Here is a 361314-nt window from a genome sequence, read left to right as displayed (position 1 = left end):
ATTATTTCGTCTTACCGATTTGACCTACTGATTGGCTGGCTAATTGGGCTTGAACCCTTACTGGCTGTGCCGTGTCAGTGAGGCGGCATTATAGGGAGAACGAAGATGAGTGCAAGCGGTTTTTAGAAAAAAGTACCTTCTGATAGCTCAAGTGAACAAAAAGACACCAAAGCGTTAAATGTCGATTAATTAGCGACCTATTTCCCTCTCTAAATCTCCTTGTTATCACCAGAGCATTGAGGTGACACTCTCCATATTGCGTATTTTTCTTCGTCACTTAAAGCCCGCACTGAGGCAGTACAAGGAAGCATATTACTCATCACTATCGAAAAAATAAGAGATTCTAGAGCGTGGGTTAAGATAGTCTCGGATTTTATCCGGAAGTTTATGCGGAAGAATGGCATTAACAATTTTCAAATCTCGATCAGCTAAATCAATAATGGGCGCTTGGGTTCGCGGAACCGAAGGGTCGTAAATCAATACATTAGGATATAGTAAGTGGCTGGCGTTTACGGAGATGACTAACCCAACCATATTGTTAGAAAGCTGAACAACGGTTCCCGGAGGGAAAACGCCCATAAATTTAACCAATACGTTTAAGTTTTCGTTACTATATAAATGATTACAATGCTTATACATATAGGAAAGTGCAATATAAGGAATCTTCTGCTCTGCAACGATATTGGGATGACACAAATTATCAAATACATTCGCGACCGTAATGACCTGTGAAAGCTCATCAATAGCCGATTCCTTTAAACCAAGCGGATACCCACTGCCGTCATTGAGTTCATGATGCTGTTCTATTACTCTCTTTGCACTTTCTGGAAAGCTATCGATATGACTCGCAATATCCAAACCATACTTAGTATGTAATTTGAGATAATTTTGTTCGGGCTCTGTCAGTGTTGTTTTCTTTCTAACAATCGCGGTAGGAACCTTAATTTTGCCTATATCATGAAACAGCGCAGCAAAAGCAAGTTCTTTGATTTTTTGAGCATCATACCCTTTCGCTTTTCCTATCATCATTGCAATGACCGAAACGTTGAGTGAATGAAAGTAAATGTCTTCAAACTCACTTTTGCCATTCATTAAATGCAGCGTAACGCTATCTTCACTCAGTAGCTTATCGACGATATCTTCAACCAAAATTGAAGCTTCATCTATCGCATCCTCTGGCCGATTGCGTATCTTGTTCATTACCGCACGCATACGGGATAGAGAACGCTCAAACTCTTTCTCACAGTTTAGAACTCGCCTACGATATGCGTTCAACTTTTCAATCCGTTTCTGCTTCTCTTCCCACAATTTTTCAGCCTCACTCTCCATCTCTGAAGATTCTTCTATGGCTTCCGGCTGCGTATTGACAGGTAAGGGTTGAGTATCGCTTTGCGCAGGATTGATATAAACATGTTGAATCCCCAAGTGTTTTATCAATTGAATCTGTTCTTGGGATTTAATCTTAAAGCTATTAAAAAGAAAGGGGTGTTCGTTCCACTTTACGGGCAACTTAATGTGCAGGCCAGGCTGCAATCTATCTACTGTGATTTTTATGCTTGCCACAATTTATATAACACCTTAAGTACTAAGTAGTTAATGAGTTTAAAAGAAGCCACTCAAAAGTTCATCAACTACATATTAGTAGTGTTGATATAAATGTGTATGGCTAGAAGCGAGAAATGTGCGCTGTTCAGTATAGAAGTATGTGAAGGCTATCAAAAGAGTCCCATTTATCTAAGATAGTGGGCTATTATTTCGAGGACAAAAACAACAAAGCCCCGACTTTTATCGAGGCTTTGTTGTTTAAATTATGGTACCGGTGGGCGGACTTGAACCGCCACTCCCGAAGGAAACGGATTTTGAATCCGTCGTGTCTACCAATTTCACCACACCGGCATCTCGGGCATTGCCCTTTGATGGTTGGCATTATACGTAAGAAAGTTATTGGCGCAATAACAAAATATTGAAATACAAATCGTTTGCCGATATTTTCGCCACAAACCTTCAAGCTGTGCGTGTCTTCTCTTTTCAGATCCTCTCCGAGGCTATATGCTGCTGCAATTTCGCGAATACAAAAGATGTTTAGATATGATGAGTAACTCTATTTCTCTACCGCCTGCCGGATTACTACGCCGATTTGGTGCGCTCACTTACGATGCATTAATCATCATTGCTCTTGAGATGATGGCTGCTGGTGTTGTCGTTGCTATATTAGAAGCTCTCGTTGCGTTGAATGTGATGGGCTATGGCTCGTATGCAGATGTCAGCGACCTTCTCACTCGTCATCCCATTTGGAGCTATGTTTACACATTTTACCTTGCCGCTGTCTGGGTCTACTTCTTCGTCTTTTTCTGGACAAGAGCAGGCCAGACATTAGGGATGCGTGCTTGGCGACTTTTGATAATTAACGAACAAGATGGAAATTCAATCAGCGCCACGCAAGCTTTAATACGTTTGTTCACCTCAGGCTTTGGCTTGGCAAACCTCACCGTACCCTTTGATCAACAAAAAAGAGGGTTCCAAGATATTTGGGCCAAAACGAAAGTAGTGGTACTTCCTAAAGTTAATTGAGTCGGAATAACAAAAAGGAAGGACAAACCTTCCTTTTTGTTGATAGTTCTTACCTGTCATTTTTAGAGTTTTCGCCTTAACAACATTACGGCAACGCTGAGAAACACCAAACTGGGTGCGACGGCACCAAACACTGGTGGGATACCATAAACAAGACTCAGTGGGCCGAAAAACTCACTGGAAATATAAAATGTAAAGCCTGCAATCACGCCTGACAAAATCCTTGCGCCCATAGTAACGCTGCGCAATGGCCCAAAAATAAACGACAGTGCCATTAGCATCATCACAGCAATAGAAAAAGGTTGAGTAATTTTACGCCACAACGCCAGATCGTACCGTGAAGCATCTTGCTCCGACGTTTTTAAATAGCTGACATAATCATACAAGCCACTCAGTGACAACTCTTCAGGCTTGACCGTGACAACCGCCAGTTTGTCTGGAGCTAATGAGGTCGTCCAACGGTATTCAGGTAATGTTTGCTTTGTTATCAATACATCATCGCGCATGTCGGTGATTTGAACATTTTTCATTACCCATTGATTGTCTTTATCGTAATCCACCTCTTCGGCAAAAAGGATGTTTTGCAAACTCTTATTGTTATCAAAGCGCCACATATTTAAGCCATAGAGTTTGTTGTCATCAATTTTACCAATAAAGATAAAATCATTCACATCGCGCGCCCACACACCGCTGCGCACTGAAACAATACTACCGCCAGAGAGAGAAAAAGCTCGCAGATCTCGCGCCATCTTCTGCGCTTGGGGTGCTCCCCATTGGCCAAGCAAGGTGACAATGATCATTAATGGCACTGCGGTTTTTAATACCGACATACCGATATTAAGCTTAGAAAACCCCGCAGCTTGCATGACAACGAGCTCAGAACTTGATGCCAACATACCTAACCCAATCAACGCACCGAGTAAGGCGGCCATAGGAAAAAACATCTCGATATCACGAGGAATGCTCAACACAACAAACAGTAAAGCTTGCAGTAAATCGTAGCTTCCTTCCCCGACTTTTCTCAATTGCTCAACATATTTGATAATGCCGGACAAACCAACAAAGGTCGCCAGCACTAGCGAGGTTGTCGCAACAATAGTACGGCCGACGTATAAATCTAAAATCTTAAACACGCGTTATGCTGCCTTCTTTAGTCTTAGTTTATCTTTGAAGCGCCGCACTGGCACACTGTCCATGATATTCACTGAAATCGCCGCCAAAAGTAACGCAGCATTGATTGGCCACATACCGATCACCGTAGCAAGTGAGCCATCTTCAATGGCGGACTTGGTTGCGCTGATGGCCATAAAATAGGCCAAATAAATTAAGATTGCAGGTCCCATTTTCGCAAAGCGTCCTTGCCGAGGGTTAACCGCCGACAAAGGGACCACCAGCATGGTGAGTAACGGAATACAAATCACCAGAGAAATTCGCCATTGCAACTCAGCTTTCGCTCTTCGATCCGGGTTGGAAAGCAGATTGGATGTCGGTAACGCTTCCCAATCGCGTCCTTTGGGTTTAACTTCACGCTGGCCAATTAAACCTTCGTATTCGTCAAATTTTGTGATCATATAATCAACGCGTGTTGGCACGCCTTCATAGCGAATCCCGTCATACATGGTGATCATCTGACGGCCATCACTGAGCTCTTTAACATCACCAGAATTAGAGAACATCACACTCGGGAGTATCGAATCCTTTGGTGCAAGCTGCGCAACAAACACATTATGCAGTTTTTTGTTTTCAATATTTTCGATGAAAACCACCGATGAACCATCTGGTGTGCGTTGAAATTGTCCTTTCTGTAGCAAATCAACACTATTTTCTGCTGCGAGCTGCTCCATTAATTGTGCTTCTTTATCTTGGCTCCAAGGTGCCAACCAGAATGCGTTAAATGCTGCAGCACCTGAAGTGATCAAAGCCAAATAGAGTGCAGCACGGATCAAAAATTTATTGCCGATGCCAGTGGCATTCATCACCGTAATTTCGCTTTCTGCGTACAAACGCCCAAAAGTCAGTAAGATGCCGATATACAAACTCAAAGGCAGCATTAATAACCCCATTGCGGGCATATTTAAACTTACAATAGATAAGATCATTCGTGCTGGAATGTCACCATCGGAAGCTTCAGCCAAAACGCGAATAAATCGTTGGCTAAGAAACACGAGAAACAGTACGAAAAAGATCGCAAATTGGCTCTTGAGTGTCTCGCGGATCAAATATCTAACAATAATCACGCTGAAATTACCTATACAAAACTTGTTTTTTTGATTGAATCACTATAATTTCCCGTTGAACCTTTTATTTTTAAAATTTTCACTAACTGTTAGGCGTTCAATTAAAAGTAGATCCAAACTCGGATTCAACCACTAAGAGCGCATTATCTAACATTTAGTTCTATTTGTCTTCAGGATGTAGGAGTACGCATGGAGTTCAGTGTAAAAAGTGGCAGTCCAGAGAAACAACGTAGCGCATGTATCGTTGTTGGAGTGTTCGAACCACGCCGCCTTTCTCCAGTAGCAGAGCAGCTTGATAAAATCAGCGACGGCTATATTAGTTCACTACTTCGCCGTGGTGATCTCGAGGGTAAACCCGGCCAGATGCTACTGCTGCATCAAGTCCCTGGTGTTCTGTCTGAACGCGTTTTACTGGTAGGTTGTGGTAAAGAGCGCGAATTAGGCGAGCGTCAGTACAAAGAAATCATTCAAAAAACCATTAGCACACTGAACGAAACGGGTTCAATGGAAGCCGTATGTTTTCTGACTGAACTACACGTTAAAGGTCGCGATACTTATTGGAAAGTACGCCAAGCGGTTGAAGCAACGAAAGATGGTCTGTACACCTTTGATCAATTCAAGAGCGTGAAACCTGAGACTCGCCGCCCACTGCGCAAACTTGTCTTTAACGTACCGACTCGCCGTGAGCTTAACTTAGGTGAGCGCGCGATTACACACGGCCTTGCGATTGCATCCGGTGTGAAAGCGTCGAAAGATCTCGGCAATATGCCACCCAACATTGCCAACCCAGCTTATCTTGCATCTCAAGCGCGCCGCTTAGCGGACGACTACGAGAGCGTCACCACCAAAATCATTGGTGAAGAAGAGATGGAAAAGTTGGGCATGACCTCTTATCTCGCCGTCGGTCGTGGCTCAAAAAATGAGTCGATGATGTCGGTCATTGAGTACAAAGGCAACCCAGATCCAGATGCAAAACCAATTGTGTTGGTGGGTAAAGGCCTAACGTTTGATTCCGGCGGTATTTCATTAAAACCAGGCGAAGGCATGGATGAAATGAAGTATGACATGTGCGGTGCAGCGTCAGTCTTTGGCGCAATGAAAGCATTGGCTAAATTGAAATTGCCATTAAATGTCGTGGGTATCTTAGCCGGCTGTGAAAACATGCCAGGCAGCAATGCCTATCGCCCTGGTGACATTCTCACGACTATGTCTGGCCAAACAGTTGAAGTACTCAATACCGATGCCGAAGGTCGCTTAGTTCTATGTGATGCACTCACTTACGTTGAGCGTTTTGAACCCGATTGCGTGGTAGATGTGGCGACACTAACTGGCGCTTGTGTGATTGCATTAGGTCACCACATCAGTGGCGTGGTTTCAAACCACAACCCATTGGCGCATGAATTGGTTAATGCTTCAGAACAAGCAAGTGATCGCGCATGGCGTCTACCAATGGCCGACGAGTACCATGAGCAGCTAAAGAGCCCATTTGCTGATATGGCAAACATCGGTGGTCGCCCTGGTGGTACGATTACCGCTGGCTGCTTCTTATCTAAATTTGCTAAGAAATATAACTGGGCGCATTTGGATATTGCTGGCACGGCATGGAAGTCAGGAGCAGCAAAAGGATCAACAGGTCGTCCCGTCTCATTGCTCGTCCAGTTCTTATTGAACCGCAGCGGCCAAGAGTCTGAGGAATAACCTCAAAATGTGAAAAGGGCCGCAAGGCCCTTTTTTGTTGATGAGCGATTAGATAGTAGGTGACAACATGCAGCGAGCCACCTTTTACATTGTGAACGAAGAAAGCCCTCAAGCAACGCTGGCAGGCTTTGAGCAATATGTCCTATTTCTGGCTCATCACTTCGCCAAACAAGGGGCAAAAATTTATCTGCATTGTGATGATAAAACTCACGCTGAACAGTTTGCTGAACATTTATGGCAAGTGCCTGCAGAACAGTTTGTCGCGCACAATCTGGTGGGTGAAGGTCCGAAATACTCAACTCATATCGAGATTGGCTACCCCAACGTCAAACCCAATTGGAATCGTCAACTGGTAATAAATGTGGCGGATAATCATACAACCTTTGCGAACGCCTTTGCTGAGGTGGTAGACTTCGTCCCCTGCGAAGAAAAAGCAAAGCAACGAGCACGCGAAAGGTATAAAATCTACCGTCAAGCTGGCTACCAATTGCAAACAATCGAGATCCAACATCCATAGGTCAAACCTTATAGTTAAGGCGATCTTTAACAAGATCCTTCACTTATGAAGTTTGACTAAGATTAACCATTCACAGTATCCATTTAAGAGCACTATGGAAAAGACATATAACCCAACAGCAATCGAACAAGCTCTGTATCAGACTTGGGAAGAGAACGGCTACTTTAAGCCTCACGGTGATACATCAAAAGAAGCGTACAGCATCATGATCCCACCGCCGAACGTCACTGGTAGCCTTCATATGGGTCACGCATTCCAAGACACCATTATGGATACTTTGATCCGCTGCGAACGCATGAAAGGCAAAAATACCTTATGGCAAGTGGGTACAGACCACGCCGGTATTGCTACCCAAATGGTGGTTGAACGTAAAATTGCTGCTGAAGAAGGCAAAACCAAGCATGACTACGGTCGCGAAGCGTTTATCGACAAAATTTGGGAGTGGAAAGGCGAATCAGGTGGCACCATCACTAAACAGCTTCGCCGCCTTGGCGCATCGGTAGACTGGGATCGTGAACGATTCACTATGGATGCGGGCCTATCCAATGCCGTTCAAGAAGTGTTTGTTCGCCTTTACCAAGAAGATTTACTCTACCGTGGTAAACGTCTTGTGAACTGGGATCCAAAACTGCACACTGCAATTTCTGATCTAGAAGTAGAAAACAAAGACGTCAAAGGTCACATGTGGCACTTCCGTTACCCACTGGCTGACGGCGTAAAAGCAGCAGACGGTAAAGACTATATTGTTGTTGCGACCACTCGTCCTGAAACCATGCTGGGTGACACAGGCGTAGCGGTTAACCCTGAAGATCCACGCTACCAAGCTCTGATCGGCAAAGAGATCATGCTGCCAATCGTCAATCGTCGCATTTCTATCGTGGGCGATGAGCACGCAGACATGGAAAAAGGCACAGGCTGTGTGAAGATCACCCCTGCTCACGATTTCAATGACTATGAAGTCGGTAAGCGCCACCAACTGCCGATGATCAACATTTTCACCTTTGATGCCAACATTCGTGAAGCCGCCGAAGTGTTCAACACCAATGGTGAACCAAGTGACGCTTACAGCAGCGATCTACCTGCTAAGTACCAAGGCATGGAGCGCTTTGCGGCACGTAAAGCCATCGTAGCTGAATTTGAAGCTCTCGGCCTGCTTGAAGAAATCAAAGATCACGACCTCACCATTCCTTACGGTGACCGTGGTGGTGTAGTTATCGAACCGATGCTGACCGACCAATGGTATGTACGCACAGCGCCACTAGCGGAAGTCGCAACTAAAGCCGTTGAAGATGGCGAGATTCAATTTGTGCCTAAGCAGTACGAAAACATGTACTTCTCATGGATGCGTGACGTGCAAGATTGGTGTATCTCACGCCAACTTTGGTGGGGTCATCGTATTCCTGCTTGGTATGACAACGACGGTAACGTTTATGTCGGCCGTAGCGAAGAAGAAGTGCGCGAACAAAACAACCTAGCCCCAGTGGTGGTACTGCGCCAAGATGATGATGTATTGGACACTTGGTTCTCCTCTGCTCTTTGGACTTTTGGTACACAAGGCTGGCCAGAAAATACTGAGGCACTAAAAACATTCCACCCGTCTGACGTTCTTGTTACTGGTTTCGACATCATCTTCTTCTGGGTTGCACGCATGATCATGATGACCATGCACTTCTGTAAAGATGAGAATAGTAAACCACAAGTGCCATTTAAAACTGTTTATGTCACAGGCCTTATCCGTGATGAAAACGGCGACAAAATGTCAAAATCTAAAGGCAACGTGCTTGATCCTATCGACATGATCGATGGTATTGATCTTGAGTCTCTGGTTGAAAAACGTTGTGGCAACATGATGCAGCCACAGCTTGCAGCCAAGATCGAGAAAAATACACGTAAAACCTTTGAAAATGGTATCGAACCTTATGGAACCGACGCACTGCGTTTCACGCTAGCAGCGATGGCTTCAACCGGTCGTGATATCAACTGGGACATGAAACGCCTAGAAGGTTACCGCAACTTCTGTAACAAACTCTGGAACGCGAGCCGTTACGTGTTGATGAATACCGAAGATCTCGATTGTGGCTTTAACGCAGGTAGCGAGCTTGAGTATTCGTTAGCCGATAAATGGATCGAGTCTCAATTTGAATTGACGGCTAAAGAGTTCAACAACCATATCAACAACTTCCGTTTAGATATGGCGGCAAATACCCTTTACGAATTCATCTGGAACCAATTCTGCGACTGGTACTTAGAGCTGACTAAACCCGTATTATGGAAAGGCAGTGAAGCGCAGCAACGTGCAACACGCCGTACATTAATTACGGTATTAGAGAAAACATTACGCCTCGCGCACCCAGTGATCCCGTATATCACTGAAACTATTTGGCAAAGCATTAAGCCATTAGTGGACGGCGTTGAAGGGGATACCATCATGCTGCAAGCGCTGCCTCAGTACGATGAAGCGAACTTCAACCAAGCGGCGCTGGATGATATCGAATGGGTGAAAGCCTTTATTACTAGCATTCGCAACCTACGTGCCGAGTACGATATCAACCCAGGCAAACCTCTTAACGTGATGCTAAAAGCCGCCAACAAGCAAGAAGTGGCACGTTTAGAAGCGAACAAAGCGGTACTGTTGTCACTGGCTAAACTGGAGGCACTACGCGTTCTTGAAGAGGGTGAAGAGACTCCCGCTTGTGCAACGGCGCTGGTTGGTCAATCTGAACTGATGATCCCAATGGCTGGTTTGATTGATAAAGATGCGGAGCTAGAGCGCTTAGCAAAAGAGATTGCTAAAACTCAAGGCGAAATCAAACGCATTGAAGGCAAACTCAATAACCAAGGGTTCGTCGCTAAAGCACCCGAAGCCGTTGTCGCTATCGAGCGTCAAAAGCTGAATGGCTATCAAGATACCTTGGTTAAACTGGAAGAACAGAAAGCGACAATAGCCGCACTATAATCGCGATTGCGTTACCATTAAAAAGGTCGGTGTGAAAATACCGACCTTTTTTATTTATTCACGCCATCAGCAGACGCGATTTTTGTGCTCTCCACACTCAAACGCGGCAATGTTATCCATCAAAATCGTTGCCAATTGTGAAATAGCTGAGTCACTACCCCATGCCACGTGTGGTGTGAGCAACAAATTTGGCAAATCCATATTGGCTAGTAAGGGATTTGTTTTGTCCGCTGGTTCTCGACTGAATACATCCACTCCAGCGCCAGCAATTTGCCCAGATTTCAATGCTGTCACAAGTGCTTGCTCATCAACCAAACCACCACGGCCTGCGTTAATCAACAATGCATTAGGCTTCATCATCTTTAATTCGTTCTCACCTATCAGGTTTCGGGTTTGCTCGCTCAATGGGCAATGTAAACTCACAACATCCGCCTCCGCTAACATTTGTTCAAAGGGCATAAAACCTTGTCGGCATAACTTGGCCCCCTTTCGTTCAGAAAATATCACCTGCATGCCTATCGCTCGTGCTAACGTTGCAGTTGCCTGTCCGAGCGCGCCACTCCCCACAATACCAAGCGTTGAACCTGCAACATCCCCTATCGGATGAGTAAAAAAGCAAAATTGTTGATTGCGCTGCCACTCGCCATTGGCAATATCTTGATGATAAGCAAACAAGTTACGCCTTAAGGCATAAATCATCCCAACTACATGTTCCGGAACAGAACGGGTGGCATAGCCTTGAACATTCACCAGTGCGATGCCTGCTTCACGACAGTAATCGACATCGACATTATTGACGCCTGTGGCCGACACAGCAATCAAGCGCAATTTCGGACATTGTGAGAGTAACGCTCTATCCAGCACCACTTTATTGGTGATTACGATATCGGCTTGAGATAGGCGATCGAGCGCTTGTTCGGCAGAAGTAAAGTCAAACTCAAGCCAATGATGAGCAAAAGGTAAGCTTGGCAATCGAATATAAGCAGGGATTGTGGCCCTATCGAGAAATACAACCGTGGGTAGTGACATATCAGCTCCTTGTCGCCACCCACGTCACACTAAGGTCGGGGCAACGTTTTGTAATCTGGTAATTTTCGCTCAGGATCAAAGTGTTGCAAAATTTGCTCTTGTGCTTCGGGATAAAAATCACAGCCGACAAAAATATTGCGCAGCCAATGACTCTTTGGGTGATAAAAACTGAGCTCTGCGGCATGCAGCGCTAAGCGATCGGAAAAATCTTGCGCTTCTTGCGGGGCATAAAACTCATCACCCACAATCGGATACCCCAAAGCTTGCATGTGCACACGTAATTGATGCGAACGGCCAGTCACAGGAAAAAGACGTACAATTGTCGTTTTTTCTTCTCTTTTCGCTACTTGATATAAAGTTTTTGATGGTTTCCCATCTTCAAAGCAGACTTTCTGTTTAGGCCGATTTGGCCAATCGCAAATCAGGGGTAATTCAACCGCCCCCTCGTCAAGTTCCATTACGCCCCACACGCGAGCGTAATAAATTTTATGCGTTAAACGGTATTGAAACTGCTTTTTCAATGCCCCTTCCGCGTATTTATTTTTTGCCAGCACCATCAAGCCAGAAGTCGACATATCCAAACGATGCACAACTTGGATCTCTGGATATTGCTCAGCCAAACGACTCCACATACTGTCGTGATGCTCAGGCAAGCGTCCTGGAACCGACAGCAGACCTGAAGGTTTATTCACCGCGAGAATCTGATCATCTTCATAGACAATATCAATCCAAGGATCTGTGGGCGGCGTGTATTCAAGCATAGCCATCGAAGGTTTCTCCTAAAAAAATCGGCGCATTATACCAACCTCTCCGCCAAGCCAATAGAGAAGAGTCATCTTAGTTTCGTTAAATCACGAAATCGTCAGTAAGTTAGCCTTGCTTAGAAATATCACTTGAAATGTAACTTAAAATTGACAGATTAACTGGGTGTGATATTGATTGATGAGCTTGACATTAAAGTCAGCTTCAAAAGCAAAAATTATAAATAACACAACATCAAGTCTAAGGAACAAGAATGGAACACAGCGTCCCTTATCAATCGGCCAAACGTTTAACCCTGCCACAACTGCTTCGTTCACTCGGGCCGGGCATTATGATGGCAGCAGCAGCCGTCGGCGGCTCTCATCTCGTCGCATCAACTCAAGCAGGTGCAATTTATGGCTGGCAACTCGCAGGCCTCATTTTGCTAGTCAACTTATTAAAATACCCCTTTTTTAAGGCTGGCATTCAATACACCATGGGGACAGGCAAAAGTTTAGTACAAGGCTATGCTCATCTCGGGCGCGCTTACTTATGGGTTTTTGCCCTCTTAAGCGTGGTATCGGCCATTATAAACACCGCCGCGTTACTGCTGTTTAGCGCCAGCTTACTGGCCTATTTTGTCCCTTTTGAGCTAGGCAATATTGTTCTTTCAGTGATTGTGCTGACCACTTGTTTGCTGATCCTTTTTGCAGGCCACTTTCGCGCGCTCGACTCACTTTCTAAAATGATTATGGCAGTACTGACAATCGCCACCTTACTCGCCGTGGTGATTGCCGTCGCAACCCCAGCGCAGATAGTGGTAGAAACCATTTCGCCTTCACCTTGGACACTCGCCGCGATCGGTTTTTTGGTGGTGACTATGGGCTGGATGCCCGCACCCATTGAGATTTCGAGCATCACTTCGGTGTGGCTCAAACGTCAATGCCAAGAGCAGCAAGTGACGCCGCAATCCGCACTATTTGATTTCAATGTGGGCTATATCGGTACTGCAATCTTGGCGATTGTATTTTTGTCGCTCGGTGCCTTAGTACTACACGGAACAGGCGTTGAGCTCTCGAAATCTGGCGTCGGCTTTTCGCATCAATTGGTCGGATTGTACGCTTCAACCATAGGTGAGTGGTCACGTTATTTAATTGCAGTGATCGCCTTTTTCTGTATTTTTGGCAGCACCATCACCGTCATTGATGGCTATTCACGGGTGATTACAGAATCACAACGTCTTTTGCAAAACAAAGAGAGCCAAAGCCCACGTTGCTACCAAGCTTGGGTCCTCGTGGTATCGGCTTTAGCGCTAGCCATCATTGCCTTTTGGGCTTCAGCACTGATGCCAATGCTGAATTTTGCGATGATCATGGCATTTATGACCACGCCAATTTTTGCGCTGCTCAACTATATTCTGGTGACTAAAACACCTTTACCGGCTGAACTCGCAGTAGGAAAAAAACTCAAAGCACTATCTATCGTAGGGCTTGTTTATCTGTTTGGCTTTTTAGCGCTATTTATTTGGTGGAAGTGGATTATGTAACAGCAGATAAAACAAAGGCCTTATCGACAAAGGCCTTTGTTATTTTTAATGTAACGCCACAAGGGCCAAGTAAAGGGATCAGTTATGCGTCACAACGATTAAACGCAACGAATCCAGTTGGAATTGCGCTTTACCGATGTAACCGCTTAACTCGTTAATCTGCTCTTCAATCGCGCTGATCTCTTCATCACGAATGTTCGGGTTGACTGCTTTAAGCGCCAATAAGCGCTCCAGTTCACCGTTTAAGCTCGACTGCATCTCTTTCTGCGCTTGTTCACGAATCACTTCAACACGGCTCACAACTTGGCTTTCACTGGCAGCAATTAAGCTATGCACATCATTTTGTACCGACGTAACGAGCTTGCTGGCCAAATGACGATTCACTGGGCTTAATTGGCGATTGAAGCTTTCAAACTCAACTTGAGCGGAGAGATCATTACCACGCGCATCCATCATCAAACGGATTGGTGTTTGAGGAAGGAAGCGGCTGATACCACTGCGTTTTGGCGCTTGTGCATCCACCACATAGATCAACTCAAGCAGCAAAGTCCCAACAGGCAGAGCTTTATTTTTCAGCAGAGAAACCGCCGATGTTCCCACGCCTTCGCTCATCAGTAGGTCGATCCCGCCTTGAATCATCGGATGTTCCCAACTGATGAAATTCATATCTTCACGCGATAATGCCGTATCACGATCAAAAGTGATGGTCGCTCCTTCATACGGCAAACCGGGGTAGCTTGGCACCATCATGTGCTCCGATGGTGTGACCACCAGCGCGTTTTCACCCCGATCATCTTGGTTTAAACCGATCGCATCAAATAAGCTCAAAGCGAAAGTAACCAAGTTAGTATCGCCATCCGTTGATGCTATACTTTCGACGATTTTCAATGCTTTTTCGCCACCGTTTGAATGCATTTCAAGCAGTCGGTCACGCCCTTGTTCAAGCTGAGCCTTCAACGTTTTGTTGAGCGTTGCCGACTGTTCAATGATCTCATCCAACGTATCGATATTTCCCGAAGCCAGCATGTCAATCAGATCATCGGCATATTTATCATACACAGCGCGGCCTGTTGGGCAGGTTTCAGCAAATGCATTCAAGCCTTCATCAAACCAACGCGCCAAAATCGCTTGCGATGTGCCTTTAAGGTACGGCACATGGATATCGATATCACGGTGTTGACCAATACGATCCAAACGGCCAATGCGTTGCTCTAGAAGATCTGGGTTAAACGGCAGATCAAACATCACCAACTGGTTAGCAAATTGGAAGTTACGCCCTTCAGAGCCGATTTCACTACAGATCAATACTTGCGCGCCACCCTCTTCTTGTGCGAAATAAGCGGCGGCTTTATCACGTTCTAAAATCGACATACCTTCATGAAAAACGGTGGCGCGAATGCCTTCACGCTCACGCAGTGCTTGCTCCAGTTGTAACGCAGTGCTAGCGCGAGAAGCGATCACTAAAATCTTTTCGCTACGTTTCTCTTTCACTTTTTCAAGTAGCCAATTCACGCGAGAGTCAAACTGCCACCAGCTTGCATCGTCGCCTTCAAACTCTTGGAAAATCTCTTCGGGGTAGAGCATTTTCATCGCGCGAGCCTGAGCACTGAGCTTACCGCCGATCATGCCAGCCACTCGCATCGAGGTCGTGTATTGCGCGGGGATTTCCATCGGCATCAAGTGCACATTACGCACAGGGAATCCTTTAATCGCAGCGCGGGTGTTTCTAAACAGCACGCGGCCTGTACCATGGCGATCCATCAGATTATCAATCAGCTCTTGGCGAGCAGAGGCTTTGCTCTCTTCATCGGCATCGCTTTCAATAATGCGAAACAGCGGCTCAACGTCTTGCTCTGAAAGTAGCTCAGTGATTTGGTTTTTGGCTTCGTTTTGCAACTTCTCACCCGAAAACAGGGCACTGACTGAATCGGCTACAGGCGCATATTGCTCTTCTTCTTCAACGAACGCCTCGTAATCGTAAAAACGATCGGGATCGAGCAAACGCAAACGCGCAAAGTGACTTTCACGGCCCAATTGCTCCGGCGTTGCCGTTAGCAGCAATACCGCTGGGGTGTTTTGCGCTAGCCCTTCGACCACTTGGTATTCGCGGCTTGGTTTATCTTGGCTCCATTCTAGATGGTGCGCTTCATCCACCACCAATAGATCCCACTCCGCCTCAAGTGCTTGTTCAAAACGTTGACGACTTTTACGCAGAAAATCGAGCGAACAAAGCACATATTGCTGAGTATCAAAAGGGTTGTGTGCTTCAGCAAACGCTTCAACACAGCGCTCTTCATCAAAAATGGAGAAATGAAGATTAAAGCGACGCATCATCTCCACCAGCCACTGGTGCTGCAAGGTTTCCGGCACCACAATCAAAATACGTTCCGCACGGCCAGAAAGCACTTGTTGATGAATGATCATCCCCGCTTCAATGGTTTTACCTAACCCCACTTCATCGGCTAATAACACGCGGGGTGCATGGCGACGACCAACCTCATGTGCGATATAAAGCTGATGGGGAATCAGGCCCGCGCGCATGCCACATAAACCACGCATTGGGCTTTTGTGTTGTTGATATTGGTTAATCAGGGCGCGATAACGCAACACAAAATTATCCATGCGATCAATTTGACCTGCGAACAATTTATCTTGCGGTTTGTTGAAACGGATTTGGTGGCTTAAGAAAATTTCACGTAGCGCCACGCCGCTTTCATCGTTGTCTTCGCGCGTACCGAGATAAGTGAGTAGTCCTTGTTCTTCAACAACTTGCTCAACGCGTAGCGACCAGCCTTCTTGGCTTTCAACCACATCGCCGCTATTGAACGTCACTCGTGTTACCGGGGCGTCACTGCGTGCATAAACGCGGTTTTCTTCTGATGCAGCAAACATCAAGGTCACAGTACGCGCATCAAGCGCTACCACAGTACCTAAACCAAGATCACTTTCTGTATCGCTTATCCAGCGTTGCCCCAAAGCAAAACTCATGAATCGACTACCTTATTTATTTGGAATGGATTGTATCGATCTGCTACCACGTGAAGGCAACTCCTAATTATGATTGTTGTTGGAGTGTGGTGCAGAAAAAGGTCGCTAATCTTACTTGATGGCGTGATACAGGTCACGTGTAAAGCGAAGGATAACCAAGATTTTTTTCTTCAACTTTTGGTTGACATCAAACTGTAAGAAATCGGTGGCATTTGTAGTAAACAAGGTTGCTATACTTGTTGTAACGATGCTTGCTTTGCCAGTCAAAAGGATGACTCTGGCACAAAGCATGCAGACCAAACAGACAATGAGTATCAACACAGGCTTGCAGTAAGTCATCGAGCAATCGAGTCACTACCGGCATCCATTGATCGATAACCTCTACTTGCTAGCACCTTTTGTTAAGCACGCTGCACAGCAGCAAGGAGACGCTTATGGGCGATACCGATCGGAAACTGTTTGTACTTGATACCAACATCCTGCTTCATGAACCTTTAGCCATTTACTCCTTCCAAGAGCATGACGTGGTCATTCCGATGACCGTTCTTGAAGAACTTGACCGGATCAAAGACAGCAAACGCGATGTTGCACGAGATGCGCGGGTCGCGATTCGTGCTTTAGAGCACTTATTCCACGATGCCACCCCAGACGAAATTACCGAAGGTATTCCATTTTCGAAAGAGGCCAGCAAGACGGGAACTATCTCGATCCTTGCCGACTTTGAGTTGCAAGAAACCGTCAAAGCCTTTGCTGACAAAGCCGGCGACAACCGTATCCTCAACGCTGTACTTTACCTGCAAGCAAAACGAGCGCCACGTTCTGTGGTTCTCATCACCAAAGACATCAACATGCGATTGCGCGCTAAAGGTGCAGGCGTACGCTATGTTGAGGATTACCGCACTGACCAATTGATTGATGATGTGCAGTACCTGACCAAAGGCTTCCAAGTTCGTGAAGGCAACTTTTGGAGCAACGTCGATGAAGTTGAGAGCAGAACCGTCGGCGGAAAAGCCTTTCATACGCTAGATAAGGCGCCATTTGATCCGACCTTTATTAATCAATATGTCATTGATGAAGAAAGCGATTTTTCGGCGCGCGTGCATGAAATCAACACAGACAAAATCACGCTGCTTGATATTGGCCGCGAGAGAATGATGCACCGCAAAGCGTGGGACATCACCCCGAAAAATATCTACCAAGCGATGGCACTTGATGCTTTGCTTGATCCAAGCATTGATTTGGTGATTTTAACTGGAGCCGCTGGTAGCGGGAAAACGCTGCTCGCGATGGCCGCCGCTCTTGAACAAACCATTGAGAAGAAGATGTTCGATAAGATCATCGTCACCCGTAACACGCCAGATATCGGAGAGTCGATCGGCTTCTTACCCGGAACAGAGGAAGAGAAAATGATGCCGTGGCTGGCCGCGGTAACGGATACACTGGAAGCCTTGCACAAAAACGATCACTGCACCGAAGGTTCACTCAAATACATCTGCGATAAAGCCAATATCCAGTTTAAATCGATCAACTTTATGCGTGGGCGCTCAATCCAAAATGCCTTTGTGTTACTCGATGAGTGTCAAAATTTAACCGCTTCTCAAATCAAAACCATCATCACGCGCTGTGGTGAGGGCACTAAAATTGTCTGCTCTGGTAACTTAGCGCAGATTGACTCCCACTACTTAACCCCGGTGACCTCAGGTTTGACCTACATGGTTGAGCGCTTTAAAAACTTTGAAGGCAGCGCCAACATTCACTTAAATGGCGTAGTGCGCAGCCGCTTGGCCGAATTCGCTGAAGAGAATTTATAATCACATTAGGCGAGATATTATTAATATCTCGCCTTTATTTTAAAATAATCATTCACAAATTTAGCATTTATATGCTTTACTAAGGCCATTCATCATTCACCGTTTAGGACTGGGATATGGCTTTCAATTTACGCAACCGCAACTTTCTAAAACTGCTCGATTTCACGCCGAAAGAGATCCAATTTCTGCTCAATCTCTCTGCTGATCTCAAAAAAGCGAAATACGCCGGATCAGAACAGAAAAGATTAGCGGGTAAAAATATTGCGCTGATTTTTGAGAAAGCCTCAACACGAACACGATGTGCATTTGAAGTGGCCGCGTTTGATCAAGGCGCTCAAGTCTCTTACATCGGGCCATCGGGGTCGCAAATTGGTCATAAAGAGTCGATGAAAGACACCGCGCGCGTACTCGGAAGAATGTACGATGGCATCCAATATCGCGGTTTTGGACAAGACATTGTCGAAGAGCTTGGCGCACATGCTGGTGTCCCGGTATGGAACGGGCTCACCAACGAGTTCCACCCGACACAGATTTTAGCTGACTTTTTAACCATGATTGAGCATGGCCGTGGTAAGCAGTTGCACCAAGTGTCACTGGCTTATCTAGGCGATGCGCGCAATAACATGGGCAATTCCCTGATGGTGGGCGCAGCAAAAATGGGCATGGATATTCGCCTTGTGGCACCCAAACAGTTTTGGCCAGAAGCGTCACTTGTCACCACTTGCCAAGAAATTGCCAAGCAGACGGGAGCCAAAATCACGCTCACTGAAAATGTACAAGAAGGCGTGCAAGGATGCGATTTTCTCTATACCGACGTTTGGGTTTCTATGGGCGAATCAGCCGATGCATGGGATGAACGCGTGGCCTTAATGACGCCTTACCAAATCAATATGAATGTGATTAAGCAAACTGGTAATCCACAGGTAAAATTTATGCACTGCTTGCCTGCGTTTCATAACGACGAAACCACCGTAGGCAAAGAGGTGGCGGAAAAATATGGCATGAAAGGTTTGGAAGTCACCGAAGAGGTGTTTGAGTCTGAATATTCGATTGTGTTTGATGAAGCTGAAAACCGCATGCACACCATCAAAGCTGTGATGGTCGCGACTCTCGGCGCTTAAAAAAACAAGGCAACAATGGATCGAAGCCCGATGAGCTTACATGAGTAAGTGATTTGGGTGAGTGAAAGCAGCTAACGCCGCGACAGTGCCAAAGCGACTTTTAATCCTCAAAATCATTGGTGCTGTCGCAAGGCAGCAAGAGAACGAAGCCCGATGAACTTACATGAGTAAGTGATTCGGGTGAGTGAAAGCAGCTAACGCAGCGACAGTGCCAATGATGAAGAGGATTGCGAGGTAATCGCTTGCGCTCACACAACGAAAGCGTATAATTCCCAGCAATTTGTCTGAGGGGTAGCTATGAAAACGGACGTTGTTATTCACATCTACAACGCAATTCGATTCAATGTAGGTCAGCGTGCTGACTTACTGGGCGCGTTATTTTTCCCCTCTCTTGATTTTTAAAGCCTCCCTATTGGGGGGCTTTTTTATGGCTACTAGAAAATTATAGGGAAGACGACCATGGTGAATTCGCTTTATCAAAAGCACATTATTTCGATTCCGGAGCTCTCTCGTGACGAGCTGGAATTGATTGTGAAAACCGCAGGCCAACTCAAATCGGAACCAAAACCAGAGCTGATCAAGCACAAAGTGGTAGCAAGCTGCTTTTTTGAGCCGTCGACTCGTACTCGTTTGTCTTTTGAAACCGCTATTCAACGCATCGGCGGCAGCGTGATTGGCTTTGATAATGGTGGCAATACGTCACTGGCGAAAAAAGGCGAAACATTGGCCGATTCAGTACAAGTGATCTCCTCTTATGTGGATGCGTTTGTGATGCGCCACCCCCAAGAAGGCGCAGCACGTTTAGCCTCTGAATTTTCAAACGGCGTTCCTGTGATTAACGCTGGCGACGGTGCTAACCAGCACCCAACCCAAACACTGCTTGATTTGTTCACCATTGCCGAAACACAAGGCCGTTTAGATAACATTAATATCGCCTTTGTTGGCGACTTGAAATATGGCCGTACCGTCCATTCTTTAACCCAAGCCTTGGCTAAATTTAACCACATTCGCTTCTTCTTTGTTGCGCCGGATGCGCTGGCTATGCCTGACTATATTTGCGAAGAGTTAGATGATGCAGGCATTGAGTACAGCCTACACACCGATATGGAAAGCGTTATTCCACAGTTAGATATTCTGTATATGACTCGCGTCCAAAAAGAGCGCTTTGATGAATCAGAGTACGCGCACATTAAATCGGCGTACATTTTGACAGCCGCCATGCTTGAAGGTGCGCGCGATAACTTAAAAGTGCTGCATCCGCTTCCACGCGTGGATGAAATCACCGTCGATGTGGACAAAACGAAGCACGCTTACTTCTTCCAACAAGCGGAAAACGGGGTCTACGCCCGTGAAGCTTTGCTGGCGCTTGTGTTAAACGAAACCCTGTAATAAAGGAGCCCCAACCATGACTAAAGAGACTCAATTGCAGGTTGAAGCCATTAAAAACGGCACGGTTATTGACCACATTCCTGCGCAAATCGGTATTAAAGTATTAAAGTTATTCGATATGCACAATTCTCATCAACGTGTCACGATTGGCTTAAATTTACCCTCTTCTGCGCTGGGCGCAAAAGATCTGCTGAAGATTGAAAATGTGTTCATTAATGAAGCCCAAGCCAATAAATTAGCACTTTATGCACCGCATGCGACTGTCAACCAAATCGAAAACTACCAAGTGGTGAAAAAGCTGGCGTTGACACTGCCTGAGCAGATCAATGATGTTTTTGCCTGCCCAAACAGCAACTGTATTTCCCACAATGAGCCGGTCGAAAGCAGCTTTAAGGTTTTCGAAAAGAAAAACGATATTCGTTTGAAATGTAAGTATTGTGAGAAAGTTTACTCACGTGAGATTGTGACCGAACGCGAGTCATAATATAACCCCGTTTAAGTCTATCGATGCCTCACTTTAGTGGGGCATTTTGCACTTTACCTGCCGTTTCTTTAAAGGCAAACTGACGCCTACCCTTCCCATAAAAACAGATGGAACACAATCATGACAAAAGTACTTCATACCGAATCCGCTCCTGCCGCAATTGGCCCTTATGTACAAGGTGTCGATCTTGGCAATATGGTGCTAACTTCAGGGCAAATTCCAGTCAACCCAGTCACCGGTGAAGTGTCAGCAGATATCGCAGTGCAGGCTCGTCAATCTCTCGACAACGTAAAAGCCGTGGTGGAGTCTTCTGGCTTAACGGTTTCTGACATCGTAAAAATGACTGTATTTGTTAAAGATCTGAATGATTTTGGCACGGTGAATGAAGTCTACGGTAAATTTTTTGATGAGCATAACGTGGCAAACTACCCTGCGCGTTCATGCGTAGAAGTCGCTCGCTTACCTAAAGATGTGGGTATTGAAATTGAAGCGATTGCGGTACGTAAGTAAGCATTGCTCATAATCAGCACAGTGTAAGCACCACCAGCATGCCACTCTGACGTGAATGTGCTTTTTCAAACCTCGAACCCCGTTCGAGGTTTTTGTTTAATCCAAAAAATCAATTTTTACACCTCATACTTGCTACTTTAGGGTTAGTTACCAACACTTATCGTACTTTTGAACCGTTCGAGGTAGTGAGATGCAAGGGATTATCTATACCGTTCTTTCTGATTTAGTCATCGAAAAATTTGGCGCACTGTTTTGGGATCAAATGCTCGAGGATTTAAAACCTAGCTCTCAAGGCATCTACACCGCTGGAGAGCAATACTCCGATGACGAACTGCTTGCAATGGTGGCTTATTTGAGCGAGCAGAAAAACATCCCCATCGATGATTTAGTCCAGCTTTATGGGCAATACCTATTTTCTCGCCTGTACAACAGCCTTCCTGAAAATTATCCAAATAAAAACAACTTATTAGAGTTTTTAATTTCGGTCGATCAAGTGATCCATAAAGAAGTGAAGCGGCTCTACCCCGATGCCTATTTGCCGCAATTTCAATGTAAAAGCGAGGGCGATCGATTAACCATGTATTACACCTCGAAAAGAAAATTGTGCGCTGCGGCGGAAGGACTCATCATCGGCGCTTCAGAACAATTTGGTGAAGAAGTCGAAATCGAGCAGCCCCAATGCATGCATCATGGCGCTTCATTTTGTGAAATTGTTGTCACCTTTAAGGGTAAACATGAGTGAAATAGAGCAATACCAACGCATTTATGAGCGTGAGCGTCAGGCTCGTTTGCTAGCAGAGCGGTTACTGCAAGAAAAAAGCCGCGAGCTCTACGATAAAATTTTAGAGCTGCAAGAGACTCTAGATCAACTTCATAGCGCGCAAGCACAGCTTGTACAATCAGAAAAAATGGCCTCCGTCGGTCTACTGGCGGCTGGCGTTGCTCACGAGATCAATAACCCAATCGGTTTTTGTCTGAGTAATTTAAATACGCTGCGTGATTACTCTCACGCCTATATAGGAATTGTCGCTTTGGTAGCCCAGCACAAAGCCGAAATTGCTAACACGGATTTCTACCGCAATTATCAAGATTATTATCAACGCCATGATATTGGTTTTGTCGAAAGTGATTTAACTGACATGCTTCAAGAGACTTCGGGTGGATTGCTGCGCGTAAAAGACATTGTCACTAGCCTACAAAGCGTTTCTCACTCCAGTGATGGCCGATTTGTCGAGTGTGAGTTAAATTCGTGTATTGAATCAACGCTACACATGGTCTGGAACCAATTTAAATATACGATGGAGGTCGAGCAGCGATTGGATGAGGCTTTGCCGAAAATCAATGGGATATCAGCAGAGCTACAACAAGTGTTTATGAACCTATTTATTAACGCCTCTCACGCTTGCGAAGCACAAGGAAAGTTAACGATTAGCACAGATTCTGTGGTCGAAAAAGGGAAACGCTGGGTGAGGGTGACGGTGGCAGATAATGGGCATGGCATGAATCAAGACATCATCAACAAGGTGTTTGATCCTTTCTTCACCACCAAACCTGTCGGCGTAGGGACGGGTTTGGGTTTATCGATTTCATACAGTATTGTTGAAAAGCATGGTGGGAAAATGCAGGTCGAATCTGAAGTGGGACAAGGCACCACCTTCATACTTCTTTTTCCCACCATTTAGTAAAGCGGTTACTGACTGCGTGATGTGACTTTCTTACCATCAAGCATCGCGACCTCTTCATCCAGCTGTGCTAATTTGGCCATCATCTGCTCACGGCATAATGTCGCTAATTCCCGTAAATTTTCTTTTCCATATCCTTCAATACCGATCGGTGGCAGCATCTCAACAATCACATGACCATTGTCCCAACGGTTCAGCTTAATATCATTAGTTGAGCTGCAAACGATGGGGATAATCGGTACACCTGCGCCAATTGCCGCATGAAATGCACCCATTTTAAAGGGCAGCATGCCACGGCCACGCGAGCGAGTACCTTCAGGAAACATCCACACAGACACATCACTGGTTTTTATGCTATCGACAACTTGATCAATGGTGCCTTTGGCTTTGTTGCGATTGGATCTATCAATTAAAATATTCCCTGCTAACCAATACAACTGACCAAACACAGGTGTCCACACTAAACTTTTTTTCCCTACTGTCACGACTTTCGGCGTTACAGCCGCAGCAACAGTACACAGATCCCAGTTATTTTGATGATTCGCAATGTAGATGTGCTGGCCGCGTTGATAAGCATCTTCTGGGATACGCAGTTCTAATTTAATACCCATCAATTTTGACATACGGGCGAATAAACGCCCAAACGTAAATACATGTTTTGGATTGCGTGGGCTAAGTAAGCAGTAACCACATCCAAAAACAAACATCACAATGGCAAACAGTGCGACTGCCAATAGACGCAAAAGAGCAATCATTTCAGTTCTCCATGGAACAAAGATAAAAAATGAGCAAGGATAAAAAAGCCGAAACCCAGAGATTTCGGCTCCATTGCATGAGCGAGAGTTTAACTGCTGACTTGAATGCGCTCAATATTAGCGCCAAGAGCCGACAGTTTATCTTCAATTCTTTCGTAACCGCGATCGATATGGTAGATGCGATCGACGATGGTTTCACCTTTTGCGATACAACCGGCAATCACTAGGCTGGCTGAAGCACGTAGATCGGTCGCCATCACCTGCGCGCCACTCAACGATTCCACATCACCACAAATCACAGTATTCCCTTCAATCTCCGCTTTTGCTCCCATACGCATCAGTTCAGGAACGTGCATAAAACGGTTTTCAAAGATGGTTTCAGTGATCTTGCCACCACCTTTTGCCATCATATTGAGTAGGGTAAATTGTGCTTGCATATCGGTTGGAAAGCCAGGATGAGGCGCAGTGCGAATCGAAACCGCCTTAAGCTCTTTTCCGGTCATATCAAGGCTTATCCAGCCCTCACCCGTTTCAATCTCAGCGCCCGCTTCTTCCAGTTTTGCTAACACGGCCTCTAACAAATGCGAGTGAGTGTTGTGGCAAACAATTTTTCCGCGAGAAACAGCCGCCGCGACTAAAAACGTGCCCGTTTCAATGCGATCAGCCACAACAGCGTGTTTACCACCACCCAAACGTTCAACACCTTCAATGGTAATGGTATCGGTGCCTGCACCGGACACTTTTGCACCCAGCTTATTCAAAAACAGTGCGGTATCGACAATTTCAGGCTCACGCGCAGCGTTGTCGAGCACGGTTGTGCCTTCGGCAAGGGTTGCGGCGCACATAATGGTAATGGTGGCACCCACGCTCACTTTATCCATGACGATGTGTGCACCTTGTAGACGACCTTCGACACTGGCTTTCACGTAGCCATCTTCTAAGGTGATGGTGGCACCAAGCTGCTCTAAACCGTGAATATGCAGATCGACAGGACGAGCGCCAATGGCACAGCCTCCAGGTAGCGAAACTTGGCCATAACCAAAACGAGCCACTAATGGACCGAGAGCCCAAATAGAAGCACGCATGGTTTTGACTAAATCATACGGCGCGCAATATTCATCAATTTGACTAGGATCGACATGAACTGAGCCATTACGTTCGACTTTAGCGCCTAAACGTTTGAGCAGTTCCATTGTGGTATCAATATCGCGAAGGTGTGGCACATTGGCCACTTCTACTGGCTCAGAGGCCAAAATAGACGCAAATAAAATAGGCAGTGCAGCGTTTTTGGCACCTGAAATGGTCACTTCACCTTGAAGAGGTTGTGTTGACCCAATAACTCGAAACTTTTCCATCAATAAACCTTACAGCGACATCAACTTTTTATCACGAGCCCACTCTGTTGGTGTGAACGCTTTAATAGAAAGGGCATGAATGTCGTTTCTTTGAATGTACTCCATCAGTGGAGCATAAATAAGTTGTTGTTTTTTAACGCGACTCATCCCTGCAAAACAAGCATCAACAGCGATAACTTCATAGTGGCTACCTTCACCTTTGACGTGGATCTCTTCAAGGTTTAGTGCTTGTTCTAATAACTGTTGTACTTTTGCGCTATCCACAATGTTCCCCTGCTTAATTCTTTATATGTTGAGCCATTAAACGATCAATGTTGCTCAATTGGAATAGTGTGCGCAGTTGCTCTGGCACGAAACTGAGCATTATATGACAGTTTCGTTTTTTTGCATGCTCTATTAGGTGGATTAACATCACCATTCCGGCAGAGTCTATGCGCTCAACGTTTTTCAGTTCAATCTCAAACTGTGTACTCACCGGGTTCCATTTTTGGATAAACGCCCATAAATCAGGCACATGCTCTCTGTCTAATGCGCCTGACAAAGCCGCAATCGGCATATCAGTTTGATGCCACTGCGGATGAATCATTGCGCTTTACCTTCAAAACGGATCGGCTGATCCGCCAATTGTTGCAGTTCATTGGCAACCGCTAAGATACCATCTTGGCGAATTTTACCGCTCCATTCAGATTGCTTACTGGAGAGCAAACTCACTCCTTCTGCAATCATATCAAAGACTTGCCATTCGCCATTTTTCTCTTTGCGCAATTTAAACTCAAGTTTGATGTTAGGTCGTGGCGTATCAATAATATCCACCTTCACGCTGGTAATGCGTTTATCATCCGACACCGCCTGTTCAGGCTCGAACTCAATAATTTGGTTACTGTATTGAGTCAATACTTGCGCGTATGCACTGACAAGATAGGCACGAAATGCGGTGATGAAAGTTGCGACATCTTCACGCTTGGCCCCTTTTAAGTTTGGGCCCAATAACTTCAGTGCCGCATACTGCTCATTGACGTAAGGCATCAGCTCTTGTTCCACGATTTCTTTCAAATATTCAGGATGGTGGTGAATCGCTTCTTGTTCGGCTTTCAAACGAGTAAATGCCGTTTCAGACACCTGCTTCATCATGGTATAGGGCTGGGTTTTATCCACATTGGCCGCTTGCACAAACATAGCGGCAAAGAGGGTAAATACAAAAATCAACGTCCGTTTAAACACTGTTGTTACTCCTTACCTTTTTCTTGTGAGCCACCACCGACGCTATACAGCACTTGGCCAATCAAATCTTCTAATACGAGGGCGGATTTTGTGTCTTCAATTAAGTCACCCTCTTTTAACATCTGTTCATCTTCAAAGACAAACCCGGGCACAAGCCCAATGTACTGCTCACCAATCAATCCAGAAGTTAGAATTTGCACACTCGACGTTTCTGGAAATTGATCATATTGACTGTTAATAGCCATAGTAACCACAGGCAGCAAGCTCTCTCTATCGAGTTTAATCTCGGCCACTCGCCCAACGACTACACCACCCACTTTGACTGGCGAGCGCACTTTTAAACTACCGATATTGTCAAATTCAGCTTTCAGTTGGTAAGTATGGTTGGAACCCAACCCTTTTACGTCAGCGACCTGAAAAATCATCACCAGAATTGCGCAAATTCCAGCAAGGACAAAGCTACCGACCCAAAGTTCTATTTTTCGTGTTTGCTGCATGATTAATTCCCAAACATCAATGCGGTGAGTACAAAGTCTAGCCCTAATACAGCTAAAGATGAATGCACTACGGTTCTTGTGGTGGCACGGCTAATACCTTCCGAGGTTGGAATAGCATCGTAACCGTTAAACAGTGCAATCCAAGTCACTGTGATGGCAAACATCACGCACTTGATCATACTGTTGCCAATATCTTGTCCTAGCTCTACCGATGACTGCATCGCAGACCAAAAACTGCCGTGATCAATCCCTTTCCAATCCACGCCAACAAGCTGGCCTCCCCAAATGCCGACCGCCATAAAAATCATCGCTAGCAACGGCATTGATATTAGCCCAGCCCAAAAGCGAGGAGCGATAATACGTTTGAGCGGATCAACCGCCATCATCTCTAAACTGGAAAGCTGCTCGGTGGCTTTCATCAGGCCGATCTCAGCGGTAAGTGCAGAACCAGCACGCCCAGCAAACAGCAGCGCAGTCACCACGGGCCCAAGTTCACGCAATAAAGAGAGCGCAACCATTTGCCCAAGGCTACCTTCCGCGCCGTAATCGACCAAAATCACATAGCCTTGCAGGCTCAGCACCATGCCAATGAACAAGCCAGAAACGACAATAATCGCCAGCGACTGAACACCAACACTGTAGAGCTGCTTCACTAACAATGGAAAATTCTGAATAGGCCGTGGGCGGCTCACTAATGCGCCAAACAGCATCAAGCTAGCTTTGCCAAAGGCTTGGCAAAATTCGAGCGTACGGCGACCGAGCCCTTCAATCCAGTCAGTCAATGTAGACATCATGAGAATAAATCCTTTTCTAGGCTTTGCGCTGGAAAGCGAAATGGTACTGGGCCATCAGCCTCGCCTTGTAAAAATTGTTGTACGCGAGGATCGCTATTTTGATAAAGATCGTTTGGCGTTCCTTTGGCAATCACTTTGCCGTCAGCCAGCAAATAAACCCAATCGGCAATGCTCATCACTTCAGGAACATCATGAGAGACCACTATCGAGGTCACCCCCAAAGCTTGATTCAAATTGCGGATCAATTCCACCAGCACGCCCATGGTGATCGGGTCTTGCCCCACAAACGGCTCATCATACATGATCAGTTCCGGATCCAGCGCAATCGCGCGCGCTAATGCAGCCCTTCTTGCCATACCACCGGATAATTCGCTCGGCATGAGCAAGGCGGCACCGCGCAGACCAACCGCTTCTAATTTTAATAAAACTAATGTCTTAATCAGCGATTCATCTAATTGAGTGTGTTCACGTAAAGGGAAAGCCACATTATCGAACACATTTAAATCGGTGAATAACGCGCCCGACTGAAACAACATGCTCATTTTTTTACGAGCTTGATACAGCTTTTTGCGACTGAGCATCGGGATGTTTTGTTTGTCGAACCAAATCTCACCTTGTTCAGGAAACAGTTGTCCGCCAATAAGACGTAGCAAAGTGGTTTTACCAATACCCGATGGCCCCATAATGGCGGTAATTTTTCCTTGCGGAACGCTGAGACTCACGTCATCGAAAATCTTCCGTCCTGAACGGGAGAAGGTTAAATTCTTGATTGTGACAAGATCGTTGATTGGCATCATGAGTGTTTCACTATTGTTGTCCGCCCCAAAATGATGGGCAATCATAAGCATAACGTTCTAAAATTAAAAGCACTGTTCAATTACATCCTAAAGTAAAGCATCATCTTTCGCCAAAACAATCTTCCGGTCATTTATTGATGGATAGCTAACTAAACCATGAATTGAACGTAATTAATTGGATCTTCAGCTTCCCTTTTCGCAACCAACACGTCAAAATTAGCGGTTAATTGCATCATTTTTTCACTCATTTCATTAATTAGGTATCATCATGATCGAAGCGGTAGCGTTTCTCATTGTAGGTTTGGTGTTTTTAGTCTGGAGCGCTGACAAGTTAGTCTTTGGTTCTGCCGCGCTTGCTCGCAACTTCGGCATCTCGCCATTAGTGATCGGCATGACTATTTTAGCAATGGGCTCATCAGCACCAGAGATGATGGTATCGGCAACGGCCGCTTTGGATGGGAAAACCGATACTGCCGTCGGTAACGTGCTCGGTTCTAACATCGCTAACATTGCTTTGATCTTGGGTATTACAGCACTCATCAAACCGCTTTCCGTCAGTTCCGCGGTACTCCGCCGTGAACTGCCGCTGATGATTGCGGTCACACTACTTGCTGGTGCGTTATTGTGGGATAACCACTTAGGATTCTATGAAGGTGTGTTGCTATTTGCACTTTTCGCCGTGTTTATCATCGCGATGCTCCGCATTAGCCGTAACGAGCAAAAAAATGGTGACGCGCTGCTTACCGAGCAGGAATCTGAAATACCGCAGGGCGTGAGCAACGCAAAAGCGGCTATTTGGGTAGTGATTGGGCTTATCATTCTGCCGATTGCTGCCAGCGTGTTAGTCGATAACGCCGTCATTATCGCTAAGTTTTTTGGCATGAGCGACTTGGTAATTGGCCTGACGATCATCGCTGTTGGGACCAGCTTGCCAGAATTGGCCGCCTCACTCACAAGTGTGTTGAAAGGCGAAGATGATATGGCTGTGGGCAACATTATTGGCTCGAACGTATTCAATATTCTTGCCGTGATGGGCTTACCCGGCATTCTTAATCCATCGATACTCAGTGAGCATGCGATGGGACGCGATTTTTGGGTAATGCTTGGCGTATCTCTGCTACTGGTTGCCATGGCTTTAGGGAAATCGCGTAGTATTAACCGCATTGAGGGAGGCGTGCTCTTCCTCGCTTTTATCGGATACCAAGCTTATCTACTTATGAATATGACCGCTTAACCCAAACTCGGAGTATCGAATGTCGAATCAGTTTGATTATCGCAGTGTTGCACAGCAAGTTCTCGCCACCGAAATGGCGGCTTTACAGCAGCTAGAGCAATACTTTGACGACTCATTTTGCCAAGCGTGTGAAATGATCATTGCCAATGATCACGGCAAAGTGGTGGTGATGGGTATGGGTAAATCAGGCCATATCGGTAAAAAAATTGCCGCGACCTTAGCCAGTACTGGCACTTCGGCATTTTTCGTACATCCAGGAGAAGCAGCGCACGGTGATCTTGGTATGATCGAGCGTGGCGACATCGTAATTGCTATTTCAAACTCTGGCGAATCCTCGGAAATTTTATCACTGTTTACTGTGCTAAAACGGCTCAATATTCGCATCATTAGCATGACAGGCAACCCGTCATCGAATATGGCAAAGTTGGCCGATCTTCATTTGCAAATCACTGTCCCACAAGAAGCATGCCCGCTTGGCCTTGCGCCAACCTCCAGCACCACCGCAACGCTAGTGATGGGCGATGCGTTAGCCGTCGCACTCTTGCAAGCACGCGGCTTTACCGCTGAAGATTTTGCGCTGTCTCATCCCGGTGGGGCTTTAGGTCGAAAATTATTGCTCAAGCTCTCTGATATCATGCACATTGGCGATGCACTACCAACAGTGCAACCAAATGCATTGATCCGCGATGCCTTACTTGAGATCAGTCAAAAAGGGTTGGGGATGACTGCGATAGTTGACAGCAACATGCAGCTTATTGGCATCTTTACTGATGGCGATTTACGCCGCATCTTAGACAAACGAATCGATATTCACAGCGCGGCAATCAGCGAAGTGATGACGCAAAACCCAACGGTAGCAAGCCCTAACATGCTCGCGGTCGAAGGGTTAAACCTAATGCAAGATAAACGAATCAATGGCTTGATGCTGTGCGAAAATGGCATATTGGTCGGTGCATTAAACATGCACGATTTGCTCAAAGCAGGAGTGATGTGATGACCATGATTGATACACTCTACGGCCCTGTCTCACCGCCTATTCTCGATATAGCCAAGCAGATAAAACTGCTGATCTGCGATGTGGATGGCGTCTTCTCTGATGGCTTAGTTTATATGGGCAATCAAGGCGAAGAGCTAAAAACCTTCCACACTCGAGATGGCTACGGCATAAAATCATTGATGAATGCTGGCATTGAAGTGGCGATCATCACAGGTAGGCAGTCAAAAATTGTCGAAAACCGTATGGCCGTATTAGGCATTACACTGGTTTATCAAGGTCAGGATGACAAGGTCAAAGCCTATAACGATATTTGTCGCCAGCTCAATATTGCCCCAGAACACACAGGGTATATCGGTGATGACTTGATTGATTGGCCAGTAATGGAAAAAGTCGCGCTGAGAGTCTGTGTCGCGGATGGTCACCCGCTGTTAGTTAAACGCGCAAACTACGTGACCCATATAAAAGGTGGGCATGGCGCTGTACGCGAAGTGTGTGATTTGATTTTGCAAGCTCGCGGTGAGTTAGATGTGCACAAAGGCTTAAGTGTATGAGTTTATCTCGTGTCCTCTATGTGATACTAATTTTTATCGCATCGTGGTCAGCCTATTACTTGTTCGATAAAGAACAAAATACCGATATACAAGTTGCTCCGAACTTGGAGTTACCGTCGTTTAGTGGAAAAAATCTCGACAACACCACCTATAACGAGCAAGGTATCCGCAGCTACATCATTCAATCGACGCATCTGGATCATTACGCAAAAAGTGGCGACACCATTTTCGAGTACCCGATACTCAAAGTCTTCCGTGATGGTATTTTGCAAGAGTGGGAGATTACCGCCAAACGCGGCGTACTCGATGAAGAGCAAGTACTCACACTGTATGACGACGTACTGGCAAAAAACCTATTAGCAGATTCTGGTTTTGATACGCTTTCAACCATTAAGATGAGCATTCAACTCAATAATCGCGATTTTTGGGCCGATAATCAGGTCGATTTGGTTGGGCCACAATTCGAAACACAAGGACAAGCGATGAAAGGCAACTTTGCCGACAATACCGCTATTCTTTATAACCATGTACAAGGTAGATATGAAACTCTCACACCTTAGTCTTATTGCTTGTTTAGCGATTTCTGGTCACGCATTGGCATTGTCCACCGATAATGCTCAACCAGTTTACATCGATTCTGACAGCCAACAGCTCGACATGAAAAGTAACAAAGTGACTTTCCTTGGTGATGTCAAACTCAAACAAGGCAGTATCAGTATCAACGCCGACAAAGTGATTGTAACCCGTGATGCAAAAGATGGCTCCATTCAAGAAATTGAAGGATATGGCAACCTCGCCACTTTTTCGCAATTAACCGACGATGGCAAAACCTTGTATGGTGAGGCGAAAGAGCTCTATTACAAATTGGCCGATGATCAGTTGACGATGATCGATCAAGCCATGTTGTCACAAGATGATAGCATCATCCGTGGTACGAAAATTCGCTACAAAATTTCGTCACAGAAGCTGATGGCTGATGGTAACTCTAACGAGCGAGTATCGACCGTGCTTCAACCGCAAGCCACTACGACACAAGAATAATTATGGCCATACTTAAAGCAGAACATTTAGCGAAAAGCTATAAAAAACGCAAAGTCGTCTCTGACGTCAGCTTGCAAGTAGAATCGGGGCAGATTGTTGGCTTACTCGGCCCTAACGGCGCAGGAAAAACCACATCGTTTTACATGATCGTCGGCCTTGTCGCTCGTGATGAAGGTAAGATCAGCATTGATGATCACGACATCAGCATTTTACCTATGCACAGTCGCTCACGCTTAGGGATCGGCTACTTACCTCAAGAAGCGTCTATTTTCCGAAAATTATCGGTCGAAGATAACATCATGGCGGTACTTGAAACCCGTGAATCGATGACCCGTGAAGAGCGCCAAGATAAACTCGAAGATCTACTAGAAGAATTTCACATTCAACATATCCGCCATAGTGCGGGGATGGCGCTATCGGGTGGTGAACGTCGTCGAGTTGAAATTGCCCGCGCTCTTGCCGCAAACCCACAATTTATTTTGCTTGATGAACCCTTTGCAGGGGTCGACCCCATTTCCGTTATCGACATTAAAAAGATCATCCAACACCTGCGAGATCGTGGCTTAGGCGTTTTAATCACAGACCACAACGTTCGAGAAACATTGGACGTCTGTGAAAAAGCCTATATTGTAAGCCAGGGTCGTTTGATCGCAGAAGGTACACCACATGACGTGCTCAATAATGAAGAGGTAAAACAAGTTTATCTCGGTGAACAATTCCGTCTATGATTAAGTAGAGAGTGACATCAATTCTAAAAATAATAAGGTAACTGGCACTGAATGAAACCCTCATTACAACTGAAGCTCGGCCAACAATTAGCGATGACACCGCAGTTACAACAAGCCATTCGTTTGTTGCAACTCTCCACATTGGAACTCCAGCAAGAGATCCAAGAGGCTCTAGAGTCTAATCCATTATTGGATGTTGAAGAGGCCTATGAAGAGAATGCCACCGCTGATGTTCATAGCATCAATGAGGAGAAAGAAGCCAGTGCTGAGGTGTTAGATATTGAGCCACAAGACAGCTCTGACTTAATTGAAAAATCCGAAATCAGCAGCGAGCTTGAGATCGACACCACATGGGATGATGTCTACAGCGCGAACACAGGCAGCACAGGGATCGCCCTTGATGATGACATGCCCGTGTACCAAGGTGAAACAACGCAAACCCTGCAAGATTATCTACTGTGGCAATTAGATCTCACACCGTTTAGCGACACCGACCGCAGCATTGCTCTTGCCTTGATTGACGCCATCGATGACTACGGTTATCTCACCGTTTCTTTGGATGATATTTTAGAAAGCTTTGCCGATGAAAATATTGAGCTTGATGAAATTGAAGCCGTTCGTAAACGTGTTCAGCAGTTTGATCCCCTCGGTGTGGCTTCAGTCAACCTTCAAGACTGCCTGCTTTTACAATTAGCGACCTACCCTGCCAGTACCCCTTGGTTAGAAGAAGCTAAACAGCTGCTGATCCAACATATTGATCTGCTCGGCAATCGTGACTACAAGTTGATCATCAAAGAAACCAAGTTAAAAGAAGAAGATCTGCGAGAGGTATTGCAGCTCATTCAACAACTTGACCCAAGACCGGGAAATAATATTTCAACCGAGCACGCCGAATACGTTGTGCCTGACGTGTCTGTTTACAAAGATCACGGCAAATGGGTGGTAACAATAAACCCAGATAGCGTACCAAAACTTAAGATAAATCAACAATATGCAGCATTAGGCAAAGGTAACAGTGCCGATAGCAACTACATTCGCAGCAATTTGCAAGAAGCAAAATGGCTAATTAAGAGTTTAGAAAGCAGAAACGAGACACTGCTCAAAGTTGCCAAGTGTATTGTTGAACATCAACGTGATTTCTTTGAGTATGGTGAAGAGGCGATGAAGCCAATGGTACTCAATGACGTTGCTTTAGCGGTAGAAATGCATGAATCCACCATATCAAGGGTGACAACGCAGAAGTACATGCATACTCCGCGTGGTATTTTCGAATTGAAATACTTCTTCTCCAGCCATGTCAGTACCGACAGCGGGGGAGAGTGTTCATCGACTGCAATACGAGCACTGATTAAAAAACTGGTGGCCGCTGAAAATACAGCCAAACCATTAAGTGACAGTAAAATTGCAGATCTACTGGCTGACCAAGGGATTCAGGTAGCTAGACGGACGATAGCTAAATACCGTGAATCGTTGGGCATTGCTCCATCGAGTCAGCGCAAACGCCTACTGTAAGGCACAAAACAGAGAAGGAAAGTCTATGCAAATCAACATTAATGCCCATCACATTGATCTGACCGATTCAATGCAAGACTATGTAAACTCGAAGTTTCAAAAACTTGAGCGATTTTTTGACCATATCAATAACGTACAGGTTGTTTTACGTGTTGAAAAAGTACAACAGATCGCTGAAGCTACGCTCCACATAAATCAAGGTGATATCCACGCCGTGGCCGACAATGAAAATATGTATGCTGCCATTGACAGTTTAGTGGATAAACTCGTAAGACAACTCAACAAGCATAAAGAAAAGCTAAGTAGTCATTAATCATGCAATTAAGCGAAGTACTCTCATTGGACTGCACGAAAAGTGCGGTCCAATGCACCAGTAAAAAAAGAGCCCTAGAAATCATTAGCGAAATCGCTGCTGAGTATTCAGGTCAAAGTTCCACCGAGCTGTTTGAATGCATGCTCAGCCGAGAAAAAATGGGCAGTACTGGTATTGGTAATGGCATCGCCATTCCTCATGCAAGAATGACCAACAGTGATCGTGCCATTGCCGTTTTGCTGCAGTGTGAAGAACCGATTGAGTTTGATGCTATTGATAATCGACCTGTCGATCTACTGTTTGCGTTGCTCGTTCCTGAAGAGCAGTGCAAAGAGCATTTAAAAACGCTCGCTTGTATGGCCGAGCGCCTCAATGACAAACAAGTTTTAAAACAGCTTCGAAGTGCACAAAGCGATCAAGAGCTGTACGACATCATGACTAACCAATAACCACCGAGCCGAAACTATGCGTTTAATCGTTGTGAGTGGTCAATCAGGCGCAGGGAAAAGCGTTGCTTTACGAGTACTGGAGGATCTCGGCTACTATTGTGTCGATAACCTTCCCGTCAACTTGTTGGATGCGTTTATTCAATCAGTCCAAGGCAGCAAACAAAATGTCGCGGTAAGTATTGATATCCGTAACTTGCCTCAGGAGCCTAGTTTGGTTGCGGATGTTTTAGAGCAGCTAAAACAGAATAACGACGTTAGTGTGCTGTTTCTCGATGCCAGTAAAGAGACACTACTCAAGCGCTACAGCGAAACGCGTCGTATCCATCCTCTCTCATTAAACGCCGATAAACCTTCACTTGCGCAAGCGATTGAATTGGAAAAGTCGCTGCTTGCACCGCTCAAAGAGCAAGCCGATTTAGTGCTCGATAGCAGTAATCAATCGTTGCATGAGTTGAGCGAAACCGTACGCATGCGAATTGAAGGACGTGAGCGTAAAGATCTGGTGATGGTCTTTCAGTCTTTTGGCTTCAAATATGGACTACCCAGCGATGCAGACTACGTGTTTGATGTGCGTTTTTTACCCAACCCACATTGGGAACCCGATCTTCGCCCATTAACTGGCCTGGATGCACCAATTAAGTCGTTTCTTGAACGCCATAGTGAAGTAATTGAACTTAAACAACAAATTCAAAAGTTTGTTGAATACTGGCTACCGATGCTCGAAAAAAACAACCGCAGTTATCTCACAATTGCGATTGGTTGCACCGGTGGTAAGCACCGCTCCGTTTACCTGACTCAACAGCTTGGCGAGTACTTTGCTCAATTAGGTCACCAAGTACAGATACGCCATACATCATTAGAAAAACAGCAATAGGAGCGATGGTATGCCACTATTAAGTAAAACGGTTTTAATCCAAAATCGCTTGGGCCTTCATGCTCGTGCAGCCGTTAAGCTGGTTGAACTGTCGCAATCTTTTGATGCGGTGGTCACCATTCAAAGTGAAGAAGGAAAAGAAGCCACTGCAGACAGTGTAATGGGTTTATTGATGCTCGAATCCGCACAAGGTCAATACATCACCATCAATGCTGAAGGCTCACAAGCAGAGCCTGCTTTGCAAGCGGTTAGTTCGCTGATTGAACATAAATTCGATGAAGACGAGTAAGCACAAGGCTTACACTCCACTCTCCCACAGACAGCGCATGCGCGCCCCTGATAGTCAAAATAAATTCAGTGCTTAATAAGAACTTATTAAATAAGGCCTAGAATTAAGTTACTATTCAACACATTGTAAGAATCCTAAGTAGGGGGAAACCATGGCCGAGCAAATTGAATTTGATCAAGCTCACCTAACCCTCCAAGAAGTCAGCGAAGCTTTAGAAAATGGTCGTTTTGTCCATGTCCGTCGCCAATTGCAGGACATGGAGCCAGAAGATATTGCTCACCTCTTAGAAGCCTCTCCACGTAAAAGCCGGGAGGTGTTATGGCAACTCACCGACCCAGAAGACTACGGTGAAATCCTTGATGAACTCAACGAAGACGTCAAAGATGCCCTAGTTTCCAAAATGGCACCCGAAAAACTGGCAGAAGCGACCGAAGGCATGGACACCGATGACGTGGCCTATGTACTGCGTAGCTTGCCAGATGACGTGTCACGCGAAGTGCTTTCGCAGATGGACAGCGCTGATCGCCAGCGCGTTGAAACCGCGCTCTCCTATTCAGAGGAAACAGCCGGCGGGATCATGAATACCGACGTGATCACCATTCGTGGTGACGTTGATATTGACGTGGTTTTACGCTATTTACGCATGCGCGGCGATCTGCCCGAAGCAACCGATGCACTTTACGTGATTGACGATGAAAGTAAGCTGATTGGGCATCTCTCACTCACCACCTTGCTGACCACGCAACCGGATATTCCAGTAAGTGAAGTCATGGATGATGCCGATGAGGCGATTTTGGTCACCACCAGCGACTCAGATGTTGCCAGCCTGTTTGAACGTCGCAACTGGGTGTCCGCGCCTGTGGTGGATGAAAACCAGCACTTGGTCGGTCGGATCACCATTGATGACGTCGTTGACATCATTCGTGAAGATGCCGAACACTCAATGATGAGCATGGCTGGTATGAACGATGACGAAGATACCTTTGCTCCAGTAGTCAAATCCGCACGTAAACGGACCATCTGGCTTGGGGCAAATGTTTTGGCCGCCCTCGCCGCAGCCTCTGTTTCTAACATGTTTGAAGCAACACTGGATCAAATGGCCGCCATTGCCGTGCTAATGACCATAGTGCCCTCAATGGGTGGTGTCGCAGGTAACCAAACCGTGGCCTTGGTCATTCGTGGTTTAGCATTGGGACATATCGGTGACAGTAACCAACGTGAATTGCTATTCAAAGAAGCGGCAATCGGTTTTTTAAATGGCATCATGTGGGCTACCATTATTGGCGGCATTGTGGTGGCATGGAAAGGCAATTGGATGCTTGGCGGCATCATTTCCGCAGCAATGATGGCCAACCTACTCATTGCCGGGATCGCCGGCGTCACCATCCCAATTTTACTGAAAAAAATGAAAATCGACCCGGCTCTTGCTGGCGGAATGGCGTTAACAACCGTCACCGATGTGGTTGGGCTTTCTGTCTTTCTCGGCTTGGCGACCATTTTGATGTAGCCCTATTTTGATGTAACCCTATAGTGATACATACCCAAACCACCCATAAAAAAAGCTTGGTTGTTATACCAAGCTTTTTCATATTCAGCTTAAGCGATTATTCGCCCGCAATTTTCATCGATTCAAGTAAAATAGACCCAGTTTGGATTTGCGAGCGTGTTTCGACATCACTCCCTACCGCCACCATTTGCTGGAACATATCTTTCAAATTACCCGCGATAGTAATCTCAGATACAGGGTATTGAATCACACCGTTTTCAACCCAGAAACCAGCGGCGCCACGCGAATAATCACCTGTCACTGCATTTACACCTTGACCCATCACTTCAGTGACTAACAAACCTGTACCCAACGCTTTGAGCATCTGCTCAAAATTTTGCCCTGTGGATTGAACATACCAGTTATGGATGCCACCCGCGTGACCAGTTGGAGTCATCTTCATTTTACGAGCGGCATAGCTGCTCAGAAGATAAGTCGAGAGCACGCCATCAGTAATGATTTGGCGGTCTTGAGTAAATACCCCTTCACTATCAAATGGGCTTGATGCCAACGCACGTAATACATGGGGTTTTTCGGCAATATTGAACCAATCGGGTAAAATTTTCTCGCCTAACTTATCAAGTAAAAAGGAAGATTTACGATACAAGCTGCCACCACTGATCGCCATCACCAAATGGCCAATCAAACCTGTCGCTACATCTGCGGCAAACATCACCGGAACTTTGCCCGTCTTCAGTTTTTTTGCATCTAAACGGCTGATGGTTTTTTCTGCAGCTTGTTGCCCGACCAGCTCTGGCGACCATAAATCGTCGCGGTGACGTGCAACGGTATAGCTATAATCACGCTCCATCTCACCATTTTTACCCTCACCAATCACGCAGCAGCTAATACTATGACGGCTAGAGGCATAACTCGCGAGCAAACCATGGCTATTACCATACACTTTCACACCGTAATGGCTGTCATAACTTGCGCCATCACTTTGTTTGATCTTGTTGCTGTAAGCTAACGCTTTCTCTTCTGCAGCAATGGCAATTTTAGCGGCCATGTCCGGGTTAGGTTCATCGGGATGGAAGAGATCTAAATCAGGAATATTTCGCACCATTAGCTCTTGAGGTGCAGGGCCTGCATAAGGATCTTCAGAAGTGTAAAGCGCAATATCAAGCGCTGCAGCGACCGTCTGCGCAATTGCTTTTTCACTGAGATCTGACGTCGACGCACTGCCTTTACGTTGCCCACGATACACAGTGATGCCTAATGCCCCATCACTGTTAAATTCTACGTTTTCAACTTCACACATTCGCGTCGAAACACTCAGGCCGGTACTTTTGGTGATCGCCACTTCAGCAGCATCAGAACTGAGCGCAGCCATCTCTAATGCCTTAGCAACCGCCGCTTCAAGTTCGATGCGCTGCTGAGCAACTTGTTGTTTTACGTCCATATCTCATCAATTATTAGCAAACAATGTCATTAGGATAACAAGAATTTCGCTTTCTCCCCACGATTCTTGCTAAAATAGCTGACATACATAACTCAATAGATGAAGAAAATGGCGCGTAAGAATCAAAAAGCTCCTTGGGAAGAAGAAGAGGAGATCATTTGGGTTAGCAAAACCGAAATGAAAAACGACATGACTGAGCTACAAAAACTGGGTGAAGAGTTGGTTGCTCTGAAGCCATCTCAGTTAGCAAAAATTCCGATGTCTGAAGATTTGATGGATGCCATCAAAGATGCTCAGCGTTTTAGCATGGAAGCCAGACGCCGCCAACTGCAATACATTGGTAAAATGATGCGTACCATCGATGCCGAACCGATTCAAGCGGCATTGGATAAACTGCGCAATAAGCATTCACAAAATACCGCCATGCTGCACAAGCTCGAACAGATGCGTGATCGTATTGTGGAGAAAGGTGACAGCGCGATTGAAGATGCGATGGCACTCTATCCAGATATGGATCGTCAACGTCTGCGCCAATTAGCGCGTCAAGCAAATAAAGAGAAAGCCAACAGCAAACCACCAAGAGCATCACGAGAGATTTTCCAAGTGCTCAGAGAGCATAACGATAAGTCAGTTTAACCTGTCATAGTGCTGATTAGATGCCAAAACCTCACCTAAACGTGTGAGGTTTTTTTATTCCCCCGCACGCACAAAATCACTGAGCTGCGCGTCTGCGTGTTGCGCGGAAAGTGCCTCAATACGATCACTCACTAACACATGTCCTTGAGCCATAAACGCAAAATGGCTCGCAATCGCTTTGGCATCACTAATATGGTGCGTCACCATCACAACAGTGATCTCTCTTTCTGCGGCTAACTGCTTAACCAAAAACAGCATCTCTTCTCTGAGTAGCGGATCCAAGGCGGAAAAAGGCTCATCCAGCAGCCAGATAGGATGTGGTTGTACAAAACAGCGCGCCAGAGCAACTCGTTGACGCTGCCCACCTGAGAGCTGCTCAGGCAAGCGATCAAGTAGCGCAGCCAAACCCACTTGCTGCGCGGCGCACTCAACCAACGCCTTTTGTGAAGGGGTTAATTTCAGCCCCGGATGTAGCCCAAGGCTAATATTTTCACGCACAGTGAGATGGGCAAAAAGATTGTGCTCTTGAAACAGCATCGAAAAAGGACGCAAGTGTGGCTCTTGCCCAAGTAAAGATTGCCCTTGCACTTGGATATCGCCGCTTTTCGGTGCAATAAAGCCCGCAACTAAGCTCAGTAAAGTCGACTTGCCCGCCCCGCTTGGCCCCATCAAAGAGAGAATCGCCCCTCGCGGTACAGAGAGCGAAAATTCAAACCACTCCTGTTGATACTCATAATGTACGGCCTTGAGTTCTAACATTGCTTTACCTTTGAATGTGAGTGAAATAACCGCTCAATGAGGGCAAAACAACCCACACTGAGTAGCAACAGCGTAAGGGAAACCACTGCCGCCGCTTGCATTTGGTAACTGCCCAGCAGTTGGAACAGGTAAAGCGGTAAGGTTCTAAACTCTTGGCTACCAAATAGAGCAATCGCACTTAAATCCCCCATTGAGAGCAAAAAGCTGATCGCAAAGGCATGCGCTAAGGGTTTACGCAACGCACGCAGCTCAATCACTTGCAAACGCTGCCACCCTTTAATGCCAAGGCTGGCACATAACCATTGATATTGCTGCGCAATATGCAGCATAGGTTGCGCCAATGTTTTCAACACATATGGCAATGCCATTAAGCCATTGACGAAAAAAACTACCCAATACGCTAGGCTAAATGCATCGGTCCAGATACGCAGCAACAGAAAAAGCCCAGTGCTGATAACAAGCCCTGGCGTGACCAAAATAATCGCGCCAATCAACTCTAATTGGTCCGCCTTACGGTTGTGCTGCTGCAGGCGCCAAGCGCGAGTCGTGATGAGTATGCCAACCCCAGCCGAAACAGCAACCACGCTTGCCAATAACGCCACTTGCAGTGAAGCCCAAAGCGCACGCCAGAATTGCTCATCGCTCAAGATATGAAAAAGCTGCGAATTTAAACCGCTCAAGATGACCATCACCAGCGGCGGAAGTACTAACAGCAACGCAAGGAAGATCCATGCGCCGTCCCAACATTGCGCTTTTCGATTGTCTCGACTAACCACATAATCACTCGCTTGACGCCCTGTGGTGATGGCTAACGGCTTCGCTAGACGTGAAATGGATAGAGACAGCAGCCCGCATAACAGCATCTGCCACAGCGCAAGCAGCGCGCCGGCTTGTAAATCAAAATCAAATTTGATCGCCTGATAAATCGCCAGCTCAATCGTGGTGGATTTAGGCCCGCCGCCAAGTGCCATCACAGTGGCAAAACTGGTAAAACAGAGCATGAACACTAAACCACAGACATGAGGAAGCTGCTGACGCAGACGTGGCCACTCAACCCAACGAAACTTGTGCCAATGACTCATGCCAAGATGCGCGCATAACTTATGCTGCTCCGCCGGGATCGACTCTAACGCTTGCAGCAATAAACGGCTGGCATACGGGAGATTAAAAAACAGATGCGCCAGTAAAATACCGTTTAATCCGTAAATGGAAAACGGCAGTTTGCTATCAAACCACGCAAGCAGCGAGGCGAGCAGGCCGCTATTACCATAAATGGCCAACAAACCAAATACGCCCACCAGCACTGGAAGCACTAAGGTCGTTGCAAACAATTTGATCAGCAGCGCACGTCCGCAAAATCGACGGCGGTAAAGTGCGTGAGCAACAGGAACCGCGAAGCCAACACTGAGCAGCATCGACAAGCTGGCTTGGTAAAAACTAAATTGAGTAACGTGGCGATAATACGGGTCTTGCCATACGTGCATCACATTTAAGCTGGGTGCTTGTAACAGCAACGCCGCCAACGCACTGATGACAAAGGTCGCGACAAGTATCGCGACCCCAATGCCTATTTTAGGAATAGCATTCAAACTTTATCGCACCTTAAAACGTTAAGGCAGTTTGCCACTCACGGATCCACGCTTTACGCATCTCAGACACCTCTTGTGCGCTAAAGGTAAGCGCCTTTGATGGCACAGCCAGCGTTTCAAAACCTTTCGGTAGCACGACAGACGTCACAGGATACATCCAGTTTCCGGTTGGCATCACCGACTGAAATTGATCACTTAAAATAAAGTGCATGAACTCATCGGCCAATTTGCCGTTATCACTGTGTTTTACTTTCGCAGCCACTTCCACTTGCATGTAGTGTCCTTCGGCAAAATCGGCAGCCGCGTACTTGGCGTCATTTTCCGCAATCAAATGATAGGCTGGAGAGGTGGTGTAAGAGAGCACCAGATCAGACTCACCTTTTAGAAACATCGCATAGGCTTCTGACCAACCTTTGGTGACTGTCACCGTCTTATTGGCGAGCTGTTGCCATGCTAAATTGGCTTTCTCACCATAGACAGATTTCATCCACAGCAGTAAGCCTTGACCGGGTGTTGAAGTGCGCGGATCTTGATAAATCACTTTAAGATCATCGCGCTTTTCTACCAACTCTTTTAAGCTTTTCGGTGGGTTTGCTAATTTCTCTTTATTGTAAACAAAGGCAAAATAGCCGTAATCATAAGGAACAAATGTTTCATCACTCCAACCACCGGGTAGCGTGACTTGGCCCGTCTCGACATTATGATTTGCCAATAAGCCAGTCTGTTTGGCCTCGGCCATTAAGTTGTTATCTAAACCGAGTACGATGTCTGCTTTACTGTTATTACCTTCAAGACGTAAACGGTTTAGGATCGATACCCCATCATCGAGTGCCACAAACTGAAGATCGCAAGCGCATTGTGCTTCAAATGCTTTTTCAATCGCCGGTCCCGGGCCCCATTCTGATGCGAACGAGTCATAGGTATAAACGGTAAGGATATTGTCAGCGGCATGCGCTGAAAAAGAGGTGATGGTAGCAAGTGCAATGGTATTAAGAGTGGTGTTCAACTGGTCGCTCTCCTTGGTTGAGCGGCACAGGCTTGAGGAGGATGAGAATATTCTATTATTCCTATTCTGAGATCCTAACCCAATTCCTACGCCAGCATTATCTGGTTCAGGTTTACGGGTCCCAAGCTCACGCTTGATCTCAGCAGCATTCATTGAGATGAATGATTTGCTCCCCGTTGAGTGAGGTGGATTGTAATTGGAATTAACGCAATAAGCTATACCGTTGGGCGTGAGTCATATCCCCAACGCGGCACAAGCCCTTGTTCAACGCCTAAATGGTCCAAAATACGCGCCACCATAAAATCGACCAAGTCTTCAATTGACTGCGGCTGATGATAAAAACCGGGGGCAGCGGGCATAATGGTGACGCCCATTTGCGACAACTTGAGCATGTTTTCTAAATGTAAGGTGGAAAACGGAGTTTCGCGTACCACTAACACCAGCTGACCACGCTCTTTCATCACTACATCGGCAGCACGTTCGATCAAATTATCGGACATGCCATGGGCAATCGCCGCAACGCTGCCTGCCGAACATGGGCACACCACCATCTGTTTTGGCGCAGCAGAGCCCGAAGCCACTGGAGAGAACCACTCTTCTTTGCCGCACACGACAAGCTGTGAGGCATCGCAGTGTAAATGTTCCACCAACGCAGCTTTGGCTGCCTCAGTCCCACTGGGCAACTTCAAACCGTGCTCGGTTGCAAGCACAACGCGCGCGGCCGAAGAGATCAAAAGATACACTCGGTAATCTGCAGCCAATAAACACTCCAACAGACGAAGTCCGTAAGGAGCACCTGAAGCGCCAGTAAAGGCTAAAGTGATGGCTTTCTGTTGTGTTGTCATAACTCTCTATTTCGTTTGTGTCGCTGGCATTACATGGCTTGATTTAATGCAAGTAGAAGCTTGTTATGAATACCTTCAAAGCCACCATTGCTCATCACCAAAATGTGATCGCCCGGCTGGGCTTCCTGCGCAATTTGCGCGACGAAAGCATCAATATCATCATTCACTTGCGCTGGTTGTGAGCATTGATCAGCTACATCCTGCACCGACCAAGCAAGATTGTTCGGCTGATAGAGATAAACTGAATCGGCTTGCTGTAATGACGCCGCTAAAGTTTGCTTATGTACGCCCAACTTCATCGTAGCCGAACGAGGCTCTAAAACCGCGATAATTTTCTGATCGCCTACCTTGTTACGTAAACCACCCAAAGTAAGTTCAATGGCCGTTGGATGATGAGCAAAATCGTCATACAACGTAATACCGTTCACTTCGCCTTTGAGCTCTAAACGACGTTTGGTATTGATAAATTTGCCCAAAGCTTGACAGGCTAAATCTGGTGTGACCCCCACGTGACGCGCCGCGCCAATCGCCATTAAGGCGTTATCGACATTATGATCGCCAACCAAATCCCAAGTCACGCGCCCCACGCGTTCATTGTCAAAGAACACATCAAATTGCGAACCATCACGCGTGATTTTTTCAGCTTTCCACTGCACTTGCTCGCCGGTAAACTCGGTTTCGCTCCAGCAGCCACGTGCGAGAACATCCGCTAATGCGCGCTCTTTTTGCGGAGCAAAAATACGGCCATTGCCCGGCACAGTACGCACTAGATGATGAAATTGGCGCTTAATCGCTTCAAGATCGTCAAAAATGTCTGCATGATCAAACTCTAAGTTGTTCAACACTAAAGTGCGTGGGTGATAATGGACAAACTTAGAACGCTTATCGAAAAAAGCGCTGTCATATTCATCGGCTTCAACCACAAAAAACATGCTTTCGCCCAAACGCGCAGAAATACCAAAGTTGCCAAGTACGCCTCCCACCAAAAAGCCCGGTTGGTAACCGCAATCTTCTAAGATCCACGCCAACATGCTCGACGTGGTGGTTTTACCGTGTGTACCAGCCACCGCAAGGACCCAGCGGTCATGCAACAGGAACTCTTGCAACCATTGCGGGCCAGAAGTGTAACGCAAGTTGTGGTTCAGCACATATTCAACACACGGATTGCCGCGACTCATGGCGTTGCCAATCACCACCAAATCAGGCTTGGGCTCTAATTGAGCAGGGTCAAAGCCTTCGATAATCTCGATCCCTTGAGACTCCAATAACGTACTCATCGGTGGGTAAACGTTGGCGTCGCTGCCGGTAACTTTATGACCTAATTGCCGCGCTAAAACGGCAACACCGCCCATAAACGTACCGCAAATCCCAAGAATGTGAATATGCATAAATCCTAGCCTCGCACATGGCGTTGTGAGTGATTGCCTCCATTATCACCATCCATTTAAGAAAAGCGAGCATGTTTGCAACTTCTAAAAAGTCGACAAACAAATTGAGATCTCAATCTGTTACTTCATTACCATTAAAAAGATCTAAGCCCTAAAATCGCAGTGTTACCCAAACGTTATCAAATGGGTCACTCGTTTCGGCCGACATCCCAACAAGAGGATGCGTTGTGAAACAATCACTCCCCCCTATATAGCTATGTTAAGGAAATAACATGTCTGAGATTCGCACTCTTGGCGAGTTTATTGTTGAGAAACAACATGACTTCCCCCACGCAAGCGGTGATCTTTCATCTCTGTTGTCCTCTATTCGTCTTGCGGCAAAAATTGTTAATAGAGAAATCAACAAAGCAGGCCTTGCTGATATTACCGGTGCAGTTGGTACGGATAATATTCAAGGCGAAGAACAACAAAAACTCGATGTCTACGCCAACGAAAAATTTAAAGCGGCGCTTGAAGCGCGCGATCAAGTGTGTGGTGTCGCTAGTGAAGAAGAAGATGAAGCGGTTGCGTTTAGCAAAGAGCTCAACAAAAACGCAAAATACGTGGTGTTGATGGACCCGCTGGACGGCTCATCCAACATCGATGTCAATGTCTCTGTCGGCACGATTTTTTCTATTTATCGCCGCGTATCGCCAGTCGGCACGCCACCAACACAAGAAGACTTCTTACAACCCGGTAATAAACAGGTTGCGGCTGGTTATGTTATTTACGGCTCTTCAACCATGTTGGTGTATACCACTGGCAACGGCGTGAATGGCTTTACTTATGATCCGTCACTCGGCACCTTCTATCTTTCACACCCCAATATGATGACCTTCGATGATGGTAAAATTTACTCCATCAATGAAGGTAACTACATCCGCTTCCCAACTGGCGTCAAAAAATACATTAAATACTGCCAAGAGAATGTGCCTGAAGATAATCGCCCTTACACGTCACGTTACATTGGTTCGCTAGTGGCGGATTTTCACCGTAACCTGCTCAAAGGTGGGATCTATCTATACCCAAGCACGCAAAGCCATCCAAACGGCAAGCTGCGTCTATTGTATGAATGCAATCCTATGGCGTTTTTGATTGAACAAGCAGGCGGTATTGCTTCTGACGGTGTCAATCGCGTGTTGGATATTAAGCCGACAGAACTGCATCAACGTGTGCCATTCTTCTGCGGTTCAAAAAATATGGTCCATAAATTGGAAGAGTTCTTGGAACTCAATCGCGATTAAATCAGCTCAATGAGCGCCTAACTCTAGGCGCTTTTTTTATCGATAAATATGAGGCAAGACTCTCTTTTTACGGTTTACACCGTTTCCTATTTACCGCTAAAGTTGCAACACAAGCGTTTACGTTCTGTTAATCAACCCAAAACAATTCAAGTCCAGCGACGAAAAAGGAAATGCTAAATGAGCTTAAACAACGTTCCGGCAGGAAAATCACTGCCTGATGATATTTACGTGGTGATTGAAATTCCAGCCAACGCCGACCCAATCAAATACGAAGTCGACAAAGAATCTGGCGCGGTATTTGTGGACCGTTTCATGTCTTCACCTATGTTCTACCCATGCAACTACGGTTATGTGAATCACACCTTATCGCTCGATGGCGATCCTGTCGATGTGTTGGTGCCCACCCCTTACCCGCTCATGCCAGGCTCGGTGATTCGCTGCCGCCCAGTTGGCGTATTGAAGATGACCGATGAGTCTGGTGAAGATGCCAAAGTGGTGGCGGTTCCTCACTCCAAGCTCACCAAAGAGTACGACCACATTCAAGACGTAAATGACCTGCCAGCACTACTGAAGGCGCAAATTACACAGTTCTTTGAACGCTATAAAGAGCTTGAAGCGGGCAAATGGGTCAAAGTCGATGGATGGGAAGATGCCGCTGCCGCGCGAGCTGAAATCCTGACTTCATTTGAACGCGCTCAAAAATAGTCACCATCATTAAACAGTCACGATAGTTATATACCTAAACAACTTGGAGTTGCAGGTAGGCGGCAAGTGAGTGAGTCCCCATGAGCATAGGCAAACTATGTGATTGGGGTGAACGAACGTAACCAACACCGCTGCAGCTTCAAGTAGGAAGGGTATAAGTGTCGTTATAAATAAAAAGCCACATCCTGCTAATACGCTGTGTGGCTTTTTATTTCCATTTTCAACGCCGTTCGTTACACCCGTTGGCACCAGTCTCCAGAATTAATCACAGCAGTAAGACGGCTGTGATCTTGATAGAGATAAATCCACGCACGGCCAAATGGGGTTTCGATCGTTTCACGGCGATATTCGATGGGAATATCTTCTAAAAGATCGAGCTTTGCTAGTGTCAGCTCATCCACTCGATATACCTCACCGACTATCGATTGCTGTCCCTGAGCCAAGCCAGGATATGGACCTAGATCATACAGCGTATAGTCAGCTGGCGTGTAGAACGATCCTAACATTTCGCTTGTCTCAAGCAGATGCGCATTACTTTCACCACGGCGTAATGTGCCGTAGACAAAAACCAGATGTTGCATATGACTGTCCCTAGTTAAATTCAAACTGATACAAAAGATCCACCGCGCTATCTAAACCGGATACCGCTTCAACGTACAAATCCCTCATCAAGCGGTAACGCACGGTAAATTCGCCCACCGAGCTGAAAATACCAACACCATATTTCACTTGTAGCCCCGGTAAAATATAGCCGCTTACCGTCACTTGTGAATCATCACCGGAACCGGCCGTATCCAATTGCAGATCTTGCACACCGAAGGCTTGACCAATTTCGCCCACCACCTTACCGCTTTGTGCCAAGCTCAAACCAATCAGTGCAGTGGTCATCGCATTGCCACCCGCCTCGCCATCAATATTCTGACCACGAAGTAGGTAAGAAAGTGCATTGGCTTGTGGCATCGCGGGTTCTGAAAAAATGGAGACTGCGGGTTCATCGGCAGAGCCGGTCACTTTTACCCCTGCAATCACGCCATCTTGTGTGTTATCTGGGTTGCGCACCGCTTTAATCGAAACATAAGGTTGATCAACCGGTCCATTCATTAAAATTTTGCCTTCTTGGATCAGCAAATCTTGTCCAAAGGATCGATACGAACCATTTTGGATATTTACTTCTCCAGTAATAAAAGGGCCTTTATCCTTTTGCGCCACATTGAGGCGGCCAATCAAGCCGCCTTGCAAACCAAAGGCACTGAGCCGGAAATCATCACCAATCGAGATGTTTACATTCGTTTCAACGTTAAATGGCATGGCGCTTTGCTCGCTCACAGGCTGTAAAGCAGCGTCCAATATCACTTGATCTTTGGAGACACCAATCGCGCTCGGAGGCAACTCTTCTACCACGATACGTCCCCAAGGTAGGTTAATATTCCCTGTCACAGTGGCCAGTTGAGGTTCTAGTGTGATGCTCATGTCTGGGATAACTTGAATCTTGACGATAGGCGGCAGATCCACCAATAGCTCATCGGCCAACACGCGCAGGTTGGCACGCCACTGCTCCATTTTCTGCCAGTCGGCATCCCCCTTGATACTCAACTCGCCATCCGCAGTTTGAATCGCTGCATTGAGCAAGGCTTGGTAACCATTAAAGTCCATCGCCACTCGGCCCGAGGTAACATCCAGCGGCGAAATATCGCCTTTGACGACAATGTCATCCACCACCACGCTGCCCATCACTTTCGGGTGCAACATCGGCCCACTGAAGGCAAGTTGACTGCTAATCTTCGATTTCGCTTGGCTATAATCCCCAAGCAGCGGCTGTAAAAAATCAATATTAAAGGTGGAAAGCGTTAATGCGCCATCCATCATTTTTTCTTTTGCCATTAGATCTGCAATGGTTATTTGCCCCGACAGATCGCCATTATCGGTCACATCCACTAGCCAACGAGCAAACAGCTTGTTCTGTTCAAGCGTACTTTCAATAGTGACGCTATCCCAACCTAAAGTAATGGCTTGGTCGATGTGCTGCGTGACTGCACCTTGGCTTAAGCTGAGTGACACTTTCGCTTGAGGCGCAGTATTGGGCGCCCATTGAGCTGTGAGACTGACATCGGCTTGGCCTTTAAGTTGAGTCTCTTGCGGTAAAAACATTGCGATTTGCTGAAAATCAAAATGGTTGAGAGAAAGCTCGGCCGCGCCACTTTGCCCCACAGTCGCATCTTTATCTAAGCAGAGCGATGCTCCCTCTTGCTGCCAACAATGCGCGGCAATCGTAGCTTGTTGTTTCTCGATATTAACCACAACAGGTGTCGCTTGGTTTAATAGCCACGGCCCTTGTTCTGTGGACAGTTGTACTCGTTCCAGCGCACCTTGCCACTGCATCGTCGGCTTATCTTCAAAAGATCCGCTGATCGCCAAGCTGGTTGAAATCAGATTTGAAATGACGTCTAAGCTCAGTTGATGCTGCGCCTGCGTACCTGAAAAACGCAAGTCCACACTATCAACTAACTGCTGCTGGTAGCTCAACTGGCTCGCCTGCAATTTCACTTCGGCTTGTGGCACAGGAAGTGGCGTAACATCACCAGTTAAAGTCACCTGCTTTAAGGTCGCTTGTTGCTGCCAAGCAAGATCATTTGCATTGAGGCGCAGCTTGATTTGCGGCTGCTGCAAATCACCACGCAGATAAATATCGCCAATCACTTTGCCGTGCAAATCAGGAACACTTTTCACCAGATCCGCAAAATCAACCGATAAGCCCATACGCCACTCTTTATCCAGCTCACCTTTGGCCGTAATCTGGTTGGGTCCATGGGCTAACGTTAAGCCGCTGGTCGACACAGTAAAAGCGCCTTTCCCTGTCATATCTGATGCGTTTAATTGACCTTCAATATTCAGTGGGTAGCCACGCAACACACCCTCAATATCCAAAATAGGCAGCGCAACGTTCCAACCGCCCTGCTCGGTAAGCTCACCCGTAGTTTCGAGCTTACCGCTGATCACGCCTTCGGCTTGCGGCCACTGTAATCCCGGCTGAATCTGTTCTAAATTCAGCGCCGCTTGCCAGTGAATTGGGGCTTGCCAGTTGGCCATCACTTGACCAGCAATTTGCCCCCCTAAGGTGTCGATGAGCAAAGAATCTAAGTTGATTTGCTGTAAAGTACCTTTACCAGCCACATCCAGCGTCACATCGGGCAGATCTTTACCTTGCAGTTGACCATTGAGCGCCACGCTATATCCGTCGAGTGAGCCTTGAGTTTTTAAGCTCGGCACGCGAACAAAATAGTCTCCTTGCCCAATCAATGGCCACTGTGCTTGAACATCATCCAACGAAATATCAAACGGGATCTCAGGTTGCAGTAGCGCCAATTGCACATTTAAGTTTGCTTGCGCAAGCCCGCCCAATTTCGCGTTGAGCGTTAAATCACCCAAGCTACCCGAAGCCTCTAGCGCCAGTGTTTGCCCCTGAGCTTCGGCCATTTTGAGCGTGCTTTTTAAAGAGAGATTGAGCGGATAGTCTCCCTTCAACTGCGCATCAGCTTTTAGGTTGGCAATCAATTGTGGCAGCTCAAGCTCAAGTGATTTTAATGAAACACTGCTCTGATAAGCATTGGCGACCAAACCAAGATGCTTGACAACCAAAGGCTCAGCTTGCTGAAGAGTAAACTGGTTGATATCAAAACGCTCCACTTCCAATTGCAGCGGAATGATCACCTCTTGCAAGGTGATGGGCGTTTTCACCGCAGGTGCCGCCGTCGATGATACGGTTGTGGATGGAGTGGATTTGGATTGTGCGCTTGAGGCTGAATCGACATCTTCATTGCTCGCAAGCTTCAGTTGAATATCGCTCCAACTGGTTTTGCCAATCCGTAAGCGATTACCTTGAAATGAGGCATGGGTAGAAAATTGCTTCCATGCCAGCGTATTACCCAAAATATCCAACTGAATATCATTGAGCTCCACACGGCCAACCTTAATTGGCACCGGTGTAGAGATTGACGTAATGGGATCAGAGGCAGACGAAGGCTCACCTTGCGTCGAAGGGGGAAGCTCTGGCAGTGCCAGCCTTAATCCACTGATCGCAAGTTCATTTAAGCAAATTGAAGGCTCCAATAAGCAGCTAGCACTTATGGCTAATGTCACGCGCTGCACATCGAGATCGAGCTTTAATGCTTCATCGGAAAAGGTGACTTGGTTGAGCGTGAAACGTGGAAAAATGGCACCTTGAGCACTGGCAACCTGCAGTTGTGGCAGCGCTTTTTGCGCTCCCCACAATAGGCCGTTAAGCCCTGTATTGGTAAACAACAAGGCTGCGAGTGCAATAAATACCGCGCCCAACAAGGTGAATAAAATCGCCGATGCCCATTTGGTTATCTTCAACATCACTTTGGTCATAGTTCAGGCCCCAAGGTGAAATGCAGCTGAAATTCATCGCCGGGATTGGCGTCAAGCCCCCATGCAAAATCTAAGCGGATCGGTCCAACCGGAGAAGCCCAGCGAATCCCGGCTCCCACACCAGTTTTCCAATCCGGCGAGTCATTAAAGGCATCGCCGTAATCGACAAACAGTGCGCCCCACCAATTTCCAACCAAGCGATATTGATACTCCAACGAACTGGTGGCGATGTATTTGGCCCCAGTCAGTGCGCCGCTGGCATCTTTAGGTGAGATAGATTGATAGCTATACCCTCGCAAATTGTTATCGCCACCAGCAAAGAAGCGCAGAGAAGGCGAGAGTTTGTCAAACTCTTCACTGAAGTTTGCGCCGCCGTCTAAACGCAATAAACCACGATGGTTTTGCCCAGCGCTGCGTATCCAAGCCGTGCCCGCCAACAACCGCACCACACGCGTTTCAGAGACGAAATTTGGATCGCCATACTCAAGTGTGATGCTTTGTTTATCGCCCCACATCGGCATTGAACCACCACGAACACGCGTACGAGAATAGGTCGCTCCCGGTAATACAAACTGGCCGACATCGCTTTGCAAACCTTGTTCGTAGTTTTCTATCAAATAACGAACGAATAGGGTTCGATGCCAACCACCATCACGCAGCCAGTGGCGTTCAAACGATAAGTTAGACTCCAAACTCTTCGTATCACGGTTATCGACATTCTTCATTCCATACTGAATTCGATAATATTCACGCCGCACATCTTCTAGCGGTATTTTGTAGCCAGCGGTAATGGTCTGCTCTGGGGCAGAAAGGGAAAAACTGCTATCAAAACTGTGGCCGAGGCTGTTAACCCAAGGTTTCTTCCACTTGAATGAACCACGCACTCCCACATCCGTTGAGTAACCTAAACCGGTTTCAAGCTGATTTCGAGCTTGCGGTGCAAGGGAAACCTTCATCGGCAGTTCGCGACCGTTCTCCAGTTGGCTAAGATCGGGTTCAACAAAAACAGAGGAAAACCAATCGGTATTGGATAAGTTTTGGTTATATTCCCCTACCTTGGAAACAAGGTAAGGATCATTGGTTTTATAGGGCTGAAGTGAGCGAACTCGCTGATCTTCAATTTGGCTGCCAGTAATGAGCGAGGGACCAAAATGGTAACGAATACCACTGTTAAAATGAAGGCGTACGAAAGCTTCATTCAACTCTGGCGCAACTTCCAAACGGCTTAATTCAAAATTCCCGTTAAAATAACCTTTTTGCAACGCTAAGTTACGGATACCCGATTTCAAAGCATCGTACTGGCCATGGTTAACCGCCGCGCCCACTTTAAGGGCATTGCGGTTAATGAGATTGGCAAAATCAGCATCAGATTCAGCTTCCCCGCTGATCACCACATCCATCTCTTTAATGGTTGTTAGCGGTCCAGGATTGATATTGACCATCAGCTCTTGCTCATCGCTCACCACCACAAACTCAAATTGAGGATGGTAGTAACCCAGCGCGACAAGCGCTTCCGTCATGCTTTTCTCTAAACGAGATTGAAAACGAAGATGCGTTGAATAGTCGCTCTCTGGAATCGACGATAAATAGGCTTCAACGTTGTTTTCTAATTCACCCTCTAAACCATTAATGGTTAACGCCACCTTGGCATACGCCGAAGTGGAAATAAGTAGCATCGTGAATAGAACTGGTAATGATTTTCGTCTCATGCTTAATTAAAGGAACAGTTGAGTAAACAGATCGTTAATGGATGGAAATCATACCGCCAATAGCAAGCTCCGTCTGTATGAAATCAGTCAATTATTCGGGCTGAATGTGAAACAGTGGCTCAACAACAATAAATAAAGCCAAAAATCGGTACACAAAAGGAAAGCTCATGCTCAATAAACAAACAATGGTCAGCGCACAAACAGCACTGAAAGGACGAGAAACCCCTATGTCAGTGGAGGAAATTCATTACGTTAACCACAGCAACATCACTGAGCAGCCTAATGAGCATCAGCAACAAATAGTGATTGGTATGGGCTGTTTTTGGGGCGCTGAACGCTTATTTTGGCAACTCGATGGTGTGGTGTCGACTTCAGTAGGCTATGCCGGCGGCTTTACCCCAAACCCAACTTACGAAGAAGTATGCAGTGGTGAAACTGGCCATACTGAAGTGGTACGCGTAATCTTTGATCCACAGCGCTTGCCATTAGAAAAGCTATTAAGTCATTTTTGGGAAAAGCACGATCCGACCCAAGGCATGCGTCAAGGTAACGATAAAGGCACTCAGTATCGCTCCGCCATCTATACCTATTCAGAGCAGCAACAGCAAATAGCACAAGCCTCAAAGCAGCGATACCAGCAGGCGTTGTCAGCCAGTCAACGAGCCTTAATTACCACCGAAATTGCACCCGCTGGTCCTTACTACTACGCCGAAAGCTATCATCAACAATATTTAGCTAAAAATCCGAATGGTTATTGTGGGTTAGGAGGAACAGGCATCTGCTTCCCACCCCAGCTCAGCGAATAATGCGTGTAGAATTGAGGCTTTGTTAGCATTTTGTTAACCGCTTAATGGCCTCTTTTCGTGGTTTTATTGATTCTATGCTATACCTTTGTTGCTCAACTAAAAGGGACCCCTACAATGAAAAGTAAACGAGTGATCGCCATTCTAATGGCCTGCTGTCCAGCGCTTGCCATGGCACACAACATTACCCAAGGTCAGCAAGTTGCTGATGTTTCAGTGGAAAAATATGGTGAAATCATCCTACAAGATGATAAAACGGCCTTTCAAACTTGGGATACCAGCCAACTGCTAGGCAAAGTGCGCGTCATTCAAGCCATTGCTGGTCGCAGCAGTGCTAAAGCGTTAAATGCACCATTGATGGCCGCCATTACGGCCGCACAATTTCCCGCAGAAAGTTATCAAACCACCTCGATCATCAACCAAGATGATGCGATTTGGGGCACAGGATCGTTTGTCAAATCTTCCGCTCAAGACAGCAAGAAAGAGTTTCCGTGGTCTTCCATGGTGCTAGATGAAGCGGGAAATGTAGCCAAAGCGTGGGATTTAAAAGAGGAATCATCAGCGATCATCGTTCAAGACAAGCAAGGTAACGTACTGTTTGTTAAGGAAGGTACATTGAGTGATGAGGAAATTCAAACGGTTTTAGGCTTGATCAAACAGAATTTATAATAACCTTAGGTGGCCGATAACACGGCTGCCTTTGCTAAACATATCGTGGTGAAAGGTGCTTTTATAAAAATAAGAGTACGCTTTATTCTCACAATATTGTTATATTATAACAATTATCATTTTACTACTGTATTGGTTTGATGTTTACCCGTCTACGTTGCCCCCATTACCGAGCTCAAAGCATTGCATTATGTGCCATGCTGCTGATGCTATGGTTGAATGTCGCTTATGTAGATCATTACCTCGATACTAATCCTGCGCATCACGCGCAGCATCATTGCCAACTTTTTTCTGGCTTTCAAAATGGTCTAAGCAGTGCGCTGCCTATCCTTCCTGCCGTTAGTGGCTGCGAAATTCGATCATCAGTAGAGAAAACTCAACGTCGCCCCTCAGTTCATTACGCTTATCTTGCTCGCTCGCCTCCTCACTTTTAGACGTCTTATCTAGTTATTTATGATTTGTTACCCAAAGCCAACGCGCTAAGGGCTATTTTGATGTTTAAAAGGAATCACCCAATGTTTATCCAACGTAAACTCGCTCTCTCTATCGGCCTAATTTTAAGCACGCCAGCACTTGCAAATGAAGAGTTTCGCCAACATGAGGCTCATGTACATGGCCACGTCGAGTTCAATATTGCTCAAGATGGGCAAGATTTACTGATTGAAATCACCGCCCCCGGCGCTGATGTAGTCGGCTTTGAACATGCACCACAAAATGATGAACAACAACAGCGCTTAAATAAAGTCCTTGAACAGTTCAGCCACGCCGATGGCATTTTCCAACTGCCCGCTCCGGCCAAGTGTCATTTAGAAGAAAGTCGTATCGCGCATACGTTAAATGGTGAGCACCACGACCACGACCACGACCACGACCACGACCACGACCACGACCACGACCACGACCACGACCACGACCACGACCACGACCATCATGAAAAACATGATGATAAACATCAAGATAAAGATGCTCAACACGCACACCATGACCATAAAAAAGATGTGCATGATGAAGGCGAGCATAGTGGTCACGGTGAATTCACGATTCAGTACCAATATCACTGCGATAACATGCCGCAATTGCAGTACCTCGACACGCAATGGTTTAACTTGTTCCCAAATACCCAAACAATCTCTGCCAATGTACTGACAGACAAAGCACAATCTGCCTCTGAGTTGAAAACAAACAGCACTCGCATTACGTTTTAAGGCGTATAAGCAACAACCTAGAGTAAGCACACACTTACTCTAGGTTCATTGTCGTTAAAGGAATTCACAATGAGTGATTTGCATATTCTATCGCTGACGTCTGTCATTGAATTGAAAGAGGTCGAATTTCGTTGGCCGAATAGCTCACAACCAGCCTTATCTATCCAAGATCTTTGTGTAAAACGTGGAGAGCACCTTTTTATTAAAGGGCCAAGTGGTTGTGGCAAATCGACCTTACTGAGCTTACTGACTGGGATCAACCAAGCACAACGAGGGGAGGTCTCTATTTTAGGCACCAACCTGTCGACGTTAACTTCCCGTCAACGGGATCGTTTTCGAGCCGATCACATTGGCTACATTTTCCAACAATTTAATTTATTGCCTTATCTCTCAGTGATTGAAAACGTTACGCTACCTTGCCATTTTTCCAGCACTCGCAAGCAGAATGTTGCAGGCGATCTGATTGAGAAAGCAAAACAGTTACTCACTCGCTTACATCTTGCACCTGAACTACTGACTAAACCGGTTATCGAACTGAGTATTGGCCAGCAGCAGCGTGTCGCGGCGGCGAGAGCACTGATTGGAGAACCCAAGCTGATCATCGCCGATGAGCCAACCTCTGCGCTGGATCACGACAATCGACTCGCGTTTATCGAACTGCTATTGGAAGAGACGAATCGGGCAGGTTCAACACTGGTGTTTGTGAGCCACGATCCCACCTTAGAAGCTTTATTTGACCGCGCAGTTTATCTCCCTCAATTGAATCAGGCAGGAGTGACAGCATGAATGTAATTACCAATCTGGCGTGGAAAAGCGTACTTAACCGCAAAACCACAGCGCTACTCTCCATTCTGACGGTTGCCATTTCAGTCATTCTGTTAATGGGGGTTGAACGCATTCGAACTCAAGCCAAAGAGAGCTTTGCCAACACCATTTCAGGGACGGATCTAATCGTCGGTGGCCGCTCTGGACAAGTCAACTTGCTGCTCTATTCGGTATTTAGAATTGGTAATGCCACCAATAATATCGACTGGAAAAGCTACCAAGCCTTCAGTGAGCATCGCAGCGTCAAGTGGGCGATCCCCATTTCCTTGGGTGACTCACACCAAGGGTTTCGCGTTATGGGCACCAATCACCATTATTTCGAGCATTTCAAATATGGAAGTAAGCAACCACTCACCTTCTCTCAAGGCACTGATTTTCATGGTTTATTTGAAACGGTATTGGGTTCAGATGTCGCCGAAACCTTAGGTTACCATATTGGCAGTGACATCATTATTGCGCATGGGATCAGCGATGTGGGTTTTAGCCGCCACGACAACCTCCCCTTTAAAGTGGTGGGCATTTTAGCGCCAACGGGAACGCCCGTAGACAAAACGGTGCATGTCTCATTAGAAGCGATTGAAGCCATTCACGTGGGTTGGGAATCGGGTGCGCATTTAGGCAATTCACCATCCAAAGAGCAGCTTGAACAACACAACTTCCAACCCAAGCAGATCACCGCCATGTTGATCGGTTTAAAATCGAGAATTCAAACCTTTGCACTGCAACGTGAAATCAATAACTATCGCCAAGAACCCTTGAGCGCCATTATGCCCGGCGTCGCTCTGCAAGAACTGTGGGGTATGATGTCGATAGCAGAACAAGCTTTAATGGCGGTGTCGGTATTTGTGGTGGCAGCCGGGTTACTTGGTATGCTCAGCAGCTTACTGACAAGCTTGCAGGAAAGACGCCGTGAAATGGCGATTCTGCGCGCCATGGGCGCACAACCTAAACATATTTTTGCTCTGCTTATCAGCGAAGCGACGACGCTGACCTTTATTGGCATCTGCGTTGGATTAGCGGGGTTATATTCACTGCTCGCACTGGCGCAACCTTTTATTGCGCAGCATTATGGAATTCAAATCACACTCAGCACCTTAAGCAGCTATGAGTGGCAATTATTAGCTTATGTACAACTGGCTGGCATTATTATTGGTGTTATCCCAGCTCTACGCGCCTATAGACAATCACTTAGCGATGGAATGACCATTCGAATTTAGGACTTAACGATGAAAAAACTACTGCTTATCAGCACGCTGCTGCTATCAGGCTTGTTACCGATGTACGCACAGAGTAATGAACAAGTACTGACGCTCGATTGGATCGATCTGATCCCCGAGAACGAACGTAACCAATTCAACGCCGATGGCATGCCAGCATTGAACCATGATGGCGAAATGACGGCTGCACAATCAAAAATCGGCGGAGTTAGAAAAGAGCTCAATGGCAGCGTGGTCAAAATACCCGGCTTTGTGATCCCACTGGAAGGTGACGCCAATAACGTTACTGAGTTTCTACTGGTGCCCTACTTTGGCGCATGCATTCACGTGCCGCCACCGCCACCAAATCAAATTATTTATGTGAAATATCCGCAAGGTGCTCCAATCCAGCAGCTCTGGGATGTAATTTATCTAATTGGGACACTGAAAACCGAAAGTGTTAGCCACGATCTGGCCGAAACAGCGTATGTGATCGAAGGCACTGCGATCGAAGAATACGACGACATGTAGTTAACAAAATAGCAACCTATTGATTCATCTAAACTAAACGATATATTTAGATAAATACGCTAGCAAAGCGACATATATCAACAATAGTAAAGTAATCGATAGGTGCTTTTTCAGTCTATTTTCTTTCCAACACTTCATAAGCGCCCCACAAATTCCGATAACAATTTTAACAAGTTATTATCATTAGGGATAGCGCAAATTTATGATCTAGAACGAATGTTTTTCCTAGATGGAAAATGCGTTACACGTTACATTTTAATCCATGAATGAAATGGGTGATTGAAGCGGACATAAAATGGCAGATACCAACAACCCTGTAGTGATTGAACATCAAGCCAACTCAGGTCAAAGCCACGAAAAAAAATCGAGCTACATCAAAGACAGTGGTAGTCGCATTTTGAATATTGCTCAATATCACGGCTTAGATGCGCTGCTACAAACGGATCCGCCAGAAAAAACCTCGCTTGATCGCGCCTTATTTAGAGAACAGCAACGTAAAGAGCAGCGACAAAAAAACCTAGAGCAGATCGTCAAACTGGCGCATATCTCTTGTAAAAATGAGACCGCGGGAGAGCCTGATCAAGATTGGTTACACCGTTTTTTCGATATGGCGCAAGACATCCACAACTCTTCGATGCAGCGACTTTGGGCGCAAGTACTCAAACGCGAGGTGACCAACCCCGGTTCAACCTCAATGAAAGCACTGCAAGTATTACAAGACATGACACCAAAAGAGGCGCAGATACTCCAAAAAGCCTCAGCGTTAGCCTGCTGTTTTGGTAGCGATAACAGCCGTAAGCTATTGGTCGGCATTCGTGCTACTAACGGTATTTTTAGTTTAGGGAAGCGCATCAGCACATTTGTCATCAATATGGGTAGTTTCCAATTACCCTATTCGAGCCTGTTAGTACTGATCGAGCTTGGCTTACTGCATGCCACTGAACTGGAATCTGGAGAAATTGAACTTGAACCGGCACTGCTGTTGACCTATCAAGGTAAAAATCTGTCACTGCAATCGATGAGTAAAGGAGTAAGGCTACTCTATTACCGTTTTAGTCCCACTGGCAATGAGCTGTGTAAGCTGCTGGGTAATAAACCAAATATGCAGTACTACGATCAGATGCTGGCAGTGCTTAGCCAGAAATTCACTGTCCACACCGAAGTTGCCAGCAGCTCTTTTCATCACGCCGTCTAGCCTCAAAAATAAAGGGCTCAAACTGATGAGCCCTCTTCTGCATTAGGCGATAATCGCTCGCACTTGCAGCGCTGTTAGGCAAATTTCCACCAGCTCATCAATGCTTTTTTCGCCTGCTGCGAGTTCGATCTCCGGGTTTTGTGGTGGCTCATACTCAGAGTCAATGCCCGTAAAATTACTGATTTCACCAGCGCGCGCTTTTTTATACAGCCCCTTAGGGTCGCGCTGCTCGCACACGTCCAACTTGGTATTGACAAACACTTCGATGAACTCACCTTGTGGCAGCATATCGCGCACTAATTGACGCTCAGCGCGATGCGGTGAAATAAAGGCCGATAACACGATTAACCCAGCATCGGCCATCAGCTTCGCGAGTTCACCAATACGGCGAATATTTTCTCGCCGATCTTGCTCTGAGAACCCAAGGTCGCTGCACAAGCCGTGGCGTACATTATCCCCATCGAGTAAATAGGTGTGATACCCGAGTTGAGCTAAACGCTGTTCCAACGCACCAGCAATGGTTGATTTTCCCGCCCCTGACAACCCCGTAAACCACAATACTGCTGGCTGTTGTTGTTTTAAGTTGGCGCGGAACGACTTATCCACCGTATGCTGATGCCAGACAACATTTTCATCTTTATTGGCCAAATTCGTACTCATTACTCAATCCTTTGTTGCCTCAAACTAGCCAATAGAGGGACGCTGTAAGCGGCAATCCCTCCCACCGAATCACCACAGTTAAGCCTTGAGTAACTGACGAAGATCTTTGGCTTCCCAGTGTGGAAAGTGCTTGCGGATCAAGGCATTCAATTCAACTTCAAATGCAGAGTGGGCGCTTTGAGCATGAGCGATGTTTTGCAAACTATCTCGAACTAAGCCCGCCCCCACCGTCACATTCGTCAGGCGATCGATGATGATAAATCCACCAGTATTGGCACTGTCTAAGTATTTATCCAGCGCGATCGACTCTGTTAGCGACCATTCACACAAGCCAATGCCATTGAGCGGCAACTCTTCACTGTGATAAGTCGATAAATTATTAATATCGTACTGGTGACGTACTGCTTGCAACTGGCCGACGGTTTTCTTACCTGCAATTTTGATGTTGTATTCACGCCCGGCTTTGAGCGGTTGTTCTGTCATCCAGACCACATCGGCTAATAGATGGTTAGTTGATTCAACCTGCGCTCCTTGCAGCACAATAAGATCACCACGGCTGATGTCAATTTCATCGCTGAGCGTTAACGTCACCGCTTGGCCTGCTTGCGCTTGCGGCAAATCTCCATCGAAAGTAACAATACGTGCCACGGTGGATGTTTTTCCAGACGGAAGTGCAGTGATTGCATCTCCAACGCTGATGCTGCCCGCTGCAATCGTGCCAGCAAAACCGCGAAAATCGAGATTCGGTCGGTTCACATACTGCACTGGAAAACGAAACTCACCGGCTCCTTTTTGCTGATCTACGTCCACCGTTTCAAGCAGCTCCAGCAGTGATGGGCCTTGATACCAACGCATATGTTGACTTGCTTCGACCACGTTGTCCCCTTCCAGAGCAGAAAGCGGGATGATCTGAATATCAGTATCACCTTGCAGATGCTTTGAAAATTCCACGTAGTCTTGACGGATCTGCTCAAAACGATCTTGTGAGTAATCGACCAGATCCATCTTATTCACCGCCACCACAAAATGCTTCAAACCTAACAGATTGGCAATGAATGAGTGGCGACGCGTTTGATCCAAAATGCCTTTACGGGCATCGATCAAAATCACCGCGAGATCGCAAGTGGATGCGCCCGTCGCCATATTGCGCGTGTACTGCTCATGCCCCGGAGTATCGGCAATGATGAATTTGCGCTTTTGAGTAGAGAAATAGCGATACGCCACGTCAATGGTGATCCCTTGCTCACGTTCCGCTTGCAGGCCATCAACTAACAGAGCTAAATCGGGGCGCTCACCCGTCGTGCCAACACGCTGGCTATCGGAATGGACGGCGGCCAGTTGATCTTCATAAATCTGTTTTGTGTCATGAAGCAAACGACCAATCAAGGTACTTTTTCCATCATCAACCGAGCCACAAGTCAGAAATCTCAGTAACGATTTGTGCTGGTGTTGCGTGAGATAAGCTTCAATACCGATCTCAGAAAGCTGAGCCTGAACTGCACTATTCATAATCTTTCCTTAGAGGCTTAGAAATAACCTTGGCGTTTTTTCAATTCCATCGATCCTGATTGATCGTGGTCGATCGCGCGGCCTTGTCGTTCACTGGAAGTGGCCACCAGCATCTCTTCAATGATGCCCGTTAGCGTATTGGCCTCTGATTCAATTGCGCCAGTGAGTGGATAACAACCTAACGTGCGAAAACGCACACTCTTGTGCTGTACTTCTTCTCCAGGTTGCAGCTTCATCCGCTCGTCATCGACCATGATCAGCATCCCATCGCGTTCGACAACTGGGCGAATGTCCGATAAATACAGCGGTACGATCTCGATGTTTTCCAAATAGATGTATTGCCAAATATCCAATTCAGTCCAGTTCGACAACGGGAAAACACGAATGCTCTCACCTTTATTGATTTGGCCGTTGTAGGTTTTCCATAGCTCCGGACGCTGGTTCTTCGGATCCCACGTGTGGTTCTTGTCACGAAAAGAATAAACACGCTCTTTCGCGCGTGATTTCTCTTCATCACGACGCGCACCACCAAAAGCAGCATCAAAACCATATTGGTTCAACGCTTGTTTTAAACCTTGGGTTTTCATGATGTCAGTATGCTTTGAAGATCCATGCTCAAAAGGGCTGATCCCCATCGCAATCCCTTCTGGGTTTTTGTGTACCAAAAGCTCAAAACCATACTTGTGCGCCATACGATCACGAAATTCGATCATCTCACGAAATTTCCAATCGGTGTCCACATGCAGCAGTGGGAAGGGAATTTTCCCCGGATAAAAAGCCTTGCGCGCTAAATGCAGCATCACCGAAGAGTCTTTACCAATCGAATACATCATTACTGGGTTATCAAATTCAGCGGCCACTTCACGTAAAATATGAATACTTTCGGCTTCGAGCTGTTGTAAATGGGTTAAGCGTTGTTGATCCATCTGCATGCTTCCTTTTCGCTCGCATTGCGAGCCTTGTGCAATGAGAAATTGGTTTGAGTATTGAGTTGGAACTAACTGACTAGCCTTGCAATCAGGCGTAATTCACTTGGTTTTGCTGCGCGGGTTGTTCACCAAACCAATGCAGTTTTTCCGACAGCGCCACCACTTCGCCCACCACAATCAAGGCCGGAGCCTGCGCCCGCGCCGCCAGTTGTGATAAGTCACTGAGCTGCCCTTTGAAGACTTTTTGCGAACGCTGAGTACCGCGTTCAATAATCGCGATTGGTGTGTTGGCTTGGCGTCCATGTTCAATCAACTGCTGCTGGATATAACTCGACTTCATCAAGCCCATGTAAATGACTAAGGTTTGATTACCACGTGCCAATGTTGACCAATCCATGTCATCGTTTTCCGCTTTAAGGTGACCGGTGACAAACAGAGCGGATTGCGCATAATCACGATGAGTCAGTGGAATTCCCGCATAGGCCGTTGCGCCTGCCGCCGCTGTAATACCGGGGATCACCTGAAATTTCACTCCCGCATCAAACAGCACTTCCAACTCTTCACCACCGCGGCCAAACATAAACGGATCGCCGCCTTTAATACGCACGACTTTGTAACCTTGCTGCGCAAAATCGATCAGCAATTGATTGGTTTTTTCTTGAGGAACACTGTGGTGTCCAGCGCGCTTACCCACGCAGACTAAGATGGTATCGCTCGGCACCAGCGCCATAATTTCATCAGACACTAGGTAGTCGTACAACACCACGTCAGCTTGTTGTAGAAAGCTCAGCGCTTTGAGCGTCAGCAGTTCTGGGTCGCCCGGCCCTGCACCAATCAAAGCCACTTCACCACAGGTCAATTGGCTTTTGACGTACGATGGAGCGCTACTTGCCAAAGCATCATTGTTGACCGCAACTAAGCGCGGCCCTTTGATTGGCAACTGAGAAATGGTTTCCGTCGTACTCATTGTTGTTATCCATAACTTAATTCATGGATGCATTATGGCGGGCTCTTCATATTACCTGAAATTCTAAAATTTCATTTTTTATATCAAAAGCTGATAAGGGAATGGATAATTCCGAATAAGAAGTGACTATCTCTCTGATTAAAAGCCAATCAATGATGAGATCTTGTCGACAGAATGCCGGTGAGTTAACGCGTAACATCACAAATTGATATTCATTGAAATCATCGTTTCATAAGATTTTGTTACATTAGACGAGTTATTTGTTCCCTACCCCGAACTGGAGTACACAATGAAAGTGGCAGTGAAACCTCTCTCCATCGCGATTTTGAGCGGTATGTTAGCAATGGCTGGCCCAGCAATGGCGGACACCATTAAACTGCGTATCGTCGAAACGACCGATATTCACACCAATGTGATGGATTACGATTACTACAAAGACAAGCCATCGAACCAGATTGGTTTATCCCGTGCGGCGACGTTAGTGAAGCAAGCGCGCAGCGAAGTCGAAAACAGCATTTTGGTCGATAACGGTGATTTACTCCAAGGTAGCCCAATGGGTGACTATATGGCCGCCAAAGGCATCAAGGTTGGTGAGGTTCACCCAGTTTACAAAGCGATGAATCAGCTCGGCTACGATGTAGGTAACATTGGTAACCATGAATTTAACTACGGTTTGTCCTTTTTAAAGGAGAGTATTAACGACGCCGCATTCCCGTATGTCAATGCCAACGTCTATGACCAACAAACGGGCAAACACCTCTTCAATCCCTATCTCATTAAAACGCACACGTTCAAAGATACCGATGGTAAAGAGCACCAAATTAAAGTGGGTTACATTGGTTTTGTCCCACCACAAATCATGGTGTGGGATAAGAAAAACCTGGATGGCAAAGTGTTTGCCAAAGACATCAAGCAAACAGCCGAGGAGCTGATCCCGCAGATGAAAAAAGAGGGTGCCGATGTGATCGTGGCAATCCCGCACTCTGGTGTCTCAGCTAACCCATATTCCGTTGGTGCAGAAAACTCGGTTTACTACCTCACCCAAGTAGAAGGCATTGACGCAATTGCTTTTGGTCACTCTCACGCGGTATTCCCTAGCCAAGATTTTGCCAAACTGCCAGGAGCAGATGTAACTAAAGGCACCATTAATGGCGTAACCGCTGTCATGCCGGGGCGCTGGGGTAGCCATGTTGGTGTGATGGATCTGACTTTGCAAAGCAAAGATGGCCAATGGTCAGTCGTGAATGGTCAATCCCAAGCTCGCCCAATCTTCGATAAAGCCAATAAGAAATCACTGGCAGCAGCCGATACAGGCATAGTGAAAGCCTTAGAGTCGGACCATAAAGGCACGCGAGATTTCGTGAATCAACCGATTGGCCAAGCGAATGATGTGATGTACAGCTTTTTAGCCTTGGTACAAGATGACCCAACCGTGCAAATCGTTAACCTTGCACAAAAAGATTATGTGGAACGCTTTATTCAAGGCGACCCTGATCTTGATGGTTTACCGGTGTTATCGGCCGCAGCCCCTTTCAAAGTTGGTGGCCGTAAAGATGATCCTGCCGGTTTCACCGAAGTCGAAGCTGGCCAACTGACATTTCGTAACGCAGCAGATCTCTATCTTTACCCTAATACATTAGTCGCGCTGAAAATGACGGGTAAAGAAGTGAAGGAATGGTTGGAATGCAGCGCGGGGCAGTTTAATCAGATTGATCCGCACAGCACTCAACCACAATCCTTGATCAATTGGGCTGATTTCCGCACGTATAACTTTGATGTTATGGATGGGGTGAATTACCAAGTCGATGTGACTCAACCCGCCAAATACGATGGTGATTGCAAAGTGGCGAATAAAGATGCAGAGCGCATTGTAGGCTTAATTTATCAAGGTAAACCTATCGATGTAAAACAGACCTTTATTGTCGCCACCAATAACTACCGCGCTTACAGCAATAAATTTGCAGGCACGGGCGCACAATTTGTTGCCTTTGACTCACCCGACGAAAACCGCACGGCCGTCGCCAACTACATTTCGCGCGTGAGTAAAGAAAAAGGTCAAGTTACGCCAAGTGCTGATAACAACTGGTCGTTTGCTCCGATTAAAACTAATACTGCATTAGATATTCGTTTTGAAACCTCTCCAAGTGAGAAAGCAGCACAGTTCATCAAAGAGAAAGGCCAATACCCAATGACTTTGGTGGAAAACGATGAAATTGGTTTTGCGGTTTACAGGATTGACCTTACCCAATAACCCCACTCAAATCGATTGAAAGAGGCCAATGAATTAAGGCGCTTTCACCCCACAAACGCAGCCTTTCGCTGCGTTTTTTATTTCCCGCTCGACAACCCTAACTCTGATCTCTGTGGTTCTTGGTTATCCACGAGTCGTTCAACCTTAGTTACAACCTCTGTTTGATTTTTAAACATTGCTTCAATTTAATTATAAAAAAATCATCAAATATGCAATTTTTCTATTCTTTGGCAGGTCTTTGTCCTCGTAATGAAAATAAAAGCGCAATCAGCGCCTTATTCTATACTTGATCATAATTTGCTAAGGAGGAAGTGTGGGGCTTGCTATCGACATTCAAACCTTTCTAACAGCCGAAAGTCATTCACTGACTTTACTATTTATCGGCGTAATTTTGCTTTCCTATTTGTTAGAGGATGTCGCTATTGTCACCGCCGCCACTCTGGCTTTGCAAAATCTCATGCCCCCCGGCTTGGCGTTGTTGGCTATTTTTGTCGGCATTGTTAGTGGCGATCTCGGTTTGTATTACTTAGGCCAAGTGGCACAACGCGTTCGTCCGCTTCGTTATCAAGCACTGACCAATAAACATTTTCGAACCGTCCGTCGCAAGCTGCACCATCATACTTTTTTAAATCTGTTTATTATTCGCTTTGTCCCCGGCCTAAGAACGGTGGGTTTTACTTTGAGCGGCTTTTTTTCTATTCCGTTGGCGCTATTTCTGTGCTCCGTACTGACGGCCACAGCACTGTGGACACTGATCGTTTTTTCAACGCTTTATTACCTAGGGAGTCAGGTTTGGCAACAGTCCTCTCCTTATCAATGGATCATTATTCCTATCGCGATTGGGCTATTAATGCTCACCAATCGTCTTCTCAACAAATCATTTTCTAAAGGATTGTCATGAACGCCAAATTAGAAATGCCTTGCATTGCACATGGCAAAATCAACGCGGGTATGCCGCTTTTAGAGCAAGACACCAAACGCAGCATTTCTCCTTATGAATTTCTGCCCAGTTGGTTTTTCTACACTCCTGTGGTGATTCAAAGCCTGCTGCAAGGGCTGCGTTATGGCAACTGGGGATTACCTTTAATTGCAAACCCCGGCATCAAGCTCAGCGGCATGGTTGGAGAGTCAAAACACGACATTCTTAATCTAGCCGGTGAATACGCTCAGCAGTGGATATCGCCCTTTATCACCCGAACGAAAAGCCATCAAACCGCTCAGCAGCAAACAGCACAGGCTCTGTCTGCAATGCAACAAGCATCGTTGGATTTCCCTCTTGTCGCTAAACCAGATTTAGGCTGCCGCGGCGTTGGCGTAAAACTGCTGCAAAATGAACAACAACTGAGTGACTACATCCAATCATTCCCGATTAACGCCCGTTTTTTACTGCAACAAAAAGCGCCGTATCAGGCTGAAGCTGGCGTATTTTATGTGCGCTATCCCGGTGAGGCTCAAGGCAACATTATTTCCATCACACTTAAGTATGCCCCGTTTGTCACTGGGGATGGCATTCACACTTTAAAGCAGTTAATTGAACGCTGCCCACGCGCAGGGCAACTCCCTCATCTCTATTTTCCTCGCCACCTTGAGAAGCTCGATTGGGTTCTTGAAGCAGGGCAGGAGTTTCAACTCGCCTTTGCGGGCAGCCATAGTCGCGGATCGATTTTCCGCAATGGTAACCGCTACATTACTCGCGCTCTCACCAACAAGCTGGATGAGATTTTTAACAATGTTGACGGGTTTCATTATGGGCGGCTCGATATCAAGTTTGCCAATATTCACCAATTGATGGCTGGAGAACAGTTCACGATTTTGGAAATCAATGGCGCAAGCAGTGAAGCTGCTCATATTTGGGATAGAGAAACACCGCTGCGTGAGATCTTCTCAACCTTACTCAGACAGTACCGAATCTTATTCGACATTGGCGCGCAGCAGCGAAAGTTAGGCCATCAAACACCCAAAATGGCTGAACTGCTGAACGCTTGGCGCAAAGAAAAGGCCTTAACCGAACATTACCCAAGCACGGATTAACCTTATCCATAAGAACAATCATAGGGATAGAAATATGTTTGCAATCACCACAAGTTCACAACAAAGCGCATCGCAGCCTAATCATGCCCCCGTGATCCAAGGCGGCATTGAAACACTGGAACAAGCGCACCAGTTTCTCGAACAGTTAGAAGATAGGCACTACACCCACTTAGCCACGCCAATTGTCGCCAGTTCAGTGGGGCAACATTTTCGTCATTGGTTGGATCTGTTTCATGCGCTGGCTAACTCAACTAGCACTATTGATTACAACCAACGCCGTCGGGGCCACCTCGTTGAGACGTCCCGTGCTGCGGCCTTGGCCGAAATTGAGTATTTAATTCAATGGTTAACGCAGTGCTCGGCCTCACTCCAAAAATCCGTTACGGTACTTGTTGAAACCTCATTGCAGGAAACGCAAGTGTGCTCTTTATCATCAACATGGGAGCGAGAGTTAAGCTTCGCCACTTTGCATGCACAGCACCATTTTGCGATGGCTAAAGTGGTTGCTCATTTGCTGCATGTAGAAACTGATGCCGCTTTCGGCTTAGCGCCAGCCACGGCCTCCTTCATTCGGGGGCAATAACATGTGCTCAGTTTCTTGGTTACTCGACAAACACGGCTATCATCTGTTTTTTAACCGTGATGAACAAAAAAACCGCCCATTAGCGTTGCCGCCTAAACAATACACGCAAGCTGGTGTTGAAGTGTTGATGCCGATTGATCCTGCCGGTGGAGGCAGTTGGATCAGCCTTAATGAATGCGGTTTGGCTTTGTGCTTGCTCAATAATTACCAAGGTAAAATCCCCCAAGGAGCCGATGCCGAACGCTTAGTGAGCCGCGGTCAATTGCTTAAGCATTTATCCAGTCAAATCAGTGTTGAGAAGGTTATCCAAGCGTTTGCACAGCTCAACCTTCAGCAATTTGCACCATTCACTTTGCTTGCTTTCGACCCTAATTTAACTGATGTACAAGGCAATGTAATGGCTCTGGCGTGGAATGGTGAACAGAGCCAAATCGCGGTGACGCAATCGCCTCTATTTTCATCCAGTGTCGATTTAGAACAGGTGCAACACTACCGCTCGCAGCTCTATCAAGCTTTAATCGCCGAGGAAGATAGTGTGCAACAGCGACTAAAGTTTCACGCCCACCACCATGTCGCCCATCCACATTGGGCACCCTGTATGCATCGTCAAGATGCGCACACCGTTAGCTTTACCTATTTACGCGTCACACAACAGCAGCAGTATATGACCTATATCTCAGGTTCACCTTGCTTACAGCTCAGTGAGACATCACTCCACCAGCAGCGTAATGAGATCGACAAAACCACGCCTTGGGTCGCCAATTTATGAGGAATCAACAATGAAACGTTTACTAGGACTATTACTGCTGTTTGTCAGCAGCGTGAGCCTCGCTGAGGATGAAATTTACACCAGCTTTCTGAGCAATAAAGCGCTGAGTGGCTATGACACCGTCGCCTACTTCACCAAAGGAGAGCCAGTAAAAGGCTCCTCCGATTTTTCGACCCTTTATAAAAATGCGCAGTGGTATTTTTCTTCAAAAGAGAACCTTGAACTGTTTCTGAATAACCCTAACCAATATGCGCCGCAGTATGGCGGCTACTGCGCTTGGGCCATCTCTGAAAAGAACGATTTTGCTCCGGGAGATCCCAATCAATGGGCGATTGTCGACGACAAGCTCTATCTCAATTACGACAAAAAGATCAAAACATTATGGGATGCCAACCAAGCGGTGCACATCCAACAAGCCGATAAAAATTGGCCCAATTTAATTAAGTAGTAGGAGCCACACCATGACGTTTAAAGCTAGCCAACATCTTCCCTCACTCTTGATTGCGTTTGTTTTTATTCAATCGCTTGTCTTTAAGTTTTCCGGCTCTTACGAAACCAACTATATTTTTGGCACCTTAGGTGCGTGGTCTGGCCTCGGTTGGTTTGCTGTGTATGGCGGGTATTTAATCGGAACGGCTGAACTGATAGCCTCTATTTTGCTGTTTAGCCGCTGGCATGGCCTTGGTGCACTGATGAGCGTCGGCATTATGAGTGGTGCGATTTTCTTTCATTTATTTACGCCTCTTGGCATTGTGATGCCAGAGTTTAACCAAGTAGGAGAAGTGGTCGGCAATGATAGCGGCCTGCTATTTGCGATGGCTTGTCTTGTTTGGTTGTGTGCGGCTTTTTTGGTGCGACGAGATCTCAAAAACGGTGATGGTTTATTGCACCAGTGGCTGAATAAAGGAGTGTAATTATGCTAGCCAGTCCTTTTCGTTTACCACGACACACTCCATTTGGCGTCGCAGAATCAATTGTTGAATGGGCCTCTGGGCTTGCAACACTGGATAAACTGTATCAGCAGCGTCCTGCCAAACCCTCTTGCTTTGAGTTTATGCGCTACACGCTAGCGGCACTCAATATCGAATATCGCCTTGCTTTGGGCAGCATCGATAACATTCCACAAACAGGCCCAGTGGTGATCGTCGCTAACCACCCGCTGGGCGCAATTGAAGGGGTGATATTAGCCGATTTAATTGGTTCAGTACGCACCGATATTAAAGTGCTGGCGAATCAGTTGCTAAAGCGCCTGCCTGAAATTAGTGAACTCTTTATCGGTATCGATGTGTTCAATAGCAAAAGTGCTCGCAGCACCAATGCGCAAGCCATTCGAGATGCGAACCTTCATTTGGCTCAAGGTGGCTTATTGATTATCTTCCCCGCTGGTGAGGTATCTACTTACCCCAAAGGATCGCAAACACTGTCGGATATCGAATGGAGTCAATCCGTCGCCAAATTTGTTAAACGCGCCCAAGCCACCACCGTCCCGATCTTTATTAATGGTAAAAATAGCACTCTGTTTTATCAAGCGGGGCGAATTCATCCACTACTGCGAACGGCATTGCTCGGCCGCGAGCTACTGAATAAGCAGGCGCACAACATTGAGATTTCCATCGGCAATCCCATCCCCTATTCTGAAGTGAAAGCATTTGAACAGGAACGAGACATTGTTCATTATCTGCGTCTCAATACCTATTTAATGAGTACAACACCTTCCGCAACGCCATCCTCACCAGAATTAGTAACATCGCCCCTTCCTATTATTGATGCGCTTATTGTAGAGAAGCTTGAGCAAGATCTCGCTGCGCTGCCAAGCGAAAGCAAGCTCTTAGAGCAAGGTGATTGGATTGTCTATTGCGCCGCAAGCGAGCAGTTACCCCACATACTGCAAGAGATTGGTCGAATTCGTGAAGAGAGTTTTCGCGCCGTAGGTGAAGGAAGCGGCTTAGCTTGTGATCTTGATGAGTATGATCGCCATTACTACCAACTCTTTGTTTGGCACAAGAAAGACCGTCAAATTGTTGGAGCTTATCGATTGGGGTTAGTGGATGAACTGATAGCGAAGCAAGGGTTAGCAGGGCTCTATTCCCGTAGCTTATTTCAGTATGATGAAGCCTTCATCAACACACTCGATACCAGTATTGAGCTAGGTCGCTCGGTGGTTTCCTCGAAATACCAGCGCAACCTCAACTCACTGTTAATGCTGTGGAAAGGTATTGCTGCGTTTGTCGCGCGTCATCCACAATACACGCACTTGTTTGGCCCAGTAAGCATTAGCAACGATTACAGCCACACCGCGCGACAATTAATGGCCGCAACACTCTCTATTCATCATTATGATCATGAAAAGGCAACCTTGGTTTCACCTTCCACTCCACTACGGAGCAATGGGAACACATTTTGGCAAACCAACTTGCTCTCATCTTTGGCAAGCATTTCTCTGCTGTCGAAAGTGTTAGCAAAAATGGAAAATGGCAAGGGCCTTCCTGTATTGCTGCGCCAATATTTAGGGATGAATGGCAAGCTCGTCTGTTTTAATGTCGACCCCGCGTTTAACAATGCGTTAGATGGCTTAATTGTGGTGAACTTGAAACAAGTTCCGCTGCATACATTGGCAAAATACATGGGTAAGGAGCAAGCCAGCGCTTATTTGGATTCGACACCTTTCAGTTCAAAGCCCTCATAAACGCAAAAGCCAGCGAGTTGTTCGCTGGCTTTAATTCTAAATGAAGGGGCTTATTTTAGAAGGCGTGCTCTAAATTGGCGTCCTTTCATCTTACCGCTTTCCATTTTCTTCAGTGCTTTTTTCGCCACCAATTTATGGACTGCAACGTAGCTGCGCATCGGTAACATGTTAATTTTACCGACATATTGACCGTCAATACCGTCGTTACTGGTCAAGGCCCCTAGAATATCTCCCGGGCGTACTTTCTGCTTTTTACCGCCATCAATCTGGATAGTGACCATATTGGCTTGATAAGGCGCGTTGTTTAACGCACTGGCATCAGGCAATTTAGCAGGTTCGATGGGCATATCCATATATTCATCAATCATCGCCACTCGGTGCATTTCACTGTCACTGAAGAAGCTAAAAGCTAAACCTTTACTGCCCGCTCGGCCAGTACGCCCAATGCGGTGCACGTGCACTTCAGGATCACGTGATAACTCAAAGTTAAATACTGCATCTAAGTTATCCACATCAAGGCCACGTGCCGCCACATCGGTTGCAACTAAAATGGAGATACTTTTATTAGCAAACTGCACCAAAGCTTGGTCACGGTCACGCTGCTCTAAATCACCATGCAGTTCCACCACACTAAAGCCCTTGTGATGTAGATCTTCAGCAACACTTTGTACTTCTTTCTTTGTATTACAGAACACCACGGCAGATTCAGGCTGATGGTGTAAAAGCAGTAGTTCTAACGCGCGATCACGCGCCTCTGTACCCTCTACTTTATAAAAATATTGCTGAATGCTGGACGTATCATGGGTGGATTCAACTTTGACCATTTCAGGCTCACGCATAATCCGCTGCGCAATTTGTTTGATTTGATTTGGGAACGTAGCACTAAACAGCAATGTTTGACGGCTGGTTGGCGTTTCATTGATGATCGCATCCAGCGCTTCTTGGAAACCCATTTCGAGCATTCGGTCCGCTTCATCAAGCACTAACGTATTGAGTTCAGAGAGATCGATACGACCTTTGTCTAAATGGTCAAGAATACGCCCCGGAGTACCAACCAAAATATGTGCACCGTGCTCTAACGAACCAATTTGTGGCCCCATTGGCATGCCGCCACACAAGGTGAGCACTTTGATATTATGAATGGCGCGGCCGAGTGTGCGAATATCCGTTGCGACTTGATCGGCTAACTCCCGCGTTGGGCATAGCACCAAAGCTTGAACGCGAAAACGCTTAACGTTGAGGTTAGATAATACGCCTAAACCAAACGCTGCTGTTTTTCCTGAGCCTGTTTTTCCTTGGCCAATCACATCCTTACCCGCCAAAATGGTTGGCAAGCTTAACGCCTGAATCGGCGTCATCTTGGTGTATCCCAAAGTATCGAGGTTAGAAAGAAGTTCTGGTTGTAGATTTACCGTTGAAAAAGAGAGATTACTCAAGAGACCGTCCTTTCGTTAGACGAAAATTAAACGCCTATTATCGTTATTTAACCTCGTGTGGCTAGTGAATCTTTATTTATCATTCATCAAGTTTGTAGCTCACTCTTAACCTTTGTTAATGAATCATGCACTTAAGCTTGATAGAGTAACGACATCCATTTTTAAAGGGGCACTACGATGATTACTTGGCACTGTCTTTCATTCTCACAATTAACCACTCATCAACTTTATGCGCTACTTAAACTGCGCGTCGATGTCTTTGTGGTCGAACAAACCTGTCCTTACCCTGAATTGGATAATAAGGATATTCAGCCGGGTGTTTTTCATTTAATTGGTGAACAGGATCAGCAGATTGTTGCCTGCGCGCGCTTACTCCCTGCGGGGATTAGCTACCCAAGTGTCAGTATTGGTCGCATTGCAACCCAAAAAGAAGCGAGAGGAAATGGCCTTGGACACCAATTAATGCAGCAAGCATTAGCCGAATGCCAGAAGCTGTGGCCCAATCAAGATATTGAAATTGGTGCACAGCACTATCTTGCTAGCTTCTATCAAAGTTATGGTTTTCAACAAACGTCGGCGATGTATCTAGAAGATGATATCCCGCATATCGACATGCAGCTCAGCAAGTAAATAACCCTCTTGATCAAAGCGTGTTATTTACTACGGCCAAATCCGCCATCTGAGCGCCTGAAAAACATCACTGATTGATCGTTTTTCTCAAGTTGCAGGATATCGAGTTGCCCATCAGCCGCGAGTTTGAAGCGAACTAATTGGCCTTGGGTAATTTGGCTGAGCGGTTTGTCACTGCCTTCAATTTTGACTAAGGCATTAAGATCAGACATCGGTAAATCATTTGCCCGAAAAACCTGCGACAAAGTGTCCCCGTTTTTAACCGTGTACTCTCGCCAGAACTCAGATTTACGATCGGTTTGTTGAGGCGTTTTTTGTTCACTCAACCCAACCGTATTAATGCTGATTTCCACACGCTCATTACTTTTCGGTAGAGCGGCCTGCTCTGTTCGCTCAGGAAAAGGAATAATAATGAGCAAACACACTACTGGAACGATCGCTAATAAAGCGCGCTGGTGAAGCTTAGGCAGCGCCAGCCAAACTGTGCGAACACGTAAAATAAGGCCACGCCAATCGAATGCATGCCACTTCTGTTGGATAAACGCTAAATAATCAGTTTGCGGTTTCTTCTTGTGACGACGATTCATCTTAACCCGTCTCCTTTTCTGTCGAGCTACAGTATAAAAACTCAAGAGGGATCAGTATAGAGCCAAGGTGGCGATAACGTAAACGTTGACACAATCTTGAACATTTTTCTTTGGGATCTGCGATTTGTCACAACCTGAAGGTTCAATATTGGATATTTCCCATTAGCATTTCATCCCATGCTTGAAACTGATATCCTTTGGACTTGTTTATTTACATAAAAAGAGTGACTGTTTATGTCTGAAGTAAAATTTGACACTGTAGAGCAAAAAGCAAGCTACGGTATCGGTCTACAAATGGGCCAACAACTTGCGGGTAGTGGTCTAGAAGGACTTAACGTTGACGCCATCGCCGCAGGTATCGCAACCGCATTAGTAGGCGACATGCCATCAATTGAAATTGATGAAATCAATAATGCACTGCAAGAGTTGCACATGCGTGCAGAATCTCTGCGCCAAGAAGCTGCCAAAGCAGCCGCAGCCGACGGTGAAGTATTCTTAACAGATAACGCACTACGCCCTGAAGTGACCGTGCTTGAATCTGGTCTACAGTACGAAATTCTTACAGAAGGTACGGGGGATATCCCGACATCTGACAAGCAAGTACGTGTTCATTACCACGGTGAATTGACTGACGGTACCGTATTTGATAGCTCTGTATCTCGCGGTCAACCAGCTGAATTCCCAGTAACAGGTGTAATCAAAGGTTGGGTAGAAGCACTACAACTGATGCCTGTGGGTTCAAAATGGAAACTCTATATTCCACAAGATCTTGCCTACGGTGAGCGTGGCGCTGGCGCTGCAATTCCTCCTTTTGCAGCTCTAGTATTTGAAGTAGAGCTACTCGATATTCTATAAATAGAATTGATAGTGAGAAGGTTGGCATTCGCTGACCTTTTTTTATTAGTATTTCTTACTTAGCATCTATCAAAAACGACACTACGCATAATTATCTGGTTAGCCTGTGTTCAAAGATAAAATCTACGCATACAAAAAAGCCGAGTATTACTACTCGGCTTTTTTAATTATACGAACTGATTACTCAGCAGCAGCTTCTACAGCTACTTCTGGGCGATCGACAAGCTCAATGTATGCCATTGGAGCTTTATCACCAGTACGGAAACCGCACTTTAGGATACGTGTGTAGCCGCCTTGGCGAGCTGCAAAACGTGGACCTAGTTCGTTAAATAGTTTTGCCACAACTTCGTTATCACGAGTGCGAGCAAATGCTAGACGACGGTTTGCAACACTGTCAGTCTTAGCTAGTGTAATCAAAGGCTCAACGACGCGACGTAGCTCTTTTGCTTTTGGCAAAGTAGTCTTGATAACTTCATGACGTACTAGAGAGCTAGCCATGTTGCTGAACATCGCTTTGCGATGACTGCTGTTGCGGTTGAGTTGACGACCACTCTTACGATGGCGCATGACCTAATCCTTCTAACTAGTATCGATTAATCTTCAGCGATAGACGCTGGCGGCCAGTTCTCTAGGCGCATGCCCAAAGATAGACCACGTGATGCAAGCACGTCTTTAATCTCTGTAAGAGATTTCTTACCAAGGTTTGGCGTTTTAAGTAGCTCAACCTCAGTGCGCTGTACTAGATCACCGATGTAGTGAATCGCTTCTGCTTTCAAACAGTTAGCAGAGCGAACTGTTAGTTCAAGATCGTCTACAGGACGCAGTAGGATTGGATCGAATTCTGGCTTCTCTTCCTTCTCCTCAGGTACACGTACATCACGAAGATCTACGAACGCATCCAATTGTTCAGCAAGAATAGTTGCTGCACGACGGATTGCTTCCTCAGGTTCTAGAGTACCGTTCGTTTCCATATCGATAACGAGCTTATCTAAATCAGTACGTTGTTCTACGCGAGCGGCTTCCACAGAGTAGGCAATTTTGTCTACTGGGCTGTAAGTAGCATCTACAAGTAGACGACCGATTGGACGCTCATCTTCTTCAGTATGGATACGAGCTGAAGCTGGAACATAACCACGACCACGTTCTACTTTGATACGCATAGCGATCTCAGCGTTGTCATCCGTTAGATGACAAATCACGTGCTCAGGGTTAGTGATCTCTACATCACCATCATGGGTGATGTCACCTGCAACAACAGGGCCCGAGCCTGATTTGTTCAGCGTAATGAACACTTCATCTTTGCCTTCGGCAACGCGAACAGCCAAACCTTTTAGGTTCAGAAGGATCTCAAGGATATCTTCTTGAATGCCTTCTTTGGTGCTGTACTCGTGTAGTACGCCTTCAATCTCCACTTCAGTTACAGCACAACCTGGCATTGAAGATAGAAGAATACGGCGAAGTGCATTACCCAGAGTATGGCCGAAACCACGCTCTAACGGCTCAAGAGTTACTTTTGCGTGTGTCGTGCTAATCTGTTCGATATCAACAAGACGTGGCTTAAGAAATTCTGTTACAGAACCCTGCATTGTGTCCTCTCTTTAGTTTAACCTTACTTAGAGTAAAGCTCGACGATCAATTGTTCGTTGATGTCAGCTGACAGGTCAGAACGCTCAGGCATACGCTTGAATGTACCTTCCATTTGGCCGCCATCTACTTCAATCCAAGTTGGTTTTTCGCGTTGTTCAGCAACTTCTAGAGCTGCTTTAATGCGAGATTGCTTTTTAGCTTTCTCACGGATTGCAACAACGTCGTTAACCGCAACATTGAAAGAAGGAACGTTTACAACTTTACCGTTAACTAGGATAGCTTTGTGGCTTACTAGCTGACGTGCTTCTGCGCGAGTAGCGCCAAAGCCCATGCGGTAAACTACGTTATCAAGACGACCTTCAAGAAGCTGAAGTAGGTTTTCACCAGTATTGCCTTTAAGACGTGCAGCTTCTTTGTAGTAGTTACGGAATTGTTTTTCTAGAACGCCATAAATACGACGAACTTTTTGCTTCTCACGAAGCTGAACACCGTACTCAGATAGACGACCGCGACGAGCGCCGTGTACACCTGGTGCGTTGTCAATTTTACACTTGGTATCAATCGCACGAATGCCTGACTTAAGGAACAAGTCAGTACCTTCGCGGCGGCTAAGCTTCAGCTTAGGACCCAAATATCTTGCCATGATCTTTCTCCAATCTTCCTAGAAACGTTATACGCGGCGTTTCTTAGGTGGACGACAACCGTTATGAGGGATTGGTGTCGCATCAACAATGTTAGTGATACGGAAACCAGCAGCGTTCAGTGCGCGAACAGTTGATTCACGACCTGGACCTGGACCCTTAACCATAACCTCTAGGTTCTTAAGGCCGTATTCTTTAGCCATTTCAGCACAACGCTCAGCAGCAACCTGTGCAGCGAACGGAGTAGACTTACGAGAACCGCGGAAACCAGAACCACCAGCAGTTGCCCAAGCTAGAGCATTACCTTGACGGTCTGTGATAGTTACGATTGTGTTATTGAAAGATGCATGGATGTGCGCTACGCCATCAGCAACTTGCTTGCGTACACGCTTACGTGCGCGAGTTGGTTGTTTTGCCATTGTACTCTATACCCTTCCGACTATTTCTTGATCGGTTTACGCGGACCCTTACGGGTACGAGCGTTGGTTTTAGTACGCTGTCCACGTAGTGGTAGACTGCGACGATGACGAAGACCACGGTAACAGCCAAGGTCCATAAGACGCTTGATGTTCATGGAAACTTCACGACGAAGATCACCCTCTACAGTGTATTTAGCTACACCATCACGCAGTAGATCGATCTGCTCTTCAGTTAGTTCACTGATCTTAACACTTTCAGCAATACCCAAATCAGCTAAGATAGCTTTCGAACGGGTCTTACCGATGCCGTAGATTGCAGTTAATGCAATTACAGCATGCTTCTGATCAGGAATGTTAATGCCTGCTATACGGGCCACTATTCACTCCTAGTACTTATATAAGAAATTATCCGCAGCAAAGCCCGTCGAGGATACGCTGCGGCATACTACTTCTTTTGCACACAAAAGGTAGGCCGAGGAATATACTCGACCGACCTTTATATTTCAAGTAAAAATTTCTGCTAATTAGCCTTGGCGCTGCTTGTGCTTTGGCTCACTGCAAATCACGCGAACGACACCGTTACGCTTGATTACTTTACAGTTACGACAGATTTTTTTAACGGAAGCACGAACTTTCATTGCTAAACTCCGTAAGTGAAATCTGAATTAACGGCCGTAGCCCTTCAGATTTGCTTTTTTCAACACAGAATCATACTGTTGGGACATCATATGAGTCTGTACCTGTGCCATAAAGTCCATAATCACAACCACTACGATAAGTAGTGATGTGCCGCCGAAGTAGAAACGTACGTTCCACGCGACCATCATGAACTCGGGAATCAGACAGATAAAGGTAATATAGAGAGCACCCGCTAAGGTTAGTCTGGTCATTACTTTATCAATGTATCTCGCTGTCTGCTCACCTGGGCGGATGCCGGGTACGAACGCACCGGACTTCTTCAAGTTATCCGCTGTTTCACGAGGGTTAAACACCAACGCTGTGTAAAAGAAACAGAAGAAAATAATCGCTGCTGCATAAAGCATAACGTACAGAGGTTGACCAGGGCTAAGAGCCAAAGACACATCAGTTAACCAACCGAATGTGCTGCTCTCACCATTTTGACCAAACCACTGAGCTAATGTTCCTGGGAACAAAATAATACTCGATGCAAAAATTGCAGGTATTACACCCGCCATATTAATTTTCAATGGCAGGTGAGTACTTTGCGCTGCAAACACTTTACGACCTTGTTGACGCTTTGCATAGTTAACGACAATACGACGCTGACCACGCTCCATGAAAACAACGAAATAAATTACAGCAAAAGAAAGTACCGCAATTAACAACAGAAGAAGCACATGCAATTCACCTTGACGCGCTTGCTCAATCGTTTGTCCGATTGCCGAAGGCAATCCAGCAACAATACCTGCAAAAATCAAAATGGAAATACCATTTCCTATTCCACGCTCAGTAATTTGTTCACCTAACCACATTAAGAACATGGTGCCAGTTACTAAACTCACGGTAGCAATCAGGGTAAACATGGTTTGGTCGATAACAACCAGATTGTTGACCATGTTTGGTAAGCCTGTTGCGATACCAATAGCTTGGAATATTGCAAGTACAAGCGTGCCATAACGCGTATATTGGCTAATCTTACGACGCCCTGCCTCACCCTCTTTCTTGAGTTCGGCTAACGCTGGATGAACTACAGTTAGCAATTGGACAACAATTGACGCCGAAATATACGGCATGATGCCCAATGCTAAGATAGATGCACGCGAAAGAGCACCACCGGAGAACATGTTAAACATTTCAACGATGGTACCTTTTTGCTGTTCGAACAAATCGGCAAGTACAGCTGCGTCAATACCAGGAATCGGCACAAAAGAACCGGCTCGGAATACTAAAAGTGCACCAATTACGAATAATAAGCGCGACTTTAGCTCACTTAAGCCGCTCTGAGCACTACGAAAATCTTGTCCTGGTTTCTTAGCCATCTGTACCTCGTTCCTCGAGATTATTCCTCGATTTTACCGCCTGCAGCTTCGATTGCAGCTTTAGCGCCTTTAGTCACGCGAAGACCTTTCACAGTCACTGCTTTGCTAATCTCACCAGAAAGAACAACTTTAACATTTTCGATGTTCTTAGTGATTAGGTTAGCTGCTTTCAAGCTGTTTAGATCGACCACGTCACCCGTAACTTTCGCTAGCTCAGCTAGACGAATTTCAGCAGACACTAGGCTCTTACGAGAAGTGAAACCGAATTTAGGTAGACGTTGTTTTAGAGGCATTTGACCGCCTTCAAAACCTGGACGAACTGTACCGCCAGAACGTGACTTTTGACCTTTGTGACCGCGGCCACCTGTTTTACCAAGGCCAGAACCGATACCACGGCCTAGACGCTTAGGAGCGTGCTTAGAACCAGCAGCCGGTGATAGAGTATTCAAACGCATTCTGATTACTCCTCAACTTTAACCATGTAGTAAACCTTGTTGATCATACCGCGTACACACGGTGTATCTTCAAGTTCTACTGTATGGTTGATACGACGAAGGCCTAGACCACGCAAAGTAGCTTTGTGCTTTGGTAGACGACCAATTGAGCTTTTAGTTTGAGTTACTTTAATAGTTGCCATGGTGCTTACTCCGAAATCGCTTCAACAGTGAGACCACGTTTAGCTGCAACCATTTCTGGTGACTTCACATCTACTAGACCAGCAACTGTTGCACGAACAACGTTGATTGGGTTAGTAGAACCGTACGCTTTCGCAAGTACGTTATGTACACCGGCAACTTCTAGTACAGCACGCATCGCACCACCGGCGATAACACCTGTACCTTCTGCAGCTGGCTGCATGTAAACTTTAGAGCCCGAGTGACGACCTTTCACCGCGTGGTGAAGAGTGCCTTCGTTAAGAGCGATAGTAACCATGTTACGACGCGCTTTTTCCATTGCTTTTTGAATCGCTGCAGGTACTTCACGAGCTTTGCCGTATCCGAAACCTACGCGACCATTACCGTCACCAACTACAGTTAGTGCAGTAAAGCTCATGATTCGACCACCTTTAACCGTTTTAGAAACACGGTTAACTGCGATTAATTTTTCTTGCAAATCACTAGCTTGTTGTTGTTCTTTAGCCATCTTCCAACCCTACCTTAGAATTTCAGACCAGCTTCGCGAGCAGATTCTGCTAGCGCCGCTACTCGACCGTGGTATTGGAAACCAGAACGATCAAACGCAACAGCTGATACGCCTTTTTCAAGAGCGCGTTCTGCAATAGCTTTACCTACCGCTTTAGCTGCGTCTACGTTACCGGTGTTCTTAACTAGCTCACGGATCGCTTTTTCTACAGTAGAAGCTGCTGCGATAACCTCAGAGCCGTTTGATGCGATAACCTGAGCGTACACGTGACGAGGAGTACGGTGTACTACTAGGCGAGTTGCACCCAGTTCAGCAATCTTACGACGTGCGCGTGTAGCACGACGGATGCGAGATGCTTTCTTATCCATAGTGTTACCTTACTTCTTCTTAGCTTCTTTACTACGCACATTTTCATCTGCGTAACGGACGCCTTTACCTTTATAAGGTTCTGGCTCACGGTAAGAACGGATGTCAGCCGCAACTTGACCCACTACTTGCTTATCGCAACCAGTTAGGACAATTTCAGTTTGGCTAGGACATTCAGCATTGATACCCGCTGGTAGTTCATGCTCTACAGGGTGTGAGAAGCCTAAAGTAAGACTTACTGAGTTGCCTTTAATAGCAGCACGGTAACCAACACCTTTAAGAACAAGCTTCTTAGTAAAGCCTGCAGTAACACCAACAACCATGTTGTTTACTAGTGCACGAGCAGTACCTGCTTGTGCCCAAGCGTTAGCAACACCTTCACGAGGACCGAAAGTAAGGTTGTTTTCTTCCTGTGCAATAACTACGCCTTTATTCAGGACGCGAGTCAGCTCACCTTTACCACCTTTTACAGTGATTTCTTGGCCGTTTAGTTTCACCTCTACGCCAGCTGGAATAGCGACAGGTGCTTTAGCAACACGAGACATATCCTACTCCTTACGCTACGTAGCAAATGATTTCACCGCCAAGACCTGCTTTGCGAGCAGCACGGTCAGACATCAGACCCTTGGAAGTGGACACCACAGCAACACCCATACCGCCCATCACTGTTGGTAACGCGTCTTTTTTCTTATAAACGCGTAGACCAGGACGTGAAACACGTTGGATTTGCTCGATTACTGGTTTAGCTTGGAAGTACTTAAGAGTAACTTCTAGCTCAGGTTTTACTTCGCCTTCAACAGCGAAATCTGCGATATAACCTTCAGCTTTTAGCAGTGCAGCAATTGCAACTTTAAGCTTTGAAGAAGGCATTTTTACAGCAACTTTATTTGCTGCCTGACCGTTACGAATGCGGGTCAGCATATCCGAAATCGGATCTTGCATGCTCATAAGATTTACTCCAAATGATTAAGTGGCAATTACCAGCTAGCCTTACGAAGTCCAGGAATCTCGCCTTTCATGCAAGCTTCGCGAACTTTGATGCGGCTTAGACCGAACTTACGTAGGAAACCGTGTGGACGACCAGTTTGGTTGCAACGGTTGCGCTGACGTGAAGCACTTGAATCACGTGGAAGAGCTTGCAGTTTAAGAACTGCGTTCCAACGATCTTCTTCAGATGCGTTTACATCGCTGATGGTAGCTTTTAGCATTGCACGCTTTTCTGCGAACTTAGCTACTAGCTTTGCACGTTTTACTTCACGTGCTTTCATTGATTGTTTAGCCATAACAGTAACCCTTCACCTTACTTACGGAATGGGAAGTTAAAGGCAGCCAGCAGAGCACGGCCTTCCTCATCGGTACCAGCAGAAGTCGTGATAGTGATATCAAGACCGCGTACACGATCGACTTTATCGTAGTCGATTTCTGGGAAGATGATTTGCTCGCGAACGCCCATGCTGTAGTTACCGCGTCCGTCAAAAGACTTAGCGCTAACACCACGGAAGTCACGTACACGTGGAAGTGCAATAGAGATTAAACGCTCTAAAAAATCCCACATACGTTCGCCACGCAAGGTTACTTTACAACCAATTGGGTAGCCTTCACGAATTTTGAAACCTGCAACAGATTTACGAGCTTTAGTGATCAGTGGTTTTTGACCAGAGATCGTAGCCATATCAGCTGCTGCATTTTCTAATAGTTTCTTATCGTTGATAGCTTCACCAACGCCCATGTTTAGGGTGATTTTATCAATCCTAGGGACTTGCATGACGCTTGTGTAACCGAACTGTTTGGTCAGTTCAGTCACTACAGACGACTTGTAGTAATCATGCAGTTTCGCCATAGTAGAACTCCAAATTACTTCTAATTAGTTAGAAACGATTTCACCGTTAGATTTGAAGAAACGAACTTTTTTGCCGTCTTCAAAACGGAAACCGATACGGTCCGCTTTACCAGTTGCTGCGTTAAAGATTGCAACGTTAGAAGCATCAATAGCTGCTTCTTGCTCAACGATGCCACCTTGTTGACCTAGAGCCGGAACCGGCTTTTGGTGTTTCTTAACAAGGTTGATACCTTCAACGATAACTTTACCAGTTACGAGAACCTTAGTTACTTTACCTTTCTTGCCTTTATCTTTACCAGCAAGAACGATTACTTCGTCATTACGACGGATTTTAGCTGCCATGTGTGCCGCTCCTTACAGAACTTCAGGTGCTAGTGACACGATTTTCATAAATTTCGCATTGCGAAGTTCACGAGTCACTGGACCAAAGATACGTGTACCGATAGGTTGCTCTGTATTATTGTTCAACAATACGCAAGCATTACGGTCGAAGCGAATGACAGAACCGTCTGGACGACGTACGCCTTTACGGGTGCGAACTACCACCGCCTTCAGTACATCACCTTTTTTAACTTTACCGCGAGGAATTGCTTCCTTCACTGTAACTTTGATGATGTCACCGATATGTGCATAACGGCGGTGAGAGCCACCCAGAACCTTAATACACATTACCTTGCGCGCGCCTGAGTTATCAGCTGCATCAAGTGTACTTTGCATTTGGATCATTGTTAGTGCTCCGCTAAATATTAAAACTAGACCCTCTCGGGTCGGGCTGCCTCTTTAAAAGGGACGCGAATTGTACCACCCTTTCCTAAGATTGGGTAGACAAAAAATAAACGGCTCCAAAAAAACTTTGGAGCCGTTTAAAATCATAGAATAACGATGATTACATCTTCGCTTTTTCTATAACTTTAACCAATGTCCAAGACTTAGTCTTAGACAGAGGACGACACTCACGAATCTCAACGGTATCGCCTAGGCCACACTCGTTGTTTTCGTCATGTGCGTGTACTTTAGTCGTACGCTTTACGAATTTACCGTAAATTGGGTGTTTCACCATGCGCTCGATAGCAACAGTGATAGATTTATCCATCTTGTCACTAACAACACGACCTAGTTGAGTACGAATTTTGTCGCTCATTATTCGCCTGCCTTCTCAGTCAAAACAGTTTTAACGCGTGCGATATCACGGCGTACAGCTTTCAAAGTATGAGTTTGCTGTAGTTGACCAGTTGCAGCTTGCATGCGCAAGTTGAACTGTTCACGTAGCAAATTCAGTAGCTCAGCGTTAAGCTCTTCAGCGCTTTTTGCGCGTAGATCTAGTGCTTTCATCACATCACCTGTTTAATTACGAATGTAGTTTTGAATGGCAGTTTACGAGCCGCTAGGCGGAACGCTTCACGTGCCAATTCTTCAGGTACACCGTCCATTTCGTACATAACCTTACCAGGTTGGATTTGGGCTACCCAGTACTCAACGTTACCTTTACCCTTACCTTGACGAACTTCTAGTGGTTTTTCAGTGATTGGCTTATCTGGGAACACACGGATCCAGATTTTACCTTGACGCTTAACGTGACGTGTCATTGCACGACGTGCCGCTTCGATCTGACGAGCAGTTAGACGACCACGTCCAACGGCTTTAAGACCAAATGTACCGAAGCTTACGTCAGTACCTTTAGCTAGACCGCGGTTGCGACCAGTATGAACCTTACGGAACTTAGTGCGTTTAGGTTGTAGCATCAGTCGACTCCTTACTTACGGCCTTTACGCTGCTTCTTAGGCTTGTCAGCCTTTGGCTCAACAGCGTTTGCAGCTGGCATACCACCAAGGATTTCACCCTTGAAGATCCAAACTTTAACGCCGATCACACCGTATTGAGTGTGAGCCGAAGAAGTTGCGTAATCAATGTCAGCACGTAGAGTGTGTAGAGGCACACGGCCTTCACGGTACCACTCAGAACGTGCAATTTCAGCGCCGCCAAGACGACCGCTTACTTCCACTTTGATACCTTTAGCGCCTAGACGCATAGCATTTTGTACCGCACGCTTCATAGCACGACGGAACATAACGCGACGCTCTAGTTGAGACGCGATGCTATCAGCCACTAATTGGCCGTCTAGCTCAGGCTTACGTACTTCAGCGATGTTAATTTGCGCTGGTACACCTGCAATTTTAGCTACAGCTGCGCGTAGCTTCTCAACGTCTTCACCTTTCTTACCGATAACAACGCCTGGGCGAGCAGTGTGGATAGTCACACGAATGCTCTTAGCAGGACGCTCGATAACGATGCGTGATAGAGACGCTTTTGAAAGTTCCTTAGTAAGGAACTGACGTACCTTGAAGTCGCCGTCTAGGTTGTCAGCGAAATCTTTGGTGTTAGCAAACCATGTAGCATTCCAAGGCTTAACGATGCCAAGACGAATACCATTAGGATGTACTTTCTGACCCATTGCTTACTCTCCTAGTCTCTTAGCGGTCTGCTACAACAACAGTGATGTGGCTTGAACGCTTCAAGATACGATCCGCACGGCCTTTTGCACGAGGCATAATACGCTTCATGACCGGGCCCTCATCTACGAAGATTTTAGCGACATTAAGATCGTCGATATCTGCACCTTCGTTGTGTTCTGCGTTAGCGATAGCTGACTCTAGAACTTTCTTAACTAATACAGCCGCTTTTTTGTTGCTGAAAGTTAGGATTTCAAGAGCCTGATCCACAGATTTACCACGGATTAGATCTGCAACTAAGCGAGCTTTCTGAGGAGAAATGCGAGCAAAGTTATGTTTAGCAATAGCTTCCATCATTTACTCCTTAGCGCTTCTTAGCTTTCTTATCCGCAGCGTGACCACGGTAAGTACGAGTTGGTGCGAATTCGCCCAGTTTGTGACCGATCATTTCATCAGTGACAAATACTGGAACGTGCTGACGACCATTATGGACAGCGATGGTCAAACCAATCATTGATGGAATGATCATTGAACGACGGGACCAAGTCTTAATAGGCTTTTTGTCTCCGCTTTCCACCGCTTTCTCTACCTTCTTCAGCAAGTGTAGGTCAATAAATGGACCTTTCTTGAGAGAACGTGGCATGGCTTATCCTCTTATATAGATTACTTATTACGACGACGTACGATGTACTTGTCGGTGCGTTTGTTGCTACGAGTCTTGAAGCCCTTAGTAGGCATACCCCAAGGAGATACTGGGTGACGACCACCAGAAGTGCGGCCTTCACCACCACCGTGTGGGTGGTCAACCGGGTTCATTACTACACCACGTACAGTTGGACGTACGCCGCGCCAGCGTGAAGCACCAGCTTTACCTAGTTCACGTAGCATGTGCTCAGAGTTACCAACTTCACCGATTGTTGCACGGCCTTCAGAAAGTACTTTGCGCATTTCACCAGAACGTAGGCGGATAGTTGCATAAGTACCGTCGCGAGCGACAAGTTGAGCATATGCACCAGCCGAACGAGCTAGCTGTGCACCTTTACCAGGCTTAAGTTCAACACAGTGAATAGTAGAACCCACTGGGATGTTGCGCATTGGCAGAGTGTTACCTGCTTTAATTGGCGCATCAACACCAGACTGGATTGTATCACCAGCTTGAACACCTTTAGGTGCGATAATGTAACGACGCTCGCCGTCTGCGTACAGAACTAGAGCGATATTTGCGCTACGGTTTGGATCGTATTCTAGACGCTCAACTTTCGCTGGGATGCCATCTTTAGTACGTTTGAAGTCAACCAAACGATAGTGTTGCTTATGACCACCACCGATATGACGTACTGTGATACGACCGTTGTTGTTACGACCACCATTCTTAGAGTTTTTCTCTAGAAGAGGTGCGTATGGCTTACCCTTGTGTAGGTCAGCGTTAACAACTTTAACGACGTGACGACGACCAGGGGAAGTCGGCTTACATTTAACAATAGCCATTATTCAACTACTCCTGTTATTCCGCGCCGCCAACAAAGTCAAGATCTTGACCTTCTTTCAAAGTCACATACGCTTTTTTAACGTCGCTGCGGCGACCTTGGCGTAGACCTTGACGTTTGGTCTTACCCTTAGTGATAAGAGTATTTACAGACTTAACTTCAACTTCAAATAGCTTTTCTACAGCTGCTTTGATCTCTTTCTTAGTTGCATCTTTTGCTACTTTGAAAACGATAGTGTTCGCTTTCTCAGCAGTCATAGTTGCTTTTTCAGAGATGTGCGGTGCACGTAGAACTTTTAGTAGACGCTCTTCACTGATCATGCCAGCATCTCCTCAACTTGCTTAACTGCTTCTGCAGTCATTAGAACCTTGTCAAACGCAATTAGGCTAACTGGGTCAAGACCCGCTACGTCACGTGCGTCAACTTTATATAGGTTGCGAGCAGCTAAGAATAGATTCTCGTCTACTTCGCCAGTAACGATGAGTACATCGTTAAGCTCAAGTTCTTTAAGCTTAGCTAATAGCTCTTTAGTTTTTGGTGCTTCTACTGAGAAGTTATCAACAACGATTAAACGCTCTTGACGAACTAGTTCAGAAAGAATGCTCTTCATAGCACCGCGGTACATTTTTTTGTTTACTTTTTGGCTGTGATCTTGTGGTTTCGCAGCAAAAGTAACACCACCTGTACGCCAGATTGGGCTACGAATTGTACCAGCACGTGCACGGCCAGTACCTTTTTGACGCCATGGCTTAGCGCCACCGCCAGAAACTTCTGAACGTGTCTTTTGAGCACGAGTACCTTGACGAGCACCTGCTGCATACGCAACAACTACTTGATGTACAAGGGCTTCGTTGAACTCACGTCCGAAAGTAGTTTCGGAAACAGTTAGTGCGTTAGCACCTTTAACCATCAATTCCATTACTTACTCCTAGACGTTATGCTTTAATAGCTGGTTTGACGATCACGTTAGCGCCAGTTGCACCTGGTACTGCACCTTTAATAAGAAGCAGATTGCGCTCAGCGTCAACACGTACGATCTCTAGGTTTTGAGTCGTTACACGCTCAGCACCCATGTGACCTGCCATTTTTTTGCCTTTGAACACGCGACCTGGAGTTTGACATTGGCCAATTGAACCCGGTGCACGGTGAGACAAAGAGTTACCGTGAGTCATATCTTGGGTACGGAAATTCCAGCGCTTAACAGCACCTTGGAAACCTTTACCTTTAGATGTACCAGTAACGTCTACTTTTTTAACTTCGTTGAAAAGTTCTACATTTAGCTCAGTGCCAACTTCAAACTCTTCGCCGTTTTCTAAACGGAATTCCCAAAGACCGCGACCAGCTTCTACACCTGCTTTCGCAAAGTGACCAGCTTCTGGTTTAGTTACACGGTTGGCTTTCTTAGTACCAGTAGTTACCTGGATTGCTGCATAGCCGTCAGTCTCAAGAGTTTTCACTTGAGAAATACGGTTTGCTTCAACCTCAACAACAGTTACTGGGATAGAAACGCCTTCTTCAGTAAATACGCGGGTCATACCCACTTTACGTCCGACTAGACCAATCATTCTTCTAATCTCCCTTAACCTAGGCTGATTTGTACGTCAACGCCAGCAGCTAGATCTAGGCGCATCAGTGCATCAACAGTTTTATCTGTTGGCTCAACGATGTCGATTAGACGTTTGTGAGTACGAATTTCGTACTGATCACGAGCATCTTTGTTGACGTGTGGAGAGATAAGAACAGTGAAACGCTCTTTACGAGTAGGAAGTGGAATAGGACCACGAACCTGTGCGCCGGTACGCTTAGCTGTTTCAACGATTTCCGCTGTAGAAGCATCGATTAGTTTGTAATCGAACGCTTTTAGGCGGATACGGATACGTTGGTTCTGCATGAGACAGAGCTCCAATAATTAAAAATTACACAAACAATATCGCCACTCAAACTCGTTAAAACGAGAGAATGCCGATTGATTTATGTGAAACCGTAGTGCCAAAATTAGGCACATTGTCAGTTAATTTTCGATTAACTTTAATCTATTACTAAACGCAACAGAGCTAATTGTATTAACTGCGAACATAAGCTGAGTATACGTTACTAAACTAACAGCTAGGTCAGTTTACTCCTCACTGCTCATTGGTTCACAACTGGATTTAACCAGTGCGGTGCATTATACAGATCACCATTACACATGCAAGCGCTGTGTAGAAATTAAACTTATAAACTATCTATTTCTTCTTTCACTGAGGAAGTATAGAAGGGATAGAAAGATGAGGTGAGCACTCACGACCCTATCCTTTTATCCCTGATGCACAATTATACAGCTTGGCGCTGTCTCACTGCTTCAAACAGACAGATCCCAGCCGCTACTGATACGTTTAGGCTAGAAACGGTGCCCGCCATCGGTATTTTGATCAGATCATCGCAGGTTTCGCGCGTTAAACGGCGCATACCATCCCCTTCAGCGCCCATAACAATCGCAAGGGGCCCTGTCAGTTTGGCTTGGTAAATGTCATGCGTCGCCTCACCGGCAGTGCCAACAAACCATACGCCTTGTTCTTGAAGGGCGCGCATGGTACGTGCAAGATTCGTCACTCGTACTAAAGGCACAGTTTCAGCAGCGCCACAAGCGACTTTGCTGACCGTTGCCGTCATTGGTGCTGACTTATCTTTCGGTACGATCACTGCAGCGACCCCGGCAGCATCGGCGTTACGTAAGCATGCGCCGAGATTATGCGGATCGGTAACACCATCCAAAACAAGTAATAGCGGTTGTTCATGCTGTGCGATGATTGCTTCTAAATCATGCTCATTAAGCTGTTTTGCTGGTTTTACACGAGCAATGATGCCCTGATGATTCGCCCCTTGAGCCTTGTCATCCAATGTTTTACGTCCCATCTGTTGAATAGAGACACCGCAATGTTGCAGTTCATTTAACAGTGGAAGCAGGCGATCATCTTGTCGCCCTTTTAGTACAAACGCTTCTATCAATCGCGCTGGATCTTTTTCAAGTACAGCGCTGACCGCGTGAATACCATAAATACATTCGTTACTCATGATTTACCCATTGATCGTTATTTACTAGCACGCGCTTTATTTGCTTTGGCCGCGGGTTTCTTTTTGCGTGCTTTTGTTGTTTTGCTTTTTTTTCGTTCAGGTTTTGAGCCTTCACTACTTTTTTCATCTGGGCGTTTAGTCGCTTCAACTAAAGGAGTTGCCTTTCCTTTACTTGACGTCACCTTCTTGCCACGTGCTTTCTCTCGTGCATCCGTTGCACGTTTCTTCGCTGTCTTGCCTTCTCCGCGCAGCTTACGGCTAGTGCCCACGATTTCAAAGTCAATTTGACGATCATCCAAGTTGACGGATAACACTTTGACTTTAACGGCGTCACCTAAGCGATAGATGTTGCCAAAACTTTCGCCGATCAATCGTTGTCCCACGGGATCAAATTGATAGTAGTCATTCGCTAGCGTTGAAATATGGACCAATCCATCAATGTGCAACTCAGTTAAACGAACGAAGAAACCGAAACCTGTCACGTTGGCTATGACTCCATCAAGCTCTTCGCCTACATGATCTTGCATGTATTCACACTTGAGCCAATCGGATACTTCACGCGTCGCATCATCAGCACGGCGTTCTGTCATTGAACATTGCTGACCATAGAAGTCCATGTCATCAAAAGAGTAGTGATAACCACCTGTGGTTGTCCAACGGTCGGTGTGATTACCCGATTCTTTGGCAATCAAATATTTAATTGCGCGGTGCAATAGGAGATCAGGGTAGCGACGAATAGGTGAAGTAAAGTGCGCATAGCGTTTGAGCGCTAAACCAAAGTGACCACAGTTATCCGCGTTATACACAGCCTGCTTCATGGAACGCAGTAACATGGTTTGGATCAACTCTTTGTCTTGGCGCTCACCAATCTGTTTCATTAAGTTAGCGTAATCGGTTGGCGAAGGCTCTAGCCCACCCGCTAAGTTCAAACCAAGCTCGCCTAAGAAATCCCTAAAACCGGTCAAACGCTCTTCTCCCGGTGATTCATGGATACGGTACAGAGCGGGCTCTTTCGCTTTTTCCACCAGCGATGCTGAAGCAATATTAGCGAGGATCATGCACTCTTCGATTATTTTATGCGCATCATTACGGACAACAGGTTCAATGCTGTCGATTTTACGCTCAGCATTAAAGATAAACTTAGTTTCAATCGTTTCAAATTCGATACCGCCACGCTCATCACGCGCTGCTTTTAGCACCTTATACATCGAATAGAGTTCTTCAAGATGAGGAACCACAGCTTGATAACGTTCGCGTAGCTCTTCATCCCCTTCAAGAATGGCGTGTACTTTGTTGTAAGTTAAACGGGCATGAGAGTTCATCACGGCTTCGTAATGTTTGTAACCCGAAATTTTGCCCGTTGCAGAGACTGTCATCTCGCACACCATGCATAGACGGTCGACTTGTGGATTAAGTGAACAAAGACCGTTCGACAGTACTTCCGGTAGCATAGGGACGACTTGCGATGGGAAGTAAACTGAGTTACCGCGGTTGATCGCTTCTTTATCCAAAGCCGTATCGGGGCGCACATAATAACTTACGTCAGCAATCGCAACCCAGAGACGCCAGCCACCACCTTTTTTGGCTTCGCAATAAACCGCGTCATCAAAGTCACGCGCGTCTTCACCATCAATCGTCACTAAAGGTAATTGACGCAGATCCACGCGCCCTTGCTTCGCCTCTTCTGGAACTTCTTCTCTCAGGTTTTCGACTTGCTTTAATACTTCTTGCGGCCACTCATGAGGGATCTGGTGAGTGCGAATCGCTATTTGTGTCTCCATACCGGGAGCCATATTTTCCCCAAGTACTTCAACAACCCTTCCTGTCATTCCTCTTGCTCTGGCACCGCGATCGGTAATTTCAATCACCACCACGTTCCCCATGCGAGCTCCGCCTTTGTGCTCATTAGGGATCAAGATGTCTTGAGTGATGCGTGAATCATCGGGCACGACATAAGAGTAGCCATTTTCGAGGAAGAAACGCCCAACAAGTTGGGTTTTACGTTCTTCCAAAACTCGGACCAAACGCCCTTCTTTACGGCCTCTTTTATCCGTGCCTGTCGGTTGTACCAGCACGTAGTCGCCATGAATAATGGTACGCATTTGGTGATGAGGTAGCAAAACATCGTTATCTTTGCCAACGCTGCCATCAGGACGAACCCACCCATGACCATCTTTATGTCCGATTACGTGACCTTTGATCATTTCCAGTTTTTCTGGCAATGCATAGCATTGGCGACGAGTAAATACCAATTGGCCATCTCGCTCCATCGCACGCAAACGACGGCGTAGCCCTTCGTATTGCTCTTCACCAGACAAACCCAATGCCTCAAAAAGATCATTACGATTCATCGGTACATTGGCTTCGGTTAGAAATTCGAGGATGAATTCTCGGCTTGGAATTGGATTTTCGTAATTGCTAGATTCTCGATCCGCAAAAGGATCGTTATTGATAATTTCAGACATAGGCAGACCTGCTAAAGCAAGGAGAGATAGCCAGAGTATAACTGACTCACGGCAGAAGCTACAGCAGCGTATTGATTATTATAGGCTAATGCGTTAGAGGAAAAGCGTAGAAATGACTTCGCCCAACCGTGTGGGCGAAATAAGAAAAGCAATAATGAAGGCTACCAAAACGTATCTCTGCGCTTGGCTCGCGCAACCACATTTTGTGGCATTCGCTGCTCTAACCCCTGCCGGAGCATAGAGATCCGAGAATGTATTCTTTGATCGATAGTCACCGAATTATAGAGCCAGCGATAAGCATCTTCATAATCAAGCGGGCTGCCATAATCACGCAGCAAAAGCTCAGCTAGATGGATACGAGCATTAATATTGCCCATCGCAGCGGCTTCACGCAGATAGGGAATAGCTCGCTCTTTATCCTGCTGCACTAAAGTACCACGCGAATAATAACGCCCAAGCTGCTCTAACGCAGCGGGTAAACCTTGATGAGCTGCATTTTCCATATAGTACAAGCCAAGTTCGACATCTTGATCTACACAGACCCCCCACGCTAGCATATCTCCATACAAAAACTCGTAGGAAGGCAGGCTGATGCGAGTAGCACGCGCAACAATATCTTCTACCAATTGGCAGTTGTCGGCCTTGACTTGCTCTAAATGTTTATTTTGCTCAATTAACTTGATTAGTTCAGCTTCGGTGTAAATAGGGACTGGCTCACCCACTTCCGCCACGTTGGCATGACTCAAGGATGAGGTCAGCGCTAAAAACAATGAAGCTGCTACCGTTCGTAGCTTCATACCTGCACTCTTTATGTCTATCGATAGCCTTAAAATTATAGCCTCAGTTTCATCTAGGGCTGGGCTTGATAACTTTATCGACCAGTGCGGCAAACTCTTTAGACAAAATTTGCCGTTATTCGGCCATTTATTGCCACACCAAGGACAAAATATCATCAATACAGGTATAAAAAAACCGGCTCTGAAAGCCGGTTTTAAAAACGTTTATCAATCAACCATTAAACTGAAAATGGGTGAACCTTGATAATGGTTTCGTTACGATCTGGACCTGTAGAAACGATGTCAACAGGTACACCTGTCAACTCTTCAATACGTTTGATGTAATCAAGCGCCGCTTGTGGCAGGGCATCAATTGATTTAGCACCGAAAGTATTTTCAGACCAACCAGGCATAGTTTCGTAAATAGGTGTTACCGCTTCAAAAGCGTCAGCTGCCATTGGTGATACTTGAGCAATTGAGCCATCTGGCATTTGGTAACCCGTACAGATTTTTAGCTCTTCTAGACCATCAAGTACGTCAAGTTTAGTCAAGCAGAAGCCTGTGACTGAGTTAATTTGAATGGCGCGACGCATCGCTACCGCATCAAACCAACCACAACGGCGCTTACGGCCTGTTGTAGCACCAAACTCATGGCCTTTCGTGCCTAGGTGATTACCGATTTCATCATCCAATTCGGTTGGGAATGGACCTGCACCAACGCGAGTACAGTAAGCTTTCGCGATACCTAGAATATAACCTAGATGACGAGGGCCGAAACCAGAACCTGCAGCAACACCACCAGCAGTCGTGTTAGAAGACGTTACGTATGGGTATGTACCGTGGTCAATATCAAGCATAGTACCTTGCGCACCTTCGAACATGATTTTGTCGCCACGCTTACGCGCTGCATCAAGTTCATCGGTCACGTCGATCACCATCGAAGTCAGCAAATCAGCATAGCCTTGTGCTTGCTCAAGTACGGATTCGTAGCTTACTGGTTCAGCTTTGTAGAAATGCTCAAGTTGGAAGTTATGGAACTCCATCACTTCTTTTAGCTTTTCTGCAAATGAAGCCATATCGAACAAGTCACCAACGCGTAAACCACGACGAGCCACTTTGTCTTCATAAGCAGGACCGATACCACGACCTGTCGTACCAATTGCTTTTTTACCACGAGCCGTTTCACGAGCTTGGTCAAGCGCAATGTGGTAAGGAAGAATAAGTGGGCAAGCTTCAGAAATGAAAAGACGTTCGCGGACTGGAATACCACGCTCTTCTAGAGGCTTCATTTCATTGATTAGTGCGTCAGGTGAAAGCACAACACCGTTGCCGATGATGCATTTCACTTTATTGCGAAGAATGCCGGATGGAATTAAATGAAGAACGGTTTTTTCACCGTCAATGACCAAAGTGTGGCCTGCATTATGGCCGCCTTGGTAGCGAACCACGTATTTTGCATCTTCAGTTAAAAGGTCTACGATTTTACCTTTGCCTTCGTCACCCCATTGGGTGCCTAGAACGACTACGTTATTTCCCATCTTTCCAAGTCTGATTGCTAGTTAAAAAAGGATTCTAGCACCGAATCCTTTTCCTTGCAGTCCTTTTTTAAACACGAAAATGTCATAAAAATATAACTTAATAAATGATTCAGTTATTAGGCACGTAAGTTACTCATCCGAATATATTTTTACGATTAGCTCTCCTTGACGATCAACACAAGCACGGTACATACCGGAACTGTTCATTGCAAAATGAATGTCGCCTTGCGCATCAATGGCGATCAATCCCCCCTCACCACCGAGCGTTTTAAGTTCACCCTGAATAATGGTTTCACATGCGGTATGAACATCTTCTTTTAAATAACGCATGCGAGCGGCAACGTCACTGGCAACCATTTTACGAATGAAATATTCCCCCATGCCCGTTGTCGATACCGCCACATTACCATTTTCAGCCACCGTTCCTGCACCTATGATGGGAGAATCGCCGACGCGACCAAATTTTTTATTCGTGATGCCACCGGTACTAGTAGCAGACGCAAGGTTGCCTTGTTTATCCAATGCAACTGCGCCAACAGTGCCAAATTTCTTGTCATCTGGGAATTTTGCTTCCGACAAAGCAAATTGATTGTTGCTTTTCATCGCTAGCAACTGTTCATAACGACGCTCAGTAAAAAAGTAATCTTGTTCTGTATATTGATGCCCTTGAGTAAAAGCAAACGCTTCTGCGCCCTCACCAATCAACAACACATGATCACTGTGCTTCATTACATCACGCGCGAGCTGCACCGGATTTTTAATGTGCCGAACCCCAGCAACCGCGCCTGCGTCCATCATTTTGCCATGCATGACAGAGGCGTCCATCTCCACCATCTCTTGATGCGTTAACACCGAACCTTTTCCTGCGTTAAACAACGGAGAGTCCTCAAGTATTTTCACAGCCTCAACCACCGCATCCAGTGCATCACCACCTTGTGCCAGTACTTGATGCCCCGCTCGGACAGCACTTTCTAGCGTGTTCAAAATATCGTGCTTTAATGATTCGCTCATTTGTTGACGAATGATGGTTCCGGCGCCGCCATGAATTGCTATAGCAAAAGGTTGTGACATGAGAATTCCTTAACTTAATAAATTGAGAGGCAATACACTTCTGTTCTACACATTAACTATACCCAAATAACTTGAAGTTGCAGGTAGACGGCAAGTGAGTACTGTAATAATTAACAAGCAACAAAAAAGCGCTAATCGCATAACGATTAACGCTTTCCATTTCATCGTATCAGTCGGTTATTGTTGCCTATTTGGCACAACCAACCAAAGAATGATTAATGTGAACCGCAGCTACCGCCACCGCAACAACCTTCTTTTTTCTCACCATGGTCATGGCCTTCACCACCACAGCAACCACCTTCATGATCGTGGTCATGGTCGTGGCCATGTCCACAGCCACCAGCTTGGTGAATGTGACCATGTTGGATCTCTTCTTCAGTTGCAGCGCGAATCGCAACGACTTCTACATCAAACGTTAATGTTTGGCCAGCCAACATGTGGTTACCATCAACTACCACTTCGTCACCATCCACTTCCGTGATTTCAACTGGAATTTGGCCTTGGTCAGTATCCGCTAGAAAACGCATACCCACTTCAATTTCATCAACGCCTTGGAAAACTTCAGCAGGTACACGTTGTACAAGCTCATCGTTGTATTCACCGTACGCTTCTTCAGGAGCGATAGTTGCTGTGAACTTATCGCCCACAACTTTTCCTTCCAACTCATTTTCAAGGCCAGTAATTAGATTGTTGTGACCGTGAAGGTAATCTAGTGGTGCATCAACTGTTGATTGGTCTACGACTGCACCATCTTCCAATACTAATTGGTAGGCTAGGCTTACAACCACGTTCTTTTCAATTTTCATAACAACTCCAAGGAGGTTTGTTCCTAGGTTGTCATCTTCAAACCTAAGAAATCGATCGGTATGAGGCGTATTATGAAGATCTATTCCAGAAACTCAATTATTCTGGTTTAAAAATCCCGATCATCTCTTGCCGAGCATGTTCACTTTTTTCTACAGATTTGGGCTTTCGCTGTTCATGGTAGTCGCACTCGACACACTCAACGAGCTCTATGTTGTTTTCAACCCACCAGCGCAGAGTATCTTGTGACTGACAACTTGGGCACTTTGCACCGGCAATAAAGCGTTTTTTCTGTTTCACGTTACATCCTACAACTGAATATTGATTGGCGTTATTTTTCCCAATAATGACGAGATTGGCGATCATTATCCATTTCACGCCCAAATATTTCTTCCAGCTCTTTACGTGCCTCTTTGGCGCGCAGTGCGAGTTGTTTGTCTTGGTTATGTTGCGGTAGCAGCTCTTTGAGCATCGCATTATCGAGTTTTCTAAAATGTGCTTCGGCGCGCTTGGCTTGGTAAGGGTGCATGCCCAATTCGACCAGTACTTGTCGGCCGAGGTCCAAAGCGCCTAAGAAAGTTTCCCGCGAGTATTTATCGACCCCATGGCTGAGTAACTGATACGCCTCTACCCGGCTACGAGCGCGAGCTAAGATCTTTAACTGCGGGAAATGGTGCTGACAAAGCTCGACAATTTTCATCACTTCATCGGGCGCATCGGTACAGATGACAATCGCCTCAGCTTCTTTTGCACCCGCGGCGCGCAACAGTTCAAGTTGAGTCGCATCACCATAAAAAACGTTATAACCGTACTCTCTCAATAATTTAATTTGACTGGCATCGCTTTCTAATACGGTAATTTTAATCTTATTGGCGTACATCAAACGCCCTACAATTTGCCCAAAACGCCCAAAACCCGCAATGATAATTTGCGGCTGTTTATTGACGACATCGGAATGCATCTCATCGTCACTGCTGAGGTTCAATTTTCGCGCAAACCATTTGTCCTGAATCATCAGTAATAAAGGTGTGGTGACCATCGACAGACTGACCACAACGAGCAAAAAGGCCACTTGATCCGGTGATAGCACGCCCTGCGCGCTTGCCGCAGTAAAAATCACGAACGCGAACTCGCCGCCTTGGCTGAGGATCGCCGCCATTTTGCTGCGCGCTTTAGAACGCGTACCCGATAAACGTGCGAGGAGATAAAGGATTCCTCCTTTCAGCACCACTAGACCTAATACAGCCGCCAACACTTGCAGCGGCGCTTGCGCCAATAAGCCCAAATTAACCGCCATTCCAACGGCAATAAAAAATAGCCCGAGCAATAACCCTTTAAACGGTTCAATCGCGATCTCAAGTTCATGGCGAAATTCACTTTCTGCCAGCAACACGCCAGCAAGGAAAGTACCGAGTGCCATTGACAAGCCAAGCTGCTGCATTAACAGTGCAATCCCAATCACCAACAGCAAGGCAGCAACGGTAAAAAGTTCACGCACACCACTGGTCACAATATAACGAAACAGCGGGCTCAATAGAAAATGCCCCCCGACCAGCAAAGCGGTAATGCCACCCAACATCCAAGTCACATCTAACCAGCTTCCACCGGCGTTGCCTGCCAGTAAAGGCAAAAAGGCCAACATCGGGATGACAGCGATATCTTGAAAAAGCAGTACCGCAAAACCAGACTGGCCAGCTTCACTGCGCGTTAGCCCTTGCTCTTCAATTACGCGTAATGCGATTGCTGTCGAAGAGAGCGCAAGGCCCATACCAATCACTAAACTACTCTGCCAGTTAACGCCTAATAGATAAGCAATACTGGCAATGACTAAGGTACTTACCACCACCTGCGCGCCACCCAAACCAAGGATCGGCCCACGCATCTGCCACAATTTTTTGGGGTTTAATTCCAGCCCAATCAGAAACAACAGCAGCACCACGCCAAATTCAGCAAAGTGTAATATGGCTTGCACATCACTGATTAAACCCAGCCCCCAAGGGCCTATGGCTACACCCGCTAACAAATAGCCGAGCACCGAACCCAACCCTGCACGCTGAGCAATCGGTACGGCCACCACAGCCGCGGTTAAAAACACCACGCTGCTTTGTAAAAAATCACCGCTTAACGCCATCAAGCTCTCCTTGTGTGGCCAGTGGGTGTTGCAACCAGTGTCGATAATGCTCAGCGTGTTGATAGCGCTCCATATCACTCACATTACGTGACCAGTAGAGAACTAACGGTTCCATCCAGTTCATACAACACAGAGCCGCGGTTAATTCAAATGGTTGGAGAATTTGATCCAGTGGGTATTTGTTGTAGCCCCGCTCATCAAACGCTTCTTTTTTTCCGCCCGTGGTGATGACGCTACGCCAGTATTTACCATGCAACGCCGTCTGTCCGCCGAAGGCAAACCCTTTGGCAAGCACGCGATCAAACCACTCTTTGAGTAGCGCTGGGCAGGAATACATATAAAGAGGGTGTTGAAACACAATCACATCATGCTCAAGTAGTTTTTGCTGCTCTGCGTGCACATCGATAAAAAAATCGGGATAGGTTGCATACAAGTCATGCACTGTGACGTGGGAAAGTGACGCAATATTGAGCAGCATGGTTTGATTGGCGATGGAGTTTAATGGCTCAGGATGCGCATAAATCACCAATATTTTAGGTGTAATTTGGTCAGACATGACGGTGGTGGACATTTTTGTCTGCGCTCCCAATAGTTATCAATATGTTATTAAGCATAATAACGCAATTTGCATAATGATCGACATTTATCCTTATTGCCCCTACTATTCCACGCGATAACGTCTCGATATGAAAAATAGATTTTTATGATTACCTTCTCTGATATTCAATTACTGCGCGGCGGTAAACCGCTCCTTGAAAAGGCCTCTGCAACTATCCAGCCGGGCGATAAAGTTGGCCTAGTAGGCAAAAATGGCTGTGGCAAATCAACGCTCTTTGCCCTACTCAAAGATGAGCTATCTATTGACGCTGGCTCCTTCAGTAAACCAGCTCACTGGGAACTGGCTTGGGTTGCCCAAGAAACTCCGGCTCTTGATCGCAATGCGATTGAATATGTCATCGATGGCGATCGTGAATATCGTGAATTAGAACGACGCCTCAGCGTTGCTGAAGAGGCTGACCAAGGAACCTTGGTTGCAGAGCTGCATGGAAAAATTGAAACCATCGGCGGATACAGTATTCGCGCCCGCGCTTCTGAACTGCTTGATGGTTTGGGGTTTAGCCAAGAACAGATGGGATGGAGTTTAACGCAATTTTCGGGTGGTTGGCGGATGCGCTTAAACTTAGCGCAAGCGCTGTTGTGCCGCTCGGATTTACTGCTGCTTGATGAACCAACCAACCACTTGGATTTGGACGCCGTCATGTGGCTTGAACGTTGGTTACAAAACTATCCCGGCACCTTGATCTTGATTTCCCATGACCGCGATTTTCTTGATCCGATCGTCGGACGCATCATCCATATCGAAAATCAAACCATGAATGAATACACCGGAAACTACTCATCGTTTGAAAATCAACGGGCGCAAAAACTGATCTTGCAGCAAGCCATGTACCAGAAGCAGCAAAAGCAGATGGTGCACATGCAAAGCTACATCGACCGTTTCCGCTACAAGGCGTCCAAAGCTCGCCAAGCACAAAGTCGTATCAAAGCGTTGGAACGAATGGAAAAAGTGCTGCCAGCTCAATTTGATAACCCATTTAATTTCGAATTTCGAGAGCCTTCGGCACTGCCTAACCCAATCATGATGATGGACGAAGTCTACGCCGGGTATGGTGAACGTTTAATTTTAGAAAAAATTCGCCTCAACCTTGTACCGGGAAGCCGTATTGGATTACTCGGGCGTAACGGTGCGGGTAAATCAACATTAATTAAATTGCTCTCCGGTGAGTTAAAACCGCAAGGTGGCGATCTCACTTATTCGCAAGGTGTAAAGATTGGTTACTTTGCCCAGCATCAGTTAGAAACACTGCATCCAGAAGAGACCCCACTGCAGCACATGATGCAAATCGCCCCGGATAAAAACGAACTTGAGCTGCGTAATTATCTGGGTAGTTTTGGTTTCCAAGGCGACAAAGCGCTAGAGAAAATCGCTCCGTTTTCCGGGGGTGAAAAGGCTCGCTTAGTGCTTGCGCTAATTGTGTGGCAAAAACCGAACTTGCTGCTGCTTGATGAACCCACCAACCACTTAGACTTGGATATGCGTCAAGCCCTAACGTTTGCCCTGCAAACCTTTGAAGGTGCGATGGTCATCGTCAGCCATGATCGCTATCTACTGCGCGCAACCACCGATGACTTGTACTTGGTGCACGATCGTCAAGTCGCGCCTTTCGATGGGGATTTGACCGACTACTACAAGTGGCTGACAGAACAACAGAAAGCGGAACGTAGAGAAGTTCAATCTCAGCAACCTGCCAAAGACAGCAGCAACAGTGCCGCAGCCAAAAAAGATCAAAAGCGCCGAGAAGCGGAATTTCGCATCCAAACCGCACCAATTCGCAAAAAACTGACACAACTCGAAGCGAAAATGGACACATTGAACGCGGCACTGGCGCAAACTGAAGAGCAATTGTCTGATACTTCGCTGTATGAAGCCGAAAACAAAGCTAAACTTACCGAAGTGATTGCGCTTCAAGCTCGCAGTAAATCGGCACTTGAAGCGATCGAAATGGAATGGATGTCGGAACAAGAGACACTCGAACAACTAGAGCAGGAATTCAGTCGCTAAGATGAGCCAAGAGCACGTACGATTATCTCTGACCTTAGAACGCTTATGGCAATTCAGTTTGCAATACTACAGCGTGCGAGAAGTGAAAGAGGCGTGCTTAAGTTTACAAAATAACTTCCACGGCAACGTCAACTTATTGCTGCTACTCAAATGGCTTGATGAGCAACAAGTGACGGTTGCCGATGCTGACTGGCAAAATGTCACTCAATGTATCGGCCGTTCAGAAGCGCTGCTGCACAGTTACCGAGAGTTAAGACGACGTTTGAAAAGCATGGTGCCAGATACGCTGTACCGCGAGGCGCTGCAATTTGAGCTGCAGCTTGAAAAGCAGCAGCAAGCTGACCTCGTGGAATGTATCAACGCATTGGCATTGCAGAATAACCATGGTGAACAATTAACGCTGCGTTACTGTCGCCAGCTTGGCTGTGAGCATTTGCATCTCGCTTTTAAAACCCCGGCGCCTCATTCTCAAAAACCGTAACTACATCAATTGCTCGCTCGGTGTATACTGGTCACAATTCATAAAAATAATACGCTATGGTTATGACTCCATTTATCGCTGCTACTGGACTAACAAATCCACACCTTCAGACTCTGCTTCCTCGTTTGTTGCGCAAACGCGCACGTTTTGAGCCGCTGTGGCAAACGCTGTTTACACCTGATGGTGATTTTTTAGACCTTGCTTGGAGTGATGATTGGCGCTCAGAGCGAGTACAAAATAAACCCCTATTTATCTTGTTTCATGGCTTAGAAGGCAGTTTTCATAGCCCTTATGCCAATGGCTTAATGTACGCCTTCGCACAGCAGGGGTGGTTATCGGTCATGATGCATTTTCGCGGCTGTAGCGGCAAACCGAACCATCTGGCACGTGCTTACCATTCTGGTGAAGTTGAAGATGCACGCTTTGTGCTCGAATACATACGCAAGCAATGCCCGAATCGACCTATCGTGGCGGTGGGCATTTCTCTTGGCGGCAATATGTTGGTTAATTACTTAGCGCAATATAATCACGACCCGATCGTTAGCGCGGCAACCGTTGTCTCCGCTCCGCTCGATCTGGCAGCGTGTTCCACACGCATTGAACAGGGATTTTCAAAGGTTTATCGCGCTTACTTACTGACATCATTGAAAAAAAATGCACTAAAGAAACAGCATCTTTTACATAATGAGTTAGGTATTTCTAACCATCAAATTAAACACATCAAAAAACTTTACGAATTTGACGATCTCGTCACCGCGCCCTTGCATGGTTTTCAAGATGCGCAGGATTACTACCAGCAGTGCTCAGGCCTTTCAAAGCTGACACAAATTCGCGTGCCGCTACAAATCATTCAAGCGCAAGATGATCCCTTTATGACGGATGCCGTGATCCCCAAATTTTCCTTACCAGAGAACATCCATTACCGCTTATTTACCCAAGGTGGCCATGTCGGTTTTCTCAGCGGTAGCGCGCTTAAGCCTAAATTTTGGCTCGAAGAAGCACTTCCAACCTATTACGAAAACCTGCGTCACGGCAACCCTATTGACCATCAATGCAACGCATGATTAATCACATATCGCTTTAAATCGATACCCTTTTCTCCATGACAGTTTAAGAGGTCGTCATGCTTATTCCTTGGCAGCACATTGCGCCTGAAACACTGGATAATTTGATTGAAACGTTTGTATTACGCGAAGGTACTGATTACGGAGAGCAGGAAGTACCATTTCAGCAAAAAATCGAGCAAATAAAGAAACAGCTCGCAACAGGGGAGGCGATCATCGTCTATTCTGAGTTGCATGAAAGTGTGGATATTCAATTGCGTAAATAATTTCAGCTCAAAACAATCTACTCTTTTCGTGCTATATTGGAGCCATCGATAACAAGTACGTTACATACAGACAGGGTTTGTCATGTCAGCAAAACATCCAATTATCGCTGTCACCGGCTCGTCCGGTGCCGGTACAACTACGACCTCAGAAGCCTTTCGTAAAATGTTCAATATGATGAACATTAAACCAGCATGGGTTGAAGGGGATAGCTTCCATCGTTTTACACGGCCAGAAATGGATGTGGAAATTCGTAAAGCGCGCGAACAAGGGAAGCACATCAGCTACTTTGGCCCACAAGCCAATGATTTTCCTGCATTGGAAGAATTTTTCCGCCAATATGGGAAATTAGGCACAGGCCAAGTTCGTCGTTATCTACACTCTTTTGACGAAGCTGTGCCCTACAATCAAATGCCCGGCACCTTTACTCCTTGGCAAGATTTACCGGAAAACTCGGATGTGATGTTTTACGAAGGTCTGCATGGCGGTGTAGTCGATGGCGATGTAAACGTCGCGCAGCATGTCGATTTTTTGATAGGCATGGTGCCAATCGTTAACCTTGAGTGGATACAAAAGTACGTGCGTGATACTCGTGATCGAGGCCATTCACGTGAAGCAGTGATGGATTCTATCGTTCGTTCAATGGACGATTACCTCAATTACATCACCCCTCAATTCTCGCGAACTCACATCAACTTTCAACGGGTGCCAACGGTTGATACTTCAAACCCACTTAACGCCAAGGGCATACCTAGTTTGGATGAAAGCTTCGTCGTGATCCGTCTGCGCGGTATAAAGAATGTTGATTTCCCCTATCTGCTCGCCATGATTGATGGCTCTTTTATGTCGCGCCACAACACCATTGTGGTGCCGGGTGGCAAGATGAGTTTTGCGATGGAATTGATCGTCAGACCGATCCTGCAACAATTGATTGAAACAGGTAAAATTGGCTAAGTGATCGGACAAGTTGACGGTTACTTTTCATACCGTGATCATGTGCACAGTTTTGCTTAAAAAATCATGCCACTGACACGATTAAAATCAAGAAATCGTTTCTGAAAAAGGATACTATCCTTAACCGAAACACAAGTTAGCTTGCAGCATTTGGAAAGTGCTCTTATCCTAGTAAGCTTATTTTAGGCTTAGCTACAATATGGAAAGCGGCAAGCGTACCCTGCAGAGGAAGTGAGATATTATGGTTCTAGGTAAACCTCAAACCGATCCAACACTAGAGTGGTTTCTTTCACACTGTCATATTCATAAATACCCATCGAAAAGCACGTTGATTCATGCGGGCGAAAAAGCAGAGACGCTGTACTACATCGTCAAAGGCTCGGTAGCGGTATTGATTAAAGACGAAGAAGGTAAAGAGATGATCCTCTCTTACCTCAACCAAGGTGACTTTATCGGTGAGCTTGGTCTATTTGAAGAAGACCAAGAGCGTACTGCTTGGGTCCGTGCAAAATCACCTTGTGAAGTTGCGGAAATCTCTTTTAAGAAATTCCGTCAGCTTATCCAAGTGAACCCAGACATCTTAATGCGTCTGTCTGCACAAATTTCTCGACGCCTGCAAGTCACCAGTCAAAAAGTAGGCGATTTAGCCTTCCTAGACGTGACGGGCCGTATTGCACAAACGCTACTTAACCTGGCGAAACAACCTGATGCAATGACGCACCCAGATGGCATGCAAATCAAAATCACCCGTCAAGAGATCGGCCAAATTGTAGGCTGTTCTCGTGAAACTGTAGGACGTATTTTGAAGATGCTCGAAGAGCAGAATTTAATTTCTGCCCACGGTAAAACTATCGTGGTGTACGGAACTCGTTAATCTCAATCAAAATGATTGAGATTGAATGCATAAAGCCACCTTGGGGAACTCAGGTGGCTTTTTCTTTGGTCATATTTCGATACGAAAGTAAAAAGACGAGAGGCTATTGCATGTCAGTGCTTTCAAATATCTTATCTGCAGAGGCCGCCACAAAACCGCTATAGAGTTCACCGTTGGCCATTGGATAGCGTTTGGCAAATTCATAGAATCCACCGGGAATCACCTCCACCCCTTCCGTAAATTGCACCGGTACTTTATCGGCCATGGTCGACGACTGCTCAAGCAGCACATCAGGTGTACCTTTCACTTCTCCACCATTTTCATTGATGGTAAAACCCGCTTGGCGTAGATGATCATTGACCGCTTTCACTTCATTAAACGCCTGCAGTTGATTAACACTAACAGTGAAATGGTTTGCGCCATAGCCATGCGCCGCCAACCAAGCGGCGTATTCACTTTCGTTGGCAAGCTGCAAATAATCGCTGTAGCTTAGTTGCCACAAGCGACCGCCATATAAAAAGTCACTGCTGTTTAATTTATTGCTATCGACTTGATGTACCAGCTTCTCCACAATGGCTTGGAGCGCAGGCGAGCACTCTTCCACTTTCAGCTCGCTTATGAATACCTTAGGCTGGGTCAGATCAGGGTGTTCATAGTGCTTCGCTACCAGCTTCTTACTTTCAAACACATAACCACCACAGGCAACGTAGCCTAAGGCAAGAAAAGGCTTAGCCAGCGTTTCAATACCTAATGGTGCAACATTGAAGGTTCGCAACGCAATATGGTCATTAATCAACGCTTCCTCTTCTTGAAGCAAGTGATGGACTTTGTCGGCAGAAGGGCAAAGGCGCTGAATGTAGTCATTCCATAATGATTGAAATAAAACGGTTGGCGTCATAACGCCTCCTTGTCTGTGCTCGGTTTAAACCATGCTAGTAGGCATGGGGTTTTAGATAAAGTTTACTGCTATAACTCAACCCCGGGGCTGAGCGTGGCAGGCAGTTCTGTCGAACGGCCTTCCATTGATGCCATTGGGTATGCGCAGTAATCGGCCGCGTAATAGGCGCTTGGTCTTAAATTTCCCGACGCTCCCGGCCCACCAAACGGTGCATCACCACTGGCTCCGGTTAATTGTCGATTACGATTTACAATGCCAGCGCGGATATGATCGACAAAGTAGTCCCATTCGGCATCATTGGTCGACACTAAGCCTGCCGATAAACCAAAGCGAGTTTCATTAGCCAGTTGTACCGCTTGCTCTAAGCTTTGGTAACGCACGACTTGTAACAATGGTCCGAAATACTCTTCATCAGGCAATTGGCTAACTGCGGTGACATCAATAATGCCCGGAGTGACAAACGCCGCCTGCAAAGGTGTCGCGGCCAGCAAGCTGACGCCACCCAAGGCGCGTAAATTGTCCTGAGCAGCAAGAATGAACTGCGCCGCCGCTTGTGATATTTGTGGCCCCATAAAAGGTGCTGGCTCAGCAAAGGGGTGATCAATACGCAATTTTTGAGTGGCACTGACCAGCTTTTCAAGCAATCGATCGCCTTCATTTCCCTCTGGAACATAAAGACGCCGCGCACAGGTACAGCGCTGGCCTGCACTTAAAAATGCGGATTGAATAATGGTATACACTGCCGCATCAAGCTCGCCATACTGCTTAGAGATAACCATTGGGTTGTTGCCGCCCATTTCTAAAGCCAGCATTTTCCCCGGCTGCCCAGCAAACTGGCGATGGAGTAAATGACCTGTATTGGCGCTGCCAGTAAAAAGAAGGCCATCAATGCCTTTGGCCTGAGCAAGCGCAATACCCGTTTCCTTCGCGCCCTGCACTAGGTTAAGTACACCCGCAGGTAGGCCTGCTTCTTGCCACAATTTCATCACAAACTCACCCGTCCACGGAGTCTGCTCTGAAGGTTTAAACACAACCGTATTACCCGCTAAAAGTGCAGGCACAATATGACCATTCGGCAGGTGGGCAGGGAAATTATACGGACCAAAAACCGCAAGAACGCCCAATGGACGATGACGCAATACCAGTTGATTACCCGCTGCTTCGCGTGTGTTTTCACCAGTGCGATCATGATAAGCTCGAATGGATATAGCGATTTTACCCGCCACCGCTGCCGCTTCAGTACGCGTTTCCCAGAGTGGCTTTCCTGTCTCTTTGGCGATGATCTGCGCAAGCTCTTCACTGCGCTGTTTCACTTTTTCAGCGAAGGCTAATACATATTGCTCACGCTCAACAAAAGGACGTTTTTTCCATTCTATAAATGCGACTCTTGCCGCCGTTACCGCAGCTTCTACTTGCGCGGGTGTGGCGCTATCGCCCTGCCAAATCGCCTCATTGTTATAGGGACTAAGCGAAAGCATTGCCTCGCCTTGTCCAGCTAACCATTCACCTGCAATCCACTGAGTCATCTGTTAATCCTTACCTTCCAATGTACCTATTTTACTGCGCCAAAATTCGAACAAAATCACCACTATCAACCAATAGAGCTTGCGCCACTTTAGGTGAGATGATCACCGTTTCCGTTTCGCGGTTATAAGCACCTTTTGCAGCAGTAGCACGAAAGTTTTCAAACGAGCTATTGCAGATAAGATAATCTTGCGAGCTTGAATGCTCGGCCACTTCCACTTTAGCTCGCACCGAGTGACGTACGGATTCGATATTGCGCAAATCGCACTCAACCGTTGGACCTGCATCAAAAATGTCTACATAGTTACGGCAGGTGAATCCTTCGCGCTCGAGTAGCGTTAACGCTGGACGGGTATTGTCATGCACTTGACCAATCACCGCCTGTGCCTCTTTACTCAATAAGTTGACGTAAATCGGCAGTTTGGGCATCAGATCAGCAATAAACCCTTTTTTACCAATGCCGGTTAAATAATCAGCCATAGTGAAATCAATCGAGAAAAAATGCTCTTGCAGCCATTGCCAAAAGGGCGAGTTGCCTTCGGCATCAGACACACCACGCATTTCAGCAAAGATGGTTTTAGAAAAACGATGTGGGTGTTCCGCCATCATCAGAAAACGGCATTTCGACATCAAACGCCCATTCAACCCTTGACGAAAATCTGGGCGTAAAAAAAGCGTACAAATTTCGCTGCATCCAGTGTAGTTATTGCCAAAAGTAAGCAACTTGACGGTATTGTTAACCTTCAGCTTAGGCGACGAATGCACTATCGTGCTGATGTGATAAGAATAGAACGGCACGTCATGGCCAATCGATGCTTCAACGCCAGTCGTCCCTGCGACCTCACCGGTTTCAGAATCAAAACCGACCATCAGGTAACCTTCATCTCCCGGCTCTGAGACGTCGGGTTTAGCGAAGCTGTATTCAGAATGAGTAATACGGTTGGTTAAGAGCTTTTCATTCACGGGTAGTGATGTAAACCCGTGACCGGATTCAATAGCGCATGTGTGTAGCGCATCGTAGTCCGACATTGCGATAGGGCGAACAACTAGCATCAATACTTCCCTCCAGATGCTTGAAGTGGCCCAAGGCATCCTACCTTGGGCTGCTAGGCTTTTTCACTACATGAGTGATGCAATAGCTTTATCTAATCTTGCTAAGCCTTCTTCTATTTCTTGTTTGGTGATCACCAATGAAGGCGTCATACGAACCACGTTCATACCCGCAACCAACACCAGTAAACCTTGCTTGCCCGCGGCTTGTAGGATATCGCGAGCGCGACCTTGCCACTGCTCATTCAATGCCGCGCCAAGCAGTAGACCTTTACCACGGATTTCACTAAAAATGTGGTACTTCTCATTAATGTTAGCCAATCCTTCACGAAAGAGCGCTTCACGCTCTTTAACGCCAGCCAAGGTTTCTGGCTGACTAACCACATTAACTACCGCTTCCGCTACTGCGCAAGCCAGTGGGTTGCCACCATAAGTCGAGCCGTGAGTGCCCACTTTAAAATGCGCGGCCAATTCGTTTGTGGTGAGCATAGCGCCAATAGGGAAGCCGCCACCGAGTGATTTCGCGGTACTTAAAATATCCGGCGTGACGCCCAATCCTTGATAAGCATAGAACTCACCAGTGCGGCCATTACCGGTTTGCACTTCATCAAAGATCAACAGGGCGTTGTGCTTATTGCACAATTCACGCACGGCTTGGACAAACTCAGCCGAAGGCGACACAATGCCACCCTCGCCTTGCAAGGGTTCCATCATTACCGCACAAGTGCGATCAGAGATGTGTGCTTGCAACGCTTCAATATCGTTATACGGTAGGTGGGTAACATCCGCAGGTTTAGGACCAAATCCATCGGAATAAGTCGCTTGCCCCCCGACCGTCACTGTAAAGAAAGTGCGGCCGTGGAAGCCTTGGTTAAAGGCGATGATTTCTGATTTTTGTTCACCATGGACATCAGCGGCCCAGCGACGCGCCAGTTTGAGCGCCGCTTCATTAGCTTCCGCGCCGGAGTTAGCAAAAAACACCTTTTCAGCAAAACTGACTTGCGTTAATTTTTTCGCCAAGCGCAAAGCAGGCTCATTAGTCATCACGTTACTGAGATGCCACAACTTATTGGCTTGCTTGGTGATCGCATCAACCATCGCCGGATGGCAATGGCCCAAACAACTCACTGCAATACCGCCAGCAAAGTCGATGTATTCATGACCTTGTTGATCCCACACTCGAGAGCCCTGCCCTTTAACTGGAATCATTTCCATCGGGTTATAACAAGGGACCATCACCTCATCAAACAGACTGCGATCTACACTATTTTCCACTGTCATTACACATTCCCTCTTGATACCGCATGCCAAGCAGATTGCGATCTTCCTATTAAACGCTTGAGTGGAAGATATTGTTTCGCTTTTTAGCTAATGCAGCATTGTATTTACAAATTATTAACCATTTCAATAGTGATTTATTCTTTTAGATCGGCAGAACCACCGACAATCGTCACTACTTATGATTATTTATGCATTAAGTCACCTCTTTTATGAAGCACTTTTTTATAAATAATATGAATAAGCACAACAAGGCCTTGAGGCAACAAGCCATCCCTCATTCCAACAGGATGTATGGTGCATAATATTGCAAAGATAAAAAACAGCAGAAATGATGAAGAAAATGTTAAGAAAGGTGATCGCAGTCCGGTTGAGAATGGTTCAACGGCGCAAAAAATTTGCGAGCAGTTGATGACCCTGTTCTGTTTTAATTGATTCAGGATGAAACTGCACGGCATCAATTGGCAGTGTTTTATGTTGGTAACCCATGATTTCGTCCATCGAACCATCGGCCTGTTGAGTCCAAGCGGTGAGCTCAAAACAGTCCGCAAGAGAATCGGCTTTGACCACCAACGAGTGGTAGCGAGTAACGGTTAACGGGTTATTGAGCCCTAAAAAGAGACCACGGTTGGTGTGTTGGATCGGTGAGGTTTTACCATGCATCACCTTTTTGGCTCGCACCACTTGCCCGCCAAACACTTGCGCAATGGCTTGATGCCCAAGGCAGACTCCTAAGATAGGTAGTTTACCCGCAAAATGTTCAATCGCGGCCAGTGAAATTCCCGCCTCATTCGGCGTGCAAGGCCCAGGGGAAATAACCAGATGCGTTGGGCTGAGCGCTTCAATGCCAGCGATATCGATTTCATCATTACGCACCACCGTCACTTGAACTCCCAGCTCACAGAAGTATTGGTACAAGTTGTAGGTAAAGGAATCGTAGTTATCGATGATAAGTAGCATGTGAATTAAAACGCTCTGGGTAAAAGTCAGCGAGAGGCGCTATTGTGCAATACTGGTTTGGAAAGGCAAGAAGTTATCGATTCTGTACTAAATACACTATTTGCACATTCGTTCATTATGTAACCAGTTCGGTTGTGATCATTATTTTACTTGCTCTCATTTGAAAGTAACACTTCTCATCGTATGGTCGAATAAGAGAATGGAAACAACGATAAAATAAATCTATCCCATAGTTAATGATCCATAAAAATAAAGCCAAGTAATCCGCTTACTTGGCTCTTCATGCTTATTTCCTAAAAATGTCGTTTATTTAAGCAGGGCTTTCTTGTAAATGCTCACTACTTGGTTGTTTGTTATGAGGCTGCCAAGGGGAATTTACCGAATAAGGCTGACGCACCGCTAATTCTGTTTCGGATAACACGCCATAACGAAGTACGGTGTGGTTATTCACCAGTAATATATCGCCAAGTTGTAAATCAAAAACATGCTGTACTTGTGAACGTTCAAGAATAGGAGTTAAAACATTGGCTACTTGATTGATATTGTCAATTTCAGTCGACGACGATATATGCTTCGCCAATGATGGGCTCCAGCGTAAATTCATTCCCCAATCCCCCGACATAATCACAGGATAAGTAGCCGTATCATCGTACTGCACAATGGTATTTTTCAGCCAACCACTTGCTTGACCATTAAGACACAACGCAGCCAGTGAGGCATCCAGTAAGTTAACCTTCAGCGGAGAAGATGAACAGTAAATCGCCCATTCATCAGGAGTCATGTCAGTATAAGAATAGCGACGCGCTATGCTCGTTGACGGTGTTTTGAGCCCGTACCAACTGGGCTCTGCTAATGTACTACTCCGAACATATTCTTCCGGAAGCAGAGCATGATTTCCGGCAAACCACGAAGACCAAAATGAAGCTTGAGGCAACGGGTTAAAGCCTTTTAAACAGACAGCAGAGAACGCTTTTACTAATTGGCTCACTTGAGCCTGCGGTAGCGCGGTCAGTGAGCATCCATGGTGTGACTCTAACGTCAGGCCAAACTGCTCTGCTTGTAGAGTGGCTTTTACCTCACGCATCAATTGTGCCTCGTTAGCATCTTCGATATTGAAACGCAGTAAACACCACAGCGTTCCTTGATGCATTACGGGAATAATCACGCCTTCACGTTGTTTGTGATTGGCCTGCGTATCAATAATAAATTCTCCGTGGCAAGCATCAAATAAGACACAAGTATGCCAAGGTGTCTTAAACGATCGCTCATCAAAAAGAAACAGCGAATATTTTTTGCCTTGCATTGGGTGTTCATGAATGCTGAGACGAATAGCGTGGCTCAAATGAGTATTGAGGAAATTATCGAGTGCACGTCCTTGCACCATCATTCCTTTAGCCATAAGAGCTAGTCGCTCACGTCGTTTCTTATAACTCAGCGGAGCAAGCGCATATTTCTGATCCTGATGCATGAATTTTTTCAAGCCCAGATAGGTATGGTGCATTGCATTATCATGCTGTTTAAGACGTGCAAAATCACGCTCATATTCCGCATCACCAAAGCGCTGCTTTAATCCATTGAAATATTGATATTCATTTAAGTCATCAAACGCAGAGAAGTGCTCAAAGTTTATAATTTTTAGACAATCACTGGCGTTCATATTTTCCACCATATTCCGTAATTCATCAGAATAAGTGTAATGATGTTCTAAATCGACATTAATATAATCAGAAAATGTATGATAATCAGAAAAAATGTAAAACATCACTCCTGGAGAATAGACAGATTGAATATCACGAATGGCATTAACAAATTTTTGTAAAACTCGATATTCACCCAAATCAGGCTTATAACCTAATACCTTATCTAGGTTATTCGTTTTACATGGAAAGGCAGGTAGTAATAATGTAATGACTTTGTTTTCAATGACACACTGAGCTATCTGTTTTTTTAACTTCTGATACCCACTAAAAGTGGCGTCTGTTTGTGCTAATAATTGGTCTAATAAAATAAAAGCAATATTATCCACACATTGCTGCTGTTGATGATCAAGCATAGTGTTTCCTTATTAAAGGCGAAGACCATTGACGGAATGATGCAGAACCCTCGGCCTTCACTCTCGGTTAAAAAGTTTATAGGCCAGCCAACAGTTCAGCCGCGTGCACAAGCGACGCGAAAGCCGCAATATAACCATCAGGGCGGATCAGTAAAGCCTGCCCCTGGTAGAATGAACTCTCACTCCAATACTGCCCAGGCTTCGCCTGATCGTACAGATGAAGGCAACGCACAAACGGAGGAATTTCTGGTGGTAACTCAGCATCGCCAGTTAACAGAAGCGTAAAGGAGCGGTAATCTAGCCATTGATAAAAGCGGCAACTCTGCTGATCGCTATGCATCTCAAAGTCATACACTCGAGAACCGTTTAAGCCACCATTGCCATACCCAATGCCCATACCTGTGATGTTACCAGCTCGCTGTTCAACGATTTGTACATAGTCCTCCGCATGGGTTCCTCGTTCTGAGTATTTAGTCGCACGCACCAATGCACCAGAGCTTTCAATCACGCTGCGAGCCACTGGTTGGCGCTCAGCCTGATAACTGTCCAGCAGCGTAGGTGATGCCTGACCACGCAACACCATATTGAGCTTCCAGATCAAATTGAACGCGTCAGCAACTCCGGTATTGAGCCCTTGGCCGCCATTGACCGAATGTATATGGCAGGCATCTCCTGCTAGAAATACCCGTTGCTGGTGGTCATACCGTTCTGCAACAGACTCCTTAACCGAGAAATAAGAAAACCACTCAACCTGCTTAAACGTCAGTGAATGCGGCGACATTGCTCGGTTAATGCGCGTAATAACCTCTTGCTGAGTAAATTCTTCGGTGTCCATACGGATATAAAAACGATCCAAATCACCTTCACGTGGAATCCAGGCGACATCTGACGTCTCAGCCTGAAATACGATGATTTCTGGCACTTTCGGAAAATCTGACTCAATAACACCATCAATCACCGCCCAGATAATTTCTGGTCTCTCGATTTCAAATGGAATCGAAAAATGCTGACGTACAAAAGAGCGCCCACCGTCTGCACCAATCACGTAACGTGAACGAACTCGCTCGCCACTGCTTAGTTCCGTCACGCAGCCTTGCTCATCAACAGTGATATCGACCACAGATAAACCACGGCGCACGGCCGCGTTCTGCGCTTTGACTGCACTATCTAGCGCTTTTTCAATATGTGCTTGCCCCAACATCAGAAAGTGAGGATAGAAGCAGCCTTGCAGCGCTGTCCACCAATGAGACTGGCGTGACAAAAATTGACCATTAGCCCATACCGAACTGGTATTACAGGGTTTGCCTTGCACGTAAAGTGGCTCAAATAAGTCAACTATATCAAGTAACTGCAGAGTTCGAGCATTAAGTGCATCGGCCCGTCCGACCACCAGTGGCCCATTAGATTTATCAATAACTTGTGAGTTCAGACCGCAGCGCTGCGCTAAATAGTGGCACATAAGCCCGACAGGGCCGGCTCCAACGATCATAATATCTGTGTGGTAATCACTCATCGGTAAGACTCCAAACTTGGATTATCAAACGGTGGATCGCTTAGCACCTGAACTCGACGGATATGACGTGGGGTATGCGATAAAAAGCTTTCTCGACCATGCAGTAAGTTAAAGTTATCCGTAATGACCACATCATCATTTTGCCATTCGTGAGCATAAAAATGACGAGGGTCATACAGTGCGTCACGCAAGCTACGGTGGAACTCAGCTATTTGCTCACTATCAATGCCACTAAAGGTCACATTTGGTGGGTTTAGCAGATCGCCACGTTCAGCGAAATGCGGTTCGGCGTAACGAATGACCTCGTGTGAGAGATAGGGATGTTGAGCAATAATCGGGGAAATGGTGTGACTGCAATAGAACTCCATCTCTCGCTGATAGTGCCCCGTGACTTTTCGCCATAATGAGCGCTGCTGTTCGGTTGCGTTCTGTAGCGCCTTGGTTGTATGAGTGAAGGTCGTCCGGCCGCCTTGTGCTGGCAATGGCGCCTGAACACATTGAAATATCTGATATTCAGGCACTTGAGGGCGGAACATGCCATCCCAATGCAGCGGCATATAGCTACTATCAAAAATATGGTCCTTTGGCTGATCTTTTTGAATTAAATCTAACACTTTGCCAAATGGCCAAATACTGATCTCTCCCCATTGCTCGCAATATTCCGCAAATTGCTCGGCCTGTTCAAAGGCTTTAAATCCACGTATCAATACCAACTGATGCTCAATAAATAGTTTACGCAGTAGTGCTATTGGTACTTCGCTAATGGGAATTTTTAATCCATTTGCTTCTATTTTTACTCCAAAAGGATGGAGCTTCGTGACCTGATAATTCATCACCCGTTCCTTTAAATTAATTTTTAATAAAACGTTAGGAATAAAACAACATTGCATACATCATTTTCGAAAATTCGGTTGGATAATATTAAAAATATTTACACAATATTGATATTTATAAGATTGACATTGCTAATTTAATTATTAATCCCAGTTTATTTAGGAATAGATATCTCAATAGTGCCATCATTCAGAAGAAATTTATTATTTGCCCGTATTTAAAGGAAACCAAAATGGTTTATATCTCTCTAATTAGAGCTGTCATTATTTGATGAATGACAAAGGTTGACTAGATAACAAAACAAGAACGAAAGGTTACCAATAAGGGAACAATTATGTTGAGTGAGTTAAAACGTATTGCCATTTTTAATAAAGTGGTTGAATACGGTTCGTTTACCTCGGCTGGTGAATCGTTAGGCATAGCAAAATCGAAAGTGAGCGAGCAAGTTAGCTTGCTAGAATCACATCTTAACGTACGTTTACTGCATCGCTCTACCCGTAAAGTTAGCCTAACGACTGAAGGGCACGCATTTTATCAACATACCAATGGCCTCTTACCGCTGGCAGAAGACGCGCTACGGGCCGTCCAGCATTTGTCTACCGATGTGGCAGGCGTGATTAGGATCGGTACAACCATTGATGTCGGCAGCTATATTTTAAGTCCGCTGATTTCAACATTTTCTGAGAGTTACCCCAATGTGCTGTTTGATATTCAACTCGAAGATGGTTTACAAGATCCAGTAGCCACACAATTAGATGTGCTGATCAGAATGGGTGAACTGACATCTTGCTCAATGGTTGGCCGCGAATTAATGCCTTTTAAAATGGGGATATACGCCAGTAAAAAATACTTAGTTAGTGCACCTTTATTAAGGAAACTACGAGATTTAGAGCAGCACCCATGGGTTGCGTTAACTTTATTGAATCTTCCTCAAGATAAAGTCACGCTAATCAATCCAAAGGGAGTGAGATGCGACATCAAAACCCGTCCTAAACATATCTGCAATGCGCCGCTTGGTGCGATGTCAATGGTACAACAAGGCATGGGGATCGGCTTGATTGCCAATTTTCTTGCTGACGAAATCAATGATCCTAACCTCGTCAGGCTTTTTCCAGATTATTATCTATCAGATAACACCATGAACATTCTTTACCCGAGCCGTCACCACCTTGCGCCACGAGTAAGGCTATTTATTGATTATTTAATTGAAAAAATCCGAGCTTGAGCAAAACAAAAACGCCCCGTCAGTTAACGGGGCGCACTTTAAGCCTTAACGACGACGTCGCCACATACCAAAGCCGAGTAATGAGAAGAGTGCTCCTAGGCCGAATGAACCGCCATAGATGTTCAGTTCTAACACGGCAGGATCATGATCAGATGCGCGGAAATGATCTTGATATTTAGGTAAATCACCTTTGAATTCACTGTTGTAATCAAACAGTGTCGATTCACCGCCGTTGATGTGCCAATCGGTCGCATCCACCACTTTGCCTTTCAAACTTTTGCTAACCAGCAAATGATCCAGTGCGCCAACTTCATCATTAAATGAGTAACTCCAGCTCTCTGGGTGTTTTATGGCCACGGCGTTAAGGTACCCATAATTGTGAGTAATCAACGCGCCATCATCACCAAATTGAGGAGTACCTGCAATGTAAGTATTACGTGCCGCACGAATGGTTTTGCCATACTTCTCTGGGCTGTAGTCCGTCAATACGAGCATCGGGTCTTCCATACCGTAAGAGTTCATATCACCCAAAATGACTTTATGCCCTTTTATTTTTTGTAACGCTTCACCTAAAGCAACTGCAGCTGCGACACGGAATTGTTCACATGCACCTTGAAAATCAAGATCTTTGCCGCCTTGCCCACCTTGTTCAACTGGTGCGGCATCTTCCCAACATGCCGAGCCTTTGGATTTTAGATGGTTAACCGCGACGGTAATTTTCTCATTGCCACCTTTAACTTTGAAGGTCGGTGCAAGCGTGTCACGCTGGTAATTTTTACCATCTTCAATCACTTTACCTTTGTCATCCAACACTTCTGGTGCTTGCTGGCTTGGCATTGGAATTACACGATTCTCTGTCAACTTCACTACTTTTTCACGATAAATCACTCCTGTGGTGATCACATCCGTGCCAATAGAATCAAGTTCATCGGTCACACCATCATTATTTGAGTCAATCGCGACAAAACGGTAATGCTTTTTCTTATCCGAGATCTGGCTGTTGATCTGATTGACCAATTGCGCAATCGCCGAACCTGCACCGAAACCGTTATTCTCAATTTCCATCAAACCGACAATATCGGCATCCAAACGTACAATCGCATTGACGATCTTCGCTTGCTGCAGTTCAAATTCTGCAAGGTTATTAGCACCACGATTATCACCATGCTGATTTGCATCACCGCCAAACGGCGAGTTGAAATAGTTAAGCACGTTGAATGTGGCAATGCGCAGATCGCCTTCATCGATATCCGGTTTCTCGCTGCGAGGATCATTGCGCACGAAATTCTCTTGGTTGAGCGAATTGGTCACAATCAGACGATATTCGTTGTAACCGAATGAGAGCACACCTTCTAAACCTATGATGCTGTCATCAATGCGGATGTAATCTTCCGTTGAACCATTTTGATCAATATCACTGCGACCAAACTCTGGGTAGTACGGAATTTGGCCATCGGCGGCTTTCGCATCTGATTCAATAAACAAGCGGCGCTGCGCGTTTTCGATGCTCTGCTGTTTGGCTTGCTCAGAGCCCGCAGCGAATAGCTGGTTCGGCTGCATGTTAATACGACCTTGCGCTAACACCATGTTATTGCGACGAGAAGCATAGTCATAACCAAAGGTGCGCGTCACACGCATATCCAGCTCTGGTGTGGTTTTTACCAACATGCCTTCATAACGCTCTAATGTGTGCTCAAAGTTCTCATCGGTGGACAAAATCTCTATCGCGGTCGCTTGTGGAGCCTCTTGCTCACCTTGCTTTAGCCATTGGTTGTTTTCGACTTTAAGCTGTGTGAGGTTGTAATACTCCTGTACTTTACCTTTCACACAAACTACATCCCCCGGTTTTAAACTTGAGCTTGATTGATCGGTAAAAACAAACAAACCTTCAGAGGTATTTAAGTTGTAATCATCTTCCAACGCTTGCAGATAAAAACCTTTAGTCAACCCTGTGGTAATGGCACTCACGACACCTTTGACAAAATATTCTTGGTCGGTGATGTAAGGGTAGCCACTAATAAAAGGAGAGGTTTGCCCTTCGCCTTGGATCGCTTGAATAGAGGTGAAGGTGGGCTCAGATCCCTCTTGAGTACAGGTAAATTCAGCCGGTGGCTCAACGGCATCGAGTGCGCCTAACCCTTCAATATTATCTTTGGTTAGCGCGCTCCACTGCGCAGCTTGATAAGCCGCTGAGGGCGTGAGGCTATCGCTATTACGCACTAAAGTGGTGTCCTTGCCCCAGTTAATGCCGCCCATCACTCCCAACACATCATGTACGCTACCATCACTGTTTAGCAGCGCCACGGGATCATCACCGTTAAAATTAATCACCGAGACATCATTTTCATCACTCACCGCTTGGATAGCACTATTGGCGCTGGCATGAGAAATTACTAACACATCGTTCGCGGCAATTACTCGCCCAGTCAGGGGCAACTGTGTATCCCAGTTTCCACCACCATTGCTTGATTTCGCTAAAATGAAATTGTCTAAACTGACGGATGCATTGCTAGTGTTAGCAATTTCGATGGCCTTATTGAAGCTGCTGCCTTCTACATACTGAGAAATAATAATCTCAGCTTGAGCTGATACAGCCAATGTGGAGCTTATCGCCGCAGCGAGTAATGTTCGGCCAAAGGGTTTAATTCGTGTCGATTTCATTGTTCACCTCTTTCCCTGCTCTGTAACCGAAGTGGTAAGCAAGGTGTTGTAAATCACGTTTATAAAGGGGATTGGTTCCATTTGCGCGTACAGTGTTGTGTTTTTAAATGAAAGATAAAAACATTCACCATTCATATCGAGATCAACATCGCATAGCTAGAGCAAATACTTGAACTAAGCGCAAACTTTCAACAAAGAAGGTAAAGGGGGTTTTCGACAGTGATATTGCAGTGAGGTGAAAAGTCTTATTTTTCTAAAAAGAAAAGCAAACAAGGTGCTCCGTACACGACAAACACCTTAGTTCGATTATTGTGGCTGGCTAAAAGAGAGGTAGCGATCAAAGACCGCCTGCGCGCGACCAGTTTGCTGCACATCGAGAAAATAGTCATTAAGCTGATTTAACAGCGGCATCGAATTTTCTAAGCTACGGCGAACTTGCACGTGGTACGGCTTGTTTCTAGCGAGAAAATGATGAACGATTGGCCGATCAATTTTATATAGACCCAACTGAATTCCACCATAAATGGGTTCAATTTCACTCACAAACCAATCACACCGCTCTTTTTGCAGCATATTCAGCGCTTGCTGTACGGAATTTAAATAGAGAGAGGGTTCTCTAGACAGTGCAAAATTCTCATAATTAAAGCCATTAACTCCGCATAATACGCCATCAACGGATGGATCTTTTAAATCTTCATGGTTGTCTGGCAGCGTAAAATAACCGAGTTGAATCGTATAAAGCGGGACCGAAAAATAGCTGTACTCAGCCCTTTCTGCACGATAACTTGCATCCCATGTCAGATCGCAGCGACCGCGCTCTTGCGTCAGTTCATGCTGGACTCGCGCCCAAGGCATAAAATAAAACTGGTAATCGATGTTGTGAGATTTTAATGCGTCCAACACCAGCGTTGTGGCTGAGCCAGTCAAGGAATCGGCTTTTTCTTGATACGAGCTCCCCTGCCAATAGGTGAACGGGGGCCAAACATTCACATCACCAACACAAATACGAACTGGCTCTGCGGCGGCACTACAGATGAACATCAATCCTAATAACAGCAGTCGTCTCATGTTCAAAACTCATCATCATGGTTATGATTTAAAGTGTAGACCTAAGCCTACAATACAAAGAGAAAGATCAAATTTTATTAAGCAGAAGTAAAAAATAAAGCTAGGAAAACCTAGCTTTATTTAATGCGAAAGGAGTTAGATTGCCACAGGAAAAACTAAGGACGCTCGACAAACCCTACCGCTTTAAATGCTTTTTTCAAGGTGATCGCAGCGCGGGCCGAGGCTTTTTCTGCACCCGCTTTCATTACTGAATCAAGATACGCGCGATCTTCTCGAATGCGCGCGTATTCAGCTTGTACAGGCTCCAGCATGGCAACCAGCGCTTCGCCAACATCTTTCTTGAAAGGGCCGTACATCTCAACACCTTGATATTGCGCTTCAATCTCAGCAAAGCTTTTGCCTGTCGCCGCAGAGTACAAACTCATCAAGTTGGAGATGCCCGCTTTGTTTTCGGTATCAAAAGCGATGCGTGGTGGCGTTTCAGTATCTGTCTGAGCCTTATTGACCTTCTTGATAATCGACTTTGGATCTTCCAGCAAAGTGATGACATTCTTACGGTTATCATCTGACTTAGACATCTTTTTCGTCGCATCTTGCAGGCTCATTACTCGCGCGTTCACTTGAGGAATGTAAGGCTCTGGAATGGTGAAGATCGGCTTTTCAGGACTATAGATGTTGTTAAAACGAGTCGCGATATCGCGCGCAAGTTCTAAGTGCTGCTTTTGGTCACTGCCCACGGGTACTTGGTGCGCGCCATAAAGTAGAATATCGGCCGCCATCAACACCGGATAACCGAATAAGCCCGCATTCACATCGTTCGCATAACGTGCTGATTTGTCTTTGAACTGAGTCATGCGGCTCAATTCACCCATCTGCGTGTAGCAGTTGAGAAGCCAACCCAATTGAGCATGCTCTGGTACGTGTGACTGAACAAATAGCGTGCTCTTTTTAGGGTCAACACCAACTGCAAGACAGATTGACAATGCATCTAACGTGGCTTCATGCAGTGCTTTCGGATCTTGACGAACCGTGATCGCATGCAGGTCAACCACGCAGTATTGACAATCATAGTCATCTTGCATCTGTTGCCATTGACGTAGAGCACCCAAATAGTTACCGATACTTAGTTCACCTGACGGTTGAACACCACTCAATACAATGGGTTTGCTCATAGGGATGATTTCCTTGCTACTTAAAATGAGATAAGACTGAAAATGTCTGTGAAAAAAAACCGCGCTTATTCGCTAAGTGATACTTGATTTAGCGATAACGCGGTTTATGCAGTGTACTCATTGACGAGTATTTTACTAGCGCATTGTGTGAACTTTTATGCTGAAACTCGCAACACATCAAGCAATTGGTCGATACAGTCCGCCACGTAATCAGGGTTGGAAGCTGAAATGGGCTCACCGTGATTGTAGCCATAAGTCAAACCAAACGAATAACAACCCGCATTTTTAGCCGCTAAAATATCGTTTTTCGAATCCCCAACCATCAACATTTCCTTGGCCGTTAGTTGATGTTTATCCAATAGCCAGTTAAGCGCCATTGGATCAGGTTTTTTGATCGGGAAGGTATCACCACCAATCACATCACTAAAAAAGTGCTCAATACCATGTTGTACCAATACGTCAGGTACAAACTTAGACGGTTTATTGGTCACCAAAGCTAATGTGAATCCAGCACTGTGTAGCTGCGCTAAGGTTTCTTTCACTTGGGGATATAAATGGCTCAGTTTATGGCCCGTTTGGGCATAAAATTCATCAAAACGCTCACGAGCGGTGGCTTTGATCTCATCGCTAAGATCAGGGTTGATGGTTAAACTTTGGCTAAGTGAGCGAGCGATCAGCACATCTGCACCATTGCCGACGTAATCACGCACTTGCATTTCTGATACTGATGAATAGCCTAACGATTGTACCGCTTGGTCGGCGGCTACGGCTAAATCTGGCACGCTGTCGAGCAAGGTACCATCGAGATCAAAGGCGATTAATTTAATTGAGCTTAAAGACATCTTAACTTCCGAATAATAGACAAGGGGCACAAAGCCCCTTGTTGCGTTATAAGTATGTTGCGTAGTGATTATTGAGGTGTAGTCAGTATTATGACTTAGCGCACCACTTTGGCTAATTCTGCGCGCATCTCATCAATCACCGTTTGGTAATTAGGTTGACCAAAAATAGCCGAGCCTGCGACAAACATATCTGCGCCCGCTTGTGCAATTTCACGAATGTTATCGACTTTGACTCCACCATCAATTTCAAGGCGGATATGACGACCCGATTGCTCAATCAATTGACGCACCGCGCGCAGTTTATCCAACGTATGCGGAATAAAAGATTGGCCACCAAAACCAGGGTTAACCGACATCAGTAAAATGAGGTCCACTTTATCCATAATAAATTCGAGATGCGCAAGTGGCGTAGCTGGGTTGAGCACTACACCCGCTTGGCATCCGTGCTCTTTGATCAATTGCAATGTGCGATCAACGTGATCAGAAGCTTCCACATGAAAAGTGATCATCGAAGCCCCTGCTTTGGCAAAATCAGGAATGATGCGATCAACTGGTTTCACCATCAGGTGAACATCAATCGGTGCCGTAACACCATAGTCACGCAGCGCCTTACAAATCGGAGCACCAAAGGTCAAGTTGGGAACGTAGTGGTTATCCATTACATCAAAATGGACAACGTCTGCCCCAGCGGCAAGCACTTTCTCAACATCTTCGCCAAGACGAGCAAAATCTGCTGAGAGTATAGATGGGGCAATTAGGAAATCTTTCATACCTGACCTCTTAGGCTAGTGGGCGCAAATGCGTGATGAGCAAAATTCGCCCGCAATTCTACCTAAGCTGGCCAAGATATCCTAGCGCGACACCCGATTTAACTGCGAAATGTTAACCTTCGCATTCCGCTGTATTGAACAGTGCCAACAACTCATCTACTTTGTTGCGCCCTGCTCCATTACGGCTAATGGTGCGCTTAACCTTGACCACGTTAAGTTCTGCACCATGATATAAACGGCGCGTTAACTTAGTGTCATGATTGGAAATCAGTACCGGTATGCCACGATCATTGGCGGCTTTTTCGGCGACATCGGCCAATGAGGCTTGATCATCCAATGAAAAGCCATTACCAGAATAAGAAGTAAAATTGGCGGTGGTAGAGAGTGGCGCGTATGGCGGATCGCAATAGACAACACAGCCCTTGCGAGCACGACGAAACGTCTCTTCGTATCCTTCGCAAATAAAGGTCGCTTTCTTGGCTTTCTCGGCAAAAAACTCCAATTCTGCTTGCGGGAAATAAGGCTTTTTATAAGAACCAAAAGGCACATTGAAACCGCCTTTTTTGTTATAGCGACATAACCCATTAAAACCAAAACGGTTCATGTATAAAAACGCCAACGAACGATACAGTACGTCATCGGTTTTATTGAACTCTTTGCGAATATCGAGATACGCTTCTTTACGGTTGTTATCGGCCGTGAACCAACGCTTAGATTCGGTGATGTACAGTTCAGGTTGATCTTTGATCAGGTTGTACAAGTTGATGAGATCAGGATTGATATCGGCCAACAAATACTGTTCAAAATCAGTATTGAGGAACACAGAGCCAGCACCAACAAAGGGTTCAACCAGTTTACGCGCTGGCGGCAGGTGACGTTGAATCTCTTCGACTAGGCCATACTTACCACCAGCCCATTTAAGAAAGGCACGCTGCTTCTTCATTTACTGCTCTATCTTTCAACCACGAAATAAGGCTGCGGAATGTAACATATTTTTGCGTCAAGCTCAGCGTTATTTCGCACGATCAATCTCTCGCTGTACTTGGCTTAGCGATTTGGCCCAAGGGCCTTGCAATTGCAACGCTTTCGGTAAGGTTTCAACGGCATCACGCGCAAACTGGATGGTTGGGTAATTACCATAGGTGATGATGTACCACTCCACATCATTGCGTGCTGTCGGATAAATACGCACCTTTTCTTGCAGCGCGTAGGTGTTAATAAAGTTTTGTGCTTCAGCAAGCGAACTGACTGCCGCTAATTGCAAAGTATAGCTGCGTGGCGAAAAGGCTTTGAGTTCTTCTCTCGCAAAGGAGAAGGTGATTTTCGTTGGCGCAGCAGCAGTGGCAGTCTCACTTACTGGCACAGTTTGCGCCGTGCGGTTTTGTGCATCAGCAAGTGCATTATTAATCACTGACGTATCGGCTTTGGTCGAATTGCCTTCCAAAAGCGCATCCACAACATCAGACTCAATCACCACTCGTTGCTGATCGCTGTCAATTATGCCCACGCTCTCTGAATTCTCCATCACATCGGGTGGTAACGAACTGGAATCATCTTCAGCATCTAAATAACTCGGGTCACTTTTCGCAAGCTCCTTCCCATTATTGGCGGCGTCAGTTGCTGAATCATCGTTAAGCGTATTGACTGTTGGTGCAGCAGCATCCCCGAGCGTCGGAATCACCGTCTGCTCGAGTGTGCCTGTAATTTGCGACGCTTGCTCATCGGGTGAGGGCTGGGTAAATAGCCACCAGTAACCACCACCGATGATGAGCAGAAGCAGTAAAACCAAGGCAGCGATCTGCACAGGAGAACCGATAATCGAACGGATGATGATCCTTTTTTCCATTTTCTGCTCTCCTAATGCCATGATTTCCCCAGGCACGCGTTTCACCTTTTTGTAAGCGTTGCGTACGCGGCGCTCCATCTCATCGGGTACATAACGCATGACCAGATTTTCAAAAAAGCGATCCGCTTCTTCATTGCTTAGGGCTTCAATCTCAAGCTCTACGGGTTTATGCTCTTGTCCGTAGCTTAAACGAGTCAGCAAAGCATCAAGACTATTGGCTTGTGCAAATAATACGACATTGATGGTCCACAATGGATTGGCTTGTGCTTCTAACACCAGCATCCATAGCTCAGACACTAAGGTTTCGGAGAGTAAATGAGCGTCATCGACAACAATCACCACATCACAACCGCCACCATCCAGCAGGCGAACTAAGCTGTCAGAAAGTGTATCGTGAGGATTAAATAACGGGCCTGAAACGATTTGGGTAAGAATGGTCGCTCGACGCTGCTGGTCATCTTGATTGGGATGACACAGCAACAGCGATTGGTTTTTATCTTCGGCCCACGCTTCTAAATAACGCTGCGCTAACCAAGATTTACCAAAACCTAATCCACCACCAACGGTAATGACATTTGAGCCAAAATTGGTCAATAATTGCAAACGCTCAAGTAGCTCGACTTGCGAATCTAATTCCAATATACGTAATTCATTCGCCAAACTCATTAGGCCGTCCTACTGACAGACAACTGTCAAATTAGTATCAATGAAGATTTACAGGGTGCGGCAGAAGTCAATCGCTTGTTCAATGACCGCTTCGGGTACACCTTTCACTACTTGTGATGTACCAATACTGGTTGGTAGCACCAAACGTAGTTCGCCTGAAAGCACTTTTTTATCACGCATCATGTGTTGCATAAAGTCAGAAAACGACATGCTTTCGGGCGTATGAATCGGTAAATTTGCTCTTTTGAGTATAGAAACAATCCGCTCAACTTGCTGATCGTTAATTAAACCTTGTAACTGCGCCGTTTTAGCGGCCATCACAGTTCCGGCAGAAACCGCTTCACCGTGTAGCCAATTACCATACCCGAGCTGCGCTTCAATCGCATGACCAAATGTATGACCTAGGTTCAACAACGCGCGAATTCCCGACTCTTTTTCATCTTGAGCGACCACATCGGCTTTAATTTGACAGCAGCGAGCGATGGCATAACTTAGCGCTTGCTCATCTAAGGCGTAGAGTTTATCGAGATTCTCTTCCAACCAGACAAAGAAATCATGATCGTAAATGATGCCATATTTGATCACTTCCGCCATACCAGCGGCAAATTCTCGCGCAGGTAAAGTCGCCAAACATTCAGTATCAATAATGACGGCTTTCGGCTGATAAAATGCACCAATCATGTTTTTACCTAAAGCATGATTGACCGCGGTTTTACCGCCAACGGAGGAGTCCACTTGCGAAAGCAGCGTGGTCGGTATTTGGATAAAATCGACTCCGCGCTGATAACAGGCTGCGGCGAATCCAACTAAATCACCAATCACGCCACCACCTAAAGCGATGATCACCACATCACGGCTGTAATTACCTTCCAACAAGTAACTCATCACCGTATTAAATGTATCTAAAGTTTTATACTGCTCGCCATCTGGTAGTTCAAGCAAGGAGACGTTACAAGCATGCGGTGCAAGAAGGGCGAAGATTTTATCCGCGTACAAAGGCGCGACCGTCACATTACTGATGACGACGACTTTTTGTTTGGCCGATAAGAAAGAAAGGAGGGCCGGATCATTAAATAATCCGGCGCCAATTGAGATTGGGTAGCTACGCTCATCTAAACTGACCGTAATCCGTTCCATGGTTTGCACTCCAAAATAAAGAACTTAGGAATGTTCTTCTAGCATTTTTACGATCTCGTTGGCTACCACTTTTGCACCTTGATCGTCAGTACGAACCGTAAAATCAGCGATCTCAGCGTAAAGATCGTTACGTTCATCAGCCAAGCATTCTAAGACTTCACGTGGATTGTCTGTTTGAAGCAATGGCCGTTTTTTGTCACGGTTCGTGCGTGCAAGTTGTTTTTCAATCGTCGTTTCAAGGTAGACCACAATACCACGAGCAGATAAACGATTACGGTTTTCTTTACTCTTAACAGAACCACCGCCTGTTGCGAGTACAATACCTTGTTTCTCGGTTAGGTCATTAATTACAGCTTCCTCACGTTTACGGAAGCCCTCTTCACCTTCGACGTCAAATACCCATGCGATATCTGCGCCTGTACGCTCTTCAATGACTGTATCTGAGTCTAAAAACTCCATATGCAGTTGTTGAGCAAGATGTCTACCAATTGTACTTTTGCCGGCGCCCATTGGGCCAACAAGGAAAATATTGCGTTTCTCAGCCATGTTTAGCAGTAATTTACAACGTTAATTCAATGACATCGCCACAAGATTAGCCAGTATAATACTGACCGTTAAGACGCTCGTGGCACCTATTCCTCACAGATGATTCGTGATAAGACCCGAAATTATCTAGATATGGTGCCACTAATGCAACTTTATTTTTTAACCAATCGCAATATCAGCCGTAAGTTATTGAATGACGACTTTCGGTGTCACGAAAATCAGCAGCTCACTTTTGCCCACTTGCTCATAGGAACGGCGGAACAATGCACCAAGTAATGGCAAATCACCAAGCAATGGCACCTTATCCACCGTATTGTTGACGCTATGTTGGAATATTCCACCAAGGACCACGGTTTCTCCATTATTGACCAATACTTGAGTGCCAATACGCTGAGTATTAATTGCAACCGCTTCTCCCGTCCCTGTTTTTACAATATCCCCAGGCCGGTCTTGAGTGACACTGAGATCTAACACTAAACGATTATCCGGCGTTATCTGTGGCGTCACTTTTAAACTCAGCACCGCTTTTTTGAAGGCGACTGTCGTTGCCCCGCTGGAAGAAGACTCCAAATAAGGGATCTCCGTACCCTGCTCGATATAAGCGGGTTTCTTGTTGGTCGTAATCAAACGAGGGCTGGAAATGATCTCCGCTTTCGACTCACGTTGTAGCGCTGAAAGCTCTAAATCCAACAACATATCCGACCCCAACTTAGCCACTTGGAAGGCAATACTTGAGGCATTAGCGGAGGTCGCCGCTAAGTTTACGTTAAGGAAGTCATCAACGGGCAATGTGCTTTCCCCCAACTTGCCCACTTGGAATAAATTACTTTCAATACTTCCGCCTGCGGTGTTGTTGCCATTGGTCGAGGTGAAACCCCAGCGTACGCCAAGTTCATCCAAATTACCTTCGTTGACCGTAACAATGCGCGCTTCAATCTGTACCTGTTTGACCGGGATATCGAGCGATTCAACAATTTGGCGTATCACCACAATATTCTCAGCCAATTCACGGATCAGCAGTGAGTTGGTTCGCTCGTCGATACTGATGGAACCTCGCTCAGACAACATGCTGACCGCCCCTTCACCGCCAATCATCTGCGCAATATCAGACGCCTTAGCAAAATTAATTTTGATGATTTCAGAACGTAGATCGCCCAACTCTTCAGCCAAACGTGCCTTTTCAAGCTGCTGCTTTTCACGTAAATCCAACTCTTCTTTAGGTGCAACTAAAATCACATTGCCGTCAACACGCTTATCTAATCCCTTGACTTGCAAAATGATATCGAGCACTTGCTGCCAAGGCACGCCATCAAGCCGTAGCGTCAGGTTACCAGTGACCGAATCTGAGACGACTAGGTTAAACGCGTTATAATCTGCGATAAGCTGCAAAACATTTCGCACAGGAATATCTTGAAAGTTAATCGAGATAAGCTTGCCCTCTTTCTCAAGAATGCTCTTCGGCTTAGGTTTTTCTTGTTCTTTCAGTTTGCCAATCACCACCTCAAGGTATTTCCCTTTCAAGCTGTAATCATACTTAAACTCGCCATGAATGGTCGCCAGTAACTGTGTACTTGGCTCTTTGCGCAATACCTCGATACTCTCAACAACGGTTGCAAAATCTTTGACGTCTAAGACATACAGTTTCTCATTGGAGACATCCGTCTTAAGCAGTTCAATTTGTAAACCGTCAGCTACTTTCTGCACATTAACTACTGTCGAAGGTGATGCGAGTTCAACAATCAATACAGCGTCTTTGTTTTTATTGACTCGAAAATCAATGCCTTTAAGCTCGTTGGTCTGCGCCGTTTCTGCCGCCACACTTAGCCCTGCCATACTCAATAATAAGCCAAATAAGAGGCTCCGAAATACCATAGTCATTTGTGTCTGTAGTCCTTTAATCATAGTGATTTCTCTAAATTCAAATTCTATTTCAGAGCCAATTTGACGTTACGTTGATTCCAACAACCTAAGCCGTCTGGCAAGGTTTCATTGATCAGCAGGTAATTGGAATCAACTCGAGTAACTTTGCCGTGATTCAAACCTAAATATTGTCCCGCTTTCACGTTGACGACCTTGCCTTGGGGCGTTTGCACTAATGCCGATACCGCGCCCCCGCTACTCATCACGCCTTTTAATCGCAGTTGATTAAGCGGATAGCGCTCTAGCTGGCCATTTTTACTGCGAGCCGGAGGTTGCCAGCAGTCTGCCTTCACTACAGGCTGATTTTGTACAATCGCTTCTTTAGGCAGCACAAAAGGTTCGCGGGATTCATGTTGCGCATAATGAGCAACTTCAAATTGGATAATGGGTTTTAATTTGGAGACTTCTTTGCGTGCTTGCCCCTCGACCTGCTCCACATAAACCTTCAATGAATCTTGATTCGCCTTACAACCAACCAATACACTGGTACTAAACAACACCATCAGCAGCAGATTATTGTTTTTCATCGTCCACCTCTTGCTTGAATTGATAGGTATAAGCGCGCACCCTAAAATGCAACGTGCTGCTTTCCTGGCTAACCCGTTGCCAATCAACATCATCGAAATTAATAATGCGGGGCAATTTCGCGATCGCCTCTGAGAAATCACCAATGTCGTGGTAATTCCCAGTTAATTCGATATTAAGCGGCAAACGATACAGAAACTCTTTATTCTGTTTTTCTCCCCAATCAATACGTGTAAAGGTTAACGCGTTATCTAGCCCTAGTTCATTGACCGACGCCAGCATGCTTGCGAGCTCTTTTTGCACGGGTAATTGGCGTAATAAAAAATCATAACGTTCAGTTAATTCATCCAGTTGAGCTTGCAACTGGGGTAAGGTGGCGGCTTTGCTGGCCTTAATCCGTAAGGTCGATTTCAGCACCTCTTCTTGCTGTTTTAAGTTCTGCAATTGCTCATTTTGAGGCATAAGATAGAACCACGCGCCAACGCCTTGAATAATTAGCATCAACACCAAAATAACCAGCAATTGAGGCAGCAACGGCCATTCAGCCATTTCATCCATATCAAGATCTTGAAAACTAGTCATGGACAGCTCCTGTAGGCCGAATCTTGGTTAGCACAGCGCCCTGTGGTGTCGGGGAATGAAACATAAATGACACTTTAAACGTCTGAAACTCCTTACCAAATCGCTTATTACCGTGCACGATAGAGTGCATGTTGACATCGGAAAGTAAGGCTGATTTTTCAAAATTATCGAGCATGGTCGCAAGACGCGCAGTGCTGTCACTGATGCCCGTAATTTCAATTTCTTCACCATTCATTTTGATCTTATCGACGTAGACTCCTTCAGGCATAAGCTGTGGCATCAGGTTCATCAACTCGGTGGTTTTATTGCGTTGGCTTTGCAATGACTCAACAACCGATAAGCGAGTTAATAGTGCCTTGTGTTCTTGTTCCGTCATTTTTAATGCATTGATCTGTTTATCAAGCTGCTGAATGTATTGATTCAAATAAGCCAAACGAGACTCTTGCTGCTGCGCTTGCCCAGAGAAATACAAACCGATACCCCATTGAATACCAACAGCGCTCATCACACCTAAGACGACCAAGCCCATAAAACGACGCTTATGCGCCGCTCTTTGTTCCTCTCGCCAAGGAAGTAAGTTAATACTATGCAACATGAGAAGACTCCAACCACTCGATACCACGCAGAGCAAGACCCGCTGCGGTGCTAAAACTCTGCCCAGACAGCTCACCCTGCTGGCGTTTCGCTAACTTATTGTTAAACAGAAGGAAGGGATCGAGAATCTCGCACTCAAGCTTGAGACGCCGCGCAATCTCTTGCGCTAACATCGGAGTATCTGCACCACCACCTGAGAGCCAAATGCCGGCTAAACTGCCCGCGCCATTGACGGAGGTGAAAAGCTGCAACTGACGTTGAAGTCGCTCGATCAACTCATGCACAAAGCGCTCGTTTTTATCAGCTAATTCCGCATTGGTGCCCGACATCGCGCTGTCTTGGGATAACCACTGGCAACCGAGAGGGATCTCTTTATGAAAAGGGGCTTTATCAGTAAAATCAATACAGAGCGCCGTTTGGGTATGGCCCACATCCATGAGCATCCAATCGCTGCGATGTTGTGCCCTGCTCGCCAACTGCCAGATGTTTAACAAACTGTGTATTTGCACATCAACCGCGATCGGTAAAAAGCCCGCTTTTTGAGCCGCTAACGCGCGGCTTTCCACGACGTCTTTACGAGTGGCGTAAACTTGATAACTTACGGTGCTACTGCGACTTACGCTTTTTTCCATCACTTGGACGAAATCGAGACTCAGTTCTTCTATCGGGAACGGTGACTGATGAGAAAATGCCTGATAAATAGCAAACTCTTTTTCACGCGCCTGCAGGTCACTATCTATTTGTAATACCTTACTTATTACCGCATTGTCAGGTACCGATATGGCGACTTTGTGACTAAATAGTGGTAAACCCTTTCTTAGTTCTTTGAGTTTCTTTACAATTTTCTGATAATCCAGCGTGTGGTTATCGGAGAATATGTCCTCAGTAATAAATAATTCTTTATAACCGACGAGTGTATATGAATCACCCGCTAGCTTTAACACCACCGCTTTAATACTATGGTGGCCAATATCTATACCCGTAACCATTGATTTACCCATACGGCTTAGCTCCAGTAACGCTGCTTAGGCTTAGCTCGATTTGCTTATTTTGAGGTTAAATAAGCCACAATTTATTTTTAGAGCTAAATTTTTAGCCTAGAGTACAAGGGTTTGCATAAGGGCAGCCTTAACTAAACAGGGATTATCCGGTGAAGTTCATAAAGCGATTGTTATTACTTTCATTGATTTGCATTATTCTTGGAGTCACTACGATATTTGGCTTCTATTTTTACGTGAAGCCAGACCTCCCCGATGTAGCGACTTTACGTGATGTACAATTGCAGACACCGATGCAGGTCTATAGTCAAGATGGCAAGCTCATCGCCCAATTTGGAGAAAAGCGCCGAGTTCCGTTGCGTATTGAAGAGATCCCGCCTGAACTTATCGAAGCGATTATCGCCACCGAAGATAGCCGCTTCTACGAACACTATGGTTTTGACCCAATTGGTATCACTCGTGCTGCGGTCGCTGTGATCGCCTCAGGTAGCGCTAAACAAGGTGCAAGTACCATTACTCAGCAGCTTGCTCGTAACTTCTACCTCTCTAATGAGAAGAAGATCATGCGAAAAATCAAAGAGATTTTTATCGCTATTCATATCGAACAATTGCTGACGAAAAAAGAAATCCTAGAGCTTTATCTCAATAAAATTTATCTCGGTTACCGATCGTATGGAATTGGAGCGGCAGCCCAAGTTTATTTTGGAAAAGAAGTCAAAGATTTAACGCTAAGTGAGATTGCTCTGATTGCAGGACTTCCCAAAGCACCTTCAACCATGAACCCTATCTATTCTCTAGATCGCGCGACTAACCGCCGTAACGTGGTGCTACAGAGAATGCTTGATGAGAAATACATAACCCCAGCGCAATATGCGCAAGCCCGCTCTGAGCCCTTAATGTCGAAATACCACGGTGCTGAAATTGAACTCAGTGCACCTTATGTGGCAGAAATCGCCCGTTCATGGATGGTGGAGCGCTATGGTGAAGAGTCGGCCTATACCTCTGGCATGATTGTCACCACAACGGTAGATTCCAAACAGCAGCAAGCCGCGAGTAAAGCTGCAATCAATAACCTACTCGCCTATGATGAGCGTCATGGCTATCGCGGTGCTGAAAAAGTAGTTTGGAAAGAAGGCCAAACGCCATTGAATGAACAGCAACTGGCCGAGCACTTAAATAATGAACCGACTTATGGAGATTTATTACCAGCCGTCGTTACCCACGTAAGCAGCCAATCGGCTACGGTTTGGGTGAAAAATCAAGGATTGCAGACCATTGAATGGCAAGGCATGAACTGGGCTCGCCGTTTCTTAACTGATTCTCGACAAGGACCGGTTCCGAGTACAGCGACGGAAATCATCGCCGCTGGTGAACAAATTTGGGTTCGTAATCGTGCTGAATACAGTGATGAGCATACCACCGACGAAGCACCACAATGGTACTTAAGCCAAGTACCCAATGCCAACACTGCCTTTGTTGCCATGAACCCAGAAAATGGTGCGGTACTGGCGCTGGTTGGCGGCTTTAACTTTGTGCACAATAAATTTAACCGTGCGACTCAATCGGTGCGCCAAGTCGGCTCAAGTATTAAACCCTTTATCTACTCTGCCGCCATCGATAAAGGCATGACCTTAGCGACGCTGATTAATGATGCGCCAATTAACCAGTGGGACCAAAGCCAAGGTACAGCATGGCGTCCTAAAAACTCACCACCGACTTATATTGGCCCAACTCGTCTTCGCGTTGGCTTGGCTCAATCCAAAAACGTGATGGCGGTGAGAGTGCTACGCGCTGTTGGGCTGGATGAAACACGTGAGTATCTCACTCGCTTTGGTTTTGATATTGACCAAGTACCACGCTCAGAAACCATTGCCTTAGGTGCGGGAAGCTTAACGCCGGTTAAGATGGCGCAAGGCTATTCCGTGTTTGCCAATGGTGGCTATTATGTTGAACCCTATTACATCAGCAAAGTTGAAGATCCCTTTGGCAAACTTGAGTATCAAGCCACACCAAAAGTCGTTTGCCAACAGCAATGCACCCCAGACACAAATGAGTTCGATGAGCAAGATGTTGCATCGCACTATGCTCCACAAGTCATTTCCGAACAAAACGCATTTCTTGTCCGAGAGATGATGTACAGCAATATTTGGGGTGGCGGAAATTGGCGTGAAGGAACGGGTTGGAATGGTACAGGCTGGCGTGCACAAAAGCTGGGGCGTCGTGATATTGGTGGTAAAACAGGAACGACCAATGACTCCAAAGATGCGTGGTACAACGGCTATGCACCGGGCATGGTCGCTATTGCTTGGGTCGGATTTGATGATCATAACCGCAACTTAGGTAGGACAACCGAAAACAGCAATGTAGATGACGATGGTGTATCCGGTGCGGAAGCGGGAGCAAAAACGGCACAACCCGCTTGGATTGATTTTATGCGTCAAGTACTGGTCGATGTGCCAGCGCAAGACAAACCCATTCCCGCCAATATTGTGCGGGTAAGAATCGATATCGATACCGGCCTGTTAACCAATAAGTTTGATTCAAGCTCGATGTTTGAATACTTCATTCAAGGCACTGAGCCAACCGAGTATGTCGCAGAGAGTGTCTCTGACAACATCTACTCTTCACCTTCAGGTGAAGAGCTATTCTAAAGCTCAGTAAAAAGAGGCTAAATTTAGCCTCTTTTTTTATTTCTCATTTAGCTTTGTTTTGATTGCGTGAGCCAACTGCTCAAAACGCTGCCTCAGCGGCGATCCCGGCCGATAAGCTAATACTAAGCGGCGTGAAGGCTGCGGGTTGACCGCTTTAAGGTAACAAACGCCATCCTTCTCTTTAACATCTGGTAAAGAGAGTTCAGGTAACAGGGTAATTCCCCCACCCGCTGCGACCATATTACGCAGCGTCTCTAAGCTGGTCGCTTTAAAACGTTCGTCATCTTTTGCGCCTGCCGCAAAACAGAAGCCTAAGGCTTGATCGCGTAAGCAATGACCGTCACCTAAAGCCAATACCGTTCGCCCTTTCAAATCCAACATACTTACTTCACTTTTTGCAGCCCATTCATGCCCACTAGGCACGGCAATACTCAATGCTTCGTCATACAGATCAATCTCTTTAAAGTGAGCTGTTTCCGCAACGGAGGCCAGCACTAAACAATCGAGTTTTCCATCTTCTAACTGGCGCACAAGCTGTTGGGTTTGCGCTTCGTGTAAATAGAGCTCCAGTTCAGGAAATTGCTCTTTTAAAAAAGGCACAATGCGCGGCAAAAGGTAGGGGCCTAAAGTGGGAATGAATCCAATATGGATAGGACCACTCATCGAGCCGCCTTGGCCGCTGGCCATATCTCTAAAGGTTTTGATTTCACTTAAAATACGTTTGGCCTGATCGACCAATTGCAGGCCCGAATCGGTGAACAATACTCGGCGACTGCTGCGCTCTAATAATACTGTTCCCAGCTCATCTTCCAGTTTGCGGATCTGGCCACTGAGTGTTGGCTGGCTCACAAAACAAGCTTCTGCTGCTTTACGAAAATGTTTATGTTCAGCTAATGATACTAAGTACTCAAAATCACGAATGTTCATCTTCAATCTCAATAGAATCCACCTATCAAAACCATAGCATCAAACGATTGGAGCTATCAAAGGTTTTCTTCCATAATGGCTTCAACAAATGAGAGCAGCGGCTCTTAAAATCATAACCTAACTTAGAAAATCACAAGGAAAATAGAATGTTAGTATCTAAAGAAGGCCAAGCGGTACCACAAGTCACTTTCCCTACTCGTCAAGGTGATGCTTGGGTTAATCTCACAACAGATCAATTATTCAAAGGTAAAACCGTTATCGTATTTAGCTTGCCAGGTGCCTTCACCCCAACCTGTTCATCAAGCCACTTGCCGCGTTACAACGAACTGTACCCGGTGTTTAAAGAGCATGGCGTTGATGACATCCTATGTGTTTCGGTGAACGATACCTTTGTGATGAATGCTTGGAAAGCAGACCAAGAAGCAGAGAATATTACTTTCATTCCTGATGGCAATGGCGAATTTACTGACGGCATGGGTATGTTAGTTGATAAAAGCCAAATCGGTTTTGGCAAACGTTCATGGCGTTACAGCATGTTAGTCAAAGATGGCATCATCGAAAAAATGTTTATCGAAGCTGATGAACCGGGTGACCCGTTCAAAGTATCAGATGCTGACACCATGCTGAAATACATTGCACCTAACTATAAAACACAAGAATCGGTTACCGTATTTACTAAACCAGGTTGCCCATTCTGCACTAAAGCAAAACAACTCTTGATTGACCACGGTCTTCAATATGAAGAAGTGGTATTGGGTAAAGATGCAACCACAGTGAGCTTACGAGCTATCACAGGCCGTACCACCGTTCCGCAAGTTTTCGTTGGTGGTAAACACATCGGCGGCAGCGAAGAGCTAGAAGCTTACCTGGGCTAATCACGCCTGCCCTAGGGAAATCTTCCTAGGGCATCCTCCTCATTTAGACTCAATGACAGCATTATTAAATGTTGCCATCGACTATCCACATTCCAAATTTAGAGAAAGCGATGATGAAACAGTTAAACGTTGATGTAGCCATTATTGGTGGTGGGACCGCTGGACTCGGCGCTTATCGTGCAGCAAAAGCACATACGACTAGTGTCGTCATGATCGAAGGTGGCCCATACGGAACCACATGCGCTCGCGTCGGCTGCATGCCATCTAAGTTACTGATTGCGGCCGCTGAAAGCGTCCATCACATCCACAAAGCTCCTGCTTTTGGTGTTCATCCTCAAGGTGAAATTGTCATTAATGGACGTGAAGTGATGGCGCGGGTAAAACGTGAACGTGACCGCTTTGTCGGATTTGTGCTTGAAGGCGTTGAGGAGATCCCCGCTGAAGACAAAATCTCAGGCTACGCCCAATTTATCGACAACCACACCCTACAGGTCGACAACCATACACGAATCAGCGCCAAGCGGATCGTGATTGCTACCGGTTCTCGCCCAGCCTACCCCGCGGTATGGCATGAACTTGGCGATCGCTTAATCATTAATGATGACCTATTTGAGTGGGACGACTTACCGGAATCTGTTGCCGTATTTGGCCCAGGGGTGATTGGCTTAGAACTAGGTCAAGCCTTACATCGCTTAGGGGTAAAAGTGAAGCTGTTCGGCATTGGTGGACAAGTTGGCCCATTAACCGACCCTGATGTGATGGCTTACGCCGATAAAACGTTTAAGGAAGAATTCTATTTAGACGCTGACGTTAAAGTGGAAAGCATGAAACGCATTGCTTCTCCAACAGACCAAAACGACAAAGTTGAAATCCAATTCATCAACCGTGAAGGGCAGCTCGAAACATTTGTCGTTGACTATGTGTTGGCGGCAACCGGTCGTCGCCCGAACGTAGACAAATTGGCAATTGAAAATACCGATGTAGCCCTTGATGCGCGCGGCGTACCAACGGCCGATCACTATACGCTGCAAACCTCTGTAGACAGTATTTTCATTGCTGGTGATGCCAGTAATCAACTGCCACTGCTTCATGAAGCAGCCGATCAAGGTCGTATTGCAGGGGATAACGCTGGCCGCTACCCAGATATTCGCGCCGGGCTTCGTCGTTCCTCTATCTCAGCGGTTTTTTCAGACCCACAAATTGCGATGGTCGGTGAATCCTACAAACAGCTAACCACTCGTTTGGGAAATTGTGGCTGTTTTGCTATCGGTACTGTGTCGTTTGAAAATCAAGGCCGTTCACGCGTCATGCTGCGCAATAAAGGGTTATTGCATGTGTATGGCGAACAAGGAACAGGGCGATTTTTAGGCGCTGAAATGATGGGGCCGAATGCGGAGCACTTGGCTCATTTGCTGGCGTGGGCACATCAAAATCAGATGACGATTTCACAGATGTTGGATATGCCTTTTTATCACCCCGTAATTGAAGAAGGCGTGCGCACCGCGCTGCGTGATCTAAACGCTAAACTGCATTTAGGCCCTGAGATGATCAAGCATTGCATGGACTGCGGTCCGGGCTGTTAATTTTCAACATCCATTCATGCGGTCGCCCTTGTGCGGCCGTTTTTTATACGCTTTAGTTTCAGCCACGCCTTAGACTCACACCTTCGCGCACGTTATACTGCCGTTATTTTCTCTTTAATGAACGCGCTTATGCCTTGCAATAACTGCCAATCTTCGTGGTTTTGGAAAAAAATCGGCCGCTGCCAACGTTGTATGGATCAGCTCACTGTTTTGTCAGTTGGGTGCTGGCTTGTGTGGTGGTGGTTATACAGGGAGAACCCTAAAACCATTGAATCGATCAGCTTGCTAATAGCGGGCTTTGCCTTTAACGGTTTGCTGTTTTTACATCTGTGGATGAAGTTTGTGGTACTCCCTTGGCGTAAGCGGCAAGGGCGCGACAAATAAAAAGCTAAAGAGCACAAAAGAAAAAGCCCCAGAACCAATAGTAGGTTTGGGGCCTTCTTAGATTCTTCTAAGAAAAAGCAGTGGTACAGTTATAGACCACGCTTTTCTTAAATTGTTCCGTGATCATTCGATCTTTTTGAGATCTTTTTCCAAGGCCTCATTAACGGCAATGATCGCGTTGGTAATCAACGCATTAAGCGACGTTGACTCGCTTGATGATCTGCTCAACCAAATTGATCTCAAGCGCCACTTCATCACAAGCGTGCTGCCGTGGGCATTGTTCACAATCTTTAAGCACTTTCTCTGGCAGTAAGCTTTTTGAGGTTGGAATAAAATCATGCTTCATGAAAAACTCTGGCGTTCGAGTCAGAACAAACACTTTCTTAATCGCCATTTGCCGCGCTTTATTCACCAAATACGAGACGATCGCTTTTCCTTGTCCTTGACCTTGCCAACCTGCTTCTACACCAAGCGAACGAATTTCAGCCAACCCAGAGTCATAGACATATAACGAGGCACATCCCGTCACTTCACCATGGTGTTCCGCCACGGCAAATGAACCAATATCGCGCACCAACTCATTGCGTGAACGAGGCAGATTTTCTCCCATATTCGCCCAATAAGTGACCATACTTTCTAGCGTTTCAATATCCGTCAAACGGGCAGGACGAACTTTCACCGCCGTGGTGTCACGTTTGTCTAAACGCGCTTTGGCTTGATCAACCGCATAGGCCACTTGTTTTGGCGAAACGCCACCTAAAGCGCTGCGTTTTTCTAAGCAAGATTCAATGGTGAGGATCGCATAAACATCATCTTCAATGACCGACGAAAACTCTTTAAGCTCGGCAAGGGTCAGTTCTTCAAGCGCACACCCTTTCGCAATCGCGCCAACCACCGCTACGCCCACAATGTGGTGCGCTTCACGGAAAGGGATCCCTTTGGCGACTAAATAATCAGCTAATTCGGTAGCATTGGCATAGCCTTGTTTGGCCGCTTCTAAAGTCCGTTCGGTTTTAATTTTGATGCCATCAAAGCAAAGCGCAGCCATTTCCATGCAGTCGTTCCAAGTATCCAGCGCGTCAAACAGCCCTTCTTTGTCTTCTTGCATATCTTTGTTATAAGCCAATGGTAAGGCTTTGACCGTCATCATCATGCCCGCAAGCGAGCCATAAACACGGCCAGTTTTGCCACGGATCAGCTCTAATGCATCAGGGTTTTTCTTTTGCGGCATCAAGGATGAACCCGAAGTCACGGTGTCAGCCAGTTCGATAAAACCAGACTCACCCGAGTTGTAGAAGATCATATCTTCCGCCAAGCGCGATAAATGCAGCATCGAGATCGACGCCACCGACATCAATTCCATCACGTGATCTCGGTCAGATACTGAATCGAGCGAGTTACGCGTGGCACGGCGAAACCCTAAATGATGAGCAAGCTGTTCACGATCAATCGGATAGGCCGTACCTGCCAGCGCGCCGGAGCCAAGTGGACAAGTATCAAGGCGCTTAATCGCATCATTTAAACGAGAGTAATCACGCTCAAACATTTCAACATAGGCCAAACACCAATGCGCAAAGGTCACTGGTTGCGCACGTTGCAGGTGGGTATAACCGGGCAAAACCGTCGCTTGGTGCTGCTGAGCAACCGACACTAATTTCGTTTGCAGGCGATCTAACCCCAACAGTAATTGCTGACCTTGCTGGCGGCACCACAATTTTAAATCGGTCGCGACTTGGTCATTACGAGAGCGCCCAGTGTGCAGCTTTTTGCCTAAATCACCCACTTTGCTGATCAACTGCTGCTCAACCCAAGAGTGAATATCTTCTGCATCAGAGCGTAAGATCTGCTCAGGATCTTCCATCACTTCCAGTTTGAGTTCGTTGAGCGCAAGTTCTAGTTTTTGCTGCTCCTCTTCGCCCAAAACATTCACTGACACCAACGCCTTTGACCATGCTATAGAGCCCACAATGTCTTGTTCAGCCAATCGGTAATCAAAGCGAAGTGAATCGTTGAACTCTTTGAACCTCGTGTCTGCTGCTTGGGTAAATCTACCGCCCCATAATGCCATTGCGTATCTCCTGCTCTTAGGTCGCGACTGAGCGTGACCACATCAAATTGCTCAATCATTTTTATAATAAAGATCGCTACTAGAGCGATCTTTTATTGTTATTTTTGTGTCTCTACCTTGGGGGTTAACCTAGGCTTTATTCTTCTTCGCTTCGTTCAACGCTCTGATCCGGCTTGCCAACGAATAGAGACGAATGAAGCCGCCCGCGTGGCTTTGGTCATACACAACATCTTCACCAAAGGTCGCAAACTCTTCCGAGTACAAGCTGTTTTCCGAACGTTTTTGCGTCACTGTCGCTTGCCCTTTGTAAAGCTTCACAACCACTTCACCATTAACATCCTGTGCCAGCTCATCGGCTGCGGCCATGATGGATTTACGCAGCGGAGTGAACCAACGGCCATCGTATACAAGATGCGACGCTTTGACACCCAGTTCTTCACGAAATTCGAATGAGGCTTTATCGAGCACTAACTGCTCAACAGCACGCAACGCTTCCATCATGATGGTGCCTCCCGGGGTTTCATAACAACCACGAGACTTCATACCAACCAAACGGTTTTCGACGATGTCGATACGACCAACTCCGTGTTTAGAGCCTTTCTCATTAAGGTAAACGAGTGCGTTGTAAGGCGTCATCAGTTCACCATCGACGCCAACGACTTCGCCTTTCGCGACCTGCAGTGTGACAAACTCTGGTTCATTTGGCGCTTGCTCTGGATCTACTGTCCATACCCAGCAATCCTCATTAGGGGCGTTCCAAGTACTCTCAAGCACGCCACCTTCGGTCGAAATGTGCCACGCGTTCGCATCACGCGAGTAAATTTTCGTCAATGAAGCGGCGCAAGGAATGTTACGCTCAGCAAGGAAATCAAGACACTCTTCACGACTCACGATGTCCCACTCACGCCAAGGGGCAATCACATGTAAATCAGGCGCTAGGGCTGCAAACGCACCTTCAAAACGCACTTGGTCATTACCTTTCCCCGTACAGCCGTGACACAGCGCATCGGCACCCACTTTACGCGCTACTTCAACTTGCGCTTTGGCAATGATTGGGCGAGCCATTGACGTCCCAAGTAGGTATTTACCTTCGTAATAAGCGCCTGTTTTTAGTGTTGGGTAGATGTATTCAGCGACCATCTCTTCTTTAAGATCGACCACATAACACTCTGACGCGCCAGACGCTTTCGCTTTCTCTTCAATGCCGACCAATTCTTCTTCACCTTGGCCGACATCGGCAACAAAGGCAACCACTTCACAATCGTAGTTTTCTTTTAACCACGGAATGATCACCGATGTATCTAGACCGCCAGAATATGCGACAACGACTTTATTGACTTGAACCTTGCTCATCTTACTTTCTCCATTTCCCGGCGCTGCGCTTGGCGGTCAGTGCTCTGGGTGATTAATTACTTACAGCTGTTATCAACAACTGATTAAATGCGTTTATTGAGGTAAAAATTGGGTCCCGATACTTTCGCCCGCAAACAATTTGCTGAGCTTATCTGGGTAACGCCATGTCGCCACTTCAATCGGGCGACCTAAATCATTTGCCGCTTCCAGCGCCGCTTTCACTTTGACAATCATGCCATCCGTGATCACTTTGCCTTTAATCAGCGCACTGGCCTGCTGCTCATTGAGGCTCGACAACAAATGGCCTTTGCCATCCAGCACACCGCTCACATCGGAAAGCAGAACGAGCTCTGCGTCCAATGCGCCAGCCACTGCAACGGCTGCTTGATCGGCGTTGACATTCATCATTTGGCCATCAGCGGTCAGGCCAATCGAGCTGATAATAGGCAAACCACCAGCGGCTAAAATCGCTTGCACGATTTGTGAATCACCAGGAGAAGCCTTGCCCACTGCGCCGAGTTCTGGATCCAACTCTTCGACTTTGCATAACCCGCCATCAGCGAGCGATAAACCAACCGCATTTAAGCCATCTTTAATCGCTTGCCCTTGCAGCATTTTGTTGGCTGTTCCAGCCAGCGCGCCTGCAATCAGCGGAATTTGGTCATAAGGCGTGACACGCAAACCTTCTTTCTTCACGGTTTTTAGTTGTAATTTCGCCATCAGGTCATCGACGAGATAACCGCCCCCGTGCACGATGACAATTCGTCGCTGAGCTTGGGCTTGATACAGTGCGATTGCGCCAAACAGTTTGCTTAGCGTTTCAGAACAAGACAGCGCCGCGCCGCCTAACTTAATCACTAATGGATTTTGCTTTGTATCTGTCATATTTAACCCTTACGCTTGGTGCGTTACACCAAAGCCGTTAGCTCAGAAAAACCGTAATGAATATTTAAACACTGCATCGCTTGGCTCGATGCCCCCTTTAATAAATTATCGATCGCGGACACGACGATAATATGCTCACCTTGCACTCGCCAACCGAGGTCGCAAAATGGTGTAAATTCAACATCTTTGATGCTCGGCAAGGTTGATTTGAGCCGAACCGCTGGTTTGTTAGCGTACGCCTTCTCAAAAGCATGGCTGACTTGTTGCTCTGAAATACCTGATGCAAGCTTCATCGTCACGGTGGCCAAAATACCGCGTTTGAAATTCCCTAAGTGAGGCGTAAAAATCACATCACATCCTAAATGGGCGACGATTTCAGGTTGGTGGCGATGAGTAAACACGCCGTATGGCTGTAAGCTCACTTCACAAAAACTGTTGGTTAATGTCGCTTTTCTGCCCGCGCCGGTGACACCGCTGGTGGCATTAATCACCGGCCATTGAGTTGTATCTAACAAACCCGCTTCAACCAAAGGCTTTATCGCAAGTTGCGATGCGGTTGGATAGCAACCTGCAACGGCGATCAATTGGCTCTGCTTAATTGCCTCATAATTCCATTCCGCCAGTCCATAAACCGCGTTTTCTAACCATTTAGGGTGTTGATGTTTAAAACCATAGTAATTTTGGTAAAAATCATCACCTTTGACGCGAAAAGCACCAGAAAGGTCGAAAACTTGACAATTTTGCGCAAGAAAAATAGGCGCAAGATCATGGCTCACCTCATGAGCCGTAGCTAAAAACACCACATCACATTGGCTTGCAACGCTCACCGGATCCACTAATGGTTGTACCTGCATGTCGACAATACCGGAGAGTTTGCCATGCAGCTCAGCCATTGGTTTTCCAGCATCTAGGCTATTGGCGGAAACGTATAAACCTGATAGCGTGAGTTGTGGGTGTTTTTGCACCATATACGCCAACTCAGCGCCGGTATAACCGCTAGCTCCGATAATTGTGGTTTTCAACATCTCGTGACATCCAATTTCAAGGTAAAAAATACAATCTAAAAATGACTATAAATTTCAAAAAATACACTTAACTCGGTTTTTTATTCACACAAAGTGATTTAATATGTGTTTTACCTTCTCGCAATTACTCTGTCAATACTAGGAGCAAAGATAATATGCAATTACCCAGTTTTCTTGAGGTTTACCAAGGTCTGATTTCGACCTCTTCCATCAGCTCCACAGATGCTCGTTGGGACGAAGGTAACCAGAGTGTGATTGATAAATTGGCAAGCTGGTTTTCCAGCTTAGGGTTTGTAGTCGACACCATTGAAGTCGCGCCGGGAAAATACAATTTAGTGGCGAAGAAAGGGTGCGGCGAAGGTGGCCTACTGCTCGCGGGGCACAGTGATACCGTTCCATTTGACGAAGGACGTTGGAATTTTGAACCACACGCGTTAACGCAAGCCAATGATCGTTTCTATGGCTTAGGCACGGCAGACATGAAAGGCTTTTTTGCTTTTATCTACGAAGCGGTGAAAAAAGTCGATTGGAGTAAACAGAGTAAACCGCTGTATGTGTTGGCTACCTGTGATGAGGAAACCACCATGCTCGGCGCGCGTCATTTCACTGAACATGCGCCATTTCAACCGGATTACTGCATTATTGGTGAGCCGACTAGCCTTGTACCCATCCGCGGCCATAAAGGCCACGTAGCCAACGCTATTCGAGTGACAGGAAAATCGGGCCACTCGTCTGATCCAGCTCTGGGCGTAAATGCCATCGAAATCATGCATGAAGTGCTGTTCGCGTTAATGCAACTGCGCGACAAATTGATCAAAGAGTACCATCACCCAGGCTTTGCGATTCCTCACCCCACGTTGAACCTCGGTCATATCCACGGTGGTGATAGTCCAAACCGCATTTGTGGCTGCTGCGAATTGCATTACGATGTGCGCCCGCTGCCCGGCATGAGTCTATATGGGCTCGATAACTTGCTGCGCAATGCACTGAATGAAGTCAGTGCAAAATGGCCCGGCCGCATTGAGATTACCGCGCTACATGATGCGATTCCGGGTTATGAATGTCAGCATGATCACCCCTTTATTGGCAACATTGAAGAGATTTGCAATACCGCTTCACAAACCGTGAATTACTGTACTGAAGCACCGTTCTTACAACAATTATGCCCAACACTGGTACTCGGCCCGGGTTCGATCGATCAAGCGCATCAACCGGATGAATTCCTAGCGTTTGAATTTATTGATCCAACCATCTCAATTTTGTCCAAAGCAATGTATAAATACTGCTTCTAGCCTACCAAGCTTACTCAAGCGATAAATGCCTGACAGCTTTTCTACGGTCGGGCATTTTTGTAATAAAATTTCAGTAATTTACGCCAATTATTCACCAAATGATCACGTTCAATAACATTCAGCAATAATCGTAAAAATAGTCGGCTTTATTTGACTCTACAGGGATCTTTTCGCTAGATTGTGTACTTAGCAAGGAACAATGGATGTAATTTTTTTACAAGGCAGGATGACAATGAACGAAAAATACGCTGCGCTCAAAAGTAACGTGAGCATGCTTGGCCGTTTGCTGGGCAACACCATTCAGGACGCCCATGGTGACGTTATCTTAGAGAAAGTGGAAACCATCCGAAAACTTTCAAAATCAGCCCGTAATGGCAATCAAGCCGACCGAGACAGCTTGGTTGAAGAGATCAAAAACCTTCCCAACGAACAGCTCACCCCAGTAGCGCGGGCATTCAACCAATTTCTTAACTTAACCAACATGGCCGAGCAGTACCACACCATTTCACGTCACTGTGAAGAACATGTGTGTGAGCCTGATGCGATTAATTTACTGTTTACTAAACTGAATCAAAATAAAATCAGTAAATTGGATGCTGCTCAAGCGGTACGCGATCTCAATATCGAGTTAGTGCTAACGGCTCACCCAACCGAAATTACACGCCGCACGATGATCAACAAGCTGGTGAAAATTAACGAGTGTCTCTCCAAGCTTGAACTCAGTGACCTTTCATTTAAAGAGCGCCAAAAAACCGAACGCCGTTTAGAACAGTTGATCGCGCAAAGCTGGCATTCAGATGTGATTCGTAAGCAGCGCCCTACGCCACTGGATGAAGCAAAATGGGGCTTTGCGGTGGTAGAAAATTCTCTATGGCAAGCCGTGCCTGATTTTCTTCGTGAATTTGATGAGCACCTCACCAACTACTTAGGTGAAGGACTACCAATTGATGCACGCCCTGTGCATTTCTCTTCGTGGATGGGCGGCGACCGTGATGGTAACCCCTTTGTGACTCATAAAATCACCCGTGAAGTAATGCTGCTTTCTCGCTGGAAAGCGGCCGATCTCTACCTAGGTGATATCAATGAGCTGGTCAGCGAATTGTCGATGACCAAATGCAGTGACGCGCTACGCGATTTGGCTGGCATAGATGAACACGAACCTTATCGCGCTATTCTCAAACGCCTGCGTGAACTACTCAGCGAAACACTGGAAGTGTTGGATGCCAAGATCAATGGCCAACAACTGGCACGCAAAGCACCACTGCAAAATATCGCACAGTTGTGGGAACCGCTTTATGCCTGCTACCAATCTTTACATCAATGCGGCATGGGCGTCATTGCCGATGGCTCGCTGCTTGATACTCTGCGCCGGATTAAAGCGTTTGGTGTGCATCTTGTACGTTTGGATATTCGCCAAGAGAGCACTCGTCACTCTGATGTGATCTCCGAGCTCACCCGTTATTTAGGCATTGGTGATTATGACCAGTGGAGCGAGCAAGACAAAATTGCGTTTCTCACCAATGAGTTGAGCTCAAAACGTCCTTTGTTACCTCGTGACTGGCAGCCTTCAGAAGCGGTACAAGAGGTGATCGACACCTGTAAAATCGTTGCTTCTCAGCCTCGCGAAGCCTTTGGTGCTTATGTGATTTCGATGGCTCGTACCGCATCAGATGTACTTGCCGTACATCTATTGTTGCAAGAGTGTGGTTGCCCTTACCGCATGGACGTTTGTCCACTGTTCGAAACTTTGGATGATTTAAACAACGCAGAAACGGTGATCCGCCAACTAATGGGCATTGATCTCTATCGTGGCTTTATTCAAAACCACCAGATGGTGATGATTGGTTACTCTGATTCCGCTAAAGATGCAGGTGTAATGTCCGCCGGTTGGGCGCAATACAGCGCGATGGAAGCTTTGGTTAATGTCAGTGAAGAGGCTGGAATTGAACTTACACTATTCCATGGACGTGGCGGCACCATTGGTCGCGGGGGCGCTCCAGCACATGCGGCACTGCTTTCACAACCACCCAAAAGCTTAAAAGGTGGCTTGCGTGTGACGGAGCAAGGCGAAATGATCCGTTTTAAACTTGGTCTACCAGAAGTAGCCGTCAATAGTTTTACGATGTACGCCAGCGCCATTTTAGAAGCGAACCTGCTGCCACCACCAGAGCCAAAACAAGATTGGCGCGACTTAATGGAGGTATTGTCTGAGGTCTCTTGCGAAGCGTATCGCCATATTGTTCGCGGCGAGCCGGACTTTGTCCCGTACTTCCGCCAAGCAACGCCAGAGCTAGAGCTGGGTAAATTGCCGCTCGGTTCACGTCCGGCTAAACGCAATCCTAATGGTGGGGTCGAAAGCTTACGTGCAATCCCGTGGATCTTCTCTTGGAGCCAAAACCGCCTCGTGCTACCAGCCTGGCTAGGTGCGGGAGAAGCAATTCAGTTTTCTATCGATAAAGGACACCAAGCACTGCTGGAAGAGATGTGCCGTGAATGGCCATTTTTCTCAACGCGTTTGGGCATGCTAGAGATGGTTTACTCCAAGTGCAACATTGAAATCTCACGCTATTACGATGAACGCCTAGTCGATGAATCGTTACGCCCACTCGGTGAGCGTTTGCGCTCTCAATTACAGAAAGACATCAAAGCGGTGTTAAATGTAGAAAACAATGAGAACTTGATGCAAAGCGATCCTTGGGGTCAAGAGTCAATCCGTTTGCGCAATATCTATGTTGAGCCATTAAATATGCTGCAAGCAGAGCTGTTGTACCGCACTCGCAAAACCGAAACCGCACCAGCAGAGTTAGAAGAAGCCTTAATGGTGACTATCGCGGGTATTGCAGCAGGAATGCGTAACACAGGCTAAGTAACAGCATTTTATTTCACAAACTAGCTAAAAGGCCGCCTCTGTGCGGCTTTTTATTTTAAATCACAAAAATTATTGAGCATATTATCAGTTTTTTAAGCTAAACTAACAAAGTATTCTACTTTATGCTTATTATTTAGATATACTACTGCTCCTCTGCGGTAGCATACAAACATAACAAATCGCAGGTCGATATGCGTCACGCATATAATCCTAGGTGATAAACGGCTTTTTAAGGTGACACAACCCACTCCGTCAATAGAACGGTGGGTGTTGCTTAAACTCATTCATGATTGATGCCATCAGAAGCACAACACGAGTTTGAGCAAGTTGTTTTTGAGTTTATTAACCATTTGGATTAAAGACATGTCATTACCACACGTTATCCTCACTGTTTTGAGCACTCGCGATGCCACAGGGTACGACATCACAAAAGAGTTCTCTTCAAGCATTGGCTATTTTTGGAAAGCCAGCCACCAACAAGTTTACCGCGAACTGAATAAAATGGGTCAACAAGGCCTAGTCACTTGTGTATTAGAACCGCAAGATGGCAAGCCAGATCGTAAAGTTTACTCCATCACCGATGCAGGTCGCAGCGCTTTAGGTGAATGGTTTGACCAACCTACAGCTCACCCAACCGTACGTGATGAATTTAGCGCTAAATTGATCGCTTGCGCGGTACAACCAGCAACACCTTACCGAATTCAACTGGGTGAATTGGTTGAAGAATCGAAAAAACTGGTTGCTCACTACAAAGAGATTGAGTCTGCGTACTATGCAACACCAGCTACCCTCGATAAGCTACAGCGCCTTGAGCGTCTAACACTACGCCGCAACCTACTGGTTCGCCAAGCGTGGGTTGATTGGGCTGAAGAGGTGCTTGCTGAACTCGATGCAATGGCTTAATGCCAACCATAAAAAAGGGTGATGCTCTGTGAGCATCACCCTTTTTGTTTTCCGCGACCAAATCAAATACCATCACCGGCAATGAAACTTTGAGAACGGCCATTAAATTGTTGGTCCATATCTAACGAAGGCTTATCGGTTTGCGGACGACCGACAATTTTGGCTGGCACTCCAGCGACGGTAGTGTGCGGAGGCACCGCTTGCAATACCACCGAACAAGAACCAATTTTCGCCCCTTCGCCCACTTCAATATTACCGAGAATTTTGGCACCCGCGCCAATCATCACGCCTTCACGAATTTTCGGGTGGCGATCGCCGCACTCTTTACCCGTTCCGCCTAGCGTTACATCTTGTAAAATAGAGACATCATTCTCCACCACCGCGGTTTCACCGATCACAATGCCCGTAGCATGGTCAAGCATGATGCCGCGACCAATACGTGCAGCAGGATGGATGTCCACTTGGCAAGCTACCGAGATTTGGTTTTGAAAATAGGTAGCCAACGCCACTCGACCTTGCTTCCATAACCAGTTCGCGACGCGATAGCCTTGTAAGGCATGGTAGCCCTTGAGATAAAGTAGAGGCATTGAAAACATAGATACCGCGGGGTCACGATTGACAGTCGCGCAGATGTCACACGCCGCCGCTTCCATAATGCTGGGGTCTGCGGCAAATGCCTCTTCGACCACTTCACGCACCGCCATCGCTGGCATTGAGGCCGTATTCAGCTTATTGGCAAGAATGTAGCTCAAGGCCGAGCTTAAACTATCATGCTTAATAATAGTGGCATGATAAAAACTGGCCAGCATCGGTTCTTGTTCTGACTGCTCGCGCGCCTCTTTGACTATGGCTTGCCACACTTTGAGTTTTTCGCAATGTTTCATCGTTGGTTGATCACCCTTCCTCATCCAATCTCTAGAGCGTCAATGTAGATTGCTAATAGGCTTTGTGCCTAATCATGAGCAATGAATTAGCGTTCTGCTTTTTTATCACGAGCCAGCAAATCTTGTGCTGCAACACGCGCATCTTTTCCTTGATACAGCACTTGATAGATTTGATCAACTATTGGCATTTCAACCTCCATGCGCGCCGCTAATAACCACACCTCTTTGGTGTTGCGATAACCTTCAACCACTTGGCCAATTTCTTGCTGCGCCGTGTCCACATCTTTTCCTTGTCCCAACGCCAAACCAAAGCGACGGTTACGTGATTGGTTATCGGTACAAGTGAGCACTAAGTCACCCAATCCAGCCATCCCCATAAAAGTTTCTGGCTGAGCACCTAACGCCGCACCTAAACGGCACATTTCGGCCAGACCGCGCGTAATCAATGCAGTACGCGCATTCGCACCAAAGCCAATCCCATCGGACATGCCAGCGCCAATTGCAATCACGTTTTTCACCGCACCACCTAGCTGCATGCCAATAAAATCACTATTGGCGTAAACGCGGAAAGTTTTGCTGCAGTGAATTTTGCCTTGCAGATCTTCGACAAACTGCGCGTCAGGCGAGGCAACAGAAATTGCGGTAGGCATTCCCATCGCCAGCTCTTTAGCAAAAGTCGGCCCAGATAACACCGCCAATGAATAGCGTTCGCCAATGGTGTCATAGGCCACATCCATCAGTAACCGCCCCGTTTCAGGTTCAAGCCCTTTGGTTGCCCAACAAATACGGGAATCATCACGCAAGTGAGGCTTTAAACTGTTCATAACAAGGCCAAATACGTGGCTCGGAACGACAACCAACAAATCGCGGCTCGCTTGTACCGCTTTTTTCAAATCGGTTTCCACAATCAGCGAATCGGGAAAATCAATACCGGGTAAAAATTCTTGGTTAGCACGATCAGCATCAAGACGAGCCATATGCTTAGCATCGTGTCCCCAAAGGACAACATTAGCACCGTTACGTGCTAAAGAAATCGCCAGAGATGTGCCGTAAGAACCCGCACCAACTACTGTCATGGTGATCGCTTTACCGTAAATACTGTTAGGATCTGTCATTGTTTCGTCCATTGCTATTCGTGTTGTCATGTTATACCTAAATTCCTTCCGATACAGCTTTCAATACGGAGTAACAAGGAACGGAGGTATTGGCATTCGAAATAAACAAAAAATGCACAACGCACCATCATTATCTGGGATGCTTTGTGCATTTTTTATCATCAAAGTCTGACGTGGAACGCCAACGTTAATGATCTCACGTCATTAACAATTAAGCTTCTGCTTGCTCGCCTTGAGTCGCTTGTTGTTGTAGGTAGTTCATAAACAATGCATCAAAGTTCACTGGTGCAAGGTTAAGTTGTGGGAATGTCCCTTTAACAACTAAGCTAGAAATCGTTTCACGTGCATATGGGAACAGAATGTTCGGGCAGAATGCACCTAAACAATGAGCAAGTTGACCCGCTTCCATTTTTTCAGCAGTAAAAATACCACCTTGTTGCACTTCGCATAAGAACGCGATTTCTTCCGCGTTTTTCACTGTCACCGTTAGGCGTAATACGACTTCATACACACCTTCACCCAGATCACGACTTTGAGTGTCAAGATCCAACTTCACATCTGGATTCCACTCTTTTTGGAACATAACAGGTGAGTTTGGCGCTTCAAAAGAGACATCTTTTAGAAAGATACGTTGAATTGCGAAATTTTGTTGTGCTGTTTGTTGTGCGGCTTCAGCCATGATTAAATCCTTAAATACTTACAAATTCAGTGTTGCTTTTAGACTAACCGAGCTGATTTCGAATGACTAGATGAGCTCACGATTACGTGGAAAACATCACAACTCTTAGCATCAAATGCTGGCTTTTCAGCCAGCACACTCAGTTCAAGATAACTGCGATCAGTGAATTATTTATTGCCACGAACCAATGGCAAGTTCGCTTCATTCCACGCTACAAGACCATTTTTCAGTAAATTCACATTTTCAAACCCAGCTTTAGCAAGCAGGTTGGCACTCTCTTGCGCGGTTTGACCCGTTTTACATACCACAATGATTGGGTCAGACTTGTGCTTTTCAAGGCTAGCCAAGTTACCGGATTTAATATCTGACGGTAAAATGTGAACCGCATCGGTAATATGGCCTTTTTTAAATTCATCTTTCGTGCGGATATCGACAACAACACCGTTTTCACGATTCATTAAAAGCGTCGTTTGTGAAGCGGTGATCTCTTTATAGGCTGCCGTGGTTGATTTCACGATGCTCATGATTAAGGCGACGAGAATACCTACCCATGCCAAAGATAGAATCATATTGTGTTGGAAAAATTCGATGTACTCTTGCATATTCTGTGCTCTTGCAATGTGGGCTTAAAATCAGACAAGGAGTATAACGAGGTTGTCAGCCAGACGCGAGGGCTTACATTGCATAATAAGAAACTGTTGCCGTTTTTCAGCGCGCTCATCGCACTACAAGCGCGCAATCCACATCAGCTTAAAAGCTTAAGCTATCGGAAAAGGAAAAGCCGTCACGTTATCAATATGATCTTGGCCTAACGCCAGCATAATCAAGCGATCAATACCAAGCGCCACTCCTGAACATTCAGGCAAGCCAGCCTCTAACGCTGCTATCAAGTGGTAATCAATCGGCTGCTCGACCAACCCCATCGTTTTACGCTTTTGGTTATCCGCTTCAAAACGAGCCAGTTGCTCTTGTGGGTTGTCCAGCTCATGAAAACCATTCGCAAGTTCAATCCCTTTGAAGTAGGCCTCAAAGCGATCCGCAACACGATGATCTTGCGGGTTAATCTTAGCTAGCGCCGCTTGTGATGCAGGAAAATCGTAAACAAAAACTGGTACCTGTTGACCAATTTCCGCCTCAACACCGACACTAAATAGCAGTTGCAGTAAGGTATCTCTATCCTCTTCTGGCTCAGCAATGTCACTTAGACCTAATCGGCTCGCAGCCGCTTTTAACTCGTCCATTGAGCCTTCTAACGGACAAACCCCAAGTACCTGCAAAAATGCTTGTTGGTAGCTCATCTTCTGCGCCGCTCCACACTGCAAAATAAGTTGCAGCAATTGATCCATCTCATCCATTAAATCATGGTGAGTAAAACCAACCCGATACCACTCTAACATCGTAAATTCTGGGTTGTGATAGCGGCCATTTTCCTCGTTGCGAAACGCTTTATTGATCTGATAAATCGAACCACTCCCCGCTGCCAAAAGTCGTTTCATATGAAACTCTGGGCTGGTCATTAAATAGAGTTGACGGCCATCAGCATATCCTGGACCAACAAATTGGGTTTGGAAGGTTTGCAAATGAATGTCGGTTACCGTGGCATGACTCATGGCTGGTGTATCGACTTCCAATACATCTCGTAGTTCAAAGAAATGGCGGATCTGCTTGAGTAACTGAGCACGCTGTTTGAGTTGTGATATTGATGCGGTTGGCATCCAGTTTTTTCTATTCATGTTCTGGCACACATAAGTTTGGATGATATGAATTTTACTGACTTAAAGCGCAATTCCAAATTCTAACGTGATTATTATCACACAAAGAAAAATAAGTATGCTCGCGCTTGCACTTCCGAAGCAAAAACCTAACAGAATCAATTTTTTCCTTACCCAGCTCTTCTACACTACCCGTACCACTTAAGGCTTACGAACCTTTAACTATAACAAGCGGATTTTCCGCATCACACACCGGAGGATAACTGTGCAAATTATCACCACAGATATCGCAGTCATCGGCGCAGGCGGCGCTGGTCTTCGCACTGCAATTGCAGCCGCTGAAGCAAACCCTGATTTAGAAGTTGCTCTGATTTCTAAAGTTTATCCTATGCGATCTCATACGGTTGCAGCGGAAGGAGGCTCAGCAGCAGTTATCAAGGAAGAAGATAGCCTTGACAACCACTTCAACGATACCGTTGGTGGTGGAGATTGGCTATGTGAACAGGATGTTGTTGAATATTTTGTGGCCAACTCGACCCGCGAGATGGTGCAAATGGAACAGTGGGGTTGCCCATGGAGCCGTAAAGAAAATGGCGAAGTCAACGTACGCCGTTTTGGTGGCATGAAAGTCGAGCGTACTTGGTTTGCGGCTGACAAAACAGGCTTCCACATGCTGCACACCCTCTTCCAAACTTCAATGAAGTACCCACAAATCAATCGATTTGATGAGTATTTCGTGGTGGATCTACTTGTTGAAGATGGCGAAGTTCAAGGGCTTATCGCGATTCATATGTCCGAAGGTGAGCTAGTAACCATCAAAGCAAAATCTGTGGTATTAGCCACTGGTGGCGCCGGCCGTGTGTACCACTGCAACACCAACGGCGGCATTGTAACCGGCGATGGTATGGCGATGGCTTATCGTCATGGCGTCCCTCTACGCGATATGGAGTTCGTGCAATACCACCCAACTGGCCTACCTGGCACGGGTATTTTGATGACGGAAGGCTGCCGCGGTGAAGGTGGTATCATCGTCAATAAAAATGGCTATCGTTATCTGCAAGATTACGGTATGGGCCCAGAAACTCCAGTGGGTCAGCCTAAAAACAAATACATGGAACTCGGTCCTCGCGACAAAGTTTCTCAAGCTTTCTGGCATGAACAACAGAAAGGCAACACCATCAAACATCCGCTTGGTGATGTGGTGCTGCTTGATCTTCGCCACCTCGGTGAAGAGTACTTACAAGAGCGTTTGCCGTTTATCTGCGAATTGGCGAAAGCTTACGTCAACGTTGATCCAGCAAAAGAGCCGATCCCAATTCGTCCAACCGTACACTACACCATGGGTGGTATCGAAACGGATGGACAATGTGAAACGCGCATCAAAGGTCTGTTTGCTGTCGGCGAATGTGCCTCGGTTGGCTTGCATGGTGCAAACCGTTTGGGTTCTAACTCGTTAGCTGAATTTGTGGTCTTTGGCCGCGTTGCCGGCGAAAGTGCAGTGAAACGCGCAGCGGAATTCAAAGGTTGGAACGATGAATCTATCGCCAAACAAGTCAAAGCCGTAGAAGAGCGTATTGCAGCGTTAATGAACCAAGAAGGTGATGAAAACTGGGCCACTATTCGTACTGAGATGGGTCACACCATGGAAGCGGGTTGTGGTATCTACCGCCAAGAAGATTTAATGCAAGCGACGATTGATAAAATCACCGAGCTAAAAGCACGCTATAAGAACATTAGCATTAAAGATAAAGGCAAAGTGTTCAACACCGACCTTCTGTACGCTATCGAAGTCGGTTATGGCCTTGAAGTGGCTGAAGCTATGGTTCACTCAGCTATCTTGCGTAAAGAATCTCGCGGTGCGCATCAGCGTTTAGACGAAGGTTGTACTGAGCGTGATGATGTGAACTACCTCAAGCACTCTTTAGCTTTCTATCAACCTGATGCCGCTCCAAGTATCGACTACAGCGCGGTTAAGATCACGAAATCTCAGCCGAAAGCTCGTCTCTATGGTGAAGCGGCAGAACAGGCTGCCGCTGCGGAAAAAGCGGCAGAAGAGAAAAGCGCAGAGGAGCAAAAATAATGTCAGCAAATCGCATTCAAAAAGTAGACATTTTGCGCTACGACCCAGAAAAAGATGCTAAGCCACACCTGCAAGCATTTGAAGTTCCTTTTGATGACACCATGTCAGTGCTCGACGCGATTGGCTACATCAAAGATAACCTCGATAAGGATCTCTCTTATCGCTGGTCTTGCCGTATGGCGATCTGCGGTTCATGTGGTGTGATGGTCAATGGCGTACCTAAATTGGCTTGTAAAAGCTTCCTGCGCGATTACCCTAATGGCGTGAAAATTGAACCTTTAGCCAACTTCCCAATTGAAAAAGATTTGATCGTGGATATGACTTCGTTTATCGAGCGTCTTGAAGCCATTAAACCCTACATCATTGGCAACGATCGTAAACCTGAAGATGGCACCAACTTACAAACGCCAGAGCAAATGGCCAAATACAAACAATTTGCTGGTTGTATTAACTGCGGTCTTTGCTACGCGGCCTGCCCTCAGTTCGGTTTGAACCCTGAGTTTATTGGCCCCGCAGCATTAACCCTTGCTCACCGCTACAACTTAGATAGCCGTGACCATGGTAAAGCCGAGCGTATGAAGCTTATCAATGGTGATAACGGTGCTTGGGGTTGTACCTTTGTTGGTTACTGCTCTGAAGTGTGTCCAAAACACGTTGATCCAGCAGCAGCAGTAAACCAAGGCAAAGTTGAGTCTTCAATGGACTTCGTGATTGCCATGCTGAAACCTGATGGTTCACCAAAGAAAGTGGAGGGATAAGAATGAGTAACCGTAAACCTTACGTTCGTGAAATGACACGTACTTGGTGGAAAGATCACCCATTCTACCGCTTCTACATGTTGCGTGAAGCCACGGTACTGCCACTGATATTCTTTACCTTATTCCTTACCTTTGGCTTGGGCTGCTTGGTTAAAGGCCCTGAAGCATGGGAAGGCTGGCTAAGCTTTATGGCAAACCCAATTGTGGTCGCAATCAATATTGTCGCGTTGGCGGGGAGTTTGCTGCATGCACAAACCTTCTTTAGCATGATGCCGCAAGTGATGCCAATCCGCTTGAAAGGTAAGCTAATCGACAAGAAAATCATCGTCTTAACTCAGTGGGCAGCGGTTGCGTTTATCTCACTGATTGTTCTCATCGTGGTGTAGGAGCTTATAGTCATGAACAACAATTATAAGGTAAATCGCACGCCAAAACGTTCTGATGAACCTATCTGGTGGGGGCTGTTTGGTGCTGGTGGAACATGGTTTGCGATGATTACCCCGATCACCATTCTCGTGTTGGGTATTTTAGCACCATTAGGCATTATCGATGCTGAAGCAATGAGTTATGAACGCGTTTCGAGTTTTGCGACTAGCATCATCGGCGCACTGTTTATCATTGGCACATTAGCCTTACCGATGTGGCATGCCATGCACCGTGTCCATCACGGTATGCATGACCTAAAATTCCACACCGGTTTAGTGGGTAAAATCGCTTGTTATGCGTTTGCTGGGCTGATTTCCGCGCTCGCAGTCGTTTTTATCTTTATGATTTAAAGATAGAAAAGTGATGACATCAAAGAGCTGCCTCGGCAGCTCTTTTTTATTACGGCACTCACTCAGCTTTGGAGCAATAAAAAAGGCCGCTTACCGAGCGACCTTCTTACTTACTTTTAGGTGATTATTTGACTCGACCTACGTATTCGCCAGAGCGGGTATCCACTTTGATCACTTCACCGATAGAGATGAACAGTGGCACACGTACCACAGCACCAGTGACCAACGTAGCGGGTTTACCACCCGTACCTTGCGTATCACCTTTCAAGCCCGGATCAGTTTCAGCCACTTCCAGTTCAACAAAGTTTGGTGGCGTTACCGCAATTGGGTTACCGTTCCAAAGCGTCAACATGCAAGTGTTGTTTTCCACTAGCCATTTTGCGCTTTCACCCACCGCTTTATTATCCGCCGCAATTTGCTCGAATGTTTCATTATTCATAAAGTGGTAGAATTCGCCGTCGTTATAGAGATAATCAAGATCGATATCCATTACGTCAGCCGTTTCTACTGAATCACCTGACTTAAATGTTTTTTCCAACACTTTGCCAGAAAGAAGTTTACGGATTTTGACACGGTTGAAGGCTTGGCCTTTACCTGGTTTCACATATTCATTTTCGAGAATGACACAAGGCTCATTATCAAGCATAATTTTGAGACCGCCTTTAAATTCATTCGTGCTAACAGTAGCCATTTTTTCCTCTTACCATTCTTCGAGTTAAATTCAATGCCGCATATAATAACCCGAAAACTTGATTCTGTTGAGCAAAACTGGCTTCAACAATTAACGAATGCGATCTCAAACCCTGCCGAGCTTCTCCAGCAGTTAGAGATTGATCCTGCCCTTTGGCAAAACGGGTTTGCCGCACGCAAACTCTTCGCACTACGAGTGCCACAAAGTTTTGTTGATCGCATGGAAAAAGGAAACCCTTACGATCCCCTGTTGCGTCAAGTTTTACCACTCAATGAAGAGTTTGAATGGCATGATGGGTACTCAAATGATCCGCTTGATGAGCAAAACAATGCCATTCCGGGATTGCTGCATAAATACCGCAACCGAGTGCTAATGATAGTCAAAGGTGGTTGTGCAATTAACTGCCGTTACTGCTTTCGTCGTCATTTCCCCTACCAAGAGAATAAAGGCTCAAAGCAGGTGTGGCAGCAAAGCGTCGACTATATTGCCGCGCATCCCGAACTCAATGAGGTCATTTTATCGGGCGGTGATCCGTTAATGGCGAAAGATGAAGAACTGCGTTGGCTCATCGATGCAATCAGCAGCGTGCCTCATATTAAACGGTTGCGTATTCACTCGCGCTTGCCCGTGGTGATCCCCGCTCGAATCACCAATGCATTGTGTGATCTGCTGCGTGAAACTCGCTTACAAGTCATTTTGGTGACGCACATTAACCATGCCAATGAAATCAATCTAGAATTCAAACAGCAGATGAGTCGTCTGCGCGCCATCAATGTTACCTTACTCAACCAAGGTGTATTGTTAAAAGGTGTTAATGATAGCGTTGACGCGCAAGTCGCGCTCAGCGAAACGTTATTTGATGCAGGAATTTTGCCTTACTACTTGCATGTGCTGGATAAAGTGCAAGGCGCAGCGCACTTTTTTGTTAGTGATCAAAAAGCAAAAGAAATAATGGCAGGTGTCATTGAGCGAGTCTCGGGCTATCTTGTTGCTAAGCTAACTCGAGAAATCGGTGGCAGAGCCAGTAAAACGCCACTCGATCTGCATCTTGAGTAATTACAGAACTTCAAAAGAGCGGTTCGGTGTCAATCAACGAACTCTTACCTTCATACTTTTGGGAAAACCATCATGCAATCTCTCGGACAATTTCTTGATCTTAGTCCATTCAGTTGGTCTGCATTATTATGCTGTGCTATCAATGGGTTACTGATTGGCGTTGAACGCCAAACCCGTGGTAAACCTGTGGGCATTCGCACATCAATATTAATCATCTCAGGGACTTATCTCTTTCTAGCGATGGCCGTATCACTGTCCCCTAACACCTTAGATCAAGCTCGCGTGCTTGGACAAATTATTACTGGGGTTGGTTTTTTAGGCGCAGGCGTGATGATGACTCAAGATGGGAAAATCCATGGCGTCACCTCAGCCGCTGTTATTTGGGTACTGGCATCACTGGGATTGATGATCGGTCTTGGTTACTTACAGCAATCCATCATTATCACGGTATTGGCATTGTGTGTGTTGTATGGCGTGGATAAGGTAGAAAATAGCTTTCAAAGTTTGCGCCGTGGTGTTCATCAACGCTTTCGTCGTCGTACATAAGGTGAAAAAAAGAGCAGCTTGATGCTGCTCTTTCGATTTCAATTCATCGGCTATTTAGCAAAGTTGATGATAGGAAAACACTTAAAGAAACCATTATCCGCACAGTTAATTAGACCAACCTGAACACCTTCAATTTTTGTGGTTTTGTTGAACAAACCCACTTGCACTTTCGATGTATCAGAGAAGTTTGCTGCACCAACATCAACCATGGTATTACCTTCAGAGTAGTTCACTAGACTGACGTTAGCACCTTGTACATTGTTGGTCAGATTCACTATACCCACGTTAGCACCCACGGTCTGCCCTGTATTCCAGTTTAACAAACCGAGTGAAGCACCGGTCATCTCTTGATTGACTTTCGATGCCCCTAAAAGACCTAAATTTACACCCGTCGTAGAGTCAGTTTCAGATAATCCAACAACGGCGAGATCTAAGCCTTTAACCTCATTCACTTTACCGTAAAGAGCCGCAACACGAACGCCTGATACCGCATTTTCATCCGGCGCATTGAAGTTATTGATGGAAGAAAACATAACTGGAGTGCCAGCCATCGCAACAGAAGAAGATAACGCAGCCACTACGGCTAGTGCTGAAAGTACTTTTTTCATAAAGATCTCCATTGACCAATGAAACCGTTAATATTTGGTTTGTTCACGCTATTTCACTCACATCATCACCAAATTGTGATCAGTGAAGAGACGAAGTCTAGAAGAGTCGGATCACTCAAACGTCAGGATTGAGCTAATTATGCGAAAAAAAACCGGAGGCAAGCTCCGGTTTCTTATTGAGAGAGGATGATTACATCATCCCTCCCATACCGCCCATGCCGCCCATATCAGGCATTGCCGCTTCTTTCTTCGGTAGCTCAGTCACCATAGCTTCTGTGGTGATCATGAGGCCCGCGACTGAAGCTGCGAACTGTAGCGCACTACGAGTCACTTTGGTTGGATCCAAAATACCCATGTCGATCATATCGCCATATTCACCCGTCGCAGCGTTGTAACCATAGTTACCTTCACCAGCGCGAACATTGTTAGCCACAACAGAATCCTCTTCGCCCGCGTTTTTCACGATTTGACGAATGGGTGCTTCCATCGCACGTAGTGCAACACGAATACCTACGTTTTGCTCTTCGTTGTCACCTTCAAGGCCCGCAACTTTAGCAGCCGCACGGATCAGTGCAACACCACCACCCGCAACCACGCCTTCTTCAACGGCTGCGCGAGTTGCATGCAGTGCATCTTCTACACGATCTTTCTTCTCTTTCATTTCAACTTCAGTGGTTGCACCGACTTTGATCACTGCAACGCCACCTGCCAGTTTGGCCACGCGTTCTTGTAGTTTTTCTTTGTCGTAATCTGAAGTTGCGTCTTCAATTTGTTGACGAATTTGTGCAACGCGACCTTTAATGGCTTGCTCTTCACCTGCACCATCAATGATGGTGGTGTTTTCTTTAGTGATAGAGATGCGCTTCGCTTGGCCTAGATCTTCCAAGGTCACTTTTTCAAGCTCAAGACCGATCTCTTCAGAAATCACAGTACCGCCCGTTAGGGTAGCAATGTCTTGTAGCATCGCTTTACGGCGATCACCAAAACCAGGTGCTTTCACGGCAGCAACTTTTACAATACCACGCATATTGTTCACAACTAGCGTCGCCAATGCTTCACCTTCAACATCTTCCGCCACAATCAGTAGTGGACGAGAAGCTTTTGCTACCGCTTCAAGTGCAGGAAGCAGTTCGCGAATGTTAGAAATTTTCTTATCAACCAATAGGATGAATGGGCTATCTAGATCAACACTGCCCGCTTCTTGGTTATTAATGAAGTAAGGAGATAGGTAACCACGATCAAACTGCATACCTTCCACTACATCGAGTTCATCTTGCAGTGCTTGGCCTTCTTCAACAGTGATAACGCCATCTCGGCCCACTTTTTCCATCGCTTCAGCAATGATGTTACCCACGCTTGAATCCGAGTTTGCAGAAATAGTACCCACTTGCGCAATCGCTTTAGTGTCTGAACAAGGTACTGAAAGCTCTTTCAACGCTTCAACCGCCGCCACGACAGCTTTGTCGATGCCACGCTTAAGATCCATTGGGTTCATACCTGCTGCTACAGCTTTCAAGCCTTCAGTGATGATCGCTTGCGCTAATACCGTTGCGGTTGTCGTTCCGTCACCCGCTGCATCGTTAGCTTGAGAAGCAACTTCTTTCACCATTTGTGCACCCATGTTCTGGAATTTGTCTTCCAGTTCAATTTCACGCGCAACAGTGACACCATCTTTGGTGATAATAGGTGAACCAAACGATTTATCTATCACAACGTTACGGCCTTTAGGGCCAAGGGTGACTTTTACTGCATCGGCTAGAATATTAACGCCTTCTAGCATTTTAATACGTGCATCGTTACCAAATTTAACGTCTTTAGCAGCCATCTTTAATTTCCTTTTCTAAATTCTGTTTTAATCAATCGTTTTTGAATCAGAGCAAAAATTACTCAATGCTTACTCGACAATCGCCATGATGTCGTTTTCAGACATAATGAGCACTTCTTTACCGTCGATCTTTTCCGTTTTAGTACCGTAGCTTTCTGCAAAAATAACCGTATCACCTACTTTGACATCCAGCGGTTGTACCGAACCATTTTCAAGGATTCGGCCTTTGCCTACTGCTAAGATGACGCCGCGAGTCGATTTCTCTGCAGCGGAACCTGTTAGAACAATGCCACCAGCAGATTTAGATTCAACTTCTTGGCGTTCAACGATAACTCGGTCGTGTAATGGACGAATGTTCATCGGTCGTCTCTCCTGATTAGATTTTCCGTTAGGTTTATGAAAAGGCTGATTACTCAGCTCGTGAGTGATATGTGGGGGAGCAAGCAAGGGATCCCAAGGGGGGAAAGCGAAAATTTTGTGATCTATTTAACGAATTGATAGCGAATCTTGGTTCTGTGCTGACAAAAGTTACTAGCGGCTCATCCTGTATAGTCAATAATTTGCTTTATTAAGCTGCTTCTTCATAATAGATAAGGCAAACAGAGGAATGCGATGAAAACCATTGACCGAATACTTCAAACCATCAAACGCGATGGAGCGGTAACCGCTAAACGACTGGCCGACGACCTAGGAATTACCACCATGGGGGCTCGCCAGCACCTACAAAGTTTGGAAGATGATGGCATTGTGGCGTTTCATGATGTCAAAGTAAAAGTCGGACGCCCTACTCGACACTGGTCTTTGACACAACAAGGCCACGACCAATTTGCTGATCGGCATGGCGAGTTGATCATCCAAGTGATTGATGCTGTTGAGCACCTTTTTGGTAAAGAAGGACTAGCCAAAGTGGCGGCAGAGCGTGAAGCTCACACATTAGCACAGTATCAACACGCATTAATTGATTGCCACAGTTTAGAAGAAAAACTAGCTAAGCTAGTGACGCTTCGTGAGCAAGAAGGCTATATGGCAGAGCTCATACCATCAACGAACGGTTACACTTTAATTGAGAACCATTGCCCTATCTGTAAAGCTGCGGCACGCTGCCCTAACCTGTGCCAATCTGAACTTAATATTTTCCAAACGTTGATCGGTGAGCAGTATGTAGTTGAACGGAGCGAACACATCATTATGGGTGAGCGTCGCTGCCGTTATCAAATCACACCACGCTAAGATCGTCTCATTAGTAAGAAATGGCGATTTCGTTCCAACTCCTACCTTATTGATCGGTTATGCTTTCATTGTGTTGATAAAATAATCAACAGAGAAATAGTGTAAAGGAGAAAGATATGGAGCCCCCTCAAAAACAGGCCTTACCTTCTTTTGATGAGTTGGTTGAACTTGCCAAACATAATCCAGATGCCTTTACGCAACTGAAAAAAGATATCTGTGAAGAGATGATCCTCTCCTCTTCCAACAACATGCAAGACAGGTTATGGGCTCAGCAAAGTCACATTGACTTGGTGGTGAGCCAATGCAAAAACCCTGTCCATGCTAATGTTATGCTGATGCGTGAGCTCGGCGAACAGATGATGAAATTTAGAAATGCCTTAGATGGCGAATCGGCGCGCACTCAACCGAGCGCGACCATCATTCCATTTGTGCCGCGCCACAGCGACTGGCGTTAACCTCGCTATTTGAAGCTTTTTAAAACAACAGGAGGCATTGGCCTCCTGTTGTTTCATCAATTTTTTTCTATCAAGTTTACTCTGGTTCAGGTCCGTAGCGGTTGCGGCTTTGCGTTCCCTTCATAAAACCACATTCGACTAAAATCCATGAGCCACAAACCAGTGCGACCAGCGATACCAATGACTCTGTCATACTGGCTTGAGTGGCAATCTCGGCACTGGCAAAAGGCATACTCATACGGCCTATCACCAAAGGGACATTAAGCAATAACCACCAAGCAGACTTATCTCTGTCATGCCAACGTTTTACCGTGATGGCCAAATCAGGCAGTAACACCACTAGCAAAAACAGCGGCAAGATCAGGTGCGTATAGGCAGGAAACATTTGGTTTGCAGCGAGTGCGAAGCCCATAATGGACGCGTAATAACAGAGATTCCACATCCAAAATACTTTGCGCCCGATGCGTCCTTGAAATGAAAATAGCAGTTCTTTAATTGACATCTTGTTACCTAAAATGGTTAATTTACAACCTTTTGGAAGCAATCTTTATCCATATCACGCACATTCACGGTCAGACTCCTGACTTGACTAGCTTGCTGTTGCAATACCGCCATTAATTGACGTGACAACTCTCTTTTTTGTTCAGGTGTTCGCCCTGACAGTAAATCAAAGCTGAGGTGAATAAAATCAACACTGTCGCCCTCCTCACCAATGCACCAATGGTGGCAGCGTAGCGCCCGTGATTTCACTGAGTCAGCGTCAAATAATCCGCAGCGAAGTGCGACTTGGTGAAGATCTTCCAATAACCCTTGAACATTCACACGTTCATCCACAGAGTTCGAGTATTCCATAACAAGGTTGGGCATACGAATTCCTTTTCTTCATTCATGATCAAATTTCAACACTGGTGAGCCTTATTGGTATCACTAGCTTTTCTTTTAACAGCCACTAATAGCAATTAATCTCGTAAAATCCGAGCCATTATCGACTATTCTGTCTATCTGATCACTGATAAGGGGTGTCACGCATTGCTTAAGATCCCATAAAGTCATGACTCGAATCATGATCTGACCGATTTTATCTGTTATATTCTTTCGCAATCACGTTTATTTTTGACATTCATTCATTTTAACTTTGATAGATAATGGAGATATTCCTATGCGTCATCCTGTAGTTATGGGTAACTGGAAACTAAACGGCAGCAAAGAGATGGTTGTTGAGCTGCTAAATGGTCTGAATGCAGAGCTTGAAGGCGTAACGGGTGTTGACGTAGCCGTTGCTCCACCTGCACTTTTTATTGACCTAGCAGAGCGCACTCTGACCGATGCGGGTAGCGCGATCATTCTGGGTGCCCAAAACAGCGACGTACACAACAGTGGCGCATTCACTGGCGATATGTCTCCAGCAATGCTGAAAGAATTCGGTGCAACACACATCATCATTGGTCACTCTGAGCGTCGTGAATACCACAATGAATCCGATGAATTTGTGGCGCAAAAATTTGCATTCCTAAAAGAAAATGGCCTAACACCAGTACTTTGTATCGGCGAATCTGAAGCACAAAACGAAGCTGGCGAAACAGTAGCCGTATGTGCACGTCAACTTGACGCTGTGATCAACACTCAAGGTGTTGAAGCGCTAGAAGGTGCGATCATCGCTTACGAACCAATCTGGGCGATCGGCACAGGTAAAGCAGCAACAGCAGATGATGCTCAACGTATTCACGCCGCTATTCGCGCGCACATTGCTGCAAAATCAGAAGCAGTCGCGAAGAATGTCGTTATCCAATACGGCGGTTCTGTAAAACCTGAAAACGCAGCAGCTTACTTCGCACAACCAGACATTGATGGTGCTCTAGTTGGCGGCGCGGCACTTGATGCGAAAAGCTTTGCAGCTATCGCAAAAGCAGCAGCTGAAGCGAAAAAAGCGTAATTATTCACACTAATTATCGTTAAGAAGGTCAGCATTTGCTGGCCTTTTTTGTTTCTTCACTCGCGTCACACTTCCCATCCCAGCAGCTATAGTCGCGATCGCCAGAATCAAGTATCCTAACGTTTTGCTTAACCTACGTTGCCAGTAATGCACGATAAACACGGCCTATTAACCGCCCCAATTCCAAATGTGCTCAGTCAAATGACGATCCCAATGATTTTTGGTTTGATCGCGATTTTGATGTTTAACTTGGTCGACACCTTTTTTATCTCACTGCTGGGCACCGAATCTCTTGCCGCCATCAGTTTTACCTTTCCCGTCACCTTTGCGGTTAACTGCATCACCATGGGAATTGGTATTGGACTTTCGACGAGTATTGGCCGCTTACTCGGTCAAGGTGACGCTAAAAATGCAGCGCGTTTTTCCAGTCACGGCGTGTTACTGGCTGTGGTGCTGGTGACATTTGCTTCAATTCTGGGTTTACTGACCATTAAGCCACTCTTCCTACTGCTTGGTGCCACTGACGATTTAATCCCTTTGATTGAGCAATACATGCAGGTTTGGTATTTGACCATTCCTTTGCTCGTTATTCCCATGGCTGGTAACAGCGCAATTCGAGCCACGGGTGACACCAAAACACCGGCTAAAATTATGATGCTCGCAGGTTGTATTAACGGTCTGCTCGATCCGCTGCTGATTTTTGGTTATGGCCCTTTCGCTGAATTAGGAATCCAAGGTGCTGCTATTGCCAGTGCATTCAGTTGGTTAGGCGCACTGTGTGGATCGCTATATGTCTTAATCAAAAGAGAAAAATTATTGGCATGGCCGTATTTTCCTACTTTATGGCATGATTGGCAGCAGATCTTAAAAGTGGGCACACCAGCGGCACTCTCCAATGCAATGAATCCACTCTCTGGCGCGCTATTAATGATGATGCTGGCCAGTCATGGCACGGATGCAGTAGCCGCTTACGGCGCCGCGCAGCGTATTGAGTCGATACTCATTTTGGTCTTGATGTCACTAACCTCAGCACTGACTCCCTTTATGGCACAAAACATCGGCGCAAAAAATATCGAGCGTAGCTTTGCTGGCCTGTTCCTCAGCATGCGTTTTTCTATCGTATTCCAATTGATGATTTTTGCGATGATGGTACCGCTGAGCATCCCTTTGTCAGCCCTATTTTCTCAAGAGCCCTCGGTGCGCGATCTATTGTGGCACTATTTGCTGGTGGTGCCACTGAGCTATGGCTTTCAAGGCATTGTGATGATGCTTGTCTCTGGATTGAATGCATTGCATCAACCCATGCGCGCCTTTCAGTGGAGCGTGATGCGGCTATTTGTGTTCACTCTTCCTGCCGCGTGGTTAGGTTCGTATCTCTATGATGTCGAAGGGCTGTTTATCGGTATTGCCGCAGGCAATACCTTAGGTGGGCTGCTGGGTTATTACTACGCCCTGCGTCTAAAACGAACTTACCTGTTTCGCTAATGCTACCATTTATCTGGTTGAGCACGTCGTGGTGAACTAAATATAAAAAAGCCAGCATTCACGCTGGCTTTATCACTTAGAAACATCGCCTTTCAGCGCGAGAAACTACTCTTCAATCTCGTCAAGGTCATCATCTAAGTCCATATCCACATTTAAAGGCTCAGGAGATAAAATAATACCCGTATTATCAGCGTATAAATAATCTTCAGGTAGGAAAGTGACGCCACCAAAATTGACAGGAACATCCACTTCACCGATACCTTGATTGGATGCTCCAACAGGAATAGAGGCGAGCGCTTGAATGCCGATGCTCATCTCTTCGAGTTCATCCACTTCGCGGACACAACCGTAAACAACGATGCCTTCCCACTCATTTTCTTCAGCAAGAGCGGCCAATTCTGCATCAATCAGCGCACGGCGCAGTGAACCACCACCATCAATTAACAGCACCCGTCCTAGCCCATCTTGCTCTAATACTTCACGGATTAAGCCATTATCTTCAAAACATTTAATCGTCGTAAGCTGGCCAGCAAAGGATGCGCTTCCACCAAAGTTACTAAACATTGGCTCCACCACATCGACTTGGTCGAGATAAATATCACATAACGCAGAGGTGTTGTATTCCATAATGGTTCTTCTCTTGCCGAAAATTATCTTCACCGAGTATATAGGGTCATTAAGTCATTGCAATGACAAGCGACAATTAACTCGTCAGAGTTTGAGCTATAACAATTCCAACAAACAACAAGTTGGTGATCAGTGAACATTTGACGATAGCGGGCATCATAGGTGCTATCTGCGCAGGTTGATCACTCACCCACACCGCTTTGCTGTGTTTTACCACTACCACAATGCTCAACAAAAAGGGCAAACTTATCCACGTTGGGCTGCTTTGCATCACTAAATACCAAGCAAAAGCGATCACCGCACCCGCCAATAGCATAAAGTGATATTGCTTGGCGCGCGTTTGCCCAAGACGTACGGCAACGGTTTTTTTACCGCAAACTGCATCATTTTCAATATCACGCATATTGTTGACATTGAGCACAGCGACCGCCAATAAGCCACAGCCTAACGCGGGTAAGAACAGGCTCGGTTCCACATGGCCGGTATGCAAGAAATAGGTTCCGGACACCCCAAGTAAACCAAAGAAAATGAATACGGATAAATCACCTAAGCCGACATAGCCGTAGGGTTTGTTACCGACTGTGTAAGCAATCGCAGCCACAATAGCGAGCACGCCTAGCCCGACAAAAGCCAGAATACTTTGCACGCTATCCAGTGCATAAAAAATCAACACCAAACCCGAGATAACCGTCAATGTGATGTTAATCAGCATCGCTTGCTTCATATCATCGAGCGTCACCGCACCGGATTGAATCGCTCTGATTGGCCCTAAGCGAGCCTCATTATCCGTGCCCTTGACCGCATCACCATAATCATTTGCAAGGTTGGATAAGATTTGTAATAAAGTTGCGGTAAGCAGAGCAAGCAGCGCTACTGGCAACGAAAAATGGCCCGATGAGAAAGCTAACGCGCTGCCCGTTAAAATAGAAACTAGCGCGAGAGGGAGCGTTTTAGGCCTGGCCGCATCAAGCCAGATATGGAGCGAATTCTTCATGCAAGGTCACTGCCGTTCAAAAAAGGGGTCAGTATATACTGTTCTGCTGGCGAGTATAACACGGCAATAAAAAGCCCGTCACTTTGGACGGGCTACAAACAGTGTACTGACCATTCGACCCGCTAAAGAATAAAGCGGCTCAAATCTTCATTCTCGACTAACTCACCTAGGCGCTGCTTGACGTAGGCGGCATCGATAATCATTGAGGAGCCCGGTTTTTCTGTTGCATCAAATGAGATTTCATCCATCAAACGCTCCATCACGGTATGCAGGCGACGTGCACCGATATTTTCCGTGGTTTCATTCACTTTCCACGCGGCTTCCGCAATTTGAGTGATGCCATCTTCAGTGAATTCAATATGCACCTCTTCCGTCTTCATCAGCGCAATATACTGCTCGGTCAGAGAGGCTTTCGGCTCAGTCAAAATACGTTTAAAGTCATGGCTCGATAATGCTTCAAGTTCGACGCGAATCGGCAAGCGGCCTTGCAATTCGGGGATTAAATCAGAGGGCTTCGCCACTTGGAATGCACCCGACGTAATAAAGAGGATATGATCAGTTTTAACCATGCCGTGCTTAGTCGAGACGGTACTACCCTCAATCAAAGGTAGCAAATCACGTTGTACCCCTTCACGCGACACATCTGGACCTGAGCTTTCGCCACGTTTACAGATTTTGTCAATCTCATCGATGAAGACAATACCGTTATTTTCAACATTAAAAATAGCTTGATCTTTCAGCTCTTCCTGATTGACCAATTTTGCCGCTTCTTCCTCAGTCAAAGCTTTGAAGGCCTCTTTGATTTTGAGTTTGCGTTTTTTCTTGGTATCCCCTGCAAGGTTCTGAAACAAACCTTGCAACTGATTGGTCATCTCTTCCATGCCCGGAGGTGCCATAATTTCAACCCCCATTTGAGGGACAGCGACATTGATTTCAATCTCTTTGTCGTCGAGCTTTCCTTCACGCAACTTTTTACGGAAGATTTGGCGAGTGTTCGAGCTCTCTTCGCCCTTTTCATTCTCTCCCCAAGCATCACGAGCTGGCGGCAATAAAGCATCTAAAATACGCTCTTCTGCTTGCTCTTGCGCGCGAAATTGCACTTTTTCCATCGCTTGCTGGTGAGTCATTTTTACCGCGACATCGGTTAAATCGCGAATAATGGTTTCCACTTCTTTACCAACATAACCCACTTCGGTAAATTTGGTCGCTTCCACTTTAATAAATGGTGCGTTGGCAAGCTTGGCGAGACGACGAGCAATTTCCGTTTTTCCCACCCCAGTTGGACCAATCATCAAAATGTTTTTTGGCGTTACTTCGGCGCGCAAGCTCTCTTCGAGCTGCATGCGACGCCAGCGGTTACGCAGCGCAATCGCCACCGAACGTTTGGCTTTATCTTGACCAATAATATGGCGATTTAATTCGTGAACAATTTCACGTGGAGTCATTTCAGACATCAGATTTTCCTTAATTCTTTACCCTAACACTGTCTTTATTTTTCGGTGGTCACTGTTTGTTGCAGTAGCAATTCCGCCGGTATTTCTAGTTCTTCGACAGTGTGGAAATGGTTGGTAAACACGCAAATGTCGCCGGCAATTTTCAGTGCTTTTTCAGCGATTTCACGTGCATCTAAATCGGTATTTTCTAATAATGCGGTCGCCGCAGCTTGGGCAAAATTACCGCCCGAACCGATAGCAATCAGGTCGTTTTCTGGTTGAACGACGTCACCATTGCCCGTAATAATGAGCGATGCCGTTTCATCAGCCACCGCTAAAATCGCTTCTAGCTTACGCAGTGCTCGGTCACTACGCCAATCTTTTGCCAGTTCAACCGCGGCCTTAGTAAGATGACCTTGATGCATTTGCAGCTTACTTTCAAAGCGCTCAAACAAGGTAAACGCATCGGCTGTGCCACCTGCAAACCCTGCCAAGACTTGATTATTGTACAGACGGCGAACCTTGCGCGCGTTGCCTTTCATTACTGTATTACCGAGCGATACTTGTCCGTCACCGGCGATGACAACTTTATTATTACGACGTACAGAGACGATGGTAGTCACGACAGGACCTCTTATTTGTTTTCACGATGGAGTTAGCAAATATATGAGGATGGTTGGGGAAGATTTCAAGTCACAAAAAACACTCACCGCGAATCGATTGAATGCGGTGAGTGATCGCTCTTATTGTGGTTCAGTCCAAATGGCGCACGGCTCAATTTTAGCGCGTTGTAATTTATGCTCGTCACGCTGCGCATCACGCTTATATTTGTATGGCCCTAATACCACGCGATACCAACTGCTGCCTTCCGTTTTTCGGATTTCACTTTTTAAACCCTGAAACGCGATATCGAGTTTACGGCTTTCAGCCTGCGACGAAGTCTTGTATGCCCCACACTGCATAATGTAAGGGATTTCAGACACTTTTTGTTCTTTGGCTACCACTTCTACTTCACGTTTCGGCAAGCTATCCACGTAATCCCATTTTTCCTCTGGGGGCGGTGGGATCACTTTCTCTGGCTTAGGTTTTGCGACTGGTTTTGTAGGAACCACAACCGCTTGAGGCGGCTCAGGATCACGGCTGAGTAAGAACAGCCCATAACCAAAACCGGAAACGAGCAACAGTGCCAATAAGCCACTACGCCAAGGTTTACGACGTGGAGCTGTTTTTTTCGGGGTCGGCTTTTTCGGACTACGACCGCGCCTTACATAATCTTTATTAGCCACAGAGAATTCAAAAGTTGATGGTTTGTGCCAATGTTAATGCAGTTTCCAACGACTTAATAGTGTTGAAAGAGTTGCAGCGCATCAAAAATGCGCTGCGTGTGGTTAGTTCAAACGAGGAGGCGCTGCGCTTTCTCGAATCACTAACTTGGTTTCTAATAGTCGAGAACCTGCGCCAACCTCTTGACCGCGAAGAAGATCGAGCATCATGAGCATCGCTTGACGCCCTATCTCATAGCGCGGCTGTGAGATGGTCGTTAACGGTGGATCGCAGTAGAGCGCAAATTGAATATCATCAAATCCCACCACTGAAATATCTTGTGGAACGCGCAAACCCAATTTTTTGGCTTCCTTAATGACACCGATCGCCATACTGTCATTATGACTAAAAATGGCTGTGGGTGGCTCAGATAACGCCAATAATTGGCGCAGTGCTTTAGCCCCAGCTTCAAAAGTAAAATCACCATAAGTGCAATAATTAGGGTTCATGGTAATTCCTGCGCGGCGTAAAGCTTGTTGATAACCTTGATGGCGGAACTTACACAGCGTGGCCTCTGCTGGCCCCGATATTTGCGCGATGCGTTTGTGCCCGAGCTGCGTCAAATAGTTCACCGCTTCAAACGCTGAAGTGAGGTTATCAATATGTACCGTCGGCAACTCAAGTTCTGGCGCAAATTCACATGCCATGACCATAGGTGGCAGGTTTTTTTGCTCCGGCTTACTAACATCAAACGGCAAATCAGTTCCCAGCAACAACATGCCATCGGCCTGCTTAGTAAATACGAGGTTAACTAACGAACTTTCTCGCTTTTTCTGCTGACCACTATCACCCAACAGTACTAAATAACCATGTTCCATCGCCGCATCTTCGATACCACGAATGATCTCTGTGAAGTAAGGGTCACAAATATCAGGCACGATAGCGACAATGGTTTTAGATTCATTACGGCGTAAGTTACGAGCGAGAGAATTTGGTGAGTAACCAGCTTCCAAAACAGCATCTTCGACACGCTTTCGCGTTGAAGATGATACTTTTTCAGGGTTCATCAACGCCCTAGATACTGTGGCGGTTGATACACCTGCAAGCTGGGCAACATCCTTCATTGTCGCCATAGAAATTAACCTCTTTAAAAGTTGTTACTGGGCTGAAATCACCCGTTGTTATGTTTATAAAATCCGGTTGTGAAATCTGGTTATCCATTTTGAACGCTGAGCTGTTATTCACAGCGGATATATGAGTGATAGTCTATTCATTTCCACCCAGAAAGTTACGGTCAGATTAACAAATTTTACATAATAAGCGTGAAGCCACTCACATTAGAGAGGATCAAATAGGCTGATAAAAATAACAGTAACCGTTTTAGCACTCGATTGCTTCAATATGTTACATCTCATTTCATCGAAAACGCTACTGAGGTTTAACTGAGATCTTGCGGTTCAATATCTAACGACCAGCGAATTTTCTTGGCTAATGGTAACAGTCCAATCGCAGGCTTAGCACTCATCAATAGTTTTTGCATTTTGGAGCGATGCTGAGTTTGCAGTAATAACTGCCAGCGATATTTGCCCGCTCTTTTCGCCAATGGGGCTGGGGTTGGCCCCAATACTAAGCACGAATCATCAAATAACGGATGCGCTTCTAACGTATGCCTAATTTGGCGTAAAAACTCTTCCACCATCGAAGCTTGATTGGATTCCGCTTTAAACAGTGTGAGATAGGTGTAAGGTGGCAACATCGCTATTTTCCGCTCTTCTAACGCGGTTTCTGCAAAATGACGATAATCCTTTTGCAACAGTGCTTGCAGCAAACTGTGTTCTGGGTGATGCGTTTGTAAAATGACTTCGCCGGGTTTACTAGCGCGCCCTGCTCGACCTGCCACTTGAGTAAATAGCTGCGCCAAGCGTTCGGCGGCGCGAAAATCACTGCTGTATAGCGAACCATCCACATCCAATAACGCCACTAAAGTCACATCGGGAAAATGGTGCCCTTTAGCAAGCATCTGCGTGCCAATTAAAATCTGATACTCACCTTGTCGAATCGATGATAACGCACTTTCTAAACTGCCTTTACGACGCGTACTATCGCGATCAATACGCACCGTTTTATATTCGGGGAAAAGCTGCGCCAGTTGCGCTTCAAGTTGCTCGGTACCTACCCCAACCGTGACCAACTGAGTTGAACCACAACCTTGACACTGATGAACCACCGGACGTTGCGAGCCGCAATGGTGACAACGCATGTCACTGCTGTATTGGTGAAAGGTATAGTACGCATCGCAACGTTTGCACTCGGCAATCCAACCGCATTCATGGCACATCAGCGCGGGCGAGAAGCCGCGCCGATTGAGAAACAGCATCACTTGGTTACCAGCGCTGAGGTGTTTTCTCATCTCAGCAATCAGCGGCGCTGATAAACCACTCTCTAAAAACAGGCCTTTCACATCCAACACTTTGTTTTTAGTGGGAACCGCTACGCCCGCACGCTGAGTTAAGCTTAAGTGATGATATTTGCCGCTCAATGCATTATGCAACGTTTCTAATGCTGGAGTGGCGGAACCGAGCACAATCGGGATCTGCTCAAGATTTGCACGCATTACCGCGACATCTCTTGCATGGTAGCGTAGGCTATCTTGCTGTTTATACGAAGCGTCGTGCTCTTCATCAACAATGATGATACCTAGGTCTGCAAAAGGCGTTAGTAGCGCTGAGCGAGTACCAATAATAATGCCCGCAATATTATCACGCGCCGCTAACCACGCGTTGAGGCGCTCGGTTTCATTGAGCCCCGAGTGGACCACGGCAACTGGCACATTAAATCGCTTACGAAAGCGGTTAATGGTTTGTGGTGTTAGACCGATCTCAGGCACCAGTACCAATGCCTGGCGGCCCTTTTCTAAAACGGGTTTAATCAGGTTTAAATAAACTTCGGTTTTCCCTGAACCGGTGACCCCTTCAAGTAAATAGCATGCGAAATGGTGATGGCTATTAATTGAAGCAATCGCGATCGCTTGTTCTTGGTTGAGCTTGGGCTTTTCCACATCCGCTTCAACATTCTGCGGCCAAGCCGTCAGTGTCGGCCGTTTTTCCAGTGATTCTATCCAGCCTTTCTCTTGTAAGGTTTTGAGTACGCTGCTACCTACCTCTTCATCAATAAACAGTTGATGGGGCACAGCGCCAGACTCAAGCATCGTCATCACTTTGGCTTGCTTTACCGCTCGCCCGAATCCTTGCATGAGTTGATCGCGCCCACTGGGCGTCAGTTGCCACTCCACTAAGGTCGAAAAATCGGCCGCTTTCCCTTTGCGTAATGCGCCAGGCAATGCATTAAATAACGTGTCGCCTAATGGGTATTGATAAAATTGGCTACACCATAACAGCAATTGATAGAGTTTCTCTGGCCAGACTGGCTGGCTATCGAGCACCGCTTTTAGCGGCTTTAATTGATCGACTGAAAACTCAGACTCACTGACTATAGCGGTGACTATACCCACCAGAGTTTGCCGACCAAATGGCACCGACACTCGTCCACCAACAATCGGAAACAGATGACTTGGGATCTGATAATCAAACTGCTTATCCAATGGGACAGGTAAGGCAACGCGTGCAATGGTGGGGCGCATAATCGACCGTTCGTTCTACAAAAAATGTGAAAAGACAGTCTACTGGATGCGTCACCGAAATTCGAGCGTCGTCATTGGACAAAAATGTGGCGAAAATAGCGGCGAAATGGCTTGATCCACTGAAGAGGATTCATTAATATATCGCGCCTTGATGATATGGCTTCTTGCTTGATGTTAAGCAGTCAGCGGTATCAACATTTTTTTATTAACTACGTGTGGTGTCCGGCTTCGATTCGGATAGCGACGCGGCCCAATTTGAGGTTATCCCATGAAAGCTGGTATCCATCCAGAGTACAAAGCAGTTAGCGCGACTTGTTCTTGCGGCAACTCTTTCGAGTTCAGCTCAACGCTAGGCAAAGATTCTATCCACCTAGACGTGTGTGACAAATGTCACCCATTCTACACTGGTAAGCAACGTATCGTTGATACTGGCGGCCGTGTAGATCGCTTCAACAAGCGTTTCGGTGCTCTTTCTAGCAAATAATCTCTTTTTTGCTAGAAAATTAAAAAAGGATGCTTCGGCATCCTTTTTTGTTGGCATTTTTTGTATAGTTGTCAGTACGCACTGGTCTTATCTGCGACATTTTCTCCATTTTTTGATGAAGCACGTCAGGTTCCCGCCTAGGAAGTTTGAGCGACATCCATTAGAATTATGGACCTTTTCCAATCCAACACGAGCACTTATACCTATGTCTGATGACACTCACCAAGAATTAACGGCAGAAGAACAATTTCGCCAACGCGCACTCGATTACCATGCTTACCCAACCGCGGGTAAAATTGCCATTTCATTAACTAAGCCTGCCGACTCGGCTGAAGACCTTGCTCTAGCTTACAGCCCGGGCGTAGCAGAACCGGTTCGTGAAATAGCACAGAACATCGACAACGTTTATAAATACACTGCGAAAGGCAACACCGTCGCTGTGATCTCAAACGGCACGGCTATTCTTGGTTTAGGTAACTTAGGTCCGATGGCTTCCAAGCCCGTCATGGAAGGAAAAGCGCTACTGTTTAAACGCTTTGCTGGACTTGATTCAATTGATATTGAAGTAAAACACCGCACAATCGATGAATTTGTCGATACGGTTGCCAACATCGCCGACACCTTTGGCGGCATCAACTTAGAAGATATCAAAGCACCAGATTGCTTTGAGATTGAACGCCGTTTGATCGAACGCTGTAATGTGCCTGTTTTCCATGACGATCAACACGGCACTGCGATTGTTACCGCCGCTGGCATGCTCAATGCGATTGAACTGCAAGGCAAGAAACTCAACGAATGCACTATCGTCTGTCTTGGCGCTGGCGCAGCAGCCACCGCTTGCATGGAACTATTGATTAAGTGCGGCGCAATGCGTGAAAAAATCTACATGCTTGATCGCAAAGGTGTGATTCATACTCGTCGCGATGACATTAATGAATATAAGCAGTTGTTTGCTAATAACACCGACAAACGCACACTGGAAGATGTGATTGAAGGCGCTGACTTATTCCTAGGTGTGTCAGGCCCCAACCTGCTGCCTGCCGAAGCGCTAAAATTAATGGCCGATAAACCGATCGTATTTGCTTGCTCAAATCCGGATCCAGAAATTAAACCGGAACTCGCACGCGCAGTACGTGACGATTTAATTCTCGGCACAGGCCGTAGCGATTATCCAAACCAAGTCAACAACGTGTTGTGCTTCCCATTTATTTTCCGTGGCGCTTTGGATGTCCGTGCTAGTGAAATTAATGACCAAATGAAGCTAGCCGCAGTTGAGGCGATACGTGAACTGGCTAAAGAAGAAGTGCCGGCTGAAGTGTTGAAAGCTGCAGGCGTAAAAGCGTTAAGTTTCGGCCCTGAATACATCATTCCAAAACCGATGGACCCACGCCTACTGCCTCGTGTTGCTAAAGCGGTTGCTCAAGCAGCGGTTGACTCTGGCGTCGCTCGAATCGAGATGCCTGTCAATTACATGCAAGAATAATCACAAGCTTGAGCGGCTAAATGCCTCGCTCGAAAAAAAACCGCTGACTTTCAGCGGTTTTTTTATATTCTGAGACACAGAGCCAAAGTCACAATGGCAACTTACCCAGTATCCTCTCGATTTTATCTCGTTGTACCGCAATTACGCGCTACACTTCTTCATCATCATACGCTTCAAATTCAATGCCCATGGCGGTCATTAATGCTTTTGCTTCCGTCGGAATATCGTCTGGACGATCTTTTCTCAAATCTTCGTCGGTCGGTAAAGGTTGACCGGTATAAGCATGCAAGAAGGCTTCACACAGCAGCTCACTGTTCGTTGCGTGGCGTAAGTTATTGATTTGACGGCGAGTGCGCTCATCAGTTAATACTTTCAACACTTTCAATGGGATTGAAACGGTGATTTTTTTGACTTGCTCACTCTTCTTCCCATGTTCAGCATATGGGCTAATGTATTCCCCATTCCAGTCTGCCATTGCGCACCTTCGTTATCGTAATTGGTCGTTAAAAATTTGAAAGTTGGATTTTAGCGGGATTTACCGCCACAAGCAAAGACATATAGACGTCTAGATATATTGACGTCTTCTTTTGAGTTCAGTAAAGTGTGCCATTATCGACAAAGAGATACCCGAAATACTTGAAATTTCAGCAGAGCGGCAAGTCAAGGAAGCCAGACTATGTGATTGAAGTAGGTGAACCTAGCCAACATCGCAGCCACTTCAAGTTAGAAAGGGGATAGCAATCTCACGCACTATCGGATATAGCTAATACTCGAGACAATGGACGTTGCCATTTCGTTGTCCCCAGATAAAGCAGGAACCCCTCAATAAAAGTCAGTTTATTGAGTTTAATTAAGTAAGGAAACCGTCATGACCACTCGCAAGCCAGCCACCATCGCCGTTAGAACCGGTATTGAATCCGACTCTCAATATCATGCTGTTGTGCCTCCAATTTATCTTTCGACAAATTATAGCTTTCCTGCGTTTGGTGAAGTGCCTAAATACGATTACACACGCTCTGGCAACCCAAATCGAGGTCTGCTCGAAAAAGCATTGTTTGAACTCGAATCGGGTCAAGGCGCGGTGGTCACTAACTGTGGCACTTCGGCGCTGAATCTATGGGTTTCCGCCTTTTTAAGTCCTGATGATCTGATTGTGGCCCCGCATGACTGTTACGGTGGCACATATCGCCTGTTTAATACGCGTGCCAAAAAAGGCGATTTTAAGACACTCTTTATTGATCAATCCGATCCAAACGCTTTGCAAGCCGCTTTGGCGAAAAAACCCAAATTGGTACTCATTGAAACCCCATCCAACCCATTAGTTCGCGTGGTAGATATTGCTGATATTTGCCAACAAGCACACGCCGTCGGTGCATTAGTGGCGGTTGACAACACCTTCTTAACGCCAGTCTTCCAAAAACCATTAGAGTTGGGCGCAGATTTTGTCATCCACTCCACCACCAAATTCATCAATGGCCACTCCGATGTGATTGGCGGAGTTGTTATCACCAAAACAGAGCAGCACGCTGAAGAGCTAGCATGGTGGGGCAACTGCCTTGGCTCAACGGGAACCCCTTTTGATAGCTATATGACGCTGCGTGGCATTCGTACCTTAGGCGCAAGAATGCGCGTCCATGAGGAAAGCTCACGTGCCATTTTGGACTATCTGCAAAGCGAAGCCTTAGTAAAGGTCATTTATCACCCGAGTTTGCCAGAGCATCCTGGCCATGAGATAGCGAAAAAGCAGCAATCTGGCTTTGGATCTATGCTAAGTTTTGAGTTTGCGGGCAGCTTTGAACAGCTCAAATATTTTGTCTCTCAGTTAACATTATTCTCACTGGCAGAATCATTAGGAGGCGTGGAGAGCTTAATCTGCCACCCCGCTTCGATGACTCACCGAGCGATGGGCGAAGAAGCGTTGGCCGAAGCCGGTGTTTCACAGCAGCTATTACGCCTATCGGTCGGCTTAGAAGATGCCCAAGATTTGATTGACGATCTCGCTCAAGCCTTTGCTAAAGCGAAGGAGGCCTATTAATGACTGCCCTACGTCAATTGCACAAGTTTGGCGGTAGCAGCCTTGCCGATCCTGAATGCTACAAACGGGTCGTTAATATCTTAAAAGAGTATTCTCAAGCTGATGATTTGGTGGTGGTTTCTGCCGCAGGAAAAACCACCAATCGTTTAATCGAATTTCTCGACGCTCTCAATAAAGATGGCCGAGTAGCTCATGAGAACTTGCAATCGGTCCGTCAGTACCAAATCGATTTAATCAACGCGCTGCTCGATGAAGATGCAGCGCAACCGCTCATCACTTTACTCACCAACGAAATTCGCACCTTGGGTCAGCTTTGCGCGCCCCTATCGCCAGCTCAACAAGCGGCGGTACTTGGCCATGGTGAAGTGTGGTCATCACGCTTATTGGCGGCGTTACTCAATCAACATAATCTTGCGGCTGTGGCACAAGACGCCCGCGAATTTCTTCGCGCGCAAGCAGGCACACAACCGGAAGTAGATCGCGCTCGCTCCTACCCTTTGCTGAAAGAAATTTTGGCACAACACGCGCATCACCGAGTGATCATCACAGGCTTTATGGCTCGCAGTGAACAAGGTGATACTGTGCTACTTGGGCGCAATGGTTCCGATTACTCCGCCACTATGATCGGCGCACTTGCGGAAGTAAACCGAGTAACGATTTGGAGTGATGTGGCCGGTGTTTATAGCGCCGACCCGCGCATTGTTAGTGATGCCTGTTTACTGCCGCTACTGCGTTTGGACGAAACCAACGAGTTAGCGCGCCTTGCCGCCCCAGTATTGCACAGCCGAACTTTGCAGCCCGTGGCGCAAAGCACCATGGATTTGCACTTGCGCTGCAGTTATCAACCCGAAGCAGGATCGACTCGTATTGAGCGTGTATTGGCATCGGGACGCGGTGCCAAAATCATTACTTCACTTGATGATGTGCTGTTGATTGAGCTTAATTTTGCTCACGGGCATGACTTCCAGCGCCTACAAAATGATGTACTACGCAGCTTGCGTCGTGCTCAACTCGAACCGCTAGCTTTCGATACTCAAGCCGATCAACACCAACTGCGCCTTGCCTATACTGCTGAGATTTCAGGTGGAGCCCTAGCCCATCTGCAAGATGCCGCTTTTGAAGCAGAAATTAAACTCAAAGAAGGCTTTTCATTAGTCGGTGCCGTGGGTGCGGGAGTGACGAAAAACCCCAATCACTGCTACGGCTTTTATCAACAGCTACGTTCATCACCGATCGAGTTTATCTGTGAAGCCGAATCTGGGCTGAGTTTAGTCGCAGTACTGCGTAAAACGCCGATCACCCCCTTAGTGGTGGGTATGCATAACCAACTATTTCAGGCGCAAAAACGGGTCGCACTGGCACTATGTGGCAAAGGCAACATTGGTTCGAGTTGGTTAAAACTCTTTGCTGAACAAAAATCAGAGTTAGAAAAACGCCATGGCATGAACTTCGAGTTGGTCGCGGTGGTCGATAGCCAAACCTATTGGTTTGATGGGCAAGGGATTGATGCAGCATCGGTTTTAAAGCATTTTGACGATGAAGCGATTGCCAGTGAAGGAATGGCTTGGCTACAGCGATTAAGCAATATTCAAGGATATGACGAAGCGGTTGTGCTCGATGTAACCGCAAGCAAAGAACTGGCTGATCACTATCTCAGCATTGCTGAAAATGGGGTGCACCTCATCTCAGCGAATAAAGTCGCGGGCTCTTCCTCTAGCGTCGATTACCACCAAATAAAAGAAGCGTTCGCGAAAATTAGCCGCCATTGGCTCTACAACGCGACGGTTGGCGCAGGCTTACCCATTAACCACACGGTACGTGATTTGCGTGAAAGCGGTGATGAAATCGTCGCCCTCTCTGGTATTTTCTCTGGCACTTTATCTTGGTTATTTCAGCAATTCGACGGCTCAATACCGTTTAGCGAACTGGTCGATTTAGCATGGCAACAAGGACTTACCGAGCCTGACCCGCGCAGCGATCTGGATGGTTCAGACGTAATGCGCAAACTGGTGATCCTAGCCCGTGAAGCGGGATTACATATCGAACCGGAAAATGTCAAAGTTGAATCACTGGTTCCTGATGAGCTCAAGCACCTCTCACTGGATGACTTTTTAGACAAAGGCCAACTGCTGAGTGAAAAATTAGCAGAGAGACTAACCAAAGCACAACGTGAAGATAAAGTGCTACGCTATGTCGCAAGGCTTGAGAAAAATGGCAAAGCAACGGTGGGGGTTGAAGCTTTAGAGCGTGAACACGCTTTGGCTAACCTTTTACCTTGTGACAACATTTTTGCTATCGAGAGTAAATGGTATCGCGATAACCCGTTAGTGATTCGTGGCCCGGGCGCTGGTAGAGAAGTGACAGCAGGAGCTATCCAATCGGACCTCAACTTGCTGTCAAGCTTGCTGTAACACTCCAGCTTATTCCAGATTAAGGGGCCACTAGGCTAATGCCGATCAGTTAAGAGATAAATGATCAGTTGAACGATCCTGCAGATGGCTTATAAAGGCTCTAAGTTTCTAAAACTTTGAGCCTTTTATTTTGCAATTAACTACAGCCCTAACACTCGCCAATCGTTATGCCCCCAATACTGAACAGCTTGGAAAACTCAGTGACATTCTTTGCCATGATTTCATCAACCAATGCTTAGAAGCTTCCGGTGTGGCGACTATTCGTAAACGTCGTATCCCTCTCGACATGGCCGTTTGGGCGGTCGTTGCTATGTCGCTTTACCGACAAGAGCCTTTGTGGTCAATTGTCTCCAAAGCACAATTAATGTTGCCCGGGAAACGAAGTCTGGTTGCCCCGAGTGCTATCGTTCAAGCAAGACAACGGCTCGGGGCTGATGCCATGAAAGAAGTATTCCATCAAAGCCAGAGCTTATGGAATGAAACCGCTGACCATCCGACTTGGTGTGGATTAAAACTCCTCGCTGTCGATGGCGTGGTATGGCGAACGCCAGACACCAAGGAAAACCGCGATGCATTTCAATCTGCGTCAAATCAGAATGGTGAAGGTAGCTTTCCTCAGGTGCGTATGGTTTGCCAGATGGAGTTGACCAGTCACATGCTGGTCGCCAGTGCTTTCGCGAGTTACAAAACCAATGAGATGATATTGGCGGAACAGTTGATTGAAACAACACCAGACTACAGCCTCACCATGTTCGACAGAGGTTTTTACTCTCTTAGTCTTCTTCATCGCTGGGCAAATACAGGGACTGAAAGGCATTGGCTAATGCCAATGCGCAAGAATACTCAATTTACTGAAGTCAGAAAGCTGGGTCGCAATGATCGGATTGTCGAACTCAAGACAACGCCTCAAGCGAGAAAGAAGTCTCCGTCACTACCTGAAGCCATCGAAGTCCGCCTGATAAAGAAAACTATCAAAGGGAAAGAAGTGAGTATCTTGACCTCGATGACTGATCATCGTCGTTATCCGCCAGTGGAAATAGCAGAGCTTTACAGTCATAGATGGGAAATCGAAGTGGGATATCGGGAAATGAAGTCTTCACTTCTGAACAACGAGTTCACACTGAGAAGTAAGAAGCCAGAGATGGTAAAACAAGAACTATGGGGTTTATTGCTTAGCTATAACATTATTAGATATCAGATGGTTAACATGGCTAAAGCAGTGCCTGGCATCTACCCCAACCAACTGAGCTTCACAACGTGTGCTCACTCTATCATTCACGTAATTTTGGGGTTCTGGTTGGAGTCAGCGGGAACAATCCCTAAGCGCATTACACACTTGCAAGAGGAGGCGATACACCATGTCTTGCCCATTAAACGAGAAGAGCGGATATATCCGAGAGCAATAAAACCAAAGGCAAAGAAATACCCCAACAAAAAGAAAGCCAGTCAGCTTAACTGACTGGCATTAGCCACTAGGCTCCTTAATTTAACTGCGAAAGGATGATATTAGGTCATGCATACCGAGGTTGAGCATGACTTGAAGGTCACTCACAATCAACATGAATAATATTCATAATTACAGTGTTGACATTAAATGCTATTCAATACATTCTGTGGACATATAGACGTCTAAACGTCAACTTAAGGAATGATAGATTGGCGGAAGAACGCCACAGGGAGAAATAAAATGGGATACACGCACGCCGGTCATATTGATGCACTCAACCAGAACGTGGCTGAGCTATCAGATAATATCAATGTCTCATTTGAGTTTTTTCCACCCAGCTCAGCGCAAATGGAAGAGACATTGTGGAATTCCGTTCACCGTTTAAAAACCCTACAACCTAAATTTGTTTCTGTGACTTACGGAGCAAACTCTGGCGAGCGCGACCGCACCCATTCGATCATTAAAGAGATTAAAGATCAAACTGGCCTTATTGCAGCACCGCACCTCACTTGCATCGATGCCTCTCGCGATGAGCTGATTCAGATTGCCGATGACTACTGGCACAACGGCATCCAGAACATAGTTGCACTGCGTGGCGATATTCCCGCTGGTGGCGGCAAACCAGAAATATATGCTTCCGACTTAGTGACTCTACTCAAATCTCGCCATGATTTTGATATTTCTGTCGCGGCATTTCCAGAAGTCCACCCTGAAGCGAAAAGCGCGCAATCCGATCTGGTCAATCTAAAACGCAAAATTGATGCAGGTGCAAACCGCGCAATTACTCAATTCTTTTTTGATGTTGAAAGCTACTTACGATTTCGCGACCGCTGCGTAGCTGCTGGTATTGATGCTGAAATTGTACCGGGCATTCTACCGGTATCAAACTTTAAACAAGCTTCTCGCTTTGCCGCGCAAAACAACGTTAAAGTCCCCGGATGGATGGCGAAACAATTTAATGGATTAGATGATGACCCAACCACACGCCAGCTCGTGGGTGCAAGCCAAGCAATTGACATGGTTCGCATTTTAAGCCGTGAAGGTGTCAAAGACTTCCATTTCTATACGCTCAATCGCGCTGAAATGACCTACGCATTGTGCCATACGTTGGGCGTAAGACCGAAAGCATAAACTTTCTCTGCACTCATAACGCTATTATTAGTAAATGTTGTTCGTGATAAAACGCGATGATTGATTAAAAGTAACGCCGACTTGATATCGGCGTTGTGGTATCACTTAAGCGAGCAGATTATTCCACGTCGTCCATTTTACCAAGTAAGCTACGAATACGATCTTGCCATGCATTCTGCTCTTGCTCCATTTGTTGCGCTTTTTGCTCAAGCTCTTCACGCGCTACTTTTAGCTCATTCGCTTCATTCACGAGCTGCTGTTTCTCTTCTTTAAGCTCTTCCACTTCCATTTGTAGAAGTGCGATGGTGTCAACTGCGGTTTGAATTTTTGCTTCTAGTAGTTCTAATACTTCAAAAGACATGGTGCATACCCTTAGTTATTCGGTTGAGGTGAACAAAATTTCACTTATTGGTTCATTCTACTCAGCACAGCGCTCAGAAACACTCACTATATGCAAATTTTCTCGCTATTTGGCTAAAAAATCGGCTCAACTTAACCGCAAGCTCACTTAAGCGCTAAAGCTAGGCCGGAAAACACCTTATCTGGCGATAGATTCACTCAATTTGACGCTTAGCTTTGATCAAGTGCAACCCTTGTGAACTAAAAAAGCAAACGTTTACTATTTGATATGCTAAAATTCCCGCCGAAATTTCCTATTCCCTTTTCTTTGGAGCTAGCATGAAACGCGATTTAGCAATGGCATTCTCTCGAGTCACTGAAGGTGCCGCACTGGCAGGTTACAAATGGCTTGGCCGAGGTGATAAAAATGCGGCCGATGGCGCAGCGGTAGAAGTCATGCGCAACCTACTCAATAAAACCGACATCCAAGGTGAAATTGTAATCGGTGAAGGCGAAATTGACGATGCTCCAATGCTCTACATTGGCGAGCTTGTTGGCCTTGGTGGCGATGCGGTTGATATCGCAGTGGATCCTATTGAAGGTACGCGCATGACGGCAATGGGCCAGTCAAACGCATTGGCTGTTTTGGCGGCTGGCGAAAAAGGCAGCTTCCTTAAAGCACCTGATATGTACATGGAAAAGTTGGTGGTTGGCCCCGGCGCTAAAGGGTGCATTGACCTCAATAAGCCTTTAAAAGAGAATTTAGAAAATATCGCCGCCGCGCTGAATAAACCATTAGACACTCTAGTGGTGATCACCTTAGCGAAACCTCGCCATGATGCCACCATAGCGCAGATGCAAGAGATGGGTGTTCGCGTGTTTGCTGTGCCAGATGGCGATGTCGCCGCCTCGATCCTAACTTGCATGCCTGATAGTGAAGTCGACGTGATGTACTGCATAGGCGGTGCACCTGAAGGAGTGGTTTCAGCCGCGGTCATCCGAGCTCTAGATGGTGACATGCATGGCCGTCTACTACCACGTCATGAAGTCAAAGGCGATACGGAAGAAAACCGCATTTACGGTGCAAAAGAGTTAGCTCGCTGCGCGGAAATGGGTGTCGAAGCTGGCGTAGTGCTTAAAATGGAAGAGATGGCCCGCAGTGATAACGTCATTTTCTCAGCTACTGGTATCACCAAAGGGGATCTGCTGGAAGGTATTACCCGCAAAGGCAACATCGCCACCACAGAAACGCTATTAATTCGTGGCCGCTGTCGTACCATTCGCCGCATTAAGTCAATTCACTACTTAGAGCGCAAAGACCCAGAAGTGCGCGCGATCATTTTGTAATCCGCCAGTGCTTTGCTCTGTTTTATTTTAACGACAAAGCATAGAGAGACAAAAAAGACCGCACAATGCGGTCTTTTTTATTTACTCACTTTATACCGAGATGGAAGAAGTGGTTAAAACAGCTCTTCAGCCACTTTATACAAATCAGTGCGAACTGGACGCTTCATATTTTCAATTGCGTCGATAATATCGTGGTGAACCAACTGCTCTTTCTGAATACCAACACAACGACCACCGTGGCCATCAAGCAGTAAATGTACTGCAAAATTACCCATGCGTGACGCAAGAACACGGTCAAACGCCGTCGGGCGACCACCGCGTTGAATATGACCCAGCACGGTAGCGCGAGTTTCACGTCCCGTTGCTTTTTCAATTTCTTTCGCCAGTTGGTTAGCATCCATCATCAACTCAGTCAGTGCAATAATGGCGTGTTTCTTACCTTTCTTAATACCGTCTTGAACATTTGCAATCAGTTGCTCCATATTCAGGCCAGTTTCAGGGGTGATGATGTATTCACAACCGCCTGCAATCGCCGACATCAGAGTCAAATCACCGCAATGACGACCCATAATTTCAACAATAGAAATACGTTGATGAGAAGAGGAAGTATCACGTAAGCGGTCAATCGCATCGATAACCGTATTCAATGCCGTTAAGTAGCCAATGGTGTAATCGGTACCAGCAATGTCGTTATCAATCGTGCCTGGTAAACCAACGCATGGAAAACCCATTTCGGTCAGCTTTTTCGCACCCATGTAAGAACCGTCACCGCCGATGACAACTAAAGCATCAATACCATGCTTTCTTAGGTTTTCGATCGCTTTTTCACGTACTGCGACTTCACGAAATTCAGGGAAACGCGCAGAACCTAGGAAAGTACCACCTTTATTGATAACGTCAGAAACGCTTGAACGATCCAATTTTTTAATGCGATCTTCATAAAGACCAAGGTAGCCATCGTAAATACCAAATACTTCCAAATCAGCACCGAGTGCCGTACGAACAACACCACGGATTGCTGCGTTCATGCCAGGTGCGTCACCGCCACTAGTCAAAACACCGATCTTCTTAATCATGCTCACCCTCGATTTTTTGGGAACTTAATACTAATTTTTTACGCTGTCCGTTAGCGATAAAACCGACAGCAAAATCTTTCTAATCTGTGCATAATGTTACCTTTCCTAAAGAGGAATACTACTGTTATTTGCACGAAATTATGTAAGTTTGCTACTTATGTAAGAGTATTACAGTTTTGAGTTAATGCTTTGTTGATTCATATCAGAATCAGGCTTATTTATTGTTCTTAAAAAGATAGTTAATAAGCGCGTTTTTGTCGCTACCACCCTTGTGATTTTTGCTTTTTTTCTGGTCCAAACACCACAGAATAAGGATCTTGGTGGATTAATACATCAGCTCCCGGGAAAGCCTCGAGTAGCTTATCTTCCACCTCATCGGAAATGCGATGCGCCTCAATCAAGCGGATATTGTCATCTAGTTCCAGATGTAATTGAATGAATCTTACAGGTCCAGACATGCGAGTTCTTAATTGATGCACACCCAACACACCAGCTACAGAAAGACATTCTGTGCGGATTTGCTTCAATTCTTCATCAGGTAACTTACGATCCAATAAGGTCTGAATGGCCTCTTGCACCATACGAAAAGCGCTGTAAAGAATATAAACGCCAATGCCGATCGCAAAGATGGCATCGGCCTGTTTAAAGCCAAACCAGCTCAATATAAGCGCGATCATAATCGCCGCATTCATGAACAGATCGGTTTGGTAATGCAATGAATCCGCGGCAATGGCTTGGCTGCCCGTTTTTTTCACCACATGCTTTTGGAACAACACTAAGCCAAAAGTCACTAGCATTGCAAACAGGCTGACATAAACGCCATATTCAGGAGAAGTTAATTCGTGTGGGCGGAAAAAACGGTCAACCCCATTGAGGATAAGAAAACAGGCCGAGCCTGAAATGAACATCGCTTGGGCAAGAGCCGCAAGCGATTCCGCCTTACCATGACCAAAGGCGTGCTCTTTATCTGCGGGCTGCAGTGCGTAACGCACCACAATTAAATTGACCACGGAAGCGGCAATATCAAGTAAGGAATCAATCAAGGATGCGAGTAGGCTGACCGAGCCAGTAACCCACCAAGCGATCACTTTTACTATCAGCAACAATGAGGCTACAAGGGTTGCTGTCCAGGCAGCAAGCGTAACAAGGCGTGCGTATTCTTGTTTCATATCACTAAAATCAGCTTGAGAATGAGCAGGTAGTATACCCTCTCAAATTAAGAATGAATATGACACAAAAATGAACAGGCCTCACCCGAGGCCTGTTATCAATGATTAGCGGTTATCAATGACTAGCTATTTTTTTTCATGTACTTAGGACCATTTTCCATGCACTTCTGCATGCGATCTTGTTGTAGCGTTTGCAGTTTTGCTTTTTGTTCCGGAGTTAGCACACTCATCATGTCATGACGTTTTTCTAGCATCTTGACACGGTGAGCGACCTGTTGATCGACCATCTCTTTGGCTAGTTCATTTGCCGCTGCCGCATCAAAGTTCTCAGCGAGCACGAGAGCCTGTACTTTGTCATGGTGCGCTTTCATTTTCTCTTGGCGTTGACCTTTGTGCTCACCCTTCATCGCTTCGCGATTCGCCTCACGCATTCCTTTCAGCTTTGCTTGTTGATCAGACGTCAAATCAAGCTGCTGCATCATGCCGCGATCAAAACCGCCACACTCATCATTTGGACCTTTATGCTGCTCTTTACCACCAAATGCAAAGACGCTTGCTGTGCTAAGAGTCAGAGGAAGTATCACCGCCGCAAGTACTAATTTTTTTGCCATTTTCATCATCTATTCCTTCACTAAGTGGATTCTAACAAGCTGTATTCACAGCGCTTGAGTGTAGAATAGGGCCTGTACGGTAAAGCAACGTATAGTGAGCGTAAAGAATCGTAAAGAGCTTACCGCTCACTGAATATCTTGCCTATTTCGCAGTAAACTGTACCCATAACTTCCCCAACGACGAGGCGACACATGGCGCATATTCTTCTGATTGATGATGATACTGAGCTCACCAGCTTACTAAAAGAAGTCTTGAGCTATGAAGGCTTCGATGTCTCTGAAGCGAATGATGGAGAGAGCGGGCTCGCGGCCATTCATGATCGCATTGATCTTGTCTTACTCGATGTAATGATGCCTAAGCTTAATGGGATGGAAACGCTGAAAAAGTTACGTGAAAACTGGCATACCCCGGTATTAATGCTCACCGCCAAAGGAGAGGAGATCGATCGCGTCATCGGTCTAGAACTCGGCGCGGATGACTATTTACCGAAGCCTTTCAGTGACCGAGAGCTGCTGGCACGCATTCGCGCGATTTTGCGCCGAACCCAAACCAGCAATGGCACCAAACATAATGAAGTCATTGAGTGCCAAGATATTCAAGTATACCCCAGCAAGCAGGAAGCCTATTGCCAAGGGCAATTGCTGGACCTTACCACCACGGAATTTGCCTTGCTGACTCATTTTGTGCAAAACCCAGGCGAAACCTTAACTAAAGAAGCGCTCAGCCTTGATGTTCTAGGAAAACGGTTGGCGGCCTTTGACCGCGCGATTGATATGCACGTCTCGAATTTACGCAAGAAATTACCTGAGCGTGTCGATGGTAAATCACGGATTAAAACGCTGCGTGGTCGTGGCTACCTCATGATTCTGGAGGATTAATGCGCCTACCTAAAATCAACAGCCTTTATGGCAGAATTTTTGCCATTTTTTGGTTTACGATGCTGCTGGTGCTGATCGCAGTATTAGCACTGCCGCACCTTGATCCTCGTAAAACACGTGATATACCTAGCGATGAATACCAACGTCTTACACACTTAAAACAGAAAATAGAGAGTATGTTTAAAGATGAGCATGAACTCACACGCATCCTCTTTCGTTTAGAAAGTAGCAGCAACAAGCGTGGTGAAGGGCACATGCGCGAGAAGAACGGCACTCCACAATTCTTTATCACAACGCCAGATGGCACAATCCTCACCACCAAAACTCAAGCCGACTTTAAGTTTAAAGCACTCCAAAATTTCGTGACCAGCATTGAATCCATTGATAAGCCACAACAGAAGCTCTATGGCCGTTATATGATTTCAGGTCCATTGCCAATTACCCTTGCTAAGCAAGATCTACTCATGTTTGTCGGTATTCGCTGGAATGAGCCCCCTCCGTTCTTATTGCAACTATTCGACCGTCCGTTCGGTCTACTGCTTGCCGTGATGCTCGTCAGTACACCACTACTCTTATGGCTCGCATGGGCATTGAGTCAACCCGCCAGCCGCCTCGAGCAAGCCGCCAAACGAGTCGCTCGCGGCGAATTTGTGGTCGACCCAAGCTTAGAAAAAGGCACCAGTGAATTTCGCCAAGCAGGAAAAAGCTTTAACCAAATGGTAGAAGCCGTCAATCAGATGATTTCTGGCCAGCAGCGATTGCTGTCGGATATTTCACACGAACTGCGCTCCCCTTTAACGCGACTGAGAATGGCCAATGCACTTGCCACTCGAAAACAAGGTAGCAGCTCAGAATTGGAGCGGATCGACACCGAAGCACAGCGTTTAGAGCAGATGATCGGTGAACTTCTGACGCTTTCGCGTATGCAAACCAATAGCCATCTCAGCCGAGAAACTCAACCGCTATCCAGTTTATGGGAGGAATTATTGAGTGATGCCCAATTTGAGGCGGAGCAGATGGAAAAAAGACTCACCTATAATGCGATTCCACCGCACACGATTTCCGGTACACCAAAACTGCTGATGAGCGCATTGGAAAACATTGTGCGTAACGCCATTTACTATGGCAAAGATGAAATCAATATTACCTTTTCGGTCGAAAAAGGCAGACTATCGGTTTGCGTGGAAGACAATGGTGAAGGCGTTCCCGAAAACGAGTTAGACGATATTTTCCGCCCCTTTTATCGTGTTTCCACTGCGCGTGATAGGCACAGTGGTGGTACAGGGTTAGGTTTAGCCATCACCGAAAGTGCCATTCGTCAACACAGCGGTACGATTCACGCAAGTCGCAGCCAATTAGGTGGGTTAAAAGTACAATTCACGCTCCCATTGGATAGTTAAATTCCACTTATGCCTATATCGCCAAATAACGGGTGACTTGTACTCAATAGGCTCGTCACCTTATACTTCCGGCCCACACTCTTTAAGAGCAGCTATACCATGTTTGATATCGCACTTTACGAACCTGAAATCGCCCCTAATACCGGAAATATTATTCGCTTGTGTGCCAATTGCGGCGCTAATTTGCATCTTATTGAACCGCTAGGTTTTGATCTAGAAGAGAAGAAAGTGCGCCGCGCAGGGCTTGATTACCACGATTTAGCGCGCGTAACGCGTCATGCCAACTTGGATGCCTTTATGGACTACCTCAATGCAGAGCGCGAAACGTACCGGATTTTTGCTTGTACCACTAAAACCACGGGGCACCACGTCGATGCGCAGTTTCAAAAAGGAGATGTGTTGATGTTTGGCCCAGAAACTCGTGGATTACCAGCGCAAGTCATCGAAAGCCTACCGATGACACAACGTATTCGTATTCCGATGATGGCAGAAGCTCGCAGTTTAAATCTCTCGAATGCGGTCGCTATTATTGCGTTTGAAGCGTGGCGTCAAATGGGCTTTGAAGGTGCGCAATAACAGCGCTAGTGTTCTAAAACGGTAGGAAGATAAATCACCAAATAGCAAAAAGGCCGCCTAGGCGACCTTTTTATTAATTCTAGATATTAGGCTAGATTACAGAACAGTTACTTGAGCTGCTTGTAGGCCTTTTTGACCGTTTTCTACATTGAAAGACACTTTTTGGCCTTCAATTAGAGTTTTGAAACCGTCAGAAGCGATTGCATTGAAGTGTACGAACACGTCAGCGCCGCCGTTATCTTGAGTAAGGAAGCCGAAACCTTTAGTTTCGTTAAACCATTTTACAGAACCAGTTGTTTTGTTAGACATAATGTGTCCCTTTTATTTAAATTCATAAAGTTATCGCGCTTATGCGCAATGCACTGATAGATTGAATTATTTAATGTTACTAATAAGGTAAGGGAAACACTGAGGACATCAACTTTTACGATGGGATTCTGAGAATTTACTTTTACTTTTATTTTTTGTTTCATTAATAACCCCTGAACAACAGAGCGAGGTAACTATATTCGCTAACGTTGCACTAAGCAATCTATTTCGGCATTTAATTTTTACAACTCAAAACAATAGAGTAAGAAACACCATAAAAAGTCTTTTATTTCAACCTATTATGTTCATCATCTTTACGTTCAAATTCACCTTCGAAGGTTTTTCCCGTTTCAGATGGTTCAAAGTCACGATCAAATGGGGCTTTGTTATGACGGCTATCATCAAACTGCGCCTGAAAACGGCCTGATACACCATTCACCACCACTTTATTCATCAAATAGTTGGCAAGCAAAGCCCGAGGCGCAGGCAATAACACCACCATACCAAGTGCATCGGTCAAAAAACCCGGTACTAAAAGTAGCACACCCGCCACCGCCAGCATCACGCCCTCAATAATTTGCTGCGCAGGTAGCTCACCTTGGTGCAAACGGTGTTGAACGCTAAGTAAAGTTTGTATCCCTTGACTACGAACCAATGATGCACCAACAAATGCCGTAATCAGCACCAAGGCGATAGTTGGCCACATACCTAGCAAGCTGCCTACTTGGATAAAGAGACCAATTTCAATGATTGGCACAAAAATAAAAGCCAGAAGTAAGATTGGAAACACACGCCCTCCTTTGTTTATTGCTCTCACCTTACCGTCAACCACAGGCGACTACAACACTCAACGCTCAATCAAAGAGCACGGCCTCACAGCCTAAATGACTAAATAGAGCCAGTGTCTATCTTAAAATAAACCGAATATTGGCTCTATCTGAAATCCATTCACTCGCTCATTTTGCTAACAAAACCTGAACAAGTCTCATACCACACAGACAAATCCAACCGCCGGCATCACAACTCTTTATCAACGCGATAACTGTTTTTAAAACCTAAAAATAACGCATGTGAGTGCGTATCAAATTTTCATAAAATATTGACCTAAAAGGTGATCCACTTACTATTTTTTAAATCTAGGTTGAGTATGATGTGCCACAGAAGTCAGGACGGATTTTCCAGCCTAAAATTCTGACGAATGGATTCTTAAACTGCAGAAATGGCTAATAATTTCACTAATTATCAGAATAATTCTCTAAGGATCCTGTTATGGCTACCCTATCAGAAACGACAGCTGCTACAGCTAACTCGGCCACTCGTATCGAAGAAGATCTATTAGGTCAACGTCACGTTCCTGCTGACGCGTATTACGGCATTCATACGCTGCGCGCTATCGAAAACTTTAATATTTCAAAATCAACCATTTCTGATGTGCCTGAATTTGTACGCGGTATGGTGATGACCAAAAAAGCCGCCACGCTAGCCAACAAAGAGCTCGGCGTCATTCCAAGCCAAGTGGCTAATTACATCCTCCAAGCGTGTGACTTGATCCTAGAAACAGGTAAGTGCATGGATCAATTTCCGTCAGACGTATACCAAGGCGGCGCCGGTACTTCTGTCAATATGAACACCAACGAAGTGATCGCAAACCTTGCTCTGGAATTGATGGGTAAAGAAAAAGGTCAGTACGAGTTCATCAACCCCAATGACCACGTTAATAAAAGCCAATCAACCAACTGTGCTTACCCTACTGGTTTCCGCATTGCGGTATACAACAGCATCCTGAAACTGATTGATTCTATTGCCTATCTAAAAGGTGCGTTTGAGCTAAAAAGCCAAGAGTTCTCTGGCATTTTGAAAATGGGTCGAACTCAATTGCAAGACGCCGTACCGATGACCGTCGGTCAAGAGTTCCGCGCTTGGGCGGTCACCATTAATGAAGAGATCCGCAACCTAGAGTACACCTCTAAACTGCTGCTTGAGATCAACCTTGGCGCAACAGCGATCGGTACTGGCCTGAATGCGGCGCCGGGATATCAAGCGGCGGCAGTGAAACACCTTGCTGCGGTGACTGGCTTAGCTGTGGTACCAGCGGAAGATTTAATTGAAGCAACCTCTGACTGCGGTGCTTATGTTATGGCGCACGGCGCGCTAAAACGCCTTGCTGTGAAACTCTCTAAAATCTGTAATGACTTGCGTCTTCTTTCATCGGGCCCTCGCGCGGGTCTAAACGAGTTGAACCTACCTGAACTGCAAGCTGGGTCTTCCATCATGCCTGCAAAAGTAAACCCTGTGGTGCCTGAAGTGGTCAACCAAGTGTGCTTTAAAGTACTTGGTAACGACAACACTATTTCCTTTGCCGCAGAAGGTGGCCAATTACAGCTAAACGTGATGGAACCTGTGATTGCACAAAGCATGTTTGAGTCAATTGAAATTCTTTCAAACGCCTGCATAAACCTTCGTGACAAGTGTGTTGACGGCATCACTGTCAATAAAGAAGTGTGTGAAGCTTACGTATTCAACTCTATCGGTATCGTGACTTACCTTAACCCATATATTGGCCACCATGAAGGTGACATCGTGGGTAAAATTTGTGCGGAAACGGGTAAGAGCGTACGTGAGGTGGTGCTTGAGCGAGGCTTACTCACCGCCGAAGAGCTCGATGACATCTTGTCCGTCGAAAACTTTATGCGCCCTCAGTACAAAGCGAAACGCTACGAATAATCAAAAAAGGCTCTGATTCAGAGCCTTTTTACTTTCTGCAAGTTATTAAGTGAGAAAAAATTGCGTTACATCATGGCGCAAAGCATACCGTTCAATATCGCTGAACCTGTAGAATGACCCTATTTTTCATTATCTTTAGGAGTATAAGATGTTCTTAATTGAGTTCCTTATCGTATTAGGATGTATCCTAATTGGTGCAAGGATTGGTGGTATTGGGCTTGGTGTGATGGGCGGTATTGGCCTTGCTGTACTGAGCTTTGGATTTGGCATGCAACCAACCAGCCCACCGATTGATGTGATGTTGATGATCATGGCCGTGGTTGCAGCAGCAGCCTCAATGCAAGCGGCTGGCGGTTTAGATTATTTGATCAAAATTGCCACTAACATTTTGCATAAAAACCCTCGCCACATCACTTTCATCGCCCCTTTGGTAACTTACTTTTTTACAATGATGGCTGGTACAGGCCACGTGGCCTATTCAGTACTGCCCGTTATTGCTGAAGTGAGCCGTCGCAGTGGTATTCGTCCAGAACGCCCTTTAGGTATGGCGGTGATCGCGTCACAATTTGCGATTGTAGCTAGCCCAATTGCGGCCGCCGTCGTGGCGTTAGTCGCCTTCTTAGAACCACAAGGCATCACGCTAACGGATGTATTAATGATCACCATCCCAAGTACCATTCTTGGTTTGGCTTGCGCGTGCTTATTCGTCAATAAAATCGGTGTTGAACTGAAAGACGACCCAGAATATCAACGTCGCTTGCAAGACCCAGAATTTCGCGCGGAGATGGAACAAGAAGTATCGATTGCTGATATTCAAATCACGCCACAAGCGAAAAAATCGGTCGGGCTGTTTTTATTCGGTGCCATTATCGTAGTGGTCATGGGTGCATTACCTAACTTGCGCCCACAATTTAACGGCTCAGCCATGGGGATGGCGCACACGATTGAAATCGTGATGCTGTCTATCGCGGCGCTGATCATTTTACTGTGCAAGCCTGACGGCAACGCCATCAGCCAAGGTTCCGTATTCCATGCAGGTATGCGTGCTATCGTGGCGATCTTCGGCATCGCTTGGCTAGGTGACACCTTCATTGCCGGCCATGGTGCCATGGTCAAAGAAGCGGTCTCTGGCTTAGTCGAAGTCGCGCCATGGACATTCGCGTTCGCGTTATTTGCTCTGTCGGTGATGGTCAATAGCCAAGGCGCAACAACAGCCGTGTTAGTCCCTGTTGCAATAACCTTGGGTTTACCACCAGCCATTATTATTGCGGTTTTCGTTGCCGTTAACGGTTACTTCTTCATTCCAAACTACGGCCCTATCATCGCATCTATCGACTTTGACCGGACTGGTACCACTCGTATTGGTAAGTATATTTTCAACCACAGCTTTATGCTCCCAGGCTTGTTAAGCATGGTGTTTAGTATTGGTTTTGGTTTGTTGTTCTCCAATATTTTGATGTAATCTCTACTATTGTTATAAGGGAGCTTTGGCTCCCTTTTTATTTGTTACGTATAAAATATTGATACATATCAATAAAGCAATAAATAATTACTTCTCTTCACTCATTCAGCTTAATGAATAAAATTTCAATATATTTACCCTACAGCGATTATCCGCCTATCTCCATGTCTTCGAATAAAAAGCGTAAGAATATAATTCCATTATTTACACTCAATTACCCTAAATTAAATTCCCTAAAAAAATGGTGTGTAACTCGGTACTATTGTTTTGTGAAGCAAGACAAAGTTACGCTTTAAAACTCACCTTAGAATTTATACAGATATCTGAGCAAGTGAGCATTTATGTTCACTTAATAATAATTAAAACTTTTCATTTAACGTATTTAATTGAAGTTCCAATAACTTTTTATTCTTTCACCCCTAGTAGATAATATTTTAATGGGCTGGAAGACTGAAGAACATTAGCCGCTGAACACACTCAGAATCTCGTTGTTCTCTGAGTGTAAGGAGATCGCTATGACAACCCAAACTGTATCCACGGAACCTAAAGGTGGCTTCTTTGCTAACTTTAAGTTTCCTTCCGCTTACACCATCCTTTTCATTCTAATTGCTCTTGTGGCCCTTTTAACCTGGATTGTGCCTGCCGGTCAGTATCAGCGCACCATGAATGAAGAACTGGGCAAAGAAGTGCCTATTGCGGGAACTTATCAACACGCAGAAGGTAACCCACAAGGGGTGATCGATGTGTTGATGGCACCGATTGACGGCTTTTATGACCACAACAGCTACGAAGCTGCCGCGATTGACGTGTCTCTGTTCATTTTGGTCATTGGTGGCTTTTTGGGCCTAGTGACCAAAACAGGTGCGATTGATGCGGGCATTGAACGCGTAACAGCGCGGCTTGAAGGGCGTGAAGAGTTGATGATACCCATCCTGATGGCGCTGTTTGCCGCAGGCGGTACGATTTACGGTATGGCGGAAGAATCCTTACCTTTCTACACCTTACTCGTACCTGTGATGATGGCCGCTCGTTTTGACCCACTGGTTGCCGCCGCTACCGTACTGCTTGGCGCGGGTATCGGTACGCTGGGCTCCACTATCAACCCGTTTGCCACCGTAATTGCGGCCAACGCAGCGGGCATTCCGTTTACTGATGGCATCATGTTGCGCTTAGCAATGTTAGCTGTCGGTTGGGTTATCTGTGTGCTGTACGTGATGCGCTACGCGAAAATGGTGCAAGCGGATCAAAGTAAATCGATTGTGTACGATAAGTACGAAGAGAACAAAGCTCACTTCCTTGGCAACCAAAGTGGAGAGAAACTCGAATTCACCGCCACCCGCAAAGTTATTTTGACCATTTTCGCGGCCGCTTTTGGCGTGATGATTTATGGTGTATCTGTTGCTGGATGGTGGATGGCTGAGATCTCAGCCATGTTCTTGGGCGCAACCATCATTATCGGTTTAATTGCTCGTATGAGTGAAGAGGAATTCACCACCAGCTTTATTGATGGTGCACGAGACCTATTAGGCGTAGCGCTGATCATTGGTATCGCACGCGGCATTGTGGTGATCATGGACCGCGGGATGATCACCGACACTATTTTGTTCTCAGCCGAGCAAATGGTTACTGGCCTTTCATCCGTCATTTTTATTAACGTAATGTATTTACTGGAAATTCTTCTCTCTTTCCTTGTACCTTCATCTTCTGGCCTTGCGGTATTAACCATGCCCATCATGGCTCCATTGGCTGACTTTGCAGGCGTTGGTCGCGACCTTGTCGTCACGGCTTACCAATCGGCTTCAGGGATAGTCAACCTCATCACGCCAACCTCTGCGGTAGTGATGGGCGGCTTAGCGATTGCTCGCGTACCTTATGTTCGCTGGGTGAAATGGGTCGCACCACTGTTAGGCATATTGTGCGTATTCATTATGCTATCTCTCAGCCTAGGTGCGATGCTATAGCGCCAAACTGATGAACGATATGTCGTAGGTGAAAACCGCGTCACACCCTTTAAAAGCCGCATGATTGCGGCTTTTTTATTGGCAGGCCGACTTAGGCTCATTGGCCGCGCAGCTACCCAGTTCTAAACATGATACGGTTAGCCAAATCAGGAAATGATGGCTTTCAACGTCGTTAGATAACCATTAGTTTTGATGGCTATTTTTTATAGCAATCGGCTGGGATAAATAACCACTTTTGGTGACTAAATAAAACGCGGCCTATATTCCTTTATCACCAAATTCAGATCGCCTGCTATGTCATCTCTTATTTTCCGTCCTCTATTACGCCCATTCAGACAAAACATCTACATTAGAAAGCCTGCGTGAGATCAAGTTTTATTAAGAAAGTTATGTTAACACAGCCCATTTCTTCGACTCACATTCAACTATATACCCTTTTCAAGTGCATATTCTTAACCCATTCGATGAATTATCGATGGGTTTTTGGTGCATAAAACTCCCAACCAAAATACCGATCCTATATGGAGTAGTGCTGCGTGAGACTTAAATTGAATGAACATCCATAAAAAAAGCAGTAATAAATATAACACTCACAATATAAACACTGCATAAACATTGTTAAAAAACTATTATTTTCGCCGAATTTCAATATAAATCATTCTGTGATGGACCTCTAAGAACATATACAGACCAAGGGTAATATTAATTGCAGAACAAAGAAGTGAATGAATAAATTCATACTGAATTCCCTACAGAAATAATTATGTATTTATCCAGAACAAGTTGAATTTAATGTCAAAAATATAACGGCATAAATGCATATAAATTAAGAGAGATACTATTATGAGTAAGTTATATGTTGGTTCTGAAATTGGTCAATTACGTCGAGTTCTTGTTCACCGCCCAAGACGCTCACTCACTCACTTAACACCATCCAACTGTCACGACCTTTTGTTTGATGATGTATTGGCCGTAGAGCGTGCGGGGAAAGAGCATGATGCATTCACACAAACGCTACGTGACCAAGGTGTTGAAGTTTTACTGCTGACCGATCTATTAGCCGACACGCTAGCGGTTCCCGTCGCAAAAGAGTGGCTGCTTACTCAACAAGTATCGGATTACCGCCTTGGCAAAACATTTGCGAATGACGTGCGCTGCTACCTCAGCGATCTGCCAAACCTTGAATTGGCAAAAATCCTGACAGGTGGTTTGTCTTACGCTGAAATGCCAATGAAATCCTCTTCAATGATGCAAGGCTTGCATGCACCAACCGATTTCATCATTGAACCACTGCCAAACCATCTCTTTACTCGCGATACGTCTTGCTGGGTATACGGTGGCGTGTCAATCAACCCGATGGCAAAACCTGCACGTCAACGTGAAACCAACCATGTGCGTGCGATTTACCGCTGGCATCCAAGCTTTGCGGGCCAAGACTTCATTAAATACTTCGGTGATGACGAGAGCATTAATTACGATAATTCAACCATTGAAGGTGGCGACGTTCTTGTGATTGGCAAAGGTGCAGTACTGATTGGTATGTCTGAGCGCACCACAGCGCAAGGTGTTGAACACTTAGCTGCGGGCCTATTTAAACATGGCCAAGCGAAGCAAATCATTGCGATGGAACTACCAAAACACCGCTCTTGCATGCACTTAGATACCGTCATGACACACATGCGTGAAGACACCTTCTCTGTTTACCCAGAAGTAGTACGCAAAGATGTGAAATGCTGGAGCCTCACAGGCGATGAGTCTGGTGCCGTGAACGTGAAAGAAGAAGGTTACTTCGTTACCGCCATCGAAAAAGCACTTGGCGTTGACAAGCTCAACCTAATCACAACGGGCGGTGACAACTTCAACGCAGAACGTGAACAGTGGAACGATGCAAACAATGTCCTAACCGTCAAACCTGGCGTAGTGATTGGCTATGAAGGCAACACCTATACCAATGAAAAATACGACAAAGCAGGCATCACTGTTCTGTCTATTCCTGGTGACGAATTGGGCCGTGGCCGTGGCGGCGCACGCTGCATGAGCTGCCCAATTGAGCGTGACGGTATCTAGCCCTTAGGTTAATCAAATGGGTTGAGGCAAATTTCCTCTGCACGCCTCAACCCACCTTAGAAGAGATAGAATTATGAGCAAACAAACTGTTGTTGTTGCATTAGGTGGAAACGCGCTACTTCGTCGTGGTCAGCCATTAGAAGCAGATGTTCAACGTCGCAACATTGAAATTGCAGTCAAAACCATTTCCGAAATAGCAAAACACTATAACGTGGTGCTGGTGCATGGCAATGGCCCTCAAGTTGGCCTGCTGGCACTACAAGGTCTCGAATACAAAAAAGTAGCGCCGTACCCACTCGACGTATTGGGCAGTGAAACTCAAGGGATGATTGGCTACATGTTGATGCAAGAGTTCAAAAACATGCTGCCTGAACGCAACATTTCGTGCATGTTGACCCAAATGATGGTCGACCCGAAAGACCCTGCCTTTGCCAACCCAACAAAACCGATTGGCCCAGTTTATCAAGAAGCAGAAGCGCGTGAATTGGCTGAGAAATACCACTGGACAGTCAAGCCCGACGGCCAATACTTCCGCCGTGTGGTTCCGAGCCCTCAACCGATAGGCATCGTCGAACATGATGCGATTTCCCAGCTTATCAGTGCCGGTCATTTAGTGATTTGCACTGGTGGTGGCGGTATTCCAGTCAAACGTGAAAACGGCAAATTAGTCGGTGTAGAAGCAGTGATCGATAAAGACATGTCTGCTGCCTTTCTTGCCAAACAATTGAACGCCGACGCGCTGCTCATTTTGACCGATGCTGACGCCGTTTACCTTGATTGGGGTAAACCAACCCAACATGCGCTGCGCAGCACAACGCCAAGCGAGCTTGCCAACTATCAATTTGATGCTGGTTCTATGGGGCCAAAAATTGAAGCCTCGTGCGAATTCATTCAACAAGGCGGGAAAGTCGTTGGGATCGGCGCGTTAGAAGATGGCCTACGCATCTTAGAAGGCACAGCAGGCACCAACATTACGCGTGACTAACACATTGTTTTTAAAATCTATTTTATAAACCGAATCTGTTTTTAACTTTAAACAACTGTTTTTAACTTTAAACAAATAGTAACGCTTTCTTCCACCCTCTCATCAGAAGCAAGCGTTGCAAATGAGGAAAAGATCATGGCTTTTAACTTACGCAATCGTAACTTTCTAAAACTTCTTGATTTCACTCCACGCGAAATCCAGCACCTATTGGATCTATCACTTGAGCTGAAAAAAGCCAAATACAACGGTTATGAGCAGCCTCGTCTCAAAGGCAAAAACATTGCACTTATCTTTGAAAAAACCTCAACTCGCACTCGCTGTGCATTCGAAGTAGCGGCGTTTGACCAAGGTGCTCAAGTCTCCTACTTAGGCCCATCAGGTTCACAAATTGGCCACAAAGAGTCGATGAAAGATACCGCGCGCGTCTTAGGCCGCATGTATGACGGCATCGAATATCGCGGCTTTGGTCAAGAGATCGTTGAAGAGCTTGGTGCCTACGCTGGCGTACCAGTATGGAACGGCTTAACTGACGAATTCCACCCAACACAAATTCTGGCTGATTTCCTTACCATGATCGAACATGGCCGTGGCAAACGCCTCCATGAAATGAAATTTGCCTACCTCGGTGATGCACGCAACAACATGGGTAACTCCTTGATGGTGGGCGCTGCGAAAATGGGCATGGACATTCGCCTTGTTGCACCAAAAGCGTTCTGGCCAACCGAAGAATTAGTCGCGGAATGTCGCACTATTGCAAAGCAAACAGGCGCGAAAATTACGCTTACAGATGATGTTCAAGAAGGCGTTCAAGGCTGTGATTTCCTTTACACCGATGTTTGGGTATCGATGGGCGAAGCGAAAGAAGCATGGGCAGAGCGCATTGAATTGATGCTGCCTTACCAAGTGAACATGGCGATGTTAAAAGCTACTGGTAACCCACATGTGAAATTCATGCACTGCTTGCCTGCATTCCACGGCGAAGATACCACCGTTGGCAAAGAGCTTGCGAAAAACTACCCAGTGCTTGCCAAAGGCGTTGAAGTGACCGATGAAGTGATTGAATCTGAGCATTCCATCGTGTTCGATGAAGCTGAAAACCGCATGCACACCATCAAAGCCGTGATGGTGGCCACCTTAGGTAACTAACTTAGGGTAACTAACTTAGGTAACGAATAGTAGATAATGAATGTAGGCGATGAATCGTCTACTTCATCTCTTTGATGTTGAATCGATGCGAGCTTGAATAAAGCTCGCATTTTTTTCAGTCAATAACACTCACAAATCGCGCTTATGCTTTAGCTGTAAACGCGTAGTAAATAACATCGAAATCAAGCTAATTTCGCATAAAAATCCATTTTCTGGATATTTTCCAAAGAGTATTGCCAGCGTGTTTTTTGTCCGTATAATCCTTCGCAATTTGTCTAAACGGAGCAGAAAATGAACCGCAGCACTCCCCATCAACGCCATCCATTACACCCGGCGCCGGTCGAGTTAGCTGTTTTGTTTTTCTGTTCTGAACGTTATTGAAGCCTCCTATTTTAGGGGGCTTTTTTTTAAGCAAAATTTCGCAAAGGCTAGTAGCCAAAGCGAACCATACAGAGGGAAGACACGTTATGGCGCATTCGTTATTTAACAAGCACATCATTTCCATTCCAGAACTGAGCCGCGCGGAACTGGAGCTGATTGTTGAAACTGCAACAAGGCTTAAAGCGGAACCAAACCCTGAACTTCTCAAAAATAAAGTAGTAGCAAGCTGCTTCTTTGAACCTTCTACACGTACCCGTTTGTCGTTTGAAACGGCAGTGCAGCGCCTAGGCGGCACAGTGATTGGTTTTGATAATGGCGGCAATACGTCACTTGCCAAGAAAGGGGAAACCTTAGCTGACTCGGTGCAAGTTATTTCCTCTTATGTCGATGCATTTGTTATGCGCCACCCACAAGAAGGCGCTGCACGTTTAGCCTCTGAGTTTTCCAACGGCGTCCCCGTAGTCAACGGTGGTGATGGAGCTAACCAACATCCAACTCAAACCTTGCTCGATCTGTTTTCCATTTATGAAACGCAAGGCAGGCTCGATAACCTTAACGTCGCGTTCGTCGGCGACTTAAAATATGGCCGCACCGTCCATTCGCTCACCCAAGCCTTATCGAAATTCAACAATGTACGTTTCTTTTTTATCGCCCCAGAAGTGCTGGCGATGCCAGATTACATTTGCGAAGAGCTCTCAGAGGCTGGCATTGCGTTTAGTTTGCACGCCAGCATTGAAGAGGTCGTGCCTGAACTGGATGTGCTGTACATGACGCGCGTACAAAAAGAGCGCTTTGATGCATCCGAATACGCACATATGAAATCGGCTTACATCTTAACCGCAGAAACATTAAAAGAAGCGCGCCACAATTTAAAAGTGCTGCACCCACTGCCTCGGGTCGATGAAATCACCACCGATGTCGATAAAACACCTTACGCCTACTATTTCCAACAAGCCGAAAACGGCGTTTATGCGCGTGAAGCTTTATTAGCCCTTGTTCTTAACCCAACCTTATAAGTAGGAGATAAAATCATGGTAAAAGAGACCCAATTACAAGTTGAAGCGATTCGTAACGGTAGCGTGATTGACCATATCCCTGCCAACCTTGGGATCAAAATTCTCTCTTTGTTTAAGTTAAATGAAACCAATCAACGTGTGACGATTGGCCTAAACCTACCCTCTTCTGCGTTAGGTAATAAAGATCTGATTAAAATAGAAAACCTTTATCTCACCAAAGAGCAAGCGAACCAATTAGCACTGTATGCCCCGAAAGCCACCGTCAATCAAATTGAAGAGTATAAAGTGGTCAACAAACTGACCCTCACTTTGCCAGAGAGAATTGACAGCGTATTTCGTTGCCCAAACAGCAACTGCATCTCTCATGGCGAGCCTGTCGAGAGCCGCTTTAAAGTGCAACTCAAACAAGAGAATGTGCATCTCAAATGCCACTATTGTGAGAAAGTATTCTCGCGCGAAATCATGACTGAACGTTGCTAAAACAGCACTAAGCGCGCATCCATCGCGTTTACAGCCCTGTCAGCCTCCAGCGTCCTAACTCGGCGCTGGACCAACTTACGAATCTTGCATATTTCCGTGCATATTATTCCATCAAATCAACATAAAACGCCAAAAATCAATCGGTAATCTAGTTTATTATTTGGTGATCCCCCGCAAAAAGCGACACATTGATTAATGTTAAGCTACAAGCATCAATAATAATCCCCCACCACTTATAGAGGGGAAAGAGCAATGCTCAACCGTTGCGCCATTGGCGTTAAACATAACGTGAACTCACACTCTATGGCTTTGGGAGTGTGCTGGCATGGTAAGGATCACCGATACCCCAGACGCAGTAGCGTGTATAAAAGGAACCGCCCGTGAACAGAAAAATCCCCCACGGCGCAATGCAAACCGATGACAAAACGTTAGCTTCCGCTTGTAAAAAAATCCTACAACAACAAAGTTTTGCTAACCAAAATGAGCTACGACTCAGGCTAATAGAGCTCGGCTATGAGGGCATTAGCCAATCCACTGTGTCACGCTTGCTTTCCCAACTTGGTGTGGTGAAAGTGCAAAATGCGTGCGGCAAAAAAGTGTACTGCATTACGGTCGAAACCGCGCCAGTGCGTGTTGAGTCATCTATCGCCTCACAAATTGAGTTTATCACTCACAATCAATCCACTGTGGTGGTGAAAACTCATCCTGGAAGTGCTCAATTGGTCGCGCGATTGGTTGATATTGATCCCCACACTGAGATTTTAGGAACAGTCGGTGGTAATGACACTGTGCTTATTATTCCCAAAGACATCAATAATATTGAAGCGTGTGAAGCGGTGGTGAAAACTCGCCTAGGTGTCGCTTAACCCCCATCGCCCAGCCAAGTGAGCTCCACAACCTCACTTGGCTTTTCTCGCTTCACTGCCTCATCAGCGACGATTTTTCCATCACTGTGAAACTTATTGCGCCGAAAAGCGGTCTGATTGGGTTAAGATGACACTCACCTAATGAAGACTCGATTTTTGTATGCGCCTACTCTTTTCCTTTGTACTGCTAGCTCTGCTGACACTTTCCCAACCTGCGTTGGCGGTCTTCGGCAATGACAATCCATTCAATAGTGGTAACAACCTCGGTTTGGCCTCAGCCGACAATCAATTTGTCCCAGTTGACCAAGCGTTTCCTTTTCATGCCGAGCAGCAAGGTAAGCAGATTTTCTTAGATTGGCAGGTCAAGCAGGGCTATTACCTCTACCAAAATCGGATCAGTATCAGCGCCGAAAATGCACAGCTTGGTGAAATCGAGATGCTCGATGGTCAGCCATATCACGATGAATTTTTTGGTGATGTGAAGATTTATACTGAGCCACTGTTTGTCGACGTACCGCTCCTCAGTGCAGCAGCGAACGCCAAATTAATTATCCAGTACCAAGGGTGTGCAAAAGCGGGCTTTTGCTATCCACCAGAAACGCGAATTATCGACCTTCAAGCTGTGGCAAGCGATACTCGCTCTGACAACAACACGGCGGCCAATGTAGCGAAAAGCAAAACAGATTCGCCAAAAGCGCCCGTGGCTGAACAAGACGGGCTAGCAAGCCGCCTCGCCGATTCTTGGTGGACACCGCTGCTCTTTTTAGCACTTGGCGTTGGCCTCGCCTTTACCCCTTGTGTACTCCCTATGTACCCGATCCTCACCAGTATCGTGCTTGGCCGTGGCCAACTTTCACCACGGCGCGCGTTGATTTTATCGTTTATTTACGTGCAAGGTATGGCGCTCACTTATACCGTGCTTGGCCTAGTCGTCGCTTCGGCTGGGTTACAATTTCAAGCCGCGATGCAGCACCCTTATGTACTGATTGGCCTCAGTACCCTATTTGTGCTACTCGCCCTGTCGATGTTTGGCGTTTATACCTTACAACTGCCAAGCAAAGTGCAGACGTGGCTAAGCAGCCTGAGTAATAAGCAGCAAGGCGGGAACAGTCTTGGCGTGTTTGCCATGGGCGCGATTTCCGGTTTGGTTTGCTCACCGTGCACCACCGCGCCTCTCTCTGGCGCGCTGCTGTATGTCGCGCAAAGTGGCGACCTATTCACGGGGGCGATTGCACTGTATGCCTTAGCAATGGGCATGGGGATTCCGCTGATTTTGGTCGCCGTGTTTGGTAACAAACTACTCCCTAAAGCCGGTGGCTGGATGGAGAGAGTCAAAACACTATTTGGCTTTATTTTACTGGCTGCGCCGATCTTCTTACTTGAACGCTTATTGCCACCAGTGTGGTCAACGGCGCTCTGGTCCGCGCTTGGGATCGTCGCGTTTGGTTGGCTTTATCATTGTAAAAACAGCTTGCCGTTTGGTGGCTGGAAACAGAGCATGGTTGGCATTATTGCGGTATTGGGTCTGTTTGCTTCAGCGCAACCCGCACTGGATGTGTGGTTTAAGCCAGAACAAACCAACCTAGCAAGCCGTAGCCATGTCGAGTTCATTCGGGTGAATAATATTGCCGAGCTCAACTTGCAGTTGAGCCAAGCCAAATTAGCAGGTAAACCCGTCATGCTCGATTTCTACGCCGACTGGTGCGTGGCATGTAAAGAGTTTGAAAAGTACACTTTCCATCAGCAAGAGGTCGCGCAGAAACTGCAAAACTTTGTGCTATTGCAAGCGGACGTCACCAAAAATCAGCCACAAGATATTGAGCTACTCAAGGCGATGAACGTGCTAGGGTTACCGACGATTGATTTTTGGAATGCGCAAGGTGAACGCGTTTCAAACGCACGTATCAGCGGTTTTATGCCAGCCGATCGCTTTTTAGCGCACCTCACCGCCCACCAGCTTTAAGGTTTACCGATTATTGCCGACTGTTTGAGCAAGCCATTGCAACCGTCGGCAATAATAGCGCGTGAACGCCATCACTTCTTCTCGAACCGCTTGGCATGCACCACTCTCAGATCAGGCTCAGTCACTACTAAGTATCAGACAAAAAGTGGATACAGTTCAGACTTTTAGCGTATAAAGATTGTTCAGCGAGAGATCGCGGTCAATAATCGATTTAACGACATTGCTAAAAGTGTAAAACGTCATGGATTCGACCTACACCATCATCATTGCTGACGACCACCCTCTGTTTCGCAATGCGCTATTTCAATCAGTGCATATGGCGATAAGCGGTGCCAATTTATTGGAAGCGGATTCGCTAGATGCCCTGTTAGCCTTATTAACCAAACAGAGCGATGTGGATTTGCTGCTGTTGGATCTCAAAATGCCAGGCGCAAATGGGATGTCAGGGCTCATTCACTTGCGAGCCGAATACCCTGATTTACCGATTGTGGTGATTTCAGCCAGTGAAGAACCTTCGGTGGTAGCGCAAGTAAAAAGCCACGGTGCCTTTGGTTTTATTCCTAAATCGAGTGACATGCGCGCGCTGATCTCGGCGCTCAATCAAGTCCTAGCCGGTGACCCATTTTTCCCTGAAGGGCTAATTGCCAATCACGCCGCATGCAATGATTTAACCAAGAAAATTGCCGCCTTAACCCCACAACAATACAAAGTATTAGGCATGCTCTCTGATGGACTACTCAACAAACAAATCGCCTATGAGCTTAATGTTTCTGAGGCAACCATCAAAGCGCACATGACGGCTATTTTCCGTAAACTTGGGGTTAAAAACCGTACCCAAGCAGTAATTTTACTCAATGAGTTGGGCGAGTAGTCGGCTACTCGCTCGCTTCATCTAACGTCTCTTCTAAAGGTAATCGCAAACCGACTTTGGTTGCTTGCCAATCGGCCACGTCTGCCACGACCAGATACAGACCTTGCCATTCAAAATGGTCACCCAATACTTGGGTGGCTCCGAGCTCTTGGATCAGCAAATCGTTGAGCGTCATCTCTTGATTGAGGTGCTCAATCGTCAAACCATAATAGGCTGCGACATCAACGAGTTTTGCATCCACATCCAAAAAGAAGTCACCAAAGAAGCGCTCTAACGAGGCTTTTTCTGGCGCTTCACTGAATAGGTTGCTCAGTGATTCGAGATCTTTCTCCTGTGCTAACACGCACAAGACATCGCCCTCTTGCAACTTGGTGCTGCCCGATGGGTGAAGCAGTTGTTCATCACGAAACACGGCGGTAATACGTGTTCCTTCAGGCATAGAGAGGTTGCGTAATGGCTCACCAATACACCATTTATCTTGCTTGAGTTTATAGACCAACATTTCCCATTCGCTGCACGGGTATATCTCAACACCGGTACGTGAAATTGGCTCAGGTTTGGGCGGTAGTTCAACGCGAGCCAAAGCGGCCGCTTTCATCAAGGTTCCCCCTTGTACCACTAGCGACACCATCACCACGAAGAAGGCTAAGTTGAAATAGAGCTGCGCATTCGGCAAACCGGCCATCATTGGGAAAACCGCTAAAATAATGGGTACAGCGCCGCGCAGTCCAACCCAAGAGATAAACCACTTTTCACGCGCAGTAAATGCTTTGAATGGCAATAAACCAATCCATACAGAAATGGGGCGCGCAAACAAAATCATACCAAAAGCGAGCGCAAAGCCCGGCACCGCAATGGTCAGCAATTCAGAAGGAGTGACCAATAACCCAAGCACCAAGAACATACCAATTTGGCTAAGCCACGTCATCCCATCCAGTACGTTCAAAATGGAATAGCGGCAACGAGTCGGTTTATTGCCCAGCAATAAACCCGTCAAGTAGATGGATAAAATACCACTGCCGCCGAGTGAATTGGACAGCGCAAAGATAATCAAACCGCCACTGATGGCCAAAATGGAATAGAGCCCTTCTGGAAGTTGATTGCTATTAATCAGCTTCCAGAGCAGCCAACCTCCGGCTAATCCAAATAAAGCCCCGAGGCCAAATTGCTGGATAAAACTCAGCAGCAAGAATCCTGCGCTGAGATCATCGCCTTGGCTACCCAGAACCGCAATTAATGTCACGGTTAAAAACACCGCCATTGGATCGTTAGTGCCCGATTCAATCTCTAACGTTGAACCGACGCGCTCATTCAAGCTTCTCCCTTTAAGCAGGGAAAAAACCGCCGCCGCATCGGTTGAGCCAACAATCGCTCCCACCAAAATACCTTGCAGCAATTCCAAATTAAACAGCCACGCCGCCATCAAGCCGGTGAGAATGGTGGTGATCGCCACCCCAAACGTCGCTAACGAGACTGACGGCCAAAAGGCAATCCGAAAACTGGCAACACGGGTACGCATGCCGCCATCCAATAAGATGATGGCAAGCGCTAAGTTACTGACTAAATAAGCAATCGGATAATTATCAAATAAGATGCCACCGGGGCCATCCTCCCCAGCCAACATACCCACCAATAAAAAAACGAGCAGAATAGGAATTCCTAACTTAGAAGAGACTGGACTTAACAACACACTTAATGCAATCAGCAAAGCACCTACGAGAAAAAAACCATTGATAGCGATTGCATCCATATTCCTTCCTTATTGATTTAATTGTTATTGATTGAATAACCAACATAAATTCGCGTTCCATTGTGCCTTAGTTTAATCCGTTTTTAAGACAACTTTATGTAAACATTGATCGTTTTTATCGCGGCATGAATAACCAACCACATAAAAAATCGTTAACTCGCCATGAGCGATTTTCCAATCAAGAGCTTATGATCTTATACTTTTGGCTAATTTAACATTTATTCAACATAAGAAAGACCTTCTAAATTGAGGCATTTCATTTAGTTACAATGAATTGGAAAAAACAACCTCCCGACTAAAGTTGCACAGACCCACCACCCTTTCACTGCTATCTTAATTTCGTAACATTAAATTAACACCACGATATGCAAACCGAAGGAGAAGGTCATGGCGTTCCAATCAACCGAACATGCTCAAGCCTACTGGAAAGAAAACTTGGGAATTATGGGCTCACTGCTGGCAGTGTGGTTCTTGGTATCATATGGTGCAGGCGTTCTTTTCGTCGACGCACTTAATACGATTCATTTAGGCGGGTTCAAACTAGGGTTCTGGTTCGCACAACAAGGGTCCATCTATACCTTTGTCGCCTTGATCTTTATTTACGTTGTGCGCATGAATGCGCTCGACAAGAAATACAACGTGCAGGAAGACTAAGAGGTTTACGAAATGGATATTCAAACTTGGACGTTTATTCTGGTCGGTATTACGTTTGCACTCTATATCGGCATTGCCATTTGGGCCCGTGCAGGATCGACCAGTGAATTCTATGTTGCTGGCGGTGGTGTTCACCCTGTTGCCAACGGCATGGCAACCGCAGCGGACTGGATGTCAGCCGCTTCATTTATCTCAATGGCGGGTATCATCTCGTTCATTGGCTATGATGGTACCGTGTACTTGATGGGCTGGACAGGCGGCTATGTGTTATTGGCACTTTGCCTTGCACCTTACTTGCGTAAATTTGGCCAGTTCACCGTGCCAGATTTTATCGGTGAGCGATACTACTCAAAAACCGCGCGCATGGTGGCGGTATTTTGCGCCATCTTTATCTCGTTTACTTATGTTGCGGGGCAAATGCGCGGCGTCGGCGTGGTATTCTCTCGTTTCCTCGAAGTGGATATTAACGTTGGTATCGTCATCGGTATGGGGATCGTGTTCTTCTATGCGGTACTCGGTGGCATGAAAGGCATCACTTATACGCAAGTTGCACAGTTCTGCGTGCTCATTTTCGCCTTCCTTGTTCCCGCCATTTTCACCTCGATCATGATGACAGGTAACCCTCTGCCACAAATTGGTATGGGCTCAACCATTACCGGTACCGATGTTTACCTACTCGATAAACTCGATGGCTTAACTCAAGAGCTCGGCTTCACCGCTTATACCGAAGGCAACAAGAGCACGGTTGACGTGTTCTTTATCTGCGCAGCCTTGATGGTGGGTACTGCTGGTCTTCCTCACGTCATTATTCGCTTCTTCACTGTGCCTAAAGTGCGTGATGCGCGTATCTCAGCGGGTTGGGCATTGCTGTTCATCTCTTTGCTATACACCACGGCGCCAGGTGTTGCCGCTTTTGCTCGCGTGAACATGATTGAGACCATTAATGGCCCAGACATGCAAGGCGTACCCGCAACAGACGCGCCTACTTGGTTTAAGAACTGGGAGAATACTGGCCTTGTAAGCTGGAAAGATAAGAACAACGACGGTCGTATGTTCTACTCTGGCGATGAGCGCAACGAGATGAACATTAACCGTGACATCATCGTATTGGCGTCTCCTGAACTGGCAAAACTGCCAAACTGGGTGGTTGGCTTGCTCGCAGCTGGGGGTTTAGCTGCTGCGCTTTCGACAGCTGCAGGTCTTTTATTGGTTATCTCGACGTCAATTTCTCACGACTTATTGAAGAAAGGCTTCAAACCAAACATGACCGATAAACAAGAGCTGTTAGCCGCACGCTTAGCCGCCATCATTGCGATTGTGGGTGCTGGTTACCTAGGCATTAACCCACCGGGTTTTGTGGCTCAGGTGGTGGCGTTTGCCTTCGGCTTGGCAGCCGCCTCCTTCTTCCCGGCCATTATTTTGGGAATCTTCTACAAGAAGATGAATAAAGAAGGCGCGATCGCGGGCATGGTCGCAGGGATTATCTTTACTGCAACCTACATCATCTACTTCAAATTCATTAACCCGGCAGCCAGCACGCCAGATAACTGGTTGTTTGGTATCAGCCCTGAAGGCATTGGTACGTTAGGTATGTGTTTGAACTTCGTGGTATCGATTGTGGTGAATAAATTTACCGCAGAAGTTCCAACCGAAGTGCAAGAAATGGTGGAGTCAATCCGCTTCCCGAAAGGCGCGGGGCAAGCTCACGACCACTAATCTTCACCTGCGAGCGTCATGCTCGATGTTCGCTCCGCAGTGAAGTGTGATAACAACCATAAAGCCGATGCCCACGCATCGGCTTTATGCTGCATGCTTAATTGACTCGATTCAACAGCGCGCGCAGTTTGAGTGGTTTTATTGGTTTGGGAATAAAGCTAAAGCCATTGGATTTAATCGCATCCATCATCTCTTCAGTGCGATCAGCGCTGATGATGACCCCTTCAAAGCTATCTCCAAGCCGCAAGCGGCACTGCTGCAACACTTCTAAACCAGTGCGACCATTATCTAAGCGGTAATCCGACAAAATAACATCAGGCAACCAATTGTTTTCTAATGCTTTCAGGCTTTGCAGTAAGTCCGCTGCTACTTTGACATCACACCCCCACCTTGCGAGCAGATCGTTCATGCCGACTAAAATATCAGCTTCGTTGTCCACACACAGTACGCGCAGATGATTGAGATCAGATGGGATACCTTGCTCTATCGCCAGGGTCGGAGCCTGTTTGACAGCTTCAGCTCGCGTCAAAGAGAGCGAAAACACGCTGCCTTTTCCATGCCAAGAGCGCATCGAAATTTCATGACCCAGCACATATGCAATGCCTTTTGAAATCGCTAAACCGAGCCCCAAACCTTGGTCAGAACGGACTTGACTACCACGGTTAAACTCTTCGAAGATTTCTTGCTGCTTATCTTGCTCGATACCAATGCCATTATCCCAAACATCAATCCTGACCTGATCTCGCACTCGGCGTACACCCAGCACCACTTTACCTTTAGGGTTGTAGCGAAACGCGTTAGTGAGAAAGTTTTGTACCACGCGACGTAATAATTTAGGGTCAGACATCACATAGAGCGAGGATGGGATCACTTTAAAATCAATCCCTTGCTGCTTAGCTAAGGCGCTAAATTCAGCGTTAAGATTCGAAAATACATCATTAATAGCAAAGCTATGAGAATGCACATCGAGCTTGCCGGACTCTAAACGTGAAATATCCAGCAAATCACCAATCAGATCTTCAGCCGCGCCCAGAGCACTCTCTATATAACCCGCCAACGTTTTCACTTCCGTCTCTTTGGCCACCTCCGAGAGCGAAGAGGCAAACAGGCGCGCAGCGTTCAACGGCTGCATTAAATCGTGGCTGACAGCGGCCAAAAAGCGCGATTTTGATTGCGATTCTTGGTCTGATTTTTGAGTTGCCGCCACCAAGCGTTTGTTGAGGGTTTCAAGCTCTAGGGTTCGTTGGTGCACGCGCTCTTCCAAGGTTTCATTGGCCTCTTTTAATGCCTGCTCCGCTTCGCGAAAAACGGTGATGTCGCTAAAGCTCATCACAAACCCGCCGCCCGGCATCGGGTTTCCTTGCACTTCAATAACTCGTCCATCAGGACGAATACGCGCCGAGGTGTGTCTGGTTCCTTGCTCAAGGTGATACACCCGCCGCCGCACGTGATCCTCAGGGTCACCAGGGCCGCATAATCCGTGTTGCGCGTTGTGCCGTATCACATCCGCAATCGGCCGCCCCACTTGAATCAGCCCAGCGGGAAACTCAAACAGTTCGAGATAGCGTTGATTCCACGCCACCAGCCGTAGCTTTTTATCGACGACGGTAATTCCTTGACCAATATGCTCAATGGCCCCTTGCAATAAGCCGCGACTAAAGTCGTACAGCTCGGATGCTTCATCAACAATGGTCGCCACTTCCTCAAGCTGCATGTTGCGTCCTTGCAGCGCGGAAGTGAGCACCAATTTGGCTGAAGAAGCACCAAACACCCCCGCCAGCACTCTTTCTGTATGACGGATTAAGGTAGATGGCGCTTGTTGGTTAGGTAGTAACGTCTCTCTCTGCTGGCTCCAATATTGTCGAAAGGCAGTGCGAACACGAGTGCGCCCCACAAAACGAGCGGCCAACATTTCAAGCTCAGCCACTGTCACGCGGCTTTGATACAAGCTGAGATTCTCACTCTCAGGCAGCGGCGTACCGACAAAAGAGGCCGATTGTAAACGCTCACTCAAACTCGGACGAGTCACCATAGAGACAACAACGTAGCAGAATGTGTTAAGAGCAACACTGAGCATCATGCCCCAATCTGAGTTTTTCAGTCCCATCTGCACCAACCAATCCGGCGGGGTGATCATCCATAACAGAACGTTAGTTTGTGCATCGCCCGCCAGCAGGTCGGTTTGGCTCATTAAGGTTACTAGCCATAAGGTAAAACCAACCGCCAATCCAACATAAACGCCTTTGCGGTTGCCTTCACGCCAGTACATGCCACCAATCAATGAAGGGGCAAATTGGGTAATCGCCGCAAATGAGAGAAAACCGATCGCCGATAAAGAACCAATCGCATCCAACGCCTGATAAAAACCCCAAGCGCCAAGCAGCAGCAATAGAATCAACCCGCGACGGATGTTGAGCAACAACCCTGATAAATGACGGTAGTTGCGCTGAGTTAAACGCATGCGGCGCAGCAGAAGCGGCATCACCAAATCATTAGAAACCATGATAGCCAATGCGATGGTCGAGACAATCACCATGCCGCTGGCCGCAGATGTGCCGCCTAAAAACGCCAGTAGCGCGATATGCTCGGCGCCCACCGACATAGGCACGCTGAGTACATAAGTATCGGCAGGGCTGCCGCTTAGCAAACTTTGCCCAACCCATGCAATAGGTAGAACAAATAACCCCATCAAAGTCAGGTAAAGAGGAAATAACCAGCGCGCCGTGTGTAGATCTTGCGCGCGTTCATTTTCTACCACCATGGTATGAAACTGACGCGGTAAGCAGATGATCGCCATCATGGTTAATACGGTGTGGATCAACAGCGTTGGCCAGTTGGGCGCTTGATACGTCTGCTGGGCAATCGCACTTAGATCAACCGTTTCACGGCTTGAAGCCAGATAAATGATGAAACCGCCCACGGTTAAAAAAGCGACCAATTTAACAATCGATTCAAACGCAATCGCCATCATCATGCCGCGGTGGTGCTCGGTGTTATCAATATGCCGTGTACCAAACAGCATAGTAAATAGCGCTAAAGCCGCGACCACAAACCACGAGACGTGATAATTCTGATAACCAAATTGCGTAGCGAGGTTGGGGGCGACAATCTCAAGCCCCATAGTGATGCCGCGCAGTTGCAAGGCGATGTAAGGTAAAATGCCCACCACGGCAATCAAAGTTACGGTTACCGCTAATCCTTGCGATTTTCCGTAGCGAGCAGCAATAAAATCGGCGATGGAGGTAATATGTTCGCGCTTCGCAATCAAAATCAGCCGCGCCAACATACGCCAGCCAAGGGTAAACACTAAAATAGGCGCAATGTAGATAGGCAGAAATGACCAAGGGTTGCTAGCCGCTTGACCCACAGTGCCGTAAAAAGTCCAAGAGGTGCAATAGACCGCGATCGATAAGCTGTAGATCCACGGTCGCCATTTCGCCAGCCATTGGCTTTGCCTATCACCATACCAAGCGACGAGAAACAGCACGCCTAAGTAAGCGAGCGAAACGGGAACGACGATCCATCCTTGCATTTGATATCCTTATCGGTTCAAAAAAGCCTCTTCAAAGAAGAGGCTTCATTTAACTAAGGATAATTTTTAATCTCAATCAGTTAAGGTTAATTCTGTGCTTCAGGCGCCGCTTTCATTACCTCAGTACCTGACTCATTGGATGATGTGGGTTCGACTTTAATCAACAGCGCCAAAATGCCCATTGCCGCCATCGCCCAAAATACATTCGCGCCCCAGCGTTCATAACCCCAGCCACTCAAGGTAGTCATCAACGCAATAAATGCCCCAAGTGGAATGGCGTTATACAGCGCTTGCATAGCCACCATTTTGCTTTGCGGTGCGTGCTGAATGTATTGAATCGCCGCTATATGCGCCATCGCAAACGTCACCCCATGCAGCAGTTGAATCGTCCCCAACGCAAGCAGCGCGGTGGTCGATGCCATAAGCCCCCAGCGCACCACAACCCCGATCGACGCGGCAACAAATAATGTGCGTAGTGACCACCCTGAAAAAAGGCGTTTGCTGAGCGCAAATACCGCGACTTCAGCGGCAACCCCAAGGCTCCATAAATAACCGATTAGCTCTTCCGAATGCCCCGCCGCTTTCCAGTGAATCGAACTAAAACTGTAATACGCCGCGTGACTGCCTTGGATCAGCGCCGCTAAAATCAAGAATTTTATCACTGGCCACTCACGCAATAACTGCGTCAGTTTCGGCCGGACGGCATGTGCATCACCAACCGTCACGGGCATTGGGTTAGGATTGCGCAAGCTAATCAGTAGCGAAACAAATACCCCAGCCAAGGCGGTGTAGAGGATCATGTCAGAACCATAACGTGCCACAAGTACGCCAACCACGGTAGAACCAGCGATAAAAGCCACCGATCCCCATAAGCGGGTGCGACCATAATCGAGCATTTTTAAGCGCGCATAATAGTTAGCCATCGCATCGGATAGCGGCACCACGGGGCCACAGCAAAGGTTAAACAACACAGTGGCTAACGCCATCAGCCAGAAACTGCCGCCAGTAAAGAAGTGAAAACCAATAAATAAAAACGCCGCCAAACTTAACCAACGCAGTGCTGGTAGAAGAAGCTCGGCCTTATGGATACGCGGCGTAATCACTAAATTAGCGACGCAACGCGTAGCAAAGCCCATACCGATTAATACGCCGATATCGGTTGCTGATACGCCTTGGTTTTCAAACCACAGCGCCCAAAATGGCAAATAGACGCCATACGCAAAGAAGAAACCAATAAAGTACTGCGATATCCAACCATATGGAGAGGGGTTAAGCATGATTCATCCTGAACAAAATGAGGGAGAGAAAACCGCCGTATTATGCAGGCAGTTTAGGCTTCTAAAAAGGGAAGTTTACTGACAAATCTGTTTCCTTATTCACAACCTTGCGGGTCATATCACTCATTAGACCAAAGTCGTCTGGAGGTAGTGGCGATTTTTGTCACACTTAGATAGGAATTTCTTCTGAGTGACGATCGTTATGCCTGACAAATTCAACATGCAGTCACCGCCCTTTGACCGCTTAACATTGCCGCAGCAACAGCGACTTCGCTCATCCTTGGATGTGGCGTATTTTCGTAGCAACGATCTGCTGCAGGCCAGTGACAGAGCCAGCGTGTATCTGCACGTACTGATCAAAGGCGCGGTCGAAGAACGCTCGCCAGATGGCAAAGAGATTTTTGCTCACTACGCCAACGATGACATGTTTGATGTACGCGCACTGTTTGAAGAAAAAGCCAAGCATCAGTACGTGGCGCTGGAAGATACCTTAAGCTATCTGCTGCCGAAAGCCGTCTTTCTCGAACTGTATAACGACAACGGCCAGTTCGCCGCCTACTTCGACAATAACCTTGCCAAACGCCAAGCTCTGCTTGATGTGGCACATCAGCAGAAGAATTTAGCCGAATTTATTTTAACTAAGGTTGATGACTCGATTTACCATCCACCGATGATTTTAAACCCAGATCAACCGCTCAACCAAGTGACCCAGCAATTACGCGATAACGGAGTTGATGCGGCCTTAGTTCGTCTTGCTGAGCATGATCAACGCTTAATCGAAAACCCCAGTGCGTACCCCTATGCTATCGTCACGCGCACCAATATGCTGCATTCCGTCATGCTCGATAACCACCCGCTCGATACCCCTGTTGGGGTAATTGCTACCTTTCCTGTGCTGCACATCAACGATGGCGACTTTCTGTTTAATGCGATGATCGCCATGACGCGCAACCGCATAAAACGAGTGATGGTGTGTGATGGCCATCAAGCGGTTGGCATGCTGGACATGACACAAATTCTCAGTGCTTTCTCCACTCATTCTCACGTGCTGACATTAAGTATTGCTCGCGCCAACTGCGTGGAAGAGTTAGCTCTCGCATCCAACAAACAGCGGCAACTGGTTGAAAGCCTAATCAACAATGGCATTCGCACTCGTTTTATTATGGAGCTGATTTCAGCAGTCAATGAACAGATCATCGAAAAAGCCTTTCATTTGGTTGTGCCACCCGCGCTGCATGATCACTGCTGCTTGATCGTACTCGGCTCCGAAGGCCGTGGAGAGCAGATCCTCAAAACCGACCAGGATAACGCGCTGATCATCAAAGATGGCTTGCAGTGGCATCAAATGGGGGTGGTCATGGACACGCTCACCCACACCTTACAGCAGCTCGGCTATCCGCTTTGTCCGGGCAATGTGATGGTCAATAATCCGAAATGGGTTAAAAGCCAAACTGAGTGGAAAACCACGCTTAGCCAATGGGTGAAAGCGGCCAAACCCGAGCAAGTGATGGATATTGCGATCATGGCCGACGCACACGCAGTTGCGGGCAACAAACACTTATTGGCCCCTATTAAACAGCACTTGAGCCATTTAATGGCCGACCAAGAATTGATTTTGATGGAGTTTACTCGCCCCGCGCTGAGTTTTTCTGTGCCACTCACGCTGTTTGGCACCGTAAAACACTCCAAATCTGGCTTAGATATTAAACAAGGTGGCATTTTCCCGATTGTGCATGGCATTCGCGCCCTAAGCCTTGAACATCAAGTTCAACAAAACAACACCTTTGAGCGCATCGAGGCGCTAGTAGAGCAACGGGTTTTGGAAAAAGAAACCGCCGATAATCTCAGTGAAGCGCTCAAACAGTTCTTTAAATTGCGCTTAGCTCAGCAACTGAGCAATCAACACAGCACCAATAAACTCGATTTAAAACAGCTCGACCGAACCGAGCGTGACCTACTCAGGCACAGTTTACACGTGGTGAAAAAATTCAAGCAGTGGCTTGGCTATCACTATCAAATTCGCGAATAGTGGAGTCTGAAAATTGAATTGGTTTACACGCCATTATTGGTTTCACAAACTAAAAGACTCGCCTTATCAGCCGCTGTTTGCAACGCCGATGCAAGGGGAATATGTATCGCTCGATTGCGAAACCACCAGCCTTGACCCGAATCGCGCCGAGTTAGTGACGATTGCCGCCACCAAAATTATCGACAACCGCATTTTAACCAGCCAGCCATTTGAAGTGCGTTTGAGCGCGCCACAATCGCTCGACTCGGGTTCAGTCAAAATCCACAAAATTCGCCATCAAGATCTGGTCGATGGCATCGACGAGCAAGAGGCCATCACTCACCTATTAGACTTTATCGGCAACCGACCTTTAGTGGGCTACCACATTCGCTATGACAAAAAAATCCTCGACCTCGCTTGTCGGCGACATTTAGGCTTTCCACTGCCTAATGCCCTCATCGAAGTAAGTCAGATCTATCATGATCAGTTAGAGAGAATGCTGCCGAACGCGTACATCGACCTCAGCTTAGAGGCGATTTGTCGCCATCTCGACTTGCCGATGCAGGATAAACACGACGCGCTGCAAGATGCCATCGCCGCGGCATTAGTGTTTGTGCGCTTGACCAAAGGTGATCTACCTCCCTTTGTTGCACCTTACTCGCGCTAGCACTTACCCCACACTCATCCTAAAGTCTAATTGTAGAAAATCGCACTCTGACTGACAGTTACCCACATACAGATTTTCCTTTCAGCGCAATTTGATCGCCAATTAACAGGGAAATTGTTCGAATTCACAAGGAGAAAAGCAATGAGTGAAGCCCACGTTTATCCGGTAAAAGAGAACATCAAAGCCAAAACACATGCGGATAATGACACTTACCTAGCGATGTACCAACAATCAGTGACCGACCCAGAAGGCTTCTGGAGTGAACACGGCAAGATTGTGGATTGGATTAAGCCTTTCACTCAAGTGAAACAAACCTCGTTTGATACTGGCCATGTAGATATTCGCTGGTTTGAAGACGGCACATTAAACGTCTCCGCTAACTGCATCGATCGCCACCTTGCCACTCGTGGTGATGAAGTGGCGATTATCTGGGAAGGTGACGATCCGGCTGACGATAAAACCCTCACCTTTAAAGAACTCCATCAACAAGTGTGTCGCTTTTCTAATGTGTTAAAAGATCAAGGAGTTCGCAAAGGAGATGTGGTCTGTCTTTACATGCCAATGGTGCCAGAAGCAGCCGTTGCGATGCTCGCTTGTACTCGAATAGGCGCAGTGCATACTGTGGTGTTTGGTGGCTTTTCACCGGAAGCCCTTTCCGGTCGCATCATTGATTCCGATTCCAAAATAGTCATCACTGCCGACGAAGGTGTACGTGGCGGTCGCGCTGTGCCCTTGAAGAAAAACGTCGATGAAGCCTTGACTCACCCTGAAGTGAAAAACATCAGCAAAGTCATCGTGTTTAAACGCACTGGTGGCCAAATTGACTGGCACGAACATCGTGATGTGTGGTGGCATGAAGCGACCGCAAAAGCTTCCGACCACTGCCCAGCCGAAGCCATGAAAGCGGAAGATCCCCTCTTCATCCTCTACACCTCTGGTTCAACGGGTAAACCCAAAGGTGTGCTGCACACAACTGGTGGCTACCTTGTTTACGCGGCGATGACCTTCAAATATGTGTTTGACTATCAGCCGGGCGAAGTGTTTTGGTGTACCGCCGATGTGGGCTGGATCACTGGCCACACCTACTTGGTTTACGGTCCTTTGGCCAATGGTGCAAAAACCGTTCTGTTTGAAGGGGTCCCCAACTACCCAGACACCAACCGCATGAGTCAAGTGGTGGATAAACACCAAGTCAACATTCTTTACACTGCGCCGACCGCTATTCGCGCCTTGATGGCGAAAGGCAATGAAGCCGTCAAAGAGACGTCACGCACCAGTTTGCGCATTATGGGTTCGGTGGGAGAACCAATTAACCCAGAAGCGTGGGAGTGGTACTACAAAACCATCGGCAACGAGAAATCACCGATTGTCGACACATGGTGGCAAACCGAAACAGGTGGCATTTTAATTACGCCACTGCCGGGCGCGACGGCACTTAAACCGGGTTCGGCCACACGGCCATTCTTTGGCGTGCAACCAGCCTTGGTTGATAACATGGGCAACATCATTGAAGGAGCTGCCGAAGGTAACTTGGTTATTTTAGATTCATGGCCGGGCCAAATGCGCACCGTTTATGGCGATCATGACCGTTTTGAACAAACCTATTTCTCAACCTTCAAAGGCATGTATTTCACCAGCGATGGCGCACGCCGTGATGAGGATGGCTACTACTGGATAACGGGCCGTGTGGATGACGTGTTAAACGTTTCTGGCCACCGTATGGGCACTGCGGAAATTGAATCAGCTTTGGTTGCTTTTGATAAAATTGCAGAAGCGGCAATTGTCGGCGTACCACACGATATTAAAGGCCAAGCCATTTATGCTTACATCACCTTAAATGATGGCGTCTACCCCAGTGCCGAGTTGCACAAAGAGGTCAAAGATTGGGTACGAAAAGAGATTGGCCCAATTGCAACGCCCGATGTACTGCACTGGACCGATTCACTGCCCAAAACCCGTTCTGGCAAAATCATGCGCCGTATTTTGCGTAAAATCGCCACCGGCGACACCAGCAATTTGGGCGATACCTCGACACTGGCCGATCCTAGCGTAGTGGATAAATTGATCGCCGAAAAAGCAGAATTGTCTTAACGCTAACGATTCTACCTGCCGCGAGGCATTGAGATGATTAAGCCGTCACACTTGTGGCGGCTTTTTCTTTTCCTCTCAGTTCTTCTCATTCTGTTAACTCGGTTGCAGAATTAAATGAGTAAACTATCTGATAAGACCAGTAAATTGCTGCCATTTGCGCTGAATTAGCTATAATCTTGGGCAATTTCTTAAATTCAGGGAATTTTTGACGAAAAATTCACTCTGACCTAAGAATAATATGGGAATATTAATATTCGTTTCACGATATAGGGAGATGTCGACACAATGACTGCTAAATCTCGCATTCTGGTCTTAAATGGGCCAAATCTTAACCTGTTAGGGCTACGTGAACCTGCACATTATGGTTCTGACACCTTAGCGCACATTGTCGAGACATTACGCGAACAAGCGCAAAAAGCAGATATTGAGTTAGAACATCTTCAATCGAACCGCGAATATGAGCTGATCGAAGCTATCCATGCCGCTTACGGCAAGGTCGACTTCATCATCATTAATCCCGCCGCATTGACGCACACCAGTGTGGCACTGCGCGATGCGTTATTGGGTGTCGCCATCCCATTTATTGAAGTGCATCTATCCAACGTTTACGCACGTGAACCTTTTCGCCACCACTCCTATCTGTCGGATAAGGCGCAAGGGGTGATTTGCGGGTTAGGTGCACAAGGTTATGAATTTGCTCTTGCAGCCGCCATAAAAGCGCTACAGACAAAATAACCCACAGACGATCAACGATAAACAAACACTCTACGGCCCAACCTTAAGGGCTGACGTATTCACAAGATAAAGAGAAAGAAAAGATGGATATTCGTAAAATCAAGAAGCTTATCGAACTGGTAGAAGAATCTGGCATTTCTGAACTAGAAATCTCTGAAGGTGAAGAATCGGTACGCATCAGTCGTAACACTGCGCCAGTACAGATGGCTCAGATGCATTACGCTGCACCAACGCCAGCACAACAAGCCGCGCCAGTCGCTGCCCCTGCGCCAACGGCTGAAGCCGCCGCGCCTGTAGCGCCAAAAGGTCACCAAGTGCTTTCGCCAATGGTCGGTACTTTCTACCGCTCACCAAGTCCAGATTCAAAAGCGTTCATCGAAGTCGGTCAAAGTGTTTCAGTCGGTGACACACTATGCATCGTTGAAGCGATGAAAATGATGAACCAAATCGAAGCCGATAAAGCAGGTATCGTTACGGCAATCCTACTTGAAGACGGCCAGACCGTTGAATTCGACCAACCGCTTGTTGTTATCGAATAATCGAGGTTTGTTTTATGTTAGATAAATTAGTCATCGCGAATCGAGGTGAAATTGCACTTCGTATTCTGCGCGCATGTAAAGAGCTTGGCATCAAAACTGTTGCCGTGCACTCCACTGCCGATCGTGATTTAAAACACGTACTGCTGGCCGACGAAACCATCTGTATTGGCCCAGCACGTGGTATTGACAGCTACTTAAACATTCCACGCATTATTTCTGCAGCAGAAGTAACTGGCGCCGTAGCAATTCACCCCGGTTACGGTTTTCTTTCTGAAAACGCCGACTTTGCTGAACAAGTCGAGCGTTCAGGCTTCATTTTTGTTGGCCCGAAAGCCGATACCATTCGCATGATGGGTGACAAAGTGTCAGCCATCAGCGCAATGAAAAAAGCGGGCGTTCCTTGTGTGCCGGGTTCTGACGGCCCACTGGATGGCGATGAAGTCAAAAACAAAGCTCATGCGAAACGCATTGGCTACCCTGTGATCATCAAAGCTTCTGGTGGCGGCGGCGGTCGTGGTATGCGCGTGGTCCGTAGCGAAAATGAACTGACCCAAGCGATCGCAATGACGCGTGCCGAAGCCAAAGCAGCATTCAACAATGACATGGTTTACATGGAAAAATTCCTAGAAAACCCACGTCACGTTGAAGTACAAATTATTGCGGATGGTCAAGGTGGCGCAATTCACCTTGGTGAACGTGACTGCTCAATGCAGCGTCGTCACCAAAAAGTGGTTGAAGAAGCTCCAGCACCAGGTATTACCGAAGAGATGCGTAAATACATTGGTGAACGTTGTACACGCGCTTGTCTCGAAATTGGCTATCGTGGTGCCGGTACGTTTGAGTTCCTATACGAAAACGGCGAGTTCTACTTCATTGAGATGAACACGCGTATTCAAGTTGAGCACCCAGTCACTGAAATGGTCACTGGCGTTGACCTCATCAAAGAACAGCTTCGCGTCGCCGCAGGTCAACCACTGTCGTTTACCCAAGATGACATCAAGATCCGTGGCCATGCAATTGAATGCCGTATCAACGCGGAAGATCCGGTTCGTTTCCTCCCTTCACCGGGCAAAATTGAACGTTTTCACGCGCCGGGCGGTATGGGCGTTCGTTGGGAATCGCACATTTATGCTGGCTACACAGTGCCGCCACATTACGATTCAATGATCGGCAAGCTCATCACTTACGGTGAAAACCGTGACGTGGCGATTGCGCGCATGAAAAATGCGTTAAACGAAATGATCGTCGATGGCATTAAAACCAATATCACCTTGCAGCAATCGATCATGCAAGATGAGAACTTCCAACACGGTGGAGCGAACATCCACTACCTTGAGAAGAAATTGGGTTTACAGCACTAATTTTCGCGTCGCGAGAGACCAAATGCTCACTTCGGTGAGCATTTTTGTTTTCGGCAGCCGAGTCAGTTTCTGCTAAACTCTGCGCCAACTGACGACATAACAGAGCAACTGACATGCCTTGGATTCAAATTAAACTGAACGCAACTAACGCCAATGCCGAGCCAATTGGCGACATGCTGATGGAAGAGACGGGCGCAGTATCCGTCACTTTTCTTGATGCTCACGATACCCCTGTTTTTGAACCGCTTCCGGGCGAAACTCGCCTTTGGGGCGATACCGACGTGCTGGCGCTGTATGATGCCGAAGCCGATAGCGCATGGATCATTGACCAAATTCGCTCAAGCAAACTGCTGAGTGATGACTTTGCCTGCAAAGTTGAACAGCTCGAAGATAAAGACTGGGAACGTGAATGGATGGACAACTTCCACCCGATGAAATTTGGTCAACGTTTGTGGATTTGCCCAAGCTGGCGTGAAATCCCAGAACCTGACGCTGTCAACGTAATGCTCGACCCGGGCCTTGCATTCGGTACAGGGACTCACCCGACGACCGCATTATGTTTAGAGTGGCTCGAAGGGCTCGATCTGACAGGCAAAACCGTCATCGATTTTGGTTGTGGTTCAGGCATCCTAGCCATTGCAGCGATCAAATTGGGCGCAGCCAAAGTCGTCGGTATTGATATCGACCCACAAGCACTGCTTGCTTCTAACGACAACGCAGGACGCAATGGCGTAGCTGACCAACTTGAAGTGTATTTGCCACAAGATCAACCTGAAGGCTTAATCGCTGACGTGGTTGTGGCCAACATTTTGGCCGGCCCACTGCGTGACCTGAATGGTGTGATCAAAGGGTTACTTAAGCCCAATGGCCAACTTGCGATGTCCGGTGTTTTGGACACTCAAGCCGAAGAAGTTGCCAACCATTATCGTGACGAGCTTCACATTGACCCGATAATTGAGCTCAATGAGTGGTGCCGCATCTCGGGTCGCAAGCAAGGCTAGATAAGACTTTGCGTGCTAATAGACTGTATTTTATACGATTTACTAAAACAAATTGTAAATGCTCAAATATTAGTCTTTTCACGCAGTAAAAAAATGCGTAAAATGCGCGCCCTTGCTGGTACAGAACTGTGATGACGTTTTGAAAATCGGAAACTATCAACTTAAGAACAATCTTATCGTTGCCCCTATGGCAGGAGTGACTGACAGACCATTTCGAGAGTTGTGTCTTCGCTATGGAGCAGGCATGGCCGTCAGTGAAATGATGTCCTCTAATCCTGCTCTATGGAATACGTCAAAGTCGATGCAACGTATGGTACATGAGGGCGAATCGGGCATTCGCTCGGTACAAATTGCGGGAGCCGACCCACAGCTTATGGCCGATGCAGCCCAATTTAGTGTTGAGAACGGTGCTCAGATCATCGACATCAACATGGGTTGCCCAGCAAAAAAGGTGAATAAAAAGCTGGCGGGTTCAGCCTTACTCCAATTTCCGGAGACGATTGAACAGATCTTGAAAGCGGTGGTGAACGCCGTTGATGTCCCAGTGACATTAAAGACCCGTACTGGCTGGGACACAGACAACAAAAACTGTGTCTACATCGCTAAATTAGCCGAAGACTGCGGCATACAAGCTTTAGCCCTGCATGGCAGAACCAAAGCGTGTATGTACAAAGGCGAGGCCGAATACGACAGCATTAAAGCGGTGAAAAGCGCCATCTCTATTCCGGTTATTGCTAACGGTGATATCGATAGCCCAGAGAAGGCGAAATACGTGCTGGATTACACCGGCGCTGACGCTTTAATGATTGGACGCCCTGCCCAAGGTCGCCCGTGGATTTTCCAAGAAATCCAACACTATTTGGAAAACGGCACCACGATGTCTGAACTTCCGGCTGCGGAAGTGAAAGATATTATGCTTGGCCATGTACAGGCTCTCCACAGTTTCTATGGTGAGTATTTAGGCCCTCGCATCGCTCGTAAGCATGTGGGTTGGTATCTGAAAGAACATGAACAAGCGAGTGAGTTTCGCCGTACCTTCAACGCTATTGACGCAGCACCGCTGCAAATTGACGCGCTCGAAGGTTATTTTGATAACGTTGCATCATAATTAAGAGAAGAGCTAGACCGCATATGTTCGAACAAAACCTGACTTCAGAAGCTTTCACAGTAACAACCGTAACTTCACAAGATCAAATCACGCAAAAGCCACTACGTGATTCAGTTAAAGCATCTCTTAAAAACTACCTTGCGCAGTTAAACGGCCAAGAAGTGACAGAACTATACGAGTTAGTTCTTGCTGAAGTTGAACAGCCACTACTCGACACCATCATGCAGTACACTCGCGGTAACCAAACTCGCGCAGCAACCATGATGGGCATCAACCGCGGCACTCTTCGTAAGAAGCTAAAAAAATACGGCATGAACTAATCTAGCTACTGCACAAATCTAGCAACTAGATACCATCGCTTTTAAAACCGAGCCTCTGCGCTCGGTTTTTTCATTTTCACCCAACGGATAACTAAAATATCAACGGGCTGCTTTACTTTGCATTAATTCAATAAAGAGATCGGATTGTTTGAGCGGGCTCTCTCTTCTTCTGTTGTCGCATTTACGCGACCGCAACAAACTGGTTACATTGTGCATGTGATGGAAATTTACCGACCGATCCCCAAATCACTTGTCGTGAACAGTGCATACAATGAGTAAGGCTTTATCCCCCCAAAAATGGAGTGACTAAGATGAGCTCGGCGACGCAACAATCTAAACACCAAGTCAAATGGGCCTATTATAATGATAAAACCACTCGGAAGATTGACAAGGAGTGACGTCAATGAGCTTACTGAACTTGCGCCAGACCAAAATTAGAACGCGTTTATACCTGCTGACCACGGTCACCACACTGCTACTGTTGATCCCATTTGTCTCCATGCTCAATAGTTATCAACACGATTTAATGCAATCAAAACAGACAAAAACTCGCCACATCGTCGAAACAGGATACGGCGTATTAAGTTACTTCCACCAATTACAAATCGATGGCACCTTGTCCGAGCAGCAAGCACAGACTCAAGCCAAACAAGCCATCGCGAAACTGCGCTACGAGGCTGATGATTATTTTTGGATCAACGACCTTCAGCCAAGTATGATCATGCACCCAATGAAGCCCCAATTGGACGGCAAAGATCTCTCCAATGCCGCCGACCCGACCGGAAAAAAACTGTTTGTAGAATTTACTAAAGTCGCTAAACAGCAGGGTGAAGGCTTTGTCGACTATATGTGGCCCAAACCAGGTTCTAGCGTCGATGTGGGTAAAATCTCTTATGTAAAATTATTTAAACCTTGGGGTTGGATCCTCGGTTCTGGAGTCTACATCGACGATGTCAATGCGTTGATTTGGCAACGCCTACAATCGATATTGCTCATTCTTAGCCTCGTTATTATTGTGATGCTGATTCTTTCAGTAGTGATAGGAAATAGCATCACTAAACCGTGTGAAGAAACCAAACAGGCACTCGAAGAAATCGCCAAAGGCGACGGTGATTTAACCAAACAGCTCTCGGTGCAAGGTAGTGATGAGCTGTCACACATAGCACAAGCCTTCAATGAGTTCACAGAGAAAATTCGTCATACCATTACCAATATCACACCGATCACCGACAATGTTAACCACTCGGCAAATGAGCTTACTCAACTCTCGCAACATGCCTCAATCAAAGCTTTAGAGCAGCAGCAATCCGTCGATACAGTCGCATCAGCGATGAACGAACTGCATGCGAGCAATCAAGAAGTGGCTAATGCGGCGAGTAGTGCCGCGAAAGCCGCGCATACGGCCAGCAGCAAAGGCAAAGAAGGCAGCTCGGTGATTGGCAAAGCTTCTGATTTTATGGACTCCCTGTCTGCACTACTGACCACCACTGACACCACCACTAAAAACCTCGCGAAAGAGACACAAGATGTCGGAGCGATACTGGCGGTCATCCAAGGGATAGCTGAACAAACCAACTTATTGGCCCTGAATGCGGCGATTGAAGCAGCACGTGCTGGTGAACAAGGAAGAGGCTTTGCGGTCGTCGCGGATGAAGTACGGGCGCTGGCAACGCGTACTCAAACCAGCACCAACGAGATAGAGCAGATAATCAATAGATTACAGGCTCGCGCAAAAGAGCTGGGAGAATTTATGGCTCAAACGCAGCAACAATCAACCGCCACACAGCAACAAGCTGTTTTAGCGCAGCAAGTGCTCAATGAGATCGACGAGCAAGTAAAACAGATTCTCTCACTCAATGAACATATTGCAGAGGCAAGCGCCCAGCAAACCACCGCTACAGAAGAGATTAATCGCAATCTGACTCATATTGCCGAGCACAGCTCCCAAGCTGCAGCCCAAGCCGATCAAGTGTCGACAGCCAGTCAATATCTCTCAGACAGCGGCCAACAACTGAAACAGAGCATTAGCCATTTTAAAGTGTGAGCAACTCACACCTTATCGGCTGATGAGATCACTCCAATGCCGCTAAAATTGAGCAGTGGCTGGCGTTGTCGTCTATATGACCGCAGCACGCATCGTTGATTTTTTTTAGCGCTTGACGAATCGCCGTTAACTCGGCGATTTTTTGATCAATCACCACCAGCTTAGCGCTGGTGATCGATTTCACTTCTGCACAGCTGTGTTCGGTCGCTTCCAGCTTTATTTCCAGTAACTCTTTGATCTCATCCAAACTGAGCCCTAGCTCTTTGGCTTTGAGAATAAAACTCACCTGCTGCTGATTTTTTTGATTATATAAACGATAACCAGACTCACTGCGTCCCGCCGGTTTTATTAGCGCATTTTTTTCATAAAAACGCAGCGTATCGGTTGAAACTTTACAGCGTTTGGCGAGCTCTCCAATTTGAAACATCTCATTCTCCTTTAACTTTTTTATTACGTTTGATACCCAATATCACCGTTTTTATAAAAAATTTTGCGATGCCAAACGATTGCGCGAGCTTTTTGATGATTGTTTGGTTAGAATGTGCGCCATCAAATTTCCTATTAACTCCATGATTTGAGGAAGACCGAAGCATGAATAACGCTCGTCCTATTCACCGCGCATTGATCAGCGTATCAGACAAAACTGGCATTGTTGAGTTCGCTCAAGCTCTCGCGAAGCGCGGTGTCGATATTCTTTCTACTGGTGGCACCGCTCGCTTATTAGCAGACCAAGGTATTGCTGTTACAGAAGTTTCTGACTACACCGGTTTTCCTGAGATGATGGACGGTCGCGTAAAAACATTGCACCCGAAAGTACACGGTGGCGTGTTGGGCCGCCGCGGTCAAGATGACGACATTATGCAACAACACGGTATTAAGCCGATTGATATGGTAGTCGTCAACCTTTACCCGTTTGCCGAAACCGTTGCTAAAGCAGGTTGTACCCTCGCTGAAGCAGGTTGTACCCTCGCTGATGCGGTAGAAAATATCGACATTGGTGGGCCAACTATGGTGCGTTCTGCGGCGAAAAACCACAAAGATGTGACCATAGTGGTGAATGCACATGACTACGACCGTGTCATTGCCGAGATGGATGCGAACGACCATTCGCTAACACTCGAAACACGTTTTGACCTTGCGATTGCCGCTTTTGAACATACCGCCGCTTACGATGGCATGATCGCCAACTACTTCGGCACTATGGTTCCGTCTTACGGAGCCTCTTTACTTGATGAAGAAGGAAAGAAGGCTGATGAAGAGAGCAAATTCCCGCGCACCTTCAACCAACAATTCCTGAAAAAACAAGACATGCGTTACGGTGAGAACAGTCACCAAGCGGCCGCTTTCTACGTTGAAGCCAACCCAGAGGAAGCGTCAGTCTCTACTGCACGCCAACTCCAAGGTAAAGCGCTCTCTTACAACAACATCGCCGATACCGACGCCGCTCTTGAGTGTGTGAAAGAGTTCGCTGAGCCAGCGTGTGTAATTGTCAAACACGCCAACCCATGCGGCGTTGCCTTGGGCAGCGATATTCTTCAAGCCTACAACCGTGCTTACCAAACCGACCCTACTTCTGCCTTTGGTGGCATCATCGCTTTTAACCGCGAGCTAGACGCACAAACCGCAGCGGCGATTGTTGAGCGCCAGTTTGTTGAAGTGATCATCGCACCAATCGTTTCTGCGGAAGCGATTGAAGTGGTTGCGGCGAAGAAAAACGTGCGCCTGCTTGAGTGCGGTGAGTGGTCAGCGAAAACCACGGGCTTTGACGTGAAACGCGTCAATGGTGGCTTGCTGGTGCAAGATCGCGATCAAGGCATGGTTGGCCTTGATGATCTCAAAATCGTAACCAAGCGCCAGCCGAGTGAAGAAGAGATCAAAGATGCTCTTTTCTGCTGGAAAGTGGCTAAATACGTCAAATCAAACGCGATTGTTTACTCAAAAGGTGACATGACTGTTGGCGTGGGCGCAGGCCAAATGAGCCGCGTTTATTCAGCCAAAATTGCGGGCATTAAAGCGGCCGATGAAGGCTTACAAGTAGAAGGATGTGTAATGGCTTCTGATGCATTCTTCCCGTTCCGTGACGGCATTGATGCCGCAGCGCAAGCGGGCATCAAGTGTGTGATTCAGCCGGGCGGTTCGATGCGTGATGACGAAGTGATTGCCGCCGCCGATGAACACGGCATGGCGATGATCTTTACTGGTATGCGTCACTTCCGTCACTAAAAACCTTACCCCACCCTAGCCCTCCCCTAGAAGGGGAGGGAATAGAAACCAAGTGACCTTACTTCCCTTTTAGGGGAGATATTGTCATCCAAGTTCCTCCCCCTTTAAGGGGGAGGTTAGGAGGGGGTAAATGGCAACAAACAAACTCTATACGTTAAAGGATACTCATAGATGAACATTCTGATTATAGGTGCTGGCGGTCGTGAGCACGCTCTGGGTTGGAAAGTCGCTCAAAACCCAAATGTTAAAACTGTCTTTGTTGCTCCGGGTAATGCGGGCACAGCGCTTGAGCCTAAACTTGAGAACGTCAACATTGCAGTGGAAGACATTGCTGGTTTGGTCGCTTTTGCTCAAGAAAAACGTATTGAACTGACCATTGTTGGCCCAGAAACACCCTTAGTGCTTGGCGTGGTGGATGCTTTCCGTAAGGCGGATTTACCCATCTTTGGCCCGACGCAAGCGGCAGCACAGCTCGAAGGCTCAAAAGCCTTCACCAAAGATTTCTTAGCTCGTCATCATATTCCAACGGCGGCTTACGCTAATTTCACAGAAATTGAACCTGCTTTGGCATACGTCCGCCAGCAGGGTGCGCCGATTGTGGTCAAAGCTGATGGCCTTGCCGCTGGCAAAGGGGTCATTGTGGCGATGACGCTGCAAGAGGCCGAAGACGCGATTCAAGATATGCTCGCAGGCAATGCCTTTGGTCATGCAGGCAGCCGCGTGGTGATTGAAGAGTTCTTAGATGGAGAAGAAGCGAGCTTCATTGTCATGGTCGATGGCGTAAATGTTCTCCCTATGGCCACCAGCCAAGATCATAAACGCGTCGGCGATAAAGACACTGGCCCCAATACTGGCGGCATGGGTGCTTACTCGCCAGCTCCGGTGGTCACGCCAGAGATCCATGAGCGCGTGATGCAAGAGGTCATTTATCCAACGGTGCGCGGTATGGCGGCAGAAGGCAACCCTTACACAGGTTTTCTGTACGCTGGGCTAATGATTGACGCGCAAGGCACACCGAAAGTGATTGAGTACAACTGCCGTTTTGGTGACCCTGAAACTCAGCCGATCATGATGCGGATGCAATCGGATTTGGTCGAACTCTGCTTTGCCGCTCTAGAAGGTAAACTCGATCAAGTGGAGTCAAAATGGGACCCACGCGCTTCTATCGGTATTGTTTTGGCCGCTGGCGGTTACCCTGCCGACTACGCGAAAGGGGATGTCATTTCTGGCTTACCAACGCAAGAAGTCGCGGGTGAGAAAATCTTCCACGCAGGCACAAGCAACCAAGCTGGAGAAGTCGTCACCAACGGTGGTCGCGTGTTATGCGCAACCGCACTTGGTAACACAGTTTCACAAGCGCAGCAGCGCGCTTACCAATTAGCCAAACAGGTCAACTGGGATGGCATGTTCTATCGCAGCGATATTGGCTACCGCGCGATAGCTCGTGAACAACAGACAACAAAATAACAACGACAAAGCTAGGTTATGATCCAATAAGGCGCTCATTGAGCGCCTTATTTTTATACTTCATGTTCATACTTCTGTATTGGCTTGGTGCTAAACCCACTTCGAGATGAACTTAATCATCACTTCAACAATTGCGGTTTGTCGACACAGCCATGATTCTCATCAGCAAGCATTAATAGCTCTTCGATATAGACACGGTTATTGCGGATTTTACCTAAAAATGCGATGTAGTTATCCAATGATGCTAAACGACTGACCACAAAACTGGGCAGCGTTTGGTTAAATTCCATCTGCGTGTATTCATGACCCGTACAGGTTTCAAACACTTCGCCATCCCACACTCCTTGAATCAGTTCTAACCCTTGGTTGTCTTTATTTTTGGTTTCTGAGATCAGGTATTGTGCTTGTTGCAGGTAATGGGAAAGCTGTTCTTCATCGAGTGGCAGTATTTTTCCATCGACACGGTATTGTTGATAAATGGCCTCGCCAGCGTCATTAAAACGTAAGTGAACCGAATAAGGTACGAGCGATTTCTTTTGTAGCTGCTCACCTTCGCGCTTGAGCTCTCTTAATGTCCCTTCATCCCAGCGATAATTGGTTTTATACCAACCATAATCACCTGATGCGACATAATCGGCGGCGCTGTTTGGAGAAGCTGAACGCTCGATATACCAATAAAAACTGGTGGCATCACCCATGGTTTGCCCACTGGTATAATTGGAATATTGTTCGAGACTAGGCGTATGGCTAGAAGAGGAACACCCCACTAAAAATAGGGGAAATAGAATGGATAAAAGAATTTTTTTCATGGGAGAAATCTACGCCGAGAGGGTATCTCGGCGTAGTATAAATTATTTCACTGAATCTTTCAGCGCTTTACCGGCTACAAATGCTGGAACGTTAGCTGCTGCGATTTGAATCTCAGCACCTGTTTTAGGGTTACGGCCAGTACGCGCTGCACGGTGGTTTACTTTGAATGTACCAAAACCAATTAGTTGAACTTGGTCACCCTCTTTGAGAGCGCCTTCAACTGCGCCTAAAGTCGCCTCAAGAGCAGCTTTTGCTTGTGCTTTAGATAAGTCTGCTTTTTCAGCGATAAAGTCGATTAATTGGGTCTTGTTCATTAGGTTTCCCTTCTCATGTGTTATCGAATTGACCTCACTCTAAAACATAAAGCCCCCGTCTGGCAAAGGTTTGTCGCTGATCTTTTGTCTCTATGCCGCACTTTTAACCACAATATGAGCAATAACTCACAATTTGTTACTGATTGACAAAGAATATCCGCTTGTTTTTGACGCTGTAAGCCCTTATTTATAGCGTACTTATGCTTGGATACCTGATATTTCAGGTCACTTAAGCGACCTAATATATCAGTACAATCCTACGCAGGTAGAGCCTCCAATGATCGACATTGGTATGGATCAAGCTCAACGCAGTATTGATTTGGTATAAATAAAACTAAGGAACAATCATGTTTTTGCTTACGGTTTATATTGCCGTTGCCATCGGTGTCTCTTTTATCTGTTCGGTTCTTGAAGCTGTGCTACTGAGCATTACACCAAGTTACCTTGCTCAGTTGCGCCAAAATGCTCATCCTTCAGCTGATAAATTAAGCAAGCTCAAAGCGGACATTGACCGTCCCTTGGCATCGATTCTCACGCTCAACACCATTGCTCACACCATCGGTGCCGCCAGCGCTGGCGCACAAGCGGCGGTCGTATTTGGTAGCGAATGGCTCGGCGTATTTTCTGCGGTGCTAACTCTAGGCATTTTGGTGTTGTCGGAAATCGTACCGAAAACCATTGGCGCAACCTATTGGCGTCAACTTGCGCCAGCTTCTGCGGTAGTTTTACGCTGGATGGTGTGGGCGCTGACACCTTTTGTCTGGTTTTCAGAGCAGATCACCAAACGCTTAGCGCGTCACCATGAAGCGCCCAAAATGCGAGATGAACTCTCCGCGATGGCCATGCTGGCCAATGAAAGCGGTGAGTTTGCCGATGGCGAATCAAAAATACTCAATAACTTGTTGGCTATTCAGCACGTCCCAGTGACTCAAGTGATGACACCGCGCCCGGTTTTGTTTCGCGCCAGCGCGCAACTCACTATCGACGAGTTTCTCGTGCAACATAGAGATACGCCCTTCTCGCGTCCGCTTATTTATGGCGAAAGCAAAGAGGACATCATCGGTTTTGTGCATCGCTTAGAGCTATTTAAACTGCAACAAAAGGGCCAAGGCAGTAAACGTTTAGAAGAAGTCATGAGGCCGCTTCATGCGCTGCTCAATAAAATGAGCTTATTAAAGGCGTTTGATCAAATGATGCAAAAACGGCTGCAATTGGCGTTAATCGTTGATGAATACGGCACAGTGCAAGGCATTCTGACCTTAGAGGATATTTTTGAATACCTACTGGGTGAAGAGATCATTGATGAAGCAGATAAAACCACCGACATGCAGCAGCTCGCTTACCAGCGCTGGGAACGTTGGAAGAAAACACACGGCGTCATTGAAAACAGGGATGAGGAATAAAAAATAAAGGAAATAGAATGGAATCTAATCCTAAATCGACAAAAATACGGCGTAGAACATTGCGTACTAACGCTACAGCATCAGAACAAAGTGTGTGGGCAAAGTTACGATGCCAACAACTAGGCACTAAATTTCGCCGTCAGTTTGGTATTGGTCCTTATATCGTGGATTTTTATGCGCCAAGTCATCGGCTGGTGATTGAAATCGATGGTGACTCTCATTTCAGCGAGTCTTCTTATATCTACGACCAAGCAAGAACTGATTATCTAGAGCAATTTGGCATTCGTGTTTTACGGTATACAAACGCGGAAGTACGAATACAGCTTGATGATGTTGTTGAAGATATTTGTCGCTACTTAAACACCCCACCCTAGCCCTCCCCTCAAAGGGGAGGGAATTTAAAAGCGATCACTGTAATCAGCACCTTTCGGCACCGAAACGAACGCTTTTAGTCCCTCACCCTTTTAGGGGGGAGGTTAGGAGGGGGTGTACAGAATTTAAAAACGATCACTGAAATCAGCACATTTCAGCACCCACAACGAACATGCTTTTAGTCTCCCCCCTTCAAGGGAGACGAGGCCGCTTTTAGCCCCTCTCCTTCTGGAGGGAAGTTAGGTGGATGTACGGAATTTAAAAGCGATCACTGAAATCAGCACATTTCAGCACCCACAACGAACATGCTTTTAGTCTCATCCCTTCAAGGGAGACGAGGCCGCTTTTAGCCCCTCTCCTTCTGGAGGGAAGTTAGGTGGATGTACGGAATTTAAAAGCGATCACTGAAATCAGCACATTTCAGCACCCACAACGAACATGCTTTTAGTCTCTCCCCTTCAAGGTAGACGAGAGCGCTTTTAGTCCCTCCCCCTTCTAGGGGGAGGTTAGGAGGGGGTGTACTACAAACTCACACCAATGTTGCTCACGCCTTCGTCGCGTAGCTCTTGGCGTAGGTCTTTAATCAAATCAATATCTCGCTCTACGGCTTCACGCAGAGGGCGGAAAATAGCCCACTGCACATCCCATTCGGCGCAGACCGCTTCATTTTGTTTTTGATTGTCGTTGGTGATCTCTTCGCCCGTTTGCGCTTCTTCTAACTGCGCCACTGTCAGCACCGACACCTGACTGATTTTTTGCATGTTTTCATACAGATAATCGCGATCAAGCAGGCCGTGAAGTAGATGAGACAAAGCCACACACGCATCAATTGCTGGGTACACAGCGTAAACATCAAAATCTTCTGAGCTTGGAATGATCTCTTCCAACTTCTCCAATTGGTTCTCGAAATTGATTTTGGCACTTTTTACCGTGAGCAATTCCCAAACACTGTCGAGAATATCTCGATATACTCGCGTGTGAGCAAATTCAGTATTGTCGCAAAACATGGCATAGTTCGGGTACATACGTTCACACAAACACGCCATAAAAGTAATTTGTTGCCAAGGTTCAAATTTCTCAAGACGAACCTGCAGAGGGTTTTGTAGCATAATCACTCAATCGCAGCAGAAAAAGACAGCGGAAGTGTACTTGATAACCAACAGGGAAAAAAGCAAAGCCGATGAACAATTTCACTCATAAACTCTATATTCTGACCGAACACAACGATATTTATCGACAAGCGATTGAACAGGCGCAGTTGAGCGGCTTAACCATCACTGACGATCGCAGCGAAGCAACCATTTTGCTGGCCGCGCCACCACTGGCGGCAAAGTATTTGGACGATTTTCCGCAACTGGAATGGTTGCACTCGGAATATGCAGGCGTCGACACCTTAATGTCGCCACAACTTCGTCAAGATTATGAGCTCACCAACGTTAAAGGCATCTTCGGCCAGCAAATTGCTGAATACGTTCTGGGCAACCTGATTGCACACTTTCGCCACTTTGCTTGCTACGCGCAGCAACAAGCGGCCAAACAGTGGCAAACCCACCCTTATCAATCGATCAATGATAAAACCATGGTAATCCTCGGCACAGGCTCGATTGGCAGCCATTTAGCGAAAGTAGCCAAAGCCTTTGGTCTACACGTGATTGGCGTCAACCGCACTGGCATCCCAGCCAAAAACGGGGGTTTTGATAAAACCTATCACATTAACGAGCTTGCTACTGCCCTCGCTCACGCGGAGGTTGTGGTCAGTACGTTACCCAACACGCCGCACACCAAAGGCTTGCTCAATCAAAGTACGTTGAGCCATTGCCACAATGCATTACTGTTTAATGTCGGGCGCGGTAAAAACCTTGTTGAGAGTGATTTGATTGCACTGATTGAAGAGGGGCACATTCAACACGCCTACCTCGATGTGTTTGAAAAAGAGCCATTAAGCGAAGATCACCCGTTCTGGACGCACCCTGCCATTAGCCTTACTCCGCATATCGCAGCAGTGAGTTTTCCTGAGCAAGTGGTTGAGATTTTCACCCGTAATTACGGCTTGTGGCGCGACGGGTTCCAACTTGAAAACAGAATTGATTTTGAAAAAGGCTATTAGGTCAAATAGCGGTTAATAATCGGCACTAAGCCTAGGGAAACCTTAACTCAATGTTACTATAGACACGCAAACCACTTGCCATTGCTGTCGAGAATACACTGCCGCATCGAACACGGGTTAATGCGGTAAAACAGGAACGGTATCGCCTACTGACACAAGGAGCAAATCATGCCTTCAGCCATCACTTCGTGGCTACAATCACTGAACATTAATTTAGAACAACTGCTGCCGATTGCTGAAGCACTTGGGCTTATCGCGCTTATTTCTATCGTTATCCATTTAGTGTTGCACCGAGGGGTGAGCCTATGGCTACAGCGGCGCACAACCAACGCACAAGTTTTACAAAACATTCTGTTTAGCAAAAAGCTTTTCAGCCGCTTTGCCTTGTTAATTCAAGGGATTGTCATTTCAATTCAAACTCAGTTATGGCTTAGCCACGCCAGTGCGACTTACGAACTGCTACATACATTGACCTTACTGTGGATTATCCTGTTTGGCCTGTTAAGCAGTTACGCTCTGCTCAATGTGGTGGAAACGCTACTTTATCGCAGCGCAACCAGCCGTAACATTCCGCTCAAAGGCATTATTCAAAGCATCAAAATCATCGCATTTGTTATCGCCGCACTGTTTGCGACGTCGATTTTAATTGGCAAATCACCAGTGCTACTGCTGAGCGGTTTAGGTGCGATGACCGCGGTCATCATGCTGGTATTTAAAGACCCGATTTTAGGGTTAGTGGCGGGGATTCAGCTTTCAGCGAACCAAATGCTAAGCGTCGGTGACTGGCTCGAAATGCCCAAATATGGCGCAGACGGTAACGTCATCGACATTAGCCTGACCACAGTCAAAGTGCAAAACTGGGATAAAACCATCACCACTATTCCGACTTATGCCTTGATCTCTGATTCGTTTAAAAACTGGAAAGGGATGCAAGAATCAGGCGGCCGACGCATTAAACGCAGCGTATTAATTGATGCCAATAGCATTCACTTTCTGACTCCAGAAGAGCAAAGCTACCTACGCAAAGCACAACTTTTAGAGCCCTACTTGGCCGAAAAAGAACAAGAGCTCAACGCTTATAATCAGATGAGCCAACTCGATTTAGCCTGCCGTATCAATGGCCGCCGCTTAACCAACATTGGCAGTTTTCGTGCCTATCTAGAACGTTACTTGCGTAACCATCCCCAAATTCACCAAGGCATGACATTAATGGTGCGCCAACTGGCCCCCACGCACGATGGCGTCGCGCTGGAGATCTATTGTTTCACCAATACGGTCGTGTGGGTCGAGTATGAAGGGATTCAGTCCGATATTTTTGACCACATTTACTCCGTACTGCCCGACTTCGGCCTACGCGTTTCTCAAGCGCCAACTGGCAGTGACTTTCAAGCACTCGCAAGGTAAACATGACATTGCCTGAGTTTCCTCCCCCTAATGGGGGAGGTTTAATCGTAAAGTGATCGAGAAGGGTTACAGTTTAAAGCGGTTAATTTCTTGTTGAAGCTCTTTAGATAAGCTAGAAAGCAATTCAGCTTGTTGGGAAGCTTCTTGCGCTTCTTTTGCCAGTTCATCAGACACGTCGCGTATACCTTGGGTATTACGCGTAATTTCCTCTGTGACTGACGCCTGTTCTTCTGCGGCGGTTGCAATTTGGGTTGCCATATCGCTGATCGTGCCGACCGCTTCACCAATTTTCACTAAGCTTTGCGCGGCCACGTTAGCATCTTCCACGCTACTTTCGGAAAGCTTGCTACTCTCAGTCATGATGTTCACGGCCTGAGTCGTGGTTTTCTGCAAGGTTTCAATCGTCTGTTGAATTTCTTGCGTCGAACTGTGCGTTCGTTGGCTGAGTACCCGAACTTCATCCGCTACCACCGCGAATCCACGCCCTTGCTCACCCGCCCTTGCCGCTTCAATCGCCGCATTCAGTGCCAGTAAGTTGGTTTGCTCAGCAATACCCTGAATCGCCGACAAGATCGTATTGATGTTTTGTGCGTGCTGGTTCAAGTTCTCAATGACTTCTTTGGCTACCGTCATCTCTTTCGACAACTCACTGATCGACTGTTGAGTATTTTTCACCTGCTCAACGCCGTGGTTAGAAATTTTCACCGTATCCAAAGACGTGGCCGCTGTATTATCTGCATTGCCTGCAATCTCTTGCGTGGCGGCTGCCATTTCGTTAATCGCAGTGGCCACCATGTTGATTTCATCTTGTTGCACCATAATGCGTCGGGTACGCTCATGGGCTTGCGCTGCGGTGTTTTCTGCTTGCAGTGTTAACCCTTGCGACACTTCATGGAAACGCTTGATCATGCCGTGCATATTACCGACGAACTGATTAAAGTTATTCGCCAGTGCGCCTACTTCATCTTGATAACGTGGTTCAATGCGCTGTGTAAGGTCAGCATCACCATCTGCAATTTCCGCCAATGCTTGGGAGACTCGGCCCAAGTCACGCAGTAAGAAGCCAACCAATGCCGAAAACACGATCACGACCAAAATTGTAATGGCGACTGATATCGAGGTTAATTGCATAAAGAGAGCGCCAATATTGGTGTACTCCACCTCTTTATCGAGCTCAATGCCGAGCACCCAGTCAGTCTCAGGAACGGCGGTAAAGAATAATAATTTTTCGACATCACCAACCATCACGGTTTGTATTTTGTTCTCTGCCATTGAGCGGTCGATGACTTGCTGCGTTAGGTTAGGGCTATAAGAAGCCAGCGGTTTGAGAATCAAATCTTTATTACGGTGTGCAACAATTAACCCTGTATCACGGTTGATCAACATAGCATTTGATTTTGCCCCTGCATCAATCGCAATGACATCCTTCACTAACTGATCAATTAACACATCAGCACCAATAACGCCCCAAAACTGTCCGTCTTTCTTAATCGGTTCAGCGAGCGTTACCATCAAAGCGCCCGTGATCGCATCGGCATAAGCGGCAGTTAATATCGTGCCGGAGCTATTTTTCGCTTCTTGATACCATCCTCTTGTCCGAGGATCATAGCTTGCATTGTCTGCACCTCGAGACGGAATAGAACGGTGCATGGTGCCTTGCTCAGTGCCGAAATAGAGTAAATCAAACTGTGCACCTTGCTGAGCTTGCTGTAAAAAAGGCAGTGAATCTTCCTTCATCGTGTGAGGGATCACCGCGCTAATAACTTTGCTACGAACATCCAACCATTGGGTAATCGAACTCGTTGCCGATTTCGAGATACCATACACCCTTTCCTTGATGCCACTCTCCGTTTCATCTTTCAATAAATTTGCCGACAGTAACGTCAACACCACCGCCATCACAATAACAACAAGCAAACTTGTCATTATCAACTTACCTTTTAACGATAGATTCACAACTCACCCCCATTGGTGAAATAGATTAGGTTTTGTTTGTAAGAATCGCCCACTACACATGTACACTTTGCACTCATACTGCGTCGTAATTAACCGACAAAAAGTCCAAGCCACAATCTAAGCCACAAAGCGTCATCGTTTAGTTGCTAATGGATACAAATCTTTTACACCTATTAAAAGTAAGTTACTGCTATTAACAATGCAATTAACACGGCAAAACATTGCGCTCAATCTATCACCTCATAACCTAAACTGCGCAACGTAACCGCAAAAGCTTGCTTTGTTGCGGGCTCTCCATGAACATTTTCGTCACGTAAGGCTTACAATAACTTTACTCAGGTAATTTTCATCCATTGCACACTTCATCCGTTTACGTTTGAAACCACCTTTAAATAAGGTTCAGTCTTTAACATGCTCAAACACATCTGCCGAATCCTAGCAAAACTAGCAAAAGTCGTTTACTGAAGTGTTCAGTCTAATTGATTAAGATCGGATTTTACTCACCTAACCCAGCATACAAAACTATCAGTACAGATCAGCATTCTGAGTAGAACTTTTGTATAATTAGAAGTGTTGGCTTGAGTTAGTATCCCATTAAGATCAGCAATTAATCATTTCATTAAGAGTTTTCTCTTTATATACAGCATTGTTGATCAAATCAAGCTCGATGCAGAGCTAGCTCTAATTGGCCGCATGTTAAGCAATAGCTTTTATTTCCGGCATACTGAATCTTATGACTTTATTTATTGCTTTGGCACTGGCAAAGACTTGACCATTTTGTAACTACAGAGTATCAGCGTGCTATTGGTTAGCCCTTTGTATTTCAACATGACGGTTTCTGAGAGCGATCCAAAATAATACCCAGAATCAATTTTCCATTGAGCTAGGTTATTCGTTTTCAATGCCAATACCGCATCGTTTCTTGAATGATGATATTCCCAATATCCTGAACTTTCCTAGGTGGAATGAGAGGAGAGCTCCCTTTACCCTGTAAGACGTTATGGCATTTTTTGTATCGTAAACTCCATTATCTGACTCTTTTTAAATTTTTTTCCGGAGTGGATAAAGTAATGTCGGAAGCTCTTCACTATCTCTAACACTCACTAAACTGACTCCAGCACTGATGACTTTATACGTACAAACATCAACTGCCAAATGGAGCTTGCGTCATTTCTCCCTAGTTATCACTGCCATGCTTTCGGACTTTCCATTCCCTTTCACCGGACACTTTCAAATCGGTGGAATAGTCTAACAAGCCCTTTTGATAAAGCGCGACATCTCACGCCAACTGCCCTAGCACGTTGACTGATAGAGGTGTAATCGGGTGATGTACGTGACGCACTCATAATCTTGAAAATGGAATTGACCAAACCACCAAGAAGACGCGATGGCTGAGACAAAATCACTTTAATCATCAAGGCAGTTTAATTTCAGTAGTGCTACACGTATGTTGCAACTCATGGTCCCCCATCTCATAATATTCGGTACATCTCAAAGCATTGATAGCAGAGCCATCAATCCAAAATGTAATTCGTTGCTCAAATGCCTTATCATACTGATTCCAGTTTGTGATTTTGTTCTTCGGTTTGCCCATGACTGACACCTGAAACATCTGTGATAGATAATTTGATCACTGAATAGCAAAAGAGTCCACTGATTTAATCAACAACACATCTGTATCCCCATGCTCATTGAAGATGCTTGATTTTCAATGAAATCAGAATCATGCTACGCACCATGAAAATCATACTGACTCCTCAACAAAAGCAACAACTAGAACAAATACACGGTTATACTCGTGATAACCGTGTATACGATCGCATCAAAGCGGTCCTACTTACTTCCGAAGGCTGGAATCAGAGCATGATTTCTCAAGCACTTTGTATCCATGAATCAACGGTCGCTCTTCATCTCACTAATTATGTTCTCTCTAAAAAAATCAAGCCTGACAATGGTGGCAGTCAAAGCCGACTTCCTGCCTCTCAAACCAGACAACTTATCGAGCATTTGACTGAAAAAACCTATTTTCATACCCATCAAATCGTCACTGATACCCAGGCTGAATGGGTGGGGAACTACAGCGCTTCTGGCATGAATAAATGGTTACATCACCATAGGTTTTCGTGCAAAAAGCCCAAAGGCGTACCACACCCATTCAAACCTAAAGAGCAGCAAGCCTTTATCGACAATGTTTTTAAGTCTAGCAAAGCGCCTGTTCTCCTCGTGGATGCAGTTCATTCAACTCAGACCACAAAGCTAAGCTATGGATGGATACGTAAAGGCCAAGATAAGCTCATCGAAACAACAGGCAGTCGCACTCGTTTGAATATTATTGGCGCATTGCAGTTGGAAGAGATTAGCAAGGCTGTCACCGAAGCCTATGACACAATAAATAGCGAAAGTATTGCTAGCTTCTTTGGGAAGGTCATGAATGAGCATGTGAGGAACAATGTTTACTTTTCATCAAGCAAAGCGTTTACCGCTTCTATTAAGCATTTTTTCAATGTAACGTTGCCCGAATTCAGGCTCACTAGTATCCAGAATTACGGACAATTTTCAGGTCATTAAACCTGCATTTTCAAGTTGATTGGATATAGATAACGGTGAATATTTGAGATTCATGAATAAGAAAAAGAGGTTGAGTGGATTATGTATATGATTATCTGGGTGGTAACTCTTTTTATGTTAACCATTGTGGGACTGATTCGTTTTCAAAAGTATCCCAGTAGAGTGTTTGGATGTACTGTATTAGTTATGTTTTGTACAACAGTGGTTTCTGCGGATGATCTTGTAACTAGTTTTTCTAATAAAGGTGTTTTAACATTAGTATTATTGATGGTTTGTTCATTAGCATTAGAGAAAACCCGCATTTTGCGCTACGTAGCTAAATTAATCATCAGGCCTAATTACAACATAACTTGGTTTAGGCTGTTTAGCATTACTGCCCTTTCTTCTGCGTTGCTCAATAATACAGCGATCGTATCTGCTTTAATGTCTTCTATTCGTAATAACCCTTATCATCCTGCTAGCAAGTTGCTTCTACCATTATCTTATGCCGCGATTTTAGGAGGCACACTGACGTTAGTTGGCACATCAACTAATCTGATCGTAAATAGCTTAGTCATTGATGCCGGTTTTCCTCCTATTAGTTTCTTCGATTTTACGTTTGTCGGTTTTGCCTTGGTATCATTCTGTGGATGCGCCTTATATATTTCACGAAATTCTTTACCGAGCAATGAAAATGAATTAAATAGTGTAAATTTTAGTACTTATATGATTGATTCGAAAGTTCAAGAGCACTCGCCGATGATTGGTCATACAATTGAGAAAAATGGCCTAAGACACTTAGAATCACTCTTTCTTGCTGAGATTATTCGGGGTCAACGAGTGATAAGTCCTGTGACGCCTAATGAAGTGATAGAAAAAGATGATCGCCTTATTTTTACTGGAGATATCACTAAAGTTATGCAGTTACAGCAGTTTAGTGGATTGGCTTTATTTGCAGATGGCCAAGGATTACCCATCAATAATTTGACAGAGATACTCATCCGTTCTGGAAGTATCTTAGTAGGGCAGACACTGAAAACAGTTGGGTTTAGGGCATTATTTAACGCTGCAGTTGTGGCGATAAAACGTGACGGTAAACCGTTATTAGGCAAGCTGGGTACGATTAAACTTGAAGCGGGTGATTTTTTAGTTCTGGCTGTCGGTGATGATTTTCATTGCCGTAAAAATTTGCATAAAAATTTTATAATACTCAGTGGCGTTGAACCTGAAGATAAGTTAATCGATAATAAAGAGTTGTTGGTAGGTTTGGGCTTTATTGCTGCTATTGCTGTCTCCGCAGTCGGGTTTATCCCTTTATTTAGTAGCTTGTTTGTGCTTTTAGGTTTATTGATTTTAACGGGATGTTTGTCTCAGGCAGAAATCATCCGCCGTTTACCTATAGATATCTGGTTGATTGTTGGATCTGCATTATGTTTGTCTCAAGCATTGACCAATAGTGGGGCAATTGATTTGTTCGATGGATTTGTAAAACATTATCTCAGTGGATTATCTGCATTTTGGGCTTTAGCTGTCATTTATTTTTTGACATGGTGTTTAACTGAGTTAGTTACGAATAATGCCGCAGCAGCGCTAATGTTACCCATTGGTCTTGCGACGGCCTCTAGCTTAGAGGCAAACCCAATGGCATTTATAATGGTGGTCGCTTTTGCTTCGAGTGCTAGCTTTTTAAGCCCTTATGGTTATCAAACTAATTTGATGGTTTATAATGTGGGGCAATATACAATTCAGGATTTTTTACGACAAGGACGGTTAGTCTGTATCACCTATGCTTTCGTTTCCATCACTGGTGTGGCTGCCCTTTTTGGCGTATAAATTGGTTGTCATCTATCCGTTTTATTTAGGGTAGATTGTTACTAAGGATCTGGATTACCTTTAACTGTCCATAAAAATGCGAAACGGTTAGTGCCTCTGAGTTATGCGTGTCTACGTAGGGCGGTAGCGTGGCTAAAGTTAAAAAAAAATAGCTAGAGTACGCAAATCGCATAAACATTCTTCAGTTTAAACGTGCAATAAAATTGAGTGCTAAAGATCTACATGATGCGATGCCAGGGTCCGCGCATGTTATTGGCGCACTTTCTCTTCGATTTTCGGAATAAAGTTTTAAGAAATAGGTTGAACTAGCGATCTAGGCGTGATCTTATACTGTTTATTGCAAAGCAGGATTTGGTCAATTATGCCGAGGTCACTGGGGTATAAAGAGTATGCACTGGATGAATAAAGATGAGAGCAAAATCGTGTACGCTCACGCGTCGGAAAATCTCTCACGAATAAGACAGATGTGTATGAACTTTATTAAGTTAGTCGAGATGAAAGGCACTTTGAAAAGACGGCAGTTAAAATGCGCATTGAACACGGAGTTCCGTGAGCGAGTTTTGTTTGGTGATTAACATTTCGTTAACTCATGCGCGAGCCCTGGCGTTTAAGAAGGAAGAAGAAGTTGAGGCGCTTGATCCGAGAAGCTAGAGCGGTTTAACGGCCTGCTAGAATCGATCTGTTCTAATTCATTTATTTTGATAACTTAAATTAGGTTCGACAATGTCCAAGAAAAAAGTTCTCACCGTTTTTGGCACTCGTCCTGAAGCGATTAAAATGGCACCGCTAGTTCACGCATTGGCGGCGGATGAGCGTTTTGAAGCCAAAGTCTGCGTCACCGCTCAGCATCGTGAAATGCTGGATCAAGTATTAGATCTGTTCGAAATTACGCCGGACTATGATCTAAACCTGATGAAAGCTAGTCAAACGCTCAATGAAGTCACCGCGCGAATTCTATTAGAGTTAAAACCTGTTTTGCAGGAATTTAAACCCGATGTTGTTCTCGTTCACGGGGATACCGCAACAACATTTGCAGCCAGTTTAGCCGCGTATTATGAGCAAATTGCTGTCGGCCATGTTGAAGCTGGCCTTCGTACTGGTAACATTTACTCGCCATGGCCAGAAGAGGCGAACCGTAAACTCACCGGCGCGTTAACTAATTATCACTTTGCACCAACAGAAGCCTCGAAGCAAAATTTGTTGCAAGAAAACTACGCTGCGGAGAACATTTTCGTCACTGGCAATACCGTAATTGATGCCCTGTTAACGGTAAAAAAGAAAATTGAGCAAGATGCCGATCTAAAAGCAGCCTTAGCGGCGCAGTTCTCTTACTTAGATGAAAATAAAAAGTTAATTTTGGTCACAGGTCATCGCCGTGAAAGTTTTGGTGAGGGCTTTGAGCGTATTTGTCAGGCACTCGCGCAAACAGCTCAGCAGCACCCTGAGGTGCAAATTCTCTACCCTATGCACTTAAACCCTAATGTGCGTGAACCTGTTAATCGCATTCTAGGTAGTGTGGATAATGTACTATTGATTGAGCCACAGCAGTATTTGCCGTTTATCTATTTAATGGATCGCGCACACATTATTCTGACTGATTCCGGTGGTATTCAAGAAGAAGCACCTTCGCTTGGAAAACCCGTATTGGTCATGCGTGATACAACAGAGCGACCTGAAGCTGTTGAGGCAGGTACAGTAAAACTCGTTGGAACGGATGTTGGAAAAATTGTATCAGAACTGTCCGTTCTACTAACTAATGAAGGAGAGTATAAAAAAATGAGCGTTGCACATAACCCATACGGAGACGGCATGGCATGTACTAAAATCTGTAATTCCCTACTATAAGAATTGTCGTAGTGGTTAAACATAGCGCTTTAATTCCCAGTGCTCTTAGCACTGGTGTGAAAACGGTTAGTAACATTGGTATTTTTGTTTTAATCGGTCATTTCTACGACAATGTATTATTTTCCCAATATATATATATGGTAACACTGGCTACTTTTCTCGCCTTTGTTACCGATTTTGGTTATGCAACGAAAATAATCGTCGATTTTACAGCAAAACCCATTTCTGTAGCGCTGAAAAACTCATTTTATACTCGTTTTTTAGTACTCGCGGTTATTTTGGCTTTAGTTAGCATTGTTTTTATTGGGTTTTATTTTAGCTGGTTGTTTTTATTTTTATTTTTAAATGTTGTTTTTTCCTACTGGTTGGAATCCTTTTCATTCAAACTTCGATTTGAAGGTAAGTACTGGAGCGAGTTTATATATTCCAGTTGGGTGAATTTTCTGCCATTTATTTGTCTAATTTATTTTATTTATACTAAAGCAAATCTAGAATGGATATTTATGATGCTTAGTGCATTCAAGCTTATAACATTCATTTTTTTCTATTCAAGAGTGAAAGTTACAGAGCACAATGAGGTGTCAATAAAATCTGAAATCAATGATTGCTTTAAATTTTTTTTGGATTCAGTGACTCTCAATGCCCAGCCTTTGTTGCAGGTGTACTTGGCTAAAATTTTTTTAGACCCGCCTGCATTTGTTGTTTTTGGATATGCGCAAAAAATAATTCAAGCATTCAACACATTATTTTCAGCATTGAACAATGTGTTCTATCCAAAATTGGCGAGAAACTTAGAGTCTAGAATGGATATTCTGCGAAATTTAAAAAGCTTTGCTATCACAGTAAATAGCTTTCCAATATTATTGTTATTGTTTTTTTTTGTTTTTCAATATGCTATTAGTCCAGTGTTTTTTGTTGACTTGAGCCTATTTTATCAATCTATTTTAACAATACTGCCATATTGTTTGATTGTTGTATTTATCAGGTTTAATAGTGCAATATTAGGTTCATTGTTGACCTTATTCGGCAGACAAAAGTTTCGAGCTACTGCAAATGTAATTGTGCTATTTGTTGAGATTGGGCTACTCAGTCTATTTCTAAAATTGTTTCCGAAAAGTGAAGTTGTAGTTCAAGCACTAATTGCTTCAAGTTTGCTATTACTTGTTGGTTATTTATGGGCAATAAAGAATGACAAAAATATATTTAGTGTTGTTTTTAATACTAAAAAAGCTAAAAGTTAATGAGTTCGAAAGTAGTATTTTAAGACGGTTGTTCTTTAATATTACTGGCACGGAAGTTGGTCTGTATAGTTATGGCTGCTTTGATCTTGTAAGAATTCCCCCGAACACTAGAATAGGTCGATATTGTTCTTTTTCAAGATCTTGTGTTTTCCTCAATGCAAACCATCCGCTAGAGGAAGTTTCATTGCATCCATACTTCTACAATGCTGCTCTTGGCTATGTACAGAAAGACAGAGTAAAAAGAACGCATTTTGATGTGGAGGATGATGTTTGGATTGGTCATAATGCCACTATATTAGCATCCTGTAGTAAAATTGGACGTGGCGCAGTTATCGCGGCAGGTGCTGTGGTTACAAAAGATGTCCCTCCTTACGCTGTGGTGGCAGGTGTACCTGCAAAAATTTTGAAATACCGATTTGACGCCAATAAACAAGCTAAGATTGAAGCTTCTGAGTGGTGGTTAAAAGATAAGTATTCAAACATTAAGAAATTTTTGGGTAAATAAATGAATAAGTTAAAAATTGGCTTTTTATGGCACAATGTGTCTTCTGGTAATTTGGGGGTTGGTGCACTATCAATCAGTAATATGATTCTAATAGATTCAATATGCAATGAATTAGGAATAGATGCCGAATTTATCACTGTTGGTGATGATGAAGTCTCATGCGAATCAAACAAGCGGTTAGTTGAGGAGCAGATCTTTAGGAAATTCCAGCATAAAGTCATAAGTGTTAAAGCTTTAATAACAAATCCTTTTAAGTTAATTGCTTATGTTAGAGAAATAAGAAAATTAGATTTAGTACTAGATATTGGGGCAGGAGACAGTTTTTCAGATATTTATGGTAGTAAGCGTTTTATAATTCAAGTTTTTACGAAGCTAGTGAATGCATTCTTTGCCAAAAAATCCGTTCTTTCTCCTCAGACGATTGGTCCATTTAAGTCATCTTTAGCTGAAAAAGTGGCATCTATTATTATAAATAAGACAGATTTGGTTTTTGCTAGAGATAGCATTAGTTTTGAAGTTGGAAAAAAATATGGAAATTGCATTTTAGGGACTGATGTTGCACTCTCCATGCCATTTGCAAAAAGTGAAATAAAAAATGAAAGGTTGAAAGTTGGTATTAATATTTCAGGACTTTTATGGAATGGTGGTTATACAAAAAACAACCAATTTGATCTGGCTCATGACTATAGAGAGTATATCGTAGAGCTTATTAGCCGTTTTTCAGGGTTAGATAGTGTTGAAATACACCTGGTTTCTCACGTAATAGCAACATCTCCTATTCAACAAGTGGAAGATGACTACACTGCCTGTTTGGAAGCTAATAAATTGTTTCCTAGGTGCATTGTTGCTCCAAGATTTACAAATCCTATCGAAATAAAAAGCTACATTAGCAACATGAATTATTTTACTGGTGCGCGGATGCATGCGACGATCGCCGCATTTTCAAGTGGTGTACCTGTAACACCGTATGCGTATAGTAGAAAGTTTAAAGGGCTTTTTAACACTCTAGGATACAACAGAGTTTTAGAAGCAAAAGAGTTGAATTTAGAAGAAGCTGTTAATTTTAATATACAACATTTCAATAGTAGATATAATATATTACAAGAATTGAAAAAATCTGAAGAAAATAAAAACACTCTAACTAATAGATATCTATTTGAACTTAAAAATTCCATAAGAAATCTATTATGACAGATGTAAATAAAGTTGTAGACAAAGACTTATGTACAGGTTGTGGGTTATGTGCATCAGTTTTTCATAAAAAAATTGAAATACTAAAACAGGACTATAATCGACCTGTTTATAAAGAACGATTAAATAGTGATGAATTGGATAAATTTAAAAAAATTTGTCCTGGAATTAACCAAAAGTCAATTAAAAGTTCCAATATCCATCCTATTTGGGGACCGATTTTATCCTCACATATTGGGCATTCCAATGATAACGAAATTAGATTTCTTGGCTCATCAGGTGGTATTGTAACTCGAAGTCTTCTCTATTCTTTAGAATCAAAGTTAGCTACTTTAGTCGTACAAATTGCTGCCGATGGATGCAACCCTTTAGAAAACACAGTTAAAATAAGTAGAACTAGAGCCGACTTAATTACTGCGACAGGCTCTCGTTATAGTCCAGCATCTCCTCTCGAAAGCATCATTCAAATCATCGATGAAAACCCAAATGACAAAATTGCTTTTGTTGGTAAGCCATGTGACTGCACGGCATTAAGAAATCTAATGGCAATAGATAGAAGAGTTAAAGATTCGATTTCATTAGTGATTAGTTTCTTTTGTGCGGGTACGCCTAGCCGTAATGGCGTTAGGCAAGTAACAAAAGCATTGGGTATTGATGATTCCAAAAACGTCGATCAGTTCTACTTTAGAGGGCGAGGTTGGCCTGGAAAAACGACTTTGGTACAAGAAGAATTTGCATCTTACATGGAATATTCGAGGTCTTGGGGGGAGTTATTAGGGCCTACTATCCAAAATCGTTGTAAATTCTGTGCGGATAGCACTGGTGAAGTTGCAGATATCGTTAGTGCAGATGTATGGCACTGTGATGATAGGGGATACCCACTATTCACTGAGTCTGATGGGCAAGGACTTATACTCGCAAGATCCAATCTAGGAAATCGGTTAGTAAATGAAATGCTATCGTCAGGTGTTATTTCTGCAGCACATTACGATATCGATGAGCTAGCTAAAGTCCAAATCACCCAATTTGAACGTAAATCAACCCTTTTAGTACGGACTGCCGCTAAATCTTTAGTTAGCTTTACTTTCATTAGGCTAAGAAATCAACGTGCTCTATCAACTTTTAGAGCCGTACCTCTAAGTAAGCAGTTACGAGTATTTGTTAGCTCTTTTCTTCGGGCTATTAAGGGGCGAATGTGATCAATATATTTATTTTGAACTGGAACAGTGCTAATGATATTGATGAGTTATTAAATTCTCTAACGTTCTCTAGTAATAAGGCGTTTAGAGTAATATTGATACATAATGGTACCAATGATTGGGATGAACTTGTTGATTTATCAATAAAATATTCTAATGAGTTTGAGATTCATGTAGTTAATAATAATGATAACTTTGGCTATGCAGGTGGTAATAATGCAGGGTTTAACTATCTATCGAACAACGATATTGATGGGGATTTACTAATTCTAAATCCAGATGTTGTCTTAGATAAGACAACTATAGACGAGTTAGTGCTGGCAAAAAACTCTGAAGAGGATGTTGGTTCAGTTATGGTTAGAACTGTTGAGGATGAGAATATAATATATGATTCAATAGTTTTTTCGGGGTTTACTCAGAAGTATTCTATTTATTCAACCAGATCTATTATTTCAACCGACTATTGTGCTGGTTCATGTATATTGATTGATCGCGAAATGGTAGAAAGAGTAGGACTGTTTGATGAAAATTATTTCTTATATTGGGAGGAAGTAGACTTTTCTTTACGAATAATGGAAGAAGGTTATAAGTTGCTTTCTACTACGAAAAGCCAAATTCGCAGAAAGAAGAATAGCACAGAAAGAAGTTCTAATGCATATTATTATTTTATAAGAAATAGTTTCTTGCTAAGGAAAAAGTTCCCATTAAATAGAGGGAATGTTTGTCATTTTTGGTTTATAATAAAAGCAATATTCTCTTCTTTTTATAAAAGTGTAGCTGAGCTCAATTTTAATTATTTAACTAGCTCTGTAAAAGGACTTTTTGATGGTATCAATGAAAATTATGGAAAGAGACCTTAGTTCGATTAGTATGTTTTTTTTGAGTGCTGTTCTCTATGTCTCCAGAATTATTTGGCGGAATAGTTATCAAACTTGCTATATTAGTTATCATATTGTTCAATGTGATTTTATTTAGAATTAGTCGGATGAGGTTTATGACTATCTCATTGATAGCTGTATTTTTAATCTTGCAGTATTGCAGTATTTTTGGGTTGAATTTCGTTCAACTTCCTCCCCTGATTATTCTCCAATTATGTTATGCTCTTATCTTTTATTATTGACAATCATTCCATTTCATAGTTAAAATTATTTCCTTAGTATAAGGTACGGGCTGTTAGTTACTATATCTGCATTCATTGGCTTTACTAGTACACCTCAGACGTTTGCTTCATTAGCATTACTATATCTTTTTTCTTTAACAGGTCAGAAAGGTTTCTTTGGTAGGTTGGTTTCTTCTTTTTTTAATACTATTTGAATTAACAGGATAATGTTGTTTGGTTATTTTCCTTTGTTTTTAATAAAGAAAAGAGCATTTCTATTTTTTCCTTTATTGCTGGTTCCATTTTTTCTATGGCTTATCTATTGATGATGGTTTTCTTACTACACAAACACTATCAAGAATGTTAATTAATGTAATTAATTAACATTTCATCACTTTCATTATTTTATTTGTTGTTTGGGTCGTTTATTAAGCCAGATTTTTACATACATGAATCAGGCATTTTTTATATAGAGAATGGTTTTGCTTTTATAGTTTATTATTTCGGATTCGTTGGTCTTTTTTTATATCTTTCTTTTGTTATTGTTTTAGGATGTTTTTTAATGCGTTCTTTTATCCATAAGAAACTTATTGACATCTGAGTGGTTAATTTTTTGTATATGTCTCATTGTTTTTTCCATTCTTCACTCATGAGTTTTTATTTGTCCATTTCTTTTGTTATTAGGTTTTATGTTATTTCAAATATGAAGAAAAACCTTGGTGGTGATATTGTATGAAAGTTCTTTTTGTTACAAGACCTACGGTCTTCTCTGGTCCTGGTGGCGATACTATTCAACTTTTAAAAACGAAAAAATATTTAGAATTGCTTGGCGTCAATGTCGATATTGCTGATACAACAAGTCCCTCTCTTGATGGTTATGACCTGATCCATTTCTTTAATTTGCGAAATCCACAAGATATCTTTTCTACGGTCATTTCAGCTAAGGAAAAGCGTATACCTACCGTCCTATCGACAATATGGGGTAGCTACAATGAATGCGATAGAAAAACTCGAAAAGGACTACAGAAATGGATTTCCAATAATGTGCCAGAATATTTTTTGGAATATCTAAAAACATCGGCGCGTATTATTTTAAATAGAAATTTCCACAAAGGAATGGTTAGGTATTTAACTAAAGGTCATTACAAATCCCAGCGTGAAATTGCTAGCTCAGTAAATATATTACTACCGAATAGCCCTACTGAACTGGAAAGAGTTGTTTCGGATATGAACTTAGACACTTACAAAGGGCTTTGGGTTGCAAATGCGGTCGATATTAATGTTTTTAATATGAACCAAAATTTTACAGGTAAGTATGATCATCTAGAGGGCTGTTTATTAAGTGCCGCTCGAGTCGAGATCCGGAAATGTCAACTTGATCTCATAAAAGCAGTTAAAGGATTACCTTATAAATTAGTGATTGTAGGGAAACCTAGTCCAAATAGTAGAGCTTATTATGATGAGTGTCTCAGTGAAGCAGGGGGTAATGTTATATTTATTAATCACGTCGAACAGGAGGAGCTTGCTGAATTGTATAAGGTTGCTAAAGCACATGCTCTGATTTCTTGGATGGAGACCCCTGGATTATCTTCATTAGAAGCTGCTATGATGGAATGTAACTTATTGGTTACTAACCGTGGTGATACAGAGTTCTACTTTGGAAACTATGCTGATTATTGTGAGCCTGGTGACATAGAATCAATCCGGAGTGGAGTGATCTCTGCGATGGAGAAGGAGTTTGATGCAAAGTTAAAGGAGAAAATTATCTCCAATTTTACTTGGCAGCATACAGCAAGGAAAACACTTGATGGCTATAATTGGGCATTAGATATAATGAGGAAAAATAATTGAAAATATTGGTCACAGGCGGTGCTGGATTTATCGGATCCGCAGTTATTCGCCACATTATTCAAAATACACAAGATAGTGTGATAAATGTTGATAAGTTGACCTATGCGGGGAACTTGGAATCATTACAAGATATTGACAGTAGCGACCGTTATGCTTTCGAACCAGTCGATATCTGTAACCGTTCCGAATTAGATCGTGTGTTTTCTGTGCATCAACCAGATGCGATTATGCACTTGGCCGCGGAATCTCATGTAGACCGTTCTATTGATGGCCCAACTGCGTTTATTGAGACCAATATCATTGGCACTTATACCTTACTTGAAGCTGCGCGCAGTTATTGGAACGCGCTTGAGGGCAATAAAAAATCTGCATTCCGCTTCCATCATATTTCAACCGATGAAGTGTATGGTGATTTGGAAGGTACAGATGACCTCTTTACAGAAGAGACTCCATATTCACCTTCTTCACCTTATTCTGCATCAAAAGCCTCTAGCGACCATTTAGTACGCGCTTGGTTACGTACCTATCGTTTTCCTACCATAGTGACTAATTGCTCTAACAATTATGGACCATACCACTTTCCTGAAAAGCTGATCCCATTAATGATTCTAAACGCTCTGGACGGTAAACCACTTCCTGTCTATGGCGATGGAATGCAAATTCGCGATTGGTTGTTTGTCGAAGATCACGCTCGAGCGTTGTATAAAGTGGTGACAGAAGGCCAAGTAGGTGAAACCTACAACATTGGTGGTCATAACGAAAAAGCTAATATTGAAGTGGTGAACACACTCTGTACACTGCTTGATGAGTTGGTACTGAATAAGCCTACAGGCATTACCCATTACGCAAACCTTATTACTTACGTCAAAGACCGCCCTGGGCATGATGTGCGTTACGCGATTGATGCATCGAAAATAGAACGAGAACTCGGCTGGAAGCCAGAAGAGACGTTTGAATCAGGTATTCGCAAAACCGTTGAATGGTATTTGAATAACCGCGAATGGTGGAGCCGCGTGTTAGATGGTTCATACAGCCGTGAGCGTTTAGGCTCCGGACAATAACAACCAATTACGTTGACGATTTCATGAAACGTATTGTTTTAGTTGGCGGCTAGGTATTAGTCTATTTTCTATTGCTAGTACCGTATAGAAAAAGAAGAGAACTCGATACTGTTTGAGTGATTTGATCAGTCGCCAAACAAATCCACAATCGCTATCGAGTTTCATAATTCTGACATTATCTGACTAGAGGTTGTTGACCCAGAGAAGCGAGAAATGACTAGGTTGAGTAATTACACACCCAATTTTTTAATGCAACTTGTTGTTGCCTAAAAGCATAACTGCATAATTTAGGCACTTAGATTTAGAATCTATCGACTGTTTGCTCGTTTGGTTAGAAGGCAAACTTAGTCTACGAAGAGTTAAAATTCGCTCTTTGGGGACGATGTACACGCAAGAAATAAAGCAGTAAAAGTCTTAAAAAATAGCGTGTTAACTCAATGAAAAATGGATTTATAGTTGCCACGACCGCTCTAAAGTTGAAACAGCCATGTCTCGATACAAAGATTTAACCAGCGATCAATTAAGCTTGAACAATTACAATACTCCAGTCGGAGAAGCACTCGCCAATGTCAAAGGCATGAACAGGATCATAGGACTAGGTATACCTATTCGAAATTAATGGAGACAGGTAGCAGGCAAGATCTACTCTCCGTCTGATTTGACAACAACGCCGTTAAAGAGTGAAACCTCATTTACAGGTGGTATCAAACGTAAACGGATGAAGTGTGTAATAGATGAAAATTACCTAAGGTAAGTTCTTGTAAGCCTACGTGACGGGGATATTCATGCGGTTTCTGTGGTCGGAATATGATGACTAAGATTATGAAAAATTAATTAGTGTAATGGTAAAGAACTTATTAAGATTTTTTTCAGCGAGTTACGACAACTTTCTAATAAAAATTCGAATACACTACTAATATTAGAACAGGAAATATAATAGTGGGAAAAATTGCAGTTATTGGTACAGTTGGGATTCCTGCCTGCTATGGTGGTTTTGAGTCACTTGTTGAAAATTTAACAAAGAATAGCTCTAATAAAATAGAATATACAGTTTTTTGTTCATCTAAAGATTATAACAACAAGTTATCCTTCTATAATAATGCCAAATTAATTTATCTACCATTGAGAGCAAATGGTGTGCAAAGCATCCCTTATGATATCCTATCATTGTTAAAGTGCCTTCGCATTAAACCAGATGTCGTTCTTATACTGGGGGTTTCTGGCTGTATATTCTTGCCTCTTTTTAAATTATTTTCCCGTAGTAAAGTTGTTACCAACATTGATGGACTTGAATGGAAGCGTAATAAGTGGGGGCAATGTACAAGACAATTTTTAAAATGGTCGGAATCATTAGCAGCTAAGTTTTCTGATGTTGTAATCACGGATAATCAAGCAATAAGTGATTATGTTTTGAAAGAATACGCCGTTAAAAGTCAAACTATTGCTTATGGTGGTGATCATGCGATTCGGCACTTAAGTGCCGACTCAACTCAGGAAATATTTGATCTTGGATTATGTAGAATTGAACCTGAAAATAATGTTGTAATGATTCTAGAGGCTTTCTCTAAATCGAAGAGAAAGCTAAAGTTTGTTGGTAACTGGCAAGCTAGCGAATTTGGACGAATACTAAAAAAACAATATAGTATTCATGATAATATCGAACTATTAGAGCCTATTTATGATCTAGATAGATTATATCAACTAAGAATACAATGTTCCAGATATATCCATGGTCATTCTGCGGGAGGTACCAATCCTTCTCTAGTTGAAATGATGCATTTTGGTATTCCTATCTTTGCTTTTGATTGTAGCTTTAACCGTTACAGTACTGATGATAAAGCACATTATTTCAATAGTATTGAAGAGTTAAGTAGGTTGATGAACTCTACCAATAATGATGAATTGAAAAAAAATGCTCTTGCTATGAAAGATATAGCTCTAAAACGTTATACTTGGAGCAAAATAACAGAAAACTATGAAAGTATTTACTTATCTTTTTCATAAACTCACGGATCAGGAAAAATCATGAACATACTTATTTTAAAATGGTTTTGTAGCGTAAGTAATGGTATGAATGCCCTCCACCGCTAAGATCGATATTCAGCTAAAATCAGTTGATAAAACGATGACAATAAAAGCAAGGTGGAGCTATTTTGCAGGTATCCATTTGGACTTGGACTCTATCACCAGAGATCGGGGGCTCGTATCTTTGGAAATCTTTTTTACGTTGGTAAGTTACAATATGTTTAATAGAAGCTTCTGATAAAATTTTGTAGATCATTTTCGTTGTTTTGTAATAGCTCCTATACCCGTGATCATTGAAGATGCTTAATTTTCCATGAACGTAGGATCATGCTAGACGCCATGAAAATTACACTTACTCCAAAGCAGAAGCAGCAACTCGAAGAGATGCACGACTCAACTCGTGATGGTCGAGTGCGAGACCGTATTAAAGCGCTTTTACTCGCGTCTGAAGGCTGGAGTCAGACGATGATTTCACAAGCTCTTCGTATTCACGAATCGACCGTTGCTCGCCATCTTAGTGATTATGTTCTCTCTGGAAAATTTAAACCTGAGAATGGTGGTAGCCAAAGTCGACTTTCTGTGACTCAGACGATGCAGCTCATTGAGCATTTGACTGAGAAAACCTACTTTCATACCCATCAAATCGTTACTTACGTCAAGACGGAGTTCGGTGTGAGCTACACCGTTGCAGGTATGAACAAGTGGTTACATCACCACAGTTTTTCATACAAAAAGCCCAAAGGCGTACCGCGCAAGCTAAAACCAGAAGAGCAGCAACCATTTATCGAGTATTACAGCGAAGTGCTTAAGTTTAACGATGCACCTGTGCTTTTTATGGATGCCGTTCATCCAACTCAATCAACAAAGCTTAGCTATGGTTGGCTCCGTAAGGGGCAGGATAAGCTTATTGAGACAACAGGAAGTCCTACACGATTGAATATAATCGGTGCTCTTGCACTGAAAGACATTGGCGCAACGATCACAGATACTTATGACACGATAGATAGCGAGAGCATCGTTCGTTTCTTTTGGAAGCTCAACAAGGAACATTACCGATTAGAGCAGAGGGTTCATATCGTACTTGATGGAGCCGCCTACCATCGGTCAGAGCTGGTGAGAAATGCGGCAAAAGTGCTCAATATAGAGCTTCATTACTTACCACCATACAGCCCAAACTTAAATCCAATAGAGCGACTTTGGAAAGTAATGAATGAGCATGTGAGGAACAATTTTTATTTTTCCTCCAAAGCGGCATTTACCTCTGCAATCAAAAACTTTTTCGATGTGACGTTACCAAAAGTTGCAGACTCACTTGCGTCCAGAATTACGGATAATTTTCAGATATTGAAACCAGCATCTTCACGTTGAACGGGTATAGACAATATAGGAGCTGAAATATGAGCGAGTTAACCAACCCATTTATGCATTTCCAAATCATTAAAGACTACCGACAAGAAAGCAAAGTAGAGCACAAATTATCAGATCTTATTTTGCTGACAATTTGTGGTGTTTTTTCGGGTCATGATGGCTGGGATGGCATTATCGATTTTGGCAATGCTCGCTTAGATTTCCTCAAACGATATGGTCACTTTGAAGCTGGTATTCCTTCTGCAGATACGCTGTCTCGTGTGATGGGCATGATTAATCCGGCAGCGTTGCAAAGAAGCTTTATAGCCTAGATGAAGGACTGCCATACACTGACGGATGGAGAAGTCATCGCCATCGACGGCAAAACACTACGTGGCTCTTATGACCGCTCTAAAGGTAAAGGAACGATCCACATGGTGAACGCTTTTGCTACTGTAAACGGAATGAGTATCGGCCAACAGAAGGTTGATAGTAAAAGTAATGAAATTACCGCGATCCCCAAGCTACTTGACTTGCTAGAGGTAAAAGGCTTCTTGGTTACAATCGATGCAATGGGATGCCAAAAGAAAATAGCGCAGAAAATCCTCGATAAAGAAGCGGATTATTTGTTGGCAGTTAAAGGAAATCAGGGAATGCTTGAGCAAGCCTTTGATGATTATTTTCGAATGAACATGCTTCAAGACTTTGATGGCCGCTCTTACAGTACACAAGAAAAAAGTCACGGAAGAATCGTCTGTGGCGACAGAGCAAGATGTGAGTATTCGTTACTATATATGTAGAAGCCCAAACGTTGCTTGAAGCGACGCGTTCTCATTCGTTCTCATTGGGGCGTAGAGGCCATGCATTGGTCGCTTGATACCGCATTTTGTGAGGACAACTCTCGTATAAGAGTGGACGATCGAGCAGAGTCTTTAGCAAGGATCAGGCAGATGTGTTTAAGCCTATTAAAGAGCGAAACCACCTCTAAATGCTGTCTCTTGATCACAAGTCCTGTTCAAGAGACAGAGCGAGTTCGTAGCCTTCAAGGATGACTTGTAGTTTGAGCCATCCTTCCCAGAGCGTTTTAACTGACGCTCTTCCATTTCTTTTACTGTCTTTCCAACCGCCAAGCCGTGCGAGATGTTCATAAGCCCATTTTGCTGTGGGAACTTCCTCTGGAAGCGGCGTCTTTATTCTTTTCACCCAAAGCAGCTTCCAGACCCTTGAAGACAAGATTTTCTCACAGCTGATATCTTCAACTTGCTCATTGGCAAATTTTAACTGGAAGAGCCTTACGGCTAAAAAGGCAAAAATAGCCGCTAATCTATCTAAGTTGCCTTTACTCTGTACCCGAAGCCCTTCAACTCCGGTTCCTTCGCTCTTCCAGACCTTTTGATATTCCTCAATTAGCCAGCGTTTCTCGTAATACGTGATAATTTTCAAAGCCTCTTCCGCACTGTTTACGGGTTCATTCGTCAGAATGTGCCAGTTCGGTTTCTTATCTTCATCTCCGACCTCAGAGCAACCTACATAATTCAGTGAAATAGGTTTGTAACCTTCCCTGTTTTAGTGACACTCTAAATTAGAGTTTTTCCTACCTTCATGCCTTGTTAAATACTCCCAGGGAGTGAGGTCATCGAGAGCGTCATGCGGGCGCTCATCGTTGTATTCCTTCATCCATTTTTCTGTCAGTTCTCGGACTTCGCTCAGAGTTTTAAATACGTACATGTTGAGTATTTCTGTTCGATAAGTTCGGTTAAACCGTTCAATGTAAGAGTTCTCCGTTGGTTTTCCTGGACGGATAAACTCCAGTTCAACTTGGTTTTCTTCCGCCCACTCAGCCAGTGCAGTCGAGATAAATTCAGGGCCATTGTCCATGCGCAGCTTACTAGGTTGTCCTCGCCAGGCAATAATACGCTCTAGTACCCTTATGATGCGTGGCGCGGGCAAATTTAAATCCACTTCAATCACCAGTACCTCTCGGTTGAAATCGTCCACGACATTGAACGTACGAAAGCGCCTGCCGCAGATCAATGAGTCACTCATGAAGTCGATAGACCAACAACGGTTGATCCACTCTGGGCATACCAAGGGGGCTGGATTTCGCGTAGGTAGGCGCTTTTTGCCTTTGCGCCGTAGGTTTAACCTGAGCGAACAGTACACCCGATAGACTCGCTTATGATTCCATCTGTGTCCCCAACGCCTAAGTACTTTAAATAATTTGCCAGATCCGTACGCAGGATACCGCTCTGCTGCTTCCTACAATTTCGCTATAACCTCATCATCTCGATGAGGATCTGGTCGATATCGGTAGACAGAGTCGCTAATGCCAACTACGCGGCAGGCCATTCGCAAACTGACCTGATATTGTTTGCGAGCGTAATCGACAAGCTCGCGTTTAACCGCTGGCCTTACAGCTTTTTTTCCAGGATATCTTTAACGATACGGTGCTCGAGACTAAGGTCGGCAAACATTTGCTTGAGCCTGCGATTCTCGTCCTCGAGCTCTTTTAGTCGTTTAACATCTGACGCTTCCATACCCCCATACTTGGACTTCCAGTTGTAGTATGTGGCATCAGAGATGCCATATTCGCGGCAGACTTCGTTGACCTTTCGACCTGCCTCCACTTCCTTCAGGATCTTTACGATTTGTGTTTCTGTGTAACGAGACTTTTTCATCATGCGTTCTCCGTTTGTTTCAGTGTAAACGGAAAAACTCTAATTGCTAACGGCCAGTTTTTTGGGGAGGGTTACAGGTTCACCTGTTTTATTCGAGGGGGGGCTTTAATGTCACCGCCGCATATTTTACATCCAGTGTCACATATCGGGCTTTACGACCACCTCTTTGCGCTATCTGTATTTGTCGTTTTTTCACACTCTTAAGCTCAGACGCAAAGTGATAAAGCTTGTCTGCCCCTTCTTCTATGTGGCGACTCATCATTGATCGCACAACAAAACGTTGTTGGTTGGCTATTTTGTATATGAGGTAGTCGTAGATATCGGCTTCACGGTCGCAAACCGATATCACGTTAGCCATCGATGTTCCTAAACGGGAAGCCATATTACGAGATGCTCTTTCCCATTTATAACCTTCTTTTTCTTCATAAGGTCGTTTAAATCCTGACGGCGGATGCCCCGAGTCTTGATGTTTCTCGTCCATCTTTGTTGTTCAATTAGACCAACAACGTCAAGTTTGTCAGGAGCAAACAACAAAATACTATGAGCCAGCAGACCACGATAGCGATTACCTTGGTTCACATGCCCTAAGTCAGTTCGAATAGAACGATGCTTGTAGCTTAAGGTGGTTGTATCTTCTATCGCGAGAAGGAGAGGATAATGGTGAACTTGATTGACTGTTGCATTAAAACCGGCCTCAGCAATATCGTCTGAGGAAACATTATCGTTGCGAATAAACCGGTAAGCGCCCTCCATGCTTGCTGGTGAAGGGGAAGATTTGACTACTGATTTGCCCGGATGCTGAGCTAAATCTGAAGCCATTTTTACGAGTCTAGCCGTTCTTCTTGGGTCTCCAAGTTTAGCATGCCCAAATTGTTCTTCAGCCCAATCGTTATTACTTTTTATCATCTCAGGAGTCCTCAACTAAGTCCGTTAAAGATTTGATCGTGAAGCAAGAATTTAGTTCAAAAAAAATCCCTCACATCATGTGAGGAACTTCTGTATAAAAGACAGCATCTAAAGGTGGTATTAAACGCAAGCGTATGAACTGTGCAATGAACGAAAACTATCTAAGTAAAGTTCTCGAAAGCCTTACGTGACAGTGATGTTCATGCGGTTTCCGTGGTAAAAGCCTTTATTTACGGGGATGTTCATTATTTTTACGTAGCACAAAGTTGGCAATATGCCATCCATAGCTAAGCAGTGACGCATAGATAATGAAACCAGCGATAAAGCTATAAAACATAAACGCTTCGCTGATGTTATAGATTTCTCCAAATATGCCGCAAGCAGCAAAACAAGTTGCAATTAGAGAAATCGCCAACACGGTTTGCAACGAATTCAACCCAAATCTTTGAAAAATATGATGGAGGTGTTCTCTATCGGGTTTAAACGGTGAATCACCACGGCGAATTCGGCGCAGCATAATTGTAGCCATATCCATCAAGGGTACGGCGATTAACCAAAGCGCGGTGACGGGTCGTAGCGGTGGTGTTTTGCCATTTTGGCTCGATAAGAGCAAAAACCAAATTATGGTAAAGCCAATGAGCATACTACCCGCATCCCCCATAAACACCTTCTTTTTGCGGCCCAATACGCCGATATTCAGCAAAATATAAGGCAATATGATGACAATCATTACGAGACAAAGATAGGCTAATTGATGTTGTCCATCATAGGTTAACATCAAGCCTAGTCCACCAAAGGTTACAACCGATAGTGCACCGAGTAAGCCATCAATGCCATCTACCATGTTAAAGGCATTGATCGCTCCAACCACCGCTAAAATTGTGATAACATATCCAGTCAAGCCCAGTCGTACCTCGCCAAAGCCGAACACATTACCAATCGTGTGTAGTTCAATTCCGCCTATCATCATCATTGCAATGGAAAGCCCCGCTTGAATAATAATTCTGATCTTAAAGTTCAGGTCATATTTATCGTCCAATGCTCCTACAATCACCAGTAGAATGATACTAGCGGCATAAAGTTGGCTATGGGGTATTAAGGTTGGGTTGTTAAAAAGAAAGTAAACGAGGCAGAAACAAATCGCGATCCCCCCGACAAGTGGCACAGTGCCTTGGTGAAGTTTTCTTTCGTTAGGTTTATCGACGAGGCCAATTTTTTTTGCCACTTTTCTTAAAACAAAAAGCGATATCAACGAAAAAAAGAATAAAAATCCTAAGTCGATAAAAGGTACTATCACAAGCTAACCTACCAAAAATGTTATAAGTAATGTTCTGTAAATCGACAAAAAATTCTCGTATTCAGCGCTTGTTTAGCTGCATATGGAGTGATTAATAAGAATATGTTGCCTCAATCATCTGACGATGAATTATAGGCTAAAAATGATCGTGTGTCATAGAACTCGTTGGTTCATATTGTCATTTACCTCACTTTTCAGATTTTTAAATAGGTGATGATCGTCTTTTTAGTTAGCGTGTTAGCGTAGTAGATAAACGGGAATGAGAGGAGTACTACCCATGAATCATGTCAGGAGAATCTTGACGCTTTGGATGATTAGCTATCTCCAAGCTCTAAAATTAGTGAGGATGTTTGACCAGTTAATGTTTAACATTGAGCTGTAAATTATTCCTTGATTTTATTTTCTCTAATACTAGATGGTATCCAAGTGCTTAGTTATTAACTAATGCCGCTGTATGCACAAGTGGAGTGTAGTGGTCAACTAAAATTGGCCACGGTTTTAGAGTTTTCCCAATATAATCGTTCTGATTCATTGGGAGTTAGACCACCGTTATACTGATGTGGCCTGAGTTGGCAGTAATATCCGATAATGTAGCGGGTGATCTCTTGTTGAGCCTCAGCGAAGCTATGATAACCCACAGTTGGCACCCATTCCGTCTTCAAACTTCTAAAGAAGCGCTCTATCGGCGCATTATCCCAACAGTTTCCTCGGCGAGATAAACTCTGTTTTATTTGAAAGCGCCACAGCAATTGACGGTATTTACGGCTAGTGTAATGACTGCCTTGATCGCTATGGAACATAACACCTTTAGGCTTACCACGAGACTCATAGGCCATCGAAAGAGCTTTGCCTGTTAGCCTAGAATCCGGTGATAAAGACATCGACCAACCAATCACTTTGCGGGCAAAAAGATCGATAACGACCGCTAAATACATCCACCGATTACCCGTCCAAATATACGTAACATCGCCAGCCCAGACTTCATTTGGAGCCGCAACAGCAAATTGACGACTTAAGTGATTTGGAACGTCAATATGTTCTTGTGAAGCCTTTCTGTAACGATGCTTTGGTTCTTGGCAGCTCACTAAACCAAGAGTTCTCATTAGCTTTGTTGCTCGGTATCGGCTCAGCTTTACACCCTGATTTGTGACTATATCTGCAATGGTTCTCGCTCCCGCAGAGCCATTGCTTGCGGCGTGAGCCTCGCTAATCAAGCTGCGCAGTTTTATTGTTTCCGCATTAATTAACGCTGGGCGCTTAAGCCAATAGTTATAACTGCTTCGATGAACATTGAAGATTTCGCATAATATTTTTACGCTGTGGCTCTGCTTGAGTTTCTTGATTATCAAGAATTGTTCAGTGAGTCCGACATCAAGAGAGCCGTGGCTTTTTTTAGTATTTCATTATGCTCTTCAAGGCGAGCCAGCTTCTTTTTCAATTCCCTAATTTCTATTTGCTCAGGGGTCATAGGTGAAGCTTTCGGTGTTTTCCCTTGGCGTTCTTCTCTAAGCTGGCGAACCCATTTATCCATCGTGGACTTGCCCACATTCATGGCTTGGGCTGCTTCCGTCACTGAGTAATTTTGGTCTAAGACTAGCTGCGCTGCTTCTAACTTAAATTCTGCGCTAAATAGTCGTCTTGTACGTTTTGTCATAATGTCACCTGTTAACTTATGAGGTGATGATATCACCTCTAACTAAGTGACCAAATTCACTATGCCACTACAACCAAGAGTATATTTACGCATATCAAACCATTCTTTGGCTTCCACGAGGACAACACACAAAGAGCCCAATAGCACCTCAAACAAACTAAAATTAATCACTTAGCATAGTTACATCACTTATCTTGCTCTACTTTAGGTATTCGAAGCAATACGCCACCCAAGATAGTTAACAAATAAATTAAATGAGTGTGGTGCAAAGGCACATCTGTCAGCCCAGCAAGTAACAACATGATTAGCATACTGTTTATTAAAGGGTTATGAAGATATTCGAAACCTCGTCCATTAAATTTAATGATGAACGCTAAAAAAAATAACAACGCCACCAACGTTCCGACGATTCCGTAACGTGCTAAAAAATCCAAATATTGATTATGTAAGTGAGGCTGTACAGCCGCACCGCGATTTTTCATACTGGAGACACTATCTTGCAGACTGTCATCGCCAAGACCAAATATCGGATCATCAACAATCAGACCTAAACCATGCTTCCATAAATCAAGCCGGATACCAATTGAGGTTTTGTGGTCGCCTTTCTCTATCATGGAAAATTCATATTGTGTTTGTTTTATTCGTGCATCGATATCTTGCTTAAAGAACGTATAAAATGATATTGATACTGCAATTACTGAAAAGCACAAAACGATATAATGTTTCAATTTCGGCTTTACTACTGCTATTATTAAGTAGAGGACGGCAGCAGGTAAAAACAATATTACACCTCTTACATCTGTCATAATGATAGCTGCCAATGAGAGCAAACCACCGATCAAGGAAATTATCTTCAATATGTTGGAATGATTCTTTAACAAAAAATAAATACAAGATAATATGAGAAAAGAAACATACAACGCATATGGTATTGGATTAGTCGCAACACCTACTCTAGGAATACTTAATACATAGTGTTCATAAAATGCATTCAAGCCACAAATAATTGCAGCGATAGCAATTAAGTAATAGATAACTTGGAGATTGATTTTCTTCCATGGCACAAAAAGTAAATATAACAAACTTGCAATTAACGTTCTAGGCAAAGAAAATTCATCACCACGGATAAAATGATATCCAGAAAAAATTACCGTCATCAATAATCCAGAGATAAAAAAACTTTTTAGATCGGAATTCCAGTTTTCTCTAATTATCTTTCGATATTTCAACAAACAATAAATAGAAACGATTGGTATCAATCGTGAAAGAATAAATTTACTATCAGAAAAATTAAAGATCACCATTAGAACAAATACTAATGGTGATAGTAAAAACAACTTCTCTATATGATTAATTATTTTAGTTTTTATAAGCATTATTTGCTAAAGCCATTTTTAATTTTCGATATAGTGAGTACAATTCACGAGTGGGTTTTCTGTACAATGGAGCCTTAGTTTGTTTTTCATTTTGAAAAGTTGTCTCAAATTTTTGAGGATTTTCAACCATACTTGGAGAAAATAAAAATGATGGCATTTGATGCAAATATAATGAACCCATGTAGTTATCAACAGGCATTGACCAATATTGAGAACCTTCGATTAACTTTTGAGCAGCCACAGTGGAAAGTGCATAAGCTCTAGCACCACCGAAATTATTACTCAGAAAGTAAATTTCATAATTAGGCATTTTTTCTTTTAGAAAAAGTTCACTACGTTCATAAGCTTTTTCCAATCTTAGAAAGCCATATTCTTGGACTTTAATTTTGATTAAATCAATAAAATCAACAAAACAAGGTAATAACTCTGCATCATCCTCTAAAATAATTATCGGCTCGTTAAGCTCTATACTCTTTTTCCACAGCAAATAGTGACTCGCGTAACAGCCAAGTTCACCTTTCATCGGCATTTTGCCACCAGTAAACCATAATCGCTTAGTATAATCATAGTTAGCAAACAAAGGATGAGGGGACTCACACCGACCGTCTATGGCATCAAAAAACTCAAAATCAATGCAGTAATTTGCCATTTGTTGCTCAATCGAAGCTCGTCTTTCTAGGCTTTTTTTAAGGCTAATAACGTAAATTTTCATCACAAAAACTCAAATTTCCATTTTGCTCTAAGATAAAAGATAATTACTGATATGCGCAGCGTAATATCTATCCTCATAATGAAGCATGATTAGAGCATATCTTGCCTATCATTTGAATGCATTTTTGAGCAAAAATTGAGTTTTAATTGAGTTTTATCGTACGAAACCTATGTTAGAATGACCACAAAATAAGAATTACGGTGAAAAATGAAGTTACTAATTGTCGGACCTTCATGGATAGGCGACATGGTCATGTCGCAAAGCTTTTATACAACATTGAAGCAAAACTACCCCGCTGCGACGATTGATGTTCTCGCCCCCGCTTGGTGCAAACCGATTTTGGATCGCATGCCAGAAGTGAATTGCGCCATTGAAATGTCGATTGGACATGGCGCTTTTAATCTTGTAGGTCGATGGGCTCTCGCCCAAGAACTAAAACGCAATCAATATACTCACGCTTATGTTTTACCTAATTCAGCCAAATCAGCTTTAATTCCTCTGTTTGCTGGCATTCCATCTCGTACGGGCTGGAAAGGTGAATTTCGTTATGGTTTACTCAACGATCTTCGCCCAGATCGTAAAGTTTTTCAGTTTATGGTGGAGCGTTATGTTGCTCTTGCTTATTCTAAGGAAAGCATGCTTAGTGAAGTTCAGCTAGAAACCTGCCCTCGCCCTTCTCTATTAATCGATAGCAAAGCTCAACAGTATGCAATGTCAAGATTAGGCTTATCGACCCTAAAACCGATTATCGGTCTCTGCCCAGGAGCAGAATTTGGCCCGGCTAAAAGATGGCCAGATAAATACTATGCTGAAGTTGCGAAAGCTTTGATTGAAAAAGGCCAGCAAATTTGGTTATTCGGTTCAGCCAAAGATAAAGTGGTGACAAGCGTTATCCGCAATGCGCTTCCGAAGGAATTACAAAATTCGTGCTTTGATCTAGCCGGTGAGACATCCTTAATTGAGGCAGTTGATTTGCTTGCAGCTTGCCATACTGTCGTCTGCAACGATTCTGGGCTGATGCATGTATCAGCCGCCGTTGGGTGTAATGTTGTGGCAATTTATGGTTCCAGTTCACCTCGATATACACCGCCACTAACTGATAAACTGTCCATCGTGCATACAGATATAACATGTCGCCCGTGTTTTAAACGAGAATGTCCACTTGGCCACATGGATTGCCTAAATGCCTTATTGCCTTCTCGTGTAATTGAAGCTCTGCACCCATTTATCGTGCACGACACTAAGCCGTCACTTGCTAATGAGATATAAACATTTATGAACAATATCGCTAAATTAATCGCCAACCGATTAATCCGCTTGACCGGGAATATTTTTAAAATACTCGCTTACCCATTTCATTGGGTGTTTCCAAAATTGCGTTTTACCATTCCTGCCTATTCACCAGCAAAATTGGCACGCTCTAATCGCAGCGCTATCCCACGTACAATTTGGCAAACCAACTTTACCGATCAAGCCTCTCTACCCGTTTATATTAACTACTTATTTAATCGATTAATGTCGCTCAATTGTGACTATCGCTATGTGAGTACCGAAGCCCGTAGTGAGTATTTACAAACCCACGCATCAACTGAAATCTATGATGCTTACATGCGGCTAACCAACGGCGCTGCTCAAGCCGATTTATGGCGTTTGGTCGTACTCAATAACGAAGGGGGCGTCTATATGGACATTGATGCAACTTTGGTATGGTCTCTCGATAAACTGATTGGCGATGAACAACAAGCGGTTTACATAAAGATTGACAACAATACCCGTTTTACCAACTACTTTATCGCCTCAGCACCTAATAATAACGACCTCAGCCAAGCGATTGAAAAAGTACTGCATAACATTGAGAACTACGACCCTAAAATGGGCGTTTATTATTCAACCGGGCCTGGCGTATTTGATGAATTACTAAAAGGCAGAGAAGATCTTTGCACAAAAGATAGAAAATACGTTTGTATTCAAGGTAGTTTTACCAATGAACATTTTCAATATATAGATCGCCCTCGTTCGAAGTGGACTCACATTAATCCGGATGATTTGGTAAAGAAAAAGGAACCGTAGAGTGGTGATTCGAGCTCTCTATACCTTACTGCTCTGTGTAGCTTCTCCTTTTTTAATGTGGAGCTTGTACAAAAAGCGGCCGGGCAAGCCGTGTGTTGGTGCTCGCTGGAAAGAGCATTTTGGCTTCACGCCACCGCTTAAAACTAATCAATCCCCTATTTGGATCCACGCGGTATCCGTTGGAGAAACGCTTGCCGTTTCTCCACTGATAAAAAAACTCAAATCACAATATCCTGATCAGCCGATTGTCATTACAACAACAACGGCTACGGGCGCTGAGCAAGCGGCTAAATTACAAGGCATTGCCGAACATCGCTATATGCCATTTGACTTCTCTTTTGCCGTACACGCTTTCATCAAGCGGATAAAACCAAGCCAAATGCTGATCATGGAAACTGAACTTTGGCCGAACACGCTGCATACTGTTGCAAAAGCGGGCATTCCTATCACTGTTATTAATGCTCGCTTATCTGAGCGTTCATGCCAACGCTACGCTAAATTTCAACCGATATTTAACTTGTTAGCCTCTCACTTAACCCATGTACTTTGTCAGTACCCAGATGATGCGCAGCGCTTCATTCGACTCGGATTACCTGCTGACAAAGTGACAGTCACCGGTTCGATGAAGTTTGATATCAATATCGATAAACAAACCATACAAAAAGCCCAGCAGTTAAGATCTCATCTAGGGAAAGAGCGCCCCGTTTGGATTGCCGCCAGTACTCACCAAGGTGAAGATGAACAAGTGTTAGCCGCTCATGCAAAAGTACTTAAAGCACACCCTAGCGCACTGCTTATGCTTGTCCCGCGTCACCCTGAGCGATTTAATGCTGTTTTTGAGTTATGTAAAACACAATTTATGAGTGTGCGGCGAACTCAAACAGAGAATAAACTCGATCCAGAAGTACAGGTCTATCTAGCTGATACTATGGGGGAGATGCTAGTACTCACGGGATCTGCTGACATTTGCTTTATGGGCGGAAGCTTAGCGGGTGACAAAGTCGGTGGGCATAATTTACTCGAGCCAGCTGCGCTTGGTTTACCCATGTTGACCGGCCCAAGCTATTACAACTTCAGTGAAATCACTCAAGCCCTCAATCAAGCCGATGCTTGTGTGATCACACAAGATGCAGAGCAAATTGCACAAATGCTTTGTGAATGGTTCACTGATAACAAACAGCGTATTCATCGCGGCAAGCAGGGTTATCAAATCGTAGAACAAAACCGTGGCGCTCTTGCCAAAACACTTGAATATTTATACCTAATCAATTTAAAGAGACAGGTTTAAACATCAGAAAATTGTCCGTAATTCTGGATACAAGTGAGCCTGGAGTTCGGATAACGTTACATCGGAAAATGGTTAATAGCAGCGGTAAACACCTTGCTTGAGTTTACAAAAGAATCTAACAGCGCTTTCGCTATTCATTGGACGTTGTTACCTAAGAGCATAACTGAACACTTTCGGCACTTAGATTTAGAATCTATCGACTACTTGCTCGTCCTATGAGAAGGTAAACTCAACCTATGAAGAGCCAAAATTCTCTTGTTAATCATACCGGATAGTGAAAAATTATTTTAAGCAACAACGCCTCAGATAGAATATAATCAGTGAGACGACGAGCGACCGCTGACTCATGGACACGAAGTGCTTGAGAAATCATGCTCTGATTTCAACCTTCCAGAAGCGAGTAAAAACGCTTTAATACGATCCAGTGGAACCGTGCACTTGTTCGAGTTGTTGCTTTTGTTTAGGAGTCAGTGTAGTTTTAATAGCGCGTAGCATCATCCTGATTTTATCGAAAATCAAGCATCTTCAATGATCACGCATATGAACTGTATACCACTCATCAATAATGAGGGTAACTAGTAATCGAACATGGCCTATGCGATTGAAACTTAACATCGAAAAATACTCTCTCATTCATCTGCATTAAACACACCCTTCAACAACATACGACCATTTTACACTCCTTAAGCAATGTATTACCATGCAAGCGCGACATCTACAATAATAATCAGGATTCGTGAATGAAACTCTCTCCCGAACGCTTAACTCACTTACAGCAACTTGAAGCGGAATCAATCCATATATTTCGTGAGGTTGTAGCCGAGTTTGATAACCCAGTTATGCTCTACTCAGTAGGTAAAGACTCCTCTGTAATGCTACGCTTAGCACAAAAAGCCTTTGCACCGGGAACCCCTCCGTTCCCATTAATGCATATTGATACCATATGGAAATTTCAAGAAATGATCCGTTTCCGTGATCAAATGGCGAAGAAAGTCGGCATGTCTTTACTCGTACACCAGAATCCTGACGGGCTAGCAATGGGAATCAATCCATTTATTCATGGTAGTGCAAAGCATACAGACATAATGAAAACTCAAGCTTTAAAACAAGCATTAGATAAATATCGATTCGATGCGGCTTTTGGTGGCGCGAGACGCGATGAAGAAAAATCACGCGCAAAAGAGAGGGTATTTTCATTTCGTGATAAAAACCATCGGTGGGATCCCAAAAATCAGCGTCCTGAACTCTGGAATCTATACAATAGTAGGATTAATCCTGGTGAAAGTATTCGCGTCTTTCCATTATCCAATTGGACTGAATTAGATATTTGGCAATATATCTACTTAGAAAAAATTGAAATCCCCAGCCTGTATTTTGCCAAACCTCGGCCGGTTGTTGAGCGGGATGGCATGTTAATTATGGTCGATGATGATCGCATGCCACTGAAAAAAGATGAAGTTGTGCTCGAAAAATCAGTCCGATTTCGAACCCTTGGCTGCTACCCATTGACCGGAGCGATAGAGTCTACCGCGACCACTTTGCCAGAAATCATCCAAGAAATGTTATTAACCACCACCTCTGAGCGTCAAGGGCGTGCGATAGATAGTGACAGCGCAGGCTCAATGGAAAAGAAAAAACGTGAAGGCTATTTTTAACAGGTGGACAATATGACCGACAGCATTAATCAGCGAGATATCGTCTGGCATCCAAGTAGTATTACGCCTCTGCAACGACAAACCTTAAAAGATCAATCGCCTTTCGTGCTGTGGTTTACTGGCCTCAGTGGTTCCGGAAAATCGACCTTAGCCAATGCCGTTGAGCATCACTTATTTCAATTGGGCAAACATACTTATTTGCTAGACGGAGATAACTTAAGACATGGCTTAAATCGTGACTTAGGCTTTAGTGAAGCAGACCGCGCTGAAAACCTGCGCCGAGTGGGTGAAGTGTGCAAATTGTTTGTCGATTCAGGCACAATCGTACTGAGTGCTTTTATCTCACCCTTTCAAGCCGAGCGACAAACGGTGCGCGAGTTATTTAGCATTGGTCAATTTATTGAGGTGTATGTCAACACCCCACTCGCGATCTGTGAACAGCGTGACCCCAAAGGGCTGTACAAAAAAGCTCGTATAGGTGAAATTCGTCACTTTACCGGTATTGACGCGGCTTATCAGCCGCCGCTAAACCCTGACATCGTCATCGATACCAGTCAGCGCGATTTAGCACAAAGTAGCCAATACGTGATTGACCAATTGATCAGCCTAAACTATCTAACCGCGTGCCACGCCCTTAGCCAATAATCACAGCCTCAGGAACTAAACCCATGTCTCACTCTTCAGCGCTGATAGCTAACGACATTGAAGCCTATTTACAAGTTCACGAAAGTAAAGATCTACTGCGTTTTTTAACCTGCGGTAGCGTCGATGATGGTAAATCGACTTTAATTGGTCGTCTATTGTTTGATAGTCAACTGATTTACGATGACCAAATGTCGGCAATTATGAATGATTCAAAAAAATTCAATACCACAGATCAAGCATTCGATCTGGCATTATTAGTCGATGGCTTACAATCAGAACGTGAACAAGGCATCACCATTGATGTCGCGTACCGCTACTTTTCAACCGAAAAACGTAAATTCATCATTGCAGATACACCAGGGCATGAACAATATACGCGTAACATGGTCACAGGAGCATCCACCTGTGATTTAGCCATCGTCATGGTCGATGCTCGGGAGGGGATCAAAACCCAGACACGCAGACACAGCTTTATATGTAGCCTACTAGGAATAAAGCATATCATCGTCGCAGTTAATAAAATGGATCTCGTTAACTATCGACAAGATATTTATCGTGATATCAAAGCCGACTATCGACAGCTGGCCAGCATATTTGGCTTTGAAGACGTTCACTTTGTTCCTATTTCTGCCTTACACGGGGATAATGTCGTCACTTTAAGTACGCATATGGATTGGTATCCAGGCTCCCCGCTAATGAAATTACTGGAAACCGTTAAAATCGATCAGCATCGTCAAATCACCGAATTTCGTTTTCCAGTTCAATACGTCAACCGTCCGAACGCTAATTTTCGTGGCTTCTGTGGCACCGTAGCATCAGGTGAAATTAATCTCGGTGATACAATCACAGCACTACCTTCAGGTAAACAAGGGAAGGTTTGTTCGATTTATACCTATGATGGGGAACTTCATTCGGCCAAATCAGGACAAGCGATTACCCTTCGAATTGATCAAGAAATTGATATATCTCGTGGTGATATGCTGGTTTCATCGACTACAGTTCCGGCTATGGGACGGTCAATATCGGCTCAACTCGTATGGATGAATGAACAACCACTCGCATTAGAAAAAGAATATCTATTTAAATTTTCCAATAACACTCTCTCTGGGTATTTCGCCAAAATTGATTACAAAATAGACATAAATAGCTTAGAACACAGCAAAAAAGAAAAGAAAACACTTAAATTAAATGAGATAGCAAAAGTCAGCATCGAACTTTTAGAGCCCATTGTGATTGACTCTTATACAGAATTACCGAAAACAGGCTCATTTATTGTCATTGATCGTTTCTCGAATTTGACGGTAGCGGCAGGTATGGTTAGCTGTGCTTTAGCACAAGATTTAGCCAAAACACAACGCAGCTACAGCAAAAATGATAAAGCACTGAATGAATTCATTCGCACCCATTACCCTGAATGGGGATGTAAAACGATATAAAAAATACTCACTTTAAGTTCGATATACTTAAAGAAAACCAGCCCAGAATACGGGCTGGTTTTATACTTATGTGTTGCTGCTACATTCTACAATGCAGCTTCTCAGGTAAATGTAATGTTGCAAGCAAATTTATTACACCAGTACTAGGCACAGAGAAAAGACAAACGCCAGATTCTTTAAGCTGCTCCATCGTATAAGACGTGCGTTTAACCATAAACTTAAATCCAGAATTTATCATGTCACTGTCACCCAAAGCCTTGGCGACATCAGGTCTCTTTTGTATTTTAGCGTAGATAATATCTTCATTTTTAAAGTTGCCAGCAAGATAACCATGATGAAAATCCCCCCAACCTCGAATGACAATAAAATCATTTTTAAGCTCAACAGAATCAACAAAACCGCGCAGTGATCGCGCTTGAAAGTGCTCTCTATTTTCTTGGTATATTGTATCTACTTTTACCTCTTTAACATCCCAAATAGGAATATGAATCTGGTCTGCAAAAGGTGTTTCAGGTACTAAAATTTCGTCGGACACAAAAATATGGGCATATCGATTAAAAATATAATTAAATGTATCAGTAGAGAGGTTAGGATACATTTGCTTGAATAAAGTTAATTTAGGCTGTATCAATACCGTCGAAAAAGAATTAACCCCTAATCCAGAAAGTAAAGCCCCTCGATATTGATCCGTGACCACCCAATGAGGAGCCGTTGAGTTAGCGGTTAATTTTAGCTCATTGACGACTGATCGCTGGTGTAAATCAAAAATCGGAAAAGCCTGTTGAATTGGGTTAAATCGACCATAAACAATGATATTGGGTATCACCGCCAGCAATAACAGCATCAGTTTTTTACTACTTGACTTAAACTCAATACAAGATTGAACAACATAAACAAAAATAATCAGTAGAATAAGAATAAATTCTGGAGCTCTTTTAGAAAACCACGCCACATTACCTAAAAAACTTGGAATAAAATACCCAACAAGAATAAGAGCTGAGAATATGAACAACCGAGGCTTGGAAAAAGAGATCGTACCAGTAATGACAATCACAAATGACAAATAAATAATCGCTAATCCTGATATAAATATCATTCTGCTCCCGGGAATTTTATCGAGCAGCAATAGCTTCGCTAACCAAGAAGGGAAAGGCAGTAACATCCAAAGAGTTGCGAGTAATAATACTCCTCCCATAAATATCAACGCTCGTCGCGTCATGATATTCTTCCAATTCGGGCGAACAAAACAACCAGTCCCCAATGCTAACACAGACCCCAACGATCCGACTTCACAGATATTAAGTAAAATAAGATTATGGTAGCCAGAATGATTAATATAAGGAAATAAGTTCGACAACCAAAAAATAAATAGACTTTCTCCACCTTGAGACACACGTTGACCAGGATACACGGTATTCATCATGACGATAATAATCTCATGATAATAAAAGATCATAACCGCGATACTCGCTATACAAGAAAGGGCTGTCATTGCCAACTGGCTGAGCGAGCTTTTCCACCACTGCCAACGATGGATACAAAGCAGCGCAATACCGAAATAGGTCACAGCAATAATAATCGGTGGATAAGTATGTGATAACAACCAAACGGTCGAGATATAGAATAACTTTAAATAATGGGTAACGGAATGCTCCCAATTAAGCAATAAACTTAAAAACCACGGCGTGATCGCTAACAGAGGCCCCAATGTTGTCCACCAAAACTGAACAAAACCAGTAAAAAACACCAGCACACTCATTAGCGCTGAAAACAAAAGTGCTTTTTCGCTAGATGGAGCAATATCATAGTAAATCTTTGCAAATAACCGTTTCCATCCCATCAGAAACAGTACAATCACTAACCCATGATGCAATGCAAAAGCACGGGCAGGTTCAAATATCCAAAAAGACCACATCAAGGGTTTAAAAATTAAAGCCCAATCCGCTAACGGAACGGCATTAAACCCTCTTAAATCATGATGGTAAGTAGATAACTCATTGAAACGCTCAAAACCATTTAAAACCGCCATCTGAATATAAGGCGTCCACACTGCCCATTCATCAGTACGAATCATCCTTGGTTTTCCAAATAGTAACCCCTCCCCTTCAAAACCAAATAAACTGAGCGCCGCACCATAAGACGAAGGAGTTAAAGCAAATAGCGTAATTGGAATAAGCAATAACAAACAAAAAAAATCAAACTTATCGAGCCGTATAACCCTTGGCTTATCAATCACGAGGCGGCCTCCTAGAACTAGAAAACCAACGCTGTAATGGTCTTTTCGGGGTATGGGACATATCGTAATCAATCGCACTAAGTAATAACTGAAAACCAAGAATAATAGGCAAAACCGCCAACATTACCGTACCTGTACTCGCTTCATCACCGCTTAAAATTGAGTTGAGCCAATGTATGCCTCCCCAAAATGAGCCGATCAGCATCATCAATAAACCAACAACTAGCTTTAGGCTAGCGCCATTAAAATCCCGCAAAAAATAGTTATAAAAAACCCGCTTGAAAAACGCTTTGATATATAAAGGAGGAAAGTCAAGCAACACTTTCTTAATGGAAAGGTTACTCACTTCATCGGCATAAATCGCATCCATTGGAATATCTTGCACCACGGCACGAAGCGTTCCTAGTCGAAACAACATATCACTTTCAAAAAAATAGCGCTTACTCAGTTTATCTAAAGGAAGCAAACGCAGCGCCTGACAATGAATCGCCGTATATCCATTGGTCGGATCCATTACTGTCCAGTATCCGCTCGACATTTTATTCACAAAGGAAAGAGCTGCATTACCAAATTTACGCATAGGAGGCATCGACTCTAACGACTCCAAGGTAAAAAAACGCGACCCTTTGGTATAATCCGCTTCGCCTCGCTGAATCGGCTCAATAAAGTACGGCAGTAATGAGGGATCCATTTGCCCATCACCATCGATTTTTACCACCACATCAATGTCATCATCTGCTAAAGCTTGCTTATACGCTGTGATCATTGCTCCGCCAACGCCTTGATTTTCAGTATGAAATAACACATTGACTCGCGAATCCAAACATTGCTTAGCCACGAAATCACCGGTTTTTTCTGGGCAACAATCATCGACCACATAAATACGATCAACGTCTTGGCCTATCTGTTCAATCACAGAAAGAATATGTTTTTTTACCTTAAAGCAAGGAATAGCTACGGCAATCTTCATTTTATAAAATACTCAGCGAACAATAACAATTAGGCCCATAATGATCAGTCCGGCCCCCACCAACATACGCCAATGAAAGGGCTCATTCAAAAAGATCATCCCCAGCACTGGAACAATAATAAAGGCTAATGCCATAAAAGGATAAGCAATGGATAACGGCACTAAGCGCAAGGCATAGACCCACAAAATAGTCGCTAAACCATAAATAATTAACGCAGAAAATAGATATTTATTAAAAACAAAACCGATAAGTGATGACCAAGTCAAGGCTGTTGGAAAGAACGGTGACGCCAATTTAAATAGTATTTGGCCGATGGATATGCCAAGCACACAAATTAAAATAAGCGCCACGTTAAATATTGTCATTGCATTCACTCAAAAAATTATTTAGATCGGTAAGGTATCTTACACAACACAGCCCACAGTAAAGCACTTCTTGCTATTCGATGGCTACGCGTAATTTTGCCTTGGTATAACACCGATAGCCGCTGAATTAAAGTCAATGACTCTAGGTTAGCCACAAGTTCCAATAGCTCAAGCGCTTCGCCAGATAGACGACCATACGGATAATCGAGATAAAAACTTTGAAACGCCTTCGCTTGTAGAATAACAGACTGGACACTTTGCACAAAACCACGCCGCTGCTGTATACGCTGCCACAAACTACGCGACTTGGCTCCTATTGTATTGGATGCATGTTGTCGATAAGCCAATAACGGGCGATCAATAAACCGCAATTCTCCACAACTTTTCGCCACCAGCGCTAACCACCAATCATGCATATACGCTTGCTCTGGTATCGGTAAAGCGAGATTTAATAAAGCGCGATTAAAAATCGTGGTACAGCCAGAAACAGTATTTTGCTGCAATAAATGACCAAACTGCTGATGCCACGATTTAGTGATCTTCTTATGCGTAAAATAAGAGTCACACAGCAGAGTAAGATCGTGATCCACCACATGTAAATCAGCAAAAGCCAATACAGGGCATTGATCGTCAATAAAAGGCTGCATCTCTTGTACACTCAGCACGATCTTGTCTTCAAACCAAACGTCGTCTTGATCGCAAAGCATAATCAGTGGAGCTGTGGTTAAACGCATCCCGCGTTGAAAATTACCGGCCGGCCCCAAATTCGCTTGTTCAGCAGCAACCCAAATCAGCTTATCATCGTTAGCGGCTAATGCCTTAACCTGTAACTCTGTCTCATCGGTTGAGCCATCATCAACAATATAAACCTTATTCACCAGCGTTAAATAACCAATATTTTGTTGAATACTGGTTAATTGCTGCCGGATATAATGCTGCCCTTGATAGCTGGCGACAACTATATCCACCACCCCCGCCATCAAAGTAGGCTGTCCTGCTCGAGCCTGAGGTTCTAACCAAGTGCTCTCTACTGCCATAATCACTGACTCACCATGCAGGTTTAAACACGCCGAGCATCCGCCAGTGAAAAATCTTCTCTGGCCATGGTTAAGTTCGGGTTATAACACGGGTCGGCATCTAACCGATGGCCCCAACGGTTGCGCATATAAGCCACTTCTTTGGCAAAACGGGCCTCCTTCTCTGGTGTATCTTCAAAACCACGCGTTTTTGACTCATAGTGATACAGCTCTGCGTAAGGCGTCCAGACATTAAAATAGCCCGCCTCTTGGACTTTCAAACAGAAATCAATATCATTAAACGCCACCGTGAGGTCGGTTTCATTTAAGCCGCCCACCAGCTCAAATACCGCTTTACGTACCACTAAACAAGCGGCGGTTACCGCAGAATAATTTTGAGCGACTATCGCTCGACAAGCGTATCCCGGCATACCTTTAGGTAAGTGCTTATGCGCATGACCAGCAACACCACCAACTAAAATCACCCCGCCATGCTGCAAGGTATCATCCGGATACCATAAACGCGCCCCCACCGCACCATTTTGGGGTTGAATCGCATGGCCGACCATTTCCGCTAACCAATCTGGCGTGATCACTTCTACATCATTATTCACCAGCGCCAGTATTTCACCTTTCGCAATCGCGGCTGCTTTATTATTCAATGCCGAGTAATTGAATGGGCTGTCGTCATGCAGTAGCACTATATTATCGTTTTCTTGTTGTAGCTTATCTAAGTAGGCTAAGGTATCAGCGCAATCGGAGCCATTATCAACAATAATGATCTCATAGTTTGAGTAGGTGGTTTTTGCCAATATGGAATCGATACACACCGAAAGCACATCCAAACCGTTACGAGTTGGGATAATCATACTGACCATAGGCTGAGGGGTTGGGATGGCGTATTTGACACGCGCATAGTGGCGCTCTGGGTGCTCAACCACCTGTGCCTGAATATGTATTCGGTCACAATGCTCTTGCACCGCCTGTAAACCCGCAGTGAGTGCATAAGGTTTTTCATCACCATCAATCGCAGTACTGCCTTCAATTGCGCGCCAGTGATAAAGAATACGCGGGATATGGACAACCTGATCGGGTGATAAGGTTTCACTATAACGTAGTGCAAAATCCCAATCTTGCGCGCCTTCAAAGCCGATTCTAAATCCCCCCAATGCTTTGGCCAAATCCGTTTTATACACCCCAAGATGGGAAATGCAATTTTGACTGCGCAACAGCTCTGGGTTCCAGTGCGGCTTAAAGTTAGGATCATAACGAGTCTGGCCATCAGAGCTGAGCTTATCTTCATCGCTGTAAATCAGCACCGCTTGCGGGTTAGCAATAATGGCTTCAGCAACCCAATACAGCGCATCATTGGCTAATGTATCATCATGATCCATTAAAGCGATAAAATCACCGCTTGCCAGCGCTAATGCGCTGTTAGTTGCGAGGGAAATATGCCCATTTTGCTCACGCTCCACGACCCGTATGCGGCTATCTTGTTGGGCGTACTCCCGCAGTAGATCGCGAACAGCTTGATTGGGAGACGCATCATCAGCAATGCACAGTTCCCACTCAGGATAAAGCTGAGCTTGGACTGACTCAATCGCTTCGCATAAATAATCAAGAGGCGGATTATACACCGGCATCAAAACTGAAATTTTAGGTCGCTCACTAAGGCTGGCAATTCGAGCCGACACCATTTGAGTTTGCTCCACTGATAATTGGCCATATTTTTCCAACCATTGACCATAGTTGATCAAAGGTTCACCGGTTTGCTCAACCGCTTGTATCACTTGGTACTGACCGCGAAGCAGTAGCGCTGATAACCCGTCCCGTTGATAGACTCGGTAAGCTTTACGACAAGTATTTTTTAGCCCACCGTGATAACGAACAAAACCCACTCCTCGTGTTACGATCCGCAATGGCATGGATAGTATCGGGCGAATGGCTCGGATAGGGGCCGTGATTTTCCATGAAGTGGAATGATGAATTTCAGTAATCGCGCCCAACAAAGCCTGTGTGTGTTGCTCACGTTCTTGAAGCTCTTTTAATAACTTAGCTTGAGCCTCTTTGGCTATCAGTTCTAGCTGCTCTTGCGCCTTTTGCTGAGTCAGACAAGCATTACTGGTTTCAATCAACTTACCGTTTAATACCACCAATTCTTGATCTTTATCTATCAGTTCTTGCTGCAGCGTTTTAATCGCATTCTGCAGCTCCGCTTGTTTGTTACGCGAATCATCCACTAATTGTTGATTGCGGATATTGGCATGGTACAGCAAAGCATGGTTTTTAAGGGCTGATTGGTTTAATTGTTCCGCTAATAAAGCCCACTGTGTCATAAATACGGGTTGAAATGCTTCTTGCAACTGCACCGCACCACCATCATCAAGCCATTGTTCAAGCGTTAATTCATCACGGCTAAGTTTTTCTAACACCGAATAAAGTGTCAGCACTGGCTCAAAATGTTGCTCGTCTTGGTAAAGATCACTTAATTGAGCACAACTATGGCTCAAACTTGGCTCAATAAAAGAATCGCAAAATGTCGCCACGTCCTCTTCAGGCAATGAAGCCAAAGATAAGTGCTGCTGTAACTGAGTAATCACCTGTTGAGGCTGAGTCAAAAGCTGGTTAAAACTCACCCAAGCGACAGGTTGAGAACGCAATAAACTCAGGTTTGGCAAAGTATGCCACCACCACAGTAGATAACCTTGCCGATGAGTTAGACCATCGCGCCTCGCCAACGAGCGAACAATATCTAATGGATTGCGCAGGGCATAAACAAATTTAGGCACGACATTGGCGCGCTGCAACACTTCAAGCCAAAAACATAGTAAACGAGACGTTCTTGGGTCTTTAAACCCCCAAAGTGGAAACTGCTGCACGCGCTGGTTCACCATCGCAACCGCTTCCTCTAATAATAACTGTACGTAGTCATCATCAAGACTGATCTGCGGCTGAGTCGCACTAAACCAAACATGGCCATAATGAGCTAACAACTTGTCATTAATACTAACGACGTCCATATCTTCCCAGTGGCCTTTCGGATTAAACTCCCCCTCCGGCATCAGGTTCTCGCTCAGTGATACGCCCATCACTTGCAATGCTTTAGTTAACGCGCTGGTGCCACTACGGTGCATCCCTAATACCACCACTACAGATTTGATTGGATTAGTTGCGACTGACCGTTGCTGACTATTTTTCGACATTGTTCTCAATACTCATTTTTTGATTAGCGAGGGAGTTTAGGAGTAAATTGACGCACAAACCGTTGCTCTTGGGACAACTTAGCTTGAGCGTATAACTTAGCCAAGCGCTGGGACAAGCTCGACGGGGTATATTGCCCAGCAAAAACCGACTCAGCAGGGATATCGACCGGTTGAAGGTTTAAAAACTGGAATACTTGCTCGAGTGCCTCGTGGTGCTGATAGCGCAACTGATCATTATGCAGCAGTAAAATATTTTCTGGTTTAAACCAGTGGTTAATATTCGCCCATTGGCGACTAAACGCACCGCGATCAAGGTACGAGTGAGTTCTTAACGGTGAGCTCCACTGGTAGTTATGTTGAGCCTTTTTTAAACGCCGCGCTTCACTCAAAAATGCCTGCAACATAGAAGCATTTTCAAACCCTCGGCTACGCTCCATCGTGTAATGGGACATAGCCCGCTCAACCGGATCGCGCAGCATAAAAATCACTTTTGCTTGTGGTTGATAGCGTGCCAAAGCCGGTAATATCGGCTGCCAATAAGAATAAATGGGGGTGGCATCGCATCGATAGCGCTCACCCATCTCATGAGCAAATTTGGCTTGGTAGGCCTTATCGAGTGCTTCATGGCTAATGCACATTTGACCGTGGTGATCTAAAAAATCGGGGTGATCAAAAATGTGCGCTTCTTTTCCATCTGCCAAGCAGATGTCTGGGTGCTGAGCTAGAAAATGCGCCAGTGCGGTAGTACCACATTTTTGCCCACCAAGAATAAAAAGATTAGGACGATAATGACTGTTCATGCTGGTTCATCTCTTCGGCGACGGGTTGAATGGTAATCTTATTGACTAAATCGACCGCACCCGTCACATGGCTGCTTTGTTCAATAACAGTAAACATCGCGGCATCGACTCCTCGGTGCAAAAATTGCCGTTTACCGTCAAGCAACGCTGAACAGCCACAGTTTAAAAAATAAGCCCCGTTAGGTAAATGACAAACAAAGCGAAAACGCATTTCTAATGTCTGCCCAGCGAGGACGTAGGGAATACGCATTTGATGATTTCGGGTGGTAGTCGCACCCGCAATTTCTAACCCCGAGACCGTTTTAATCATCATACCGCCGCCAACTTCGAACGCCTCTTGTTCAAAGTGCACTTGGTAAACGTAATCGTACTCTTCACCAGCGGTTAATAGGTTGACGGCTTCTCCAGCGAGATTTTCAATATGTGGCTCATAGATTACCGCGCCTTGGCTTTGATACCAAATGGTCGACACTGGTTTAATATTCGGGTCGTAAGCCCCTTTACTCACAGCTATTGCCGATCGATTTGGCTCGGTTTTGGTTTGTTCACGCAAACCTTGTTTAATTTGCTGGCGGTAAGTTTCTCGCTCTGGCCCATGCATATGCAATAGCTTGTGATATTGCTGTACCACTTGCTTGGGGGTGCCTTCCATCAACAATTCACCTTTATCGAGCAGTATGGCGCGGTCACACAGTTCAATCACTTGGCCCGCCGAGTGAGAGACAAACAGTAATGTTGCCCCCCTAGCTTGTAATTGGCGCAGTTTTGCATGGCACTTACGCTGAAAGGCATCATCCCCCACGGCTAATGCTTCATCGACAATCAAAATATCCGGATCAATGTGCATCACCACGGCAAAGGCCAAACGTAGCATCATGCCACTGGAATAACATTTTACGGGTTGATCAATAAAATACCCGATATCAGCAAACGCTAGAATATCCTCGAAACGTTCCGTTACCTGATGCTTACTCAACCCAAGCAACTGCGCATTAAAATAGACATTTTGCCTACCCGTAAATTCAGGGTTAAAGCCAGAGCCTAGCTCTAACAGGGCGGCAATTCGACCTTGGATGTGTACCTGCCCCTCATCAGGCTGCATCACACCACAAATTAACTGCAATAAGGTTGATTTTCCACTGCCATTATGGCCAACAATCCCTACTGTTTCGCCTTTTTGGGCTTGAAAGTTAATATTTTTAAGCGCATAAAAACGCGAATCACTTGCACGAGGCCAAAGTGCCTGACGCAGTTTTTGCCAAGGATGACTTGCAAGAGAGAAGCTTTTGCTTAACCGGGAAACAGAGATAACCATAAACGTCATGGGTTGCAAATAAGAGGGAGAGTATTATGAGCAAAAATGAGCAACTTTGCAAAATGATGCTGTCAGTTGTAAGTAAATTAATCTACTAACCTATAGTATACGGGCAATGAATAGTGAATTTTACAACATTCCATCGATAAAAAAGGAGCCGTTAGGCTCCTTTTTACATTGATAACATCAACTCAATTATAGAGTGAAGTCAACAATACCTTTTTCTGCAGCTTGAGAACCAACTTGGATGTCAGTACCTTTGCCGTCAGATTTCTTAACAGCAACTTCACCCACGTTAGTTTCTACTTCAAACAACATACGCGCTTGACGAGATGGTGCTACTTCAATGCCTAGTTGTTCTGCGATAGTTGCAGGAGAAAGCGTTACTGCACCGTTAGATGGCAGTTTAACTGCTAGCTCTTGACGCTCAGCTAGTACGTTGCGTTGACCGTTAGTACCTTCAACGTGTGAGTCATATTCCCATACAGTCACGAAAATCTTACCGCCTACTTCAGGTAGGATGCCAGATACGTCACGGATGTGAACAGTGTTAGAAGAAGTAGTACCCGTTAGGATAGTATCAAACTTCAGACCGTCACGAGTGAAAATAAACAGGTCAGCTAGAGAGTCAGAGAAGTCTTCGAAAGTATCTTGGTCAACACCTGCAATAGATGCAGTTACCGCGATTTTCTGTGCTTCTACAGGCATTTCATTGGTTGCTTCAACGTACAGTTTAGCAAAGTTTGCAAATGCTGCGTTCACAGAAGAAGCTGCTGCATCTAGAGCAATGTTACCTTGAAGTACGGCATCACCCGCTTTCGCTGTTGCTGCTGTTTTAGTTGCGTTTAGTTTCCAACCAGTTGCAGTGCCATCTTTGTGTAGCAGGTTACCAGCAGTGTCCGCACGGAACGCAGAAAGGTCACCAGACAGAGTCAAGTTCACTTTGTTTAGCTGAATGTTTTGGTTAGAGGTACGGTTGAATAGCTCAAAACCAGTTGCAGCAACGTTGTTGTCATCTGCAACGCCATCTTTATTAGTATCGATTTTCAAGAAACCAGTTGATACTAATGCAGTCGCTTCGCCAGACTTAGTTAGGCCTAGTTCGAAAAGATCACCCAACTGGAATACTTTACCAGAAGCAACTGGATCAGCAGAGTAAGATGCGTTTTTCAGTGCGCCAATTTTAACGGCTACGTCGTTGTTTGAACCAGATTTCAGGTTAAAGATTTGGTTCGCGTTTTTGAAATCAAAGTTAATTTCAGTACCAGCACCAACTAGAGTTTCAGTTACGTCACCAGTAGCAAAACCAGCTAGGCCTTCTAGGTAAGTAACACCCGTCGCACCTAGGCTACGAATGTAAGTCGCTTTTTGAGCATCAGTCGTTGCTGTACCGCTTTGATCAGCGAACAAGTAACCCACTACACCATCGCCGTTACCAGGAGCAGTTTCATTAGCACCATCAATTGCACCAACTACACCAGCGGTAGTTAAAGCAGCTGAGTTAGCCGCTAGACCAGCAGTGATTGCAGCAGCGTCTACTTGACCATCGGTAGCAGTAGCAGTAGCTAGCTGAATCATATCATCAGCAGAACCAACAGTTTGAGCCAGAGCAAGACGTAGACGCTTACCATTTAGGTCGATTGCGTAATCAACTTGCTTTTGGGCGCCAGCAACGTCGATAAATTTGAATACTTTAGCTAGGTTGTTGTCAAGTACAGGAACGGTAGAACCAGATTGAACAACACCGTTAACCGCTGTTGCAGTTGCTAGCTCTAGATCAATTTGGATGTCAGCAGAAGTAGCAGTAGCACCTGTTAGCCATTGACGCACTTCGTTGTCGTTAAATGTTGCATCGCCAGTTAGCTCGATAGTGATAAAACCGTTTTGTTTTAGGTCACCGTTTACATCGAACTCAGCTGCAATTTGGTCTTCAGCAGTAGAGAAGCTCAATACTGCTTGTTTAGTAACAGCAGCAAGTGTCGTTGTAGTAATAACGTTTGATGGAGTCGTGAAACCGCCGTAAGAAAGGGTTACGTCTGCCATAGCCGGTGAAGCTGCTAGCGCTGCGATAGATGCAGCAAGAAGCGTTTTCTTTAACATGTTATTTATATCCTTTATTTGGATCCATATTGATAAATTAACACACCACTGACGGTAAATGCTAATTGCTCTGATCAACTTCGGTGCTTATTAATGCACCCAGTTTTGTTTCTTTATATTTGCAGTCGCTAAACCAAAAAATAAAAAGTAAAAACCACAAAACTCTGATTACTCTAACACGCCCCGAAGTGCGCACCGATAATTCTGTTCGTTTATACGGAATTTGTCAATGAACAAAATATGACAAAGGCTGTTTTTTCCACCATTAATCGCTACCTGAAGCGTGATGTTATTCACAAAAAATAGGCAAAACACCGGACATTCAAGATGTGGTTATTTTCTATACTGAAAATGCGCTTATTGACTGATTTCCCCTTTGTTTATTCAAACCTGTCAAACTTATTTTTTATTTATTGCACGTTCTGAATAAAATAAAGCCCCGTTATCGGGGCTTTTAGCTCGTACTTGCAAAGGCTAGACCGTAGCAACTTACCTCTAACCTACCACTCTCAATCGTTTAGCTATCGGGATTAATATGGCAAGCTTTGTGCTAGTTCCCAACCAGTTAATGTTTGGAACTGTTTGGTATAGAACTGAGCTTCATCCCTATTATTAATCACATAAGGGGTGATCAGCAGCACCAGTTCGGTTGAGTTTTGGCTTTCTTTTTTATATTTAAATAAGTAGCCGATCAGTGGAATGTCACCCAAAATAGGCACTTTTTTCTCACTAATATTATTATCTTTAGAAATTAAGCCGCCCATATATACCGTGTCTCCGCTGTCGGCTAGCACACGTGTTTGTAATGAGCGTTTATTGATTGGAATACTGTCACCTGATGTGACGCCTTGCGAACTGACTTCTTGGCTAATGGATAATTCCACTAACCCATTTTGGTTTATGGTGGGGGTGATATCTAAGGTAATGCCCACGTCTACATATTGGTAGGTAATGGTGGCTTTTGAATCATCCCCACCACCAGAAACTTCACCCGTTTTCACTTGGATTTGCTCACCGATACTGATTCGTGCCGGTTCTTGATCCATCGCGATTAAACGTGGACTAGAGAGAATTTGTACTTTACCGTTATCTAGTGCGGCGGTAAAGTTTGCGGTAACATCACCAAACACCCCTGCCAAGTTCAGGTTACCAGCACTGGCCAGTAACCCTTTTGTACCACCGGTTACATCACCTTTCGAGATTGTAAATTCAGAGCCTAAGCTAAAACCATCTTCAACTTTCACTTCGGCAACCGTTGCTTGCAATAGAACTTGACGTGGCCGTTGATCGACAAACTTGAGTAATTCGACTAAACGTTGGTAGTCGATATATTGACCTTGAAAAATCAGCGCGTTTCGTTTGGTGTCTATTACAACACGATAGTCTTTCGCCACAACGCTCATCAATTGCGGAGCTTGAGAGGGGCGAGGCTGATAACCCGTGTTACCTGCCAATTTGGTTTCTTGTTGGGCTGCTGCAATAATATCTTGCCCTTGTTTTGGGGCTTGCGCTTTACTTTTACCATCCCCAAAGATGGCTTCCACCATTTGCCAAGCATCTGCGGCTTTGGTGTTTTTCATATAGTATGCATACACCCCTTGGTTGCCTTCAACGGGTTTGGGTATGTCTAAACGCTTGATCCACTCATTAGCATAATTTAACCAAGCTTTAGTACTTGAGGTAATCAACAATTGTTCATTGCTGATGGGTGTTAGCACCACACCATGAACGCCTCGTCCAACACTGGTTGGAATTGAGGCCGCATCTAATGCGGTTTTTAATTCTGCCATTAATTCTTTCGCTGTGCTGTAGGTTGGCTGAACTAAGCTTAAATAGTTTGATGACTTCGCTGGAACATCCAGTTCCGCTAGTAGTTTCTCTAACCGCTCAATATCGTCTTGTCTGGCAACAACCATTAATGAGTTAAGGTTGTTTTGAACTAATACCGTGCCGCCGCCGCCGTCACGCAATAGGCTGTTTGCCATGGTTGAGGCTTCATTAATGGATAAATAATAAATAGGTACAAGACGCGCGACTTTACCATAACGTAATACTGGCCTTATCGCTTGGTTCATTAAGCTAGGTGTTTGGTTATTGGTTTTACTCGCTGGAATGACTTTGATTAGGTTGTCTTCTAACGCCAGCGCAACGCCATTGACTTGTAATACTTCTTCGACTAGGCCAAGAAGACGTATCGGTTCTACGGGTTGGTTGACTCGCATGGTGATGGGTGTTTGCGTTTTTGCAAGATCGGTGTCAACCACATAATTCACGCCAAGCACATCACCTAAAGCAAGGTTAATGAAATGATTGAGCGGTAGACCGTCTGCATTGAGGCTGACTGGTTCTTTAGGTAAGCCAAGTAAGTGTTCTGCATTGCTGTCACTTTGCGATGCATGTAATAGCGGTGCTGAGCGAATGGCGGTATTCACTTGGACAAATTTGCCATTTCCTTGCTGCGGATCTGGTATTTTTTGCTCATCCCCTCCAATGACTGTGACTGAGTTTTCCTCGCTGTTTACTGGCGGTGTGGTATATACGTTAGGAGGAAGGGGAGCAAAGCTAGCACAACCAGCCATAACGCTGCTGAGTATTAATGCTATCAAGGCTTTCTGATGTCGTCTTTCCATCATAAATAGGCCGTTCATTATGGGGTTATTTCCTCTTGGTTTGGTAACTCTTCTTGGGGTGCAACGTCACCGACAGGGAATAGCTGCCACTGTTTTTCAGCCCCACTTAGATCAGTCGTCGTTGATCGATTTCCCATGATTGAGTCTAATCGACCAATAGATGGGTTAAACTCACCTTGCGAAAGTGCAATGCGTTGATCATGACCTACAAAAACGGCATAGGTGTGTTTCCCTTGGGTTACAATGCTGACCATTACAAAATCGTCTGCTTGTTTGGTTTGGGCTTTAGTTTGCTTCGCTTGTTCATCCGGAACTGGCTCTTTTTCTTGGCTTCGAATGACTCGATCAACGTTGAATATATTTCCGCTCGGAACTGTGGGTAATGCCTTGCTTGCAACGCTTTGATAACCCGCTACAGCAATTAAATTGTCGCTGGGTGTTCCCGGCGTTAGGTGCAGGTAAGTGGTGACTAAGCTGACAAAGGCAAGACACGCGGCTCCTAAAATAATTTTGGGTTGTCCTATCACTGCTGCGATCTCATTTTTAGGTCTTTCATAGGTAACTGTCGATAGCTGCGAAGATCAATGGCGATCTCATAGTTGGGCTCTGTTTGGTTACGAGTGCTGCGCCCTTGTTTTATTTCAATCGAGGTTGGCTCGATGATGGTACGGTTATTCGCTAGAGCGTAAAGCATATAAAGGATGTCATCTGATGTACCTTCTAGCCGCCATTGAGACTCTACTTTTTCGCCTAGCCACGGATAGATAGCCGGTTCACCAAAACGTCGCCCACTGAATTTTAAACCAAAGGGACGATATATTTTTTCAAACTCATTAACCTGCACTGAAATAGCGCGGTTATTGGTACGCTCGTTGATCAGCTGTTGTTCTGCCAATTTATAAGCTGAGTTCAGCTGAGTAAGTGACTGTATGATGATGTCACTACTGGTTTCGAGTTGAATCAGCTTTTCTAATTGCAGTGTTTTTTGCTCTAACTGTTCAACGGTCTGCGAACGCCATTGTGTATATGGGTTAATCACTAACCACCACATAAAGATGAACACACAAAAGAACCCAACCCATTGCACAACTGGGCTTGCTAGTTCATCTTTTAGATTAGACTCTTGCAATAACTGAGTTAACTTTTCCATTTATTAGCCTCTAGCAGGATTAACTCGGCACGAAACTCTTGTCTGTCATCATTAACTGGCACCACTTCACCCAGTAAGCGTGCGACTTTAACCCCTTGTAATGATGATAAGGTTTCTAATAACCCCAGTGAATCTTGAATTGTCCCTTGCACAATGACACGATCAGACTTATATGTGAAACGCTCTATTACTACATCTTTCGCCAATTGTGTTGTCATTTGCTCAAGCAACTGTACTGGCATGGTCTGGCGAAGCTTTGCTTGTTCAATTTCAGATAATACTCGACGCGTGTCTTGTGCATTACTACGTTGGCGCTGAATTTGAAAGGTGGCTTGCTGTAATTGGGTTATTTGATCTTCTATTTGGCCTTGTTTAAAGGAAACCAGCGAAGCATCAACTGCCATATAAGCGGTCAATACAACCAATAATACCAGTAATGTGCGCCAATATTGCCACGGATTATCTAGGTCAAACTGATTACTGCATTTGCCTTCTGCTATCACCGCTGAACGCGGTGCAGGGTTTGATTGACTTAGCGATATACCTTGCAGCAGAATATGTTCTTGCTGGTTAGCAAATACGTGCTGCTGTTCGTTAATTCGTTGCGCTACGGTGCGCTGGTGCAGTGGGGATAACATAGGGTACAACTGGTCTATCACTTTACCCGCTTGCCACGTAATCGCCCAAGATTGACTCGTGATACTTTCTCCTTCACTGTCTTCGCTATAAAGTAATATGCCTGATGTTGTGTTTACCTTGGCAAGCTCACATGCCATTGCCGGAATGATATGTGTGACGGGTTGCGAAAAGGCAATTTTGCTTTTATCCCAAAACCATACCGCAACTTGCCAACGATCTTGTATTTTGTTGATCCACAAGTGGCTTTGATATTCGGGCCAGTCAATCAGTTGTTCCAATTCATTGGCAATACACTGGCGTATTTCATTTTGTGGAATAAGCTCGGTTTGGTAATAAAATACCTTAAAGAGACAAGCCGACTGGGGGACTAGCCCAATGATTTTATCCCAACGACGTGCCTTTTTGGCTGTTGTTGGCCCAAAGCGACTTTGCGCTGGCCATACGTACCATTGCCTTTGTAATTTATGTATCAACTTATTGCCTATGGTTGTATTGGGGTGAAATAACGATATTGGTCTGGAAAATACCATGATATTCGAGGCACCGGAAGTGAGTAGACGTATATCTCATATTCACCTCTGGCTTTTACACCTTGATATTGAAAGCGAATTGTGTAATCAACGCCGGGAGACATGCTTCCTTCACCAAACGTCATGCCTAATGATTGGAATGAGCTTTGAACGGCACGCCAATTTGCATTGGCTTTTAATCTATCTAGCCGCTCTATATCATCTGCGGTAAACCCATATAATATTTGCAACAAAATATCTGGTGTTGCTGCGTAGTTTAGGTGATCTTGCCCACTGAGCGTGAGTAAATCTCTTAAGCCAAATTTTGGCAAGTTGATTAACGCTTCCACCTCAGTAGTTTGAGTTTCTTGGTCGACTATATTCCAGCGTCCATTATATATTTCGGGTGTGATACTAGGGAGTAGCATAAGTTCGTCTAAGCTACGAAAAAGGGCTTTTCTCGGTATTATGGTTTGATTAATCGGCACTTCCCCACCCGGTGTTTGCCAGTCAATGATCGCTTGGGTAGTATTAACATCAGAACCTGGGCCTAAGTAATGACGAAATAGCTCGGTTAGTAACTTTCTGTCCATAAAGCGTAAGCTTAATAGCCCTGCTTGGTCTTGAATGGATACCCAAACATCATTAGACAATTTAACGGGGGTTCCATCTGTCAGTAGCAGTGTATTGCCTAGCTGATACGCCCCCGGTTGTTGCTCTCCGGCAAGCATTGCATACATGACTCGCTGTTCTGCATTGTGAATCTCTAGCCTTGCTTGCCATTGATCTCGCATCTGCTCTGTCTCGGCAAGTTTGTTTCTATCTCTCACCATGACGACACTTGCCATGACGGTTAAGATGGCGAGAATAATTAGGGTAAGTGGCAAGATAACGCCTTGCTGGCTATGAATATTTTTCATCTAAAATACACTGAGTCGCGTTTCTTGGTTATAAGCCGCTATTTTGGTCGGTAAATAAAACTGCCATACGTATTCCTTATTATGACGAGTAAAGTGTAATTTTACAGTTTGTGGTGTGCTTTGCTCAAATCGAGCATCATATTCCTGATACCATAGTCCTTCTGGACGTGGCGCAAATGTATTGTATTTGATTTCCCACGGGGTTGCTTCTTGACGCGGGGCTAAATAGTATTGCCATTCGAATGTTTGAATATCCTCTAGCAATGTCAGTGTATTTGAGGCTATCGCTTGTTGCGGTATGTTAAGGTAAGGGTCACTATACGGCCACTGGCGAAAGACTAATCGACGCAATCCGTTGCTTTGGTTCTCTAGTGTAAGGCTGACACTCGCGTATGTGCCTGGTCCAGAAATTATCGGTGCATTACTAATAAATGATACGTCATTGGCTGTGCCTAAGAAATGTGGCGCTTCTGTACCATAGGAAATCTGAAATGTAGCGCCATTCGCTTGGCTAAAAAGCTGTTGTAACCATTGTTTTCTCTGAAATAGTTGGTAGTTTTGGTTTGACGATTTCATTGCGCGATCCCACTGCAGGCGACCTTGCTCTAGCCCCACCAAAACCAATGAGACAACTGAAGAAAAAACTACCAGTACGACAAGGACTTCAATAAGAGTAAACCCTTGCATTAACCTGTTAGCGCGAGACACCTTTTTTCCATCCCATGTGTTCAAATTCAAACTGGCTCTCTTTGTTAACTTCTTGGTAGCGGATGTTTATTTGGTATATTTGTACATAATTTGGGTTTGTTCCATCTTCACTGCGTACGTTAAGTAATGGGCTTATTGGAGTCGCCTGCCACTGAAACGTAACCTGTCCTTGTACACCAACCCCTTGTTGCTCTTGAGATGGATTAATATGAGATAAAGACATAAATATCGACTGCTCCACATCAACTCGATGCTGCGTTTGATTGATACGGTTAGCCGTGATTCCTGACTGTTGAAACATTTGGAAAATAACTGAAAAACCTGCCACTAAAATAGCAAGGGCAACAAGAACTTCTATTAATGTAAATCCAAAGTGACTTCTACTCATCGATTTAACGCTGAACAATTTTAACGGTTCCATCTGGCGTACTGATCTCTATTTTCCAATGTATACCTTGCGGTTGTACTTGCAAATTAATGGCTCCGCCTTTAGTAAAACCATCAGCACGAACAATAATCACATCACTCTCTTCAAGCAAGAGCTTATGATTTGCTGCCAGTTGTTGCCAGCTTGAGTTTTTCTGGTCAAAAATGAAATTTTCTCCATGCTTACGCAGTAATACTGCTCTATCACGCACTTTCCCCAAAAATTGTTCAATCTGTTGTTGTTGGGAGAAGCGGGTGTATTGCCCCCAAAGCTGAGGAACCGCAATAGCACTCACTGCACCAAGTAGTGCTAATACAACAAGCAGCTCTATCATCGTAAAGCCTTTTGGTTTATAACCTATGACCTTAAGTGACTTACAGGGCATTATTTAATGCCTACATCTTGGTCTTCACCTTCACCACCTGCTTTGTTATCTCGCCCCAATGTGTAAAGTGCAAACTGATAGTTTGGTTTAAGTTCATAATGATAAGCGCGACTCCAAGGATCAAGTGGCATTTCTTTGGCCAGATATGGGCCGTTCCACATGGTTGAGTCTCCGGGGTTTTCCATCAGTGCCATAAGGCCTTGTTCTGTACTTGGGTATTCCCCCATGTCTAACCGATAGGTATTTAACGCTGAGGTTAATAACTCAATTTGTGCACCTGCTACTTTGGTTTTTGAGGAACCCACTTGGTTAAATAGCTGTGGGCCTACTAACCCAGCAAGCAAGGAGATAAGAACCAAGACGACTAACAGTTCGATTAGCGTAAAACCACGCGGTTTGAGATTATGCATTTTATACCTCTTTATAAGCTGATATTGTTCACCGAGATAATGCCCGATATCAGTACGATCATAATACTACCGACAATTCCCCCCATGATGACAATCACTAAGGGCTCAAGTATGGTAAGAATTTGTTTCAAACCTTTAGAAAGACGACGCTCGTATAGGTTATGTATTTCTCTAAAGCATGGAACTAATGACGCCCCCGCTTCGCCAGTGTGAATTAAGCGGATCACCATCGGTGGAAATACATGATATTCGGCAAGGGAATCCGCTAATCCTTTACCTTCACGAACTTTTATAACGACATGGTTGAGGCGCTTTCTTAACGATAGATCTGAAATGCTATTGAGTGTGATTTCAACCGACTCAACAAGTTCCACTCCAGACTGCAAAAGTTTTTGCATACTACTGGAAAATTGCACTATGTTCCATGAGTCAATTAAACGACGAAACATGGGTATCAAGCATAAAACTTGCATTGTGTATTCTTTCAGGTTGCCATATTTTGCACTGTAATAAAGGCCTCCGATTATCGCTGATATAAATATCAGAATCACTGTCAGGTTATTATTCAAAAAAGCAGAAATGTCGAGTAATGTTCCTAATGCTCCGGCGTCACCTGTGCCTTGAACCATGTTTTCAAAATTTGGGATCACATAAAGGAACATGAAGAATATGGTCGCCACACAGACAATAAGTAAAAAAGCTGGGTAGGTTAGTGCTGATTTCACTTCACCGACTAACTTTTCCTCTCTTTCTATCCGCTCTGAAATACTAAACAAGGCATCCCCTAGCTGTCCACTGGCTTCACCTAAACGGAGCATTGATGAGACGTAGTAAGGGAAATAGTCTGGCTGGGCAGCTATCGCCTCAGATAAGCTAGAACCACTTTCGATATCACTATGTAGCCTTTTTAAGACTTGTACCATGTGTTTATCTATGCTGTTTTCTAAGAGCGAGTTAATGCACAGGTCAAGTGGCATACCACTCTCACGCAATGTAGCCAACTCTCGTAAAGTTGTAATCAAGATTTCACGACTGAGTTGCTTGGCACGACTTGAACGTTGCTCTGTTAGCATGACAACTTGTTTTTGTTGATGCTGTAATTGCCGTTTTGCCTGTTGTTCATTTTCGGCTTGTAACCAACCATCGAGTAAAGAACCATCTTTTCGGCGGGCGACATATTTAAACTGCTTCATGATCCATCCTTTAACCGACGACTCGTAATACTTCTTCTAGTGTGGTTTCTCCCAATGCTGCCCGCATTAGGGCATCTTGGCGAAGGTTGCGCATATTTTGCTTTTCGGCTACTTGTTGTAGCTCCGCCATTTCAAGTTCGACGGTTTCTTCTTCAGACCATCCTAGCAACTCAAAAATGGCTAAACGTCCGTGATAACCGGTACCATTACAATGATCACATCCCTTTGCTTTGTAAAAGGTTATTTGTTCAGGAAGTAGGTCACCCCATCGGTTATGAACGTCTTGATATCCAAGTGATAGGGCGGTTTTCTCACCGTGATGGTCTACTTCTCGACAATATAGACAGAGTTTGCGTACTAACCGTTGTGCCATCACCCCCACAACTGTTGATTTGATGAGATAATCCGGAATACCGATATCTTTCAAACGAATAAAACTACTTGGGGCATCGTTAGTATGCAATGTTGATAGTACAAAGTGCCCGGTTAATGCTGATTGAATGGCAATTTGAGAGGTTTCTTTGTCTCGCATTTCACCAATGAGGATGATGTCTGGGTCTTGTCGTAGCGCAGAACGTAAAACATGGGCAAAGCTAAGACCAATGTCAGAATTAACTTGGATTTGAGTTAAGCCTTTCATTTGATATTCTACCGGGTCTTCTACTGTGATGATTTTTGTTTGATCATCGTTTAATTGCCCTAATAATGTATAAAGAGAGGTGGTTTTACCACTCCCCGTTGGGCCTGTGATGAGAAAAATACCCGTTTTTTTGCTTAAAATATCTTGCACGAGCTGTTTTTGATCCGGCAGCATACTCAGTTCTTTACTTTGTTGGCCTTGGCTCTGTTTTTCGTTTGCCAATAAACGGAGTACTGCATTTTCACCATATACGGTCGGGGTTGTCGCTACCCGAATATCTACTTGTAAACCGGATAGCCGCACTCGAATTCGACCATCTTGAGGGAGCCGCTTCTCTGAAATATCTAACCCTGCCATCAATTTAATACGAGAAAGAATCGCTGAATGCTGCGCCATACCAGGCTGATCTACCGTACGCAATACACCATCTACTCGGTAGCGTACTGAAAATTGTTGTTTATTGACCTCAAAATGAATATCTGAAGCGTTTTCTTTAATCGCACGTTGAATGCATTCGTTGACAAACTTAACAACTGGCGCTGAACTGCTATCTTGCTCGGTTAACGTGGTCGCGGTACTTTGCTGTTCATCTATTGTGGAAAGCAGTTGGCGTATCTCGTAGTTTGAGCATAATACAGGAACGACATTAAGTTGATGAGTTCTCAATATAGCTTCAAATACAAAGTCGTCCCAAACATCATTTTGAGCAACGTAGAGATTGTTTTTATCGATGAAAAGAGGAAAAGCTTGCCGCTGTTGCCACCAGTCAGCCGGAAATAAAGAAAGCGCCAACTCCGATGGCGGTAAATCTCCACCATAGTGTTTTTCTAATACATCAGCGAGTAGTGGTAACTCCAGTTGTTCACTAAGTGCACTAAGGATATCTTGCTCCGAACACAATCCGTGTGATACGCATAACTCTCCAAAACGAGCACGTTTACCTATCGGAGCTTGCTCTTGGAGTGCAATGATTTGTGCTATATCTTCATCCGAGATCAGTTGCTTCTGTTTTAGTCGCTCACCTAACAGCATGATTCCCTCATTTAACGTGTATTATAAAATATCCGAAAAGCTTGGACGTAAACGGATAAAAAATTGATAAGTCACCGCGGCTAATAGTGCACTGATGGTGCCTAATGTTAATAATTGCCATAAATCGGGCTGTTGCCCGTAGAGTATGCTGCGAATAGCGTCAGCAACTGGACTTATTGGATTAAAATAGAGCATCTTAGCAAGTTCCTCGGGCGCTGATTGTGCAGAGAAAAAGACCGTACTGGTAAACAGCAATACTGTAATAACAACGGGTATCATTTGCGAGACATCTTTGATGAACAGACCAAGTGCAGAGACTAAATATGCAATGGCACTTAATGTTAACAGATAAACGAGGAGTACAAAGGGAAGGTAGATGATGTGGCTATAGTCGACAATGTAATGGTTAAACGCCCCATAGGCAAACGCCAATATTAAACCAAATAAATAGTTAACTCCGGCACTGCAGACTGAAATCATCGGCAACATTGCTACTGGAAAACGGACTTTTTTAACAAGATTGCTGTTGTTTCTGATCACATTACTTGTGGTGGTTAATACTTCTGCCATATAAGTGTGAGTTAGGATACCCACGAAGAGCATGAGTCCATAATCCGCTTGCTCGGTGGCTGTTAAATGCCATTTTGCTTTAAAGACCGTAAGAAAGACGGTTGAATATATAGCGAGCATCATCAAGGGGGTGACGAGATTCCAGAAGAAACCAAGTAGTGTGCCTTGATATTTTGCTTTGACTTCTCGACGCACCATGGTGCGGAAAAGCTGTCGATTTTCTTTGCTTGGAAACATAGTTTAGCCAAATATTTGCGAGTCGGTTGTATTGATACTGCAATAAAGACAAGTATCCTATTGGTTTACTAATTGCTTTTTCGACTAGGTGTTTTTGCTTTCAAATGAGGGGCGGATGATACGAAATCTAGGCTTAGTTTGCACTGTTATTTGTGTACTGTTTTATTTCAGCAATCCGTTGCTTTCTATTCGTAGTCCATCTTAACCTGTGCTAGCTTTGATCACTTATGGTTGACCCAACCTACTGCAATAGCCATTGGAAGTAGGGACGATTCATTCTTGCTTAGTTTGTGCATGCCTCTCAAATACCTAAACCATTTGCAATGGCGATAGGTGGTTTACAGGCTGGTTAATTTATCCAATTTCGCTAAATGAGATACCTTTCTTATCTTTTGCTGATAATGAAGGCTCACCGTCTAATTGCCAATCAATCGCCAATACAGGGTCATCCCAACGAATACAACGCTCATGTTCCGGTGCGTAATAGTCTGTCGTTTTGTATAAAAATTCTGCCACATCAGAAAGCACACTAAAGCCGTGTGCTAATCCGGCTGGCACCCATAACTGGCGTTTATTTTCTGCGCTTAAGTTGACGGTCACCACTTGGCCAAATGTCGCTGAATCCGGGCGAATATCGACCGCAACGTCCACGACCTCCCCCATAACACACCGCACCAACTTACCTTGCGCTTGTTGCTCTTGATAATGAAGGCCTCGGACAACATTTTTAACTGAGCGTGAATGGTTATCTTGGACGAATTGTACTTTTTGGCCTATTGCCTGTTCGAAACGTTCATGATTGAAGCTTTCAAAAAAGAACCCGCGTTCATCACCAAACACTTGGGGTTCAATGATGAATACGTCGGCAATTTGGGTTGGGATCACTTTCATGTTTTACTCCGCTTCTAACAGCTTTAATAGATATTGGCCGTAAGCATTTTTAGACAATGGCCCTGCACATTGCTTAAGCTGCCGTTGGTCAATAAATCCCATTCGATAAGCGATTTCTTCTGGACAGGCAACTTTTAACCCTTGGCGATGTTCAATCGTTTGAATGAAATTGGTCGCCTCTATTAAACTTTCGTGAGTGCCAGTATCTAGCCATGCGTAACCCCGTCCCATTCGTGCGACAGAAAGCTGCCCAGTTTCGAGATAAATACGGTTAAGGTCAGTAATTTCTAATTCACCGCGAGCAGAAGGCTTTAAGGATTTAGCATACTCCACAGCATGCTCGTCATAAAAATACAACCCTGTTACTGCAAAACTACTCTTAGGATCAGAAGGCTTTTCTTCTAAAGAAACAGCGACACCTTGATTATCAAACTCGACAACACCATAACGCTGCGGGTCATGCACATGATAAGCAAAAACTGTTGCACCAGATGACTGGTGATTCGCGATAGTCAATTGCTGTTGTAATGAATGACCATAAAAAATGTTGTCTCCTAGTACCAAGACGCTGGGCGCACCATTTAAAAAGTTTTCGGCAATAATAAATGCTTGTGCTAATCCATCCGGAGATGGCTGGATTGCGTACTGCAATTGTAGGCCCCATTGGCTTCCATCACCTAGCAGCTGCTCAAATCTTGGAGTATCTTGAGGAGTACTAATAATTAATATTTCAGTAATACCCGTCAGCATAAGCGTGCTTAATGGATAATAGATCATAGGCTTATCATAAATAGGAAGCAGTTGTTTGCTGACTGCCATTGTCACCGGATAGAGACGAGTTCCAGAACCTCCGGCGAGAATAATGCCTTTACGTTGGGGGGTTATCATGGCTATGTTATTTCTCTGTTATTTCATGAAGCATACGCTGGACTCCGTTTTGCCAATGTGGCAATCGGTAGTTAAACGTGTTGATAAATTTTTGGGTAGACAAACGTGAATTATGTGGGCGTTTGGCTGGTGTTGGATACGCACTGCTATCAACCGGAGTTACCTCGGTCACTTGTAAAGCCATTTGATTCTGTTTTGCAAAATCAAATACATACTGTGCATAGTTGTACCACGTGGTTTCTCCGCCAGCAACCAGATGATATAAACCAGCCACCTGCGGTTGTTGTAAGGCAACCAAAATAGAATGAGCGGTACAGTCGGCCAATAATTCTGCAGAGGTAGGGGCACCAAATTGATCATTAATGACTGTTAAATGGACGTGGTTCTGCGCTAGACGTAACATGGTTCGGGCAAAATTGTTCCCTCGCGACGCGTAGACCCAGCTGGTTCTAAAAATAAGGTATTTTGAGCAATGACGCTGAATCGCTTGCTCTCCCACAAGCTTACTTTGCCCGTAGATATTTAATGGCGCTGGCATATCTTCTTCAGACCACGGCCTATCGCCCGAACCGTCAAAGACATAGTCAGTTGAGTAATGTACTAGCCAACAGTCAAGTTGTTGAGCAACTTTTGCAATAGCCTCAACTGTTTGGGCATTAATTTGAAAAGCGAGTTTACTCTCACTTTCTGCCTTATCAACCGCTGTATGGGCTGCAGCATTGACAATCACTGTTGGTTTTATATTTAATAATGTAGCGATGAGCTTTTCAGGTTGTGTAAAATCACCACAACCCTCTTGGCTATCGAAATCAAGAGAGACTACCTCACCCAAGTAGCTGAGAGAACGCTGTAATTCCCAGCCAACCTGACCATTTTTGCCTAACAAAACAATTTTCATTATCTATAGTTCATTATATTGTACGTATTAAACCTATCTTCTTCCGACTTTGTACTACTGCAATACCAGATAAATGGCTTGACTAAGTAAGTGCTAATTTCAATACTCAATTGTACGTATCTTCGAGAAACAATACCATCGCCGTCAAGCTCCGTAGGTTTACGTTAAAGATTAAGGGGTAAGGATGATAGCGGACTGATGATACCATGAAAAGTGCTCAGCTATTATTCTTTATAGAGAGTCTTCTATCAGAACCATATTTACCTTAGTTTTGATAGACATACAGGCCTTGCTCACCCCAATCACCGCGTTGCTCTATACTCATGGAATGGGGTGTTGCTGATTTATAGCCTGCATATGCCCAAGTATTGATTAGCTCATATTATCTACGGTTTAGTTAAGAGCAAGTAATTTTCTGTTCCAATTAAAGCGTTGTCTTTCTGTTTAGTATCTAATGTGGCGCTCAGACCTAAACCATCGATATTCGGATCAAGTTCAAAGGCTAATGGTCCTTTGACCTCTTTAACTGGATCGTTAAATGTACGCAAAAAGGCACGACGAACATTTTGATTACCTTGCAACAAATCAACTTGAGCAAGAGCAATATTGCCACTCCACAATCCATCGATCGCGCTATCAGAATAAGAAGGCAGAATTATTTCTCTTGTTGGTGGTGTATAAATTACCTGTCGAATTTGCTGCCCAGAGCCATTTTCAATCAATAAAAAGTTACGCTGCATTGTATACTTTTTGTCAACAACACCAAGATATGCTTGAAGCCTTTTACCTGACTCACATTCAGAGCTTCCACACGCTTCGATAAGAACCTCAGATGCTGAAGGCTTATCGAGATCGTTCATAACGAAATTATAGTTAATACCATCTTGTGGACGTTGATTCCATGATTCACTACCATCTAATCGAGCATTATGCACAAACGACCAGCCTTGATTTGTTCCTTGCGTTTTTAGCACATAATTCCGAGCAAAATCACCCGCATAACTAAATGCTACCCCGCCAGTTTCAGGTAAGCTTTGCCAAAGGTATGCATTGCTATTATATCGCAGCCATAGCTGAGCTGAGGACAATGCAGTGGTCGTATCAGAATAGCTCCACAATGGGAAAGCATCGTTGGATTTGTCACCGATATTGTTAAGATCTATCGCACGAGAACCTAATTCTCTCGTGCTGACCATCCGATACCCATCAAGTTTGCGATATTGTTTTTGAGTAAAGTCACTGTTGATATTTTCAATAGTGTCGGTAGGTAGGCTTTCATAACGTACAGCCAATAATGGTTTACTGCTAGTCTTAAGCTCGACGTTCAGTGGCGAAAGTGCCCAATAATTTTGTTCTGGAGTATTAAACGCAAATACTCCTGTACCATTTCCACCATCATCAATGCTTTGCTTGCGTTTTGAAAAACTAGTCCGCGACTGTTTTATACACGACGTAAAAGTAGCAGGACGCGATAACGCACTACTAAATCGCATTGAACTAGACAACAAGGATTTATGGTATGTCACCCCATCGACAATGGTGGTAAGAGAACCCTGCCGAATCGTTTGATGAGAAATAGTTACATAACCATCTTTAGGAACCTGAGATTGCGGAAAGCTTAAGGTAGAGGTATTTGAGTTTGGTGTGTATTCTCTAAGAACTTTTCCTGCTTTGTTCTGTATCAGTACTTTCAGAGAACTGGTTTCACTTCTTGCAGCTAAAATTAATTTGTACTTATCGATCTCTGGCTCATCAACATTTGAGGTTTCTTTATAAATAGGTTGACTATCAAAGATTGCACATTCAGCTGGTAAAGTATTACGTTCTGTTTCGTACAAAGCAATAAAGCTGAAGTTATATTTCGCAGTAGGTTGAGAATTACTATCTCCATCCCCGCCTCCGCATCCTAAAATCGATAGTACTGAAATTGTAATTATGCATTGGTGTATTTTTTTCATAATTCCCTCAGAAGTGGTCATTCCTGTCCGTCTAAAGTTATAGGTATAAAGTAATAATGATTGAGTATATCGCTAACTAAACCATGTTAACTTTACAAGGTTAAAGAACTGCGAACACTCAATTACCGCATAGGTGTTGCCAGACTGAATCATCCTGCAACTCTCATAATAATCTTTATTTTAGTGATATCCCAACTCGTTTATCTGGTTGAGATAGACTTTCTCTTTGCACAAAACACTCTGTTAGGCTAGTTTTTTTTGCCTTAAGCCCTTTAGGTAAACAGCAAAACTTCAACACACTGGTGACATGCCAAAAGAAAAATCGGCTAAACATTTTTTTGCTAGCTCTTTGTCTGTAATGTATCGCTTTAGTATTGAAATCTAAAGTGATTGGTAAACCGTTTGCTTTAGCACGGTAACAAAAGTCAATATCTTCGCAATACATATAATATTTTTCGTCTAACCCACCTAGTTGTTGGTAATGATAACTACTGATGGCTAAAAATGCACCACTCACCCAAGCCTCTATACCGCCTAGTTTTTCTGAAGATCGATCAATAAAAGTACTTTGTTCACTACATAGGTAGGTCAACACAAATTGTTTAAGTGTAGGGTAGCACCTTAAGTTATTGTCTCGACAGCTTAATTCTGGCCCTAAAAATAAATCAGCGGCAATAATTCCATTATTTTTTTTGATGGCCGTTTTTAAATTCGTATAAGTTTCAGGGAGTAACTGTACATCAGGATTAAGTAGTAAAAACCAATCGTCCTTTTGTGGTCGCAGATACTGATGATAGTACTGAAAGTTTAAGTTGTTGTTTTTAGAAAATCCGTAAGCCTTTGTATTGGCAATATAGTGGATACTATGTTTGTGGCAATAAGCTTTTAGATCAGAATCTTCAATATTATCCCGACAAATAACGTGTACCTCCTGCTCTGCAGCAAGAGAAGCCAACGCACCTAGTCGGGCAATCATTTCTCCTTGTTGATGAGAAACTGTGGATACGATTAATCTCATAAGATCCTATATTCTATTATCTACTACTCTATAACAGCACATGCTATTCAATCACTTCTCTATACCCTTCTACCTAAACCATCAAACAGTGTTGAAATGATATCATTTCTCTATGAGATAGCTCACCATTTGCAAAAATACTTATAGATATCTTAGTGTACAAGGATTGGATCTTAACTTACCATTATGCGTGTAGAAAAACCAACCGCTATCGATAAGAATAATCTAGTATATTTCGCCACCACTCGCGGTGAGTTAAATACTGTTCGGAGCAAATTATGAACATCTATGGTAGATGACCTGAGCACTGAACAACAAAAGAGTTCACGAATTTAAGCCAACAACGCAAATTGAATAGAGTGTAGTGTAGAAGAAAAAGTCATCATAATTAAAAAATTGACAAGCGCCATCATGCAGCTCCGCGCCAAAGAATCCTAAGAGCATCAGTACCACTAGATATTGCTTATTTCTCCTTATTCCCTTTCCTGATAATATTTGAAAAATTTTTTAGTTTTTAAGGTGGAACACGATATGATCATCGTAACTGGTGGCGCTGGCATGATTGGTAGTAACATCATCAAAGCGCTAAATGAACAAGGCATTAGTGATATTCTTGTTGTCGATAACTTAAAAAATGGGCGTAAATTCAAAAACCTAGTTGATCTGGATATTGCCGATTACATGGACCGAGACGATTTCTTGGTGCAGATCATGTCTGGTGAGGATTTTGGCCCTATTGAAGCGGTATTCCATGAAGGCGCTTGCTCTGCCACCACCGAATGGGATGGCAAGTATGTGATGCTTAATAACTATGAATATTCTAAAGAGCTACTGCACTACTGCTTAGAGCGCGACATTCCATTTTTATATGCTTCATCAGCCGCAACCTATGGCGATACCGATACCTTCATTGAAGAAAAAGAGTATGAAGGTGCGCTGAATGTATACGGCTATTCCAAGCAGCAATTTGATAACTATGTGCGCCGTATTTGGCAAGAAGCACAAGCACACGGTGAGACTCTTTCCCAAATTACCGGTTTTCGTTATTTCAATGTCTATGGCCCGCGTGAACAGCACAAAGGCTCAATGGCTTCTGTTGCTTTTCATTTAAATAATCAAATGAATACGGGTGAAAACCCGAAACTGTTTGCAGGTAGTGAAACCTTCCAGCGTGATTTCGTTTATGTGGGTGACGTTGCGGCTGTGAATTTATGGTTTATGAACAGCGGAGTATCCGGTATTTATAACTTGGGTACTGGCAATGCTGAATCTTTCCAAGAAGTTGCCAAAGCCGTTATCAAGTACCATGGTAAAGGTGAGGTTGAAACCATTCCATTCCCAGATCACTTGAAAGGTGCTTACCAAGAGTTTACTGAGGCTGATCTGACGAAATTGCGCGCCGCAGGTTGCCAGCATCAATTTAAGACGGTGGCTGAAGGTGTGGCTGAGTATATGGCGTTGATTAATATTTAAATGCGCATTTAGGGCCAAAATTAAGCTCCTTGGCCCTAAATTTATATTTAACTACGTTGTTTTAAATAATTAAACCACCCGATAATGAGTTCCCTTTATGCTACGTCTCTTTATTCCTCTTAGCTTAGTTCTATTTTCTGCGGCACTGCTTAGCAAAGTAATGGCCTTATTACTTGCTGATACTGCTCTTATCTCTATAACAAGTAATGAATGGTGGAAGGCTTTATTGTGGGGAACTCGTCTTGATCTGGTGATGGTGATGCTGTGCACCCTTGTTATATTGCTGGTTCATTTGATGAGTAGTAGGTATAAACCATTGCGCTGGTTACCCAAGCTGCTCACAGCGCTGGTCGCCATATGGCTCATCATGACAACCGTTGCCGATGCTATTTATACTATGCAGGCAGGGACTCACATAACCTTTGAAGTCTTTACTGCTGAAGGCTCTGAATTAGCGTTGTTGATCACCGCGTTACAAACTGCACCACTACTGATATTCACCGCAATCATCTTATGTATGATAAGTCTATTCGGCGTAAGCCAGCTTCCTTTTAAACCGATAACCTTCAGTAGCAAGCGTTGCCTCTCATCAACCCTTTTTAGCGTGCTATTGGTTGCTGCTACGATAACCGTGGTACGTGGTGGTTGGTCAGACGCCCCGCAAAGCCCAATGAGCGCACATAAAATAGGTAATGCAGAACAAGCCTTTGTTGCTTGGAGCGCACCTTACAGTATTACTTATCACCTAATTAAAGGGGCTAAAAATGCGGCTCAACAAATCACCCCACATATTGAACTTGATTACACAAAACTACCTTTTCCCCAAGCTCAACTAGAAAATTTAAAACCTGCTAACGTAGTTTTTGTACTACTAGAAAGTTGGGCAAGTGTTGATATGAAAAGCTATGCTGGGCAAACTGACGCCACACCATTTTTCGACCAATTACGAGCCCAAAGCCTTAGTGCGCATGCTATGTATGCAAATGGCTTTCGCACGGTTCAAGGTATATTTGCCAGTCATTGTTCTTTTCCAAACCCTATATCGAGTAGCGTGGCTGGCACGCAACTTCAAGCAAAACCTTATTACTGCCTACCCCAGTTATTACGCGAAAATGGTTGGCGAACACACTTTATTCAAGGCAGCGGTAAGGGGGCTGTAGGACAATTTGCTCAATCGCTCGGCTATCAGTTTTCTTATGGTAAAACCGATTACGATTTTTTAGCTAATAGAAATTCTTGGGGATATATGGATGATGGCATTTATCGTTTCGGTCTAGATAAGATAGCGAATCTAGAACTGCAGGCGCAACCGTGGTTAGTCACAATTAATACAGGAACCACACACGACACTTATCTCCCTGATGAGTCTTTGTATGTTTTCGGCAAAGAAAATTATGATCAAGTTCGGCGGAGTGTGTTGCATCATGCTGACAGTGCGTTAGAGCGCTTTATTACTCAACTGAATCAAACCGTCAAACGTCCTACGTTAGTCGTGTTGATGTCTGACCATACCACATTAGGATCTAGCCATAATCTTTCAGCCAACTCTATCCCCTTTTTAGTCTATGCCACGAATGACTCTATTGCTCATCGTACAATCAGCGCCACTACTTCTCAGCGGGATATAACTCCAACAATTATCGATTGGTTGGGAGGGGAAGTGCCATGGTTTAGCGGTTTTTCCTTACTCAAATATGACGATTACCAAGGTGGGGCTCAATTTGTTCAAGGTGAAAATATTCACTGGATTGAACAGGACAACTTCATCAGTTTTAATGCTCGTAGTGGTACTCTAAAACAATGTGCGAAAGTAGCTGAGGATACTATCAGTTTGATAGGGCATCCTTGTGATGAGACGTTTCAAGCACTTTGGCAAAAGGTAAAAACATTCACTTCTGTTTCACAACAATTATTGTTTGATGGGCAAACCCAACGCTATACGAATGAACTCATGCATTCTTTACCTTAACTATTCGCATTTTTGGGAATTTTTATGAACATATTAATGGCCTTATCTCAACTTGAGGTCACTGGGGCGGAGGTGTACGCCACAACCGCTGGCGATGAACTGACAAAGCGTGGGCATAAGGTATTTTATGTTTCCGATACGCTAACAAAACCTCACCAAGGGCTATTTTATAAACTCCGTTTTAATAAACGCAGTATTCCTCGCCGCTTTTGGCATGTGGGTTATCTTATTTATCTGATTAAGAAACACCATATCCAGCTAGTGCATGCTCACTCTCGCGCCTCAAGCTGGAGTTGTCACATTGCTTGCAAATTAACAAATACGCCTATGGTCACCACAGTACATGGCCGTCAGCCTGCACACGCATCTCGTAAAAAATTTCACGCCATGGGTGACAAAGCACTACCGGTTTGTGAGGCCATTGAACAACAACTCATGACTGAATTGAATGTTCCACAAAGCTCGCTCGTCGTAAGCCGAAACGGCATTGAAACGCAAGAATTCGCTTGGCAAAATGCTCCTCAAAATAGCAAACCTGTTGTCAGTATTATTGGTCGATTAACCGGCCCTAAAGGGGATCTTTGTTATCGGTTGCTCGATGAGTGTTTAGACTCAGCAAAATACCAGATTCAGGTCATATCTGGCTCTAAAATTGAAGCGCGTTTTGATAAGTTTACTTCTGATGTTCACTTTCTTGGTTATTCACAAGATGTCGTCTCGATACTTGCTCAATCAGACTTAGTCATTGGGGCTGGCAGAGTGGCAATGGAATCTTTGCTGTGTGGACGGCCTACACTGGCAATCGGTGAAGCAAGTGCCATTGGTATTGTCGATGACAAGAATATCGCTGCAGCCATGGCAAGCAACTTCGGTGACATCGGGCCAAAAGATCTCGATATTGATTTTGCAAAAATTAGTCAATATGTGGAACAAGGGTTAAAAACACCACACTGCTCGCCACAAGTCAGAGAGATAATTCAGCACAGCTACAGCTTAACCAATGTGGTCGATCAAATAGAAGATATTTATCAAACGGTTTACGTTGAAAAGCTGCGTAAAGAGATGCCGATTATTATGTATCATCGCTTTATTAAGGATGATAGTGAAAAAGGCGTACATGGAACCTATCTGCATATTGACATGCTTGAAAAGCACTTCAAACTGCTAAAAAAAATGGGCTTTGAAACGCTAACCTTTAAAGATTTAGCGGATAAAGGGCTTATTCACCGCCTTGAATCAGGCAAGCGCTATATCATCTTAACGGTTGATGACGGGTATCAAGATAACTACGAATTGATGTTGCCGCTATTACGAAAATATGGTTTTAAAGCGGTTGTCTACATAGTAACAGGTGAAGATTTTAACCGTTGGGATGTTGAAGTACCGAGCAACCCAGAAAAACCAGTGCCTTTAATGTCTCGTCAGCAAGTCAAAGCATTACACGATTCAGGGCTAGTTGAAATTGGGGGTCATACAATGACTCATCCATTTCTCAGCAAACTCAGTGAATCTGAACAGCGTAAAGAGATCTCACGTAATAAGTTTGAACTCGAAGAGCTACTAGGCGAACAACTGGTTTCTTTTGCATACCCCTATGGCGATCATGATGCGCTCTCAAAACAGATCGTGCATCAATGTGGCTATCAATTTGCGGTTGCTACTAACAGCGGTCCATTATTAATACATCAAGATTCATATAAAATACGACGTATTGCTATATTCCCTAAAACTGATGTGTTTGGCCTATGGCGCAAAGTGCGCGGTAATTATACGTTTCGTAAAATGAATAATTAACTACGACTTGCAATCAATGGTAATATTAGTCCATTAATTGAAATTCATACTAATACTAACACCCTTTAACTGCTTGATAGCTTCAGGGCTTTTGCTTTGAATTCAGGGGAGAGTTAATTCTGTTTTCTTCATCGTCATTGTTCACCTCGTTAGTGATTGTACTCACTTAACGAGGTGAACAAAACTACAGATGTGGATCAATTATGGGTATGGATAATCAATACATCACTAGAAGAAAGCACTAAAACGCTTTTCGATTATGTTCGAAGACAGACTTGCTGATTATATGCAACTCTAGCAGTTACACATAATTCTTTACAGTCTCTTTACAAGGCCTAATCGCCAGCTTGGTAGCCTTGCTTTAACGATTGCCAATCTAACTCACACCATTTAATCGATCTTTTAACAACTTCTTTAATAAATGAGCGTTTTAATCTTTCTAAGTTCGATGATTGCCAATTTCGACTTACTTCTACATAACACTTATCAAAATCAATAATCCATACCGTCTCTTGTTCATCAACCAGAATGTTATGGATATTGAGATCGGTATGATTGACTCGAGCATCATGCATTTTTCGAATTTCACGGCCGATTTTTCTGTAGAGTTGAACACTTATGATTTGTTCTTGTAAGATGGTAAGTAAATCACGCGCGTTACATACTTTTTCACTCAATAAATCAGCTTTATAAAAGAATCCATTTTTTTGTACGCGAGCGGCAATCGGACGTGGCACATTCACACCTGCTTCGCGTAAGTAATTGAGCAGCACAAATTCTTGATAACTGCGCGTTTTTTCCCAACCCGTGAACCAGTAGTAATCCGCTACAAACTTCCCAAACAAACCACCACGGTGATAATGACGCAAAGCACCTTGAGTATGCTGTAACTGTACAAACCAAGTAGTTCCTCGGCCTATTGCACTCCCTATGATGCAGTCTTTTGACTGCCAATACTCAATCGAAAAACACTCATCACAATCTTCTTGAATAAGTGTATTGTCTAACCATATAGCTATACTGTCATACTGAATAGCCTTCAGTTTTGATGATTGGCTAACCATTTATCTAATCCGTTATTAATGTAAGAGACTGAAGAGTTTAACTTAACACGTTTACGTTCGGCCATTGTAACATCTCCATCATCAGGAATTCGTATTGGATGTTCTAAATGGTAGATAATCGCTCGTCCAACACAACCAAAATAGTTCACACCATTGAGCTGAAGGCGTCTAATTAAATCGATATCCTCCCCTCCCCACCCTAAAAAATCCTCATCGAATCCATTGATATCAAGCAAATCTTGTCTATCAACCGCCATATTAGCGCCATAAGGCCATACTGATTTGAATTTATTTAAAAGTGGGAGCAACCCTTCAGGGAAATAGAATGCCATTTCCGCTTTTTTAGTTTGCTTAAATAATGATAACCAAAGCAATCGAAAATTATTCTCAAGATCTCGAATAATCCATTTATCCTGTTTTAATTTATTAGTTATTACTTGTCTTAAATAAACACGCGGCCCTGTAGTGATCAGCCTAGCTTGATAATGTGTTTTATGATCAGCAATAAAATGTTTATGTGGTATACTATCGCTATCCACAAATATCAATCGATCTGCTTTGCTACTTGCTATCGCTTTATTAAGAATGATCGTTTTTCTAAAGCCTTGATCTTCATGCCATACATGCCGAATATTCATACCTTTATCTCGGTATTTATTTACAATAACAAGCACTTCTGGTCCTGAACCATCATCAGCGATACAAATTGAAAACCTCTTATCTGACTGATACATAAAACCGTTTAATGTAATTTCGATTACATTCGCATCGTTATAGGCTGACATGATGACTTCATACTGCATTTTTCGTTTGTTACCACTCTCAATAGTCATTGTTTTACAAGTCTACCAACTATCTGCATAATCGACGAATAGTAACGTCCATTTTGTTAGGAACATCATGGCTATTTTTCAATCAGCCCCACACTCTCTCTGTATCCTTCGTCTGTCGGCGATTGGCGATGTGTGCAATGCAGTGGCCGCCGTGCAATCAATTCAACACCAATGGCCTGAAACTCATATCACTTGGATCACTGGAAAGCTTGAAGCACAGTTACTCACTGATTTACCGAATGTAAACGTGGTTATATTCGACAAAAAACAGGGATGGAAAGCATATCAAAAATTATGGGCAGAACTTAAAGGGCAATCCTTCGATGCGCTTTTGCATATGCAGTATGCCTTTCGTGCCAGTATTGCCACACTGGGTATTAAAGCTAAATATAAACTCGGTTTTGATGCCGCCCGCAGCCAAGATTTCCAACACCTATTTACCAATGTAAAAGTGATATCGCCTCAAGCGCCTCATGTATTAGATGGCTTACTCGCGTTTGCAAAGTGCCTTGGAATAAAAGAACTAGAACCTAAGTGGTCACTCACTTATTCAGATTCCGATCGTCAATGGGCCAAGCAGCAACTTGCACATTCAAAACGTAATTTAGTCGTGGTTCCTGCCGCGAGTAAGCCTTATAAAAATTGGACCGCTGAAGGTTATGTAGAAGTGATAACGCATGCTCAACAACTTGGTTGGCATATCATTTTAGCCGGTAGTCCTGCGCAAATTGAAGTTGATCTAGCAGCCGAAATAGCGAGTAAACTTACTCAGCCGGTACTCAATGTCGTTGGTAAAAGCCAGCTTAAAGAGATGTTGGCACTGCTCGACTTAGTCGATTTAGTGATAGCGCCAGACACAGGCCCAGCGCACATGGCCAATGCAATGAATACTCCCGTTATCGGTTTATACGCTCACCATAACCCGCAGCGCACAGGGCCTTATCAGTATCGTGATTATGTGGTATCAGCTTATGAAGAAGCACTGTTTGCCGAAACAGGAAAAATGAAAGAGCAAGTCAGTTGGCGCACTCGCGTCAAAGATGAACAAGCGATGCAGCGCATTCAAGCAAGCCATGTTATCCAAATGTTTGATAAGATAACGGCTGATTTTCAGCTAAACCCAATATCCGAGGAATGAATGTGAGCAAACCTACTTTAGCCGTTGCGCTGATCGTTAAAAATGAAGCGCAACATCTGCAAGCTTGCTTAGAAACCGTTCACCAATGGGTCGATGAAATCGTCGTCTTAGATTCAGGTAGCAGTGATAATACCGAAGAGATTGCACGCCGTTATACTGACAAGTTTTTTGTCAATTCGCAGTGGCCTGGGTTTGGCCCACAGCGCCGCTTAGCGCAGTCGTATGTCGAGTCTGATTATGTGTTGTGGCTAGATGCCGATGAACGCGTGACCAAAGAGTTAAAAGAGAGCATTCAGCAAGCGGTCGCGGCTAATAAACCCAATACACTGTATCAATTTGCCCGTTTGAGTTGGGTTTTTGGCCGCTATATTCGCCACTGTGGTTGGTATCCTGATCGCGTGTTGCGCCTCTACCCGACTCAATTAACGCAATATAACGAGGCTTTGGTGCATGAAAAAGTCGAAGTCGCAGATGGCATGAAAGTCGAGAATCTTGCAGGTGATGCGATTCACTACACCTATAACGATATTCATCATTATTTAGTTAAATCCGCAGGTTATGCCAAGGCATGGGCAGAGCAACGAGAAAAACGTGGTAAGAAAAGCAGCATTAGCCAAGGTATTTTGCATGCGTTTGGCTGCTTTTTGAAAATGTACGTTTTAAAAGCAGGCTTTTTAGATGGTAAGCAAGGCTTCTTGCTTTCTTTATTATCGGCGCACTCAACCTTTGTTAAATACGCCGATTTATGGGTTAGAAGCAGTACTGAGCCACCCAAGGGTTAAGTTCGGCTAACACCGCATTAATATCAATGCGGCTCATATCGGCCTGAGTTTCTTTGTCTTTTGCTTGTGGTGGACAAAAGGCAATGTGGCGACCTTGTGAATTCAATGGTCGCCAACGCAGTGGCGTGGCTGAACGTTTGGCGGGGAAAAAGCCAACTGTGGGCACATCAATCGCAGCGGCAATATGCAAAGGCCCGGTTGAACCTGCGATAAAAATATCAGCGCAAGCAATCGAGCGTGAGAAATCAACAAGCCCTTCATTTTTATCATACAGTGCCGCTCGCCCGCCCTTTTCTTCAATCAAAGCTTTTAACTGCGCGGCTTTCGCTTCTTCTCCCGGCCCGGCGGTAAGGATAATTTCTTGCTTGCCATCAATCCCCATCACTAACTGCGTGTATTGCTCTAGCGACAAATTATTCGCTGAACCGCCGCTTCCGGCGTGTACAAACATCCACGGTTTACTGGTATCGAGATGAAGTTGCGCAGCCAGTTTGCTTTTTTGTTCAACAAGCTTCGCTTGATCAAATTGCAGATAAGGTGCGCTCGGCTCGACAACCTCTTTGCCAATATCATGCAAAAAAGCGCGTACCAAATCTAAGTTATACTCATATTCTGGTTTGGCTGATTGAGAGCGTTTTTGCTTAATTCGTTTGCTATAAAAAATTTGAGCGAATTTAGTCGCCGGCGCTAAACGATAAGGAATACGAGATTTCCAAACTAATAGTGCATTGTAAGTGGTCGAGAAGAGGTTGATCGAGGCATCAAAGTGTTGCTGTTTAATTGCTTGAATACATTGCTTTTTCTGCGCAGAGGACGCATTTTCCGTTGGGTCGACCATCACCGCATCAATCCACGGGCAAAGCTCGGCCAGCGCGACGGTATAGCTGGGGACTAACGCGGTAAGATGGCAATCTGGCAACGAGGCTTTTAGCATCGCAAAACTTGGCCAAGCCAGCATGAAATCACCAATTTTATCGTTACGGATCACCAACAACTTCTTCATCGTCTCTTCTCTCACTCGCTAAGCGTCACAGTTTAATGCGGGCTACATCATACCGAGTTCAATAGGTAATTTTGAGTCTTTTTGTTAATATCAGTGCCAGTTAACCAATATGAGCCTTCCACTGTGAGCCAAAAAAGAATTTCGCGTGTGATTTATCCCGGCACTTTTGATCCCATCACCAATGGTCATTTAGATCTGATCGAACGCGCCGCCAATATGTTTGATGAAGTGATCATCGCCGTCGCCGCCAGCCCAAGCAAAAACACCATGTTTACTCTGCAAGAGCGGGTCGACTTTGCCAGCGCCGTCACTCAACATTTAGAGAATGTCACTGCCAAAGGATTTGCTGGGTTAATGGTCGATTTTGCGCGTGATGAAAAAGCCAATGTGCTGATCCGCGGTTTGCGTACTACGGTTGACTTCGAGTATGAATTTGGTTTGACCAACATGTACCGCCGTTTAATGCCGGGGCTGGAAAGTGTGTTTCTTACACCATCAGAGGAGCATGCGTTTATCTCCTCCACCATTGTGCGAGAAGTGGCGATTCATGGTGGAGAAGTTGATCAATTTGTTCCTGACATTGTCGCTAACGCCTTGCATGGCAAGAAAATATAGCCTTTAGGACGTACCTTATTTTTGGCAAGCAGAGCAGAAAAAGGTGTTACGCTGACCAATTTTCAGCGCTTCAATCGCTTGCCCACACGCTGGGCAAGGCTGCTGCGCTTTGCCATACACATTAAGCTCTTGAGCAAAATAGCCCGGTTTGCCATCCGCTTGTGCAAAATCTTTTAAGGTTGTGCCACCTTGTTGAATCGCCGTTGCTAAGACTGATTTAATTTCTCGCACGAGGCAATTCCACTCAGTCAGTGTCAGCGAATGAGCGGGCCGAGTGGGGAGAATTCGCGCATTAAACAGTGATTCACTCGCGTAGATATTGCCTACGCCAACCACCACTTTATTTTCCATAATAAATTGCTTAACAGCGATACGTTTATTGTTCGCTTTTTGCACAATATAATCTGCATCAAAATCATCGGTTAATGGCTCAGGACCGATATTACTCAACACCGAGTGGCTTTCTCCTTGCTCGCACCATAGCCAAGCGCCAAATCGACGTGGATCGTGGTAGCGCAGTACCTTTCCATTGGTTAATCGCAGATCAACGTGATCATGCTTGCCTGCCGGAAAATCACACTCCAATACTCGCAATGAACCTGACATTCCCAAATGAACAATCGCGCTGCCAATATCGGTCTCTATCAATAAATATTTGGCCCGGCGGGCAATATTGCGGATCACTTGCCCTTCTAACTGTTTCAGCTCTTGAGGGATGGGCCAACGTAATTTTGGCGTGCGAAATGTCAGTTGCTGGATCGTTTGCCCAACTAGATGCGGGCTAATCCCCATTTTACTTACTTCAACTTCGGGTAACTCAGGCATGATAAATCTCGATTCTTCGTTCGTCGTTATTGGGTATTGGTTATTGGTTATTCGTTCTTTGTTTGTTCAACGCTCGCGAGAAATAATGACTCAGTTCGGAAAAAGAAAAGCTTCTTCTACCGAAAGTGCCACCCATTTCTCTTGCCAATTTTTCAATAACCAAAACTGGGGGGTTTGGTAGTAGGTGATCCTTTGCGGCTCTTCGCGATCCTGATACCACACCTCCACGGTTTGTGGGTTACGTAGTAGAGACGCAAGCGACTCGTAAGTGGCATCATCAACTTCAGTACCAACTAAACTCTGCCAGCGTTGTGCCAATATTTCAGGAGCAACTGAAATTGCTTTGCTTGATCGCCAACGATTCTGATTCAGTTCAAGTGACCAGTCAGTAAAATGCAGTGCTTGCAGCTGTGCATTTGGATTAATCACATAAGGATAAGGGCTAGCAGGCGGTTCAATAAGATAAGTTTTGATGACTGTGGGTAAATTCAAAATGGCAATAAAAGCAATAACAGCCAAGATAAGAATATTATTCCAACGGCGGCGATTGATACGCATAAGTGATCCCTAAGAGTTTATCTTTGAGTAACTTAGCACATTATTGTGAGAGCTGACATTGCAGGGTACAAATTCCAGACAATAAAAAACCCAGCCAAAGCTGGGTCTTTCAATGCTTACAAAGCGTAAAATCAATTACTTGATTTTGCCTTCTTTGTAAAGAACGTGCTGGCGAACTACTGGATCAAATTTCTTGATCTCAAATTTGCCTGGCATGTTGCGTTTGTTCTTGTCAGTTGTGTAGAAGTGACCAGTACCTGCAGAAGATATTAGTCGAATTTTCTCACGAATGCCTTTAGCCATTGCTCAATTCCTCTTAAACGTTTTCGCCACGTGCACGGATATCAACAAGAACAGCATCAATGCCTTTCTTATCGATGATACGCATGCCTTTAGCAGTTAGACGTAGTTTAACAAAACGTTTTTCGCTCTCTACCCAGAAACGATGAGTTTGTAGGTTCGGCAGAAAACGACGCTTAGTAGCATTTCGTGCGTGTGAACGGTTGTTACCCGTTATTGGACGCTTACCAGTTACTTGGCATACTCGGGACATGAATGTCTTCTCCAAATCGTTTCAGCTCGATATCAACCTTGGTGGCCGAACCTCGTTCTCGATGTATTAAGAAGTTTGAGGTTAAAAACCGTTATGGAAAATCCATACAAGGCTATCAAAGGTCGCGTATTATACTAACTTGACATGCATTGCTCAAGACCCGAACAGATCCTTTTTACGGATTTGGCGATCTTTTTTTAAGCAGAGCTGATTTAGGTTGATAATTTAGTGCGCGAATCATACCAGAATAATCTTAAGTCACAACCTAAAATGTGATTCAAATCCACCCTCTTTCTGCAAAAGAAATTACCTCGCCGTCGCCCACCACAAAATGGTCCAAAATACGGATGTCCACTAACGCAAGCGCATCGGTTAATCGACGTGTGATTCTGCGATCGGCTTGGCTAGGCTCAGCAACGCCTGACGGATGATTATGAGCCAATATTAATGCCGCCGCATTATGGTGGAGCGCTCTTTTAACCACCTCACGAGGGTAAACGCTGGCCGCGTCAATCGTCCCCTCAAACAATACTTCATCGCTGATCACTCGGTGTTGATTATCCAAAAACAGAATATAGAAGGCTTCTCGATGGCGATCGCGTAGCACACTCGATAAATAAAGCTTGGTTTGCTCTGGGCTAGTCAAAGCGCCACCTCGTTTGAGCGTTTCGGCCAAATAGCGCTGCGTCATTTCAAGCACCGCCTGCAATTGAACGTATTTGGCTTCGCCCAACCCTTTATGGCGGCAAAACTCTTGCTGGTTGGCCGAAAAAAGCGCTCGAAGTGATCCAAACTCGCGCAGCAGCAGATCCGAGAGAGCGAGCACATTCATTCCTTGAGTGCCAGTACGAAGGAAAATCGCCAGCAGTTCAGCATCCGATAATGCCTGAGGACCGCGAGCAAGCAATTTTTCGCGTGGCATTGATTCTGTGGGCAGTGATTTGAGGCTCATTAAGCACTCCTAGGGTCTAAGATACCCAGACAACATAGAGAAATAGCCAAGCCTGCAACTTTGCTTCTCTTTATTTAGGCTTGATTCATGGTTTTTTGTAATTGATAAGTGATGGAAGACGCAGAAACACTCGTCCAATATGAAAGGATTGAGCGGATCATAAGGTCACTCGATGCGAGAGTTGTGCTAACATAATGCGCAGAATTTTTGAGGAAAAGACAATGCAAACACTGGCAGGAAAGAAGATTCTGCTCGGCATTAGCGGCGGTATTGCTGCGTATAAATGTGCTGAGCTAACGCGTCGCTTGATTGAACGAGGCGCTCAAGTACAAGTGGTGATGACCCACGCGGCAAAAGAGTTTATAACGCCACTGACCATGCAAGCCGTCTCTGGCAGGCCAGTTTCAGATAGCTTATTAGACCCAGCCGCCGAAGCGTCTATGGGCCATATTGAACTTGCCAAATGGGCAGACTTAGTCCTACTGGCTCCCGCGACTGCGGATCTCATCGCGCGCGTCGCCGCAGGGATGGGTAATGATTTACTCACCACTTTGATTTTAGCCACCAATGCGCCAGTGGCTGTCTCGCCGGCAATGAATCAGCAGATGTATCGCAATATCGCCACACAAGAGAATATTGCCACGCTTAAACGCCGAGGCATGATGATTTGGGGCCCTGCAGCTGGTGAACAGGCGTGTGGCGATGTTGGCCCAGGCCGCATGCTTGAGCCAATGCAATTGGTTGAGCGCTGCGAGTTTTTTTTCCAAACAGAGGTGGCAAACAACACACTGCTCGCCGGTAAGTCACTGTTGATTAGCGCAGGCCCAACCCGTGAAGCACTCGATCCAGTTCGCTATATCAGTAACCACAGTTCAGGCAAAATGGGGTATGCGATTGCGCAGGCCGCCGCTCAATTGGGCGCGAAAGTGACTCTGATCAGTGGCCCGGTCAATTTGCTCACACCGCCACAAGTACAACGTATTGATGTGGAAAGTGCCTGCGATATGCATCAGCAAGTGATGGCGCAAGCGCAATCACATGATGTGTTCATCAGTTGCGCCGCCGTAGCCGACTATCGCCCTGAGATCGTCGCCGATCAAAAGATCAAAAAAACCGATGCGAGCGATCACATGCTCATCACCATGGTCAAAAATCCCGACATCGTCGCCAGCGTAGCTGCACTGAAAGAAAACCGCCCGTTCACGGTAGGCTTTGCGGCTGAAACGCAGCAAGTTGAAAAATATGCCCGCGCTAAACTGCTCAACAAAAAACTGGATATGATCTGCGCCAATGATGTTTCTGTTGCGGGCCAAGGCTTTAATAGTAACGACAATGCGCTGACCGTTTATTGGCAAGGCGGAGAGCAAGCATTACCTTTGAGTTCAAAATCTGCATTAGCTCACGCGCTGATGCAACTGATCGCGAGTCAACTGTAGGCTACAAACAGACGTTCTAAGCTTCTTTTAGGGTTCATAGCGTTTATTGGGTGGTAAAATCACCACCCAGTTCAATCATTTTCATTTTTACGCTACGCAGTCCGAAAACTGTCCGTTAAACTACTGCGCTTAATGGACAATACCCAAACCATCTGAAGGGTATAAATATTTGCTCACAAGCATGTGGTAACTAAAAGGAAATCGGGTCATGGCCGTCAATAAGAAAATCAATCGTCGTGAAGAGATTCTACAAGCACTCGCTGAAATGCTGGAATCTAACGATGGTGCATCACGCATCACCACAGCAAAGCTAGCCAAACAAGTGGGCGTTTCTGAAGCGGCTTTGTACCGTCATTTTCCGAGTAAAGCACGGATGTTTGAAGGCTTGATTGAGTTTATTGAAGAGTCTTTAATGTCGCGGATTAATCGCATTTTGGATGAAGAGAAAGATACACTCAACCGCATCCGCTTAGTGCTACAGCTTATCTTGGCTTTTTCGGAACGTAACCCGGGCTTGACACGAATTTTATCCGGCCATGCTCTAATGTTTGAAAATGAGCGACTGCGTGAACGGATCAACCAACTGTTCGAACGCATAGAAACGTCACTACGTCAGATCCTTCGCGAACGTAAACTGCGTGAAGGTAAATCCTTCCCCGTCGACGAAAGCATTTTAGCCGCGCAACTGCTTGGCCAAGTGGAAGGAAGCCTAAATCGCTTTGTGCGATCTGACTTTAAATACCAACCGACGGCAAATTTTGAAGAGTATTGGGCATTATTAAGCGCTCAGATTCAGTAAAAACAAACCACCACCGTCGTGACAAAGAATCATCATCAGTGAAAGAATCAAGAGTAATGAGCAAAGAAAAATACGGTAAACCTGAGTTTTCCCTCTCGCTACTGCACCCTAAATATTGGGGCGTGTGGCTTAGCTTTGGGCTACTCGCTTTAATAGTCAACCTGCTTCCTTATTCTGCGTTACTAAAAATAGGACGCAGCATGGGCGCGTTTGGAATGCGCTTTGCTAACAAGCGAGTACACATTGCCACGCGTAATCTACAGCTATCTTTTCCAGAGAAAAGTGCAGGTGAGATTGAGCATATTGTTAACGAAAACTTTAAAAACACCGGCATGGCACTGATAGAAACCGGAATTACTTGGTTTTGGCCGACTTGGCGTTTTGCTCGCCTGCTTGATGTGAAAGATGTCAGTGCCCTTTTGCAACTCAAACAAGAAAAACGTGGCGCACTGCTGTGTTGCGTACATGCGTTAAATTTAGAAATTACAGCACGTGCTTTTGGTGTAATAGGCCTTGAAGGCTATGGCGTTTACCGCCCACACAGCAACCCTGCGTATGAATTTATCCAATACCGTGGTCGCACACGCAATGGCAATAAACTAATCTACCGCACCGACATTAAACAGATGATCCGCGTACTCAAAAAGGGCGAACGCCTATTTTATCTACCCGATCAAGATTACGGCCATAACAAATCGGTGTTTGTTCCCTTCTTTGCGGTCAAAGAAGCGTGTACCACCACAGGCACCAGTATTCTGGCTTATACTAGCCAATGCGCGATTGTCCCTGGTTCAGGGTTTCGAAACGCCAACGGAAAATATGAAATCATCGCCGATAAAACCATTGATGGCGACTATCCAAAAGATGACATGACCGCCGCAGCCGCTTACATGAATAAATACGTTGAAGAAGTGATTCTACGCGCACCAGAACAGTGGATGTGGCTGCATAAGCGTTTTAAATCTTTGCCAGATGAAACGTTAACTAACTCTCGCTATTTATAACTAGAAAAAGGTTTTGCTTTCAATGAGCAACAACGAAAACAGCACAGACAAACACTTGCACAACCCCACATTCCAATGGTCTTTTTTACACCCAAAACATTGGGGAACTTGGATTGGGATCTTCTTTGCCGCTCTGTTCGCCTTTATGCCACCCGCATGGCGAGATAAGCTAGCGCGCAAATTATCCACCTTTGCGGTACGCAAAAACGGCCGTGTTGTACGCCGCACGCGAGTGAATCTGGAAAAATGCTTTCCTGAAAAATCCCCGCAAGAACGCCAGGCTATTTTGGAAGAAACCTTTGTCAAAGCAGCACAATACATGCTCGGTTATTCGGAGTTTTTGGTTCGTTCCACGAAACACAATCAGCAACGCGGCATCATGATTGGTGAAGAGAACTTATTGCCATTGTTAGATGCTGGCGAGAACGTGATCATCCTCGCCCCTCATGCTTGGGCGGTCGATTACCCTGCGGTAATGCTTGCGGCAAAAGGCTATAAAGTAACCACCATCATGAAGCCACAGCGCAATCCTATCGGTGATTGGTTAATGCACGTCCAACGCATGCAATATGGCGGGCGTATTTTTGCACGTGATGCTGGAGTAAAACCGTTTGTACGTTCAATTAAAGATGGATATTTAGGCTACTGGCTGCCCGATGAAGACTTTGGCCCGGCCAACTCGGTCTTTGTTCCATTCTTTGGCACTGAAAAAGCCACGTTAAAAGGTTTTGGTAAAATGGCGCGCCTATCAAAAGCGAAAGTCGTGCCAATTTTGCCTGCTTATAACGATAAAACCTGTAAGTACGAAGTGCATATTTTGCCTGCATTAGAAAACTTTCCAACGGGCGATGAAGAGCAAGATGCACGCGCTATGAATAAGGCGATTGAAGATTTAGTCACACCACGCCCAGAACAGTACATGTGGAATTTATCACTGTTGAAAACGCAGCGTGATGGCTCGGAAATTTACGATAACTCGCACCATGGCGATCAAAGTTAATCGCTAGAATAACTAAACTAACTAACAAGCCCCGAGCGACAAACTCGGGGCTTTTACTTTTCAATAAGTGGCTCTACGATTCGCAAATAAGTTGATGCTTAAATTCCGTACTGAGCACGATACGCTTTTACCGCCTCAAGGTGCTTAGCATCTGCCCCTTTCTCTTCAAGGTAAGTAACCAGATCGGTCAGGCTAACAATTGAGATGATCGCGCAACCAAAATCACGCTCGACTTCTTGAATTGCAGAAAGCTCTCCTTTGCCTTTTTCTTGGCGGTCAATTGCTACCAAAACACCAGCAAGATCCGCACCGTTAGCTTGAATGATTTCCATCGACTCACGAATGGCAGTACCAGCTGTAATGACATCATCCACCAGCATAATGCGCCCTTCTAATGCGCTACCGACCAAGTTACCGCCCTCACCGTGGTCTTTCGCTTCTTTACGGTTAAAGCAATACGGCGTATCAACATCATGATGATCAGCCAACGCTACTGCAGTTGTAGTCGCAATTGGGATCCCTTTGTACGCAGGTCCAAATAGCACATCAAACTCAATCCCAGAATCGACCAAAGCAGCGGCATAAAAACGCCCTAAGCGCGCTAAGTCACGGCCAGTATTAAACAAGCCAGCGTTAAAGAAATAAGGGCTTTTTCGGCCAGACTTCAAAGTAAACTCGCCAAACTTCAAGACTTCTTTTTCTAGTGCAAATTCAATAAATTCACGCTGGTATGCTTTCATGATTTTCTCTCTCTTAACTCATACACTTTGGTTTATTTCTCTTTCCCAACAAGAACAACCCCCTCCTAGCCTCCCCCTAAAAGGGGGAGGTACTAAAGTGGTGCTCACCTCCCCCGAAAAGAGAGAGGTACTAAGCTGGTGCTCACCTCCCCGAAAAAGGAGAGGTACTAAGATGCTGCTCGCCTCCCCGAAAAAAGAGAGGTACTAAGCTGGTGCTCACCTCCCCCGAAAAAGGAGAGGTACTAAGATGCTGCTCGCCTCCCCGAAAAAAGAGAGGTACTAAGATGGTGCTCGCCTCCCCTAAAAGGGGAGATACTAAGATGATGAATTCCCTCCCCTCAAGGGCGATATTAGGAACACTTCCTTCATTCCCTCTCCTTATAGGGGAGGGTTAGGGTGGGGTCATCACGTACAACAATACAATGAATAAAACGGGCAAAAAAATAGCCCCCAACTGGGAGCTACTTGATCAATCTAATAACGATGCTTTCTGCGCTTCAACAATATCAGCGATGCCTTTCTTGGCAACGGCCAGTAAATCCATCAGCTCTTCATGGCTAAACGGTTCACCCTCTGCGGTGCCTTGAATTTCAATCATCTTACCGTTTTCAGTCATCACCACATTCATATCTGTGTCGGCGGCAGAATCTTCCACGTATTCCAAATCACATAAAATGTTTTCACCCAAGATGCCAACTGAGACAGCAGCAACATGGCCTTTCATTGGATTCTTCTTCAATTTGCCGCTAGCAACCAGATGAGCAAACGCATCCGCTAGTGCCACACTTGCGCCCGTAATTGATGCAGTGCGAGTACCGCCGTCCGCTTGAATAACGTCACAGTCAACCGTGATCATCACCTCTGGCATTGCCTCTAAATCCACCACAGCACGTAAGCTGCGAGCGATGAGACGTTGAATCTCCATGGTGCGGCCACCTTGTTTACCGTTGGTCGCTTCACGACGAGTCCGTGAATGGGTTGCACGTGGCAGCATGCCGTATTCTGCAGTAACCCAACCTTTACCCTGACCTTTCAACCAGCGAGGAACACCCTCTTCGACAGTGGCATTACACAATACTTTGGTATTACCAAATTCCACCAATACTGACCCTTCAGCATAAGCAGTGTAGTTGCGAGTGATTTTAATTGGGCGAATTTGATCGGCCGCGCGGTCATTTGGACGCATAGTGCATCTACCTTTTATCGGGTGAGACGGAATCGATTGGGGCGAGATTATAGCGGATTAGCCGCCTTGACGCTAGGTTGGTCACCCTTTGCATTGGCGTGAACCTAGTACACGCGTGAAGCTAGTGCTAACATACCTCTCGTTTGATATTTCATCTTCGTGAGCAAAGGACAAATCAATGATTTACAGCATGACCGCGTACGCGCGTAAAGAAGTTAAAGGTGATTGGGGTACTGCGGTATGGGAAATCCGCTCGGTAAACCAACGTTATCTTGAAACCTACTTCCGCCTGCCGGAACAATTTCGTGGTCTTGAGCCTGTACTGCGTGAACGCTTTCGCCAACGTTTAGCGCGCGGCAAAGTAGAATGTCACTTACGTTATGAAGCAAACCCTGCGGCTAAAAGTGAGCTGAATATCAATGAAGCACTCGCCAATCAAGTGATTAAAGCCGCCAACCAAGTAATGCACATGACGGGCGAGTTAAGCCGCATTAATCCATTTCAAATCATGCAGTGGCCCGGCGTAATGGAAACGCCAGAACAAGACATGGACAGCATTAATAAAACCTTATTAGCAGGCTTTGATGACGCAATCATTGAATTCATTGACGCACGTGGCCGTGAAGGTGACAACATGAAGGCGTTAATCGAACAACGCCTGACGGCGATCAGTGAAGAAGTGGTCAAAGTGCGCGCACGCATGCCAGAAATCCTGCAATGGCAACGTGAACGTCTACTGACTAAGTTTGAAGAAGCAAAGATTGAGCTTGATGCGACACGCGTCGAGCAAGAGCTGATTTTACTTGCACAAAAATCAGACGTTGCCGAAGAGTTAGACCGCCTCGATTCGCATGTCAAAGAAGCACGTAATGTGCTCAAAAAAGGCGGCTCATGCGGCCGTAAGCTCGATTTCATGATGCAAGAATTTAACCGCGAATCGAACACGTTAGCCTCGAAATCAATCAGCACCGACATTACGGCCTCTGGCGTAGAACTCAAGGTTCTGATTGAGCAAATGAGAGAGCAAATTCAAAACATCGAATAAGGGTTTTTGAGTCTCTCTAAGCTTACCAAGCCCCTGTAAATAGGGGCTTTTTTCAGGAAATTACAGGGTTTTGCCTCTGTTTTCAACCAGCTGGTGAGTAACTTTCCAGCACGAGAGAGAATACTATGACGAATTGTGCTTTACCCCAAAAGTCTCTTGATTTCAAATATCGATCCAATATTGCGTCCAGTTATGGCTGCTTTTTAAGAATTTCCGATCTTAAAGTTAACAATCAAAATTACTCGTGACGGACTTGAAACAATTGCGCTAACTCATTAATTAACCAAGTAGCGGCTAATAGATCTGCACTGCCGCCGGGGCTTAAGTGTTTTTCAATCATCGCGCTATCGAGCGCCGTAAGAGCTTGTTCAATTTCTTGATATAAAAAGCCGCCTTTGGCGAGCAGTTGCTGCGCTTGCGCTTGCACAAAATGCAGCCCTTCTAATCCACCGCGAGCAGCGAGGTTGCTGTCGTTATTGTTGGCCATCAACACCAATAAGGTATGCCACAAGGCTTGCTCGATGCTGGCTCCTTTGGTTAAACAGGCTTGGTAGGCTGGCAGCGCATGTTGCATCACCATCGCAAGGCCAGAAGCGGCTTCACCGCGTGCGCCGGTTAAACCGTACCGACGATAAATTCGCTCGCCTGCCGTTTCGGGAGCCGATTCACGCTTCGCTTTTAGCTCATCAATAATCAAAAACTGGCAAGCTTGGCGAATGGTTTCGCCAATATGCTGCGCATCAATTTTGAGTTGATTGGCTTTGAGCCACCCCACAGAGCCGCAAATAAGCCCCAAGATAAAAATCATCCCTTTATGGGTGTTCACCCTTTGAGTGGCAGCAAACATGGCTTGCTCAGCTTCTATGCCAATCGGGCGCAAGGCGGTCAGCAACTGAGCGGCCGGATTTCCCGCGCTCTCCCAACCTGCACTGACAAAAGATTGCAGATAAGGCGCAATCGCCTCAGCACTGGCGATAAAAGTGTTGAGATCCATATCGCGGTGTGCGCCATTATTAGCAGTATCCACCAAACCCGGTTTAGGGGTGAGATGCACCTCTAACATCATGGCATGATAAGCCAGATGCCCCACTAAGCGAGGCAAGCTGAACGTTTTCGTGCCACTTGTGCCAGAGGCTTGGCTAGGCAGTTCAAGCAGAAGATCAAGCGCAGCAGGAATAGTCATGAACCATCTCCTCGATTTTAGCCAACAAAGCCTCAACACCGTGCTGCCGCGAGCGAGCACAGATCACCGCATCACGTTCACACAGCAAGCAGCGCCGTCTTGGCAACTGCGCACCTTGGCGCGAGATAATATGCCCATCGACATCAAGCACATCCAGATCCATCAGTCGCCCTAGCGGGTGCTCGCGTTCAATCTTCATCATGGCTTTTTTCAACATGCTGGCTGAAGGAGCCTGAATCACCACAAAGGCTTCCGGCCCCGTTTTTTCCACCAACAGCTGACAAGCCACTTGCCGCCAGCCCGTTTGCTGACACAGTTCTTGAATGGCACGCATACCTGCATCCATCACGGTTTGGCTGGCAGCGTTGAGCTTAACCGCGCCCGGCATGTTAACCGTGAAAGAAACCAGAGGCAGTGAATGGCGTTTTAGCCACTCACCTTGTTGCCGAACCCGCACTTCTTTACGCAGAAGTAGCTGGTCCAGACTGACTGAAAGATCCGGATGGTGACTCATAGGCTTTTTACCTGCTTGATAACATCAATGATCGAACCGTCACGGTAGTGAACAAAGGCAACGGTTTTGTCTTCAAATTGCAACGGCTGGGGTTTACCCGTCAGCAACTCCGCACGCTGTTGCAACGCTTCAATCTCGACAACGGGCAGTTGCGCCGCGATGAAACGCGCTTTCAGTTCGGGACGATTCGGGTTTACCGCGATACCTTGATCCGTCACCAACACATCGATGGTGGCTCCTGGGGTGATGATGTTAGTGACCTTCTCGACCACGGTCGGAATGCGGCCACGCACCAAAGGCGCCACAATAATCGATAAGTTTGCCGCCGCCGCCGTGTCACAATGACCGCCGGATGCGCCGCGAATTACCCCATCAGAGCCGGTGATCACGTTAACGTTAAACTGGGTATCAATTTCCAACGCACTCAAGATAACCACATCCAGCCTATCCACCGCCGCCCCCTTCGAGCTTGGGTTGGCGTATTCGTTAGCAGAGATTTCGAGATGATGTGGATTGCGCGCTAACGAGCCCGCCGCCACCGAATCGAAACACTGCACATCGAGCAAGTAATCAATCAGTCCCTGTTCATGCATTTCCACCATAGTCGCAGTGATACCACCGAGAGCGAAAGAAGCGCGAATGTTTTGGCGCAACATCTTCTCTTTCAAAAAGCGCGCAACCGCGAGCGATGCACCGCCCGAACCGGTCTGCATTGAAAAACCATCATAGAAATAGCCTGAATGCTCGATGACTTCTGCAGCGCGTTTGGCAATCAGAAGCTCGCGTGGGTTGGTGGTCATGCGCGTGGCATCCCCACCGATTTTGCTTGGGTCGCCCACTTCCGCCACCTGCACAACCGCATCGACGCGGTCTTGAGTAATCGATGCAGGGAAATTCGGGAAACCGACGATGGCTTCAGTCAGCATCACCACTTTTTCAGCGTGTTCGGCATCGACTTTGGCATAGCCGAGTGAGCCGCAATTGGATTTGCCTTTAAAGCCGTTGGCATTACCAAATTCATCACAACAAGGTACGCCAATAAACGCCATGTCGATGTACAGTTCACCGCTTTGGATCAAATGCACGCGACCACCGTGCGAGTGAATATGCACGGGCTCATCAAGCAGGCCGTTAGAAATGCTGTCGGCCAGCGCACCACGAATCCCTGAGGTGTAAATCTTGCTCACTACGCCGTTTTTGATGTGTTCAATCAAAGGCGAGTGACAAGAGGTGAGCGAGCTTGAGGCCAGCGTGAGGTTTTTAATCCCCAATTCGGCAATCACCTCCATCACTAGGTTGACGGTTTTATCGCCGCCGCGAAACGCATGGTGGAAAGAGATGGTCATGCCATCTTTTAAGCCAAGATCAACAATCACTTCACGGATCGAGCTTTTCACTTTGCGGCTTTTTTTCGCTGACTCATCCAGCAGATGCGGCGTAATCGCGTGCGCTTGGGTGTAAGGCGTCAACGCGTAGCGTTCCACTTCCAGCACAGACAGAGGATTATTTAATGTATTGATACTCATGAGATGACCTTTAGTGTTTTATGCCGGATTCAGCACGTTGCAGTGTCCAACGTGCGCGTTCGATGATGGGTCCATCGACCATTTTGCCGTTGAGAGAGACTACGCCCAGCCCTTTCGCTGCCGCTTCTTCGGCGGCTTCGATAACCGCGATGGCGTGATCGACCTCTTTTTGCGTTGGGGCAAACACGTTGTGCAGCAGGTCAATCTGACGTGGGTTAATCAGTGATTTGCCATCAAAACCGAGCTGCTTGATATGCTCCGCTTCACGCAAAAAGCCTTCTTCGTTGTTGGCATCGGAATACACGGTATCAAACGCCATGATCCCAGCAGCACGCGCCGCTTGCAGAATGGAGCAGCGTGCAAACAGCAGCTCAATGCCTTCCGCTGAACGCTGCGTGCGCAGATCACGCACATAGTCTTCCGCACCAAGCGCAATCCCAATCAGGCGGCGTGAGCTAAAGGCAATCTCAACCGCATTGTTAATGCCTTGCGCACTTTCAATCGCGGCCAACATACGCGTGCTGCCGACTTCGCGTCCGCATTCACGCTCGATCTGCTCGATGACTTTTTCCATCTCAATCACATCGTTAGCGTTATCGGTTTTCGGCAGACGCACCACTTTGGCTCCACCGCGCACCACGGCATTAAGGTCTTTGATGCCGAATTCAGAATCGAGCGGATTGACCCGCACCACGGTTTCCATCTCTTGATACATAGGGTGTTGCAGCGCATGGAACACCAACATCCGCGCGGTGTCTTTTTCACGCAGCGCGACCGAGTCTTCCAGATCGAACATGATGGAGTCGGGTTGATAGATAAAGGTATTGCTGAGCATGGCGGCATTCGCTCCCGGCACAAATAACATACTGCGACGAAGTTTGGTCATGATAGTTGGCTCCACTCAATGTTCTGAACTTCACAAGCGCGCATTACTGCCGCCTGTACGCGCGCGCGGATCACACAATCCAGCGCACCTTTGTCTTCGATGGTGACCAGCGCATCGTGCACTTGCATCGTTTCGAGGGTGCGCAGCACGACCTGACGAATCGCATGACCAAATTGCTGCTCGACGGTACTGTCTAACACCAGTTCAATACCGCCATCGTTATTGGGTTCAATCCGAACCTGAAGATCACTGGACTCCAGTGTTCCCGCAAAGGCGGGATGGGCAATTTTCATGGGTACAACCTTGTTGATGAGTTATTGGATAAAACAGTGTCAGCACCGCGCTCATACCGCTAACAGTTGCGGTGCGGCCTGTAGCGAATGTTCCGCATAATGCTGACAAAGGTAGGAATAAGTCGTTTTCGGCACGAGATCGGCAATCGCGGCAACGCCAAATTGTTTGAGCAAATAGCGCACGCGCGATGCGGAGATCGGCTGCGAGGCTTGCTGACTACGCTCAATTTCCACTACTTGGATCGACGCACTAACATCGTGTGCTTCTTCTAACCAGCGGCGCATGGCTTGGTTGTAGTTACGCGTCACCGTACAAATCGGCTCACTGCCGACAAAGCGGTGCGTAATGCCAAGGGCTGGCGCGATTGAATGGCGGAAAATACTTAAATCCAGCGCGGTATGGGATTGATTGACCACTTGCTGATCTTTAATAAAATAACTAGGGAAGGTCGCGCGCGAAATAATATAATCCGAGCCAGAATGAATAGTTAAATTCAATAAGTGTTTACTGCCTGCCTTAATCATGGCCATACGGTCAGCGTAAGAGAAATCTTTATTCTCTGCTTTTACCACAAATAAATGCACCCAATCACATTGTTCACAGGCTTGTTCAATTAAATATTGATGGCCTAAGGTAAATGGATTGGCATTCATCACAATACTGCCAATTTTACGCCCAGACATTTTTAATAACTGCAACTGTTTGCAATAAACTGCAAGACGATTTGGGCTATTTTCTAATAAAGCAATATGCGGTTCGACTTTATCGACTAAGAAAAAACCGCACTGTCGGAATAAATCCACATTGGTCGGCTTAGTGAATAGAAAGAGTGAAAATCGCCCCATTTCATAAGCGAAGTTGGTTAATTCGGTCATCAATTTGAGCGCAAAACCAGTCCCTTGCAGCGCAGGAGAAACCGCAATGGACTTCAGCACATGCCCCGCAATTCCACCGCAAGCGATGATTTGGTTTGTACCGTAAGCCACCACAAAATGCTCAACATCCTCATCAACCGTGAGCTGATGCTGGCAGAGAAACTCTTTGATCTGCAATAGCTTGGTTCGATTCTTGGTTGAAACTCGCGAGAAGGTATAAATATCCACCATGGTCGGCTTCCTCACCTATTTTTTCTGGCTTTATTATCTAAATTCAGCCGAAAAGGTTTAATGAGGGTAATCACTTTATTTCCCGTGGTTAACGCTCTTTATGGTTTTAATGAATTTAATTTTTATATCTTTAATTTTAAATTCTATTTATTTATCTATCTAAAATTTAAATCATAAAAACCATTGAGATTTTTAAAGCCACTGGTTTGGATGACTATTTTCACAATTATCACTGACTATTTTATTTAATGTAGTAAAGGTCTTAATAACCTCATTGGACATAAAAACATGAACGAAAAAACCCTATATTTAGATAAAAAGTCCGCAGGTGGATTGAATCTAAGCCAGATAAAAATATTTGGCACTCCACTCCCTTTATTTTTATTTTTACTGATCACTGTATTAGCCGCCCATATTACTGACACTTTACCTAGCGGTCTGGTCGGTGGTTTTTCTTTTATGTTTGTCATCGGCGCGATATTTGGCGAAGTTGGCAAACGCCTACCTATTTTTAATAAATACATCGGCGGTGCACCGGTAATGATTTTCTTGGTTGCTGCTTGGTTCGTCCACATGGGCTGGCTCAGCGACCGTGAAATAAAAACCGTGACCGAAGTGATGGATAAGAGCAAGTTCTTGGATCTGTTCATCGCAGTACTCATTACTGGCTCCATTTTGGCGGTCAACCGTAAACTACTGATCCGCTCTCTAGCCGGTTACATTCCGACCATTCTGGCTGCGGTTGCCGGTGCGGCGATATTTGGTATCGCTATCGGTCTCGTATTTGGTATCACTCCTGATCGCATCATGATGCTGTATGTGCTGCCGATTATGGGCGGTGGTAATGGCGCAGGTGCAATTCCACTTTCCGAGATATATGAATCGGTCACTGGTGGTTCAAAAGAACAATACTACTCAGTAGCGGTCGCCATTTTAACTATCGCTAATATAGTGGCTATCATCGTAGCTGCTGCTCTGAACATTATTGGTGAAAAGATCCCATTATTAACTGGCAATGGCGAGCTAGTACGCAGATCAAAACTAGACGTCAATGAAGAAGCCCAAAATCTTAATATCACTCACCGTGAAATTGCGATTGGTTTAATGCTGGCCGCATGTGTGTACACCTTCTCTTACGCTTTATCGAAAGAAATTCTGCCCGGTTTTGGCTCGATTCAGATCCACACTTTTGCTTACATGGTGGTGATCATCGCCATCCTTAACGCGGCGGGTTTGTGCAGTGATGAAATCAAAGAGGGCGCGAAACGCCTGTCGAATTTCTTCTCAAAACAGATGCTGTGGCTATTGATGGTCGGCGTTGGTATTGCTTACACCGATCTGGCGGAAATCATCAATGCCTTAACCTTTACTAACGTGATTATTGCCACTGTTATTGTACTTGGGGCAACTTTGGGTGCTGCTTTAGGTGGTTGGGCGATGGGCTTCTATCCTATTGAATCCTCTATCACCGCAGGTCTGTGTATGGCTAATCGCGGCGGTTCTGGTGACCTTGAAGTGCTCGCGGCCTCTAACCGTATGAATTTGCTCTCTTACGCACAAATCTCTTCACGTCTGGGTGGCGGCATTGTGCTCGTTATCGCCAGCGTGGTGTTCGGTATGTTTGTTTAACTCTTTAACCCTTGCTCCTTGGGATTATTTGGCGCGCCTAGCGCGCCTCTTTTTTCTCCCTATTTTCAACCCTGTTTTTATCACTGGAAGTGACTATGCAATCAACCTCACTATTCCTCGAAGGGATTAATTTGCTGACCCTGGGGATGGGCTTTGTGTTCATCTTTTTGATTTTCTTAGTATTTGCAACTCGCACCATGTCGTACTTGATTGTACGTTTTGCCCCGCCTCAAGTACCAACCAAAACGGGCAATAAAAAAACACCAGCCAATAAGGCTAAATCCAAACAAAACCAAGGTGAGTTGCTCGCGGTGCTCACCGCCGCTATCCATCACCATAAAGCACAACAAAAATTATCTTAGTGAAGGAGAAATAACAGATGACTCAGGCGATTAAACGCGTAGGTGTAACAGATGTCGTATTACGCGACGCTCACCAATCTCTTTTTGCCACTCGCTTACGGATTGACGACATGCTGCCGATTGCGCAGCAATTAGATCAGATCGGCTATTGGTCTTTGGAATGTTGGGGAGGCGCGACTTTTGACAGTTGCATCCGCTTTTTAGGCGAAGACCCATGGCAACGCCTACGCTTGCTCAAACAAGCCATGCCCAATACGCCACTGCAAATGCTACTGCGCGGACAAAACCTACTCGGCTATCGTCACTATGCTGATGATGTAGTGGATACCTTTGTCGAGCGCGCAGTGAAAAATGGCATGGATGTGTTTCGCGTATTCGATGCGATGAATGATGTGCGTAACATGCAACAAGCACTACAAGCGGTGAAAAAGATGGGTGCGCATGCGCAAGGCACGCTCTGTTACACCACGAGTCCAGTGCACAATTTACAAACTTGGGTCGACATAGCGCAGCAACTGTCGGAGCTGGGTGTCGATTCGATTGCCCTTAAAGATATGGCCGGCATTTTAACCCCGTATTCTGCCGAAGAGTTAGTCTCAACCCTGAAAAAACAAGTGGATGTCGAATTGCATCTGCACTGCCACTCCACTGCTGGCCTTGCCGATATGACCTTACTCAAAGCGATTGAAGCGGGCGTTGATCGGGTCGATACTGCGATTTCCAGCATGAGTGGCACTTATGGTCATCCAGCGACGGAATCTCTGGTCGCCACCTTGCAAGGCACGGGCTACGACACCGGGTTGGATATCGCTAAGCTCGAAAATATTGCGACCTATTTCCGCGATGTACGCAAAAAATACCACGCCTTTGAAGGCATGATGAAAGGCAGTGATGCACGTATTTTGGTGGCGCAAGTCCCGGGCGGTATGCTGACCAACATGGAAAGCCAACTCAAACAGCAAAACGCACTTGATAAACTCGATTTAGTGCTCGAAGAGATCCCGCGTGTACGTGAAGAGCTTGGCTTTTTGCCACTAGTGACTCCGACGTCACAAATCGTGGGTACACAAGCGGTGATCAACGTCGTAATGGGTGAGCGTTACAAAACCATCACCAAAGAAACCAGCGGAGTACTGAAAGGTGAATACGGTAAAACACCTGCGCCGGTCAACGTGCAGTTGCAAGCTCGAGTATTAGCAGGTGCTGAGCCCATAACCTGCCGCCCCGCTGATTTGATTACTGCTGAAATGCCAACCTTGCAAGACCGCGTATTGCAGCAAGCTAAAGAGCAACACATCACTCTCGCCAAGAATGCGATTGATGATGTGCTGACCATTGCGCTGTTCGATCAAGTGGGTTGGAAGTTCCTCGCGAATCGCCATAACCCAGAAGCATTTGAACCCGCACCACAAGCAGCAAAAACTGGTGACGCCTCTCAAATGCCTGCGGCAAAAGCCAAAGCCGCGTCAGTGGAAAGTCAGTCCGTCGCAAGTAACGGTGTCTACACCATTACCGTCAACAACCAAAGCTATGTGGTGAAGGTAGATGAAGGCGGCGAGCTGACACATGTCGCGCCAGCAGCGTCGGCCAATAACGCACCAGTACCGAATGCAGCAGAAGGTGAAAACCTCGCAGCACCTCTTTCTGGCAATATCTGGAAAATTCATGCGGCAGCAGGTGATGAAGTGGCTGAAGGCGATGTCTTGCTGATCTTAGAAGCGATGAAGATGGAAACTGAAATCCGCGCACCACGTGCTGGAGTGATCAGTGTCATTGAAGTCAATGAAGGCGATGCAGTACAAGTCGGCGAAGCCTTGCTAGTACTAGCATAATCAGGGACAAAAATAATGGAAAACGTTTTAGCTATGGTGCGTGATTTTGGCCTATTCCACCTCCAGTGGGGGCAAGCCATCATGATCCTTGTCGGTTTAACGCTGCTCTATCTGGCTATTTTTAAACGCTTTGAGCCTTTGCTACTAGTGCCTATTGGGTTTGGTGGCATTCTCTCTAATCTGCCTGATGCAGGGCTTGCCATGTCGGCGATAGAAAATGCCTTGTATGCCGCCAAACCGGAAGTGATGACGGCCTTTTCAAAAGTACTACAACTTAGCTCGTACATGCCTTTGGACATTAAGCAAGCATTGAGTAGCGCAACGCCACTACAAATGACCACCTTGCACTTGCTCGCCGAGCAGTATCAGTACAGCGATGGCATGCTTTATCTGTTCTATAGCCTGGCTATCGCTTCCGGAGTTGGGCCTCTACTCATTTTTATGGGCGTAGGGGCAATGACGGATTTTGGTCCACTGCTCGCTAACCCCAAAACCCTGCTGCTCGGTGCGGCGGCTCAGTTTGGTATTTTCACTACCGTACTGGGTGCATTGGCATTAAGCAGTTTAGGGGTAATGGATTTTAGCGTGGCGCAAGCTGCGGCGATTGGCATCATAGGTGGTGCGGATGGCCCTACGGCAATTTACGTCTCGAGCATGCTCGCACCTGAATTGTTGGGGGCAATTGCGGTCGCAGCCTACTCTTACATGGCGTTAGTGCCTATGATTCAGCCGCCGATAATGCGTGCGCTGACCACGCAAGAAGAACGCAAAATTCAGATGCATCAACTGCGCCAGGTACACAAGCTAGAAAAAATTGGCTTTCCACTGCTGTTACTGATTTTGATTGCGCTCTTACTGCCTTCTGCAACGCCACTGCTCGGTATGTTCTGCTTTGGCAACTTGATGCGTGAGTGTGGTGTGGTGGAGCGTTTATCCGACACAGCGCAAAACGCACTGATTAACATAGTGACTATTTTCCTTGGCCTATCAGTCGGTTCGAAACTGATGGCGGATAAATTCCTCCAGCCACAAACTATCGGCATTTTGGTGCTCGGTATTGTTGCGTTTTGTGTCGGTACTGCCGCAGGGGTTTTGATGGCTAAACTGATGAACCGTTTCTCCACCACCAAACTCAACCCACTGATTGGTTCAGCCGGAGTTTCTGCCGTGCCGATGGCGGCACGCGTCTCCAACAAGGTCGGGCTAGAAGCCAACGCGCAGAATTTTTTGCTGATGCATGCCATGGGACCAAACGTCGCTGGGGTCATTGGCTCTGCAGTAGCGGCAGGAGTTATGATCAAATATGTGATGGGATAGACATTATTGATTGGTGTTTCTTAGACTCCAATCAATAAGCCTCACTTATAGCAAGGATAGACTCGCCGGCATGAAAATATCACTAGCCCACTTTTTACACACCAAAGTCTGCCAGACTCTTTCGTTTCAGCAAAGGGTCGGTGCACTACTGGTTGCTATGGTAGTGATCCAGCTTTTGCTGGTAGCCGGCTTTTTCCATCAAACTCTTAGTGAAACCCTACAAGATCAGATCAGCACTAAGGCTCTGATTCAAGCGCGTGAGATTGCGACTGACCCCAATTTAATTGCCCTAATCCAACAAAATCGTCTCACCGAAGTACAGACTAAAATCGATCGCCTACAACGCATTTCAGATGCCAACTTTATTGTGATTGGCGATGCCAATGGTATTCGCATTGCCCATCCAGATGAGCGAAAAATTGGTTTACCCATGCAAGGCGGTGACAGCAGTAGAGCGTTAAAAGAGGGCGAATATTACACCTCAACCCAAAAAGGCAGCCTAGGCTGGGCAATTCGCGGTAAGGCTGCTGTTGTCTCACCTTCCGGACAGGTTCTGGGTGTGGTTTCTGTGGGCTATTTACTCGATCATATCAGTGATTGGCTACGCATTTACTCCTATCCAATGCTCAGTACTGTGGCCCTACTCATGCTGCTTTCTGGATTGAGCGCTTGGCTGTTTACCCGCCATATCAAGCAACAGATGTTCAATATGGAGCCGGAAGAGATCGCCATGAACCTCAACCTGCAGCAATCCATTCTACAAAGTGTGTATGAAGGAATAGTTGCGATTAGCTTGAAAGGTGAAATCCTTTCTGTGAACGCTAAGGCACTGAATATTCTTGGCATTGCCCACCAACCGAATCATCTGATTGGACGTAATGTTCAAGAGTTCATCACTCCGACTTACTTTTTCATGGGTGCTAGTCCGTTTGGTCAGTTAGCACAGCAAAACAGCACCAGCCAGCAAGATGAACTGATTAGCTGTAATGGTGAAACCTTGGTGGCGAACCGTGTGCCAATCAATTCAGGGCAACAGCAAATTGGTTGGGTGGTGAGTTTTCGTCGCCGCAACGACTTCAATACGCTGACTTCCCAGCTTAGCCAGATCCGTCAGCACAACGATAACCTACGCGTAATGAGCCACGAGTTTGCTAACCGCCTCTCCACCATCGGCGGGTTAATTCAAATCGGCGCATACGATGAAGCCGTCAAAACCATTCGCCGTGAAACGGCCGAGCAGCAGCAACTGATCGATTTCATCTCCCAGACCTTTCATCCTAAAGTGATCGCAGGATTACTGCTCGGTAAATACAGCCGTGCCAAAGAGCTAGGGCTGTGCTTGGAGTTCGACCCGATGTCACATCTACATCAAGAGCCGCAATGCATGACGTCAGATGAGCTGGCGGCAGTGCTCGGTAACCTACTGGATAACGCATTTGAAGCGACGCTAAAAAACCCAAACAACAATAAAACCATATCCCTGCTGCTGACCGATAACGGTGAGGAGTTGGTGATTGAAGTGGCAGATAATGGTAATGGCATTCCTGCCGACATTGCCCAAACCTTGTTTCTCAAGGGAGTGAGTAGCAAAAACCAGCAAGGACACGGTATTGGACTTTACCTTGTTCATCAATTTGTCACTCAGGCTCATGGATCGATACTTATCGACAGTGCAGAGCCGCAAGGGACTATTTTTTCTATTTTTATTCCCAATCGACCCAACACACTTGTGGCAGAAAACCACTTACCACTAGCTGAAGGGCATAATAAGAGCTGATTATGATGGAATTAATCGACGTATTGATCGTAGAGGATGAAACGAGCATTGCTGATGTGCACAGCTTTTATCTCAAACAAACTACCCGCTTTCGCCCTGTTGGCGTGGCACAAAGTATTAATGAAGCACGTAACATGGTGCGCATTCTCAAGCCTAAACTGATTTTTTTAGATAACTACCTACCAGATGGTCGTGGCATAGAGTTTTTAAAGGAGCTAACTCATCAACCGCAAGCACCAGATGTGATTTTTATCACTGCCGCTTCCGATATGGAGACAGTACGCGAAGCTGTTCGCTGCGGAGTATTTGATTACCTGTTAAAACCAATTGCGTATGATCGAGTGCAAAACTCGCTGGAGCGTTATCTAAAATACACTAGCTCGCTGCGCGCTAATGACAGCGTCAATCAGCGCCACGTTGATGAACTGTTTAATTTTCAGGCTAAAACTGAGCAACTCGATAGTTTACCCAAAGGGATAGATGAACTTACTTTGATCAAAATCCAAGAGATTTATCACCATGAACCACAAACCGCGTACACCGCAGAGTTGTTAGGACAAGCGATTGGGATCAGCAAAACCACAGCCAGACGTTATCTTGAATATTGTGTGGCCAGTGGTTTTCTGGAAGCTTGTATCCAGCATGGTCGGGTAGGTCGTCCTGAGCGGCTTTACCAAAAACGCTAACTACCGCTTTGATTTATAACGTGTAATGGAAGGGGAGCACTTCGGTACTCTCCCCTATTTCCAGCACCCCTTCTAAGTTGTCGCTATGACACTGACAAAGTGGGATCACAAACACCCCTTCTTCATCTTTATCGCATTTTACCAACATCGCCTGAGAAGACGGTGTTAAACAGTTAATCTCGGAACAAAACGCCTGACTTTCACGGCTAAAATGTTGCCAATACGCCAACCAATTTTCTCGCGCTTGAGCAGAAGCCAAATCTCTAGAAACCTTTCTAACTAACATCGCATCACCACTGTGGCTATTGAGTCGCTCTATTACAATGGATTTCGACTCGCCTGAGCATGAAGTAATTCAAAGTTCGCCGTAACGGAAAAAATCTTATTGGTTTTTATGTATTTATATAGCGATGAACGTTGAAGTAGTCACGTTGTAATGGCGTGGAGGGTAACTGGTTGCCTGGCCGCAAAATAGGAGCTGGGAATGACCAAATTTTCATTAAGTAACATTAAATATTGTTATGTCTAATACCAGCATTCATAAAAAATCAAAAATATCGCATGAGGTTCTCTATTTCAGCTTCGGAGATTCAGATTAAGTTGATGACGATGGATAAAAACACGGAAGGCACCATGGCCTTCCGTTATCTAGTTAACTCACAAAGTAACCATGCAGGCTACTTACTGACACTGATCATTTCGTTGAAGTACTCGACTTGCTGTTCCATGCTCAGACTTTGATTATTTGAACCCAACGCCCAGATAAAGAAACCACCGTAACCATTCTCTTTTTGCCACTTGGCACGGTTGAGGTTGTTTTCACGGCTCTCCACAAAATTGCCGTTTGGCCCCCACTGGCTATTGATCGTATTGCCCAAAACAATTTTCGACTTATCTCCAATGTATTGAGCGTAATTGGCCATCGCGACATCGTAGAGGAAGTTTTGGCCAGCGTCATAGGTCATGACGTTGAAGAAGTCGAAATCGTTCTTGGTTGCTTGTAACAGATCGATCACTTCACCATGGTGAGACGAGCGACCTGATGGCTCAACGTAAGAACAATTTTCAAACACACTTGAATCCATGCATGCCACAGGATCGGCACCGACATGGTATGTGGTTAGCGACAACACTTTATTGTCTCCCACTTTTTGGCGTATCAGCTTAATCAATGCAGTTAAGTCTTGGTTCTCTTTATCGGTAATGCGCGCTGCTTTCTCGAAGTCAAAGTCAAGACCATCGATTTGCACATAACCCGCTAATTGGTACTTGCTGTAATCACATTGGCCATCACCCCCCGTCGCAAGGCAGTCACCCACCACCTCTTCTGGTTTTAGGTTCTTCTTATAGACAGGGAAGGGTTTGTTGACCAATTCAACGAGGCCATTGGCCACCGCCTCCCGATTTGCATCGCTATCAATCGCAGACCAAATACTTTCATAAGTTTGACCACCAAACGCGACCATCATGGTGACATTGCTATTATCGTGTTTTAAGGTTGACCACGCTAAGTACTGAGATGGCATCCAATCTGGGTTGTAACTTGGTGGGGTTACCATGTCATCAGAAATCGTAATGTTACCGCTAGCATCCCATTTACCGAACGATAATAAATAACCGTCACCTTCAGAATTAAACAGTTTTTCATAATCGTTTAATCCCCAAGAAGTGAGATAACTAATGGCACGGTCTGGGTTATCGGCAAGACCACCACCACCGGTACTATCTTTCACTGTAATATTCGATGGGGCTGACATTTGCTCTTGATTGGCACTGTTGAGCGCCTTTGCGTAAATAGCGTAGTTGCCTGCTTGCGCTCCAATCCACTCATATTCATAAGGTGCTTCGGTGTCTTGATTCAGTACCTTGCCGTTGGCAATAAACGTCACGGACGTCACCTCACCTTCATAGCTATTAGCATCCGCTTTGATTGAGATCGCTCGGCCTTCAAAGAAGCTTGAACCGTCTACAGGGGAAGAGAGTGACACCAGCAGATCTTTATCAGTAATGGCAATCGAAATCGGTGCAGTTTGAGCACTTGCACCTTGATCGTCATACGCGGCAACCGTGAGTGTGTATTGTCCTTCAACTTGAGCAGGCACAGTGATGGTGTAGAGGTCGCCCGAAGAAGAGGTGGATGTTGCAACGACTTCGCCATTCAATTGAACATCGACACGCGCCACTTGGGTATCGTCGGTCGCCTCAACGACCACCTCAAATGGCTGATTGGGTGCTATTTTTTGTCCATTTTCTGGCGATTGAACATGCACTTCAGGAACAGGGTTAGGATCGCACTCACCAACGTCATTCCATGCATCTTTCCATGCATCTGGATAATTTGGATGCCCAGTACCCGGTGTCCATACTGGGTTACCACACCAACCTGCGGTTTTACATGCGTAGATATGGCCAATATTGGTTACTTCATCTCCCACTTGATAGCTCACGCCATCTTGGTACTGTGCAACGTCACCGCAACTACCACTCACATCAGTAACCGTAATCGTCAGATTTTTTTGTGTTACATGCCGTTCATCATCTTGCGCTTCAACACGTAATGCAGCGCTTCCGGCCGTTTGAGGGGTCCAGTCACAAGAGAACACTTGCTCTGTTTTGGCATCGATACTGCAAACTTCGGTGTCATTAGCAAAAAATTTAACGGTAGCCAGATCATTATCAGCATCGGTCACTTCAGCAGAGATCGTCAAACTTGTGCCTTGTGGGTGGGATGATCCCACTTCTGGGGAAATGAACTCAACGACCGGAGGATTAGGCGCCGTCGATTCTGACTCGACAGAAACAGGCACGCTTTGCTCAGAGAGCTTATCGCCTTCCTCATTGAACGCGATAACTGAAATGGAAGCGGCTCCTATTTCTTTCGGTTGCCACACTTGCTGATACTCGGTGACACCTTGCTTCAATGATTGTTGAGCAATTTTGTCTTGGTTAGCCCAAAACTCAAGCTTACCGGCACTCTCACCATCAATACGAGCCATAATGCTGACGTCTGTGCCTGTGTATACCACTGAATTTGGCGCTGGAGAGAGAATATCTAGCGAAAAATCGGGCGGTGGTGTGATGCCCCCTTCCATTTTCACAATAACAGAATCTTCAAAAGCACTCAGGTTTTCCAATGAACCAGCAAAAGCGATCGTCAAGGAGAGTGCTTCTGAGGCATTCAGAACGCTGTCAACCCAAGCACCTTCAGGGAATTTAAGCGCCACTGCATGGAGAATACCGCCTGCTTGAGCAGTATGAGATAGACTCCACGTAGGATGGGATAGCGCCGATGATTGCCAACCTATATCGTTAATCGCAACGGGTAATACAAATTCGATGACCGCATCGCGCATATCCGCTGACTCTGCTCCTGTATTTTTAATCGCTAAAGTGTAAGTGCTCCACCACTGCCCCTCTGACTCAGCTACCGCATCCGCGCTAAACTCAACAGCAATAGCCTGAGATATTGGATTTAAAAGTAGGCCAGAGAAAAGGAGGGTTAGGCCTAAGACCCGGTAATAGTTTTTATCGGCCACTGAGACTGGCGTGTCTTTTTGATTAAACATTATTTTATACCCTTATATTAGATTTATAATATTCAGTATATTTATTAGCACCACCGTTAATAATTAACATCAACAATTTTAGATTAAAATAATTTTTGGAATGACAATCAATGTTTATTTAAAATCCAAATAATTAATATGAATACATTAAATTATATTGATAACATTTTAAAATAAATTAAATTCATGATAAATTTTGAGTTTTTATTCTAATAAAACGAAATCGTGAACATTATATTACCTATATTTAAATAAGTAACATTAAGCCAGAAAATATAAAAAATGATGATCTTCATCATAAAAATAACGCCCCCAATAGGGGGCTGATTTTATTTTGAGATAGTAGGAGAAGTGTTGGGTAATATCTTAACACTTAGTTGTTTATCTGCTTGTAAATATTGATTAGCAACACTGCGTAGATCATTCGCATTCACCTGATTGATGGCATGATGAATCGCCTGCCAACGGCTATAACGATGTGGATAAGTTTGAGCTAGCGATGCGATATCAAGCCAAAATGCATTCTTTTCTGGCAGGCTATCTAACCATTGTACAAGCGGCTGTTTCGCTCTTTGCAACAGATCAGCATCGATGCCATGTTCAGCTTTCACTCGAGACAATACCGCATCGAAACTCTCTTCCACTAATTTAAGTTGCGTTGTGTCTGTCACACTGAACAGCCCCAAATAACCAAATCCTGTGGGAAGAAAATCATTACTGCTAAATGGGTAAGGTGAATAACTCGCGCCAGCCTTTTCTCTCACTTCTTCCGTCAACAAAATACTGAGAACCTCTTCAAGCAGCATCAGTTTTGCGTAGTGTTCGGCATTCACCTTATCAGTCGTTGGCCACAGCCAAGCCAGTGCCGCGGCATTGGCTGAACCTTGATGCTCAACAATATGTGAAGCAGGCAATGATGGAAACTCAACGCGCTCAACTTGCAGCTCTTTTTCTGGATGACGCGGCAAAGCGCCCAGTGTTTTAGCAACCGATTGAATCGTTTTCTCTTCGTCAAGATCACCCACAATGGCAATTTCTAAAAGGCCTTTATCTACCGCCGAGGCAAACACTGGGGCTAATTCTGAAAAATGACGCTTTAACAGTTCCTCGTCATGGCTACGAAATCGTGGGTCGTCAGGGTGCAATAATTCAGGTAATACCGTCCAAAATGCCTCTTCTGGCGTCGTGTTCTGGCTGTTACTCGCTGCCAGTACTCGTTGACGAAATTGGTTCATCCCCTCTTCTCGCCAGCCCGGGCTCGTTAAAAATGCCGTTTGCAGTGCTAACTGTTGGTCAAGCGACGCTTGATTGGTGAAATCCTGACTCGCAAAACCAAGCGTTCCAACATTGAACCCCGTCGTCACATTGGCAGCAGAAAAGAGATGAATTAACTGCTGAAACGAATGCTGCTCTAACCCACCAGCAACAAAGCCATCATTAAACAGTGCCTGAATGCCTTCTTTTCTAGGTAACGGATATTCACCAAAACCTAATGAAAGATTGAGGTAGATGACGTTTTTCTCTAACTCGGTTGGCTTGATGTTGAGCTTAACGCCATTGGCAAATTTCAACATCCGAATCCCCGTTTCGGGATCTCGCTTGTCGTGAACGAGCGTGCCCGCCTCACCAAATTCACGGTAGGCAAATGCCTCGACCGATGATATTTGATAAGGCTCTACTGGCTGTTTTTGGCTTTGTTCATATACATCGAGTAGCGTTTGATTGATTTTCTCAACCTTGTATGGCCCAGAAAGATAAATCCACGGCTTACCTTGCCAACGTTCTGTAAGCAGGTCGTGCAATCGAGCTGCGGTGATTTGAGGTTGATAAGCTTCAAAAAGAGCAAGCGCGAACGTCGGTTCAATCGGGACAAATTGCTGAGCATCACTTGTCACTAGGCCTTGCGCAATCGAAAAACTATGCAAAGTATCGCTACTTGCTGCTCTTTGCTGATAATCAGCATGTATTGCCTTGATCGCTTGATCAATTTCGTTCTGATTAAAGCCGTATCGAATCGCTTGTCGCACCGTCTGTTCAAGTAATGTCAGCCCATGCCGCCACTGCTCGGGCAAGGTTACCAGTGACAATTCCATCCGTGATGCGATACCGAAATCTTGTTCAATATTAACAAAAGCATTCGTTATCCCCTCTTGGTCTATCAGATGGGGAAGTAAACGTTGGTAGAGTAAGTTCGACAATATTGATTCAAGGATCATTTCATGGCGACTTTCAACGCTATCTGCTTGTCGCTCTTGTGGTGCAATCACACCAAGCGAAATTTGGGTCGGCAAACGAGCATCAAAGAAAGCATCAGCTTGCAAGTGTGTCCTTACTGCAGGCAACATCAAATGGTCAGCCCGTAGCGGTACTGCATCCCGGTGAGGTACCCAGTTAGAAAAAAGTCGTTTGATCTGCTCTTCGGCCTGAGCAACATCAAGGTCTCCCACCACAATGATCGTGGTACGTTCTGGCGTATAAAAACGTTGATAGAGTGAACGTAACTGCTCTGAACTAGCATGTTTTACTACATCGAGATCACCAATTGGCAAACGTTTTGACAAAGGGCTCCTCGGATATAAGAAACTAAGTTGTTGACGATAATTCTCAACATCAGCGGAATTTCTCTCTTTCCATTCCGCCACAACAACCGGTTTTTCTTGCTCCAACGCCTTTGGCTCAAGCTTAAGGCGATCCGCAATCTCTCTCATAAGCCACAAACCAGTTGCTACTTTTTGTGAGTCTCCTTGAGCAATATTGAACTCATACACGGTTTGATTGAATTGAGTCACCGCATTGGTATCGGATCCAAAACTTAGTCCTAAGCGTTCAAGTTGGCGAATCATCTCCCCTTCGGCTACAGAGTCCGAACCTTTAAACGCCATGTGTTCTAAAAGATGCATCAAGCCTTGTTCTTGATCTGACTCGACTAAAGAACCACCCGCAATGCGCATACGCATAATGACAGCATGAGCAGGTGTCGTGTTATGGACTAATTGGTACCTTAAGCCGTTTTCAAGCTGACCTTCGTGAATGCGATGACTTTTAGGTAACTCCGTCGATAGCGAACTGGCCGATATGACAAGCAGCAATAATAAGCTCAATGGGTGAAAAAATAGAATATTACGCAAATTAAGATTCTCAGTATGTATGGGACGACACTCATTCGAATTGAGCGCTTATTATCACCCATTTATTGAACTTATAAATACATCAAGACAATTCCATACAAAACCGTACAATATTTTCAACATCATGCAATGGTGATCAAACGCGTACCACGCCCCCTTGAATATCAGCTTGGCTGGCTTATATTGCTCTACAAAAACTTGGTGCAATAACGTAGCCAAGTCACAAGAAAACACAGTATCATCACCCCTTATTCCACATACTTCGTGGAGATCATAAACGGAATAATTATGGAAAATATCGTCGAAAAACTACTCTATTCAGCGCGCTGGATTATGGCGCCTATTTATTTGGGGTTAAGTTTAGTGCTGCTGGCATTAGGCATTAAATTTTTCCAAGAAGTGTTTCATCTGTTACCTAACATCTTGAGCACCGATGAAGTCAGCCTGATTTTAGTGACACTTTCTTTGATTGATATTTCATTGGTTGGTGGGTTGATTGTGATGGTGATGTTTTCAGGCTATGAGAATTTTGTCTCTAAAATTGATATCGCCGAAGAGGATGATAAGCTCGGCTGGCTCGGAAAATTAGACACAGGATCGTTGAAAAATAAGGTTTCGGCATCGATTGTCGCCATTTCCTCAATTCATTTGCTGAAAGTCTTCATGAACACTGAAAATATCGACAGTGAAAAAATCAAGTGGTACTTACTGCTGCACATTACCTTTGTCTTATCGGCCTTTGCGATGGGTTATTTAGATAAAATCACCAAAAAATAGCCGCAAGCCCTGTATACACAGGGCTATTCGTTAACACTATCGATCATGTGGGTTAAATATCGTTGCTATGCCAAGGCACTACCATCATTTTATTAATAAGAAAAACGACTTATCTGGCACAGTGAGCAGCTTTGCTACGATGCTAAATACCATCGATGCCAATGGTGAATAGACTGAGCTTATTTTGAACGGTTGACCAACAGTAACAGCAAGAAATAGCTCCCACCGAGAATCGCCACCAGCGTGCCAGCCGCAATTTGCATCGGATAAACGATCACCTGTCCGAGCCAATCCGCCCACAACATTAATGATGCACCGACTAAACTTGCCACCAGCAGTTGGGTTTTACTTTGCTGCGCGCCTAGCATCATTGCCATGTGTGGCGCAATCAAACCCACAAACGACACTGGCCCCATCGTCGCCGTCACCAGCGCACATAACAGCGCCACAATGGTCAATAAAATCAAACTGGTGCTTTGCGCATTAACGCCGCGTGCACTGGCAAAGCTACGGCCAATCGAGATTAAAGTCAGCCAACGCGACAGCGCGATGGTGGCTGCGGCCAGCAACAGCACCAACACGGCCAACAACAGCGCTTGGTCTGGCGTAACGCGATAGGTTGAGCCTGCCAACCACTGTAAAATTCGATAGCTGTCTTCTGACCCTTTAGCCAAACAAAATTGCACTAAGGATTCAAGCAGTGCGGTGATGGCTATCCCGGTTAAAATCAAACTCGACGCGGCGTATTGATGGCGCTTACCCAGCACAACTAATGCCGCCAACACCAGCAAACTACCCAACAACGCTGTCACCCAATGGGCGGCTAACAAGCTTTGACCTAAAAAGAGATTGGCAAACACCAACGCAAACGTCGCCCCTGACGAGACCCCTAAAATATCTGGGCTGGCTAACGGGTTGTATATCAAACGTTGCAAAATGCTACCTGCTAGGGCAAGACCAATACCGGCACACAATGCGGTGAGCATGCGCGGCCAGCGTAATGACCACTGATAGCTGCTTGGCAGTGCCAATTGCCAACTGAGTTCGTTCATTTGAAACAACGTATGCAACCCAAGTGCTGCCAGCATCATTAACAACAACCCCAATAATGCGACACGGCTTAATGATGCGCGCGACTGAGGCAGTGAGATAGTCAAGGTATCTTGCGCCTTGAGCTGACGGCGACTAAACCAGATCAATGCGGGCGCGCCAATCGCCGCGGCTGTGATACCGCTGGCGATGACTTGCGTAGTCCATAGGCTCAACCACATTGCGAGCATATCGGTTAATAAAAGCAGTAACGCGCCAAGCAGTAAGCTCGAATAGAGCTCTTGTTTGGGCGTTCTTGCCCCCATAGCACGGGCGATGTTTGGCGTGAGTAGCCCGATAAAACTGATGACGCCCACCGCTGTAATCGAGGCTGAAACCAACCAAATCCCGAGCACCATTAAGATTAAAAATGCAGGAATGACAGGCAGACCACGAGCCGCAGCACCTTGATGACCTAAACGCAATAACGTCAGAACCCTTGGCGCAAACAGTAAAATCAATAAGGAGACCGATAACCGCGGCAGCAACCACTGCACCCAATCCCAGCCATTTTGCGCCAGATCGCCCGCGCCCCACATGAAGACGTTTTTGGCGTATTGTTCATTGAGTAGAATCAGTGCCGTCGCAATCGCGCCAAGTAGCAGGTTCACCACCATGCCTGCCACAATTAACGGCAAGCCAGTCATGTTACGCACACCCGCAATAACCACGATCAACGCAAATGCGAGCAAAGCACCACTCATTGCCGCCAACGCGCTGTAGCTGGCAACTAGGCTTGGAAAACCAATGTTGAGAATAATCAGCGCCAGCCAAGCTCCAGATGAGGTGCCCAGCGTCAATGGTGAAGTGAGGTTATTCTGCGTCAGTTGTTGCATCACATTGCCGACCAAACCTAACATCGCGCCTACCAGCAACGTCATCACCAAACGGGGCAATTGACCATATAGGAAATTGAACTCAGCAAAAGAGCTCGCTTCACGTTGCGCCCACAACAGTTGCCATTGCGTGACTAGATCAACGCCATTGCCAATTTGCACACTGAGCATCGCCGCAAGCAGCAGCGCACTACTCAGTGCGAGAAACACTTTTCCGTTCATGACTTAGGCGCAACCTCAAGCAAACTGCGTGTCAGCGCTTCTGCAATGTATTGTAGTGACATCGCACCGCCGTAGTTCCAGACACTCTCAACCGAGTTCACTCGCGCTTGACGCACAAACGGCATCGCTTGCCAAAGCATTGATTTTTCTAGCTGTGCTTGCTGGGCAAATGGCAAGAAATAGAGCACATAACCTTGCTCAACATACTGCAGATCCGTTAACCGATGTTGCACAATCCCCCACTCTTTGGCGGGCTGAGGCAGCGCTTCATGCAAGCCCAATTGCTTCAACACATAATGAGTGGTGGAGTTTTCACCGTAAAGGAACACCGAGGTTGGATTAGCAAAACGCATCGCCACCACCGCGGGTGTTTGATGAGAAAATGCGATGTCAATTTGTGCTCTTAACTGCGCAAAACGTTCCGTCATTGTGGTCAGTTTTTGCTCGGCGAGCGCTTGCTTGTCAAAGAGCTGCGCTAATTGGCGAAAATGGTCAATCGCGACTGCGCCACTGTTATCATTGGCTTGAAAATTAGAGAAATAGAGTACCGGAGCAATGCGCTCTAACGGTGTGATTAAATCTTGCTGCGGCGCAGCAGCGAGAATGAGATCTGGTTTCAGTGCAGCAATTTTTTCCAAATTGGGTTCAACGCGCGTGCCGATATCTTCTACCCCTTGCGGCACTTGCGGTTTGACAACCCAATCTTGATAACTAGCAAGCTCTGGCGCGCCAACGGGTGTGATACCCAGTTCAATCACTTGCTCAAGTAAATCCCAATTGAGCACCACCACACGTTGTGGCCGCTGCTGTAGAGTTTGCTCTCCGCGGCTGTCGTGTACGGTCAATGGCGCGCTAAAAGCGACACTCGAAAAAACAGAGAGTAAGCCAGCAACCAGCCAGCGCTTTACAAGGTTTAAGCACATACAATCGCGACCTTATGCGTGTGAGAATCTGAATTGGACATTGGGTGATCCAGCAGTTGGATCGGCGTTTGATAAAGCGCCGATAAACGTGCTTCATCGGCCAATAAAGAGGCATCGCCTTCAAAAGCAACCTTGCCCTGCTTGAGCGCGACAATGTGGGTCGCGTAACGTAGCGCAAGGTTCAGATCATGCAAAATGACGATAATTCCGCAGCCTTGTGTTTGGTTTAATTGCGCAAGCAGAGCCATTAACTGATATTGGTGCTGCACATCTAACGCTGAGGTTGGCTCATCTAAAATCAGCACCGGAGACTGCTGCGCCAACAGCATCGCCACCCAAGCGCGTTGCCTTTCACCGCCAGACAATTCATCTGCCAAGGTATAGGCAAATTCAGTGACGCCGGTTTGGGCGATCGCTTGATCGATGATCACTTCATCCTGATTTTGCCAGCGACCAAAAGGACCACGCCACGGAAAACGCCCAAGGCGCACTAACTCTCGTACCGTTAACCCCGCTGAAGTTGGCAATTTTTGTGGCAAAAACGCCACCGCTTTAGCCAGCGCTCTGGCGCTGAGCTCGGCAATCGGCTGCTGGTTAAGTAACACGTCGCCACGGTCAGGTGCTTGCTGACCAGAAATCAAACTCACCAGCGTGGATTTACCAGAGCCATTATGGCCGAGTACCACAGTTAACTCTGTGGTGGGAATATTCAGTGATTCAATGGATAAAATGCTTCGTCCACCGCGCACCACTTGAACATTTGATAAGGTAAACATCACTCTCCCCCAAAAATCGAACCACCTAAAACACACATCCCCGCCGGCGCGGGAATGTTCAAAAACCGTCAAACTCACCTTCAGCGAAGGTGAGTTCATGCTGACTTACCAGCGGTAGTTCACGCTTGCCACCATACGGCGTGATTCGCCGTAATAGCAGGTTCCGAAATCACAACCAGCAAGGGACTCGTCATCCAAAATATTATTGAGGTTAACCTGCACATCCCACTGTGTATTGATGGCGTAACTTGCCATTGCATCCCACAGCATATAAGCGGGCACCTTTTTATCGAGCGAGGCATCCACAGACGTTCCGGTATAACGCACGCCAGAGCCCAACGTCAGCCCCTCAATCCCAAGGCCTGCAAAATCATAGCTCGCCCAACCTGTCGCTAAGTGGCGCGGAATCATCGACTTGCGCTTCTGGCTCGTTCCTTCACCCGTATGAGCATCGAGATAGGTGTAGCTGGCATTCAGCATCAGATTCTCTGTCACAGCCATGCGAGCTTCCACTTCGAGCCCTTGCGTATTGGTTTTTGTGCCCGATTGACTGGTGGTTAACGCGCCATTACTGCCGACGGTAGAGGCGGTTGCGTTTTTCTGGTCGATATCAAACCACGCCAGATTGACATAGCCATCGAGCCAGCTTGGCATGTATTTCACACCCACCTCGGTTTGGTTGCTCTCAACGGGTTTGTAGAGTTTGTTGGTGGTGAAATCTAAGCTGCTGATCACATAGAAAGATTCAGAGTAGCTCACATAAGGTGACAAACCGTTATCGGCTAAATAGATCAAACCGCTGTTTAATGACAGTTGGCCATCATCAAGCTCATCTTTATTCAAACCTTTGCTTTCGACGTCAATTTTGTCGTAGCGGCCACCTAAATTCAGCACCCATTTCTGTTGCCATTTCGTTTGATATTGCGCGTACATACCCAGTTGCTGTTTGACAATCTCATTGTCATACAAGCTGCTTGAGAGATCAGGCACATTGCCGTAGGTCGGATTAAGGCTGTTGATCACGCCCACCTGTGAACCAGTGCCATTACCCAGCCATTTATTTTGGTGATACTGAATGTCAAACCCGGTCAGTAAGCGGTGCTCAAATTGGCTACTTTGCCACTGTGCTTGGGCGTTGTTATCTAAGGTTACGCTGTGTGCATCACCATCATTGATCAAGGTATAACGTGCCAATGTGTATGGGTCGCTGTCTTGCCAAGCATTTTGATAGGCCGAAGAGCTTCGTAGGTACAGATCAACATAGGCGTAGTTGAAGTTTTGCTTGAGGCTCCAAGTGTCGTTCAGTTGATGAGAGAGTTGGTAGCCGAACGACAGTTGTGTTTTATCGAAATCATCGTGATCCGGCTCGCCAAAGTTGCGGTTAGGCGCAATCGTCTCACCATTGGGCAGCGCCACTAATGTGCCATCGCTTGGGAAGAAACCGTTTTGTGGCACGCCGTTATCTTTCAAGAAAGTGGCCATCAGCGTTAGCGTGGTTTGATCTGATAAATCGACAGCGTAGCTTGGCGCAACATAAACGCGCTGGCTCTCAATGCCATCCAATTCACCCTCTTTTTGATTAACCATCGCCACCAAGCGGTAGCGCTGACTGCCATCTTGGTTGGCCCAATCGGCAATATCGACACCCAACTGCTGGTAATTTTTATTCCCCACCGACAGAGATACGGAATGCTGCGCGCCATCAATCGGCTTTTTCTGCACCACATTGGCAATACCGCCCGGCATGGACTCACCATACAGCACAGAAGACGGGCCTTTCACCAATTCAACTTGCTCTAAACCAAAGGGTTCAACCGTCCAAGCAAAGAAACCTTCTTTATAAAGACGGTTACCATCGAGATAGACACTCGGTTCAAAACCACGCACAAACATCCACTCGGCGTCGTTATCCGCGCCATAAGGTGAGGTGTACCCCGGCGTATAGCGCAATGCTTCATCCAGTTTTTGTACGTTATGCTGGTCGAGTTCATCACGTTCAATGACAGTGACCGACTTTGCGGTTTCTTGTGTCGGGGTATCGACTTTCAATGCCGATGCCGTTACCACGATCGTGTCTAAAACTGGTGGCGGTGTTTGCTCAGCTTGTGCCGTAGCCGAAACCATGAACAGACAAGGTAATGCGCTGATTTTTAATATGTTGTGAATTGCTGTCCCCAGCAAGCTTGGGCGAATGAGATCCATTAAAGGATACCTCCTGCTTTAATTAGTTTGAGAAACGTTTTTATTATCATTATTATTGCCCGTCATTTTACTGATAAATTCAATATTTAACAGATAAAAATAAGAATGAATCTCACTCGTACATCACCATAAGTTGATCACCTATGTTTCAATGGTTTGAAAATCTCACGACGGCGTTTCCTAAAGAAGAGCCGCAACAACCGCCTAACTCCTTATTAGCCTTCTGTCGTCATTACACGCGGGGTTTTGAAGTACCGTTATTGGTCATGTCACTGCTCAGTGCTTGTGTGGCGATTGCCGAAGTCACCCTCATTCGCTATATGGGTGAATTGGTTGATATGCTTGGCAGCCAACAACGTGCCACATTCTGGGCTGATCAAAGTGACCGCTTGTGGGTAATGGCCGCGCTGGTGGTGGTCATTATGCCGCTGCTGGCTTTCTTCCACTCCATGATCATGCACCAAACGCTACTGGGTAATTACCCGATGTCGATACGTTGGATGATCCACCGCTACTTACTCAAACAGAGCGTCAGTTTTTTCCAACGCGATTTCGCGGGGCGGATCGCCACCAAAGTGATGCAAAGCTCCCTCGCCGTGCGAGAAACAGTGATGAAACTGGTCGATGTACTGGTTTACATCGCGGTCTACTTCGTCTCGATGATTTGGATGATGGGCGAATCTGACCGCATCTTGATGATCCCGATTCTGATTTGGCTCGTGGCCTACATCATCATTCAATTGTATTTCATTCCCAAGATGAAAAAAGTGGCGACCGATCAAGCCGATGCTCGCTCAACTATGACGGGCAGCATAGTCGACAGTTACACCAACATTGCCACCGTGAAACTGTTTTCCCATTCACAGCGAGAAATGCAGTACGCCAAAAGCAGCATGAAACGGTTTTTGAACACCGTGTACCAACAGATGCGTATGGTGACGTGCCTGTTGTGGAGTGTTGACGCCATCAACTATTTACTGCTGTTTTCTATCGCCGCTTTATCAATCAATTTGTGGCTCGATGCCTCAGTGACTGTCGGTGTCATTGCGATTGCGATTAGCATTGCGCTGCGCGTACAAGGCATGTCGAAATGGATCATGTGGGAAGTGAGCGCACTATTTGAAAATATCGGTACTGTGGTGGATGGAATGAATACCTTGTCGCAACCAGTGACCATAACGGATGTAGCCAATGCGCCGCCGCTGCAAGTAACGCAAGGGCAAATCAGCTTCCATAACGTTCACTTTCACTATGGACAAGAGAACACTGTGTTCGAAGCGCTTAACTTTGAGTTAAAAGCAGGCGAAAAAGTGGGGTTAGTGGGTCGTTCGGGCGCGGGTAAATCAACACTGGTTAACTTGCTGCTGCGATTTTACGATTTGAATGGCGGCAAAATCTGCATTGATGGGCAAGATATTTCGCAGGTTAGCCAAGATTCACTGCGCCAACACATTGGTATGATCACGCAAGATACTTCTCTGTTGCACCGCTCAATCCGCGACAACATTCTCTATGGCAACCCAGAGGCCGGGGAAGAGGCGCTGATAGAAGCAAGCCGTCAAGCGCATGCTCATGATTTTATCGCGCAGTTGCAGGATACGAATGGCAACCTTGGCTACGATGTTCAAGTGGGAGAACGCGGTGTCAAACTCTCTGGCGGCCAACGCCAACGCATTGCGATTGCCAGAGTGCTATTGAAAAATGCGCCGATTCTGATCATGGATGAAGCCACCTCGGCCCTAGATTCAGAAGTGGAAGCGGCTATTCAAGAAAATTTTGAAACGCTGATGGAAAAAAAAACCGTGATCGCCATTGCGCACCGTTTATCAACCATTGCCGCCATGGATCGCTTAATTGTGCTGGATGAAGGACGAATCATTGAACAAGGCTCACACCAAGAGTTGCTGCAACAACAAGGCGTTTATGCTCAGCTATGGGCGCATCAAACGGGTGGGTTTATAGGCGAACTTGCGTAGTGGATGCTCTTTAGGCCAAATAAAAGGCCTTTAGACACATCCAACAGAGAAAGAAGATGTGCTAAAGGCCGCGCTATTTCACCCAATACCCTCACTTGGCCGAGTTTGGGTATTTTGCATACATAGGGGGGGGGGGTGAATTAGCTTAAATCGACATCTTTGCAGCCAAAAAAGTAGGTCGCGAGAAAGCCAACGGTGTAGGAGATTAAAAGACCGCCAACAAACACCATCATCCCAGCAAAAATTCCTTGCTCGGAAGTCATCAATGGAATGGCGACAATGCCTGACGGGCCAAACACCGTATTTAATCCTACTGGCAAACCAAGGTAAGAAACTAAGCCGACAAAGAAACCGCCCGCCGCCCCACCAATGCAAGCGGTGACAAACGGTTTAACCCGCGGCAAGGTCACGCCATAAATCAGTGGTTCGCCAATCCCCAAAATACCGGGAATGATCGCCCCTTTCACTTGCGTGCGCAGCAACGCATCTTTATTCGCTTTGAAATAGAGTGCCAGCGAAGCGCCCACTTGGCCGCCGCCCGCCATCGCCAAAATAGGAAACAGAGAGTTAAAACCTTGTACATCCATCAACGCAAAATAGACTGGCACAAACCCTTGGTGAATACCAAACACCACCGAAATTAAGAACAAACCCGACAGTAACGCCGCGCCCAACGGGTTATCATTGAGGTTCAAAAACAACCATGACATGCCTTTAAACAGCTCACCACCAATCGGCATGATCACCAAGAAAGTCACCGCGCCCATGATGAGTAACGTCACCACAGAGGTTAAGATCATATCCAAATCATCAGGCATGTATTGACGCACTTTACGTTCTACTTGCGCGCCCAAAATAGAGGCCAATAGTACCCCGATAATGTTGCCGCGTGGGTCAATGGCGAAGCCAAAGAATTCACTCATACCCGAGTAGATACCCGTTGTCGCCTCTGGGTTATACCCCAGCACAAACAGCGAAGCTAAAATGGCACCATTAACACCCGAGCCACCGAAAGCTTGCTGCGCGTTATAACCAATTAAAATACTCAAGAAAGCAAATAGCCCTTTACCAAACACTTTCATATAAGTAATGAGATCGAGCATAAACTGGCTAGGCGATTGATCGATAACGAACATTTGCTCCAGCAAAGTGGCAAAACCAAGCAACAAGCCCGCAGCAATGAAACCGGGGATCAGCGGCGTAAAAATGGTCGCAAATTTGCTTAAAAAACGTTGTACGCCGCTGGTCTGTTTGCTCTTCATCTGCTTTTTCTGCTCAGCAGCAATCGCGGATAGATCGGCAGTTACGGCCATATCCGTCTCAGCACCGTCACCGTTGGCGATCATCTCATTCATCATATCGGCCGCCGTTTGCGCTTTGCCTGGGCCTAAAATGATCTGCAGTTGTTGGTCACTCTCCACCACGCCCATTACGCCGGGAAGGGTTTTCAGCAGAGCCTGATCGGCCAATGCCGTATTATTTAATGTTAAACGTAAGCGCGTCATGCAGTTGCCACACTTACCGATATTGCCACTACCACCGACTGCACTAAGCAGCTTGGCGATCATATTTGAGGTTATTTTTGCCATTGGGACATCCTTGGATAGATCCAGTCGGGTTATTGATCATTCAGTGCCGCGCGAATAAAACCATTATGCTTGGCCAGTTTTTGCGTCGCTTGCTCGGCGCTTAGCCCCGCAAGAATCATTACAATGGCGGTTTTACAGTGACGATGGCAGGCGCTCAGTGCTTGTTCTGCTTCCTCTTTGCTGCAACCTGTCGCTTCGACCACAATGTTATTTTGGCGCTGAATCAACTTAGCATTGGTTGCCTCGACATCGACCATGAGGTTGCCAAACACTTTACCGCAACGAATCATCGCGCCGCTGGTTAACATGTTAAGCACCAGTTTTTGCGCCGTGCCCGCTTTCATACGTGAAGAGCCCGTGACCACTTCCGCGCCCACCACAGGCACAATGGCAATGTCAGCCGCGTGCTGCATCGCGCAATCTGGGTTGCACACTACTGCCACAACCGTTGCACCCAGTGATTTAGCGTAAGCCATGCCGCCTAGCGCATAGGGTGTGCGACCACTGGCGGCGATACCCACCACCACATCGTTGCGGGTCAAATTAATATTTTTCAGATCGCTTTGCCCAAGCTCAACATTGTCTTCGGCATTTTCAACCGCTTTAAGAATCGCTGGGTGTCCGCCCGCAATAAGCCCAACCACTTGTTTAGGGTCAGAGCCGTAGGTGGGTGGGCACTCGCTAGCATCTAAAATCCCCAAGCGACCGGAGGTTCCCGCTCCCATGTAGATCAAACGTCCACCCGCTTGAAATGCCAAGGTAATGGCATCCACCGCTTGCGCTATCTGCGGTAAGGTTTTTTCAACCGCCAACGCGACCAGTTGATCTTCATGGTTAATGACTTGCAACATCTCGAAGGTGGAAAGGGTGTCAATGTCAGCACTGGCAGGGTTGCGGCTTTCGGTAACCAACTGGGTTAGGTCTAGGTTCATCGTCTATTTCTCGGTTTGAATTCGGAACTGAGGGCGATTCTATGGAATAAAATATTCCATTTTAGTGACAAAAATCACAACAAAGGTTATTCTTTGACCAGTCATTGCATGGAATAATGGCCTACAATGCACCGATATCTTTTAAGCCTACGAACAAAAGGCTAGTTAATACAAGCCACTATACTAATGTTCGTTATTTTAAATTTGGAATAATTTATTCTAAATAATACAAGGATCGCGCATGTCTGTGATGCATAAAATCGTCAGCCGCCGCACTCAACTCTCTCGCAGTGAATTACAAATCGCCGATTGGATCATCGCTCATCCAGAAAAAGCCGCGCTCGCCACCAGCCAAGCATTGGCCGAACACGCAAAAGTCAGCCAATCGAGCATTGTCAAATTTACCCAGAAAATTGGCTTTAGGGGCTACAGTGAGTTTAAGTTAGCGCTGGCCGAAGAGCTTGGCCGTAAATTGGCGTTTCAGACCACGCCACTGCACAGCAATATTCTGGCTGACGACCCACTGGCGGTGATCGCACAAAAATTGGTGCAAGCGAAAACAGAGGCGATGTTTCACACCACCAACGCGCTTTCATTTCCCCACTTCAACCAAGCGGTACAGTGGATAAACCTCGCCAACCGCGTGCAAATTATCGGTATCGGCGGCTCTGCGCTCACCGCAAAAGATTTGGCTTTTAAGCTCCTGAAATTAGGCATCACAGCGCTCACAGAACAAGATAGCCACGTACAAATCGCCACCGCACGCACGCTGGGTGCGCAAGATGTTCAAATTGTGATTTCATTTTCAGGAGAGAGAAAAGAGATTTTGATTGCCGCCGAAGCGGCCAAGCAGCAAGGAGCAAGCGTTATCGCGCTCACCTCTCCGAAGAAAAATCGATTACGTGAATTAGCCGCTCTCTCTTTTGATACGATTGCCGATGAAAGTGAACATCGCAGCTCATCCATCGCCTCTCGCACCGCGCAGAATGTTCTAACCGACCTGTTGTTTATTACTCTTGTACAGCAAAGAGACGAGTCGGCGCGTCAATTGATCCAAGACATTTCATCTGATATTCGTCAAATCTTTTAACGGAACTAATCGCTCTCTTCAATGCAGTGCATGCGATGAAAAACGCGATGAATGATTGGTGCAAATAGGGTGGCCAATGAAACGAAAAAGACCGTTTCGATAAATAAGCTGTAAAAGGCTAAAAAGAGATGCAAGCTCGGCGCAAGATGCAGATTGATTATCGGGTAGGGAAGCTCGAGACCACTGACCATCGAAAGCGCATTCAACCACGCTTGCGCCGCCGGGAGATCTGCTAGGTAGACAAAACCCACCACTCCGGGGATGAGACCAGTCAACAGCAGTAACGCAGCGATCGCCGCATAGCGTAAGCAGCGCCATGTAAAACGCTCAACGGAGATAACTTCTTGATGAATCGATTCAAATTTCACGCCAGCCTCCTTGATGTTTGCCTCATCATAAGCAATGGCGGCTTAATAATGAAGGACCAAAAGGCGGATATGCAGAGTTGATCTACACGCTTAGAAACCTCGCGCTAATAATTGCGCGAGAAACGCCAACTCTTCTTGGCTCTCTTTGATGACAAGTGCTTCAAGCCAAACCGACTCGCTGTAATGCTCGGCTTTGAGAAAAAGTAAGCAACCTTCAAAATCAATCAACCATGAGTGAACGTCCGCATCCCACTGTTTTTCTATCACTGTAGCCGAAAGCTGCTTGACCAAACGCTCGCCTAGTGCAGGAAAAGTATCGACATCAAAACGCGGTGTACTCAGGACGAGTCGCCCTTCATCTTGTAAATTGTGTGCTAAACCGAACTCAGCCATGGTGGGTTAAGTGCTCCTGAATCAGGTCTAAAAATGGGTCGGCGTATTTTTCAAGCTTGCGTTGCCCAACGCCGTTAACGGCCAACATTTCTCCGTACGAAGTGGGCAATATTTCCGCCATATCAATTAAGGTCGCATCACTAAAGACCACGTAAGGCGGCAGGCCATCTTCATCAGCAATCGATTTACGCAATTTACGCAATTTGGCAAACAGTGGTTTGTCATAGTTTTTGTTGGATAACTTATCTGATTTCGCCGCACGAGCGGCTGTGTCTAAGCGTGGAATAGCTAACTCTAATGGCATTTCTCCACGCAACAGCGGCCGCGCCTCTTCCGTCAACTGCAAGGTCGAATTGCGAGTAATGTTTTGCTGCAACAACCCTTTATGGATCAACTGACGGAAAATACTCACCCAATAATCATGGCTATGATCGCGACCAATGCCGTAAGTCGTGAGCTTGTCGTGGCCATTTTCACGAATACGGATATTTTGCATACCGCGCATCACTTCCACCACATAACCAATACCGAAACTTTGGTTGACGCGATAAACGCACGATAATGCTTTTTGCGCCTCTTGCGTGGCATCGAAATGCTTGGGGGGATCAAGGCAGATATCGCAGTTGCCGCAAGGTTTGTCTCGATATTCACCAAAATAATTGAGCAACACTTGGCGGCGACAAGTTTGTGCTTCAGCAAAAGCGCTCATCGCGCCCAACTTATGGCTTTCCACCTGCTTTTGTGGCCCTTCCGGCTTCTCATCTAACATTCGACGCAGCCAACTGATGTCGGCTGGATCATAGAGCATCATCGCTTCGGCTGGCAAACCGTCTCGCCCTGCGCGCCCGGTCTCTTGATAGTAAGATTCGATGTTGCGCGGAATATCAAAATGCACCACAAAACGCACGTTGGGTTTATTAATCCCCATTCCAAATGCGACGGTAGCAACCACTATCTGAATGTCATCACGCTGAAATGCTTCTTGCACATAAGCGCGCTCATCGGCGTCCATACCCGCATGGTAACTGGCTGCTCGTAAATGGTTGTTGCACAGTTTTTCTGTCAGCATTTCTACTTTTTTGCGACTGCCACAGTAAATGATGCCGCAATGTCCTCTTTGCGTATCAAGATAGCGGATCACCTGTGAAACCGGTTTGTGCTTTTCGACCAAGGTATAGCGGATATTAGGGCGATCAAAGCTGCCCAGATAGACATGCGGTTCTTGCAACTGCAAACGGTGCAAAATATCCACGCGCGTGGCGTCATCGGCCGTTGCCGTCAGTGCCATAAAAGGCACGTGTGAAAAATGCTGTTTAAGTTGGCCTAACGCCGCATACTCAGGGCGAAAATCGTGCCCCCATTGAGAAATACAGTGTGCTTCATCCACGGCAATCATCGCCAATGGCAACTGCTGCAAGCGTTCGATGAAATCGGGCATCAAAACGCGCTCAGGCGACGCGTAAATCAGCTTCAGTTGCCCCGCGTTCATTCGGTTATACACCGACATCAGCATCTCACGTGACATACTTGAATTAATACACTCAGCCGCGACACCGTTGGCTTTGAGCTGATCCACTTGGTCTTTCATCAACGAAATGAGCGGCGAGATGACTAAAGTGATGCCCTCTTTGACTAACGCAGGGATCTGATAACAGAGCGATTTCCCCCCACCCGTTGGCATGATAACTAAGCTATCTTGCCCCGCTAACGAAGCGTCAATCACCTCTTGCTGGCCGACACGAAACGACTGATAACCGAACACAGTCTGTAAAATACTGTGCGGTGTCTCAGGTTGAGGATCGGTTTGTTGAGCCATTAACGTTGCGGTCATGAAATTTCCAAGGGTGAACAAAAGGGGTAGAGCAACCGCTATACCGCAAAGCGTCTTATTGTAGTGGGGTTCGATGGTGAATAAAACCGCAAAATGTAGCGGTAAAGCGAATCACTTGATTCTCGGCCATTATTCGCCACTCAAACTCCCGAGTAGGCGGTTGATTAACAAAGCTGCAACTTACTTGAGGAACAGTATATACTGTCGAATCGTTTCGCTGGCTCAGCACTTCACTCCTTTGAGAATTCATCATGACCGCAGAAGAACAACAACGCTCCAGACAAGGCGTTTTACTCGCTATTGGTGCTTACACTATGTGGGGCATCGCACCGATCTATTTTAAAGCAATCAACAATGTTCCTGCACTTGAGATCCTCACTCACCGCGTAGTGTGGTCGTTTTTCTTGTTAGCAGCACTACTTCATTTTGGCCGCAACTGGCGTAGTGTACGCAGTGTGATTACTCATAAATCAAAGATGATCTATCTAATGACCACCGCTTGTCTGGTTGCGGTGAACTGGTTAATTTTCATCTGGGCGATCAATGCTAATCATATGTTAGATGCCAGTTTAGGCTATTACATTAACCCACTGCTCAATGTGGTGCTCGGCATGCTTTTTCTTGGTGAGCGATTACGCAAACTGCAGTGGGTCGCGGTAGCGCTAGCCACCATTGGTGTGGCCATTCAGTTAATTGTGTTTGGTTCGATTCCTGTGGTCGCCATCGCTTTGGCGACCACTTTTGGCTTGTATGGCTTACTGCGTAAAAAAGTGGCGGTTGATGCCCAAACAGGTTTGTTTATCGAAACCTTGGTAATGTTACCCGCGGCGTTGATTTATCTGTTGTTTATCGCCAGCTCGCCAACTTCAGATATGGCGCTCAATCCGCTTAACCTCAACCTACTGCTGATCGCAGCTGGCGTCATCACGACCTTGCCTTTGCTTTGTTTCACAGGAGCAGCAACGCGTTTAAAACTTTCAACGCTGGGTTTCTTCCAATACATCGGCCCAAGCTTGATGTTTTTGCTCGCTGTCTTGGTGTACGGTGAAGCCTTCTCTAGTGATAAAGCCATTACTTTTGCCTTTATTTGGGCAGCATTGTTGCTGTTCAGTTTTGATGGTTTAAAAACAGGCCGAACCGCGCGACGCGCTCAACGGGCATCCGTTTAATTAGGATTGTTTATTCCCCTCGTTCGTCAAAGCGATCGAGGGCACTGTGATCATTTTTTACAAGACAGTGGCGACATGGCTGGCTAAGCTTGCATTATTCAACCCTAAATTTTGGTCTCTATGGATAAAGTGAGCTACAGCCAAACGGCCTATCCTGCGATCGGTCTGATTGATGCAGACTATCGTCAGTTTGCGTTTGATCGCCACTACCATCTTGATATTCATATTGGCCTTATCACTCAAGGAACGCAGCGCTTCTACCACCAAGGCGCTTGGCATCAGGTACAACGGGGCGGCGTAGTTCTGATGTCGCCAGATGAACTGCACGATGGGCAAGCACACAATGGCTCTGGCTACCAAGTGCAAGTGTTTGCTATTGAGCCCACTTGGCTACAGCAAACCTTAGAAGCCAAGCAGATTGAACAAGTGCTGGGTTTTGAGCAGTTAATAGTCGATGACGCGCCACTTTTTTGCTCACTGCTGCAACTTCATCACACCATGAAGCAGGATAAGCTCAGTCAACTCGCTAAAGATTGCTTACCCTACCAAGGGTTCACACCTTTACTTGAACGCTATAGCCACTTGAAACTGCCGGAGGTTAAACCGCTTGGCCAACGCAACCTCGCCACGCTGAAAGAGTGGGTACTCAGTCAACTCGACCAACCAATCCGCCTTGAGCAACTCGCTCAGCTTTGCCAGCTTTCACCCACTCAGTTTCAGCGCCATTTCAAGGCGCAAACGGGCATCACACCTTATGCGTGGTTATTGCGTTTACGTTTAGAGCAAGCGATGAAATTGTTGAAAACCGGCACCTCTAGCACTGAAGTCGCCTATCAAGTCGGTTTTTATGATCAAGCCCATTTCAGTAAGGCGTTCAAAGCAACCTTTGGCCTGCCACCCTCCGCCATCAATCGCACACTTTACTAACCAAACTGTCAGAAATTTACAAGGCAAGCAC

The 361314-nt window shown here is 45.4% G+C and carries 331 protein-coding genes, 1 tRNA gene, 9 pseudogenes and 1 riboswitch; of the genes and pseudogenes, 150 read left to right on the top strand and 191 right to left on the bottom strand.

Annotation, left to right across the window (positions count from 1 at the left end; all coding sequences use genetic code 11):
* Nucleotides 1-312: 312 nt before the first annotated feature.
* Nucleotides 313-1563, bottom strand: a complete 1251-nt coding sequence (locus AACT42_RS21180) for an HD-GYP domain-containing protein (protein ID WP_094131676.1) — start codon at nt 1561-1563, stop codon at nt 313-315.
* Nucleotides 1564-1811: 248 nt separating this feature from the next.
* Nucleotides 1812-1896: transfer RNA gene (locus AACT42_RS21175), tRNA-Leu, on the bottom strand.
* 153 nt (nt 1897-2049) lie between these two features.
* Here AACT42_RS21175 and AACT42_RS21170 point away from each other — a divergent pair.
* Nucleotides 2050-2571 (top strand): RDD family protein, encoded by a 522-nt coding sequence (locus AACT42_RS21170; RefSeq protein ID WP_094131675.1) that lies wholly within the window; start codon nt 2050-2052, stop codon nt 2569-2571.
* Nucleotides 2572-2633: 62 nt separating this feature from the next.
* Here the strand turns inward: AACT42_RS21170 and lptG are convergent, their stop codons facing one another.
* Entirely contained in the window at nt 2634-3704 is a 1071-nt protein-coding gene (lptG, locus tag AACT42_RS21165) for an LPS export ABC transporter permease LptG (RefSeq protein WP_013855998.1), read from the bottom strand.
* Nucleotides 3705-3707: 3 nt separating this feature from the next.
* Nucleotides 3708-4808: an LPS export ABC transporter permease LptF gene (gene lptF, locus AACT42_RS21160; protein WP_013855997.1), complete on the bottom strand. Its 1101-nt coding sequence runs from the start codon at nt 4806-4808 to the stop codon at nt 3708-3710.
* 189 nt (nt 4809-4997) lie between these two features.
* Here lptF and pepA point away from each other — a divergent pair, with 189 nt between their 5' ends.
* The 3 genes from pepA (at nt 4998) to AACT42_RS21145 (ending at nt 9979) form a co-directional block, all read left to right on the top strand.
* On the top strand, nt 4998-6506 hold the full coding sequence (gene pepA, locus AACT42_RS21155) for a leucyl aminopeptidase (protein WP_010318842.1): 1509 nt from the start codon (nt 4998-5000) through the stop codon (nt 6504-6506).
* 67 nt (nt 6507-6573) lie between these two features.
* A complete protein-coding gene (locus tag AACT42_RS21150) occupies nt 6574-7023 on the top strand; it encodes a DNA polymerase III subunit chi (RefSeq protein ID WP_017043380.1) in 450 nt (149 codons plus the stop codon).
* 94 nt (nt 7024-7117) lie between these two features.
* Complete coding sequence (locus AACT42_RS21145) at nt 7118-9979, top strand: valine--tRNA ligase (protein ID WP_094131674.1); 2862 nt, start codon at nt 7118-7120, stop codon at nt 9977-9979.
* A gap of 66 nt (nt 9980-10045) precedes the next feature.
* Here AACT42_RS21145 and AACT42_RS21140 read toward each other — a convergent pair whose 3' ends face one another.
* Both AACT42_RS21140 and AACT42_RS21135 read right to left on the bottom strand, forming a co-directional pair.
* Nucleotides 10046-11008: a D-2-hydroxyacid dehydrogenase gene (locus AACT42_RS21140; protein ID WP_094131673.1), complete on the bottom strand. Its 963-nt coding sequence runs from the start codon at nt 11006-11008 to the stop codon at nt 10046-10048.
* A gap of 29 nt (nt 11009-11037) precedes the next feature.
* Entirely contained in the window at nt 11038-11775 is a 738-nt protein-coding gene (locus AACT42_RS21135) for an RluA family pseudouridine synthase (RefSeq protein WP_010318839.1), read from the bottom strand.
* A gap of 248 nt (nt 11776-12023) precedes the next feature.
* Between AACT42_RS21135 and AACT42_RS21130 the strand changes: the two genes are divergently transcribed.
* On the top strand, nt 12024-13295 hold the full coding sequence (locus tag AACT42_RS21130; RefSeq protein WP_094131672.1) for an NRAMP family divalent metal transporter: 1272 nt from the start codon (nt 12024-12026) through the stop codon (nt 13293-13295).
* 78 nt (nt 13296-13373) lie between these two features.
* Here AACT42_RS21130 and rapA read toward each other — a convergent pair whose 3' ends face one another.
* On the bottom strand, nt 13374-16283 hold the full coding sequence (gene rapA, locus AACT42_RS21125) for an RNA polymerase-associated protein RapA (RefSeq protein ID WP_094168014.1): 2910 nt from the start codon (nt 16281-16283) through the stop codon (nt 13374-13376).
* 434 nt (nt 16284-16717) lie between these two features.
* Between rapA and AACT42_RS21120 the strand changes: the two genes are divergently transcribed.
* From AACT42_RS21120 to AACT42_RS21090, 7 genes are all read left to right on the top strand, one after another.
* Nucleotides 16718-18094, top strand: coding sequence for a PhoH family protein (locus tag AACT42_RS21120; RefSeq protein WP_094131759.1), 1377 nt, complete (start codon nt 16718-16720; stop codon nt 18092-18094).
* 116 nt (nt 18095-18210) lie between these two features.
* The gene (argF, locus tag AACT42_RS21115) at nt 18211-19215 is read left to right on the top strand and encodes an ornithine carbamoyltransferase (protein WP_094131760.1); all 1005 of its coding nucleotides are present in this window, start codon (nt 18211-18213) and stop codon (nt 19213-19215) included.
* A 459-nt stretch (nt 19216-19674) separates the two neighbouring features.
* Entirely contained in the window at nt 19675-20604 is a 930-nt protein-coding gene (gene pyrB, locus AACT42_RS21110; protein WP_094131761.1) for an aspartate carbamoyltransferase, read from the top strand.
* A 16-nt stretch (nt 20605-20620) separates the two neighbouring features.
* A complete protein-coding gene (gene pyrI / locus AACT42_RS21105) occupies nt 20621-21088 on the top strand; it encodes an aspartate carbamoyltransferase regulatory subunit (RefSeq protein ID WP_010318833.1) in 468 nt (155 codons plus the stop codon).
* 120 nt (nt 21089-21208) lie between these two features.
* A complete protein-coding gene (locus AACT42_RS21100) occupies nt 21209-21598 on the top strand; it encodes a RidA family protein (RefSeq protein WP_013855986.1) in 390 nt (129 codons plus the stop codon).
* 190 nt (nt 21599-21788) lie between these two features.
* Nucleotides 21789-22340 (top strand): heme NO-binding domain-containing protein, encoded by a 552-nt coding sequence (locus AACT42_RS21095; RefSeq protein ID WP_094183058.1) that lies wholly within the window; start codon nt 21789-21791, stop codon nt 22338-22340.
* Nucleotides 22333-23280 (top strand): sensor histidine kinase, encoded by a 948-nt coding sequence (locus tag AACT42_RS21090; RefSeq protein WP_017047037.1) that lies wholly within the window; start codon nt 22333-22335, stop codon nt 23278-23280. Before AACT42_RS21095 ends, AACT42_RS21090 begins: the two co-directional genes overlap by 8 nt.
* An 8-nt stretch (nt 23281-23288) precedes the next feature.
* On the opposite strand, the gene AACT42_RS21085 is transcribed toward AACT42_RS21090, so the two are convergent.
* The 8 genes from AACT42_RS21085 to mlaF all read right to left on the bottom strand — a co-directional run bounded on the left by AACT42_RS21085 (nt 23289) and on the right by mlaF (nt 28696).
* Nucleotides 23289-24035, bottom strand: coding sequence for a 1-acylglycerol-3-phosphate O-acyltransferase (locus AACT42_RS21085; RefSeq protein WP_047690462.1), 747 nt, complete (start codon nt 24033-24035; stop codon nt 23289-23291).
* Between the two features lie 89 nt (nt 24036-24124).
* Complete coding sequence (gene murA, locus AACT42_RS21080) at nt 24125-25390, bottom strand: UDP-N-acetylglucosamine 1-carboxyvinyltransferase (RefSeq protein ID WP_026029130.1); 1266 nt, start codon at nt 25388-25390, stop codon at nt 24125-24127.
* Between the two features lie 9 nt (nt 25391-25399).
* Nucleotides 25400-25654 carry a BolA family iron metabolism protein IbaG gene (gene ibaG, locus AACT42_RS21075; protein ID WP_013855981.1) on the bottom strand — a complete coding sequence of 85 codons (255 nt, stop codon included), beginning with the start codon at nt 25652-25654 and terminating at the stop codon, nt 25400-25402.
* A gap of 13 nt (nt 25655-25667) precedes the next feature.
* Complete coding sequence (locus AACT42_RS21070; RefSeq protein ID WP_010318828.1) at nt 25668-25976, bottom strand: STAS domain-containing protein; 309 nt, start codon at nt 25974-25976, stop codon at nt 25668-25670.
* Nucleotides 25973-26611, bottom strand: coding sequence for a phospholipid-binding protein MlaC (gene mlaC / locus AACT42_RS21065; protein WP_026029129.1), 639 nt, complete (start codon nt 26609-26611; stop codon nt 25973-25975). The genes AACT42_RS21070 and mlaC overlap by 4 nt, the downstream gene beginning before the upstream one ends.
* Before the next feature lie 5 nt (nt 26612-26616).
* Nucleotides 26617-27108, bottom strand: coding sequence for an outer membrane lipid asymmetry maintenance protein MlaD (gene mlaD / locus AACT42_RS21060; protein ID WP_010318826.1), 492 nt, complete (start codon nt 27106-27108; stop codon nt 26617-26619).
* Nucleotides 27109-27110: 2 nt separating this feature from the next.
* Nucleotides 27111-27902, bottom strand: a complete 792-nt coding sequence (gene mlaE / locus AACT42_RS21055) for a lipid asymmetry maintenance ABC transporter permease subunit MlaE (RefSeq protein ID WP_013855979.1) — start codon at nt 27900-27902, stop codon at nt 27111-27113.
* Entirely contained in the window at nt 27899-28696 is a 798-nt protein-coding gene (gene mlaF / locus AACT42_RS21050) for a phospholipid ABC transporter ATP-binding protein MlaF (RefSeq protein WP_026029128.1), read from the bottom strand. Before mlaF ends, mlaE begins: the two co-directional genes overlap by 4 nt.
* Nucleotides 28697-28967: 271 nt before the next feature.
* Between mlaF and AACT42_RS21045 the strand changes: the two genes are divergently transcribed.
* From AACT42_RS21045 to mgtE, 12 genes are all read left to right on the top strand, one after another.
* On the top strand, nt 28968-29933 hold the full coding sequence (locus AACT42_RS21045) for a calcium/sodium antiporter (RefSeq protein WP_017046459.1): 966 nt from the start codon (nt 28968-28970) through the stop codon (nt 29931-29933).
* A 19-nt stretch (nt 29934-29952) separates the two neighbouring features.
* Entirely contained in the window at nt 29953-30927 is a 975-nt protein-coding gene (kdsD, locus tag AACT42_RS21040; RefSeq protein ID WP_017047033.1) for an arabinose-5-phosphate isomerase KdsD, read from the top strand.
* Nucleotides 30927-31481, top strand: coding sequence for a 3-deoxy-manno-octulosonate-8-phosphatase KdsC (gene kdsC, locus AACT42_RS21035; RefSeq protein WP_202599533.1), 555 nt, complete (start codon nt 30927-30929; stop codon nt 31479-31481). The genes kdsD and kdsC overlap by 1 nt, the downstream gene beginning before the upstream one ends.
* Nucleotides 31478-32041: an LPS export ABC transporter periplasmic protein LptC gene (gene lptC, locus AACT42_RS21030; RefSeq protein WP_013855973.1), complete on the top strand. Its 564-nt coding sequence runs from the start codon at nt 31478-31480 to the stop codon at nt 32039-32041. The genes kdsC and lptC overlap by 4 nt, the downstream gene beginning before the upstream one ends.
* Nucleotides 32022-32522: a lipopolysaccharide transport periplasmic protein LptA gene (lptA, locus tag AACT42_RS21025; RefSeq protein ID WP_013855972.1), complete on the top strand. Its 501-nt coding sequence runs from the start codon at nt 32022-32024 to the stop codon at nt 32520-32522. Before lptC ends, lptA begins: the two co-directional genes overlap by 20 nt.
* A 2-nt stretch (nt 32523-32524) precedes the next feature.
* The gene (lptB, locus tag AACT42_RS21020) at nt 32525-33250 is read left to right on the top strand and encodes an LPS export ABC transporter ATP-binding protein (RefSeq protein ID WP_013855971.1); all 726 of its coding nucleotides are present in this window, start codon (nt 32525-32527) and stop codon (nt 33248-33250) included.
* 51 nt (nt 33251-33301) lie between these two features.
* Nucleotides 33302-34762, top strand: coding sequence for an RNA polymerase factor sigma-54 (locus AACT42_RS21015; protein WP_013855970.1), 1461 nt, complete (start codon nt 33302-33304; stop codon nt 34760-34762).
* Between the two features lie 25 nt (nt 34763-34787).
* Nucleotides 34788-35075, top strand: a complete 288-nt coding sequence (gene hpf, locus AACT42_RS21010; RefSeq protein ID WP_013855969.1) for a ribosome hibernation promoting factor — start codon at nt 34788-34790, stop codon at nt 35073-35075.
* Between the two features lie 2 nt (nt 35076-35077).
* Nucleotides 35078-35524 (top strand): PTS IIA-like nitrogen regulatory protein PtsN, encoded by a 447-nt coding sequence (gene ptsN, locus AACT42_RS21005; protein WP_094133332.1) that lies wholly within the window; start codon nt 35078-35080, stop codon nt 35522-35524.
* A gap of 16 nt (nt 35525-35540) precedes the next feature.
* On the top strand, nt 35541-36398 hold the full coding sequence (gene rapZ / locus AACT42_RS21000; protein WP_010318814.1) for an RNase adapter RapZ: 858 nt from the start codon (nt 35541-35543) through the stop codon (nt 36396-36398).
* 10 nt (nt 36399-36408) lie between these two features.
* Nucleotides 36409-36687 (top strand): HPr family phosphocarrier protein, encoded by a 279-nt coding sequence (locus tag AACT42_RS20995; RefSeq protein ID WP_013855967.1) that lies wholly within the window; start codon nt 36409-36411, stop codon nt 36685-36687.
* A gap of 151 nt (nt 36688-36838) precedes the next feature.
* Complete coding sequence (mgtE, locus tag AACT42_RS20990; RefSeq protein WP_013855966.1) at nt 36839-38194, top strand: magnesium transporter; 1356 nt, start codon at nt 36839-36841, stop codon at nt 38192-38194.
* 97 nt (nt 38195-38291) lie between these two features.
* On the opposite strand, the gene pmbA is transcribed toward mgtE, so the two are convergent.
* Nucleotides 38292-39635, bottom strand: coding sequence for a metalloprotease PmbA (pmbA, locus tag AACT42_RS20985; RefSeq protein WP_081245151.1), 1344 nt, complete (start codon nt 39633-39635; stop codon nt 38292-38294).
* 108 nt (nt 39636-39743) lie between these two features.
* Between pmbA and yjgA the strand changes: the two genes are divergently transcribed.
* Complete coding sequence (gene yjgA, locus AACT42_RS20980) at nt 39744-40271, top strand: ribosome biogenesis factor YjgA (protein WP_272925449.1); 528 nt, start codon at nt 39744-39746, stop codon at nt 40269-40271.
* Between the two features lie 54 nt (nt 40272-40325).
* Here yjgA and thiQ read toward each other — a convergent pair whose 3' ends face one another.
* The 5 genes from thiQ to mpl form a co-directional block, all read right to left on the bottom strand.
* Complete coding sequence (gene thiQ, locus AACT42_RS20975; RefSeq protein WP_094133333.1) at nt 40326-41030, bottom strand: thiamine ABC transporter ATP-binding protein; 705 nt, start codon at nt 41028-41030, stop codon at nt 40326-40328.
* Complete coding sequence (gene thiP, locus AACT42_RS20970; protein WP_094133334.1) at nt 41024-42619, bottom strand: thiamine/thiamine pyrophosphate ABC transporter permease ThiP; 1596 nt, start codon at nt 42617-42619, stop codon at nt 41024-41026. The genes thiQ and thiP overlap by 7 nt, the downstream gene beginning before the upstream one ends.
* Before the next feature lie 13 nt (nt 42620-42632).
* Nucleotides 42633-43625 carry a thiamine ABC transporter substrate binding subunit gene (gene thiB, locus AACT42_RS20965; RefSeq protein ID WP_094133335.1) on the bottom strand — a complete coding sequence of 331 codons (993 nt, stop codon included), beginning with the start codon at nt 43623-43625 and terminating at the stop codon, nt 42633-42635.
* A 66-nt stretch (nt 43626-43691) separates the two neighbouring features.
* A riboswitch (TPP riboswitch) is annotated at nt 43692-43811 on the bottom strand.
* Between the two features lie 29 nt (nt 43812-43840).
* Entirely contained in the window at nt 43841-44470 is a 630-nt protein-coding gene (locus tag AACT42_RS20960) for a flavin prenyltransferase UbiX (RefSeq protein WP_013855960.1), read from the bottom strand.
* 29 nt (nt 44471-44499) lie between these two features.
* Complete coding sequence (mpl, locus tag AACT42_RS20955) at nt 44500-45858, bottom strand: UDP-N-acetylmuramate:L-alanyl-gamma-D-glutamyl-meso-diaminopimelate ligase (protein WP_047690476.1); 1359 nt, start codon at nt 45856-45858, stop codon at nt 44500-44502.
* Nucleotides 45859-46130: 272 nt separating this feature from the next.
* Here mpl and fbp point away from each other — a divergent pair, with 272 nt between their 5' ends.
* On the top strand, nt 46131-47141 hold the full coding sequence (fbp, locus tag AACT42_RS20950) for a class 1 fructose-bisphosphatase (protein ID WP_013855958.1): 1011 nt from the start codon (nt 46131-46133) through the stop codon (nt 47139-47141).
* A 177-nt stretch (nt 47142-47318) separates the two neighbouring features.
* A complete protein-coding gene (ppa, locus tag AACT42_RS20945) occupies nt 47319-47846 on the top strand; it encodes an inorganic diphosphatase (protein ID WP_010318803.1) in 528 nt (175 codons plus the stop codon).
* Nucleotides 47847-48079: 233 nt separating this feature from the next.
* Here ppa and AACT42_RS20940 read toward each other — a convergent pair whose 3' ends face one another.
* From AACT42_RS20940 to tamA, 3 genes are read right to left on the bottom strand one after another with little or no spacing between them, the layout of a single operon-like run.
* The gene (locus AACT42_RS20940; RefSeq protein WP_164996789.1) at nt 48080-48427 is read right to left on the bottom strand and encodes a gamma-glutamylcyclotransferase family protein; all 348 of its coding nucleotides are present in this window, start codon (nt 48425-48427) and stop codon (nt 48080-48082) included.
* A gap of 10 nt (nt 48428-48437) precedes the next feature.
* The gene (tamB, locus tag AACT42_RS20935; protein ID WP_094133337.1) at nt 48438-52235 is read right to left on the bottom strand and encodes an autotransporter assembly complex protein TamB; all 3798 of its coding nucleotides are present in this window, start codon (nt 52233-52235) and stop codon (nt 48438-48440) included.
* A complete protein-coding gene (tamA, locus tag AACT42_RS20930) occupies nt 52232-53944 on the bottom strand; it encodes an autotransporter assembly complex protein TamA (RefSeq protein ID WP_013855954.1) in 1713 nt (570 codons plus the stop codon). The genes tamB and tamA overlap by 4 nt, the downstream gene beginning before the upstream one ends.
* Before the next feature lie 167 nt (nt 53945-54111).
* Between tamA and msrA the strand changes: the two genes are divergently transcribed.
* From msrA to AACT42_RS20890, 8 genes are all read left to right on the top strand, one after another.
* The gene (gene msrA, locus AACT42_RS20925) at nt 54112-54750 is read left to right on the top strand and encodes a peptide-methionine (S)-S-oxide reductase MsrA (protein WP_088729165.1); all 639 of its coding nucleotides are present in this window, start codon (nt 54112-54114) and stop codon (nt 54748-54750) included.
* A gap of 114 nt (nt 54751-54864) precedes the next feature.
* The gene (locus AACT42_RS20920; protein WP_094133338.1) at nt 54865-55416 is read left to right on the top strand and encodes a YtfJ family protein; all 552 of its coding nucleotides are present in this window, start codon (nt 54865-54867) and stop codon (nt 55414-55416) included.
* 140 nt (nt 55417-55556) lie between these two features.
* The gene (locus AACT42_RS20915; RefSeq protein WP_094133339.1) at nt 55557-55850 is read left to right on the top strand and encodes a DUF2607 family protein; all 294 of its coding nucleotides are present in this window, start codon (nt 55557-55559) and stop codon (nt 55848-55850) included.
* Between the two features lie 81 nt (nt 55851-55931).
* Nucleotides 55932-56621 (top strand): zinc uptake protein ZrgA, encoded by a 690-nt coding sequence (zrgA, locus tag AACT42_RS20910; RefSeq protein ID WP_176429065.1) that lies wholly within the window; start codon nt 55932-55934, stop codon nt 56619-56621.
* A gap of 69 nt (nt 56622-56690) precedes the next feature.
* Nucleotides 56691-57407, top strand: coding sequence for an ABC transporter ATP-binding protein (locus AACT42_RS20905; RefSeq protein WP_064625924.1), 717 nt, complete (start codon nt 56691-56693; stop codon nt 57405-57407).
* Nucleotides 57404-58663 carry an ABC transporter permease gene (locus tag AACT42_RS20900; protein WP_019282537.1) on the top strand — a complete coding sequence of 420 codons (1260 nt, stop codon included), beginning with the start codon at nt 57404-57406 and terminating at the stop codon, nt 58661-58663. The genes AACT42_RS20905 and AACT42_RS20900 overlap by 4 nt, the downstream gene beginning before the upstream one ends.
* A gap of 9 nt (nt 58664-58672) precedes the next feature.
* Nucleotides 58673-59173, top strand: coding sequence for a DUF3299 domain-containing protein (locus AACT42_RS20895; protein ID WP_013855946.1), 501 nt, complete (start codon nt 58673-58675; stop codon nt 59171-59173).
* Nucleotides 59174-59468: 295 nt separating this feature from the next.
* Entirely contained in the window at nt 59469-60368 is a 900-nt protein-coding gene (locus AACT42_RS20890; protein WP_013855945.1) for a TIGR03899 family protein, read from the top strand.
* A gap of 42 nt (nt 60369-60410) precedes the next feature.
* On the opposite strand, the gene cysC (AACT42_RS20885) is transcribed toward AACT42_RS20890, so the two are convergent.
* The 4 genes from cysC (AACT42_RS20885) to cobA form a co-directional block, all read right to left on the bottom strand.
* Complete coding sequence (gene cysC, locus AACT42_RS20885) at nt 60411-61028, bottom strand: adenylyl-sulfate kinase (RefSeq protein WP_088729167.1); 618 nt, start codon at nt 61026-61028, stop codon at nt 60411-60413.
* A 78-nt stretch (nt 61029-61106) separates the two neighbouring features.
* Nucleotides 61107-62537 (bottom strand): sulfate adenylyltransferase subunit CysN, encoded by a 1431-nt coding sequence (gene cysN / locus AACT42_RS20880; RefSeq protein WP_017049184.1) that lies wholly within the window; start codon nt 62535-62537, stop codon nt 61107-61109.
* A gap of 17 nt (nt 62538-62554) precedes the next feature.
* Nucleotides 62555-63463 carry a sulfate adenylyltransferase subunit CysD gene (cysD, locus tag AACT42_RS20875; protein WP_026029179.1) on the bottom strand — a complete coding sequence of 303 codons (909 nt, stop codon included), beginning with the start codon at nt 63461-63463 and terminating at the stop codon, nt 62555-62557.
* A 91-nt stretch (nt 63464-63554) separates the two neighbouring features.
* Nucleotides 63555-64433, bottom strand: coding sequence for a uroporphyrinogen-III C-methyltransferase (gene cobA, locus AACT42_RS20870; RefSeq protein WP_094133341.1), 879 nt, complete (start codon nt 64431-64433; stop codon nt 63555-63557).
* A gap of 289 nt (nt 64434-64722) precedes the next feature.
* Between cobA and cpdB the strand changes: the two genes are divergently transcribed.
* The 8 genes from cpdB (at nt 64723) to AACT42_RS20830 (ending at nt 72753) form a co-directional block, all read left to right on the top strand.
* Nucleotides 64723-66684 carry a 2',3'-cyclic-nucleotide 2'-phosphodiesterase gene (gene cpdB / locus AACT42_RS20865; RefSeq protein WP_094133342.1) on the top strand — a complete coding sequence of 654 codons (1962 nt, stop codon included), beginning with the start codon at nt 64723-64725 and terminating at the stop codon, nt 66682-66684.
* Between the two features lie 313 nt (nt 66685-66997).
* Nucleotides 66998-67585, top strand: a complete 588-nt coding sequence (locus tag AACT42_RS20860) for a DedA family protein (protein WP_094133343.1) — start codon at nt 66998-67000, stop codon at nt 67583-67585.
* Nucleotides 67582-68715, top strand: coding sequence for a hypothetical protein (locus tag AACT42_RS20855; protein ID WP_017042863.1), 1134 nt, complete (start codon nt 67582-67584; stop codon nt 68713-68715). The genes AACT42_RS20860 and AACT42_RS20855 overlap by 4 nt, the downstream gene beginning before the upstream one ends.
* A 34-nt stretch (nt 68716-68749) precedes the next feature.
* Nucleotides 68750-69298, top strand: coding sequence for a hypothetical protein (locus AACT42_RS20850; RefSeq protein WP_013855937.1), 549 nt, complete (start codon nt 68750-68752; stop codon nt 69296-69298).
* 1 nt (nt 69299) lies between these two features.
* Nucleotides 69300-70067, top strand: a complete 768-nt coding sequence (locus AACT42_RS20845; RefSeq protein WP_094133344.1) for an NRDE family protein — start codon at nt 69300-69302, stop codon at nt 70065-70067.
* Nucleotides 70068-70077: 10 nt separating this feature from the next.
* Nucleotides 70078-70515, top strand: coding sequence for a YHS domain-containing (seleno)protein (locus tag AACT42_RS20840; RefSeq protein ID WP_094133345.1), 438 nt, complete (start codon nt 70078-70080; stop codon nt 70513-70515).
* A gap of 13 nt (nt 70516-70528) precedes the next feature.
* Nucleotides 70529-70981, top strand: a complete 453-nt coding sequence (locus AACT42_RS20835) for a hypothetical protein (protein WP_013855934.1) — start codon at nt 70529-70531, stop codon at nt 70979-70981.
* 2 nt (nt 70982-70983) lie between these two features.
* Nucleotides 70984-72753: a lysophospholipid acyltransferase family protein gene (locus tag AACT42_RS20830; protein ID WP_094133346.1), complete on the top strand. Its 1770-nt coding sequence runs from the start codon at nt 70984-70986 to the stop codon at nt 72751-72753.
* Nucleotides 72754-72803: 50 nt separating this feature from the next.
* Here the strand turns inward: AACT42_RS20830 and dbpA are convergent, their stop codons facing one another.
* Complete coding sequence (gene dbpA / locus AACT42_RS20825) at nt 72804-74189, bottom strand: ATP-dependent RNA helicase DbpA (protein WP_094133347.1); 1386 nt, start codon at nt 74187-74189, stop codon at nt 72804-72806.
* A 177-nt stretch (nt 74190-74366) separates the two neighbouring features.
* Here dbpA and AACT42_RS20820 point away from each other — a divergent pair, with 177 nt between their 5' ends.
* The gene (locus AACT42_RS20820) at nt 74367-74819 is read left to right on the top strand and encodes a GNAT family N-acetyltransferase (RefSeq protein ID WP_013855931.1); all 453 of its coding nucleotides are present in this window, start codon (nt 74367-74369) and stop codon (nt 74817-74819) included.
* 23 nt (nt 74820-74842) lie between these two features.
* On the opposite strand, the gene AACT42_RS20815 is transcribed toward AACT42_RS20820, so the two are convergent.
* On the bottom strand, nt 74843-75406 hold the full coding sequence (locus AACT42_RS20815) for a LysM-like peptidoglycan-binding domain-containing protein (RefSeq protein WP_029190036.1): 564 nt from the start codon (nt 75404-75406) through the stop codon (nt 74843-74845).
* 234 nt (nt 75407-75640) lie between these two features.
* On the opposite strand from AACT42_RS20815, the gene AACT42_RS20810 reads away from it, so the two are divergent.
* Nucleotides 75641-76261 carry an FKBP-type peptidyl-prolyl cis-trans isomerase gene (locus AACT42_RS20810; RefSeq protein WP_010318783.1) on the top strand — a complete coding sequence of 207 codons (621 nt, stop codon included), beginning with the start codon at nt 75641-75643 and terminating at the stop codon, nt 76259-76261.
* A gap of 180 nt (nt 76262-76441) precedes the next feature.
* Here AACT42_RS20810 and rplQ read toward each other — a convergent pair whose 3' ends face one another.
* The 37 genes from rplQ to kefG form a co-directional block, all read right to left on the bottom strand.
* Nucleotides 76442-76828, bottom strand: a complete 387-nt coding sequence (gene rplQ / locus AACT42_RS20805; RefSeq protein WP_017042856.1) for a 50S ribosomal protein L17 — start codon at nt 76826-76828, stop codon at nt 76442-76444.
* Between the two features lie 26 nt (nt 76829-76854).
* Nucleotides 76855-77847, bottom strand: coding sequence for a DNA-directed RNA polymerase subunit alpha (locus AACT42_RS20800; RefSeq protein WP_010318781.1), 993 nt, complete (start codon nt 77845-77847; stop codon nt 76855-76857).
* 23 nt (nt 77848-77870) lie between these two features.
* A complete protein-coding gene (gene rpsD, locus AACT42_RS20795; protein ID WP_013855928.1) occupies nt 77871-78491 on the bottom strand; it encodes a 30S ribosomal protein S4 in 621 nt (206 codons plus the stop codon).
* 27 nt (nt 78492-78518) lie between these two features.
* Nucleotides 78519-78908: a 30S ribosomal protein S11 gene (gene rpsK, locus AACT42_RS20790; RefSeq protein WP_001118870.1), complete on the bottom strand. Its 390-nt coding sequence runs from the start codon at nt 78906-78908 to the stop codon at nt 78519-78521.
* Between the two features lie 20 nt (nt 78909-78928).
* The gene (gene rpsM / locus AACT42_RS20785) at nt 78929-79285 is read right to left on the bottom strand and encodes a 30S ribosomal protein S13 (protein ID WP_010318779.1); all 357 of its coding nucleotides are present in this window, start codon (nt 79283-79285) and stop codon (nt 78929-78931) included.
* Between the two features lie 147 nt (nt 79286-79432).
* Entirely contained in the window at nt 79433-79546 is a 114-nt protein-coding gene (rpmJ, locus tag AACT42_RS20780; RefSeq protein ID WP_000868186.1) for a 50S ribosomal protein L36, read from the bottom strand.
* A gap of 27 nt (nt 79547-79573) precedes the next feature.
* Complete coding sequence (gene secY, locus AACT42_RS20775; RefSeq protein WP_017046739.1) at nt 79574-80908, bottom strand: preprotein translocase subunit SecY; 1335 nt, start codon at nt 80906-80908, stop codon at nt 79574-79576.
* 20 nt (nt 80909-80928) lie between these two features.
* Entirely contained in the window at nt 80929-81363 is a 435-nt protein-coding gene (gene rplO, locus AACT42_RS20770) for a 50S ribosomal protein L15 (protein WP_010318777.1), read from the bottom strand.
* A gap of 5 nt (nt 81364-81368) precedes the next feature.
* On the bottom strand, nt 81369-81545 hold the full coding sequence (gene rpmD / locus AACT42_RS20765) for a 50S ribosomal protein L30 (protein ID WP_004398455.1): 177 nt from the start codon (nt 81543-81545) through the stop codon (nt 81369-81371).
* Nucleotides 81546-81550: 5 nt separating this feature from the next.
* Nucleotides 81551-82051, bottom strand: coding sequence for a 30S ribosomal protein S5 (gene rpsE / locus AACT42_RS20760; protein WP_010318775.1), 501 nt, complete (start codon nt 82049-82051; stop codon nt 81551-81553).
* 14 nt (nt 82052-82065) lie between these two features.
* Entirely contained in the window at nt 82066-82419 is a 354-nt protein-coding gene (gene rplR, locus AACT42_RS20755; RefSeq protein ID WP_013855926.1) for a 50S ribosomal protein L18, read from the bottom strand.
* Between the two features lie 9 nt (nt 82420-82428).
* Complete coding sequence (rplF, locus tag AACT42_RS20750; protein WP_010318773.1) at nt 82429-82962, bottom strand: 50S ribosomal protein L6; 534 nt, start codon at nt 82960-82962, stop codon at nt 82429-82431.
* A 10-nt stretch (nt 82963-82972) separates the two neighbouring features.
* A complete protein-coding gene (rpsH, locus tag AACT42_RS20745; RefSeq protein ID WP_010318772.1) occupies nt 82973-83365 on the bottom strand; it encodes a 30S ribosomal protein S8 in 393 nt (130 codons plus the stop codon).
* Between the two features lie 29 nt (nt 83366-83394).
* Nucleotides 83395-83700: a 30S ribosomal protein S14 gene (gene rpsN / locus AACT42_RS20740; protein ID WP_010318771.1), complete on the bottom strand. Its 306-nt coding sequence runs from the start codon at nt 83698-83700 to the stop codon at nt 83395-83397.
* Nucleotides 83701-83717: 17 nt separating this feature from the next.
* The gene (gene rplE / locus AACT42_RS20735; protein ID WP_010318770.1) at nt 83718-84257 is read right to left on the bottom strand and encodes a 50S ribosomal protein L5; all 540 of its coding nucleotides are present in this window, start codon (nt 84255-84257) and stop codon (nt 83718-83720) included.
* Between the two features lie 24 nt (nt 84258-84281).
* Entirely contained in the window at nt 84282-84599 is a 318-nt protein-coding gene (rplX, locus tag AACT42_RS20730) for a 50S ribosomal protein L24 (RefSeq protein ID WP_010318769.1), read from the bottom strand.
* A gap of 12 nt (nt 84600-84611) precedes the next feature.
* Nucleotides 84612-84983 (bottom strand): 50S ribosomal protein L14, encoded by a 372-nt coding sequence (gene rplN, locus AACT42_RS20725; RefSeq protein ID WP_010318768.1) that lies wholly within the window; start codon nt 84981-84983, stop codon nt 84612-84614.
* A 160-nt stretch (nt 84984-85143) separates the two neighbouring features.
* Nucleotides 85144-85398, bottom strand: a complete 255-nt coding sequence (gene rpsQ, locus AACT42_RS20720) for a 30S ribosomal protein S17 (RefSeq protein WP_017042852.1) — start codon at nt 85396-85398, stop codon at nt 85144-85146.
* Nucleotides 85398-85589 carry a 50S ribosomal protein L29 gene (gene rpmC / locus AACT42_RS20715; RefSeq protein ID WP_010318766.1) on the bottom strand — a complete coding sequence of 64 codons (192 nt, stop codon included), beginning with the start codon at nt 85587-85589 and terminating at the stop codon, nt 85398-85400. The genes rpsQ and rpmC overlap by 1 nt, the downstream gene beginning before the upstream one ends.
* Nucleotides 85589-85999, bottom strand: a complete 411-nt coding sequence (rplP, locus tag AACT42_RS20710; protein ID WP_010318765.1) for a 50S ribosomal protein L16 — start codon at nt 85997-85999, stop codon at nt 85589-85591. The genes rpmC and rplP overlap by 1 nt, the downstream gene beginning before the upstream one ends.
* 11 nt (nt 86000-86010) lie before the next feature.
* Nucleotides 86011-86709, bottom strand: coding sequence for a 30S ribosomal protein S3 (gene rpsC, locus AACT42_RS20705; protein ID WP_010318764.1), 699 nt, complete (start codon nt 86707-86709; stop codon nt 86011-86013).
* A gap of 19 nt (nt 86710-86728) precedes the next feature.
* Nucleotides 86729-87061 (bottom strand): 50S ribosomal protein L22, encoded by a 333-nt coding sequence (rplV, locus tag AACT42_RS20700; RefSeq protein ID WP_026027327.1) that lies wholly within the window; start codon nt 87059-87061, stop codon nt 86729-86731.
* 10 nt (nt 87062-87071) lie between these two features.
* A complete protein-coding gene (gene rpsS, locus AACT42_RS20695; RefSeq protein ID WP_010318762.1) occupies nt 87072-87350 on the bottom strand; it encodes a 30S ribosomal protein S19 in 279 nt (92 codons plus the stop codon).
* 20 nt (nt 87351-87370) lie between these two features.
* Nucleotides 87371-88195, bottom strand: a complete 825-nt coding sequence (gene rplB, locus AACT42_RS20690; protein ID WP_013855922.1) for a 50S ribosomal protein L2 — start codon at nt 88193-88195, stop codon at nt 87371-87373.
* Nucleotides 88196-88211: 16 nt separating this feature from the next.
* Nucleotides 88212-88514: a 50S ribosomal protein L23 gene (gene rplW / locus AACT42_RS20685; protein WP_010318760.1), complete on the bottom strand. Its 303-nt coding sequence runs from the start codon at nt 88512-88514 to the stop codon at nt 88212-88214.
* Nucleotides 88511-89113: a 50S ribosomal protein L4 gene (gene rplD / locus AACT42_RS20680; protein WP_010318759.1), complete on the bottom strand. Its 603-nt coding sequence runs from the start codon at nt 89111-89113 to the stop codon at nt 88511-88513. The genes rplW and rplD overlap by 4 nt, the downstream gene beginning before the upstream one ends.
* A gap of 16 nt (nt 89114-89129) precedes the next feature.
* A complete protein-coding gene (gene rplC, locus AACT42_RS20675) occupies nt 89130-89759 on the bottom strand; it encodes a 50S ribosomal protein L3 (protein WP_013855921.1) in 630 nt (209 codons plus the stop codon).
* A gap of 14 nt (nt 89760-89773) precedes the next feature.
* The gene (gene rpsJ / locus AACT42_RS20670) at nt 89774-90085 is read right to left on the bottom strand and encodes a 30S ribosomal protein S10 (protein ID WP_001181007.1); all 312 of its coding nucleotides are present in this window, start codon (nt 90083-90085) and stop codon (nt 89774-89776) included.
* Between the two features lie 422 nt (nt 90086-90507).
* Nucleotides 90508-91248: a 23S rRNA (guanosine(2251)-2'-O)-methyltransferase RlmB gene (rlmB, locus tag AACT42_RS20665; protein ID WP_017042851.1), complete on the bottom strand. Its 741-nt coding sequence runs from the start codon at nt 91246-91248 to the stop codon at nt 90508-90510.
* A 17-nt stretch (nt 91249-91265) separates the two neighbouring features.
* Nucleotides 91266-93713 carry a ribonuclease R gene (rnr, locus tag AACT42_RS20660; protein ID WP_017046740.1) on the bottom strand — a complete coding sequence of 816 codons (2448 nt, stop codon included), beginning with the start codon at nt 93711-93713 and terminating at the stop codon, nt 91266-91268.
* Nucleotides 93714-93874: 161 nt separating this feature from the next.
* On the bottom strand, nt 93875-94510 hold the full coding sequence (gene motX / locus AACT42_RS20655) for a flagellar protein MotX (protein WP_013855917.1): 636 nt from the start codon (nt 94508-94510) through the stop codon (nt 93875-93877).
* A 218-nt stretch (nt 94511-94728) separates the two neighbouring features.
* A complete protein-coding gene (locus AACT42_RS20650) occupies nt 94729-96027 on the bottom strand; it encodes an adenylosuccinate synthase (protein WP_013855915.1) in 1299 nt (432 codons plus the stop codon).
* A gap of 129 nt (nt 96028-96156) precedes the next feature.
* On the bottom strand, nt 96157-97098 hold the full coding sequence (locus tag AACT42_RS20645; protein ID WP_094133348.1) for an isoaspartyl peptidase/L-asparaginase family protein: 942 nt from the start codon (nt 97096-97098) through the stop codon (nt 96157-96159).
* A gap of 215 nt (nt 97099-97313) precedes the next feature.
* Nucleotides 97314-97904: a peptidylprolyl isomerase gene (gene slyD, locus AACT42_RS20640; RefSeq protein ID WP_088732892.1), complete on the bottom strand. Its 591-nt coding sequence runs from the start codon at nt 97902-97904 to the stop codon at nt 97314-97316.
* Between the two features lie 97 nt (nt 97905-98001).
* Nucleotides 98002-98202: a YheV family putative zinc ribbon protein gene (locus tag AACT42_RS20635; RefSeq protein ID WP_010318749.1), complete on the bottom strand. Its 201-nt coding sequence runs from the start codon at nt 98200-98202 to the stop codon at nt 98002-98004.
* Nucleotides 98203-98233: 31 nt separating this feature from the next.
* The gene (gene kefB, locus AACT42_RS20630) at nt 98234-100033 is read right to left on the bottom strand and encodes a glutathione-regulated potassium-efflux system protein KefB (protein WP_094133349.1); all 1800 of its coding nucleotides are present in this window, start codon (nt 100031-100033) and stop codon (nt 98234-98236) included.
* Complete coding sequence (gene kefG, locus AACT42_RS20625; RefSeq protein WP_094133350.1) at nt 100017-100604, bottom strand: glutathione-regulated potassium-efflux system ancillary protein KefG; 588 nt, start codon at nt 100602-100604, stop codon at nt 100017-100019. The genes kefB and kefG overlap by 17 nt, the downstream gene beginning before the upstream one ends.
* Before the next feature lie 132 nt (nt 100605-100736).
* On the opposite strand from kefG, the gene AACT42_RS20620 reads away from it, so the two are divergent.
* The 6 genes from AACT42_RS20620 (at nt 100737) to crp (ending at nt 106293) form a co-directional block, all read left to right on the top strand.
* Nucleotides 100737-102656: an ABC transporter ATP-binding protein gene (locus AACT42_RS20620; RefSeq protein WP_017049199.1), complete on the top strand. Its 1920-nt coding sequence runs from the start codon at nt 100737-100739 to the stop codon at nt 102654-102656.
* A gap of 1 nt (nt 102657) precedes the next feature.
* Entirely contained in the window at nt 102658-103137 is a 480-nt protein-coding gene (locus AACT42_RS20615) for a TIGR02444 family protein (protein ID WP_010318745.1), read from the top strand.
* Between the two features lie 56 nt (nt 103138-103193).
* The gene (locus tag AACT42_RS20610) at nt 103194-104201 is read left to right on the top strand and encodes a hydrolase (protein ID WP_017049200.1); all 1008 of its coding nucleotides are present in this window, start codon (nt 103194-103196) and stop codon (nt 104199-104201) included.
* A 59-nt stretch (nt 104202-104260) separates the two neighbouring features.
* A complete protein-coding gene (locus tag AACT42_RS20605; protein WP_094133351.1) occupies nt 104261-104467 on the top strand; it encodes a YheU family protein in 207 nt (68 codons plus the stop codon).
* 82 nt (nt 104468-104549) lie between these two features.
* Nucleotides 104550-105419: a phosphoribulokinase gene (locus AACT42_RS20600; protein ID WP_010318742.1), complete on the top strand. Its 870-nt coding sequence runs from the start codon at nt 104550-104552 to the stop codon at nt 105417-105419.
* A gap of 241 nt (nt 105420-105660) precedes the next feature.
* Nucleotides 105661-106293, top strand: a complete 633-nt coding sequence (gene crp, locus AACT42_RS20595) for a cAMP-activated global transcriptional regulator CRP (protein ID WP_010318741.1) — start codon at nt 105661-105663, stop codon at nt 106291-106293.
* Nucleotides 106294-106396: 103 nt separating this feature from the next.
* On the opposite strand, the gene AACT42_RS20590 is transcribed toward crp, so the two are convergent.
* The 8 genes from AACT42_RS20590 to AACT42_RS20555 all read right to left on the bottom strand — a co-directional run bounded on the left by AACT42_RS20590 (nt 106397) and on the right by AACT42_RS20555 (nt 116402).
* Nucleotides 106397-107191, bottom strand: a complete 795-nt coding sequence (locus AACT42_RS20590) for a DUF1338 domain-containing protein (RefSeq protein WP_094133352.1) — start codon at nt 107189-107191, stop codon at nt 106397-106399.
* 68 nt (nt 107192-107259) lie between these two features.
* The gene (gene astD, locus AACT42_RS20585) at nt 107260-108717 is read right to left on the bottom strand and encodes a succinylglutamate-semialdehyde dehydrogenase (protein WP_094133353.1); all 1458 of its coding nucleotides are present in this window, start codon (nt 108715-108717) and stop codon (nt 107260-107262) included.
* Between the two features lie 31 nt (nt 108718-108748).
* Nucleotides 108749-109768 carry an arginine N-succinyltransferase gene (gene astA / locus AACT42_RS20580; RefSeq protein ID WP_026028416.1) on the bottom strand — a complete coding sequence of 340 codons (1020 nt, stop codon included), beginning with the start codon at nt 109766-109768 and terminating at the stop codon, nt 108749-108751.
* 66 nt (nt 109769-109834) lie between these two features.
* Nucleotides 109835-111046: an aspartate aminotransferase family protein gene (locus AACT42_RS20575; RefSeq protein ID WP_026027324.1), complete on the bottom strand. Its 1212-nt coding sequence runs from the start codon at nt 111044-111046 to the stop codon at nt 109835-109837.
* A 378-nt stretch (nt 111047-111424) separates the two neighbouring features.
* Entirely contained in the window at nt 111425-112003 is a 579-nt protein-coding gene (locus AACT42_RS20570) for an aminodeoxychorismate/anthranilate synthase component II (protein ID WP_010318736.1), read from the bottom strand.
* A gap of 310 nt (nt 112004-112313) precedes the next feature.
* Nucleotides 112314-114056, bottom strand: a complete 1743-nt coding sequence (locus AACT42_RS20565) for an L-tyrosine/L-tryptophan isonitrile synthase family protein (protein WP_094133354.1) — start codon at nt 114054-114056, stop codon at nt 112314-112316.
* Nucleotides 114057-114132: 76 nt separating this feature from the next.
* Nucleotides 114133-115569 (bottom strand): FAD-binding protein, encoded by a 1437-nt coding sequence (locus AACT42_RS20560; RefSeq protein WP_094133355.1) that lies wholly within the window; start codon nt 115567-115569, stop codon nt 114133-114135.
* Nucleotides 115566-116402: a TauD/TfdA dioxygenase family protein gene (locus tag AACT42_RS20555; RefSeq protein ID WP_064625957.1), complete on the bottom strand. Its 837-nt coding sequence runs from the start codon at nt 116400-116402 to the stop codon at nt 115566-115568. The genes AACT42_RS20560 and AACT42_RS20555 overlap by 4 nt, the downstream gene beginning before the upstream one ends.
* Nucleotides 116403-116737: 335 nt before the next feature.
* On the opposite strand from AACT42_RS20555, the gene AACT42_RS20550 reads away from it, so the two are divergent.
* Entirely contained in the window at nt 116738-117628 is an 891-nt protein-coding gene (locus tag AACT42_RS20550; protein ID WP_088729177.1) for a LysR family transcriptional regulator, read from the top strand.
* 45 nt (nt 117629-117673) lie between these two features.
* Here the strand turns inward: AACT42_RS20550 and AACT42_RS20545 are convergent, their stop codons facing one another.
* From AACT42_RS20545 to pilM, 14 genes are all read right to left on the bottom strand, one after another.
* Nucleotides 117674-120289 carry an ExeM/NucH family extracellular endonuclease gene (locus AACT42_RS20545; RefSeq protein WP_094133356.1) on the bottom strand — a complete coding sequence of 872 codons (2616 nt, stop codon included), beginning with the start codon at nt 120287-120289 and terminating at the stop codon, nt 117674-117676.
* Nucleotides 120290-120595: 306 nt separating this feature from the next.
* Entirely contained in the window at nt 120596-121357 is a 762-nt protein-coding gene (locus tag AACT42_RS20540; protein WP_094133357.1) for a substrate-binding periplasmic protein, read from the bottom strand.
* 155 nt (nt 121358-121512) lie between these two features.
* Nucleotides 121513-122529, bottom strand: a complete 1017-nt coding sequence (gene trpS, locus AACT42_RS20535) for a tryptophan--tRNA ligase (RefSeq protein WP_013855895.1) — start codon at nt 122527-122529, stop codon at nt 121513-121515.
* Nucleotides 122530-122684: 155 nt separating this feature from the next.
* Nucleotides 122685-123371, bottom strand: coding sequence for a phosphoglycolate phosphatase (locus AACT42_RS20530; protein ID WP_026027427.1), 687 nt, complete (start codon nt 123369-123371; stop codon nt 122685-122687).
* Between the two features lie 95 nt (nt 123372-123466).
* Nucleotides 123467-124141 carry a ribulose-phosphate 3-epimerase gene (gene rpe, locus AACT42_RS20525; RefSeq protein ID WP_094133358.1) on the bottom strand — a complete coding sequence of 225 codons (675 nt, stop codon included), beginning with the start codon at nt 124139-124141 and terminating at the stop codon, nt 123467-123469.
* Nucleotides 124142-124253: 112 nt separating this feature from the next.
* Complete coding sequence (locus AACT42_RS20520) at nt 124254-125084, bottom strand: Dam family site-specific DNA-(adenine-N6)-methyltransferase (RefSeq protein WP_013855892.1); 831 nt, start codon at nt 125082-125084, stop codon at nt 124254-124256.
* A gap of 69 nt (nt 125085-125153) precedes the next feature.
* Nucleotides 125154-126653, bottom strand: a complete 1500-nt coding sequence (locus tag AACT42_RS20515; RefSeq protein ID WP_094132156.1) for an SPOR domain-containing protein — start codon at nt 126651-126653, stop codon at nt 125154-125156.
* Nucleotides 126654-126701: 48 nt separating this feature from the next.
* Entirely contained in the window at nt 126702-127790 is a 1089-nt protein-coding gene (gene aroB, locus AACT42_RS20510) for a 3-dehydroquinate synthase (RefSeq protein ID WP_026027426.1), read from the bottom strand.
* Nucleotides 127791-127814: 24 nt separating this feature from the next.
* Entirely contained in the window at nt 127815-128336 is a 522-nt protein-coding gene (gene aroK, locus AACT42_RS20505) for a shikimate kinase AroK (protein ID WP_010317691.1), read from the bottom strand.
* A gap of 186 nt (nt 128337-128522) precedes the next feature.
* Complete coding sequence (locus AACT42_RS20500) at nt 128523-130208, bottom strand: type IV pilus secretin PilQ (protein WP_371319560.1); 1686 nt, start codon at nt 130206-130208, stop codon at nt 128523-128525.
* A 53-nt stretch (nt 130209-130261) separates the two neighbouring features.
* Nucleotides 130262-130783 carry a pilus assembly protein PilP gene (locus AACT42_RS20495; protein ID WP_017047272.1) on the bottom strand — a complete coding sequence of 174 codons (522 nt, stop codon included), beginning with the start codon at nt 130781-130783 and terminating at the stop codon, nt 130262-130264.
* Nucleotides 130770-131363, bottom strand: a complete 594-nt coding sequence (locus AACT42_RS20490) for a type 4a pilus biogenesis protein PilO (RefSeq protein ID WP_013855887.1) — start codon at nt 131361-131363, stop codon at nt 130770-130772. Before AACT42_RS20490 ends, AACT42_RS20495 begins: the two co-directional genes overlap by 14 nt.
* A complete protein-coding gene (locus tag AACT42_RS20485; RefSeq protein ID WP_064625964.1) occupies nt 131356-131958 on the bottom strand; it encodes a PilN domain-containing protein in 603 nt (200 codons plus the stop codon). The genes AACT42_RS20490 and AACT42_RS20485 overlap by 8 nt, the downstream gene beginning before the upstream one ends.
* Entirely contained in the window at nt 131948-132958 is a 1011-nt protein-coding gene (gene pilM / locus AACT42_RS20480) for a type IV pilus assembly protein PilM (RefSeq protein WP_094132154.1), read from the bottom strand. Before pilM ends, AACT42_RS20485 begins: the two co-directional genes overlap by 11 nt.
* Nucleotides 132959-133107: 149 nt before the next feature.
* Between pilM and AACT42_RS20475 the strand changes: the two genes are divergently transcribed.
* Nucleotides 133108-135606: a penicillin-binding protein 1A gene (locus AACT42_RS20475; protein WP_094132153.1), complete on the top strand. Its 2499-nt coding sequence runs from the start codon at nt 133108-133110 to the stop codon at nt 135604-135606.
* 36 nt (nt 135607-135642) lie between these two features.
* On the opposite strand, the gene oxyR is transcribed toward AACT42_RS20475, so the two are convergent.
* Nucleotides 135643-136533 carry a DNA-binding transcriptional regulator OxyR gene (gene oxyR, locus AACT42_RS20470; RefSeq protein ID WP_026027425.1) on the bottom strand — a complete coding sequence of 297 codons (891 nt, stop codon included), beginning with the start codon at nt 136531-136533 and terminating at the stop codon, nt 135643-135645.
* Nucleotides 136534-136679: 146 nt separating this feature from the next.
* Here oxyR and AACT42_RS20465 point away from each other — a divergent pair, with 146 nt between their 5' ends.
* The 3 genes from AACT42_RS20465 (at nt 136680) to AACT42_RS20455 (ending at nt 139375) form a co-directional block, all read left to right on the top strand.
* Nucleotides 136680-137408 carry a redoxin family protein gene (locus AACT42_RS20465; RefSeq protein WP_013855882.1) on the top strand — a complete coding sequence of 243 codons (729 nt, stop codon included), beginning with the start codon at nt 136680-136682 and terminating at the stop codon, nt 137406-137408.
* 113 nt (nt 137409-137521) lie between these two features.
* On the top strand, nt 137522-138991 hold the full coding sequence (locus tag AACT42_RS20460) for a dihydrolipoyl dehydrogenase (RefSeq protein ID WP_094132158.1): 1470 nt from the start codon (nt 137522-137524) through the stop codon (nt 138989-138991).
* Nucleotides 138992-139120: 129 nt separating this feature from the next.
* Nucleotides 139121-139375: a DUF3624 domain-containing protein gene (locus AACT42_RS20455; RefSeq protein ID WP_017046763.1), complete on the top strand. Its 255-nt coding sequence runs from the start codon at nt 139121-139123 to the stop codon at nt 139373-139375.
* A 193-nt stretch (nt 139376-139568) separates the two neighbouring features.
* Here the strand turns inward: AACT42_RS20455 and argH are convergent, their stop codons facing one another.
* The 4 genes from argH to argC all read right to left on the bottom strand — a co-directional run bounded on the left by argH (nt 139569) and on the right by argC (nt 144706).
* Nucleotides 139569-141443, bottom strand: a complete 1875-nt coding sequence (gene argH, locus AACT42_RS20450) for an argininosuccinate lyase (protein ID WP_013855879.1) — start codon at nt 141441-141443, stop codon at nt 139569-139571.
* 129 nt (nt 141444-141572) lie between these two features.
* A complete protein-coding gene (locus tag AACT42_RS20445; protein ID WP_017043213.1) occupies nt 141573-142796 on the bottom strand; it encodes an argininosuccinate synthase in 1224 nt (407 codons plus the stop codon).
* 93 nt (nt 142797-142889) lie between these two features.
* Entirely contained in the window at nt 142890-143681 is a 792-nt protein-coding gene (gene argB / locus AACT42_RS20440) for an acetylglutamate kinase (protein ID WP_017046764.1), read from the bottom strand.
* A gap of 23 nt (nt 143682-143704) precedes the next feature.
* Nucleotides 143705-144706: an N-acetyl-gamma-glutamyl-phosphate reductase gene (gene argC, locus AACT42_RS20435; RefSeq protein ID WP_081245068.1), complete on the bottom strand. Its 1002-nt coding sequence runs from the start codon at nt 144704-144706 to the stop codon at nt 143705-143707.
* 155 nt (nt 144707-144861) lie between these two features.
* Between argC and argE the strand changes: the two genes are divergently transcribed.
* From argE to AACT42_RS20420, 3 genes are all read left to right on the top strand, one after another.
* Nucleotides 144862-145998, top strand: a complete 1137-nt coding sequence (gene argE, locus AACT42_RS20430) for an acetylornithine deacetylase (RefSeq protein ID WP_094132152.1) — start codon at nt 144862-144864, stop codon at nt 145996-145998.
* Nucleotides 145999-146230: 232 nt separating this feature from the next.
* A complete protein-coding gene (ppc, locus tag AACT42_RS20425; protein WP_026027423.1) occupies nt 146231-148864 on the top strand; it encodes a phosphoenolpyruvate carboxylase in 2634 nt (877 codons plus the stop codon).
* A 366-nt stretch (nt 148865-149230) separates the two neighbouring features.
* The gene (locus AACT42_RS20420) at nt 149231-149770 is read left to right on the top strand and encodes a PadR family transcriptional regulator (RefSeq protein ID WP_010317655.1); all 540 of its coding nucleotides are present in this window, start codon (nt 149231-149233) and stop codon (nt 149768-149770) included.
* A 62-nt stretch (nt 149771-149832) separates the two neighbouring features.
* On the opposite strand, the gene cysE is transcribed toward AACT42_RS20420, so the two are convergent.
* The 5 genes from cysE to epmA all read right to left on the bottom strand — a co-directional run bounded on the left by cysE (nt 149833) and on the right by epmA (nt 154181).
* The gene (gene cysE, locus AACT42_RS20415; RefSeq protein ID WP_010317654.1) at nt 149833-150654 is read right to left on the bottom strand and encodes a serine O-acetyltransferase; all 822 of its coding nucleotides are present in this window, start codon (nt 150652-150654) and stop codon (nt 149833-149835) included.
* A gap of 86 nt (nt 150655-150740) precedes the next feature.
* A complete protein-coding gene (gene gpsA, locus AACT42_RS20410; protein WP_017043209.1) occupies nt 150741-151799 on the bottom strand; it encodes an NAD(P)H-dependent glycerol-3-phosphate dehydrogenase in 1059 nt (352 codons plus the stop codon).
* A gap of 181 nt (nt 151800-151980) precedes the next feature.
* Nucleotides 151981-152448, bottom strand: coding sequence for a protein-export chaperone SecB (gene secB, locus AACT42_RS20405; protein WP_013855870.1), 468 nt, complete (start codon nt 152446-152448; stop codon nt 151981-151983).
* 167 nt (nt 152449-152615) lie between these two features.
* Nucleotides 152616-153050 (bottom strand): rhodanese-like domain-containing protein, encoded by a 435-nt coding sequence (locus tag AACT42_RS20400; RefSeq protein WP_010317649.1) that lies wholly within the window; start codon nt 153048-153050, stop codon nt 152616-152618.
* Between the two features lie 156 nt (nt 153051-153206).
* Nucleotides 153207-154181, bottom strand: coding sequence for an elongation factor P--(R)-beta-lysine ligase (gene epmA / locus AACT42_RS20395; RefSeq protein ID WP_081245079.1), 975 nt, complete (start codon nt 154179-154181; stop codon nt 153207-153209).
* A gap of 244 nt (nt 154182-154425) precedes the next feature.
* Between epmA and frdA the strand changes: the two genes are divergently transcribed.
* Genes frdA through frdD form a run of 4 tightly spaced genes read left to right on the top strand, consistent with a single transcriptional unit; the run spans nt 154426 to nt 157774 of the window.
* Nucleotides 154426-156240, top strand: a complete 1815-nt coding sequence (gene frdA, locus AACT42_RS20390) for a fumarate reductase (quinol) flavoprotein subunit (RefSeq protein ID WP_013855868.1) — start codon at nt 154426-154428, stop codon at nt 156238-156240.
* Nucleotides 156240-156998, top strand: coding sequence for a succinate dehydrogenase/fumarate reductase iron-sulfur subunit (locus tag AACT42_RS20385; protein ID WP_013855867.1), 759 nt, complete (start codon nt 156240-156242; stop codon nt 156996-156998). Before frdA ends, AACT42_RS20385 begins: the two co-directional genes overlap by 1 nt.
* A 2-nt stretch (nt 156999-157000) precedes the next feature.
* Nucleotides 157001-157384 (top strand): fumarate reductase subunit FrdC, encoded by a 384-nt coding sequence (gene frdC, locus AACT42_RS20380; RefSeq protein WP_017043204.1) that lies wholly within the window; start codon nt 157001-157003, stop codon nt 157382-157384.
* Between the two features lie 12 nt (nt 157385-157396).
* Nucleotides 157397-157774: a fumarate reductase subunit FrdD gene (gene frdD, locus AACT42_RS20375; RefSeq protein WP_010317640.1), complete on the top strand. Its 378-nt coding sequence runs from the start codon at nt 157397-157399 to the stop codon at nt 157772-157774.
* Between the two features lie 124 nt (nt 157775-157898).
* Here the strand turns inward: frdD and efp are convergent, their stop codons facing one another.
* Entirely contained in the window at nt 157899-158465 is a 567-nt protein-coding gene (efp, locus tag AACT42_RS20370) for an elongation factor P (protein WP_017043203.1), read from the bottom strand.
* Nucleotides 158466-158498: 33 nt separating this feature from the next.
* Between efp and epmB the strand changes: the two genes are divergently transcribed.
* Both epmB and AACT42_RS20360 read left to right on the top strand, forming a co-directional pair.
* Nucleotides 158499-159521 (top strand): EF-P beta-lysylation protein EpmB, encoded by a 1023-nt coding sequence (gene epmB, locus AACT42_RS20365; protein ID WP_017047264.1) that lies wholly within the window; start codon nt 158499-158501, stop codon nt 159519-159521.
* A gap of 72 nt (nt 159522-159593) precedes the next feature.
* Nucleotides 159594-160067: an MgtC/SapB family protein gene (locus tag AACT42_RS20360; protein WP_013855863.1), complete on the top strand. Its 474-nt coding sequence runs from the start codon at nt 159594-159596 to the stop codon at nt 160065-160067.
* 50 nt (nt 160068-160117) lie between these two features.
* Here AACT42_RS20360 and AACT42_RS20355 read toward each other — a convergent pair whose 3' ends face one another.
* The 3 genes from AACT42_RS20355 to AACT42_RS20345 form a co-directional block, all read right to left on the bottom strand.
* A complete protein-coding gene (locus AACT42_RS20355; protein WP_094132151.1) occupies nt 160118-160675 on the bottom strand; it encodes a VC2662 family protein in 558 nt (185 codons plus the stop codon).
* A 190-nt stretch (nt 160676-160865) separates the two neighbouring features.
* Nucleotides 160866-162500 carry a chaperonin GroEL gene (gene groL, locus AACT42_RS20350; RefSeq protein WP_013855861.1) on the bottom strand — a complete coding sequence of 545 codons (1635 nt, stop codon included), beginning with the start codon at nt 162498-162500 and terminating at the stop codon, nt 160866-160868.
* 69 nt (nt 162501-162569) lie between these two features.
* Nucleotides 162570-162860, bottom strand: a complete 291-nt coding sequence (locus tag AACT42_RS20345) for a co-chaperone GroES (protein WP_010317634.1) — start codon at nt 162858-162860, stop codon at nt 162570-162572.
* Nucleotides 162861-163112: 252 nt separating this feature from the next.
* On the opposite strand from AACT42_RS20345, the gene AACT42_RS20340 reads away from it, so the two are divergent.
* Both AACT42_RS20340 and AACT42_RS20335 read left to right on the top strand, forming a co-directional pair.
* Entirely contained in the window at nt 163113-163730 is a 618-nt protein-coding gene (locus AACT42_RS20340; RefSeq protein WP_013855859.1) for a helix-turn-helix transcriptional regulator, read from the top strand.
* A gap of 116 nt (nt 163731-163846) precedes the next feature.
* Nucleotides 163847-164185: a DUF3135 domain-containing protein gene (locus tag AACT42_RS20335; RefSeq protein ID WP_013855858.1), complete on the top strand. Its 339-nt coding sequence runs from the start codon at nt 163847-163849 to the stop codon at nt 164183-164185.
* Nucleotides 164186-164261: 76 nt separating this feature from the next.
* Here the strand turns inward: AACT42_RS20335 and AACT42_RS20330 are convergent, their stop codons facing one another.
* Nucleotides 164262-164687 (bottom strand): DUF805 domain-containing protein, encoded by a 426-nt coding sequence (locus AACT42_RS20330; RefSeq protein ID WP_029190043.1) that lies wholly within the window; start codon nt 164685-164687, stop codon nt 164262-164264.
* Nucleotides 164688-164704: 17 nt separating this feature from the next.
* The gene (locus tag AACT42_RS20325; protein WP_017043199.1) at nt 164705-165052 is read right to left on the bottom strand and encodes a 5-carboxymethyl-2-hydroxymuconate Delta-isomerase; all 348 of its coding nucleotides are present in this window, start codon (nt 165050-165052) and stop codon (nt 164705-164707) included.
* Nucleotides 165053-165344: 292 nt separating this feature from the next.
* Here AACT42_RS20325 and tpiA point away from each other — a divergent pair, with 292 nt between their 5' ends.
* Nucleotides 165345-166118 (top strand): triose-phosphate isomerase, encoded by a 774-nt coding sequence (tpiA, locus tag AACT42_RS20320; protein ID WP_026027419.1) that lies wholly within the window; start codon nt 165345-165347, stop codon nt 166116-166118.
* 147 nt (nt 166119-166265) lie between these two features.
* A complete protein-coding gene (locus tag AACT42_RS20315; RefSeq protein WP_094132150.1) occupies nt 166266-167603 on the top strand; it encodes an MATE family efflux transporter in 1338 nt (445 codons plus the stop codon).
* A gap of 105 nt (nt 167604-167708) precedes the next feature.
* Here the strand turns inward: AACT42_RS20315 and rraA are convergent, their stop codons facing one another.
* From rraA to priA, 7 genes are all read right to left on the bottom strand, one after another.
* Complete coding sequence (rraA, locus tag AACT42_RS20310; RefSeq protein ID WP_026027418.1) at nt 167709-168230, bottom strand: ribonuclease E activity regulator RraA; 522 nt, start codon at nt 168228-168230, stop codon at nt 167709-167711.
* A 76-nt stretch (nt 168231-168306) separates the two neighbouring features.
* Entirely contained in the window at nt 168307-169224 is a 918-nt protein-coding gene (locus AACT42_RS20305; protein WP_017043197.1) for a 1,4-dihydroxy-2-naphthoate polyprenyltransferase, read from the bottom strand.
* 122 nt (nt 169225-169346) lie between these two features.
* Nucleotides 169347-170678: an HslU--HslV peptidase ATPase subunit gene (gene hslU, locus AACT42_RS20300; protein WP_013855851.1), complete on the bottom strand. Its 1332-nt coding sequence runs from the start codon at nt 170676-170678 to the stop codon at nt 169347-169349.
* A gap of 35 nt (nt 170679-170713) precedes the next feature.
* Nucleotides 170714-171280 carry an ATP-dependent protease subunit HslV gene (gene hslV / locus AACT42_RS20295; protein ID WP_094132149.1) on the bottom strand — a complete coding sequence of 189 codons (567 nt, stop codon included), beginning with the start codon at nt 171278-171280 and terminating at the stop codon, nt 170714-170716.
* Between the two features lie 120 nt (nt 171281-171400).
* Nucleotides 171401-171943: an SPOR domain-containing protein gene (locus AACT42_RS20290; RefSeq protein WP_010318347.1), complete on the bottom strand. Its 543-nt coding sequence runs from the start codon at nt 171941-171943 to the stop codon at nt 171401-171403.
* A 102-nt stretch (nt 171944-172045) separates the two neighbouring features.
* Nucleotides 172046-173053 (bottom strand): DNA-binding transcriptional regulator CytR, encoded by a 1008-nt coding sequence (gene cytR, locus AACT42_RS20285; RefSeq protein WP_013855849.1) that lies wholly within the window; start codon nt 173051-173053, stop codon nt 172046-172048.
* A 305-nt stretch (nt 173054-173358) separates the two neighbouring features.
* Complete coding sequence (gene priA, locus AACT42_RS20280; protein ID WP_013855848.1) at nt 173359-175560, bottom strand: primosomal protein N'; 2202 nt, start codon at nt 175558-175560, stop codon at nt 173359-173361.
* Nucleotides 175561-175828: 268 nt separating this feature from the next.
* On the opposite strand from priA, the gene rpmE reads away from it, so the two are divergent.
* Nucleotides 175829-176044: a 50S ribosomal protein L31 gene (rpmE, locus tag AACT42_RS20275; protein WP_010318344.1), complete on the top strand. Its 216-nt coding sequence runs from the start codon at nt 175829-175831 to the stop codon at nt 176042-176044.
* 205 nt (nt 176045-176249) lie between these two features.
* Nucleotides 176250-177527, top strand: a complete 1278-nt coding sequence (locus tag AACT42_RS20270; RefSeq protein WP_026027888.1) for a malic enzyme-like NAD(P)-binding protein — start codon at nt 176250-176252, stop codon at nt 177525-177527.
* Nucleotides 177528-177675: 148 nt separating this feature from the next.
* Here AACT42_RS20270 and metJ read toward each other — a convergent pair whose 3' ends face one another.
* Complete coding sequence (gene metJ, locus AACT42_RS20265; protein WP_010318342.1) at nt 177676-178002, bottom strand: met regulon transcriptional regulator MetJ; 327 nt, start codon at nt 178000-178002, stop codon at nt 177676-177678.
* A 393-nt stretch (nt 178003-178395) separates the two neighbouring features.
* Here metJ and AACT42_RS20260 point away from each other — a divergent pair, with 393 nt between their 5' ends.
* From AACT42_RS20260 to metF, 4 genes are all read left to right on the top strand, one after another.
* Entirely contained in the window at nt 178396-179562 is a 1167-nt protein-coding gene (locus tag AACT42_RS20260; RefSeq protein WP_017049224.1) for an O-succinylhomoserine (thiol)-lyase, read from the top strand.
* Nucleotides 179562-181973 (top strand): bifunctional aspartate kinase/homoserine dehydrogenase II, encoded by a 2412-nt coding sequence (locus tag AACT42_RS20255; protein ID WP_094132148.1) that lies wholly within the window; start codon nt 179562-179564, stop codon nt 181971-181973. The genes AACT42_RS20260 and AACT42_RS20255 overlap by 1 nt, the downstream gene beginning before the upstream one ends.
* Before the next feature lie 130 nt (nt 181974-182103).
* On the top strand, nt 182104-183432 hold the full coding sequence (locus AACT42_RS20250; RefSeq protein ID WP_094132147.1) for an IS4 family transposase: 1329 nt from the start codon (nt 182104-182106) through the stop codon (nt 183430-183432).
* Between the two features lie 228 nt (nt 183433-183660).
* Nucleotides 183661-184551 carry a methylenetetrahydrofolate reductase gene (gene metF / locus AACT42_RS20245; RefSeq protein ID WP_094131934.1) on the top strand — a complete coding sequence of 297 codons (891 nt, stop codon included), beginning with the start codon at nt 183661-183663 and terminating at the stop codon, nt 184549-184551.
* A 118-nt stretch (nt 184552-184669) separates the two neighbouring features.
* On the opposite strand, the gene zapB is transcribed toward metF, so the two are convergent.
* Nucleotides 184670-184912, bottom strand: a complete 243-nt coding sequence (zapB, locus tag AACT42_RS20240) for a cell division protein ZapB (protein ID WP_010318338.1) — start codon at nt 184910-184912, stop codon at nt 184670-184672.
* Between the two features lie 317 nt (nt 184913-185229).
* Here zapB and glpX point away from each other — a divergent pair, with 317 nt between their 5' ends.
* A complete protein-coding gene (glpX, locus tag AACT42_RS20235; RefSeq protein ID WP_013855841.1) occupies nt 185230-186237 on the top strand; it encodes a class II fructose-bisphosphatase in 1008 nt (335 codons plus the stop codon).
* Between the two features lie 113 nt (nt 186238-186350).
* Here the strand turns inward: glpX and pfkA are convergent, their stop codons facing one another.
* The 3 genes from pfkA to AACT42_RS20220 all read right to left on the bottom strand — a co-directional run bounded on the left by pfkA (nt 186351) and on the right by AACT42_RS20220 (nt 189102).
* On the bottom strand, nt 186351-187313 hold the full coding sequence (gene pfkA, locus AACT42_RS20230) for a 6-phosphofructokinase (RefSeq protein WP_026027886.1): 963 nt from the start codon (nt 187311-187313) through the stop codon (nt 186351-186353).
* 260 nt (nt 187314-187573) lie between these two features.
* On the bottom strand, nt 187574-188482 hold the full coding sequence (gene fieF / locus AACT42_RS20225; RefSeq protein ID WP_010318335.1) for a CDF family cation-efflux transporter FieF: 909 nt from the start codon (nt 188480-188482) through the stop codon (nt 187574-187576).
* Between the two features lie 122 nt (nt 188483-188604).
* A complete protein-coding gene (locus tag AACT42_RS20220; RefSeq protein WP_094131935.1) occupies nt 188605-189102 on the bottom strand; it encodes a CpxP family protein in 498 nt (165 codons plus the stop codon).
* Between the two features lie 183 nt (nt 189103-189285).
* Here AACT42_RS20220 and AACT42_RS20215 point away from each other — a divergent pair, with 183 nt between their 5' ends.
* The 3 genes from AACT42_RS20215 to trmL all read left to right on the top strand — a co-directional run bounded on the left by AACT42_RS20215 (nt 189286) and on the right by trmL (nt 191948).
* Entirely contained in the window at nt 189286-189972 is a 687-nt protein-coding gene (locus AACT42_RS20215; protein ID WP_013855837.1) for a response regulator, read from the top strand.
* Complete coding sequence (gene cpxA, locus AACT42_RS20210) at nt 189972-191372, top strand: envelope stress sensor histidine kinase CpxA (protein WP_013855836.1); 1401 nt, start codon at nt 189972-189974, stop codon at nt 191370-191372. Before AACT42_RS20215 ends, cpxA begins: the two co-directional genes overlap by 1 nt.
* A gap of 99 nt (nt 191373-191471) precedes the next feature.
* Nucleotides 191472-191948: a tRNA (uridine(34)/cytosine(34)/5-carboxymethylaminomethyluridine(34)-2'-O)-methyltransferase TrmL gene (gene trmL / locus AACT42_RS20205; protein WP_013855835.1), complete on the top strand. Its 477-nt coding sequence runs from the start codon at nt 191472-191474 to the stop codon at nt 191946-191948.
* A 96-nt stretch (nt 191949-192044) separates the two neighbouring features.
* Here the strand turns inward: trmL and cspE are convergent, their stop codons facing one another.
* A complete protein-coding gene (cspE, locus tag AACT42_RS20200; RefSeq protein WP_013855834.1) occupies nt 192045-192257 on the bottom strand; it encodes a transcription antiterminator/RNA stability regulator CspE in 213 nt (70 codons plus the stop codon).
* A gap of 286 nt (nt 192258-192543) precedes the next feature.
* Complete coding sequence (locus AACT42_RS20195) at nt 192544-193047, bottom strand: FxsA family protein (protein ID WP_038149154.1); 504 nt, start codon at nt 193045-193047, stop codon at nt 192544-192546.
* Between the two features lie 479 nt (nt 193048-193526).
* Here AACT42_RS20195 and aspA point away from each other — a divergent pair, with 479 nt between their 5' ends.
* The 11 genes from aspA to AACT42_RS20140 all read left to right on the top strand — a co-directional run bounded on the left by aspA (nt 193527) and on the right by AACT42_RS20140 (nt 208179).
* On the top strand, nt 193527-194981 hold the full coding sequence (gene aspA / locus AACT42_RS20190; protein ID WP_017042195.1) for an aspartate ammonia-lyase: 1455 nt from the start codon (nt 193527-193529) through the stop codon (nt 194979-194981).
* 148 nt (nt 194982-195129) lie between these two features.
* Nucleotides 195130-196443 (top strand): anaerobic C4-dicarboxylate transporter family protein, encoded by a 1314-nt coding sequence (locus tag AACT42_RS20185; RefSeq protein ID WP_094133947.1) that lies wholly within the window; start codon nt 195130-195132, stop codon nt 196441-196443.
* 515 nt (nt 196444-196958) lie between these two features.
* Nucleotides 196959-198404: a YfcC family protein gene (locus AACT42_RS20180; protein WP_026027156.1), complete on the top strand. Its 1446-nt coding sequence runs from the start codon at nt 196959-196961 to the stop codon at nt 198402-198404.
* 843 nt (nt 198405-199247) lie between these two features.
* Complete coding sequence (gene arcA, locus AACT42_RS20175) at nt 199248-200471, top strand: arginine deiminase (RefSeq protein ID WP_017046788.1); 1224 nt, start codon at nt 199248-199250, stop codon at nt 200469-200471.
* Between the two features lie 73 nt (nt 200472-200544).
* Nucleotides 200545-201456, top strand: a complete 912-nt coding sequence (gene arcC / locus AACT42_RS20170) for a carbamate kinase (protein WP_013855827.1) — start codon at nt 200545-200547, stop codon at nt 201454-201456.
* A 135-nt stretch (nt 201457-201591) separates the two neighbouring features.
* Nucleotides 201592-202602 (top strand): ornithine carbamoyltransferase, encoded by a 1011-nt coding sequence (locus AACT42_RS20165; protein ID WP_013855826.1) that lies wholly within the window; start codon nt 201592-201594, stop codon nt 202600-202602.
* 467 nt (nt 202603-203069) lie between these two features.
* Nucleotides 203070-203999: an aspartate carbamoyltransferase gene (gene pyrB / locus AACT42_RS20160; RefSeq protein ID WP_017042200.1), complete on the top strand. Its 930-nt coding sequence runs from the start codon at nt 203070-203072 to the stop codon at nt 203997-203999.
* A 15-nt stretch (nt 204000-204014) separates the two neighbouring features.
* A complete protein-coding gene (pyrI, locus tag AACT42_RS20155) occupies nt 204015-204479 on the top strand; it encodes an aspartate carbamoyltransferase regulatory subunit (RefSeq protein WP_017042201.1) in 465 nt (154 codons plus the stop codon).
* Nucleotides 204480-204886: 407 nt separating this feature from the next.
* Entirely contained in the window at nt 204887-205345 is a 459-nt protein-coding gene (locus tag AACT42_RS20150; RefSeq protein WP_088718009.1) for an arginine repressor, read from the top strand.
* A gap of 160 nt (nt 205346-205505) precedes the next feature.
* Nucleotides 205506-207308 carry a protein-disulfide reductase DsbD gene (locus tag AACT42_RS20145; protein WP_094133272.1) on the top strand — a complete coding sequence of 601 codons (1803 nt, stop codon included), beginning with the start codon at nt 205506-205508 and terminating at the stop codon, nt 207306-207308.
* A 241-nt stretch (nt 207309-207549) separates the two neighbouring features.
* Nucleotides 207550-208179 (top strand): response regulator transcription factor, encoded by a 630-nt coding sequence (locus tag AACT42_RS20140; RefSeq protein WP_013855820.1) that lies wholly within the window; start codon nt 207550-207552, stop codon nt 208177-208179.
* A gap of 4 nt (nt 208180-208183) precedes the next feature.
* Here AACT42_RS20140 and AACT42_RS20135 read toward each other — a convergent pair whose 3' ends face one another.
* Nucleotides 208184-209929, bottom strand: coding sequence for a potassium/proton antiporter (locus AACT42_RS20135; protein ID WP_013855819.1), 1746 nt, complete (start codon nt 209927-209929; stop codon nt 208184-208186).
* Between the two features lie 387 nt (nt 209930-210316).
* Between AACT42_RS20135 and AACT42_RS20130 the strand changes: the two genes are divergently transcribed.
* Together AACT42_RS20130 and AACT42_RS20125 are read left to right on the top strand one after the other, a co-directional pair.
* Nucleotides 210317-210583 carry a DUF4212 domain-containing protein gene (locus tag AACT42_RS20130; RefSeq protein ID WP_013855818.1) on the top strand — a complete coding sequence of 89 codons (267 nt, stop codon included), beginning with the start codon at nt 210317-210319 and terminating at the stop codon, nt 210581-210583.
* 12 nt (nt 210584-210595) lie between these two features.
* Entirely contained in the window at nt 210596-212299 is a 1704-nt protein-coding gene (locus AACT42_RS20125) for a sodium:solute symporter family protein (RefSeq protein ID WP_013855817.1), read from the top strand.
* A gap of 97 nt (nt 212300-212396) precedes the next feature.
* Here the strand turns inward: AACT42_RS20125 and AACT42_RS20120 are convergent, their stop codons facing one another.
* Nucleotides 212397-215831, bottom strand: coding sequence for a PAS domain-containing hybrid sensor histidine kinase/response regulator (locus AACT42_RS20120; protein WP_094133273.1), 3435 nt, complete (start codon nt 215829-215831; stop codon nt 212397-212399).
* A gap of 86 nt (nt 215832-215917) precedes the next feature.
* The gene (locus AACT42_RS20115) at nt 215918-217108 is read right to left on the bottom strand and encodes a 3-phenylpropionate MFS transporter (RefSeq protein WP_094133274.1); all 1191 of its coding nucleotides are present in this window, start codon (nt 217106-217108) and stop codon (nt 215918-215920) included.
* Between the two features lie 202 nt (nt 217109-217310).
* On the opposite strand from AACT42_RS20115, the gene AACT42_RS20110 reads away from it, so the two are divergent.
* The 10 genes from AACT42_RS20110 (at nt 217311) to AACT42_RS20065 (ending at nt 228982) form a co-directional block, all read left to right on the top strand.
* Nucleotides 217311-219137: a DUF294 nucleotidyltransferase-like domain-containing protein gene (locus AACT42_RS20110; protein ID WP_094133275.1), complete on the top strand. Its 1827-nt coding sequence runs from the start codon at nt 217311-217313 to the stop codon at nt 219135-219137.
* Between the two features lie 13 nt (nt 219138-219150).
* Nucleotides 219151-219783: a 3'-5' exonuclease gene (locus AACT42_RS20105; RefSeq protein WP_026027882.1), complete on the top strand. Its 633-nt coding sequence runs from the start codon at nt 219151-219153 to the stop codon at nt 219781-219783.
* 141 nt (nt 219784-219924) lie between these two features.
* A complete protein-coding gene (gene acs / locus AACT42_RS20100) occupies nt 219925-221874 on the top strand; it encodes an acetate--CoA ligase (RefSeq protein WP_026027881.1) in 1950 nt (649 codons plus the stop codon).
* Nucleotides 221875-222159: 285 nt separating this feature from the next.
* A complete protein-coding gene (gene aroQ, locus AACT42_RS20095) occupies nt 222160-222609 on the top strand; it encodes a type II 3-dehydroquinate dehydratase (protein WP_094133276.1) in 450 nt (149 codons plus the stop codon).
* Nucleotides 222610-222692: 83 nt separating this feature from the next.
* Nucleotides 222693-223148, top strand: coding sequence for an acetyl-CoA carboxylase biotin carboxyl carrier protein (gene accB / locus AACT42_RS20090; RefSeq protein ID WP_094133277.1), 456 nt, complete (start codon nt 222693-222695; stop codon nt 223146-223148).
* 14 nt (nt 223149-223162) lie between these two features.
* On the top strand, nt 223163-224509 hold the full coding sequence (gene accC, locus AACT42_RS20085) for an acetyl-CoA carboxylase biotin carboxylase subunit (RefSeq protein ID WP_013855809.1): 1347 nt from the start codon (nt 223163-223165) through the stop codon (nt 224507-224509).
* A gap of 113 nt (nt 224510-224622) precedes the next feature.
* Entirely contained in the window at nt 224623-225510 is an 888-nt protein-coding gene (prmA, locus tag AACT42_RS20080) for a 50S ribosomal protein L11 methyltransferase (RefSeq protein ID WP_094133278.1), read from the top strand.
* 139 nt (nt 225511-225649) lie between these two features.
* A complete protein-coding gene (gene dusB, locus AACT42_RS20075; protein WP_038171221.1) occupies nt 225650-226618 on the top strand; it encodes a tRNA dihydrouridine synthase DusB in 969 nt (322 codons plus the stop codon).
* A 23-nt stretch (nt 226619-226641) separates the two neighbouring features.
* Nucleotides 226642-226938: a DNA-binding transcriptional regulator Fis gene (gene fis / locus AACT42_RS20070; RefSeq protein WP_010320338.1), complete on the top strand. Its 297-nt coding sequence runs from the start codon at nt 226642-226644 to the stop codon at nt 226936-226938.
* A gap of 403 nt (nt 226939-227341) precedes the next feature.
* The gene (locus AACT42_RS20065) at nt 227342-228982 is read left to right on the top strand and encodes a methyl-accepting chemotaxis protein (RefSeq protein WP_019281512.1); all 1641 of its coding nucleotides are present in this window, start codon (nt 227342-227344) and stop codon (nt 228980-228982) included.
* Between the two features lie 28 nt (nt 228983-229010).
* Here the strand turns inward: AACT42_RS20065 and zntR are convergent, their stop codons facing one another.
* On the bottom strand, nt 229011-229409 hold the full coding sequence (gene zntR, locus AACT42_RS20060; protein WP_017046798.1) for a Zn(2+)-responsive transcriptional regulator: 399 nt from the start codon (nt 229407-229409) through the stop codon (nt 229011-229013).
* A gap of 164 nt (nt 229410-229573) precedes the next feature.
* Here zntR and purH point away from each other — a divergent pair, with 164 nt between their 5' ends.
* On the top strand, nt 229574-231205 hold the full coding sequence (gene purH / locus AACT42_RS20055; RefSeq protein ID WP_094133279.1) for a bifunctional phosphoribosylaminoimidazolecarboxamide formyltransferase/IMP cyclohydrolase: 1632 nt from the start codon (nt 229574-229576) through the stop codon (nt 231203-231205).
* A 171-nt stretch (nt 231206-231376) separates the two neighbouring features.
* A complete protein-coding gene (purD, locus tag AACT42_RS20050; protein ID WP_094133280.1) occupies nt 231377-232672 on the top strand; it encodes a phosphoribosylamine--glycine ligase in 1296 nt (431 codons plus the stop codon).
* A 119-nt stretch (nt 232673-232791) separates the two neighbouring features.
* On the opposite strand, the gene AACT42_RS20045 is transcribed toward purD, so the two are convergent.
* Together AACT42_RS20045 and hupA are read right to left on the bottom strand one after the other, a co-directional pair.
* Nucleotides 232792-233481 carry a DUF1481 domain-containing protein gene (locus AACT42_RS20045; RefSeq protein WP_094133281.1) on the bottom strand — a complete coding sequence of 230 codons (690 nt, stop codon included), beginning with the start codon at nt 233479-233481 and terminating at the stop codon, nt 232792-232794.
* A 42-nt stretch (nt 233482-233523) separates the two neighbouring features.
* A complete protein-coding gene (gene hupA / locus AACT42_RS20040; RefSeq protein ID WP_010320328.1) occupies nt 233524-233796 on the bottom strand; it encodes a nucleoid-associated protein HU-alpha in 273 nt (90 codons plus the stop codon).
* Between the two features lie 347 nt (nt 233797-234143).
* Here hupA and AACT42_RS20035 point away from each other — a divergent pair, with 347 nt between their 5' ends.
* A complete protein-coding gene (locus AACT42_RS20035; RefSeq protein ID WP_017048893.1) occupies nt 234144-235199 on the top strand; it encodes a CNNM domain-containing protein in 1056 nt (351 codons plus the stop codon).
* Nucleotides 235200-235216: 17 nt separating this feature from the next.
* Nucleotides 235217-235573 (top strand): endonuclease domain-containing protein, encoded by a 357-nt coding sequence (locus tag AACT42_RS20030; protein WP_094133282.1) that lies wholly within the window; start codon nt 235217-235219, stop codon nt 235571-235573.
* 519 nt (nt 235574-236092) lie between these two features.
* Here AACT42_RS20030 and AACT42_RS20025 read toward each other — a convergent pair.
* Nucleotides 236093-236680, bottom strand: coding sequence for a YjaG family protein (locus AACT42_RS20025; RefSeq protein WP_026028258.1), 588 nt, complete (start codon nt 236678-236680; stop codon nt 236093-236095).
* A 71-nt stretch (nt 236681-236751) separates the two neighbouring features.
* Between AACT42_RS20025 and AACT42_RS20020 the strand changes: the two genes are divergently transcribed.
* The gene (locus AACT42_RS20020; protein WP_017048463.1) at nt 236752-237678 is read left to right on the top strand and encodes a D-2-hydroxyacid dehydrogenase; all 927 of its coding nucleotides are present in this window, start codon (nt 236752-236754) and stop codon (nt 237676-237678) included.
* A 168-nt stretch (nt 237679-237846) separates the two neighbouring features.
* Nucleotides 237847-239082 carry a mechanosensitive ion channel family protein gene (locus AACT42_RS20015; RefSeq protein ID WP_017045418.1) on the top strand — a complete coding sequence of 412 codons (1236 nt, stop codon included), beginning with the start codon at nt 237847-237849 and terminating at the stop codon, nt 239080-239082.
* A gap of 66 nt (nt 239083-239148) precedes the next feature.
* Here the strand turns inward: AACT42_RS20015 and AACT42_RS20010 are convergent, their stop codons facing one another.
* From AACT42_RS20010 to AACT42_RS20000, 3 genes and pseudogenes are all read right to left on the bottom strand, one after another.
* Nucleotides 239149-241038, bottom strand: coding sequence for a methyl-accepting chemotaxis protein (locus AACT42_RS20010; protein WP_017045419.1), 1890 nt, complete (start codon nt 241036-241038; stop codon nt 239149-239151).
* 309 nt (nt 241039-241347) lie between these two features.
* Nucleotides 241348-241484 (bottom strand): annotated as a pseudogene (locus tag AACT42_RS20005) (ISAs1 family transposase); the annotation flags it as partial.
* A 250-nt stretch (nt 241485-241734) separates the two neighbouring features.
* Nucleotides 241735-242632, bottom strand: a pseudogene (locus tag AACT42_RS20000) (IS5 family transposase).
* Between the two features lie 143 nt (nt 242633-242775).
* Between AACT42_RS20000 and AACT42_RS19995 the strand changes: the two are divergent.
* The 11 genes and pseudogenes from AACT42_RS19995 (at nt 242776) to AACT42_RS19945 (ending at nt 257414) form a co-directional block, all read left to right on the top strand.
* Nucleotides 242776-243625, top strand: a pseudogene (locus tag AACT42_RS19995) (IS630 family transposase).
* Between the two features lie 62 nt (nt 243626-243687).
* On the top strand, nt 243688-245418 hold the full coding sequence (locus tag AACT42_RS19990) for an SLC13 family permease (RefSeq protein WP_047690636.1): 1731 nt from the start codon (nt 243688-243690) through the stop codon (nt 245416-245418).
* A 723-nt stretch (nt 245419-246141) separates the two neighbouring features.
* Complete coding sequence (gene wecB / locus AACT42_RS19985) at nt 246142-247263, top strand: non-hydrolyzing UDP-N-acetylglucosamine 2-epimerase (RefSeq protein ID WP_047690637.1); 1122 nt, start codon at nt 246142-246144, stop codon at nt 247261-247263.
* Between the two features lie 11 nt (nt 247264-247274).
* Nucleotides 247275-248504, top strand: coding sequence for a lipopolysaccharide biosynthesis protein (locus AACT42_RS19980; RefSeq protein WP_047690640.1), 1230 nt, complete (start codon nt 247275-247277; stop codon nt 248502-248504).
* Complete coding sequence (locus AACT42_RS19975) at nt 248452-249009, top strand: CatB-related O-acetyltransferase (protein ID WP_081989819.1); 558 nt, start codon at nt 248452-248454, stop codon at nt 249007-249009. The genes AACT42_RS19980 and AACT42_RS19975 overlap by 53 nt, the downstream gene beginning before the upstream one ends.
* Complete coding sequence (locus tag AACT42_RS19970) at nt 249010-250200, top strand: polysaccharide pyruvyl transferase family protein (protein ID WP_094133369.1); 1191 nt, start codon at nt 249010-249012, stop codon at nt 250198-250200. It abuts the gene before it with no gap.
* Nucleotides 250197-251399 (top strand): Coenzyme F420 hydrogenase/dehydrogenase, beta subunit C-terminal domain, encoded by a 1203-nt coding sequence (locus AACT42_RS19965; protein WP_094133370.1) that lies wholly within the window; start codon nt 250197-250199, stop codon nt 251397-251399. The genes AACT42_RS19970 and AACT42_RS19965 overlap by 4 nt, the downstream gene beginning before the upstream one ends.
* Nucleotides 251396-252259 carry a glycosyltransferase family 2 protein gene (locus AACT42_RS19960; protein ID WP_094183057.1) on the top strand — a complete coding sequence of 288 codons (864 nt, stop codon included), beginning with the start codon at nt 251396-251398 and terminating at the stop codon, nt 252257-252259. The genes AACT42_RS19965 and AACT42_RS19960 overlap by 4 nt, the downstream gene beginning before the upstream one ends.
* A gap of 971 nt (nt 252260-253230) precedes the next feature.
* Nucleotides 253231-254349 (top strand): glycosyltransferase family 4 protein, encoded by a 1119-nt coding sequence (locus AACT42_RS19955; protein WP_047690649.1) that lies wholly within the window; start codon nt 253231-253233, stop codon nt 254347-254349.
* Entirely contained in the window at nt 254346-255410 is a 1065-nt protein-coding gene (rfbB, locus tag AACT42_RS19950; RefSeq protein ID WP_047690652.1) for a dTDP-glucose 4,6-dehydratase, read from the top strand. The genes AACT42_RS19955 and rfbB overlap by 4 nt, the downstream gene beginning before the upstream one ends.
* 939 nt (nt 255411-256349) lie before the next feature.
* Nucleotides 256350-257414 (top strand): DUF1972 domain-containing protein, encoded by a 1065-nt coding sequence (locus AACT42_RS19945; protein WP_176432258.1) that lies wholly within the window; start codon nt 256350-256352, stop codon nt 257412-257414.
* A gap of 139 nt (nt 257415-257553) precedes the next feature.
* Here the strand turns inward: AACT42_RS19945 and AACT42_RS19940 are convergent.
* Nucleotides 257554-257682: pseudogene (locus tag AACT42_RS19940) on the bottom strand (IS481 family transposase); the annotation flags it as partial.
* 92 nt (nt 257683-257774) lie between these two features.
* Here AACT42_RS19940 and AACT42_RS19935 point away from each other — a divergent pair.
* Genes AACT42_RS19935 through AACT42_RS24855 form a run of 3 tightly spaced genes read left to right on the top strand, consistent with a single transcriptional unit; the run spans nt 257775 to nt 259582 of the window.
* A complete protein-coding gene (locus AACT42_RS19935; RefSeq protein ID WP_094168059.1) occupies nt 257775-258803 on the top strand; it encodes an IS630 family transposase in 1029 nt (342 codons plus the stop codon).
* Nucleotides 258804-258832: 29 nt separating this feature from the next.
* Nucleotides 258833-259114: an ISAs1 family transposase gene (locus AACT42_RS24860; RefSeq protein WP_052190366.1), complete on the top strand. Its 282-nt coding sequence runs from the start codon at nt 258833-258835 to the stop codon at nt 259112-259114.
* Entirely contained in the window at nt 259115-259582 is a 468-nt protein-coding gene (locus tag AACT42_RS24855) for an ISAs1 family transposase (RefSeq protein WP_047691464.1), read from the top strand.
* A gap of 202 nt (nt 259583-259784) precedes the next feature.
* Here the strand turns inward: AACT42_RS24855 and AACT42_RS19925 are convergent.
* From AACT42_RS19925 to AACT42_RS19895, 7 genes and pseudogenes are all read right to left on the bottom strand, one after another.
* A pseudogene (locus tag AACT42_RS19925) lies at nt 259785-260348 on the bottom strand (IS4 family transposase); the annotation flags it as partial.
* Nucleotides 260349-261460, bottom strand: a pseudogene (locus AACT42_RS19920) (IS3 family transposase). It lies immediately after the preceding pseudogene.
* 66 nt (nt 261461-261526) lie between these two features.
* Nucleotides 261527-262366, bottom strand: a pseudogene (locus tag AACT42_RS19915) (IS4 family transposase); the annotation flags it as partial.
* Nucleotides 262367-262592: 226 nt separating this feature from the next.
* A complete protein-coding gene (gene wecA, locus AACT42_RS19910; RefSeq protein ID WP_047689742.1) occupies nt 262593-263663 on the bottom strand; it encodes a UDP-N-acetylglucosamine--undecaprenyl-phosphate N-acetylglucosaminephosphotransferase in 1071 nt (356 codons plus the stop codon).
* A gap of 476 nt (nt 263664-264139) precedes the next feature.
* Nucleotides 264140-265317, bottom strand: a protein-coding gene (locus AACT42_RS19905; RefSeq protein ID WP_094167903.1) for an IS3-like element ISVch4 family transposase whose coding sequence is annotated in 2 segments (ribosomal slippage) — nt 264140-265059 and nt 265059-265317 — 1179 coding nt in all. Because the reading frame shifts where the segments join, the coding sequence is not laid out codon by codon here.
* A gap of 185 nt (nt 265318-265502) precedes the next feature.
* Entirely contained in the window at nt 265503-266693 is a 1191-nt protein-coding gene (locus AACT42_RS19900) for an O-antigen ligase family protein (RefSeq protein ID WP_047688581.1), read from the bottom strand.
* The gene (locus AACT42_RS19895) at nt 266677-267405 is read right to left on the bottom strand and encodes a glycosyltransferase family 25 protein (protein WP_047688579.1); all 729 of its coding nucleotides are present in this window, start codon (nt 267403-267405) and stop codon (nt 266677-266679) included. Before AACT42_RS19895 ends, AACT42_RS19900 begins: the two co-directional genes overlap by 17 nt.
* Before the next feature lie 207 nt (nt 267406-267612).
* On the opposite strand from AACT42_RS19895, the gene waaF reads away from it, so the two are divergent.
* From waaF to waaA, 3 genes are read left to right on the top strand one after another with little or no spacing between them, the layout of a single operon-like run.
* Complete coding sequence (waaF, locus tag AACT42_RS19890; protein ID WP_047688577.1) at nt 267613-268674, top strand: lipopolysaccharide heptosyltransferase II; 1062 nt, start codon at nt 267613-267615, stop codon at nt 268672-268674.
* Between the two features lie 6 nt (nt 268675-268680).
* Nucleotides 268681-269475 (top strand): glycosyltransferase family 32 protein, encoded by a 795-nt coding sequence (locus tag AACT42_RS19885; protein ID WP_094132167.1) that lies wholly within the window; start codon nt 268681-268683, stop codon nt 269473-269475.
* Nucleotide 269476: 1 nt separating this feature from the next.
* Entirely contained in the window at nt 269477-270763 is a 1287-nt protein-coding gene (gene waaA, locus AACT42_RS19880; protein WP_094132168.1) for a lipid IV(A) 3-deoxy-D-manno-octulosonic acid transferase, read from the top strand.
* Between the two features lie 295 nt (nt 270764-271058).
* Here the strand turns inward: waaA and AACT42_RS19875 are convergent.
* Nucleotides 271059-271258 (bottom strand): annotated as a pseudogene (locus tag AACT42_RS19875) (IS630 family transposase); the annotation flags it as partial.
* A gap of 245 nt (nt 271259-271503) precedes the next feature.
* Here AACT42_RS19875 and cysD (AACT42_RS19870) point away from each other — a divergent pair.
* From cysD (AACT42_RS19870) to cysN (AACT42_RS19860), 3 genes are read left to right on the top strand one after another with little or no spacing between them, the layout of a single operon-like run.
* Complete coding sequence (gene cysD, locus AACT42_RS19870) at nt 271504-272418, top strand: sulfate adenylyltransferase subunit CysD (protein ID WP_094132169.1); 915 nt, start codon at nt 271504-271506, stop codon at nt 272416-272418.
* 12 nt (nt 272419-272430) lie between these two features.
* The gene (gene cysC, locus AACT42_RS19865) at nt 272431-273063 is read left to right on the top strand and encodes an adenylyl-sulfate kinase (protein WP_094132170.1); all 633 of its coding nucleotides are present in this window, start codon (nt 272431-272433) and stop codon (nt 273061-273063) included.
* 23 nt (nt 273064-273086) lie between these two features.
* Entirely contained in the window at nt 273087-274499 is a 1413-nt protein-coding gene (cysN, locus tag AACT42_RS19860; protein WP_094132171.1) for a sulfate adenylyltransferase subunit CysN, read from the top strand.
* Nucleotides 274500-274578: 79 nt separating this feature from the next.
* Here cysN (AACT42_RS19860) and AACT42_RS19855 read toward each other — a convergent pair whose 3' ends face one another.
* From AACT42_RS19855 to AACT42_RS19735, 25 genes are all read right to left on the bottom strand, one after another.
* A complete protein-coding gene (locus AACT42_RS19855) occupies nt 274579-276735 on the bottom strand; it encodes a DUF7657 domain-containing protein (protein ID WP_094132172.1) in 2157 nt (718 codons plus the stop codon).
* Nucleotides 276728-277705 (bottom strand): glycosyltransferase family 2 protein, encoded by a 978-nt coding sequence (locus tag AACT42_RS19850; protein WP_094132173.1) that lies wholly within the window; start codon nt 277703-277705, stop codon nt 276728-276730. Before AACT42_RS19850 ends, AACT42_RS19855 begins: the two co-directional genes overlap by 8 nt.
* Nucleotides 277706-277717: 12 nt before the next feature.
* On the bottom strand, nt 277718-278071 hold the full coding sequence (locus AACT42_RS19845; protein ID WP_047688560.1) for an EamA family transporter: 354 nt from the start codon (nt 278069-278071) through the stop codon (nt 277718-277720).
* A 17-nt stretch (nt 278072-278088) separates the two neighbouring features.
* A complete protein-coding gene (locus AACT42_RS19840) occupies nt 278089-279108 on the bottom strand; it encodes a glycosyltransferase family 2 protein (RefSeq protein ID WP_094132174.1) in 1020 nt (339 codons plus the stop codon).
* A 23-nt stretch (nt 279109-279131) separates the two neighbouring features.
* A complete protein-coding gene (locus tag AACT42_RS19835; RefSeq protein ID WP_094132175.1) occupies nt 279132-282290 on the bottom strand; it encodes a glycosyltransferase in 3159 nt (1052 codons plus the stop codon).
* A gap of 23 nt (nt 282291-282313) precedes the next feature.
* Nucleotides 282314-283090, bottom strand: a complete 777-nt coding sequence (locus AACT42_RS19830) for a sulfotransferase family protein (protein ID WP_094132176.1) — start codon at nt 283088-283090, stop codon at nt 282314-282316.
* On the bottom strand, nt 283068-284414 hold the full coding sequence (locus AACT42_RS19825) for an ABC transporter ATP-binding protein (RefSeq protein WP_231564172.1): 1347 nt from the start codon (nt 284412-284414) through the stop codon (nt 283068-283070). The genes AACT42_RS19830 and AACT42_RS19825 overlap by 23 nt, the downstream gene beginning before the upstream one ends.
* A gap of 186 nt (nt 284415-284600) precedes the next feature.
* Nucleotides 284601-286505, bottom strand: a complete 1905-nt coding sequence (locus AACT42_RS19820; protein WP_094132177.1) for a VapA family S-layer protein — start codon at nt 286503-286505, stop codon at nt 284601-284603.
* A gap of 530 nt (nt 286506-287035) precedes the next feature.
* Entirely contained in the window at nt 287036-289153 is a 2118-nt protein-coding gene (locus AACT42_RS19815; protein WP_094132178.1) for a secretin N-terminal domain-containing protein, read from the bottom strand.
* Nucleotides 289153-289662 (bottom strand): hypothetical protein, encoded by a 510-nt coding sequence (locus tag AACT42_RS19810; RefSeq protein WP_047688553.1) that lies wholly within the window; start codon nt 289660-289662, stop codon nt 289153-289155. Before AACT42_RS19810 ends, AACT42_RS19815 begins: the two co-directional genes overlap by 1 nt.
* A complete protein-coding gene (locus AACT42_RS19805) occupies nt 289659-290285 on the bottom strand; it encodes a hypothetical protein (protein WP_094132179.1) in 627 nt (208 codons plus the stop codon). Before AACT42_RS19805 ends, AACT42_RS19810 begins: the two co-directional genes overlap by 4 nt.
* On the bottom strand, nt 290273-291397 hold the full coding sequence (locus tag AACT42_RS19800) for a hypothetical protein (protein WP_237666854.1): 1125 nt from the start codon (nt 291395-291397) through the stop codon (nt 290273-290275). Before AACT42_RS19800 ends, AACT42_RS19805 begins: the two co-directional genes overlap by 13 nt.
* An 8-nt stretch (nt 291398-291405) precedes the next feature.
* On the bottom strand, nt 291406-292353 hold the full coding sequence (locus AACT42_RS19795) for a hypothetical protein (protein ID WP_094132181.1): 948 nt from the start codon (nt 292351-292353) through the stop codon (nt 291406-291408).
* Nucleotides 292354-293061, bottom strand: coding sequence for a prepilin-type N-terminal cleavage/methylation domain-containing protein (locus AACT42_RS19790; protein ID WP_231564169.1), 708 nt, complete (start codon nt 293059-293061; stop codon nt 292354-292356).
* The gene (locus tag AACT42_RS19785) at nt 293048-293449 is read right to left on the bottom strand and encodes a type II secretion system protein (protein WP_237666855.1); all 402 of its coding nucleotides are present in this window, start codon (nt 293447-293449) and stop codon (nt 293048-293050) included. The genes AACT42_RS19790 and AACT42_RS19785 overlap by 14 nt, the downstream gene beginning before the upstream one ends.
* Nucleotides 293450-293453: 4 nt before the next feature.
* Nucleotides 293454-293873, bottom strand: a complete 420-nt coding sequence (locus AACT42_RS19780) for a prepilin-type N-terminal cleavage/methylation domain-containing protein (RefSeq protein WP_081989692.1) — start codon at nt 293871-293873, stop codon at nt 293454-293456.
* Nucleotides 293873-294283: a type II secretion system major pseudopilin GspG gene (gspG, locus tag AACT42_RS19775; RefSeq protein ID WP_094132183.1), complete on the bottom strand. Its 411-nt coding sequence runs from the start codon at nt 294281-294283 to the stop codon at nt 293873-293875. The genes AACT42_RS19780 and gspG overlap by 1 nt, the downstream gene beginning before the upstream one ends.
* A gap of 11 nt (nt 294284-294294) precedes the next feature.
* Nucleotides 294295-295476 carry a type II secretion system F family protein gene (locus AACT42_RS19770; protein WP_047688538.1) on the bottom strand — a complete coding sequence of 394 codons (1182 nt, stop codon included), beginning with the start codon at nt 295474-295476 and terminating at the stop codon, nt 294295-294297.
* Between the two features lie 10 nt (nt 295477-295486).
* On the bottom strand, nt 295487-297148 hold the full coding sequence (locus tag AACT42_RS19765) for a GspE/PulE family protein (protein WP_094132184.1): 1662 nt from the start codon (nt 297146-297148) through the stop codon (nt 295487-295489).
* 21 nt (nt 297149-297169) lie between these two features.
* A complete protein-coding gene (locus AACT42_RS19760) occupies nt 297170-297955 on the bottom strand; it encodes an ABC transporter permease (protein WP_047688532.1) in 786 nt (261 codons plus the stop codon).
* A 354-nt stretch (nt 297956-298309) separates the two neighbouring features.
* Nucleotides 298310-298846: a dTDP-4-dehydrorhamnose 3,5-epimerase gene (rfbC, locus tag AACT42_RS19755; protein ID WP_047688529.1), complete on the bottom strand. Its 537-nt coding sequence runs from the start codon at nt 298844-298846 to the stop codon at nt 298310-298312.
* A 3-nt stretch (nt 298847-298849) separates the two neighbouring features.
* Nucleotides 298850-299734 carry a glucose-1-phosphate thymidylyltransferase RfbA gene (gene rfbA / locus AACT42_RS19750; protein ID WP_047688527.1) on the bottom strand — a complete coding sequence of 295 codons (885 nt, stop codon included), beginning with the start codon at nt 299732-299734 and terminating at the stop codon, nt 298850-298852.
* 7 nt (nt 299735-299741) lie between these two features.
* Complete coding sequence (gene rfbD, locus AACT42_RS19745; protein ID WP_047688524.1) at nt 299742-300632, bottom strand: dTDP-4-dehydrorhamnose reductase; 891 nt, start codon at nt 300630-300632, stop codon at nt 299742-299744.
* Nucleotides 300633-301018: 386 nt separating this feature from the next.
* On the bottom strand, nt 301019-302590 hold the full coding sequence (locus AACT42_RS19740; protein ID WP_176429087.1) for a hypothetical protein: 1572 nt from the start codon (nt 302588-302590) through the stop codon (nt 301019-301021).
* A gap of 175 nt (nt 302591-302765) precedes the next feature.
* Nucleotides 302766-303608: a glycosyltransferase family 2 protein gene (locus tag AACT42_RS19735; RefSeq protein ID WP_047688522.1), complete on the bottom strand. Its 843-nt coding sequence runs from the start codon at nt 303606-303608 to the stop codon at nt 302766-302768.
* A gap of 531 nt (nt 303609-304139) precedes the next feature.
* Here AACT42_RS19735 and rfaD point away from each other — a divergent pair.
* The 3 genes from rfaD (at nt 304140) to AACT42_RS19720 (ending at nt 308844) form a co-directional block, all read left to right on the top strand.
* Nucleotides 304140-305081 carry an ADP-glyceromanno-heptose 6-epimerase gene (rfaD, locus tag AACT42_RS19730; protein ID WP_094132185.1) on the top strand — a complete coding sequence of 314 codons (942 nt, stop codon included), beginning with the start codon at nt 304140-304142 and terminating at the stop codon, nt 305079-305081.
* Between the two features lie 97 nt (nt 305082-305178).
* Complete coding sequence (locus AACT42_RS19725) at nt 305179-307050, top strand: LTA synthase family protein (RefSeq protein WP_094132186.1); 1872 nt, start codon at nt 305179-305181, stop codon at nt 307048-307050.
* A gap of 24 nt (nt 307051-307074) precedes the next feature.
* Nucleotides 307075-308844 (top strand): polysaccharide deacetylase family protein, encoded by a 1770-nt coding sequence (locus AACT42_RS19720; protein ID WP_094132187.1) that lies wholly within the window; start codon nt 307075-307077, stop codon nt 308842-308844.
* A gap of 335 nt (nt 308845-309179) precedes the next feature.
* On the opposite strand, the gene AACT42_RS19715 is transcribed toward AACT42_RS19720, so the two are convergent.
* Together AACT42_RS19715 and AACT42_RS19710 are read right to left on the bottom strand one after the other, a co-directional pair.
* Nucleotides 309180-309908, bottom strand: coding sequence for a 3-deoxy-D-manno-octulosonic acid kinase (locus AACT42_RS19715; protein WP_047688512.1), 729 nt, complete (start codon nt 309906-309908; stop codon nt 309180-309182).
* Nucleotides 309884-310711 carry a glycosyltransferase gene (locus AACT42_RS19710; RefSeq protein WP_339373652.1) on the bottom strand — a complete coding sequence of 276 codons (828 nt, stop codon included), beginning with the start codon at nt 310709-310711 and terminating at the stop codon, nt 309884-309886. Before AACT42_RS19710 ends, AACT42_RS19715 begins: the two co-directional genes overlap by 25 nt.
* Nucleotides 310712-310808: 97 nt before the next feature.
* On the opposite strand from AACT42_RS19710, the gene AACT42_RS19705 reads away from it, so the two are divergent.
* Together AACT42_RS19705 and AACT42_RS19700 are read left to right on the top strand one after the other, a co-directional pair.
* Nucleotides 310809-311879, top strand: a complete 1071-nt coding sequence (locus AACT42_RS19705; protein ID WP_094132189.1) for a glycosyltransferase family 9 protein — start codon at nt 310809-310811, stop codon at nt 311877-311879.
* Nucleotides 311876-312661: a glycosyltransferase family 2 protein gene (locus AACT42_RS19700; protein WP_094132190.1), complete on the top strand. Its 786-nt coding sequence runs from the start codon at nt 311876-311878 to the stop codon at nt 312659-312661. Before AACT42_RS19705 ends, AACT42_RS19700 begins: the two co-directional genes overlap by 4 nt.
* On the opposite strand, the gene AACT42_RS19695 is transcribed toward AACT42_RS19700, so the two are convergent.
* Entirely contained in the window at nt 312630-313664 is a 1035-nt protein-coding gene (locus tag AACT42_RS19695; protein WP_094132191.1) for a glycosyltransferase family 9 protein, read from the bottom strand. The two genes, AACT42_RS19700 and AACT42_RS19695, sit on opposite strands and share 32 nt — an antisense overlap.
* Before the next feature lie 123 nt (nt 313665-313787).
* Here AACT42_RS19695 and coaD point away from each other — a divergent pair, with 123 nt between their 5' ends.
* Nucleotides 313788-314279, top strand: a complete 492-nt coding sequence (coaD, locus tag AACT42_RS19690; protein ID WP_010318989.1) for a pantetheine-phosphate adenylyltransferase — start codon at nt 313788-313790, stop codon at nt 314277-314279.
* A 15-nt stretch (nt 314280-314294) separates the two neighbouring features.
* Here coaD and mutM read toward each other — a convergent pair whose 3' ends face one another.
* From mutM to radC, 5 genes are all read right to left on the bottom strand, one after another.
* Nucleotides 314295-315104: a bifunctional DNA-formamidopyrimidine glycosylase/DNA-(apurinic or apyrimidinic site) lyase gene (gene mutM, locus AACT42_RS19685; protein ID WP_094132192.1), complete on the bottom strand. Its 810-nt coding sequence runs from the start codon at nt 315102-315104 to the stop codon at nt 314295-314297.
* 90 nt (nt 315105-315194) lie between these two features.
* Nucleotides 315195-315662, bottom strand: coding sequence for a hypothetical protein (locus AACT42_RS19680; RefSeq protein WP_013855728.1), 468 nt, complete (start codon nt 315660-315662; stop codon nt 315195-315197).
* A gap of 135 nt (nt 315663-315797) precedes the next feature.
* Nucleotides 315798-315965: a 50S ribosomal protein L33 gene (gene rpmG / locus AACT42_RS19675; protein WP_010318992.1), complete on the bottom strand. Its 168-nt coding sequence runs from the start codon at nt 315963-315965 to the stop codon at nt 315798-315800.
* Nucleotides 315966-315978: 13 nt separating this feature from the next.
* Nucleotides 315979-316215 carry a 50S ribosomal protein L28 gene (gene rpmB, locus AACT42_RS19670; RefSeq protein WP_004397476.1) on the bottom strand — a complete coding sequence of 79 codons (237 nt, stop codon included), beginning with the start codon at nt 316213-316215 and terminating at the stop codon, nt 315979-315981.
* Nucleotides 316216-316492: 277 nt separating this feature from the next.
* Nucleotides 316493-317167 (bottom strand): RadC family protein, encoded by a 675-nt coding sequence (radC, locus tag AACT42_RS19665; RefSeq protein ID WP_010318993.1) that lies wholly within the window; start codon nt 317165-317167, stop codon nt 316493-316495.
* A gap of 221 nt (nt 317168-317388) precedes the next feature.
* On the opposite strand from radC, the gene coaBC reads away from it, so the two are divergent.
* The 4 genes from coaBC (at nt 317389) to lpxM (ending at nt 321406) form a co-directional block, all read left to right on the top strand.
* Nucleotides 317389-318603: a bifunctional phosphopantothenoylcysteine decarboxylase/phosphopantothenate--cysteine ligase CoaBC gene (gene coaBC / locus AACT42_RS19660; protein ID WP_064626049.1), complete on the top strand. Its 1215-nt coding sequence runs from the start codon at nt 317389-317391 to the stop codon at nt 318601-318603.
* Nucleotides 318604-318811: 208 nt separating this feature from the next.
* Entirely contained in the window at nt 318812-319402 is a 591-nt protein-coding gene (slmA, locus tag AACT42_RS19655) for a nucleoid occlusion factor SlmA (RefSeq protein WP_013855724.1), read from the top strand.
* Between the two features lie 56 nt (nt 319403-319458).
* Nucleotides 319459-320406 carry an LpxL/LpxP family Kdo(2)-lipid IV(A) lauroyl/palmitoleoyl acyltransferase gene (lpxL, locus tag AACT42_RS19650; RefSeq protein WP_094132193.1) on the top strand — a complete coding sequence of 316 codons (948 nt, stop codon included), beginning with the start codon at nt 319459-319461 and terminating at the stop codon, nt 320404-320406.
* Nucleotides 320407-320428: 22 nt separating this feature from the next.
* Nucleotides 320429-321406: a lauroyl-Kdo(2)-lipid IV(A) myristoyltransferase gene (gene lpxM, locus AACT42_RS19645; RefSeq protein ID WP_094132194.1), complete on the top strand. Its 978-nt coding sequence runs from the start codon at nt 320429-320431 to the stop codon at nt 321404-321406.
* Nucleotides 321407-321504: 98 nt separating this feature from the next.
* Here lpxM and pyrE read toward each other — a convergent pair whose 3' ends face one another.
* Together pyrE and rph are read right to left on the bottom strand one after the other, a co-directional pair.
* Nucleotides 321505-322146 carry an orotate phosphoribosyltransferase gene (gene pyrE, locus AACT42_RS19640; RefSeq protein ID WP_013855722.1) on the bottom strand — a complete coding sequence of 214 codons (642 nt, stop codon included), beginning with the start codon at nt 322144-322146 and terminating at the stop codon, nt 321505-321507.
* Nucleotides 322147-322615: 469 nt separating this feature from the next.
* On the bottom strand, nt 322616-323332 hold the full coding sequence (gene rph, locus AACT42_RS19635; protein WP_017042236.1) for a ribonuclease PH: 717 nt from the start codon (nt 323330-323332) through the stop codon (nt 322616-322618).
* 178 nt (nt 323333-323510) lie between these two features.
* Here rph and AACT42_RS19630 point away from each other — a divergent pair, with 178 nt between their 5' ends.
* On the top strand, nt 323511-324377 hold the full coding sequence (locus AACT42_RS19630; RefSeq protein ID WP_094132195.1) for a YicC/YloC family endoribonuclease: 867 nt from the start codon (nt 323511-323513) through the stop codon (nt 324375-324377).
* 238 nt (nt 324378-324615) lie between these two features.
* On the opposite strand, the gene citG is transcribed toward AACT42_RS19630, so the two are convergent.
* From citG to citC, 6 genes are read right to left on the bottom strand one after another with little or no spacing between them, the layout of a single operon-like run.
* Entirely contained in the window at nt 324616-325560 is a 945-nt protein-coding gene (gene citG, locus AACT42_RS19625) for a triphosphoribosyl-dephospho-CoA synthase CitG (RefSeq protein ID WP_094132196.1), read from the bottom strand.
* Nucleotides 325538-326074 carry a citrate lyase holo-[acyl-carrier protein] synthase gene (gene citX, locus AACT42_RS19620; protein ID WP_017048258.1) on the bottom strand — a complete coding sequence of 179 codons (537 nt, stop codon included), beginning with the start codon at nt 326072-326074 and terminating at the stop codon, nt 325538-325540. Before citX ends, citG begins: the two co-directional genes overlap by 23 nt.
* On the bottom strand, nt 326071-327600 hold the full coding sequence (gene citF / locus AACT42_RS19615; protein ID WP_094132197.1) for a citrate lyase subunit alpha: 1530 nt from the start codon (nt 327598-327600) through the stop codon (nt 326071-326073). The genes citX and citF overlap by 4 nt, the downstream gene beginning before the upstream one ends.
* A 10-nt stretch (nt 327601-327610) precedes the next feature.
* Nucleotides 327611-328486 carry a citrate (pro-3S)-lyase subunit beta gene (gene citE / locus AACT42_RS19610; RefSeq protein WP_000164137.1) on the bottom strand — a complete coding sequence of 292 codons (876 nt, stop codon included), beginning with the start codon at nt 328484-328486 and terminating at the stop codon, nt 327611-327613.
* Nucleotides 328483-328779 carry a citrate lyase acyl carrier protein gene (gene citD, locus AACT42_RS19605; protein WP_017048255.1) on the bottom strand — a complete coding sequence of 99 codons (297 nt, stop codon included), beginning with the start codon at nt 328777-328779 and terminating at the stop codon, nt 328483-328485. Before citD ends, citE begins: the two co-directional genes overlap by 4 nt.
* 51 nt (nt 328780-328830) lie before the next feature.
* Nucleotides 328831-329886 carry a [citrate (pro-3S)-lyase] ligase gene (citC, locus tag AACT42_RS19600; protein ID WP_017048254.1) on the bottom strand — a complete coding sequence of 352 codons (1056 nt, stop codon included), beginning with the start codon at nt 329884-329886 and terminating at the stop codon, nt 328831-328833.
* Between the two features lie 288 nt (nt 329887-330174).
* On the opposite strand from citC, the gene citS reads away from it, so the two are divergent.
* From citS to AACT42_RS19570, 6 genes and pseudogenes are all read left to right on the top strand, one after another.
* Entirely contained in the window at nt 330175-331515 is a 1341-nt protein-coding gene (gene citS / locus AACT42_RS19595; protein ID WP_017050620.1) for a citrate/sodium symporter CitS, read from the top strand.
* Nucleotides 331508-331877 (top strand): annotated as a pseudogene (locus tag AACT42_RS19590) (OadG family protein). Before citS ends, AACT42_RS19590 begins: the two are co-directional and overlap by 8 nt.
* A gap of 17 nt (nt 331878-331894) precedes the next feature.
* Nucleotides 331895-333709: a sodium-extruding oxaloacetate decarboxylase subunit alpha gene (gene oadA, locus AACT42_RS19585; RefSeq protein WP_094132198.1), complete on the top strand. Its 1815-nt coding sequence runs from the start codon at nt 331895-331897 to the stop codon at nt 333707-333709.
* A gap of 15 nt (nt 333710-333724) precedes the next feature.
* Nucleotides 333725-335026, top strand: coding sequence for a sodium ion-translocating decarboxylase subunit beta (locus AACT42_RS19580; RefSeq protein WP_017048250.1), 1302 nt, complete (start codon nt 333725-333727; stop codon nt 335024-335026).
* A 70-nt stretch (nt 335027-335096) separates the two neighbouring features.
* On the top strand, nt 335097-336803 hold the full coding sequence (locus AACT42_RS19575) for an ATP-binding protein (protein ID WP_094132199.1): 1707 nt from the start codon (nt 335097-335099) through the stop codon (nt 336801-336803).
* A 2-nt stretch (nt 336804-336805) separates the two neighbouring features.
* Nucleotides 336806-337489, top strand: a complete 684-nt coding sequence (locus AACT42_RS19570) for a response regulator (RefSeq protein ID WP_017048248.1) — start codon at nt 336806-336808, stop codon at nt 337487-337489.
* 13 nt (nt 337490-337502) lie between these two features.
* Here the strand turns inward: AACT42_RS19570 and AACT42_RS19565 are convergent, their stop codons facing one another.
* The 3 genes from AACT42_RS19565 to AACT42_RS19555 form a co-directional block, all read right to left on the bottom strand.
* A complete protein-coding gene (locus AACT42_RS19565; protein WP_094132200.1) occupies nt 337503-337775 on the bottom strand; it encodes a hypothetical protein in 273 nt (90 codons plus the stop codon).
* A 391-nt stretch (nt 337776-338166) separates the two neighbouring features.
* Nucleotides 338167-341055 (bottom strand): Ig-like domain-containing protein, encoded by a 2889-nt coding sequence (locus tag AACT42_RS19560; RefSeq protein WP_094133964.1) that lies wholly within the window; start codon nt 341053-341055, stop codon nt 338167-338169.
* Between the two features lie 329 nt (nt 341056-341384).
* On the bottom strand, nt 341385-344183 hold the full coding sequence (locus tag AACT42_RS19555; protein WP_094133965.1) for a M16 family metallopeptidase: 2799 nt from the start codon (nt 344181-344183) through the stop codon (nt 341385-341387).
* Nucleotides 344184-344471: 288 nt separating this feature from the next.
* Here AACT42_RS19555 and AACT42_RS19550 point away from each other — a divergent pair, with 288 nt between their 5' ends.
* A complete protein-coding gene (locus tag AACT42_RS19550; protein ID WP_017045929.1) occupies nt 344472-344960 on the top strand; it encodes a TIGR00645 family protein in 489 nt (162 codons plus the stop codon).
* 179 nt (nt 344961-345139) lie between these two features.
* Here AACT42_RS19550 and fhuB read toward each other — a convergent pair whose 3' ends face one another.
* The 4 genes from fhuB to AACT42_RS19530 form a co-directional block, all read right to left on the bottom strand.
* The gene (fhuB, locus tag AACT42_RS19545; RefSeq protein ID WP_094133966.1) at nt 345140-347107 is read right to left on the bottom strand and encodes a Fe(3+)-hydroxamate ABC transporter permease FhuB; all 1968 of its coding nucleotides are present in this window, start codon (nt 347105-347107) and stop codon (nt 345140-345142) included.
* The gene (locus tag AACT42_RS19540; protein WP_094133967.1) at nt 347104-348030 is read right to left on the bottom strand and encodes an iron-siderophore ABC transporter substrate-binding protein; all 927 of its coding nucleotides are present in this window, start codon (nt 348028-348030) and stop codon (nt 347104-347106) included. Before AACT42_RS19540 ends, fhuB begins: the two co-directional genes overlap by 4 nt.
* Nucleotides 348021-348806, bottom strand: a complete 786-nt coding sequence (locus AACT42_RS19535) for an ABC transporter ATP-binding protein (protein ID WP_026028190.1) — start codon at nt 348804-348806, stop codon at nt 348021-348023. Before AACT42_RS19535 ends, AACT42_RS19540 begins: the two co-directional genes overlap by 10 nt.
* A 105-nt stretch (nt 348807-348911) precedes the next feature.
* Nucleotides 348912-351008, bottom strand: coding sequence for a TonB-dependent siderophore receptor (locus AACT42_RS19530; RefSeq protein ID WP_094133968.1), 2097 nt, complete (start codon nt 351006-351008; stop codon nt 348912-348914).
* Between the two features lie 143 nt (nt 351009-351151).
* On the opposite strand from AACT42_RS19530, the gene AACT42_RS19525 reads away from it, so the two are divergent.
* Nucleotides 351152-352984 (top strand): ABC transporter ATP-binding protein, encoded by a 1833-nt coding sequence (locus AACT42_RS19525; RefSeq protein ID WP_094133969.1) that lies wholly within the window; start codon nt 351152-351154, stop codon nt 352982-352984.
* A 140-nt stretch (nt 352985-353124) separates the two neighbouring features.
* Here AACT42_RS19525 and murP read toward each other — a convergent pair whose 3' ends face one another.
* Both murP and murQ read right to left on the bottom strand, forming a co-directional pair.
* Nucleotides 353125-354573, bottom strand: a complete 1449-nt coding sequence (gene murP / locus AACT42_RS19520; RefSeq protein WP_019281275.1) for a PTS N-acetylmuramic acid transporter subunit IIBC — start codon at nt 354571-354573, stop codon at nt 353125-353127.
* Nucleotides 354574-354602: 29 nt separating this feature from the next.
* Nucleotides 354603-355505 (bottom strand): N-acetylmuramic acid 6-phosphate etherase, encoded by a 903-nt coding sequence (murQ, locus tag AACT42_RS19515; RefSeq protein ID WP_019282794.1) that lies wholly within the window; start codon nt 355503-355505, stop codon nt 354603-354605.
* 241 nt (nt 355506-355746) lie between these two features.
* Between murQ and AACT42_RS19510 the strand changes: the two genes are divergently transcribed.
* The gene (locus AACT42_RS19510; protein ID WP_094133970.1) at nt 355747-356595 is read left to right on the top strand and encodes a MurR/RpiR family transcriptional regulator; all 849 of its coding nucleotides are present in this window, start codon (nt 355747-355749) and stop codon (nt 356593-356595) included.
* Between the two features lie 5 nt (nt 356596-356600).
* Here AACT42_RS19510 and AACT42_RS19505 read toward each other — a convergent pair whose 3' ends face one another.
* The 3 genes from AACT42_RS19505 to recQ all read right to left on the bottom strand — a co-directional run bounded on the left by AACT42_RS19505 (nt 356601) and on the right by recQ (nt 359187).
* Nucleotides 356601-356963, bottom strand: coding sequence for a hypothetical protein (locus AACT42_RS19505; protein ID WP_017043038.1), 363 nt, complete (start codon nt 356961-356963; stop codon nt 356601-356603).
* A gap of 90 nt (nt 356964-357053) precedes the next feature.
* Nucleotides 357054-357356, bottom strand: a complete 303-nt coding sequence (locus AACT42_RS19500; RefSeq protein ID WP_064626056.1) for a DUF3630 family protein — start codon at nt 357354-357356, stop codon at nt 357054-357056.
* Complete coding sequence (gene recQ / locus AACT42_RS19495; protein ID WP_064626057.1) at nt 357349-359187, bottom strand: ATP-dependent DNA helicase RecQ; 1839 nt, start codon at nt 359185-359187, stop codon at nt 357349-357351. The genes AACT42_RS19500 and recQ overlap by 8 nt, the downstream gene beginning before the upstream one ends.
* A gap of 251 nt (nt 359188-359438) precedes the next feature.
* On the opposite strand from recQ, the gene rarD reads away from it, so the two are divergent.
* Together rarD and AACT42_RS19485 are read left to right on the top strand one after the other, a co-directional pair.
* Nucleotides 359439-360356 carry an EamA family transporter RarD gene (gene rarD, locus AACT42_RS19490; RefSeq protein WP_013855691.1) on the top strand — a complete coding sequence of 306 codons (918 nt, stop codon included), beginning with the start codon at nt 359439-359441 and terminating at the stop codon, nt 360354-360356.
* 120 nt (nt 360357-360476) lie between these two features.
* Complete coding sequence (locus AACT42_RS19485) at nt 360477-361283, top strand: AraC family transcriptional regulator (RefSeq protein ID WP_026028188.1); 807 nt, start codon at nt 360477-360479, stop codon at nt 361281-361283.
* Nucleotides 361284-361314: the final 31 nt, after the last annotated feature.

Origin of the sequence: Vibrio sp. V15_P4S5T153, assembly GCF_963874485.1 — a bacterium.
Lineage (GTDB): Bacteria > Pseudomonadota > Gammaproteobacteria > Enterobacterales > Vibrionaceae > Vibrio > Vibrio anguillarum.
The sequence above is the reverse complement of the archived record's forward strand: the minus strand, read 5'-3'. Positions and strand labels throughout refer to the sequence as shown.

What these genes read in the sequence shown, in the direction of transcription:
- AACT42_RS21170 (WP_094131675.1), top strand. Translation starts at nt 2,050, where the DNA reads ATGCTGCTGCAATTTCGCGAATACAAAAGATGTTTAGATATGATGAGT.
- pepA (WP_010318842.1), top strand. Translation starts at nt 4,998, where the DNA reads ATGGAGTTCAGTGTAAAAAGTGGCAGTCCAGAGAAACAACGTAGCGCA.
- AACT42_RS21150 (WP_017043380.1), top strand. Translation starts at nt 6,574, where the DNA reads ATGCAGCGAGCCACCTTTTACATTGTGAACGAAGAAAGCCCTCAAGCA.
- AACT42_RS21145 (WP_094131674.1), top strand. Translation starts at nt 7,118, where the DNA reads ATGGAAAAGACATATAACCCAACAGCAATCGAACAAGCTCTGTATCAG.
- AACT42_RS21140 (WP_094131673.1), bottom strand. Translation starts at nt 11,008, where the DNA reads ATGTCACTACCCACGGTTGTATTTCTCGATAGGGCCACAATCCCTGCT.
- AACT42_RS21135 (WP_010318839.1), bottom strand. Translation starts at nt 11,775, where the DNA reads ATGGCTATGCTTGAATACACGCCGCCCACAGATCCTTGGATTGATATT.
- AACT42_RS21130 (WP_094131672.1), top strand. Translation starts at nt 12,024, where the DNA reads ATGGAACACAGCGTCCCTTATCAATCGGCCAAACGTTTAACCCTGCCA.
- rapA (WP_094168014.1), bottom strand. Translation starts at nt 16,283, where the DNA reads ATGAGTTTTGCTTTGGGGCAACGCTGGATAAGCGATACAGAAAGTGAT.
- AACT42_RS21120 (WP_094131759.1), top strand. Translation starts at nt 16,718, where the DNA reads ATGGGCGATACCGATCGGAAACTGTTTGTACTTGATACCAACATCCTG.
- argF (WP_094131760.1), top strand. Translation starts at nt 18,211, where the DNA reads ATGGCTTTCAATTTACGCAACCGCAACTTTCTAAAACTGCTCGATTTC.
- pyrB (WP_094131761.1), top strand. Translation starts at nt 19,675, where the DNA reads ATGGTGAATTCGCTTTATCAAAAGCACATTATTTCGATTCCGGAGCTC.
- pyrI (WP_010318833.1), top strand. Translation starts at nt 20,621, where the DNA reads ATGACTAAAGAGACTCAATTGCAGGTTGAAGCCATTAAAAACGGCACG.
- AACT42_RS21100 (WP_013855986.1), top strand. Translation starts at nt 21,209, where the DNA reads ATGACAAAAGTACTTCATACCGAATCCGCTCCTGCCGCAATTGGCCCT.
- AACT42_RS21095 (WP_094183058.1), top strand. Translation starts at nt 21,789, where the DNA reads ATGCAAGGGATTATCTATACCGTTCTTTCTGATTTAGTCATCGAAAAA.
- AACT42_RS21090 (WP_017047037.1), top strand. Translation starts at nt 22,333, where the DNA reads ATGAGTGAAATAGAGCAATACCAACGCATTTATGAGCGTGAGCGTCAG.
- AACT42_RS21085 (WP_047690462.1), bottom strand. Translation starts at nt 24,035, where the DNA reads ATGATTGCTCTTTTGCGTCTATTGGCAGTCGCACTGTTTGCCATTGTG.
- murA (WP_026029130.1), bottom strand. Translation starts at nt 25,390, where the DNA reads ATGGAAAAGTTTCGAGTTATTGGGTCAACACAACCTCTTCAAGGTGAA.
- AACT42_RS21070 (WP_010318828.1), bottom strand. Translation starts at nt 25,976, where the DNA reads ATGATTCATCCGCAGTGGCATCAAACTGATATGCCGATTGCGGCTTTG.
- mlaD (WP_010318826.1), bottom strand. Translation starts at nt 27,108, where the DNA reads ATGCAGCAAACACGAAAAATAGAACTTTGGGTCGGTAGCTTTGTCCTT.
- mlaE (WP_013855979.1), bottom strand. Translation starts at nt 27,902, where the DNA reads ATGATGTCTACATTGACTGACTGGATTGAAGGGCTCGGTCGCCGTACG.
- mlaF (WP_026029128.1), bottom strand. Translation starts at nt 28,696, where the DNA reads ATGCCAATCAACGATCTTGTCACAATCAAGAATTTAACCTTCTCCCGT.
- AACT42_RS21045 (WP_017046459.1), top strand. Translation starts at nt 28,968, where the DNA reads ATGATCGAAGCGGTAGCGTTTCTCATTGTAGGTTTGGTGTTTTTAGTC.
- kdsD (WP_017047033.1), top strand. Translation starts at nt 29,953, where the DNA reads ATGTCGAATCAGTTTGATTATCGCAGTGTTGCACAGCAAGTTCTCGCC.
- kdsC (WP_202599533.1), top strand. Translation starts at nt 30,927, where the DNA reads ATGACCATGATTGATACACTCTACGGCCCTGTCTCACCGCCTATTCTC.
- lptC (WP_013855973.1), top strand. Translation starts at nt 31,478, where the DNA reads ATGAGTTTATCTCGTGTCCTCTATGTGATACTAATTTTTATCGCATCG.
- lptA (WP_013855972.1), top strand. Translation starts at nt 32,022, where the DNA reads ATGAAACTCTCACACCTTAGTCTTATTGCTTGTTTAGCGATTTCTGGT.
- lptB (WP_013855971.1), top strand. Translation starts at nt 32,525, where the DNA reads ATGGCCATACTTAAAGCAGAACATTTAGCGAAAAGCTATAAAAAACGC.
- AACT42_RS21015 (WP_013855970.1), top strand. Translation starts at nt 33,302, where the DNA reads ATGAAACCCTCATTACAACTGAAGCTCGGCCAACAATTAGCGATGACA.
- hpf (WP_013855969.1), top strand. Translation starts at nt 34,788, where the DNA reads ATGCAAATCAACATTAATGCCCATCACATTGATCTGACCGATTCAATG.
- ptsN (WP_094133332.1), top strand. Translation starts at nt 35,078, where the DNA reads ATGCAATTAAGCGAAGTACTCTCATTGGACTGCACGAAAAGTGCGGTC.
- rapZ (WP_010318814.1), top strand. Translation starts at nt 35,541, where the DNA reads ATGCGTTTAATCGTTGTGAGTGGTCAATCAGGCGCAGGGAAAAGCGTT.
- AACT42_RS20995 (WP_013855967.1), top strand. Translation starts at nt 36,409, where the DNA reads ATGCCACTATTAAGTAAAACGGTTTTAATCCAAAATCGCTTGGGCCTT.
- mgtE (WP_013855966.1), top strand. Translation starts at nt 36,839, where the DNA reads ATGGCCGAGCAAATTGAATTTGATCAAGCTCACCTAACCCTCCAAGAA.
- pmbA (WP_081245151.1), bottom strand. Translation starts at nt 39,635, where the DNA reads ATGGACGTAAAACAACAAGTTGCTCAGCAGCGCATCGAACTTGAAGCG.
- yjgA (WP_272925449.1), top strand. Translation starts at nt 39,744, where the DNA reads ATGGCGCGTAAGAATCAAAAAGCTCCTTGGGAAGAAGAAGAGGAGATC.
- thiQ (WP_094133333.1), bottom strand. Translation starts at nt 41,030, where the DNA reads ATGTTAGAACTCAAGGCCGTACATTATGAGTATCAACAGGAGTGGTTT.
- AACT42_RS20960 (WP_013855960.1), bottom strand. Translation starts at nt 44,470, where the DNA reads ATGACAACACAACAGAAAGCCATCACTTTAGCCTTTACTGGCGCTTCA.
- mpl (WP_047690476.1), bottom strand. Translation starts at nt 45,858, where the DNA reads ATGCATATTCACATTCTTGGGATTTGCGGTACGTTTATGGGCGGTGTT.
- fbp (WP_013855958.1), top strand. Translation starts at nt 46,131, where the DNA reads ATGTCTGAGATTCGCACTCTTGGCGAGTTTATTGTTGAGAAACAACAT.
- ppa (WP_010318803.1), top strand. Translation starts at nt 47,319, where the DNA reads ATGAGCTTAAACAACGTTCCGGCAGGAAAATCACTGCCTGATGATATT.
- AACT42_RS20940 (WP_164996789.1), bottom strand. Translation starts at nt 48,427, where the DNA reads ATGCAACATCTGGTTTTTGTCTACGGCACATTACGCCGTGGTGAAAGT.
- tamB (WP_094133337.1), bottom strand. Translation starts at nt 52,235, where the DNA reads ATGACCAAAGTGATGTTGAAGATAACCAAATGGGCATCGGCGATTTTA.
- tamA (WP_013855954.1), bottom strand. Translation starts at nt 53,944, where the DNA reads ATGAGACGAAAATCATTACCAGTTCTATTCACGATGCTACTTATTTCC.
- msrA (WP_088729165.1), top strand. Translation starts at nt 54,112, where the DNA reads ATGCTCAATAAACAAACAATGGTCAGCGCACAAACAGCACTGAAAGGA.
- AACT42_RS20920 (WP_094133338.1), top strand. Translation starts at nt 54,865, where the DNA reads ATGAAAAGTAAACGAGTGATCGCCATTCTAATGGCCTGCTGTCCAGCG.
- AACT42_RS20915 (WP_094133339.1), top strand. Translation starts at nt 55,557, where the DNA reads ATGTTTACCCGTCTACGTTGCCCCCATTACCGAGCTCAAAGCATTGCA.
- zrgA (WP_176429065.1), top strand. Translation starts at nt 55,932, where the DNA reads ATGTTTATCCAACGTAAACTCGCTCTCTCTATCGGCCTAATTTTAAGC.
- AACT42_RS20905 (WP_064625924.1), top strand. Translation starts at nt 56,691, where the DNA reads ATGAGTGATTTGCATATTCTATCGCTGACGTCTGTCATTGAATTGAAA.
- AACT42_RS20900 (WP_019282537.1), top strand. Translation starts at nt 57,404, where the DNA reads ATGAATGTAATTACCAATCTGGCGTGGAAAAGCGTACTTAACCGCAAA.
- AACT42_RS20895 (WP_013855946.1), top strand. Translation starts at nt 58,673, where the DNA reads ATGAAAAAACTACTGCTTATCAGCACGCTGCTGCTATCAGGCTTGTTA.
- AACT42_RS20890 (WP_013855945.1), top strand. Translation starts at nt 59,469, where the DNA reads ATGGCAGATACCAACAACCCTGTAGTGATTGAACATCAAGCCAACTCA.
- cysC (WP_088729167.1), bottom strand. Translation starts at nt 61,028, where the DNA reads ATGAGTACGAATTTGGCCAATAAAGATGAAAATGTTGTCTGGCATCAG.
- cysN (WP_017049184.1), bottom strand. Translation starts at nt 62,537, where the DNA reads ATGAATAGTGCAGTTCAGGCTCAGCTTTCTGAGATCGGTATTGAAGCT.
- cysD (WP_026029179.1), bottom strand. Translation starts at nt 63,463, where the DNA reads ATGGATCAACAACGCTTAACCCATTTACAACAGCTCGAAGCCGAAAGT.
- cobA (WP_094133341.1), bottom strand. Translation starts at nt 64,433, where the DNA reads ATGAGTACGACGGAAACCATTTCTCAGTTGCCAATCAAAGGGCCGCGC.
- cpdB (WP_094133342.1), top strand. Translation starts at nt 64,723, where the DNA reads ATGAAAGTGGCAGTGAAACCTCTCTCCATCGCGATTTTGAGCGGTATG.
- AACT42_RS20855 (WP_017042863.1), top strand. Translation starts at nt 67,582, where the DNA reads ATGAACGCCAAATTAGAAATGCCTTGCATTGCACATGGCAAAATCAAC.
- AACT42_RS20850 (WP_013855937.1), top strand. Translation starts at nt 68,750, where the DNA reads ATGTTTGCAATCACCACAAGTTCACAACAAAGCGCATCGCAGCCTAAT.
- AACT42_RS20845 (WP_094133344.1), top strand. Translation starts at nt 69,300, where the DNA reads ATGTGCTCAGTTTCTTGGTTACTCGACAAACACGGCTATCATCTGTTT.
- AACT42_RS20840 (WP_094133345.1), top strand. Translation starts at nt 70,078, where the DNA reads ATGAAACGTTTACTAGGACTATTACTGCTGTTTGTCAGCAGCGTGAGC.
- AACT42_RS20835 (WP_013855934.1), top strand. Translation starts at nt 70,529, where the DNA reads ATGACGTTTAAAGCTAGCCAACATCTTCCCTCACTCTTGATTGCGTTT.
- AACT42_RS20830 (WP_094133346.1), top strand. Translation starts at nt 70,984, where the DNA reads ATGCTAGCCAGTCCTTTTCGTTTACCACGACACACTCCATTTGGCGTC.
- AACT42_RS20820 (WP_013855931.1), top strand. Translation starts at nt 74,367, where the DNA reads ATGATTACTTGGCACTGTCTTTCATTCTCACAATTAACCACTCATCAA.
- AACT42_RS20815 (WP_029190036.1), bottom strand. Translation starts at nt 75,406, where the DNA reads ATGAATCGTCGTCACAAGAAGAAACCGCAAACTGATTATTTAGCGTTT.
- AACT42_RS20810 (WP_010318783.1), top strand. Translation starts at nt 75,641, where the DNA reads ATGTCTGAAGTAAAATTTGACACTGTAGAGCAAAAAGCAAGCTACGGT.
- rplQ (WP_017042856.1), bottom strand. Translation starts at nt 76,828, where the DNA reads ATGCGCCATCGTAAGAGTGGTCGTCAACTCAACCGCAACAGCAGTCAT.
- AACT42_RS20800 (WP_010318781.1), bottom strand. Translation starts at nt 77,847, where the DNA reads ATGCAGGGTTCTGTAACAGAATTTCTTAAGCCACGTCTTGTTGATATC.
- rpsD (WP_013855928.1), bottom strand. Translation starts at nt 78,491, where the DNA reads ATGGCAAGATATTTGGGTCCTAAGCTGAAGCTTAGCCGCCGCGAAGGT.
- rpsK (WP_001118870.1), bottom strand. Translation starts at nt 78,908, where the DNA reads ATGGCAAAACAACCAACTCGCGCACGTAAGCGTGTACGCAAGCAAGTT.
- rpmJ (WP_000868186.1), bottom strand. Translation starts at nt 79,546, where the DNA reads ATGAAAGTTCGTGCTTCCGTTAAAAAAATCTGTCGTAACTGTAAAGTA.
- secY (WP_017046739.1), bottom strand. Translation starts at nt 80,908, where the DNA reads ATGGCTAAGAAACCAGGACAAGATTTTCGTAGTGCTCAGAGCGGCTTA.
- rplO (WP_010318777.1), bottom strand. Translation starts at nt 81,363, where the DNA reads ATGCGTTTGAATACTCTATCACCGGCTGCTGGTTCTAAGCACGCTCCT.
- rpmD (WP_004398455.1), bottom strand. Translation starts at nt 81,545, where the DNA reads ATGGCAACTATTAAAGTAACTCAAACTAAAAGCTCAATTGGTCGTCTA.
- rpsE (WP_010318775.1), bottom strand. Translation starts at nt 82,051, where the DNA reads ATGGCTAAAGAACAACAACAAGCTAGTGATTTGCAAGAAAAATTAATC.
- rplR (WP_013855926.1), bottom strand. Translation starts at nt 82,419, where the DNA reads ATGGATAAGAAAGCATCTCGCATCCGTCGTGCTACACGCGCACGTCGT.
- rplF (WP_010318773.1), bottom strand. Translation starts at nt 82,962, where the DNA reads ATGTCTCGTGTTGCTAAAGCACCTGTCGCTATTCCAGCTGGCGTAGAG.
- rpsH (WP_010318772.1), bottom strand. Translation starts at nt 83,365, where the DNA reads ATGAGCATGCAAGATCCGATTTCGGATATGCTGACCCGCATTCGTAAC.
- rpsN (WP_010318771.1), bottom strand. Translation starts at nt 83,700, where the DNA reads ATGGCTAAACAATCAATGAAAGCACGTGAAGTAAAACGTGCAAAGCTA.
- rplE (WP_010318770.1), bottom strand. Translation starts at nt 84,257, where the DNA reads ATGGCGAAACTGCATGATTACTACAAGTCGTCTGTAGTGACTGAACTG.
- rplX (WP_010318769.1), bottom strand. Translation starts at nt 84,599, where the DNA reads ATGGCAGCTAAAATCCGTCGTAATGACGAAGTAATCGTTCTTGCTGGT.
- rplN (WP_010318768.1), bottom strand. Translation starts at nt 84,983, where the DNA reads ATGATCCAAATGCAAAGTACACTTGATGCAGCTGATAACTCAGGCGCG.
- rpsQ (WP_017042852.1), bottom strand. Translation starts at nt 85,398, where the DNA reads ATGAGCGACAAAATTCGTACTCAACTAGGTCGTGTTGTTAGTGACAAG.
- rpmC (WP_010318766.1), bottom strand. Translation starts at nt 85,589, where the DNA reads ATGAAAGCACTAGATCTACGCGCAAAAAGCGCTGAAGAGCTTAACGCT.
- rplP (WP_010318765.1), bottom strand. Translation starts at nt 85,999, where the DNA reads ATGCTACAACCTAAACGCACTAAGTTCCGTAAGGTTCATACTGGTCGC.
- rpsC (WP_010318764.1), bottom strand. Translation starts at nt 86,709, where the DNA reads ATGGGTCAGAAAGTACATCCTAATGGTATTCGTCTTGGCATCGTTAAG.
- rplV (WP_026027327.1), bottom strand. Translation starts at nt 87,061, where the DNA reads ATGGAAGCTATTGCTAAACATAACTTTGCTCGCATTTCTCCTCAGAAA.
- rpsS (WP_010318762.1), bottom strand. Translation starts at nt 87,350, where the DNA reads ATGCCACGTTCTCTCAAGAAAGGTCCATTTATTGACCTACACTTGCTG.
- rplB (WP_013855922.1), bottom strand. Translation starts at nt 88,195, where the DNA reads ATGGCTATTGTTAAATGTAAGCCGACTTCCCCTGGTCGTCGTCACGTC.
- rplW (WP_010318760.1), bottom strand. Translation starts at nt 88,514, where the DNA reads ATGATCAGTGAAGAGCGTCTACTAAAAGTTCTACGTGCACCGCACATC.
- rplD (WP_010318759.1), bottom strand. Translation starts at nt 89,113, where the DNA reads ATGGAATTGATGGTTAAAGGTGCTAACGCACTAACTGTTTCCGAAACT.
- rplC (WP_013855921.1), bottom strand. Translation starts at nt 89,759, where the DNA reads ATGATTGGTCTAGTCGGACGTAAAGTGGGTATGACCCGCGTATTTACT.
- rpsJ (WP_001181007.1), bottom strand. Translation starts at nt 90,085, where the DNA reads ATGCAGAACCAACGTATCCGTATCCGCCTAAAAGCGTTCGATTACAAA.
- rlmB (WP_017042851.1), bottom strand. Translation starts at nt 91,248, where the DNA reads ATGAGTAACGAATGTATTTATGGTATTCACGCGGTCAGCGCTGTACTT.
- rnr (WP_017046740.1), bottom strand. Translation starts at nt 93,713, where the DNA reads ATGTCTGAAATTATCAATAACGATCCTTTTGCGGATCGAGAATCTAGC.
- motX (WP_013855917.1), bottom strand. Translation starts at nt 94,510, where the DNA reads ATGAAGCTACGAACGGTAGCAGCTTCATTGTTTTTAGCGCTGACCTCA.
- AACT42_RS20650 (WP_013855915.1), bottom strand. Translation starts at nt 96,027, where the DNA reads ATGGGAAATAACGTAGTCGTTCTAGGCACCCAATGGGGTGACGAAGGC.
- AACT42_RS20645 (WP_094133348.1), bottom strand. Translation starts at nt 97,098, where the DNA reads ATGTCACAACCTTTTGCTATAGCAATTCATGGCGGCGCCGGAACCATC.
- slyD (WP_088732892.1), bottom strand. Translation starts at nt 97,904, where the DNA reads ATGAAAATTGAAAAGAACGTGGTTGTAAGCCTAGCCTACCAATTAGTA.
- kefB (WP_094133349.1), bottom strand. Translation starts at nt 100,033, where the DNA reads ATGGCGTTAAGCGGTGATTTTTTACAAAGCAGCGTGGTGTTTTTAACC.
- kefG (WP_094133350.1), bottom strand. Translation starts at nt 100,604, where the DNA reads ATGTCCACCACCGTCATGTCTGACCAAATTACACCTAAAATATTGGTG.
- AACT42_RS20620 (WP_017049199.1), top strand. Translation starts at nt 100,737, where the DNA reads ATGATTACCTTCTCTGATATTCAATTACTGCGCGGCGGTAAACCGCTC.
- AACT42_RS20615 (WP_010318745.1), top strand. Translation starts at nt 102,658, where the DNA reads ATGAGCCAAGAGCACGTACGATTATCTCTGACCTTAGAACGCTTATGG.
- AACT42_RS20610 (WP_017049200.1), top strand. Translation starts at nt 103,194, where the DNA reads ATGGTTATGACTCCATTTATCGCTGCTACTGGACTAACAAATCCACAC.
- AACT42_RS20605 (WP_094133351.1), top strand. Translation starts at nt 104,261, where the DNA reads ATGCTTATTCCTTGGCAGCACATTGCGCCTGAAACACTGGATAATTTG.
- AACT42_RS20600 (WP_010318742.1), top strand. Translation starts at nt 104,550, where the DNA reads ATGTCAGCAAAACATCCAATTATCGCTGTCACCGGCTCGTCCGGTGCC.
- crp (WP_010318741.1), top strand. Translation starts at nt 105,661, where the DNA reads ATGGTTCTAGGTAAACCTCAAACCGATCCAACACTAGAGTGGTTTCTT.
- AACT42_RS20590 (WP_094133352.1), bottom strand. Translation starts at nt 107,191, where the DNA reads ATGACGCCAACCGTTTTATTTCAATCATTATGGAATGACTACATTCAG.
- astD (WP_094133353.1), bottom strand. Translation starts at nt 108,717, where the DNA reads ATGACTCAGTGGATTGCAGGTGAATGGTTAGCTGGACAAGGCGAGGCA.
- astA (WP_026028416.1), bottom strand. Translation starts at nt 109,768, where the DNA reads ATGCTAGTTGTTCGCCCTATCGCAATGTCGGACTACGATGCGCTACAC.
- AACT42_RS20575 (WP_026027324.1), bottom strand. Translation starts at nt 111,046, where the DNA reads ATGACAGTGGAAAATAGTGTAGATCGCAGTCTGTTTGATGAGGTGATG.
- AACT42_RS20570 (WP_010318736.1), bottom strand. Translation starts at nt 112,003, where the DNA reads ATGCTACTTATCATCGATAACTACGATTCCTTTACCTACAACTTGTAC.
- AACT42_RS20565 (WP_094133354.1), bottom strand. Translation starts at nt 114,056, where the DNA reads ATGCTTGATCATCAACAGCAGCAATGTGTGGATAATATTGCTTTTATT.
- AACT42_RS20560 (WP_094133355.1), bottom strand. Translation starts at nt 115,569, where the DNA reads ATGAGTGATTACCACACAGATATTATGATCGTTGGAGCCGGCCCTGTC.
- AACT42_RS20555 (WP_064625957.1), bottom strand. Translation starts at nt 116,402, where the DNA reads ATGAATTATCAGGTCACGAAGCTCCATCCTTTTGGAGTAAAAATAGAA.
- AACT42_RS20550 (WP_088729177.1), top strand. Translation starts at nt 116,738, where the DNA reads ATGTTGAGTGAGTTAAAACGTATTGCCATTTTTAATAAAGTGGTTGAA.
- AACT42_RS20545 (WP_094133356.1), bottom strand. Translation starts at nt 120,289, where the DNA reads ATGAAATCGACACGAATTAAACCCTTTGGCCGAACATTACTCGCTGCG.
- AACT42_RS20540 (WP_094133357.1), bottom strand. Translation starts at nt 121,357, where the DNA reads ATGAGACGACTGCTGTTATTAGGATTGATGTTCATCTGTAGTGCCGCC.
- trpS (WP_013855895.1), bottom strand. Translation starts at nt 122,529, where the DNA reads ATGAGCAAACCCATTGTATTGAGTGGTGTTCAACCGTCAGGTGAACTA.
- AACT42_RS20530 (WP_026027427.1), bottom strand. Translation starts at nt 123,371, where the DNA reads ATGTCTTTAAGCTCAATTAAATTAATCGCCTTTGATCTCGATGGTACC.
- rpe (WP_094133358.1), bottom strand. Translation starts at nt 124,141, where the DNA reads ATGAAAGATTTCCTAATTGCCCCATCTATACTCTCAGCAGATTTTGCT.
- AACT42_RS20520 (WP_013855892.1), bottom strand. Translation starts at nt 125,084, where the DNA reads ATGAAGAAGCAGCGTGCCTTTCTTAAATGGGCTGGTGGTAAGTATGGC.
- AACT42_RS20515 (WP_094132156.1), bottom strand. Translation starts at nt 126,653, where the DNA reads ATGAGTTTGGCGAATGAATTACGTATATTGGAATTAGATTCGCAAGTC.
- aroB (WP_026027426.1), bottom strand. Translation starts at nt 127,790, where the DNA reads ATGGAACGGATTACGGTCAGTTTAGATGAGCGTAGCTACCCAATCTCA.
- aroK (WP_010317691.1), bottom strand. Translation starts at nt 128,336, where the DNA reads ATGGCTGAGAAACGCAATATTTTCCTTGTTGGCCCAATGGGCGCCGGC.
- AACT42_RS20500 (WP_371319560.1), bottom strand. Translation starts at nt 130,208, where the DNA reads ATGGTATTTCGGAGCCTCTTATTTGGCTTATTATTGAGTATGGCAGGG.
- AACT42_RS20495 (WP_017047272.1), bottom strand. Translation starts at nt 130,783, where the DNA reads ATGAAAAACAATAATCTGCTGCTGATGGTGTTGTTTAGTACCAGTGTA.
- AACT42_RS20490 (WP_013855887.1), bottom strand. Translation starts at nt 131,363, where the DNA reads ATGACTAGTTTTCAAGATCTTGATATGGATGAAATGGCTGAATGGCCG.
- AACT42_RS20485 (WP_064625964.1), bottom strand. Translation starts at nt 131,958, where the DNA reads ATGTTGCATAGTATTAACTTACTTCCTTGGCGAGAGGAACAAAGAGCG.
- pilM (WP_094132154.1), bottom strand. Translation starts at nt 132,958, where the DNA reads ATGGGTAAATCAATGGTTACGGGTATAGATATTGGCCACCATAGTATT.
- oxyR (WP_026027425.1), bottom strand. Translation starts at nt 136,533, where the DNA reads ATGAACATTCGTGATTTTGAGTACTTAGTATCATTAGCTGAACATAAA.
- AACT42_RS20465 (WP_013855882.1), top strand. Translation starts at nt 136,680, where the DNA reads ATGTTAGTATCTAAAGAAGGCCAAGCGGTACCACAAGTCACTTTCCCT.
- AACT42_RS20460 (WP_094132158.1), top strand. Translation starts at nt 137,522, where the DNA reads ATGAAACAGTTAAACGTTGATGTAGCCATTATTGGTGGTGGGACCGCT.
- AACT42_RS20455 (WP_017046763.1), top strand. Translation starts at nt 139,121, where the DNA reads ATGCCTTGCAATAACTGCCAATCTTCGTGGTTTTGGAAAAAAATCGGC.
- argH (WP_013855879.1), bottom strand. Translation starts at nt 141,443, where the DNA reads ATGGCATTATGGGGCGGTAGATTTACCCAAGCAGCAGACACGAGGTTC.
- AACT42_RS20445 (WP_017043213.1), bottom strand. Translation starts at nt 142,796, where the DNA reads ATGAGCAAGGTTCAAGTCAATAAAGTCGTTGTCGCATATTCTGGCGGT.
- argB (WP_017046764.1), bottom strand. Translation starts at nt 143,681, where the DNA reads ATGACAGATACAAAGCAAAATCCATTAGTGATTAAGTTAGGCGGCGCG.
- argC (WP_081245068.1), bottom strand. Translation starts at nt 144,706, where the DNA reads ATGTTGAAAACCACAATTATCGGAGCTAGCGGTTATACCGGCGCTGAG.
- argE (WP_094132152.1), top strand. Translation starts at nt 144,862, where the DNA reads ATGCAATTACCCAGTTTTCTTGAGGTTTACCAAGGTCTGATTTCGACC.
- ppc (WP_026027423.1), top strand. Translation starts at nt 146,231, where the DNA reads ATGAACGAAAAATACGCTGCGCTCAAAAGTAACGTGAGCATGCTTGGC.
- AACT42_RS20420 (WP_010317655.1), top strand. Translation starts at nt 149,231, where the DNA reads ATGTCATTACCACACGTTATCCTCACTGTTTTGAGCACTCGCGATGCC.
- cysE (WP_010317654.1), bottom strand. Translation starts at nt 150,654, where the DNA reads ATGAAACATTGCGAAAAACTCAAAGTGTGGCAAGCCATAGTCAAAGAG.
- gpsA (WP_017043209.1), bottom strand. Translation starts at nt 151,799, where the DNA reads ATGACAACACGAATAGCAATGGACGAAACAATGACAGATCCTAACAGT.
- secB (WP_013855870.1), bottom strand. Translation starts at nt 152,448, where the DNA reads ATGGCTGAAGCCGCACAACAAACAGCACAACAAAATTTCGCAATTCAA.
- AACT42_RS20400 (WP_010317649.1), bottom strand. Translation starts at nt 153,050, where the DNA reads ATGCAAGAGTACATCGAATTTTTCCAACACAATATGATTCTATCTTTG.
- epmA (WP_081245079.1), bottom strand. Translation starts at nt 154,181, where the DNA reads ATGAATAGAAAAAACTGGATGCCAACCGCATCAATATCACAACTCAAA.
- AACT42_RS20385 (WP_013855867.1), top strand. Translation starts at nt 156,240, where the DNA reads ATGTCAGCAAATCGCATTCAAAAAGTAGACATTTTGCGCTACGACCCA.
- frdC (WP_017043204.1), top strand. Translation starts at nt 157,001, where the DNA reads ATGAGTAACCGTAAACCTTACGTTCGTGAAATGACACGTACTTGGTGG.
- frdD (WP_010317640.1), top strand. Translation starts at nt 157,397, where the DNA reads ATGAACAACAATTATAAGGTAAATCGCACGCCAAAACGTTCTGATGAA.
- efp (WP_017043203.1), bottom strand. Translation starts at nt 158,465, where the DNA reads ATGGCTACTGTTAGCACGAATGAATTTAAAGGCGGTCTCAAAATTATG.
- epmB (WP_017047264.1), top strand. Translation starts at nt 158,499, where the DNA reads ATGCCGCATATAATAACCCGAAAACTTGATTCTGTTGAGCAAAACTGG.
- AACT42_RS20360 (WP_013855863.1), top strand. Translation starts at nt 159,594, where the DNA reads ATGCAATCTCTCGGACAATTTCTTGATCTTAGTCCATTCAGTTGGTCT.
- AACT42_RS20355 (WP_094132151.1), bottom strand. Translation starts at nt 160,675, where the DNA reads ATGAAAAAAGTACTTTCAGCACTAGCCGTAGTGGCTGCGTTATCTTCT.
- groL (WP_013855861.1), bottom strand. Translation starts at nt 162,500, where the DNA reads ATGGCTGCTAAAGACGTTAAATTTGGTAACGATGCACGTATTAAAATG.
- AACT42_RS20345 (WP_010317634.1), bottom strand. Translation starts at nt 162,860, where the DNA reads ATGAACATTCGTCCATTACACGACCGAGTTATCGTTGAACGCCAAGAA.
- AACT42_RS20340 (WP_013855859.1), top strand. Translation starts at nt 163,113, where the DNA reads ATGAAAACCATTGACCGAATACTTCAAACCATCAAACGCGATGGAGCG.
- AACT42_RS20335 (WP_013855858.1), top strand. Translation starts at nt 163,847, where the DNA reads ATGGAGCCCCCTCAAAAACAGGCCTTACCTTCTTTTGATGAGTTGGTT.
- AACT42_RS20330 (WP_029190043.1), bottom strand. Translation starts at nt 164,687, where the DNA reads ATGTCAATTAAAGAACTGCTATTTTCATTTCAAGGACGCATCGGGCGC.
- AACT42_RS20325 (WP_017043199.1), bottom strand. Translation starts at nt 165,052, where the DNA reads ATGCCCAACCTTGTTATGGAATACTCGAACTCTGTGGATGAACGTGTG.
- tpiA (WP_026027419.1), top strand. Translation starts at nt 165,345, where the DNA reads ATGCGTCATCCTGTAGTTATGGGTAACTGGAAACTAAACGGCAGCAAA.
- AACT42_RS20315 (WP_094132150.1), top strand. Translation starts at nt 166,266, where the DNA reads ATGCACGATAAACACGGCCTATTAACCGCCCCAATTCCAAATGTGCTC.
- rraA (WP_026027418.1), bottom strand. Translation starts at nt 168,230, where the DNA reads ATGGAATACAACACCTCTGCGTTATGTGATATTTATCTCGACCAAGTC.
- AACT42_RS20305 (WP_017043197.1), bottom strand. Translation starts at nt 169,224, where the DNA reads ATGAAGAATTCGCTCCATATCTGGCTTGATGCGGCCAGGCCTAAAACG.
- hslU (WP_013855851.1), bottom strand. Translation starts at nt 170,678, where the DNA reads ATGTCTGAAATGACTCCACGTGAAATTGTTCACGAATTAAATCGCCAT.
- cytR (WP_013855849.1), bottom strand. Translation starts at nt 173,053, where the DNA reads ATGGCGACAATGAAGGATGTTGCCCAGCTTGCAGGTGTATCAACCGCC.
- priA (WP_013855848.1), bottom strand. Translation starts at nt 175,560, where the DNA reads ATGCGCCCCACCATTGCACGCGTTGCCTTACCTGTCCCATTGGATAAG.
- rpmE (WP_010318344.1), top strand. Translation starts at nt 175,829, where the DNA reads ATGAAAGCTGGTATCCATCCAGAGTACAAAGCAGTTAGCGCGACTTGT.
- AACT42_RS20270 (WP_026027888.1), top strand. Translation starts at nt 176,250, where the DNA reads ATGTCTGATGACACTCACCAAGAATTAACGGCAGAAGAACAATTTCGC.
- metJ (WP_010318342.1), bottom strand. Translation starts at nt 178,002, where the DNA reads ATGGCAGACTGGAATGGGGAATACATTAGCCCATATGCTGAACATGGG.
- AACT42_RS20260 (WP_017049224.1), top strand. Translation starts at nt 178,396, where the DNA reads ATGACCACTCGCAAGCCAGCCACCATCGCCGTTAGAACCGGTATTGAA.
- AACT42_RS20255 (WP_094132148.1), top strand. Translation starts at nt 179,562, where the DNA reads ATGACTGCCCTACGTCAATTGCACAAGTTTGGCGGTAGCAGCCTTGCC.
- metF (WP_094131934.1), top strand. Translation starts at nt 183,661, where the DNA reads ATGGGATACACGCACGCCGGTCATATTGATGCACTCAACCAGAACGTG.
- zapB (WP_010318338.1), bottom strand. Translation starts at nt 184,912, where the DNA reads ATGTCTTTTGAAGTATTAGAACTACTAGAAGCAAAAATTCAAACCGCA.
- glpX (WP_013855841.1), top strand. Translation starts at nt 185,230, where the DNA reads ATGAAACGCGATTTAGCAATGGCATTCTCTCGAGTCACTGAAGGTGCC.
- pfkA (WP_026027886.1), bottom strand. Translation starts at nt 187,313, where the DNA reads ATGATTAAGAAGATCGGTGTTTTGACTAGTGGCGGTGACGCACCTGGC.
- fieF (WP_010318335.1), bottom strand. Translation starts at nt 188,482, where the DNA reads ATGAAACAAGAATACGCACGCCTTGTTACGCTTGCTGCCTGGACAGCA.
- AACT42_RS20220 (WP_094131935.1), bottom strand. Translation starts at nt 189,102, where the DNA reads ATGATGAAAATGGCAAAAAAATTAGTACTTGCGGCGGTGATACTTCCT.
- AACT42_RS20215 (WP_013855837.1), top strand. Translation starts at nt 189,286, where the DNA reads ATGGCGCATATTCTTCTGATTGATGATGATACTGAGCTCACCAGCTTA.
- cpxA (WP_013855836.1), top strand. Translation starts at nt 189,972, where the DNA reads ATGCGCCTACCTAAAATCAACAGCCTTTATGGCAGAATTTTTGCCATT.
- trmL (WP_013855835.1), top strand. Translation starts at nt 191,472, where the DNA reads ATGTTTGATATCGCACTTTACGAACCTGAAATCGCCCCTAATACCGGA.
- cspE (WP_013855834.1), bottom strand. Translation starts at nt 192,257, where the DNA reads ATGTCTAACAAAACAACTGGTTCTGTAAAATGGTTTAACGAAACTAAA.
- aspA (WP_017042195.1), top strand. Translation starts at nt 193,527, where the DNA reads ATGGCTACCCTATCAGAAACGACAGCTGCTACAGCTAACTCGGCCACT.
- AACT42_RS20185 (WP_094133947.1), top strand. Translation starts at nt 195,130, where the DNA reads ATGTTCTTAATTGAGTTCCTTATCGTATTAGGATGTATCCTAATTGGT.
- AACT42_RS20180 (WP_026027156.1), top strand. Translation starts at nt 196,959, where the DNA reads ATGACAACCCAAACTGTATCCACGGAACCTAAAGGTGGCTTCTTTGCT.
- arcA (WP_017046788.1), top strand. Translation starts at nt 199,248, where the DNA reads ATGAGTAAGTTATATGTTGGTTCTGAAATTGGTCAATTACGTCGAGTT.
- arcC (WP_013855827.1), top strand. Translation starts at nt 200,545, where the DNA reads ATGAGCAAACAAACTGTTGTTGTTGCATTAGGTGGAAACGCGCTACTT.
- AACT42_RS20165 (WP_013855826.1), top strand. Translation starts at nt 201,592, where the DNA reads ATGGCTTTTAACTTACGCAATCGTAACTTTCTAAAACTTCTTGATTTC.
- pyrB (WP_017042200.1), top strand. Translation starts at nt 203,070, where the DNA reads ATGGCGCATTCGTTATTTAACAAGCACATCATTTCCATTCCAGAACTG.
- pyrI (WP_017042201.1), top strand. Translation starts at nt 204,015, where the DNA reads ATGGTAAAAGAGACCCAATTACAAGTTGAAGCGATTCGTAACGGTAGC.
- AACT42_RS20150 (WP_088718009.1), top strand. Translation starts at nt 204,887, where the DNA reads ATGCAAACCGATGACAAAACGTTAGCTTCCGCTTGTAAAAAAATCCTA.
- AACT42_RS20145 (WP_094133272.1), top strand. Translation starts at nt 205,506, where the DNA reads ATGCGCCTACTCTTTTCCTTTGTACTGCTAGCTCTGCTGACACTTTCC.
- AACT42_RS20140 (WP_013855820.1), top strand. Translation starts at nt 207,550, where the DNA reads ATGGATTCGACCTACACCATCATCATTGCTGACGACCACCCTCTGTTT.
- AACT42_RS20135 (WP_013855819.1), bottom strand. Translation starts at nt 209,929, where the DNA reads ATGGATGCAATCGCTATCAATGGTTTTTTTCTCGTAGGTGCTTTGCTG.
- AACT42_RS20130 (WP_013855818.1), top strand. Translation starts at nt 210,317, where the DNA reads ATGGCGTTCCAATCAACCGAACATGCTCAAGCCTACTGGAAAGAAAAC.
- AACT42_RS20125 (WP_013855817.1), top strand. Translation starts at nt 210,596, where the DNA reads ATGGATATTCAAACTTGGACGTTTATTCTGGTCGGTATTACGTTTGCA.
- AACT42_RS20120 (WP_094133273.1), bottom strand. Translation starts at nt 215,831, where the DNA reads ATGCAAGGATGGATCGTCGTTCCCGTTTCGCTCGCTTACTTAGGCGTG.
- AACT42_RS20115 (WP_094133274.1), bottom strand. Translation starts at nt 217,108, where the DNA reads ATGCTTAACCCCTCTCCATATGGTTGGATATCGCAGTACTTTATTGGT.
- AACT42_RS20110 (WP_094133275.1), top strand. Translation starts at nt 217,311, where the DNA reads ATGCCTGACAAATTCAACATGCAGTCACCGCCCTTTGACCGCTTAACA.
- acs (WP_026027881.1), top strand. Translation starts at nt 219,925, where the DNA reads ATGAGTGAAGCCCACGTTTATCCGGTAAAAGAGAACATCAAAGCCAAA.
- aroQ (WP_094133276.1), top strand. Translation starts at nt 222,160, where the DNA reads ATGACTGCTAAATCTCGCATTCTGGTCTTAAATGGGCCAAATCTTAAC.
- accB (WP_094133277.1), top strand. Translation starts at nt 222,693, where the DNA reads ATGGATATTCGTAAAATCAAGAAGCTTATCGAACTGGTAGAAGAATCT.
- accC (WP_013855809.1), top strand. Translation starts at nt 223,163, where the DNA reads ATGTTAGATAAATTAGTCATCGCGAATCGAGGTGAAATTGCACTTCGT.
- prmA (WP_094133278.1), top strand. Translation starts at nt 224,623, where the DNA reads ATGCCTTGGATTCAAATTAAACTGAACGCAACTAACGCCAATGCCGAG.
- fis (WP_010320338.1), top strand. Translation starts at nt 226,642, where the DNA reads ATGTTCGAACAAAACCTGACTTCAGAAGCTTTCACAGTAACAACCGTA.
- AACT42_RS20065 (WP_019281512.1), top strand. Translation starts at nt 227,342, where the DNA reads ATGAGCTTACTGAACTTGCGCCAGACCAAAATTAGAACGCGTTTATAC.
- zntR (WP_017046798.1), bottom strand. Translation starts at nt 229,409, where the DNA reads ATGTTTCAAATTGGAGAGCTCGCCAAACGCTGTAAAGTTTCAACCGAT.
- purH (WP_094133279.1), top strand. Translation starts at nt 229,574, where the DNA reads ATGAATAACGCTCGTCCTATTCACCGCGCATTGATCAGCGTATCAGAC.
- purD (WP_094133280.1), top strand. Translation starts at nt 231,377, where the DNA reads ATGAACATTCTGATTATAGGTGCTGGCGGTCGTGAGCACGCTCTGGGT.
- AACT42_RS20045 (WP_094133281.1), bottom strand. Translation starts at nt 233,481, where the DNA reads ATGAAAAAAATTCTTTTATCCATTCTATTTCCCCTATTTTTAGTGGGG.
- hupA (WP_010320328.1), bottom strand. Translation starts at nt 233,796, where the DNA reads ATGAACAAGACCCAATTAATCGACTTTATCGCTGAAAAAGCAGACTTA.
- AACT42_RS20035 (WP_017048893.1), top strand. Translation starts at nt 234,144, where the DNA reads ATGTTTTTGCTTACGGTTTATATTGCCGTTGCCATCGGTGTCTCTTTT.
- AACT42_RS20030 (WP_094133282.1), top strand. Translation starts at nt 235,217, where the DNA reads ATGGAATCTAATCCTAAATCGACAAAAATACGGCGTAGAACATTGCGT.
- AACT42_RS20025 (WP_026028258.1), bottom strand. Translation starts at nt 236,680, where the DNA reads ATGCTACAAAACCCTCTGCAGGTTCGTCTTGAGAAATTTGAACCTTGG.
- AACT42_RS20020 (WP_017048463.1), top strand. Translation starts at nt 236,752, where the DNA reads ATGAACAATTTCACTCATAAACTCTATATTCTGACCGAACACAACGAT.
- AACT42_RS20015 (WP_017045418.1), top strand. Translation starts at nt 237,847, where the DNA reads ATGCCTTCAGCCATCACTTCGTGGCTACAATCACTGAACATTAATTTA.
- AACT42_RS19990 (WP_047690636.1), top strand. Translation starts at nt 243,688, where the DNA reads ATGTATATGATTATCTGGGTGGTAACTCTTTTTATGTTAACCATTGTG.
- wecB (WP_047690637.1), top strand. Translation starts at nt 246,142, where the DNA reads ATGTCCAAGAAAAAAGTTCTCACCGTTTTTGGCACTCGTCCTGAAGCG.
- AACT42_RS19975 (WP_081989819.1), top strand. Translation starts at nt 248,452, where the DNA reads ATGACAAAAATATATTTAGTGTTGTTTTTAATACTAAAAAAGCTAAAA.
- AACT42_RS19970 (WP_094133369.1), top strand. Translation starts at nt 249,010, where the DNA reads ATGAATAAGTTAAAAATTGGCTTTTTATGGCACAATGTGTCTTCTGGT.
- AACT42_RS19965 (WP_094133370.1), top strand. Translation starts at nt 250,197, where the DNA reads ATGACAGATGTAAATAAAGTTGTAGACAAAGACTTATGTACAGGTTGT.
- AACT42_RS19955 (WP_047690649.1), top strand. Translation starts at nt 253,231, where the DNA reads ATGAAAGTTCTTTTTGTTACAAGACCTACGGTCTTCTCTGGTCCTGGT.
- AACT42_RS19935 (WP_094168059.1), top strand. Translation starts at nt 257,775, where the DNA reads ATGAAAATTACACTTACTCCAAAGCAGAAGCAGCAACTCGAAGAGATG.
- AACT42_RS24860 (WP_052190366.1), top strand. Translation starts at nt 258,833, where the DNA reads ATGAGCGAGTTAACCAACCCATTTATGCATTTCCAAATCATTAAAGAC.
- AACT42_RS24855 (WP_047691464.1), top strand. Translation starts at nt 259,115, where the DNA reads ATGAAGGACTGCCATACACTGACGGATGGAGAAGTCATCGCCATCGAC.
- AACT42_RS19900 (WP_047688581.1), bottom strand. Translation starts at nt 266,693, where the DNA reads ATGCTTATAAAAACTAAAATAATTAATCATATAGAGAAGTTGTTTTTA.
- AACT42_RS19895 (WP_047688579.1), bottom strand. Translation starts at nt 267,405, where the DNA reads ATGAAAATTTACGTTATTAGCCTTAAAAAAAGCCTAGAAAGACGAGCT.
- waaF (WP_047688577.1), top strand. Translation starts at nt 267,613, where the DNA reads ATGAAGTTACTAATTGTCGGACCTTCATGGATAGGCGACATGGTCATG.
- AACT42_RS19885 (WP_094132167.1), top strand. Translation starts at nt 268,681, where the DNA reads ATGAACAATATCGCTAAATTAATCGCCAACCGATTAATCCGCTTGACC.
- cysD (WP_094132169.1), top strand. Translation starts at nt 271,504, where the DNA reads ATGAAACTCTCTCCCGAACGCTTAACTCACTTACAGCAACTTGAAGCG.
- cysC (WP_094132170.1), top strand. Translation starts at nt 272,431, where the DNA reads ATGACCGACAGCATTAATCAGCGAGATATCGTCTGGCATCCAAGTAGT.
- cysN (WP_094132171.1), top strand. Translation starts at nt 273,087, where the DNA reads ATGTCTCACTCTTCAGCGCTGATAGCTAACGACATTGAAGCCTATTTA.
- AACT42_RS19850 (WP_094132173.1), bottom strand. Translation starts at nt 277,705, where the DNA reads ATGAAGATTGCCGTAGCTATTCCTTGCTTTAAGGTAAAAAAACATATT.
- AACT42_RS19845 (WP_047688560.1), bottom strand. Translation starts at nt 278,071, where the DNA reads ATGACAATATTTAACGTGGCGCTTATTTTAATTTGTGTGCTTGGCATA.
- AACT42_RS19840 (WP_094132174.1), bottom strand. Translation starts at nt 279,108, where the DNA reads ATGGCAGTAGAGAGCACTTGGTTAGAACCTCAGGCTCGAGCAGGACAG.
- AACT42_RS19835 (WP_094132175.1), bottom strand. Translation starts at nt 282,290, where the DNA reads ATGTCGAAAAATAGTCAGCAACGGTCAGTCGCAACTAATCCAATCAAA.
- AACT42_RS19830 (WP_094132176.1), bottom strand. Translation starts at nt 283,090, where the DNA reads ATGAACAGTCATTATCGTCCTAATCTTTTTATTCTTGGTGGGCAAAAA.
- AACT42_RS19825 (WP_231564172.1), bottom strand. Translation starts at nt 284,414, where the DNA reads ATGACGTTTATGGTTATCTCTGTTTCCCGGTTAAGCAAAAGCTTCTCT.
- AACT42_RS19820 (WP_094132177.1), bottom strand. Translation starts at nt 286,505, where the DNA reads ATGTTAAAGAAAACGCTTCTTGCTGCATCTATCGCAGCGCTAGCAGCT.
- AACT42_RS19815 (WP_094132178.1), bottom strand. Translation starts at nt 289,153, where the DNA reads ATGAACGGCCTATTTATGATGGAAAGACGACATCAGAAAGCCTTGATA.
- AACT42_RS19805 (WP_094132179.1), bottom strand. Translation starts at nt 290,285, where the DNA reads ATGGAAAAGTTAACTCAGTTATTGCAAGAGTCTAATCTAAAAGATGAA.
- AACT42_RS19795 (WP_094132181.1), bottom strand. Translation starts at nt 292,353, where the DNA reads ATGAAAAATATTCATAGCCAGCAAGGCGTTATCTTGCCACTTACCCTA.
- AACT42_RS19785 (WP_237666855.1), bottom strand. Translation starts at nt 293,449, where the DNA reads ATGAGTAGAAGTCACTTTGGATTTACATTAATAGAAGTTCTTGTTGCC.
- AACT42_RS19780 (WP_081989692.1), bottom strand. Translation starts at nt 293,873, where the DNA reads ATGCCCTGTAAGTCACTTAAGGTCATAGGTTATAAACCAAAAGGCTTT.
- gspG (WP_094132183.1), bottom strand. Translation starts at nt 294,283, where the DNA reads ATGCATAATCTCAAACCGCGTGGTTTTACGCTAATCGAACTGTTAGTC.
- AACT42_RS19770 (WP_047688538.1), bottom strand. Translation starts at nt 295,476, where the DNA reads ATGAAGCAGTTTAAATATGTCGCCCGCCGAAAAGATGGTTCTTTACTC.
- AACT42_RS19765 (WP_094132184.1), bottom strand. Translation starts at nt 297,148, where the DNA reads ATGCTGTTAGGTGAGCGACTAAAACAGAAGCAACTGATCTCGGATGAA.
- AACT42_RS19760 (WP_047688532.1), bottom strand. Translation starts at nt 297,955, where the DNA reads ATGTTTCCAAGCAAAGAAAATCGACAGCTTTTCCGCACCATGGTGCGT.
- rfbC (WP_047688529.1), bottom strand. Translation starts at nt 298,846, where the DNA reads ATGAAAGTGATCCCAACCCAAATTGCCGACGTATTCATCATTGAACCC.
- rfbA (WP_047688527.1), bottom strand. Translation starts at nt 299,734, where the DNA reads ATGATAACCCCCCAACGTAAAGGCATTATTCTCGCCGGAGGTTCTGGA.
- rfbD (WP_047688524.1), bottom strand. Translation starts at nt 300,632, where the DNA reads ATGAAAATTGTTTTGTTAGGCAAAAATGGTCAGGTTGGCTGGGAATTA.
- AACT42_RS19740 (WP_176429087.1), bottom strand. Translation starts at nt 302,590, where the DNA reads ATGAAAAAAATACACCAATGCATAATTACAATTTCAGTACTATCGATT.
- AACT42_RS19735 (WP_047688522.1), bottom strand. Translation starts at nt 303,608, where the DNA reads ATGAGATTAATCGTATCCACAGTTTCTCATCAACAAGGAGAAATGATT.
- rfaD (WP_094132185.1), top strand. Translation starts at nt 304,140, where the DNA reads ATGATCATCGTAACTGGTGGCGCTGGCATGATTGGTAGTAACATCATC.
- AACT42_RS19725 (WP_094132186.1), top strand. Translation starts at nt 305,179, where the DNA reads ATGCTACGTCTCTTTATTCCTCTTAGCTTAGTTCTATTTTCTGCGGCA.
- AACT42_RS19720 (WP_094132187.1), top strand. Translation starts at nt 307,075, where the DNA reads ATGAACATATTAATGGCCTTATCTCAACTTGAGGTCACTGGGGCGGAG.
- AACT42_RS19715 (WP_047688512.1), bottom strand. Translation starts at nt 309,908, where the DNA reads ATGGTTAGCCAATCATCAAAACTGAAGGCTATTCAGTATGACAGTATA.
- AACT42_RS19710 (WP_339373652.1), bottom strand. Translation starts at nt 310,711, where the DNA reads ATGCAGTATGAAGTCATCATGTCAGCCTATAACGATGCGAATGTAATC.
- AACT42_RS19705 (WP_094132189.1), top strand. Translation starts at nt 310,809, where the DNA reads ATGGCTATTTTTCAATCAGCCCCACACTCTCTCTGTATCCTTCGTCTG.
- AACT42_RS19700 (WP_094132190.1), top strand. Translation starts at nt 311,876, where the DNA reads ATGAATGTGAGCAAACCTACTTTAGCCGTTGCGCTGATCGTTAAAAAT.
- AACT42_RS19695 (WP_094132191.1), bottom strand. Translation starts at nt 313,664, where the DNA reads ATGAAGAAGTTGTTGGTGATCCGTAACGATAAAATTGGTGATTTCATG.
- mutM (WP_094132192.1), bottom strand. Translation starts at nt 315,104, where the DNA reads ATGCCTGAGTTACCCGAAGTTGAAGTAAGTAAAATGGGGATTAGCCCG.
- AACT42_RS19680 (WP_013855728.1), bottom strand. Translation starts at nt 315,662, where the DNA reads ATGCGTATCAATCGCCGCCGTTGGAATAATATTCTTATCTTGGCTGTT.
- rpmG (WP_010318992.1), bottom strand. Translation starts at nt 315,965, where the DNA reads ATGGCTAAAGGCATTCGTGAGAAAATTCGACTAATATCTTCTGCAGGT.
- rpmB (WP_004397476.1), bottom strand. Translation starts at nt 316,215, where the DNA reads ATGTCCCGAGTATGCCAAGTAACTGGTAAGCGTCCAATAACGGGTAAC.
- radC (WP_010318993.1), bottom strand. Translation starts at nt 317,167, where the DNA reads ATGAGCCTCAAATCACTGCCCACAGAATCAATGCCACGCGAAAAATTG.
- coaBC (WP_064626049.1), top strand. Translation starts at nt 317,389, where the DNA reads ATGCAAACACTGGCAGGAAAGAAGATTCTGCTCGGCATTAGCGGCGGT.
- slmA (WP_013855724.1), top strand. Translation starts at nt 318,812, where the DNA reads ATGGCCGTCAATAAGAAAATCAATCGTCGTGAAGAGATTCTACAAGCA.
- lpxL (WP_094132193.1), top strand. Translation starts at nt 319,459, where the DNA reads ATGAGCAAAGAAAAATACGGTAAACCTGAGTTTTCCCTCTCGCTACTG.
- lpxM (WP_094132194.1), top strand. Translation starts at nt 320,429, where the DNA reads ATGAGCAACAACGAAAACAGCACAGACAAACACTTGCACAACCCCACA.
- pyrE (WP_013855722.1), bottom strand. Translation starts at nt 322,146, where the DNA reads ATGAAAGCATACCAGCGTGAATTTATTGAATTTGCACTAGAAAAAGAA.
- rph (WP_017042236.1), bottom strand. Translation starts at nt 323,332, where the DNA reads ATGCGTCCAAATGACCGCGCGGCCGATCAAATTCGCCCAATTAAAATC.
- AACT42_RS19630 (WP_094132195.1), top strand. Translation starts at nt 323,511, where the DNA reads ATGATTTACAGCATGACCGCGTACGCGCGTAAAGAAGTTAAAGGTGAT.
- citG (WP_094132196.1), bottom strand. Translation starts at nt 325,560, where the DNA reads ATGACTATTCCTGCTGCGCTTGATCTTCTGCTTGAACTGCCTAGCCAA.
- citX (WP_017048258.1), bottom strand. Translation starts at nt 326,074, where the DNA reads ATGAGTCACCATCCGGATCTTTCAGTCAGTCTGGACCAGCTACTTCTG.
- citF (WP_094132197.1), bottom strand. Translation starts at nt 327,600, where the DNA reads ATGAGTATCAATACATTAAATAATCCTCTGTCTGTGCTGGAAGTGGAA.
- citE (WP_000164137.1), bottom strand. Translation starts at nt 328,486, where the DNA reads ATGACCAAACTTCGTCGCAGTATGTTATTTGTGCCGGGAGCGAATGCC.
- citD (WP_017048255.1), bottom strand. Translation starts at nt 328,779, where the DNA reads ATGAAAATTGCCCATCCCGCCTTTGCGGGAACACTGGAGTCCAGTGAT.
- citC (WP_017048254.1), bottom strand. Translation starts at nt 329,886, where the DNA reads ATGGTGGATATTTATACCTTCTCGCGAGTTTCAACCAAGAATCGAACC.
- citS (WP_017050620.1), top strand. Translation starts at nt 330,175, where the DNA reads ATGAACGAAAAAACCCTATATTTAGATAAAAAGTCCGCAGGTGGATTG.
- oadA (WP_094132198.1), top strand. Translation starts at nt 331,895, where the DNA reads ATGACTCAGGCGATTAAACGCGTAGGTGTAACAGATGTCGTATTACGC.
- AACT42_RS19580 (WP_017048250.1), top strand. Translation starts at nt 333,725, where the DNA reads ATGGAAAACGTTTTAGCTATGGTGCGTGATTTTGGCCTATTCCACCTC.
- AACT42_RS19575 (WP_094132199.1), top strand. Translation starts at nt 335,097, where the DNA reads ATGAAAATATCACTAGCCCACTTTTTACACACCAAAGTCTGCCAGACT.
- AACT42_RS19570 (WP_017048248.1), top strand. Translation starts at nt 336,806, where the DNA reads ATGATGGAATTAATCGACGTATTGATCGTAGAGGATGAAACGAGCATT.
- AACT42_RS19565 (WP_094132200.1), bottom strand. Translation starts at nt 337,775, where the DNA reads ATGTTAGTTAGAAAGGTTTCTAGAGATTTGGCTTCTGCTCAAGCGCGA.
- AACT42_RS19560 (WP_094133964.1), bottom strand. Translation starts at nt 341,055, where the DNA reads ATGTTTAATCAAAAAGACACGCCAGTCTCAGTGGCCGATAAAAACTAT.
- AACT42_RS19550 (WP_017045929.1), top strand. Translation starts at nt 344,472, where the DNA reads ATGGAAAATATCGTCGAAAAACTACTCTATTCAGCGCGCTGGATTATG.
- fhuB (WP_094133966.1), bottom strand. Translation starts at nt 347,107, where the DNA reads ATGAACGGAAAAGTGTTTCTCGCACTGAGTAGTGCGCTGCTGCTTGCG.
- AACT42_RS19540 (WP_094133967.1), bottom strand. Translation starts at nt 348,030, where the DNA reads ATGTGCTTAAACCTTGTAAAGCGCTGGCTGGTTGCTGGCTTACTCTCT.
- AACT42_RS19535 (WP_026028190.1), bottom strand. Translation starts at nt 348,806, where the DNA reads ATGTTTACCTTATCAAATGTTCAAGTGGTGCGCGGTGGACGAAGCATT.
- AACT42_RS19530 (WP_094133968.1), bottom strand. Translation starts at nt 351,008, where the DNA reads ATGGATCTCATTCGCCCAAGCTTGCTGGGGACAGCAATTCACAACATA.
- AACT42_RS19525 (WP_094133969.1), top strand. Translation starts at nt 351,152, where the DNA reads ATGTTTCAATGGTTTGAAAATCTCACGACGGCGTTTCCTAAAGAAGAG.
- murP (WP_019281275.1), bottom strand. Translation starts at nt 354,573, where the DNA reads ATGGCAAAAATAACCTCAAATATGATCGCCAAGCTGCTTAGTGCAGTC.
- murQ (WP_019282794.1), bottom strand. Translation starts at nt 355,505, where the DNA reads ATGAACCTAGACCTAACCCAGTTGGTTACCGAAAGCCGCAACCCTGCC.
- AACT42_RS19510 (WP_094133970.1), top strand. Translation starts at nt 355,747, where the DNA reads ATGTCTGTGATGCATAAAATCGTCAGCCGCCGCACTCAACTCTCTCGC.
- AACT42_RS19500 (WP_064626056.1), bottom strand. Translation starts at nt 357,356, where the DNA reads ATGGCTGAGTTCGGTTTAGCACACAATTTACAAGATGAAGGGCGACTC.
- recQ (WP_064626057.1), bottom strand. Translation starts at nt 359,187, where the DNA reads ATGACCGCAACGTTAATGGCTCAACAAACCGATCCTCAACCTGAGACA.
- rarD (WP_013855691.1), top strand. Translation starts at nt 359,439, where the DNA reads ATGACCGCAGAAGAACAACAACGCTCCAGACAAGGCGTTTTACTCGCT.
- AACT42_RS19485 (WP_026028188.1), top strand. Translation starts at nt 360,477, where the DNA reads ATGGATAAAGTGAGCTACAGCCAAACGGCCTATCCTGCGATCGGTCTG.